At 64.6% G+C, this 447,090-nt stretch carries 449 protein-coding genes, 5 tRNA genes and 8 pseudogenes (2 of these 462 only partly in view); 222 read left to right on the forward strand and 240 right to left on the reverse strand.

All coding sequences use genetic code 11. The features are described from left to right. Positions 1-420 carry the 5' portion of a hypothetical protein gene (locus BJ6T_RS25525; RefSeq protein WP_014495387.1) on the reverse strand. It extends 216 nt beyond the left edge of the window, so the window shows 420 of its 636 coding nt (coding positions 1-420); its start codon is at positions 418-420; its stop codon lies beyond the left edge, outside the window. A gap of 56 nt (positions 421-476) precedes the next feature. Continuing rightward, positions 477-1,061: an SGNH/GDSL hydrolase family protein gene (locus tag BJ6T_RS25530; RefSeq protein ID WP_014495388.1), complete on the reverse strand. Its 585-nt coding sequence runs from the start codon at positions 1,059-1,061 to the stop codon at positions 477-479. A gap of 444 nt (positions 1,062-1,505) precedes the next feature. On the opposite strand from BJ6T_RS25530, the gene BJ6T_RS25535 reads away from it, so the two are divergent. Genes BJ6T_RS25535 through BJ6T_RS49200 form a run of 3 tightly spaced genes read left to right on the forward strand, consistent with a single transcriptional unit; the run spans position 1,506 to position 2,391 of the window. Then, positions 1,506-2,087 carry a hypothetical protein gene (locus BJ6T_RS25535; protein ID WP_014495389.1) on the forward strand — a complete coding sequence of 194 codons (582 nt, stop codon included), beginning with the start codon at positions 1,506-1,508 and terminating at the stop codon, positions 2,085-2,087. Continuing rightward, the gene (locus BJ6T_RS25540) at positions 2,084-2,272 is read left to right on the forward strand and encodes a hypothetical protein (protein ID WP_014495390.1); all 189 of its coding nucleotides are present in this window, start codon (positions 2,084-2,086) and stop codon (positions 2,270-2,272) included. The genes BJ6T_RS25535 and BJ6T_RS25540 overlap by 4 nt, the downstream gene beginning before the upstream one ends. Then, positions 2,263-2,391 carry a hypothetical protein gene (locus BJ6T_RS49200; protein WP_259228646.1) on the forward strand — a complete coding sequence of 43 codons (129 nt, stop codon included), beginning with the start codon at positions 2,263-2,265 and terminating at the stop codon, positions 2,389-2,391. Before BJ6T_RS25540 ends, BJ6T_RS49200 begins: the two co-directional genes overlap by 10 nt. 216 nt (positions 2,392-2,607) lie before the next feature. Here BJ6T_RS49200 and BJ6T_RS25545 read toward each other — a convergent pair whose 3' ends face one another. From BJ6T_RS25545 to BJ6T_RS25605, 12 genes are all read right to left on the reverse strand, one after another. Beyond that, on the reverse strand, positions 2,608-3,273 hold the full coding sequence (locus BJ6T_RS25545; protein ID WP_141378502.1) for a mobilome CxxCx(11)CxxC protein: 666 nt from the start codon (positions 3,271-3,273) through the stop codon (positions 2,608-2,610). 30 nt (positions 3,274-3,303) lie between these two features. Beyond that, a tRNA-Asn gene (locus tag BJ6T_RS25550) sits at positions 3,304-3,378 on the reverse strand. Between the two features lie 132 nt (positions 3,379-3,510). Then, positions 3,511-3,879 carry a hypothetical protein gene (locus tag BJ6T_RS25555; RefSeq protein WP_014495392.1) on the reverse strand — a complete coding sequence of 123 codons (369 nt, stop codon included), beginning with the start codon at positions 3,877-3,879 and terminating at the stop codon, positions 3,511-3,513. Between the two features lie 210 nt (positions 3,880-4,089). Next, positions 4,090-5,784, reverse strand: a complete 1,695-nt coding sequence (locus BJ6T_RS25565) for a flotillin family protein (protein ID WP_014495393.1) — start codon at positions 5,782-5,784, stop codon at positions 4,090-4,092. A gap of 23 nt (positions 5,785-5,807) precedes the next feature. Further along, a complete protein-coding gene (locus tag BJ6T_RS25570; RefSeq protein ID WP_014495394.1) occupies positions 5,808-6,467 on the reverse strand; it encodes an OB-fold-containig protein in 660 nt (219 codons plus the stop codon). A 10-nt stretch (positions 6,468-6,477) separates the two neighbouring features. Next, positions 6,478-7,641 (reverse strand): PspA/IM30 family protein, encoded by a 1,164-nt coding sequence (locus BJ6T_RS25575; protein WP_014495395.1) that lies wholly within the window; start codon positions 7,639-7,641, stop codon positions 6,478-6,480. A gap of 1,126 nt (positions 7,642-8,767) precedes the next feature. After that, positions 8,768-9,151, reverse strand: coding sequence for a RidA family protein (locus BJ6T_RS25580; protein WP_014495396.1), 384 nt, complete (start codon positions 9,149-9,151; stop codon positions 8,768-8,770). 14 nt (positions 9,152-9,165) lie between these two features. Next, a complete protein-coding gene (locus BJ6T_RS25585) occupies positions 9,166-11,496 on the reverse strand; it encodes an acetamidase/formamidase family protein (RefSeq protein ID WP_014495397.1) in 2,331 nt (776 codons plus the stop codon). 134 nt (positions 11,497-11,630) lie between these two features. Next, positions 11,631-12,872: an acetamidase/formamidase family protein gene (locus BJ6T_RS25590; protein ID WP_014495398.1), complete on the reverse strand. Its 1,242-nt coding sequence runs from the start codon at positions 12,870-12,872 to the stop codon at positions 11,631-11,633. Between the two features lie 58 nt (positions 12,873-12,930). Next, positions 12,931-14,553: an amino acid ABC transporter permease/ATP-binding protein gene (locus BJ6T_RS25595; RefSeq protein WP_014495399.1), complete on the reverse strand. Its 1,623-nt coding sequence runs from the start codon at positions 14,551-14,553 to the stop codon at positions 12,931-12,933. Beyond that, positions 14,553-15,470, reverse strand: coding sequence for an ABC transporter substrate-binding protein (locus BJ6T_RS25600; protein WP_014495400.1), 918 nt, complete (start codon positions 15,468-15,470; stop codon positions 14,553-14,555). Before BJ6T_RS25600 ends, BJ6T_RS25595 begins: the two co-directional genes overlap by 1 nt. Before the next feature lie 420 nt (positions 15,471-15,890). After that, positions 15,891-16,154, reverse strand: a complete 264-nt coding sequence (locus BJ6T_RS25605; RefSeq protein WP_014495401.1) for a hypothetical protein — start codon at positions 16,152-16,154, stop codon at positions 15,891-15,893. A 262-nt stretch (positions 16,155-16,416) separates the two neighbouring features. On the opposite strand from BJ6T_RS25605, the gene BJ6T_RS25610 reads away from it, so the two are divergent. Next, positions 16,417-16,611, forward strand: a complete 195-nt coding sequence (locus tag BJ6T_RS25610) for a hypothetical protein (protein WP_014495402.1) — start codon at positions 16,417-16,419, stop codon at positions 16,609-16,611. 81 nt (positions 16,612-16,692) lie between these two features. Here BJ6T_RS25610 and BJ6T_RS47425 read toward each other — a convergent pair whose 3' ends face one another. From BJ6T_RS47425 to BJ6T_RS25650, 9 genes and pseudogenes are all read right to left on the reverse strand, one after another. Continuing rightward, positions 16,693-16,839, reverse strand: a complete 147-nt coding sequence (locus BJ6T_RS47425; RefSeq protein WP_014495403.1) for a hypothetical protein — start codon at positions 16,837-16,839, stop codon at positions 16,693-16,695. A gap of 189 nt (positions 16,840-17,028) precedes the next feature. Continuing rightward, a tRNA-Cys gene (locus tag BJ6T_RS25615) sits at positions 17,029-17,102 on the reverse strand. Between the two features lie 56 nt (positions 17,103-17,158). After that, positions 17,159-17,922, reverse strand: a pseudogene (locus BJ6T_RS49705) (ABC transporter ATP-binding protein). Between the two features lie 7 nt (positions 17,923-17,929). Then, positions 17,930-18,646: an ABC transporter permease gene (locus BJ6T_RS25625; protein WP_014495406.1), complete on the reverse strand. Its 717-nt coding sequence runs from the start codon at positions 18,644-18,646 to the stop codon at positions 17,930-17,932. A gap of 192 nt (positions 18,647-18,838) precedes the next feature. After that, positions 18,839-19,573: a tRNA-uridine aminocarboxypropyltransferase gene (locus BJ6T_RS25630; protein WP_014495407.1), complete on the reverse strand. Its 735-nt coding sequence runs from the start codon at positions 19,571-19,573 to the stop codon at positions 18,839-18,841. Positions 19,574-19,610: 37 nt separating this feature from the next. Beyond that, the gene (locus BJ6T_RS25635) at positions 19,611-22,715 is read right to left on the reverse strand and encodes an efflux RND transporter permease subunit (protein ID WP_014495408.1); all 3,105 of its coding nucleotides are present in this window, start codon (positions 22,713-22,715) and stop codon (positions 19,611-19,613) included. After that, positions 22,715-25,864 (reverse strand): efflux RND transporter permease subunit, encoded by a 3,150-nt coding sequence (locus BJ6T_RS25640; protein ID WP_014495409.1) that lies wholly within the window; start codon positions 25,862-25,864, stop codon positions 22,715-22,717. Before BJ6T_RS25640 ends, BJ6T_RS25635 begins: the two co-directional genes overlap by 1 nt. 36 nt (positions 25,865-25,900) lie before the next feature. Beyond that, positions 25,901-27,301 carry an efflux RND transporter periplasmic adaptor subunit gene (locus BJ6T_RS25645; protein ID WP_014495410.1) on the reverse strand — a complete coding sequence of 467 codons (1,401 nt, stop codon included), beginning with the start codon at positions 27,299-27,301 and terminating at the stop codon, positions 25,901-25,903. After that, a complete protein-coding gene (locus BJ6T_RS25650; RefSeq protein WP_028169536.1) occupies positions 27,291-28,775 on the reverse strand; it encodes an efflux transporter outer membrane subunit in 1,485 nt (494 codons plus the stop codon). The genes BJ6T_RS25645 and BJ6T_RS25650 overlap by 11 nt, the downstream gene beginning before the upstream one ends. A gap of 615 nt (positions 28,776-29,390) precedes the next feature. Here BJ6T_RS25650 and BJ6T_RS25655 point away from each other — a divergent pair. Together BJ6T_RS25655 and BJ6T_RS25660 are read left to right on the forward strand one after the other, a co-directional pair. Next, the gene (locus BJ6T_RS25655; protein WP_014495412.1) at positions 29,391-30,620 is read left to right on the forward strand and encodes an SAM-dependent methyltransferase; all 1,230 of its coding nucleotides are present in this window, start codon (positions 29,391-29,393) and stop codon (positions 30,618-30,620) included. A gap of 96 nt (positions 30,621-30,716) precedes the next feature. Next, on the forward strand, positions 30,717-31,751 hold the full coding sequence (locus BJ6T_RS25660) for a cysteine synthase A (RefSeq protein ID WP_014495413.1): 1,035 nt from the start codon (positions 30,717-30,719) through the stop codon (positions 31,749-31,751). 102 nt (positions 31,752-31,853) lie between these two features. Here BJ6T_RS25660 and BJ6T_RS25665 read toward each other — a convergent pair whose 3' ends face one another. The 4 genes from BJ6T_RS25665 to BJ6T_RS25680 are packed head-to-tail and all read right to left on the reverse strand — an operon-like array spanning position 31,854 to position 36,361. Continuing rightward, the gene (locus BJ6T_RS25665; RefSeq protein WP_014495414.1) at positions 31,854-32,591 is read right to left on the reverse strand and encodes an amino acid ABC transporter ATP-binding protein; all 738 of its coding nucleotides are present in this window, start codon (positions 32,589-32,591) and stop codon (positions 31,854-31,856) included. 11 nt (positions 32,592-32,602) lie between these two features. Then, positions 32,603-34,123 carry an amino acid ABC transporter permease gene (locus tag BJ6T_RS25670; RefSeq protein ID WP_014495415.1) on the reverse strand — a complete coding sequence of 507 codons (1,521 nt, stop codon included), beginning with the start codon at positions 34,121-34,123 and terminating at the stop codon, positions 32,603-32,605. Then, the gene (locus BJ6T_RS25675) at positions 34,120-35,325 is read right to left on the reverse strand and encodes an amino acid ABC transporter permease (protein ID WP_014495416.1); all 1,206 of its coding nucleotides are present in this window, start codon (positions 35,323-35,325) and stop codon (positions 34,120-34,122) included. Before BJ6T_RS25675 ends, BJ6T_RS25670 begins: the two co-directional genes overlap by 4 nt. 19 nt (positions 35,326-35,344) lie before the next feature. Continuing rightward, positions 35,345-36,361 carry an amino acid ABC transporter substrate-binding protein gene (locus BJ6T_RS25680; RefSeq protein ID WP_014495417.1) on the reverse strand — a complete coding sequence of 339 codons (1,017 nt, stop codon included), beginning with the start codon at positions 36,359-36,361 and terminating at the stop codon, positions 35,345-35,347. 392 nt (positions 36,362-36,753) lie between these two features. On the opposite strand from BJ6T_RS25680, the gene metC reads away from it, so the two are divergent. Both metC and BJ6T_RS25690 read left to right on the forward strand, forming a co-directional pair. Then, positions 36,754-37,938 carry a cystathionine beta-lyase gene (gene metC / locus BJ6T_RS25685; protein ID WP_014495418.1) on the forward strand — a complete coding sequence of 395 codons (1,185 nt, stop codon included), beginning with the start codon at positions 36,754-36,756 and terminating at the stop codon, positions 37,936-37,938. 133 nt (positions 37,939-38,071) lie between these two features. Beyond that, complete coding sequence (locus BJ6T_RS25690; protein ID WP_014495419.1) at positions 38,072-39,760, forward strand: Na/Pi cotransporter family protein; 1,689 nt, start codon at positions 38,072-38,074, stop codon at positions 39,758-39,760. A gap of 9 nt (positions 39,761-39,769) precedes the next feature. Here the strand turns inward: BJ6T_RS25690 and BJ6T_RS25695 are convergent, their stop codons facing one another. The 7 genes from BJ6T_RS25695 to BJ6T_RS45925 form a co-directional block, all read right to left on the reverse strand. Beyond that, positions 39,770-40,108: a lipid-A-disaccharide synthase N-terminal domain-containing protein gene (locus BJ6T_RS25695; protein WP_014495420.1), complete on the reverse strand. Its 339-nt coding sequence runs from the start codon at positions 40,106-40,108 to the stop codon at positions 39,770-39,772. Further along, a complete protein-coding gene (locus tag BJ6T_RS25700) occupies positions 40,105-40,842 on the reverse strand; it encodes a glycosyltransferase family 2 protein (RefSeq protein WP_014495421.1) in 738 nt (245 codons plus the stop codon). The genes BJ6T_RS25695 and BJ6T_RS25700 overlap by 4 nt, the downstream gene beginning before the upstream one ends. 65 nt (positions 40,843-40,907) lie before the next feature. Then, positions 40,908-41,753: a phosphatase PAP2 family protein gene (locus BJ6T_RS25705; protein WP_014495422.1), complete on the reverse strand. Its 846-nt coding sequence runs from the start codon at positions 41,751-41,753 to the stop codon at positions 40,908-40,910. Position 41,754: 1 nt separating this feature from the next. Beyond that, complete coding sequence (locus BJ6T_RS25710) at positions 41,755-43,497, reverse strand: ArnT family glycosyltransferase (protein ID WP_014495423.1); 1,743 nt, start codon at positions 43,495-43,497, stop codon at positions 41,755-41,757. Between the two features lie 50 nt (positions 43,498-43,547). Beyond that, positions 43,548-45,737: a penicillin-binding protein 1C gene (gene pbpC, locus BJ6T_RS25715; protein ID WP_014495424.1), complete on the reverse strand. Its 2,190-nt coding sequence runs from the start codon at positions 45,735-45,737 to the stop codon at positions 43,548-43,550. Positions 45,738-45,745: 8 nt separating this feature from the next. Beyond that, complete coding sequence (locus BJ6T_RS25720) at positions 45,746-50,950, reverse strand: alpha-2-macroglobulin family protein (protein WP_014495425.1); 5,205 nt, start codon at positions 50,948-50,950, stop codon at positions 45,746-45,748. Next, on the reverse strand, positions 50,947-51,189 hold the full coding sequence (locus tag BJ6T_RS45925; protein ID WP_141378505.1) for a hypothetical protein: 243 nt from the start codon (positions 51,187-51,189) through the stop codon (positions 50,947-50,949). Before BJ6T_RS45925 ends, BJ6T_RS25720 begins: the two co-directional genes overlap by 4 nt. A 163-nt stretch (positions 51,190-51,352) precedes the next feature. Here BJ6T_RS45925 and BJ6T_RS25725 point away from each other — a divergent pair. Then, positions 51,353-51,429 (forward strand) — tRNA-Arg (locus tag BJ6T_RS25725). Between the two features lie 238 nt (positions 51,430-51,667). Here the strand turns inward: BJ6T_RS25725 and BJ6T_RS47985 are convergent. From BJ6T_RS47985 to BJ6T_RS25745, 5 genes are all read right to left on the reverse strand, one after another. Beyond that, positions 51,668-51,841 carry a hypothetical protein gene (locus BJ6T_RS47985; RefSeq protein ID WP_014495426.1) on the reverse strand — a complete coding sequence of 58 codons (174 nt, stop codon included), beginning with the start codon at positions 51,839-51,841 and terminating at the stop codon, positions 51,668-51,670. Positions 51,842-52,105: 264 nt separating this feature from the next. Beyond that, complete coding sequence (locus BJ6T_RS25730) at positions 52,106-52,390, reverse strand: hypothetical protein (protein ID WP_225894886.1); 285 nt, start codon at positions 52,388-52,390, stop codon at positions 52,106-52,108. A 778-nt stretch (positions 52,391-53,168) separates the two neighbouring features. Beyond that, the gene (locus BJ6T_RS25735; protein ID WP_014495429.1) at positions 53,169-53,951 is read right to left on the reverse strand and encodes a hypothetical protein; all 783 of its coding nucleotides are present in this window, start codon (positions 53,949-53,951) and stop codon (positions 53,169-53,171) included. 174 nt (positions 53,952-54,125) lie between these two features. Further along, on the reverse strand, positions 54,126-54,362 hold the full coding sequence (locus tag BJ6T_RS25740; protein WP_014495430.1) for a hypothetical protein: 237 nt from the start codon (positions 54,360-54,362) through the stop codon (positions 54,126-54,128). A gap of 70 nt (positions 54,363-54,432) precedes the next feature. Next, a complete protein-coding gene (locus BJ6T_RS25745) occupies positions 54,433-54,660 on the reverse strand; it encodes a hypothetical protein (RefSeq protein ID WP_014495431.1) in 228 nt (75 codons plus the stop codon). A gap of 267 nt (positions 54,661-54,927) precedes the next feature. Between BJ6T_RS25745 and BJ6T_RS25750 the strand changes: the two genes are divergently transcribed. Then, positions 54,928-55,275 (forward strand): DUF6481 family protein, encoded by a 348-nt coding sequence (locus BJ6T_RS25750; protein ID WP_014495432.1) that lies wholly within the window; start codon positions 54,928-54,930, stop codon positions 55,273-55,275. Between the two features lie 136 nt (positions 55,276-55,411). Here BJ6T_RS25750 and BJ6T_RS25755 read toward each other — a convergent pair whose 3' ends face one another. Beyond that, positions 55,412-55,654, reverse strand: coding sequence for a pentapeptide MXKDX repeat protein (locus tag BJ6T_RS25755; protein WP_014495433.1), 243 nt, complete (start codon positions 55,652-55,654; stop codon positions 55,412-55,414). A gap of 296 nt (positions 55,655-55,950) precedes the next feature. Between BJ6T_RS25755 and BJ6T_RS25760 the strand changes: the two genes are divergently transcribed. The 3 genes from BJ6T_RS25760 to BJ6T_RS25770 are packed head-to-tail and all read left to right on the forward strand — an operon-like array spanning position 55,951 to position 58,879. Next, the gene (locus BJ6T_RS25760; RefSeq protein ID WP_014495434.1) at positions 55,951-56,973 is read left to right on the forward strand and encodes a TRAP transporter substrate-binding protein; all 1,023 of its coding nucleotides are present in this window, start codon (positions 55,951-55,953) and stop codon (positions 56,971-56,973) included. Continuing rightward, on the forward strand, positions 56,970-57,524 hold the full coding sequence (locus BJ6T_RS25765) for a TRAP transporter small permease (protein WP_014495435.1): 555 nt from the start codon (positions 56,970-56,972) through the stop codon (positions 57,522-57,524). Before BJ6T_RS25760 ends, BJ6T_RS25765 begins: the two co-directional genes overlap by 4 nt. Continuing rightward, on the forward strand, positions 57,521-58,879 hold the full coding sequence (locus tag BJ6T_RS25770; protein ID WP_014495436.1) for a TRAP transporter large permease: 1,359 nt from the start codon (positions 57,521-57,523) through the stop codon (positions 58,877-58,879). The genes BJ6T_RS25765 and BJ6T_RS25770 overlap by 4 nt, the downstream gene beginning before the upstream one ends. Before the next feature lie 119 nt (positions 58,880-58,998). On the opposite strand, the gene BJ6T_RS25775 is transcribed toward BJ6T_RS25770, so the two are convergent. Continuing rightward, entirely contained in the window at positions 58,999-59,682 is a 684-nt protein-coding gene (locus BJ6T_RS25775; protein WP_014495437.1) for a GntR family transcriptional regulator, read from the reverse strand. A gap of 213 nt (positions 59,683-59,895) precedes the next feature. Between BJ6T_RS25775 and BJ6T_RS25780 the strand changes: the two genes are divergently transcribed. The 4 genes and pseudogenes from BJ6T_RS25780 to BJ6T_RS25795 all read left to right on the forward strand — a co-directional run bounded on the left by BJ6T_RS25780 (position 59,896) and on the right by BJ6T_RS25795 (position 63,778). Further along, a complete protein-coding gene (locus tag BJ6T_RS25780) occupies positions 59,896-60,504 on the forward strand; it encodes a TRAP transporter small permease (protein ID WP_014495438.1) in 609 nt (202 codons plus the stop codon). After that, positions 60,504-61,770: pseudogene (locus tag BJ6T_RS25785) on the forward strand (TRAP transporter large permease). Before BJ6T_RS25780 ends, BJ6T_RS25785 begins: the two are co-directional and overlap by 1 nt. A 24-nt stretch (positions 61,771-61,794) precedes the next feature. Continuing rightward, complete coding sequence (locus BJ6T_RS25790) at positions 61,795-62,778, forward strand: TRAP transporter substrate-binding protein (protein WP_014495440.1); 984 nt, start codon at positions 61,795-61,797, stop codon at positions 62,776-62,778. Positions 62,779-62,851: 73 nt separating this feature from the next. Further along, complete coding sequence (locus BJ6T_RS25795) at positions 62,852-63,778, forward strand: dihydrodipicolinate synthase family protein (protein WP_014495441.1); 927 nt, start codon at positions 62,852-62,854, stop codon at positions 63,776-63,778. Positions 63,779-63,889: 111 nt separating this feature from the next. Here BJ6T_RS25795 and BJ6T_RS25800 read toward each other — a convergent pair whose 3' ends face one another. Genes BJ6T_RS25800 through BJ6T_RS25815 form a run of 4 tightly spaced genes read right to left on the reverse strand, consistent with a single transcriptional unit; the run spans position 63,890 to position 69,567 of the window. Further along, positions 63,890-64,801, reverse strand: a complete 912-nt coding sequence (locus tag BJ6T_RS25800) for a hydroxymethylglutaryl-CoA lyase (RefSeq protein WP_014495442.1) — start codon at positions 64,799-64,801, stop codon at positions 63,890-63,892. A gap of 1 nt (position 64,802) precedes the next feature. Then, a complete protein-coding gene (locus BJ6T_RS25805; protein ID WP_014495443.1) occupies positions 64,803-66,806 on the reverse strand; it encodes an acetyl/propionyl/methylcrotonyl-CoA carboxylase subunit alpha in 2,004 nt (667 codons plus the stop codon). Positions 66,807-66,810: 4 nt separating this feature from the next. Next, on the reverse strand, positions 66,811-68,415 hold the full coding sequence (locus BJ6T_RS25810; RefSeq protein ID WP_014495444.1) for a carboxyl transferase domain-containing protein: 1,605 nt from the start codon (positions 68,413-68,415) through the stop codon (positions 66,811-66,813). A 24-nt stretch (positions 68,416-68,439) separates the two neighbouring features. Next, positions 68,440-69,567, reverse strand: a complete 1,128-nt coding sequence (locus BJ6T_RS25815; RefSeq protein WP_085971460.1) for an isovaleryl-CoA dehydrogenase — start codon at positions 69,565-69,567, stop codon at positions 68,440-68,442. A gap of 147 nt (positions 69,568-69,714) precedes the next feature. Here BJ6T_RS25815 and BJ6T_RS25820 point away from each other — a divergent pair, with 147 nt between their 5' ends. Then, the gene (locus tag BJ6T_RS25820) at positions 69,715-70,743 is read left to right on the forward strand and encodes an AraC family transcriptional regulator (protein ID WP_014495446.1); all 1,029 of its coding nucleotides are present in this window, start codon (positions 69,715-69,717) and stop codon (positions 70,741-70,743) included. Between the two features lie 75 nt (positions 70,744-70,818). On the opposite strand, the gene BJ6T_RS25825 is transcribed toward BJ6T_RS25820, so the two are convergent. From BJ6T_RS25825 to BJ6T_RS25835, 3 genes are all read right to left on the reverse strand, one after another. Beyond that, the gene (locus BJ6T_RS25825) at positions 70,819-71,118 is read right to left on the reverse strand and encodes a DUF3551 domain-containing protein (RefSeq protein WP_028169539.1); all 300 of its coding nucleotides are present in this window, start codon (positions 71,116-71,118) and stop codon (positions 70,819-70,821) included. Positions 71,119-71,415: 297 nt separating this feature from the next. Further along, positions 71,416-71,907, reverse strand: a complete 492-nt coding sequence (locus tag BJ6T_RS25830) for an Lrp/AsnC family transcriptional regulator (RefSeq protein WP_014495448.1) — start codon at positions 71,905-71,907, stop codon at positions 71,416-71,418. Between the two features lie 311 nt (positions 71,908-72,218). Next, positions 72,219-72,524 carry an ETC complex I subunit gene (locus BJ6T_RS25835; protein WP_014495449.1) on the reverse strand — a complete coding sequence of 102 codons (306 nt, stop codon included), beginning with the start codon at positions 72,522-72,524 and terminating at the stop codon, positions 72,219-72,221. 257 nt (positions 72,525-72,781) lie between these two features. Here BJ6T_RS25835 and BJ6T_RS25840 point away from each other — a divergent pair, with 257 nt between their 5' ends. Further along, positions 72,782-73,957: an OpgC domain-containing protein gene (locus BJ6T_RS25840; protein WP_014495450.1), complete on the forward strand. Its 1,176-nt coding sequence runs from the start codon at positions 72,782-72,784 to the stop codon at positions 73,955-73,957. 43 nt (positions 73,958-74,000) lie between these two features. On the opposite strand, the gene BJ6T_RS25845 is transcribed toward BJ6T_RS25840, so the two are convergent. Next, entirely contained in the window at positions 74,001-74,192 is a 192-nt protein-coding gene (locus BJ6T_RS25845; protein ID WP_014495451.1) for a hypothetical protein, read from the reverse strand. A 331-nt stretch (positions 74,193-74,523) separates the two neighbouring features. On the opposite strand from BJ6T_RS25845, the gene BJ6T_RS49205 reads away from it, so the two are divergent. After that, a complete protein-coding gene (locus BJ6T_RS49205; RefSeq protein ID WP_259226196.1) occupies positions 74,524-74,655 on the forward strand; it encodes a hypothetical protein in 132 nt (43 codons plus the stop codon). A gap of 596 nt (positions 74,656-75,251) precedes the next feature. After that, on the forward strand, positions 75,252-75,413 hold the full coding sequence (locus BJ6T_RS25855) for a hypothetical protein (RefSeq protein WP_014495453.1): 162 nt from the start codon (positions 75,252-75,254) through the stop codon (positions 75,411-75,413). A gap of 155 nt (positions 75,414-75,568) precedes the next feature. On the opposite strand, the gene BJ6T_RS25860 is transcribed toward BJ6T_RS25855, so the two are convergent. The 4 genes from BJ6T_RS25860 to BJ6T_RS25875 form a co-directional block, all read right to left on the reverse strand. Next, positions 75,569-75,645, reverse strand: a tRNA-Pro gene (locus BJ6T_RS25860). Positions 75,646-75,737: 92 nt separating this feature from the next. Continuing rightward, entirely contained in the window at positions 75,738-76,220 is a 483-nt protein-coding gene (locus BJ6T_RS25865; RefSeq protein ID WP_014495454.1) for a DUF192 domain-containing protein, read from the reverse strand. 147 nt (positions 76,221-76,367) lie between these two features. Further along, positions 76,368-77,000: a cold-shock protein gene (locus BJ6T_RS25870; RefSeq protein ID WP_028161321.1), complete on the reverse strand. Its 633-nt coding sequence runs from the start codon at positions 76,998-77,000 to the stop codon at positions 76,368-76,370. 199 nt (positions 77,001-77,199) lie between these two features. Beyond that, the gene (locus tag BJ6T_RS25875) at positions 77,200-77,961 is read right to left on the reverse strand and encodes an SIR2 family NAD-dependent protein deacylase (RefSeq protein WP_014495456.1); all 762 of its coding nucleotides are present in this window, start codon (positions 77,959-77,961) and stop codon (positions 77,200-77,202) included. Positions 77,962-78,246: 285 nt separating this feature from the next. Between BJ6T_RS25875 and BJ6T_RS47430 the strand changes: the two genes are divergently transcribed. Further along, a complete protein-coding gene (locus tag BJ6T_RS47430; RefSeq protein WP_014495457.1) occupies positions 78,247-78,411 on the forward strand; it encodes a hypothetical protein in 165 nt (54 codons plus the stop codon). A gap of 68 nt (positions 78,412-78,479) precedes the next feature. On the opposite strand, the gene BJ6T_RS25880 is transcribed toward BJ6T_RS47430, so the two are convergent. After that, positions 78,480-78,767 (reverse strand): hypothetical protein, encoded by a 288-nt coding sequence (locus BJ6T_RS25880; RefSeq protein ID WP_014495458.1) that lies wholly within the window; start codon positions 78,765-78,767, stop codon positions 78,480-78,482. Positions 78,768-79,011: 244 nt separating this feature from the next. Between BJ6T_RS25880 and BJ6T_RS25885 the strand changes: the two genes are divergently transcribed. Together BJ6T_RS25885 and BJ6T_RS49210 are read left to right on the forward strand one after the other, a co-directional pair. Next, the gene (locus tag BJ6T_RS25885) at positions 79,012-79,278 is read left to right on the forward strand and encodes a hypothetical protein (RefSeq protein ID WP_014495459.1); all 267 of its coding nucleotides are present in this window, start codon (positions 79,012-79,014) and stop codon (positions 79,276-79,278) included. A gap of 78 nt (positions 79,279-79,356) precedes the next feature. Beyond that, on the forward strand, positions 79,357-79,482 hold the full coding sequence (locus tag BJ6T_RS49210) for a hypothetical protein (protein WP_014495460.1): 126 nt from the start codon (positions 79,357-79,359) through the stop codon (positions 79,480-79,482). Here BJ6T_RS49210 and BJ6T_RS25890 read toward each other — a convergent pair. The 3 genes from BJ6T_RS25890 to BJ6T_RS47435 all read right to left on the reverse strand — a co-directional run bounded on the left by BJ6T_RS25890 (position 79,479) and on the right by BJ6T_RS47435 (position 80,567). Continuing rightward, entirely contained in the window at positions 79,479-79,676 is a 198-nt protein-coding gene (locus BJ6T_RS25890) for a hypothetical protein (RefSeq protein WP_014495461.1), read from the reverse strand. The genes BJ6T_RS49210 and BJ6T_RS25890 overlap by 4 nt on opposite strands. Before the next feature lie 335 nt (positions 79,677-80,011). Then, positions 80,012-80,140 carry a hypothetical protein gene (locus tag BJ6T_RS49215; protein ID WP_259228634.1) on the reverse strand — a complete coding sequence of 43 codons (129 nt, stop codon included), beginning with the start codon at positions 80,138-80,140 and terminating at the stop codon, positions 80,012-80,014. Positions 80,141-80,429: 289 nt separating this feature from the next. Next, entirely contained in the window at positions 80,430-80,567 is a 138-nt protein-coding gene (locus BJ6T_RS47435) for a hypothetical protein (RefSeq protein ID WP_014495463.1), read from the reverse strand. 344 nt (positions 80,568-80,911) lie between these two features. Between BJ6T_RS47435 and BJ6T_RS25895 the strand changes: the two genes are divergently transcribed. Further along, positions 80,912-81,139 carry a hypothetical protein gene (locus tag BJ6T_RS25895; protein ID WP_014495464.1) on the forward strand — a complete coding sequence of 76 codons (228 nt, stop codon included), beginning with the start codon at positions 80,912-80,914 and terminating at the stop codon, positions 81,137-81,139. A 295-nt stretch (positions 81,140-81,434) separates the two neighbouring features. Here the strand turns inward: BJ6T_RS25895 and BJ6T_RS43915 are convergent, their stop codons facing one another. Beyond that, positions 81,435-81,611, reverse strand: a complete 177-nt coding sequence (locus BJ6T_RS43915) for a DUF2934 domain-containing protein (protein WP_014495465.1) — start codon at positions 81,609-81,611, stop codon at positions 81,435-81,437. 118 nt (positions 81,612-81,729) lie between these two features. Then, on the reverse strand, positions 81,730-82,026 hold the full coding sequence (locus BJ6T_RS25900; protein WP_007591377.1) for an HU family DNA-binding protein: 297 nt from the start codon (positions 82,024-82,026) through the stop codon (positions 81,730-81,732). 352 nt (positions 82,027-82,378) lie between these two features. Between BJ6T_RS25900 and BJ6T_RS25905 the strand changes: the two genes are divergently transcribed. The 3 genes from BJ6T_RS25905 to BJ6T_RS47440 all read left to right on the forward strand — a co-directional run bounded on the left by BJ6T_RS25905 (position 82,379) and on the right by BJ6T_RS47440 (position 83,608). Next, complete coding sequence (locus BJ6T_RS25905) at positions 82,379-82,873, forward strand: hypothetical protein (RefSeq protein WP_014495466.1); 495 nt, start codon at positions 82,379-82,381, stop codon at positions 82,871-82,873. A gap of 163 nt (positions 82,874-83,036) precedes the next feature. Further along, complete coding sequence (locus BJ6T_RS25910) at positions 83,037-83,339, forward strand: hypothetical protein (RefSeq protein ID WP_014495467.1); 303 nt, start codon at positions 83,037-83,039, stop codon at positions 83,337-83,339. A gap of 92 nt (positions 83,340-83,431) precedes the next feature. Further along, positions 83,432-83,608, forward strand: coding sequence for a hypothetical protein (locus BJ6T_RS47440; protein WP_014495468.1), 177 nt, complete (start codon positions 83,432-83,434; stop codon positions 83,606-83,608). A gap of 466 nt (positions 83,609-84,074) precedes the next feature. Here BJ6T_RS47440 and BJ6T_RS25920 read toward each other — a convergent pair whose 3' ends face one another. After that, the gene (locus tag BJ6T_RS25920; protein ID WP_014495470.1) at positions 84,075-84,353 is read right to left on the reverse strand and encodes a hypothetical protein; all 279 of its coding nucleotides are present in this window, start codon (positions 84,351-84,353) and stop codon (positions 84,075-84,077) included. Next, complete coding sequence (locus BJ6T_RS25925) at positions 84,353-84,553, reverse strand: hypothetical protein (protein ID WP_014495471.1); 201 nt, start codon at positions 84,551-84,553, stop codon at positions 84,353-84,355. Before BJ6T_RS25925 ends, BJ6T_RS25920 begins: the two co-directional genes overlap by 1 nt. A 183-nt stretch (positions 84,554-84,736) precedes the next feature. Between BJ6T_RS25925 and BJ6T_RS48560 the strand changes: the two genes are divergently transcribed. Together BJ6T_RS48560 and BJ6T_RS25930 are read left to right on the forward strand one after the other, a co-directional pair. Next, positions 84,737-85,012 (forward strand): hypothetical protein, encoded by a 276-nt coding sequence (locus tag BJ6T_RS48560; protein WP_225894884.1) that lies wholly within the window; start codon positions 84,737-84,739, stop codon positions 85,010-85,012. Between the two features lie 14 nt (positions 85,013-85,026). Beyond that, positions 85,027-85,431 carry a carboxymuconolactone decarboxylase family protein gene (locus BJ6T_RS25930; protein WP_014495474.1) on the forward strand — a complete coding sequence of 135 codons (405 nt, stop codon included), beginning with the start codon at positions 85,027-85,029 and terminating at the stop codon, positions 85,429-85,431. 814 nt (positions 85,432-86,245) lie between these two features. On the opposite strand, the gene BJ6T_RS25935 is transcribed toward BJ6T_RS25930, so the two are convergent. Continuing rightward, positions 86,246-87,028 carry a sulfite exporter TauE/SafE family protein gene (locus BJ6T_RS25935; protein WP_028169541.1) on the reverse strand — a complete coding sequence of 261 codons (783 nt, stop codon included), beginning with the start codon at positions 87,026-87,028 and terminating at the stop codon, positions 86,246-86,248. A gap of 185 nt (positions 87,029-87,213) precedes the next feature. On the opposite strand from BJ6T_RS25935, the gene BJ6T_RS25940 reads away from it, so the two are divergent. Next, entirely contained in the window at positions 87,214-87,414 is a 201-nt protein-coding gene (locus tag BJ6T_RS25940) for a DUF6494 family protein (RefSeq protein ID WP_014495476.1), read from the forward strand. Positions 87,415-87,884: 470 nt separating this feature from the next. On the opposite strand, the gene BJ6T_RS25945 is transcribed toward BJ6T_RS25940, so the two are convergent. Then, positions 87,885-88,088 (reverse strand): hypothetical protein, encoded by a 204-nt coding sequence (locus BJ6T_RS25945; protein WP_141378507.1) that lies wholly within the window; start codon positions 88,086-88,088, stop codon positions 87,885-87,887. A gap of 327 nt (positions 88,089-88,415) precedes the next feature. Between BJ6T_RS25945 and BJ6T_RS25950 the strand changes: the two genes are divergently transcribed. Together BJ6T_RS25950 and BJ6T_RS25955 are read left to right on the forward strand one after the other, a co-directional pair. Continuing rightward, a complete protein-coding gene (locus BJ6T_RS25950) occupies positions 88,416-88,868 on the forward strand; it encodes a VOC family protein (RefSeq protein ID WP_014495478.1) in 453 nt (150 codons plus the stop codon). Positions 88,869-89,223: 355 nt separating this feature from the next. After that, positions 89,224-89,862 (forward strand): glutathione S-transferase family protein, encoded by a 639-nt coding sequence (locus tag BJ6T_RS25955; RefSeq protein ID WP_028169542.1) that lies wholly within the window; start codon positions 89,224-89,226, stop codon positions 89,860-89,862. 185 nt (positions 89,863-90,047) lie between these two features. On the opposite strand, the gene BJ6T_RS45935 is transcribed toward BJ6T_RS25955, so the two are convergent. From BJ6T_RS45935 to BJ6T_RS25965, 3 genes are read right to left on the reverse strand one after another with little or no spacing between them, the layout of a single operon-like run. Beyond that, positions 90,048-90,215 carry a hypothetical protein gene (locus BJ6T_RS45935; RefSeq protein WP_014495480.1) on the reverse strand — a complete coding sequence of 56 codons (168 nt, stop codon included), beginning with the start codon at positions 90,213-90,215 and terminating at the stop codon, positions 90,048-90,050. Positions 90,216-90,220: 5 nt separating this feature from the next. Next, entirely contained in the window at positions 90,221-90,466 is a 246-nt protein-coding gene (locus tag BJ6T_RS25960) for a hypothetical protein (RefSeq protein ID WP_014495481.1), read from the reverse strand. 56 nt (positions 90,467-90,522) lie between these two features. Further along, positions 90,523-90,777: a PilZ domain-containing protein gene (locus BJ6T_RS25965; protein WP_014495482.1), complete on the reverse strand. Its 255-nt coding sequence runs from the start codon at positions 90,775-90,777 to the stop codon at positions 90,523-90,525. Between the two features lie 225 nt (positions 90,778-91,002). On the opposite strand from BJ6T_RS25965, the gene BJ6T_RS25970 reads away from it, so the two are divergent. From BJ6T_RS25970 to BJ6T_RS26015, 10 genes are all read left to right on the forward strand, one after another. Further along, positions 91,003-91,077: transfer RNA gene (locus BJ6T_RS25970), tRNA-Glu, on the forward strand. A gap of 686 nt (positions 91,078-91,763) precedes the next feature. After that, positions 91,764-91,994 (forward strand): hypothetical protein, encoded by a 231-nt coding sequence (locus BJ6T_RS25980; RefSeq protein WP_014495484.1) that lies wholly within the window; start codon positions 91,764-91,766, stop codon positions 91,992-91,994. Positions 91,995-93,211: 1,217 nt separating this feature from the next. After that, on the forward strand, positions 93,212-93,607 hold the full coding sequence (locus BJ6T_RS48565; protein ID WP_225894883.1) for a hypothetical protein: 396 nt from the start codon (positions 93,212-93,214) through the stop codon (positions 93,605-93,607). Between the two features lie 54 nt (positions 93,608-93,661). Then, positions 93,662-93,865, forward strand: coding sequence for a hypothetical protein (locus BJ6T_RS48570; protein ID WP_225894882.1), 204 nt, complete (start codon positions 93,662-93,664; stop codon positions 93,863-93,865). A gap of 141 nt (positions 93,866-94,006) precedes the next feature. Beyond that, positions 94,007-94,633, forward strand: coding sequence for a pilus assembly protein PilZ (locus tag BJ6T_RS25990; RefSeq protein WP_014495487.1), 627 nt, complete (start codon positions 94,007-94,009; stop codon positions 94,631-94,633). 122 nt (positions 94,634-94,755) lie between these two features. After that, a complete protein-coding gene (locus tag BJ6T_RS25995) occupies positions 94,756-95,763 on the forward strand; it encodes an acyl-CoA desaturase (protein ID WP_014495488.1) in 1,008 nt (335 codons plus the stop codon). 122 nt (positions 95,764-95,885) lie between these two features. Further along, positions 95,886-96,143 carry a hypothetical protein gene (locus tag BJ6T_RS26000; protein WP_014495489.1) on the forward strand — a complete coding sequence of 86 codons (258 nt, stop codon included), beginning with the start codon at positions 95,886-95,888 and terminating at the stop codon, positions 96,141-96,143. A gap of 577 nt (positions 96,144-96,720) precedes the next feature. Then, positions 96,721-97,761 carry a PrsW family glutamic-type intramembrane protease gene (locus BJ6T_RS26005; protein WP_014495490.1) on the forward strand — a complete coding sequence of 347 codons (1,041 nt, stop codon included), beginning with the start codon at positions 96,721-96,723 and terminating at the stop codon, positions 97,759-97,761. Positions 97,762-97,830: 69 nt separating this feature from the next. Then, the gene (locus tag BJ6T_RS26010) at positions 97,831-98,409 is read left to right on the forward strand and encodes an HdeD family acid-resistance protein (protein WP_014495491.1); all 579 of its coding nucleotides are present in this window, start codon (positions 97,831-97,833) and stop codon (positions 98,407-98,409) included. Positions 98,410-98,638: 229 nt separating this feature from the next. Then, on the forward strand, positions 98,639-99,724 hold the full coding sequence (locus BJ6T_RS26015) for a 3-deoxy-7-phosphoheptulonate synthase (RefSeq protein ID WP_014495492.1): 1,086 nt from the start codon (positions 98,639-98,641) through the stop codon (positions 99,722-99,724). A 133-nt stretch (positions 99,725-99,857) separates the two neighbouring features. Here BJ6T_RS26015 and BJ6T_RS26020 read toward each other — a convergent pair whose 3' ends face one another. From BJ6T_RS26020 to epmA, 3 genes are read right to left on the reverse strand one after another with little or no spacing between them, the layout of a single operon-like run. Then, positions 99,858-100,115 (reverse strand): hypothetical protein, encoded by a 258-nt coding sequence (locus BJ6T_RS26020; protein WP_014495493.1) that lies wholly within the window; start codon positions 100,113-100,115, stop codon positions 99,858-99,860. 43 nt (positions 100,116-100,158) lie between these two features. After that, positions 100,159-101,253, reverse strand: a complete 1,095-nt coding sequence (locus tag BJ6T_RS26025; protein ID WP_014495494.1) for a lysine-2,3-aminomutase-like protein — start codon at positions 101,251-101,253, stop codon at positions 100,159-100,161. Then, positions 101,250-102,314, reverse strand: coding sequence for an EF-P lysine aminoacylase EpmA (gene epmA / locus BJ6T_RS26030; RefSeq protein ID WP_014495495.1), 1,065 nt, complete (start codon positions 102,312-102,314; stop codon positions 101,250-101,252). The genes BJ6T_RS26025 and epmA overlap by 4 nt, the downstream gene beginning before the upstream one ends. A 162-nt stretch (positions 102,315-102,476) precedes the next feature. Between epmA and efp the strand changes: the two genes are divergently transcribed. The 3 genes from efp (at position 102,477) to BJ6T_RS26045 (ending at position 105,756) form a co-directional block, all read left to right on the forward strand. After that, positions 102,477-103,043: an elongation factor P gene (gene efp / locus BJ6T_RS26035; RefSeq protein ID WP_014495496.1), complete on the forward strand. Its 567-nt coding sequence runs from the start codon at positions 102,477-102,479 to the stop codon at positions 103,041-103,043. 24 nt (positions 103,044-103,067) lie between these two features. Next, a complete protein-coding gene (locus BJ6T_RS26040; protein WP_014495497.1) occupies positions 103,068-104,690 on the forward strand; it encodes a hypothetical protein in 1,623 nt (540 codons plus the stop codon). A gap of 157 nt (positions 104,691-104,847) precedes the next feature. Further along, a complete protein-coding gene (locus BJ6T_RS26045) occupies positions 104,848-105,756 on the forward strand; it encodes an amino acid ABC transporter substrate-binding protein (RefSeq protein ID WP_014495498.1) in 909 nt (302 codons plus the stop codon). A gap of 102 nt (positions 105,757-105,858) precedes the next feature. Here the strand turns inward: BJ6T_RS26045 and BJ6T_RS26050 are convergent, their stop codons facing one another. Both BJ6T_RS26050 and BJ6T_RS26055 read right to left on the reverse strand, forming a co-directional pair. Then, positions 105,859-106,362, reverse strand: a complete 504-nt coding sequence (locus tag BJ6T_RS26050; protein ID WP_014495499.1) for a cupin domain-containing protein — start codon at positions 106,360-106,362, stop codon at positions 105,859-105,861. 32 nt (positions 106,363-106,394) lie between these two features. Next, entirely contained in the window at positions 106,395-106,874 is a 480-nt protein-coding gene (locus BJ6T_RS26055) for a carboxymuconolactone decarboxylase family protein (protein ID WP_014495500.1), read from the reverse strand. A gap of 53 nt (positions 106,875-106,927) precedes the next feature. On the opposite strand from BJ6T_RS26055, the gene BJ6T_RS26060 reads away from it, so the two are divergent. Beyond that, entirely contained in the window at positions 106,928-107,458 is a 531-nt protein-coding gene (locus tag BJ6T_RS26060; RefSeq protein WP_014495501.1) for a MarR family winged helix-turn-helix transcriptional regulator, read from the forward strand. Between the two features lie 6 nt (positions 107,459-107,464). On the opposite strand, the gene BJ6T_RS26065 is transcribed toward BJ6T_RS26060, so the two are convergent. The 3 genes from BJ6T_RS26065 to BJ6T_RS26075 form a co-directional block, all read right to left on the reverse strand. After that, complete coding sequence (locus tag BJ6T_RS26065) at positions 107,465-107,653, reverse strand: hypothetical protein (RefSeq protein ID WP_014495502.1); 189 nt, start codon at positions 107,651-107,653, stop codon at positions 107,465-107,467. An 84-nt stretch (positions 107,654-107,737) separates the two neighbouring features. After that, positions 107,738-107,989: a hypothetical protein gene (locus tag BJ6T_RS26070; protein ID WP_014495503.1), complete on the reverse strand. Its 252-nt coding sequence runs from the start codon at positions 107,987-107,989 to the stop codon at positions 107,738-107,740. Positions 107,990-108,062: 73 nt separating this feature from the next. Then, the gene (locus BJ6T_RS26075; protein WP_014495504.1) at positions 108,063-108,323 is read right to left on the reverse strand and encodes a hypothetical protein; all 261 of its coding nucleotides are present in this window, start codon (positions 108,321-108,323) and stop codon (positions 108,063-108,065) included. A 132-nt stretch (positions 108,324-108,455) separates the two neighbouring features. Between BJ6T_RS26075 and BJ6T_RS26080 the strand changes: the two genes are divergently transcribed. After that, positions 108,456-109,685 (forward strand): lytic murein transglycosylase, encoded by a 1,230-nt coding sequence (locus tag BJ6T_RS26080; RefSeq protein ID WP_014495505.1) that lies wholly within the window; start codon positions 108,456-108,458, stop codon positions 109,683-109,685. A gap of 6 nt (positions 109,686-109,691) precedes the next feature. Here the strand turns inward: BJ6T_RS26080 and BJ6T_RS26085 are convergent, their stop codons facing one another. The 3 genes from BJ6T_RS26085 to recJ all read right to left on the reverse strand — a co-directional run bounded on the left by BJ6T_RS26085 (position 109,692) and on the right by recJ (position 113,346). Further along, positions 109,692-110,489 carry an aldolase gene (locus BJ6T_RS26085; RefSeq protein ID WP_014495506.1) on the reverse strand — a complete coding sequence of 266 codons (798 nt, stop codon included), beginning with the start codon at positions 110,487-110,489 and terminating at the stop codon, positions 109,692-109,694. 114 nt (positions 110,490-110,603) lie between these two features. Continuing rightward, on the reverse strand, positions 110,604-111,413 hold the full coding sequence (locus BJ6T_RS26090; protein ID WP_014495507.1) for an SDR family NAD(P)-dependent oxidoreductase: 810 nt from the start codon (positions 111,411-111,413) through the stop codon (positions 110,604-110,606). Between the two features lie 91 nt (positions 111,414-111,504). Then, positions 111,505-113,346: a single-stranded-DNA-specific exonuclease RecJ gene (gene recJ, locus BJ6T_RS26095; protein WP_014495508.1), complete on the reverse strand. Its 1,842-nt coding sequence runs from the start codon at positions 113,344-113,346 to the stop codon at positions 111,505-111,507. A gap of 283 nt (positions 113,347-113,629) precedes the next feature. Between recJ and BJ6T_RS26100 the strand changes: the two genes are divergently transcribed. Then, positions 113,630-114,706 carry a methyl-accepting chemotaxis protein gene (locus tag BJ6T_RS26100; protein ID WP_014495509.1) on the forward strand — a complete coding sequence of 359 codons (1,077 nt, stop codon included), beginning with the start codon at positions 113,630-113,632 and terminating at the stop codon, positions 114,704-114,706. A gap of 80 nt (positions 114,707-114,786) precedes the next feature. Here the strand turns inward: BJ6T_RS26100 and BJ6T_RS26105 are convergent, their stop codons facing one another. Together BJ6T_RS26105 and BJ6T_RS47445 are read right to left on the reverse strand one after the other, a co-directional pair. Further along, complete coding sequence (locus BJ6T_RS26105; RefSeq protein ID WP_014495510.1) at positions 114,787-115,545, reverse strand: sulfite exporter TauE/SafE family protein; 759 nt, start codon at positions 115,543-115,545, stop codon at positions 114,787-114,789. A gap of 73 nt (positions 115,546-115,618) precedes the next feature. Continuing rightward, on the reverse strand, positions 115,619-115,792 hold the full coding sequence (locus tag BJ6T_RS47445) for a hypothetical protein (protein WP_155256375.1): 174 nt from the start codon (positions 115,790-115,792) through the stop codon (positions 115,619-115,621). Positions 115,793-116,158: 366 nt separating this feature from the next. Here BJ6T_RS47445 and BJ6T_RS26110 point away from each other — a divergent pair, with 366 nt between their 5' ends. From BJ6T_RS26110 to BJ6T_RS26140, 9 genes are all read left to right on the forward strand, one after another. Further along, positions 116,159-116,902, forward strand: coding sequence for an SDR family oxidoreductase (locus BJ6T_RS26110; RefSeq protein WP_014495511.1), 744 nt, complete (start codon positions 116,159-116,161; stop codon positions 116,900-116,902). A gap of 50 nt (positions 116,903-116,952) precedes the next feature. Beyond that, the gene (locus tag BJ6T_RS26115; RefSeq protein ID WP_014495512.1) at positions 116,953-117,366 is read left to right on the forward strand and encodes a cupin domain-containing protein; all 414 of its coding nucleotides are present in this window, start codon (positions 116,953-116,955) and stop codon (positions 117,364-117,366) included. Between the two features lie 358 nt (positions 117,367-117,724). Continuing rightward, positions 117,725-118,207 carry a bleomycin resistance protein gene (locus tag BJ6T_RS26120; protein WP_014495513.1) on the forward strand — a complete coding sequence of 161 codons (483 nt, stop codon included), beginning with the start codon at positions 117,725-117,727 and terminating at the stop codon, positions 118,205-118,207. A 128-nt stretch (positions 118,208-118,335) separates the two neighbouring features. Next, entirely contained in the window at positions 118,336-119,307 is a 972-nt protein-coding gene (locus BJ6T_RS26125; RefSeq protein ID WP_014495514.1) for an MBL fold metallo-hydrolase, read from the forward strand. Between the two features lie 242 nt (positions 119,308-119,549). Further along, positions 119,550-120,236, forward strand: a complete 687-nt coding sequence (locus BJ6T_RS26130; RefSeq protein ID WP_014495515.1) for an alpha/beta fold hydrolase — start codon at positions 119,550-119,552, stop codon at positions 120,234-120,236. Positions 120,237-120,502: 266 nt separating this feature from the next. Next, complete coding sequence (locus tag BJ6T_RS26135) at positions 120,503-121,924, forward strand: L-lactate MFS transporter (RefSeq protein ID WP_014495516.1); 1,422 nt, start codon at positions 120,503-120,505, stop codon at positions 121,922-121,924. Positions 121,925-121,951: 27 nt separating this feature from the next. Beyond that, positions 121,952-122,110 carry a hypothetical protein gene (locus BJ6T_RS47450; protein ID WP_014495517.1) on the forward strand — a complete coding sequence of 53 codons (159 nt, stop codon included), beginning with the start codon at positions 121,952-121,954 and terminating at the stop codon, positions 122,108-122,110. Between the two features lies 1 nt (position 122,111). Continuing rightward, on the forward strand, positions 122,112-122,237 hold the full coding sequence (locus BJ6T_RS49220) for an MFS transporter small subunit (RefSeq protein WP_014495518.1): 126 nt from the start codon (positions 122,112-122,114) through the stop codon (positions 122,235-122,237). A gap of 7 nt (positions 122,238-122,244) precedes the next feature. Beyond that, the gene (locus BJ6T_RS26140; protein ID WP_014495519.1) at positions 122,245-122,454 is read left to right on the forward strand and encodes a hypothetical protein; all 210 of its coding nucleotides are present in this window, start codon (positions 122,245-122,247) and stop codon (positions 122,452-122,454) included. Between the two features lie 18 nt (positions 122,455-122,472). Here BJ6T_RS26140 and BJ6T_RS26145 read toward each other — a convergent pair whose 3' ends face one another. From BJ6T_RS26145 to BJ6T_RS49710, 6 genes are all read right to left on the reverse strand, one after another. Then, positions 122,473-123,366, reverse strand: coding sequence for a LysR family transcriptional regulator (locus BJ6T_RS26145; RefSeq protein WP_014495520.1), 894 nt, complete (start codon positions 123,364-123,366; stop codon positions 122,473-122,475). Positions 123,367-123,441: 75 nt separating this feature from the next. Then, complete coding sequence (locus tag BJ6T_RS26150) at positions 123,442-124,161, reverse strand: haloacid dehalogenase type II (protein WP_014495521.1); 720 nt, start codon at positions 124,159-124,161, stop codon at positions 123,442-123,444. A 153-nt stretch (positions 124,162-124,314) separates the two neighbouring features. Next, positions 124,315-125,316, reverse strand: coding sequence for a class II fructose-bisphosphatase (glpX, locus tag BJ6T_RS26155; protein ID WP_014495522.1), 1,002 nt, complete (start codon positions 125,314-125,316; stop codon positions 124,315-124,317). A 139-nt stretch (positions 125,317-125,455) separates the two neighbouring features. After that, positions 125,456-126,772, reverse strand: coding sequence for a homoserine dehydrogenase (locus tag BJ6T_RS26160; protein WP_014495523.1), 1,317 nt, complete (start codon positions 126,770-126,772; stop codon positions 125,456-125,458). 30 nt (positions 126,773-126,802) lie between these two features. Next, positions 126,803-128,023: an LL-diaminopimelate aminotransferase gene (locus tag BJ6T_RS26165; protein WP_014495524.1), complete on the reverse strand. Its 1,221-nt coding sequence runs from the start codon at positions 128,021-128,023 to the stop codon at positions 126,803-126,805. 209 nt (positions 128,024-128,232) lie between these two features. After that, positions 128,233-128,355, reverse strand: coding sequence for a hypothetical protein (locus tag BJ6T_RS49710; protein ID WP_283808191.1), 123 nt, complete (start codon positions 128,353-128,355; stop codon positions 128,233-128,235). A 407-nt stretch (positions 128,356-128,762) separates the two neighbouring features. Here BJ6T_RS49710 and BJ6T_RS26175 point away from each other — a divergent pair, with 407 nt between their 5' ends. The 3 genes from BJ6T_RS26175 (at position 128,763) to BJ6T_RS26185 (ending at position 131,483) form a co-directional block, all read left to right on the forward strand. After that, entirely contained in the window at positions 128,763-130,568 is a 1,806-nt protein-coding gene (locus BJ6T_RS26175) for a PHA/PHB synthase family protein (RefSeq protein WP_028161276.1), read from the forward strand. Positions 130,569-130,650: 82 nt separating this feature from the next. Then, the gene (locus BJ6T_RS26180) at positions 130,651-131,049 is read left to right on the forward strand and encodes an MAPEG family protein (RefSeq protein ID WP_014495526.1); all 399 of its coding nucleotides are present in this window, start codon (positions 130,651-130,653) and stop codon (positions 131,047-131,049) included. An 83-nt stretch (positions 131,050-131,132) separates the two neighbouring features. Next, entirely contained in the window at positions 131,133-131,483 is a 351-nt protein-coding gene (locus BJ6T_RS26185; RefSeq protein WP_014495527.1) for a hypothetical protein, read from the forward strand. A 92-nt stretch (positions 131,484-131,575) separates the two neighbouring features. Here BJ6T_RS26185 and BJ6T_RS47455 read toward each other — a convergent pair whose 3' ends face one another. The 4 genes from BJ6T_RS47455 to BJ6T_RS26200 form a co-directional block, all read right to left on the reverse strand. Continuing rightward, positions 131,576-131,725, reverse strand: a complete 150-nt coding sequence (locus tag BJ6T_RS47455; RefSeq protein WP_014495528.1) for a hypothetical protein — start codon at positions 131,723-131,725, stop codon at positions 131,576-131,578. 14 nt (positions 131,726-131,739) lie between these two features. After that, positions 131,740-132,786 carry an N-acetyl-gamma-glutamyl-phosphate reductase gene (gene argC, locus BJ6T_RS26190; RefSeq protein WP_014495529.1) on the reverse strand — a complete coding sequence of 349 codons (1,047 nt, stop codon included), beginning with the start codon at positions 132,784-132,786 and terminating at the stop codon, positions 131,740-131,742. Between the two features lie 147 nt (positions 132,787-132,933). After that, positions 132,934-133,911 (reverse strand): N-acetyl-gamma-glutamyl-phosphate reductase, encoded by a 978-nt coding sequence (gene argC, locus BJ6T_RS26195; RefSeq protein ID WP_014495530.1) that lies wholly within the window; start codon positions 133,909-133,911, stop codon positions 132,934-132,936. Beyond that, positions 133,908-134,576, reverse strand: a complete 669-nt coding sequence (locus tag BJ6T_RS26200) for an FMN-binding negative transcriptional regulator (RefSeq protein WP_014495531.1) — start codon at positions 134,574-134,576, stop codon at positions 133,908-133,910. Before BJ6T_RS26200 ends, argC (BJ6T_RS26195) begins: the two co-directional genes overlap by 4 nt. A 435-nt stretch (positions 134,577-135,011) precedes the next feature. Between BJ6T_RS26200 and BJ6T_RS26210 the strand changes: the two genes are divergently transcribed. Further along, positions 135,012-136,013 carry an MBL fold metallo-hydrolase gene (locus tag BJ6T_RS26210; protein ID WP_028169544.1) on the forward strand — a complete coding sequence of 334 codons (1,002 nt, stop codon included), beginning with the start codon at positions 135,012-135,014 and terminating at the stop codon, positions 136,011-136,013. A 40-nt stretch (positions 136,014-136,053) separates the two neighbouring features. Here the strand turns inward: BJ6T_RS26210 and BJ6T_RS26215 are convergent, their stop codons facing one another. Next, entirely contained in the window at positions 136,054-136,584 is a 531-nt protein-coding gene (locus BJ6T_RS26215) for a DedA family protein (protein WP_014495533.1), read from the reverse strand. A gap of 270 nt (positions 136,585-136,854) precedes the next feature. On the opposite strand from BJ6T_RS26215, the gene parE reads away from it, so the two are divergent. From parE to BJ6T_RS26240, 5 genes are all read left to right on the forward strand, one after another. Beyond that, on the forward strand, positions 136,855-138,900 hold the full coding sequence (gene parE, locus BJ6T_RS26220) for a DNA topoisomerase IV subunit B (protein ID WP_014495534.1): 2,046 nt from the start codon (positions 136,855-136,857) through the stop codon (positions 138,898-138,900). A gap of 425 nt (positions 138,901-139,325) precedes the next feature. Beyond that, positions 139,326-140,108, forward strand: a complete 783-nt coding sequence (locus BJ6T_RS26225) for an outer membrane protein (protein ID WP_014495535.1) — start codon at positions 139,326-139,328, stop codon at positions 140,106-140,108. 268 nt (positions 140,109-140,376) lie between these two features. Further along, entirely contained in the window at positions 140,377-141,906 is a 1,530-nt protein-coding gene (locus tag BJ6T_RS26230; protein WP_014495536.1) for an outer membrane protein, read from the forward strand. A gap of 275 nt (positions 141,907-142,181) precedes the next feature. After that, a complete protein-coding gene (locus BJ6T_RS26235; RefSeq protein ID WP_014495537.1) occupies positions 142,182-142,367 on the forward strand; it encodes a hypothetical protein in 186 nt (61 codons plus the stop codon). Positions 142,368-142,388: 21 nt separating this feature from the next. Next, complete coding sequence (locus tag BJ6T_RS26240; protein WP_014495538.1) at positions 142,389-143,159, forward strand: SDR family NAD(P)-dependent oxidoreductase; 771 nt, start codon at positions 142,389-142,391, stop codon at positions 143,157-143,159. Positions 143,160-143,265: 106 nt separating this feature from the next. Here the strand turns inward: BJ6T_RS26240 and BJ6T_RS26245 are convergent, their stop codons facing one another. Further along, on the reverse strand, positions 143,266-144,033 hold the full coding sequence (locus tag BJ6T_RS26245) for an outer membrane protein (protein WP_014495539.1): 768 nt from the start codon (positions 144,031-144,033) through the stop codon (positions 143,266-143,268). 179 nt (positions 144,034-144,212) lie between these two features. Next, positions 144,213-145,472, reverse strand: coding sequence for an FAD-dependent oxidoreductase (locus BJ6T_RS26250; protein ID WP_080593896.1), 1,260 nt, complete (start codon positions 145,470-145,472; stop codon positions 144,213-144,215). A 121-nt stretch (positions 145,473-145,593) separates the two neighbouring features. Here BJ6T_RS26250 and BJ6T_RS26255 point away from each other — a divergent pair, with 121 nt between their 5' ends. Next, positions 145,594-145,878 (forward strand): hypothetical protein, encoded by a 285-nt coding sequence (locus tag BJ6T_RS26255; RefSeq protein ID WP_014495541.1) that lies wholly within the window; start codon positions 145,594-145,596, stop codon positions 145,876-145,878. 49 nt (positions 145,879-145,927) lie between these two features. Here the strand turns inward: BJ6T_RS26255 and BJ6T_RS26260 are convergent, their stop codons facing one another. Further along, a complete protein-coding gene (locus BJ6T_RS26260; RefSeq protein ID WP_014495542.1) occupies positions 145,928-147,448 on the reverse strand; it encodes a caspase family protein in 1,521 nt (506 codons plus the stop codon). Between the two features lie 199 nt (positions 147,449-147,647). On the opposite strand from BJ6T_RS26260, the gene BJ6T_RS26265 reads away from it, so the two are divergent. From BJ6T_RS26265 to fabA, 4 genes are all read left to right on the forward strand, one after another. Continuing rightward, positions 147,648-148,658 carry a helix-turn-helix domain-containing protein gene (locus BJ6T_RS26265; RefSeq protein ID WP_014495543.1) on the forward strand — a complete coding sequence of 337 codons (1,011 nt, stop codon included), beginning with the start codon at positions 147,648-147,650 and terminating at the stop codon, positions 148,656-148,658. A 300-nt stretch (positions 148,659-148,958) separates the two neighbouring features. Beyond that, a complete protein-coding gene (locus BJ6T_RS26270) occupies positions 148,959-150,491 on the forward strand; it encodes a DEAD/DEAH box helicase (protein WP_014495544.1) in 1,533 nt (510 codons plus the stop codon). A gap of 165 nt (positions 150,492-150,656) precedes the next feature. Continuing rightward, on the forward strand, positions 150,657-151,724 hold the full coding sequence (locus BJ6T_RS26275; protein ID WP_014495545.1) for a GGDEF domain-containing protein: 1,068 nt from the start codon (positions 150,657-150,659) through the stop codon (positions 151,722-151,724). Between the two features lie 104 nt (positions 151,725-151,828). Next, complete coding sequence (gene fabA / locus BJ6T_RS26280) at positions 151,829-152,359, forward strand: bifunctional 3-hydroxydecanoyl-ACP dehydratase/trans-2-decenoyl-ACP isomerase (protein WP_014495546.1); 531 nt, start codon at positions 151,829-151,831, stop codon at positions 152,357-152,359. A 67-nt stretch (positions 152,360-152,426) separates the two neighbouring features. Here the strand turns inward: fabA and BJ6T_RS26285 are convergent, their stop codons facing one another. From BJ6T_RS26285 to BJ6T_RS26320, 8 genes are all read right to left on the reverse strand, one after another. Continuing rightward, positions 152,427-152,864 (reverse strand): TfoX/Sxy family protein, encoded by a 438-nt coding sequence (locus tag BJ6T_RS26285; protein ID WP_014495547.1) that lies wholly within the window; start codon positions 152,862-152,864, stop codon positions 152,427-152,429. A gap of 182 nt (positions 152,865-153,046) precedes the next feature. After that, positions 153,047-153,388, reverse strand: a complete 342-nt coding sequence (locus BJ6T_RS26290) for a HesB/IscA family protein (protein WP_014495548.1) — start codon at positions 153,386-153,388, stop codon at positions 153,047-153,049. Between the two features lie 106 nt (positions 153,389-153,494). Continuing rightward, positions 153,495-153,866 (reverse strand): SUF system Fe-S cluster assembly protein, encoded by a 372-nt coding sequence (locus BJ6T_RS26295; RefSeq protein ID WP_014495549.1) that lies wholly within the window; start codon positions 153,864-153,866, stop codon positions 153,495-153,497. Continuing rightward, positions 153,863-155,110, reverse strand: a complete 1,248-nt coding sequence (locus BJ6T_RS26300) for a cysteine desulfurase (protein WP_014495550.1) — start codon at positions 155,108-155,110, stop codon at positions 153,863-153,865. The genes BJ6T_RS26295 and BJ6T_RS26300 overlap by 4 nt, the downstream gene beginning before the upstream one ends. After that, a complete protein-coding gene (gene sufD, locus BJ6T_RS26305; protein WP_014495551.1) occupies positions 155,107-156,411 on the reverse strand; it encodes a Fe-S cluster assembly protein SufD in 1,305 nt (434 codons plus the stop codon). The genes BJ6T_RS26300 and sufD overlap by 4 nt, the downstream gene beginning before the upstream one ends. Before the next feature lie 11 nt (positions 156,412-156,422). Then, the gene (sufC, locus tag BJ6T_RS26310; RefSeq protein WP_028169545.1) at positions 156,423-157,175 is read right to left on the reverse strand and encodes a Fe-S cluster assembly ATPase SufC; all 753 of its coding nucleotides are present in this window, start codon (positions 157,173-157,175) and stop codon (positions 156,423-156,425) included. 62 nt (positions 157,176-157,237) lie between these two features. Then, complete coding sequence (gene sufB / locus BJ6T_RS26315) at positions 157,238-158,734, reverse strand: Fe-S cluster assembly protein SufB (RefSeq protein ID WP_014495553.1); 1,497 nt, start codon at positions 158,732-158,734, stop codon at positions 157,238-157,240. 115 nt (positions 158,735-158,849) lie between these two features. Beyond that, positions 158,850-159,989 (reverse strand): cysteine desulfurase family protein, encoded by a 1,140-nt coding sequence (locus BJ6T_RS26320; protein ID WP_014495554.1) that lies wholly within the window; start codon positions 159,987-159,989, stop codon positions 158,850-158,852. 345 nt (positions 159,990-160,334) lie between these two features. On the opposite strand from BJ6T_RS26320, the gene BJ6T_RS26325 reads away from it, so the two are divergent. Continuing rightward, complete coding sequence (locus BJ6T_RS26325; protein WP_014495555.1) at positions 160,335-160,982, forward strand: alpha/beta hydrolase; 648 nt, start codon at positions 160,335-160,337, stop codon at positions 160,980-160,982. A gap of 64 nt (positions 160,983-161,046) precedes the next feature. On the opposite strand, the gene BJ6T_RS26330 is transcribed toward BJ6T_RS26325, so the two are convergent. The 3 genes from BJ6T_RS26330 to BJ6T_RS26340 all read right to left on the reverse strand — a co-directional run bounded on the left by BJ6T_RS26330 (position 161,047) and on the right by BJ6T_RS26340 (position 163,274). Beyond that, entirely contained in the window at positions 161,047-161,370 is a 324-nt protein-coding gene (locus BJ6T_RS26330) for a DMT family transporter (RefSeq protein ID WP_014495556.1), read from the reverse strand. A 10-nt stretch (positions 161,371-161,380) separates the two neighbouring features. Beyond that, positions 161,381-162,058, reverse strand: a complete 678-nt coding sequence (locus BJ6T_RS26335) for a glutathione S-transferase family protein (protein WP_028169546.1) — start codon at positions 162,056-162,058, stop codon at positions 161,381-161,383. 112 nt (positions 162,059-162,170) lie between these two features. Then, on the reverse strand, positions 162,171-163,274 hold the full coding sequence (locus tag BJ6T_RS26340; RefSeq protein WP_014495558.1) for an anhydro-N-acetylmuramic acid kinase: 1,104 nt from the start codon (positions 163,272-163,274) through the stop codon (positions 162,171-162,173). A gap of 164 nt (positions 163,275-163,438) precedes the next feature. Here BJ6T_RS26340 and tyrS point away from each other — a divergent pair, with 164 nt between their 5' ends. The 4 genes from tyrS (at position 163,439) to BJ6T_RS26360 (ending at position 168,722) form a co-directional block, all read left to right on the forward strand. After that, the gene (gene tyrS, locus BJ6T_RS26345) at positions 163,439-164,692 is read left to right on the forward strand and encodes a tyrosine--tRNA ligase (RefSeq protein WP_014495559.1); all 1,254 of its coding nucleotides are present in this window, start codon (positions 163,439-163,441) and stop codon (positions 164,690-164,692) included. A 56-nt stretch (positions 164,693-164,748) separates the two neighbouring features. Beyond that, positions 164,749-166,008, forward strand: coding sequence for an MFS transporter (locus BJ6T_RS26350; protein ID WP_028169547.1), 1,260 nt, complete (start codon positions 164,749-164,751; stop codon positions 166,006-166,008). 218 nt (positions 166,009-166,226) lie between these two features. After that, positions 166,227-166,670 carry a DoxX family protein gene (locus BJ6T_RS26355; protein ID WP_014495561.1) on the forward strand — a complete coding sequence of 148 codons (444 nt, stop codon included), beginning with the start codon at positions 166,227-166,229 and terminating at the stop codon, positions 166,668-166,670. A 360-nt stretch (positions 166,671-167,030) separates the two neighbouring features. Continuing rightward, entirely contained in the window at positions 167,031-168,722 is a 1,692-nt protein-coding gene (locus BJ6T_RS26360) for a methyl-accepting chemotaxis protein (RefSeq protein ID WP_014495562.1), read from the forward strand. Positions 168,723-168,913: 191 nt separating this feature from the next. Here BJ6T_RS26360 and BJ6T_RS26365 read toward each other — a convergent pair whose 3' ends face one another. Further along, a complete protein-coding gene (locus tag BJ6T_RS26365; RefSeq protein WP_043900415.1) occupies positions 168,914-172,714 on the reverse strand; it encodes a YhdP family protein in 3,801 nt (1,266 codons plus the stop codon). Between the two features lie 204 nt (positions 172,715-172,918). Between BJ6T_RS26365 and BJ6T_RS26370 the strand changes: the two genes are divergently transcribed. Further along, positions 172,919-173,608, forward strand: a complete 690-nt coding sequence (locus tag BJ6T_RS26370; RefSeq protein ID WP_014495564.1) for a peroxiredoxin — start codon at positions 172,919-172,921, stop codon at positions 173,606-173,608. A gap of 110 nt (positions 173,609-173,718) precedes the next feature. Continuing rightward, positions 173,719-175,086: a M23 family metallopeptidase gene (locus tag BJ6T_RS26375; RefSeq protein WP_028169549.1), complete on the forward strand. Its 1,368-nt coding sequence runs from the start codon at positions 173,719-173,721 to the stop codon at positions 175,084-175,086. A gap of 36 nt (positions 175,087-175,122) precedes the next feature. Here BJ6T_RS26375 and BJ6T_RS26380 read toward each other — a convergent pair whose 3' ends face one another. Together BJ6T_RS26380 and BJ6T_RS26385 are read right to left on the reverse strand one after the other, a co-directional pair. Further along, entirely contained in the window at positions 175,123-176,343 is a 1,221-nt protein-coding gene (locus BJ6T_RS26380) for a DUF5666 domain-containing protein (RefSeq protein ID WP_014495566.1), read from the reverse strand. After that, positions 176,340-177,230: a DUF6502 family protein gene (locus BJ6T_RS26385; protein ID WP_028169550.1), complete on the reverse strand. Its 891-nt coding sequence runs from the start codon at positions 177,228-177,230 to the stop codon at positions 176,340-176,342. Before BJ6T_RS26385 ends, BJ6T_RS26380 begins: the two co-directional genes overlap by 4 nt. Positions 177,231-177,356: 126 nt before the next feature. Between BJ6T_RS26385 and BJ6T_RS47460 the strand changes: the two genes are divergently transcribed. From BJ6T_RS47460 to BJ6T_RS26405, 5 genes are read left to right on the forward strand one after another with little or no spacing between them, the layout of a single operon-like run. Continuing rightward, on the forward strand, positions 177,357-177,518 hold the full coding sequence (locus tag BJ6T_RS47460; protein ID WP_014495568.1) for a hypothetical protein: 162 nt from the start codon (positions 177,357-177,359) through the stop codon (positions 177,516-177,518). A gap of 7 nt (positions 177,519-177,525) precedes the next feature. Next, a complete protein-coding gene (locus BJ6T_RS26390; protein ID WP_014495569.1) occupies positions 177,526-179,454 on the forward strand; it encodes a glycosyltransferase in 1,929 nt (642 codons plus the stop codon). Positions 179,455-179,457: 3 nt separating this feature from the next. Then, positions 179,458-180,198, forward strand: coding sequence for an ABC transporter ATP-binding protein (locus BJ6T_RS26395; protein ID WP_014495570.1), 741 nt, complete (start codon positions 179,458-179,460; stop codon positions 180,196-180,198). Beyond that, positions 180,195-181,574, forward strand: a complete 1,380-nt coding sequence (locus BJ6T_RS26400; protein ID WP_014495571.1) for a glycosyltransferase family 4 protein — start codon at positions 180,195-180,197, stop codon at positions 181,572-181,574. The genes BJ6T_RS26395 and BJ6T_RS26400 overlap by 4 nt, the downstream gene beginning before the upstream one ends. A 12-nt stretch (positions 181,575-181,586) precedes the next feature. Beyond that, the gene (locus BJ6T_RS26405) at positions 181,587-183,038 is read left to right on the forward strand and encodes an O-antigen ligase family protein (protein WP_080593897.1); all 1,452 of its coding nucleotides are present in this window, start codon (positions 181,587-181,589) and stop codon (positions 183,036-183,038) included. On the opposite strand, the gene BJ6T_RS42675 is transcribed toward BJ6T_RS26405, so the two are convergent. From BJ6T_RS42675 to BJ6T_RS26445, 8 genes are all read right to left on the reverse strand, one after another. Continuing rightward, positions 182,951-185,134 carry a hypothetical protein gene (locus tag BJ6T_RS42675; protein ID WP_014495573.1) on the reverse strand — a complete coding sequence of 728 codons (2,184 nt, stop codon included), beginning with the start codon at positions 185,132-185,134 and terminating at the stop codon, positions 182,951-182,953. The two genes, BJ6T_RS26405 and BJ6T_RS42675, sit on opposite strands and share 88 nt — an antisense overlap. A 250-nt stretch (positions 185,135-185,384) precedes the next feature. Beyond that, a complete protein-coding gene (locus BJ6T_RS26415) occupies positions 185,385-186,620 on the reverse strand; it encodes an ABC transporter substrate-binding protein (RefSeq protein WP_014495574.1) in 1,236 nt (411 codons plus the stop codon). 109 nt (positions 186,621-186,729) lie between these two features. Next, a complete protein-coding gene (locus BJ6T_RS26420) occupies positions 186,730-187,641 on the reverse strand; it encodes a DMT family transporter (protein WP_014495575.1) in 912 nt (303 codons plus the stop codon). Between the two features lie 77 nt (positions 187,642-187,718). Then, on the reverse strand, positions 187,719-188,594 hold the full coding sequence (locus BJ6T_RS26425; protein ID WP_014495576.1) for a DMT family transporter: 876 nt from the start codon (positions 188,592-188,594) through the stop codon (positions 187,719-187,721). A gap of 14 nt (positions 188,595-188,608) precedes the next feature. Beyond that, entirely contained in the window at positions 188,609-189,490 is an 882-nt protein-coding gene (locus BJ6T_RS26430; protein WP_014495577.1) for an NAD(P)-dependent oxidoreductase, read from the reverse strand. Beyond that, positions 189,490-190,621, reverse strand: a protein-coding gene (gene prfB, locus BJ6T_RS26435) for a peptide chain release factor 2 (protein ID WP_141378514.1) whose coding sequence is annotated in 2 segments (ribosomal slippage) — positions 189,490-190,551 and positions 190,553-190,621 — 1,131 coding nt in all. Because the reading frame shifts where the segments join, the coding sequence is not laid out codon by codon here. Before prfB ends, BJ6T_RS26430 begins: the two co-directional genes overlap by 1 nt. 103 nt (positions 190,622-190,724) lie before the next feature. Then, positions 190,725-193,235 carry a penicillin-binding protein 1A gene (locus BJ6T_RS26440; RefSeq protein ID WP_014495579.1) on the reverse strand — a complete coding sequence of 837 codons (2,511 nt, stop codon included), beginning with the start codon at positions 193,233-193,235 and terminating at the stop codon, positions 190,725-190,727. A 286-nt stretch (positions 193,236-193,521) separates the two neighbouring features. After that, the gene (locus BJ6T_RS26445) at positions 193,522-194,817 is read right to left on the reverse strand and encodes an N-acetylmuramoyl-L-alanine amidase (protein ID WP_014495580.1); all 1,296 of its coding nucleotides are present in this window, start codon (positions 194,815-194,817) and stop codon (positions 193,522-193,524) included. A gap of 704 nt (positions 194,818-195,521) precedes the next feature. Here BJ6T_RS26445 and BJ6T_RS26450 point away from each other — a divergent pair. Continuing rightward, positions 195,522-198,638: an Rne/Rng family ribonuclease gene (locus BJ6T_RS26450; protein WP_028169551.1), complete on the forward strand. Its 3,117-nt coding sequence runs from the start codon at positions 195,522-195,524 to the stop codon at positions 198,636-198,638. A gap of 64 nt (positions 198,639-198,702) precedes the next feature. Further along, positions 198,703-199,935, forward strand: a complete 1,233-nt coding sequence (locus BJ6T_RS26455) for an NAD(P)/FAD-dependent oxidoreductase (protein ID WP_014495583.1) — start codon at positions 198,703-198,705, stop codon at positions 199,933-199,935. Here BJ6T_RS26455 and BJ6T_RS26460 read toward each other — a convergent pair. Next, a complete protein-coding gene (locus BJ6T_RS26460; protein WP_014495584.1) occupies positions 199,932-200,771 on the reverse strand; it encodes a helix-turn-helix transcriptional regulator in 840 nt (279 codons plus the stop codon). The two genes, BJ6T_RS26455 and BJ6T_RS26460, sit on opposite strands and share 4 nt — an antisense overlap. A gap of 90 nt (positions 200,772-200,861) precedes the next feature. Here BJ6T_RS26460 and BJ6T_RS26465 point away from each other — a divergent pair, with 90 nt between their 5' ends. Then, positions 200,862-201,740 (forward strand): SDR family oxidoreductase, encoded by an 879-nt coding sequence (locus BJ6T_RS26465; protein WP_014495585.1) that lies wholly within the window; start codon positions 200,862-200,864, stop codon positions 201,738-201,740. A 33-nt stretch (positions 201,741-201,773) separates the two neighbouring features. Here the strand turns inward: BJ6T_RS26465 and BJ6T_RS26470 are convergent, their stop codons facing one another. From BJ6T_RS26470 to BJ6T_RS26480, 3 genes are all read right to left on the reverse strand, one after another. Then, positions 201,774-203,108: a dicarboxylate/amino acid:cation symporter gene (locus BJ6T_RS26470; RefSeq protein ID WP_028169552.1), complete on the reverse strand. Its 1,335-nt coding sequence runs from the start codon at positions 203,106-203,108 to the stop codon at positions 201,774-201,776. A gap of 82 nt (positions 203,109-203,190) precedes the next feature. Further along, positions 203,191-203,748, reverse strand: a complete 558-nt coding sequence (locus tag BJ6T_RS26475) for a biotin transporter BioY (RefSeq protein WP_028169553.1) — start codon at positions 203,746-203,748, stop codon at positions 203,191-203,193. A gap of 87 nt (positions 203,749-203,835) precedes the next feature. Beyond that, positions 203,836-205,023, reverse strand: a complete 1,188-nt coding sequence (locus BJ6T_RS26480) for a pyridoxal phosphate-dependent aminotransferase (protein WP_014495588.1) — start codon at positions 205,021-205,023, stop codon at positions 203,836-203,838. 177 nt (positions 205,024-205,200) lie between these two features. Between BJ6T_RS26480 and BJ6T_RS26485 the strand changes: the two genes are divergently transcribed. From BJ6T_RS26485 to aat, 10 genes are all read left to right on the forward strand, one after another. Then, a complete protein-coding gene (locus BJ6T_RS26485; RefSeq protein ID WP_014495589.1) occupies positions 205,201-206,604 on the forward strand; it encodes a M48 family metalloprotease in 1,404 nt (467 codons plus the stop codon). Positions 206,605-206,702: 98 nt separating this feature from the next. Further along, complete coding sequence (locus BJ6T_RS26490) at positions 206,703-207,470, forward strand: DsbA family protein (RefSeq protein WP_014495590.1); 768 nt, start codon at positions 206,703-206,705, stop codon at positions 207,468-207,470. Positions 207,471-207,691: 221 nt separating this feature from the next. Further along, positions 207,692-208,507, forward strand: coding sequence for a DUF1236 domain-containing protein (locus tag BJ6T_RS26495; protein WP_014495591.1), 816 nt, complete (start codon positions 207,692-207,694; stop codon positions 208,505-208,507). 258 nt (positions 208,508-208,765) lie between these two features. Next, on the forward strand, positions 208,766-209,233 hold the full coding sequence (gene aroQ, locus BJ6T_RS26500; protein WP_014495592.1) for a type II 3-dehydroquinate dehydratase: 468 nt from the start codon (positions 208,766-208,768) through the stop codon (positions 209,231-209,233). A 35-nt stretch (positions 209,234-209,268) separates the two neighbouring features. Continuing rightward, positions 209,269-209,760, forward strand: coding sequence for an acetyl-CoA carboxylase biotin carboxyl carrier protein (gene accB / locus BJ6T_RS26505; protein WP_014495593.1), 492 nt, complete (start codon positions 209,269-209,271; stop codon positions 209,758-209,760). 59 nt (positions 209,761-209,819) lie between these two features. Next, positions 209,820-211,175 carry an acetyl-CoA carboxylase biotin carboxylase subunit gene (accC, locus tag BJ6T_RS26510; RefSeq protein ID WP_014495594.1) on the forward strand — a complete coding sequence of 452 codons (1,356 nt, stop codon included), beginning with the start codon at positions 209,820-209,822 and terminating at the stop codon, positions 211,173-211,175. Positions 211,176-211,277: 102 nt separating this feature from the next. Next, positions 211,278-212,795, forward strand: coding sequence for a sensor histidine kinase (locus tag BJ6T_RS26515; protein WP_028169554.1), 1,518 nt, complete (start codon positions 211,278-211,280; stop codon positions 212,793-212,795). Beyond that, the gene (locus tag BJ6T_RS26520) at positions 212,792-213,232 is read left to right on the forward strand and encodes a response regulator (protein WP_014495596.1); all 441 of its coding nucleotides are present in this window, start codon (positions 212,792-212,794) and stop codon (positions 213,230-213,232) included. The genes BJ6T_RS26515 and BJ6T_RS26520 overlap by 4 nt, the downstream gene beginning before the upstream one ends. Then, positions 213,229-214,332, forward strand: coding sequence for a sensor histidine kinase (locus BJ6T_RS26525; protein ID WP_014495597.1), 1,104 nt, complete (start codon positions 213,229-213,231; stop codon positions 214,330-214,332). The genes BJ6T_RS26520 and BJ6T_RS26525 overlap by 4 nt, the downstream gene beginning before the upstream one ends. 47 nt (positions 214,333-214,379) lie before the next feature. Then, positions 214,380-215,060 carry a leucyl/phenylalanyl-tRNA--protein transferase gene (gene aat, locus BJ6T_RS26530; protein WP_028161217.1) on the forward strand — a complete coding sequence of 227 codons (681 nt, stop codon included), beginning with the start codon at positions 214,380-214,382 and terminating at the stop codon, positions 215,058-215,060. Between the two features lie 13 nt (positions 215,061-215,073). Here the strand turns inward: aat and BJ6T_RS26535 are convergent, their stop codons facing one another. Next, positions 215,074-216,129, reverse strand: a complete 1,056-nt coding sequence (locus BJ6T_RS26535) for a DUF2155 domain-containing protein (protein ID WP_014495599.1) — start codon at positions 216,127-216,129, stop codon at positions 215,074-215,076. A 205-nt stretch (positions 216,130-216,334) separates the two neighbouring features. Between BJ6T_RS26535 and lipP1 the strand changes: the two genes are divergently transcribed. The 3 genes from lipP1 (at position 216,335) to BJ6T_RS26550 (ending at position 219,547) form a co-directional block, all read left to right on the forward strand. Continuing rightward, positions 216,335-217,282 carry a LipP1 family hormone-sensitive lipase gene (lipP1, locus tag BJ6T_RS26540; RefSeq protein WP_014495600.1) on the forward strand — a complete coding sequence of 316 codons (948 nt, stop codon included), beginning with the start codon at positions 216,335-216,337 and terminating at the stop codon, positions 217,280-217,282. A 14-nt stretch (positions 217,283-217,296) separates the two neighbouring features. Then, positions 217,297-218,319, forward strand: a complete 1,023-nt coding sequence (locus BJ6T_RS26545) for a hypothetical protein (RefSeq protein WP_014495601.1) — start codon at positions 217,297-217,299, stop codon at positions 218,317-218,319. Positions 218,320-218,575: 256 nt separating this feature from the next. Next, on the forward strand, positions 218,576-219,547 hold the full coding sequence (locus tag BJ6T_RS26550) for an MBL fold metallo-hydrolase (protein WP_028169555.1): 972 nt from the start codon (positions 218,576-218,578) through the stop codon (positions 219,545-219,547). Between the two features lie 16 nt (positions 219,548-219,563). Here BJ6T_RS26550 and BJ6T_RS26555 read toward each other — a convergent pair. From BJ6T_RS26555 to BJ6T_RS26565, 3 genes and pseudogenes are all read right to left on the reverse strand, one after another. Continuing rightward, positions 219,564-219,807: pseudogene (locus tag BJ6T_RS26555) on the reverse strand (GlxA family transcriptional regulator); the annotation flags it as partial. 3 nt (positions 219,808-219,810) lie between these two features. Beyond that, entirely contained in the window at positions 219,811-220,605 is a 795-nt protein-coding gene (locus BJ6T_RS26560) for a methyltransferase domain-containing protein (protein WP_014495604.1), read from the reverse strand. Between the two features lie 35 nt (positions 220,606-220,640). Further along, positions 220,641-221,582 carry a GlxA family transcriptional regulator gene (locus BJ6T_RS26565; protein WP_014495605.1) on the reverse strand — a complete coding sequence of 314 codons (942 nt, stop codon included), beginning with the start codon at positions 221,580-221,582 and terminating at the stop codon, positions 220,641-220,643. A 94-nt stretch (positions 221,583-221,676) separates the two neighbouring features. On the opposite strand from BJ6T_RS26565, the gene BJ6T_RS26570 reads away from it, so the two are divergent. Together BJ6T_RS26570 and BJ6T_RS26575 are read left to right on the forward strand one after the other, a co-directional pair. After that, positions 221,677-222,363, forward strand: coding sequence for a DJ-1/PfpI family protein (locus BJ6T_RS26570; protein ID WP_028169556.1), 687 nt, complete (start codon positions 221,677-221,679; stop codon positions 222,361-222,363). A 266-nt stretch (positions 222,364-222,629) separates the two neighbouring features. Next, the gene (locus tag BJ6T_RS26575; RefSeq protein ID WP_014495607.1) at positions 222,630-223,277 is read left to right on the forward strand and encodes a glutathione S-transferase family protein; all 648 of its coding nucleotides are present in this window, start codon (positions 222,630-222,632) and stop codon (positions 223,275-223,277) included. 361 nt (positions 223,278-223,638) lie between these two features. Here BJ6T_RS26575 and BJ6T_RS26580 read toward each other — a convergent pair whose 3' ends face one another. Next, positions 223,639-224,046: an NADH:ubiquinone oxidoreductase subunit NDUFA12 gene (locus tag BJ6T_RS26580; protein WP_014495608.1), complete on the reverse strand. Its 408-nt coding sequence runs from the start codon at positions 224,044-224,046 to the stop codon at positions 223,639-223,641. 245 nt (positions 224,047-224,291) lie between these two features. Here BJ6T_RS26580 and BJ6T_RS26585 point away from each other — a divergent pair, with 245 nt between their 5' ends. From BJ6T_RS26585 to BJ6T_RS26595, 3 genes are all read left to right on the forward strand, one after another. Continuing rightward, complete coding sequence (locus BJ6T_RS26585) at positions 224,292-224,912, forward strand: BA14K family protein (protein WP_014495609.1); 621 nt, start codon at positions 224,292-224,294, stop codon at positions 224,910-224,912. A 249-nt stretch (positions 224,913-225,161) separates the two neighbouring features. Then, positions 225,162-225,575, forward strand: coding sequence for a response regulator (locus tag BJ6T_RS26590; protein WP_028169557.1), 414 nt, complete (start codon positions 225,162-225,164; stop codon positions 225,573-225,575). Then, positions 225,572-227,830, forward strand: coding sequence for a CHASE3 domain-containing protein (locus tag BJ6T_RS26595; protein ID WP_014495611.1), 2,259 nt, complete (start codon positions 225,572-225,574; stop codon positions 227,828-227,830). The genes BJ6T_RS26590 and BJ6T_RS26595 overlap by 4 nt, the downstream gene beginning before the upstream one ends. Positions 227,831-227,852: 22 nt before the next feature. On the opposite strand, the gene BJ6T_RS26600 is transcribed toward BJ6T_RS26595, so the two are convergent. Beyond that, complete coding sequence (locus tag BJ6T_RS26600) at positions 227,853-228,749, reverse strand: DMT family transporter (protein ID WP_014495612.1); 897 nt, start codon at positions 228,747-228,749, stop codon at positions 227,853-227,855. 745 nt (positions 228,750-229,494) lie between these two features. Between BJ6T_RS26600 and BJ6T_RS26605 the strand changes: the two genes are divergently transcribed. The 4 genes from BJ6T_RS26605 to BJ6T_RS42680 all read left to right on the forward strand — a co-directional run bounded on the left by BJ6T_RS26605 (position 229,495) and on the right by BJ6T_RS42680 (position 235,025). Further along, the gene (locus tag BJ6T_RS26605; RefSeq protein ID WP_014495613.1) at positions 229,495-233,262 is read left to right on the forward strand and encodes a vitamin B12-dependent ribonucleotide reductase; all 3,768 of its coding nucleotides are present in this window, start codon (positions 229,495-229,497) and stop codon (positions 233,260-233,262) included. A 554-nt stretch (positions 233,263-233,816) separates the two neighbouring features. Then, entirely contained in the window at positions 233,817-234,011 is a 195-nt protein-coding gene (locus BJ6T_RS45940) for a hypothetical protein (protein ID WP_141378518.1), read from the forward strand. A gap of 31 nt (positions 234,012-234,042) precedes the next feature. Then, the gene (locus BJ6T_RS47465) at positions 234,043-234,216 is read left to right on the forward strand and encodes a hypothetical protein (protein ID WP_014495615.1); all 174 of its coding nucleotides are present in this window, start codon (positions 234,043-234,045) and stop codon (positions 234,214-234,216) included. A 131-nt stretch (positions 234,217-234,347) separates the two neighbouring features. After that, a complete protein-coding gene (locus BJ6T_RS42680) occupies positions 234,348-235,025 on the forward strand; it encodes a phasin family protein (protein ID WP_028169558.1) in 678 nt (225 codons plus the stop codon). Between the two features lie 191 nt (positions 235,026-235,216). Here BJ6T_RS42680 and BJ6T_RS26615 read toward each other — a convergent pair whose 3' ends face one another. Continuing rightward, positions 235,217-235,414, reverse strand: coding sequence for a hypothetical protein (locus BJ6T_RS26615; RefSeq protein ID WP_014495617.1), 198 nt, complete (start codon positions 235,412-235,414; stop codon positions 235,217-235,219). Positions 235,415-235,510: 96 nt separating this feature from the next. Further along, the gene (locus BJ6T_RS26620; RefSeq protein WP_014495618.1) at positions 235,511-235,807 is read right to left on the reverse strand and encodes a hypothetical protein; all 297 of its coding nucleotides are present in this window, start codon (positions 235,805-235,807) and stop codon (positions 235,511-235,513) included. 487 nt (positions 235,808-236,294) lie between these two features. Here BJ6T_RS26620 and BJ6T_RS26630 point away from each other — a divergent pair, with 487 nt between their 5' ends. After that, complete coding sequence (locus BJ6T_RS26630; protein WP_028169560.1) at positions 236,295-237,329, forward strand: hypothetical protein; 1,035 nt, start codon at positions 236,295-236,297, stop codon at positions 237,327-237,329. A gap of 315 nt (positions 237,330-237,644) precedes the next feature. Here BJ6T_RS26630 and BJ6T_RS26635 read toward each other — a convergent pair whose 3' ends face one another. Beyond that, the gene (locus BJ6T_RS26635; RefSeq protein WP_014495620.1) at positions 237,645-238,142 is read right to left on the reverse strand and encodes a hypothetical protein; all 498 of its coding nucleotides are present in this window, start codon (positions 238,140-238,142) and stop codon (positions 237,645-237,647) included. Positions 238,143-238,486: 344 nt separating this feature from the next. On the opposite strand from BJ6T_RS26635, the gene BJ6T_RS26640 reads away from it, so the two are divergent. Next, positions 238,487-239,281 carry a transglycosylase SLT domain-containing protein gene (locus tag BJ6T_RS26640; protein WP_028169561.1) on the forward strand — a complete coding sequence of 265 codons (795 nt, stop codon included), beginning with the start codon at positions 238,487-238,489 and terminating at the stop codon, positions 239,279-239,281. A gap of 41 nt (positions 239,282-239,322) precedes the next feature. Here the strand turns inward: BJ6T_RS26640 and BJ6T_RS26645 are convergent, their stop codons facing one another. The 5 genes from BJ6T_RS26645 to BJ6T_RS26660 all read right to left on the reverse strand — a co-directional run bounded on the left by BJ6T_RS26645 (position 239,323) and on the right by BJ6T_RS26660 (position 242,657). After that, entirely contained in the window at positions 239,323-240,168 is an 846-nt protein-coding gene (locus tag BJ6T_RS26645; RefSeq protein ID WP_014495622.1) for an FkbM family methyltransferase, read from the reverse strand. A 180-nt stretch (positions 240,169-240,348) separates the two neighbouring features. Beyond that, positions 240,349-240,636, reverse strand: coding sequence for a hypothetical protein (locus tag BJ6T_RS26650; protein WP_028169562.1), 288 nt, complete (start codon positions 240,634-240,636; stop codon positions 240,349-240,351). Positions 240,637-240,818: 182 nt separating this feature from the next. Continuing rightward, on the reverse strand, positions 240,819-241,100 hold the full coding sequence (locus BJ6T_RS43935) for a hypothetical protein (RefSeq protein WP_014495624.1): 282 nt from the start codon (positions 241,098-241,100) through the stop codon (positions 240,819-240,821). Between the two features lie 66 nt (positions 241,101-241,166). Beyond that, complete coding sequence (locus tag BJ6T_RS26655) at positions 241,167-241,868, reverse strand: hypothetical protein (protein WP_028169563.1); 702 nt, start codon at positions 241,866-241,868, stop codon at positions 241,167-241,169. Between the two features lie 252 nt (positions 241,869-242,120). Continuing rightward, on the reverse strand, positions 242,121-242,657 hold the full coding sequence (locus BJ6T_RS26660; RefSeq protein ID WP_014495626.1) for a helix-turn-helix domain-containing protein: 537 nt from the start codon (positions 242,655-242,657) through the stop codon (positions 242,121-242,123). A 315-nt stretch (positions 242,658-242,972) separates the two neighbouring features. Between BJ6T_RS26660 and BJ6T_RS26665 the strand changes: the two genes are divergently transcribed. Next, positions 242,973-243,323: a zinc ribbon domain-containing protein YjdM gene (locus tag BJ6T_RS26665; protein ID WP_014495627.1), complete on the forward strand. Its 351-nt coding sequence runs from the start codon at positions 242,973-242,975 to the stop codon at positions 243,321-243,323. Between the two features lie 20 nt (positions 243,324-243,343). Here BJ6T_RS26665 and BJ6T_RS26670 read toward each other — a convergent pair whose 3' ends face one another. The 3 genes from BJ6T_RS26670 to BJ6T_RS26680 all read right to left on the reverse strand — a co-directional run bounded on the left by BJ6T_RS26670 (position 243,344) and on the right by BJ6T_RS26680 (position 245,253). Beyond that, positions 243,344-243,745: a VOC family protein gene (locus BJ6T_RS26670; protein ID WP_014495628.1), complete on the reverse strand. Its 402-nt coding sequence runs from the start codon at positions 243,743-243,745 to the stop codon at positions 243,344-243,346. Positions 243,746-243,839: 94 nt separating this feature from the next. Next, entirely contained in the window at positions 243,840-244,760 is a 921-nt protein-coding gene (locus BJ6T_RS26675; protein WP_014495629.1) for a DMT family transporter, read from the reverse strand. 76 nt (positions 244,761-244,836) lie between these two features. Continuing rightward, positions 244,837-245,253, reverse strand: a complete 417-nt coding sequence (locus tag BJ6T_RS26680; RefSeq protein WP_039229412.1) for a nuclear transport factor 2 family protein — start codon at positions 245,251-245,253, stop codon at positions 244,837-244,839. A 140-nt stretch (positions 245,254-245,393) separates the two neighbouring features. Between BJ6T_RS26680 and BJ6T_RS26685 the strand changes: the two genes are divergently transcribed. Next, on the forward strand, positions 245,394-245,957 hold the full coding sequence (locus BJ6T_RS26685; RefSeq protein ID WP_039157022.1) for a bifunctional transcriptional activator/DNA repair enzyme AdaA: 564 nt from the start codon (positions 245,394-245,396) through the stop codon (positions 245,955-245,957). Between the two features lie 26 nt (positions 245,958-245,983). Here the strand turns inward: BJ6T_RS26685 and BJ6T_RS47470 are convergent, their stop codons facing one another. The 3 genes from BJ6T_RS47470 to BJ6T_RS26695 form a co-directional block, all read right to left on the reverse strand. Beyond that, entirely contained in the window at positions 245,984-246,130 is a 147-nt protein-coding gene (locus tag BJ6T_RS47470; RefSeq protein WP_167541704.1) for a hypothetical protein, read from the reverse strand. A 286-nt stretch (positions 246,131-246,416) separates the two neighbouring features. After that, positions 246,417-246,671 (reverse strand): hypothetical protein, encoded by a 255-nt coding sequence (locus BJ6T_RS26690; RefSeq protein WP_014495633.1) that lies wholly within the window; start codon positions 246,669-246,671, stop codon positions 246,417-246,419. Positions 246,672-246,878: 207 nt separating this feature from the next. Next, positions 246,879-247,043 (reverse strand): Flp family type IVb pilin, encoded by a 165-nt coding sequence (locus tag BJ6T_RS26695; RefSeq protein WP_028169565.1) that lies wholly within the window; start codon positions 247,041-247,043, stop codon positions 246,879-246,881. A gap of 307 nt (positions 247,044-247,350) precedes the next feature. Between BJ6T_RS26695 and BJ6T_RS26700 the strand changes: the two genes are divergently transcribed. Further along, positions 247,351-248,673: a hypothetical protein gene (locus BJ6T_RS26700; RefSeq protein ID WP_028169566.1), complete on the forward strand. Its 1,323-nt coding sequence runs from the start codon at positions 247,351-247,353 to the stop codon at positions 248,671-248,673. 5 nt (positions 248,674-248,678) lie between these two features. Here BJ6T_RS26700 and pdxY read toward each other — a convergent pair whose 3' ends face one another. The 3 genes and pseudogenes from pdxY to BJ6T_RS26715 form a co-directional block, all read right to left on the reverse strand. Next, the gene (pdxY, locus tag BJ6T_RS26705) at positions 248,679-249,497 is read right to left on the reverse strand and encodes a pyridoxal kinase (protein ID WP_014495636.1); all 819 of its coding nucleotides are present in this window, start codon (positions 249,495-249,497) and stop codon (positions 248,679-248,681) included. Between the two features lie 152 nt (positions 249,498-249,649). Further along, positions 249,650-250,294: an FMN-binding negative transcriptional regulator gene (locus BJ6T_RS26710; RefSeq protein WP_014495637.1), complete on the reverse strand. Its 645-nt coding sequence runs from the start codon at positions 250,292-250,294 to the stop codon at positions 249,650-249,652. A gap of 107 nt (positions 250,295-250,401) precedes the next feature. Then, positions 250,402-251,035, reverse strand: a pseudogene (locus BJ6T_RS26715) (TetR/AcrR family transcriptional regulator). A gap of 97 nt (positions 251,036-251,132) precedes the next feature. Between BJ6T_RS26715 and BJ6T_RS26720 the strand changes: the two are divergent. The 3 genes from BJ6T_RS26720 (at position 251,133) to BJ6T_RS26730 (ending at position 252,934) form a co-directional block, all read left to right on the forward strand. Beyond that, positions 251,133-251,798: an O-methyltransferase gene (locus BJ6T_RS26720; RefSeq protein ID WP_014495639.1), complete on the forward strand. Its 666-nt coding sequence runs from the start codon at positions 251,133-251,135 to the stop codon at positions 251,796-251,798. A gap of 222 nt (positions 251,799-252,020) precedes the next feature. Then, positions 252,021-252,365: a DMT family transporter gene (locus BJ6T_RS26725; protein ID WP_014495640.1), complete on the forward strand. Its 345-nt coding sequence runs from the start codon at positions 252,021-252,023 to the stop codon at positions 252,363-252,365. After that, on the forward strand, positions 252,365-252,934 hold the full coding sequence (locus BJ6T_RS26730) for a TetR/AcrR family transcriptional regulator (RefSeq protein ID WP_014495641.1): 570 nt from the start codon (positions 252,365-252,367) through the stop codon (positions 252,932-252,934). The genes BJ6T_RS26725 and BJ6T_RS26730 overlap by 1 nt, the downstream gene beginning before the upstream one ends. A gap of 9 nt (positions 252,935-252,943) precedes the next feature. Here the strand turns inward: BJ6T_RS26730 and BJ6T_RS26735 are convergent, their stop codons facing one another. Together BJ6T_RS26735 and BJ6T_RS47475 are read right to left on the reverse strand one after the other, a co-directional pair. Then, entirely contained in the window at positions 252,944-253,306 is a 363-nt protein-coding gene (locus tag BJ6T_RS26735) for a hypothetical protein (protein ID WP_014495642.1), read from the reverse strand. A gap of 88 nt (positions 253,307-253,394) precedes the next feature. Further along, positions 253,395-253,601, reverse strand: a complete 207-nt coding sequence (locus tag BJ6T_RS47475) for a hypothetical protein (protein ID WP_014495643.1) — start codon at positions 253,599-253,601, stop codon at positions 253,395-253,397. Positions 253,602-253,713: 112 nt separating this feature from the next. Between BJ6T_RS47475 and BJ6T_RS26745 the strand changes: the two genes are divergently transcribed. Further along, complete coding sequence (locus BJ6T_RS26745; RefSeq protein WP_014495644.1) at positions 253,714-253,992, forward strand: DUF3551 domain-containing protein; 279 nt, start codon at positions 253,714-253,716, stop codon at positions 253,990-253,992. A gap of 15 nt (positions 253,993-254,007) precedes the next feature. Here BJ6T_RS26745 and BJ6T_RS26750 read toward each other — a convergent pair whose 3' ends face one another. The 3 genes from BJ6T_RS26750 to BJ6T_RS26760 form a co-directional block, all read right to left on the reverse strand. After that, positions 254,008-254,235, reverse strand: a complete 228-nt coding sequence (locus tag BJ6T_RS26750; RefSeq protein WP_224580733.1) for a hypothetical protein — start codon at positions 254,233-254,235, stop codon at positions 254,008-254,010. A gap of 223 nt (positions 254,236-254,458) precedes the next feature. Next, on the reverse strand, positions 254,459-255,469 hold the full coding sequence (locus BJ6T_RS26755; RefSeq protein WP_014495646.1) for an SH3 domain-containing protein: 1,011 nt from the start codon (positions 255,467-255,469) through the stop codon (positions 254,459-254,461). A gap of 151 nt (positions 255,470-255,620) precedes the next feature. Continuing rightward, a complete protein-coding gene (locus BJ6T_RS26760; RefSeq protein WP_014495647.1) occupies positions 255,621-257,543 on the reverse strand; it encodes an FAD-binding monooxygenase in 1,923 nt (640 codons plus the stop codon). Between the two features lie 102 nt (positions 257,544-257,645). On the opposite strand from BJ6T_RS26760, the gene BJ6T_RS26765 reads away from it, so the two are divergent. Both BJ6T_RS26765 and BJ6T_RS26770 read left to right on the forward strand, forming a co-directional pair. Continuing rightward, positions 257,646-258,110: a MarR family winged helix-turn-helix transcriptional regulator gene (locus BJ6T_RS26765; RefSeq protein ID WP_014495648.1), complete on the forward strand. Its 465-nt coding sequence runs from the start codon at positions 257,646-257,648 to the stop codon at positions 258,108-258,110. A gap of 121 nt (positions 258,111-258,231) precedes the next feature. Beyond that, positions 258,232-258,663: a COG4315 family predicted lipoprotein gene (locus BJ6T_RS26770; RefSeq protein WP_014495649.1), complete on the forward strand. Its 432-nt coding sequence runs from the start codon at positions 258,232-258,234 to the stop codon at positions 258,661-258,663. Between the two features lie 67 nt (positions 258,664-258,730). On the opposite strand, the gene BJ6T_RS26775 is transcribed toward BJ6T_RS26770, so the two are convergent. Beyond that, positions 258,731-259,348 carry a L,D-transpeptidase gene (locus BJ6T_RS26775; protein ID WP_166105773.1) on the reverse strand — a complete coding sequence of 206 codons (618 nt, stop codon included), beginning with the start codon at positions 259,346-259,348 and terminating at the stop codon, positions 258,731-258,733. A gap of 335 nt (positions 259,349-259,683) precedes the next feature. Between BJ6T_RS26775 and BJ6T_RS26780 the strand changes: the two genes are divergently transcribed. Beyond that, positions 259,684-260,730, forward strand: a complete 1,047-nt coding sequence (locus BJ6T_RS26780; protein WP_014495651.1) for a hypothetical protein — start codon at positions 259,684-259,686, stop codon at positions 260,728-260,730. A 377-nt stretch (positions 260,731-261,107) separates the two neighbouring features. Further along, positions 261,108-261,338, forward strand: coding sequence for a DUF6894 family protein (locus tag BJ6T_RS26785; protein ID WP_014495652.1), 231 nt, complete (start codon positions 261,108-261,110; stop codon positions 261,336-261,338). 95 nt (positions 261,339-261,433) lie between these two features. On the opposite strand, the gene BJ6T_RS26790 is transcribed toward BJ6T_RS26785, so the two are convergent. Then, entirely contained in the window at positions 261,434-262,216 is a 783-nt protein-coding gene (locus BJ6T_RS26790) for an SDR family NAD(P)-dependent oxidoreductase (protein ID WP_014495653.1), read from the reverse strand. Positions 262,217-262,346: 130 nt separating this feature from the next. Between BJ6T_RS26790 and BJ6T_RS26795 the strand changes: the two genes are divergently transcribed. Both BJ6T_RS26795 and BJ6T_RS26800 read left to right on the forward strand, forming a co-directional pair. Continuing rightward, positions 262,347-262,736 carry a hypothetical protein gene (locus BJ6T_RS26795; RefSeq protein ID WP_014495654.1) on the forward strand — a complete coding sequence of 130 codons (390 nt, stop codon included), beginning with the start codon at positions 262,347-262,349 and terminating at the stop codon, positions 262,734-262,736. Positions 262,737-262,845: 109 nt separating this feature from the next. Beyond that, positions 262,846-263,094 carry a hypothetical protein gene (locus BJ6T_RS26800; protein WP_014495655.1) on the forward strand — a complete coding sequence of 83 codons (249 nt, stop codon included), beginning with the start codon at positions 262,846-262,848 and terminating at the stop codon, positions 263,092-263,094. Between the two features lie 16 nt (positions 263,095-263,110). Here the strand turns inward: BJ6T_RS26800 and BJ6T_RS26805 are convergent, their stop codons facing one another. The 4 genes from BJ6T_RS26805 to minC form a co-directional block, all read right to left on the reverse strand. After that, positions 263,111-263,296 (reverse strand): hypothetical protein, encoded by a 186-nt coding sequence (locus BJ6T_RS26805; RefSeq protein ID WP_014495656.1) that lies wholly within the window; start codon positions 263,294-263,296, stop codon positions 263,111-263,113. A gap of 212 nt (positions 263,297-263,508) precedes the next feature. Then, the gene (gene minE, locus BJ6T_RS26810) at positions 263,509-263,790 is read right to left on the reverse strand and encodes a cell division topological specificity factor MinE (RefSeq protein WP_014495657.1); all 282 of its coding nucleotides are present in this window, start codon (positions 263,788-263,790) and stop codon (positions 263,509-263,511) included. After that, a complete protein-coding gene (gene minD / locus BJ6T_RS26815; RefSeq protein ID WP_014495658.1) occupies positions 263,787-264,602 on the reverse strand; it encodes a septum site-determining protein MinD in 816 nt (271 codons plus the stop codon). Before minD ends, minE begins: the two co-directional genes overlap by 4 nt. Positions 264,603-264,623: 21 nt before the next feature. Next, positions 264,624-265,322, reverse strand: a complete 699-nt coding sequence (minC, locus tag BJ6T_RS26820; RefSeq protein ID WP_014495659.1) for a septum site-determining protein MinC — start codon at positions 265,320-265,322, stop codon at positions 264,624-264,626. 400 nt (positions 265,323-265,722) lie between these two features. Between minC and panB the strand changes: the two genes are divergently transcribed. The 3 genes from panB (at position 265,723) to BJ6T_RS26835 (ending at position 269,842) form a co-directional block, all read left to right on the forward strand. Next, positions 265,723-266,544, forward strand: a complete 822-nt coding sequence (panB, locus tag BJ6T_RS26825) for a 3-methyl-2-oxobutanoate hydroxymethyltransferase (RefSeq protein ID WP_014495660.1) — start codon at positions 265,723-265,725, stop codon at positions 266,542-266,544. Positions 266,545-266,734: 190 nt separating this feature from the next. Next, complete coding sequence (locus BJ6T_RS26830) at positions 266,735-268,222, forward strand: DUF1254 domain-containing protein (protein WP_014495661.1); 1,488 nt, start codon at positions 266,735-266,737, stop codon at positions 268,220-268,222. Positions 268,223-268,306: 84 nt separating this feature from the next. After that, entirely contained in the window at positions 268,307-269,842 is a 1,536-nt protein-coding gene (locus BJ6T_RS26835) for a DUF1254 domain-containing protein (protein WP_014495662.1), read from the forward strand. Positions 269,843-269,971: 129 nt separating this feature from the next. Here the strand turns inward: BJ6T_RS26835 and BJ6T_RS26840 are convergent, their stop codons facing one another. Further along, positions 269,972-270,988, reverse strand: a complete 1,017-nt coding sequence (locus BJ6T_RS26840) for an ABC transporter substrate-binding protein (RefSeq protein WP_014495663.1) — start codon at positions 270,986-270,988, stop codon at positions 269,972-269,974. 99 nt (positions 270,989-271,087) lie between these two features. On the opposite strand from BJ6T_RS26840, the gene BJ6T_RS26845 reads away from it, so the two are divergent. The 6 genes from BJ6T_RS26845 to BJ6T_RS26870 all read left to right on the forward strand — a co-directional run bounded on the left by BJ6T_RS26845 (position 271,088) and on the right by BJ6T_RS26870 (position 276,298). Next, positions 271,088-271,735, forward strand: coding sequence for a TetR/AcrR family transcriptional regulator (locus BJ6T_RS26845; protein WP_014495664.1), 648 nt, complete (start codon positions 271,088-271,090; stop codon positions 271,733-271,735). 84 nt (positions 271,736-271,819) lie between these two features. Then, complete coding sequence (locus BJ6T_RS26850) at positions 271,820-272,590, forward strand: ABC transporter permease (protein WP_014495665.1); 771 nt, start codon at positions 271,820-271,822, stop codon at positions 272,588-272,590. Positions 272,591-272,620: 30 nt separating this feature from the next. Then, positions 272,621-273,658, forward strand: a complete 1,038-nt coding sequence (locus BJ6T_RS26855; protein WP_014495666.1) for an NAD-dependent epimerase/dehydratase family protein — start codon at positions 272,621-272,623, stop codon at positions 273,656-273,658. Continuing rightward, on the forward strand, positions 273,645-274,466 hold the full coding sequence (locus BJ6T_RS26860) for a GNAT family N-acetyltransferase (protein ID WP_014495667.1): 822 nt from the start codon (positions 273,645-273,647) through the stop codon (positions 274,464-274,466). Before BJ6T_RS26855 ends, BJ6T_RS26860 begins: the two co-directional genes overlap by 14 nt. Positions 274,467-274,472: 6 nt before the next feature. Then, positions 274,473-275,528: a dihydrodipicolinate synthase family protein gene (locus BJ6T_RS26865; protein ID WP_014495668.1), complete on the forward strand. Its 1,056-nt coding sequence runs from the start codon at positions 274,473-274,475 to the stop codon at positions 275,526-275,528. Further along, a complete protein-coding gene (locus BJ6T_RS26870) occupies positions 275,516-276,298 on the forward strand; it encodes an ABC transporter ATP-binding protein (RefSeq protein WP_014495669.1) in 783 nt (260 codons plus the stop codon). The genes BJ6T_RS26865 and BJ6T_RS26870 overlap by 13 nt, the downstream gene beginning before the upstream one ends. A 181-nt stretch (positions 276,299-276,479) precedes the next feature. Here BJ6T_RS26870 and BJ6T_RS26875 read toward each other — a convergent pair whose 3' ends face one another. From BJ6T_RS26875 to BJ6T_RS26885, 3 genes are all read right to left on the reverse strand, one after another. Continuing rightward, positions 276,480-277,571, reverse strand: a complete 1,092-nt coding sequence (locus BJ6T_RS26875) for a TRAP transporter substrate-binding protein (RefSeq protein WP_014495670.1) — start codon at positions 277,569-277,571, stop codon at positions 276,480-276,482. A 177-nt stretch (positions 277,572-277,748) separates the two neighbouring features. Next, on the reverse strand, positions 277,749-278,006 hold the full coding sequence (locus BJ6T_RS26880; protein WP_014495671.1) for a hypothetical protein: 258 nt from the start codon (positions 278,004-278,006) through the stop codon (positions 277,749-277,751). A gap of 64 nt (positions 278,007-278,070) precedes the next feature. After that, the gene (locus BJ6T_RS26885) at positions 278,071-279,093 is read right to left on the reverse strand and encodes a DUF2778 domain-containing protein (protein WP_028169569.1); all 1,023 of its coding nucleotides are present in this window, start codon (positions 279,091-279,093) and stop codon (positions 278,071-278,073) included. A 189-nt stretch (positions 279,094-279,282) separates the two neighbouring features. On the opposite strand from BJ6T_RS26885, the gene BJ6T_RS26890 reads away from it, so the two are divergent. Then, a complete protein-coding gene (locus BJ6T_RS26890; protein ID WP_014495673.1) occupies positions 279,283-279,723 on the forward strand; it encodes a DUF1810 domain-containing protein in 441 nt (146 codons plus the stop codon). A gap of 134 nt (positions 279,724-279,857) precedes the next feature. Then, entirely contained in the window at positions 279,858-281,939 is a 2,082-nt protein-coding gene (locus BJ6T_RS26895; protein ID WP_028169570.1) for a methyl-accepting chemotaxis protein, read from the forward strand. A 5-nt stretch (positions 281,940-281,944) separates the two neighbouring features. Here the strand turns inward: BJ6T_RS26895 and BJ6T_RS26900 are convergent, their stop codons facing one another. After that, entirely contained in the window at positions 281,945-282,535 is a 591-nt protein-coding gene (locus BJ6T_RS26900) for an NADPH-dependent FMN reductase (protein WP_014495675.1), read from the reverse strand. A gap of 51 nt (positions 282,536-282,586) precedes the next feature. Further along, the gene (locus BJ6T_RS26905) at positions 282,587-283,516 is read right to left on the reverse strand and encodes an AraC family transcriptional regulator (protein WP_014495676.1); all 930 of its coding nucleotides are present in this window, start codon (positions 283,514-283,516) and stop codon (positions 282,587-282,589) included. A gap of 301 nt (positions 283,517-283,817) precedes the next feature. Here BJ6T_RS26905 and BJ6T_RS26910 point away from each other — a divergent pair, with 301 nt between their 5' ends. The 3 genes from BJ6T_RS26910 to BJ6T_RS26920 are packed head-to-tail and all read left to right on the forward strand — an operon-like array spanning position 283,818 to position 286,425. Then, on the forward strand, positions 283,818-284,927 hold the full coding sequence (locus tag BJ6T_RS26910) for a DUF2336 domain-containing protein (protein WP_028169571.1): 1,110 nt from the start codon (positions 283,818-283,820) through the stop codon (positions 284,925-284,927). Continuing rightward, complete coding sequence (locus tag BJ6T_RS26915; protein WP_028169572.1) at positions 284,924-285,253, forward strand: PilZ domain-containing protein; 330 nt, start codon at positions 284,924-284,926, stop codon at positions 285,251-285,253. The genes BJ6T_RS26910 and BJ6T_RS26915 overlap by 4 nt, the downstream gene beginning before the upstream one ends. Positions 285,254-285,303: 50 nt before the next feature. Continuing rightward, entirely contained in the window at positions 285,304-286,425 is a 1,122-nt protein-coding gene (locus BJ6T_RS26920; RefSeq protein ID WP_028169573.1) for an HD-GYP domain-containing protein, read from the forward strand. Positions 286,426-286,848: 423 nt separating this feature from the next. On the opposite strand, the gene BJ6T_RS26925 is transcribed toward BJ6T_RS26920, so the two are convergent. Continuing rightward, entirely contained in the window at positions 286,849-287,526 is a 678-nt protein-coding gene (locus BJ6T_RS26925) for a nitroreductase (protein ID WP_014495680.1), read from the reverse strand. 126 nt (positions 287,527-287,652) lie between these two features. On the opposite strand from BJ6T_RS26925, the gene BJ6T_RS26930 reads away from it, so the two are divergent. The 3 genes from BJ6T_RS26930 (at position 287,653) to BJ6T_RS26940 (ending at position 289,656) form a co-directional block, all read left to right on the forward strand. Then, positions 287,653-288,612, forward strand: coding sequence for an alpha/beta hydrolase (locus BJ6T_RS26930; protein ID WP_014495681.1), 960 nt, complete (start codon positions 287,653-287,655; stop codon positions 288,610-288,612). A 116-nt stretch (positions 288,613-288,728) separates the two neighbouring features. Next, positions 288,729-288,977, forward strand: a complete 249-nt coding sequence (locus BJ6T_RS26935; RefSeq protein ID WP_014495682.1) for a hypothetical protein — start codon at positions 288,729-288,731, stop codon at positions 288,975-288,977. Positions 288,978-289,299: 322 nt separating this feature from the next. Continuing rightward, on the forward strand, positions 289,300-289,656 hold the full coding sequence (locus BJ6T_RS26940) for a PilZ domain-containing protein (RefSeq protein WP_014495683.1): 357 nt from the start codon (positions 289,300-289,302) through the stop codon (positions 289,654-289,656). Positions 289,657-289,759: 103 nt separating this feature from the next. On the opposite strand, the gene BJ6T_RS43945 is transcribed toward BJ6T_RS26940, so the two are convergent. Continuing rightward, a complete protein-coding gene (locus BJ6T_RS43945; RefSeq protein WP_307724513.1) occupies positions 289,760-290,053 on the reverse strand; it encodes a DUF3551 domain-containing protein in 294 nt (97 codons plus the stop codon). Positions 290,054-290,906: 853 nt separating this feature from the next. On the opposite strand from BJ6T_RS43945, the gene BJ6T_RS26945 reads away from it, so the two are divergent. The 5 genes from BJ6T_RS26945 to BJ6T_RS26960 all read left to right on the forward strand — a co-directional run bounded on the left by BJ6T_RS26945 (position 290,907) and on the right by BJ6T_RS26960 (position 293,463). Continuing rightward, entirely contained in the window at positions 290,907-292,007 is a 1,101-nt protein-coding gene (locus BJ6T_RS26945) for a DUF937 domain-containing protein (protein WP_014495685.1), read from the forward strand. An 87-nt stretch (positions 292,008-292,094) separates the two neighbouring features. Further along, positions 292,095-292,277, forward strand: coding sequence for a hypothetical protein (locus BJ6T_RS48580; protein WP_014495686.1), 183 nt, complete (start codon positions 292,095-292,097; stop codon positions 292,275-292,277). 5 nt (positions 292,278-292,282) lie between these two features. Beyond that, the gene (locus tag BJ6T_RS48585; RefSeq protein ID WP_014495687.1) at positions 292,283-292,588 is read left to right on the forward strand and encodes a hypothetical protein; all 306 of its coding nucleotides are present in this window, start codon (positions 292,283-292,285) and stop codon (positions 292,586-292,588) included. A gap of 252 nt (positions 292,589-292,840) precedes the next feature. Continuing rightward, entirely contained in the window at positions 292,841-293,227 is a 387-nt protein-coding gene (locus BJ6T_RS45950) for a hypothetical protein (RefSeq protein WP_144038012.1), read from the forward strand. Then, on the forward strand, positions 293,224-293,463 hold the full coding sequence (locus tag BJ6T_RS26960; protein ID WP_014495688.1) for a septal ring lytic transglycosylase RlpA family protein: 240 nt from the start codon (positions 293,224-293,226) through the stop codon (positions 293,461-293,463). Before BJ6T_RS45950 ends, BJ6T_RS26960 begins: the two co-directional genes overlap by 4 nt. A 12-nt stretch (positions 293,464-293,475) precedes the next feature. Here the strand turns inward: BJ6T_RS26960 and BJ6T_RS26965 are convergent, their stop codons facing one another. From BJ6T_RS26965 to BJ6T_RS48590, 8 genes are all read right to left on the reverse strand, one after another. Beyond that, positions 293,476-294,351: an MBL fold metallo-hydrolase gene (locus BJ6T_RS26965; RefSeq protein WP_014495689.1), complete on the reverse strand. Its 876-nt coding sequence runs from the start codon at positions 294,349-294,351 to the stop codon at positions 293,476-293,478. Positions 294,352-294,423: 72 nt separating this feature from the next. Beyond that, positions 294,424-295,200, reverse strand: a complete 777-nt coding sequence (locus BJ6T_RS26970) for a class I SAM-dependent methyltransferase (RefSeq protein ID WP_038957318.1) — start codon at positions 295,198-295,200, stop codon at positions 294,424-294,426. 137 nt (positions 295,201-295,337) lie between these two features. Further along, entirely contained in the window at positions 295,338-296,960 is a 1,623-nt protein-coding gene (locus tag BJ6T_RS26975; protein WP_014495691.1) for an ABC-F family ATP-binding cassette domain-containing protein, read from the reverse strand. 198 nt (positions 296,961-297,158) lie between these two features. Next, positions 297,159-298,211 (reverse strand): SphA family protein, encoded by a 1,053-nt coding sequence (locus tag BJ6T_RS26980; RefSeq protein WP_039228210.1) that lies wholly within the window; start codon positions 298,209-298,211, stop codon positions 297,159-297,161. Positions 298,212-298,365: 154 nt separating this feature from the next. Beyond that, complete coding sequence (locus BJ6T_RS42685) at positions 298,366-299,256, reverse strand: carbonic anhydrase (protein WP_014495693.1); 891 nt, start codon at positions 299,254-299,256, stop codon at positions 298,366-298,368. A gap of 281 nt (positions 299,257-299,537) precedes the next feature. Continuing rightward, positions 299,538-301,019 carry a phospholipase D family protein gene (locus BJ6T_RS26990; protein WP_014495694.1) on the reverse strand — a complete coding sequence of 494 codons (1,482 nt, stop codon included), beginning with the start codon at positions 301,017-301,019 and terminating at the stop codon, positions 299,538-299,540. Between the two features lie 185 nt (positions 301,020-301,204). Then, positions 301,205-301,999, reverse strand: a complete 795-nt coding sequence (locus tag BJ6T_RS26995) for a bestrophin-like domain (RefSeq protein WP_014495695.1) — start codon at positions 301,997-301,999, stop codon at positions 301,205-301,207. Positions 302,000-302,850: 851 nt separating this feature from the next. After that, positions 302,851-303,111 (reverse strand): hypothetical protein, encoded by a 261-nt coding sequence (locus BJ6T_RS48590; RefSeq protein WP_014495696.1) that lies wholly within the window; start codon positions 303,109-303,111, stop codon positions 302,851-302,853. Positions 303,112-303,441: 330 nt separating this feature from the next. Here BJ6T_RS48590 and BJ6T_RS27000 point away from each other — a divergent pair, with 330 nt between their 5' ends. Continuing rightward, a complete protein-coding gene (locus tag BJ6T_RS27000) occupies positions 303,442-304,425 on the forward strand; it encodes a hypothetical protein (RefSeq protein ID WP_014495697.1) in 984 nt (327 codons plus the stop codon). 412 nt (positions 304,426-304,837) lie between these two features. Continuing rightward, positions 304,838-306,151 carry an adenylate/guanylate cyclase domain-containing protein gene (locus BJ6T_RS27005; protein ID WP_014495698.1) on the forward strand — a complete coding sequence of 438 codons (1,314 nt, stop codon included), beginning with the start codon at positions 304,838-304,840 and terminating at the stop codon, positions 306,149-306,151. A gap of 294 nt (positions 306,152-306,445) precedes the next feature. Here the strand turns inward: BJ6T_RS27005 and BJ6T_RS27010 are convergent, their stop codons facing one another. Continuing rightward, on the reverse strand, positions 306,446-307,150 hold the full coding sequence (locus BJ6T_RS27010) for a hypothetical protein (protein ID WP_014495699.1): 705 nt from the start codon (positions 307,148-307,150) through the stop codon (positions 306,446-306,448). A 380-nt stretch (positions 307,151-307,530) separates the two neighbouring features. Here BJ6T_RS27010 and BJ6T_RS27020 point away from each other — a divergent pair, with 380 nt between their 5' ends. Next, positions 307,531-307,989, forward strand: a complete 459-nt coding sequence (locus BJ6T_RS27020; protein WP_014495700.1) for a hypothetical protein — start codon at positions 307,531-307,533, stop codon at positions 307,987-307,989. Between the two features lies 1 nt (position 307,990). On the opposite strand, the gene BJ6T_RS27025 is transcribed toward BJ6T_RS27020, so the two are convergent. From BJ6T_RS27025 to BJ6T_RS27040, 4 genes are all read right to left on the reverse strand, one after another. Then, entirely contained in the window at positions 307,991-308,812 is an 822-nt protein-coding gene (locus BJ6T_RS27025) for a tetratricopeptide repeat protein (RefSeq protein WP_028169579.1), read from the reverse strand. A 32-nt stretch (positions 308,813-308,844) separates the two neighbouring features. Continuing rightward, positions 308,845-309,528, reverse strand: coding sequence for a substrate-binding domain-containing protein (locus BJ6T_RS27030; protein WP_014495702.1), 684 nt, complete (start codon positions 309,526-309,528; stop codon positions 308,845-308,847). 18 nt (positions 309,529-309,546) lie between these two features. Beyond that, complete coding sequence (locus BJ6T_RS27035; RefSeq protein WP_014495703.1) at positions 309,547-310,248, reverse strand: GrlR family regulatory protein; 702 nt, start codon at positions 310,246-310,248, stop codon at positions 309,547-309,549. 196 nt (positions 310,249-310,444) lie between these two features. Continuing rightward, on the reverse strand, positions 310,445-311,479 hold the full coding sequence (locus tag BJ6T_RS27040) for a glutamine synthetase beta-grasp domain-containing protein (RefSeq protein ID WP_014495704.1): 1,035 nt from the start codon (positions 311,477-311,479) through the stop codon (positions 310,445-310,447). Between the two features lie 536 nt (positions 311,480-312,015). Here BJ6T_RS27040 and BJ6T_RS27050 point away from each other — a divergent pair. Then, positions 312,016-312,219 (forward strand): DUF2735 domain-containing protein, encoded by a 204-nt coding sequence (locus BJ6T_RS27050; protein WP_014495706.1) that lies wholly within the window; start codon positions 312,016-312,018, stop codon positions 312,217-312,219. A gap of 111 nt (positions 312,220-312,330) precedes the next feature. On the opposite strand, the gene BJ6T_RS27055 is transcribed toward BJ6T_RS27050, so the two are convergent. Then, entirely contained in the window at positions 312,331-312,657 is a 327-nt protein-coding gene (locus BJ6T_RS27055) for an MliC family protein (RefSeq protein ID WP_014495707.1), read from the reverse strand. A gap of 68 nt (positions 312,658-312,725) precedes the next feature. On the opposite strand from BJ6T_RS27055, the gene BJ6T_RS27060 reads away from it, so the two are divergent. The 5 genes from BJ6T_RS27060 (at position 312,726) to BJ6T_RS27080 (ending at position 315,668) form a co-directional block, all read left to right on the forward strand. Then, on the forward strand, positions 312,726-313,469 hold the full coding sequence (locus BJ6T_RS27060) for a tyrosine-protein phosphatase (RefSeq protein WP_014495708.1): 744 nt from the start codon (positions 312,726-312,728) through the stop codon (positions 313,467-313,469). Between the two features lie 23 nt (positions 313,470-313,492). Next, positions 313,493-314,173: an SDR family oxidoreductase gene (locus tag BJ6T_RS27065; RefSeq protein WP_014495709.1), complete on the forward strand. Its 681-nt coding sequence runs from the start codon at positions 313,493-313,495 to the stop codon at positions 314,171-314,173. A gap of 92 nt (positions 314,174-314,265) precedes the next feature. Next, positions 314,266-314,952, forward strand: a complete 687-nt coding sequence (locus BJ6T_RS27070) for a DUF2161 domain-containing phosphodiesterase (protein WP_014495710.1) — start codon at positions 314,266-314,268, stop codon at positions 314,950-314,952. A gap of 25 nt (positions 314,953-314,977) precedes the next feature. After that, positions 314,978-315,277, forward strand: coding sequence for a putative quinol monooxygenase (locus tag BJ6T_RS27075; RefSeq protein ID WP_014495711.1), 300 nt, complete (start codon positions 314,978-314,980; stop codon positions 315,275-315,277). A gap of 85 nt (positions 315,278-315,362) precedes the next feature. Further along, positions 315,363-315,668 carry a hypothetical protein gene (locus BJ6T_RS27080; RefSeq protein WP_014495712.1) on the forward strand — a complete coding sequence of 102 codons (306 nt, stop codon included), beginning with the start codon at positions 315,363-315,365 and terminating at the stop codon, positions 315,666-315,668. 78 nt (positions 315,669-315,746) lie between these two features. Here BJ6T_RS27080 and BJ6T_RS27085 read toward each other — a convergent pair whose 3' ends face one another. Together BJ6T_RS27085 and BJ6T_RS27090 are read right to left on the reverse strand one after the other, a co-directional pair. Continuing rightward, a complete protein-coding gene (locus BJ6T_RS27085) occupies positions 315,747-316,358 on the reverse strand; it encodes a GNAT family N-acetyltransferase (RefSeq protein WP_014495713.1) in 612 nt (203 codons plus the stop codon). Between the two features lie 150 nt (positions 316,359-316,508). Then, positions 316,509-316,910, reverse strand: a complete 402-nt coding sequence (locus tag BJ6T_RS27090; protein ID WP_014495714.1) for a PaaI family thioesterase — start codon at positions 316,908-316,910, stop codon at positions 316,509-316,511. Between the two features lie 119 nt (positions 316,911-317,029). Between BJ6T_RS27090 and BJ6T_RS27095 the strand changes: the two genes are divergently transcribed. Further along, entirely contained in the window at positions 317,030-317,818 is a 789-nt protein-coding gene (locus BJ6T_RS27095; RefSeq protein WP_014495715.1) for a cobalamin-binding protein, read from the forward strand. A gap of 60 nt (positions 317,819-317,878) precedes the next feature. Here the strand turns inward: BJ6T_RS27095 and kynU are convergent, their stop codons facing one another. The 5 genes from kynU to BJ6T_RS27120 all read right to left on the reverse strand — a co-directional run bounded on the left by kynU (position 317,879) and on the right by BJ6T_RS27120 (position 323,173). Continuing rightward, positions 317,879-319,081, reverse strand: coding sequence for a kynureninase (gene kynU, locus BJ6T_RS27100; protein WP_014495716.1), 1,203 nt, complete (start codon positions 319,079-319,081; stop codon positions 317,879-317,881). A gap of 8 nt (positions 319,082-319,089) precedes the next feature. Beyond that, on the reverse strand, positions 319,090-319,929 hold the full coding sequence (gene kynA, locus BJ6T_RS27105; protein ID WP_014495717.1) for a tryptophan 2,3-dioxygenase: 840 nt from the start codon (positions 319,927-319,929) through the stop codon (positions 319,090-319,092). Positions 319,930-319,963: 34 nt separating this feature from the next. Beyond that, positions 319,964-320,773 (reverse strand): hormone-sensitive lipase, encoded by an 810-nt coding sequence (locus BJ6T_RS27110; RefSeq protein ID WP_014495718.1) that lies wholly within the window; start codon positions 320,771-320,773, stop codon positions 319,964-319,966. 344 nt (positions 320,774-321,117) lie between these two features. Next, positions 321,118-322,395 carry an ArgE/DapE family deacylase gene (locus BJ6T_RS27115; RefSeq protein WP_014495719.1) on the reverse strand — a complete coding sequence of 426 codons (1,278 nt, stop codon included), beginning with the start codon at positions 322,393-322,395 and terminating at the stop codon, positions 321,118-321,120. Positions 322,396-322,447: 52 nt separating this feature from the next. Further along, positions 322,448-323,173, reverse strand: a complete 726-nt coding sequence (locus tag BJ6T_RS27120) for a pyridoxamine 5'-phosphate oxidase family protein (protein WP_014495720.1) — start codon at positions 323,171-323,173, stop codon at positions 322,448-322,450. Positions 323,174-323,248: 75 nt separating this feature from the next. Here BJ6T_RS27120 and pdxR point away from each other — a divergent pair, with 75 nt between their 5' ends. Together pdxR and BJ6T_RS27130 are read left to right on the forward strand one after the other, a co-directional pair. Beyond that, positions 323,249-324,721 carry a MocR-like pyridoxine biosynthesis transcription factor PdxR gene (gene pdxR, locus BJ6T_RS27125; protein ID WP_014495721.1) on the forward strand — a complete coding sequence of 491 codons (1,473 nt, stop codon included), beginning with the start codon at positions 323,249-323,251 and terminating at the stop codon, positions 324,719-324,721. A gap of 64 nt (positions 324,722-324,785) precedes the next feature. After that, positions 324,786-325,031: a DUF6719 family protein gene (locus BJ6T_RS27130; protein WP_028157498.1), complete on the forward strand. Its 246-nt coding sequence runs from the start codon at positions 324,786-324,788 to the stop codon at positions 325,029-325,031. Positions 325,032-325,034: 3 nt separating this feature from the next. Here the strand turns inward: BJ6T_RS27130 and BJ6T_RS27135 are convergent, their stop codons facing one another. Further along, a complete protein-coding gene (locus tag BJ6T_RS27135; protein ID WP_014495723.1) occupies positions 325,035-325,400 on the reverse strand; it encodes a hypothetical protein in 366 nt (121 codons plus the stop codon). A gap of 48 nt (positions 325,401-325,448) precedes the next feature. Next, positions 325,449-325,613: a hypothetical protein gene (locus tag BJ6T_RS47480; RefSeq protein WP_014495724.1), complete on the reverse strand. Its 165-nt coding sequence runs from the start codon at positions 325,611-325,613 to the stop codon at positions 325,449-325,451. Positions 325,614-326,029: 416 nt separating this feature from the next. Between BJ6T_RS47480 and BJ6T_RS27140 the strand changes: the two genes are divergently transcribed. Next, positions 326,030-326,233, forward strand: a complete 204-nt coding sequence (locus BJ6T_RS27140; RefSeq protein ID WP_014495725.1) for a hypothetical protein — start codon at positions 326,030-326,032, stop codon at positions 326,231-326,233. A 33-nt stretch (positions 326,234-326,266) separates the two neighbouring features. On the opposite strand, the gene BJ6T_RS27145 is transcribed toward BJ6T_RS27140, so the two are convergent. Continuing rightward, positions 326,267-326,815: a CreA family protein gene (locus BJ6T_RS27145; RefSeq protein WP_014495726.1), complete on the reverse strand. Its 549-nt coding sequence runs from the start codon at positions 326,813-326,815 to the stop codon at positions 326,267-326,269. Positions 326,816-327,023: 208 nt separating this feature from the next. On the opposite strand from BJ6T_RS27145, the gene BJ6T_RS27150 reads away from it, so the two are divergent. The 4 genes from BJ6T_RS27150 to BJ6T_RS27165 all read left to right on the forward strand — a co-directional run bounded on the left by BJ6T_RS27150 (position 327,024) and on the right by BJ6T_RS27165 (position 331,057). Beyond that, complete coding sequence (locus tag BJ6T_RS27150; protein ID WP_028169580.1) at positions 327,024-328,643, forward strand: L,D-transpeptidase; 1,620 nt, start codon at positions 327,024-327,026, stop codon at positions 328,641-328,643. Positions 328,644-328,753: 110 nt separating this feature from the next. Beyond that, positions 328,754-329,320 (forward strand): glutathione peroxidase, encoded by a 567-nt coding sequence (locus BJ6T_RS27155; protein ID WP_014495728.1) that lies wholly within the window; start codon positions 328,754-328,756, stop codon positions 329,318-329,320. Positions 329,321-329,484: 164 nt separating this feature from the next. Next, complete coding sequence (locus BJ6T_RS27160) at positions 329,485-330,498, forward strand: polysaccharide deacetylase family protein (RefSeq protein WP_014495729.1); 1,014 nt, start codon at positions 329,485-329,487, stop codon at positions 330,496-330,498. Positions 330,499-330,505: 7 nt separating this feature from the next. Further along, the gene (locus BJ6T_RS27165) at positions 330,506-331,057 is read left to right on the forward strand and encodes a dihydrofolate reductase family protein (protein WP_014495730.1); all 552 of its coding nucleotides are present in this window, start codon (positions 330,506-330,508) and stop codon (positions 331,055-331,057) included. 15 nt (positions 331,058-331,072) lie between these two features. On the opposite strand, the gene BJ6T_RS27170 is transcribed toward BJ6T_RS27165, so the two are convergent. From BJ6T_RS27170 to BJ6T_RS27180, 3 genes are all read right to left on the reverse strand, one after another. Further along, positions 331,073-331,330 (reverse strand): outer membrane protein, encoded by a 258-nt coding sequence (locus BJ6T_RS27170; protein ID WP_043900250.1) that lies wholly within the window; start codon positions 331,328-331,330, stop codon positions 331,073-331,075. 31 nt (positions 331,331-331,361) lie between these two features. Next, a complete protein-coding gene (locus tag BJ6T_RS27175) occupies positions 331,362-331,814 on the reverse strand; it encodes a DoxX family protein (RefSeq protein ID WP_014495732.1) in 453 nt (150 codons plus the stop codon). Between the two features lie 323 nt (positions 331,815-332,137). After that, a complete protein-coding gene (locus BJ6T_RS27180) occupies positions 332,138-334,447 on the reverse strand; it encodes an NADP-dependent malic enzyme (protein WP_014495733.1) in 2,310 nt (769 codons plus the stop codon). A gap of 246 nt (positions 334,448-334,693) precedes the next feature. Here BJ6T_RS27180 and BJ6T_RS27185 point away from each other — a divergent pair, with 246 nt between their 5' ends. Continuing rightward, positions 334,694-336,667: an aq_1923 C-terminal domain gene (locus BJ6T_RS27185; protein WP_014495734.1), complete on the forward strand. Its 1,974-nt coding sequence runs from the start codon at positions 334,694-334,696 to the stop codon at positions 336,665-336,667. A 178-nt stretch (positions 336,668-336,845) separates the two neighbouring features. Here BJ6T_RS27185 and aspS read toward each other — a convergent pair whose 3' ends face one another. Continuing rightward, complete coding sequence (gene aspS, locus BJ6T_RS27190; protein WP_014495735.1) at positions 336,846-338,618, reverse strand: aspartate--tRNA ligase; 1,773 nt, start codon at positions 338,616-338,618, stop codon at positions 336,846-336,848. A 198-nt stretch (positions 338,619-338,816) separates the two neighbouring features. Between aspS and BJ6T_RS27195 the strand changes: the two genes are divergently transcribed. The 5 genes from BJ6T_RS27195 (at position 338,817) to BJ6T_RS27215 (ending at position 344,952) form a co-directional block, all read left to right on the forward strand. Continuing rightward, positions 338,817-340,289 carry a protein adenylyltransferase SelO gene (locus BJ6T_RS27195; protein ID WP_014495736.1) on the forward strand — a complete coding sequence of 491 codons (1,473 nt, stop codon included), beginning with the start codon at positions 338,817-338,819 and terminating at the stop codon, positions 340,287-340,289. A 650-nt stretch (positions 340,290-340,939) separates the two neighbouring features. After that, a complete protein-coding gene (locus BJ6T_RS27200; protein WP_014495737.1) occupies positions 340,940-341,791 on the forward strand; it encodes a phosphodiesterase in 852 nt (283 codons plus the stop codon). A gap of 1 nt (position 341,792) precedes the next feature. Then, positions 341,793-342,743, forward strand: coding sequence for a carbohydrate ABC transporter permease (locus BJ6T_RS27205; RefSeq protein ID WP_014495738.1), 951 nt, complete (start codon positions 341,793-341,795; stop codon positions 342,741-342,743). Further along, positions 342,740-343,609, forward strand: coding sequence for a carbohydrate ABC transporter permease (locus BJ6T_RS27210; RefSeq protein WP_014495739.1), 870 nt, complete (start codon positions 342,740-342,742; stop codon positions 343,607-343,609). The genes BJ6T_RS27205 and BJ6T_RS27210 overlap by 4 nt, the downstream gene beginning before the upstream one ends. An 11-nt stretch (positions 343,610-343,620) precedes the next feature. Then, positions 343,621-344,952, forward strand: coding sequence for an ABC transporter substrate-binding protein (locus BJ6T_RS27215; RefSeq protein ID WP_014495740.1), 1,332 nt, complete (start codon positions 343,621-343,623; stop codon positions 344,950-344,952). Positions 344,953-345,027: 75 nt separating this feature from the next. On the opposite strand, the gene BJ6T_RS27220 is transcribed toward BJ6T_RS27215, so the two are convergent. The 4 genes from BJ6T_RS27220 to BJ6T_RS27235 form a co-directional block, all read right to left on the reverse strand. After that, the gene (locus BJ6T_RS27220) at positions 345,028-345,849 is read right to left on the reverse strand and encodes an ABC transporter permease (protein WP_014495741.1); all 822 of its coding nucleotides are present in this window, start codon (positions 345,847-345,849) and stop codon (positions 345,028-345,030) included. Between the two features lie 10 nt (positions 345,850-345,859). Further along, positions 345,860-346,744: an ABC transporter permease gene (locus BJ6T_RS27225; protein WP_014495742.1), complete on the reverse strand. Its 885-nt coding sequence runs from the start codon at positions 346,742-346,744 to the stop codon at positions 345,860-345,862. 11 nt (positions 346,745-346,755) lie between these two features. Next, positions 346,756-347,820, reverse strand: a complete 1,065-nt coding sequence (locus BJ6T_RS27230) for an ABC transporter ATP-binding protein (RefSeq protein WP_014495743.1) — start codon at positions 347,818-347,820, stop codon at positions 346,756-346,758. A gap of 66 nt (positions 347,821-347,886) precedes the next feature. Continuing rightward, a complete protein-coding gene (locus BJ6T_RS27235; RefSeq protein WP_014495744.1) occupies positions 347,887-349,026 on the reverse strand; it encodes an ABC transporter substrate-binding protein in 1,140 nt (379 codons plus the stop codon). A gap of 209 nt (positions 349,027-349,235) precedes the next feature. On the opposite strand from BJ6T_RS27235, the gene BJ6T_RS27240 reads away from it, so the two are divergent. Continuing rightward, on the forward strand, positions 349,236-349,955 hold the full coding sequence (locus BJ6T_RS27240) for a FadR/GntR family transcriptional regulator (RefSeq protein WP_014495745.1): 720 nt from the start codon (positions 349,236-349,238) through the stop codon (positions 349,953-349,955). A gap of 30 nt (positions 349,956-349,985) precedes the next feature. Here BJ6T_RS27240 and BJ6T_RS27245 read toward each other — a convergent pair whose 3' ends face one another. Then, positions 349,986-350,975: a zinc-dependent alcohol dehydrogenase family protein gene (locus BJ6T_RS27245; protein WP_014495746.1), complete on the reverse strand. Its 990-nt coding sequence runs from the start codon at positions 350,973-350,975 to the stop codon at positions 349,986-349,988. Between the two features lie 103 nt (positions 350,976-351,078). On the opposite strand from BJ6T_RS27245, the gene BJ6T_RS27250 reads away from it, so the two are divergent. Beyond that, complete coding sequence (locus BJ6T_RS27250) at positions 351,079-351,978, forward strand: LysR family transcriptional regulator (RefSeq protein WP_014495747.1); 900 nt, start codon at positions 351,079-351,081, stop codon at positions 351,976-351,978. Between the two features lie 353 nt (positions 351,979-352,331). Then, positions 352,332-353,480, forward strand: coding sequence for a ribonuclease D (rnd, locus tag BJ6T_RS27255; protein WP_014495748.1), 1,149 nt, complete (start codon positions 352,332-352,334; stop codon positions 353,478-353,480). 207 nt (positions 353,481-353,687) lie between these two features. Here the strand turns inward: rnd and BJ6T_RS27260 are convergent, their stop codons facing one another. The 3 genes from BJ6T_RS27260 to BJ6T_RS48595 form a co-directional block, all read right to left on the reverse strand. Continuing rightward, positions 353,688-355,070, reverse strand: coding sequence for an aspartate aminotransferase family protein (locus BJ6T_RS27260; protein ID WP_014495749.1), 1,383 nt, complete (start codon positions 355,068-355,070; stop codon positions 353,688-353,690). 197 nt (positions 355,071-355,267) lie between these two features. Further along, complete coding sequence (locus BJ6T_RS27265) at positions 355,268-356,419, reverse strand: MFS transporter (protein WP_225894877.1); 1,152 nt, start codon at positions 356,417-356,419, stop codon at positions 355,268-355,270. Next, positions 356,359-356,598 (reverse strand): hypothetical protein, encoded by a 240-nt coding sequence (locus BJ6T_RS48595; RefSeq protein ID WP_014495751.1) that lies wholly within the window; start codon positions 356,596-356,598, stop codon positions 356,359-356,361. Before BJ6T_RS48595 ends, BJ6T_RS27265 begins: the two co-directional genes overlap by 61 nt. A 155-nt stretch (positions 356,599-356,753) precedes the next feature. Between BJ6T_RS48595 and BJ6T_RS27270 the strand changes: the two genes are divergently transcribed. Then, positions 356,754-357,512 (forward strand): IclR family transcriptional regulator, encoded by a 759-nt coding sequence (locus tag BJ6T_RS27270; protein ID WP_014495752.1) that lies wholly within the window; start codon positions 356,754-356,756, stop codon positions 357,510-357,512. A gap of 110 nt (positions 357,513-357,622) precedes the next feature. Beyond that, entirely contained in the window at positions 357,623-359,200 is a 1,578-nt protein-coding gene (locus BJ6T_RS27275; protein WP_014495753.1) for an FAD-dependent monooxygenase, read from the forward strand. Positions 359,201-359,230: 30 nt separating this feature from the next. Here the strand turns inward: BJ6T_RS27275 and BJ6T_RS47485 are convergent, their stop codons facing one another. The 4 genes from BJ6T_RS47485 to BJ6T_RS27290 are packed head-to-tail and all read right to left on the reverse strand — an operon-like array spanning position 359,231 to position 361,249. Beyond that, on the reverse strand, positions 359,231-359,401 hold the full coding sequence (locus tag BJ6T_RS47485) for a hypothetical protein (RefSeq protein WP_014495754.1): 171 nt from the start codon (positions 359,399-359,401) through the stop codon (positions 359,231-359,233). A gap of 34 nt (positions 359,402-359,435) precedes the next feature. Then, positions 359,436-359,999, reverse strand: coding sequence for an isochorismatase family protein (locus BJ6T_RS27280; RefSeq protein WP_014495755.1), 564 nt, complete (start codon positions 359,997-359,999; stop codon positions 359,436-359,438). Positions 360,000-360,024: 25 nt separating this feature from the next. Beyond that, on the reverse strand, positions 360,025-360,645 hold the full coding sequence (locus BJ6T_RS27285; RefSeq protein WP_014495756.1) for a GNAT family N-acetyltransferase: 621 nt from the start codon (positions 360,643-360,645) through the stop codon (positions 360,025-360,027). Further along, positions 360,632-361,249, reverse strand: coding sequence for a hypothetical protein (locus BJ6T_RS27290; RefSeq protein WP_014495757.1), 618 nt, complete (start codon positions 361,247-361,249; stop codon positions 360,632-360,634). The genes BJ6T_RS27285 and BJ6T_RS27290 overlap by 14 nt, the downstream gene beginning before the upstream one ends. 71 nt (positions 361,250-361,320) lie before the next feature. Here BJ6T_RS27290 and BJ6T_RS27295 point away from each other — a divergent pair, with 71 nt between their 5' ends. Next, positions 361,321-362,361 (forward strand): LysR family transcriptional regulator, encoded by a 1,041-nt coding sequence (locus BJ6T_RS27295; RefSeq protein WP_028157527.1) that lies wholly within the window; start codon positions 361,321-361,323, stop codon positions 362,359-362,361. Positions 362,362-362,381: 20 nt separating this feature from the next. On the opposite strand, the pseudogene BJ6T_RS27300 reads toward BJ6T_RS27295, so the two are convergent. Beyond that, positions 362,382-363,535: pseudogene (locus BJ6T_RS27300) on the reverse strand (autotransporter outer membrane beta-barrel domain-containing protein). Positions 363,536-363,907: 372 nt separating this feature from the next. On the opposite strand from BJ6T_RS27300, the gene BJ6T_RS27305 reads away from it, so the two are divergent. After that, positions 363,908-364,114: a cold-shock protein gene (locus BJ6T_RS27305; RefSeq protein ID WP_007591938.1), complete on the forward strand. Its 207-nt coding sequence runs from the start codon at positions 363,908-363,910 to the stop codon at positions 364,112-364,114. A gap of 94 nt (positions 364,115-364,208) precedes the next feature. Here BJ6T_RS27305 and purN read toward each other — a convergent pair whose 3' ends face one another. Both purN and purM read right to left on the reverse strand, forming a co-directional pair. After that, entirely contained in the window at positions 364,209-364,862 is a 654-nt protein-coding gene (gene purN / locus BJ6T_RS27310; RefSeq protein WP_014495760.1) for a phosphoribosylglycinamide formyltransferase, read from the reverse strand. A 14-nt stretch (positions 364,863-364,876) separates the two neighbouring features. Beyond that, entirely contained in the window at positions 364,877-365,950 is a 1,074-nt protein-coding gene (gene purM / locus BJ6T_RS27315; protein WP_014495761.1) for a phosphoribosylformylglycinamidine cyclo-ligase, read from the reverse strand. Positions 365,951-366,104: 154 nt separating this feature from the next. Here purM and BJ6T_RS27320 point away from each other — a divergent pair, with 154 nt between their 5' ends. The 4 genes from BJ6T_RS27320 (at position 366,105) to ppx (ending at position 371,292) form a co-directional block, all read left to right on the forward strand. Then, a complete protein-coding gene (locus tag BJ6T_RS27320) occupies positions 366,105-366,647 on the forward strand; it encodes a CDP-alcohol phosphatidyltransferase family protein (RefSeq protein ID WP_014495762.1) in 543 nt (180 codons plus the stop codon). 112 nt (positions 366,648-366,759) lie between these two features. Beyond that, the gene (locus BJ6T_RS27325; RefSeq protein ID WP_014495763.1) at positions 366,760-367,437 is read left to right on the forward strand and encodes a P-loop NTPase family protein; all 678 of its coding nucleotides are present in this window, start codon (positions 366,760-366,762) and stop codon (positions 367,435-367,437) included. A 144-nt stretch (positions 367,438-367,581) separates the two neighbouring features. Then, positions 367,582-369,774 carry an RNA degradosome polyphosphate kinase gene (locus tag BJ6T_RS27330; RefSeq protein WP_014495764.1) on the forward strand — a complete coding sequence of 731 codons (2,193 nt, stop codon included), beginning with the start codon at positions 367,582-367,584 and terminating at the stop codon, positions 369,772-369,774. Between the two features lie 15 nt (positions 369,775-369,789). Next, positions 369,790-371,292: an exopolyphosphatase gene (gene ppx / locus BJ6T_RS27335; RefSeq protein ID WP_014495765.1), complete on the forward strand. Its 1,503-nt coding sequence runs from the start codon at positions 369,790-369,792 to the stop codon at positions 371,290-371,292. Here ppx and BJ6T_RS27340 read toward each other — a convergent pair. From BJ6T_RS27340 to ndk, 5 genes and pseudogenes are all read right to left on the reverse strand, one after another. Next, the gene (locus BJ6T_RS27340) at positions 371,289-372,446 is read right to left on the reverse strand and encodes a PepSY-associated TM helix domain-containing protein (protein ID WP_225894876.1); all 1,158 of its coding nucleotides are present in this window, start codon (positions 372,444-372,446) and stop codon (positions 371,289-371,291) included. The two genes, ppx and BJ6T_RS27340, sit on opposite strands and share 4 nt — an antisense overlap. A gap of 24 nt (positions 372,447-372,470) precedes the next feature. Beyond that, positions 372,471-373,184: pseudogene (locus tag BJ6T_RS48600) on the reverse strand (TonB-dependent receptor); the annotation flags it as partial. Positions 373,185-374,173: 989 nt separating this feature from the next. After that, positions 374,174-374,803 (reverse strand): annotated as a pseudogene (locus BJ6T_RS49435) (TonB-dependent receptor plug domain-containing protein); the annotation flags it as partial. Positions 374,804-375,139: 336 nt separating this feature from the next. Beyond that, complete coding sequence (locus tag BJ6T_RS27350) at positions 375,140-376,000, reverse strand: TerC family protein (protein WP_014495769.1); 861 nt, start codon at positions 375,998-376,000, stop codon at positions 375,140-375,142. Between the two features lie 41 nt (positions 376,001-376,041). Continuing rightward, positions 376,042-376,464 (reverse strand): nucleoside-diphosphate kinase, encoded by a 423-nt coding sequence (ndk, locus tag BJ6T_RS27355; RefSeq protein WP_014495770.1) that lies wholly within the window; start codon positions 376,462-376,464, stop codon positions 376,042-376,044. Positions 376,465-376,774: 310 nt separating this feature from the next. Here ndk and BJ6T_RS27360 point away from each other — a divergent pair, with 310 nt between their 5' ends. From BJ6T_RS27360 to BJ6T_RS27365, 3 genes are all read left to right on the forward strand, one after another. Beyond that, entirely contained in the window at positions 376,775-377,029 is a 255-nt protein-coding gene (locus tag BJ6T_RS27360; RefSeq protein ID WP_014495771.1) for a hypothetical protein, read from the forward strand. 216 nt (positions 377,030-377,245) lie between these two features. Beyond that, positions 377,246-377,419 carry a hypothetical protein gene (locus tag BJ6T_RS47490; protein ID WP_014495772.1) on the forward strand — a complete coding sequence of 58 codons (174 nt, stop codon included), beginning with the start codon at positions 377,246-377,248 and terminating at the stop codon, positions 377,417-377,419. Positions 377,420-377,476: 57 nt separating this feature from the next. Next, positions 377,477-379,339: an ABC-F family ATP-binding cassette domain-containing protein gene (locus tag BJ6T_RS27365; protein WP_014495773.1), complete on the forward strand. Its 1,863-nt coding sequence runs from the start codon at positions 377,477-377,479 to the stop codon at positions 379,337-379,339. Between the two features lie 95 nt (positions 379,340-379,434). On the opposite strand, the gene BJ6T_RS27370 is transcribed toward BJ6T_RS27365, so the two are convergent. From BJ6T_RS27370 to BJ6T_RS27400, 7 genes are all read right to left on the reverse strand, one after another. Continuing rightward, the gene (locus tag BJ6T_RS27370) at positions 379,435-380,400 is read right to left on the reverse strand and encodes a tripartite tricarboxylate transporter substrate binding protein BugD (RefSeq protein WP_014495774.1); all 966 of its coding nucleotides are present in this window, start codon (positions 380,398-380,400) and stop codon (positions 379,435-379,437) included. 174 nt (positions 380,401-380,574) lie between these two features. Next, positions 380,575-382,023 (reverse strand): HlyD family type I secretion periplasmic adaptor subunit, encoded by a 1,449-nt coding sequence (locus BJ6T_RS27375; RefSeq protein WP_014495775.1) that lies wholly within the window; start codon positions 382,021-382,023, stop codon positions 380,575-380,577. Continuing rightward, positions 382,010-384,142 carry a type I secretion system permease/ATPase gene (locus BJ6T_RS27380; RefSeq protein WP_014495776.1) on the reverse strand — a complete coding sequence of 711 codons (2,133 nt, stop codon included), beginning with the start codon at positions 384,140-384,142 and terminating at the stop codon, positions 382,010-382,012. The genes BJ6T_RS27375 and BJ6T_RS27380 overlap by 14 nt, the downstream gene beginning before the upstream one ends. A 27-nt stretch (positions 384,143-384,169) precedes the next feature. Continuing rightward, a complete protein-coding gene (locus BJ6T_RS27385) occupies positions 384,170-387,019 on the reverse strand; it encodes a beta strand repeat-containing protein (protein ID WP_014495777.1) in 2,850 nt (949 codons plus the stop codon). A 505-nt stretch (positions 387,020-387,524) separates the two neighbouring features. Beyond that, positions 387,525-388,013, reverse strand: a complete 489-nt coding sequence (locus BJ6T_RS27390) for a hypothetical protein (protein ID WP_014495778.1) — start codon at positions 388,011-388,013, stop codon at positions 387,525-387,527. A 166-nt stretch (positions 388,014-388,179) separates the two neighbouring features. After that, positions 388,180-388,632 (reverse strand): DNA polymerase III subunit chi, encoded by a 453-nt coding sequence (locus BJ6T_RS27395; RefSeq protein ID WP_014495779.1) that lies wholly within the window; start codon positions 388,630-388,632, stop codon positions 388,180-388,182. Between the two features lie 6 nt (positions 388,633-388,638). After that, complete coding sequence (locus BJ6T_RS27400; RefSeq protein WP_014495780.1) at positions 388,639-390,138, reverse strand: leucyl aminopeptidase; 1,500 nt, start codon at positions 390,136-390,138, stop codon at positions 388,639-388,641. Positions 390,139-390,479: 341 nt separating this feature from the next. Between BJ6T_RS27400 and lptF the strand changes: the two genes are divergently transcribed. The 17 genes and pseudogenes from lptF to BJ6T_RS27480 all read left to right on the forward strand — a co-directional run bounded on the left by lptF (position 390,480) and on the right by BJ6T_RS27480 (position 405,214). Beyond that, complete coding sequence (gene lptF / locus BJ6T_RS27405; protein ID WP_014495781.1) at positions 390,480-391,649, forward strand: LPS export ABC transporter permease LptF; 1,170 nt, start codon at positions 390,480-390,482, stop codon at positions 391,647-391,649. Continuing rightward, positions 391,646-392,743 (forward strand): LPS export ABC transporter permease LptG, encoded by a 1,098-nt coding sequence (lptG, locus tag BJ6T_RS27410; protein WP_014495782.1) that lies wholly within the window; start codon positions 391,646-391,648, stop codon positions 392,741-392,743. The genes lptF and lptG overlap by 4 nt, the downstream gene beginning before the upstream one ends. Next, complete coding sequence (locus BJ6T_RS27415; protein WP_014495783.1) at positions 392,743-395,229, forward strand: LPS-assembly protein LptD; 2,487 nt, start codon at positions 392,743-392,745, stop codon at positions 395,227-395,229. Before lptG ends, BJ6T_RS27415 begins: the two co-directional genes overlap by 1 nt. Positions 395,230-395,297: 68 nt before the next feature. Continuing rightward, complete coding sequence (locus BJ6T_RS27420) at positions 395,298-396,233, forward strand: peptidylprolyl isomerase (protein ID WP_014495784.1); 936 nt, start codon at positions 395,298-395,300, stop codon at positions 396,231-396,233. Next, positions 396,233-397,267 (forward strand): 4-hydroxythreonine-4-phosphate dehydrogenase PdxA, encoded by a 1,035-nt coding sequence (pdxA, locus tag BJ6T_RS27425; RefSeq protein ID WP_014495785.1) that lies wholly within the window; start codon positions 396,233-396,235, stop codon positions 397,265-397,267. Before BJ6T_RS27420 ends, pdxA begins: the two co-directional genes overlap by 1 nt. Then, positions 397,267-398,124, forward strand: a complete 858-nt coding sequence (rsmA, locus tag BJ6T_RS27430) for a 16S rRNA (adenine(1518)-N(6)/adenine(1519)-N(6))-dimethyltransferase RsmA (protein ID WP_014495786.1) — start codon at positions 397,267-397,269, stop codon at positions 398,122-398,124. Before pdxA ends, rsmA begins: the two co-directional genes overlap by 1 nt. A 22-nt stretch (positions 398,125-398,146) precedes the next feature. Then, a complete protein-coding gene (locus BJ6T_RS27435) occupies positions 398,147-399,205 on the forward strand; it encodes an alcohol dehydrogenase (RefSeq protein ID WP_014495787.1) in 1,059 nt (352 codons plus the stop codon). Positions 399,206-399,373: 168 nt separating this feature from the next. After that, positions 399,374-399,534 (forward strand): annotated as a pseudogene (locus tag BJ6T_RS27440) (Flp family type IVb pilin). A 70-nt stretch (positions 399,535-399,604) separates the two neighbouring features. After that, positions 399,605-399,841, forward strand: a complete 237-nt coding sequence (locus BJ6T_RS27445; protein WP_014495789.1) for a hypothetical protein — start codon at positions 399,605-399,607, stop codon at positions 399,839-399,841. A gap of 242 nt (positions 399,842-400,083) precedes the next feature. Further along, positions 400,084-400,794 (forward strand): Crp/Fnr family transcriptional regulator, encoded by a 711-nt coding sequence (locus BJ6T_RS27450; RefSeq protein ID WP_014495790.1) that lies wholly within the window; start codon positions 400,084-400,086, stop codon positions 400,792-400,794. Positions 400,795-400,842: 48 nt separating this feature from the next. Continuing rightward, on the forward strand, positions 400,843-401,058 hold the full coding sequence (locus BJ6T_RS27455) for a DUF6894 family protein (RefSeq protein ID WP_028169584.1): 216 nt from the start codon (positions 400,843-400,845) through the stop codon (positions 401,056-401,058). A 105-nt stretch (positions 401,059-401,163) separates the two neighbouring features. Next, positions 401,164-401,355 (forward strand): hypothetical protein, encoded by a 192-nt coding sequence (locus tag BJ6T_RS27460; protein WP_014495792.1) that lies wholly within the window; start codon positions 401,164-401,166, stop codon positions 401,353-401,355. A 36-nt stretch (positions 401,356-401,391) separates the two neighbouring features. Then, positions 401,392-401,568: a hypothetical protein gene (locus BJ6T_RS47495; protein ID WP_014495793.1), complete on the forward strand. Its 177-nt coding sequence runs from the start codon at positions 401,392-401,394 to the stop codon at positions 401,566-401,568. A 61-nt stretch (positions 401,569-401,629) separates the two neighbouring features. Next, positions 401,630-401,851: a hypothetical protein gene (locus BJ6T_RS27465; protein WP_014495794.1), complete on the forward strand. Its 222-nt coding sequence runs from the start codon at positions 401,630-401,632 to the stop codon at positions 401,849-401,851. A 178-nt stretch (positions 401,852-402,029) separates the two neighbouring features. Next, positions 402,030-403,370, forward strand: coding sequence for a caspase family protein (locus tag BJ6T_RS27470; RefSeq protein WP_014495795.1), 1,341 nt, complete (start codon positions 402,030-402,032; stop codon positions 403,368-403,370). Positions 403,371-403,398: 28 nt separating this feature from the next. Continuing rightward, positions 403,399-403,914, forward strand: a complete 516-nt coding sequence (locus tag BJ6T_RS27475) for a hypothetical protein (RefSeq protein WP_014495796.1) — start codon at positions 403,399-403,401, stop codon at positions 403,912-403,914. Between the two features lie 130 nt (positions 403,915-404,044). Further along, the gene (locus BJ6T_RS27480) at positions 404,045-405,214 is read left to right on the forward strand and encodes a hypothetical protein (RefSeq protein WP_347336780.1); all 1,170 of its coding nucleotides are present in this window, start codon (positions 404,045-404,047) and stop codon (positions 405,212-405,214) included. Positions 405,215-405,265: 51 nt separating this feature from the next. Here the strand turns inward: BJ6T_RS27480 and gmk are convergent, their stop codons facing one another. From gmk to BJ6T_RS27525, 9 genes are all read right to left on the reverse strand, one after another. Further along, a complete protein-coding gene (gene gmk, locus BJ6T_RS27485) occupies positions 405,266-405,925 on the reverse strand; it encodes a guanylate kinase (protein WP_014495798.1) in 660 nt (219 codons plus the stop codon). A 3-nt stretch (positions 405,926-405,928) separates the two neighbouring features. Continuing rightward, a complete protein-coding gene (locus BJ6T_RS27490; RefSeq protein WP_014495799.1) occupies positions 405,929-406,816 on the reverse strand; it encodes a YicC/YloC family endoribonuclease in 888 nt (295 codons plus the stop codon). A gap of 115 nt (positions 406,817-406,931) precedes the next feature. Continuing rightward, complete coding sequence (gene mltG, locus BJ6T_RS27495) at positions 406,932-408,209, reverse strand: endolytic transglycosylase MltG (RefSeq protein WP_014495800.1); 1,278 nt, start codon at positions 408,207-408,209, stop codon at positions 406,932-406,934. Between the two features lie 126 nt (positions 408,210-408,335). Next, positions 408,336-409,601, reverse strand: a complete 1,266-nt coding sequence (gene fabF / locus BJ6T_RS27500) for a beta-ketoacyl-ACP synthase II (protein WP_014495801.1) — start codon at positions 409,599-409,601, stop codon at positions 408,336-408,338. A 108-nt stretch (positions 409,602-409,709) separates the two neighbouring features. Continuing rightward, a complete protein-coding gene (locus BJ6T_RS27505; RefSeq protein WP_008130699.1) occupies positions 409,710-409,949 on the reverse strand; it encodes an acyl carrier protein in 240 nt (79 codons plus the stop codon). A 306-nt stretch (positions 409,950-410,255) separates the two neighbouring features. Next, positions 410,256-410,993 (reverse strand): 3-oxoacyl-[acyl-carrier-protein] reductase, encoded by a 738-nt coding sequence (gene fabG, locus BJ6T_RS27510; protein WP_014495802.1) that lies wholly within the window; start codon positions 410,991-410,993, stop codon positions 410,256-410,258. Positions 410,994-411,005: 12 nt separating this feature from the next. Further along, positions 411,006-411,965, reverse strand: coding sequence for an ACP S-malonyltransferase (fabD, locus tag BJ6T_RS27515; RefSeq protein WP_014495803.1), 960 nt, complete (start codon positions 411,963-411,965; stop codon positions 411,006-411,008). Positions 411,966-412,137: 172 nt separating this feature from the next. Continuing rightward, positions 412,138-413,163 (reverse strand): fatty acid desaturase family protein, encoded by a 1,026-nt coding sequence (locus BJ6T_RS27520; RefSeq protein WP_014495804.1) that lies wholly within the window; start codon positions 413,161-413,163, stop codon positions 412,138-412,140. A gap of 3 nt (positions 413,164-413,166) precedes the next feature. Continuing rightward, positions 413,167-413,871 (reverse strand): TetR/AcrR family transcriptional regulator C-terminal domain-containing protein, encoded by a 705-nt coding sequence (locus BJ6T_RS27525; protein WP_014495805.1) that lies wholly within the window; start codon positions 413,869-413,871, stop codon positions 413,167-413,169. A gap of 345 nt (positions 413,872-414,216) precedes the next feature. Here BJ6T_RS27525 and rpsF point away from each other — a divergent pair, with 345 nt between their 5' ends. The 4 genes from rpsF to rplI all read left to right on the forward strand — a co-directional run bounded on the left by rpsF (position 414,217) and on the right by rplI (position 416,724). Beyond that, entirely contained in the window at positions 414,217-414,723 is a 507-nt protein-coding gene (gene rpsF / locus BJ6T_RS27530; RefSeq protein WP_014495806.1) for a 30S ribosomal protein S6, read from the forward strand. Positions 414,724-414,728: 5 nt separating this feature from the next. Next, on the forward strand, positions 414,729-414,968 hold the full coding sequence (gene rpsR, locus BJ6T_RS27535; RefSeq protein WP_007592020.1) for a 30S ribosomal protein S18: 240 nt from the start codon (positions 414,729-414,731) through the stop codon (positions 414,966-414,968). A gap of 127 nt (positions 414,969-415,095) precedes the next feature. Then, positions 415,096-416,073 (forward strand): YybS family protein, encoded by a 978-nt coding sequence (locus BJ6T_RS27540; protein ID WP_014495807.1) that lies wholly within the window; start codon positions 415,096-415,098, stop codon positions 416,071-416,073. A gap of 48 nt (positions 416,074-416,121) precedes the next feature. Next, complete coding sequence (rplI, locus tag BJ6T_RS27545) at positions 416,122-416,724, forward strand: 50S ribosomal protein L9 (RefSeq protein WP_014495808.1); 603 nt, start codon at positions 416,122-416,124, stop codon at positions 416,722-416,724. Between the two features lie 36 nt (positions 416,725-416,760). Here the strand turns inward: rplI and BJ6T_RS27550 are convergent, their stop codons facing one another. The 4 genes from BJ6T_RS27550 to BJ6T_RS27565 all read right to left on the reverse strand — a co-directional run bounded on the left by BJ6T_RS27550 (position 416,761) and on the right by BJ6T_RS27565 (position 419,436). After that, positions 416,761-417,228, reverse strand: a complete 468-nt coding sequence (locus BJ6T_RS27550; protein ID WP_014495809.1) for a PaaI family thioesterase — start codon at positions 417,226-417,228, stop codon at positions 416,761-416,763. 10 nt (positions 417,229-417,238) lie between these two features. Further along, complete coding sequence (locus BJ6T_RS27555) at positions 417,239-417,835, reverse strand: TetR/AcrR family transcriptional regulator (protein WP_014495810.1); 597 nt, start codon at positions 417,833-417,835, stop codon at positions 417,239-417,241. 108 nt (positions 417,836-417,943) lie between these two features. Beyond that, the gene (locus BJ6T_RS27560; RefSeq protein WP_014495811.1) at positions 417,944-418,924 is read right to left on the reverse strand and encodes a hypothetical protein; all 981 of its coding nucleotides are present in this window, start codon (positions 418,922-418,924) and stop codon (positions 417,944-417,946) included. Positions 418,925-419,229: 305 nt separating this feature from the next. Continuing rightward, on the reverse strand, positions 419,230-419,436 hold the full coding sequence (locus BJ6T_RS27565; RefSeq protein WP_028157570.1) for a hypothetical protein: 207 nt from the start codon (positions 419,434-419,436) through the stop codon (positions 419,230-419,232). A gap of 543 nt (positions 419,437-419,979) precedes the next feature. On the opposite strand from BJ6T_RS27565, the gene BJ6T_RS27575 reads away from it, so the two are divergent. Both BJ6T_RS27575 and alr read left to right on the forward strand, forming a co-directional pair. Next, positions 419,980-421,491 (forward strand): replicative DNA helicase, encoded by a 1,512-nt coding sequence (locus tag BJ6T_RS27575; RefSeq protein WP_014495814.1) that lies wholly within the window; start codon positions 419,980-419,982, stop codon positions 421,489-421,491. Positions 421,492-421,537: 46 nt separating this feature from the next. Continuing rightward, a complete protein-coding gene (gene alr, locus BJ6T_RS27580) occupies positions 421,538-422,815 on the forward strand; it encodes an alanine racemase (protein WP_014495815.1) in 1,278 nt (425 codons plus the stop codon). A gap of 12 nt (positions 422,816-422,827) precedes the next feature. On the opposite strand, the gene BJ6T_RS27585 is transcribed toward alr, so the two are convergent. Continuing rightward, positions 422,828-423,046: a cysteine rich repeat-containing protein gene (locus tag BJ6T_RS27585; RefSeq protein ID WP_014495816.1), complete on the reverse strand. Its 219-nt coding sequence runs from the start codon at positions 423,044-423,046 to the stop codon at positions 422,828-422,830. 40 nt (positions 423,047-423,086) lie between these two features. Between BJ6T_RS27585 and BJ6T_RS27590 the strand changes: the two genes are divergently transcribed. Continuing rightward, positions 423,087-423,863, forward strand: a complete 777-nt coding sequence (locus tag BJ6T_RS27590) for an exodeoxyribonuclease III (RefSeq protein ID WP_014495817.1) — start codon at positions 423,087-423,089, stop codon at positions 423,861-423,863. Positions 423,864-423,972: 109 nt separating this feature from the next. Here the strand turns inward: BJ6T_RS27590 and BJ6T_RS27595 are convergent, their stop codons facing one another. The 3 genes from BJ6T_RS27595 to BJ6T_RS27605 all read right to left on the reverse strand — a co-directional run bounded on the left by BJ6T_RS27595 (position 423,973) and on the right by BJ6T_RS27605 (position 425,650). After that, a complete protein-coding gene (locus BJ6T_RS27595) occupies positions 423,973-424,788 on the reverse strand; it encodes an SGNH/GDSL hydrolase family protein (protein ID WP_014495818.1) in 816 nt (271 codons plus the stop codon). A gap of 98 nt (positions 424,789-424,886) precedes the next feature. Next, positions 424,887-425,255 carry a GFA family protein gene (locus BJ6T_RS27600; protein WP_014495819.1) on the reverse strand — a complete coding sequence of 123 codons (369 nt, stop codon included), beginning with the start codon at positions 425,253-425,255 and terminating at the stop codon, positions 424,887-424,889. A gap of 77 nt (positions 425,256-425,332) precedes the next feature. Then, complete coding sequence (locus BJ6T_RS27605; RefSeq protein ID WP_014495820.1) at positions 425,333-425,650, reverse strand: hypothetical protein; 318 nt, start codon at positions 425,648-425,650, stop codon at positions 425,333-425,335. 180 nt (positions 425,651-425,830) lie between these two features. On the opposite strand from BJ6T_RS27605, the gene BJ6T_RS27610 reads away from it, so the two are divergent. From BJ6T_RS27610 to BJ6T_RS27645, 8 genes are all read left to right on the forward strand, one after another. Further along, positions 425,831-426,571 (forward strand): FadR/GntR family transcriptional regulator, encoded by a 741-nt coding sequence (locus BJ6T_RS27610; protein ID WP_014495821.1) that lies wholly within the window; start codon positions 425,831-425,833, stop codon positions 426,569-426,571. Further along, on the forward strand, positions 426,571-427,524 hold the full coding sequence (locus tag BJ6T_RS27615) for an NAD(P)-dependent oxidoreductase (protein WP_373865996.1): 954 nt from the start codon (positions 426,571-426,573) through the stop codon (positions 427,522-427,524). The genes BJ6T_RS27610 and BJ6T_RS27615 overlap by 1 nt, the downstream gene beginning before the upstream one ends. Positions 427,525-427,534: 10 nt before the next feature. Continuing rightward, a complete protein-coding gene (locus BJ6T_RS27620) occupies positions 427,535-428,218 on the forward strand; it encodes an amino acid ABC transporter permease (protein ID WP_014495823.1) in 684 nt (227 codons plus the stop codon). A gap of 7 nt (positions 428,219-428,225) precedes the next feature. Beyond that, complete coding sequence (locus BJ6T_RS27625) at positions 428,226-428,894, forward strand: amino acid ABC transporter permease (RefSeq protein ID WP_028169586.1); 669 nt, start codon at positions 428,226-428,228, stop codon at positions 428,892-428,894. 1 nt (position 428,895) lies between these two features. Further along, complete coding sequence (locus BJ6T_RS27630; protein WP_014495825.1) at positions 428,896-429,654, forward strand: amino acid ABC transporter ATP-binding protein; 759 nt, start codon at positions 428,896-428,898, stop codon at positions 429,652-429,654. A gap of 20 nt (positions 429,655-429,674) precedes the next feature. Next, positions 429,675-430,469, forward strand: coding sequence for a transporter substrate-binding domain-containing protein (locus tag BJ6T_RS27635; RefSeq protein WP_014495826.1), 795 nt, complete (start codon positions 429,675-429,677; stop codon positions 430,467-430,469). Between the two features lie 68 nt (positions 430,470-430,537). Next, positions 430,538-430,984 (forward strand): ribose 5-phosphate isomerase B, encoded by a 447-nt coding sequence (gene rpiB, locus BJ6T_RS27640; protein WP_014495827.1) that lies wholly within the window; start codon positions 430,538-430,540, stop codon positions 430,982-430,984. A gap of 104 nt (positions 430,985-431,088) precedes the next feature. Then, positions 431,089-431,814, forward strand: a complete 726-nt coding sequence (locus tag BJ6T_RS27645; RefSeq protein WP_014495828.1) for a sulfite exporter TauE/SafE family protein — start codon at positions 431,089-431,091, stop codon at positions 431,812-431,814. A gap of 6 nt (positions 431,815-431,820) precedes the next feature. Here the strand turns inward: BJ6T_RS27645 and BJ6T_RS27650 are convergent, their stop codons facing one another. Both BJ6T_RS27650 and BJ6T_RS27655 read right to left on the reverse strand, forming a co-directional pair. After that, the gene (locus BJ6T_RS27650; RefSeq protein WP_028169587.1) at positions 431,821-433,899 is read right to left on the reverse strand and encodes a putative bifunctional diguanylate cyclase/phosphodiesterase; all 2,079 of its coding nucleotides are present in this window, start codon (positions 433,897-433,899) and stop codon (positions 431,821-431,823) included. Continuing rightward, complete coding sequence (locus tag BJ6T_RS27655; protein ID WP_225894873.1) at positions 433,899-435,056, reverse strand: ABC transporter substrate-binding protein; 1,158 nt, start codon at positions 435,054-435,056, stop codon at positions 433,899-433,901. The genes BJ6T_RS27650 and BJ6T_RS27655 overlap by 1 nt, the downstream gene beginning before the upstream one ends. A 202-nt stretch (positions 435,057-435,258) precedes the next feature. On the opposite strand from BJ6T_RS27655, the gene radA reads away from it, so the two are divergent. From radA to BJ6T_RS27685, 7 genes are all read left to right on the forward strand, one after another. Beyond that, positions 435,259-436,707: a DNA repair protein RadA gene (radA, locus tag BJ6T_RS27660; protein WP_014495831.1), complete on the forward strand. Its 1,449-nt coding sequence runs from the start codon at positions 435,259-435,261 to the stop codon at positions 436,705-436,707. A gap of 166 nt (positions 436,708-436,873) precedes the next feature. Continuing rightward, on the forward strand, positions 436,874-437,503 hold the full coding sequence (locus BJ6T_RS27665) for a CvpA family protein (protein WP_011086837.1): 630 nt from the start codon (positions 436,874-436,876) through the stop codon (positions 437,501-437,503). 28 nt (positions 437,504-437,531) lie between these two features. Then, positions 437,532-439,037, forward strand: a complete 1,506-nt coding sequence (gene purF, locus BJ6T_RS27670) for an amidophosphoribosyltransferase (protein WP_014495832.1) — start codon at positions 437,532-437,534, stop codon at positions 439,035-439,037. A 15-nt stretch (positions 439,038-439,052) separates the two neighbouring features. Then, positions 439,053-439,184, forward strand: coding sequence for a hypothetical protein (locus tag BJ6T_RS49235; protein ID WP_256461572.1), 132 nt, complete (start codon positions 439,053-439,055; stop codon positions 439,182-439,184). Positions 439,185-439,254: 70 nt separating this feature from the next. After that, entirely contained in the window at positions 439,255-439,995 is a 741-nt protein-coding gene (locus tag BJ6T_RS27675) for an SDR family NAD(P)-dependent oxidoreductase (protein ID WP_014495833.1), read from the forward strand. Between the two features lie 78 nt (positions 439,996-440,073). Next, positions 440,074-441,237, forward strand: a complete 1,164-nt coding sequence (locus BJ6T_RS27680) for an NHL repeat-containing protein (RefSeq protein ID WP_014495834.1) — start codon at positions 440,074-440,076, stop codon at positions 441,235-441,237. 166 nt (positions 441,238-441,403) lie between these two features. Then, the gene (locus tag BJ6T_RS27685; protein ID WP_014495835.1) at positions 441,404-442,630 is read left to right on the forward strand and encodes an ABC transporter substrate-binding protein; all 1,227 of its coding nucleotides are present in this window, start codon (positions 441,404-441,406) and stop codon (positions 442,628-442,630) included. Positions 442,631-442,735: 105 nt separating this feature from the next. On the opposite strand, the gene BJ6T_RS27690 is transcribed toward BJ6T_RS27685, so the two are convergent. The 5 genes from BJ6T_RS27690 to BJ6T_RS27710 all read right to left on the reverse strand — a co-directional run. Beyond that, positions 442,736-443,992, reverse strand: a complete 1,257-nt coding sequence (locus tag BJ6T_RS27690) for a TCR/Tet family MFS transporter (protein WP_014495836.1) — start codon at positions 443,990-443,992, stop codon at positions 442,736-442,738. After that, a complete protein-coding gene (gene der, locus BJ6T_RS27695) occupies positions 443,989-445,374 on the reverse strand; it encodes a ribosome biogenesis GTPase Der (protein ID WP_014495837.1) in 1,386 nt (461 codons plus the stop codon). The genes BJ6T_RS27690 and der overlap by 4 nt, the downstream gene beginning before the upstream one ends. Before the next feature lie 49 nt (positions 445,375-445,423). After that, positions 445,424-445,972 carry a hypothetical protein gene (locus tag BJ6T_RS27700; RefSeq protein WP_014495838.1) on the reverse strand — a complete coding sequence of 183 codons (549 nt, stop codon included), beginning with the start codon at positions 445,970-445,972 and terminating at the stop codon, positions 445,424-445,426. 31 nt (positions 445,973-446,003) lie between these two features. Beyond that, positions 446,004-446,657, reverse strand: coding sequence for a tetratricopeptide repeat protein (locus BJ6T_RS27705; RefSeq protein WP_014495839.1), 654 nt, complete (start codon positions 446,655-446,657; stop codon positions 446,004-446,006). A 166-nt stretch (positions 446,658-446,823) separates the two neighbouring features. Continuing rightward, positions 446,824-447,090, reverse strand: partial view of a class I adenylate-forming enzyme family protein gene (locus BJ6T_RS27710; protein ID WP_014495840.1) — the end only. It continues 1,326 nt past the right edge of the window; 267 of the gene's 1,593 nt are visible here — the last part of the coding sequence; its start codon lies beyond the right edge, outside the window; the stop codon is at positions 446,824-446,826.

Below are 447,090 nucleotides of genomic sequence, written 5' to 3' on the forward strand. Positions count from 1 at the left end.
ATGGATGCCCCAATCGATCTCTCGATAGATCGAAAGAAAATCAGCAACCATCTGCGTTGGTGACGGGCCAAACATCGACTGAAACTCTTCGTACTCGTCGAAGACCTTCTGAATGAGAGCGCGTTGCGTCTCAGGCTCTTTAAGTCGCCTGTAGACGCCTTGGAAACTCACGGTCTTTTCGTCGCTGTCCAGCAGGATGCATGTCCGAACCACGGCCATCATGAGCGTGCCGTCCTGAAAACCGAGTGCGGCCTGGTGCCATCCTTGGCGATATTTGTCGTTGCCTTGCGCATTTCTGATGGCTTCGTTCGCCCCCTCGCCCAACCCGAACGACATTGAGGCCAAAGTGGCGATCGAAGATAATCGCGGAGCAGCCTGGATTATGAACTCGGCATCGGCAGCGGCGGTTTGCTCGCTCATGGGACTAGTAAGACCTGCCAGCCGACGATTATTTTGAACAAGCTTCGAAGGATCATCTAACGGCATTCGGCTTGGATTGCGGAAGCCAGCGCGGACAAAAATTTGTCGCTCCCCCCCGCGTTAAGGTGGACACCATCCCTCCTGTCGGTCTCTTCAATGTGGGTGTCAACGTAGGAGATTTCGGCGCCTTCGTTCGCCCGCCTCATGAGATCGTCCGTCTTCGGATCTGGCGTAACCGAAAGGCTGATGATCTTGTCGCTCCGGTCTCGTAAAAGACGAAGCAGGCGAGAGGTATCCGCGCCAGCATCTTCAGATCCTCTATCGTTTGCACCGAGCGCGACGACAACCATAAACGGCCGATGCTGCTCAGAAATGCGCGGCGCGATTGTGTCGAAGTCCTTGATCCGCAAGCCTCCGATGCCAGCATTTATCACCGGGTGACCGCATAGCCGCTGAGGGAGTTTGGCGAGCTCGGTGATGCTGTCGCCAAAAACGATGATCGGGTCTCTCGCTTGGCGGAGGTCCGCAAAGATCATCTTCTCTCGCTTCTCGGGGTAGCTGAGTGGCCTGAAAGCGTAGACCGCGCCCAACGCGGCGATCAAAAGAACGACTGACAATATCCACGGGAATGCGCGGCGCATGGGGTGCATTCCTACCACTACAACCCATAGGTGGGTCAACCATGGTTGATGGCCTCTGAGATTGGACGCGCCGAGGCGCCCCGGAAGGGGATGGATTTTTAAGCAAATCAGGAGCAGCATGTCCGTGGGTGTGACAACCCGGACCAGTGATAAGCCGCTTCATGCTTGGTCAGCATGTCCACTCGATTGGCGTCGAGCGGTGACGGCTGAATGAAACTGTACCTCGTCGGTACGGTTTCGACGGACGCACTTGGCGGTGCGGCTCCGACCCGAACCTTATTGCCTATTCGGATTCCGAGGGCAAGTGGCCGGGGGCGGACTGTGCTGTCCAGGGGAGCAATCCCTAAAAGCGTCCGACCAGTCTCACTGGCTGGTTGTCACCCCCGGCTGCCTCGTCCGACCACGGGGCACGGCTGTGACAAGCCTGAACCAGTGAGCAACCACATGCATATGACTACCCTAGAAAGGCCAGCGGACTCCGCTGATGCGTTTTCACGCCGCCTAGCCATCCAACAGCGCAAACGAGAAAAAACGCTCCAACGCCTCGCCAGACTCAGGAAGAAGGCATCCGCTGAGATCGACCGGCTGATCGCCTTCCTGGACGCCTCCGACCCCTACGTCATGACCGAGCTCGAGGACGACATTTCGGCGGACCTGGAAGACGAGGACCCTGCCGAGGATGACGACCCGGCAGAGAACGACCTCGACGACGAACCGTCGCTCGGCAGCATTGAGCGGCACCCGAGCTGCTATGGGCCGGATGGTCGCAATTGGTCGGGCGACCAGATCGCTTGGGCGGACGGTGGCACCAAAGATCTTGAGGACGAGCACGACGGCGCCGAGCCGGGCGAGGATGAAGAACCGTCCCTAGGCGCGTGTGAGGGCCACACTGATCAAAGGGTTGCTTGGCGGGCCACATCAGTCAGCGACTACGAGTTAGATCACTCGGAGAGCGGCATCGGCGACGTGGACGGTTTGCTCGAGCAGGTCGGAACGCAGGACTGGCAGCAAGGGGCGATGGCATGAAGGAAAATTCTTGGCACCGCCGTCACGCCATCCAGCTTGCCAGCCAACTCCCGGAGGGGACCGAGGACGCCATGATCATTCTGCGCCTGATGGCACAGCTTGTTACCGACTTCCTGGATGCTCCAGAGCCGACGCAGAAGGCGGCGCCGGTAGTAGTGCGGATCGGGGGCAACGAGTGCGCCTGATCCGCCTCTACATCGGCCGGCTATGCTTCAAGGCCAGTCTTCGCATTGCCATCGCCGGCACGGTGATTAGCGGCATCGAATTTGGCAATCAGCCGCCTTTTCCGCTGCATCACTTCTGACAAACAAGGCCCGCCGGTTCACGCTGGCGGGCCGCCCTCACTTACCGGCCGCAGCAGGGGCATCCCTGCCCTACGGGCCCCATGCTGATTTGGTTATCTTTGATGACCCGGCTTTCTTCCAGGTATCCGCGGCTCTGCTTATCGATAACGTCAGCGAGTTCTTTCCGCTGGCTGGGATTAAGGCGCAAATATCCCTTTAAAACCGTCTTTGTCTGTTCATCCATTGAGTCTTTCTCCTCCACATACCGGACAAGGCTTTTTGGGCTTTTTCGGCGGGTCGATCGTAGCGGGTATCTCGTTGCATGTAACGCAGGGTTTCTGCAACTCTCGCAAGCCGGCCCGCATCCCGATGCGCAGCTCATCTTGCGTCAGTTCAGCGGACGCCAGTCTAGCGTCTACAACCCGTTGGCGCGCTCTGGCCACTTCGTAAGCCGCTTCGAGCCCGGCCACATCTCGCCTTCCAATATCCCGCCAATTGACCTCCAGTTCGCTCGTATCAGCCATCAGCTGGATCGATTTTGCCCGGTCTTCGTCCCATCGCGCGATGAGGGACCAAAGCGACAGCAGCGCCTGGGCTAGACCAGCGACTGCCAACAGAGCGAGCGCTATCGTTTTGAAGCGGCCCAATTTGTCCATCCAATCGGTCGTCGCAACAAAGGCCACGATCACCGGGATAGAGACGCCCAAAAAGTCGCGCGTTCGCATCCAACGATTCAGCGAAGCTGCCCGCCGCTTGAAAATCTCGTGAGCGCCGCGATTATCGATAAATTGCTTCCAGGCTTCCTGCCGAATGTCATCTTCGCTCAGCGACATCTTGGCCTTTCTAGCCGGAGCAATCACGGAAATGTGTGCAGGGTGTGTGAACGGCTCTTTTTCTGCCAACCAATTCTGCCGCTAAGTGCTTGAATTTGTTGGCTCCCCGGGCTGGATTCGAACCAGCGACCATCCGATTAACAGTCGGATGCTCTACCGCTGAGCTACCGAGGAAAGGGCGAACCAGTCGTTCGCGCGCGGCTGCGTATAACAAAGCCGCTTGCGCTTGCAAAGGACGAATTCGCGATCTTGCACAATGCGCCGAGGAAGGGCCGCCGCCCCTTCCCTGGCTCAAGTCAGGTCAAACTATTCGGCGGTGAAGGACGTGGTCTTGGTGCCGGGGTCGTAGCGCAGCCGGAGCGCAGTCATCTTGCAGAGGTTGACGTTCTTCCAGAGCACGGCCTCGTCATAGTTCTGCCAGTCGACGCGGATGTTCCAGACACAGCCCTCGTCGTCCTCGTCGAACTCGACATAGGTGCTCGCCTGGTTCTGCAAAACCTTGTCGAGCTCGTTCTCCCATTCGTCCAGGCCATCGTCCGGCGCGTTGAAGCCCAGGAATTTGATGGCATAGCCGGTCTCGTTGACGACGGTGACGTTGCGGGCGTCGGCCGCGAACGACGGCGTAGCGGCGATCGCAAGACCGATCGCGATCAGTCCGGACAGAAAATACTTCATGTGAAATTCCCCCGATCGAAAGAGGCTCCGGTGCCTGACGTCGATCCGCGCAGGCACCGCGGCAACAAATGGCGTTGCCTCGAAGAATTCACCCGGAGCGCGATCGAATGGTTCAACACGCGATCGATCGACGCTCCGGAGCGTGCGCGACGCGAGACGCGCACGGGCAGTTCATATCGATTCGAATTCTCCGCAGCAATGAACCGGCATTCATAGATCGGCGGAGTTTGTTTTCTCCGGCACGGGCACCGGCACCGCGGCGCCGTTGCTCTTTCCGGCCACCGCATTAACCAACGACTTCACGGGATCGTCGCCGGGCGCAAAGCCGCTCTGGCGCAGGATCTCGTCGATCATCGGACGCAGCGCGTGCACCTTGAGGAGCTCGCCCGCAAGCCCTTCGCCGAAGCCGACATTGCCTCCCCCGGCACCGTTGCCGCCGAACGCGCCGCCGGTGTGCAGGATGCGGACGTCCTTGAGATTTCCGATCGGCTTCACCATCTCGGCCAGCGCCGAGGGCATGGTCTCGATCCGCTTCTTGGCGAGCTCGAAGTCGATGACGTTGGCGCCGAGCTTGTTCTGCGCCTCGTTCTTGAGCGTGATGATCGCGGCTTCGGCCTCGCCGATATTCCTGACGCCGACGGCCTTGATCTTGTTGGACTCGGCTTCCGCGGTAGCCAGCGTCTTGACGGCCTCGGCGCGATCGAGCGAGGCCTTCTTTTCGGCTTCGGCCGCGACGATTAGCTCGGTCGACTTGCGCTCGGCCTCGGTGCGCGCGGCGAGCACCTGGGTGAGACGGGCACGGTCGGCGACCTCGACCGCGCGTGCGGTCACGACCTTTTCCTCCGCGGAGACGGCGAGCGCCTCGGCGGTCTTGGCGTCGGCGACGGCTTCCGAGGTCTGCTTGCTCTTGGCCGCGATCTGGATCTCGTTCTCCTGCGTGGCGATCTGGATTTCACGCTGCGCGTCGGTCTTGCGCTTGTTGATGGCGAGATCCGACTCGATGACCGCGGTTTCCTTGACCTGCTTGGCGCCGGCTTCCTTCTCGGCAACGGCGCGGTCGGTGTCGATGCGGGCGTTCTCCTCGGTCAGGCGCGCGGTCTGGGTTGCGGTCGCGACTTCAGCGCGGGTGCTCGCGGTCTTGTTGGCGATGTCGCGCTCCTGGGAGAGCTCGGCCTCCTTCTTGGTCCGCTCGATGGTCAGGGTCTGCTGCCGCGCCTCGAGGTCCTTTTGCGCAATCGCCACCTCGTTGTCGCGCACGATCGAGTTGCGGTCGCGCCGGCGCGTCTCGGTAACGGTCTTGAGCTGGGTCAGACCTTCGGCGTCAAAGAAGTTCTCCGGATTGAAGAACTTGACGTCCGTCTGATCGAGTTTTGTCAATGACACCGATTCCAGCTCGAGCCCATTCGACTTGACGTCGGACTCGACCGTTGCCTGCACGTGTTTGACGAAATCGCTGCGCTTTTCCTGCAACTCCAGGATAGACATGGTGGCCGCCACCGAACGCAGGCCGTCGACGAATTTTGCCTCGACCTGGTTACGCAGGGCTTCGGCGTCATTGGTCAGCGCGCCCAGCGTCTGGCTCGCGAGCGCGATGCTTTCATCGTCGGGGCGAACGCGCACGTAGAACTCGGCGACGATGTCGACGCGCAGGCGGTCCTTCGTGATCAGGGACTCCCGCTCCTTGCGCTCGACGGTGAGCCGCAGCGTCTTCAGATTGACGCTGGCGTAGGAGTGGAAGATCGGCAGGATCATGGCGCCGCCGTCGAGCACGACCTTCTTGCCGCCGAGGCCAGTGCGCACGAAGGCCTCGTCGCGGGTGGCGCGCTTGTAAAGGATAGTAAAGACGATCCCGAGGACGACGATCAGCGCGACGCCGATCATGGCCGGGACTGCGATATCGAACATGACTTTCTCCGATAAATGACTTGTCAGCTGCTTAGAGTCGGCTTGGAAGGTTTGAGTTCATCGTCGGCCTTCACCGCGACGAAGCGGGTGCCGGCGCGATCGACCAGCAGGACCATGGTTCCCTGCGGCAGGGGCGATGATGACGGTGCGGCGACCGCCCAGACGAAATGCCGGTTGCCGTGGATGTCGGCGACGCTGACGCGGCCGGGCGGTCCCTGATCGAGCGGGCCGATCACGACCTCGCCGACGCGGCCGACGAGATCGCCGAGGCCGACGGCATAGCTTTCATCCTTGGGAATGACCCGCGCGATGCCCCTGCTTGCGGCGCGGACCAGCGGAATCGAGACTGCGACCGCTCCAACCGAGGCCAGCGTTGCCGGCAAGGGACCGGCCACCATCCGCGCGATGTCCTGGATCAGGAAGCCGGTGATGGAGAACGCGCCGAGCAGCAACAGCAGGAAGATCAAGAGCGGCACGCCGCCGACATTGATCCAGGAGATGGCGTTGATCACGCCATTGTCGCTGGGGTGACCGAAATCGATGTTGGTGCCAAGCATCTCGCTGAGCGAGGCCCCGACCAGCATCGAGACCACCTCGATCGAGCCGACGATGAGGATCATGGCCGCCGCGATCGCGAACGGCCTGACCTCCGGCGACATCACGTGTTCGAGCAGAGCGCTCATGACACATTACTCAGGAGCGCGACTTCAACCGCGCCAGCCTCGCTGCAATCTCCTTGTCGCGATGCAACGTGCTGAGCTCGTCGATGTCGCTTGAAAACGGGATGGCTGCCGGAACGCCGGTGGCGCGCGCCACCGCCCTGCCCGCGCGCAAGGCCTTAGCTGCCGCCGCGGCACCACCGGACTTCCGGGGCGACGTCGAGGCCTGGTGGCTTGCCTGAGCCTCGCTCTTTTCGAGATCGGCGCGGCGCTGCTCGGCATCTTGCAATGCTGACAGCACGGCGCGCAGCGAGGTCACGCACTGTTCGATCTTCTCGTTGTTCTCGTCGATGGCGCGGGAAAGCACCTCGAACTGCGCCTCGAGGTCCATCTGACGCGCAATGCCGGCGCGGGCGAGATCGTCGCGGCTATCCGCGATCGCGCCCTCGATCTTGGGCGTGAGATCGGTCATCTCGCGTTCGATCTCGGTGCGGCGTGCGTTGAGACGGTACTCCTCGGCGCGCGCGGCCGCGAGCGCATCGCGGGCTTCGCTCTCCGCGCGCTCGATCTCGCGGATGGCCTGGCCAACCACTTTGAGCTTGTTCTTGCCTTCCGCCTGCTCGATCGCGTCATAGGCGATCCCGGCGATCAGGCGCCCGACCCGGGACAGGAAATTGTCGGGGGCGGCAGCGATGGTATCCATGGCGTTCTCCTCCTCTGGCAGACTGTTCGGCGTGACGCCGTAGTGAACTTCGAAGCCGTCGTCGGTGCGGATGAGGTGCGCGGGCGCGCTCTGCCCCCAGCCCTCGGCGTAACCGGCGTAGTCGAAGGGCACGCTGAAGCGCCCCTGCACGGTCGCAATCGAAATGGTGGCGGGGCCCTTGATCTTGGCGAGCTTGTCGTCGAGCGGCAGGCGTCGGCCCTGCGCGGCGCGATAATCGGCACGGTCGCGCAGGCCCAGCGTCACCAGCCGCGACGGCAGTGCGGTTTCTTTCCGGATCGGCTCATAGGCATGGGCGTGCAGCAGGACGACGTTGGAGCCGACGTTATGGCTCCGCGCCACCTCGTCCAGGATCTCCATCATGCGGTCATAAGCCCTAAACGTCGCCTCCATGGCGGCCTTGGCGGCCGGGTCAGGGGCAAGCCTGTAACGCAGCGCGGACGGCGCGTTTTTGGACGACGGGCTCATGAAAAGCACTAAAGCACCAGTTTGGTGCTTTAGGAAGAGGGGGTGCGATCACGTTCCACTGATCCTTGGGCAATCTACGGATTTGTCGCGGCGGCTCGGATCCGCGTTCAAGGCGGGCTATCAACTCTAGATCGCCACCGATCAAGATTTCTTGCACGTGCGGGTTGCAATTTTACACATAGTCCACGCCGAGGAGGAACACGAGCCGGAGCCTGGGATGCACGCACTCTCCCCGCCGTCATTGCGAGGAGCGAAGCCACGAAGCAATCCAGAGTCTTTTCCGTCGAGGGATTCTGGATTGCTTCGCGGAGCCTGTCATCGGGCCGCGCTTCGCGCGGACCCGGTGGCTCGCAATGACGGAGTGCGAGGCACGCGTCGTTCTCCGCCAACTCGCACCGCTACTCGCAGACACGCCTTCGCATCCTCGCGGCTCATTTCGCCCGAGCTTTGCATCGTCCCACCCTCCTTGTCAGAGGGCGCAGGGAAGACCGGGTGCCGGCCGGGCACCCACGGTCCACTGTGCGAAAGGTGGCAACAAGAATCTGCACAGCGGCATACAGGTGAAGCCAAACATCCGGCCTTCCCTGCGCAGTGGTTTTACGACTTATGCCGAGTTCTCCCCGGGGAGCGTTGCACTATTGCCCCCGTCGCCTTGCGGATGGCTGATGCGCGGACCCGGTCGGGCCGCCACATCACCGCAAGACTTGACGCACAGATCCCGGGCGCCAGGACGACACGGTTTTGCCGTACGCGGACCGCATCGGTCGTGTGCGCGCTGGCTGTCGCTCACGGTTGCCCGCCCCGCGACGCCCTTCGCGCCGATGCTGCCTGCGTCCACCGCAGCTCACCCCGCGTGTCGAGACGATCGCGATACGCCCCTCTGACCGGGATGAGGTGCGGGCATGAATACGCCAAAGCCGAATTTCGGTAAAGTGGAATATATTCTCCGAGGCGGATTGACCCGTTGTTTGGGTGTTTTGGCCGTCGGGCAACGCAAGAGATCGTGGGTGCGTAGGGTGGACTAGCGAAGCGTAATCCACCGCGTCTGCTGCCGCGGAGACTGAAGAGGTGGATTACGCCGCGACTACGCTTCGCGCAGCCGCAGGCTAATCCACCCTACGGACCTACCGCGGTCTCACGGCCGCCGGCACACCAGGTCGATCTCGATCAGCGCGTCATAGGCGAGCCCGGTGACGCCGACACACGTGCGAGCCGGCAAACGATCCGGCGCGAAGAAGCTGCGGTACGTCTCGTTCATCGCCGTGTAGTCTTCTTTGAAGCGCGTCAGATAGATCCGCGTCATCACGACGTGCTCGAGGCCGAGATCGAGGCCGGCCAGAACCACCTTCAAATTCTCCATCACCGCGCGGGTCTGCGCGACGATACCGTCGGGCAGCACGCCCGGCGCCTGCGGCGTATCAGGCATCTGGCCGGTGACGAACACAAACCCGTCGGTCTCGACGGCGTGACAGAAGGGCGCGACCGGCTTCGGTCCGCCGTTGATCATGTGGAATTTCACTTGAGGTGTCCTTGTTAAGTCGCGTCCCGGAACAGGCGCTTGCTGAGGATGGCGTGCACGCCCCAATTGCCGTCGACGACCTGCGTCACGCCGAAATCGACGGCGGCCGACATCAGCGCGATCGCCTCGTCCTCGCTGAGGCCTTTGACGTTCATCAGGAAGCGGCGCATTTTCCGGAACGCATCCTTCATGGCGAGATCGAGCGAGGACTTGGCGTAGACTTCGCTCTGCCCCTGCGCGCCGAACTCGGCGAGATAGTTTGGATGGCTGAAGCCGGTCAGCACCCAGTCGGTCTCGGTCTCGATCAGGGGATAGGAGAGATCGGCAAAGGGCCGGCCGGCAAGGTCGGCCTTCTTGTGCAGGATCACCTCGAACGTCCCCGTCATCGAGCATTCGATCGCGGTACCGCTGAGCTCGCCGTCGCCCTGCGTGGCATGGGAATCGCCGACCGACAGCAGCGCCCCGGGCACGGAGACTGGAAGATAGACGGTCGACCCCTTCCCCAGCCGCCCATTGTCGAGGTTGCCGCCGAAATAGGACGGCGGCACGGAGTCGACGAAATCGACCTCGCGCGGTGCCACCGCGATCACGCCGAAATGCGGCCGCAAGGGAATGCGGATGCCATCGAGTACGGCATGGCGGCGCTTCACTGTAGCAGGCACGACGGGGACGCCGGGATAGTCGTAGGTCGAGTGCACGACGCCGAAGGGGTCGGTCTGCGGCTCCCAGCGATAGGAATAGAGCGCGCGGGCGTGCGGCTCCTCGGGATCGTCGAAGATCTCGTAGATGGTGACGATTTCGCGCGGCTTGGGACCGCCGAGAAACTCGTTGTAGTGATAGCCCCACCACGCCGCGACCGAGGAGCCGAATACGCGCCCTGCATGGTTCGGATTGCGGCTCGCGCGCGGCACGATGTCGAGGATGCGCACCTCCAGCACATCGCCGGGCTGGGCATCCTTCACCGCGACCGGACCGGTGCAGATGTGCACGCCGAATCCTTCCCCGGCGCCGCGACCGAACACGCTCGCGTCCATCGGACCAGCGCCGCGACGATCGACGTTCTTCCTGTCCCGCGTCCAGCCGAACACGCTTTCAGCACCGGCATCGCCCGCGATCATCATCTCGGGCGCGTCGGAGGCGTGCTGCGTCAGCGTCTCGATGGTGATGGTGTCGCCCGAGGTGATCTCGATTTGCGGCGACAGCGAGCGGCTGAAATAGCCCCAATGGACGCGACTGGCCTCGACCGGGAGATGGTGGTGCCTGCGTTCCGTGGTCGTCCGCGCCTCAGTGCCGGCACACCCAACGGTGCCGCGTGCCTCGACGCCCGGATGCACGCGGAGTTGCGCCAGCGCCTCCTGCGGCCAGCCGCGCTGACCGGCAACGCCGTGCTGCAAGGTCGCGCGCTCCGCCTCCTGCTGGCGGAATTCGCGCGGCGGCAGACCAAAGCGGTGACGGAAGGCGCGGCTGAAATGTGCGGAATCGCCAAAGCCGTAGGCGTAGGCGATCTCCGAAATCGAGCGATGGGCTTCCGTGGGGTTGGACAGATCAGCCCAGGCACGCTGGAGGCGGCGTTCGCGGACGTAATGGGTGAAATTGTCGCCGACCGTCTCGAACAGCTTTTGCAGGTAGCGCTCGGAAATCCCCTGGGCCTGCGCGACGCGCGCCGGCACCAGTTCGGGATCGTCGAGCCGCCGCTCGATGGTTTGGCAGATCCGATGCAGCAGCGCGGCCTGCGTCGCACTCGATCCGGCATCGGACGTCGAGGCCGCCAGTTGATGCGCGAGCGTCAGGAGCAGGTCAACGAGCGACTGCGCGACCGAATTCCATTCGTCATCGCTCAACGTGTCGAGCGTGCGCGCGGTCGCGTCGAGCAGACGCGAGAACACATCGGCAAAGCCGCTGGGCGGAACCACGCGAGGTTCGCCGAGCCGCGGCTTGCCCGAGAGGCGTCCGTGCAGCGCTTCCGAGGTCACCGACAGCACGATGGCCCGCATGTCACGCTGGAACACGATGCTCCAGTCCCCGCTCCGCGGCAGCAGCACGAGATGGCCGACCGGAACGATGCGGTGGCCGCCGGCGCTTCTGAGCACCATGCCGTCCTCGACCGGCATCAGCGCGATCGGAAGGTCTTCATTCGCTTGCGCAAGCGGTGCGACGCTTTGCGCGCCAGCGGCCATTCGCGTCAGCGCGACACCTGCAGCGTGGCGATGCGATGCGGTTGCATGTCCGTCAAAGAAGGAATGGCTGGTCGCCGGTCGCAGGCCGACCGCCGCCAGCACGTCCCGCCAGGCTTCGGGGCGGTCGTCTTGCGCGTAGGACTCGCTCGTGAACGGCCGGAAGCTCATCGGATCAACCCAGATTGCCGTTGATCGAAGCAACCTCCGTGCCAGACGAACGCGGTCATCCGTCGCAGCGACGGGCCGCAAACGACGTTCGCTGCTCATCCCCTCATCCCGAAAACCGGCTTTGCCTCAATGCATTAGTCGCACCGAAAGATGTTCTTGCGGATCGTGCCGTGGACGCCCCAATTGGCGTCGACGACCTGGGTGACGCCGAAATCGGCGCCGACCGACAGCAGCGAGATCGCCTCGTCCTCGCTGAGACCGTGCACGGTCATCAGGAACCTTCGGAGTTTTCTGAACGCATCGCGCATCGCACGGTCGAGGCTCGAGTGATTGGCAATCTCGGTTTGCGCATCGGCGCCGAGTGCGGCGAGATAGTTCGGATACGTGAAGCCGTAGAACGACCAGGCCTGATCGGTCTCCAGCATCGGATGGTCGAGGCCCTCCAGGTTGGTGCCGGCCAGATCAGCCTTCTTGTGCAGGATGAACTCGAAATCGCCGGTCAGCGAGGTCTCGATCGCGGTGCCGCCGAGCTCGCTGTCGCCCTGCGCGGCGTGGGGATCGCCGACCGAGAAATAGGCGCCGGGAACCGCGACGGGATAAAACATCCGCGCGCCCTTGCCGATGCGCCAGTCGTCGATGTTGCCACCAGTATAGCTCGGCGGGATCGAGCTGACGAAGTCGGCTTCCGACGGCGCGAGGCCCATGGTGCCGAAATGCAAGCGTGCCGGCACCTTCACGCTCGACAGGATGTTCTCGCGTTTTTTGATGGTGGCGTGATCGACGCGCACGCCGGGATAATCGATGGTCGGATGCACGATGCCGTCGGGGTCGGTTTGTGGCGTCCAGACGTAGTTGTAGACCGCTTTGGCATAGGGCTCGCCCGAGGTGTCGAGCTCGAAGATGGTGACGACCTCCCGCGGCTTCGGCTCCTCGATCAAATCGTGATAGTGAAAGCCCCAGTTCGCCGCGACGTTGGAGCCGAAGCAACGCCCGGCGTGGCAGGCGCTGCAGCTGGGTCGCGGCCGAATGTCGAGGATGCGCACTTCCAGGATATCGCCGGGCTCGGCACCTTCGATCGCGACCGGTCCGGTGAGGAGATGCACGCCGATCCCCTCGCCCGCGCCACGGATGAAGGGGCCTTCGACCGGGCCTGAGCCGCGGCGCGCGACCGCCTTGTGCTCGCGCGTCCACTGGAACACGCTCTCGGCGCCGGAATCGCCCTGGATCATGCGCTCGTAATCGTCATTGGCATGATGGGTCAGCGTCTCGATGGTGGCGCGGTCTCCGGAGCGCAGCGTCAGGGCCGGCGCGACTTTCTTGGAGAAATAGCCCCAGTGAACTGTCTTCGGCGAAACCGGCAGCGTGAAATGCTTCATGACTTTAACTCTTCTGACTTGGCCTCTTCGGGAGTCTTGAACCTTCTGGGGACGGCGCTCATCGCACCACCTCCGGAGTCTTGTCAGCTTCCATCACGCTGAGGAAACGCGCCGTCAGCGGATTGCGGGGATTGGAAAGCACCTCGTGCGCCGGTCCCTCCTCGATGATCGTGCCGCCGCTCAGGAAAGCGACGCGGTCGGCGACTTCATCGGCGAAGCGAATCTGGTGCGTCGAGATGATCATGGTGAGGCCGTCGTCGATGGCGAGGCGCCGGATCACTTCCAGCACCTCGTTGACGAGCTCGGGATCGAGCGCCGAGGTCGGCTCGTCCAAGAGCAACACGCTTGGATTGGGCGCCAGCGCGCGGGCGATGGCGACGCGCTGCTGCTGGCCGCCGGAGAGATGTCGCGGCAGCGCGTCGGCGCGATGCGACAGCCCGACGCGGTCGAGCAACTCGGTAGCGCGGCGGTCGGCGTCGATGCGGGTCATGCCGTGGACCCAGCGCAGGGGGCCGGCGATGTTCTCCTTGGCCGACAGATGGGCGAACAAATTGAACTGCTGGAACACCATGCCGACACCGACGGTTGCCCGCTCGTTGGCGATCGCCCGGGGTGACAGCAACTTGCCGTTATCGTCAAAGCCGAGGCGGCGGCCGCCGACGCGTACGGTGCCCCCGTCCCAGCTTTCAAGATGGTTGATACAGCGGAGCAGCGTGCTCTTGCCGGAGCCGCTGGGGCCGAGCAGCGCGACCACCTCGCCAACGCGAACGGTGAGATCGAGGCCGTCGAGCACCTTCTGCGCGCCGTAGCTCTTGGTGAGGTCCTTGGTCTCGACTGCGATGTTGTTGCGCGCGATCGTCGCGGCACGCCGCGTGCGCTCCTCTCGGGTCAGAGCAAGCGGCGGCGTGTCGGTCAGCTCGGCCTGCACGGGTTCGGGATCGGCAACGGTCGCCTCAGTGAGCTCGAGCTTCGTGCCGAGGTCAACGCGGCGCCAGGGTAGATAGTCGGCAAGCTTGCGCTCCCGCCCCTTGGCGCGGTCGAGATCGAGCAGCCATTCGACGAACAACTGGATGACGCTGATGGCGAAGGTCAGCACGAGGTACAAAAGGCCAGAGGCGAAGAAGATCGAGAAGAAGTCGAAGGTCGAGGACGCAAGCTGCGTCGAGCGCAAGGTCAGCTCCTGGACCGCGACGACGGACGCCAGCGAGGAATTCTTCAGTGCGCTGACGGCCTCGTTGCCGAAGGCCGGGATCATGGTGCGGATCGCCTGCGGCGCGATCACCCGCCACATCAGGATCCGCGGCGTCATGCCGAGCGCCTGACCGGCCGTCACCTGCCCGCGGTCGACGCCGAGCACGCCTGCGCGCAGCATCTCCGCGATGAACGGCGCCTCGTTGCAGGCGAGCGCGAGGCCGGCCGCCAGCACCGCCGGCAGCTTGATGCCGATATGCGGCAGCGCGTCGTAGGCGAACACCATCTGGAGGATCAGCGGCGTGCCGCGGAAGATCACGGTATAGGCCCTGGCGATCGCCGCCAGGGGCCAGAAGCGGGAGAGCTGCATGCCGGCGAGGATCAATCCGAGGATCAATCCGCCGCCGAGCCCGAGGGCGGTCACCTCGAGGGTGAGCTCGATGCCCTCGAGCAGATACGGCATGCTCAGGTAATGGAGAAACAGCGACATCAGTCAGCCGTCAGAATGTCAGGCTCCTTGAAGTTGTTCACATCGAGCCCATGCTTCTTCAGAAGCTCCATATGCGTGCCGGCCTTCTGCACCTCGATCAGCGCGGCCAGCACGGCGTCGCGGAATTTCGGCTTGTCCTTCGGGACGGCGATGCCGACCGAATACGGGATCGTCACCGCGATCGCCTTCTCCAGCTTGTCCGGATAGGCCTTCACCGCACTGTCGACGGTGTTGACGTCGTTGATGTAGGTGTCGGCGCGGCCGGCCAGGATCGCCTGGACGCAGTTGGCGTTGTTGTCGTAGAGCTGGATGGTCGGCTCGGGCTTGCCGGCCTTCTTGCACTCGGGGACCAGCGCCTGGATCAGGGGCACTTCGACATAGCCGGTGTTCTCGGCGGCGGCCGTACCGCACATCGACATATTGATGCCGTTGATGCCTTTCGGATTGCCCTTGGCGACCAGCACGCCGTCGAACACTTTCGAGTAGGTGATGAAGTCGGCGGCCTTGGCGCGCTCCTTGGTGGCGTAGATGTCGGAGATGACGATGTCCGCCTGGCCGGCCGCGAGTGTTGTGAGGAGTGCTGCGAACGTCACCGGCTTGTAGGTCAGCTTGAAGCCGAGGCATTCGCCGATGGCCTCGCCAAGATCGATGTCGAAGCCGATATATTTGCTGGGATCCTTCGGGTCGATCGTCTCATAGCCCGGTGTATGCGGGTTGATGGCGTTGACGAGGGTCTTGCCCTTCCAGTCCGGATATTTCTCCTGGAGCGCGGCGCAGGCGGCGGGCGCGGCGGCCTGCGCGCTCAGCGGTGCCGCGGCGACGAGGCCGAAGGCGATGCCGGCGCCGAGTGCGACCTTGCGCCATGCCAATGATGCGCGTGTCATCCCCCGCGCATGGGGCAATACCCGTGTCTCCATCTCCAGCTCCTTCGAATTGTCATGGCACTGGCCATGTTCCAGATCTCGGGAGCGAGCCTAGGTGGAGTTCTCCGCGGAAAGCTTGTCCGCGGGCGTACAAAAAATTGGATGAATGGGGCCCGCGAATTGGGCAGCCCGCTGCACAAAAACTGTTCGTGCGTCGGGCGTCGTGCGGGACGCAATTCCGAATTCGGGAGAACCAAATGATTTTGCGCGACGCAATAATCTGCACGGTCCGAGAATCATGCAGTGTTGTCATTTGACGGAGATATGACGGTCAGGGGCCGTATCCACGGCCGATATCCAAACTAGATCACTGTCCGTCCACAGGCTGTCCGCAGCATATCCACAGGCCGACTATGCCGGATTCGCGAGACCGTACAGGCCACTTGCTGCGCACAAACCCACAGGGCAGCTATGTCAGCTGCCGGCCTGGTCGAAAACGGTGCGGCAAGCCTCGCTCAAGCTTGACCGGTTACGGCGAAGACAGGCCGTGATGGCGCGGACGTTGGGGATCTCGCCGGCGCAGAGCCGGTAGACGTCGGGGGTGCAGGCCCGGCGCTGCTCCGGGGTTCCCTGCTGCGCCTGAGCGGCGGTGGCGAACAGCGCCAGGAACAGCCCGACCGTCGAGGCGCGGCGCGCCCGGCTCCTCGCAGCCGCAAACCGCAAGAACCTTGCCTTCATGACCAAGTCTCCCGTCTGCCTTGCCCACCCTCGGCCTTCGCTGGCCGGTGTCGTGCCAAGGGGTAGGAGAAATAAATTGTGGGGGATGTGATCTCTTTCACACTGAGGCCGGACGGGAGGAACGTACGGTTCCGCGGGGATTTTAGGGAATCGCTAACCAATCCGAGCCCGATCGCCGGATCGCTAAAATGCGAACGGTCGGCTCAATCGGGTAACAAACCGGCTTTGCGACATTGCGCCATCCGCGTTCTGCGAGGGTGCGATGAGCGAAGCCGAATTCAACTTGCTGCTGGATGCCGTCCGGGACGCCATGGTCTATCAAGATTTCGCGCCCGAGCCGGAGGAGGAATTCGTGCCCCGCTCGTGGTCGTACGTCGCAACGCCCAAAGCCGCCAATGACAATGAGGGCGCCTGGCCCCTTCTGCCGTTTCCGGACGGCTGGTACGCGGCCGGTTGAGGCCACTTTCAACGTCAACCGATGCGCCCGCTCCCGCGGGCGTTTTGCTGTCGGCCATGCGCCGGAACGGCGCGGTGCCGATCAGGTCTTGACCCGCTCTTCGCTGTCCTGCGGCGCCCGGTCGGGTGCGGCCGGCGGAAAGATGCTGTCATAGATCGCACGGGCCTCGCGAATGAGGCGGGCCCGCTCCAGCTCGGATTTCGGGACAAATCGGACGACGTCGTTCACGTGCTCTCCAGCTCCAGGGGTTCGTGACGCATCACTTCGCAGATGCGAAGTCCATGCCATCGGGCCTGAATCGCTGGTGTCCGCCAAGCCCCGGGCAAACCCGGTGTGCACGGCCTGGCAGGCCTTAGCCGCGCGCTCGGTGGAACGCGCGGTGAGCAAAATTTGTGATGAGATATCAGGAGGTTGTTATGGAGGCCACGACCAGAATTGAACTGGTGTACACGGTTTTGCAGACCGTTGCGTAACCACTCCGCCACGTGGCCCCGTAAGGGCGGAGCAATATAGGGGATCAATGGCTTAGGCAACCCCGACCCGGCGTTTACGCCTTGGCCCGGCCGGGGTCGGAAAGATATTTCGCAAGAATCGCATCGGTCGGGCCGGCCGCGGTCATCCGCCCCTCCTCCAGCAGGATCGCGCGGTTGCAGGTGCTCTGGATCAGCTCGATGTCGTGGGAAGCCAGCACCAGGATGCCGGCACGGGCCACGATCTCATCGAGCCGCTGCCGCGCCTTCCGGCGGAACTGCTGATCGCCGACGCCGATCCATTCGTCGAGCAGGACGATCTCGCCGTCCACGGCGGTCGCGACCGCGAAGATCAGGCGCAGCATCATGCCGCTGGGAATAGGGTGCGCAGCGGCAGGTCGAGCCTGTCACCGAGTTCGGTGAACTCGGCGATCTCCGCCCGCCGCGCATCGATCTCGGAGCGCCGCGCGCCGATCACGAGCCCGCGGCGTATGATGTTCTCATAACCTGTTGCTTCCTCGTCGAAGCCGGCCGACAGGTCGAACAGCGACAGGCAGCGGCCGAGCACGTCCAGGCTGCCGGCGGTCGGATGATAGATGCCGGCGAGAACCCGCAGCAGCGTGGTCTTGCCGGCGCCGTTGGCGCCGATGATGGCGACGCGGTCGCCGGCGCGGATGTCGAGACTGACGTCGTTGAGCGCGGGGACGATGTGCGGCACCACTGGCGTCCGGCGCAGCGTCACCGCGCTGACGAAGCGGCTGCGCAGCGAGCGGTCGCGGAACGACAGCACCGGAAAGTTGACCGAAACGTTGCGAAGCACGATGTGGGCAGCAAGGCTCATGCACGCCTCACAGCCAATACGCCACGCGGTGGCGGTATTTTGCGTAGCAGCCGAAGGCGACGACGGCTACGACGATCGCATAGAGCGACCCGAGCAGCCATTGCCCAGGATCGGTCGGCTGCGACAGCAGCGGCCTGCGCACGAGGTCGAGCAGCGTCGCGAACGGATTGGCGCGGATCAGCCAGTGGAACGCGGTGCCACGCAGGGCGTCCTCGGTCCAGATGATCGGCGTCAGGAAGAAGATGAATTGCAGGCCGCTGACGATCGCCGTGCCGATATCGCGAAAGCGCGCGCAGAGCATGCCGAGCGCGACCGAGCCGCCGAGCAGAACGATGAGCAGGATCGCAAAGCCGGGCACCGCGAGCAGCATGTTCCAATACAGCGGCCATGGCATCACGATGTAGAGCAGCACCACGATCACCAGATGATGCGCGAAGATGAGGACGTTGCGCGCGATCATCTGGAGCACATGCACGATCAGCGGCGCCGGCACGGCCTTGATCAGGTGGCCAGACGCCACGAAGATGCTGGAGCCTTCCTGGAGCGTCGTCGCGATCAGGGTCCAGACGATCAGGCCGACGGCGAAGGGCGGCAGGAAACCGGCGATGTCCTGCTTGAACAGTGCGGCGTAGACCGTGCCGACGCTTGCAATTGTTGCGGCGAGCGTCAACGTGATCCAGAGCGGGCCGATCACGGTGCGCCGGTAACGCAGCGAAATGTCCATCAGCGCGAGCGTGCCCCACCGATCGGGCCGCGCCGCCTGTGCAAGGATTTCCTTCGCCGCTGGCTGAATTCGACTGCCCCCTACCGATTCCGGCCTTCCGATGCCGCGACAGGATAGCCGCTCATCAGCCGCTGGTCTCTATCCGGTCGCCGTGCGCCGGGCAATCAACCGTACGGATGATGAAGGCCGAGGTCAGGCCCGCTTGCGGCGGCGGAAGTCGCGCCGACCGCCCTTTGGGGCCGGTTTCGGCGCCAATTCCGGCATCTCCGCCTGGACTTCGCGATAGCGCGTCAACATCCGTTCAAAACTGGCATTCAGCGTCTCCGCGATGTCGGGGCGCTTCTCGAGACTGGCAAGGATCGTCGCGGCGGCCTCGATGGTCGAGAGCCCGTCCTTGCGCGGCTCCTTGCGCAGGCGGCCGTAGCGCGACGGATGCGCCGGGTTGAGGATGACGCGCTGGCATTTCAGCATCCAGGGATTGCGCCACCACAGTGCCTTGGCCTGGCTCCAGGTGCCGTCGAGCAGCACCACGCCTTCGAGCTTGCCGAGGATCGCGCGCTGGTTCTCCGCCACCTCGCCCTTGCGGTTGAGCGCGAGTATCTCTCCCTCGGCTTCGAGATCGGCCGCGCGGGCCGAGCCGAGATAGAGCACGGCCCAGTGCGAGGCGTTCTCGACCGGCCGCCCCAGCGCCTTGGACAGGCTCGGCCAGGACAGGCCGACCCGCACCGTGGCATTGGCGAAATGCTTTGCAAGCAGCCGCGCGGTGCCGAGCGCCCTGTCCTGCTCCTGCGGATGCTGGAGGATCAGGAGCGAGAGCCGGTTTTCAATCGGCGTGACGCTGTCGCAGATGCACAGCGGCATCGGCTTCTGGCAGTGCGGGCATTCGGGGATCGGATCGGCCGGCGCGGCAGCGGTGGGGTTCGACATGGCCGCCGCTATACGCTTCGAACCGCGGTTCAACAACCTATTCCGCGGGCGCGGCGAGCGGACGCGGCTCGGAACGGCGGCGCAGGCGGTCGATCAGCAGGTAGATCACGGGCGTCGTGTAGAGCGTCAGGATCTGCGAGACGAACAGGCCGCCGATGATGGTGATGCCGAGCGGACGACGGAGCTCCGTGCCGGGGCCGGTCGCGATGACCAGCGGAATGCCGGCGAACAGTGCCGCCATGGTCGTCATCAGGATGGGGCGGAAGCGGGCCTGGCAGGCCTCGAAGATCGCCTCCGCCGAGGACAGGCCGCGCTGGCGTTCTGCATCGAGCGCGAAGTCCACCATCATGATGCCGTTCTTCTTGACGATGCCGATCAACAGGATGATGCCGACGAAGGCGATCACCGTCAGCGGCGTGTTGGTCAGCTGCAAGGCGAGCAGCGCGCCGAGCCCCGCGGACGGCAGCGTCGAGATGATCGTCAGCGGATGGGCGAGGCTCTCATAGAGCACGCCGAGCACGATATACATCGCCACCAGCGCGCCGAGGATCAGCAGCGGCTGGCGGCCGCTGGTCCTGGCAAAATCGCCCGCGTTGCCGTCAAAACTGCCGCGAATGCCTTCCGGCATGTGCAGTTCCTCGACCGCGCGCTGCACGTTCTGGGTGGCTGTCTGAAGCGGCACGTCCGGCAACAGGTTGAACGACACCGTGGTCGAGGGAAACGCCTGCGAATGATAGACCGCCAGCGCAGCGAGCCCGCGCGTCGCGTGCACCACGGCCGACAGCGGCACCTGCGCGTCATTGGCACCGGCGACATAGATGCGATCGAGGTTGGATGGGTCGACCTGGAATTTCGGGTCGATCTCCAGCACGGTCATATACTGGTTGCGCTGGGTGTAGATGATCCCGATCTGCCGCTGCGAAAATGCGTTGTTGAGCGCGTTGTCGATATCCTGGACCTTGACGCCGAGCGCCGAGGCCTTCTGGCGGTCGATCGAGAGCGTGAGTTGAAGCCCGCCGGGATCGCGGTCGCTGGAAATATCCGTGATGCCCTCGACGCTCTCCATACGCTTGGCCACGATCGGCGCCCATTTCTGGAGCAGGCTGAGGTCAGTGCTGGTCAGCGTGTACTGGTAGTCGGAATCGCTCTGCCGCCCGCCGGCGCGGACGTCCTGGGCGGCGAACATGAACAGGCGGATGCCGGGCACCGGGTACAGGGCGCGCCTGAGACGGTCGATCACGACCTGCGTCGAGACGTGGTCGCGCTCCTCTGGCGGCTTCAGGCTGATGAACATGGTGCCGCGGTTCGAGGTCGCTCCCCCCGGCCCGCCTCCGCTGCCGACCGTCGAGCCGATGCCGGCCACGGCCGGATCCTGCATCACGATCTCGGCGAGCCGCTGCTGCAGGCCGAGCATGGACTGGAACGAGATGTCGGCCGAGGCGCGCGTCGCGCCGATGACGAAGCCGGAATCGTCGGTCGGGAAATAGCCCTTGGGGACCTTGATGTAGAGCGTCACCGTGAGGCCGATTGTGGCGAAGAACACCAGCAGCGTCAGCAGTGGATATTGCAGCACGGTACGCAAGCTGCGAGCGTAAAACGTGACCACGCGCGACAGCGAACCTTCGATCAGCCGATCGAACAGCGTCGCAGTCCCGGACGTTGTCTGCCGGATGTAATGGGCGCAGATCATCGGCGTGACCGTCAGCGACACCAGCGTCGAGACCAGGATCGCGAAGGTCAGCGTCAGCGAGAACTCGCGCAAGAGCCGACCGACGATGCCATCCATGAAGATCAGCGGCGTGAAAGCCGCAATCAGCGACAGGCTGATCGAGACCACGGTGAACCCGATCTGCCGTGCGCCTACCAGGGCCGCCTGGAGCGGCCGCATGCCATGTTCGAGATTGCGGTACATGTTCTCGATCATGACGATGGCGTCGTCGACCACGAAGCCGACCGAGATCGCCAGCGCCATCAGCGACAGATTGTCGATCGAGAAGCCCGCGACCCACATCCCGGCACAGGTCCCGGCCAGCGCCAGCGGCACGGAGATGCCGGCGGCGATCGTCGGCGTCAGCCGCCGCAGGAACACGAACACCACGACCATCACGAGGACGGCGGTTGCCAGCAGCGTCCACTGCATGTCGAGCACGCTGGCGCGGATCGTGCTGGTGCGATCGACCAAGGTGGAAATATCGACACCCGCCGGGATCCATTGCTTCAGCGCCGGGATCAGCGCCTTCACCCGGTCGACGGTGTCGATGACGTTGGCGTCGCCCTGCTTGGTGATCTGGATCAGCACCGCCGGCTGCTTGTTGAACCAGGCGATGGAGCGGGCATTGCGAACCGAGTCCTCGATATCGGCGACGTCGGACAGCCGGACGAAATTGCCGTTCGAGCTCTTGATGACGATGTCGCGGAACTCTTTCGCCGTCCGCATCTGCTTGTTCAGCGACAGCGTCTCGCTCTGGCGCTCGCCGTTGAAGATGCCGACGGGACCGAGTGGGTTGGCGTTGATGATCGCGGTCCTGACGTCGTCGGTGGCAATGCCGGCGTTGGACAGCGCGACGGGGTTGAGCTGCACGCGCACCGCCGGCTGGTCGGCGCCGCTCACCGTCACGTCGCCGACGCCAGGCACCTGCGAGATGCGCTGCGCAATCACGGTATCGGCGACGTCGTAGATCGCGCTGGCCGACAGCGTCTTCGAGGTCAGCGCCAGCACGAAAACGGGCGCGCCGGCCGTGTTCGCCTTGCGGAAGCGCGGTAGCGTCGGCAGGTCGCTCGGCAGGTCGATCAGCGCGGCGTTGATCGCCGCCTGCACGTCGCGCGCGGCCTTGTCGATGTTGCGGCCGATGTCGAACTGGAGCTGGATGCTGGTCGTGCCGAGCGACGACGTCGAGGTGATCTGGTTGATGCCCGCGATCTCGCCGAGCCGACGCTCCAATGGCGAGGCCACCGTCGCCGCCATGACGGATGGGTCGGCGCCCGGCCGGCTGGCCGACACGAAGATGGCGGGGAAGTCGACGTTCGGGACCGAGGCGACGGGAAGGAACTCGTAGGCGACGACACCCAGCAGGAACAACCCGATCGACAGCAGCGTGGTCGCGACCGGACGGCGGATGAACGGCTCCGAGATCGATGCCATCACTGCATCCCCTCGGTCGCGCCCGCGACCGGCGGGCCGCCGGATTCGGCCGGCGGCAGAGCCTGCTCGAGGCGGCGGTTGATGCGGTCGAGCGCGAGGTAGATCACGGGCGTGGTGTACAGCGTCAGCAACTGGCTGAGCAGCAGGCCGCCGATGATGGAGATGCCGAGCGGAAAGCGCAGCTCGGCGCCGGTGCCGCTCTCGATCGCGAGCGGCAACGCGCCGAACAGCGCCGCCAGCGTCGTCATCATGATCGGACGGAAGCGCAAGAGACAGGCCTGCACGATCGCCTCGTTCGGCGACATCCCCTGCCCGCGCTCGGCCTCGAGCGCGAAATCGATCATCATGATCGCGTTCTTCTTGACGATGCCCATCAACAGGATGATGCCGATCAGGCCGATCACCGAGAGGTCCTGCCCGCACAGCATCAACGCCAGGATCGCGCCGACGCCGGCCGAAGGCAGTGTCGACAGGATGGTGATCGGGTGGATGTAGCTCTCATAGAGCACGCCCAGCACGATGTAGATCGTGATCACGGCGGCGAGCAGCAGCCAGGGCTGGCCGGCGAGCGCCTTGGCGAATTCGGCGGCGTCGCCGGCATAGACGCCGACGATGCTGTTGGGCATCCCGATCCGGGTCTCGATCGTCTTCACCGCCTCGACGGCATCGCCGAGCGCGGCGCCCGGGGCGAGGTTGAAGCTGAGCGAGATCGACGGGAATTGCGCCTGGTGCGAGATCGCGAGCGGCGCCGTGGTGCGCTTCAGCGTCGCCACGGCGGAGAGCGGCACCTGGGCATTGGGCCCGCCAACGATGCTGCTCGCCGCGCCCGGCAGATACAGCTTCGACAGGATCGAGGGGTCGCGCTGGTACATCGGCAGCGCCTCCAGCACCACGCGGTACTGGTTGGCCTGGCCGTAGATGGTCGAGATCTGCCGCTGCGCGAACGCGTCGTTGAGCGTGTCAGTGATCCCCTGCAGGCTCACGCCGAGCTGTCCGGCCCGGGTCCGGTCCACGTCGAGCTGCGCCCGCAGGCCGCCCTCCTGCGCCTCCGAGGAGACGTCGCGGAACAGCGGATCGCGCCGCATCTCGGCAACGAGCTTGCGCGCCCATTCCGACACCAGCGTCGCGTCGGTCCCGGTCAGGGTGTACTGGTACTGCGAACGGCTCGACTGGGTCGAAATCTGCACGTCCTGCACCGGCTGGAAATAGACGGTCATGCCGGGGATAGCCGACACCCGTTCCTTCAGCCGGGTCACTACCGCGCTGACGTCGTCGCGCCGCTCGCCGCGCGGCTTCAAGGTCATGACGAGGCGCCCGACATTGGTGGTCGGGTTGACCGAGCCCGCCCCGATCACCGAGACCACGCCGACCACATCAGGATCGGCCTTGATGGCATCGGCCGCCTCGGCCTGCCGCTTCTGCATCTCGGTGAACGACACGTCGGGTCCCGCCTCTGTCACCGCCGTGATCGAGGCGGTGTCCTGAAGCGGCAAAAAGCCCTTTGGCGCGACGACGTAGAGGACGAGGGTCGCGACCAGCGTGGCGAACGTCACGAGCAGCGTGGCGCGCTGGCGTTCCAGGACCCAGAGCAGCGTGCGGTGATAGAACTCGACGGTGCTATCGATGAAGCGGCTGATCGCGGCCAATCCCGGCACAGCCAGTTCCTCATGGGCGTGCTTGAGCAGCCGGGAGCACATCATCGGCGTCAGCGTCAGCGAGACCACGGCCGAGGTCACGACCGCGATCGTCAGCGTCAGCGCGAATTCGCGGAACATGCGCCCGACAAGGCCGGACATGAACAAAAGCGGGATGAACACCGCGATCAGCGACACCGTCAGCGAGATTACGGTGAAGCCGATTTCGCTGGCCCCCTTCAGCGAGGCCTCCATCGCGCTGTCGCCGTTCTCCATGTGGCGGACGATGTTCTCGATCATGACGATGGCGTCGTCGACGACGAAGCCGGTGCCGATGGTGAGCGCCATCAGCGACAGATTGTCGAGGCTGAAGCCGGCGAAATACATGATGCCGAAGCTGGTGATCAGCGACAGCGGCAGCGCCACGCCCGCGATCAGCGTGGCCCGCAGCGAACGCAGGAACAGCAGCACCACCAGCGTCACCAAGACGACGCTGAGGATCAGGGTGAACTGCACGTCGCGGACCGAGGCGCGGATGGTGACGGTGCGGTCGGAGACGATGGTGAGGTTCACGCCGGCCGGAATGGCGCGCTGGACCTTTGGGATTTCCGCCCGGATCTGGCTGACGACATCGATGACGTTGGCGCCGGGCTGGCGCTGGATGTCGATGATGACCGCCGGCGTGCCCTGGTACCAGCCGCCGGTGCGGTCGTTCTCGAGGCCATCCACGATCTGCGCGACGTCGGCGATCGTGACCGGCGAGCCGTTGCGGTAGGCAATGATAATAGGCTTGTAGGCGTCGGCGGCGGCGATCTGGTCGTTGGCGGCGATGATGTAGGATTGCTGCGCACCGTCGAGCGAGCCTTTTGGCCCCGAGACGTTGGCGTTGGCGATCGCGGCGCGCAGATCCTCCATCGCGATGCCATAGGCGGCGAGGCGCGCCAGATCCGCCTGGATGCGTACGGCCGGCTTCAGCCCGCCGAGCACCGAGACGCGCCCGACGCCGGAAATCTGGCTCAGCCGCTGCGCCAGAAGCGTGTCGGCGATGTCGCTCATCGCCCGCAGCGAGATCGTGTCCGAGCGCAGCGCCAGCGTCATCACCGGCGCGTCCGCCGGGTTCACCTTGGCGTAGGTCGGCGGATAGGGCAGCGTCTTGGGCAGCACGCCGGCCGCCGCGTTGATTGCCGCCTGCACGTCCTGGGTCGCGCCGTCGATGTCGCGGTTGAGGTCGAACTGAAGCGAGATCTGGCTGACGCCGAACGAACTCGTCGAGTTCATCGCCGACAGCGACGGGATCTGGCCGAGCTGCCGCTCCAGCGGTGCGGTGATCAGCGAGGCGATCACGTCGGGGCTTGCGCCCGGAAGCTGCGTCGTCACCTGCACGGTCGGGAAATCGACCTGCGGCAGCGCCGAGACTGGCAGCGAGAAATAGCCGAGCGCGCCCCCGATCAGCAGGGCGATGCCGAGCAGCGAGGTCGCGATCGGGCGGCGGATGAAGGGTTCGGAAACACCCATGGGATCTGCCTGCCGCTCAGGCGGCTGTTGTCGGGATCATGGCTGCTTGGCTCCAGGTCCCGATGCCCCCGGCCCCGGCGCCGGTCCGGTCTGCCCCTTCTGGTCGCCCTCGCTGCTGCTCCGTTTGGCGCGGTGCTCGCCGTCTTTGCCCTGTCCGTCCTTTTGCCCGTCCTTGGCCTGCCCATCCTTCTTCTGGCCATCCGGGCCGCGCGTGCGCTTGCGCGGGGCGAGATCGGCCGACGGTGTCTGGTCATCGCGGCCGACGACCACCTTGGACCCGTCGGACAGATTGGCAAAGCCCGTCGTGACGACCTTGTCGGTCGGCGACAAGCCGTTCGCAATGACGGCGTCATGCTCGTTCTGCTGGGTCACTGTCACCGGCTTGGCGGAGACGACATTGTCCTCGCCGATGACGTAGCTGAAGGTGCCGATCGGTCCGCGCTGCACCGCCGATGTCGGCACCACCAGCGCCTGCATCAAGGTCTCGACCTTGAGGCGGACATTGACGAACTGGCCCGGCCAGAGCTGGTAATTGGCGTTGGGGAATTCCGCCTTGAGCTTGAGCGTGCCGGTGGTCTGGTCGACCTGGTTGTCGATGCCGGTCAGCTTGCCGGTGTCGATCACGGTGATGCCGTCATTGCCGAACACGTCGACCGCGAGCGTGCCCTTCGACGCCGCCGCGTTGACGCGCATGATCTGCTGCTGCGGCAGGCTGAACCACACCGCGATCGGCTGCAATTGCGTAATCACCACGAGGCCCGTGGTGTCGGCAGCGTGGATGATGTTGCCCTGGTCGACCTGGCGCAGGCCGGCGCGGCCCGAAAGCGGCGCCACGATCTTGGTGTAGCTCAGCGTCGCCGCCGCATTGTCGATCGCGGCCTGGTCGGCCTTGACCAGCGCCTCGGTCTGCGCGACCGCGGCGCGCTGGGTGTCGGCCTGCTGCTTGGAGCCTGCGTTGGAGGCAGCCAACTGCTCGTAGCGCGTAAGGTCGATGCGCTGGTTGGCGAGCTGCGCCTCGTCCTGCGCCTTCTTGGCGACGGCCTGATCATACGTCGCCTGGTAGAGCGCGGGATCGATCTCGCCGAGCACGTCACCCTTCTTGACGTCCTGGCCCTCGGTGAATTTCACGGCGATCAGCTTGCCGTCGACCTGCGACCGCACGGTCACGGTGTTGAGCGCGCGGATCGCGCCCACGCCGTCGAGATAGACTGGCACGTCCTGGATGCGGGGCGTCGCCGCCAGCACCGGCACCGGCAGATCGGGCCGCTGGTTGCGGCCATTCGCCTGCTGCGGCTGCTGATGCCAGACGGTCCAGCCGAAATAGCCGAGCGCGCCAAGGATGGCGAGCGTGATCAGGGTCATGACGAAGCCGCGGCCGCGCGATTTCTTCGCCGTCCCCTCTTTCGCGCCTTCCTTCGTATCCGGCTTAAAGAGCATTGACCGGTTTCTCCATTCGCGGCTCCCAGCCGCCGCCGAGCGCCTGATACAGGCTGACGATGGCGAGAAGCCGTGCGAGTTGGGCCTGCCACAACGCATCTTCGGCCTGAAATAGTGTCTGCTGGACGTTCAGCACAGTCACGATGTCGGCCGTGCCGGCGCGCAATTGCTGCTCGGCGAGATCGAAGGCGCGCTTCGACGAGGTCACGACATCGCGCTGCAATTGCAGCTTGATCGTGGTCTGCTTGATCGAATAGAGCGCGTTGTCGACGTCCGCAAACGACTGGATGATGGTCTTGCGGTAGGTCTGGAGCAACTCGTCCTGCCGGGCCTTGGCGAATTCGAAATTGCCGAGGATCTTGCCGCCGTCGAAGATCGGCTGCGTGGCGCTGCCGACGAGCTGGAAGAAGGCCGCATGCGGCTGGAACAGCGAGACCAGCGCCGAGCTCTGATAGCCGCCATTGCCGGTGAGCTGGATGGTCGGAAAGAACTGCGCGCGGGCATTGCCGATGTTCGCGGTCGCCGAGGCGAGCTGTGCCTCCTGCCGGCGGATGTCGGGCCGCTGCGTCAAAAGCTCCGACGGCAGGCCGGGCGTGACGCGCGGGATGGCGATCTTGTTCAGCGAGCCGCCGAGCACGCGGACGCTCTCCGGCGGCCGCGACACCAGCACGGCGAGTGCGTTGACGTTCTGGTCGAGCGTCTGGCGCAGCGGCGGCACCAGCGCCTTCTGGTTGGCGACCACGCTCTCCTGCTGGGCGACGTCGAGATCGGTGCCGGTGCCGGCCTTGCGGCGCTCGCGGATCGCATCGAGGATCCGCTGCGCGCTGGCGATGTTGCTCTGGGCGGTCCGCAGGCGATCCTGCGAGGCCAGCACCTGGAAATAGGCGTTGGCGACGCCGGCGAGCGTCGTCAGTGCGACGACGTCACGATCGAAACGGTTGGCATTCGCCGTCTCTTCCGCCGTTTGGAGCGCATCGCGGTTCTGGCCCCAGAAGTCGAGCTGGTAGCTCGCGCTCAGCGACGCCGAATAGTTGACGACCTCGCGGCCGCCGATCGACAGACCCGAGGCGCTCGAACCCGAGGTGCGTGAATAGGTTTCCGATCCGCCACCCGACAGGCTCGGCAGCAGCGCCGCGCCCGCCTGCCGCGCCTGGGCGTCAGCCTGGACGATGCGCGAGACGGCGGCGGCGATGTCGAGATTGACGGTCTGCGCCTCCTCCATCAGTTGCGTCAGCTCCGCGGAGCGAAAGCCGCGCCACCAATCCAACGACGGCGGCGCATCCGGCTTGCCCGCGTATTTGTACTGCGCGGGAACATCGAGTGCGGGATCGGGCAGATCCTGCGTCAGCACGCAGGCGCCTGAACTGGCGGCAAGGCACACCGCGGCAACCCATTGCGCCGCACGCGACGTCCGGAACGTAAGGCCGGGAGATCGCCCCATGGCGACCGCAGGACCATCCTGTGTCACATCCATCCCCCGCCGGGCAGATCGATCCGCCACCGCAGAGCCGGATTAACCGATTCGTGGCGGGACGGCCGGGGGCGTTTATGTGACTCGTTCACAGCCGTGATGCTTTCTGCGGAACCTGTAGTTCATACTAGCGGGGCGCGGAACAGGGGGACAGTCCCGCACCTGCGAAATGCGGCCCCGAATGCGCCGATGTCGAGCTCACGCAAATACAAAATATACCTGTCTCACAAGGGTTTTTTGTATTCCAACCTTGCTCCGAGGCGCATTCAAGCTTACCAAGATTTCATGTGATATTGCTGCCACGCCGACGCCAGCGCCACCGGTCCCGGCAGGCGCTCCACCGAAACCTGCGCCGCGGCGCACCGCAGCTTTCCCGGCCTTGGCTGAGCGCACGGCGCGCTATGATCGGGGGCTGGCCTGCAATTGCGCTGTGCACACGGCGGTGGACTGCCGGAGGTACCCCGCCAGCACCTTGGCGACCGGCGCAGCGCGCACCTATATCATTCAAATGATTCGACGCTGACCGTTTGCGGGGCGCCCTCGGGTCCAGCGATATGAGGCGTAGGGGGGCGCCTGGCTCGCGGTCGGACTGCATCCGTTCAGGTGATGGATCCGCCGATGTCGCATACCATTTCGGTGACGTCAGACACCATAGATACAGTGCTTGCCGATCTGCCGCGCATCGTTCGGCTCGCGCTCAGTTTTGGCGCGCGGCTGCGACGAGGCACGCTCGACGTCACCCTGCCCGACGGACGCGTGATCCGCCTCGGCGGCCAGGAGCCGGGCCCGAATGCGGCGATGCGGCTGCACAATTACGGTTTCGCTTCGCGCCTCATCAACGGCGGCGACATCGGCATCGCTGAGGCCTATCTCGCCGGCGACTGGGACACGCCGGACCTGACGCAATTCCTCTACCTGTTCTGCGTCAATCACGATCTGATCCAGGCCATGCTGAACGACAAGCCGCTGATGCGGTTCGTCCAGCTGCTGCAGCACTGGTTCAACCGCAACACCCGCCGTCAGGCGCGGCGCAACATCCACGCCCATTACGACATCGGCAATGCGTTCTATTCGGCCTGGCTCGATCCCGGCATGACCTATTCCTCGGCGCTGTTCGAGGAGAGCACTTCCGATCTCACGGCAGCCCAGACCAACAAATACCGCCGGCTCGGCGAGGCGCTCGACCTGAAGCCTGGCCAGACGCTGCTCGAGATCGGCTGCGGCTGGGGCGGCTTCGCCGAGTTTGCCGCAAAGACCTTCGGCACGCGCGTGGTCGGCCTCACGATCTCGACCGAACAGCGCGATTTTGCGCAGAAGCGCATTCACGAGGCGGGTCTTGCCGAGAAGGTTGAGATCCGTCTTCAGGATTATCGCGACGAACGCGACCGCTACGACCGCATCGCCTCGATCGAGATGATCGAAGCCGTCGGCGAGCGGTTCTGGCCGAAATATTTCGCCCAGTTGCGGGACCGGCTGCTGCCCGGCGGCCTCGCCGGCATCCAGGCGATCACGATCCAGGACAGTCTGTTCCAGGGCTACCGGCGCGAGGTGGACTTCATCCAGCGCTACGTCTTTCCCGGCGGAATGCTGCCCTCGCCCGCCGTCCTCAAGTCGCTCGGCGACAGATTCGGCCTGCCGGTCATCCGCGAGCGCATCTTCGGGCAGGATTATGCCAAGACGCTGGCCACCTGGCGGAACAACTTCCAGACGGCCTGGCCGGGCCTCGTGCCGCTCGGCTTCGACGACCGGTTCCGGCGGCTGTGGGAGTATTATCTGTCCTATTGCGAGGCCGGATTCCTGTCCGGAAATATCGACGTCCGGCAAGTCATCTTCGCAAAGCAGCAATAAGGGTTTGCGGGGTCGGCCTGCAAGGGTCGCTTGTAAGGCCCGCCACCCTACTTTAGGGTCGCGCCCACCCTATGATCCAGCCGGTAATTGCCTGACATGACCATCAAAAATGACGTTGTCGAAGCCATCGGCAACACCCCCCTCATCAAGCTCAAGCGCGCCTCCGAGCTGACCGGCTGCACCATTCTGGGCAAGGCCGAGTTCATGAATCCGGGCCAGTCGGTGAAGGACCGCGCCGGCAAATGGATGATCCTGGAGGCCGAGAAGCGCGGCGAGCTCAAGCCGGGCGGTCTCGTGGTGGAGGCGACCGCCGGCAACACCGGAATCGGCCTCGCGGTCGTGGCGAGCGCGCGCGGCTACCGCACGCTGATCGTGATCCCGGAGACGCAGAGCCAGGAGAAGAAGGATTTTCTGAAGCTGTGCGGCGCCGAGCTGATCGAGGTGCCGGCCCTGCCCTATGCCAATCCCAACAATTATCAGCATGTCGGCCGCCGGCTCGCCGACGAGCTGCGCAAGACCGAGCCCAATGGCGTCCTGTTCGCCGACCAGTGGAACAACCTCGACAACGCCAAGGCGCACTACGAGTCGACGGGCCCCGAGATCTGGGAGCAGACCGGCGGTAAGGTCGACGGCTTCGTCTGCTCGGTCGGCAGCGGCGGCACGCTCGCCGGCGTCAGCCGCTATTTGAAGGAAAAGAACAAGGACGTCCAGATCGCCTGCGCCGATCCGCATGGTGCCGGCATGTTCGAATATTTCCGGAGCGGCGACGCCAAGGCGACGCCGGGCGGCTCGATCACGGAAGGTATCGGCCTCAACCGTGCGACCGCAATCGTCGAGAGCGCCAAGGTGGATGACGCCTATCTCGTTCCCGACGCGGAAGCCGTCACGGTGATCTACGAGCTGCTCCAGCACGAAGGTCTGTGCCTCGGCGGTTCCACCGGCATCAACATCGCCGGCGCGATACGACTCGCGAAACAGCTCGGGCCCGGCAAGACCATCGTCACCGTGCTCTGCGATTCCGGCAGCCGCTATCAGTCGAAGCTGTTCAACGCGGATTTCATGCGCGCCAAGAACCTGCCGGTGCCGGAATGGCTGGAGAAGCGCAGCAACATCAAGCCGCCGTTCGTTTAGCCGCCATGTAGGGTGGGCAAAGCGAAGCGTGCCCACCATCCTTGCCGCGATCGCCGAGGGATAGTGGGCACGGCGCGACGCGCCTTTGCCCACCCTACGAGATCACCGCAAGATCTGGCTCAGGAACAGCTTCGTCCGCGCGTGCTGGGGAGCGGCAAAGAACTCGTTCGGCGTATTGGCCTCGATGATCTGGCCGGCATCCATGAACACGACGCGGTTGGCGACCTCGCGGGCGAAGCCCATTTCGTGGGTGACGACCAGCATGGTCATGCCCTCCTCGGCGAGGTCGACCATGGTGTCGAGCACTTCCTTGACCATTTCGGGGTCGAGCGCCGAGGTCGGCTCGTCGAACAGCATCACCTTGGGGTTCATCGTCAGCGCGCGTGCGATCGCGACGCGCTGCTGCTGGCCGCCGGACATCTGGCCCGGAAACTTGTTGGCCTGGTGCGGGATCTTGACCCGCTCCAAAAACTTCATCGCGGTCGCCTCAGCGTCCCTTTTGGGGATGTTGCGCACCCAGATCGGCGCGAGCGTGCAATTGTCCAGCACTGTCAGATGCGGGAACAGATTAAAGCTCTGGAACACCATGCCGACTTCGCGACGCACCGCGTCGATGTGCTTGAGGTTGGGCCCGAGCTCGATGCCGTCGACGACAATCTCGCCCTCCTGAAACTCCTCCAGCGCATTGATGCAGCGGATCAGCGTCGACTTGCCGGAGCCCGAGGGGCCGCAGATCACGATGCGCTCGCCCTTGCGGACCTCGAGGTCGATGTCGCGCAGCACGTGAAACTCGCCGTACCATTTGTTGAGGCCGGAAATCTTGACGATGGGGTCTGACATGGTGAGCTCGATCAGTTGCGACGGTGGGCGTTGAGGCGATGCTCGACGAAGAGCGAGTAGCGCGACATTCCAAAGCAGAAGATGAAGTAGATGATCCCGGCGAAGGCAAAGCCGGTGAACGCGGTCGACGGCGTCGACCATTTCGGATCCGAGAACGACGCGCGGAGCGAGCCCAGCAGGTCGAACAGCGCCACGATCGAGACCAGCGACGTGTCCTTGAACAGCGAGATGAAGCTGTTGACGAGGTTCGGAATGACGTGGCGCAGCGCCTGCGGCAGCACGATCAGCGAGGTTGTCTTCCACCAGGACAGACCCAGGGCGGCCGCCGCTTCGCCCTGCCCGCGCGGGATCGCGGCCAACCCGCCGCGGACGTTCTCGGCCTGATAGGCGCCCGTGAACAGCGCAATGCCGATCAGCGCGCGCACCAGACCGTCGACCGTAAAATTGCCCGGCAGGAACAAAGGCAGCATGTAGGTCGCGAAGAACAGCACGGTGATCAGCGGCACGCCGCGCCAGAACTCGATGAAGGCGATCGAGAAGATCCGGATCAGCGGAATGGTCGAGCGGCGGCCGAGCGCCAGCGCGATGCCGATCGGCAGCGAGGTGACGATGCCGGTCACGGAGACCACCAGCGTCACCAGGAGCCCGCCCCACAGGTTCGTGGCCACGACCGGCAGGCCGCCGTGATCGAGCCCCATCAGCTTGATCACGACCGCGATGGCGATGAAGGTGCCGATGCTGGATGTCAGAGCCCGGCCGCCGGTGCGAACGCCGCCACCAAGAACGAAGGCGATCAGGGAGACGATCGCCGCCGTGATGGCGAAATCGGCCCAGACCGACTGGCCCGTTCCCTGGAGCTGGTCACGCAGCCAGGTCAGCGGAAAGATCAGCCAGTAGATCGCAGTGCCGACCAGCACGATGAGATTGCCGGCCAGCCAGAAGAGCGGCGCGATGGCCGAGGTCTTGGCGAGACTGAGCAGAGCCTGCCCGGCGCCGATGATGCTGTCGTCGAACAATTGCAGCAGGCCGGCCGTCCAGCTCAGGCCGAACCCGGTGATGCCGCCGCCGTGCAGCAGAAAGAACGCCACCACGGGAAAGGCGAAGAAGAAGAGACTTGCGTTCAGTCCTTTCGCCGGCAGGCGCGGAATGAGCAGCGGCAGGAGCAGAACCGCCGCCAGGATCAGCGAGAGGTTGACCCGCCAGCGCTCGGCCTCGGGATAGAAGCCGTAGATCAGTTGCGGCAGCTTGGCCTGGATGTAGGGCCAGCAGGCGCCGACCGTAAAGCCGGCATTCTCGGTCAGGCACGCCGTGCGATCCTTGCCGGTCCAGACCGCATCGACCATCAGGAACTTGACGGAGGGAACGATGGTGAACCAGAGCAGCAAGGCGCCCACGATCGTGAGCAGGATGTTGGTCGGCGAATTGAACAGCCGGGTGCGCACGAGGCCAATGAAGCCCGTGGTCTTCACCGGCGCGGGACGCTCGGTGAGCAGGTCCCGGCGGACGTAGGCGGACGAGGTGATGTCGCTCATGCGCCGAGGCTCCGGCTGACGCGCCAACCATACACGCTCATGATGGCGCTCGTGAGCAAGGAGATCAGGAGGTAGACGCCCATCGTCATGGCAATGATCTCGATCGCCTGCCCGGTCTGGCTCAGCGACGTGCCGGCGAACACCGACACCAGGTCAGGATAGCCGATCGCGACCGCGAGCGAGGAATTCTTGGTGAGGTTGAGGTACTGGTTGGTCAGCGGCGGCACGATGACGCGCATCGCCTGCGGCACGACTATCAGGCGGAGCGTGGTGCCGCGGCTTAAGCCCAGCGAGGAGCCCGCCTCCATCTGCCCCCTGTGGACGGACAGGATGCCGGCGCGCACGATCTCGGCGATGAAGGCGGCGGTGTAGGTCGACAGCGACAGCGCCAGGGCCACGAATTCCGGGATGATCCGCGAGCCGCCGGCGAAATTGAAGCCCTTGAGCTGCGGCACCTCGAAGCTGAAGGGCACACCGGATACCAGCATGGTGGCGAGCGGCAGGGCGAACAGCAGGCCCAGCACATAGGGCCAGATCCGAATCATCTGCCCCCGCTGAAACAAGGCGCGCCGCGCGTAGATGCGCAACGCCAGCGAGGCCACGACCCCGAATGCCAGCACCGCGAGGAACGCCTCGAAGCCGCTCTCGCCGATCGGGCGCGGAATGACGAGGCCGCGATTGCTGACGAAGGCGAGGCCGAGCAGCGAGATGCTCTGCCGGGGATTTGGCAAGGCCGCGAGCACCGCCAGGTACCAGAACAGGATCTGGAACAGCAGCGGCAGGTTGCGGATGACCTCGACATAGATCTCGCCGACGCGCGACAACAGCCAGTTGGGCGACAGCCGGCACAGCGCGACGATGAAGCCGATCACGGTGGCGAAGAAGATGCCCACCACCGAGACCACGAGCGTGTTCAAAAGCCCGACCACGAACACCCGCAGGAACGTGTCCGAGCCGGTGTAGGAGATCAGCGTCTGGTTGACGTCGAAGCCGGCATTGTTCCGCAAGAAACCGAAGCCGGCGGCAATGTGCTGGTTTTCGAGGTTGGCCCGGGCGTTGGAGACGATCTCGTAGCCAATCCAGCCCAGGATCGCCGCGAAGGCAAACTGGACGGCGACGCCGTTCCAGCCTGCCTTGCCGCCCAGAACGCGCCTGATCTTCAGCGCGATCTGGGCCGGCGGTTTTCGAGCCTCGGTGCTCATCGCCGCGGATCAGGCGGGATCAGCGGATCGGCGGCGCGTACTGAAGACCGCCCTTGTTCCAGAGATTGTTGAGGCCACGGTTGATGCCGAGCGGCGAACCGGCACCGACGTTGCGGTCGAACACCTCGCCGTAATTGCCGACGGCCTTCACGATCCGCACCACCCAGTCCTTGGTCAGGCCGAGCTGTTCGCCGAAATTGCCGTCGCTGCCGAGCACGCGCTTCAGCTCCGGATTTTCCAGTTTCGCCTTCTCGTCGACGTTCTTCGAGGTCACGCCGAGCTCTTCGGTGGTGACCAGGGCGAACAGCGTCCATTTCACGATGTCGAACCACTGGTCGTCGCCGTGGCGCACCATCGGCCCGAGCGGCTCCTTCGAGATGATTTCGGGGAGCACCATATGGTCGTTGGGATTGGCAAGCTTGAGGCGGTTGGCGTACAGGCCCGACTGGTCGGTGGTGAAGACGTCGCAGCGACCGGCTTCATAGGCCTTGACGGTCTCGTCGTTGGTGCCGAACGCGATCACCTCGTACTTCATGTTGTTGGCCTTGAAGTAGTCGGCGAGGTTCTGCTCGGTGGTGGTGCCGGTCTGGACACAGACCGAGGCGCTGTTGAGCTCGAGCGCCGAATTCACCTTGAGCGACTTCTTCACCATGAAGCCCTGCCCGTCATAATAGGTCACGCCGGTGAAGTTGGCGCCGAGCGAGGTGTCGCGCGAGATGGTCCAGGTGGTGTTGCGCGAGAGCACGTCGATTTCGCCGGATTGCAGTGCCGTGAAACGATCCTTGGCGGACAACGGCACGTACTTGACCTTGGTCGCATCGTTGAAGATCGCGCCGGCGATCGCGCGGCAGAGGTCGACGTCAAGCCCGGTCCAGTTGCCCTTGTCGTCGGGCGAGGAGAAGCCGGGCAGGCCCTGGCTGACGCCGCAGGACAGCATGCCCCGGTCCTTGATGGTCTTGAGCGTTTGCGCATCGGCGGCCTGGGCGGAGAGGCCGGCGGCGAGAGCGAGGGTGAGAGCCAGGGTTACGCGTTTCATGGGCTGAAGGCCTTTCAAAGTCGTCTCAAGGTCAGGAATGGCGTCTTTGGGATCGTCTCCGCCAGGGCTAGCCGCATCAAGACCAGCCTTGCAAGAGTCATGCTGGAAAACCTTGCCGAACACTCGCCCATCCCGGGAGGCCATACCTTAATCCCCGCCGCAAGCGCCCGCCGTTATGGCTGTGACGCAAGGTCCGGTCAGACGTGGATCGAAGGTCGCGGCAGCCCCTCAACATGCGGCGACTGAATAGCACCCGCGCATCTCAGAACGACTGGCGTGCCGGGTCAAGGGGTTGACGGGACTCTTCTGTGTTCTGTTATTAACGGCAGCGGCCTTCGGCCGGCCCGCGGGCGCGGCGCGCCCGGTGGAAACGCGGTTTTGAAAGCAGACGCATGGATTCCTCGCACCCCTCCCAACAGCACGCCGAGACCCGGCTGGTGACCTCCGGCCGCGACACCAAGGCGCAGAAGGGGTTCGTCAATCCGCCGGTGTTTCACGGTTCGACCGTGCTCTATCCGACCGCCGAGGACCTGCACGCCCATCGCGGCGAGTTCCAGTACGGCCGCCACGGCACCCCCACCACCAGGGCGTTCCAGGAGACGCTGATGGCACTGGAGGGGCCGCAATGCGCCGGCGTCGGCATCGTGCCGTCAGGCCTGTCGGCGATCTCCACCACCCTGCTCTCGGTGCTGAAGACCGGCGACCATCTGCTCGTCTGCGACAACGTCTATCGGCCCTCGCGCAATTTCTGCAACGGTATGCTCGCGCGCCTTGGCATCGAAACCACCTATTTCGATCCGCTGATCGGCGCGGGCATCGACAAGCTGTTCAAGCCCAACACCCGCGCGGTGCTGGTGGAGGCGCCGGGCTCGCAGTCGTTCGAGATGCCTGATATCCGCGCCATCGCCGAGGTCGCGCATGCGCGCGACGCGCTCGTCATCGACGACAACACCTGGGCGACGCCGCTCTATCATCGCTCGCTCGACCAGGGCGTCGACATCAGCATGCAGGCCGCCACCAAATATATCGGCGGCCATTCCGACATCATGTTCGGCACCATCTCGGCCAACGCCAAGGCCTGGCCGCAGATTGCCGAAGGCATCCGCCTGCTCGGCGTCTGCGCCGGCCCTGACGACGTCTTCCTCGCGCTGCGCGGCCTGCGCACGCTGTCGGTGCGATTGGCGCAGCATCATCGCTCGGGGCTCGACATGGCGCGCTGGCTCGCGGCCCGCCCCGAGGTCGCGCGCGTGCTGCATCCGGCGCTCGAAACCGATCCCGGCCATGGGATCTGGAAGCGCGATTTCACGGGCGCGTCGGGCCTGTTCAGCATCGTGTTGAAGCCGGCGCCGCAGAAGGCCGTCGACACCATGCTCAACACGCTCAAGCTGTTCGGCATGGGCTTCTCCTGGGGCGGCTTCGAGAGCCTTGTGATTCCCTTCGATTGCGACGCCTATCGTACCGCCACGAAGTGGTCGCCGGGCGGCCCGACCCTGCGACTGCACATCGGGCTCGAAAGCGTCGACGATCTCAAGTCCGATCTCGATCGCGGCTTCGCTGCCCTCAAGGCGGCAATGTGAGCCTGCTCACAAGGCATCGCGGCGCGGGAACGAGCAACGGACGCAAACGTTAACGCCGACGCGCCAACAAAGGGTTTGAACCGCTGACGTTTGGCGCTAGCCTCACCAATCGACTCCAATCCGGACGCGGAGCATGGGAACGTTGGTTCTGCTCGATCTGATGGGCGGCGTGGCGCTGTTGCTGTGGGGCCTGCACATGGTCCACAGCGGGATTCTGCGCGCCTTCGGCCCGGACCTGCGGCGGCTGCTCGGCAAGGCGCTCGGCAACCGATTCAACGCGTTCGCCGCCGGGCTTGGCCTCACCGCGCTGCTCCAGAGCAGCACGGCGACGGCGCTGATCACCAGCTCATTCGCGGCAGAAGGCCTCGTCAGCCTGGCCGCCGCGCTCGCCATCATGTTGGGGGCCAATGTCGGCACGACGCTGATCGTGCAGGTGCTGTCGTTCAACATCGCAGCCGTTGCGCCTGTCCTGTTCGTGCTCGGGCTCGTCGCCTTCCGCTCCGGCCCACGGTCGCGAATCAAGGATATCGGCCGCGTCTTCATCGGCCTCGGCTTGATGCTGCTGTCGCTGCACATCCTGCTCGACACGCTAGCTCCGGCGGAGAACGCGCCGGGAGTTCGCGTCATGATGTCGGCGATCACGGGCGATCCCGTGCTCTGCATCGTCATCGCCGCGCTCGTCACCTGGGCGGTGCATTCGAGCGTCGCCAGTGTGCTGCTGATCATGTCGCTGGCCTATTCGCAGTTCATCACGCCTTACGCAGCGCTTGCGCTGGTGTTGGGGGCCAATCTCGGCAGCGCCATCAACCCCATGTTCGAGGGCGCCCGGCGCGACGATCCCGCGAGCTACCGCCTGCCGCTCGGCAATCTCGTCAACCGCGTGATCGGGATCGCGCTGGTGCTGCCGTTCCTGGGTGGGATCGCCGAGCACATGCACGCTTGGCAGCCCGATCTCGCCAGGATGACGGCGGCCTTCCACATCGCCTTCAACGTGGGCACGGCCGTCATCTTCATCGGCCTGCTCGACATCATGTCCCGGCTCCTGACCCGGCTGCTGCCTGATCGCGTCCGGGAAGACGATCCGGCCCGGCCGCGCTATCTCGACGAGAGCGCGCTGGAGACGCCGTCACTGGCGCTCGCCGACGCCGCGCGCGAGACCTTGCGCATGGGCGACCTCGTCGAGGTCATGCTGCGCAAGGTGATGGCGGCGATGATGACCGGCGACCGCGCACTGGTCGACCAGGTCACGAAGATGGACAATGTCGTCGACAGCCTCGACGAGGCCATCAAGCTCTATGTGACGAAGCTGATGCGGGGCAGCCTCGACGAGAGCGAGGGGCGGCGCGCGATGGAGATCATCTCCTTCGCCATCAACCTCGAGCATATCGGCGACATCATCGACAAGAGCCTGAGCGAGCTCGCGACCAAGAAGATCAAGCGCCGCTTCCAGTTCTCGGCCGAGGGCGCCGAGGAGCTCGCCGCGTTCCACAAGCGCACGATGGACTCGCTGCGGATCGCCTTCGGCGTCTTCATGTCGGGCGATGCCAACGAAGCGCGCAAGCTGCTGGTGGAGAAGACCACGCTGAAGAACACCGAGCTCGCCGCCGTCGAGCGCCACCTCGACCGCCTGCGCGAGGGCCGCCCCGAGACCATCGAGACCACCTCGCTGCATCTGGACGTGCTGCGCGACCTGCGCCGCATCCACTCGCATATCTGCTCGGCCGCCTATCCCGTGCTCGATGCCGCCGGCGAGCCTTATCGCAGGAGCGAGGCGGATACCGTCCTGCCCGCCTCCGGCGCGGCGTCGGCATTGCCGCGCTAGCGGCGCGCCTCAGCGCTCCAGCGTCTTCGAGGCGCGGCCGCGGTTCTTGATGATCAGCATGATGTTGCGGACATAGATGATGGTCGCGAGCGCCTGTCCGAGGATGATGACGGGCTCGCGCTTCACGACGCCGTAGACCAGCGTCATCAGGCCGCCGCCCATCGAGCAGAACCAGAACGCCATCGGCACCACGCTGTTGCCGGCGCGCTCGCTCGCGATCCACTGCACCAGGAAGCGCGCGGTGAAGAACAGCTGCGCGACGAGGCCGAACGCCAGCCAGAAATCGAACTTGGCGACGAAGACGTCGTAGAGATAGTTGCTCAACGCCTGACCGTATTGGATGATCATGCCTTCACCTCAGTAACATCTGGCGTCGGCTTCTTGCGGCGGATCAGCCACCACACGCCGACGAGGTCCATGATGCCGATCCACAGCCGGTCGAAGAAACCATAGTTTGACACGCCGGAATGGCGCGGCCGGTCGATCACGTCGACATAGGCGATGTCGTAGCCCTCGCGGCGCACCAGCGCCGGCAGGAAGCGATGCAACCCGTCGAAATAGGGCATCATCAGGAACACGTCGCGCCGGAACGCCTTCAGGCCGCAACCGGTATCGCGCGTTCCGTCCTTCAGGATCGCATTGCGGACGCCGTTCGCCACCCGCGACTGGAATTTCTTGAAGCCGGTGTCCTTGCGTCCGACACGCTGACCGGCGGCGAGACCGACACGCCCTGCCCCCTTCTCGACTGCCGCGATCAGGTCGGGCAGGAAGGCGGGATTGTTCTGCCCGTCGCCGTCGAGCGTCGCCACGATCGTGCCGCGCGCTGCGCGCACGCCACTGCGCACTGCTGCCGACTGGCCGCCTGATCTGGCATGGCGAAGCTGCCGGAGATTGTCCCGCTGCTGCATGACCGCGCCGAGCCGTTCGCCGGTCGCGTCCGTCGAGCCGTCATTGACGTAGATGATTTCATAGGCCCAGCGGCCGTCGAGCGCCGCGCCGATCTCCTCGATCAGCGGCGCGATGTTGTCGGCTTCGTTGCGCACGGGAACGACGATGGAAACCGAAGGCTGGGACGACGACAAATCGAAAGCTCGTGGTTGGAATTGGCCTGCCCCGGGGAACCGGCGGTCCCGGCAGGCAGCCGCTTTTATGGGGCGGATGCCCCGTGGGCAACCCTTTTGAGACGGCCCGAGACCGCCCCTGCGAGAGGCACAATGGTGCCGTCGGCGCGGATGGCAAAGCCGAGCCTCCGGGCCGCGAACCAGTAGCGCACCGCCATGGCGCCGACGATGCCGACCAGAGCGCCGGCGACGACATCGCTCGGATGATGCGCGAGCAGCACCAGCCGGGTCAGCAGGATCACGATTGCGTAAGTGAACATGAACACGCGCAGGCGCGGCCACAGCGCCGAGACCGCAAACGCCAGCGCGAACGCCGTCACCGCATGACCCGACGGCAGACTGGCATAAGCCCCCGTTCCCTCGAACGGGATGAAGTGGAACGGATCGGCCTTGCCGCTCACGAACGGGCGTCCGCGACCGATGAGATATTTCAGGATCTCGACAACGAACACGGACAGGGCAACAGACAGAAACATGTACTGCAACCGCGTACCGAGGCCGAGCAGCAGCCCGCGACGGGTGCCGCGCAATCCCGCTGCAACGAGCGCCAGGACCACCAGCGTCCCCCCGAGCACCGAGAGCACATACTCGTCCTTGCCGAAATCGGTCAGGATGCGGATCGGCCACAGGCTCGGTGTGCCGCGCGCGGGCATCAGCTGAATCTCGGTCTGATCGAACGCGAGCATCAGCACGATAATCAAGGCCGCACCGGCCGCGCTGAGCCACAGCGAATGCCGCGCCAGCTTTCGCGCGGCTTCGGCGCGGCGCGAATGCGAAGGCGTGCGGACGAGCTGCGCCAGGGCACGGCCCGACACGGCGAGCAATTGCGCGGGATAGCCCGGGCGCGGCGTGATGTCGGCTGGCGCCGGCATCCTACTCAGTGCCTTCGGAGCGGAAGATCGAGATCGAGATCGCGCGCCCTTGCGAGAAATTATAGCCGTCGATGCGCGTACCGACCTTGTAGCGCAGCCCGATCGCCTCGGCGCGCTGCACGAAGCTGCGCTCCGAGCGCTGCTCGATCAGCGCGAAGCGACAGCTCCCCTGCCGCAGGAAATCCGCCGCGCCCGAGCCATCGGTGAGCAGCGTCTGCGTGCCCGTCAGGAAAACGAGGCTCGGCTCGTGATAGCCGGCGGCGGCCGCCTTCGGCCCGACGCAGGTGACGTTGCGAAGCGCGCGTGCGATCTCGATGCTCGGAAACAGCGGGGTCAGCGACGGCAGCACGATGCCGTAGACCACGACCGCGAGCATCAGCGCTGCGACCAGTGCGTTGAGCAGCGAGCGCTCGGCGCGATTGGTGTCGAACAGCCACCAAGCGAACAGACCGAAAATGAGCGAGGCCGCGATGAACGGCCAGGCCACGAACGCCGGTTGGCGCGTCAGCATGACCGAGCCGACCACGGCGATGATCGAAGCGGCAGCGGGAATCGCGAACCACCAGGCCGAGCCGCGCGCGAGCCACGAGCGCGACAGCACGTTGCGCTCCAGCGCACCGACGGTGAGGATCGCGATCGCCGGATACAGCGGCAGCACGTAATGCGGCAGCTTGGTCAGCACCGCCTCGAACACGATCCAGGACGGGATCAGCCAGGCCAGCAGAAACTGCGCGCCGGGCTCGCGCCGGGCCCGCCACACCGCCGGCGCCGCCATCGCCGCAAGCGGCGCGCCCGGCCAGAATGTGATCCAGAACAGCGCCAGGTACAGTCCGGGCGGCGCGCCATGGGATTCCTGGGCGCCGATTTTGCTCAGCATGTCGCCGCCGACGGAATCGGCGAAGAAGGCATCGCCCGCGCGCCAGAAGATCGCGACGAACCAGGGCAGCACCAGCACCAGCATCCACATCAGGCCCCAGAGCGGACGCAGCTTCCACAGCCACGAGGCATCACGGTCCTGGATCGCGAGCGCGACGATGGTGAGGCCTGCGAACATCAGGATCAGCGGACCCTTGATGAGGATGCCGACGGCGAGCGCGGTCCAGAAGATCGCGGGCCAGCTCCAGGGCGGATGGGTCTCATCCTCGGCGCGCTGCCACGACAGATAGGCACGCGACATCGCGCCCATCGCGGCGGTCACGCAGAACAGCAGCATCGCATCGGTCTTCGCCAGCCGTGCCTCGACGCCGAGCAGCACGGAGGCGCACATCAGGAGCGCGGCAAGCACCGCCGCGCGCCGCGTGACGAAGCCGAGCGCGGCCCAATAGGTCATCAGCACGGCGCCGATGGCGCCGATCAGCGACGGCAGCCGGTACACCCAGATCCGCAATTCGGCCTTCGGCAGCTTGAGCGCGGATGCGGCTTCAACCGCGGCCGCTTGCAACCAGTAGATGCCGACCGGCTTCTTGTAGCGGACGTCTTCCTGGAAACGGATGTCGACATATTCGCCGCTCTCGACCATCTGCTTGGTCGCTTGCGCAAAGCGCGCCTCGTCGCGGTCAACAGGCGGGATGGTGAAGAAGCCCGGGAGGAATAGCAGCAGCGCGCAGAGCAGCAGGAAGCCGACCGCGCGGGCGTGGCTGGCCGTGGCGACGTCGAGCATGGACACGAGCCGGCTGCCCGGATTTACGGGCGCTTTCGGCTCGCGGGGTGCTCCAAAACGGGGGCTGGGATAGGTCTCGGCCATTGGTTCCGCTTACGCTGAAACCGTCATTCCGACAACCGGTTAAGGCGGGGTCATTGAATTCGAATGACAACTGTGTCCGCGGCGCCAGTGGCGTCGATCACGGTCAGCCGCGCAAAGCCCGGACCGGGCGGATCGATCAGGCGCTGGCGGCGCCCGTCGATCTCGCCGAGTGATGTTCCATTAACCATGACGGTCATGGGAAGGACGCCGCCGGCGACCTTCACCGGCATGGCTGCGCTCCCCTCGCCGCCGGAACGGTCGACATCGATCCGCGAGCCGTTCAGCGGGAACTGGATGTGTAGCGCCTGCTCGCTGCCGGTCCGCACCAGGTCTCCGACCGGGCGGAACCGTTTCAGCGGCAATGGCAACTTGGCGTTGCTGGCGACCAGGGTTCCCTTCGGCGGCTTCGGCAACGGAACCAGCGTCTTGCCGGTGCGGGCAAAGGCATCGAACAGGATCGGGGCTGCGGCCACGCGGCCGATCAGCCCGGGAACCGGCGCACCATCGGGCCGGCCGACCCAGACGCCGATGGTCATGCGGCCGTCGAAGCCGACCGACCATGCGTCGCGATAGCCGTAGGAGGTGCCGGTCTTGAACGCGATGCGGTTATGGGCGGCATTTTCGGGCGGCGGCGTGCCCAGAAGCGCGTTGCCGACCTGCCAGGCCGCGACCTGGTCCAGCAGCCGCAACGGTTCCCGATCGTCGCGGCCGGTCATGAGGTCGCGCAACGGCATGGTGGTGCCGAGCCGGGCGAAACCCGTATAGAGCTGGGTGAGGTCCTGCAGCGTCACACCGACGCCGCCGAGTCCCATCGCGAGCCCCGGTGCCTCGTCCTTGGGCAGGACCAGATTGCCGCCGGCCTGTCGCAGCCGCGACGACAGCCGACTCGCGCCGACGCGGTCGAGCAGCACGATCGCTGGAACGTTCAGCGACAATTGCAGCGCCTTCTTCACCGGCACCGTGCCCTGAAACGTCATGTCGAAATTTTCCGGCGCGTAGGAGCCAAAGCGGACGGGCCGGTCGTCGATCAGACTGTCGGGGTGGACGAAGCCGTCCTCGAAGGCGAGCCCATAGATGAAGGGCTTTAGCGTCGACCCCGGCGAACGGACGGCGCGGGTCATGTCGACCTGCCCCGCCCGGATCTCGTCGAAATAATCGGCCGATCCGACGCGGGCGAGCACGTCGCCGCTCTCATTGTCGACCACGATGATGCCGACCGAGATGTTGGGCCCGAGCGCAATGGCGCGGTCGCGCGCCAGCGGCTCCAGCACCTTCTGCAGATTGGCATCGAGCGTCAGCTTGATGACCGGCGTATCCTTGACCGTCGACAGCGCCGTGTCGGAGGCGTGCGGCGCGAGGATCGGCATCGGCTTGCGCAGCTTTGGCACGGGCACGGCTTTGGCCTGCTTCGCGTCCTCAGGGCTGACCACATTCTCCTCGACCATCCGGTCCAGCACGCGGTCGCGGGCTTTACGTGCAGCCTCGGGATAGCGATCGAGCCGGCGCGTCTCCGGCGATTGCGGCAGCGCCACCAGCAGCGCGGCCTCGGCCAGCGAGAGCCGCTTCGGCTCCTTGCCGAGATAGGCGATCGAGGCCGAGCGGATGCCTTCGAGATTGCCGCCATAGGGCGCCAGCGCGAGATAGAGGTCCAGGATCTCGGCCTTGCTCATGCTGCGCTCGATCTCGATCGCCCGCACGATCTGCCGCAGCTTGGCATAGAGCGAGCGCTGCCGCCGCGGCTCCATCAGCCGCGCCAGCTGCATCGAGATGGTCGAGCCGCCCGAGACGATGTGGCCACGCGTGGTGAGCTGTAGTGCGGCGCGCCCGAGAGCGAGCGGGTCGAGACCGTTATGCGCGTAGAAGCGCTGGTCCTCATAGGCGAGCAGCAGCTTGAGGTAGGTCGGATCGACGTTGGCCCTGGCATCGACCGGCAGCCGCCCGCGGCCGTCCGCCATGGCATAGGCGCGCAGCAGTTTTCCGTTGCGATCGACGACCGTGGTGGAGACTTGGCGCGCCTCGTCGAGCGGGAGCGGGCCGAGCGAGTAGACCCAGGCGACGAAGCCGACGATGGCGAGGATGAAAGCAACGGCAGCGGCTGAGAGGACGCGAAGCCCTCCGCCGCTCGCTCCACTGCCGTCATTCCGGGATGGTCCGAAGGACCAGACCCGGAATCTCGAGATTCCGGGGTCGGCGCTTCGCACCGCCCCGGAATGACGAGATACTTGATTGGCCTCGCTCATCTCACCACTCACTTCGCCGTCCGCACCTCGACGTTACCCGTCCCGGTCCGGCCGTAGCGCGAGGGATTGTACATGTCCTCGACATAGGCCTGCGGCAGCACGTATTTGCCGGGCGAGACCGCGCGCACGACGTAGGCGACGGTGAAGACCGACTTGGAGTCCGAGGCGCGATCGACCGCCGCCGTAAAGCGGTCGTCACGGAACTCGGTATCCTCGGGCTCCTCGCCGTCCTCGATCCAGTCCAGCGTGCCGCTGTCGCCCGACGACACCAGCTTCGGATTGTCGATCTCGAGGCCCGCGGGCAGATAGTCGGACACCATGATGTGGCCGTACTCGGGCTTCGCCTCGGTGATCTTCAGCACCACGGCGAAACGCTGGTTCTGCTTGACCTTGCTGATGTCGGCGGGCTTGCCGTCGAGCGTGAAGTAATTGCGCTCGATCTTGAAGCCGTTCGATGCAGCCGGCTCCGGCGTGACCGGCGAGCCCGACACCGAGACCACCGCCTGAACCGGCGCATCGCCGGTGTTGGTGATCTTCAGCGGCTTGCCCTCCAGCGTCACGGCCTTGTAGCTGCGGTACAGCGCGGTCTTGACCGGCTGGCCGTCGACTTCCATCGACAGGTTCTCCTTGGCGAGCGCGCGCGCCGCCAGCACCAACCACGCATTCTCCTGCGTGGAGGTGTAGGGCGTCAGACCGCGTGCGGTCTCGACCCGCGACACCGCCTGCGTCAGCGTCGCCTTCGGCGCGTTGCCTTCGCTGGCGAGCGAGACCAGCGCTGCGGCATCGCGCAGCTGCGAGCCGTAGTCGGTACGGCCGAACTCCAGCACCGGCTTCGGCGCGAGGCTGTCGAGGGCGGCACCGTAGACGCGTTCTGCGCGGTTGCGGTCGCCAACCAGTGCGAGCGCCGCCGCAAGCTGCGACTTCGCGATCGGGGTCGCGAGGTTGCTCAACTTGGTGTCGGCGAGATAGCGGAGATCGCCGATCGGCGCCGCGCCATTGCGTGCGAGCACGTAGAGGCCGTAGGCGAGATCGCGCCCGCCGTCCTTCTCGGGCTCGTTGCCGGTCACGACCGAGTTGCGGATACGGTCGAGCGCGTTCTTGAACAGCACGTCCGGCACCACAAAGCCCTTTTCGCGGGCGCGGGTGAGAAAGTCCGTCACGTAGGCGTCGAGCCAGGCGTCGTCGCCTCCGGCCGACCACAGGCCGAACGAGCCGTTGGCGCCCTGGCGCGCCAGGAGCCGCTCGATGGCGTCGCGGATGCGCTGGTCGACCTCGGTGTCCATGGCCAGATGCGCGCCGGCGGCGAGCTCGTTGACATAGAGCAACGGCAAGGCACGGCTCGTGATCTGTTCCGAGCAGCCATAGGGGTAGCGGTCGAGCGCCTTCAGGATCGTTGCGGCGTCGAGCGCCGTCGACAGGCTGGCCGAAACCGAGACGCTGCCGGTGCCCGGGACGAGATCGGAGAACATGTCCGAGGTCAGCGTCAGGCTTTCACCCTTCGCCAGCGTCCGGATCGAACGCCGCGCCAGCACCTGGGTCGCCGCCTTGACGTCGAGCGCATAGTGACGCGCCAGCGCAAGCCCGTTCGGTCCCTTGATGTCGACGTCGAGCGTCGCCTGCCCCGCCGCGGTCGCGTCGATCGCGAGCGTAAACGCGTTGCGCTGCTTGGCGGCCAGCTTGACCGTGGTTGCGGGATTGCCGGTCATCTTCACCGGGCCGCCGGTCTTCACGTTGATGACGTAGTCGCCGGCCTGGCCCTCGACATTGTCGATCTCGAGATTGACCGTGCCGTGGTCGCCATTGAGCAGGAAGCGCGGCAAGGTCGTGGTCAGCACCACGGGATCGCGGATCACGACATCCGTGTTGGCGCGGCCGAGCTTTGTCGCGGTCCAGGCCACCGCCATCACGCGCGCGGTGCCGGCGAACTCGGGGATATCGAAGCTCACTTCGGCGGTGCCGTCGGCGGCGACCGTGACGATGCCCGAGTAGAGCGCGAGCGGCTTTTGCGTGGGCGGAGAGCCCTGCAATTCGCCGGCGCCGGCATCGCCGCCGGACTTGATCTGTCCGCGGGTGCCCGACATGCCGTCGATCAGTTGCCCATAGAGATCGCGAATCTCCGCGCTCAGGCGGCGCTGGCCGAGATAGTAATCGTCCGGCGCCGGCGGCTTGTAGTTGGTGAGGTTGAGGATGCCCACGTCGACCGCAGCGATGACGATTTTGGCGTCCTCACCCGGATTGAGCCCGTCGAGCTTGACCGGGATCTTCAACATCGCATTTGGCCGGATCAATCCCGGCGGCGTCAGCTTCACCTGGAGCGTGCGGGTCTGCTTGTCGATGCCGAACCATTTCAGGCCGATCGCCCGGCCCGGCATGCGTTGCGCAGCCGCATCGAGCGGGCGGCGCAGCGTCGCCACCACATAGGCGCCGGTGCCCCAGTCCTTGCCGACCGGCAGCCTCACCTGCGCGGTACCTTCCTTGACGTCGATGGTCTGCGTCGTCAGCAGACGGTCGCCGAGCACGTTGACGGTGAGCTTGCCGGCGCTGCGGACGTTCACCGACACCGTCATGGTGTCGCCGGAGGCGTATTGCGGCTTGTCGATCGAGGTCTCCAGCAGGTCCGGCGTGTCGGCGCTGCCGTCGGAATACCAGCCGACGTCGAACTGCACCGAGGTCACCGGGCCGTCGGCATCGTTCGACCTCACATCGAGCCGGTAGCGGCCGGGCTGCGGGCTGAGCGAAATCCGCGACGGCTTGTCGGCCGCGATCGTCACGTCGCCGTCGGAAACGCGCGAAGTCGATTTGACCGGCTCGTACTCCCAGTAATTGTTCTGGCGGTACCACTGGTAGCGCGACTCCATCTTCAGGAGTTCGTAGCGCAGGCCATCGCGGCGCAGCCTCTCACCTTCGGGCGAGACGAATACGACGTCGAACTCCGCCTTGTCGCCCTCGGCGACGTTCTTGTCGCCGAACAGCGGCTTGATGCCGATCATGGCGTTGGCGGGCGCGACCGGCAGCACGATCTTGCGTTCGACGGCACGGCCGCCGGTCTCGACCATGCGAACGAAGATCTGCGCCTCCTGCGGGCGCGTCGAGACAGGCTGCTTGTCCAGCGTCACCGGGAAGGTGGCAACGCCATTGGCGTCGGCCTCCGGCAAATTCTCCAGCGGCGTGCGCTCGTTCGAGGTGGTCTCCTCGTCGGCGACGCCGAACTGGTAGCCGGCAAAGCCCGGGCGTTCGCTCGCGGGCGCGACCAGCATGTCGCCTTCGAGCTGGAGCCCGGAGGCCGGCGCGCCATAGAGGAAATGGCCATCCGCCTTAAGCTCCACCGGAGCGTTAGCTTTGATCAGCTTGTCCTTGGCGGACAGGTCGAATTCGATCCTGTCTGGGACATAGTCCTCGACCATGAAGGTGGTTTCGCCGACCGACGAGCCCTTCGGATCGGTGAAGGCGCGGACCCGCCAGGTTCCGGTCGGGACGGCCGAATTGAGCGGCACGGACAGCGTACGGCCGCCGGCGCCCTGGTCGGCCAACACGGCGCGGCGGAATTCGACGCCGTCGGGGCGCTCGATCACCAGCGTCAGCGGCCCGCCGGCAACGGCATTGCCCTGCCCGTCGCGCAAGAGCGCGGTGAGATAGACGGTCTCGCTGGAGCGATAGACGCCGCGCTCGGCATAGACGAAGGCATCGGCGCCCGATGGCACCGCCCGGCCCGAAACGCCGCGGTCGGACAGGTCGAAAGCGGAGGTCTTCAGGCTCAGGAAGGCATAGTCGGCCTTCTCGCCCGTGACCGTCAGCATCGCCGGCGACAGGCCGCCCTCGCCGCGCGCAAGGCCCGCCTCGAACAGCACATGGCCGCTGTCGTCGGTCTTGCGGGTCGCCAAAATCTCGTTGTTGCGGGCGACTAGCCGGACCTCGGCCTTGCCGACCGGGTCGGTCGAGGCCAGCGAATTGACGAAGACGTGGATGCCGTCATTGCCGGAATAGGCGGTGACCCCGAGGTCGGAGACGATGAACCATTGCGTCGCGAGCTGGTAGTCGTCGTCCGAGCCCGGCCCCTTGGCCGCGGCGGTCATCACATAGACGCCGGGCTGAAGCTCGCCCAACGCCTGGTCGACCGGGAATGCGGTGGTGACGTCCTGGTTCAGCGTCATCGCGGTCGCGAGCTCGCCGGTCCAGACCTTGACGCCGCGCTCGCCGCCGAGATCGGCGAGCTGGTAGCGCGACAGCGTCTTCTGGAAATCGCTGTCGACCACCGTGTTGATCAGGTTGCGGTCGCCGATCCGGAAGACGTTGACGCTGACGGCGGGCGTGTTGACGCTGACCACGGGAATGCCGCGCTGGCCGGTCCGCGGCAGCACATAGGCGCGGCTGTTGAAGCGTACGAACGGCTTGCGGTCGCGCACATAGACGTTGAACTCGGCCGATTTCGGCAGGCCCTCCTTCACGGTGGACGGCAGGCCGGCGCGCAGATTGATGTTGTAGCGCTCGCCGTGCTTCAGCCCGTCGACGCAGAGCTGCTTGCCTTCGGCCGACAGCGCCGGCTTGTCCTGGCCCGCCAGCGCGAGATACGGCGCGAAATCGGTGCGCTTGGCCAGCTCCTCCGAGAACTGGAAGCAGGCGCGCGGGCTCGCCGAATCCGAATCCACGGTATAGTCGAGCAGCCGGAAGCCGTGCTCGTCGCGCATCTTCTCGTATTGGCCGCGGACGTCGGCGACCTCGCGCATGTCGAGCGACAGCCGCAGTGCATCCAGCGCCGGCCGCCACAGCTTGCGTTCGGCCAGCGACTTGCCGAGCACGGCGAGCGCATCCGCCTCCTCGCCCGCATTGCCGGCGCGCTGGTAGGCGATGTAGGCGGCGGTCGAGGCCCGCTCCAGCAGGAAGGTTTGCTCGCTCGAGTTCTTCGGCGAGATCTGGAAGATCACCTTGGCGAGCCGCAGCCAGTTGCCGGTATCCTCCGGCGTGGTCGCGGCGATCTGGCCGAGCACCGACAGCCCGGTGCGGGGATCGTTGCGCCGGAAGGCGGCGTCGGCGTCCATGCGCAGCGTCGCGCTGGTCTTGGCGACCGGCCCCGCTTCGCTCTTGATCTGGGCCTCCAGCTTGATCGCGGAATCGGCGAGGTCGTCGCGCTTGAACGCCTTGTCGGCGGCCAGCGCAGCGCTAAGGCCGAGCGCCAGCGTGGCGCAGAATGTGACGGCGCGAACAAGACCGATCATAATGGACTCCCGGAAATCGCGGCGAACGCCGCGTGAGCATGAAATGCGCGGAAAGGTGACGGACTCAAGGCGATGGAACCAAAGGTGCAAATCGTCGCATTCGCCATGACAAGGCAAGCCCTGAGGAGACCGATCGAGATATCGCCGCGCACGCCGTCCTGATGGCGCAGCCCTACCTGACCGATCGACCGGCGGTCGTGTCCCGGAAGCTGGCCAGCGTTCCCGGCGATGTGATCCATCGTCCAGTCCGCTGCCGCTCAACCCGGCACCCTGACACCCCACCGTTCCGCTTAGTCGCGGCGTTGAGGAAAACGGTTCGGTTCAGACTTGGCGCGAGCGAGGATTTTTCATATTTGGCGTGATAGAAGACCGGCAGGCGATAGCCGAGGCCGGCCTCAAGACGGTCCCATAGCTCAACTGGATAGAGTAGCGGATTTCTACTCCGCGGGTTGCAGGTTCGAGTCCTGCTGGGATCGCCATTCATCACTGGATCGACGAGGCCGATAGACCCGACTTGCGGTATCGGCCGCCCGCTCACCGGAGACGTCTTCAAGAGCCTCGCTGTTCTCGTCGATCCCGTGGACGATTTCGATTCGCGCGGCCGGAATTTCGGTGCCGCTTGATCGACGTGACGGACGCACAATTACCAACCCGTCTTGCTTCACGAATACGTGGGTACCCTCGCCCCGGTCTTTCAACCGGGCGGACGAACCCTATCTATGCGCCGGGCGACGTGCGCCCGATAGGGAATTCGATGCTGCCAACCGAGTGGACGAGAATGGCTATCGCATCTGCGGTTGCTGTGATCGCGATATCGTATTTGGCAATCGACGCAGGCGTCGTGAACTCCAGCGTGATCACACGGCGCATCGAGACGGCGCGGGCATCCATTGCGGACGCGGCCGCCAGCCAGCATCAACTCGCCTTCGCTGTTCGGGCGTGGGCGCGTCCAAGCCGCCAGAACGCGGACTCGGAGCCACGCTTGGAGCACTGCCTGGCGATCGATTGAGTCAGGCGCAGCACCAAATCAGTCGACGCCTGAGCCGCATTTCTTTGTTCACGGTCCGACTCCGCTTCGTTCCAAAAGCACGAATCGTCATCGCAAAAATCGGCCGCGCGCATTTATTAATACCGCGTTTCGCTCGCTCCGTTCGTTCATGCATCCAAGGTCACGAGCACGGGCCGCGACCGGTACGCGTCGATCGCGGCATTCGACAGCAGCAGCCTGCGCCGCTCGCCGCGCAGCATCATGCGATCGATCCTGTTCAGGATGAAGCGGGCTGAATCATTCGGCTCGCCGGTGAGCAGGCCGGATTGGTCGAGATATTTCCAGGCGATTTCGAAAGACTGCGCGCGTAATTCGGGGTCTGTCATGGCCGGCCAACGTCGGCGGGGAACGGATGTTCCTAACCGTGCAACGTCAGTCCGGCGCGACGACATGCGCAGCGCCGCGGAACGAGATCACGACCATGACGTTGGCTGCAACGGAATGGAGTGGTGCCGACCCGCCAGCCCCGGTCGGCCTTGAAGGGCCCCGTGCTTGTCCCCCGAGCACGGGGCTTTCTCATGCAGGCCAACCAGCGTCCCGACCTCGGCCGGCCATTGACGCGAGATCTCGCCGAGGATGCGATTAGTCCGTCTGCTCGTCGCGCCGGTCGCGGGCCAGCTGATGCCAGGCCAGAGCCAGTTGGATCAGCCTCTGCCGGTCGGCGCCGTCGGCGGACGCCGCGGCCCGCTTCATCGCCGCCTCGGCTTCGTGCTGTGGGTCGTACTTGGGACACATGAGGCCGAACCTAACCGACCGATATGGACGGGCTCATGGCAATTTCGTCCGTATGAATGCGGGGTAGTTCTCTCGTCGTCCGGCCCCCCAGGACGCATCTGTGAACTGCGTCACAGCCTGTCCCCGGCGTCTCGGCTAAACATCGCTTTAACCGCTCGCACCGCCGCGAGAGGGCATGGGTGGTCCGTCATGACACAGGAAGCAGCAGCCGAGGCTCACGTCCCGACGCGACGCGCAAGGCCCGACCTGTTCGGCGCCACGTTTCTTGCCACCATCGGTATCGTGATGCAGGCCTGGTCTGGGCCGCGATCGCGTTCTTCAACTGGCTGGTGTGACGCGCGAAGCGATCAGTATCGCTTCAGCAAACAATACGTTGCCCAGACAAAAAGAGGCGGGCCCGCGCCCGCCTCCTTGTTTCAGATCTTGCCGGGAGCCTCAGTAACACGCGCGAGGATCGGCCTGCACATACTGGCCGCTCGGATAGCGGTAGTAGCAATTGCCCTGGGCCAGATAATAGCCGGGCCGCGAGGCAGCCGTGGCGCCGGCGATCGCGCCGGTGGCGCCGCCGATCACCGCACCTGCGGCCGCGCCCGAGGCGTTGCCCGAGATCAGGCCGCCCAGCACGCCGCCGACGATGGCGCCGCCAAGCGCGCTTGCGCCGGGATCAGCCGGTGGCGGAGGCGGCGGCGGTTCGTAGGCGACGGGAGGCGGCGCCGGGGCATAGGCCACCGGCATGTCGTCGATGTAATCCTCGGAGATGTAGGCCGGCGGGCCGGCCATCCGCTGCGGATAATAGTACCAGACGCCGCCGACGTCCCACCACCAGCCGGACCGGCCGTTGCGGACCTCGTGGCGCCAGCGCCCGCCGTCCCAGGCGCGATTGCCGCGATAGACGTGTCCGCCCCAGTCGCGCTCCGGTGCGGGGCCCCTGGCGTAATTGCGTCCGGGCGGCGGCCCGCCTGCTCCGTGCGGGCCGGGACCAGGGCCGCCGGCATGGGGCTGGCCGCCGGGCTGTTGCGCGGGCCGGGCCGCCTGCTGCGGCGGAGGTCCCTTGCGCATGTTCTGATTGTTCTGGGGCGGCGCACCGGCGCCGGGCCCCGCAGGCGCCTGGGCCGGGGGTCTTGGCGGCAATGAGTCCTGTGCCTGCGCCGAAAGCGCGACAAGGGACATGGCCGAAACCAAGGGAATAATGATCTTCATGCGGCTGGACGCACTCATGCGTGCTTGACCCCCTACTCTCGCGATTGCCGTGGTGCCTAGCGCGATAGACGATTCGCCTCGCGCCTAGCTGATGCCGGCGGACATAACTGACCTGCTTTGGTCGGCCAAGTCCCGTTACAAATGATTAAGATCACGGCAATTTTCGGCCCTGGGGAGGCGGCTGGAACCGTCCTAGCGCGCCGGCTCGATCACATTGCAGTTGCTCCGCCCCGACATCAGGCAGTCCTGCATCTTGCTGGCCGCGGTGAGATCGCGGGCGAGCCACCAGCCGACACCGAGGATCACGAGCGCGATGATCAATCCGGCAATCGCGCCGCGACGGTTGTCGCCGGATTGAGGCTTTGCGAGGGATTTGGGCTTTTTGCCCGGTTCGGACTCGGGTTCGGATTTGGACTCAGACTTGGACATGACTGGCCGATCGCAGGGGTGAGCCGGCTTTACCACCTCTGCGACGTCGCGTCACATCCCGGTCGATCGTTCAGCCCCGGGTCTGCCGGATCGCATCCTTGCGCGAGGTTTCGACCGCCGGTGTGGCCCGCGGTGCGCAGGTCGTCAGCAAGAATGCGGTCTGGGTGCATTCCCAATCCGCGCCGAGGACGGCACTTTCGACCGGCTTCGGGCGGCCGAGCAACAGTGCGATGCCGGCCAGGGCGACCACCGCGACGGCGATTGCGAGCGCCTTCGGGCTCAGTCGGAAGATCATCATGCCCGTGCTCCGTCTCGTACCGGGCGGACGCTAGGCGCCGCTCCGTGTGGTCCTCTATGAAGGACATCACAATTCGGCAGTTTTTTCGGGTTACGAGAGATCGTCGGTGGTGGCGATTTTTCGTCTACCTGATCGGCTGCTATTATGGGTGGCTTCGCGACGCGCGCCGATGTACACGCTTCTGCGTCGCGTGGCGCCCGCTATGCCCAGCCGACGTACCAACAGGCAATGATGTAAGATCGGAAGCGAGGAAGACAAGGCTCGTCGATGAGTGGATTCAGGGAACCCGGCTTCGCAGACCGGCAAAAGGCGGCGCAGGACGCGCGCAAAAATCTTTTGAACAAATTCAAGTCGCAGCCCGGGTTGGATGACCCGGCGGTGGCGGCACGTCGTGCTGAGCGCGAGGCGCTTGCGGCCAAGCGCGCCGAGGCAAAGGCCGCGCGCGAAGCCGAGAAGGCCGAGCAGAAGCGCCTTGCGGAAGAAGCTGCAGCCGCCGAAGCGGCGCGTATCGCCCGCGAAGCGGAAGAAGCAATCGCTAGGCAGGCTGAGATCGAGGCCGAGCAAAAGGCCAAGCGCGACGCCCGCTACGCGGCCCGTAAGGCCAAGCGGAAGTAACGTTCGCAAGTAACGTTCAACTCACGTCAGGTTCAACTGAAGTTGAACTGAAGCATCGCCGGGGCGGTCCATGTGACCGCCCTCGGACTTTCAAGCGCGCGTCTGCCTTCGCGGACGCCGCCACGACGGCGGAAGGTCAGTTCTTCTTCATCATCCCGTCGTCCTTCTTCATCCCGTCCTTCGACATGTGGTCCTTCTTCATGCCGTCGTCCTTGGACATGGTGTCCTTCTTCATGCCGTCCTTGGACATAGTGTCCTTCTTCATCATGCCGTCTTCCTTGCCCATCTTGTCCTGGGCAAAAGCGGCCGGCGACAGCGCGAGGCCCAGCGACAGAGCGGCAGCCGAGACGCCGAGCACGATGCGGGTGCGAATGGTCATGAGTGATTTCCCTTCGAGATGGTGTTTGTCAGCGACGGACGCCGCTATCTGATCTCGACGGATTGCCCGCTGGCGTTGTTACGCGCCCACTGACAAAATTTCTGCGGGCCGGGTACGCAAGCGGTAAGTGTGCACCGCAGCAAAGTCGGCACTTGCCGCGGCATTCGGTCTCGAACTATCAGATGAGAGAATATTGGGTGAAAGACCGGCTAGGATGGACTACGCGCCGGTCTCAAGGACCCAGCCCACCTCACACCAAACAAGAACCGGCCAAGACCGTCCAAGGGGATACCGCCATGCTCACGCGCCGTCATCTGATCGCGACCGCCGTCGCCGCACCCGCCATTCTTCGCTTCGGCACTGGTACCGCGCATGCCGCGACCACGCTGAAGATCTCGCATCAATTCCCGGGAGGGACCATCGACAAGGGCGACTTCCGCGACCGGCTCTGCCGCATGTTCGCGGCTGAAGTCGCCAAGCGCAGCAACGGCGACATCGCCGCGGAAATCTATCCGAACTCCTCGCTGATCAAGACCAACGCGCAGTTCTCCGCGATGCGCAAGGGTGCGCTCGACATCTCGCTCTATCCGATGCCTTACGCCGGCGGCGAATTGCCGGAGACCAATATCGGCCTGATGCCCGGCCTCGTCACCACCTACGACCAGGGCCTGCGCTGGAAGAAGGAGCCGGTCGGCAAGGCGTTGACCGACTTCCTCGCCGACAAGGGCATCATCCTGCTCACCTGGGTGTGGCAGGCCGGTGGCGTCGCCAGCCGCTCCAAGCCGATCGTCGCCCCCGAAGATGCCAAGGGCATGAAGGTGCGCGGCGGCTCGCGCGAGATGGACATGGTGCTCCAGACCGCCGGCGCCTCGGTGCTCTCGGTGCCGTCGAACGAAATCTACGCGGCGATGCAGACCGGCGCCTGCGATGCCGGCATCACCTCCTCGACGAGCCTGATCTCGTTCCGGCTCGAAGAGGTCGCGAAATCGCTGACCTCCGGTGCGGGTGCCTCCTACTGGTTCATGCTCGAGCCGCTGATGATGTCGAAGGTGATCTTCGACAAGCTGCCGAAGAACCAGCAGGACGTCCTGCTCGCGGTCGGCACCGAGCTCGAAGCCTTCGGCCGCAAGGGCGCGCAAGACGACGACATCGAGGTCGCCAAGGTCTACGAGAAGGCCGGTGCCAAGGTCAGTGCGCTCGATGCCGCCACCGTTGGCAAATGGCGCGACATCGCCCGCGACACGGCGTGGAAGGACTACGGCGCCAAGACCGCGACCGCCGCCAAGCTGCTCAAGCTCGCCTCCGACGTCAGCGCATGAGCCACGGTCCGCTTTCGGATCGTGACGACCAGGCGAACGCTGCCGCAAGGACCGGCCTTGCGGCGGCGATCGACCGCGGCCTCGCCATCCTCAACAGAATCATTGTCGTGTTCGCAGCGATCGCGCTGATCGCGGCCTGCGCCATCCTGAGCTACAGCGTGCTCAGCCGCGCTCTGTTCAAGGCCGCCAATTACTGGCAGGACGAGGCCGCCGTATTCCTCTTGGTCGGCGCCACCTTCATGACGGCGGCCTATGTGCAGCAGAACCGCGGCCATATCGGCATCGAGGCCTTTGTCGGCCTGCTGTCGCCGCTCGCGAACCGGATCAGGCTCTGGCTGGTCGATGCCGCGACGTTCCTGTTCTGCGCCTTCTTCACCTGGAAGTCCTGGACGCTGACCCATGAAGCCTATGTCGACGGCCAGGTCTCGAACTCGATGTGGTCGCCGCCGCTCGCCATTCCCTATTCGCTGATGGCGCTCGGGATGAGCCTGCTCTGCATCCAGATCCTCGTGCAGCTTGCGCTGCCTTTCGCAGGAGCCAGGCGTCCATGAGCGTCTTCGGTATCGGCCTCGCCTACGGTATCGCGACGCTGGTCGTGATGTTTTCAGGCATGCCGATCGCGTTCGCGCTCGGCGCGGTCGCGGTCGTGTTCATGGGCATCTACATGCCGGCGGCGTCCCTGGATACGGTGACGCAGAACGTCTACGAGGAAATGGCCTCGATCACGCTGCTGTCGATCCCGCTCTTCATCCTGAAGGGCGCCGCGATCGGCAAATCGCGTGCCGGCCAGGATCTCTATTCGGCCCTGCATGCCTGGCTGCATCGCGTACCCGGCGGCCTCGGCGTCGCCAACGTGTTCGCCTGTGCGCTGTTTGCGGCGATGGCGGGCTCGAGCCCAGCGACCTGCTCGGCGATCGGATCGGCCGGCATTCCCGAGATGCGCAAGCGCGGCTATTCCGGCGGTTTTGCCGCCGGCATCATCGCCGCCGGCGGCACGCTCGGCATTCTGCTGCCGCCCTCGATCACGATGATCCTGTTCGCGGTCGCCGCCGAAAAATCGCTCGGCCGGCTCTTTCTGGCCGGCATCGGCCCCGGCCTGCTGCTGGTCTCGCTGTTCGGCGCCTATGCGGTGATCCGCTTCCGCCAGGAATATGCCGCGGCCCAGGCAATCTACGAGAAAGGCGGCCCTGAAGCCGCGATCCTGGCCCGCGACGAATACACGCTCGCCGAACGCTTCAGCGTGCTGCCGCGCGTAATCCCCTTCGTGCTGCTGCTCACCGGCGTCATGATCGCGCTCTATGGCGGCTATGCGACGCCATCGGAAACCGCCGGCCTCGGCGGCCTCCTCGCGCTGGCGCTGATCGCGGCGATCTACAGCGTGTGGCGACCGAGCGACCTCGCCCCGATCATGATGTCGACGATCCGGGAATCGACCATGCTGATGATGATCATCGGCATGTCGCTGCTCTATTCCTACGTGATGAGCTACCTGCACATCTCGCAATCGGTCGCCGAATCCATCGTCGCGATGCACCTGCCGCGCTGGGAGCTGCTGTTCGCGATCCTGGTCATGGTCGTCGTGCTCGGCTTCTTCCTGCCGCCGGTCTCGATCATTCTGATGACCGCGCCGATCATCCTGCCGCCGCTCCGCGCCGCCAATTTCGACATCATCTGGTTCGGCGTGGTCATGACCATCGTGATGGAGATGGGGCTGATCCATCCACCGGTGGGATTGAATATCTTCGTCATCCGCAACGTCGCGCCGGACATTCCCCTGCGCGAGGTGATCTGGGGCACCCTGCCCTTCGTGCTGCTGATGATGCTGGCGGTGCTGCTGCTGTGCTTCTTCCCGGGAATCTCGACCGGGCTGCCGGACCTGGTGATGGGGCCGGACGGGAGCAGGTAGAGGCGATCGCAATTGCCGTAGGGTGGGCAAAGGCGCGTAGCGCCGTGCCCACCATCTCTCTGCGATCCCGCTAAGAATGGTGGGCACGCTTCGCCTTGCCCACCCTACGAGTTCATCGATTACGACTCGCTCTTCCGCCGCGACTTCGGCGCGATCGCCACCACCTGCAACAGATCCTTGCGCACGGCCTCGATGTGCTGCTCCAGGAAGCGACAGGCCTCCTCGACCTCCTGCGCGCGACAGAGCGCGATCAGATGGGCGTGCTCCTTCTCGGCCGTCCCCATCGCCTTGGTGTTGGAGAGCTGGAGGCGCGTGTAGCGGTCGCTGGTCTGGAGCAGTGACAGCACGATCGCGCGCGTGCGCGGCTGCGGGGCGTGAACATAGAGCGCCATGTGGAAGTCGGCGTTGAGCTGCCCCCATTCGCTGACGTTGCGCGCCTTGATCGCCTTCTCGAACTCCTTGTGGATGTCGTCGAGCCCTTCGAAATCATCGCCGGTGAAACGCGGCGCCGATTGCGCCAGGAGGCGCGGCTCCAAAATCCGGCGCAGATCGAACACGTCGTTGATCTCGTCCAGCGACAGCTCCGAGACGATCGCGCCCTTCTGCGGGACGATGCGCACCAGGCCTTCGGCCTCGAGTTGGAACAGCGCTTCGCGCACCGGGATGCGGCTGACGCCATAGGCCTCGCCAAGCGCGTCCTGCCGTAGCTGCGAGCCGGCCGGATAGGTGCCGTCGAGGATCGCCTGCCGGAGCTGGTCGACGATCGCGGCCGACAGCGTGCGATGCTTCAGAGGCTGTTTCATCTGACCTTCTGTTGTCCTTCCCGACTCATCCGGCCGAAGCGGTCCCTCTCTTGCATGTTGCGGGGCCCGGCAAAAGCCGGCGCCCAGCAAAAGCGCGTCCTGCCGCCGAAATGACCGCAATCTCCGTTTGACACGCAAAATGTATAAATTATACATTTGCCGATAGCACGAGATTTCTCAGGGGTCGGGGCCGCTTTCATGATCGAGCAGACGATGCCGGCCACGCGCGCATTCAGCGTTCGACACATGGTCGTCCGCGCGTCCAGTGGCCTGCTCGCCGTCGAGCGCGTCGCGCTGATGGGCCTGATGTACCTGCTCACCGGCCTGATCCTGGTGAACGTCGTCACCCGCTACGCGCGCTTCCCGATCTACTGGATCGATGAATCTGCGGTCTATTGCGTGGTCTGGCTGACCTTCGTAGGCGCCTCCGCGATGACGCGGCTGCGGCTCGATTTCGCTGTCACCATGCTGACGGAACGTCTTTCGCCGCGGCACCAGAAGATCGCAAAGGTGATCTCGACCGGCATGGTTGTCGTGTTCGGCATCGCGCTGATCGTGACCTGCGCGCTCTGGATGGACCCGATTGGTCTCGCGCGCGCCGGCTTCGACGGGCGCAAGCTCGCGGCCGAAACCTTCAACTTTCTCTACACCGAGCACACCCAGACGCTGAACTGGCCGACCTGGGTGCTCTATTTGACGCTGCCGATCTTCGCGGTCTCGATGACCATCCACGGCCTCGCCAACATGCTGGAAGATCTCGAGCTGGTCCCGCGCACGCCGCCGAAGGGCTTTGCGCTCTCCGAACTCGACGGGGTCAACTGATGATCACGTCAGCCGCCTTCGTCGCGATCATGCTAATCGGCGTGCCGATCGGACTCTGCCTGTGCCTCGCCGGCCTCGTCTACATCGCAGCGTCCGGCAATCCGGTGCTGTTCCAGTCCTATCCGCTCCAGCTGTTCGGCGGCGTCGACAGCTACGGCCTGATCGCCATCCCGCTCTTCATCCTGATCGGCGAGATCATGAACGGCGGCGGCATCACGCGGCGCATTGTCGACATGGCGATGGCCTTCGTCGGCTCGCTCAAGGGCGGGCTCGCCTACGTCAACATTCTCGCCAACATGTTCATCTCCTCGATCCTGGGATCCGCCACCGCGCAGGTCGCGATCATGGCGCAGATCATGGTCCCGGAGATGGAGAAGAAGGGCTACGACAAGACCTTCGCCGCGGGATTGACCGCCTATGGCGGCATGCTCGGCCCGATCATTCCGCCATCGGTGATGTTCGTGGTCTACAGCGTGCTGGCGCAGGTCTCGGTCAGCGACATGCTGATCGCCGGCATCGTGCCGGGCGTCATCCTCACGGTGATGTTCTGCCTCGTCATCGCGCTGATGGGATATGTCTACAACTATCCCCGCGCGGATTATCAGACGCCGCGCCAGCGCGTCATGACGATCCTGCGGACGTCACCCACCCTGCTGATTCCGATCGTCATCGTCGGCACCATCCTCAGCGGCCTCGCCAATGCGACGGAATCCGCTGCGGTCGGCGCGGTCGCCGCGGCACTCGTCGGGAAATACTGGACCAAGGAATTCGAGTTCTCGCAGCTGCCGCAGATGATGCTGCGCAGCGCCATCTATTCGGCGATCGTGCTGTTCCTGGTGGCAGCCGCGGCGGTGTTCTCCTGGGTGCTGATCTTCGGCAAGGTGCCGCAGGAAACCGCTGGCTGGATCCAGTCCGCCGCCAAGGACCCGGTCAGCTTCATGCTGATCTGCAACGTCATCCTGCTGATCATCGGCACTGTCATCGACGGCATTCCCGGCCTGATCATGACGGTGCCGATCCTAGCTGCCGGTCGCAACCGACGTCTACCACATCGATCCCCGGCATTTCGGCGTCGTGGTGGTGATCAACCTCGTGCTCGGCCTGCTGTCGCCGCCGGTCGGGCTCTGCTTCTTCGTCGCGGCCGCCGTCACCGGCGCCAAGCCCGGCAAGATGTTCATGGTGACGCTGCCCTTCTTCGTCATCTCCTGCGTCCTGCTGGTGCTGCTCTCACTCTACCCGTCGCTCTCGCTGATCCTCATCAAATAGGCCCGTTCAAAAGGAAGCCCGACCATGCCGCTTTCACGCCGCCGCTTTCTCACCGCCAGCGCCGCCGCATCGGTGTTCGCGCCCTCGCTGGCGCTTGCCCAGGCCAAGGAATTCCGGCTCGGCCTGATCACGCCGAACGGCCATTCCTGGAACAAGGCGGCGCTCAAGTTCGGCGACGATCTCAAGGCGGCCACCAACGGCCGGCTCACCCTGACCGTGTTCCATTCCGGCCAGCTCGGCAACGAGCCCGCGATGATGCAGCAACTGCAGTCCGGCGCGCTCGACATGGGCTTCATCCAGGCCGCCGAGCTCGGCTCGCGCGTCCCGCACATCGCTGCGATCAATGCGCCCTACATCGTCCGCTCGACGCCTGCGGTCGCGAAATTCGTGCGGCATCCGGCGGCAGTGAAGCTGTTCGATGTGCTGCCGCAGGAGACCGGCACCATCGGCCTCGGCTGGGGCATCACCGGCATGCGCGCGGTGTTCTCCTCGAAGGACCTGAACTCGCTCGCCGACATCAAGGGCATGAAGCTGCGCATCAACCCGACGCCGGTCTATCGCGACTTCTATTCCTCGCTCGGCGCCGCGCCGACGCCGATCCCGACCCCGCAGGTGTTCGACGCGATGGCCAACGGCCAGGTCGACGGCCTCGAGGCCGATCTCGAATTCTCCTGGAACCAGCGCTTCGACAAGGTCTCGAAGGTGATCCTGCAGATGAACGCCGTCTTCATGCCGATGGCCGCGGTCGTTTCCGGCCGGGTCTGGCAGACGCTCCCCGCAGCCGACCGCGAGCTGATCGCCAAGACGGTGAAGTCGACGCTGGACGCGCAGATCGACGAGTTGGCCTCCAACGAGCCCGCGCTGATCGAGAATTTCAAGAACGCGCCGATCCCGATCCGCCAGGTCCCGCCCGGCGACACCGAGGCCGTCATCGCCGAGTTCGACAAGATCTGGCTGCCCAAGGCCCCTGTTCTCGCCGAGCTGCGCAAGGTCGGCGCGACGCTCTGATACCACCTGCCATCCCATTCACCACAGCCGGCGGCCCCAGCCCCCCGCCGGCAAACTCACTTGGAGTCAATTCATGAGCCGCCGCGTTTCCTGGGAAGGCGTCTTCCCGGCCGTCACCACGCAATTCCACGACGATCTCTCGCTCGACATCGACGCGACCGCCAAGGTGATGGACGGTCTGATCCGCGACGGCGTCTCCGGCCTGATCGTCTGCGGCTCGGTCGGCGAGAACACCTCGCTGGAGCGCAAGGAGAAGGTCGCGATCATGGAGACGGCGAAATCCGTCGCGAAAGGCCGCGTGCCGATCCTGTGCGGCATCGCCGAGTTTACCACGGCCTTCGCGGTCGAAACCGCCAAGGAAGCCGCGCGCGTCGGCATCGACGGCGTGATGGTGATGCCGGCGCTGGTCTATTCGTCCAAGCCGCACGAGACCGCCGCGCATTTCCGCGCGGTTGCGAGCGCGACCGATCTGCCGGTGATGCTCTACAACAATCCGCCGATCTACAAGAACGACGTCACCCCCGACATCCTGGCCTCGCTCGCCGACGTCGAGACCGTGGTCTGCTTCAAGGATTCCTCGGGCGACACGCGGCGCTTCATCGACACCAGGAACATGGTTGGCGACCGCTTCGTGCTGTTCGCAGGGTTGGACGACGTCATTGTCGAGAGCATCGCCATGGGCGCGGTGGGCTGGGTCTCCGGCATGTCGAACGCCTTCCCGAGGGAGGGCGAGACGCTGTTTCGTCTTGCCAAGGCCGGCCGCTTTGCAGAAGCCATGCCGATCTACGAATGGTTCATGCCGCTGCTGCACCTGGACGCGCGCCCCGACCTCGTCCAGTGCATCAAGCTGTGCGAGCACATCATGGGCCGCGGCACCGCGCTGACCCGCCCGCCCCGCCTCGCGCTGCTGCCGCAGGAGAAGGCTGAAGTCGAGGCGATGATGGCCAAGGCGCTCAAGAACCGGCCTCGCCTGCCGGATGTCGGGCTGAAGGCGGCCTGACCTTACGACGCTCTCTCCACCGTCATTGCGAGCGAAGCGAAGCAATCCAGAGTCTTTCCGCAGAAGCAGGCTGGATTGCTTCGCCGCTTCGCGCCTCGCAATGACGGAGAATTAGGAGGCCGCGCGCTTCTTCTTCGCGTTCAGCGCGGAGGCTACGCGGCTCACAGGCGGCTTGCCCAGCACGCCGCTCATCTCGTTCGTGGCCGCCAGCAGCTTGTCCATGTCGACGCCGGTCCTGATGCCCATGCCTTCGAGCATGTAGACGACGTCCTCGGTCGCAACGTTGCCGGTCGCGCCCGGCGCGTAGGGGCAGCCGCCAAGGCCGCCGGCGGCAGCGTCGATGACGCGCACGCCCTCTTCCAGTCCGGCATAAAGATTGGCGAGCGCCTGGCCGTAGGTGTCGTGGAAATGCATCGCGAGTTTTGCGGGCGGGATGTTGGCGCTGACCGCGCGCAGCATCTCCTTGGCCTTATCAGGCGTGCCGACCCCGATGGTGTCGCCAAGCGAGATCTCGTAGCAGCCGAGCTCCCACAGCGTGTTGGCGAGATCGGCGACCGCCTTCGGCTTGATCTCGCCGTCGAACGGGCAGCCCAGCACGCAGGAGATATAGCCGCGGACCCTGACGCCATCCGCCTTGGCGCGCGCCAGCACCGGCTTGAACCGTTCGATGGACTCCGCGACCGTGCAGTTGATATTGGCGCGCGAAAAGCCTTCCGACGCCGCCGCGAACACCGAGACGACTTGCGCGCCGGCAGCGCGCGCGGCGTCGTAGCCCTTCTCGTTCGGCACGAGCACGTGGAATTCGGCGCCGTTGACGTGGCTGACACCGCGTAGCACGGCATCGGAACTCGCCATTTGCGGGATCGCCCTTGGCGAGACGAAGGCGCCGACCTCGACCGTGGTGAGGCCAGCGGCTACGAGCGCCTCGATGAAGGCGATGCGGGCCTCGACGCTGACGGGCGTCTTCTCGTTCTGGAGGCCGTCGCGCGGCCCCATTTCGATGATGCGGACCGGATCGCTCATCTCACTCTCCCGATGGCTCGACCACGGCGAGCTCGACGCCCTCCTGGACGATGTCGCCGACCTTGCATTTGATCGATTTCAGCACGCCGGCATAGGGCGCGCGCAGCGTCTGCTCCATCTTCATCACTTCCAGCGTGAGGATCGGCGCGCCCTTGTCGAGCTTGGCGCCCTCCTCGGCCAGCACGGCGACGACGGTGCCCGGCAGAGGCGCCGCGATCTTGTCCTCGCCGACATGCTCTTCGCTCTCGCCGCCGAACGGATCGACCCAATGCAGGTCGAAGCGGCCATTGCGTGTGCGCAAATACAGCTCATGGCCGTCGATCACGGCTGCGACCGAGGACTTGACGCCATCAAGCGTCAGATCGAAGCCGCCATCCTTCGGCACGACGACAAACGCTAGTTCGCGCTCGCCGGTCACCAGCGTCGAGGGGCCGCTGCCGTAGTTCAGCGTGATCTTTTGTTCAGGTCCATGGCCGACGCGGAAGGCAAAGTTGCGCTGGCGGCGGCCGACCGGCATCCAGCCAAAGGTCTGCCAGGGCGAACTCGCCTCGTCTTGCGCGGCCTGCCGCTCGTCGTTGACGATCGCGGCGACTGCCGCGCAAAGCTCGAGCTCGCCGGGCGCCGGCGCGGCCTGCGTCAGGCCCGCCAGCTCGCGCTCGATGAAGCCGGTATCGATCGCATTGGTCCGCACCTTCGGATGCGTCATCAGCGCCGACAGGAACGGGATGTTGGTCACGATGCCGCGGACGTCGGAGTCTTGCAGCCCGCGGTTCAGCCGCTCGATCGCGACGTCCCGCGTTGGCGCCCACGCGATCATTTTTGCGAGCATGGCATCGTAATAGGGCGAGACCGTATCGCCTTCGCGATAGCCGGCGTCGATGCGCAAGCCGCCGGCTTCCGCCGGCAGCCGCCAGGTCGAGATCCTCCCGACCGACGGCATGAAGTTCTTGGTCGGATTTTCCGCGTAGACGCGCGCCTCGACCGCATGGCCGTTGAGCTTGATCTCGTCCTGCTTCAGCGGCAGCGCCTCGCCGAAGGCGACGCGCAGTTGCCACTCGACCAGATCGATGCCGGTGATCAGCTCGGTCACGGGATGCTCGACCTGGAGACGCGTGTTCATCTCGATGAAGAACACATCCTTGCCGTCGGAGACGAACTCGATCGTGCCGGCACCGACATAGTTCACCGCGCCGGCCGCCTTTCGCGCGGCGGCGCAGACGGTCTCGCGCTGGGCAGGATTGAGCGTCGGCGACGGCGCCTCCTCGATCACCTTCTGGTGCCGGCGTTGCAACGTGCATTCGCGCTCGAACAGCGACAGCAGATTGCCGTGGCTGTCGCCGATGATCTGCACCTCGATGTGGCGGGGATTGTCGACATATTTTTCGATCAGCATGCGGTCGTCGCCGAACGCGGCCTTGGCCTCGCGCTTGGCGCTGACGATCGCCGGTCCAAGCTCGTCCGCCGAGCGCACGATGCGCATGCCGCGGCCGCCGCCGCCGGCGGACGCCTTCACCAGAATCGGGAAGCCGATCTTGTCCGCCGCCTTCGAAAGCGTCGCGTCGTCCTGGGCCTCGCCGTGATAGCCGGGCACCAGCGGCACGCCGGCCTTCTCCATCAGCGCCTTGGAACCGGACTTCGAGCCCATCGCCGTCATCATCGCGGCGGTCGGGCCGACGAACACCAGGCCCGCCTCCAGGCACGCCCGCGCGAACTCGGCATTTTCGGACAGGAAACCGTAGCCGGGATGCACGGCCTCCGCGCCGGTCTTTCGCGCGGCCTCGATCAACCGCTCGACACTGAGGTAGCTGTCGCGGGCCCGCGCCGGACCGAGCAGCACGGCCTCATCCGCGAGCGCGACATGCATCGCGTCGCGGTCGGCCTCGGAATAGACCGCGACCGTGCGCAGGCCCATGGCTCGCGCGGTGCGGATGACGCGGCAGGCGATCTCGCCGCGGTTGGCGATCAGGAGCGTGCGAAAACGCCGGTAGAGCATTGAACGGTCCATCGCATCACATCCTGAACAGGCCGAATTTCGTAGGCTCGATCGGCGCATTCGACGCCGCGGAAAGGCCGAGGCCGAGCACGAGGCGCGTGTCGGCCGGGTCGATCACGCCGTCGTCCCACAGGCGCGCGGTCGCGTAATACGGGTGCCCCTGGCTCTCATATTGCGCGCGGATCGGCTCGCGGAACTTGTCTTCCTCTTCTTTCGACCAGCTATCGCCCTTGGCCTCGATGTTGTCGCGGCGGACCTGGCTCAGCACCATCGAGGCCTGCTCGCCGCCCATCACCGAGATGCGCGCGTTCGGCCACATCCACAGGAAGCGCGGCGAGTAGGCGCGGCCGCACATGCCGTAATTGCCGGCGCCGTAGGAGCCGCCGATCACGACGGTGAATTTCGGCACCGAGGCGGTCGCCACCGCCGTGACGAGCTTGGCGCCGTCACGCGCGATGCCGCCGGCCTCGTACTTCTTGCCGACCATGAAGCCCGTGATGTTCTGCAGGAACACCAAGGGAATGCCGCGCTGGCAGCACAGCTCGATAAAGTGCGCCCCCTTCAACGAGCTTTCGCTGAACAGGATGCCGTTGTTGGCGATGATGCCGACCGGATAGCCCCAGACATGAGCGAAGCCGCAGACCAGCGTCGTGCCGTAGAGCTTTTTGAACTCGTCGAACTCCGACCCGTCGACGATACGTGCGATGATGTCGCGGACGTCGAACGGCTTTCTACCGTCGACCGGCACCACGCCGTAGATCTCTTCCGCGGCAAACAACGGATCGCGCGGCTTGTGCATGTTGAGGTTCGGCCGCACCGATGGCTTCAGCGTGCCGACGATGCGCCGGGCGATGCCGATCGCATGGGCGTCGTTCTGGGCGTAGTGGTCGGTCACGCCCGATTGCCGCGAATGCACGTCGGCGCCGCCGAGCTCCTCGGCACTCACCACCTCGCCGGTCGCGGCCTTCACCAGCGGCGGACCGCCGAGGAAGATGGTGCCCTGGTTGCGCACGATGATGCTTTCGTCTGACATCGCGGGGACATAGGCGCCGCCGGCGGTGCAGGATCCCATCACGATCGCGATCTGCGGGATGCCCTGCGACGACATCTGGGCCTGGTTGTAGAAGATGCGGCCGAAATGGCGCTCGTCCGGAAAGATCTCGTCCTGGAGCGGCAGGAAGGCGCCACCGGAATCGACCATGTACACGCAGGGAAGGTTGTTCTGCCGCGCCACGTCCTGCGCGCGCAGATGCTTCTTCACCGTCATCGGATAATAGGTGCCGCCCTTGATGGTGGCATCGTTGGCGACGATCACGCATTCGCGGCCCGCGATGCGCCCGACACCGGTGATGACGCTCGCCGAATGCACGTCACCGCCATAGAGGCCGTACGCCGCGAGCGGCGACAGCTCCATGAACGAGGTGCCGGGATCGACCAGCAGGTCGACGCGCTCGCGCGCCAGCATCTTGCCGCGCGAGGTGTGGCGGTTGCGCGAGACCTCGCCGCCGCCGCCGGCGACCTGGCTCAGTTTTTCGCGCAAGTCCGCGACAAGCCCGCGCATGGCCTCGGAATTGCGCGCAAAGTCCGATGAAGACGTATCGATGCTGGAATGGAGCGGCATGTTGATTCCAATGTGGTGAAGGTTTTAGGCCGTCTCGGACATCAGCTCGCGGCCGATCAGCATGCGACGCACCTCCGAGGTGCCGGCGCCGATCTCGTAGAGTTTCGCGTCGCGCCAGAGACGTCCGACCGGGAATTCGGAGGTATAGCCGACGCCGCCCAGCGCCTGGATCGCCTCGCCGGCCATCCACGTCGCCTTCTCCGCGGAATAGAGGATCGCGGCCGCCGCATCCTTGCGCAGCGTACGGGCGTGGTCGGCCCTGTCGCAGGCGCGCCCGACCGCGTAGACATAGGCGCGCGCCGACTGCCAGGTCGCATACATGTCGGCGAGCTTGCCCTGCATCAGCTGGAAGTCGCCGATCGGCTGGCCGAACTGCTTGCGCTCGTGCATGTAGGGCACCACGGCGTCCATGCAGGCCGCCATGATGCCGAGCGGACCGCCCGACAGCACCGTGCGCTCGTAATCGAGGCCGGACATCAGCACCTTGACGCCCTCGCCGACCTTGCCGAGCACGTTCTCTTCGGGCACCTCGCACTCGTCGAAGAACAAGGGATAGGTGTTGGAGCCGCGCATGCCGAGCTTGTCGAGATGCTGGCCGTGGGTGAAACCCTTGAAACCCTTCTCGACCAGGAACGCGGTCATGCCGCGCGGGCCCGCCTCCGGATCGGTCTTGGCATAGACGACCAGCACGTCGGCGTCGCCGCCATTGGTGATCCACATCTTGGAGCCGTTGAGCACGTAACGGTCGCCGCGCTTGTCGGCGCGCAGCTTCATCGAAACGACGTCGGAGCCCGCGCCAGGCTCGGACATCGCGAGCGCGCCGACATATTCGCCGGAGATCAGCTTTGGCAGATAGCGCGCGCGCTGCGCGTCGTTGCCGTTGCGGCGGATCTGGTTGACGCAGAGGTTGGAATGCGCGCCGTAGGACAGCCCCACGGCGGCGGAGCCCCGCGAAATCTCCTCCATGGCGACGATATGGGCGAGATAGCCCATGCTGGAGCCGCCATATTGCTCCGGCGCGGTCATGCCGAGCAGGCCGAGGTCGCCAAAGCGCTTCCAGAGGTCGGCCGGGAACAGATTGGCCTTCTCGATCTCGGCGGCGCGCGGGGCGATCTCTGCCTCCACGAAGGCGCGCAGCGTGTCGCGCAGCATGCCGATGTCTTCGCCCAGATCGAAATCGATGCTCGGGATATTCAAGGCGATTCCTCCGTATTCTTGTCGGGTCCGAACCTACCCCTGCCCGGGCGCCCCAGCGGTCGAAAAGGTTGCATTTTCCGCCAAGTTTGGCGAGGATTTTTCATGCCTTTTCAAGCCGCGACCGCGACGCCCCGCCGCGCCATGACCCCAGCCGCCTTCGTCCGCGGCGTGGTTGCCGCTTATGCCGTTTACCGACGGGATCCAGCGGAAGCATTGGGCAAGGGGCAGGTCAGCGAGGACCTCGTTCGATCCCGGGACGGCCGGGTGACGGCGGCCCAGTTCGAGGCGCTGGCCGGCCACGCCATGCGCGAGCTCGACGACGAGGCGCTCGGCTGGTTCTCGCGCCGGCTGCCTTGGGGAACCTATGGCATGCTGTGCCGCGCCTCGATCACGGCCCCCAATCTCGAAGTCGCGCTAAAGCGCTGGTGCCGGCATCATCGCCTGCTGACCGAGGACGTGCTGTTCGAGCTCTCGCTTGGTGATGAGACCGCGACCATCTCCATTCGCGAGCAGCGCGACCTTGGCCCGTTGCGTGAATTCTGCCTGGTCACCCTGCTCCGCTATGTCCTCGGCTTCTCCTGCTGGGCCGTCGATTCCGCGATCGCGCTGCGTGCGGCCGAGTTTCCCTATTCCGAGCCGGGCCACGTCTCGGTCTATCCGACGATCTTCTGCAGGCATTTGAGCTTTGATGCGGATGGCGCCCGCATCGTCTTCGACAAGCATTATCTCTCTCTGCCGCTGACCCGCAGCCCCGCCGATCTCGACAGCATGCTCAAGGGCGCGCTGCGGCTCACCGTGCTGCCCTACCGGCGCGACCGGCTGCTGGTCGAGCGGGTCCGCCGCGTGCTGCGCAATGCACGCGGACGCATCCTCGGCGCCGAGGATGTCGCAAGCGAGCTGGCGCTCTCCACCCGCACCATGCATCGGCGCCTGCGCGAGGAAGCGACCTCGCTGCGCGATCTCAAGGAAGAGGCAAAGTTCGAGCTCGCCAAGCAGGAGCTGATGCGCGGCCGCGCCCCTATCAAGCGGATCGCGGAGATCGCCGGCTTCCGCAACGAGAAGAGTTTTTCGCGCGCCTTCCGCACCTGGACCGGCGCCAGCCCGCGCGAATTTCGCGACCGGTATCGCTGAGGCCTGCAAGCAAGCACGGCCTCCGCGATCGAACGCAGAGGCCGCACCAATTACGCCGGAATTGGCGATCGCAACTTAGTTCGAGGACGCATTCTTGCGCGGACGCGCCTTGGTACGCGACTGCGGCTGCTTCGGCTGGAAGGCGAGCGCATCGTTGCTGGTCTTCGCGCCGGCGGCCTGCGCGCACATGCCGCCGATGCCGCCGGAAGCGGCCCGGCAGGCTTCCATCGTCGGATAGCCGCAGCCGTGTGCAGCCTGGGAGCCGTTGGTGATGCAATAGTCGTCCGCCTTTGCGGCCGGAGCGGTGATCAAGAGAAACGCAGAGGCGAACAGCGTCGCAGCGGATGCGACGAACGTCTTCGAGGTCGAGGTCATGTTGTCTTTTCCTGCTTCAGGGTCCCACAAAAGCATCCCCAGCGTGCGACGCAGGCTGAGGCTCACATCTCGCATGTAGGCCAGCGCCCCACCCCGGCAATCACGTTTCAGCGCATTGCAGGGCTTCGTAAATCACATGTCACAGTAAGGTGAGTTACTCATGTAAAATGGCTGGATCCGGATTCGGCTTTTATGAATCGTCGAGCCGGTCGCGAGGGGCGCAGCTCGCAAGCCCGGCCATGACGCTGTGGAAACTTAGGTGCCCCAAGGCTCGCGCGTCATATGCGATTGCCCCGGCTATCCCGCCGGCGCCGCCACGACATCCTGCACAGGCAGCGGCACATCCTTCGCGACCCCCAGCACCGGAAAGCTGCGGACGTTCTTCACATCGGGCATCGCAGCGAAATGCAGCAGCTGCTGGCGCATGCTCTCGACGCTCGGCGCGACGCATTTCAGCAGGTAGTCGGTGTCGCCCGAAATCCGCCAGCACTGCTGGATACGCGGGATCGCGGCGATCGAGCTCTCGAACGCCTCCAGCACCGGCTGGGCCTGGCTGCCGAGCTGGATCGAGACGAACGACACCACCTCATAGCCGAGCAGCCGCTCGTCGATGACGGCGCGGACCGCCCGGATCACGCCACGGCTGAACAGCAATTTCAGCCGCCGCAGGCAATTGGGCGCGGACACGCCGACCCGCAGCGCCAGCTCGTTGTTGCGTACCCGCCCGTCCTGCTGCAGCTCGGATAAGATCTTCAGATCGACGCCGTCGAGCTGGTCACGCCCCGCCATCCCCCACCTCGCCATGATCCCGTCACGACGTCAGCGAAGCACGCGGCGGAATCGCTGCCAAGGGGCCGGAGCCCGGCGCAACAGCTGGTCCATGGATCGGGGTCATCGGACGCGACGTCATATCAGCGGGCGGGGGTACCCCCGCCGTCATGCCGGGCTTGTCGCGGCCATCCGCGCTCTTTCACTCGGTCCCAAAGACGTGGATGCCCGGGTCTTCGCCCCGCCGAAGCGGCTTCGGCCGCGCAGGCGGGACAAGGCCCGGGCATGACGAGTAAATCACGTCGTATGAAGTCGGAGCAGCGAACCGCCCCTCAATGCGTCCAGGGCTCGCCGCGCCGGAACGAGAAATTGTCGGCATAGGCGACCGGGCGGCGGATCGAATCCTGCGGCTCGATCACCTGGTACGCGATGCCCTTGCGCTCGCAATAGGCGACCGCCTCTTCCTTGCTGTGGAAGCGCAGCGTGATCTGCTGCTTCATGTCGCCGGACGAGGTCCAGCCCATCAGCGGCTCGACCGAGCGCGGCTGCTCCGGCTCGTAGTCCAGCTGCCATTCCTTGGTTTTGGACCGGCCGGATTGCATCGCGTTCTTGGCGGGCTTGAAAATGCGTGCGGTCATGGGTGGTCCGGGCCTCGTTTTCGTCTTTTCGTTCGATTTCGATGCGTCAGGGTGGCAGTTGGTGGAAACCTCAGGGATAGTATAGAGACACCAATCGGAGACTGATCGGTGATTCCGGCCCCCGGCACCCCTCACGACGGTATAGTCATTATGCTGCACCGTGACAATTGCGTACCCGTCTTCCGCGCCGGGATCCGGCCTGGCGGCACTGCCTCCCCGACCTCCGCCTGCCCGCCCCCATCGAGAGCTTCCGTCGCATGTCCTTCCTGAACATCAACGCCACGCTCCCCGAAAAAGGCCGCGACCTCCGGCTCGACCTGTTTCGCGGGGTGGCGAACTGGGCGATCTTCCTCGACCATATCCCCGATAACGTGGTGAACTGGATCACCACCCGCAACTATGGCTTTTCCGACGCCGCCGACCTGTTCGTCTTCATCTCCGGCTACACCGCCTCCTTCGTCTATGCGCGAATGATGCTCGAGCGCGGCTTCATCGTCGGCGCCACGAGGCTGACCAAGCGGGTCTGGCAGCTCTACGTCGCCCACATCATCCTGTTCGTGATCTACATCGCCTCGATCAGCTATCTCGCGCTGCGGTTCGGCGATTCCGACATGATCAACGAGTTCAACGTCGCCGGCCTTGTCGACAACGCCACCGAGACGCTGCGCCAGGGCCTGTTCCTGCGCTTCAAGCCGCTCAATCTCGACGTGCTACCGCTCTACATCGTGCTGATGGGCCTGTTTCCGCCGATCCTGTGGTTCATGCTGCGCAAGCCGGACCTGACGATGGTGCTCTCCATCGTGCTGTGGCTCGCCGCGCGCCACTTCGGCTGGAACCTGACGGCCTATCCGGCCGGCCAGTGGTACTTCAACCCCTATTGCTGGCAGGTGCTGTTCGTGTTCGGCGCCTGGTGTGCGATGGGCGGGGCGCGACGCTCCGGGGCGCTGATCAATTCGCCGATCACCCTGTGGCTTTGCCTCGGCTATCTCGCCTTCGCGCTCGTCATGACCATGGCCGGCCGCTTCCCTACCCTCGGCGGCATGTTCCCGGGATGGCTGTTCTCGGCCTTCAACCCCAACGACAAGACCAACCTCGCGCCCTACCGCTTCCTCCATTTCGTCGTGATCGTGATCCTGGTGATCCGCTTCGTGCCGAAGGAATGGCCGGGCCTGGAGTGGAAGGTGTTCGATCCCTTGATCGTCTGCGGCCAGCAGTCGCTCGCCGTGTTCTGCGTCGGCGTGTTCCTGTCCTTCGTCGGCCATTTCGAGCTGTCGATGAGCTCGGGCTCGCTGTTCGCGCAGATCTTCGTCAGCATCGCCGGCATCGCGATCATGACAACAGTGGCGTACTACATTTCCTGGTCGAAGAAGCAGGACAAGCCGCTGAAGCCGCCGGCCAAGCCTGCGGCCGCCCCGCCCGCAAAGGCCGCCTGAGCCGGACAGCAGCGGTCCCGCGCCTGACGGCAGCGATGCGGCATCAGGCCGCTTCGCTGTCGAACTCGGTGAACTTCTTGTAGATCCAGTCGCGGCCGTCGTGGCGGCGCCAGACCTTGCCATAGACGAGCTGCCCATTGATCGAGCGGCGCGGCACGATCACGGTCCAGAGGTGCCAGATCTCGGTCCAGCTCGACTGCGGATGGACAGTTCGGACGTTGCGATCGAGAGACATGACGCAAAACTCGCAAGATATGAGCGCGGCGACGAACTGTGACCTGTGTGAGCACCGATTGCAGGCACCCGATCGCGAGCCTTGCCGACCTCATATCAGCCACGAAGGCGGCCGCAACAACCACTCGTGCTTAACCTAACCGGTCAACCTTACCCCTCGTGGGTACCTGCCAAGACCCGTTGAAAGCCAACGCCGATCTTTCTATGATGCGTGCACAATTTGAGAATGAGCGCACCGTTTTGGGCGCGTGGCAATTGCGAACTGATTTTCCATTTTTCAAATGACTTGCTGACTGGGGCCCACAATGAATATGCAATGTGGACGTTTGCGCTTGGCGGTGCGCTCGATGCCGCCTGCGCCGCTCGTCAAAGCATCCGTCGCTGAACCGCCGAAGGCGGCCAACGACAATCATCTGGCGTGGCCGTTCCTGCCGTTTCCGCTCGGCTGGTACGCGACGAACTGATCCCCGGAATAGCGCGACGCCGCTCAAGCGGAATATCATCGCTTGGCGGCGTCCGTTTAGGCATTGGGCGCTGAAATCCCCAATGCTCATATGTCTGTGGCGACAGCCAAAGGTTCGAAGCAATTTTGCGAATTCTGCGTCGGTCCGGCCGGCGCAACGCCTTGAAAAATCGCGCGGAAGTGGCGTTGGGTGAAGAACAAGCGCCAAGGCTTCAGGCAAGGCTTCAGGCAAGGTTTCAAGCAAACCTTCAGGCCAGGCTGCGCGCGGTTCAGGTCGCGCTGGGCCGCCTGCCCCATGCCCGCAATCGCGCCGGCCCGGATGCGCGACGTGCTCTGCGCATCGACGCTGAGCGTGCCCTGCGCGTTGTAGGCCTGTCCCGCCTGGTTGCCATGTTCCCGCCTCGGCGGTCGCAACCAATCACCGCGCCACGAGTTGCAGGTTCTTCCCGTCCGTCCGGGGAAGCCGCGTGGCTGCGATTCCGCGCGATGTACGGACGGTCATCTCGCCTCACGACCGTGTGAGCTGGAGCGCGGCCAGTGAATTTTCACGAACGAGCAGAGACCAACGAACAGCAGGCCGCAAGGCAAGGGGATGCAGTGAGTCACATCGATACGACCGAGAAACTCTCGGGCACGCCGGAGACTGAAAGTTCGCTGTTCGCGCTGTGCGGGCTTGGCGTCGCCGGAATCGCAATGCTGGGCTGGATCTGCGCCCTCGCCTGGATCGGCTGGCGCCTCGCCAATTGGCTGCTGTTCTGAAATCGAAACGCCGCCGGAACAACAATGCACGCGAAAGTTGCGGCTTGTGCAATTTCGCGGGGATCGTCGCGCCGACCTGATCGTCGCCGACGGCAACGGAACGGGATGAGCGCGGCGCAATATCGAGAGAATTGAAGGAGCTTCAACCTCGGGACTGGTCGGGGCAGCTGGATTCGAACCAACGACCTGCAGTACCCAAAACTGCCGCGCTACCAGGCTGCGCTATACCCCGAATGTCCGGCGAGCCCCGTCGATACACGCTTCCCAAAGCGCCATCAAGCTTTCAAGCCGCCAGCAAGGCGGCAATAACCCCGCTGGGTCGCCCTACTTGGTGCCGAACAGCGGGTGGCCAACGCGGTCGCCGGGACGGATGCCGTATTTCTGCGCCGTTCCCGCCACCACCTCCAGCACGGCCCGCGCGGGCCCCTGGGACGAAATGATCTTGGTCGACAGCGGCTCGGTGTTTTCGGCGATGCGCAGGATGCGGCCGTCGGCGCGGATGAAGATCATGTCGAGTGAGACGTAGGTGTTCTTCATCCACATCGACACTTCCTGCTCGGGTTTGAAGTCGAACAGCATGCCTTTGCCGTCGGCCAGTTCCTTGCGGTACATCAGCCCGGTCTGCTTCTCCTCCTCGGTCGTCGCCATTTCCACCGAGAACACCTGCACGCCGTTCCTGGTGACGATCTCGAGCGGCTGGAAGCTGGCGGCGCGCACCGGCGCGCTCGGGACGGCACAGCCGACAACGAGGATGGCGGCCAGCCAGCCCCTTGCAATGGACCAGACGGCCTTTCGGTCAAAATTCATGGGACGATACTCGAGGGGGCGTGGGACTGGAGCAGTCCTTACGCGGCGACCGCGACAAAAGCCAGAGGCGCGCCGGATGGGCGGCGCGCCGCTTGTCACGATTGCGGGAGCTGGCGATCGGCAGCCGCTAGTGCGACTGCAAGCTTTCTAATGCGAAGAAAGCCCTGGCGATCCCGTCTCGGGATGGATCTCGGCCGCCATCATGCCCTTGGAGCCGGGCCCGAAGCGGACCAGGACATATTGGCCGGGCCTGAGCTCGGTCATGCCGAAGCGGCGCAGCGTCTCCATGTGCACGAAGATGTCGGGCGTGCCCTCGCCGCAGGTCAGGAAGCCGAAGCCGCGCAGGCGGTTGAACCATTTGACCTGGGCCCGCTCCAGTCCGCTGGTCGCGGTGACCGTGACGTGGGTGCGCGGCGGCAGCATCTGCGCCGGATGGATCGCGGTCGACTCGTCCATCGAGACCACGCGGAAGGCCTGGTAGCCCTTGGCGCGCTGGATGCACTCGACGACGATGCGGGCGCCCTCATAGGCGGTCTGGAAGCCGTCGCGTCTGAGCACGGTGACGTGCAGCAGCACGTCCGGCCAGCCATTGTCGGGAACAATGAAGCCGTAGCCCTTTGAAGCGTCGAACCATTTGATGACGCCGTGAACCTCGACGAGGTTGGCACTGCCTTCACCAAGTCCGCTGAACGGGCTTAGCGCGTTATCGCGACCGCCGCCGTGCTCGCCCACAGCGGGAACTCCGATCTTCTTGGACTCAAATCCGTCCGACGACCCCATAACCCCGGACCCCACACTGCCCATTGCAACCCGCCTCAGCGGCGGCGTCGAATCACGCGTCTTAAGAGAATATTCTCAATTCGACGCGACGCGAATCTCTCGACTCAAAAGATAACACTCCCGGTTGAGACGCATAGATAAAAAAGAGATTCGCCGGAACCTATGAACAGCTTGCACAGCCGCGAATCAAACTGCTGCCTCAATTTGCGACAAAGGGCCCGAGGGTCTCGCCGATGTCGTGGCGGATGACGAGGTCGGCGATGTCGTCCTGATCGGTCGGCTCGCGATTGATGATCACCAGACGTGCACCGGCGTTCTTCGCCATCATCGGAAAGCCCGCCGCCGGCCACACCACGAGCGAGGAGCCGATCGCGATGAAGAGGTCGCAGGCTTGCGACAGCGCGGTCGCGCGCTGCATTTCGTCGTCGGGCATCATCTGGCCGAACGAGATCGTCGCGGTCTTCACCGGCTCGTCGCACGTAGTGCAGTTGGGTGCGCCGCCATCTTCGTCGAAGCGGCGCTTCACCCAGTCGAGCTGATAGGCCTGCCCGCATCCGATGCAGCGCGCATAGGTGGTATTGCCGTGAAGCTCGATGACGTGCTCGGCGGCGAAGCCCGAAGCCTGGTGCAGATTGTCGATGTTCTGGGTGATGACGGCGGGAACCTTGCCGGCGCGGTAGAGCGAGGCGAGCGCGCGATGACCGCGGCCGGGCCTGGCCGCGGCAAAGACCGATTCCATCGCAAAGCGGCGGCGCCAGGATTCGTCGCGAGCTTCCTGGCTGGCGACGAATTCGTCGAACGGGATCGGACGGTTGCGCGTCCAGATTCCGCCCGGCGAGCGGAAGTCCGGGATGCCGCATTCGGTGGAGATGCCCGCGCCGGTGAAGGGCACGATGGTCCTCGACTCGGCGATCATGTCGCCGAGTCGTTCGACGCCGCTGCGAAGATCCGATGCAATCACTTGCGGCCTCCCGGGCTGGCCTTGCGCCGGCTGCACCATGCGCAAGCGGCAAGATCGTTGACGCTGTTATCCACTGCCGCGCGAGAATCGCGCAAGCCGCGGTCGGCAATTTTTTCCGACCTTCGCTTATCACAATCCTGCAATGCCTCCTCCCCATTGACGCCCCAATCAGAAGCGCCAATGCATGTGTTAACGCGACTCAACGTGATTGCGGCGGCAGTGCGTGAGTTCGGCCGTGCACACATACTGAAGTGCACACATACTGACGTGTAGAGGGGATTTGACATGACCGAAGACGAGCAACGCAAAATCCGCGAACGCGAAGAGATCGCCGCCCGTGTCGCCGCCTTCCGTGCCACGCAAGAAAAATTCCAGCGCGAGCGCGAAGAGTATTTCGTCTCGACGCTCGACAATGCGCGCAAGGTGGAGCGGCCCTCGCTCTGGCCATAAGGCACCTCCGATCGCCACGCATGAAAAAAGCCCGGAGCATCGCTCCGGGCTTTTCACTTGGTCAGCCGTTACCAGCCGCGGTAGTAGTGGCGGCGGTGGTAGTAGGGCCCATCGCCGTAATAGGCATACGGGCCGGGGCTGTAATAGGCGGGCCCGCCATAATAGCCGTAGCCCGGACCATAATAGCCGTACGGATGCGACGCAGCGATCGCGCCCGCGGTGATCGCGCCGGCGGCGAGGCCGAATGCGAGGCCCGGGCCAATGCCGCGACCGCGCGCCTCTGCAGGCGCAGGCGCCGCAACCGCGGTCACGCCGACGGCCGCAACGGTGGCCAGAACTGCCAGTGTCTTCTTCATGACTCTCCTCCTTCGCGTCTCGCAGGGACAACGTCGGGAGCCCGCGATGGTTGCGCGCGAGGGGTGGAACCGGGGCGGCAGAAAAATATCGGCACGAGCGGAACGAAAGCCGGTTGGGCGGATTGCATCTGCGAGTGCGGAAGCCTCCGCTATCCGGTTGAGGCGACAGCACGATGCCCCGTCAGCGTCTCCGCGATGCTGGCGGGGTTTTGGTTTCACGGAAAGCAAATGGCAGCAGACATCAATGGCTGCCAACGGGACGGATGCCGAGGAGGACCCATTGCCGCTATCCGCTTTGCTGGGGCGTATCCGCAGGCTCGTTCCCAGATCCCGCGACCAGCATTACGACGAGATCGTGCGCAACTTCGGTGTCGGCGCGCTGCGCCCGCCGCCGACGCCGATGAGCGACGGCGAGCTGGCACGGGCCATCGCCGAGTTCCTCAAGGAGCAGCCCTCGAGCGCGTCCGTCGCGACCCTCGGCCGGCGGCTGGACCCCTCCTCTCCGCTGTAAGCGGGTTTGTTTCTGGCGAGCACGGAACAAATGTTTCCCGCGCACGTTGAGTCCTCTTCACGCAAGAGGAGATCTGACATGCCCGCGTGGCTTGAAGTTCTGCTCAACCTGTCCGGCTATGCCGGCTTCGTCGCGCTTGCGCGCCGCGGCACCGCGTGCCCGGACCATGCCGCCGACGACCGGATCTACGGCGACGAGCGCTAATTGGTGTGGGACGCCTGGCCTGCCGTGCGCACCAGCCGGTCGGCCTTGACCGCGACGCGCGTGTCCTCGAGCTGCGGCCGCAGCGAGAAGCTGATCACCACGAAGGCGAGGCAGAACAGCGAGCCGACGACGGCGACGCGCCGGTAGGTGTGGCGGTCGCCCTGAAAAAAGGATGGTTCTGAAAAAGGTGTCATGAAAACTTGCTTCTGGGCAACGTCGTTTCTTGTCCTTGCCAGACACCTATCCCAAGCAGCGGCAAGCGCAACGCGATTGGGGTTTTAACCTAACCGAATAGGGTTATCGGCTTTCCCGCAAATCTTCGTTAGGAGTTTGCGCAAGCCTTGAGATCCCGGCGCGTCGCTTCGGACCACGTCACCAAAACTCCTGAACGGGTACGGCTTTGTTCCAGCTTCGCCTGCGTTTCGTTCTCGAAGAACGAATCGGAATCGAAGAATTCGACGCGGAGCGTCTCTTAACAAGTGGTATTGATCGCGCCGGGAGCGAACGCGCGATCACAAGGAAAGCCCGATCACTCCGTGTCGTCGCACTTCAGTGGCGGCGGCGCCTGCGGCACCGAGGGCCTGACTTGGCGCAGCCGCTTGTGCCTGTCGGACCAGAACACTTTGACGATCTCGGCAAGAAACCAGCACGCATCCATGTCGTTCTCCCTCGCCTCTTTCGATAGCGAGGACACGAGGACGGGACCGTGCGAAGCATCACGCTTACTTGCGGCGACAAGCCCTGTCCCGCATCGACACAGAAGCCACGCCTTGTTCTGCATCCGACTCCATTTCGTTCGCAAGGAACGAATCGGAGTCGAGAAAATCAGCGCGACGCGACTCCTAACGATCGATGAAGGCGCGCGCCGTCACGGCTTCATCGGCAAGATTTTCAACGGCAGACGAGATCGCGCTTATCGGGTCGCCGTCGTTGCCTGCCGGCGCGCCTCACGCCGCTCGCTTGGCGTTGGCCTTCTCGGAAAAACATTCGAGGATCTGGATGCGGAGTTCTTCCGCGGCCGGGCCCTCGACCTTCCTCAACTGATTCCAGAGCCTGATCACTTCGCGCTGTTTCTCGATGGTCATGCGTCACCTCCAACGTGATGACCAACTAGAACAAAATGAGAACAAAAAGTCCAGCCCCTCGCGCGCGATTTCCCCACACACATCGCCTCGAACCCAACGGGAGCTGCGGGGCCCCTGGAAGCAGGCGATTTCCGCGCCCCGCTGACGTGGAAAACCGTCCGACGAACACTTCGTCGCTACAGCGCGGTTGCTTTTTGGGTTTTCAACCTTAAGTTAGAGGCGCCGGCGGCCAGGCGCTGAAATCCCATCGCCGTCGGCCAAGAGAGCCCCGTGCGCAAGCGCGGGGTTTTTCTTTTGGGAACGCGTCCTCGCCCTCGCCGTTAGCCATTCCGGAGCGAGGGCCCGTGACCAGGAAATTCTACGCCGTCGAAGTGGTTCGTCAGATCGAGGAGACCGTGGAAATCATGGTCGAGGCCCCCGACGAGGCCACGGCGCACGATGCGGCGCTTGCGCACCTCAAGGCGCGCGGCGCCGAATATCAGTGGCTCAACCCCAAATGCGAATTCATCGTCTGGCGCGAGCGCCAGATCGATCCGCCGGCGATCATCGATGTGTCGGTGCCGCCGGAGTAGCGGCCGGAACGAATGTCCCTGCCCTGCGTTGTCAGGCCGAATTCAGTGGTGCTGGCGGCTGTGCGACGCGGCTGTCCAGCTTTGAGAAGCCCCGGTCCCCAACGCCGGGGTTTTTCTTTGGGGCGCGCTCGGACAGCGCGGCAGCGAAAAACAAAGCAGCCACACGGGCGTTACACCGGGTGGCTGCTTTGACGACTGTCAGCTTCGCGCAAGATTCCGTCGCCGTCATCTCCAACCGCCGAACGCCGGACAAGTTTCCGGCGCGCGGCAAATTTCCGTACGGCCTTTGTTACCGTCAGACCGGCAAATTGTCGTTCAGCCCCGGCGGGACTTCGCCTTGCGCGGCCCGCTCGGCGAGGAGCATCCTTTCGGCCTCATACCAGAAAGTGTCCATCCTCCCCGCGGGCTCGCCGGCTTCCCGCCAGAGATGATAGGCACGTTCCCGGATCTGTTCCTCGCTCAGACTGGCCATGTGACGTCTCCCTTTGGGAAGCAAAGCCTGACGACGCCCGAGAGTTCCTTGTCCGTGTCCTGCACACTAGCCGGCGATCGTTGCGGCGGGAAGCCGCCGCGACGACGTCGCGAGCCCCTTAGACGGAGTCCTTGGCCACCTTCAGCGGCGAGGCCTTCACCGACTTGCTCGCCGGCTTCGCTGCGAACTGCATCGGCTCCTTGGTGAAGGGATTGACACCCATGCGGGCTTCGGTCGCCGGCTTGTTCACAACCGACATCTTGACGAAGCCGGGAATGACGAACTCGCCGGACTCGTTGAGCTCCTTGTAGCCGACCGTCGCCATGTACTCGATGACCGACTTCACGTCGTTCTTCGACAGCTGCGTGCCCTCGGCAATTGCATCAATCAATTGAGTTTTCGTCATCTTCGCCATGTCTGAATTTCCTTTTGTGCGGGTGAGCAGATCCTGCTCAGGACACGGCTGAACCACGCAAGTGCGATGCTGATTCACGCCGGAGGTCATGAAGTCACGGGGCTTAGAACCCATTGAGGCCCAAAACACAAGCATGCCTTGTGCGGGGGTTCCACCCCTTACCGTGAAAGTGTCGCGGCATGCTGCCGCGTTGGCTTTGAACCATTCTGCCGCTGGCGCGTCTAACTAATTGAAGTCCCCAAGCTTCACCCCCATCAGCGAGCCCCGCTTCCCCCAGGCGGGGCTTTCGCTTTTGGTTGCCTGGTGAAGCGCGCCGGCTGGTATATGGTCGGATGTTTCTCGTGAGGGGCTGATGAAGATTGCCATTGTTATCGCCGGCCTGATCGTCGTTGCGGTCGCCGCCCTGGTCGCCATCCAGCCGGAGTTTTTGAAGCCTGCGTCTCTGGCACAGGTCAAGAAGTCCGACATCTTCGGCTTTTCGCCCGGGATGACATTCGAGGAGACCAACAAGCTCGTCACGCAACGTCACTATCGCTGCCGACAGGGGCGAGGTTCGTACATCCTCGAATGCGAAATCAACGGCGCCAAGGTCACGGTCTATAATGACGACGTCGACGCCAGCCACCCCATCCGGCGCGTCAATGCCGCGTTGAACAATCCGGGGCCGCAGGATGCGGCCGTCAAATCGATCTCCGACCAGTTCAACGCCCAGCCAACCCGGGACGCCCGCGAGGGATGGACGTGGATCGTCGGCCGTGGGCTCAAGCTGAGCTACGATGGCAGCGCCTTGAAGCTCGTAGACGAGGCCTGGGATAACAGGCTTCGCAACGAGGAAGCCAAGCGCTAGGCGCGCTGCGCCGAAATGAGCGGACCGTCACTGCAACCCGGTTATCCCCAGCCAACGCGTCACCTCATCGTGAAAGCTGCGGCCCGGCACACCTTGTTGAGACTTCGGTAACCTAACCCATCCACTCTCCCCGCCAGTATCGTTGCGTTGGAGTAAACCCACAGTGCTGAATTTTGACGAGCTGCGTGAACTCGCGGCTGATGTTCGCGTGTTTGTTGACATCGCCGAGGACAAGGCCGAAGCGCTCAAGGCCGTCATCGCGGCTTACGACGTGGTGCTGGCGATCTTCCCCTCGCAGGAGGGCATGGGCCTCCACGTCATCAAGGGCAAAGAGATCCTGGACAAGATCGCCAATTCGCGGACCCATGCGGTCTACAGCCACACGGCGATCGCGGTTCCCGATCTCGAGCATGCGCAGATGCTCAAATATCTGACGGCGCCCGTCGAACGACGGATCGCTGCGTAGTTGCCGACGGCAAGGGCATCCTCACGATGACCGGCGAATAGGAACGGTCGCCTCTTCCGCACATTGACCCATCTCCAGATGAGGAGATTGCAATGAGCGTCGAAGGTAAAGCCAAGGAAGCCGCCGGCTACGTCAAGGAAGAGTTGTACGAGCATGGCAAGTCCCCCGAGAGCCAGAAGAAGGCTCAGGAGGGTCGCGACCTCAGGAACGAAGGCCGCGTCGAAGACGGCAAGCCGCCGAAGACGACGAAGCCCGGCACCGGTCACTAGACCGACTTTTCGAAAACCGCCCCTGGCCATGTCAGGGGCGGTTTTTCATGTGCGCACCTGCTCCGGGCGCAGCACTCCCGGCGATGCGAAGCATGGTCCGACAGCGACGAACACGCTGCGGTTACGTCCCGTCTCGCATGTCCCTGGTCGCGAAGTGACATCCAAACGCCACCAGGACCAGAGCAAAGTTCGAGCCGAGCAGAATTCGCAGAGTCGCCCCCATCTCCTGGCTCACGTACCGGACATCGTGCCGGTGCGCGTAGCGTTCAGAATGCGCGGCATCAGGCTGCTGGGGTGAGACAGTCAAAAGCACCAGCCACGCGACGGTCCCGCAAAGCGCCGCAACCCTCGCAATCTTTCCGAGCCTTTGAAGCCAGCGCTTCATGCCGCCCTCACCATGGCGTGGATCTCCGCTGCGCCTTTATCCGGATCAGCTTTCATAAGCTCCAGGAGGTCGCGGCGCGTCTCAAGTCTTCGGCTTGGCCAGCAGCCTGAGAGCGCTGAGAACGCTGAGAATGGCGAAAGCACTGAGAGCGTAGGTGAGTGCATTCACGACCCAGGATATGGCGATGCCTGCGAAGCTGGATCCTCCGACCGCGCCCCAGAAAAAATACGCCGCGGTGATGCCGGGCCACTCCAGCGAAAGATAAGCGAAGTCGGTCAGCGGCTCGATAGCGAGGAGTACCGCCGAGATGAGCGCCCCGATGGCCAATGCGATGATGAGGTTCGCCTTCACGGAGAGCATCAAAACCCCAGCAGCCCGGCGACGACAGGAATGAGGAAATAGGCGGCGAGCCCGAGAAGGCCGCCCACGACAAGGCGTGCAGCGCGGCCGTGACTCTTCGTATCGAGCCACGCACAAACCGCCACCGCAGCCTGCTTCAGCCAGTTGCCAACAAGGCTTCCGACGAGATCAAACAGGAGGTCTGCAACGAATGCGGCCATGGCGTTTAGTCGCCCCACCTCTGGCGGGGTTCAACTGCCGAGGGGGGACCATTTGGGACGGCGCCAAGGACAAGGACGCCGTGCTGCTGATCATGGGCGAAGGCCCGGCGGCCGCGACGGCGGCGGAGGAGAAGTAGAGGGAGAGCCATCTTCGCCGCCTGTGGTTGTCATCGTGAGGCCATATTGAAGACGGTACTGACGCGGCTCGGCTTCGCAGCATGCTTGCCGCGTGTTGCAGGGGGAGCCAATTTGGGGAAGGTCGCCATGAAACTCATTATCGTTGCCCTCGGCGCTCTGCTGGTTGCAGCACCTGTTCGCGCCCAGCAAACGCGCCTGCCGCCAATTCCGCCCGAACGCTATGACGAGGCGCAAAAGAAGGCCGCGGCCGAATTCGAGGCCGCCCTCAAACGCCCTCCTTACGGTCCGTTCGAGAAGCTAATCTACAGCCCCGACCTTTGACGCCGATACGTTTGATGGGAGGCTATCTGCGCCGCGGGACGGCCTTTGGCCCGGCGCTGAGCGAGCTCCCGATCCTCGTCACGGCGCGCGAGTTGTCGCAGGATTACGTGTGGCGATCGCATGCGGCGGCGGCCCTGCAAGCCGGCATCAAGCAGGAGATCGTCGACGCCATCGCGGATGGGAGACGTCCAACGGGAATGAGCGCGGATGAAGAGATCTGTTACGACTTCTCAATCGAACTCCACCGCAACAAGCGCGTCTCCGACGCAACCTATGCGCGGATGAAAGATCGCTTCGGCGAGCGAGGCGTCGTCGACCTCACGGCGGTCAACGGCTACTACGTCATGGTCGCCATGGTGATCAACGCCACCCGCATCCAGGTGACGGACAGATCGAAGCTGTCCCGCTTTCCGGATTGACGACCGGAAATTGCGGTGACAGTGCACTTCATTAGCTGACCTCATTCGTCGTCTGGCGCAGATGGCTTGGGCCCGCGCTTGGCTGGCTTGAGGATGCGCCCGGTCCGGCGTTCGATACGGGCCAGAAAGCGGTCGTCGCCGAGCGGCCGGCCGATGACCTCCACTGAACGTCAGATGAAGGCTGTCACCGTAATTTCGGATTAGGGTGACAGTGCGCTGTCACCGCAATTGCCGTGTCTCACTTCAGGAGTGTATGCCAGGGGATATCGGGCCACGTTGTAATGATTGAGCACTTTATGGTCGAAGCCAGCAACTTCCATCCGGAAGGATATGCTGGCACGGTTTTCGGTTGGCCTGGGTTGCGCGGTCTGCCTTCTGAAGTCTTCATTCACGCGATCGAAGGCTAGAAACGCACAGATCGCAAGGCCAGATATCACTAACCGTCGGAAGGTCCTATGGCGGCGGTCTTCAGGCCAGAGTTCATGGAGCCGATCCAAAAAGGCCTTCGGCCAAACATTTCGACTAAGGAGCTGATCTAATAGAAAGATTATGCCAGTCGCTAAAAGGAAGAATTGAGTGAAGAAAGCGAAAGCGAAATCCCAAATCCTCGTTGCATAGTCGCTCAGTACCGCGACCATTGAACACCCCAAACTTCCTCGGCCCAGTTCACATCGCGAAACTCTAAAGCGCGTACTCATAAATCCGCGATGTCCCCGCTTAGCCACCAAGAGCGGCGCAGAAGCGGGCGTTTCATGAGGTTCGGGAAGGGCCAACAGGCGACATTCTGACAAGCGACGCCGCGAAGCGAGGCGGCTTACTCGTGTCGCCAAACGTTGACCGCTGAGATGACCAAGATCGCAGCCAGTCCCGGCAACAAAATTGAATTCGGCACGATGCCCAGGAGCAAGCCGCCGATGAACGTCCCGATCATTGATCCCGCCGCCATCGCAAGCATGAACAGCCAATTGGCGCGCAGCACTGAAAAGCTTTGATCGCGGCTGTAGCGAGCGAAGCCTACCAGCATCGTCGGAAGGCTCACCGCAAGCGAAAGGCTGCCCGCCAGCTTCACTTCCGCACCAAACAACAAGATCAGAGTCGGGATTAGAAACTCTCCCCCAGCAACGCCTAGTAGCGACGCCACGACACCAATAAAGAAACCTGCGACCGCGCCGGCCACGACCAAGAAAGCGCCCGTCAGCGGGGGTACGTTTCCTGCTGCGGTGTCGTGCGCGAGCAGCAGCACGCCAGCGATCAGGAGCAGTAGAACGGCAATGATCTTGTAGAGCGTTTCGGATTTGAGCTGCGTCGCCCAAGCCGCGCCGACATAGGCGCCCAAAAGGCTGCCTGCAAGTAAGTTCAAGATGATCGCCCAATGCGCGCCGATCTCGGAAAACGGCACAGCGCGTGCCCGAAACGGCAGTGCGGTTGCCACTACGATCAAGCTGGTGGCCTTGTTCAGGATAACGGCTTCGAGGCCGCGAAACTTGAACAGGTTGATAAGCAGTGACAGACGAAACTCTGCACCACCAAGACCTATAAGGCCGCCTAAGGTGCCAATGGCTGCGCCGGTGCCGAAGGCGGCGGGGTTGCTTCGCATGAGAACACGACGGAAAGGCGCGAGCGTGCGCTGAACATACTTGCCCGTGATCCGTCGTGGCGGGGGCTTCACACCTGCTTACGGCAGGGCGTGGGGCTAAGAGACCTTAATCCGGGACTTGGGGTGCTGTAAACACGGGATCGCCAATGTGTTAGACTTTGCCCAGCCGATCCGGGAGAAAAGCCATGACCGCCGAATTCGATGAAGACCGCTTCAATATGGCTATCCGTAAGTTTCTGAAGCACGTCGGAGTTACATCGCAGCGCGAAATCGAGAACCTAGTGCGTAGCGGGGCGGTGAAAGGTGGCGCGCTCAAACTGCGAATGACCTTGTCCGCTGAGGGGACGCCGCTGAAACATGTTGTCGAGGAAACAGTCACACTCTGACGAGGGCACACGCTGCGACCCAACGTCCGTTCAGGGTAAAAACCAGCAATACTCTGATTGAGCAAAGAATTTCAGCCCTAATAGCCGACGTGCCCTCCTTTATGAGTACACGCCCTAAACACGAAATCTTTAATTGCGTTGACAGTGCACTCAACTGTCACCGCAATTGCCGTGTCTCACTTCAGGGGTGCAGTCCAGTGCAGTCCAGCACTGTCACCGAAATTGCCGACTGGTCGAAGTATCGGTTCTCAGCGAAGCCAGGCTTGCTCAATCATCCTGGCTTCCCTTGATTGATCTTGTGCGCAACCTCGCCAACAGAGCTGCCAACGATGACGGCGGTCACGATTGGCCAAAAACCCGCCACTATGACGATAGAGCCCAACGCGTGTCTTCGCCGTAATTCCGGTGACAGTGCACTAAACTCGTCTAACTGCCGTTTGAGTTAAGCGCACTGCAATTTGAGAGCTTGCTCAGTTCTCGCTGGGCACGCCGTCGCGAACCATTTCACCGACGGTACCGCCCAAAATCAGCGTCACCGTAATCGGCCATACCGCCGCCATGACGATCACGGCGCCAAAGGGGACGTCCCTGTTGGGGCGATCGTAGGAATTCATGGCCGTGAAAACGAACATGGCTGTCAGGCAACCGATCGCGTATTTCTTCTTCCAGCTCATGACAGAAAACCTTGTGAAGCCGTGCATGGGTCGCGCCGTCCGTCCTGCTGGTTCATCTGACGCCGTCGGCGAATTTTCACCCCACCTTCCTTTCACCCGCCAACTCCGAACACATGGCGGCAGGAATGGCGCCGACAACACCAAACTGCAAGGCACCGAAGACGCTGACATCGCGCATCAGGAGCCCCGCCCCACTCGCAAGGAGATAGCCGGAAAGAGCCGTCGGAAGGACGCACGCCCCCTGCCCCTCCTCCCACTTTCCTGCTATCTCCTACTCCCGCCGTCCCGGCCCAAATCAAAACCCACCCGTTCAAGGGAGCTCCACCTATGCGATACCTTCACACCATGCTGCGCGTGCGCAATCTCGATGTCGCGCTGAAGTTTTACCAGGATGCGCTGGGCTTGAAGGAGGTGCGGCGGATCGAGAACGACAAGGGGCGCTTCACACTCGTCTTCCTGTGCTCGGCGGACGATCTCGAGGCGCTGAAGAAGCAGCCGCAAACGCGCGGCGCGCCGCTGGTCGAGCTCACCTACAATTGGGACGAAGAGAAATACGGCGAGGACCGCTTCTTCGGCCATCTCGCCTATGAGGTCGACGACATCTACGCCACCTGCGCGCAGCTGATGAAGGCTGGCGTCACCATCAACCGGCCGCCGCGCGACGGCAACATGGCCTTCGTCCGCTCGCCGGATCTGCACTCGATCGAGCTGCTGCAGAAGGGCGAGCCGAAGGCGCCGGCCGAGCCCTGGTCGTCGATGCCGAATACCGGCCACTGGTAGGCCCGCGCCGCAGGAACCAGCCTGCGCGACCCGTGTTGTCCCTCCGACATGACGATTGGAGGAGGACGCAATGGGACGAGGACTGTTGCTGTGGATGCTTGGCGTGCCGATCCCGGTGATCATTCTGTTGTGGTTGTTCTTCGGCCACTGATCATCGGGCTCGATCTGCCAGGTTCGATTCTTTAAGTTCGATTTGCCAAGTTCGACTCAACAGGTTCAACTTGCCAGGTTCGACTTGCAATGAAAGCTTCGCCGACGGCGGAGCTTTTTGCATGAGGGGCGCGCCGCAATCGCCGTCGCTCCGCCTGAAGAATTCCGCTATCACGCGCGCCAAAGCGAAATGCGGGAGGACTTCATGCCGGACACCAAGCGAACGATCTGGGGCCGCGCCAACTCGGTCAACGTGCAGAAGGTGCTGTGGTGCCTCGCCGAGCTCGACCTGCCCTATGAGCGCATCGACGCCGGCATGGCGTTCGGCAAAACCCGCGAGGCCGAGTATCTCGCGATGAATCCCAATGCGCGGATCCCGACGCTGGTCGAGGACGATTTCGTGCTGTGGGAATCGAACTCCATCATGCGCTATCTCTGCCTCGCGCATGGCCGCGGCACGCCGCTCTATCCGGAAGCACCGAAGCTGCGCACCAGCGTCGACCGCTGGCTCGACTGGACGCTGTCGATGGTGCAGCCGGTCGACCGCCCCGTGTTCTGGGGCATCGTGCGCACCGCCCCCGCCGAGCGCGACATGATCAAGGTGCAGCGGGACGCCGATGCCGCCGCCGAGGTCTGGGCGATCGCCGACCGCCTGCTCTCGTCGCGCCGCTTCATGGACGGCGACCAGTTCACGCTGGCCGACATCGCGGTCGGCGCCTATGCGCGGCGCTGGCTCGGGGTCGAGGGCATCACCCGCCCGGCCCAGCCGCATCTGACCCGCTGGCTCGCCGAGCTCGGCAAACGTGGCGGATTTGCCCAGTTCGTCGCACCGCCGATGTCGTGAGCCGGCGGCGCGGCCTAAGCTACGCTGAGCGCGCGATAAATCGTCGTCACGGCGCACGGATCGGGCGGCGCGCCGGGACTTGACGGCTACGGTGCATGGGGTTGTTTTCGCGTTTTTGTTTTGAAAGCGTTTTCAAGCGAAGTGGATACCGGTTCGCGTGAAGAAAACGCGTCCAAACAAGACGCCTAGCGCCAGCCGCGCTCGACCAGCAGCACGCAGATGATCAGCACCAGCGTCACGGCCGCGGTGGCGAGCTTGGCCGTCCAGCTCAGGCCGCGGCCGACCCACAACAGCAGCGCGCAATACATCACGAAGGGGACGATGATGTCGGGCCGCATGAGATCCGGCGGCATCGGCTTCAGCGCCTGACCGTGGTCTCGACGCTGATCGAGCCGCCGATCTTCACACAGGTCCCGGTGCCCTCGACCATGACGAAGCGCCGGCCGTAGGAGGCGCAGGAGCCGGCCTTGGCCGTGCCGCCAGTCCCCTTCAGCGGCAGGGCCTTGCCGGCCTGCGGCCGCTCGGCGGGCGGAAGGCGCAGGTCCTCGGCCGCGGCCGCGGAGGTGGCCAGCAAGGAGATGAGGATGAGGAGCGGCGCGCGCATGCAGCCGTTCTAGCCCGGACCGGCGCCACGCGCCATCCGGGTCGCCTCGCCCGGGATCAGATGAATTTGACGCCCGCCGAGTTGCCGCGGCGCCAGACCACCTGGCAGCTCCGCCCGGTGCGGGCGTCACGCGCGAACGCCAACCGGATCACGCCCGGAAGCTGGCTCGCGTCCTCGTCCAGCATGATCTTGGCGCCGGTATCCGAGATGTCCTCGACCAGGCAATGCCGCGCCGCGAATCCGCCATCGAGCGTGATCCAGGCGTGCCGCGACAGCGATTTGCGGGCTGCGCGCTTCTTGGGCTGGGGCATGAACAAAATTTCTCCGGTTCCAGCGCTAGCTCAGGGCCCCTAAGAAACCGTTGAAATCGCCCGCGAATGTAACGGGGACGGACGCTATCCACCGGTGCCAAAAGACCGTTCCCGAACGGCTTGCCCACGGCGCCAAAGGCCACTATACGTTCGCCCGCTGCAGCCGGCGGGCTCGACTCGGGTGGCCGGCGGCCGTGTCGCGAAAAGCGGCGGGGCCTTGTGTTTGCTCCCTTCGTCTATCGGTTAGGACGCCACCCTTTCACGGTGGAGAGAGCGGTTCGATTCCGCTAGGGAGCGCCAACAAAATCAATCACTTGCCGCCCTCCTCCGCCGCCGTGTCCAACACCTGTCCAATATGCGGGTATGGACTCGTTCACAGCGCCGGGTCGCGGAGCTGCGCGAGATGGAGCGCTTTGCTCGGATTGGACGGACGATGACGATCGGACGCGATGGTTCCTCTGGTGCTGTTTGGACCTTTAGGGCGCGGTGAGCGTTGAGGCGTTAGCACCGGGGCAGGATCGCGAACCCCGGAGTTCGGATCATGAGCACGATCCCTGCGGACCTCGAAAGAAAGTTCGAACAACGGTGGGCCGCCAGATTGGCGCGGCCCATTCCGCCGGCTCCATTTGCGCGCCCGGCCTGTCCGAGGTGCAAGGCCCAGATGATGCTCGTCAGCATCGAGCCAAAAAGCCTAAGCGTGGACTTGCACAAGTTTCGCTGCGCTGTCTGCAACCACGCACTTACGACATTCGCAACGCATGAAGATCCCATGCATTCCAATGGCCGCTGGCTTCAAGGCGATTTGCGCCCACCGAAGTAACCCGCGCTGCAAGTCGTGACCGAAGGCGAGACGCCGCGGCTGCCGGAAGGTTTCAGGGTCGAGCTCGACAAGGACGGTTGGCGGCACTGACTCGCGCGAAGCGGCGATGGCCTCAATGCATCTGCCGCTCTGACTGATCTTCACTAATCCGCCAGCCGCGTAGGGCATGACCATGTCCGATGACTGGACCAAACGAGCGACGAACATCCTTCGAGAACTTCATGCTGCCGAGGCGGAGCTAATCGGCAGGGGTGTTATCCTGACCGACGGTAAGGCGGGGACGGTTGATCACGTCTTCCTTGACGAGGTGCACGGGCTCCGGATCTCGATCGGTGGCCACGACGGCAAGTGGCCGATTTCGACTCTGAAGCTTCTAGACTCCGGTTTCGCCAGATAGCTTGTCCGCCCGGTCACCGTCCGCGGTGATCACTCGGTGACCGGGCGCCAGCGCGGACTTCGAAGGCCTGCTCGCCGGTGCCTGGCCGAGTAAGCCAGTCACAGTTTACCTGGAGTGGCAGCCATGATGCAGAACGTTGTAGCCGGATGCGTCGCAGTGGCTTTGATTATCCTGGCCTTGATTGGCTTCGCCCAAACGCACCATGAATGTTGGCACGGGCACGTGCTCCTAACCCATGAGCCCTGCGGATCCGTCAGCCCTTCAATATAGGAACAACCATTCGCCGCTGATCTAGGCGCGGGACCAAAGCCCCGCCGCTCGTGAAGTTCTGCCAGCACAGGTAAGCTTGCGGACGACTCAGCGCGAAAGCCCCCTACCGCCCGGTAGCCGCCTTCTGGCGCGCAGCGTTCAGGTCTGCCTTTGTCTGTGCAGCTGCGGCACTCGCGGGCTCTCGATTTGGGGGCGGCTCATTGAGGTCTCGGGCCCAGGGCGCGCCAGATCGAGCAACTGACTTCGGAGCGGCATGTTCTGAGCTGGAGCAGGCAGTGACGAGAGAGACGACAACAAGGGACATCCCCGTCCGGCCCCACGTTTGAGTGATCCTGTTCATCAGGCAATCAACTTCCGGCGCGGCCTTACTGTTGGCGCCTGCGATCCGCTCTAGCATCGAAATAGATGATCACCGCGAATGTGGCGCCTAGAGCCAAAACGCTGATACAGCCGGTAATCAACGCCACCGCCATCATAGCTGGATCAGTATTTCTACGGCGTCAGGGGTGGGCAATTCACGAATGATTAGCGCATGCAACAAGGCTGGAGCCCGCCATCCTGAGCCGGCGGGCCTTTGCTTTTCCACACCCACGATGCGCAGTAGCCCGCGTTCGTTCCGCGGCCCAAGGGATCGATAATTTTGACTCTCGCCGGCGCCAGGCTTCGATGGCGCAATGACCAAGGCAGAAAACCGAGCGGCCGCCAGGGCCTACCACCAGGAGCGGATGCGTAAGCTCGACGAGGAAGCCGAAGCAGCACGCATTTTTAGACGGGGATAAACGACCATGGACGTCATCCCATCTCTGTCACGGTGGAGAGAGCGGTTCGATTCCGCTAGGAAGCGTCATCATCCGAGCCATCGGGTGATACGGCGAAATCCGCCACCACTCCATGAACCTCCCCGCCCCTGACCGGCGACCAATGTCCCGTTGGAACTGGTACAGGCCATGGTGCTGCATAAATCCCCCTCGGACCGCCAGACCGGCGCCGCCTCGCCGGCACCGCCGTCCTGGATGCACCGTCCCGCGCCCTACGCGCCGGAGCGGCGCGCCAGAATGCTCGAGCACATGGCACGCGCCCGATCGCTTCCGCGGCCCCAGGCCGCGCCGGCGCCGCCGCGCACGAGTGGCATCGACATTCTCGGCGATGCCTTCGGCTACTTGGTTTTGTTCGGCATCATCGCCCTGTTCTTCCAGTCGCGCGTTCCGCTCTATCTCGGCGCCTTCCTCTTCCTCTCCGACGGCGAGCGCATCGAACACGCGCTTGGAACGATCGGCATCCGGCTCGAGCCGGATACGGTCGGTCCCGACCTCATCAAGGGCTTCGCATCCCTGTTCGGGTAGTTCGCGCTGCTCGCATCCTTGCAGGCCTCCGTCCCTGCCTGGCTTGCGGCATGGATGCCACCGGCCGCATCCTGGTCCGCCATTGCCGGCATCGCCGTCGTGTTCGCGACCGTCGAAGCGTCGGCGGGGCTGGCGATGCGGCACGCATTGCCGTGGTTCGGATTTCAGATCAGGCCGGACAGCCGGACCGCGACGGCGATCAGGCTCCTCATGGCCCTTGGCCTGCTCGCCTTGCTGCTGCTGCTCGGATCTCTCTGAGGGGCACGCAATGACGATGTCGTGAGACGGCCGGGCCGTTTACCGGAAATTTACCCCTGCTATTTGATCGGCGTATCGTTTGCTTAGACGTTGCCCGCTACCGTGATTCTACGGAAACAATCCGAAACACGATTGGCGTTCATGTCCGTCTCAGAGTTCCTCAGGCAGCGTGCAGTGGACGTCAGCGTGAGCGGCAGCTACTCGCTGCCGCGCTGGTACGATTGTGAGGGCCAGCTGCGCACCTTCGCCTGCCGCACCAAGCGTGTCTCCCCGTTCCGCATGATCGTCGACGTGCCTGTTGTCGGCAAGGTCGGCGAGCGCGTGACCTCCTATTTCCAGGACTTTGGCGAATTCCAGTGCACCATCAGCGCGACGTTGAAGGCGGGCTTCCTGATGGAACTCGACATGACGCGGGAGCGGCGCGCCTGGATGTCGGAAAAGCTGACCTGGCTGGAGAAGAAGCAGAAGGACGCCAGCATTCAGGACCTGCGCATTGACGCGCGCTTCGTTCCCCAGGTCTCGCACACCTTTCTGACGCTCGCCGACGGCAGCACCCATGCCTGCTTCATCATCGACGTCTCCACGGCCGGCGTCGCGATCTCCTGCGAATACGACCCGGCGATCGGAACCGCGCTTGCGGTCGGCGCCTGCGTCGGGCGCGTCGTTCGCAAATTCGACAACGGCTTTGCGGTCAAGTTCGCCGAGAAGCAGCAGCGGGACGACCTCGTCCGCCTGGTCGTCCGTACGCCCATGCTGCAATCGGCCTGAATCGGCCCGATCGATTTTAACTCAATTTTAACTAAATGCTGGAGGTGTCGATCCCCGCGCGTTAGGGTGTGACCCAGCACGTCCGCAATCACTGCGGGCCCCGACTTATTGGAAGTCCCGGAATGTCCATTGCTGAGTTCGCCCCGGCAGAAACCGCCCAAAACGCGCCTGCCGCCGCAAAGCCGCAGCTCCCGCCCGGCGTCATCACTGAAGGCCCGCTCGTCCAGGCCAAGTTGCGCGAAAGCTATCTCCTCCTCGGCATTCTCTACGTCGGCGCTGTCGCGGGCATCATCTGGGCCATCACGCAAGGCGTCGGCAAGGTGGAGCTGTTTACCTTTGCCTGGATGTTCGCGCTGACGACGTTCGGCATCGGCGCCGGCATGCACCGCCTGTTCGTCCATCGCAGCTTCCGCACCGGCCCGATCATGCGCGTCTTCTTCTGCGCCATCGCCCAGATGGCGGTGCAGGGCTCGATCGCGAAATGGGTCGCCAACCACCGCCGCCATCATCTCTATGCCGACGACGTCGGCGATCCCCACAGCCCGCAATTCGACGGCTTCGGCAATCGCTATGTCAGCGCACTCAAGGGCTTTTTGCACGCCCAGGGCAGCTGGGTGTTCGACCAGGCGACCACCGACAACGAATACTACGCCAAGGACATCCTCGCCGATCCGATCGCGATGTTCTTCGTGCGCACGCGCTGGGTCTGGTACGGGATGTCCGGCGTCTTCATTCCCGCCGTAATCGGCTACACCTTCGGCGGCGTGCACACCATGATCGGCTGCGTGCTGTTCTCCGGCCTGCTCCGCTGCTACCTGCTGATCCTCACCAGCCAGCTCACCGGCTCGGTCTGCCACGCCTACGGCTATCGCCGCTTCGAGGTCGAGGACGCCTCGACCAACGAGTTCGTGACCACGATCCTCACCTTTGGCGAGGGTCTGCACAACAACCATCACCGCTTCCCGAGGGACGCCTATATCTCGCATGCCTGGTGGGAGATCGATCTCAACGGCCTGATCATTCTGGGCATGGAGAAGATCGGCCTCGTCCACGACGTCTTCCACGCCTCGCACCGTCAGCTCGAGCTGGCGTCCGAAGCGGAGGCGCAGGCAGCCACGACGGCGCGCTAAGGCGGCAGGCGGCGGCCATTCCTCCGCTCCGCTGCCCTATCGCGGCCCCATTGCGGGATCAGCTTTTGAGGGTCCGTGCCTCGTGCCGGACCTCATTTGCAGACTTGCGATCGGGGGACCGAATGGCAGTCAACAAGATCAGGCTTGATAAGATCACCTGGGACAGGGTTGGCCGGGTCACCGAGCCCGGACGCTACATGTACACGTTCGGCTGGCTGACGATCACAGCCGGCGACCTCGATATCTGGAAGCAATATCCGCAAGCCGCCTTCACGCTGCTCGCGGACCACGCCGAACCGGACATGGCCGTCGGCCAGGAATTCCATCTCGGCGCCTTCGACATCGCGCCGGACGCACCTCCGCCGTTCACCACGCATTGAAGCGCGGGAAACGCCGGCCCAAATCGCCGTGCGAGCTGCGCGGCGCAGGCGACTGAGGGAACGCATGGCATGCACGTTGCTTAATCAACGTCATGATGCACATCCCCGCCGTCGACCAGGCCTTCCTGCTGCTGCTCATCGTCTTCTGCCTTGGCACGTGCCTCGTACGCGCCTTCTGGGAGCTGGAGCAGGTGCGGGCACGCCGGGTCGCTGCGCCGCCCCGCGGGCGCACAACGAAGCGTGACTAGGCCGGTTGGCCCGGTCCAGCGTTGTCAAGGCGGCAGCCACGCTGCCTCTGGACTCGCCGCTCAGTCACGTGCATCGTGAATCGAAGAAACCTGCACAGTGCCTTGATCTGACTTGCCAATCGCGATCCGGCGACGAGCGCGGACCGCTGCCATCGATGACGAATTGATTCTGTCATGTAGTTGATTGCGCTCGTCTTCTACACGTTCGGTGCCGATCCCGATGAACGCCGGCTGTCGCGCCTGTTAAGTGACGCGACAGCAAATGCATGACACATGGTCGCATCGGTAGACGTAGATAAGCAGATCAAGGGAACCTATTTTCGGCGCCGATGTACCTGATTGAAGCTTTGCCCACTGTCATCGGAACTGCCGCCATCGCCCCGGCGCTGCTGATGCTGTGGCTCGTCATTGCCGCCGAGGAGCGTCCGGGACCGCCGGCCCAGGTCTGGACTGCGTTCCTGCTCGGCGCGGCCAGCATTTCGCTGCTGGGCCTTGCCCGTGCGCCCTTCGCCAAGATGGTTGCAGCCCCTGACAATCCCTGGGCCGCGCTCGCCATGCATTCGGTCTTCGGGGTCGCACTGCCCGAGGAAGCGGTCAAGGTGATCGCCATCGTGCTGGTCTCCTCGACCAAGCGGCGGACCTTCGCCAATCCGATGGACACCGTGGTCTATGGCGCCGCGGTCGGCCTCGGCTTCGCCGCCTACGAGAACCTCGCCTACCTCGTTCAGCACGCCGAGATGTGGCGCTCGCTGGCCGCCCTGCGCAGCGTGCTGACCGTGCCGTTCCACGGCGCGCTCGGCATCATCGCCGGCGCCTACCTGACCATCGCGCGCGCCGGCACGGCGCTGGGTGCCAACCGCCACCATCGCGACTGGGCCCGCCTCTCCAGCCGCCTGCTGATCTTCGCAGGCCCGGTCGCGCTGCATTCGGCCTTCGACTTCCCGCTGCTGACCTTGCAGCGGATGCCCGATCTCGATCCGACACTGCGGATGTGGCTCGGCGGAGCGAGCCTGCTGATCGGCTTCAGCTCGATTGCCTTCGCCATCCGCCTGGTGCGGCGGGTCGCGCGCCATCACGCGCCGCGGACCGATATCGCGCGGGAGCGGCTCAGCCAGCTGCGCCGGATGTGGGCGCTGCTGCTCGCCGGCGGCGGCGTCGGCTTTCTCGGCCTCGCCTTCGTGCTGACCTCGATCCATCACTGGCTGATCAACCCCGAGCGCAATCTGACGCTGGCCCTGATCCCGATCGGCTTCGTCTCGATCCTGCTCGGTCTCGCGCTCCTGATCGTCACGATCGCGATCTACATTCTCGGCCGCAACCGCGTTCGCACCAGCGGCGAAGGTTTTTCGTCAGCGCACGGCGGCGGTTGAGCCACGGGATGGCAAGCGCGGCGTGTGCATATTAGATTGAGCACACGTCTTTCGATCTGGAGCCTGCCGATGACATCGCGTGAGGATTTTTCCCGGCTGCAATCCGCCATGAGCCAGACGGTCAAGGCGCATTGGAAGGCCTTCCTGTTCGAAGGCATCCTGCTTGCCGTACTCGGCGTCGCCGCGCTGATCCTGCCGCCGCTCGCGAGCCTTGCGATCACGATCTTTCTCGGCTGGATGTTCCTGGTCAGCGGCATCGGCGGACTGATCGTGACCTATTGGGCGCGCAACTCGCCGGGGTTCTGGTGGTCGCTGATCTCGGCCGCGCTGGCCGTGCTTGCCGGGATGCTCCTGCTGGCCCGGCCGATGCAGGCCGTGCTGACGCTGACCATCGTGCTCGGCGCCTACTTCCTCGCCGAGGGCGTCGCCACCATCATGTATGCGCTGGAGCACCGCCGCGATTTGAGCAGCCGGTGGACGTGGCTCCTGATCTCGGGCCTCGTCGACATCGCCATCGCGTTCATGGTGATCACGGGGCTGCCGAGCTCGGCGGAATGGGCGATCGGCATCCTCGTCGGTATCAATTTGCTGTTCGGCGGCGCCACCCTGATCGGCATGGCGCTGGCGGCACGCAACAGCAACAGTTGAGGCGCCTCGTGGCCCCTCGCGCCGATTGGGGGTGACAACCCGGCAATCGCACGCTATATCAGCGGCCATGATCACCCTCGTCACCAGCTATTTTTGGTATTTTAGCTACGACAGCTCGCTGGCGGCAGGAGGATCGCGCTCAATCTGAATATTGAAGCAAACGTCCGAACAAGCCGCCAGACCTGGCGGCTTTTTATTGCCGGCAGGTTCAAACAAGCAGGAGCCCGCCGTGCTGAGCACGACCGACGATCTTCGTATCCGCGAACTGAAAGAGCTGAGCACACCGGAAGAGGTGATGCGGGAAGTCCCGCGCACGCTCACCGCAACGCGTGTGGTGATGGCGGCGCGCAACGCCATTCATGCCATCCTCAACGGCCAGGACGACCGCCTGCTGGTCGTGGTCGGCCCCTGCTCGGTGCACGATCCCAAGGCCGCGCTCGAATATGCCGAGCGCCTCGCGAGCCTGCGCGAGGACCTTGCCGACCAGCTCGAGATCGTGATGCGGGTCTATTTCGAGAAGCCGCGCACCACCGTCGGCTGGAAGGGCCTGATCAACGATCCTGACCTGGACGGCAGCTTCGACATCAACAAGGGCCTGCGACTGGCGCGCAACGTGCTGTCCGCGGTGAACAATCTCGGCCTGCCGGCCGGCACCGAATTCCTCGACATGACGACGCCGCAATACATTGCGGATCTCGTGTCCTGGGCCGCGATCGGCGCGCGCACGACCGAGAGCCAGATCCATCGCGAGCTGGCCTCGGGGCTGTCCTGCCCGGTCGGGTTCAAGAACGGCACCGACGGCAATGTGCGCATCGCGGCGGACGCGGTGAAGTCGGCCTCGCATCCGCATCATTTCATGGCGGTGACCAAGCTCGGCCGCTCGGCGATCGCCTCGACCGCGGGCAACGAGGATTGCCACATCATCCTGCGCGGCGGCAGCAAGCCGAACTACGACGCGGCAAGCGTCGCGGCGGCCTGCAACGACCTGGCCAAATCCGGCGTCGCGCCGCTGGTGATGGTGGATGCGAGCCACGCCAATTCGAGCAAGAAGCCGGAAAACCAGCCGCTGGTCATGGCCGACATCGCCGGCCAGATCTCGGGCGGCGAGAACCGTATCATGGGCGTGATGATCGAGAGCAATCTCGTCGCCGGCCGCCAGGACGTGGTGCCGGGCAAGCCGCTGACCTACGGCCAGAGCATCACGGACGGATGCATCGACTGGGCGGCCACGGCAACCGCGCTCGAGCAGCTCGCTGACGCGGTCGAGATCCGGCGCAACACGCAGCGCGCGGGGCTGCACGAGCGCTCGGCGTAAGGCCAAAGGCAACGCGGGCGGGGCGAGCTGTCGCGCCCTGCCCGCCGCTGGCGGCTTATTATTTGAGCTCCGCCCAAACGCGTCCCGCGTTTGTCGCGAGGGAAAACCGCTTCATACTTTTCCGGATCATGCTCTAGCAGCCGCGGCAGATGCTCTTGATCTTCTTGTCGAGCGCCGCGTCTTCCTTGTTCACGGGATTGTTCGGATCGCTCAGATTCTTCTCGTTCGGCACATCGCTGGCGCGCGGCTGACGATGGCCGATGGGTGCCTGCGGCACCGATCCCGACGTGGCGCCGCTGGATGTCGACCCCTTGGAGCCGCTGGGCTGTGCAACCGCCGCGCCGCCAAGCAAGACCACGAGCGACGCTGCCACCACCATGATCTTCTTCATGTCCGTTCCTCCATTCTCAAACCCGCGTTCTCTGCATCGCCGCTCATGGCTCGGGCGGATAGAGATGAACGTCGCCGCAATAATCCACGATACGATAGCGCGTTTCCGTCTCCGCTTCACGTGCGTCAGCTGCGGTATTTTGCACCGCCAACACATAATTCGGCCCGACCGGCGATTTGCCGGCGCCCCCGGGAATGTCGATGACGTAGTCGGGCTGACACAGTCCTGACACCCGTCCGCGCAACTGCCGCATCAAATCCTGTCCCTCGGCCAACGTCGTTCGCAAATGCACGGTGCCCGGCGCGAGATCGCCGTGATGCAGATAGTAGGGCTTGATCCGGCATTCGACGAAAGCTCGCATCAAATCCGACAAAGCGGCAATGCTGTCGTTGACGCCGCGCAAAAGCACGGACTGGCTCACCATGGGAATCCCGGCATCGGCGAGTCGCGCAAAGGCCGCGCGCGCAGGCCCCGTCAACTCGCGCGCATGGTTGGCATGCACCGCGACCCAGGTGGTCGCGCCCTCGACCTTGAGCGCCGCGACCATCTCGTCGCTGATGCGCGACGGATCGGCTACCGGCACGCGGGTGTGAAGGCGGATGATCTTGACGTGATCGATTCCCGCAAGATCGGCCATGATCTCGCCCATCCGGCGCGGCGACAGCATCAAGGGGTCGCCGCCGGTCAGGATCACTTCCCAGATCTCGCTGTGCGAACGGATGTAATCGATCGCCGCGCGATAGGCGCCGTCCGAGAGCGCATTCTCCTTGCCGGGCCCGACCATTTCGCGGCGGAAGCAGAATCGGCAATAAACCGCGCAGACGTGAACGAGCTTGAACAGCACACGGTCGGGATAGCGATGCACGATGCCCGGCACCGGCGAGTGCGGGTGATCGCCGATCGGATCGGCGCTCTCGCCTGGCTGCATCTCCAGCTCCGCGACGGTCGGAACGAATTGCCGCGCGATCGGATCGTCGGGGTCGGACGCGTCGATCAGTTCGACCAGCGCCGGCGTGATCGCCACCGCATAGCGCGCGGCGACACGTTCGAGCGCGGGCAGCGCTTCGGCCGGTGCAAGCTGCGCGGCCACAAGTTGGGCCGGCTCACGCAGGGTGCGTGCAAGGTTGGTCTTCGTCATGTCTCACTTAACGTTTCATTTGCAGGCGGTGTCCACACCACCTGATCGATCCGCGCTGCGCCGCTCGCCAGCATCACCAGCCGGTCGAAGCCGAGCGCGACACCGCTCGCATCCGGCATTTCGGCGACCGCGGCCAGAAAATCCTCGTCCAGCGGATAGGCCTCGCCATAGCGGCGCTGCTTCTCTGCCATCGACTCCGTGAAGCGCTTGCGCTGTTCCTCGGCGTCGGTCAACTCGCCAAAGCCGTTGGCGAGCTCGACGCCGCAGGCATAGACCTCGAACCGTTCGGCGACCCGCGGGTCATCGGCCTTCACGCGCGCCAACGCCGCCTCTGGAGATGGGTATTCGAACAGAATGGTCAAACGCCCCTGCCCCAGATGCGGCTCGACATGCTCGACCAGGACCTTGCTGAAGATGTCGGACCAGGTGTCGTCCTCCGCGACGCGGACCTTGCCGCCGGCCGCCTGCGCGAGCGCGGCACGGTTACCTTCGCCGTCCGAGATTGTCGACAGCAGGTCGATCCCTGCAAACCGCTCGAAGGCGCCAGCGACGGTCAGAAGCTCCGGTTCCGCGAAGGGATCGGCGGTCCGGCCACGGAAGGAGAACGACCCGATTCCCGTCGCCTGCGCGGCGCGGGCGATGACCACGACGGTGTCCGCCATGATGGCATCGTAGGGGGCGCGAGCCCGATACCATTCCAGCATGGTGAATTCGGGCAGATGCAGGTCGCCGCGCTCGCGATCACGGAACACCCGTGCGAATTCGAAAATCCGCTCCTCGCCCGCCGCCAGCAGCTTCTTGCAGGCGAATTCCGGCGAGGTCCGCAAGTACCGGCTGGCACGGCTGCCATCCGGCCGCATGATCTCGGTCCGGGGGGCGTGCAGATGGGTTTCGTTACCCGGGGAGACCTGAAGGACCGAGGTTTCGACCTCCAGGAACCCCTGCTCGGCGAAAAAGCCCCTGAGAGACCCGGTAACGGCCCCCCTGGCCTGAAGGAACGGCCGCCGGTCAAGGTGCCGCCCGGGCGACCAGAACGGCGAAATCGGCTTGTCCCCAACCATCAACCGACCGCTCCCCGGCCCAGCAAAGTGCTGGCATCCAACGGCAAAATCAGTATGTTGCGCCCCGAAACGGGCGCTGCGGTCCGATTTGAGACCCCGGGTCCCCCCGAGATTTGACCACGTCCTGGCCCGAGCCGGGCCAAGCAAGCAGGAAATATAGCTTTGAGAGTCATCGCCAGTTCTATTCGCAAGGGCAACGTGATCGAGCAAGACGGCAAGCTTTATGTCGTCGTGAGCGCCGAGAACATCCATCCCGGCAAGGGCACCCCGGTCAGCCAGATCGAAATGCGCCGAATCTCGGACGGGGTAAAGATCTCCGAGCGCTACAAGACCACCGACCAGGTCGAAAAGGCCACGATCGAAGAGCGCAACTACACCTTCCTGTATGAAGATGGCGACGGCTTCCACTTCATGAACCCCGAAACCTACGACCAGGTCCAGGTCCCCAAGGACGTTGTCGGCGATGCCGCCGCCTATCTCCAGCCAGAAATGATCGTCAAGTTGTCGACCCACGAGGTCAATGTGGTCTCGCTCGCGCTGCCGCAGCGCGTCACGCTGGAAGTGGTCGAGACGGAGCCGGTGACCAAGGGCCAGACCGCTTCGTCCTCCTACAAGCCCGCAGTGCTGTCCAACGGCATCCGCACCACCGTGCCGCCGCATATCTCGGTCGGCACCCGCATCGTGGTGATGACCGAAGACGGCTCCTACTCCGAGCGCGCCAAGGACTAAGTCAGGGATCGAGGATCGGAACAGGTGCCGCCGGGGGGCGAGACAGTGGTTGGGAAGAGTTTCCGCTTCGTCTCGCTTCTGCTGGCGTCGCTTTCGCTCCTCACTGCCACGCCGCTCGCTGCGGATGAGATCCGCACCCCTTCGCTCACGGCCCTGCGCATCGATTGGCGCGCAGCGCTCGACCAGCTCCGCACCGAGGTCACCAGCCGTCCCCAGATCGCGGGTGACTTCATCTTCGCACCCCGCCGTTCGGTGCCACGCTACGATCCCCGCGCGATGCCCGCGCTGGTGCAGCTCAACGCGGTCTCATCGCAATTCTTCACCGGTATCGCCCGCAGCTCCGTACCTGTGCTGCTGCCGTTCGATGTTGCCGCATATCTCGAGGCGCAGCGCAACCGCGCACCGGGGGCACTCGCGCTTTCGCACTACCAGGCCGATTTCAATCCCGTCGACATGTTCGATGCCGGCCCCTCAGGCTACAGTGCCAGCTTCTCGCTCGAACCCGGCGCCGGCGACGGCATGCCGAGCCGCGTCTACGCAAGGCCGGTCGAGGTGCAGATCACGGGCTCGGCACTCGTTTACGACGTCGCCGATCCCACCGGCGGCAAGGGCGAGCAGGTCAAGCCGCTTGCGGCAACCTATCCGGACCTGCGCAGGTTCATCCGAGAGGGCTATGTCCGCTACGCCTTCACCCGCTTCGGCGTTGCCTATGTCGTCTCCATCCAGTGCCTGGACAGCATCGCAAAGCCGCGGAGGCTCGCCTGCAAGGAAGCCTATCCGGTTGCCGAGCGCTTCCTGAAAGGGCTCCGCGTCGCCGGCGGCCAGCGCATGCGGCCGCTCACGGACATGGCCTCCAGCATCATCGATCGTCCTTTTGCGCGTTCGCCGGATTTCACCTACCGACCGAGCGGCGACATCATCCCGAACACCGGTTATCGCAACAAGGCCGGCCATCCGGATGTGATGGCCTATGCGCAGATCCGTTTCCCCCTCGAGAAGGCACCCGCCTTCGTGCGTTCGCAATCCTACGGCAAGCGCGACAAGAGCGACGGCCCGACGGCCTATCCCTGGCGCGACAATTTCTGCGAATCCCGCAGTTTCGAGGTCTGGCAATGCGGCGGCGGTTATGGCCACCAGGGCGAGGACATCCGCGCCGCCGAGTGCCCACCGCCCGGCGAAGGCCGCGAACCCTGCGATCCCAAGCAGCGCGGCGTCGTCGCGGTGCGCGACGCCATCGTGATCCGCGGCGTCAAGGATCAGGCCGCGACGCTCGAGGTCAACAGCCGCACCGAGCATATCCGCTTCCGCTACATGCACATGAACCCGCAGGCGCTGACCGCCGACGGCATGCTCAATGGCCGCATCGTCACCGAAGGCGAGAAGATCGGCGTGGTCTCCAACTATCTCGACCATCCGGCCGGCACATCGATGCATTTGCATTTCGACGTGCAGGTCTTTACCCGCGACGGCTGGATCTGGGTCAGTCCTTACCTCACGCTGGTCTCGGCCTATGAGCGCCTGATCCACGCCCGCGGCCGCGAAGTCGGCCCGGAGATCGCCGGCACGCCGCAGCCGGTGGCGCATGCGTTGCCGGAGGACGTGATCAAGCCGGACCTGCGGGAAGGATCGAGCGGCGAGGAGAATTGAGGCAACTCGCGCTTCACTGCGCGCCTCGATGACAATTCGATGACGGCTCCTTCAGCGTGGGGCCTGATCGACCATCTCCAGATCGTCGGACGAGACGGCCTTCTCTGGCCCCAGAATTGCTTTGCTCCGGGCAGGCAAACTGGATGAAGGGAAGCACATGCGTAGTCTCACCACGGCGGCCATTCTCGCGGTCGCATTCGCGATCCCGGTGCATGCGCAGGAATTGACCGGCACGCTGAAGAAGATCAAGGAGACCGGCGCGATCACGCTCGGGGTGCGCGACAGCGCGGTGCCCTTCAGCTACATCGACGAGAAGCAGAAGACTGTCGGCTACGCCATCGACATCTGCACGAAGATCGTCGAGGAGATCAAGGCAGAGCTCAAGCTGGACAAGCTCGCGGTCAACGAGAACCTGGTCACCTCGTCCAATCGCATTCCGCTGATGGCGAACGGCACCATCGATCTCGAATGCGGTTCGACCACAAACAACGCCGACCGCCAGAAGCAGGTGTGGTTCACCAATACGCATTTCCTCACGGCGAGCCGCTTCGTGTCGAAGAAGGCCTCGAAACTCGACCAGGTCGACGACCTCAAGGGCAAGGCGGTCGTCTCGGTTTCGGGAACGACCAACATCACCCAGCTCAACAAGGCCAACGCGGCCCGCTCGCTCGACATCACCGTGATGAATGCCAAGGACGTCCCCGAGGCATTCCTCATGGTCGAGACCGATCGCGCCGTGGCGTTCGTGATGGACGACATCCAGCTCGCGGCGATGATCGCGTCGTCGAAGGACCCCTCGCTCTACGCCATCAGCACCGGCGCCTTTTCCGATCCCGAGCCCTACGGCATCATGCTGCGCAAGGACGACACGCCATTCAAGACGGTGGTCGATCGAGCCACCGCCAAACTCTACAAGAGCGCGGAGATCGAGAAGATCTACAACAAATGGTTCATGGAGCCGGTGCCGCCGCGCGGCCTGAATTTCCACGTGCCGATGCCGGTGTCGATGAAGAAGTCGTTCGAGCATCCCTCGGACAATCCGGATCCGGCCTCGTACGGAGGCTGACGGCTCCATCGAGTAGCCCGGATGAGCGCAGCGACATCCGGGACTTTCGCTGCGACTTTCCCGGGTGTCGCTACGCTCACCCGGGCTACAAGGGGACGCGCGCTACTCCAACAGCGTCGTCAGCTGAGCCCCCTCGTCCGCCACGAACACCGCGATCAATTCTGCCGGCTCGGTCGCGCTGGCATTGGCCGAGACCAGATGCGTCGATCCCGGCGGCTCGAAGAAGGACTGGCCGACACCAAACGTCTCGACAGGACCGCCGCCAAGCTGGGAGCGGATTTCACCCTTGGTGATGTAGGCGGTCACCGAACCCGCGTGACGATGCGGCCGCGAGAATCCGCCGGGGCCGTAGAACACACGCACGATGGTAACGCGCTTGCCCGGGACGTTCGGCAGCGCGTAGGAGCCGATCGGCTCGACCTTGTCGAGCGGCGAACTCTCCGGCGCGGTCGCGCAGAGCGGCGCCAACGCGCCGGACACCGCATCCATCGTCACCGGCAACGCCTTGCCGATCGCAAGCGCGCAGGCGAGCCCGCCGACGACGGCCAGCGCCATCGAGCGCGATGGCACTGGACGCTGCGCATGGGTCAAACTCACTGCAGTCATGATAACCTCCCCTTGTTTTCTCGTTGTTGCAATCAAGATGCCGCGGCGCTCGCTGCGACCGGCCGCTTCGCCGGCGCCCAGCGATACGCGGCGCCAAAGCGGTTCCAGACGTTGATCGAGGCGACCGCCGAGGTCAGGTACATCAGCTCGGCCTCGGAGAATTGGCCGGAAGCCTCCGCATAGACCTCCTCACTGACGCCATCGGGCAGGAACGTCAGCGCCTCCGCCCAGGCCAGCGCAGCGCGCTCGCGCGCGGAAAAGACCGGCGCCTCGCGCCAGACCGCGACCAGATTGAGCTTGTCCACGGGCACGCCGATCCGCTCCGACAACAGGATGTGGTGCTGCACGCAGAAGGCGCAGCCGTTGATCTGCGAGGCGCGCAGCTTGACCAGCTCGAGCAGCTGCTTGTCGAGGCCAGCCTTGGCCGCCACCTGGCCGAGCGCAAGCACGAGCTCATACGCATCGGGCGCGATCTTCTTGAAATCCTCGTACTCGCTGCGGGCGTGTGACATTGGCCTTCACCTCGTGTATTGTGAGACTGCTTACATCTTATAAGAGCTCTTATATGTCACGCAAGACCGCTGCCATCACGAAATCGAAGGCCTCGCGGAAGCCGACCGCGCCTGCCGAAATTGCTGCCGTTCGCCTGCCCGCGCCCGGCGAAGGCAAGCGTGGCGAGCAAGGTTATCTCGGCTATCTGCTGCGGCAGGCCCATGCCGCGGTCCGCTTGACGATGGAACGGACGCTCGCCGACCTCGGCGTGACGTCGCCGCAATTTGCCGTGCTGACCATGCTGAACGCCTATCCGGGCCTCTCCGGCGCCGACGTCGCCCGGCTCACCTTCCTGACCCCGCAGACGGTCGGCGTGATCATTCGCAACCTCGATCGCGACGGTGCGATCGTGATGACGCCTCACCCGGTCCACGGCCGGATCCAGCAATGGACGCTGACGCAGCGGGGAACGACGCTGTTGAAGGCATGCAGGGCGCGCGTGATCGCGCTGGAGAAGCGTCTTGCGGCAAATCTGGACGCCAAGGCAGAAACCGCGATCCGGCGCTGGCTCGCCGGCATCGCCGCCGATTTGCAGGAGGACTAACCGGCTCTAGTCGCCGCCGCCTCCGTCACCACCGCAGCCGCCGTCGCCGCCATCGGCATCCGAGAAATCGGCGACGGCGCCGTCGCCCTGAATGCCGCGGCCAAAGTTCTCGGCGATGATCATCAGGATCACGACAAACAGCCCGGCACCGAACGGCCAGGGATTGCTACGGATGATGTCGAACAGCTCCCGCATGCGTGCATTCTGGGCAGACGGAAGCAAACCGACCGTAAAGCGACAGGCTCAAAGTTGGGGATCTCCGGGCGAGCCTAAGGACGCTCAGCCGCCCTTCAACGCTTTCCTAACCTCGCCGTCGGGCCAGGCATCGCCCGCCGCGCTCACGCGCACGCGGCTCTGATCGGCGGCATTCACCAGCACATGCGAACTCGTCCGATCACCGCTCGGCTCGAGACGCAGATCGGTTTCCGGCTTCCAGCTCAACGTGGTCGCGAGATCGCCGGGATAGATCCGCCATCGCGATCCGTCGTCGAGTTCGACGACATGGCTTTCCGCATGTGCCCGTATCTTCATTCCACCCCGAATTCTCGATGAGCAGACTGCGTGCAGAAATCGGGCCCCGGCGTTTGGCCGGGGCCCTGCTCCGTCAGTCGTTGTCGTGATGAATCACGGTCTTGCTGCGATTGCCGAATTCATCTTCCTTCTTGATCACCGTGGTCCGGTCGGTGGGCTCGCGCTCCCTGATCACCGTGGTGCGGTCGCGATCGCGGTCCCGCTCACGATATTCGTGGGACTGTCCGACCGTCACGCCGGCACCGACCGGGCCGACGTGAACGCCGACTTCGTCGGCGAATGCAGGGGCGGCGATGGCCGTGACCATGGCGGCGGCAAACAGATATCTCCTCATCTTCATCCTCCAGTGTATGCGGGGGAATGCGGGACTGCGACACTTTGTTCCGGCGGAACGCGGCGCGATGGCCTGTTCCCGGTGTTCCAGGAACCGGCCCACAGCAGCCGTGTTTCCCGCTAGAATGGGTCCATGAAACAAGCTGATTCCTCGGCCAATCACAGCCGCCGCGCCCTGCTTCGATCCACGCTCGGCGCAGCCGCACTCATCACATTCCCCACGCAGCTTCTCGCCGCGCCTCCGGGCTTCGACGAATGGCGCGAGGGTTTTCGTGCACGCGCCATGGCAAAGGGCATTTCGGCCGCGACCTGGCAGCGCGCGATGGCGCGGGTCGAGCCCGACATGAGCGTGTTCAAGCAGATGCGCAACCAGCCCGAATTCCACGAGCAGGTCTGGCAATACATCAACCGCCGCGTGTCGGACTGGCGCATCATCAACGGCAAGATCGCGCTGAAGAACAACGAGGCGCTGCTCGCGCGCATCGAGCGCGATTTCGGCGTCGAGCGCGGCACGCTGCTGGCGCTGTGGGGCGTGGAGTCGGCCTATGGCGATCCGCTGGTGCAGCAGAACCACATGACGCCGGTATTCCCCTCGCTCGCCGCGCTCGCCTGGAACGAGCCGCGCCGCAAAGCCTATTGGGAGACCGAGCTGATCAACGCGCTGCGCATCGTCGACAAGGGCTGGAGCACGCCGGAGCAGATGCAGGGCTCCTGGGCCGGCGCGATGGGGCATTCGCAATGGATGCCGGAGGTCTGGCTCAATGTCGGCATCGACTATGACGGCGACGGCAAGGTGTCGCCGTTCGGCAAGCCCGACGACGCGCTGGGCTCGACGGCAAAGTACCTGGTCAATCGCGGCAAGTGGCGCCGTGGCGAGCACTGGGGCTACGAGGTCCGCGCGCCCGGCGATATGAGCGGTAACCGGACCTACGCGGCGTGGGCATCGGCCGGCGTCACCCGCGCCGACGGCCAGCCGTTTCCGCAACCAAATGCATCCGCGCAGATGTGGACGCCGGTTGCGGGCGGGCCGACCTTCCTGCTCGGACCGAATTTCTATTCGGTGAAGAGCTACAATCCCTCGATGAACTATGCGCTCGCAATCTGCCATCTCGGCGACCGCTGCCTCGGCGCGCCGCCCTTCATTCAGCCCTTCCCCGGCTCAGAGCGCGCGCTGACGCTCGCCGAGGTGCAGGAGATGCAGACGCGCCTGACCAAGGCCGGATTCGACACCGGCGGCACCGACGGCCGTGTCGGCAACGACACCATGAAGGCGATCAAGGATTTTCAGCAGCGCGCGGGGATCACGCCCGCCGATGGCTATGGCGGGCTGAAGGTGCTGGCGAAGCTGCGGCAGGGGTCGTAACTCGCCTCAGTGCCGGTACTGCGGCTCTTCCGCGTCGAGCTGCCGCCGGATCGCGGCGAGATGCAATCGCGCGGATTCGGAATCGCCTTCGCGCATCTGCCTGTACGTTTCCGCCGCGATCGCGGGATCGACCGGCAGCACCTTTCGTCCCGTCGACATCGCCAGCACCTGCACCTCGGCGGCGCGCTCGAGATAATAGAGATCGTCCCAGGCCTCCGCGATGGTCGGCGCCAGCACCATCACGCCATGATGCTTCATGAAGACGATGTCGGCATCGCCAACCGCGGAAGCGATGCGCGCGCCTTCGCGGTTGTCGAGCGCGAGGCCGTTGTAATCGCGGTCCACTGCGGTACGGCCGTAGAATTTCAGCGCGGTCTGGCCGGCCCAGATCAGGGGATCACCCTCGGTCATCGACAACGCCGTGGCGTAGGGCATGTGGGTGTGGAAGGCGACCTTCGCACGCGGCAGGCGCTTGTGCATCTCGGCGTGGATGTAGAACGCGGTCGCTTCGGGTACGCCCTCGCCGTCGAGCACGTTGCCGTGGAAATCGCAGATCAGAAGCTTGGACGCCGTCAGCTCGCGGAAGGCGTAGCCGTAGGGATTGACCAGGAAGAGATCGTGATGGCCGGGCACCACGGCCGAGAAGTGGTTGCAGATGCCTTCTTCAAAACCATTGCGCGCGGCCATGCGGAAGCAGGCCGCGAGGTCCTCGCGCGCGGTGCGGATCGCGTCGGTGGCGAGATCAGGCCGGTTCGAGCGGAACGGCGCAGGTGCGGATGAGGAAGATTGAAGGCTGTGCGCCATGGCGAAGGAAACCTCTATCGGTATCGGTCGGAGGAGGCCCGCGTTGTACAGGGCCGACGCCGCTGCGTCTGCCCCCGCGGGCGCCACCCTGCCCTTCGCGCCTCGCGCGGCGGCCTATTGCCGCCGCGGCACGCCGCCGGCGTTCATGCCGCCGTCGATGACGAGCTCGCTGCCGGTGACGTAACGCGAGGCATCGGAGGCCAGATACAGCACGCCGGCGGCGATCTCCGCGGCCTGCCCGGCACGGCCGAGCGGCGTTGCGACCTTGGCCCGCTCCTCGGGGTCGATCGGGGCGTTCTGGCCGGCGCCCGTCGCCCCCGTCGGGATCTTGCCCCAGATCGGGGTATCGATGATGCCGGGGTGAACGGAGTTGACACGAATGCCGTCGCCGGCCGCCGCGCACTCCATCGCGATCGATTTGGCGAACAACCGCACGCCGCCCTTGGTCAGCGAATAGGCCGAGAGGCCCGGCGCACCGCGCAGGCCCGCGAGCGAGGACATCATGACAATGGAGCCGCCGCCGGTCTTGCGCATCAGGGGCAGGCAATGCTTCACGGACAGAAACACGCCGTCGAGGTTGATCGCGTTCTGCTTGTGCCAATCAGCGAGCGTCATGTCGACGATCGAGGGTACGGCAATGCCGATGCCGGCATTGGAGACCATGATGTCGAGCCGGCCATAGCGCTTGGCGATCTCGGCGACGATCTCGATCCAGCGCTCCTCGCTGGTGACGTCCTGCTCCAGGAAGATCGCCTTGCCGCCGGCTTTTGTGACACGCTTGGCGAGCTCTGGGCCGCGCAGCTCGTCGATGTCGGTGATGACGACGGTAGCGCCTTCGCGGGCGAACACCTCGACGATCGCCTCGCCAATGCCCGAGGCGCCGCCCGTCACCAGCGCGACCTTGCCCTCAACCTGCCCTGCCATGTTCACTCCCTTTTTTGTTGTTTGAGCGGCTTATTTTTGACGCATGATCTCCGCGCAAACGCGTACCGCGTTTGTCGCGAGGGATCTTGCGTTATCTAATCACGGATGGCCCCTGGTCCGGTAGCGCGACGTCGACGACGCGGAATTGCACGCGCTCTGCTCCCTGGTACCGGTCGACCGACAATGATCCCGCGACATGCAATTGCTGGCCGCGATTGGCGAGAAGTGCATTGCCGAGCTTCTGGCCGACCGAACGGAATGCAATACCGTTGACGATCGAGCCGTCGCCAGACTTGAAGCGTAGCCTCAAATGCGCCTGTCCGACCTCGTCGGCATGGACGAGCTGATGCGATGGCAACGCCAGCACGACTTCCGGATTGCCGCTGCCGAAGGGACCGGCGCGGTTGAGCGTGGTCGCAAGCTCCGTCGTCACGGCGCGCGCGGACACCGCGCCGTCGACATAGAGCTCGTTGACGTGGCGCGCCTCGGCAACGTCCTGCGCCAGCGCATTTTCGAGATAAGCGCGGAATTCGGCGAGCTTCTCCTTCCGCAACGTCACGCCAGCGGCCATCGCGTGGCCGCCGCCCTTCAGCAAGATGCCGTCAGTCACCGCCTGCCGTACCGCCTTGCCGAGATCGACGCCGGCGATGGAGCGGCCCGAGCCGGTACCGATGCCGCCGGGCTCCAGCGCAATCGCAAAGGCCGGTCGTGAAAACTTCTCCTTCAGGCGGGACGCGACGAGGCCGACCACGCCGGGATGCCACCCCTCGGAGGCCGTGACGATGACGCCAATCTTGTCCTCGAGCCCGATCGAGGCCAGCGCCTCGGCTTCCGCCTGCGCTTCGGCCGCCTGCTCGATGACGCGGCGCTCGCTGTTGAGGCGATCGAGCTCGGCCGCAATCCGCGCGGCCTCGACGCTGTCGCCTTCGAGCAAGAGCCGCACGCCGAGATCGGCGCGGCCGATGCGGCCGCCGGCATTGACGCGCGGCCCCAGCATGAATCCGAGATGCCAGGCCTCCGGTGGGCCGTTGAGTCGCGCCACGTCCATCAGCGCGGTGTGGCCGACATGGTCGCGCCGCCGCATCGCGATCAGGCCTTTTGCGACGAAGGCGCGATTGAGCCCGATCAGCGGTGCGACATCCGCAACCGTGCCGAGCGCGACGTGATGCAGCATGCCGAGCAGATCGGGCTCGGGCATCTCGCTCGTCCAGAAGCCGCGCTGGCGCAGCTCGCGGTTGACGGCGACCAGCGTCACCAGCACGAGACCGACGGCGGCGAGATGGCCGAGGCCCGAGAGATCGTCGAGCCGGTTCGGATTGACCAGCGCATCGACCTCCGGCAGCTCCGTGCCGGCCTGGTGATGATCGATCACGACCACGGACATGCCGAGGCGCTTGGCTTCCGCGAGCGGCTCGATGCTGGTGGTGCCGCAATCGACCGTGACGAGCAGCGTGGCGCCCTTGGCGGCCAGCGCGCGGATCGCTTCGGTGTTCGGGCCGTAGCCTTCGAAAATCCGGTCGGGAATGTGGATCAGCGGATCGAGCCCGCAATGGCGCAGATGCCAGGCCAGCAGCGCCGCCGAGGTCGCGCCGTCGACGTCGTAGTCGCCGAAGATCGCGACCTTCTCGCCGCGCATCGCCGCATCGGCGATCCGCTTCGCGGCGGCCTCCATTTCCGTCACAGTGTACGGATCCGGCAGCAGCTTGCGGATGGTCGGATCCAGGAAGTCGCTGACGCCATCGATGTCGATGCCGCGGCCCGCCAGCGCCCGCGCCAACAGCTCCGGCAGCTGGTGCCGCTGCACGATGGCGAGCGCCTTGGCCGCCCCGCGGGCATCCAGCCGGTCGAGCCAAAGCTTGTCGGTGAGCGAGCGCGCGACGCCCAGAAACGCCTGGGGCACTTCGACGGGCAAGGCGGTTGCGGGCGGCGTCATGAGTCGAGACTGGCTTGAGGAACCCGGGAATCGGACTGGGCGTTGCGGCGATCGGCCGGCAATGACGATTGACCTGGAATCCCCCGGGATTTGCAATGTCCGCGCCGCACAAAGCGGTGGATTGCCGCTTTGCTGCGCGGACTGACTATCATTTGGGCATTCCGTGGAACAGCAAATTAAGCGGGCGTTAGGCGGAATCTTCGAAAAAGACTCGCATTCGATCTGTAATTCGTTGTTCCGGGTTCGTTGCAGATCAGGCCTCATTGCCAAGGGAAGCTCCCCGATGTCTGCTGCGCTGGGTCTGAAAGCCAAGCCAATCGCCACTGAACCCGCTGATGACGATTCCGATATCTCCGCGCTGATCAATCGCCTGACCGCGGAGGTCAACCAGATCGCGGTCGACAAGACCAAGGCGATCCAGCAGATCACCAACCAGATGAAGATGCTGGCGCTGAACGCGTTGATCGAGAGCTCACGCGCCGGCGCGCAAGGCGCCGGCTTCGCGGTGGTGGCGCAGGAGGTGCGCGGCGTCGGCCAGCAGGTCGAAACCATCGCGCGCGAGCTCGAAACCCAGCTGACGAAGCGCACCGGCGATCTCGTCGCCTCGATCGACCGCATGAGCCAGCGCTCGCGCGGCGAGCGCATGGTCGACCTGTCGCTCAACGCTATCGAGCTGATCGATCGCAACCTCTATGAACGCACCTGCGACGTGCGCTGGTGGGCGACCGACTCCGCCGTGGTCGATTGCGCGGCCTCGCCGAGCGCCGCAGCCGTCTCCCATGCCTCGCAGCGCCTCGGCGTGATCCTCGGCGCCTACACCGTCTATCTCGACCTCTGGCTCTGCGACCTCGACGGCAATGTGATCGCCAACGGCCGCGCCGACCGCTTTCGCGTCGTCGGCCAGAACGTCGCCCACACCAAGTGGTTTCGCGATGCGCGAACCTTGCGCTCCGGCGACGACTATGTCGCCGGTGACGTCGAGAACCAGCCGCTGCTCGGCAATGCGCAAGTCGCGACCTATTGTGCCAGCGTCCGCGCCGGCGGCCAGGCCAACGGCGCGCCGATCGGCGTGCTCGCCATCCATTTCGACTGGGAGGCGCAGGCCCGCGCCATCGTGCAGGGCGTGCGCGTCGGCGACAGCGACAAGGCGCGCGTGCTGCTGGTCGATTCCAATCTGCGTGTCATCGCAGCGTCCGACGGCCAGGGCATTTTGAGCGAGCGCATCGCGATCTCGCTGAACGGCCAGCGCTCCGGATTCTATCATGACCGAACGGGCGCGCTGGTCGCGTTCCATGCGACGCCAGGCTACGAGACTTATCGCGGCCTCGGCTGGTACGGCGTGATCGTCTGCGGAGCGTGACGACGTCATCACGAGACCTGTGAGCGGGGCAGCGCGACCGTCGAACGATGGTCGCGCCGTGATGCGGCGCGACTTGCAGCCTATCCGAGATAGCCAGACACTCCGTCCCACAACAGCTTCAACGCCGTCACGGCCAGCAAGCCATGGCACGCCCGGTAAATCTGCCGCTGGTCCAGTCTTCCGTGCAGCCGCCAGCCGAGCCAAACGCCGCTGGGAATGGCAAAGAGGCACGCCGCCATCACGATCCAGACGTTGCCCGCCGGCCGCACCAGCAACAGCCAAGGTACCGCCTTGATCGCGTTGCCGACGGTGAAGAACAGGCTGGTCGTTCCCGCGTAGACCTCCTTGCTGAGGCCAAGCGGCAGGAGGTACATCGCCAGCGGCGGTCCGCCGGAATGCGCGACCATGGTCGTGACACCCGAGGCAAGACCGGCAGCAACCGCCTTCGGCGAAGAGCGCGGACGAATGACCACCTTCGGATCACGCACGAGCCATATGCCAACGAAGCTCAACGTCACGACCGCCATCACGATCGCGACGGCGCGATGGTCCAATACACGGAACAAGAGATAGCCAAGGGCAATGCCGATCACGAGCCCGGGCAACAGCAGCACAAGGTCCGGCTTCGACCATGTCGAGGGCTTCCAGTAGCGCAACGCGAACAGGTCCATAGCGATGAAGAGTGGCGCGAGCAGGCCGCCGGCCGTGACCGGATCCATCACGCACGATAGCAACGGAATGCCGACGATGGAGAAGCCGCCGCCGAATGCGCCCTTCATGAAGCAGATCAGGAAGACGCCGGAAAAGGCGATGATCACCGTGGCGACCGTCAAATCCATCTGCGCATCTCCATGCCCCTCACGCTCGCGCCTCGGCGCGCGTCACGCCGAAACATCGCGGGTGAGACTCGGCTCAGGTCGCGGTGAGGTCGTCATCGGTTGCTGTTGGGCCGGCGTCGGTCGACGTCGCTTGCGAGGTTCGAGGCGGCTCGGCCTTCGGCTGGAAAAAGAGGCCGGGCAGCACTGAAGGCAGGCCAAAGGTCATTCCGAGGAATGCCAGAAACACGTCAAGATAACTCACGCTCATTCTGTTGCTCCGCTTTGTCGGGCGCGACCACCTCTCGGTGCATTTGAGGGGCGATGCGCTGCAATATGAACCGGTACAAATCTCAGTACAATAAGAACATTGATCTCGGTGCACTTTTGCCTTCGCAGGAGCAGAGCAGATGCAGCAAACTTTGCACGTTGGACTCCGATCCGATCACGGCGGGCGCGGCGCCCACCCCGTCGCAATGAGTCTTCTGAGCATTTTCCGGCAAGGCAGGCCGGTTACAGGCAAGAGCTTGCCGCATTGCTCGGCTACGCTGCGCTTCGCATCACGTTGGGCGGACGTGACGTGATCGGCCCACGGAGCTGGATCACTCGCGCTCGTCACATGCCGAGGAGACATGCCATGAAGATCGTCGTGATCGGCGGGACCGGATTGATCGGATCCAAGCTCGTGACGAAGTTGAAACAGCACGGCCACGAGGCCGTAGCAGCCTCGCCGAAATCAGGCGTGAACGCCGTCACCGGGGAAGGCCTCGCAGCAGTCTTGGCTGGCGCGGATGTCGTCGTCGACGTTGCCAACGCGCCGTCCTGGGAGCCCGCCGCCGTGCTCGATTTCTTCCAGCGCTCGAGCACAAACCTGGTCGCGGCAGAGGCGGCCGCAGGCGTGAAGCATCACGTGGCGCTGTCGATCGTGGGGACCGAACGGTCGCCCGACAATTCCTATTTCCGTGCCAAGCTCGCCCAGGAGAACATCATCAAATCCTCGTCGGTCCCCTACTCCATCGTTCGAGCCACCCAGTTCTTCGAATTCCTCGGCGCCATTGCCGAAACGGCCGTGGTCGAAGGAAAGATCGTCGTCCCGTCCGCACTGTTTCAGCCGATCGCGGCCGAAGACGTCGCTGATCGCCTCGCGGAGGTCGCCATGGGCCGGCCGCTTAATGGCACCATCGATATCGCGGGACCCGAGAAGGCCCCCTTCAATGAATTCATTGCGCGGCGCCTGAAGGCGTCCGGCGACGCCCGACCGGTGGTGGGAGACCCGAAGGCACCGTACTACGGCGCCCCCATCGACGACACGTCGCTGAACCCGCTCGGCGAGGCTCGGCTTGGAAAAACGCCGCTCGCAACGTGGCTCACAAGGCTGTGAGGATTCGCCAGACCTTCCATCACGACGACCACTGCAATGAAGGAAATCCCATGCGCAGATTGCTGATCGCAACGGCGGTTTATGCCGCATCAATCCTGACGGGTCATGCCGCCGAACCGGCACCCCTGGCAAAAGTGACGGTCGTGTTCGACCAGGCGCTGCCTAACGTCCCAGGCAAGAGCATGAAGGGCGTGCTGGTCGAGTATGGCCCCGGAGGCTCCTCGCCGGCCCACATGCATCCGCGCTCCGCATTCATCTATGCGACCATCCTGGAAGGAGCGATCCGCAGTCAGGTCAATGACGAGCCCGCCAAAGTCTATCGCAAAGGAGAGAACTTCTTCGAAAAGCCCGGCGACCGCCACGCCATAAGCGCGAATGCCAGCGATACCGAACCTGCGAAGCTGCTGGCTGTCTTCGTCGTGGATTCGGCAGACAAGGAGCTGGTCACGCCGATCACGAAGTAGCGCTGCCTCGTCACGCAGTGCGGCGCGCGGCCATCTCCGCGGCGAGCAGCAACGCGGCGCGGCTGGCGCCGATCGACGCGATGCCTTGCCGTGAAGGAGCACGAGGCGATCCTGAACGCGCTGCAGCGGCGCGATGGCGCCGGCCTCTCGCACATCCTGCGTGCGCATCTGCGCCACAAGCGCGAAGAGGTCTTGCGGCCGGGCTTTGCCGAGACGGACGGAACGACCTCGCGCTGCGGATCGCGTGAGGCGGGCTTGCCTGGCGAGCATTCGTTTGACCCATTCCGCGTCTGGCCTTCGCACCGCTTCACTGCGATAACCGCCCCGAAGATCGGTCATAAAATCAGGCGACGCCGCAATGAACAAACCGCTGCCCTCAGACCCCGTCGCGCGTGCGACCTCCGACAGCACGGGAAGCGCGCCGCAAGGCGGCTTTGCCGATCTCGTTCCCGAACTCGGCGTGTCCAGCATTCAAGGCAGCCTGCCGTTCTGGCGCGACTTGCTCGGCTTCGAGCTCGCCTATGATCGCCCCGATGCGCGATTTGCGTATCTCGTCAGGGGACGTCTGCAGGTCATGCTCTGCGAACTGAATGGACGCTGGGAGACGGCCGAATTGCAGCGGCCATTCGGACGCGGCGTCAATTTCCAGATGGTCGTCGAGCGCATTGATCCCATGCTGAGGGCTCTCGGCGATGCCAATTGGCCGCTCTACGAGCAGCCGAACGAAGCCTGGTATCGGGTCGGCGACCAGGAATTCGGCCAGCGTGAATTCCTCGTCCAGGATCCGGACGGTTACCTCGTGCGCTTCGTCGAACGCCTCGGCATGCGCACGCCATCCTGACGCAAAAAGATTCGTCCAGTCCTGCCGCATCGCGCGATCAGGAGACACAATCGCGACACAATCATTGATTGCATTGCGATGGCGCGCGAACAGTTGCGCAAAACAAAAGACAAAGGCGGAGGAAAGGCATGACTATCGAGGTCTCACGTCGATCCCTGTTCGCATTGGGAGCTGGCCTCGGCGCCAGCGCAATGCTCGGCGGCAGCGCGCTTGCCCGCGCTCCCAAACTCGGCACCCAGACTCCCTACTGGCACCGCTTCGTTCTCGGCGATGCCGAAGTCACCGTCGTGTCCGACGGACCGCTGCCGCTCGGCGACCCCTCCGGGACGTTCACCGGCGTCCCCAAGGAAGAAGTGAAGAAGATGCTGGCGGACAATTTCCTGTCGCCGGACAACGTCGTGCTTGAGCAGAACTCCCCGATCGTCAACACCGGCGACAAGCTCATCCTGTTCGATACCGGCATGGGCAGTTCCAAGATGTTCGGCGCCACCACCGGCCGGCAGCAGAAGAGCATGACTGAGGCCGGCATCAAGCCGGCCGACATCGATGCCGTGGTCTGCTCGCATGCCCATATCGACCACATCGGGGGCATCGTGGACGACGGCGGCAAGCCGCTGTTTCCGAACGCGCAGATCTACATCTCCCAGACCGATTTCGACTTCTGGACCGACGAAGGCAAGCTCGGCAGCGCGGCCAAGGACTTCGTCGTCCACGCCCGCAAGAACCTGCTGCCGGTCCGCGACCGCATCGTCTTCTTCAAGGACGGCCAGGAATTTTTGCCCGGCGTGCAGGCGATCGCCGCGCCCGGTCATACCGTCGGCCACACCATCTTCATGGTCTCGTCGGCCGGCAAGTCCTTTGCCTTCCTCGGCGACCTCTCGCACCATTCCGTGCTGCTGCTGGAGCGGCCGCGGATGGAATTCTCCTACGACACCGACCCGAAACAGGCGGCCGAGTCGCGCGTCAAGCTGCTGACGATGCTTGCTGCCAACAAGACGCCGGTGATGTCCTATCACTTCGCCTGGCCGGGCTACGGCCATGTCGCCAAAGCCGGTGACGGCTTCCATTACTATCCCGAACCGATGCAGATGAGTTTGTAATCTTCAAGAACCGGTCCGGGCGGTGCACACTGCCCGGACCATTGAACTGATGCGCACTCTCTGTCGTGTGGGGCATAAGCTGCATTCGGCTCACGAGCCGAACTTGCTCAATTTCGCATTCGCCCGATTATCCTTACGACCCTCTGTCAGCTGACGTGATCGCGCGTTAGACGTGGAGCCCCGCCGCTTCGCGCTCCGCGAGCACCTCGGCTCGCCGTTGCGCATCCAACGGAGACCATCTCATGATCAAACCAAGCATCGTTTTCGCGCACGGCCTCTGGGCTGACGGATCGTGCTTCGGCAAGCTGATCCCGACGCTGCAAGCCGAAGGCCACGAGGTCCTGGCGAGCCAGCACGGGCTCGATTCACTCGCAACCGACGTCGCCTGCGTGACAGCTTGTTTTGGCCGTGTTCCCGGACCCGTGGTCCTCGTCGGCCACTCCTATGGCGGCACACTGATCACGCATGCCGGAACCGATCCGCGGGTCGCCGCGCTGGTCTACATCGCGGCGCTCGCGCCCGCGGCCGACGAAACTTCGCAGAGCCAGATTGCAAAATTTCCGACGACGCAGGTGTTCGGCCACATCGACGCTCCGGCGGGCCGTGTCTGGCTCAAGCCAAGCGGCCTGACGCACTTTGCCGGCGACCTGCCCGAAGCCGAGCAAAAGCTGGTCTACGCAACGCAAGGGGCGCCGGTTGCGGATCTCCTGACCCAAAAGGTCGATGGCACAGCGTGGACCTCGAAGCCGAGCTGGTACATCCTCGCCAGCAAGGACCAGACGGTTCACCCCGATCTGCAACACTTCGTCTCGAAGCGCATGAACGACACCGTGACCGAAGTGCCTTCGTCCCACGTCCCCATGCTGTCGAAGCCGGATGTGGTGCTGGATGTGATCCGAAAGGCTGCGAATGCGGTCGCAGCGAAGTAGCATCGGCTGACATACCATACCGAACCAATGCAGATGACGCTGTCATTCTTCGGATCAGGTCCGGGCGGCGCGAGACTGCCCGGACCTTTTGGCCATCGCGAAAACGCCATGCCGATTTCTGCTTTTTCTAATATCGATTAATCAGATTGTAACAGTGCATATTATTCGTTTGTCAAAATCATCCTTCTGCGTAGCCTGATCCCGCGCCATCGCCCGGCTGCCCGTAAAGGCCGCCCCCGAGAACAGCGAGGCACCGGAGGATGGGGATGACAACGACGCTCGACGCATCGGGAATGCCTGCACGCTCACTCCTGCCGTTCCTCGATCGCGAGCACACGATCGCAAGGCCGGGCTACAGCCGATGGATGGTGCCGCCCGCGGCGCTTTGCGTTCATTTGTGCATCGGGCAGGCCTATGCCTTCAGCGTCTTCAACCTGCCGATGACCAAGCTGATCGGCATCACCCAATCGACCCCCGGCGACTGGAAGCTCACCGAGCTCGGCTGGATTTTCTCCATCGCGATGGTGTTCCTCGGACTGTCGGCCGCAGTGTTCGGACGCTGGGTCGAGGAAGGCGGCCCGCGCAAGGCGATGTTCACCGCCGGCGTTGCCTGGGCGAGCGCGTTCCTGATCTCGGCCTTCGGCGTCTATCTCCACAATCTCTGGATCATCTATCTCGGCTACGGCGTGATCGGCGGCTGCGCGCTCGGCATCGGCTACATTTCCCCGGTTTCGACGCTCATGAAGTGGTTTCCCGACCGGCCGGGCATGGCCACCGGCATGGCGATCATGGGCTTTGGCGGCGGCGCGCTGATCGCCTCTCCCCTCTCCGTCTGGCTGATGAGCAAGTTTGCGACCACGAGCGACGCTGGCGTGCTCGGCGCCTTCATCACGCTCGGCTGTGTCTACTTCGTCTTCATGATGGTCGGCTCCGCCATCGTGCGCGTGCCGGCGCAGGGCTGGAAGCCGGAGGGTTATGTGCCGCCTGCGGCCGCCGCCAAGCTGATGACCAGGAACGACGTGTTCGTCTACCAGGCGATCAAGACGCCGCAGTTCTGGCTGATCTGGATCGTGCTGTTCTGCAACACCACCGCCGGCATCGGCGTGCTCGGCCAGGCCTCGGCAATGAGCCAGGAGATGTTCCCCGGCCACATCACCGCAGTCGCGGCCGCAGGCCTTGTCGGCCTGATGAGCCTGTTCAACATGGGCGGACGTTTCAGCTGGGCCTCGCTATCCGACTTCATCGGACGCAAGAACACCTATTTCGTCTACATGGTGCTCGGAATCGCCCTCTACGTGACCGTGCCCTATGCCGGCGCGAGCGGCAATGTCGTGCTGTTCGTGCTGTGCTTCCTGATCATCGTCAGCATGTATGGCGGCGGCTTTTCCACCGTGCCGGCCTATCTGCGCGACATGTTCGGCACGCGCTATGTCGGCGCCATCCACGGCATCCTGCTGACGGCCTGGTCGATGGCCGGCATCGCCGGGCCTGTGCTGATCAACTACATCCGCGAATACAACGTCACGCACGGCGTGCCGAAGGCGCAGGCCTACAACACGACCATGTACATCATGGCCGGACTGCTCGTGGTCGGCTTCCTCGCCAATCTCTGCGTCCGTGCCGTCGACAAGCGTCATCACATGAAGGACGAGGACAGTTCGGGCCTCGAGGCCGCGCGCGCTGCCTGACGTTCGGACGAACACAAGGAGGCGACCATGACCACGACATCACGGAGCGAAGCGTCATTCTCCCAATCGCTGCTGAGCTGGATCGCCTGGCGGGCGTCCCGGACGATGGCGGCGATGCGGCCGGTGCATCGTGCCACCGAGATCGCGGCCGCAGCCGCGGCGAGCAACAATCCCTCGGGGGCCTGACATGCAGACCGCTCAGACGGCAAAGACCACCCCGCTGCAATTGGCGCTGGCCTGGAGCTTTGCGGGCATCCCCCTGCTCGCGGGCGTGATCCAGACCCTGCTCAACGCCATGAAGCTGTTTCAGTAGGCGGCGAATGCGTCCCACGAACAAGCGTGCAACGCTTCTCAGCGGCGCGCGACGGTTGGTAACCGACGAAGGCTTCGCCATCACCGTGCTGGCCGCGGTGATCGCCGCTGCAGTTCTCGCCATCGGCTTCGACGCGACTGCGGACATCGTCGTCGCGACCCTCGCACTTGGCGCGGTGACGGCGCTGGCCGAGACCCGCCTGCACCGGCGCGGATAGATCCAGTCAAACGAGCCGTCAGCGGCGCTTGCGCGCGCCATGCGCCGGCGTTTCCGTCACGCGCCGGGTCTGCTCGGCGGCGAGGTCGCGCATGATCGCTATCGCGCTCTGCACGTGGTCGTCGGGCTGGTCGACCGAATAGACGACATAGGCCGGCATCGAGAATTTCGGCGCTCCCACCACCAGGTGCAGCCGCCGCGCCTTCAGCAGCGGCTCGACGATCCGGTGCGCAAAATAGCCGGAGCCACCGTTGGCGAGAACGTGCTGCAGCCCGAGCCAACCGATGTTGGCGGTCAGCGCGGGCCCCGCGAAATTGGGAAAGACCGCGCTGTGGCGGGCGTAGAATTCGGGTCCCCAGTCGACATAGACGTAGCCATCCTGCGGCTCCGGATCGCTCCTGGGATTGGTCGACACCAGCACGAGCTGCTCCTCGATCAGCAACTCGACCTTGAGGCCGGGGCGGCTTTGCGGGGTGTACATCACGCCGATGTCGATGCGCCCCTCGACCAGCCCCTGCATCAATTCGGGCTCAAGGGCGCTCTCGGCCCGGATGGAGATCTGAGGATTGGCCTCCTGCATGCGCGGCACCCAAAGCAGCAGGAACTCCTCCCACAGGCCGATGCGGCCGCCGACCACCAGCGCCCCGCTAAAGCCCTTGGGGAGGCCGACGTCGTGGCGGGCCTGCTCGACGGTGCGAACAAGCGTCGAGGCATGGCGCTGAAATTGCCGCCCAGCCACCGTAAGCGTCGCGCCTGCCTTGTTGCGCACGAACAGCGTGCAGCCGAGCAGCTCCTCGAGCGAGTGGATCCGCGTGCTGACGGTGGACTGGCTGACGTGAAGCCGGTCGGCGGCGGTGATGAAATTGCCGGTCGCGACCACGGTCAGGAATGTACGCGCGAGCTCGGTATCCACGGGGGCACCTCACACATCGACATTGTCGATATGAAAGGCGCTGTCTTGAAGGATGTCAAACAGAAGCAGTGCCGCTCAGCAGCCCAGCCTGTCGGCGACCCCGCCAAAATCCTTGGCGACGATGTCCCAATTGCCGGTCGCCTCGAAATCGACCTTCTGAAGCGGACCGTATTCGGTCGGCCGCGCCACGAACGCGGTCTTCAGCCCGTTCTTCTGCGCGGCGGCGAGATCGCCGTTGTGGGCGGCGACCATCATCACCTGCTCCGGCTTGAGGCCGAGCAGGCGCGCGGCGCCGAGATAGGTCTCGGGATCGGGCTTGTAGTGCTCAAACAGCTCGGCCGACATGATGAGGTCCCACGGCAGGCCTGCGAACTTCGCCATGTTGGTGAGCAGCGCGACGTTGCCGTTCGACAGCGGCGAGATCACGAATTTGGTCTTGAGGCGCGTCAGGCCGGCGACGCTGTCGGGCCAGGGATTGAGGCGATGCCAGCCTTTGGTGAGATAGTCGAGATCGGCTTCGGTGAGGCCCTTGATCGCGAATTGCGCGACCAGCTTTTCCAGCGAGCGGCGGTGCAGATCGTCGAGCATGACATAGCCGCGCTCGGGATGTTTACGCACGTCGTCCATCGACGCCATGTACATGCCGCGCCAGCCGTCGACCAAAGCGGTCCAGTCGGCGCTGATGCCGCGCTGCTTGCTCCACCACATGAAGTCGGTGATGAGGCTGGTGCGCCAGTCGACGACCGTGCCGAAGACGTCGAAGACGAGGGCTTTGACGGCGGAGAGATCGGACATAGGCGCTTCCCTGGTTGTTCTTGTTGTCATTCCGGGGCGATGCTCAGCATCGAACCCGGAATCCATGTCACCTCGGAGTCTGCCGCCCGATGGATTCCGGGCTCTCCGGGCCGCGCGTTGCGCGGTCCCGTCGCGCCGGAATGACGGAGCACGTCAGTCCAAGTGGAACTTCGCGAGCTCGCGGTGCTCGGCCTTGATGTAACGTACGGTGCCGGTGACGGAGCGCATCACGACCGTCTCGGTCTCGATCACGCCGTCCTTGCGGAACTTGACGCCCGACAGCAGCGAGCCGGTGGTGACGCCGGTGGCGGCGAACAGGCAGTCGCCTCGCGCCATGTCCTCGATGCCGTAGATCATCTTGGGATCGTTGACGCCCATCTTGGCGGCGCGCTCGCGCTTCTCGTCGGAATCCAGGATCAGCCGGCACTGCATCTGGCCACCGATGCAGCGCAGCGCCACGGCCGCGAGCACGCCTTCCGGCGCGCCGCCGGTGCCGAGATACATGTCGACGCCGGTGTTATCGGGGTCGGCGCAGTGGATCACGCCGGCCACGTCGCCATCGGTGATGAGGCGCACGGCGGCGCCGGTCGAGCGCACGCTCTCGATGATGCTGGCATGGCGCGGACGGTCGAGCACGAGAACGGTGATGCCTTCCGGCTGGACGCCCTTGGCCTTGGCGAGGCGGCGGACGTTGTCAGCCGGCGTCGCATCGAGGTCGACGACACCCTTGTCGTAGCCCGGCCCGATCGCAAGCTTCTGCATATAGACGTCGGGCGCGTGCAGCAGCGTGCCGCCGTCGGCCATCGCCATGGTGGCAATCGAGCCCGGCATGTTCTTGGCGCACAGCGTGGTGCCTTCGAGCGGGTCGACCGCGATGTCGACCTGCGGGCCGGCGTTCATGCCAACCTTCTCGCCGATGAACAGCATCGGCGCCTCGTCGCGCTCGCCCTCGCCGATCACGATGGTGCCCTCGATCGGCAGCTTGTTGAGCTCGCGCCGCATGGCGTCCACGGCGGCCTGGTCGGCCGCCTTCTCGTTGCCGTGCCCGCGCAGCCGCGCGGACGACACCGCCGCCCGCTCCGTCACGCGCACGATCTCCAGCGTGAGAATGCGCTCGAGCAACGCGTGCGGCGGGACTGAAATATGGGTCGACATCGGCTAACTCCTTCGGAACGGTTCTGGACGGAAATCTCCGTCCGCATCAACTCGTAACACCCACAGTTCGTTCGAACCGTGTCCTATCGTTTGAACATGACCTTTCCGGAAAACCGCTTCACACTTTTCCGGGTCATGCTCAGTTCTTCTCGATCCGGATCACCTGCGGCCGTCCGCTGATCACCTTGTCCTTCTGCACGGCCGCGAGCGCGCGACGCACGGCGTCCTCATGCGTCGCATAGGTGATCAGGATGACGGGCACGGGCACCGCCTTGCCGTTCGCCGGCGCAGCGCCGCCATTGGGATGACGCTGCACGATCGACTCGATCGAAATCTTCTGCTCCGCGAGCCGGGTCGCGATCGCGGCCGCAGTGCCGGGGAAATCGCGCGCCAGCAAGCGGATATAGTAGCCGCCCTCGTGCCGCTCCATCGGTGCCTTCTTGGTGTCGCGCAGATGCGAGATCGGCCGGCCGAACGGATTGGCGCGGATGCCGCGCGCAACGTCGGCGATGTCGGCGACGACGGCGGATGCGGTCGCAGCACCGCCAGCACCGGGGCCGACCAGCGTGATCGGAGGGATGCCCTCGCCATCGATCGTGACCGCATTGGTCACACCCATCACCTGCGCGATCGAGGAGGATTTTGGAACCATGGTCGGATGCACGCGCTGCTCGATGCCCTTGGCGGTACGAACGGCAACACCGAGCAGCTTGAGCCGGTAACCGAGATCGTCGGCCGCGCGCAGATCTTCCGGCGCGATGGATGAGATACCTTCGACATACACAGCGCTTTGAGCAACTTTCGTGCCGAATGCGAGGCTGGCCAGAATGGCAAGTTTTTGCGCGGTGTCGTGGCCGTCGACGTCGAAGGACGGATTGGCCTCGGCGTAGCCGAGCCGCTGCGCATCCTTGAGGCATTCGGCGAAGGACAGGCCCTCCTGCTCCATCCGCGTCAGGATGTAGTTGCAGGTGCCGTTGAGGATGCCGTAGACGCGGGTGACGCCAGTTCCGGCAAGCCCTTCGCGTAACGTTTTGATGACAGGAATCGCGGCGCCGACCGCTGCCTCGAAATTCAGCGCGCCGCCGTGCTTTTCGGCGGCCTTGGCAAGCTTCAGGCCGTGCTTGGCGAGCAGCGCCTTGTTGGCGGTGACGACCGACTTGCCCGCATTCAGCGCCGCTTCGACAGCAGAGAGAGCGGGATCACCGGCGCCGCCCATCAGTTCGACGAAGCAGTCGATGCCGGGATGCGTGGCGAGCGCCATCGGATCCTTGGCCCATTCGACGCCGCGCAGATCGACGCCGCGCCTCTTCGCCTTCGAGCGCGCGGTGACGGCGACGACGCGAATGCCGCGGCCGCTGCGGCCCGAGAGCACGCGGGCCTGGGTCTCGATCAAACGGACAACTTCGGCGCCCACGGTGCCGAGCCCCGCTATGCCCACTTTCAGGGGTGCAACCATGATGCTTTAGAAAACCTGCCGAAGAGAAACTTAACGCCGATTGGCGAGCGGAACGACGTTGTGCAACGTTTCGATGCCGCTTTCAAGGAAGCGGCGCACGCCACGCGCGGCCTGCCTGATCCGTTGCTCGTTTTCCACCATGGCGATGCGGACATATCCTTCACCGTGCTCGCCGAAGCCGACGCCAGGCGAGACTGCGACGCCGGATTTCTCCACCATCAGGGTTGCGAACTGCATGCTGCCGACGCTGCGGAAGGCCTCCGGCAGCGGCACCCATGCGAACATCGAGGCTTCCGGCGGCGGGATCTCCCAGCCGGCGCGGCCGAATGACTCCACCAGCGCGTCGCGGCGCTTGCGGTAGGTGTCGCGCATCTCCTTGATGCAATCGTCGGGGCCGTTCAGTGCGGCGGTCGCGGCGACCTGCACCGGCGTGAAGGCACCGTAGTCGAGGTAGGATTTGACGCGGGCGAGCGCTGCGATGACGCGGTCGTTACCGACCGCAAAGCCCATCCGCCAGCCGGCCATCGAATAGGTCTTCGACATCGAGGTGAACTCGACGGTGACGTCGATCGCACCGGGCACCTGGAGCACCGAGGGCGGCGGGTTGTTCTCGTCGAAATAGACTTCGGCATAGGCGAGATCGGACAGGATCAGGATCTCGTGCTTTTTCGCGAACGCGACGAGGTCCTTGTAGAAGTCGAGGCTCGCGACATAGGCGGTCGGGTTCGAGGGGTAGCAGACGACGAGCGCGAGCGGCTTCGGGATCGAATGCACGATCGCCCGTTCCACCGCTTCGAAGAATTGCGGCGTCGGCTCCGAGGGCACCGAGCGGATCACGCCGCCAGCCATCAGGAAGCCGAAGGCGTGAATCGGGTAGCTCGGGTTCGGGCAGAGGATGACGTCACCGGGCGCGGTGATCGCCTGCGCCACATTGGCAAAGCCCTCCTTCGAACCGAGTGTCGCGACGACCTGGGTGTCGGGGTTGAGCTTCACGCCGAAGCGGCGGGCGTAATAGGCGGCCTGGGCGCGGCGCAGCCCGGGGATGCCGCGGGAGGCCGAGTAGCGGTCGGTGCGCGGCTTGCCCAGCGTCTCCTTCAGCTTCTCCAGCACATGCGCAGGCGCCGGCAGGTCCGGATTGCCCATGCCGAGGTCGATGATGTCGGCGCCGGCATTCCGCGCGGCCGCCTTGGCCCGGTTGACCTGCTCGAACACGTAAGGCGGAAGGCGGCGGATGCGGTAAAACTCTTCCATGGCTCTCTGGGCTCCGGGCAACCGGTCAGGACAGAATCGACCGGCCATGACGGCCGCTCGGGAAAGCACTCACCCCCTCGCGAAAATCACTCAAAATCAAACGCTTAGAGCAATATTCGACGGCGGGGGCTGAAGTCGTTCGCCCTGACTCTCGGCTGAACTGAGGTCTTTTAGCACGGCATGGCGGGGGCGCCAGCGATTACGCCGCGTTACTTGGCGTCTTTTGCGGCAACGGATTGGCGGTCGCGCGCGGCGGCCAGTTCGGCTTCGATCTTGGCGCGCTGGTCCGGCGGGATGATCGCCTGATCACGATCCGGTGGCAGATCGTGCACCGGAAGGTAGGAGCCGGGCTCCCCTGGGGTGGGCCTGCGCGTCGGTGGGCGTATAGTCAGCCAGCTGACTCGAGCAGCCGGCCAAGGCAAGCGCCGCCATCAGCAGCGCGCCACAGAGCGGCAGCGACTTTTGCAGGTCCCTCAACGCCAACACTTGGGAAATCCCCTACTCATCCCAACGCACGGCTGCCGGAGCTTAACCCGACAACCTGCCCAAGCTCAAACCATTGCTGCCCACAAATGGTACGAGCGAGAATACTTCCAAGGCCCACTGCGGAAGAGGTGCACGCTGATTGTGACAAAACCAAGGGGCTTTGTCGCAGTGCAGCACATGTTGGAGCTTGTTTAACGCCAAACATGCGAGCTTCGCGGTGACGAATACGGAATGAATCGTTACTGTTCTGCTCATGAGTAGCGCCACGACCGACACACCCAGATCCGAAACGAAGTTCGATGCGGAAGCCTTCGCGATGAATGTCGCGCAGGCGATGGAGAGCGGCGGCAAGGCGCTCGCCGCGTATCTGAAGCCACGCGAGAGCGGCGAGGTGCAGGATCGCCCGCCGGCCGAACTGACGGAAGTGGTCAAGACCTTCACGTCGGTCGCCGAATACTGGCTGTCGGATACGTCCCGCGCGTCCGATCTGCAGACCAAGCTCGCCAAGGATTATCTCGACCTCTGGGGCTCGGCCGCGCGCCGCATGGCTGGCCAGGACGCTTCACCCGCGATTGCGCCCTCGCCGCGCGACAAGCGCTTTGCCGATCCGGAATGGAAGTCGAACCAGTTTTTCGATTTCGTGATGCAGCTCTATCTGCTCACAGCCAAATGGGCGCAAGAGCTGGTGCACGACGCCGAGCTCGATCCGCAGACCCGCCGCAAGGCGGAGTTCTACGTCCAGCAGGTCACCAATGCGATCTCGCCGTCAAACTTCGTGCTGACCAATCCGGAAGTGCTGCGCGAGACGGTGGCGAGCAGCGGCGGGAATCTGGCGCGCGGCCTGAAGATGCTGGCCGAGGACATCGCGGCCGGCAAGGGCATGCTGAAGATCCGCCAGTCCAATCCGGATAATCTCGTCGTCGGCGTCAACATGGCGACGACGCCGGGCAAGGTGATCTACCAGAACGAGATGATGCAGCTGATCCAGTATTCGCCGACCACGGAGAACGTGCTGCGCACGCCGCTCCTGATCGTGCCGCCCTGGATCAACAAGTTCTACATCCTCGATCTCAAGCCGGAGAAATCCTACATCAAGTGGTGCGTCGACCAGGGCATCACCGTGTTCGTGATCTCATGGGTCAATCCCGACAAGCGGCTCGGCAACAAGAGCTGGGAAGACTACATGAAGGAAGGCCCGCTCACGGCGATGGACGTGATCGAGAAGGTCACCGGCGAGTTGAAGGTGCACACCGCCGGCTATTGCGTCGGCGGCACCATGCTCGCGACCACGCTGGCCTGGCTGGCCGAGAAGCGCCGCCAGCGCGTGGCGTCGGCGACGTTCTTCGCGGCGCAGGTCGACTTCACCCATGCCGGCGATCTCCTGGTGTTCGTCGACGAGGATCAGATCGCGGCCCTCGAGCAGGACATGAAGGCGGCCGGCGTGCTCGAAGGCTCGAAGATGGCTATGGCCTTCAACATGCTGCGCTCCAACGATCTGATCTGGTCCTATGTCGTCAGCAACTATCTGAAGGGCCAGCAGCCGAGCGCGTTCGACCTCTTGCACTGGAACTCGGATGCGACGCGCATGACCGCGTCGAACCATTCCTATTACCTGCGCAATTGCTACCTGGAGAACCGGCTCTCCACCGGCACGATGGTGCTCGACAACACGCTGCTCGACCTCTCCAAGGTCAAGGTGCCGGTCTACAACCTCGCCACCCGCGAGGACCACATCGCGCCGGCGGAATCGGTGCTGTACGGCTCGCAGTTCTTCGGCGGCCCGGTGAAATACGTCCTGTCCGGCTCGGGCCACATCGCCGGCGTGGTCAACCCACCCGCCTCGAACAAGTACCAGTACTGGACCAACGACAACGTCAAGGACGTCAACGTCGCCGAGTGGATGAAGGGCGCAGTGGAGCACAAGGGCTCGTGGTGGCCGGACTGGCGCGAATGGCTGGGCGGGCTCGATCCCGAGGAAGTCCCGGCGCGCGTGGTCGGCAGCGAGGCCCTGCCCCCGATCGAGGACGCGCCCGGCAGCTATGTCAGGGTTCGCGCCTAGCGGGATTTCTTTGCGCATGGCGCAATCCTGCGTGCTTGTATAATCTCGCGTTCGACACAGCGACGACAGAGGGGACCGGGTTATGACGCGCGAATTGTTCTGGCTGACACTGACGGTGATCCTGACCGGAATCCTCTGGATTCCCTACACCATCAACCGTTGCCAGGTTCGAGGTCTCAGTGGCGCACTGGCCAATCCCTCGCGCACCGACAAGCCGCAGTCGGAGTGGGCGAACCGCCTGATGTTCGCCCATGACAACGCGGTCGAGAACCTCGTGCTCTTCGCGCCGCTGGTGCTGATCCTGAACGCGATCGACTATTCCTCGAAATGGACCGTGCTCGCCTGCGCAGTGTATTTCTGGTCGCGCGTCGCGCATCTGATCGTCTACGCGCTCGGCATCCCGGTGTTCCGCACGCTGGCCTTCACCGTCGGCTTCCTCGCCCAGGCCGTGCTGGCGCTGGCGATCTTCAAGGTGTTTTGAAATCGCAGCGACCAGGGTCGCTGGACGCTGCTGCGATCCAACGGTACCCTCGCACGGTAACAACCGAAGCGGGGGAAAACCCGATGCGGATTCTTGTTCCAGTCCTCGCGGCGCTCGCGCTCGCCGGATCGTGTCGCGAGGCCGGCGCGCAGGCGCCATGTCCTGAACTGCCACGCCTGCGCAGCGAGGCTGTCGAGGCCTCAAAACCGACGGCACGCGCCTTGATGTCGGACCGCTGCGACGCCTACATCCGGGCCTCGCGCGCCTGGAGCGCCGTGGTCGATTATGCGAACGACCATCGGGACGTCTGCGAAATCTCCGACCACTTGCTCGGCGACCTCGAGACATATCGCCGCGAAGCCGCGGCGGCCCGCAACAATGTTTGCGCCGGTCGCCCTGTTCGACCGTTTCCAGCCGACATTATTTCGCAGTGAGTGCAGTGAGTGACGGCGCGTTGCGCCAGGCCCCGGCCTGCAGCGCATCGCTCTGAAGAAGCGTTGCGCTGCGCCTGGGGCACGAGGCTGCCCTACTCCTCCGGCAGCCCCAGCATCAGCCGCATGTTCTGCACGGCCGCACCCGAGGCGCCCTTGCCGAGATTGTCGTGTCGACGGCGCTTTCGCCCAGTCTGCATAGGCCAGGCGTTGCCCCGGTAGAATTGCAGCGTCTCTTCGTCCACCGTATCACCTCACATCACGGGAACAGCGCGATCTGCTCCAGCCCTGCCGTCTCGGGCAGCCCGAACATCAGGTTCATGTTCTGGATCGCCTGCCCGGCCGAGCCCTTCACCAGATTATCGAGCGTGGAAATGACGATCGCACGGTTCTTGATGCGATCAGCCATGACACCGATCTGCACATGGTTGGAACCACGGACATTCTGCGTTTGCGGCAGCACGCCCTTCCTGGCGACATGCACGAAGGGTTCGTTGGCATAGGCCTTCTCGAGCGCCGCCCGCAAATCGTCCGGCGTTGCGCCGTTGAGTTTTACATAGGACGTGCAGAGTTCGCCGCGCGCCATCGGGATCAGATGCGGCGTAAAATTCACCGTCACCGCAGAACCGGCGGCAACGCCGATCTCCTGCTCGATCTCGGGCGCGTGCCGGTGGGTGCCGACCGAATAGGGCGAGAGCCCCTCGCCCGCCTCGCTGAACAACGTGTTCTGCTTCAGCCCGCGCCCGGCGCCGGTGAGACCGGATTTTGCGTCGATGACGATGTCGTCAACGTCGGTCAGCTTGGCTTTCGCAAGCGGCACCAATGCAAGCAGCACCGCCGTAGGATAGCAGCCCGGACAGGCGACGAGCCGTGCGGACGTGATCTGCTCGCGGTAGAACTCGGTCAGGCCATAGACCGCCTCGCCCTGCAATTCGAGCGCCCGGTGCTCATGGCCGTACCATTGCGCATAAGTGTCCTTGTCGCGCAGCCGGAAATCGGCGGACATGTCGAGGACCTTGATCTTGGCATTGGCCTTCAGGACCGCGGCGATGATCTCCTGCGTCGTGCCATGCGGCAACCCGCAGAAAACAGCGTCGAGCGTGCTCCAGTCGACCTTCTCCCATTCCACGAGTTTCGGCAGGTCCAGCATGAAGAAATGCGGAAACACGTCGCTCATGGCCTTGCCGGCATGGGTATTGGCAGTGAGCGCGGTGATCTCCGCATTCGGATGCCGCGCCAACAGGCGCACCGCGTCGGCTCCGGTGTAACCGGAGGCACCGAGAATGCCGATCTTCTTCGTGCTCATCACACGTTCCTTTCAGGCGAAATCGTTTGCTTGTCTTGTACGGCGCCGCAGCGGCGACGAAAGCCCGGCCGCGGCGCGTGCACCAGGTCTGCGACCGCGCGCGTGTCGCCGTCCACGGTGAACTCCCCCGCGTAAACGCTGGATCAGTTACTCCTCCGGCAATCCCAGCATGAGCCGCATGTTCTGCACGGCTGCGCCCGAGGCACCCTTGCCGAGATTGTCGAGCCGCGCGACCAGCACCGCTTGATGATACTTGTCGCTGGCGAAGACGTAGAGCTCGAGCATGTTGGTCTCGTTGAGCGCTTCCGGCTCGATCCGACCGCCCTTGGTCGCCTCGTTCTGGAGCGGCATCACCGAGACATGTTTCGAGCCGGCGTAACGCTTGGCCAGCGCGGCCTGAAGATCCGCGCCGCTGGGCTTGCCCGGCAGCGCGTCGAGCTGGAGCGGCACCGAGACCAGCATGCCCTGCCGGTAATTGCCGACCGAGGGAATGAAGATCGGCCGCCGCGTCAGGTTCGAGTAGAGCTGGAGCTCAGGCAGATGCTTGTGCTCGAAGCCGAGGCCGTAGAGCTCGAAGGACGGCGCGCTGCCGTCTTCGAAGCTCGCGATCATCGACTTGCCGCCGCCGGAATAGCCGCTCACCGCGTTGACGGTGACGGGATAATCGGGCGGCAACAGACCGGCATCGACGATCGGCCGCAGCAGCGCGATCGCGCCGGTCGGATAGCAGCCGGGATTGGAGACCTTCTTCGCGGCCCTGATCTTGCCGGCCTGGTCCGGCGTCAGCTCCGGAAAGCCGTAGGTCCAGTCGGGCGCGACCCGGTAGGCGGTGGAAGCGTCCAGCACCTTCGGCGCTGACGCGCCCATGCTGTCGACCAGCGCCACGGTTTCCTTCGCGGCATCGTCAGGCAGGCAGAGGATCACGAGATCGACCTCCTCCATCAGCGCCTTCTTGGCCGCGGGATCCTTGCGCTTGTCGTCGGCGATCGTCTTCACGGTGACGTCGCTCTGGAGCTTCAGCCGCTCGTTGATGCCGAGCCCGGTGGTGCCGGAGCCGCCGTCGACGAACACGGTGTTCTTGGCCGCGCCGGTGGTCGGGGCCTTGGTGGTTTCGGTGAGGCTCATGGCGCGCTCCTTTCGAGCATGTTGGTTTCGTTCGCGAAGGCCTCCGGCCTCACGTCCTGCATCAATTGTGCAATCTCTCTGGCGTCGGCTGCGGGTTGCGCACCGAGCGCGTTGGCGATCGCGGTATAGTCGGCGTCCGATTTGTGCTGGTTGAGCTTGAAGCTGCCTTCGACCTCTTCAACCGTCATGACCAGGCCCACGATTCCCTTCTTCAACGCTTCCAGCCGGCCTGCCGTCATCTTCGCCGATGTCCACGGCGTTTTCGGCAACAGCCAGCTCTCGAACTTGTCGCTCAGCGTGTCGATCTGCACCGCCAGCTGATCGTCCGACAAGATGCGCACCGGCCCGCTCAGATGCACCGACTGGTAGAGCCAGGTCGGCACCTGATCCGGCGAGACGTACCAGTCGGGCGATACATAGGCATCGGGGCCGTTGACCGCGAGCAGCCAGGAGGTCGCGCCATCCGCAAGCTTTAGCAGCGGATTGTGACGGGCGACATGAAAGGCGGCCTGCGGCGTGCCGTCAGCGGCGTAAGTCAGGTAGAAAGGCAGCGGCGAGGCGACCGGCTTGTGGCCGTCGAAGGCGCACATCGTGCCGAAGCCGCGCTCCTCGGCGAATTTCAGGCTCGCGGCGCGGTCCTGCTTGAAAAAGGGTGGCGTGTACATCGTGGTCTCCTGCTGGCCTCCTCGGGGGGCCGCCGGATCAGATCGCGCTGACAGGAGAGAGAATGCCGCGGATCGGATCCAGCGGCAAAGACGATGATCTCAAACGCGATCGACCGCCCAAACCGCTAAAGAGCGGCGGCGGCGACGGGCGAACAGGATGGTCGCGGCGTTGATCATGGCGCGCGGCTATAAGGCCGGCGGGTTCCAGGGTCAAGTCCAAATCGATAGGGGCGTGACGGCTGCCGCACCACGTGACGGCAGGATGCCGCACCTCGCGACGGCAGGATGCCGCACGGTGACGGCACGATGCCGCACGGATGTCATCGGGTCGCAGAGGAATTTCCCTTAAGTATGGGGGTTCCCGAGAAAGGACCGGCGCGCCACAACCCCGCCGGTTCGCGCCTTTCGTTCGCAACCCAGCCCCAGGACATCGCCATGACCGAGATCACTCGTCGCGCAACGCTAGCCGGCGCCGCCGCCTCGGCGCTCCTGCCCTTCGTGAAGACCTCGCCCGCGAGCGCCGCCGCGCCCCCGGCCGCGACCCAGAATGCGAGCTTCTACCGCTACAATGTCGGCACCCACCAGATCACCGTGGTCTGCGACGGCGTCGCGACCGTCAACCTGACGGACAATTATGCCGCCGGCGCCAACAAGGACGACATCAACAAGATCTTCGCCGAGAACCATCTGCCGACCGACAAGGTCACCCACACCTTCAATCCGGTCGTCGTCAACACCGGGCCGAAGCTCGTCGTGATCGATACCGGTCTCGGGCCCGACCAGTTCACGCAGACCAAGGGCAAGGTCGGCCAGTTCCACAACAACCTCGCGGCGGCCAGCATCGACCGCGCGGCAGTCGACACCGTCATCATCTCGCACTTCCACGGCGACCACATCAACGGCCTGCTCGCGGCCGAGAACAAGCCGGCCTTCCCCAACGCCGAGATCATGGTTCCGGCCGTGGAATGGAAGTTCTGGATGGATGACGGCGAGATGAGCAAGGGGACCGGCAATCCGATCCTTGAGAGCAACTTCAAGAATATCCGCCGCGTGTTCGATGCGCTCGGCCGCAAGGTCACGCAATACGAGTCCGGCAAGGAAGTCGCGCCCGGCATCACCTCGGTGGCGAGCCCGGGCCACACGCCGGGACACAACTCCTTCATCGTCGCGTCTGGCGCGGAAAAGGTACTTGTGCAGGTCGACATCACCGCAGGCGCAGCGTTCCTGTTCGTGAAGCACCCCGAATGGAACATCGCCTCCGACGTCGACAAGCCGCTGGCGCAAGAGACGCGGCGGAAACTCTACGACATGGCGATTGCCGAGAAGATGCCGATCCAGGCCTTCCATGCCGCCTTCCCCGGTCTCGTCCGCGTCGAGAAGGAGAAGGATGGTTCCGGCTATCGCTGGATTCCGTCGATCTGGAACGCCTCGCTATAGGCTCTGCCGTGAGCGCTGACCGGGCGGCCGAGCAGCCCGGTCAGATCACGCTCCAGATCCATTCCAGGATCTTCGCGATCACGTCGCCGAACAGCAGCAGCACCGCGGACCAGACCAGCGCCGAGACGAAATTGGCGACCTGAAAACTCCAATAGGGCATCTCGAAAATGCCGGCTGCGAGTGGCACCGAGGCGCGCAAGGGGCCGAAGAAGCGGCCGATGAAGATGCTGGGCACGCCCCAGCTCCGCACGAAGGCTTCGCCCCTGGGCAGCAGTTCCGGATAGCGCGAGAGCGGCCACATCTGTGCGACCTGCTCCTTGTAGCGATAGCCGAACCAGTAGGAGACCCAGTCGCCGAGCGCGGCACCGATGCCGCCGGCGATCCAGACCGGATAGAAGCTGATGCCGCTTGCCCCGATCAGCGCGCCGATCGCAACCAGCGCCCCCCAGGCCGGGATCAGCAGCGAGATGAAGGCCAGCGACTCCCCGAAGGCGAGCAGGAACACGATCGGGGCCGCCCAAGCCTGGTGAGCGCGCACGAAATCGGCCAGTGCGTGCGCGTACTGCTCCATTCCAGATTGCCTTCCCGCCCCGTCACGGTCCTGTCAGATAAAAGGACTGGTAAGCCAAGGACTTGTGTGACATCAAGTCACAAAGCCGGGCCTGAGCCGGGACCAAGCGTCAAATTGCCGGGAATTGGTGGGCCTGCGGCGTAAAATCGCCGGGATTGGCTCCCACCCACACCCGCCCAGCGGACCTGCGGTGACCTCTGCAGGCCAGCCGTGGCATAGTCGGCTGAACCGATTCGCCGCCATCGCGGCCATCAAAGTGCATCAAAATATATGTCCAAGCAGTTGAAGCCAAAAACAAAAGACGATTTTTTCGGCGGCGATGAGCCGAAGTCGCGCGCGCCCGCCAAGGCGGCTTCGCGCGGGACCGGCGGCGAAGCCGACTACACCGCGGCCGATATCGAGGTGCTCGAAGGCCTGGAACCGGTGCGCCGCCGGCCCGGCATGTATATCGGCGGCACCGACGAGAAGGCGCTGCATCACCTCTTCGCCGAAGTCATCGACAACTCGATGGACGAGGCGCTGGCCGGGCACGCGACCTTCATCGGAGTCGAGCTCAGCGCAGATGGGTTCCTCACCGTCACCGACAACGGCCGCGGCATCCCGATCGATCCGCATCCGAAGTTTCCGAAGAAGTCGGCGCTCGAAGTCATCATGTGCACGCTGCATTCGGGCGGCAAGTTCGACTCCAAGGTCTACGAGACTTCCGGCGGTCTGCACGGTGTCGGCATCTCCGTGGTGAACGCCCTCTCCTCGCTGCTCGAGGTCGAGGTCGCACGCAGCCAGAAACTCTACCGCATGACGTTCGAGCGCGGGCACCCGAAGGGCAAGCTCGAGGATCTCGGCAAGGTCAACAACCGCCGCGGCACGCGCGTGCGCTTCAAGCCCGACACCGACATCTTCGGCGCCAAGGCCGCGTTCAAGCCGCAGCGCCTGTTCAAGATGACGCGCTCGAAGGCCTATCTGTTCGGCGGCGTCGAGATCCGCTGGAATTGCGCACCCGAGCTCTTGAAGGGCGTCGAGGATGTGCCGGCGGAAGCGACCTTCCACTTCCCCGGCGGCCTCAAGGATTACCTCGCCGCTGCGATCCACGCCGACACCCTGGTGCATCCCGACATCTTCTCCGGCAAATCGGGCCGCAACGGCGCGCATGGCGCCTGCGAATGGGCTGTCGCCTGGACCGCGGATGCCGACGGCTTCCTGTCTTCCTACACCAACACCGTGCCGACGCCCGATGGCGGCACGCACGAATCCGGCCTGCGCAGCGCGCTGCTGCGCGGCCTGAAGGATCACGCCGAGCGCGTCGGTCAGGGCAAGCGCGCGTCATCCATTACGTCGGAAGACGTCATGGTGGGCGCGGCCGTGATGCTGTCGGTGTTCGTGCGCGAGCCTGAATTCCAGGGCCAGACCAAGGATCGTCTCGCCACCGCCGAAGCGCAGCGCATCGTCGAACAGGCGATGAAGGATCCGTTCGACCACTGGCTGTCGGGCAATCCGAACATGGCCAACCGGCTGCTCGACTTCGTGATCGACCGCGCCGAGGAGCGGCTGCGCCGTCGCCAGGAAAAGGAAACGGCACGCAAGACCGCCGGCAAGAAGCTGCGCTTGCCCGGCAAGCTCGCCGACTGCACCGATGCCGGCACCGAGGGCTCCGAGCTCTTCATCGTCGAGGGTGACTCGGCAGGCGGCAGCGCGAAGCAGGCCCGTGATCGCAAGACGCAAGCGGTGTTGCCGCTGCGCGGCAAGATCCTCAACGTCGCCTCGGCCGGCAAGGACAAGCTGACGGCGAACGCGCAGCTCTCCGACCTCGTGCAGGCGATCGGCTGCGGCCAGCTTTTGCAATATCGCGAAGAGGATCTGCGCTATCAGCGCATCATCATCATGACCGACGCCGACGTCGACGGCGCCCACATCGCCTCGCTCCTGATCACCTTCTTCTACCGGCAGATGCCGCGGCTGATCGACGAGGGCCACCTCTTCCTCGCGGTGCCGCCGCTCTACAAGCTGACCCATGGCACCAAGTCGATCTACGCCCGCGACGACGCGCACAAGGAGGCGCTGATCAAGAGCGAGTTCAACGCCAACGCCAAGGTCGAGGTGAACCGCTTCAAAGGCCTCGGCGAGATGATGCCGGCGCAGCTCAAGGAAACCACGATGGATCCGCGCAAGCGGACGCTGCTCAAGGTGGTGCTGCTCGCCGACGACCGCGACACCACGGCGGATTCGGTGGAGCGGCTGATGGGCACCAAGGCCGAGGCGCGCTTCGCGTTCATCTCGGACAAGGCGGAGTTCGCGAGCGAGGAGCTGCTGGACGTCTGAGGCAGCCTTCTGAGGTCACGCAAAAAGCCCCGGCCACGGCCGGGGCTTTTTTGTTTGCGACCCTTCGCGGGGCGGCCGACCAGGCCGCGTCCGTTGCCCGACTCATCTTGAGGCGGAACGACTCGGCCAACGACTCACCGGTGCCAAGGCTGAAGCAGGATTGCTACCATTTCGGACAGAGCCGGATTTGCTAACGAGAAGTTACCTGAATTCGATCTTCGGAAAATGACGCAACACATTGGGATATTAGAGTTATTTTGGATTTCGGCGATCCCGCCCGGAATCCCCGCCGAGCGGCGTTTCCCGGCGACTGTGCCTGTCCGGCAACAGCATTTCGGCGGAAAGCGGCTATAGTCCGGGCATCAAATCAATCGGACTTCAGTGCGCTCGCGCCTGCCGGACAGACCAAGGTTGGGGATTTTAACATGAAGAAGATTTTGCTCGCTCTGACCGCGGTCGCGGCGATGACCGGTTCGGCCTCGGCAGCCGATCTGGCCTCCCGTCCCTACGTGAAGGCCCCGATGCCGGCGCCGGTCGCCAACTGGACCGGCTTTTACATCTTCGGCGGTGGCGGCGGTGGCCTCTCGAACGCTGACCAGAGCGTTGTGGACACGGTGTCCGGCACACCGTTGACGATCACGCAGCGCCAGGGTGGTTCGGGCTGGTTCGGTACGGTCGGCGCCGGCTACGACTGGCAGTTCAGCGGCACCTGGGTCGCCGGCGTGTTCGCTGACGGCCAGTTCGGCAGCATCCGCGCCACCATCCAGGATCCGTTCAACGGTATCACGGGCAACCAGAAGCTGGAAACCTCTTGGGCCGCTGGTGTGCGCCTCGGCTGGCTGGCCGCTCCGAACGTTCTCACCTACGTCAACGGCGGTTATTCGGGCGCCCACTTCGGCCAGACCAACTTCACTGACCTCGCTGGCGTCCCGGTCGGTGCCCACCTCAACAGCTACAACCGCAACGGCTGGTTCATCGGCGGCGGTGTCGAAAACAGCCTGAACTTCTTCGGCATCTCCTCGCCCGGCTGGTTCATGAAGACCGAGTACCGTTCGGCCTTCTACAGTGCCAAGACCCAGGACGAGCTGTTCGATGTCAGCAACGTTCCGGTCGGCAACAGCATCCGCGCCAACAGCTGGAACCAGACGATCTCCACTTCGCTGGTTTACCGCTTCAACTGGACCGGTCCGGTCGTCGCGAAGTACTGATCTGAACGCAAGTTCAGACGTCGAAGCCCCGGCATCGTCCGGGGCTTTTTCGTTGTGAGGTGCATCCCCGCTGATTCTGAATCCGGGCACGCGACTCCGATACAAGGCGCGGCGGCAGAATCCGCCCGTGTCGTCGCAAACGCTGCGCAGATTTTCCTTTGTTGCGGGCCAACAACAGCCTTCTGCCTGGAACTCCTCTATCCCTTGGAACAGATCGAATGGAATCGCGCTGCGGTCGCGGCGAGACGATCGGGCTGAGGGATTTGAAATGAAGAAACTGGTGATTGCATTTGCAGCCGCGGCTGCATGCTCTGGATCCGCCACGGCAGCCGATCTCGGCGCCAAGCCCCTCAAGTCCGTCGCCCCGGCGCCGGTCGCAAACTGGACCGGTTTCTACGTCTTCGGCGGCGCCGGCGGCGGGCTGTGGAATGCGGACAGCAACGTGGTGACATCGCCCGGAGGGGTTGCTGTTACGCGCGATCAGCGGCTCGGCGGCTCCGGCTGGTTTGGGACGGTCGGCCTCGGCTACGATTGGCAGTTCACGCCGAACTGGGTCGCCGGCGTTTTTGCCGACGGGCAGTTCGGCGATATCCGCGGCTCCATCGCTGACCCGTCCCTGTTTGCGGAGGGCACCGAAAAGCTGCGCACGAGCTACGCGGCAGGTGTGAGGCTTGGTTACCTGGTTGCGCCGAACGTGCTGTCCTACGTCAATGCCGGCTATTCCGGCTCGGAATGGTCGGGCAGCACCTTCACGCCGCTGCCTCCCGGTGGATTCGGATTTGGTATGCCCTCGGTCACCACCGCGTCCTTTCACCGCGACGGGTGGTTCGTCGGCGGCGGCGTCGAGAACAGCCTGGACATCTTCGGCATCTCGGCACCGGGCTGGTTCATGAAGACCGAATACCGTTCGGCCTATTATGATCGCGTCACGCTGCCCGAGACCTTCACGCCCGCCTTCGGCGGCGGCCTCACGGGCAATGCCACGACCTTCAAGCCGTGGGTGCAAACCGTCAGCACCTCGCTAGTCTATCGGTTCAACGACAACGGCGCGGCCGCTGTAGCGCCGGCGCGCCTCTACACCAAGGCGCCAGACATCGCGGCAGGCCCAGGCTGGACCGGCTTCAACGTCTTCGGCGGCGGTGGCGGTGGCCTCTGGAACGCAGATAGCGGCGTCCAGACCCCGCCCTTCGGCACGACCGTGCGTGACCAGCGCTTTGGCGGCAATGGCTGGTTCGGGACCGTCGGTCTCGGTTACGACTGGCAGTTCAACTCAAAGTGGGTCGCGGGTGCATTCGCCGACGCGCAGTTCGGCGACCTCAGCGGCTCGATCAGCGATCCGAACTTCATCGGCCGGATCACTGAAGGCCGGGAAAAGCTGCGGACCAGCTACGCCGCGGGCGTGCGCCTCGGCTATCTCGTTGCGCCGAACGTGCTGTCCTATGTCAACGCCGGCTATTCGGGATCGGATTGGTCGGGCGCGAGCCACTCCAGCCTGGAGAATGCGATCGGTCTGGTGAACGTGGCGACGACGCCGTCCTTCCATCGCAATGGCTGGTTCGTTGGCGGCGGCGTCGAGAACAGCCTCAACATCCTCGGTGTCTCCGCGCCGGGCTGGTTCATGAAGACCGAATACCGCTCGACCTTCTACGACCGTGTCACGTTGCCGGTCGACCTCGGCCCGGCATTCGGTGGCGGCCCGCTCGGCGATTTCATCACGTTCAAGCCGTGGGTGCAGACCATCAGCACCTCGCTGGTCTATCGCTTCAACGCAACCAACGCCGTGGTCGCCAAATACTGACATCGCGGTCTCGAGCCGCGCTATCTCGGCCGGATCGAACGCCCGCAGGTCCGCACGGCGAGGCCAGGCGACGTAGCCGGCCAGCAGGGCCGACACGATGACGACCGCGACGAATAGCCTCTTCAAGCGCATGGCAGCACCATCCCACAGGGATGGCCATTGTATCCGCACCAGAGCTACGGCTAGTCTGTGTCGAAGTTTTCGCGACGGCATCCGAATGATGCGGACATCGTTCATGCCGCAGCGCGACAGAAGCAGAGCCGAGGGAGGAGCGCATGCGCAGATTTCTGCTGATCGCAGGCCTGTTTGCCCTCGCCGTCGGGCTGCTCTGGATCGGACAGGGAACGGGCACCGTCGCCTGGCCGCAGTCGAGCTTCATGGTCAACCAGTTGCAATGGGCCGGCTATGGCGCAGCCATGGCCGGCTTCGGACTGGTCCTGATCTGGCAGAGCAACCAATAGAAGAAACCAGGGAATACAAATATGACATCCAACCGGTTCGATCTCCGCGGCAAAGTCGCGATCGTCACAGGGGGTAATGGCGGCATCGGTCTTGGCCTCGCCCACGGACTCGCCGATGCCGGCGCCGATATCGCCGTCGTCGGACGCAACGAACCCAAGTCGGCCGCTGCCGTCGCCGATCTCAGACAGCGCGGCGTGAAGGCGATTGCCGTCACCACCGACGTCACCGACAAGGCGGCGGTCGCGGCCATGATCGACCGCGTCGTCAAGGAGCTCGGCCGGATCGACATCCTCATCAACAATGCCGGCATGAGCATCCGCAAGCCGCCGCACGAGCTCGAGCTCGACGAGTGGAACAAGGTGATCGACACCAACCTCACCAGCGCCTTTGTGTGCTCGAAGCTGGCCTATCCGGCGCTGAAGGCGTCGGGCAATGGCAAGGTGATCAATATCGGCTCGATGATGTCGATCTTCGGCGCGAGCTTCGCCACCGCCTATGCGGCGAGCAAGGGCGGCATCGTGCAGTACACGCGCGCGTGCGCCAATGCGTGGGCGCCCGACAACATCCAGGTCAACGCCATCCTGCCGGGCTGGATCGACACCGACCTCACCCGTGGCGCGCGGCAGCAGGTGTCTGGCTTGCATGAGCGCGTGCTGGCGCGCACGCCCGCGGGACGCTGGGGCGATATCGACGACTTCGCCGGCATCGCCGTGTTCCTTGCCTCGCCCGCCTCGAACTTCGTCACGGGCACCGCGATCCCCGTGGACGGTGGATTCTCCGTGATGGCCTGAAGCCGTCTTGTACCCAAAAAACTTGCACACAAAAAGAAGCCCCGGCGATGCCGGGGCTTTTGAATTTGGCAGTGATCGTCTTCTTTTGCTGATTGGTCGTTCGTGCTCAGTAGCGCGCGATGACCGGTGCGTCGAACTTGTAGCTCGCGCGCACGACGGCCCACTGGATGTCGCGCGGCTTGGCATCGAAGGTGTAGTTACCCGAGGTGCCGCCGAGCTGATAGGTCTGGCTGCCGAAGGCAGCGTAGTTGTATTCGAGGCCGACGATCCAGTTGCGGGTGATGCCGTATTCCCAGCCGGCGCCGACGGTCCAGCCATTGGCCCAGTGGGTCTGACCGCCCGAGCCCGTGAAGGGCGCCACGGTGTCGTTGACGTTGAGACGGTTGTTCACGCCGGCATAGCCGCCCTTGATGTAGAACAAATTGTTCTGCACGGCGAAGCCGGCGCGGCCGACGACGGTCGCGAGCACGTTGGCGCGCCATGTGAAGATGTCGTCAGCGGCGCCGAAGGCGGTGTTGACGACCGTGCCCTTGTTGTCGAGGCCGGAGATCGTGCCTTCCATGCCGAACACGTAGTTGTTGGCCTGCCAGTTATAGCCGATCTGGGCGCCGCCCATGATGCCGGCGCCACGTTGGCGATAGCCCTGGCCCGGAACGAGATCGCCGAACGGCGCGCCGGTCCCGTTGTTGATGAACTGCTCGTTGGTCCATGCGCCACCGATGTGGCCGCCGACATAGAAACCGGTCCAGTTGAACAGCGGCTCCGCGTAGGCGGGCGCCTTCATGTAGCGCGCACCGAGATCGGCGGCTGAAGCAGCGCCGGTCGAAACCAGAGCGGTCGTGCAGGCGAAGGCGGCAATCAATTTGTTACGCATGGTACACCCCGTGTCCTTTGATGGGGGCACGGTCACACGCAGGTCTTACTCAAATTTGAATCAAGAAAGTTAAGACGCCGGATTGGCAAGCGGCGCGACGTGAATCCGTTTGTGCTGTTGCACGCACGCAACGCGCGGCGCGCGATTTAACGCCGCGTTATCCCTACCGACCTCCTGCACTACGATGCCGGTGCAGCGTACGACTGCACGTGCTCGGGCCGCACGCCGAGCGCAATCAGGCGTGCCGGAATACCCTGGAGCCATGGCAGCGCAGTGATCAGGCGCACGACCAGTGGCACCTTCAGCGGCCGATCACCGCCCTGCAGGGCGCCGCTGATGATGTTGTTCTGCACGATCACCTGCATGCGCTGCGTCATCCTCACCGGGAATTCGCGGCGTCGGCGCACGGCATCAAGTTCATTCTCTGTTGGGCAGCCCTGCCGAAGCTTGTCGGCCAGCAAATTGGCGGTCGCGACCGCGTCCTGCACGGCGAGATTGACGCCGACGCCGCCGACCGGCGACATCGCATGCGCGGCATCGCCGATGAGAAGCAGGCCCGGCCGCGTCCAGCGCGCCAGGCGGTTGATCGCGACGGTGAGCAGCTTGACGTCGTCAAAGCTCTTCACATCGGCAATGCCGGATCGAAGGATCGGCGCCATGCGCACGACGTCGTCGAGCAGCGCCTGCAATCCCCTCGCCTTCACCGCCTCGTATTGTCCTTTCGCGATGACATAGGCGCACTGCCAATAGTCACCGCGGTCGAACGTGACCATCATCTTTCCGGGCTCGACGCGCGCGAACAGGTTTTCGGTCTCGTCCGCCTTGCGGCCGACGCGGAACCACAGCACGTCCATCGGCGCGCCGATCTCCTCGACGCGGAGCCCCGCACGCTCGCGCACTGTCGAATGCCGGCCATCGCAGGCAATGGTGAGATCGGCTTCGATGTCGATCGGCCCATCCGGTGTCATCGCGCGCACGCCGGCAACGGTCTCGCCGCGACGGATCAGATCGACGGCTTCCGTATTCATCATCACCTTGAGCGAGGCGAATCGCTGGCCGGCCTCGCGCAGGAAATTCAGGAAGTCCCATTGCGGCATGAAGGCAATGAACGGGTACTTGGTGCGGAGCCGGCGGAGATCGGCAATCCGCACGGGCGTGCCCCCAAACAGGCCGTCCATCATCTGCAGGCGCTGGTGCGGCAGCTTCAGGAACCCATCGATCAGGCCGAGCTCATCCATCACCTGGAGCGTCGAGGGATGCACGGTGTCGCCGCGAAAGTCGCGGAAGAAATCCGCATGCTTCTCCAGCACCACAACGTCGATGCCGGCGCGTCCCAGCAGATAGCCGAGCATCATGCCGGCCGGCCCGCCGCCAACGATGCAACACCGGGCTCTCACGGAGTGACGCACGGTGTGCTCTAGCATATCAGATTCCGTCATCAACTGCTCGCTTACAACTTTAGTACCCTGTGCGGTGCAACAAGCCGGAATTCGTTTGCCGCAATGCCGAATGGCCAGTAGCGTTGCTGATAATTTCGATTGATTTCAGGATGATCCCGCGGTGCGCACCATACTGATAGTGCTTGGCATCTGGCTGCTGATCAACGTGCTTTTCGTCGTGATCATGCTGCCGCCGCGCAAGCCGCGGAAGCCGGGTTCTCAGGACGCGGGCACGCTCGCGCCGGCACGGGTCGACCAGAACGGCTATCCGTTCGAGGAACAGGAGAAGGTCCTGCTTCGCCATGTCGTCATCTCGATCGCCATGGGGACGTTCTTCTCGCTTGCGCCGCCCTTGATGGAAGCGATCGACTCCATCAAGCGCTACATCGGAAAGCGTCGCGGTTAGTTCCCAGCGCCAACTGCGCTCGCCGCCCGACAGTGGAACCGCAGACCGCTCAGTTGTTGCTGCGGTTCGCGGCCCGAAAACTCTTGATTTCCGACACGCTGCCATCGCGGTAGGTCAGTTCCACCGAGACGAACTGCGTGGCCGGGGCAAGCTTCATATAGAGCGGCATGCCGGCGCTGATCGCGCTTGGATCGCGCATGTCGCAGCCCGGCATCTTCAACACCTGGTTCGGAACGGCGGTGTCGATGCCGATGCGCACCTCGCGGATGGCGCAGCGGTAGGACACGAGGTGCGTGTAGTAGACGAGCAGCCCGTTGAACTCGCGGAACGACAGCCAGCTCGTCGCGGTCATGTCGAGGATCTTGCGCTGGTCGCGGATCAGCGCGGCCTCGGGATCGAACCGGATCGGGAATGGCCCCTGCATGTCGCCGGACTGGTCGACATAGCGGACCTCGATGGTGCCGGCCGGCGCATCCGGCGGCAATTCGATCGACGGGTTCGGCATCCGCTTGCGCGTGCGCGGATCGAGCGTGTCGATGAAGCCGGTCTCGCGGAAATCGCCATTGCCGGCCATGCGCCAGGAAATGCCGAGCGTCGGGTCCGCGAAGGAGAACACCACGCTCCAGCCGCCATTGTGCCGCGAGAAGCTGGCGATCGGCGCGTTGGTGGTTTCTTCCTTCGGCACGCGCGGTACCGACACCGGCGGAAGAGTCGCGAGCTTCTGGGGCGGCGGATCGGCCGGGTCCGCAGCGGCGGTGGCGTCCTTGGCAACGCCGCTGAGGAAGACGTCGTCGACCATCTGGTCGAAATAGACCGGCACCTGCCTGTGCTTGACGGTGTCCGCCATCTCGCTGACGAGACGGCGGGTGCGCTGCGCCACCTGCACCAGGTTCTCGCCGGGCTGGAGAAGCTCCCTGGCGAAGGTGCGCGTGAACACCGAATTGGGATTGGCGTCGTCGTCGGAGAGACGATCGAGTGCGGTCTGCCGGGGACCTGCGGAGAACACCGAGAACACGCCTTCGGGCAGCTGCACCATCGGCGCGAGGCCGCCGCCGCCTGCGACCGCGCGGGTGCCTTTGCGCTCGAACGGGTTGTTGCGGCAGGCGTCGAACACCAGGATCGACGTACGCGCCTTCTTGTTCTGAAGGCGCTCGACGATGCGGTCGGCCAGGATGGAAGCGTCGCGCACCAGCTCTTCCTGCCCTTCGGTCGCCGCCGGTACGTCGGTCGGCAACAGGTAGTTCTGGCCCGCGATCTCGAAGCCGTGGCCGGCGTAGAAGAAGAATGCGGTGTCGCCGGGCTCGATCGCCCTGTCGAACGCGAGCAGCGTCTCGGAGAATTGCTGCCGGCTCTGGTTCTCGGCGACCATCACCGAGAAGCCGAGCTGCTTCAGCGTATCGCCCATGGTGCGGGCGTCGTTGACCGCCTTGAGGAGCTTGGGGACGTTCCTGTAGTCGTTGTTGCCGACGACGAGCGCAACGCGCTTCTCGGCGTGTGCGGGCAGCGCGAAGCCGCTCAGGCTCACCGCAAGGCCAAGGGCCGCCAGAATTCTGAAAAGCCGACGCGTCATCGTAAAGATCCCGTTGCAGAACGGCGCTCCGCCGGCCCCTCGAACAGCGATTCATGGGACCCCTGCGCCGTTGACGATAGTCGGTCCAGCCATGTCCACGGTTCAACGCCGAGAGCCCTCGGGTTCCGTCATCAGGACTATGGCAGATTCCTCCGGAATCTGCTTTTTCTAGGCAGCTGCGCTGCAAGCGGGGGCTGCCGTGTATCGATGGTGTACTGACGAGGTCGAGCCGCATGACCGGTTCGACTATTGGCGCGAGGTCCGTTCCAAGGGCCTGTTCGGCGTCACCGCTGAACTCGAGCGCGAACGCCGCGCGGACTTCTACGGCGAATTCTCGCTGCGCCAGCTCGGCGGCGGTGGCCTCGTCGAGCTGAAGGCCTCGCACTACACGGTCGAGCGCAGCAACTCCGACATCGCCTACGCGCCCGGCAACAGCATCTGCGTCTACCAGCAGCTCGGCAGCGGCGGCTGGTTCGGCGGCATGCGCACCGGCGACTTTGCGATCGCCAACGGCAGCTTCGCCACCAGCCATACCGACCAGCCCTATCGCACCGCGCCGCTGGGCGCAGGCGGCTTCCACCTGCGCATCCTGAAGATCCCCGTGAGCAGCCTCTCCACGCAGGACAGGCGCATGCGCGAGCTTGCGCCCCGGACCTTCAACGATCCCGGCCTGGCGCCCCTGCTCGGCGCCTGCTTCGCCGACCTCGATGAGGCCGCCGCGGGCGATAGCGGCGCCACTGATGCGACCTCAGTCGCCCAGACCTCCTTGGATCAAGCCTCCTTGGATCAAGCCTCGCTCGTCCAGGCCTTGGCCCATCTGGCCCTGATCGAGCGCGGTATCGTGCGGCCCGGCAGCCGCCGTGGGCAGGCCGCGCTACGGACCGCCCGGCTCTCGCAGGCGCGTCGCCTGATCGCGCGCCATCTGCAAGACCCCGGTCTTGCGCCGGCGATGGTGGCCGACCAGCTCGGCGTGTCCGTGCGTCACCTGCACATGCTGTTCGAAACCGCGGCGAAGAGCTTTTCGCAGACCGTGACGGACGAACGCCTGAAACAGAGCCGCCGCCTGATGCGCGAGGCGCCGGACCGGCTGATCGCTGATATCGCGACCTCCTGCGGCTTCGAGAGCCTGGCGACCTATTACCGGGTCTTCAACGCGGCCTACGGAATGGCCCCCGGCGATTTCCGGGCCCGGGGGCAAGAAGGGCGTTAGTCGTCCTTCCGGCAGCTATCGCCCGGTTAACGGTGGAGGCGGAAAAGCCCAGCCTGGCCCACTATTTGGGCAAAAACCTCAGGTTTTTTAGGGTCTTCCCGCGCCCGCTCCATTGACTTTGGCCGATTCCCGCCTATGTTCCGGGGCGACGCGGCTCAGATCGAAGACCGATTCTCGAGCCTTGCGCTTCGTTCGCGTGAGTCAGCACCCCCAGCTTCTTTGAGAGCGCGCCGTTTCGGGGTGGAACGCGACAGCCTTAATTACCCTCGATTCCGAACGGCGGTTTCGACCAGAGGCTCAATGTCCTTTTCAAATCTCGGACTGTCCGAAAAAGTCCTCGCCGCAGTGGCGGCCACCGGTTACACCACCCCCACCCCCATTCAGGAACAGGCGATCCCCCACGTGCTCGCGCGCAAGGACGTGCTCGGCATCGCCCAGACCGGCACCGGCAAGACCGCGGCCTTCGTGCTGCCGATGCTCACCATCCTCGAAAAGGGGCGCGCCCGCGCGCGCATGCCGCGCACGCTGATCCTGGAGCCGACCCGCGAGCTCGCGGCGCAGGTGAAGGAAAACTTCGACCGCTACGGCGCCGGCCAGAAGCTCAACGTCGCCCTGCTGATCGGCGGCGTCTCCTTCGGCGACCAGGATGCCAAGCTGACGCGCGGCGTCGACGTGCTGATCGCCACCCCCGGCCGCCTGCTCGACCACACCGAGCGCGGCGGCCTCCTGCTCACAGGCGTCGAGCTCCTCGTCATCGACGAAGCCGACCGCATGCTGGACATGGGCTTCATTCCCGACATCGAGCGCGTCTGCAAGCTCGTCCCGTTCACGCGGCAGACCCTGTTCTTCACCGCGACCATGCCGCCGGAGATCCGGCGCATCACCGAGACCTTCCTGCATAATCCGCAGAAAGTCGAGGTCTCCAAGCCCGCCACCACCGCCGTAACAGTCACGCAGTCACAGGTGCCTGCGGGGCGCGAGGCGCATGAGAAGCGCGAATTGCTTCGCCGCCTGTTGCGCGAGGCCAAGGATCTCAAGAACGCGATCATCTTCTGTAATCGCAAGCGCGAAGTCGCGATCGTTCACAAATCGCTCCAGAAGCACGGTTTCAGCGTCGGCGCCTTGCACGGCGACATGGACCAGCCGGCCCGCATGGCGGCGCTCGAGCAATTCCGCAAGGGTGAGCTGCCGCTGCTGGTCGCCTCCGACGTCGCCGCCCGCGGCCTCGACATTCCCGAGGTCAGCCACGTTTTCAATTTCGACGTCCCCCATCATCCAGACGACTACGTCCATCGCGTCGGCCGCACCGGCCGTGCAGGCCGCACTGGTACCGCGATCTCGATCGTGACGCCGCTCGACCAGAAGTCGATGGTGGCGATCGAGAAGCTGATCGGCCAGAACATTCCTCGCGCCGAGGGCGATTACGAGATCCACGCTGAAGCCGGCGATGCGACCGAGCGCCCGCGCGAGCAGCGCGGCCGCGAGCGTTCGCGCGGCGGACGCGGCAAGCCGCAGCGCGGCGGTCGCGATCGTGAGCGCAGCCACGAGCCGCGCGAACCGCGTGGCGAGGCAAGACACGCTTCCGAAAGGCCTTCAGCCGAAGCACGGCCCGCTCACGAGCCGAGGCCCGCACGCGAGGCAAGGCCTCCGCGTGAAGCCAGGCCGTCATCCGAGCCGCGCCATGGCTCGCGCCAGCAGGCCAATGCATCGCATGTGCCGTCGATCGGCCGCCCCGAGCCGCGCCGCCAGCGCGAGGCCGACACCGAGCCCGGCGATCACTCGCACCTTCCGGCGTTTCTGCTCCGCCCGGTGCGTTCTCCCGCCGGCGCCTGACGCGCCGGCGCGATTCAGCTTCGGTTGAAAAGAGCCGCTCCACACTTTTTCTGATGCATTCGCGAACGTCTGTTTACAGAGCGTTCACGATCGTCCGTTAGCCTGCGAACATAATTTAAGCATTGCCGCGGTCGATGGCGCACCGACCGCTGTGGGGTATGTTCAGTGGTCAAGGTGCTCGACGAACACGAACGCACGATGGCGTTCGCCGAAGTTGCTCTCGGTCAGATCCGTTCGCTTCGACAGACTGCAATTCCCCGCAATTACGAGATCTGGTACGTCTACGCCACCGGCTATAACGCACCGCTCAACAAGATCATCAACGAGACGCTGGCGCGCCACGGCAAGCTGACCGAAGGCGATCTCGAGCAGATCTACGAGACCTATCTTTCCCACATCAAGACCACCGACCGCATCGACAAGGTCGGCGCACGCGTCATCGGCGAGATCGACGACGTGATGACGGTGCTGAGCGAAGCACTCGGGATGACCGGCTCCTACGATGCAAGCCTGTCGGGCGCGACCGAGCAACTGTCGTCGGCCAAGAACCGCGACCAGATCAAGTCGATCGTCGAGACGCTGCTGCGTTCGACCGGCGAGATGCGCGAGACCAACAAGGCGTTGGAAGACCGGCTGACCCTGTCCAAGAACGAGATCAGCAATCTCCAGCAGAGCCTGGAGGCGATCCGCGCCGAGAGCCTGACCGATCCGCTGACGGGGTTGGGCAATCGCAAATATTTCGATCGCATGATCGGCATGGCCGTGCAGAGCGCGCTCGCCTCGGGCGAGCCGCTGTCGCTGCTGCTGTTCGACATCGATCATTTCAAGTCGTTCAACGATTCCTACGGCCATCTCACCGGCGACCAGGTGTTGCGGCTGGTCGGCCTGTCCATGAAGCAGACCATCAAGGGACAGGACATCACCGCGCGCTATGGCGGCGAGGAATTCGCGGTCCTGCTGCCCAACACGGCACTGCGCCAGGCCCTCACCGTTGCAGATCACATCCGCCGCGCCGTGATGGCGAAGGAATTGAAGAAGAAATCGACCGGCGAGATCCTCGGCCGCGTCACAATCTCCGTCGGCGTCTCCATGCTCAAGCAGGGCGACGATCCCGACGCGCTGATCGAGCGTGCGGATGCCTGCCTCTATGCCGCCAAGCGCAACGGCCGCAACCGCGTGATCTGCGAGGCCGATCCGGAATTCGCGATCGAGTCGCACAGCCGGGTGGCCTGACGCCGAAGCAGCGCGCCTAAGAGACGGCCGGTGCTTGACATTCCAACCCGCCGAACGACATCTTCCCCGCCGCCCGACTGCGAGCGTCGAGAGGTCTTGTCGTCTTGCCCAATCCCCATGACTTTCACACACCGCAACCGTCCTACACCAGGGACGAACTGCTGAGATCGAGCGACGGCGGCTATTTCGGCCCGGGCAACGCGCAATTGCCGGCCCCGCCGATGCTCATGATGGATCGCATCACCGAGATCAGCCTGGACGGCGGCGAGTTCGGCAAGGGCCACATCGTCGGCGAGCTCGATATTGTGCCCGGCCACTGGTTCTTCGATTGCCACTATCGCGGTGACGCGATGATGCCGGGAAGCCTCGGCCTGGATGCGATGTGGCAGATGATCGGCTACTGGCTCGGCTGGTCGGGCTCACCGGGCAAGGGCCGCGCCATCGGCGTCGGCGAGGTCGACGTCACGGGATCCATCACGCCCGACACGGGCTGCGTGCGCTACGAAGTTGCCATGCGCATGGTCCGACGCGGCAAGCTGGTGCTCGGAATTGCCGACGGTCGCGTGCTTGCCGACGGCGTCGGGGTCTTCATCGCCAAGGACATGAGGGTCGGACTGACCAAGGCGGTGGACTGAGCGTGCGGTCTTGTAGGGTGGGCAAAGGCGCATAGCGCCGTGCCCACCATCTCTCCACACCAGCAGCTTAACGGTGGGCACGCTTCGCTTTGCCCACCCTACGCACCGCCTTCTTGGCTGCCTTCTTCGCCGGACGCTTCCTGGCAGCAGGTTTCTTCGCCACCGCTTTCTTCCTCGGCCGCTTCTTCACCCTGGCGCGCTGGGCGGCGGCGAGCGCTGCCCTCGCCCATTGGGCGAGCTCCTCGGAATCGTCGAACAGGCGCGCCGGCAGTTCCCAATAGGAATTCACCAGCACGGTTTTGGCGCGGGTCGAATACTGGAACGGCTTCGAGCCTTCCGCTTCAAAGCCCGGGATGGTGACCTCGTCGGCGCGGAAGAACAGGCCCGCGCGCAAGGCGAGCGCGAAGTTGATGCCGTCGGCCGAGATGCCGTAGCCGGAGAACATTTTTCGGATGGTGACGGGGCCGAAATCGGCGAACAGGTCGATCAGGAATTCGCGGTCCATGGCCCAACTCTCCCCCCAGCGTCGTCCCCGCCAAAGCGGGGCCCCATAACCACAGGGAGGAGTTTAGCGAAGACTATTAGTCCTGCCAGCGTGGTACTGATATCGAGCGTCATCGCCCGATCACGCAGTATGGGTCCCGGCTTTCGCCGGGACGACAGAGGCATAATCGGCGACAGTGCGGCTTACCCGTCGATCTTCGCGGGCCGCAGCTCGACCGACTCGCCGCAGCCGCAGGCGGAGACCTGGTTGGGGTTGTTGAAGACGAACTGGGCCTGCATCTTGTCGGCCTTGTAGTCCATCTCGGTACCGAGCAGGAACAGCACGGCCTTGGGATCGACCAGGATCTTGACGCCCTTGTCCTCGACGACCTCGTCGGTCGGGCGGACATCATGGGCGTATTCGACCGTGTAGGACTGGCCGGCACAGCCGCCGTTCTTCACGCCGACGCGCAGGCCCACGATCTCGGAATCGGCGCGCTGGGTCAGCTCGCTGATGCGCTGGGCCGCGGCATCCGTCAGCCGCATCACCTGCGGGCGCGGCCGCCGGGGCTTTGGTGTCGAAGCTGGTGTTGCCTGGGTCATGTTATCTATGTGGTCCGTTGCGGAGCGAATTCAATGCGAGCTGAGACCGTCACCACATGTTGAGCACGAGGCGGGCCTCGTCGCTCATGCGTTCCGGCGACCACGGCGGCTCCCAGACGACCTTGACGTCGACCACGCCGACGCCGGGGACGCTGGCGACCGCGTTCTCGACCATGGTCGGCAGCTCGCCGGCAGCCGGGCAGTTCGGCGTCGTCAGCGTCATCTGGACGTCGACCGAGCGGTCGTCCTTGATCTCGACCTTGTAGATCAGGCCCAGCTCGTAGATGTCGGCCGGGATCTCCGGATCGAACACGGTCTTGAGGCCTGCGATGATTTCGGTGGTGAGACGCTCGGTCTCCTCAGGCGGCAGCGCCGACTGGGTCTCCATCGGATTGGCTTTGACTTCGGCCGTGTCACTCATGCGAACAAATCCCGCGCCTTCAACAGCGCCTGTGCCAGATGATCGACTTCTTCCCGCGTATTATACATGCCGAACGACGCCCGACAGGTGGCAGTCACGTTGAACCGCTCTAAAAGCGGCATCACGCAATGGGTGCCGGCGCGCACCGCGATGCCCTGGCGGTCGATCACGGTGGCGACGTCGTGGGCATGAGCGCCCTTGAGCTCGAAGGAGATCACCGGGCCCTTGCCCCGGGCGGTGCCGATCAGCCGCAGCGAGTTGATCTCGCGTAAGCGCTCCTGGGCATAGGTGGTGAGATCGTGCTCGTGGGCGGCGATGCGCTCCTTGCCGATCGAATTGACGTAGTCGATGGCCGCGCCAAGGCCCACGGCCTCGACGATCGCAGGCGTGCCTGCCTCGAACTTGTGCGGGGGATCGCCATAGGTGACGATGTCGCGCGAGACCTCGCGGATCATCTCGCCGCCGCCGTTATAGGGACGCATCGCGACGAGGTGGTCGTACTTGGCCCAGAGGATGCCGATGCCGGTCGGCCCGTAGACCTTGTGGCCGGTAAAGACGTAGAAATCGCAGCCGAGATCCTGGACGTCGACAGGCAGATGCACCGCACCCTGGCTGCCGTCGACCAGCACGGGAATGCCGCGCGCATGCGCGATTTTGACGACGTCCTTGATCGGGACAATAGTGCCGAGCGCGTTCGACATCTGCGTGATCGCGACCAGCTTGGTCTTCGCGGTCAGCAGCTTCTCGAACTCGTCGATGAGGAAGTTACCCTCGTCGTCGACCGGCGCCCACTTGATCACGGCGCCATGGCGTTCCCTCAGGAAATGCCACGGCACGATGTTGGAGTGGTGCTCCATGATCGAGATGACGATCTCGTCGCCTTCCCCAACGTTCGGCTCGCCCCAGGACGACGCGACGAGGTTGATCGCCTCCGTCGCGTTGCGGGTGAAAATGACCTCTTCGGTCCGCGGCGCGTTGATGAACTGCGCAACCTTGCTGCGACCGCCCTCATAGGCCTCGGTGGCGGCATTGGCGAGGTAATGCAGGCCGCGATGCACATTGGCGTATTCGCTCGTATAGGCCTGCGTCATGCGGTCGAGCACGGCGCTCGGCTTCTGCGCCGAGGCGGCGTTGTCGAGATAGACCAGCGGCTTGCCGTAGACCTGCATGGCCAGCGCCGGAAAATCCTGGCGCACGCGTGCGACGTCGTAGGCACCGTTCTTGACTGCGGGATGCGTGCTCATTGGCGCCGCTCCAGCCAGCGCTCGGCGATGCCGATCACGTGCTCGCGCAAGCCGTCATCGGCGATCTGCTCGATCGCCTCACCCACGAAAGCCTGAATCAGCAGCGCCTGGGCCTGCTTCTCCGGGAGACCGCGCGCCTTCAGATAGAACAGCAAGCTGTCGTCGAGCGCGCCGGCAGTGGCGCCGTGGCCGCAGGAGACGTCATCGGCGAAGATCTCGAGCTCCGGCTTGTTGTCGGCCTCGGCTTCGTCCGAAAGCAGCAGCGCGCGGGTCATCATCTTGCCGTCGGTCTTCTGCGCATCGGGACGGACGATGATGCGGCCCTGGAACACCGAATGGGCGCGATCGTCGATCACGGCGCGGAAGACCTCGCGGCTGATGCAGTTCGGCACGGCATGATCGACCACCAGCGTGGTGTCGCCGTGCTCGGTCTTCTGCAGCAGGTTCACGCCGTTGACGGAGAGATCGCTACCCTCGCCCGCCAGCGTGATGAAGCCTTGCAGGCGGCTGACGGCCGCACCGGTGGTCATGTTGAAGAAATTGAGCTTCGTGTTCGCGCCGACCGTGACGAACTGCGAGGTCACGTTCACCGCGTCGGGCGCATCGTCCAACAGGCGGATATGTGCGACGTCGGCATTGTCGCCGACCGAGAGGATGACGGCGTCGTTGACCTGGTAGGCCTTGGCACCGGCCCCCACAAAGCTCTCGATGATGGTGGCGCGAGCGCCGTTCCCGATCGCGATCTGCGAACGGCTGAAAGCCGACGCGGACGAAGCGGTCGCGATGTGGATGATCTGGATCGGCGCGGACAGCTGCGCGCCGTCGGCGATCGACAACACGACGCCGTCGGTTGCCAGCGCAGCATTCAGCGCGATCACGGCATCGGTGGCCGCGGTCTTCAGGAGACCTGCGTCCTTCTCCAACGCTTCCCGCAGCGTCTTGAGGCCCGCCTCAGAGGCAAGCGCCTTGACGTCGGAGAGATCGGCCGCGAACACGCCGTCAACCAGCACCAGCTTGCGGGCACCTGCGATCGCGTGCGCCTTGACGGCATCCGCGGCGCGCTTCAACGCGGCCGCATCGGGGCTGGCTGCCAGCGGCGGCACCTCGCCCACCAGCGCGCGCAGGTCGGTGTATTTCCATTCCTCGATCCGGCGATGCGGCAGGCCGAGACGCTCATAGGTCTCGAACGCCTCGCGGCGTACCGCGATCACAGAAGGCGAACCCGGCAGGCGGCCTTCGGCGCTGGCGAAGAGATCGCTCACCGCGCGGCCGTTTCCGGTCTTTGCCACAGCAACGTTCATCGCAAAATTCCTTACGCGGCATCCTCGAACTGGGTGTAGCCGGACGCTTCCAGCTCCAGCGCCAAGTCCTTGCCGCCGCTCTTCACGACACGGCCCTTCGACATCACGTGCACGACGTCGGGCACGATGTAGTTCAGCAGCCGCTGATAATGGGTGATGACCACCATCGCGCGCTTGGGCGAGCGCAATGCGTTGACACCGTCGGCCGCAATGCGCAGCGCGTCGATGTCGAGGCCGGAATCCATCTCGTCGAGGATGCACAGGCTCGGCTCGAACAGCGCCATCTGCAGCACCTCGTTGCGCTTCTTCTCGCCGCCGGAGAAGCCGACATTGACGCCGCGCTTGAGCATGTCCTGCGGGATGTTCAGCGACTTCGAGACCTCGCGGACCTTCCTCAGGAAGTCCGGGGTCGAATATTCGCTCTCGCCGCGCGCCTTGCGCTGCGCGTTCAGCGCGGTGCGCAGGAAGGTCATGGTGGCAACGCCGGGAATCTCGACCGGATACTGGAACGCCAGGAACACGCCCTTCGCGGCGCGCTCGTTGGGATCCATCTCCAGCAGGTCCTCGCCCTTGAACAGGATCTGGCCGTCGGTGACCTCATAGCCGGGCTTGCCGGCGATGACGTGGGAGAGCGTCGATTTGCCGGAGCCGTTCGGCCCCATGATCGCGTGAACCTCGCCCTCGTTCACGGTCAGCGTCAACCCGTGGAGGATCTCACGCTCCTCGACACGAACTTTCAAATCCTTCACTTCAAGCAAAGCCATCTTGGTGTCCAGTCCATTCAAATGATGCATGGAGCGCCGCAGCGCACCGCGAGGGTCGGCGATTAGCCGACCGACCCTTCAAGCGAGATCGAGATCAGCTTCTGCGCTTCCACCGCGAATTCCATCGGCAGTTGCTGCAGCACGTCCTTGACGAAACCGTTGACGACGAGGCCGACGGCTTCTTCCTGGCTGAGGCCGCGCTGGATGCAGTAGAACAGCACGTCCTCGGAAATTTTCGAGGTCGTGGCCTCGTGCTCGAACGTCGCCGAAGAGTTCTTCGCCTCGATATACGGCACGGTGTGCGCGCCGCATTTGTCGCCGATCAGCAGGGAATCGCAGGCGGTGAAGTTGCGCGCGCCGGTCGCTTTCCGGTGCGCGGTGACCAGACCGCGATAGGTGTTCTGCGACTTGCCGGCGGCGATGCCCTTGGAGATGATCCGGCTCGACGTGTTCTTGCCGAGGTGGATCATCTTGGTGCCCGAATCGACCTGCTGGAAGCCGTTCGAGATCGCGATCGAGTAGAACTCGCCGCGCGAATTGTCGCCACGCAGGATGCAGCTCGGATACTTCCAGGTGATCGCCGACCCGGTTTCGACCTGGGTCCAGGAGATCTTGGAATTGTTGCCGCGGCAGTCGCCACGCTTGGTGACGAAATTGTAGATGCCGCCTTTGCCTTCCGAATTGCCGGGATACCAGTTCTGCACCGTCGAATATTTGATCTCGGCATCGTCATGCGCGACGAGCTCGACCACGGCCGCGTGGAGCTGGTTCTCATCGCGCTGCGGCGCGGTGCAGCCTTCGAGATAGGAGACGTAGGAGCCCTTGTCGGCGATGATCAGCGTGCGCTCGAACTGGCCCGTGTTGCGCTCGTTGATGCGGAAATAGGTCGACAGCTCCATCGGGCAGCGCACGCCCGGCGGCACGTAGACGAACGAGCCGTCGGAGAACACCGCGGAGTTCAGCGTCGCGTAGAAATTGTCCGAGGTCGGAACCACCGAGCCCAGATACTTCTGCACCAGCTCGGGATGCTCGCGGATCGCCTCCGAGATCGGCATGAAGATCACGCCGGCCTTCTTCAGCTCGGCCTTGAACGTGGTCGCAACCGAGACCGAATCGAAGACAGCATCGACCGCGATCTTGCGCCGGGCCGGATCTTCCTCGCCGGGCTTCGGCTCGACGCCTTCGAGCATGGCGACTTCCCGCAGGGGAATGCCGAGCTTCTCGTAGGTCTTGAGAATCTCCGGATCGATCTCGTCGAGCGAGGTGACCGTCTTCTTCGGCTTCGGTGCCGCGTAATAATAGAGGTCCTGGAAGTCGATCTTGGGATAGTCGACGCGCGCCCAGGTCGGCTCGGTCATGGTCAGCCAGCGCCGATAGGCCTCGAGCCGCCACTGGAGCATCCAGGCGGGTTCGTTCTTCTTCTCAGAGATGAACTTGACGGTCTCTTCCGACAGCCCCTTGGGGGCCTTGTCGGACTCGATCAGGGTCTCAAACCCATAACGATACTGATCGACGTCGATGCGCTTCACGCGCTCGACCGTCTCTTGCACGGCTGGCATTCTATCCTCCGCTCGCGGTTTCAAGGACCGCGGTGGATCACAAACTTGGACGAGTATTACGATGTTTTTCCGCAGAAAGCACGCGCTTAGAACCGTTCAAGCCGTGTTTCGTCGGTTACGCTCTAAGTAGGGTATTACCAAGCTTTCGCCAAGCCTCTAACGCCCTGTTGATGTCATCTGGTTCCGTGGACCAGCCCAGACTGAGACGCACCGCTCCCTGGGCAACGGTGGCATCATACCCCATCGCCGACAGCACGTGAGACGGCTGCACTTTGCCTGATGAACAGGCTGAGCCCGAGGACACAGCCACGCCTTCGAGATCGAAGCCGATCACGGCGGTTTCGGCCTTCAGGCCGGGGGCAGTGAAAAGGATGGTATTTGGCAACCGCTTGACGTCATCCGCGAAGACCATCGCGCCGGCGATCCCGCGGATACCATTTTCCAAGGAATCTCTGAGGGTTGCCATCCGCTCCGCATCCTCCGGCAGTGTCTGAATGGCAGATCTCACCGCTGCCCCGAAGCCGGCGATGCCGGCGACGTTTTCGGTTCCCGCGCGGCGGCTCAGCTCCTGTCCGCCACCCCGCAGCACGGGTTCCAGCCCAGCGATCCCCTCCGCCAGGACCAGCGCGCCGACGCCCTTGGGGCCGCCGGTCTTGTGCGCGGAAAAGGTCGCAAGGTCTGCGTCCACAGTCTTGATATCGAACGGGATTTTCCCCAGCGCCTGGATCGCATCGATGTGCAGGAGCCCCCCCGACCCATGGACGATCCCTGCAGCCTCTGCGATCGGCTGAATTGCGCCGGTCTCGTTGTTCGCAGCCATGATGGAGACCAGAGCCGGCGGGCCGTCGCCAAGCAACGCCTTCAGACGGTCGAGGTCGATGACGCCGGCGCGTGTGACCGGGATCTGGCTGACCTTATCCGCTGGGAACCGGCCGCCTGACAGCACCGAGGCATGCTCGACGGCCGAGACCAGAAGCCGCTCGACAGCGCCGCCGGACGATCTCCGCAGACCGGGCGACAGCGCGAGCGCGTTAGCCTCGGTCCCTGCGGATGTAAAGACGACGTTCCGCGGCAATGCACCGACGGCCGCCGCGAGCGTGGCACGGGCTTCCTCGACCAGGCGGCGCGCCTCGCGCCCCTCGGCATGGACCGAGGACGGATTGCCGATCAGCTCCCAGGCGGCGAGCATCGCGGTCCGCGCTTGAGCACGCAGCGGCGTGGTCGCATTCCAGTCGAGATAGACACGGCTCGGCATGAGGTATTATCTTACTCCATGAATCGGGCTGGTGTGCCCGTCCCGGAGCCCGACATGGGCCCCCGTGGAGCGCTTGGCAACTCGATTCCGAATCCCCACCGTTCAATGACGCCGCCGTGACGCGCTAACATCTTGAGCCCATTGCGGGATGTTCAAGATGCTTGCTTTTTGACCCTCGCCTCATGTTAGAACGCCCGCGTCAGTTCACCGCGCGCCGCTCGCGCACCATCCGAGGGCGCCGCTCCACTCTTCCATTTGCGGTTTGATCGGCACAGCAGTCGATGAAGTCCGCACAATCGGTTGATTGCTGAAGAGCGTCTTCAAGGGATCAATCAAGAGATCATCATGCCTGAAGTCATTTTCACCGGCCCTGCTGGCCGTCTCGAAGGCCGCTATCACCCGGCCAAGCAGAAGAACGCGCCGATCGCGATGATCCTGCATCCCCATCCGCAGTTCCACGGCACGATGAACCATCAGATCGTGTACCAGTGCTACTACGCCTTCGCGCATCGCGGCTTCTCGGTGCTGCGCTTCAACTTCCGCGGCGTCGGCCGCAGCCAGGGCTCGTTCGACCACGGCACCGGCGAATTGTCGGATGCGGCCGCCGCCCTCGACTGGGCGCAGACCATCAATCCCGAAGCACGCGCCTGCTGGGTCGCCGGCTTCTCCTTCGGCGCCTGGATCGGCATGCAGCTGTTGATGCGCCGTCCCGAGGTCGAGGGCTTCATCTCGATCGCGCCGCCTGCCAATCTCTACGACTTCTCGTTCCTCGCGCCCTGCCCCTCGTCGGGGCTGATCGTGCACGGCGAGAAGGATGCGGTGGTGCCGCCCAAGGACGTCAACACGCTGGTCGAGAAGCTGAAGACGCAGAAGGGCATCGTGATCGACCAGCAGGTCATCCCCGGCGCCAACCACTTCTTCGACGCCAAGCTCGAGCCGCTGATGGAAACCATCACAGCCTATCTCGACATGCGCCTCGCCAACGTGCGCTAAGGCCTTGTAGCGCCAAGATCTTGTAGCCCGGATGGCATCCGGGCTACGAAACCGACACGCCCGCTCAAGCCAGCTTGAGCGCGGCGATCCCCATTAGCACGAGCGCGATGCCGGCAAGTTTCATCGCGCTCAAGGTCTCGCCGAACAGCACGACGCCCAGCAGGAAGGTGCCGGCCGCGCCGATGCCGGTCCACACCGAATAGGCGACGCCGACCTCCAGCACCTGCAAAGCGCGTCCGAGCAGGAAGACGAAGGCGGCGAGCAGCACGAGCGAGGCAATGCTCCAGCCTGCCCGCGTGTAGCCTTCCGCATATTTCATCGAGATTGCCCAGCCGATATCGAGCGCACCGGCGATCACCAGCATCAGCCAGGCCATGGATTGCGACATTGGCGTGCACTCAGGCCGCAAGCTTCAGCAGATGCGCGTCGTGGCGCGCCAGGAAGGCACGCAGCAATTGCGGATAGTCCGCGCCGACCGCAGTGCGCACGCTCGGACGTTTCGCAAGCTCCGCGCGCCACGCGCGGACCTTCGGCAGATCGCTGAAGATGCCGTGCTCGGTCAATTCGTCGAACAGGTCGAAATAGCGGAAGATCGGGGCGAAGACCGCATCCACCAGGCTAAACGCATCATCTGCGAAGTAAGGCCCTGCACCGAGCGCCGCCTCCACGCGCGCGAATTTCACCGCAACCGCCTGGCGTTTGCTTTCGAATGTCGCCGGATCGGTCGTGGTCTCGAGACCCCAGAGGTCACCCAGGATCGCCGAGCCGAACTCCATCCAGGCACGATGCTCGGCGCGCTTCAACGCATCCGCCGGATGCAGCTTGAGGCCTGCCTGCGTCTCCTCGATGTATTCGCAGATCACGTTGCTCTCGAACAGCGCGACATCGCCCTTCTCCGTCGTCACCACCAAGACCGGCACCTTGCCGAGCGGCGAGAGTTTCAGAAACCAGTCGGGCTTGTTGGCGAGATCGATGTCGATCCGTTCGAACGGCACGCCCTTCTCGCTGAGCGCGATCACGGCGCGCTGCACATAGGGGCAGAGCTTGTGGCTGATGAGTTTCAGTGAAGCGGTCATGGCAATGATCCCGGCGGTTTGATGCAACTGCATCCAATATAGATGCAATTGCATTCACCCGTCAAGATCGATGCATTTGCATCAACCGTCCTCGGGTCTTGAGGCCGGGACCTCAGGGCCGCGCCATCACGCCGCCCGTCATCGGCATCGGCACCCCCGTCGTGGCCGGGTAGGACAGCGGCAGCCCCTTGAGGCCGCGGGCGGCAAGGAAGCCGAAGGCCTGCGCCTCGATGGCGTCGGAGGCCCAGCCGAGCGTCTCGGCGGCTTCGACGGTGGCCGACCCTACCCGCTCCCGCAGCATCCGCAGCATGGTGAGGTTGCGGGCGCCGCCGCCGCAGACGATCCAGCTCCGCGGCCGGCGCGGCAGGAGCGAGATGATCCGGGCGATCGCCGCCGCGGTGAAGGCGGTCAGGGTCGCGGCGCCGTCGGCCGGCGGGACGTCGCCGAGCTTCAGCGCGGCAAAGTCGTTGCGGTCGAGCGATTTCGGCGGCGGAGCCGCAAAGAACGGCAGCTCCAGTGCCCGCGCGATCCAGGCTTCGTCCGCCTTGCCGAGCGCTGCGAACTTTCCCTCCGCATCGAAGGCCTGGTTCATGGTGCGGTACATGAAATCGTCAAGCAGCGCGTTGCCCGGTCCGGTGTCGCAGGCGATCAGCGTGTCGTTGCCGTCGATATAGGTGATGTTGGAGACGCCGCCGATATTGACGACGACGATCGGCCCTTCGCGCTCCAGCGAATGGACGAGCGCCCGGTGATAGACCGGCACGAACGGCGCGCCCTGCCCGCCGGCCTCGACATCGGCGGCGCGGAAGTCGTGCATCACGGGGATATGGATCGCCCTGGCCAGCGCCGGTGCATCGCCGATCTGGACCGTCAGCCGCTTCTCGGGGCGATGCAGCACCGTCTGGCCGTGGAAGCCGACGATGTCGATGTCCTCCGGCTTCATCCGGTTCTGGGCGATGAAGGCAGCCACAGCCTCGGCATGGGCCAGCGTCACCGCGCGCTCGGCCTCGGCCAGAACGCCCGGGCGGGCGTCGCGTCGCGGCAGGTGCACGGCCTCACTCAGCGCCTGGCGCAGCAGGTTGCGCTCCGCCGGACTATAGGCCCGGTAGCCGGACGGCCCGAACGCCTTCACTTGCTTTCCGTCGGTTTCGATCAGCGCGACATCCACCCCGTCCAGCGAGGTGCCGCTCATCAAACCGAGTGCCGTCAACATCATGGATCAGCGTCCTCAAGAGACCCCCTCCGGCATGCCGATCTTGTGCCAGAGGGACACATCTTATAATGCTACAGGCAAAGTGGCGGGTGGCAATCGAGTTCCCACGGGAGACCCTTAAATTGCACCCGAAACAGTAAACCAAGAATTGTCAGGCTCGCCGACAGATGACTGCATTTAAATCGGATTTCCTCAACACCCTGCAGGAACGTGGTTTCATCCATCAGTGCTCCGATTTCGAGGGGCTGGACGCGCTCGCCGCCAAGGGCGAAGCGACCACCTATGTCGGCTACGATTGCACCGCCCCCTCGCTGCACATCGGCAACTACCTGACCATGATGATGCTGCACTGGCTGCAGCAGTCCGGCAACAAGCCGATCACGCTGATGGGCGGCGGCACCACCATGGTCGGCGATCCCTCCGGCAAGGACGAGACCCGCGCGATGCGCACCGTCGCCGAGATCGAGGCCAACAAGGAATCGATCCGCGGCGTGTTCGCAAAGGTGCTGCGCTACGGCGACGGCAAGAGCGACGCCGTCATGCTCGACAATGCGGAGTGGCTGACCAAGCTCAACTGGATCGAGATGCTGCGTGACGTCGGCCGGCATTTCTCGGTCAACCGCATGCTGACCATGGACTCCGTGCGGCTGCGTCTCGAGCGCGAGCAGGAGATGAGCTTCATCGAGTTCAACTACATGGTCTGCCAGGCCTACGACTTCGTCGAGCTCGCCAAGCGCACCGGTTGCAAATTGCAGATGGGCGGCTCGGACCAGTGGGGCAACATCATCATGGGCGTCGATCTCGGCCGCCGCATGGGCACCCACCAGCTGTTCGCGCTGACGACGCCGCTGCTGACGACCGCTTCCGGCGCCAAGATGGGCAAGACCGCGCAAGGCGCGGTGTGGCTGAACGCCGACCAGTTCTCGCCCTATGACTTCTGGCAATACTGGCGCAACACCGAGGACGCCGACGTCGGCAAATTCCTGAAGCTGTTCACGACGCTGCCGATGGGCGAGATCAGGAAGCTCGAGGCGCTCGGCGGCTCGGAGATCAACGAGGCCAAGAAGGTGCTTGCAACTGAAGCGACCGCGCTCTTGCACGGACGCGACGCAGCAAACCAGTCGGCTGAAACCGCGCGGCGCACCTTCGAGGAAGGCGCGCTGGCCGAAAGCCTGCCGACGGTGGAAATTCCGCGCGGCGAGCTGGACGCCGGCCTCGGCGTGCTCAATGCCTTCGTCAAGGCAGGCTTGGTTGCCTCCAACGGCGAGGCACGGCGCCAGATCAAGGGCGGCGGCCTGCGCGTCAACGACGAGTCCGTCAGCGACGAGAAGATGGCGCTGTCTGCGGCCAATCTGACGCCCGAGGGCGTGATCAAGCTGTCCTTCGGCAAGAAGAAGCACGTCCTCATCCGGCCTGCATAGGCATATGAGCTTTTGATGCTTGTCAGGGCGCGCCGAAGCGCGCTCCCTGACCGGCAATGGATCAGAACACGCCCAGGGAAGCTTCGCGGGAACAAGCCGGACGCACGCAGCGAGATGCGGTGCGCACCGCACTCGTCGTGCTCGGGCTGTGCTTCACGCTCGCTGTCCTCGGCCGCGGCCTCAGCGAGAGCTTCACAGTCTTCCTCAAGCCGATCTCCGAAAACTTTGGCTGGGACCGCGCGCAGGTCGTCTCGATCTACTCACTGACCTGGCTGATCAGCGGACTGACCGCGCCATTGGTGGGGCGCCTGTTCGACCATTCCGGACCGCGCATCGTCTACGCAGTCGGGCTCTTCCTGCTCGGCTCGGCCTTCCTGATCGCGGCGCACGCGCAGGCGCTCTGGCAATTTCAGCTTTCGATCGGTCTCTGCGTCGGCATCGGCGTCGCCTTCATCGGCATTGTGCCGAACTCGATCCTGCTCGGCCGCTGGTTCGGACCACGGCTGCCGACCGCGATGGCGGTAGTCTATTCGGCAATGGGTGGCGGCGTGCTGGCGCTGCTCCCGACCTCGCAGCTCTTGATCGATCATCTCGGCTGGCGTGAAGCCTATCAAGTCTACGGCTTCGCCGCGCTCGGCCTGCTCGTGCCGCTGCTGCTTCTGCCCTGGCGCATGTTCGCGGTCGGCTCCCCGCATGTCAGCAAGAAGACCGATCCTGATTTCATCGACAACGGCTGGACGCTCGTGAGCGCGATGCGCCACCACGCTTTCTGGGCGCTGTTCTCGACCTTTTTCTTCACCGCGGTCGGCATGTATTCGATCGCCGCGCAGATCGTGGCCTATCTCATCGACGCCGGCTTTCCGCCGCTCCAGGCCGCGACCGCCTGGGGTTTTTCGGGCGTGGTGCTGGTGTTCGGCATGCTCGGCGTATCCGCGCTCGACGGGCTGATCGGGCGCCGGCCCTCGGTGCTGCTCAGCTACGCGATCTCGATCATCGGCATCGTCCTGCTCTGGCTCTTGCAGTATTATCCGAACATCATCCTGCTCACGGGCTTCGTCGTCTGCTTCGGCAGCATGATGGGTTCGCGCGGCCCGCTGATCACAGCGACCGCAATGAAGATCTTTCGCGGCAAGCGCGTCGGCACGATCTTCGGCACCATCTCGATCGGCAGCGGATTGGGTTCGGCGTTCGGCTCATGGAGCGGCGGCCTCATCCACGACTTCACGCACGGCTACAATCTCCTGCTCGTCTTCGCACTTGCGAGCGTGATCCTCGGAATGATTCCATTTCTGATTGTCCCCGCCTTGCGGGAGTAGGTCTCCCCGACGTAACCTGCATCCCTCCGCGTCACCGGGAAATTACGGGCGACACACGCGGCACCGCGTGCGAAACCGTCGGACGCAACCGGAGTTAAGGGACGAACTGCGATGTTTTGTCCACATGACAAAAATGTCAGCGCCGAATTGACCCCGGCGGCTTGCGAGGCCGAACTGAATACGGTCCAAGTCGCCCATTGGATGGAGGGCACAAACCAATGAACTTTCCCTATCTCACTCGCTTTGAACCGGTTCTCCTGAGCCTGTTCCGTTTCATCACCGGCCTGCTGCTGTTTCAATTCGGCGTAGCCAAGCTGTTCAAGTTTCCGCCTTTGCCGATGTTCGCGAAAGTCGAATTGATGTCGCTTTACGGCGCGGCCGGGACGCTTGAACTGGTGCTCGGCGCGCTGTTGATCCTCGGCCTGTTCACCCGCCTCGCCGCTTTCATCCTCTCCGGTGAAATGGCCTTCGCCTACTTCATGGGACATATGCTCAAGGGCGAGACGCCGGTGTTCCTGCCGCTGCTCAACAACGGCACGCTTGCCATCCTGTTCTGCTTCGCCTGCCTCTATCTCTCGGCGGCCGGCGGCGGCCCGATCAGCGTCGATGCGGCGATGGGCAACGAACGCGCTTCGACCGGCGGCGCATTTGCGCGACGCTGACGCGCGCAATTAGCGCGCAAGTCACGAATGGCACCGGCAGCTTTGCCGGTGTCATCTACCGCGAGCCCAGCACGTTCCAGATCAGGACGAGGGCCGCGACGAGCAGCGCGGACATGATGAGGCGGTGAACGAATCGGTTCATTGCCGCTCCCGCCAGGCTCGATGACCACCAAGGTCCGGAATCGATATTCTCCTGCATACGCGCTGACGTGCGCCGACGCATGTCGCTTTGCCTGCACGATTACGCACCAGGCTGCGAACGGTCACGCGCGCAGCCGGCGGCCTCATGCCTATGTTCATGATTGGTAAGAACTTCATGCTACCGATGCGAGCAATAACAACCATTTCGTAGAGGCTGCGATGAAGCTGTTGAGCCATCTGAAGATCCGCACCAAGCTTACCAGCATGGTCTGCCTTGCGGCTCTCACAGTCACAGCCATCATCGCGGTATCGGCCTTCCTCAGCAAGAGCCGCATGATGGAGGACCGGGTCCAGCAGATGAAGACCGCGGTCGACATGCTCTACAATCTCGCCCAGTCGGTCCAGGACGACGTCACCGCCGGCAAGCTGACGCAGGCCGAGGCCAAGGCCCAGTTCCACATGCGCGGACGGCGCATGACCTTCAACGGCAATCAGGGCTATCCGGTCGTCTACAACGCCGACACGTCCCTCCTCGTCAACGGCGCCAACCAGCAGCTCGAAGGCAAGATCACCAGCGCGATCGACGCCAACGGCGTCCTCATTGCCGACGCGATCCTCAAGGCCGGCGAACAGAATGGCGGCGGCGTAGCCTCCTATCTCTACCCGCGCCCCGGCCAGACCGAAGCGGTGCGCAAGACCGTGTTTGCGCGCAAGTTCGCCCCCTGGAACGCGACGATCAGCTATGGCCTCTATGTCGACGACATCGATGCCGATGTGCGCGCGCTGACGCTCGAGCTTGCCGCGGTCGGCCTCGGCCTGATGCTGTTGATGGCGACGTTGTCGTGGCTGATCGCCCGCGACGTGCTCGGCGCGCTCGATCGCCAGAAGACCCGCATGCAGGAGATTGCCGACGGTGCCATCGACAAGCCGGTCGAGGAGACCGGCCGCGGTGACGAGATCGGCCGCATGGCCGAGACCCTCGAAGTGCTCAGGCAGACTGCTTTGACGGCGCGCACGCTGGAGTCCGAGCAGGTCGCCGCCAAGACACGCAGCGAGCAAGAGAAGCGTGACGCGCTGATCTCGCTGGCCGACCGCTTCGATGCCTCGGTCGGCCAGCTCGTCGGCCTGATGGCCTCGGGCTCCGGCGAGCTCGAGACCACCGCCAAGTCGATGTCGTCCACGGCCGAAGGCACCAATCGCCGCGCCGCCGTGGTCGGCTCGGCCGCCACCGAAGCCAGCCAGCGCGTCCAGACGGTCGCGGCTGCCGCCGAGGAGCTCTCCTCCTCCATCACCGAGATCAGCCGCCAGGTCGCGCAATCCGCCGAAGTCACCGGCCGCGCCGTGGACAGCGCACGCCGCACCGACACCATCGTCCGCGCGCTCTCGGACGGCGCCCAGCAGATCGAGCACGTCGCCGAGCTGATCTCCAGCATCGCGGCGCAGACCAATCTGCTCGCGCTCAACGCCACCATCGAGGCCGCGCGCGCCGGTGAAGCCGGCCGCGGCTTTGCGGTCGTCGCCTCCGAGGTGAAGTCGCTCGCCAGTCAGACCGCGGAAGCCACCCGCGAGATCGGCGACAAGATCGCGCAGATCCAGGGGGCGACCAAGGAGGCCGTGGACGCCATCGGCGGCATCACCGCCACCATCGAGGAAGTCAGCCGCATCGCCACCTCGATCGGCGCGGCCATCGAGGAGCAAGGCGCCGCCACCGCCGAGATCGCCCGCAGCGTCTCGCAGACCGCGGAGGCGACCAAGGAAGTCACCACCAATATCGGCGGTGTCAGCACCGCGGCGAACGAGACCGGCAACGCCGCCGGCATGGTGCTCGCGGCCGCCTCGAACCTCTCCAAACAGGCCGAGCAGCTCTCCGGCGAGGTCGGCACGTTCCTCGCGGGTGTTCGCGCGGCGTAAGCGGCACTCGAGACTCAAGACGTTTGGCGCGAAAGCGTCGCCACATTCGACATGGCCGGGCTTGTCCCGGCCATTCACGTTTTGAGCCGAGCTGCGCGAAGAACGTGGATGCCCGGGCCTTCGCCGCGCCGAAGCGGCTTCGGCCGCGCAGGCGAGACACGCCGGGCATGACGGAGTTCTGAGCTTCCAGCTTACCGCCGCGCGAGGGTACAGCCGTTCGAGAGCTGGCGCGTCGATCCGGTCGAGCCGTCGTTCGACTGCGAGGGGAATTCCTCGAACGGCGAGTTCTGCTTACCGGTGTTGAACTCGAAGATCTTGCGGAACAGGCCCGGCGCCATCGCCGAGATCGGGTTGACGCGCATCACCGGCGCCGCCGGCGTGCCGACGACTTCATAGGTGACGCCGATCAATCCTTCATTGTTTCCGCCGCCGAGGAAAATGCCGAACAGCGGGATCTGGCCGAAGATGTTGTTGACGCCATACATCGGCACGAAGGTCCCGCTCATGCACACCTGGTTGCCGGGATAATCGATCGAGCCCTCGATGGTGGCGCCGATCATCGGGCCCTTGACGACGCCATCGCGGATCGTCAGCGCGCCGTTCTGGCGCGTGAACTCGGCGCGCAGCGCGCTGAAGGAGACGCCGTTCCCGGTGCCGTTGGGCGCGCCGGCGGCAACGCGTTCGAGCTGCGCCTCGCCCTTCACCGTGAAGTCGCGGACGTTGATGAGGCCCTCGCGCGTGGTGTTCGGCTCCGACGTCGGAGGCTCCATCGCCACCACCATCTGGCCGCCGATCGCCTTGGTGTAGGTGTCGGTGAAGCGCAGCAACGCGCCGGCATCGTTGGTCTGGAGGTAGATCACCTCGCGATTGCCCTGGGCGCGGCCGCCGCGCAAATCGGCGGCCACCGGCGTGTCGCGGCCGATCTTGCCGTTCAGCGTGAAGGCTTTGACGGCGCCATTGCGTCGCGACATCTTGCCATCGACGCTGCGCATCGCCTCGCCGTTGAAGCCCGCGACGGCACCGAGCTTCACGTCGATGTCGAAATCGACGTTCTTCATCTTGTTCTTGGCGTCGTCCTTGGAATTGCCTGAGATCGCCGACTTCAGGAAACCGCGGCCGTCGAACACGTCCCCGCGCATCGTGCCCCGCACCACCCCATCCTGGCCACGCTCCACCTTCAACGAGGCCTTGTCGCCGTCGGTCGGGGCGTAGGTCGGGAAGTTCGCGTTCATGAGGTCGCCGTTCGGATCGACCTCGAGCGAACCCTTGATCGAGGCCCCGCCGCCTTCGACGACGATGTCCTCCAGCCGCGTTGATTGCGCCGTCGGCACCACCTTGAAGCTGGCCTTGGCCGATTTGCCCGGCAGCTTGAACCAGCCGGGCAGGATGTTGTCGAGCTTTAGCGAGGTCAGGTCGGCCTCGACGCCGAGCTTGGTAGTCTGATCCGGACCGCTGGCGATCTTGCCCGACAGCTTGATCGGCAGCGATCCGCTGACGGCGGGGCTCAGATCGAATCCGAGACGCGCGCGGCTGGCATCGTCCAGCGTGGTCTGCAATTTGACGTCCGCATCGCCCTCCGCCGGCTTGCGGTAGTCCAGCGAAGCCGCCTGCCCGTTGATCTTGACGTCGCCCTTGACCTGATAGCCCTGGTTGCTCGCTGATATCTTGAGGTTGTTGGCCTCGAGCTTCTGGTTCATCACCAGCTTGTCGGCGGCAAAGCCGTTGAGATCGGCGGTGACGGCGTAGGTGGTGTCGGCCTTGGTTAGCTCGCCCTTGACCGGCAGGCCGAGCTGGATGTTGGCCGTGAACGTCCCCTTGCTGGTGTTGGGATCGACGACGGTCGACGACAGATCGCTCAGGCGATCATTGGCGAGCATTTCGGCGGCCGCAGGCACCGGGCCATCGACCCGGAACCTGGTCCGCGACGGCGACGGTTTGGGCGCCATATCCGGCACCTCGAAGACGAAGTCGGAGATCGTGACCTTGCGGCCCGCCGGCGTATCGGCAATGCCCTGCCCGATATTCACGGTCGCGGTGCGCCCGGTCACACGCGCCTTCAAATCGGCGTCGTGCACCACCGGCATGCCATCGACGGGGCGGACCGCGACGCCGCTCGCGACGATGTTGACCGACAGGCCGTCGTCGGGAATGGGCGGGCCCTTGCGCGGGAGGTTCTTCGTCGGCGAATTGACGCCGATCTCGATCCGCTGGAGGGTGCCGCGCTCGATCCGCTCGATCACCCATTCGCGCAACTCGGGAACGACAAGCGTCGGCCACATCCGCTTGAGCGCGGAGGCCGACATCGGCGTTCCCGCGAAGCCGAGCGTCAGCCGTGGCTCGCCCGAATAGTCGATGGCACCGGTGCCGGCGACGCCGATCTCGCCATTGCTGATATCGGCTTGCGTCAGCAGCATGCGCTTGTGGTCGGTATCGAAGCGGAAGCCGATCGCGATACGGTTGAAGACCAGCGGGGGCTCGTTGTCGATGCCGCCCAGCAGGATCGAGCCGCCGCTGAAGCCAAGCTGCCAGTCGTTGGTGGTGCCGTTCGGCGGCTCGAGATGGGCCAGAAGCGTCAGGCGGTTCGCGCCCGAGAGGATCTTGAACGGAGCGACCAGCACCCGCCGGTTCGAATCCCACTCGACGTTGATCTCGGCCGAGTCGATCGCCATCGGATAGTCTGGCGTGTCGGTGTCGATGATGTTGCCCGCGCCGACCGCGATCTTGCCGCGGAAGAAGGTCGGCACGCCGTCGCGGCCGAGCTCACCCTTGAGCTCGCCGGTCAGCGGCAGGTCGGCGGTGTAGGTGAAGTCCTTCACCCGGAGCGCCAGCAGGATGTTGGCGGTGGAAACCTTATCGGCGCGGATGTCGACCGAACGCACACCGTTCTCGGCGGGGCCGATCGTGGCGCGCAGCGACCACGGGCGCGCGCCCTCCTCGCCGAGGCTGAGCGCGACGCCGCCATGGCTCGGCCGGCGCAGGCTGAGCGTGATGTTCTCAAAGCTCCATTTGCTGCCGCGCTGCTGATCGTCGACGATCAGATTGCCGTTCTTCAGACCGATCTCGTTGAGGTTCTGGCCGTCGAGCCCGGTCATGCTCAGACTGTCGAGCCAGTCGAGGCCCTGAAGAATGCCACTCGGGGCAGCGGCCTGGGGAGCGGCCTGGGATGCGTTCGGACTTGCAGGCCCGGTGGCGAATGGCGGCGGCGGGACACCGTTGCGCGGGAATGTCGGCGGCAGGCCCGCTTCCTTCTTGGAGGCGACGCCGGTCGCCAGCGGCTTGGCGGTGTCGCCGGCGGACACGGTGACGGTGCCGTCGGGCGCAATGCGGATCGCCAGCTCGGCGTCCACGAGATTGAGGCTCTCGGCGCGCAGGTGCCCCATCAGAAGACCCGCCCCCGACAGCTTCACTTCGGCCTTCGGTGCGGTGGCGACGATGGCGTGATCGTGGTCGCGGACGACGATGTCGCGGATGCGCACGGCGATGCGGATCCGCCCGGCCCGCTCGATCTGGGTGCCGCCGACCTCCACGGTGTTGCCGTGGCCGATATTGTCCTCGATGGCGGCAGCGAGCCAGGGCGTCGCGATGTCGAGGTTGATGGGACCTGCGCCAAGCCGCCACCACAGCGCGCCGAAGCAGCCGACGAAAATGACGGCGAGGGCTCCGACCACGATGGCCAGCCGCCTCAGCCAGCGACCGGCGGCCAGCCAGCGGCGCAACGACGCAAACCTGTCACCGAAGCGATGGAAGCCCGAATTAGAACGCGACAACAGCCGGCGCGCCCGATAGCCCGCCGCTGCTTCCTGATCCGGATCCCAGTCGGCGTCGTCCCATTCCTGCGGCTGCTGTTGACCGCCGCGCCGATCGAAATCCCGATTGTAATCCTGGGGCGACGTATTCCTTGCCATTGCCTCTCGATACAGACGCCCATCGTAGGATTGAGCACCGCCGGGACCGCAGCCGTCCACGGGAAGCGAAGCTCCCTGTGCCGGCATTGCCGCCATACCTCGAATATTCCTGCTGTTCGTCATTTCGCCCCGGGAGCGCGTTCAACGAGCAGTGGGGTGGTGCGTGGAATTCCTTGTAACCATAACCCGGCGTCGCCAGACTTGCCCAGACGAGGGCGCGATTCCGGCACACCGGACGAGAGCTGCAATACCGCTTTGGTTGACCCGCCGAAAGCGTCGAAAGGAAGGCGTATGTCCAAGAAATCCCGAAAGAAATCGTCCAAAACGCCCTCCGGCATCGCAACGGGTAAAAAGAAGACCCCGACCAAGCGGGCAACGACTCAAACAAAGTCCGCGAAAACACAGCGGACGCCGGCCAGCAAATCAACCGGGACCGTAGCAAAAGCAGGATCACATAAGGCCGCATCGAAACAGTTAAATTCCTCCAAATCGGCCTCCGCGCCCGCGAAGGCGAAGCCGGCCCTGACCGAGGGTCAGAAGGCGCCCGCCTTCCGGCTGCCCCGCGACGGCGGCGATGTGGTCTCGCTCGCCGACTATGCCGGTCGGAAGCTCGTCCTGTTCTTCTACCCCCGTGCCGACACGCCCGGCTGCACCCGGGAGGCGATCGATTTCACACGGCTGGCGGACGCTTTCAGCGCTGCCGGCACGGCCCTGCTCGGCATCTCCGCCGATCCGTTAAGGGCCCAGGAGAAGTTCCGGGACAAGCACAGCCTCGGCATGCCCCTCGTCTCGGATGAGAAACACGAGATGCTGGGGGCGTACGGCGCCTGGGGCGAAAAGTCCATGTATGGCAAGAGTTTCCTCGGCGTTCTTCGCACCACGATACTGCTTGGTGCCGACGGTAAGGTAGCCAGGGTCTGGCGCAATGTCCGCGTCGACGGCCACGCCGACGAGGTGCTGGAAGCGGCAAGAAGCCTTTAACCAGTCCGTTAAATTCGAGCGGTTCCGTTTCCGGAAAATTAACCATGACCGCCCCAGATTGCTGCGGCAATTAGGCCGTACGGACTCATCCGACCGGCGCGGGAGTGCCGATGTCGAAAAGTTCTGCCCAATATTCGCAGTACCCCCAACATCACGCGCACGATCACGGACGGGCCTTCCATCGCCGTCCTGCCGCCGCCGTGGCTGCAGCCGCTAGCCCCCTTCCCGCGACCGACGACGCCTACACTATCGTGCACCACGGCAAGCAGGTCCGCCTCGGACCCGTGGTGTTCTGGATCGTGGTCGGCACCGTCGTGCTGCTCGGACTCTGGTCGGCCGCGACCGCGACCTATTTCGCCTTCCGCGACGACGTCCTGACCCGGCTGATCGCGCGCCAGGCCGAGATGCAGTACGCCTACGAAGACCGCATCGCCGAGCTCCGCGCCAAGGTCGATCGCACCACCAGCAGGCAGCTGCTCGACCAGGAGCAATTCGACCAGAAGCTCGACCAGATCATGAAGCGCCAGACGGCGCTGGAGTCCCGCGCCACGGCACTCGGGGCCATGCCCGACGTCACGGGATCAATCCCCCGCACGGCCCCGCAGCGCGGCGATTCGAGCCAGGGCGCGACGCAGGGCACGCCGAAGCCGTCGCCGATCAGCGACACCGTGATCTTCGTGGCGCCGCCCGATCGCGAAGCGCGGCTTGAGTCGCGCGCGCCGACCGTCGCGGCACCGCCGACCAGCCAATTTGCCAAGAACCAGGGTTTCGACAACGTCCTGGTCCGGCTCACGACCTCGCTTGACCAGGTCGAGCGTCGCCAGATGGCGGCGCTCAGCGCCGTCGAGGAAGGCATGGATTCACGCATGCGCCGGATGCGCGGCGTCGTCAGCGACCTCGGCCTCAATCTCGCCAGCCTCGAAGCGGCTGTGCCGCGCTCCGCGATGGGCGGTCCTTTCGTGCCCATCAAGCTGACGGCCAATGCCGGGCCGTTCGAGAAGCAGCTCTCACGCATCAACACCACCCGCGCCGAGATGGACCGGCTCAATCGCACGCTGGCGCTGGTGCCCTACCGCAAGCCCGTCATCGGCGAGGTCGAATTCACCTCCGGCTTCGGCGTGCGCAGCGATCCCTTCCTCGGCCGGCCCGCGATGCATACCGGACTCGACTTCCGTGCCGCGACCGGCGATCCCGCACGCGTCACCGCCAACGGCAAGGTCGTTTCGGCCGGCTGGTCCGGTGGTTACGGCCGCATGGTCGAAGTCGATCACGGCAACGGGCTCTCGACCCGCTACGGCCATCTCTCCGAGATCAACGTCAAGGTCGGCGAGATCGTGAAGCTCGGCCAGGTCATCGGCCTCGTCGGTTCGACCGGCCGTTCCACCGGCCCGCATCTGCACTACGAAACCCGCATCGACGGCGAAGCGGTCGATCCGCAGAAATTCTTGCGCGCCGGCGTGCGGCTCAGCGCGGGCTAATAAGCCAAGCGCACGCGCTTTCAGCGTGGCCGCGCCTTACCGCCGGCCGCCGCCCATCCCGCCTCCGGGACCTCCGAAGCCGCCACCGCCCATTCCACCGCCGGGTCCCATCGGCCCGCCGCCGGGCGAACCAAATCCGCCGGGGCCTGACGGGCCGCTCGGGCCCGTCGGCGCGGAGCCGGGATTCGCACTTGAGCCAGGTCCTGGGCCAGATCCCGCGCCAGATCCCGGCGCAGGTCCACCACCGGGCGCGCCGGGCTGGCCGCCGCTCGGAGTGGCGGCGCCGCGGTTCGGATGCAGGATCGAGCCGCCGGGCGACCGATTGGGATTGCCGCCACCGGATGGGGGTGCTCCCGGCCCCTGGCCGCTGGCCTGAACCGATTCCACCTGCAAGCCGCGCGAGCGGTCGAACACGCCGTTGACCACCATGCGGGCTTCGCCGGCTGCCGGGCCGAAGCGTGAACCGTCACGAGCCACGAAGCCGGAGCCGAGCTGGAGGTTCGATCCCACACGCTGCACATAGGCTTCGATCGAGAGGCGGCTTGCGCCGACGAGATCTGAGAAGTCGTCGATGCGCGTGCGCGCGGCCTGCATCGTGCCCTGGCTCGAACGGCCCTCGATCTGGGCGCGCTGGCCAACCAGCAGCGGATCGACCCCGCTCAGCCTCAGCCCGCCAATACGCAAGCCGTCAGGGCCGCGCTCGACGAGACCGGTGACACGCTCGATCGCTTCGCGCCGCGGCTCGATCAGGCTTGCGACGATCACGCCGTCGGTCCGGCGCAGGCCGTAGACGGCCACCTGCGTGCCCGCACGAAGCTTGCTCTCCTTGTCGCTTGCGACGATCTTCTGGCCGAGCACCGTCAGCTCGTTGCCCTTCACGGCTTCGATCGGACCTGCGACCTCGCTCGCGATCGTGATGTTGCGCGTCACGAGCGTGCCATCGGCCTGACGGGTCGCGACCACGCGCGCAAGCTGGCCAATGCGCAGAGCCTTGGGGCTCGCGGCCTCGCCGTCGATCCGGACCGGCACGTCGCTCGCATAGGTGACGCGCTCGCCGTTGACGTAGATGCTGCCAAAACGCTGGATCACGCCGACGATGCCGGTGCCGCCGATGCCGTGGTCGTCACCGCGCCTGATTCCGGTGCCGCCGATGCCCTGATCGGTGCCGCGCTTGATCTGCGCGTGGGCCATCGCCGTACCGGCGAGCCAAAATCCTGTCAGCAGCAGACGGCGGGAGATCAACGGCGGCCGGCTCATGAAGAACCACCCTCCTTGCCGCTTTCCTTGCCGCCTTCTTTGGCCTCTCCTTCGCCATCTGCGTCTTCGCTGTAGATGTAGACGCCGAAATTCCAGCGGGCGTCACCGCCCTTGTCCTTGGTGAGCGCGCGATTGGCCTCGCGGTTGGCGGTCTTCAGCGCGTCCATCGCGAGCTCGCGCGAGCGTGCCTCGAGGCGCTTGGCAAGCTTCGGCGAGATGTTGTTGTAGTGCACCGCGCGCTCGAGGAAGCGCGGCGCCGCGCCTGAGACGTTCTGCGCGGCGGCCGCGATATGGTCGTGCAGATTGCGGCCGAGATAGTGCCATTTGCTGTCGTCCTCGCCGCTCGGGACGAAGGCCGCCTCGACCAGCTCGATCTCGTCGGAATCGTTGATGGTGACGAGCTTGCGGTCGACCCATTCGTCGAGCACCGCGCGCGGCCGCACGTCCTTGGTGACGGAGGCGACCAGCTGCTCGAACGACGGCGCATCGCCCTCGGCCGTGCGCGGCAACGCCAGCGGCTCGCCCTTCGCATCGGTGAATTCGGGCGCGGCAAGCCAGCGCGCGATCACGGCGCTCGTCAGCGACACCGCGGCCGGCGCCTCGTGCACCGGCGCACCGGCACCGCGCAGCCGCGCCACCTCCTTGCGATGGATTCCGGTGAGCAGGCTGACGCGGCTGTCGGTCTGCTCCTTCCCCTCCAGCGCAAAATCGTGCTCGGCGACGTTGACGAACAGCTCGCGAAGCAATTGCGCCAATGCCGGAAAGGTCATGCCGCTGCGAATGCAGAGCCGCACGAGCGGGCGCAGCAGCCGCGCCAGCGGCGCGTGCAGCTTCGCGGCGGCATTCGGCTGCGGAGCCGCTGCTTTGGACCCGGACTTGGCATTCATGTCTGAATTGTACCCGCGCCCCACGTGGGACACAATCCCACTTTTTTCTCCTTTCCGATTGACGTGGTAAATTTTCCCACATATACGGGACACCACTGAGGGCGCGACGTAAAGGGACTCACACCCATGGCTGACCGCTTGGTCCGCAATTCCAATTCACTGCGTGCTGTGCCGGCTCCCGACTGGGGGCACGGCGCAATCGAGCCGATGCTGCCGGCGCTGTTGCGCGGCGTGATCTTCATCTCGGTGCTGGCCGCACCGTTCGTCGCGGCCCTGCTCGCAGGCTGACACCATCATGCATCACGCCAGCGAAACTCCGCGCCGCCCGTCGGTGCTGCACATCTTCAAGATCTATTATCCCGACCTGTTCGGCGGCACGCTGACCGTGATCCGCGACATCTGCGCCAGCCTGAAGGACAGCTTCGCCTCCGCCGTGCTGGTCTGCTCGCAATCGGCCGAGCGGCGCGAGATCGTCGTCAATGACGTGCCGGTCGAGCGCGTCCGCTCCTTCGGCAATGTCCTGTCGCTTCCCGCCGCTCCTACCTATCCCTGGCGGCTCTGGCGCAAGATCGCCGAGCACGATTTGCTCGCGCTCCATGCCCCCTTCCCGCTCGCCGACCTCGTTTTCGCCTTCGGCTTCGGCGCCAATCGGCCGCTGGTGGTGCACTGGCATGCCGACATCGTTACCCATGCCGGCCTGCGCTGGCTCATCGAACCGTTGATGCGGCGGACACTGCGCCGGGCGAAAGCGATCATCGTCTCGGACCACGCGCTGATCGAGAACACGCCGTTGCTGCGGGAATTCGTCGACAAATGCCACGTCGTGCCGTTCGGCATCGACACCGCGGGTTACGACTGGCCGAAGATCGAGCCGCACCACGTGAACGATCGCGGCCGGTTCGTGCTCGCCTGCGGCCGGCTCGTGCCCTACAAGGGCTTCGACGTCCTGATCCGCGCCGCCGTCAACCGCAAGTTCGAGGTCTGGATCATCGGCGAAGGCACCGAGCGGCCGCGGCTCGAGCAGCTGATCCGCGAGCTCGGCCTCGGCGACCGCGTCCGCCTGCTCGGTTCGGTGAACGACAGCGAGCGCATCAAGCTGATGTGCCTGTCCGACGTCTTCGTCATGCCGTCGGTCACCAATGCCGAGACCTTTGGCCTGGTCCAGCTCGAGGCCATGGCCGCCGGCCGCCCTGTCGTGAACACGGCGCTCGACACCGCGGTGCCGCGCGTCGCCCGCCACGGCATGGAGGCGATCACGGTGCCGCCGGGCGATGCCGAAAAGCTCGGCGATGCCATCGACACGCTGATCAGCGATCCCGAGCGCCGCCGCCGCATGGGACTGTCAGCCCGGACGCGCGCCCTCACCCGCTATTCCGCCCCAGCTTTCAGGGAAGGCATGCAGGCCGTCTACCGCGACGCCGTCACCGCGTCGTCCAGGGAACCCGTCACCGCCGCCGAGCCGCCGCGGGCGACCGGCTGGCTGGACACAGTCCGGATCGCGGCCGCACTGGCCTGGTCGGACATGCGCCACCGCTATGTTCGTTCGCTGCTCGGCCCGTTCTGGATGTCGCTTCAGATGGCGATCGTGGTCGCAGTATTGGGCTCGGTGATCGGCCAGATGTCGAACGCCGACATGCTGGCGCGCCTGCCGATGCTGGCGCTGTCGATGACGGCCTGGACCTTCCTCAACAGCGTCGTGCTCGATGCGACCACGGCGCTTCAGAATTCCGCGAGCCTGATCCGCGACCGGGCGCTGCCGCCGGTGATCTTCCTGTTGCAATGCACGTTCCGCCAGGCGCTGTTCGCGCTGCATAACGCCTGCGTGCCGCTGGTGCTGTGGCTGATCCTCTCGCCCCACGACCTCTCTCACGCGCTGGCGGCGCTGCCCGGCCTGCTGCTGTTCATAGCCTGCACCTTCGCCTTGAGCCTCGTCCTCGGCGCGACGGCAACGCGCTATCGCGACCTCAAGCCGATCATCGAATCCACGCTGATGCTCGCCTTCCTCGCCTCACCCGTGGTCTGGTCCACCCAGATGATCAATCACCGCTCGACGGTGATGCGGCTCAATCCGCTGACGCATCTGTTCGCGGTGTGGCGCGAGCCGCTTGCAGGCGGCCATATCGATCCCACCAGCATCGTCTACGTCCTCGTCACGCTGGCGCTGCTGATGTTCGGGAGCGTGCTGACGCTGGTCCACCTGCGCAAAGCCGCCTTCTGGATTTGACGCATGGTCTCGATCAGCCTGCACAACGTCTGTCTCGATTATCCGCTCTACGGCGCCTACGACTTCTCGCTGAAGCGGCGGCTGCTCGGCCACCTCATCCGCGAGCCGGGCGAAATGCGGATCATCCGCGCCGTCGACAATTTCACGATCGAGGCCGAAGCCGGCGCCCGTATCGGGCTTGCCGGACCCAACGGCTCCGGCAAGTCGACGCTGCTGCGCCTGATCGCCGGCGTCTATCCGCCGAGCAGTGGCCGTGTCACGGTCCGGGGCAACGTCGTGCCCCTGCTCGGCCTGAATGCCGGGGTCAATCTCGACTTCGTGGCGGAGGACAATATCGCGCTGCTGCTGCGGATCAGCGGTCGCAAGCCGACACGCAGCGTGATCGACGAGATCTGGGCCTTCACCGAGCTCGAGACGCGGATGCAGCGGCTGCCGCTGCGGATGTTCTCCTCGGGAATGCTGATGCGGGTGTTGTTCGCGACCGCCACCGCTTTCCCGGCCGACATCCTGCTGCTCGACGAATGGCTCAGCGTCGTCGACGAGCATTTTGCAGAGAAGGCCGAGCGGCGGCTGCAAAACCTGGTCTCGCAGGCGGCGATCGTGATCATCGCCTCGCACGACCAGCCGCTGCTGCGCCGCACCTGCTCCAGCATCATCAATCTCGATCACGGCCGCATCGCCTCGACCATCACGGTCGAGCCGCCGGTCACGCACCCCTTCGAGCTCCGCGAGAAACGCGCATGAAGCAGAATATCCTCGTCGTCTCCGAGGCGCTGGGCGAGCCCAACCACAAGCGCGGCATATTCCATTTCACGCGCGAGTTGATGCGCTCGCTCGCGGCCGAGGGCCACGAGCTGACCTTGCTGGTCGAGACCACCAAGCGCTATCGCAAGCTGCGCCGGCGGGAGCGGCGCACCAAGCTGTTTCCGTCAGAGGCGCGCAACATCGAGCTGCTCGCCCTCTACCGCTTCCTCGACGAGATCAACATGGGCGAGCCGCTGGCGCGCAATGGCTTGCGGCGCACGCTCGACTGGCTCCGACACAAGGCCACCATGTCGGTGTCGTGGGACTATATCCTCTGCTTGCTGCGCGCCGTCGGGCTGCGCGGGCTGAACGCCCGGCTGATCGAGAACAGGACCGCCGCGCTCGAATACGTCCCGCCGGATCTGCGCCATCTCGAATTATTCCGCGCCTTCCAGCTCGAGCCCGGTTTCTACAGCTATCAGGATTCCTCGGCCTTCTTCCTGCTGCCACCGCCTCAGGTCGACGCACGCCACTACGACGTCATTGTCGTGGACACCCCGACCCGGGTGGCGATCAGGCGCAAGCCGGATGCCAAGGTGATCTGCGTGGTGCACGACCTCTTGCCGCTCACCGACCTCAAGCTCAGCGACGTCGCAACGCGGCTGTTCCTGTCGCGGCTTCTCACCAGCCTGCTTCAAGCCAACGAGCTCGCCTTCGTTTCAAACTACAGCATGATGCGGTTCAGGGAACTGTTGCCGCAATTTGCGCACCTCCCGGCGCGGGTCGTGTATCCCCGCACCCGGTTCGACGCCCCGGATGTCCTGCACCTCCCAGCCCCGTCAGGGCGTCCGGGGCGGCCGAGCTTCGTCGTCATCGTCTCGAACGAGCCGCGCAAGAACGTCGCCACAGTCATCCGCGCCTTCCGCGGCGTGCCCCAGGCCGATCTCGTCGTGATCGGCTATGCCGGCGAGACAAGCCGGATGCGCAACCTGCCGCCAAACGTCCGCTTCGCCGGTTATGTCGACGAACACGAGAAGGCGGCCCTGATCGCGGAAGCGCACGGGCTGATCATGCCGAGCTTCGCCGAAGGCTTTGGCGTGCCGATCATCGAGGCATTGGCCGCGAACACGCCGGTGCTGTGCTCTGACATCGCGGTGTTCCGCGAGGTGGCGCGCGAACTCGCCGACTATTTTGACCCGTTCTCGACCGACTCGATCACAGCTTCTGTCACCCGCGTGCTGACGCGTCAGGAGGAGTACCGCGGCAGGATCCGGGCACGGCGACACGAACTCGCCGAGCGTTTTGGCTACGAGACCCAGGCCCGCGATTTCCTCGGACTTGAGATGCCCCGGGTAAACCGGGCCGCCGCGCGATAAGCGTCGTTGCGCATGACTGCTGAACCCGCGGTCCGGTCCGGTCCGGCCGGCCCACAAGCCTTGCGCGCCCGATGGCAAGCCATGGGCAGATCGCCCGCGCTGATCGGGGCCGCCGATGTGCTCGCCGTCCTGATCGCGGCGTCGCTACCCTGGTCGACCACGGCGCCTTCGATCTTCGTCGGGCTCTGGCTGCTGGTGGTGACGCCGACCATCGACTGGCGCGACTATGGACGCCAGCTCGCACGGCCTGCGTTCGCCCTGCCCTTTGCCTTCCTGCTGCTCGCGCTTCTCGGCACGCTCTGGTCGGACGGCGCGTGGGCGGACCGGCTGCATGCGATCAAGCCGGTCGCAAAGCTCGTGCTGATCCCGGCGCTGCTCTATCACTTCAGCCGATCCGAACGCGGTTTCTGGGTTTTCCTTGGCTTTCTCGCGTCCTGCGCGCTACTTGCAGTCTACTCCTGGATCGTGCTGCACGATCCCGCCTGGAAACTCACCGCGACCGCGTCGGCCGGCGTTCCCGTCAAGAACTACATCGACCAGAGCCAGGAATTCACGCTGTGCGCCTTTGCGCTAGCGCTGCCGGCGTTGACTTTCCGGCGCCGCGGAAACGTGGTCGCGACAGTCGTCTGTGTGGCATTGATCCTGCTGTTCGCCACCAACATGGTGTTCGTCGCCTCCGCGCGCACGGCGCTGCTGTGCATCGCGGTGCTGCTCGGACTGCTCACCTGGAGGCATTTGAGCCGGCGCGCGACGCTGGCCCTGCTCGCCGGCACGATAGCTGCGAGCACGCTGGCCTGGACGACCTCGCCCTATCTGCGCCACCGCATTGCAGACATCGCCGTGGAATACCGCCACGGCCATGAGGACATCAGCCGAGCCTCGACCGCCCAACGCCTGACCTATTGGCGCAAGGCGCTTCACGCCATTGCCGAGGCGCCCCTGACCGGTCACGGCACCGGGTCAATCAAGCGCCAGTTCGAGCGCGCCGCTACTGGTGGAAGCAGCCTCGATGCGGAGATCGTCAGCAATCCCCACAACCAGAGCCTCAATGTCGCGATGCAATGGGGCGTACTCGGCGTCGTCCTGCTCTACGCCATGTGGATCGCCCACCTCCGCCTGTTCCTGGACGAAGGCCTTGCGGCCTGGATCGGGCTCGTCGCCGTGGTGCAGAACATCGCGAGCTCACTGCTGAACTCGCACTTGTTCGATTTCCACGAAGGCTGGATGTATGTGCTCGGCGTCGGCGTCGCCGGCGGCATGGTGCTGAAAGCGAAAGCCGGACCACATTTGCTTTTTGAGACCCGCATGGAGGGTGAAGCGGTCGATCCGCAAAAATTTCTGCGCGCCGGCGTGCGGCTCAGCGCCGACCAGGCCTTTTACTCCGCCGCCACGCAAGCCGCCTGGGGGGGAGCCAGCGCAAAGACGCCGAAAACAGGCACCACCATTTCGAGTTCGCGGCGATAGCTTTCGTAGCTGAGCGCTCCCGGTCGAATGAAGCCGAGCGGAAGCGTGTGATCGACCACACGCCTGAGAACGATCGGAGCGCTCGCCGGCGTAAACTGGGCGCCACCGGGATTGGACAGCGTCGTGATCAGACCGCGTGCGGGCTCGTTTCTCTTATCTGGACGTGACACCATGATCAGACGTATCGCTCCCTTTTCGAGGGTGACGAAGTTCAGGAACGGCCGTCCATCCGGGATGTAGACACGGCCCCTCTGCGTGTGCCCGGCATCAACCCGTTCGCGTTCCTCGAACATGAGACAGGACTCGGCTTCGTCCCAATGAATGCCGATGATGTAGGCACTGATGATCTCGGGGTTGGAGAACGCGGGCCTGAAGCAGACGTAGTCCCCCTCGAAGGCCTCCACTCCCGCGCGATCGCGGTAGCCAAGATCATCGGCGACGTCGAACCTAGACGTCACTGGCGGAGGTTCGAGTCCGCCGGCAATCGACGGCGCATCATGCAATGGAAACTCCTTGTGCGGACTGGTGGCTATCCGCTCGGCAGCGACGTTGCGTATGCGCTCGGACTCATTGAAGACCGCGAGGACCATGCCGCCGACGATGAAGCCGGTTAAGCCAGTGCTTAGCGCCACCAGTTGGATCGCATCCTGCGGATGTACATAGAATTGAGCCAGTACTTGCTGGCCGATCATATGCGCGACCAGCCACCCCGCACAGGTCAGCGCGGCGCCGTTCGCGAGAGCCCCGAGGGCCGCCACGCGGTACCAGCTCATCCGCGAACATCCCATGTAGGAGCAAATGAGCCCGAGGGAAATCGTACAGATGAAAGGCGTGATGACGCCGTATAGCCGCTCGATGAACTGTCTAAGAACGTCCTGATATCCTCCTCCCTGCATCAGGGCGGACACTAGTGGAATGCCGATCCGGAGCGCAATCGACAGCCCCACGACGACGAGACCGGCGACAACCAACTCGGCGATAGGCGGATATCCAGGCGTGTTGCCTTCCTTGCGTCCGATGAAGCGTTGCGCCACGACGATTGCGCCCAGGACTGCGAAGCCGATCGAAGCACCGAACGTGACCGCAATCGTCAGCACCTTGCCGACGTCGATCGGAAGTGTTCCCGGCATGAACACCATCATGCCAATGCTCCAGGCCGTGACGAGAAAGATCGTTGTCGCCCATTGATCCAGCCCAAAGGTCGGCCCGGGACTGTAGGCAAAACCCATCCTTGCTAGCCGCTGTAATCGGCCGCTATGGGTCCTTTCGCAAAACAGGACATAGCGAGACACGAGGCCGCAAGTAAGGTTGGTGACCTCAGCAATGTTTCGGTTCAAAGCGTCCTTCAATTCCGGGGTTGGAAGCGACGACGTGAAAAAGGCAAGACCGGCGTGCATCATCTCTTCGTAACGGGCATCCGCACGAGCCGCCACCGCGTCGCCCATTTGCATGATCATGGCGTAGGCGGATCGGCCATATCCATTTCCGGTGAAGTCGAGGGCCGCAGCATTCTGCCGGGGTCCGACGAACAGGTTGTATAGGCCGATGGCTCTTGTGAAGCGGTCGGGAAGAGTACCGTCCCTGCTGAAACTCAGCGCTTGCGGACCGATATTCTCCGAAACGATTTTGGTCACCTTGCTTCGAAGGTCGTCGCGCGGGACGAAACCCGTGGTTTGCGCGAGTTCAAATGCGAGTCGGTCGGCTTCACGCGGAATGGCGGCCAATCTGACACAAAATGCGCGCGCGGCCCGGTCGATCCGTGCCACCTGCCGGAATTGCGAAGCGACGACGATGATGAGCACGGCCACGATCGGAGCATATTGATCCAGTTGCGCCTGCGCCTTTGGATCTACCGCCTTCACCTGGCCGACGATGAAGTCGAACCCGATGCTGCCCTGGACGAGTCCGATCATTACGACCAGCCAGAGCGGTATCATCAAGGCGTAGTAGAATATCACCCCCCAGAAGAACAGCGCGAAGGTCGTACCGGACCGATTGGTGGGCGGAGAGTTGAAGCGCGCCCAGGCCACGACAAAGAGTGCCAAGATCGCAATAATCCATTGGCTCTTCGTAACGATCGCTTGGATGATGTCCATGTTACGCGCTCCCACATAGCAGGCGACGCTTGCATGATTGGCTCTGCCCTCGCCGAGGCAGGGCACAATTCAGACGCACAATTCAGATCAGGGACCTCGTGGAGGCGCAGCGCGCGTCGACACAGATGCCCGAACAATAGGGAAGACTACGCTGGCCGACCCGGATGCAATGTGAAGTAGAACACACCCGGGAGCACATTTCTTTGGCGGAGTTGGACACCGCGACCGCTGTCGGTCACATACAACCGAACTACGGACTCCGCTCGTGCCCGACCTCGCCGGTGATGACGTCGCCGAACAGCTCCCAGGCCTGTCCGTTGAAGCGCATCAGCTGCATCTGCTCGATCGGGAAGTAGTCGTCGGCGGAGGTGTTGACCATGATCCCGGGCAGCATCAGATCGGTATGAAAATCCTTCAGACTCGTGGCCTGCTTCATCGCGTTGTCTCGCGTGAGATTGTCGCCGCACTGCTTCAGCACCTGCGCCATCGCCTCGGCCTGCACATAGCCATAGAGGTTGTTGGCATTGGCCTTGTCGCCATCAGGGTAATATTTGTCCATGAAGGCGCGCCATTTGATCACGGCCGGATCCTTGTCCCAAGTCGGATCGGTGGGGTCCTTCAGATAGGCTGTCGAGATGATGTCCTTGGAATAGTCGAGCCCGGCCGGCTTCAGCACCGAGGCGATGGAAGTCGCCGTATTGGCGAGGAAGAATTTTGGTTTCCAGCCGAGCTCTCCGACCTTGCGGATCGCCTGCGCCGATCCCTTCGGGGCGGCCCATGAGAAGAAGATGTCGGCGCCCGAGTCATGCAGCGCCACGATCTGCGAGTCGATCGAGGGATCGCTGACCTCATAGGACTTGTCGGCGATGATCATATTGGCCTTGTCGCCGAGCCCGTCCTTCAGCCCCTTGAACTGGTCCTTGCCGGCGTCGTCGTTCTGCCAGAACACGGCGATCTTGCTGTTGGGGAAATGATCGCGGATGTATTTTGCGTAGATCCGCCCCTCGCTCTGGTAGTTCGGCTGGAAACCCATGGTCCACGGGAAATTCTTGGGGTCCCCGAACTTGGTGCCGCCGGAGGCGACGAACAGCTGCGGCACCTTCTTGGCGTTCATGTATTTCATGATCGCGGAGTTCGAGGGCGTGCCGAGCGGCTGGAAGATCAGCAGCACCTCGTCGCTTTCGACCAGCTTGCGCGCCTGCTCGATCGCCTTCGGCGGCGAATAGGCGTCGTCATAGCTGATGAAGTTGATCTTGCGGCCGTTGATTCCGCCCTGGTCGTTGATCATCCTGAAATAGGCGGCCTCGGTCTTGCCGATCACGCCATAGGACGACGCCGGCCCGCTATAGGGCATGATGTTGCCGATCTTGACTTCGGTATCGGTGGCGCCGGGATCGTATTTCTTCTGCGCCAAGGCCGGTGCCGTGACGAGCACGCCGGCAGCAAGAATGGCGAGGGCAGCAAGGCTTCCGCGACGACCCGGCATCGTTCTCTCCCCTATGTTTTGTAGTCTTGTTTTGCGGAGAGTGTCGCAAGGCCGTTCGTCGCTGGCAAGCGCCGCGATTTTCCGCGCCGTGAAACGACGGACCCGGAACTTACGCGATGCGCCGCAGCAATGTCAGCGCGCGCCCGTCGATCACGAGCAGCGCGCTGCCGATGACGACGGCGCCCGCGATCTCGCGCGCGGAGATCGGCTCACCCAGCACCAGCCATCCCAGCAGGATGGCGGTGACCGGAATGAGCAGCGTCACCAGCATCACATTGGTCGCGCCCGAGCGGCGGATGATCTGAAAGAAGACGATGTAGGCGAGCGCCGTCGACAGGGCGGCAAGGCCAAGCACCGCGAGCCAGGTCGTCAGGCCCGGCATCGAAAGGTGCCACGGTTGCTCCATTGCGCCGGCAACGATCGCCATCATCACCGTCGATGCCATCAGCTGAAACGTCGCCGTTCCCAGCGGAGGCGTGTCCTTCAGCAGCCGCCGCGCGGCCAGCGCCGCAAAGCCATAGCTGAGGGCGCCGCCGAGGCAGAGCAGGATGCCGAGCCCCTGCCCCGGCCGCATCTCGATGCCCCAGCCACGCAGGACGACCACGCCGGCGACGCCGAGCGCCACGCCGGCAAGGCGCCGCATCTGCAAGGCTTCCTCGCCCGCCATCGCCATCACCAGCACCGTGAACAGCGGCGTGGTAGCATTGAGGATCGACGCCAGCCCGCTCGGGATGAAGGTCTGGCCGATCACGATCAGCGAGAACGGGATGACGTTGTTGAGCAGCCCGATCGCGACGAACGGCTTCCAGCCCGGCATACCCTTGGGAAGCCCGATCCCCTGCATCCGCAGCAACGGCAGCAGAATGGCCGCCCCAAGCGCGACGCGCAGCAGCACCAGCGTCAGCGGCGGCAATTCCCGCAGCGCCGCGCCGTTGAAGAAGAACGATCCGCCCCAGAGAACCGAGAGCACCGCAAGCAGCGACCAGTCTCGCGCGTCGATCCTGCTATCGTTTGGGGACATGTGCTTCACCTCGGCGGCCGAGCCTGCCGCCTAGGACGACGCGAGAAAGCCCGCCACCCGATTCCCGATAACGTTGCTCAGGAGGGGCGCCGCGAGCGAGCATCGCCGGTAATATCGGCGATCACCGCTCCAATCACCAGCGCGCCGCCAATGAGCGCGTGCACGGCGGGCAACTCCCGGAAGCCGACCCAGATCCAGAACGGCATCAGCGGTGTTTCCAGCGTCGCGATCAGCGAGGCCTGTCCCGATGGCAGCAAGCGCGAGCCGAGCATGTAGAAGGTCAGGCCGAGCGCGACCTGGAGGCAGCCGAACATCGCGAGGATCGCAAGGCCATGTCCGCCGACATGGGCGATGTCGTGGGCGAAGGGAAGGCTGACGAGGCTTCCCATCAAGTTCGAAAGCGCGGCCGCCGCCACCATCGACGTCTCGCGATGGCGCCGGACCACGACCGTCATGGCGGAGATGGCAAGCACCATCAGGCAGCTCAGCGCGACGCCGCCGAGATCGGCGCCGGCTTGAACGCCGCCGACCGTGATCACCACGCCGGCAAAGGCGATCAGGCTCGCGGTCAGCGTACGCCACGTCGCGGCCTCTCCGAGCCACAGCCACGCCAGCGCAGCCGCAACGAAGGGCTGGGTGGCGATCAGCACCGCCACGTTCATGACCTTGGTCATCTGAAGCGCGGGAATGAACGAGACCATGCCGACCGCGGACAAGGACGCGACGAGCAGGCCGCCCTTCCCCGGCACGACCAATTGCCACAGCGCGGCGCGGCCCTGCATCAGGACGAGAAAGACCGTGATCAAGCTGCCCGCGAACAGGCCGCGCCAGAACAGGATGGTCCAGGGATCGAACGGCAACAGGCGCGTGAAGAACGGCGCCGTGCTCCAGGCAATTGCGGCGGAGATGACGAGGGCAATGCCGAGACCGCGTTCCGAACGAGGCTGCCCCATGTTGACGCGTCCAGCTAGGTCGGCTTCTTCGGCCGCGAGACCAGCTCGATCATCTTGCCTTCGTCGTCATCGGGCATCGCGGCCTTGGCCTGCGCGTAGGACTCGACCGCAGCGCGCGAGACCAGCGGCTTGTCCGCCAGCAGGCTTTCCGCGAGCTTCACGGCGTAGGCCGCATCCTTGTGCCGCAGCGCCGCCGTAAACGTCGCGCCGCTGAAATCGCGGGCGACCATGCGCTTGGAATGACGCTGCACTTGCGGGCTGGCCGCGACACCAGCCTGGATCGATTCCAGCACCAGGTTCATGTCGAGCCCGGCCTGCTCGGCGATGGCGAGGCCTTCGGCAAGGCCCGCGATCTGGATCGCACCCAGGAGATTGTTGATGAGCTTGTAGACGGTGCCGGAGCCGACCGCGCCGAAATGGCGGATGGTCGAGCCGATCGGTTCGAGATAAGGCCGGGCGCGTTCGAGGTCGGCCGCATCGGCGCCTGCGAGCAGCGTCAGCTTTCCGGCAGCTGCCGCATCGGGCAATCCCGTCACCGGGCAGTCGATGTAGATCAGCCCCCGCGCGTTCAGTTCGCGGCCCATTTCGCGGGCGTGGTCATAGGAGACGGTGGAGCACTCGATCGCGATGGTGCCGGCCTTTGCCGTCTTGGCCGCGCCCTGAGGCCCGAGCCAGACCGCGCGCGAGGCTTCGTCATCGGCGACCATTGTCACGACCGCATCGGCATCGATCGCGGCATCCTCAGGCGATGTCGCCCAATGCGCACCGCGCGCGATCAGGTCGCCCGCCTTTGCCTTGCTGCGATTCCACAGCGTCACCGTGAAGCCGGCATCGAGATAGCGGCCGGCCATGCCGTGGCCCATCCGCCCCAATCCGATGAAGGCGACGCGGGACATCAGTCGACGTCCTCGATGTCGGCGCCGGCGGTGCCGAAGGCGCGCTGCGCCAGGGTTGCGGCCATGAAGTCGTCGAGCTCGCCGTTGAGCACGCCTGACGTGTCGGAGGTCTGCACACCGGTGCGCAGGTCCTTCACCATCTGGTAGGGCTGCAGCACATAGGAGCGGATCTGGTGACCCCAGCCGATATCGGTCTTGGCGGCCTGGTCGGCGGCGGCCTTCTCCTCGCGCTTCTTCAACTCGATCTCGTAAAGCCGCGCGCGCAGCATGTCCCAGGCCTGCGCCCGGTTCTTGTGCTGGGAGCGGCCGGCCTGGCAGACCACGGCAACGCCGGTCGGAATGTGCGTCAGGCGCACCGCGGATTCGGTTTTGTTGACGTGCTGGCCGCCGGCACCGCCCGAGCGCATGGTGTCGACGCGGACGTCGGATTCCTTGATGTCGATCTTGATGCTGTCGTCGATGACGGGGAAGACCTGCACGCTCGAGAACGAAGTGTGCCGCCGCGCATTGGAATCGAACGGCGAGATGCGGACGAGGCGGTGCACGCCCGCCTCCGTCTTCAGCCAGCCATAGGCATTGTGGCCGGAGACCTGGATCGTCGCGGACTTGATGCCGGCCTCTTCGCCCTCGGACTCTTCGAGGAATTCGACCTTGAAGCCGTGCGTCTCGGCCCAGCGCGTGTACATGCGCAAGAGCATCTGCGCCCAGTCCTGGCTCTCGGTGCCACCAGCGCCGGCATGGACTTCGAGATAGGAATCGAAACGATCGGCCTCGCCCGACAGCAGCGCTTCGAGCTCGCGCCGGGCGACTTCCTTCTTCAGGCTCTTCAGCGCGGCTTCGGCTTCGGCCACAACACCTGCATCGCCCTCGGCCTCGCCGAGCTCGATCATGCCGATGTCGTCTTCGAGCTCCTGCTCGACCTTGCCGATGCCCGAAAGCGAATCCTCAAGCGAGGTCCGCTCCTGCATCAGCTTCTGGGCTTTCTGGGGATCGTTCCAGAGATTGGGATCTTCTGCGAGCTTGTTCAGCTCAGCGAGGCGCGCCGTCGATTTCTCGACGTCAAAGATGCCTCCTCAGCAGCCCGACTGACTGCTTGATCTCTTCTACCAACCGTTCGATTTCGGCGCGCATGTCGTTCTCTGATCTCGCGGAATCCCGCGTGCATTGGAGCTGGGATGTAGCGGCGGCGGCTGCAAAGCGCAACCGCCGGAACCGCGATCGTCTCTCTTATCCGCTAGTACAGCCCGCCGGTGCCCGGCCGCATGAAGAAGCCGGAATCCGGCTGCTGTTGCTGCGACGCCGGCACGCCGCCGCGCCCGTCGGCATCGGCAACGCCGATCACCGAATAATTGTCTGGCGGCGCCGTGCCCGGCTTGAAGGCTTCGAGGATGGTTCCGCCGGTCTCGCCGGGTCCGGCGCGCATGCCGGTCTTGGAGACGACGCGCACGAGCTTGATGCCGGCCGGCACCTTGAACGGAACCGCGGGCTTATCGGCGAGCGCGAGCTTGAGGAAGTCGCGCGCGATGGGCGCGGCCAGATGACCGCCGGTCGCGGCGTTGCCCCTACCGAGCGCACGCGGCTTGTCGTAGCCCATATAGATCGCGACGGCGACGTCGGGCGAGAAGCCGACGAACCAGGCGTCCTTGGCCTCGTTGGTGGTGCCGGTCTTGCCGGCGATCGGCTTGCCGACCTCCTTGACCACGGTTGCGGTACCGGCCTGGACCACGCCTTCCATCAGCTCGGTGATCTGATAGGCGGTCATGGAATCCAGCACCTGCTCGCGGCGGTCGATCAGCTGCGGCTCGGCCTGGTTCTTCCAGCCGCCTGGCGCGTCGCAGCCGCGGCATTCGCGCTGGTCGTGCTTGAAGATGGTGCGGCCGTAGCGGTCCTGGATACGGTCGATCAAGGTCGGCTTCACCCGGCGACCGCCATTGGCGAGCATCGAATAGGCCGTGACCATGCGCATCGCCGTGGTCTCGCCGGCGCCGAGCGCGTAGGACAGATAGTTCGGCAATTCGTCATAGACACCGAAGCGGCGCGCATATTCGCCGATCAGGGGCATGCCGATGTCCTGCGCGAGGCGCACGGTCACGGTGTTCAGCGACTGCCGCAGCGCGTTGCGCAGCGTCACCGGTCCCTGGAATTTGCCGGACGAGAAGTTTTCGGGCCGCCATACGCCGGCGCCCTGGCCCTGGTCGATTTCAATGGGCGCGTCGAGCACCACGGTCGACGGCGTATAGCCGTTGTCGAGCGCGGCCGAATAGACGATCGGCTTGAACGACGAACCCGGCTGCCGGTAGGCCTGCGTGGCGCGGTTGAACTGGCTCTGGTCGAACGAGAAGCCGCCGACCATCGCGAGCACGCGGCCCGTCCACGGATCCATCGCCACCATCGCGCCGGACACTTCGGGGATCTGGCGCAATCGGTACTGGCCTTCGACCGGCTGTCCCTCCTTGGTGTAGAGCGGATCGGCATAGATCACGTCGCCGGGCTGCAACACCTGCGCCACCGACGTCGGGGTCTTGCCCTTGGCATTGCCTTGGGCCGCCCTCGCCCAGCGCACGCCGTCGACCGTGACGATGCCGGTCTCGCGCTGCTTGCTGATGGCGCCGCCGAGCTCGCGGTTCGGCTGGAAGCCGATACGCGCGGACTGGTCGCTGGTTTCCAGCACCACCGCCATGCGCCATGGCGAGATGTCGGACAGCGACTTGATCTCGGCGAGCTTCACGCCCCAATCGCCCGAAATATCGAGCTTGCTCATGGCGCCGCGATAGCCCTGCTGCTCGTCGTAATTCACGAGGCCGGCGACCATGGCCTTGCGCGCCATGACCTGGATCTTCGGATCGAGCGTGGTGCGGACGGAAAGACCGCCTTCGTAGAGCTTCTTCTCGCCGTAGCGCTCGAAGATGTCGCGGCGGACTTCCTCGGCGAAATATTCGCCGGCGAAGGTGTGGGCACCGTTGGAACGGTTGGTGACGGCCAGCGGCTCCTTGCGCGCCTTGTCGGCGTCGGCCTGCTTGATCCAGCCGTTCTCCAGCAGACGGTCGATCACGTAGTTGCGGCGCTCGATGGCGCGATCGCGGTTGCGCACCGGATGCAGCGTCGCGGGCATCTTCGGCAGCGCGGCCAGATAGGACGCTTCAGCGACCGTCAGCTCGTTCACCGACTTGTCGAAATACACCAGCGAAGCGGCCGCGATGCCGTAGGCGCCGAGGCCGAGATAGATCTCGTTCAGATACAGCTCGAGGATCTTGTCCTTCGAGTAGGTCTTCTCGATGCGCATCGCCAGCAAGGCTTCCTTGATCTTGCGGGCGAAGGAGACCTCGTTGGTCAGAAGGAAGTTCTTGGCGACCTGCTGGGTGATCGTGGAGGCGCCCTGCGGACGCCGGTTCGAGCCGTAGTTCTGGATGAAGAGCACGCCGGCGCGCGCCATACCGGTGTAGTCGATGCCGCCATGCTCGTAGAAATTCTTGTCCTCGGCCGCGAGGAAGGCGTTGATCACGAGCTTCGGCACCGCCTGGATCGGCAGGTACAGCCGCCGCTCCTTGGCGTATTCGCCGAGCAGCGAGCCGTCGACCGCGTGCACGCGGGTCATCACCGGCGGCTCGTAATCCTGAAGCTGAGAGTAGTCCGGCAAGTCCTTGGAGAAATGCCAGATCAGGCCTGCCACGGCCCCGACACCAACAAGGAACACCACCGTTCCCGCGGCGAACAGGAAGCCCATGAACCGCACCAGCAAGCGCATTATATGTTTATCCGTTCAAACTCTGGATCAGCTCAAGGCACCCAAAACAGGCGCCAACTCCACGTCGCGAATTCACCGGCCTACTCAATTACATCAGTGCCGGACCAAGACGCTTGCCGAACGGGATTCTCGCCGATTCCGGAACCCCCTGCGGCATTTTTATAAAGCGCCCGCTGTGGCCAAACTAGGGCTTTTGCAACGGGACGGAAAATCCCTCTGAATTCGACGAACCTCCGCTCGTCAATTTGGCGATCCCCCGGTCGTTAGTTCGACGATCCCCCGGTCGTCAGTTTGACGATCCCGCCGTGGCCATGCGCTTGGTCAGGAACCCGTCGATCGCCTGAGCCATCGAGCCCACCGCCTTGGACCGCCAGCCCTCGGAAACGAGATGCTCGAGGTCTCCCTTGTTGGAGACATAGCCGATTTCGACCAGCACCGACGGCACGTCAGGCGCCTTGAGGACCCGGAAGCCGGCCGACTTCAGCGGATGCTTGTGCATCCGCACGGTCGACTTCATTTCACCCATCAACAGGCGGGCAAAACGACTTGAAAAGGTACGAGTTTCCCGTTGGGTGAGGTCGATCAGGATGTCCGCGACGTCGGTCGGCTCTTCCGCGAGATTGAAACCGGCAATCGCATCCGCCCGATTTTCCGCATCCGCCAGTCGCTGCGCCTCGGCGTCGGAGGCCTTGTCGGACAGCGTGTAGATGGTCGCGCCCTGCGCATCACCCTCGGCCTTCGGCAGCGCGTCGGCGTGGATCGAGACGAACAAGGCGGCCTTGAGCCCGCGGGCGACTTTGACCCGGTCGTTGAGCGGAATGAAGGTGTCGTCGTCCCGTGTCATCACCACGCGGAATTTGCCGGTCTTGTCCAGCCGATCGCGCAGCGCCAGGCCAAAGGCCAGCACCAGGGTCTTCTCGCTCTCGCCGCTCGACTGCGTGCCGTTGTCGATGCCGCCATGGCCGGGATCGATCACGACGATCGGGCGGCCATCGACCTTCTGCTGCCCGGCGTCCGGAGCGGCGGCGGCCGGAACCGTTGCCGGCGGCGCGTCGGCGATGGCGGGCCGCAGTTCGGGGCGTTTCTCGGGGACGAGCGACTGCACGAAGGCGGCACGGTCGACCTCCTCCAGCTCGAGCACGAGCCGGGCCGGCTGGCCATTGGCGGCCTCCAGCACGTAGGATTTGGTGATCTTGGCCGGGCCTGTCAGGTCGAACACGATTCGCGAGCCGCCGGGCATGACCAGTCCGTAGCGGAAGGCCTTGACCAGTCCCCGTCCCTCGACCCCGGTGCCGGCAGGCAGTTGAAAATTGACCTGGGGCACATCGACCACCACCCGGTACGGGTCGGCGAGCGTCACAGCGCGGAAGGTGACGGCCTGATCGATGTCGAGGATGAAGCGGGTCTGCTTGCCATCGCCGGCCAGCCGAGCGGCGGAGGCGGTCGGAAAATTCGCAACCGCAACAGAGGGTTGCGGTTGGCTTTCCGCCGCGCTTAGGCGCCAGGAATCAGCGCAGGCCAATGCTGCGGCGCACAGAACCGCGCATCCCAGCAAAACCCTTTGATTTGTGCGGCTCGCCACCGATTTTGCGCCTCCGAGCAGCTCCTTTAACGCAATAGAACCGCAGGGTTAATCGATGCTTAATGACGGATATACGAAACTCGCCAACTGTGACCGCCGTGCGACGCTCCTTGCACGGTTGGTCCATTCCACGTATGTACGGAGTGCTGACGGCCGATATTTCCGGTTGTGTCGCGTTCAGCCTCCCGGTGCAGCGCCGGAACTCTCAAGGTTTGGGAATTCCAGCGTTTTTCCGTTCCCCTCAAAGACCAGCGCGGTGCGCGGCAGCGAGGCGGAGCGGGTCAAGCCCCGGTGGCGGACGGTCCCTGGTTACCACCGCGTTTCCGGGACGGTTTTGACAGCGACGTGACTCGTTACCCGGTCCCTTAATCCCAAGGGAGCGGTTCGTAATCCCCAAGGCGAGCGCGCTCGCGCCATGCCTGGCCAGCAGCAACTGATTGAGGGGCGGCCCCGCCGCCCAATGTTTCATACGGGCCGACGCTTGATGCGCCAGACTGTGCCGACGAATTCTGAAGGACCGTTCGCGACGCTGCGGAGTGACAATCCCGCGCGCCGCTTCGGCCCTCCAGCTTCCGTTTCGGCAAGGCGCGAGAGACGGCGTTTCGGCCTTCCCCTCACCCCCGAATCAGGTGGACCGTCGCGTCACCCGGCAGCGCAGATCGCGCCCACGGTGAATCGCGCCCGCCGCCGCCAAGAGTTAAGACATGCCCAACAAGATGTTGATCGATGCCACCCACCCGGAGGAGACCCGGGTCGTCGTGGTCCGCGGCAATCGCGTCGAAGAGTTTGATTTCGAGACCGCCCAACGCAAGCAACTGCGCGGGAATATCTACCTCGCCAAGGTCACCCGGGTGGAGCCTTCGCTCCAGGCTGCCTTTGTTGAATATGGCGGCAACCGCCACGGCTTCCTCGCCTTCAGCGAAATCCATCCCGACTACTACCAGATCCCCGTCGCCGACCGGCAGGCACTGATCGAGGCCGAGGAACAGGCCCATCGCGAGGCCGAGGAAGAGAGCGAGAACCGCTCCCACGGCCGCCGCCGCTCGCGCCACCGCAACGCCCGCCGCCGCGGTCAAGGCGAGCGCGTCCGCAGCGACATCGTCGAGGGTCTCGAGGCCGGCGCCGATCCCGCAGCCCAGCCGGTCGAGGGCGAAGCTCCGCACACCGAGGGCGCGCCGCACGAGGGCGAGCATCTGCACGCCGATGCCGAGCATCGCGGCGAGCACGACGGCCAAGAGCATCAAGACCACGATCATCAAGACCACGAACATGGCGAGCATGATCACCACGATCATGACCACGAAGGCCATGATCATCACGATCATGCGCACGACGACCACCATCACGATCATGACCATGGTCATGACGGCCAGCAAGATCACCATGACCATGATCATGCCGGCGAGACGCCCTCGCCTGTCGCGGCCGTCGGCGCCGAGCCCGTGGTCGCGACCGAGGCCGCTGCCGAACCGCAGGAGGCTGTCGCCTCCGAGGCCCATGCCGAGGCTCTCGCCGAAGCCGTGACCGCTTCCACCGAACCGGCCGACGCCGCTTACGCTGCCGGCGAAAGCACTGATGCCCGTCATCAGGAGTCCGATGAGGAAGACGACGAGGACGAGGACGGCGAGGAAGCCGAAGAGGAACACGTCGAATCCGTCGGCGGCGACGACGTGATGGAGGAAGTGCCGGAGCGCACCTTCCGCCCGCGCCGCCAGTACAAGATCCAGGAAGTCATCAAGCGCCGCCAGGTGATGCTGGTGCAGGTCGTCAAGGAAGAGCGCGGCAACAAGGGCGCGGCGCTGACCACCTACCTCTCGCTCGCCGGCCGCTACGCCGTGTTGATGCCGAACACCGCACGCGGCGGCGGCATCAGCCGCAAGATCACGAGCGCCCAGGATCGTTCCCGCCTGAAGGAAGTTGTGCAGGATCTCGACGTGCCCGAGGGCATGGGCATCATCCTGCGCACCGCCGGCGCCGCCCGCACCAAGCCCGAGATCAAGCGCGACTTCGAATACCTGATCCGGATGTGGGAGACGGTGCGCGACCTGACGCTGAAGTCGCAGGCCCCGACCCTGGTCTACGAGGAAGGCTCGCTGATCAAGCGCTCGCTGCGCGACCTCTACAACAAGGAGATCGACGAGATCTCGGTCGCCGGTGAGTCCGGCTACCGCGAAGCGCGCGACTTCATGAAGATGCTGATGCCCGCCAATGTCAGCGCGGTGAGGCAGTATCGGGACGGCCAGCCGCTGTTCTCACGCATGGGCGTCGAGAGCCAGCTGGACGCGATGTTCTCTCCGACCGTGCAGCTGCGCTCCGGCGGCTACATCGTGATCAACCAGACCGAGGCGCTAGTCTCGATCGACGTCAACTCCGGACGGTCGACCCGCGAGCACCATATCGAGGACACTGCGCTCAAGACCAATCTGGAAGCGGCCGAAGAGGTCGCCCGCCAGCTCCGTCTGCGCGACCTCGCCGGCCTGATCGTCATCGACTTCATCGACATGGACGAGAAGCGCAACAACCGTGCGGTCGAGCGCAAGCTGTCCGATTGCCTGCGGCAGGACCGCGCCCGGATCCAGGTCGGCCGCATCTCGCATTTCGGCCTGCTCGAGATGTCGCGCCAGCGCATCCGCGCCAGCGTGCTGGAATCCTCGACCGATCCCTGCCCGCATTGCGGCGGCACCGGCCATGTCCGCTCGGTCTCCTCGGTTGCGCTCCAGCTTTTGCGCGGCCTCGAAGAGATCCTGATGAAGGGCGCGACCCACAATCTCGTGGTCCGCACCCGCACCGATGTCGCGCTCTATGTGCTGAACCACAAGCGCGGCCATCTGCGCGACCTCGAAAACGGCTTCAAGGTCACGCTGGCCGTCATCGCCGACCCCAGCGTCAGCGGACCGCAGGCCTATCTCATCGACCGCGGCGAGCAGGTGCATACGCTGGAAGCCGCGAAGGCGCTGCTGGCGGCGCAGGCCGCCGCAAGCCCGCCGCCCCTAGCCGAAGAAGCCTATGACGACGAGGAATTCGATCCGGAGCTGGAATCCGAGGTCGAGACCGAAGAAACCGAAGGCCTCGCCGAGGAGCAGGCTGGCGGCGAAGCGGCTTCCGACCAGGACGGCCAGCGCCGCAAGCGCCGCCGGCGTCGGCGCGGCCGCGGTGGCCCGCGCGACGGCGAGTTGCGCGAGGATGGCGCTCCGGCGTCGTCCGAAGCGGCCGTGGCGGCCAGCGAAGGTGAAGAGGATTCCGAGTCCGAGCAGGACGGCGAGGAAGGTGAGGACCAGGCGGCCCGCAGCGAGCAGCAGGGCAACGGCGATCGCCGTCGCCGGCGTGGTCGTCGCGGTGGACGCCGCCGTCGCGGTGGCAACGAGGAAGGTCTCGCCGGCTCCATCGGCGACGAGCTCGCAGCCAGTGCGCCGTCGGAAGCGACCGACGCCGTCGCCGATTTCGACAGCTTCGGCGGCGAGGCTGCGCCCTCGATCGCGCAGGCCGAACACACCACCGCCGAGCCTCAGGTCAGCCAGCCCGAGCCGCGCGCCGAGGTGCAGATTGAGGCGCCGGCCCAGCCTGAGCCGGCTCCTGCTCCAGCCGCCGCGGACGAAGAGCCGGCCGACGACAAGGCTGCGCGTCGCCGCTCCACGGTCCGGGAAAAGGTGAGCTTCCTGTCGAGCAGCGCGAGCGAGCCGGCAACACCGGTTGTGGCAGCGCCAGAGCCGGTTGCTCCGCCCGCACCGGCCGCTGAACCCGCACCGGAAGCGGCAAGCGAAACTCCGGCCGCACCGCGTCGCGCCGGCTGGTGGTCTCGCCGGTTCGGCGGCGGCGAGTAGAGCGAACAATCAGTTGAAACCGCCCGGCCAAACCGGGCGGTTTTGATTTGGCAAGGTCAGTACGATGCAAAGCGTAATTGTTCTCGGCGGCGGCATGATCGGTGTGAGCGCGGCGCTGCACCTCCGGCAGCGCGGCTGGTCGGTCACGCTCGTCGACCGCAGGGAGCCGGGCCGCGAGACCAGCTACGGCAATGCCGGGATGATCCAGGCCGAAGCCGTGCGTCCCTATCCGATGCCGCGCGACCTCGCCTCGCTTCTGAAGATCGCGACCGGCCGCACCAACGACGTACGCTACAGCCTGTCGTCGCTCCATCTCCATATCGAGCCCCTGCTGCGCTACTGGTGGCATTCGGCGCCGAAGCGGCATCGCGAGGCGATCGACGCCTGGGCGCGGCTGATCGCCTACGCGACGGCGGAGCACGACATCCTCATTCGCGAAGCCCATGCCGACAATCTGATCCGCCGCGCGGGCTACCGGCACCTGCATCGCGACGCAGCGTCCTTCGATCTCGCCGTCAAGGCGGCGGAACAAGACCAGCGCGAATTCGGCGTCAGGTTTCGCGCGCTCTCGGGGGCCGAGCTCGCCAAGGCCGAACCGATCCTGCGCGACGACCTGCCCGGTGCGATCCATTGGCTCGACACCTGGACCGTGTCCGATCCCGGCGCACTGGTCACGGCCTATGCCGAGCTGTTCGAGCGCCTCGGCGGCACCATCGTGCTCGGCGATGCCCAGACCCTGCGGCAGACCGCGACCGGCTGGTCGGTCGACACGGACCAGGGAGCCATCGACGCTGCGGCCGCCGTCGTGACGCTCGGGCCCTGGTCGCCCAATCTCCTGCACAAATTCGGCTATCGCATTCCGCTGGTGCGCAAGCGCGGCTACCACATGCATTACAGCGGCGGCGCATCGCTCGATCTGCCGCTGGTCGACAAGGCCGGCGGCTACGCCATGGGTCCGATGGCCAAGGGCATCCGCATCACCACGGGCGCGGAATTGACCGGCATGGACGCGCTCGCCACGCCGGTGCAGCTCGCCAGTGCCGAAGCTTCGGCGCGAGAGCTGATCGACCTCGGCAAGCGGGTCGAGCCCGACCCGTGGTTCGGCACCCGCCCCTGCACACCCGACATGCTGCCGGTGCTCGGGCAAGCGCCGCGTCATCAGGGCCTCTGGATGAATTTCGGCCACGGCCACCAGGGCTTTACGCTTGGACCCGCGACCGGTCGCCTGCTCGCCGGGATGATGAGCGGCGAGACGCCGGCGATCGATCCGACGCCATACCGGCCCGAGCGGTTCTAGCAGTCGGCGCGCTCGGCCAGCAGCTTCCTGATCCGGTCGGCATCTTCGGGCGTCGCCGGATTGTAGACGATCATGCTGAGATCGGAGCGGCCCTCGACATTGAAGCTCGAATATTCGAACGACATCGTGCCGTGAACGGGATGCCGCAGCCGCTTGGTGCCGTCGCCATGATGGCGCACGTCATTGTCGCGCCAGAGCGCCGCGAATTCCGGACTTGTCCGACAGAGCTCGTCGACGAAATCGGCGACATGCGAGACGGCACCTGCCCGCGCCGCGTCTGCCCTGAATGCGGCCACCACGAAGCGCGCCACACTGTCCCAGTCATACTGCGCGGCACGCACGCGCGGATCACAGAAGATGAAGCGCAGGATGTTGCGCTGTCCCGGCGGGATCGCGCCGTAGTCGGTCAGCACGACGCTTGCGGCGCGATTCCAGGCGACGACGTCCCAGGTCGCGGTGCGCACCAGCGCCGGGCTGAATGAGAGCGCATCGAGCACGCGTTGCAGCCGCGGCGAGACGCCTTCGCTGGCCTGGTAGCGCACCTCGGGCGGGCGGCCGAGGCCGATCAGGAACAGGTGCTCGCGCTCGACATCGGTCAGCATCAACGCGCGCGCGATCCGGTCGAGCACGTCGGCCGACGGCGCCCCGCCGCGGCCCTGCTCCAGCCAGGTGTACCAGGTCGAGCTGATGTTGGCGCGCTGGGCCACTTCCTCCCGGCGCAGACCCGGCGTGCGCCTGCGGCTGCCGGAGAAGCCGAACGCGGCTGCATCGAGCCGGGTGCGACGGTCCTTCAGATAGGCCCCAAGCAAGTTGTCGGCGGCAGCGCTCTCGCTCATCCTGTTAGCTATTATACCCCGATAAGGTCACTACTTTACCCGGATAACTCTAGCGCAGATGGTTCTCTCCACCAACCCAGGAGATTTCACATGCGTGTTTTCGTTACCGGTGCCACCGGCTTCGTCGGCTCCGCCGTCGTTCGAGACCTGATGGCCGCCGGCCATGGCGTGCTCGGCCTCGCCCGCTCCGATGCCAGCGCCGCAGCGCTCACCGCGATGGGCGCCGAGGTCCATCGTGGGTCGCTGGAGGATCATGCCTCCTTACGCGGCGGCGCCGCCGCTTCTGACGGTGTGCTGCATCTCGGCTTCAACCACGACTTCTCGAAATTCGCCGACAATTGCGAGCTGGACCGCGGTGCGATCCTGGCAATCGGCGAGGAGCTCAAAGGCTCCGACCGCCCTCTCATCGTCACCTCCGGCGTAGCGCTGCTGGCGCCCGGACGGCTCGCGACCGAAGACGATGCGGCGGCCCGCCACTTTCCGCGCGTCTCGGAAGCCACCGCCGAGGACCTCGCAGAGCGCGGCGTCCGCGCCGGCATCGTGCGGCTGCCGCCCACGACCCATGGCGAAGGCGACCACGGCTTCGTGCCGCGCCTGATCGCGATCGCGCGAGAGAAAGGCGCCGCGGCTTATATCGGTGACGGGAGCAACCGCTGGCCAGCCGCGCACCGCCTCGACGCCGCGCGCGTCTACCGACTCGCGCTGGAGCAAGGCGCATCCGCTCGGCGCTATCACGCGATCGCCGAAGAAGGTGTGCCGTTCAAAACGATTGCGGAAGTGATCGGCAAAAGGCTCGGCCTGCCCGTGGTCTCAAAATCCGCCGACGACGCCGAGGCGCATTTCGGCTGGTTCGCGCGATTTGCGGCCGTCGACGTTCCGACCTCGAGTGCGAAAACGCGTGCCCTGCTCGGCTGGGAGCCGAAAGAAAAAGGGCTGATCGAGGATCTCGACCAGCCCTTTTATTTCTGACGACGCTCCGCGCCGCCGGACGCAACTTGCAGATCAGTCCGTCGTGAGGGCCGTTTCCATGTCTGTCGGATCGATCTGCCTCGCGAGGTTGGCGTTGAGCTTGTCGCGGTCGAGCTCGCCTTCCCACCAGGCGACGATCACGCAGGCCACGCCGTTGCCACAGAGGTTGGTCAGTGCGCGGCATTCGCTCATGAACTTGTCGATGCCGAGCACGATCGCCATGCCCGGCACGAGGCGCGGATCGACCACGGCGAGCGTCGCGGCCAGCGTGATGAAGCCCGCGCCGGTGATGCCGGAGGCACCCTTCGAGGTCAGCATCGCCACCACCAGGATGGTGAGCTGCTGGCCGAAGGAGAGATCGAAGCCGAGCGCCTGCGCGATGAACAGCGTCGCCAGCGTCATGTAGATGTTGGTGCCGTCGAGATTGAACGAATAGCCCGTGGGCACCACGAGACCAACCACCGACTTCGAGCAGCCGAGGCGCTCGAGTTTCTCCATCAAGGACGGCAGCGCGCTTTCCGAGGACGAGGTGCCGAGCACGATCAGCAGCTCGTCCTTGATGTAGGCGAGGAACTTGAAGATGGAGAAGCCGGCGAAGCGCGCGATGATCCCGAGCACGACGAACACGAACAGCGCGGCGGTGACGTAGAACGTCGCGATCAGGCCGACCAGGTTGAGGATCGCCCCGGTGCCGAACTTGCCGATGGTGTAGGCCATCGCGCCGAAGGCGCCGACCGGCGCCGCGCGCATCACGATGGAGATGACGCCGAACACCGCATGGGCGGCGTCATCGATGAAGCTGCGGATGGTGTGGCCGCGCTCGCCGAGCCCCATGAGGGCGAAGCCGAACAGCACCGAGAACAGCAACACCTGCAGGATCTCGCCTTGCGCGAAGGCGCCGACCACGGTGTCGGGGATGATGTGCAGGATGAAGTCGACCGACCTCTGGCCCTCGGCCTGCTTGGCGTAGTTGGCGACGGCCTGCGCGTTGGCGGCGGCGCTGCCGAAGCCCGCACCCGGCTTCACCAGGTTGCCGATGATGAGTCCGATCACCAGCGCGAAGGTCGAGACGACCTCGAAATAGACCAGCGCCTTGACGCCGATGCGGCCGACCTTCTTGGCGTCCTGAATATGCGCGATGCCGGAGACCACGGTGCAGAAGATGATCGGCGCGATCACCATCTTGATCAGCTTGATGAAGCCGTCGCCGAGCGCCTTGATCCATTCGTTGGTGGCGACCGTCGGCCAGAGCCAGCCGACCAAGGCGCCGAGCACGATGGCGATCAGCACCTGGACGTAGAGAACCTTGTACCACGGCTTGGCGGCGGCCGGCGCGACCGGCGCCCCCGCCATCGTTGTCGTCGTCATCGTTTCACTCCCCCTCAAACTCAGAGCCAGCCAAGATCAACTTGGCCGGCTCGTCAATCGGAACTGCTCGGAATGGTGCGCTTTACCCGCGTCGATCGACGATCCGGCGGGCCGCCGGCATCAGCGCGGCGCCCAGTGCGTTCTTGACCACCGATGCCGCAATGAACGGCGCGACGCCGACCGCCCAGGCCTTGGTTGCGCCAAGGCCGATGACGTAGGCCAGCCAGCTGAAGCCGGCGATGAAAATGACGACATGGGCAAGCGCCATTGCTCCAAACAGCAGCACGACGTTGCGATCCCAGCCGCGCTCGGCGAGCCAGCCGGTGATGAAGGCAGCCAGCACGAAGCCATACAGATAGCCGGCAGTCGGGCCGACAAGCGGTGCAATTCCACCGACCGGACCGGCGAACACGGGCAGCCCCATCGCGCCTTCGGCGAGGTAGGCGATCATGGTTGCGCTGCCAAGCCGCCAGCCATAAGCGGCGCCGATCATCAGCACGACCAGCGTCTGCAGGGTCATGGGCACATAAGGCAGCGGCAGATTCACCTTGGCTGATAGCGCCATCAAGGCGGTGCCGAGCGCAATCAGCACGACGGCGCGAAGTGCGCCGACGGTTTCGCCCGGACGGGTCGGCCACATCAATGCGGCGAGAGGAGAATGCGTGGCGGCGGTCGGGATGGAACGGTCAGACAAGGGGCACTCCAGAAGGCTGTCGAAAACTCGCGGCTATTTAAGCCAGTGAGCGATCCGGTCAACTGCCTCCCGCATCTCCGCTGCCGAACGCGCATAGGAGAGCCGTATGAACGAACGACCATGGATGGGATCGAAATCGAGACCCGGCGTGGCCGCAACGTGCGCCTGCTCCAGCATCTGCTTGGCGAACTCGAAACTGTCCGAGGTGAAGTCCGAGACATCGGCATAGAGATAGAAGGCGCCATCGGCAGGCAGGAACTTGTTGAGGCCCGCCTTGGGCAATCCTTCGATCAGGATGCGCCGGTTTTCCTGATAGCCGTGCTTGATCTCCTCCATCTCGGCCGCGCCGTCGAAGGCCGCCTCGGCCGCGATTTGCGACAGTGAAGGCACCGAGATCGAGAGGTTCTGCTGCAGCCGCTCGATCGGCCGCACCAGTATCTCGGGCACGACCATCCAGCCGACGCGCCAGCCCGTCATGCAAAAATATTTCGAGAACGAGTTGATCACGAGTGCGTGCTCCGACAACGCCGCCGCCGTCGCCGCCGGAAACGCGTAGTCGAGCCCGTGATAGATCTCGTCGGAGATGAAGCGGATGCCGGCGTCTTCCGCCGCAGCGATCAGGCCCGCGAGCGCCTCGCGGGGCATCATCGTCCCGGTCGGATTGGCCGGGCTGCCGACCAGCACGCCCTTCAGCGGCGCCTTGCGATGCGCCGCCAGCAGCGCCTCGCCGGTCAGCGCGTGGCGTGTGTCATTGCTGGTCTCGATCAGCACCGGCTCGCAACCGAGCGCGGTGAGGATGTGACGGTAGGGCGGATAACCCGGCACCGTCACGGCGACGCGGTCGCCGGGCGCGAACATCGACAGGAAAGCCAGGATGAACCCGCCGGAGGAGCCTGTCGTCACCACGACCCGCTCGGGGTTGACATCGCAGCCATAGGCATCCCGATAGTGGCGCGCGATGCGTTCGCGCAATGAGGGGATGCCGAGCGCGGAGGTGTAATCGATCCGCCCCGCCTCGAGCGCCGCATGGGCGGCCGCGATCGCGGTCTTTGGGGCGCCGGTTGCGGGCTGGCCGACCTCCATGTGGATGACATGGCCGCCTGCCGCCTCGATTCGGGCCGCGGCGGCCATCACGTCCATCACCATGAACGGGGGAACATCGCTGCGGCGGGAGGGCTCGAGCCACTGCCCTACCCGGTTCCTCAATGTCGCATCGTGCATCGAATTCTGCTATTTCGCTGGCGAACCGGTCGGTTCGGTCCCGTAAACGGGGCGCTTGCGCCCCAGACTGGCCGCATTGTACGGCTCATAAGGGCATATCTCGTATCCGGTCCGCCGCCAATCGCCAAAACCAATCACGAAACTGCTTGATCAAGACCGTTTGACCCAGACCGCCTGATGTTGCTCCAGATCGCATTGCGCAAGAAGGCCTCCGCCCTCACCGCCCTCGTCACTGCCGCGGCGATCGCGCTGTTGCCGATGCCGGCCGCGCATGCGCAGGCCAAGGGACCGCCGATCCTGCGCGACACCGAGACCGAGCAGCTGCTGCGCGAATACACGCGCCCGATCCTGCGCGCCGCCGGTCTGGAAAAGCAGAACATCCAGATGGTGATCATCAACGACGGCTCGTTCAACGCGTTCGTCGCGGACGGCCGCCGCATCTTCGTCAATTACGGCGCGATCATGCAGTCGGAGACGCCGAACCAGATCATCGGCGTGCTCGCGCACGAGACCGGACATCTGGCCGGCGGCCATCTGTCCAAGCTGCGCGAACAGCTCGCCAACGCCCAGACCCAGATGATCATCGCCATGCTGCTCGGGGCCGGCGCGATTGCCGTGGGCAGCACCCGCGGCAGCAACAGCGCCGGCAACAACGGGCTCGCCAATGCCGGTGCTGCCGCCATCGCCGGACCGCAGGAGATGATCCGCCGCACGCTGCTGTCCTATCAGCGCCAGCAGGAGGAGAACGCCGACCGCGCCGGCGTGAAGTTCCTGACCGCGACCCAGCAGTCGCCGAAGGGCATGTACGAGACCTTCAAGCGCTTCACCAGCGAGAGCCTGTTCGCGTCCCGCGGCGCCGATCCCTATCTCCAGTCGCATCCGATGCCCGCCGAGCGCGTCGCATCGCTTCAGGAATTTGCCAGTTCCAGCCCCTATTGGGACAAGAAGGACGATCCCGCGCTCCAGCTCCGCCACGACATGGCGCGCGCCAAGATTTCCGCGTTCATGGAGCGGCCGGAGACGGTCTACCGCCGCTACCCCCAGACCAACGACAGCATGCCGGCGCGCTATGCCCGCGCCATCAGCACCTATCTGCACGGCGATTTGCGCAGCGCCCTGGCCCAGATCGACGCGCTGATCCAGGTCCAGCCGAACAACCCGTATTTCTACGAGGTGCGCGGCCAGGCCCTGCTGGAAGGCGGCAGGCCGGCTGAGGCGATCCCTGCCCTGCGCAAGGCGGTGCAGCTGTCCAACAATGCCCCCCTCATCGAGATGTTACTTGGGCAGGCTCTGGTTGGATCGGATAATAAGGCCTACACGGATGATGCCGTTCGGATTCTCCGGGCCGCCGTGGCACGGGAACCAGAGGCTGCGCTCGGCTATATGCAGCTCGCGATGGCCTATGGCCGGAAGGGCGACTATGCCGAGGCGGATCTGGCGTCGGCGCAGGCCGCTTATCTGCGCGGCGACAACAAGACCGCCCGCGAGCTCGCCACGCGCGCGAAAACCCGTTTCGCCGTCGGCACGCCCGGATGGGTCAAGGCCGACGACATCGTGGCGGCCAAGCCGCCGCGCAACTAACGCGACCAAGACGACGCCTGACACCACGACGTCACGACACCGAGCTTAAGTCCGCCGGGACGTTTTCCGAAACCAGCTTTCGATAAGAGGATTTGCCTATGCCTTCGCTGCGCCTGCTTGCTCCCGCGCTGTTCGCGCTCGCCATGTTCGGCGCGGCCGCGCCCGCGTCGGCCGACAGCTTCTCCGATGCCCAGCGCACCGACATCGAGGCGATCATCAAGAACTATCTCGTCACCCATCCCGAGGTGCTCGAGGAAGCGATGACCGAGCTCACCAAGCGCCAGGCCGCGGCCGAAACGCAGAAGCACGAAGCCAGCATCGCGCAGAACTCCGATACGATCTTCAACTCGCCGCGCCAGGTCGTGCTCGGCAACAAGGACGGCGACGTCACCTTCGTCGAGTTCTTCGATTACAATTGCGGCTACTGCAAGCGCGCGATGGGCGACATGCTCGACCTCATGAAGGCCGATCCGAAGCTGAAGGTCGTGCTGAAGGAGTTTCCGGTGCTGAGCCAGGGCTCGGTCGAAGCGGCGCAGGTCGCGGTCGCCGTGCGCATGCAGGATCCCACCGGCAAGAAGTATCTCGACTTCCACCAGAAGCTGCTCGGTGGCCGCGGCGCCGCCGACAAGGCGCGCGCGCTTCAGGCGGCCAAGGAAGCCGGCCTCGATACAGCGAAGATCGAGAAGGACATCGGCAGCCCCGAGGTGCGCGCCACCATCGAGGAGAATTTCAAGCTCGCCGAAGCGATGGGCATGAACGGCACGCCGAGCTACGTCATCGGCAAGCAGATCGTGATCGGCGCCGTCGGCCTCGAAAGCCTGAAGGAAAAGATCGGCGTTGCCCGTTGCGGCAAGGCGACCTGCTGATCTCGCGTTTCAGAATTCACGCATGCAAGGAGGCCGGCTGAAAAGCCGGCCTTTTTCGTTGACTGCAACGCTACGCGAATTCGGGCGCGAATCCGGCGCGCGCATTCATCTCGCGTTTAAGAAACAAATACCCCGGAACCGCCGATGTTCCGGAACAACTCAAATCTCCTTTCGTTGGTGGCGCGGGCAATGACGCAAAGAAACACGTGAGGAGAAATTCGATGTCTAACCGCTTTATGATTTCGGTTGCCGCACTCGCGCTCGTGGCGGGCACCGGTCTGGCGAACGCACAGGGCACCATGAACCGCGACAGCGGTGGTGGCGCCGGTGCGCAGCCGACGCAACATTCGCAGCCGTCCGGCGGTGCCGCCGAGCGCGGCGGCGCGATGGGCAAGGAATCCGCAGCTCCGGAGAAGGGCACCGTGGGTCAGGCTGGCGGCTCCATGAAGCCCGGCGGAGCAGCCGAGGAGAAGTCGTCCGGCGCGACGGAGAAATCCGGCGCTATGGAAAAGTCAGGCGGGATGGAAAAGTCCGGCACGATGAACAAGAACGCGGCTGACGAGAAGGCCGGCGCGGTGAAGGGCGAGCACGCCCAGGGCGCACAGGACAAGGCCACACAGGACAAGTCGAAGAGCACGATGGACAAGTCCCAGATGGACAAGTCAAAGAGCACAGAGACCGACACCAAGAGCGGCAACATGAACGCCCAGACCAAGGGCGCGGACAGCAAGGCCGTCGACTCCAAGTCTCAGACCACGACCGGCACCGCGCCTGCGACCGCTGCTGCACCGCCTGCCGAGAAGCGGACCGAGATCTCAACCGCGATCAAGTCGACCAAGATCGAAGAGACCACCAACGTCAACTTCAACATCTCGGTCGGCGCCGCAATCCCGGCGTCCGTTCGCTTCCATCCGCTGCCGCCCCGGATCGTGGAAATCTATCCGCAGTGGCGCGGCTATGACGTGATCTACGTCCGCGGACAGTACATCATCGTCCGTCCGCAGACGCGCGAGATCGTGTACATCATCGAAGGCTAAGCCGACTGGCTGACGGCCCAATGAGCCCTTGCCGAGAGATCGGCAGGGGCTTTTGCCCGATTGGGCGGCCTCCCCTGCCTGTCCCGCCCGGCAGCCACGATTAGAACTGGTTAACAAGCAATTTCCGTAGCTTCCGCACAGGTTTTTGCACCCCGGATGAGCTGTTTGAAGCCCCCTGGGAGGTCCTTCAAGGCTTCCCCTAGGGCGCTTTGTTACCTATAACCCCCGCCACGCCGAAGCACCTCTTGCGGGATTGGAATGGCCGAACCAGCAACCGACACGATCCTCGTTCTCAACGGGCCGAACCTCAACATGTTGGGGACGCGCGAGCCAGAGAAGTATGGCCATGCGACGCTGGCCGACGTCGAAACGCTGTGCCGCGAAGCGGCGGCGGCGTACGGCCTCAAGGCCGACTGCCGGCAGTCCAACCGCGAAGGCGAGTTGATCGACTTCGTCCACGAGGCGCACGCCCGCAAGATGAAGGGCATCATCATCAATGCCGGCGGCTATTCGCACACCTCGATCGCGCTGCACGACGCGCTGCTCGCGGTGCAGATTCCGACCGTCGAAGTGCACGTGACCAACATCCACGCCCGCGAGAGCTTCCGTCACCATTCCTACACTGCACGCGCGGCCTTCGCCTCGCTCTGCGGTTTCGGCATCGAGGGCTACCGCCTCGCGATCCAGGGCCTTGCCGCCAAGCTCGGCATCAAGCCCAAAGCCTGACGCTCCCTCTTCACACAGAACATTCGGATCAGAACATGGCGCGCCAGCCAGACGACAAAGCAGCCGTAAAGTTTTCCAGCGAGGATTCCGCGCTCGTCCGCGAGCTCGCACTTCTGCTGGATGAGACCAGCCTCACCGAGATCGAGATCGAACGGGCCGGCCTTCGCCTGCGCGTCGCCCGCAACATCAGCGTCGCCGCGACCATGCCGATGCCGATGGCGGCCGCTCCCGCTGTCCTGTCGGCGGCCGCAGTTGCCGCGCCGGTCGCGGCTGCGGCCGACCTGTCGAAGCATCCGGGCGCGGTGACCTCGCCGATGGTCGGCACCGCCTATTGGGCGCCGGAGCCCGGCGCCAAGCCGTTCATCGAGGTCGGCAGCAAGGTCTCGGTCGGCCAGACGCTGCTGATCATCGAAGCCATGAAGACCATGAACCAGATCCCCTCGCCGCGCGCCGGCACGGTGACGCAGATCCTGGTCGAAGACGGCCAGCCGGTCGAGTACGGCGAGCCGCTCGTCATCATTGAGTAATGGTCGTGGGCGGTCAGCCGCCCTAGCCGCCTCCCGCGCGCCAGTCCCTTAAGGACACCATGTTCGACAAGATTCTCATAGCCAATCGCGGCGAGATCGCCCTTCGCATCCTGCGCGCCTGCAAGGAGCTCGGCATCGCGACCGTGGCCGTGCACTCCACTGCCGATGCCGACGCCATGCATGTGCGCCTGTCGGACGAAAGCGTCTGCATCGGGCCACCGCCGTCCAAGGACAGCTATCTCAACGTGCCCGCGCTGCTCGCGGCCTGCGAGATCACCGGCGCGGACGCCGTACATCCCGGCTACGGCTTCCTCTCCGAGAACGCGCGCTTCGCCGAAATCCTTTCCGAGCACAATCTGCATTTCATCGGCCCCAAGGCCGAGCACATCCGCCTGATGGGCGACAAGATCGAGGCCAAGAAGACGGCCAGGAAGCTCGGCATTCCCGTGGTGCCCGGCTCGGACGGCGCGGTCGGCCCCGAGGACGACGCGATGGCGATCGCCAGGAAGATCGGCTTCCCCGTGCTGGTCAAGGCGGCTGCCGGCGGCGGCGGCCGCGGCATGAAGGTCGCGCAGAGCGAGGCCGACCTGCAGGTGGCGCTGTCGACGGCAGCCAACGAGGCCAAGTCCGCCTTCGGTGACGCGTCCGTCTATCTCGAAAAATACCTCCAGAAGCCGCGTCACATCGAGATCCAGATCCTCGGTGACGGCCGCGGCGGGGCGATCCATCTCGGCGAGCGCGATTGCTCGCTGCAGCGCCGCCATCAGAAGGTCTGGGAGGAAGGTCCCTCGCCGGTCCTTGCCGCCGCGGCACGTGCCAAGATCGGCGAAACCTGCGCCAAGGCGATGCGCGAGATGAAATATCTCGGGGTCGGCACCATCGAATTCCTGTTCGAGGACGGCGAGTTCTACTTCATCGAGATGAACACCCGCATCCAGGTCGAGCATCCCGTTACCGAGAGCATCACCGACATCGACCTCGTGCTGGAGCAGATCCGCATCGCTGCCGGCGGCGATCTGCCGGCCAAGCAAAGCGAGATTCAGATCATCGGCCACGCCATCGAGTGCCGCATCAACGCCGAGAACCCGCAGAGCTTCCGTCCCTCGCCGGGCCGCATCACGCAATACCACCCGCCCGGCGGACTGGGCGTGCGCATCGATTCCGCGGTCTATCAGGGCTACACCATCCCGCCCTATTACGACTCCCTCGTCGGCAAGCTCATCGTCCACGGCAAGACCCGCGCCGAATGCCTGATGCGGCTGCGCCGGGCACTGGACGAGATGGTGGTCGAGGGCATCGAGACGACGCTGCCGCTGTTCCGCGACCTGGTGCGCCAGGACGACATCATCAACGGCGACTATCACATCCACTGGCTGGAACAGTACCTGGCGGGTAAGGAACCGGCCGCGGGGTGACCCTCTCTCCCCGTGGAACCCTTTGGCCCGCATCGCGTTCTGGACGGGGACAGTTCCGAGGGGGCCTTTTGAGTTCCGTTGACGTGACGAAGCGAGACCGTCGTGACGACTGAAGCGCAACGACGGCGCTCCATGTGGCAGATCCTGCTGGTCTCGGCGGGCCTTCTGGTGTTGACCGTGATCAGCGCCGGCTCCGTCTACCTGGTCAACAAGGCCAGGGACGATAGCAAATGGGTGGTTCACACCATCGAGGCGGAGAACCAGATCAACGCTCTGCTGCTGGAAATCCGGCGTGCCGAGAGCGCCGCGCGCGGCTATCTCCTGACGCAAGAGGCGGATTTCAAGGCCGCCCATGAGAAAGCCGTGGCAGCGATCATACCTGCCCTCGACAAGCTCACGCGCCTGACCGGCGATAATCCGGAGCAACGCGGCAACATCGAGAAGCTGAGCACGGCCATCGAAATCCGGCTGGGGCAATTCAAGCAGGAGCTGGACTTCATCGGCCAAAATCGGCCGGACAAGGCCATAGCGCTGGTCCGCGAAGCCGCCTCCACCGACACCACGGCCGAGATCAGCAAAGTCGCCGCCTCCATGATCCAGGAGGAGGAGCGCCTGTTCCGGCTCCGATCGGTCAATTCCGACCGCAGCCAGACGCTGGCGGCCTCGATGACCGGCATCGGTTCGGGCCTCGTGGTGCTGCTGGCCATGATCTCGATCTGGCTGGTGCGGCGTTCAGTGCGGGCCCGCGACGAGGCCGAGACGCGTCTGCGCGACGCGTACGCCAATCTCGAGACCGTCGTCGACGAACGCACGGCAGACCTGCGCGAGGCCAACAACGAGATTCAGCGCTTTGCCTATATCGTCAGCCACGATCTCCGCTCGCCACTCGTCAACATCATGGGCTTCACCAGCGAACTCGAAGAGCTTGGCGGCGACATTTTCCGCCGTATCGGCGGCCTCACCCATGTCCCGGCGGATGGCCCGCCGCTAGCTGACCGCGAGGTCACGCTCGAAGGCCCCGACAAGCAGCTTTCTGCGGATTTTTCCGAAGCGCTCGGCTTCATCAAGTCGTCGATCGCCAAGATGGACCGCCTGATCTCGGCGATCCTCAACCTCACCCGCGAGGGCCGGCGCGAATTCGTGCCCGAGAAGATCGACACCCGCGAGCTGATCGAAGCCATCGTCTCGACGCTGGCGCATCAGGCCGCCGAGGCGCAGGCCGAGATCCATGTCGCGCCGCTGCCGGATCTCGTCAGCGACCGCCTCGCGCTGGAGCAGATCTTCTCCAATCTGATCGACAACGCCATCAAATATCTCAAGGCCGGCGCCCCCGGCGAGATCAGAATCCGCGGGCGCACCAAGCTTGGCTACGCTATCTTCGAGATCAGCGATAATGGCCGCGGGATCGATCCGAAGGATCACCAGCGGATTTTCGACCTGTTTCGCCGGGCGGGAACCCAGGACAAGCCTGGTCAGGGAATCGGTCTTGCGCATGTGCGTGCACTTGTGCGCCGCCTCGGCGGTACCATGTCGGTATCATCGGAACTGAATACGGGCAGCACCTTCACCATCACGCTGCCCATCACCTGGAACGCAAGCAACCGGAACGCCGACCAATGACTCAACCCGTCACCATCATCATGATCGAGGACGACGAGGGCCACGCCCGGCTGATCGAGCGCAACATCCGCCGATCCGGCGTCAACAACGAGATCATCCCCTTCGCCAACGGCACGGACGCGATGAAGCACCTGTTCGGCGCCGACGGCACCGGGCTCGTGCAGAAAGGCAATGCGCTCCTGATCCTGCTCGATCTCAATCTCCCCGACATGACCGGGATCGACATCCTGAAGCAGATCAAGGAGAACAAGTACCTGAAGGCCTCGCCCGTGGTGGTGCTGACCACCACCGACGATTCCCAGGAAATCAAGCGCTGCTACGAGCTCGGCTGCAACGTCTACATCACCAAGCCCGTGAACTACGAGAATTTCGCCAATGCCATCCGGCAGCTCGGCCTGTTCTTCTCGGTCATCCAGGTCCCGCCCGCCGCCTCATGAACCAGCACCCGCCTACACTGCTCTACATCGACGACGACGCGGCGCTGGCCCGCCTGGTCGAGCGCGGCCTGACGCGGCGCGGCTACAAGGTCATTCACGCCGCGAGCGGCGAGGAAGGCCTGGAGCGTATCCGCCGCGCGGAAACCGAGGGCTGCATCGACGTCGTGGCGCTCGACCAGTACATGCCCGGCCTCGACGGGCTGGAGACGCTCGAGCAGATCATGGCGATAGCAGGCGCGCCGCCCGTGGTGTTCGTCACCGCGTCGCAGGATTCCAGCATCGCGGTCACCGCGCTGAAGGCAGGCGCGGCCGATTATCTCGTCAAGGACGTCAAGGGCGACTTCATCCCCCTGCTCCACGTCGCCGCCGACGGCGCGCTGCGCCAGGCCGAATTGCAGAAGGCGCGCGAGGAAGCCGAAGCCGAGATCCATGCATCGCGCGACCGCTACGCCGCGCTCGCCGCCGAACGCGAGCTGCTGCTGCGCGAGGTCAATCACCGCGTCGGCAACTCGTTGCAGATCATCGCCTCGCTGCTGCATCTCCAGGCGAGCTCGGCGGGCCAGGAAGAGGTCAAGGCGGCGCTGACGAACGCGATGGGCCGCGTCGCCGCGGTCGCGCAGGTGCACCGCCGCCTCTACACCTCGCAGGACCTGAAGAGCGTGGTGCTGAACCAGTATCTGGATTCGCTGCTCGAGGATCTCAGGCGCTCGGCCGAAGGCAACCGGATGTCACGCCTGACGGTGAAAGCCGAGCCGATCGAGATCGATCCGGACCGCGCCGTCGCCGTCGGCATCATCGTCAACGAGCTGGTGATGAACGCGGTGAAATACGCCTATCCCGACGGCGCCGGCCCCATCCATGTCGAGCTGACCTCGCAGGGCGAGGATCTATTGCTGGCGATCACCGACGACGGCGTCGGCGACAAGGTCAAGGCGGATCCACGCTCCACCGGCATGGGCCAGCGCATCGTCGCGGCGATGGCCACCAAGCTCGACGCCACCGTCGAGCGCGACCCCGCCCATTCCGGAACTCGCGTCGTGCTGAGGTTCCGCCGTACGCCCGCAGCCCCCGACAAGACCAACAACGCCGCCGCAGGCTGACCCCCGCCCCCTTCGCAACACCTCCACGATCCTGCTATTGTCGCGCCATGACTTCACGCGACTCCGCTTCGTCTGAAATCACGCCGGCCGTGCTGTTGCGCGCCTATGCCTGCGGCATTTTTCCGATGGCCGAGAGCGCCGACGATCCGACGCTGTTCTGGGTCGAGCCGGAATTGCGCGGCGTCATCCCGCTCGAGGGATTTCGCGTGGCCTCACGGCTCGCGCGCACCGTCCGTTCGGACGCCTTTCGCGTCACCGTCAACACCGCGTTCAAGGCAACGATCGCCGGCTGCGCCGCGCCGCAAGCCGGGCGCGAGGACACCTGGATCAACAAGCGGATCCGCGACCTCTATGGCGGCCTCTACGACCTCGGCCATTGCCACAGCGTCGAGGCCTGGCAGGGCGACGACCTCGTCGGCGGGCTCTACGGCGTGAGCCTCGGACGCGCCTTCTTCGGCGAGAGCATGTTTCACACCGCGCGCGATGCCTCGAAAGTCGCGCTGGTGCACCTGGTCGCGCGGCTGATCCATGGCGGCTTCGAGCTGCTCGACACGCAGTACGTCACCGAACATTTGAAGAGTTTTGGCGCGGTCGAGATTTCGCGTCGGCGCTACACCGCGCTGCTCGACAAGGCGCTCGCCGGCGACCCCGGTGATTTCCTGAGGCTGTCAGCCGGTGACGCGATCCCGGGCGCACGCGCGCTCGACATCATCGCGTCGCGGCCATAATCGCTGATGGGGCCTAGCGCCCGAACCCGGGGATACCGAACAGGCCCGGCCGCTGCTCCGGTGGCGGGGGTGGCGGCGCCGGCTGCTGCTGCTGGATCGGCGGCAAGGGCTGCGGCGGACGCTGCTGCACGGTCTGCTTGGGTGGCGCCGCCTTCTTCTGCGCGGGCGGCGGAGCCGCCGGCTTTGCCGCAGCCGGATCGGGCGCCGCGGTCGCAATGGTCTGCTGCGGCTCTTTGCAGTCGGTGAGCCAAATGTCGTAGATCGGATGCTCGACGCCGTGCAGGCCAGGGCTTGCCGCATACATCCAGCCCGAGAAGATGCGCTTCACCTCGCCTTGCAAGGTGATCTCGTCGACCTCCACGAAGGCGTCGGTATTGGTGGCTTCGGTCGCCGGCCGCGTATAGCAGGCGTCGGTTTTGACCCGCAGCGCGCCGAACTGGACGGTCTCGCCGATCTCCTCGTCGAAATTGATGATGCGCCCGGTGATCTTGTCGAGGCCGGAGAAGGTCGCCTTCTTGTTCACGATCTTCTGGGCCGGCGGCTCGGTCACGACCTCGTCGCCCGGCTGGAGGCTCGCCGGGGTCTGCGGGACGGTGCCGCCCGGCCCGCCCTTCTGCTGGGGCTGGCGCTGACCAGGCGCGCCCGGGGCGGCTTGCGGATTGGGCGGAGCAACCGCCACGGACGGCGGCTGGTTCGGCGGAGCAACGGTTGAGCCCGGCGGCGGCGCCAGCGGCTGGGATTCGACCGGCCCCGGCATCACGTTACCTTGCCGTCCCGGCGGCGGCGCCATCGGGCGCGACGGCAGCACGCGGCCCTGCGGCGGCAGCTCGGGGACCTCTTCATCGTCATCGGGGATCTGAGGCTGCGGCTGACCACGCGGAATCGCACCCGGCGGCCGCGGCGGCGGGTCGGAGAAGATCGTGCCGATCTGCGCCTGCGCGGGCGTCGCAACCGTCAATGCGGTGGCGGCCAGAAGCGCCGCAAGACCTGGCAGGGCAAGTCTTGTAAGGGTAAGGGTTCGAACCATCTTCTCGCGCGGCTTCAACAGCGAATCGGGCTTGCTGGACATTCTACAGGGGATACCGCCGCTCGCAGGCCATCCGGTTAACACGGCGAATACGGCGGGGGAAGGGCGGCATCCCTGCCCTGCCCGCCGCCCGCTGGCCAGACCGGCGGCCGGATGGGATAGTTGACGAGCCTCTCCCCCGGGGCCGAGGCGGGCAGCGCCCCCGGAAACGACGTCCAACGACAACAGAAAGCCCAAGGTCGCCCCCATGCCCGTCGTGCTCGATCCCGATGCCGCCGCCGTCTACAAGGCCTTCCAGGAGGCCGGCCGCCCCGCCTACGAGACGCTGACGGCACCGGAGGCCCGCGCCTATTACGGGCAGGCGCGCTTCGCCACCAACCCCGAGCCGCCGGAACTGGCGCGCGTTACGGCGCTGGCGATCCCGGCGCCGCACGGCGAAATCCCCGCCCGCATCTACGTCCCGAAGCAGCCGCGCCTTCAGAACGGCCTGTCGCCGGCGCTGGTGTTCTTCCATGGCGGCGGCTGGGTGATCGGCGATCTCGACTCCCACGACGTCGTCTGCCGCCAGCTCGCCGTCGAGGGCGCGCTGATCGTGATCTCGGTCGATTACCGCCTCGCGCCCGAGCACAAGTTTCCCGCCGCCGCCGATGACGCGATCGCCGCCACGAAATGGATTGCCGCGAACGCGCGCGAGCTCGGCATCGATGCCTCGCGCCTTTCGATCGGCGGCGATAGCGCCGGCGGCAATCTCGCCGCCGTGGTCGCGCTCACCGCGCGCGACGGCGATGGTCCGAAGATCGCGGGCCAGGTCCTGATCTACCCCGCGACCGATTTCGCCATGACGCACGGTTCCCACAGCGAGCCCGAGACGAGCGTGCTGCTGACGCATTCGGTGATCCGCTGGTTCCGCGATCACTATCTCAACGGCACTGCCGACATCCAGGACTGGCGCGCCTCGCCGGCGCGCGCGAAAAGCCTCGCCGGGCTGCCGCCGGCCTATGTGCTCACGGCCGGCGCCGATCCGCTGCGCGACGAAGGCGACGACTATGCCGAGCGCCTCAGGCAGGCCGGCGTGCCCGTCACGTACAAGCACTATCCCGGCCAATTCCACGGTTTCTTCACGATGGGCAAGTTGCTCCAGCAGGCCAACCTCGCCGTCAGCGAGATCGGCGCGTGGCTGAAAGGATTGGGCTGACGCCGCCGTCCCGGATGCCGTCCCTTCTCCAGACCGTCTTCGCCCTCCCCCTGCGCGCGCTGACATGGCTCGGCAGCCAGGGCACCCGTGCGGTGGCCGCCGTGGTGTTCATTGCGGCCGCGGTCCCGCCGCTCGGGATGCTGCTGCGGCCCTACGTCACCGAGGCGATCTTCGGGCTTCTCTGCATCTCCTTCATGCGGGTCGATCTGGCCGCGCTCTACAGCCATCTGCGCCGGCCGGCGCTGGTCGCGACCGCCACCGCCTGGACCACGATCGGCGTGCCGCTGATCGTCGGGCTGGTCGCCCATGCAACGGGGCTCACGGCTCGCTCGCCCGGCCTTGCGCTGGCGCTGATGCTGCAGAGCATGGCCTCGCCGATGATGGCTTCGCCGGCGCTGGCCGCGCTGATGGGCCTCGATGCCACGCTCGTGCTGGTCACGCTGGTGACCTCGACCGCGCTGGTGCCGTTCACGGCCTCGCTGTTCGCGGGCCTCTTCCTCGGCGACATGCTCACCATCTCGCCGCCGGCGCTCGGCCTGAAGCTGCTCGGCATCCTCGCGGCATCGCTGCTCGCCGCAACCTTGATCCGATGGGTCTTCGGCGCGGCTGCGATCCAGCGTCACAAGCAGCCGATCGACGGCTTCAACATCATCATCCTCCTGATCTTCGCAGCCGCGATCATGGGCGATGTCGTGAGCGACCTCGTGGCCCAGCCGCTGTTCACGATCGGCCTGGCGGGTCTGTCCTTCGCGATCTATTTCACGCTGCTCGCCGTCACCACGCTGCTGTTCCGCCGCATCGGCTATGAGCGCGCGCTGGCGCTCGGGCTGATGGTGTCACAGCGCAATCTCGGCCTGATGCTCGCCGCGACCGCCGGCGCGCTGCCGCCCACCACCTGGCTGTATTTCGCGATGACGCAGTTTCCGATCCATCTTGCGCCCTACATGCTGACGCCGATCGCGCGGCGATTCACGGCGCGCGCCGACGGCACGGGCGCGGCAGCTGCAACCAGCACGACCCAGGGCGTACGCTCATAAGTCCAGAATGAAGCCGGCGCTCTCTGGTTGATGACCAGCCGCGGCCTCCCTCAACAGCGCCGCCAGAACGCTGACGGGATGTCAACGGCCGCTTTTGCCGAACGATTCCAGCGCCTCACCAGATCCAAATGATCCGCTCGGGCACGAAGCTGATCCGCGGGGGCATTCACCGCCCGGGCCGCCAGGATTACCCGTTCGTGAAGCATAGCCACGACGGTGCAAGCGCGCCGTGCCAAATGGAGGAAAGGCCATGACCATGCCAGCCAATCATCAGTCCATGCTCTCACGTCGCGGTTTCTGCCTCTGTTGCGCAGCCGCCGCCGGCTTCGCTGCAACGGGCGGTTGGTTCAGCCCCGCGACAGCCTACGCCAAGGCACGCAGCATCGTCGACTTGATCCGTGACGAGGCTGCCAAGACAAAGATCAAGGTCCACAAGCTTCGCGGCAATGTCAGCATCCTCGAGGGCTCCGGTGGCAACATCGCGGTGCTGACCGGAGGAGATGGCAAGGTGTTCGTCGATGCCGGCATCACGGCCTCTCGGCTGCGCATATTGGAAGCGGCGAACAGTCTCAGCCGCGATCCGATCACACACCTGATCAACACGCATTGGCACTTCGACCATGCCGACGGCAATGCATGGCTAAACGCAGAGGGAGCCGAGATCACGGCGCACGAAAACACCCACAAGCATCTCATGTCCACACAGAGGGTCGAGGATTGGGATTTCAATTTTACGCCCTCAGCCCTTGCCGCCGTTCCGACCGACATTTTCGATACGGACAAGACCCTGAAGCTGAACGGATCGACCCTTCAGCTCAGATATTACGGACCGGCGCACACCGACAGCGACATATCGGTCAATTTCAGCGAGGCGGACATTCTCCATGTCGGTGACACCTACTGGAATGGCATTTATCCCTTCATCGACTATTCGACTGGAGGAAGCATCGGCGGCATGATCAAGGCCACGGAAGCGAACCTGGCGGCCGCAACGAAGCGGACCATCGTCATTCCCGGCCACGGCACTCCGGTGAGCAACAGGGAAGAGCTGTCATCCTACCGCGATATGCTGGTCGCTATCCGCGACAACGTGGCGAAACTCAAGAGCCAAGGACGCTCGATCGAAGAAGCGATCTCGGCGAGGCCAACCGCCGCCTTCGATGCCAAGTGGGGCCAGTTCGTGATTACGCCGGAGTTCTTCGTGCGGCTGGTTTACCAGGGCGTCTGAGGTCAATCACCGCAAGCCAGGACAGCAGCGCGCCGAAGCAGCCGTTCGGCGTCTTCAATTCCAAGAGCGATGAGAACTGCGCCGCTGCGCCGATGATGCAGTACGAGCTGGCGCGCGGCCTGTTGGGCGGTCTCCTCACCATGGTCCTCGGTGACCATCGCGAGCGCGAGATCGATCCCCGCGGTGATGCCCGCCGACGTCCACACATTGCCGTCATGCGTGAAGATCTGGTCCGCCTCGAACTTCACCTGGGGAGGACGCAGTCATAGCAGCGTCGCAGCCGGCTTCGAGGCCCTGAAGAGATAGCGATTGGTGCTGAAGAAGTATTGTCCCGCTTCGCCCAGACGCCCGAACTCGCCGTGCCATGCTTCGAGATCATTGGCTGAAACGTCGTTCCTGCGGGCGACGAAGTCCCGAATGCCCTGGGCCAGCCCCTTGCTGTAGCTATCGTCATCGTACTGCAAATTCAGAATTGGAAAGACCGACGCTCCATCCAGGTGAAGTCGTGCATTGACCAGTCTGCGGGCCATCGATCTCGGGAGACGCGGGTGAGCGCAGTGCGCTTCCCATGATTTCATCACCGCGGCCATACGTTCCGGGCTTTCGGAATGCCACACCACCGCGTCCCAGTCCGTTGCGACAAAAATCGTGCGGCCCCCCGGCTTGAGCACGCGAAATGTCTCTGCGAGGACGCGGTCGACATCAGGCACGTACTCGGCAACCTGCGTGCACACGACGACATCGAACGACGCATCGGATTGACCCAATTCCGTCGCGTTGCCGATCGCATATGAAGTCCAGGCGGAAGCCTTCTGCCGGTTGCAGACCGCGATCAGGTCAGTCGACACATCGATCCCGACGACAGCACCATCAGGCCCGACGATCTGCGCCATGCTTTCGCAGAGATAGCCGGGACCACATCCGATATCGAGAACGCTCTCGCCGGCAGACAGATTGAGCTGCCGAATGGTCTCCGCGCGCTGGGCGGTCACGTCCCCCGTGAGATAGATTCTCTGGAGCCGTTTCGCATTCTCGTTGCTGTACTCCATCCCGCCCATCTTTGCCTCCACGCTCGCGTGTCAGGTGAGATTGCCTAACCCGCCCTCGCCGTACGCCGCAACGCCTGCGGCGGCTGGCCGAAGGCGCGGATGAAGGCGCGCCGCATGCGCTCGGGGTCGCCAAATCCGGTCGTCTCCGCGACGAGCTCGATCGCCTCGCGCGAGGACTGCACGCGCTCGCGCGCGACCTCGATCCTCAAGCGCTCGATCGCCTTGGAGGGTGTCGTGCCGGTCTCGGCGGCAAAGGCGCGGGCAAAATGCCGCGCGCTCATGCCGGCGCGATCGGCGAGGTCTTCGACCGTCAGCCGGGCGTCGAGATTCTCGCGCGCCCAGGACAGCAGCGCGCCGAAGCGGCCGTTCGGCGTCTTCAACTCCAGGAGCGATGAGAACTGCGACTGGCCGCCGCTGCGGCGATGATACAGCACGAGCTGGCGCGCGGCCTGTTGCGCGATCTCCTCACCATGGTCCTCGGTGACCATCGCGAGCGCGAGATCGATACCCGCGGTGATGCCCGCCGACGTCCACACATTGCCGTCATGCGTGAAGATCTGGTCCGGCTCGAACTTCACCTTGGGATAGCGCGCGACGAAATCCCGCGTGCGGCCCCAATGCGTGGTGGCGCGGCGCCCGTCGAGCAGGCCCGCCTCGGCCAGCACATAGGCGCCCGAGCAGACGCTGGCGACACGCACACCGCGCCGCGCCAGCCGCTGCACGAAGGCGCGCGTGACCTCGCAGCGTGCGGCGTCCGTCACGCCTGCGCCACCCGCGATGACCAGGGTCGTGATCGCGTTCGCCGACCTGAAGTCGCGCGCCATCATTTCCACGCCGGACGAGCTGCGCACGGGCCCCGCGTTCAGCGCCAGCACCCGGATTCCGGTGGTCGTCTTGCCCGTGCAGCGCGCCGCGATCTCGAACACCGAGATCGGGCCGGCCGCATCGAGCAACTGGAAATCCGGGAAGATCAGGATGCCGATCATGGTCATGTCCGAAAGTGAGGGAAATACGCCATTTTGGACGGAATGGCATCATGAGAGGCTGCGTCCGTCAAGCTCATCTTTGGAGGACCTGCCCATGTCGTCACCGCTCCAGATCGGTCTTTTGGTGTTTCCGCGCGTCACCCAGCTCGATTTCACCGGTCCCCTGCAGGTGTTTGCCAACGTGCCCGGCGCGAAGCTCCACCTGATCTGGAAGCGCATCGAGCCGGTGCCGAGCGACTCCGTGCTGACGCTGACGCCGACCACGACATTCGCCGACTGTCCGCAACTCGACGTGATCTGCGTGCCCGGCGGCGGCGGCACAAACGACCTGCTCAATGACGAAGAGGTGCTGGATTTCCTGCGCAGGCAGGCCGAAGGCGCCAAATACGTCACCTCGGTCTGCACGGGGGCGCTGGCACTCGGCGCTGCCGGCCTGCTCAAGGGCTACCGCGCCGCCACCCATTGGAGCGCGATGGAGATGCTCGGCCAGTTCGGCGCAACGCCGACCAAGACGCGCGTCTGCATCGACCGCAACCGCGTCACCGGCGGCGGCGTCACCGCCGGGATCGATTTCGCGCTGACGCTGGTGTCGATTCTGGTCGACCGCACCACGGCGGAAGCGATCCAGCTCCAGATCGAATACAACCCCGCCCCGCCGTTCACGTCCGGCTCGCCCGACACCGCGCCGGCCGAAGTGCTGGCCTTGCTGAGAGAGCGCGGCGCCGCAAACCAGGCCCGCCGCCTCGAGGCGGTCAAGCGCGCGGCTGCGCGGGTGATGTAGCCCCTGCTCTCGTGTCCCGGACGCGGTGCAGCGTGTAATGCTGCGCAGCGTCCGGGGCACGAGACACCAACACAAGTCCCCAACAGAAAAAAGCTTCCGGCTTCGCAAGCGGCCTTTGCCGTCTCACGGAGCGCGCCGCTTCTCCAGCACCGCACTGCTGACATGACGCTGTCAGGAGCCTGTCGCGACAATCCGGATCGCGCCCAACACTCACGGTCGCTTCCCACGGACGCTTCCCGGTCGCGTGCGCACAGGAGGGTCTCACCATGGCGCGATACCGGCTGCACTGCATCGGGGCTTCGGGCAATTCGTTCAAGGTCGCGCTATTCCTCAACTGCGCCGGGCTCGACTGGGAGCCGGTCGGCCTCGACTTCGCCGGCGGCGAGACCCGCACGCCTGACTGGCGGGCCGCCACCAATGTCATGGGCGAGGTCCCCGTCCTCGAGGTCGATGGCCGGCATATGAGCCAGTCCGGTGCGATCCTGTTGTGGCTCGCCGAGACCCACGGCGTGTTCGGCCCGACACGCGAGGAGACATTCGAGGCGACGCGCTGGCTGCTGTTCGACAATCACAAGTTCACCTCGAGCTTTGCGCAGCACCGGTTTCAGCGCTGCTTCATGCCGGAGCCCGCCCATCCCGCTGTGCTCGCTTACTTGCGCGCGCGAACCGACAGCGCCTTCTCGATCGTCGACAGACACCTCTCCGACCGCAGCTTCATGCTGGGCGAGCGGCCGACGATCGTCGATTTCTCAATGTTGGGCTATCTGTACTATCCGACCGAGGAGACGGGTTTCGATCTCGCCGCGACTTTCCCGGCGATCGACGCCTGGCGCCGGCGTGTCGCCGGGCTGCCGGGCTGGAAGCCGCCTTATCAGATGATGCCGGTCGGCAACTCGCCGACGCTCCATCTCTGAGAAACGAGATACGAGCAGGGCAACAGATCAAAGAAAAAGGCCGCTCGGTTTCCCAAGCGGCCTTTCCTGTCTTACGGTGGCTGCACATTCCATCGGGCGATTTCGAACTTCCAGACCGGGGGCCTATCTCCCGATCGAGTCCTGGTCGGCGGCCGCTGCATATCGGGACAGTCGCGAACTGTTGCCCGAACCGAACGCGATGGTCTCCCATCTCCGTAAGATGGGACCATTGAGCCGCATCGCTCGCGTAGCTGCAACGCCCGCGCAGCCGCTGTCCCCGCTGTTCCCGTTTTCCACAGCAAGGTGAGGCGGATGCTGGTGCATCCACCCCACGGCAAGGATTCGGACGGAGATCGGAAAGCTAGCCGGGCGTCCAGGGCTGATAGTCGCCGGTCGCCTTGGGACGCTTGCCGCTGGCAAGCGTCGAGCCGGAGGGCCGATAGGCGTTCGGCGTACCGGTGGGGTTCGGCTGGTGCGGCTTTTGCCACTCGCGCGGCTGGTAGTTCTCTTCAGTCGGCGGCACATCGACGACGTGATGGATCCAGCCGTGCCAACCCGTCGGGATGCGGCTCGCTTCGGCGTAACCGTTATAGATGACCCAGCGCCGCTCGAAGCCGAGTGTCGGATCGATCGCGCCGCCGCGAGTCCGATAATAGCGATTTCCCTGCTCGTCCTGGCCGACCAGTTCGCCATACCGCTTGGTCCAGAGTTGGGTGCCAAAGGTCTGGCCACTCCACCAGGTGAAGAACTTGAGGAAGAACTGTTTCATACGGCTAGGGCCCTGCTTCGTGAGGCCCTGATGCCATCCGGGCGGCGAAATGTCCAGTTCCGCGGGGCGGCCGTGCCCCCGCAAAATGTGGTGCCCCCGGCGCAAGCACTGCCGCAAATCGGACGCGATCCGTTCATGCCGGGTACAGCGGCCGCATGGAAACCTGCGCCACACGCGCACACCGGCGTGAACCCTGGAACCGCGGGCCTTTCAAGAGGTTTGCTTCCGGGAAAAGGAGTTTGAACATGAGCAGTCTGAGAATTTTGAGCGCCGCGGCAGCGGTCGCGTTGCTTCTTCCGTTGGCGACGCCGAGCTTCGCCCAGGGCCGTGGCGGCCACGGCGGTGGCGGCGGCGCCCATTTTGGCGGCGGTGGCGGGGGCGCTCATTTCGGTGGTGGTGGCGCCCGCATGGGCGGCGGCAACTTTGCCGGCGCGCGGATCGGTGGCGGCGGCGGGAATTTCGCAGCCGGAGCCATGCGCCCGAGCGCCGGCCTCGCCATGCGTCCGACCGCAGGCGCCACGTTTAGTGGTGGCGGCGGACGTCCCCTCGCAATCGCGGGTAACAACTGGCGTGGCGGCGGTGGCAACTGGCACGGTGGCGGCTGGCATCGTCGCGGCGGTTTCTGGCCCGGCTTCGCGGCGGGCGCGGCCATCGGCGGGCTCGGCTCCTACGCCTATTACGGCGGCGGGTACTACAACGATCCCTATTACTATGGCGACGACAGCTACTATGACGAGCCGTCGGTCGCGGTGGTGCCGGACAACGGTGGTGACTCGTCGGCTTATTGCGCGCAGCGCTACAAGTCCTACGATCCGGCCTCGGGCACGTATCTCGGCTATGACGGCCAGCGTCATCCCTGCCCGTAAGCAGATCGACAACGCTTGAAGGAAGAGGCGTCGCATCGGTGCGGCGCCTCTTTCGTTTGTCGCGCGCTCATCGCCTGTTTCGCGCGCAGCCCGCGCATCACCGCGCGGGAGGATCTATGCACGCGAGCGCGAGGGACCTTTATTCACCGCACCGTGCATATCTACAATGATCCAATCCCAAATTGACCCGTCCCGCGATTCGCCTATATCACCGATGAATGTTGGGACTTCGATCTACTGGGAAATGTCATGCCGCGTATCCTCGTGGTAGATGACGATCCGATGGTCGGCGCGACCATCGAGGTCCTGCTCCAGCGTCAGGGCTTCGATGTCACGATGGCTGACGGCGGCGAAACGGGGCTGGCTGCGCTCGAAGCGCAGACGTTTGACGTGATGCTGGTCGACATCTTCATGCCGCACATGCGCGGCTTCGAATCCATCCGCATCTTTCACGAGCGCGCCCCGGCGATCCCTCTGATCGCGATGTCCGGCTACGCCTTCGCCTCGTCTGCCTCGCCCTCCCCCGATTTCCTCCGCATGGCACTGGAACTCGGCGCGACACGCTGCCTGCGCAAGCCGTTCACGCCGGACGCGCTCCTGACCACGATCCGGGAATGCCTTGGCGAGCCCGCGCAGCCGAAGGACAAGAAAGAAGTCCCTTGATCCCAACGCAGCGCGTCATTCTCGGTGCTGGACTTGCAATCCTCCTGATCATCACCGCCGCCTCGATCGGACTCGACGTCAAGTCGCGGTACGATGCCGCCTGGGTCAATCACACCATCGAGACGCAGAAGAAGATCTCCGATCTGCGCGTGCTGATGCGGCGCGCCGAGAGCGCCGCGCGCGGCTACGAAATCTATCGCAACACGAGCTTCAGCGACGAGTTTCAGGCGGTGCACGCCCAGATCGCGCCGGCGCTGGCCGACCTCAAGCGCAGCCTGCGTGACAATCCCGATCAGGTCGCGCTCATCGAGGGCACCGAGCCGCTGGCGCTGCGCCGGGTCGAGATCGCCGCAGAGGTGATGCGCCTGCGCGCCGAGAACGACCAGGCCGGCGTTGCCGCGCTTCAGGGCAAGGCCGAGGGCCGCGGCCTGATGGACACGGTGATGGGCAATCTCGATCAGCTCAGCGCGGAGGAAGAGCGATTGCTCGCCGCACGCGCCCAGAGTTCCCGCCGCACCGGCATCGTCCTGCTCGGCATCGACGTGATCGGCGCGCTGGTGATCCTGCTGCTGGTCGCAATGCTGATGCGCGAAAGCCAGCGCACTACGGTCGCGCTGAAGAGCACGCTGCTGGAGACCACGGCGGCGAAGGAGCAACTCGAGGCGGCCGTCGCCGAGCGCACCGAGCATCTCGTCAACGCGCATGATGAGCTGCGGCTGTCGGTCAACGTGCTCCAGAGCACGTTCCACAGCATGGCCGAGGCTGTGCTGGTGATCGACGCCGAGGGCACTGTCCTGCTGTCCAATCCGGCCGCGGAGCGCATCTTGCTGCATCGTGCCGGCATGAGCCTGCGCAATCTGCGCGCCCTGTCCGACGTGTTTCACGGCGACGGCGTCACGCCGCTCAGGGCGGACGAGCTGCCGTCGACGCGCGTGCTGCGCGGCGAGCACTTCGAGAACCTGGAGATGATCGTCCGCCCGCACAGCGGCAACGATCCCCGCCATCTGATGATCAGCGGCCGGCCGATGCGCGACGGACAAGGCAACGTCTCCGGCGCCGTGCTGGTCTATCACGATGCGACCACTTCGCGCGAAACCGAGCGGCAGCTGCACCAGTCGCAGAAGCTGGATGCGATCGGCAAGCTGACCGGCGGCGTCGCGCACGACTTCAACAACATGCTCACCGTGATCTCCGGCAATACCGAGACGCTGGTGGCGAGCCTGAAGCAGCAGCCCGAGCTCCAGCGCGTGGCGCGCCTGATCGACGAAGCCGCCGAGCGCTGCGCCGAGCTGATCCAGCATCTGCTCGCCTTTGCACGACGGCAGCCGCTCCAGCCGCGCAATGTCGAGATCAACGGCGCGATCGCCGATATCGCCAAGCTGCTGCGCCCCACCCTCGGCGAGCAGATCCAGATCGAGACGGTGCTGGAACAGGGACCGATGACCGCGCACATCGATCCGTCCCGCCTCACCAATGCCGTGCTCAACATGGCGATCAACGCCCGCGACGCCATGCCGAACGGCGGCAAGCTGCTGCTCGAGACCCATCACGTCGTGCTCGACGAGGCCTACGCGCAGGCCCACGCGGAGGTGCAGCCCGGCCCCTACGTGATGCTCGCGGTCAGCGACACCGGCACCGGCATGACGGCGGACATCCAGCAGAAAGCCTTCGAGCCGTTCTTCACCACCAAGGAGGTCGGCAAGGGCTCGGGCCTCGGCCTCTCCATGGTCTACGGGTTCGTCAAGCAGTCCGGCGGCCACATCAAGATCTACAGCGAGGAAGGCCACGGCACCACGATCAAGCTCTATCTGCCGCCGGGCGACGGCATGACGGACGCGGCGGCCCCGGTGGCGCCGCAGGCCGAAGGCGGCGCCGAGACCATTTTCGTGGTCGAGGACGACACGCTGGTGCGCAACTTCGTCACCGCGCAGCTGCAGAGCCTCGGCTACGACACGGTCGCCGCGCCCGACAGCCGGGCGGCGCTGGACATGATCGAGGCCGGCCAGGACTTCGACCTCCTGTTCACCGACGTCGTCATCCCCGGCGGCATGAGCGGGCGCGAGCTCGCCGAAGAGGTGGCCAAGCGCCGGCCGGGCGTGAGGGTGCTCTACACCTCCGGCTACACCGACAACGCCATCGTCCACCACGGCAAGCTCGACGACGGCGTGTTGCTGCTGACCAAGCCCTACCGCCGCAACCAGCTCGCCGAGATGATCAGGAAGGCGCTGAACGGCGGCGGGATGACCGCGGGCTAGGATTACATGCTGTCGCGCCGCATCAGCGCGTCGCCAGCACCACGGCGGCCAGCGTAAAGATCAGCGCGGCGATCTGGCCCGGGCCCAACGGCTCGTGCAGCGCCAGTGCCGAGGCGACGACACCGATCACGGGTACCGCCATGGTGCCGATCGCGGCGACCGAGGCCGGCAGGCGCGCCAGCGCCGCGAACCAGCTGACATAGGCGATGCAGAACTGCACCACGGTGGAATAGACCAGCAGCCACCAGCCGACCGGCGTCACCAGCGAAAGATGCGTGGTCTCGACCAGGAGGCCGATGATCGAGATCGGCAGGCAGCCGATCCCGATCTGCCAGGCCGCGGCCGTGATCGGCGGCAGGTGGATCGGGTACTTCTTCGAGAACACCGTGCCGATGGCGAAGCCGAGCGCGCCGGCCAGCGCCATGATGATTCCAGGCAGCTTCTCCACGCTCGCGGCAAAGCCGTTGCCGCCCATGATCGAGGCCAGGCCGACGAAGGCCATCACCAGCCCCAGCGTGCGCAGCACGGTCGGCCGCTCGCCCAGCACCGGCCAGGCGATGATCGAGGCCCAGACCGGCATGGTGTAGGCGATCAGCGCCGCCTCGCTGGCCGGCAGCCACAGCAGCGCCAGGCCCATCAGCACCATCCAGCCGGTGACGTTGAGGACGGCGGCGGTCAGCAGGCGCGGCCAGATCCCCGGCCCCACCTTGAGGCTCTGCCGGCGGACCAGCGCGAGGGCGGCGAGCAGGACCGCGCCCAGCACGCCGGTCACCCCGCGCAGCGTCAGCGGCGGCAGCTCGGACAGCAGGAACTTCGTCACCGGCCAGTTGAAGCCCCAGCCGATCGAGGTGATGGCGAGGAACATCAGGCCGGCCGGGGCGATGCGCGGTCGCGCATCCCGGCGAGTCGAATCAAGCATGTGGGGTACCCGGCAAAATCGCGGTCAGCTTGGCGCGGATTCGCACGCGCCACCACCACCCCGGCGGGCATGCCTGCTCTCACCTTCCGTAGCCCTACGTGAGTCCCGCTGAGGCAACCCGGTCCCGAAAAATATACCTGCCCTGTGAACAGCGGGGTGAAGGGTCCATATCGTCACGGGATGCAAATTTTTTGGTTGGGAATCCCTGAGGACTCACTGATACTTGGCTCAACAACAGGCGCGGGCTTGCCCCCTGTTATCCCCCGCAATCCACCATATTTAGTATTTGATTCAGGAACTCGCACTAGTTCTTGACGGGCGCGACGGAGAGTCCTAGCTTTCGGTCCGTTCGGCGCGAGTGAGTTTGCGTCCCGCCGGCACTCCCCCAAAGGGTCTCGCAAATCGCCACTCCGCCAAGCCAGCCAAAGGCCGCGGGATGAGGGCTTGTCTGCCCTCTGGAAGCAGACTTTTCGGGCGCCAGAACGGGCCGGCAACAGGCTCGGATGGCATTGGTTGAAGTGGCGTGTGGGGCGTTGAACGCATGTCGCGCACATCCCCTTGGGGGCGGATGGGTGTGGACATGCCGGCGGATGAGAACCATCGCGCCGGGAGAAACTGGGCCGGATCCACCGGCTGAACTGCGAAGCCTTAAGGCCACAAGCGGCCCGGGAGGAATCGCGAACCGAAATAGCGACCCGGGCGCCTTGCGGAGGCAGTCCGGCAGATAAAAGGACGGGGCAAGACCATGCGGATTGAGCGGCGCCACACCACTTCGGGACAGTCACCTTACGCCGGGATCGATTTCCGGCTGACCACGTCGGAGATCCGGAATCCCGACGGCTCGGTCGTGTTCAAGCTCGAGAGCGTCGAGGTGCCGACCGAGTGGTCGCAGGTCGCCTCCGACGTGCTCGCCCAGAAGTATTTCCGCAAGGCCGGCGTCGCCGCGCGCCTGAAGAAGGTCGAGGAGGAGTCCGTCCCCTCCTTCCTGTGGCGCTCCGTGCCCGACACCGAGGCGCTCGCCGCTCTCCCCGAGAAAGAGCGCTTCGTCAGCGAGCTCTCGGCCAAGCAGGTGTTCGATCGTCTCGCCGGCTGCTGGACCTATTGGGGCTGGAAGGGCAATTACTTCTCCTCCGACGAGGACGCTCAGACCTTCTATGACGAGATCCGCTACATGCTCGCCATGCAGATGGTCGCGCCGAACTCGCCGCAATGGTTCAACACCGGCCTGCACTGGGCCTACGGCATCGACGGCCCCGGCCAGGGCCACTATTACGTCGACCCCTTCACCGGCAAGCTGACCAAGTCCAAATCGGCCTACGAGCACCCGCAGCCGCACGCCTGCTTCATCCAGGGCGTCGGTGACGACCTCGTCAACGAAGGCGGCATCATGGACCTCTGGGTCCGCGAAGCCCGCCTGTTCAAATACGGCTCCGGCACCGGCTCCAACTTCTCCCGCCTGCGCGGCGAAGGCGAAAAGCTCTCCGGCGGCGGCCGCTCGTCCGGCCTGATGAGCTTCCTCAAGATCGGCGACCGCGCGGCGGGCGCGATCAAGTCGGGCGGCACCACGCGCCGCGCGGCCAAGATGGTCGTGGTCGACGTCGATCACCCCGATATCGAGACCTATATCGACTGGAAGGTGAAGGAGGAGCAGAAGGTTGCTGCGCTGGTCACCGGATCCAAGATCAACCAGAAGCACCTCAAGGCGGTGCTGAAGGCCTGCGTGAACTGCGAAGGCTCGGGCGACGATTGCTTCGATCCCGAGAAGAACCCGGCGCTCCGCCGCGAGATCAAGCTCGCGCGCCGCAGCCTCGTGCCTGACAACTACATCAAGCGCGTGATGCAGTTCGCCAAGCAGGGCTACAAGGACATCCAGTTCGACGTCTATGACACCGACTGGGATTCGGAAGCCTACCTCACGGTCTCCGGCCAGAACTCCAACAACTCGGTCTCGCTGAAGGACGACTTCCTCCGCGCCGTTGAAACGGATGGCGACTGGAACCTGAACGCCCGCACCTCCAAGAAGGTGACCAAGACGCTGAAGGCGCGCGACCTCTGGGAGAAGATCGGCTACGCCGCCTGGGCCTCGGCCGACCCCGGCCTGCACTTCAACACCACCATGAACGACTGGCACACCTGCAAGGCGTCCGGCGACATCCGCGCGTCCAATCCGTGCTCGGAATACATGTTCCTGGACGACACGGCGTGCAACCTGGCGTCTGCGAACCTGCTGACGTTCTACAACACCACGACCAAGCAGTTCGACGTCGCCGGCTACGAGCACCTCTGCCAGCTCTGGACCATCGTGCTCGAAATCTCCGTGATGATGGCGCAGTTCCCGTCGCGCGCGATCGCCGAGCTCTCCTACGAGTTCCGCACGCTCGGCCTCGGCTACGCCAATATCGGCGGCCTCCTGATGACCATGGGTCTCTCTTATGACTCCAAGGAAGGCCGCGCGCTCTGCGGCGCGCTGACCGCGGTCATGACCGGCATCACCTACAAGACCTCCGCGGAAATGGCCGCTGAACTGGGCACATTCCCCGGTTACAAGAAGAACGCCGCGCACATGCTGCGCGTGATCCGCAACCACCGCCGCGCCGCGCATGGCGAGGCCTCGGGCTACGAGGCGCTCTCCGTCAACCCGGTGCCGCTTGATCTGGTCTCCTGCCCGCAAGGAGACATCGTCGCCCGCGCACAGGCGGCCTGGGATGCGGCGCTCGAGCTCGGCGAGAAGCACGGCTATCGCAACGCCCAGACCACGGTGATCGCGCCGACCGGCACGATCGGCCTCGTCATGGATTGCGACACCACCGGCATCGAGCCCGACTTCGCCCTGGTGAAGTTCAAGAAGCTCGCCGGCGGCGGCTACTTCAAGATCATCAACCGTGCGGTGCCGTCCGCGCTGCGCGCGCTCGGCTATCGCGAGAGCGAGATCGCGGAGATCGAGGCCTACGCCGTCGGCCACGGCTCGCTCTCCAACGCGCCGGGCATCAACGCCTCGACGCTGAAGGCCAAGGGCTTTACGGACGAAGCCATCGCCAAGGTCGAGAAGGCCCTGCCGACCGCCTTCGACATCAAGTTCGCCTTCAACAAGTGGACCTTTGGCGAGGATTTCATCCGCGATCAGCTCGGCATCGGCGCCGAGGCGATCGCGGCCCCCGGCTTCGACCTGCTCCAGGCGGTCGGATTTACAAAGCGCGAGATCGAGGCGGCCAACGTCCACATCTGCGGCGCGATGACGGTGGAAGGTGCCCCGCACCTGAAGGCCGAGCACTATTCGGTGTTCGACTGCGCCAACCCCTGCGGCAAGATCGGCAAGCGCTATTTGTCGGTCGAGAGCCACATCCGCATGATGGCGGCGGCGCAGCCCTTCATCTCGGGCGCGATCTCCAAGACCATCAACATGCCGAACGACGCCACGGTGGAGGACTGCAAGTCCGCCTACATGCTGTCGTGGAAACTCGCGCTGAAGGCCAACGCGCTCTATCGCGACGGCTCCAAGCTCTCTCAGCCGCTCAACTCGCAGCTCATCGCCGACGATGAGGACGAGGAGGATGCGGTCGAGTCGCTCTACGAGAAGCCGATGGCGGCGCGTGCCACCCAGGTCTCGGAGAAGATCGTCGAGAAGCTGGTCGAGCGCATCATCGTGATGCGCGAGCGCGAGAAGATGCCGGATCGCCGCAAGGGCTACACCCAGAAGGCGGTGGTCGGCGGCCACAAGGTCTATCTCCGCACCGGCGAGTATGATGACGGCCGTCTCGGCGAGATCTTCATCGACATGCACAAGGAAGGCGCGGCACTCCGCTCCTTCATCAACAACTTCGCCATCGCGGTGTCGCTGGGCCTCCAGTACGGCGTGCCGCTGGACGAATATGTCGACGCCTTCACCTTCACCCGCTTCGAGCCGGCGGGCCCCGTGCAGGGCAACGACAGCATCAAGTACGCGACCTCGATCCTCGACTACGTCTTCCGCGAGCTCGCGGTGAGCTACATGTCGCGCTTCGATCTCGCCCATGTCGATCCGACCGAGTCGAATTTCGACGCGCTCGGCAAGGGCGTCGAGGAAGGCAAGGAGCCGGACGAGACCCAGCACGCGACCAAGCTGGTCTCGCGCGGCCTCACCCGCTCCCGCACAGACAACCTCGTCGTGATGCGCGGCGGGTCCGCCGCGGTCACCCAGGGCAACGACAGCGCCCCGACCGGCGGCAGCAAGGTCACGGCTCTCGCCTCCCACGGCGCCAGCGCACGGGTCGGCGATGCTCTGGAAGGCGCGGTCGCGCTGAAGCAGGAAGTGGCCCACGACCTCTCGCCCACCGAGAAGCTGGAAGCCCTCCAGTGGAGCAAGGCCGGCAGCGCCGCAACGGTCGCAGCCCCCTCGAAGGCCGAACGCCGCGCGGAAGCCAAGGCCAAGGGCTACGAAGGCGAGATGTGCTCGGAGTGCGGCAACTTCACGCTGGTGCGGAATGGCACCTGCATGAAGTGCGATACTTGCGGAAGCACGACGGGGTGTTCGTGAGGTAGCGAGCGACGATCGATCGTTAGATCCGGTATTGACCCGGGCATACACAAAGGGCGGCCGAGAGGCCGCCCTTATCATTTCTTCATCGGACTCTCGGCATGTAGCCGTCGTCAACCAAACGGTGTCGCCCCCGCTCTATTCCCTCGGTCGCAAACAGCGGCTGCCATCGCGTGTCACCATTGGCTTCTCACTGCTCATCATTCGCCGGCGCGTTGCGACGTGCTTGCCTTGCGGCTTGTCTTGCGTCTTTTCTGGCAACCCAGTGCGCGCGAAATCGCTTCGCGGCGTGAAACGCCCGCGGCGCCACGACCTGAAACGCCATGGAGGCAACGCCGGCGACAAATCCCTTCACCACGTCAAAAGCGAAATCGGGTCCAAAATACTCCCACATGACCCTGCATCCTTCTTCGCGAAGGCACCGCCGGGCAGTCGTGGGCTGACATGAAAATGGAAAGGCCCCGTCCGTCACCGGCGGGGCCTCAAGAAAAATCCCTGCACGCGCCGTTGCGCGCACGCGAAATCTCTCGGTTCACCCGCTCATGGTGGACACGATGAAAGAGCTGCAAAGCATGGCCGTGCGATTGAAAACGCCCATAGCGATCATCCCGAAATTGCCAAATGCCAACCACACGGTGCGCATCGCCGAGCAGCGCACGGGGGTCTGGTGTCGGCGCCATAGAAGCAGACCCGAGGGCTGCCGTCTGTGTGCCATTTCACAACTACCGGAAGACTTTTATAAGGCATGATGGGCAAGCGTGGCCCGCAGGAAGGACCGCCATGAACGGCAATCGCTACTACGGGGTTCGGGTCGAGGGCGCCAAATACGGCGTGGGCTTTGGCTCCGCACTCGCCATCGCAATCTCCTACACCAACAATCATTCGATCCTGTGGGCGATCATCCACGGCATCCTGGGCTGGCTCTACGTGGTCTATGTCGCCCTGTTCCGGTGACGACGCACGCGTGAGGATCAATCTCGCCAACGACGGGATCGATGACGCGGATCGGGTGAGCACGGTCTCGCGCGCAGGACGGTCAAGACCCGGCGGGATGGCCTTGCCGATGCCCGGCAAAATCTCACCACATGGCCGCCACGCAAGCGACAACCCGCAATCGCGATTTCAGCGCAAACCCGACGGAGGCTTGCGGTTTCATCGATATTCAGGAGTCATTTGCAATGTTGGGGACGATCGAAAATAAGCCAACGGGAAAATCCGGCCGGCGCGGCGCGAAGAAGAAGGCCGGGCAACGGACCAGGGCCGGTGAGCAACACGCAACTGCAGCCCATCAATTGCCGGATGCCTCGGCGGAGATCAGCCAAGAGACTAGGCAAGAGAACAGGCAAGAGAACGAGCAAGAGATAAGGCAAGAGACGAGCCCAGAGGTCGGTGCGCAGGTACCCTCGGCTGCAGCCTTGCCGGTCGAGGCTTCCGGGATGGAGATCGCTGCGAGCGCCGTCGCACCGGTGGAACCCTCCCAGGCCAGCACGCAGGCGATTGCCGATGCCTATAGCGACTACACGAGGACGTCGCTTGAGCACGCCTGGACCTTCCTGGGAAAGCTCGCGACGGCGCGCTCACCCGTCGAGGCCTTTGAGCTTCAGATGGAGTACGCGAAACAGGTGTGCGGATCGTTGATCGCCGAATCCCAGAAGATCGCCGAGTTGCATGGACAATTGACCAGACAAAGGGTCATGCATTTTGAGGGGTTCGTGGCCAGGCTCACTCAGACGACGCTCGAAATCCGCGCGACACGTCACTAACAACAGCTGCGTATTCCGAAGCCGCGAGGCCGGAAGACACATGAGCCAGCGAGCGTAGCCCGGATGGAGCGCAGCGACATCCGGGAAAACTCGTCGAATGAACTCCCGGATGTCGCGGAGCCTGTCATCGGGCGGCGCTTCGCGCCGACCCGTCGGCTCATCCGGGCTCCTTGCTGCGGTCTCGGCATTAGCTAGCCGGTTGTCTTGGCCCGCTGCACTTCGTGCGGGTGGCGACGATCGCCACGCCGATTTGACTTGCGAACGTAGGTGACGAGCGCCTCGGGGTTCTCGAGCTTGATCTTCAGTGCCGCGACCAATGCGTCCTCGGCTTCGATCGTGAGCACCTTGGCACGCACCCCGAGCTTCAACCCGACAGTGTATGACGTCATGGCAGACTCCAAGGGTCCAGGCTTCCACCGTACCTCAATCGGCGTATCTTCGGAACAGCCCTGCTCAACACATCCCCTTTCGCCGAACAAACCGGATCACGACCGCTCTATCAGGATCGGTGAACCGAGCTCTTCGAAATGAAAGAGCTGAAAGACCCGCTGGCCGTTGAAGTCGAGCACCCTCAAATCATCGGTCTCGTGCAGATTGCTTTCGACCGCGTGAAAGTGCCCGCCGTAGCGCTCTCTGGCGAGCGACAAGGGAACCTCGAACGCGACGAACTTGCCGATACCTTTTTGCCTGAGCACCCCAAGGAGCTTCTGGTCGTCCAGGGACTGGTGCGAGGTGAGAATGAGCAGCGGACCGCTCGCCGTGAGCAGCAGAAGCGATTTCATTGGATCCTCCTTTGCGCCCCTCCCTACCTGATCTTCGCCAGGACTCCCTCAGGCGCCCCAGCTCCGCACGAACCTGCGCCTCCATAGCGTGTTGCAATGCGAGTATGCTCCTGCTGGACAATTCTGCGGAGACCTTTCTGTCCAGATTCTGCTTCCAGTCCCGGATGGCTTACTTGGTGGCGTTTTGGGCCTCCGGCGTCGCCTTAACGTACTCCTTCATGCAGGCGTCGGCCATTGAGGATGTCTGGCACTCCTGGGCCGCGGCCGGACCTGAAAGAAGCAAGACGAGTGTCGCGGTGAGACCCTCATGGCGCTTCCTCCCACGATAGCAGCGCACGTCGCGGGGATGCCCCGGGGAGCAGCGCCCGGCTGCTTCAGCAACCGTAGCCCGCCATAATTTCTCCTTCGCGCGCGCGTTGTGTTGGACAACGGTGAGGCCTATCCTTCCGACAATCGGACTGCCGCACTCCCATTAACGCCCGACTGGATGGAGCGCGCATCGGTGCCTGAAGCGAACGACCCCAAGCCTGACGAACCCAGGTCTGACGAACCCAAGCCTGAGGCCCACAAGCCTGAGGCCGACAAGCCTGACGAGGTGCGCGCCGATGGCGGGCTGGCGCGGGCCTATGACCAGATCAAGAGTGCAGAGGAAGAGCTTGCGCGGCTGGACCGGCTGGTTTCTGGAATGGAACGCGGCAACGAAGCCCCACGGGCCCCGCAAGCCAGCGCCGGTGCGAAGGCAGCCGAGGCTCCCAGGGACAAGGCGCCTGCACCGGAAAGCAAGGTTGGCAATCAAGGCCTGAAGGGAGATCGGACCATGTTGCGTGCCTTGGTTGGCCTCGTGCTGGCGATCGGCCTTCTCGGTGCCGCCTTTGCTTCGCAATATCGCGATGAAGCCAGCTTGATGACCAGGTCGATCATGGCGCGGTGGGCTCCACCGGCCGCGAGCAAGCCCTCGCGAGCGTCCGCGGTCGAAAGTCCGGCGCAGCCGCCAGCCGTACAACTGGCTGCTGCGGATGAGCCTGGTCAGTTGCCCGCGCCGCCGCTCGGCAAGGAAACGGAAAGCGCTCCAAGAGCTGAGGCTGCAAGACCTGACGCGCCAAGAACCGGCGCCACGGCGCCTGACCCCTCATCGTCCGATCTCGCGCAATCGCTCAAGAGCATCACCAGCGAGCTTGCGAGCATCAACGGAAAGCTCGAGCAACTGAAAAGCCGCAACGAGCAGGCGCTGCGCGAACAGGCCGACACCATTCAACAGCTCAAGGCGGCGCAGGAGAAGGATACGGCGGACAATGCGCGCCTCGCCGCGCAGGTCCAGGCGCTGCAAACGCAACTGACGACGTCATCCACGCCCGCACCCGCGAAACCCGCCGTGCGGAGCGTGACGAGCAACGAGACGGCTGCGCCCGCGCGGCCGCACGTGCAAGCGGCCCCACCCCGCCGGCCCAGGCCGCCGCCGCGAGGACCCTGGATGCCCCCGCCCTATTATATGGGCGACCCCTACGGCGATCCGGATTGGTAAGCCGTCAGCGTTCTCGGCCAAGAGCCTCGATGCCAAGAGCCTTGCTGCCAAAAGCCTTAGTACCAAGAGCCTTGGTACCATGCTGCGCGGCGATCGGCTGGCAGGCCCTCGGCCACACCTGTGCGACGTCACGACGGGCCTCGGCATGTCCGGCCACGTCACGTCCGCGTCCGCCTTGCGGCGGCTCAGATTACGTCTGGGACTCTCGCAAACGGGCTTGTTTCCCGTCCGTACGCGATTGGCTTTGAAGCCCAGCCCGCAGGATGGGGACGCACGAGCGCTCGCCCATCCTGCGAACTACGCTCTACGCCCGCCTCACCGTACCTCGTACACTGACACGATCCCGGTCGGCTCGGGCTCTTCCGTCGCAAGCTCCTCGTTGCAGGACTCGCCGACCGAGACGTCCTTCATCCTGCGCTTGACCTCCTCACACGTCTTGCGGACGTCTTCCGTGAAGAGCGCGCATTCCTCGATGCGCTTGAAGATCTTCCGCCCCTCGTCGCGATACCCCGCTGCCGTCTCGCGCATGAAGGCAATCGCGTCATGGACCTGGGCTGTCAGCGCCTCGCATTTTCGCGCGGCATCGATCAGCTCGGCGCCCATGGCCTCGATCTCTTTTGCAGCTGACTCGTAATCACGAATGACCGCCTCTGCACTGAGCGCGCCCACGCGCGTGACCCCCTCGGTGTGCTCGACGTAATCGGGCAGCGCAATTGAAGCAATCGAGCTTCCCGTGCGTACCGATGCAATGTCCTGCTCAAGCTGGACCAGGTTTACGCCTTCACGTCTGCGCAATTGTTCGACACTTGCCATGATTGACCCTCCCAATACGCTCCCCGTACCCCAAACGGTGCCGAGTGTATTACGTGGATAAGCGACCTTCTAATCAGATATGTCGTTGACAGTCGCAGCTTTGCCATTTTTCGCAATTGCAGCCACGACACGCAGCGATAATGGATGCCATCAACGCTCAACCTCTCATAGTTGTGGTTCGAATTGCGGTGACGGTGCACCTAACTCCCAGAGGATCGGGACGAATCGTTGCAGGGATACCCCACACGATCCATAGGATGAGTGGAGCGAGTCGATCCCCATCGACCCCACCAGGTGATGGATTTCGCAAAGCCTCAACTCATCCACGCGCTTCCACCAGACCCATGCCACGAAAAAGCAAACGCCTCCTCCCCCGCCTTCGCAGCGTCCGGCGGGGCGCCCGGTGGGTGCGAAAGCGGTTCGCCCGAGCACCGCGGATGGTTCGGATCGCGGGCAGCATGGCGATCCTGCTTGCGGTCGCGGCCCTTGTGAACATCGTCTATCAACTGGTCCGCAAGCCGACCGAGCTTTTCGTCCTTGTTGGCAATGCGCTGGACAAGGAGCCGGCCGAGAACTGGCGGCAATACGGGCCGCTGTTCCGCACCTATTCCACCGCGACGATCACGCCCGAATTGCTGGCCGCGCTGGCGCAGGTCGAGAGTTCGGGCAATCCGGTGGCGCGCACCTACTGGCGCTGGCGATTGAGCCTCAATCCGCTCGCGATCTACCGGCCCGCCTCCAGCGCCGTCGGCCTCTACCAGATGACCAATCCGGCCTTCGCAGACGCCGCACGGTTCTGTGTACGCGGCAACGCGGTCACGGAAACCGGTTGCGGGTTTACGGGCCTCTACACCCGCGCAATCCCGAGCCACGCCATCGAGCTGGCCTCGGTGTATCTGGACCGCAACGTGGCTGACGTTCTCGCCCGCGCGGGCGATGTGAAGGCAAGCCGCGAGCAGAAGCAGGATCTGGCCGCCTTCATCCATCTCTGCGGCGCAGGCCCCGCCACGGCCTATGCGCGCCGCAAATTTCAGATGATCGCCGACGAGCGCTGCGGCGATCACTCGGTTGCAAGCTATATCGCCAGGGTCAACGCGATGAAGCGGCAGTTCCTGCGACTATCGGCGGATGACCCGTAGGGTGGGCTTGCCTGCGGCTGCGCGAAGCGCAGTCCGCCAGCCTAGACATTCATTGTCGCGAGGGCGCGTGCTTCGGCGGGCTGGCCGGCGCTTTGAGGCGCGTTGATATCCTTCCAACACTCATCGCTTTGATGGACTGCGAGAATGTTGATGTCGAGACCCATGAACCGGTAGCCGTTGTCCTTGAGCCAATTCTCGAGTTGCCGGTTATCCGTCTTGATTTTTTCGATCAGGAGGATCGGGCGGTACTTCTTGATTGTCTCCCGAGCACCCGCAAGGGCCTCCATCTCCATGCCCTCGATATCGATCTTGATGAAGTCGACTCGCGGCAAGTTGAGCTCGTCCAGCGTCATTTTTCGGATCATGACGGTGTTGTTGGTGTAGTCGATCGGCTGGCCGATGAATTCGTTGCTCGGGCGCTGCCGCAATTCCAGGCTGCCGAAGCTGGAAGGCGCAAAATAGTTTGGATGTGGAATTTGCATCGTGCCGGATTCGGAGGAAACGGCAGCATGCACCGCCAACGCGTTGAAGCAGTTGTTGATGGCAATGTTGCCCGCCAGCGCATAGTAGATCCGTTCCTGGGCTTCGATCGCAACCACTGAACCCCAGCCCGTCATCGACGAGGCCCATTCGATCGTGTGCACGCCGATATTCGCGCCACAGTCAATGGCGACCACCCCGTCACCGTGGTACCGCCGTCGCAATGCCAGCAGTTCGAGAGCGATATTGACCTCGACTCGATCGAAAGCAGCCGTTTCGAGGATCTGAAACCCCACGCCGTAGCCGCGGTCAGGGCCGACCATGCGATAGTCGAAGCGATTGACGATCATCGTTCCATGGTTGGACGAGGCCATGACAAAGGCCAGCTTTTGCCCTGCGATCGGCATTGCAGAATCTCCTCTAACTCGGAGATGCCACTATCCCAACGCGCGCTTATGCGAAGCTTGTCCCGACAACGACGCAACCAGTGTCTTAACCAGTGTCTTGCCAGCCGCGAAGATCGTGCGTTTTCGCAAAGGCTCAACCCATCCTTAGTAGGAGCGTGCTTTCCGCCGCGCGCTTGCGCCCTACCTGATCTTCACCAGGCATTCCTTCAGCCGCTCCAGCTCCGAACGAACCTGCGCCTCCATCGCGTCCTGCAATGCGAGTATGCCTCTGCTGGACAATTCGGCGGAGGCCTTTCGATCCAGGTTCTGCTTCCAGTCCCGGATTGCCTGCTTCGTGGCCCTTTGGGCCTCCGACGTCGCCTTGAGGTACTCCTTCATGCAGGCGTCGGCCATTGAGCATGTCTGGCACTCCTGGGCGGCGGCCGGACTTGAAAGAAGCAGGGCGAGTATCGCGGTAAGGACTCTCATGCCGATTCTCCCGCCCAGGAGCATAGCACGTCTCGGGGATGCCTCGAGGAGCAGCGCATACAATGGCTGGAGCGCTTGCGAAACCGATCGTCCCGCGACAGCTATCGGTGGGTTCCGCTTCCGCCTTCGCTCTTCGAGCTACGGGGGACAAGTCGCTCTACCCATCCTACGCATCTCGTCCTCTACCACCAGTACGGCCACCGCCATCCCTCATAACGGACCCATGACGACACATAGGGCGGGCCGTTTGGATCGACCCGGTCGTCCTCAGGGCGATAACGATATCGTGGAACAATGTAGTAATCCCACGGCGTCGGCCTGAGCACGGGCGCCGTGACGATGAGCCTCTGCTGTGGTTCGCGAACCACCTGGGCCTTCCGCGTCCGGGCTTCAGCGCCTGATATCCCGAGGTTGCACAGCACCAGGGCCGTTCCGAGCGCACACGCGGCAGTCATGATCTTCATGCGTTGGTCTCCTTCGCTGGAAGAGTGCAAAAGGACGCAAGGCAAGGCAAGCTAAATTCGCTCGCGCTACGTGCGCGCGCGGCGCAGAGCCTCCTCCAGCTTTTTCCTTTGCTTGTCCCACCGGCCCTGCTCGGCCTCGGCGCGTTCGTCAAGCGCGGCACGCTCGGCTTCGATCGCCTCCGCCTTCGCGTCGTGCTCCCGCTTCGCTGCGTCCAGCGTCGCCTGGGCCGTGGCGACCGCCTTGTCGCGGCGCGCGCGCTCCTTCGCGCGCTCCTTGGCGATGGCGGCCTCTTCCTTGCGGCGCGCGGCGTCCCGCCGCCGCTCTTCCTTCTCGAACGCCGCGGCGGCTTTGCGCGCGTCTTGATCGTCAATCTTGCGTGACTGTTTTGGCGCGCCGTCGGCCGGACGCTGCTTCGGTTTGGATTTGGACTCGGGCTTGGACTTGGAGTTGGGTCTGGGTTTTCGCTTGGCCTCACCGTCGGCGAGATCGGTCGGCAGCTGCGCGCTCTCGGTGAACGGGCCGTCGGAGCCGACCGGGCGCCGGAGCACGACGCCCGGGCTTGCCATGGTCGCCGCGACGATGTCGGGGTCGTCGGTCTCCTTCGCGGCGCCCTGATGGAAGAGGTTGGAGCTGGCGCCCCAGGCCTCCAGCGCCGCCTTCATCGAGGGTGCGGCGACCGCCTGGTCGTAGAAGCCGAGCGAGGTCTGGTAGGTCTTCAGTTTTCTTTGCGGTTTTCTTGTCGCTTCGCTTTTCGGTTTTTTCGGCATGTCGCCCCGCGGCCCCGGCGACGCACCTGTCCGTCGCACCGGCGCCACCATGCCATAGTGCCTCTGTTTTGCCCGACGAGTCAAATTTTATTCGGGATCACCGAAATCAATACGAAGCAAACGACGCCCCGGCTTGCCACCGGAGCAGCACAATATCCGGTCCCGCAGCCCCCCTGAAATCGCGCATGTTTTCTACGGTGCATGGGGTTGTTTTCGACATTTTGTTGGCGGACAGCTCCGCGAGGTGTCTCCCTACGCCGCGTCGACGTCCTCAGGCGCCGGACCTGCCACGAGCCCGTCGAGGCCGACCATCAGCAAATCGGCAATGTGCATCAGCTGGTAGAGCGGAATGTCGGCCTCGCCGTTCTCGGCCAGCGCCAGGAAGGCGGGCGTGACGCCGATGCGCTCGGCGAGCTGGACGTCGGTGTAGCCGCGGGTCTCGCGCGCCGCTTTAACACGCGCGCCGATCCCGAGCCGGTGCCGGGACTGCTCGTCCGCGGTCATCATGACGGCCTGTTCGTCCGGGCTTGCATAACCGTCGGCGAACGCGCTGCCGATCAGTCTGCCCTTGCGCCAGGCGACGCGGCAATCCTTGCGCAGTCCGCTGCTGAAGACCAGCGTGAACTGCTCGGCGACCCATAACGACGAGTTGAGTTGCAGGCGGGCGCCGCTGCCGGAGACATCGCGGATCGTGCAGGGCACGCTGATGAGGCTGCCGGTGCCGTTGTCGAACTCGACGATCCCGGTTCGCAACGTCTGATGTCTGGCAGCGGTACGATGCTCGCTCATGACCTGGGCTCCCAAAGCTTGCGGCAGCGTCGAGCGGCGTAGCCGACGCATCCGTATGATCGGGACATGGATACCGCGGAATTTTTCCCGAACTCCTAAGGCTCCGGCACTTCAACCGGGACCGGACGCCATGGTAAAGAATTTGCTCCCAACCCATCTTTTTCGGCGGAATGCGTGCGGCGCGCCCGTGAGAGCGTTTTCGAGCGAAATGGATACCGGCTCGCGTAAAGAAAGCGCGCCAAAACAAAAACCTGAAGCCTTTTCCGTTTCGATTCCATCGGAACGGGAAAGGCTTTGGGGGTGACGAGGCAAGCAATGACCGAACCGATGAAATGCCCGAACTGCCAGTCGGAGCACGCCTATCAGGACCGCGATCTCTGGGTCTGTCCGGAATGCGCCCATGAATGGAGCGCTGGGGGCGATGCGGCCGCGCAGGCTCCGCAGGAGGCCGGGGTGCGCGATGCCCATGGCAATGCGCTCACCGATGGCGACAGCGTCATCGTGATGAAGGACCTCAAGGTCAAGGGATCATCGTCGGTCGTCAAGGGCGGCACCAAGGTCAGGAACATCCGCCTCCAGGACGCCACCGACGGCCACAACATCGCCTGCAAGATCGACGGCATCGGCGCGATGAATTTGAAATCGGAGTTCGTGAAGAAGGCCTAGGCCGCCCGCGTCCGCTCGAGCTATTCCTCCAACAGCGCGTCATACCCCTTCGCGCTGAATGCCAGCAGACAAAACCCGTGCCCGAACGGATCGGCCAGCATCGCGATCCGCCCATAGGGCGCATCGCACGCGGGCGCCTCGAGGGTCGCACCGGCGGCAAGTGCGCGCGCGACGGCGGCATCGACATCGTCGACGACGACGTCGATGTGCAGCGGCGTCCAGTGCCGCTCGTAGCGGCGGCGGTCGCTGCCGGCGCCCGGTGTGCCGGCCTGCTTGGTCAGAAGATACAGCGGCGCCGGCCAGCCCAGCAGCTCGACGAAGTCGGTGCCGAAGCGGCGGCCGACCGTGAGGCCGAAGGCGGCGGTGTAGAAGGTGGTCGCTTGCGCTGCGTCGGGAACGTCGATGTTGAGCAGGATGGTCATGACGGGCAGCGTAGCCCGGACGGCGCGGACGCATAATCCGGAATGTTGCCGCACCTTTCGGTCCCGGATTTCGGTTCCGCTCCAGGCTAGTCGATCACCGCTGCCGCTGCGCCAGATAGAACCCGCACAGCACGGTGGCCAGCCCCGCGACCTGCAACATCGTCGGCGGCTCGCCGAGCAGCAGCCAGCCGACCAAGAGCGTCAGCGCCGGCACGCAGGCCGGGATCACGGCGGCGCGGGCGACGCCGAGGCGCTGGACCGAGACGGCGAACAGATAAAGCGCGGCGGGGCCGGCGAGCACGCCCTGCGCCAGCGCCTGAATGGCATTCTCGGTCACGCCGATCGCGGCGACATGGGCGAGACCGACGGTGGCGAGATAGATCGGCAACAGCAGCAGCGACAGCACGTTGATGACGAGCGCGGCCGACACGGCGGAGACGCGCCAGCGGCGCAGCAACGCGCCAAAACCGGCGAACATGAATCCGGTGAGCACGAAGATCAGATCGCCGAACACGCCGTCGGATCCGATATGGCCGATCGATTCCGCGCCGATCACGCAGAGGCCGCCGACGATGACCAGGGCGCCGGCAAGGCGCGATGCGGAGATGTGCTCCTTCAGCACGACTGCCGCGAGCAGGAGGCCGCCGAGCGTCGCGCAGGAGGGCTGGATCACGCTGCCGTGGCCGAGCGGCACGAACAGGAATCCGGTGTAGGAGATCAGCGACATCACGGGACCGCCGAGCACCATCAGCACAAGGCCCCTGCCCCAGCCGATGCCGCAGAGATCACCGATGCCGGCGCGCGCGACCAGCGGCAGGAACGCGATGCCCGACCAGACATAGCGATGCACGAGCAGATCGACCGGGGTGAAACCGACCTTGAGGCCGTGCCGCGTGCCGGCAAAGCCCAGCGCCCAGAACAGCGCAGCCGACAGGCCGCAGACGACGCCGAGCAACGCCGGCGCCGCATCGTTCTTCTGAATGAGAGCGTCAGCGCCGCTCGTTCGCTGATCCATGGGCAAGCCTTATGTCAGCGCGTGAGCCGCCTCAACCCACGCCGTTGCAGGTCTGGCACGCGGCATAGCGCAACCATCATGCCTCCTCGCCGAACACCATCCGCCATCCCTTGCGTGTGTCCATGTATTCCCGCACCTCGCGAATGCGGTCCCCGGCTACCGTGAACACGAAGCAATAGTCGTTCTCGTAGGGCTTGCCGCCCGCAAGCGTGGCACGCATCCTCTCTTCCACGATCACGACGCCGCCGTCGGCGTAGACCCCGCGAAAGGCGATATCGACCTCGGAAAACATCCTGTGCATCTCCTGCGCGATGAAGCGCGCGATCGCTTGCGCGCCTACCATGTGATCGGTGTGATCGAGCGCGACGGCGGTGGCGTTGCCCTTCGGCGCGATCCATTCGGCATCGTCGGTGAAGAGCGCGGCGATGCGGCCGGCATCGCGCGACGAAAAGGTCTTCCAGGCGTTGAGAACGATGTCTTTCGGGCTGGTCACGGCGCGCTCCAGAACTGGCATTGAGGGGGCCTGCATCGAGTGCCGCCTTCTAGGCCGCCATGCGCGTTGCGGCTCGCCACAATCGGACTCGGTCATCTCGCGGCCCTTCCGCCCGCGCGGGCATGCGCTATCATCCGGCCATGCTGAGTTTTGACGACTGCAACGCCGCGCGCCTGCGCAGGGATCCCCGCTATGACGGCCGCTTCTTCACCGCGGTGAGGACCACGGGCATCTATTGCCGCCCGGTCTGTCCGGCCAAGCAGCCGCTGACGCGCAATGTCGTCTATTACCCGACGGCGGCCGCGGCCGAAGCCTCTGGGTTCCGGCCCTGCCTGCGCTGCCGTCCCGAAACCGCACCGTTCTGCCCGGCGTGGAACGGCACGCGTTCGACGGTCGCGCGCGCGATGAAGCTGATCAACGAGGGCGCGCTCGATGAAGATTCGGTGGTGACGCTCGCGACGCGGCTCGGCATCTCCTCGCGTCACCTGGCGCGCTTGTTCGAGCGTCATGTCGGCGCGACGCCGCAGCAGCTTGCCAGGACGCTGCGCGTCCAGCGCGCAAAACGCCTGCTCGATGCCGGCGAACACACCATGACCGACATCGCGTTCCAGGCCGGCTTCGGCAGCCTGCGAAGATTCAATGCCGCGTTCGCCGAGCTCTATGGAAGATCGCCGTCCAGCCTGCGCTCATCGAAGCATGCGTAGCCCGAATCGAGCTGCGCAAATTTCGCTCAGAAAAATCCGGGGCTGAGATCGAGCCCATAGGTCAGGCTCAGCACGAACACGAACAGCGCGGCGGCCGCGAACAATGCAAGATGCCTGAGAATGAACGCGCGCGGCGAGGTGGTGGCAATAACGGCTTTCTGCGCAACGGGCATGACGCCCTCCATTATGAAAACGCTTCTTGGCCGCCAATGAGCGGCGCCCGCATCAGGCGCCGCGATCTGCAAAGCAACTATTAAAGAGATCACACTCGTCTTGAACGGCCGTCCACAATCGGCGCGCGACGGCGATCTTTCTTGCCGCAACTTTCTCAACCCGCGCACGGCGCGCCAGATCACGGCTCGCCACGTCAAAGGAAATACCGCGCCCCGAAACGAGACGCGGTCCGTGCAGGCTCGGGAGGAGACGAGCCTGCTTCGTGTTGTCTTCAGGCGATTGAGATCAGCGGGCCGTGCCCGTCGTGACGTCCGCGGTCTTGACCTTGCGCGACGCCAGCACGCGGGCCTGGTGGACCGAAGCGACCGTGGTCGGCACGGTTGCCTGCTGCTCGACATGCGCGGCACCGAGCACGCGCACCTGCAGGGGGGAGACCGGAAAACCGTTGGCCTCATAGGTCGGCAGCTCGGCGGCGAAAGCCGCGGTGCTGCCCGCGATCGTCAGGATGGCGGCGGCGATCGACAGAGTCTTCTTGTTCATTGGTGATGCTCCTGAGTGGAAGGTTCGGAGCACATTTAAGCGCGTTTTGCTGCATTGCGACATGCACTGCTGCATTGCAACAACGCACCCGCTGCATGGCAATATGTTTAATGCGCACAAGCGCTTGGTCGAAGCCCTGCCAAACGCGGCATGACACTTTTATGGGCGGCGGTCAGGCACCGAGCACATGCCCCGCGTCCACGCGGCTTATTTCAACGCCGTCGCCAGCGATTGCAGCTTTGCGACGAGATTGGTGCCGAGCGCATAGATGATCTCGATGATCGCCAGCGCGATACCGGCTGCAATCAGGCCGTATTCGATCGCGGTGGCGCCGGATTCATCGGCGGCAAATTCGGTCAACAGGCATTTCAATTTCACAACTCGCATCCTTCCAACTCTACCGCACGTTGCCGGCACGGGAGGGATACCAAGTCGCAATCCAAGATTGAGTAAATTTAACCCCTTCAATTTGATGACAATGAATGGCTGCCGCCTTTCAGTCACTTGCCAAGCCTGAAACCCCAGGGAATTCGCGTTGCACCTCGGCAACACCCGCCCGAAAAGCCCCATTTCGCCTATTTGCGCCATTGCGCCGCCACACCATCCTCCGAACAATTGACGCGTCGCGTGCCTGGCTGTGCAAGGTTGGTTCGAACAGAACCGTTTGGAGGCAGGGATCATGAATGATCGGCGGTCTCTTCTGGTGGCGGTCTCGTGCCCCTCGGCGGTTCTCGCCGGCTGGCTGGCGCTCTCCCTGTCCGCCTACGCTCCGGCCCTCATCGAGAAGAGCAGCGCCAATGCTTCCGCCGTGTCGCGCGCGAAGGATCTTGGCCGGCTCGAGCTCGCCGACGTCCCGCATGCTGCGGCCATCGAGGATGGCATCGCCCTGACCGCCGATATCGCGGCCGCTGTCGCTGCGACACCGAATCCGGATCCGGCCCCCGAGGCCGCAACAGCCGAGATGCCCGCCGCCGTCGTCAAGCTCGCCTCGGCCGATCCGGCGTTGATCTTGCCGGCGGAAGCACCGCCGGCGCTACAGATTTCACCCGAACCCGCGCCCGTCCTCAGCGAGGCTGCACCAGCAGAAGCCGCGCCGGCGCCGGAGCCCGTGGTGAAACTCGCGTCCGCCGATCCCACCGAGATCGTGACGACAGATGCGCTGTCGCCCGCGGCGATCGCGACCGGCCCAGAGCCAGCCGCGAGCAAGCCGTCGCCGCCGGCCGACACCGTCGCCGTGCTCGATGAGTGCTTTGTCATGGACGCCTGCATCGACCGCTATCTGTGGACGCTCTATCAGCGCACCGCGAAAGAGGATTCAATCAAGGTCGAGGAGCGCCGCCCGGTCACCATCAAGCGCAGGGGCAAGATGGTCACGGTGATGCGCAGCTTCACAAAGCTGGTCGATCAGGATTTTGGCTGGAAGGATCCGAAAGCGGCCGAGCACGCCAGCATGCCGATGATGGATTACGTCATCGGCGGCATGGACAAGAGCTTCAAGCGAAAGCTGTTTCGCATGATGCTCGCAGCCGAGGCCGCCGGCCTGTCGCCGGGCATCACCAGCGCGTTCCGCGACGACTACCGCCAGTCGATCGCGAGCGGCCTGAAGGCCGCCTCCGACCGCTCCTATCATGGCGGCAGCACGCGCGGTGGCTACGGCCACGGCATGGCGGCCGACATCGTCAGCACCCAGGGCAACAACCGCGCGCAGCGCTGGGTCTCGACCGAAATCCTGTGGAAGTGGGTCGACGCCAACGGCAAGGCATTCGGCATCGGCCGGCCCTATCTCGGCCGCGATCCGCCGCATGTCGGCCCGGTCGACGGCCAGGAATATATCTCGAAGCGTGGCACGGGAGACCGCAAGGAAGCGGCCAACGTGAGGTCCAAGAAGGTGATGCGGGCCGCGGCCCATGCCAAGCTGCGAAAGACACACGCCGCGCGCGAGCAGAAGGGTTTGGCCAAGCCGCAGAAGTCGGCGCAATCGGCCGCCAAGCGCGCGACCTGACCCTGTTACGGCTTCCGCCCGGGGATCGGCAGCGGTACCAGGCGCATCTCGGCGGTGCCTGCGTCTTGCGTGCGCACCAGCACCGCAAAGATGGTTTCGACCGCAAGCCGCACGGCCGCCTGCATCGCCTTGCCCTTTGCCAGATGCGCCGCAATCAGGCCGGTAAGGAGATCGCCGGTGCCTGAGGGGCGGATCGGCAACCGCGGCGTCGCAAAGCGCGACAGCTGGCCGTCGGCGCACAGGATCGTCTCCACCTGCCCTTCTGCCGTGTCAGCCAGCGTGCAACCGGTAGCAACGACATCGATGCGACGTTGCCCCGCCAGCGCCGCGCAGGCCGTGCGCAGGCCCTGCGTGTCCGCGATCGTGACGCCCGACAGCAGCTCGAGCTCGAACTGGTTCGGCGTGGTCAGGTTGGCGGCCGGCAGCAGCCGGTGCTGCACCACGTCCAGAATGCCGTCAGCGACATAGACTCGGCCGTCATCGCCAATCACGGGATCGCAGAGATAGACCAGCTTCGAATTCCGCGTCAGCGCCCGTTCGACAAAGTCGGCGATCACCGCCGCATTGCCGGGGGAGCCGAGATAGCCGGTGACCAGCACCGCGGCCTCGTCGACGAGGTCGCGCTCCTCGACGCCTTTCAGGAGATCGGCGACGAGCTCGGTCTCCAGCACCCGCCCACGCAACGTCGGATAACGCGGATGGTTCGACAGCAGCGTCGTCGGCACCGCCGCGACGTTCACGCCCTCCGCCTGCATGGCATAGGCGGCCGCGCTGTTGCCGACATGGCCGTGGACCACCTGGCTTTGAATGGAGATGACGAGCATGCGGAGGTCCGTAGGGTCAAATACTGGATGACGCAAGGTAACCCGGATGGAGCGACGCGTAAGCCGCGGTCTGAGATTGCAGCATGATTCCCGGATGGCCGGAGCCTGTCATCGGGCAGCCGCTTCGCGCCGCCCCGTTGGCTCCATCCGGGCTACGGGACGACGCCATACCCCAGCCCCGGCCGCAGCGCCTGCATCTTCCGCGCCAGCCGCCGGTGCCCCGTCTCCTCCGACCGCGCCAGCCGGTCGGCGACCGCGACATGGTCCGCATCGCTCTTGTGCTGATTGAGCTTGGCCTGTCCCTCGACGGTGTCGACCACGAGATCGACGACCCGGATCGCAGCCAGCATGCTCTCGCGCTTGCCCGGCTCCATTTGCGCGAGGTCCCAGGGCTGCTTCGACAACCGCGCCTCGGACACTGCAAGCAGCGCATCGCCATGCCCGCGGTTCTCGTCCAGTTCGCGCAGATGCGCCACGCCCGACAGGTGCACAGCCTCGTAGAGCCAGGTCGAGACATTGTCGCGCGAAGAGTACCAGTCGTTGGAGATGTAAGCGTCGTCGCCGGCAACGATCAGCAGGAAGCGCCGCGTGCCGTCTGCGAGCGATACGAGCGGATTCTTGGCGGTGAAATGGATCTGCACGATCACCTGCCCGTTGCGCTCGTCCAGCACGAACGGCACGTGCGAGGCGCGCGGACCGTGCTCGTCCGCCGCGACGATCATGCCGAAGCCGCGTCGCCCGGCAAATTCCAGCGCGCGCTGCTCCTCGATGCGAAATTGGGGGCGAAGCACATGCATGGCGCGGCGCTCGATGGCTCGAATAGGGGACGGCGCGCGAAGGCTAACCCATGAGCCGACAAAATCTGAAGAATAATCGGCCCGCAAACGCCGATGCCAGCAATGCCTCAGCGCCGCGCCAGCGTCGCAAGATAGGCGCAGAACATGTCGGCCATGGCATCGGCATAGGCTGCGATCTCCGTCTCACTCCGCGTCTCTTCCGAAAAACTCTTACCGACCTCGCTCAGCGTCGCCGCGATCAGCTCGCCGGCCAGGATACGCGTCGCATCCGAGGCTTTCGGCAGCGCCTCCCGCATGAACGCGGCGACGATCCCCTCGCCGGCTGCCCGGGCGTCCTGCGCCTCGGGCGCGTCGCGATACAGCGGCGCAGCGTCGCTGAGCGCGACACGGATCGCGGCCTCCTCGCACTCGGAACGAATGAAGGCGTGGACCAGCGCACGCAGCCGCGCCGGTGGCGGCTTCGCCGCATCCGCGAGGATCCCGCGCAACAGCTCGCTCGTGCGCCGCCACTCGTCGCTCTGGAGGCGGAACAGGATCGCCGCCTTGTTCGGAAAATATTGGTAGAGCGATCCGACGCTCACACCGGCCCGCTCCGCCACCCGCGCCGTGGTGAAACGCTGCGCTCCCTCCTTGGCCAGGACCTGAACAGCGGCATCCAGAATCGCGGCCACCAGCCCGCTCGATCCGGGCCTGTTGCGGCTGTTTTCGCGAGGAAATTGAACGGCTTCGACGGTCGGCCATGGCGTGCTCGGGCAATGCGAATAGGAAATGCGACGAATTAGTCGTATTTCAGCTTCTGCGCAAGCACGCGCTTCTTCGCGAACCCCGGAGACATCAAATGACCACCCCGACCATCACAACGCTTGCGCCGCTGCTGGATCGCCTGTTTGACGAGGCCGACGCGGCCAGGGGCGCAACGCGCGCCGCCGTCGCCGATTTGTCAGCCACAGACCGGGCGCGGATGATGCGGAGCAAGACCGATTACCGCGACCTCTACGGACGCTTGAAGGACGTACCGCTCGCGGTCTCGCGCGAGACGGGTCACCTGCTCTACATGTTGGCGCGCAGTTCGCGCGCCAAGGTGATCGTCGAGTTCGGAACCTCGTTCGGTATCTCGACCCTGCACCTTGCTGCAGGCTTGCGCGACAATGGCGGCGGCCGCCTCATCACCAGCGAGTTCGAGCCGTCCAAGGCGGCACGGGCGCGGGACAATCTCTCGGCCGGCGGACTGATCGATCTCGTCGAAATCCGCGAGGGCGATGCGCTGAAGACGCTCAGCGCCGATCTGCCCGACACGGTCGACCTCGTGCTGCTCGACGGCGCCAAGGCGCTCTACCCGGAGATCCTGAATCTGGTCGAAGGCCATCTCAAGCCGGGCGCGATCATCGTCGCCGACAATGCCGACGACAGCCCCGACTATCTCGCGCGCGTACGCGGGCCCGCAAGCGGCTACATGTCCACGCCCTTCGCCGAAGACGTCGAGCTCTCCGTGCGGATCAGCTGACGCTGCATAAAATCGACACTCCGAGCCGTCGTGCGATCTATCGCGCGGCGGCTTCGTCTTCTCGGCGAAACAGGCAAAACTCCGCCAAACCGCTGCCGCCAGGCTCCGCCCTGTCGCAGGCCCGTCACTCACACGTGATAATTCCACCCGCCAAAAGCCATGTTCCGCGTGCTAAACATACCTACCGCGCGGTATCTTTCGCGCGCCACATCTGAGCTCGCCATGACCTCCGCCTTCAATGCCTACGCAGCGCTTGCCCTCGCCATCGTCTTCGAGGTGACCGCGTCCGCCTTCCTGCAGCAGTCCGCGCAGTTCACGCGGCCATGGCCGACGCTGGCCATGGTGCTGTTCTACGTCGCCTCCTTCTACGCGCTGTCGGTGGCGATCCGGGTCATTCCGCTCAGCATTGCCTACGCGATCTGGGGCGGCGTCGGCATCATCCTGACCGCCACCGTCTCCTTCGTGCTGTTCCGTCAGATGCTGGACGCCGCGGCCTTCGTCGGCATCGGGCTGATCGTGTCAGGGGTCGTGGTCATCAACCTGTTCTCGCAGACGACGGCGCACTGATGCCGGCCAGCGCCTACACCCGCGCCAAGCAGCCCGAGCAGGTCCGGCGCGCCCTGCTCGACCAGGCCGCGGCGATCGCCGTGGATCACGGCGTCTCGGGGATCACGGTGCAGGCGGTGGCAGCGGCGGCCGGCGTCACCAAGGGCGGGCTGTTCCATCATTTCGGCAGCAAGCAGGCGCTGATCGAGGGCCTGTTCGCCGATCTCCTCGCCCGCGTCGATGCCGAGATCGACGCCGCTATCGAAGCGGACCCGAAGCCGCGCGGCAGCTTTACGCGGGCCTATGTCAATGCGGTCTTCACCGGCAAGGCCTTCGGCTTTGCGACGCCCTGGGCGGCGCTGAGCATGGTCGTGGTCACCGATCCCTCCCTGCGCCGGCTCTGGAACGACTGGATGAAGGCGCGCCTGAAGCGTCACGGTACGACCGACGCAGCGCCCGAACTCCACGTCGTACGCCTCGCCGCCGACGGCGCCTGGCTGTCCTACATCACGACGGGACAGACGCGCATGGGCGCGGACTTGCGTGCCGTGCACGACCGCCTGATCGAACAGACCTATCGGCGTGGATAGCCGGGACAGCTATTGGCTCTGCACTGCCTTGGGCGGACGCGGCGCGGATTTGGCCGGCTTTGCACCGGACTTGGCCGCCGCGCGCGGCGGCGGTTCGTCGACGGACACCAGATAGGCGGCGAGCGCCTTGGCGGAGTCGGAGCTGGTTACGTAATGGTCCTTCAGGAACCAGGCGAGCGTCAGGCTGAAGCGCCCTTTCGCCAATCCCCGCGGGCTGCGATGGCAGCTCGCACAGCCGTCCGCGAAGAGCTTTGCGGCCGGCTTGCCGGCATCGAGATTTTGCGCGGACGCGACCGTCACCGTCAGCGCCGCGGCTGCGAGAGTCACCAGGGGCGCGATCGCGTCGCGCCCCGGTCGAAATAGCGAAATCAATGTCGTCCCCTAGAGCGCTTTCGAGCGAAGTGAATTCCGGTTCGCGTAAAGAAAACGCGTCAAGAGAAGCAGCGGCCCCGTCGCGCGGTCACGCCGCCAATAGCTGATCGAATTCGGGCGGAGTGTAGGCCTTGCCATCCGGGTCGGTGATGACGACCCGCCATCCCTCGCTCGCCCATACTTTTGCCTTCGCCACGATGAGCAACCGGCTCTCGCGGGCAAAACTGCACTTCTCATTGTCGCGTTCTGCGACCATTTTATAGGCCAATGCGCATCCCCTTGCGTCACCCTGCACCCGCTCCCCTCGTGGCAGCGGGCTTTGGCGGCAATTCGCCGGGAGCGTGGCAATTTGGTGCCATCGACGGCAGCATTGTGCCCTGGTTCCAACTGAACGACGGAGATTGATCGTGCGCAGCATCAGAAATGCGATTCTGCTTGTCGCGGGCTTGCCTGGCATGGCGCTGCTCGCCACCGCACCTGCGCGGGCGCAGACCTACGATCCGCGCTATCCCGTCTGCATCGAGATCTACACCATCGACGGCAGCAGCATCGATTGCAGTTTCACGTCAATCGCACAGTGCGCTGCGACCGCTTCCGGGCAGTCCGCCCAGTGCTACGCCAACCCTTATGCGCTGCGGAGCCGGCCACTGGGCCCGGGTCCATCGCCGCCGCGACGGAACCGTTAGGGTATCGCGATCCGCTCAGTGAACGCGGATGATATGGGGACGGCCGAGATCGATCAGCCCCTGCACCGCCGAGAGACGGTCGTCCAGCGCTGCGATGGTCAGCAGCAGGTTGTTGCGGCGCTCGTCGAGCATGCCCATCTCGGCACCGGTGAGCTTCGTGCTCGTCCGCTCCTTGTGAATCCCGTCGAGGGATTTGCGCAGCCCGGCGATCAGGCTGGACAGTTGTTTGGCCTCCTTGGTCATCGACCGCTTCGCGACATTTTGGCGGCGCGTCTCCGCCTGGCTCTGTCTCATCGTCATCCTCCCGTTGCCCCGCTGCCCCGAGTGGATGCTTACAGCTTTGAGTACACATATTACGATCGATGAAATCTGCCCGCGAAGAACTTTCTTAAATTGGACAGGCCGGGAACTCTAGGGCGTCCCTGACAGAAGGCCCGGCGCGAGGACCGGGCCTTCTTGGGCGATGTCAGTGCTTCTGGTGACCGCCACCGGGCCCGCCGGCCGGCGACCCGCCGCCGCGCGGAGCGGCATTCATATGCGGAGCGCCACCGCCGCCATGGGGCATAGCAGGTGCTGCCGCGCGCGGCGCCGGCATCTGCGCGCGCGCATTCATCGGCGAAGCGTGGCTCACATTCGGCTGAGCCATGTGCGGCGCTGCAGGACGTGCGGCAGGCGCGGCCGAGACACGCGGGGCGTCATGTGCGCGCGCCATCGGCTGCGCACGCGCCGCCGCGCGGCTTTGCGTCTGCTCGTGCATCATGCGCGCCTGTGCATCGCGCGGATTGCGGGTCTGCACATTGGCGCGTTCATGCGCGATGCGCTCGCTTCGTCCGGCGTGGGTCCGGTCGGCCGTGACCGCAGCGTCGCGCTTCGCGATCGCAGCGTCGCGCTTGGTCATCGCGGCGTCATGCCGTGCGGTCGCAGCGTCACGGCCGGAGATCGCGGCGGCGCTCCCGTTACCTCTGTCGCCCTTGCCGCGCACACCCTCGCGGCCCAGCGCGATTGCGGCGTCATGCGTCGCCGCACGGCCGATGCGGGCCGCCCGCGGATCGATCGTCATCCGCGCCGCAACGTGCTGATGCGAGGTCCAGTAATTATTCCAGTAGGCGTGGCGTCGATAAAAGGGACGCCCCTCGTAATAGTTCGACCAGTACGAGGTCAGCACGAACGGAACGATCGGCACGTCGATCTGGTCGACGTAGTCAGGCAGATAGACGTAGTGATTGCGGTAGAGATATTCGAGATATTGCGACGATACCCAGCCGCGATCGTCGGAGAAGCTCACGTCACACCAGGCATTGCCGCGCAGGCAGCCATGGATGTTGACGCGGGCGCCCTCGGGGACGCGATCGACCAGTGGAAATCCCGGCCCAGGCCCGGCGCGCATGCCGGTCGAGACGGTGACGATTCCCGGCGCAGCCAGCGCAGCCGTCGGGGCAAGCAACAATGCGGCAACTAGAGCAGTTCTGAGTCTCATGGCGAATTCCTCCTCGTGCGAGTCGGAACGCGCTGGCGCAATGAGCGTTCCGCGTGCAGTCGCCGCATCCGTCGAAAGATTGAGACGGGCGTCGCGCGCGGTTCAATATTCATTCGCCGTTCATCGGCGCGGCGCGTCGATGAATGCTTTATCAATTCGCCGGCAGCATGAAGCCATCGAAGTACGACGCAAGCGCAGCAAAATCATCGAGCGGCAGCACCGTCGCAACATACTGGTCCGGCCGCACCACGACGATGCAGCCGACCTTGCGATCGATGCCGCGCATCGCAAAGACATCCTGGCCGCTCTTGAGGTCGGGACAGAACATCTTTTCGTAATCGAGCAAATCGTAGCGGCCCTTGCGCGGTAGCAGCAGGGAAGGCATCGCTTCAATGGCGAGCATGCGATGATCCTGCTGGAAGACCGCGCGGAGGTCGATCACGCTGTCAATGTCGGCGCCAGCGGGCGTGTATCGCCTGACCGGCGATTCCATTGCCTCGGCGAGGAAATTGCAAAGGGACCGAATGGCCGAGCCAGCAGCCGAGGGATCTTCCGCGGGCGAGAACGCGTAGATGCGGAAGCGGCCATCGGCCTGCGATGCGTGGCCGAGATGGACCGGCTTGGCATCCCCGAGCCGAATGACCGGCGCGGAATGGAAGCGCGTGCCGATGACGAGGCCTTCGGCAAGACGCTGGTGTGATGTCGCGCCAGTGAGGAGCGACGGCCGGTAATGCGTCGCCGTGCCCGCGGTGTAGCGCCCGTGCCTGACGAAATAGTCCTGCGTCCTGGCCGCATCGGCACCACCGGCCCTGGCGGCGGAGGCGAGAATGCCCGCCCATTCGCGGTCGAAATCGATCAACTCCTTCGCTACCGCCTGGCGCTCGGCTGAATAGGAATGCAAGAGGCTCGGTGCACACTGCTCCCGGAGGACGGCGGCGAGCTTCCAGCCGAGATTGAAAGCGTCCTGCATCGAGACGTTCATGCCCTGCCCCGCCTTCGGGCTGTGGGTATGGCAGGCATCGCCGGCGATGAAGATGCGCGGCAGGCGGCTCGCGATCTCGGCCTCCGGAACGTCGTCAAACTTGTCGGTCAGGCGCTGGCCGATCTCGTAGACCGACCACCAGGCGATCTCTTTCACGTCAAGCGTGTGCGGCTTCAGAATCCGCTGCGCTTTCGCAATCACGTCCTCAGCCGTGATGTTGCGATTGGCGACGCGCTCGCCGACGTCGAGTTTTGCGAGCTCGACATAGAGGCGGACCATGTAGCCGCCTTCGCGCGGAATGATCAGCAGGCTGCCGTCTTTCGCCGACTGGATCAGGGCCTTGAAGCGGATGTCGGGAAAGTCGGTCACCGCCAGCACGTCCATCACGCCCCAGGCGTGGTTGGCGGAATCGCCATGCAGTTCGCGGCCGATCGATTTGCGCACCGTGCTGCGCGCGCCGTCGCAGCCGACGACATAGCGCGCCTTGATCGTTTCGATCTTGCCCTCGTTTGCGCCATCGCCGCGCTCGAGCCGCACCGTCACGGCATGGTCGGCAGGACCCGCGGCCGGATCGACCTCGAGGTCGAGCACGCGCCGGTCGTAATGCGGTTCGAGCTTGGCAGGCGATTTGCGCATGACATCGAGAAAGCCGTCATGGATGCGCGCCTGGTTGAGGATGACATGCGGGAATTCAGACAGCCCGTCCTCGACATCCTGCACACGCCCGCTGCGGACGATCGTCTCGGGCTTCCGTTCGTCCGGCTTCCAGAACGTGGTCTCGTTGACCCAATAGGCTTCCTTCAGCACGCGCTCGCTGAACCCATAGGCGTGGAACATCTCCATGGTGCGGCAGGCGATGCCGTCGGCCTGCCCGACCAGCAGCCGGCCCGGCTTCTGCTCGACGATGCAGGTCTTGATGTCGCCGAATTGCGCAAGCTGGGCTGCGAGCGTCAGGCCCGCAGGGCCGCAGCCGACGATGAGGACATCGACCTCTTCAGGCACGGCCCCGGCTGCGCCCGAAGCCAGAATGCGTTCGGCGGGATCGGCGATTTCAGGATCGCCCGGCTGAAATCCATTGAGATGGAATTGCATGAGCACCTCTCCCGTCAACGTCTTCTTCGATATTGCTCAGTATGCTGACTATCAGTATACTTGTCAACGATCCGCGCCTTCCCTGCCGCAACGGAGAATTCGGTGAAAGACAACAACGACATGCCCGGGCATCTGGCGCGCCGGTTCCAGCAGATCGCGGTGGCGGTATTTCTGGCCGAGGTCGGCGAAGCCGGTTTCGACCTCACGCCGGTGCAATATGCGGCCCTTGCGACCATCAAGGCCAATCCGGGGCTCGACCAGGTGACGCTGGCAGGATTGATCGCCTACGACCGTACCACCATCACCGGCGTCATCGACCGCCTCGTCCAGAAAGGCCTTGCCGAGCGCCGCGCCTCCAGCCGCGACCGCCGCGCCCGCGAGCTCGAGATCACCGACGAGGGCCGGCGCACGCTGCGCAAGATCACCCCGGCGGTGGAGTCCGCCCAGCGCGTCATGCTGCGCGGCCTCAGTGCGAAGGAAGGTGAAGAGCTGATGCGGCTGCTGCGCAAGGCCATTGCCGCCGGCAACGAGCTCAGCCGCGCCCCGCTGCGCGAGCTGGAGGCATGACCCCCGTGTTTCTATCCGTAATTGTCGCAGTGCCGCGAAACCTGGAACTAACCTTCGGCTGCTACGGTCGGCAACATTCGGCGTTTAACGCGCGATTAACTTTGCCGCTCGGGAGTTTCGGATGTTCAGGTTCCTTATTGCGGCGACAGCCATCGCGCTCTCGGCCGGTCCCGCGCTTGCCAACGGCCACGGCGGCGGCGACCCTGCTCCGCCGAAGCCCGAGGCCACGACCGCACCGGCGAAGGTGGTCCTGACCAAGCAGGGTCCCACGCTCGTCGACCCCAAGGGCATGACGCTCTACACTTACGAGCGCGACACCACCGGCAAGACGTCGAACTGCAACGACAAGTGCGCCGAGAGCTGGGTACCGCTGTCCGCAACGGTCGACGCCAAGGCCATCGGCGACTTCACCGTGATCAGCCGCAACGACGGCAGCAAGATGTGGGCGTACCGCTATCGTCCGCTCTACACCTCGCCGGCCGACAAGGCGCCGGGCGATGCCAACGGCAATGCCGCGACGCTGCAATGGCGCGTCGCCCGCCCTGAGAACTAGGCCTCAACCGGTAGCCCTGCCCACGAGGAAAGTCTCGTGAGCCATGGAATGACCGATCGCACCGCGCTTACCCGCGCCAGCTAGACCCCGCGTCGACCCGCGCGTTCTGCCCGGGCGGCAGCACCACCACCGTCGCGTTCAGCTTCACCCGGTCGAACAGATCGATCACGTCCTCGTTGCGCATCCGGATGCAGCCGGACGAAATCGCCTGCCCGATATATTCCGGCTGGTTGGTGCCGTGGATACGGTAGAGCGTGTCCTTGTTGCCGAGGTAGAGATAGATCCCGCGCGCGCCCAGCGGATTGGCGGGGCCACCGGCGACGCGCGCCGGATAGGGTCCGAGTCGCGCCTGGATCTCCGCTGTCGGAACCCAGTCGGGCCATTCCGCCAGACGGCCGACGCGCGCGACGCCGGAGAAGGCCATGGCTTCCTCGCCGACCGCGACGCCGTAGCGGATCGCCTTGCCTTCGGGCAGCACGAAATAGAGGTAGCGCGCATCGGTATCGACCAGGATCGTGCCCGGCTGCTCCTTGCGCGGATAGTCGACGATATGACGGAGATATTGCTCAGGCACGTTCGCCTGCGCGTAGGGCGTATGCGCAAGCAACTGCCGGTCGCGCGGCGTCATGCTCGCATCCGTCGATGGAGAAAGCGTCGTCTGCATGCAGCCGGCGAGCGGAAGCATGGCCATGACGAACAATACGATTAGAGATTTTGGCACCACCGGCCCCCCGATAGCGGATAGCAACGCCCCCAGCCCCGCCAGATGCTGCCCAAATCGTGCTGAAAAAAAGGCAGTGCGGAACACGTGCGCGTGTTTGACCAGCCCGGTTCCATCACCACAAACGGCGGAGAAGCGTCGCACAGTCTCCATCCCCTCGCCTTGCTTTGGTCAAACCCGGCTGGACTCGTGGGTCATCGTGCGGACTCACCGGATTTGGGATGGGGTCACCTCGACAGATCGGCTCGCGCCAATGCGGACGCCCATACATCAAACACTCGCATTTCAAAGGAGCTGCGATGCTCGCGACGCTGAACTCTAGGCAAATCGTCGATGAGATCGTGAAGGACACGGTCAAGGACAACGATCCGCACGACGCCATTCAGATTTCGCCCGACATGGTGCTGGCTTCGCGCCCCATCAGTGGTGCGCCCGCGTTGGCCCCTGAGTTCGCAACCCGGCCGGAGCCGAAAATAGATCCGAAATTCGCGCCGGAGCCCACCATCAATCCGGAGCCGAAATTCAGTCCCGTCCTGGAGCCGCAGACGGCAGCGCCGTCGGTCGACACCGCCGTGCGCGTCGCGGCCAGCGATGGTCACAACCGGCAGAAGCGATCCTCCGCCGGCAAATGGCTGCGCGGCGCGTTCGTCATGATCCTGTTTGCGGGTGGAAGCGCGGCCGCCACTGTCGCCTGGGAGAAACATGGCGACACGGCCAGGCAGATGCTCGCCGAATGGACACCTGCATTGACTGCGTTGACCTCGCTGCTGCCTTCGACATCGCGAACGGCGGCACCGGTGACCGCCGCGCCGGTCACCGCCGCGCAGGCCGCGCCGCCCGCGGAGCCAGCCGCAACGGAGCAGGCGGCAGATCAATCCGCTCAACCTGCGACGCCGCCTCCGGTTCAGGTTGCAACAGCCGCGCCGGTTGCAGCGGCCGCGCCCGTCGCAACGCAGCCCGATCCCGCGGTCCAATCGATGACGCGCGATCTCGCAGCGATGGCGCAGCAGATCGAAGCGCTCAAGGCCAACATCGCCGAGCTGAAGGCCGGGCAGGAGCAGATGGCGCGCGAGATGGCGAAACCGCCCGCGCCAAAGCCGGTGGCTGAGGCCAGGCCGGTCGATCCGCGCGCGCGTGTGTCCACGCTCCCGCCGCGATCTCCGGCGCCTCCGGTTCGCAAGCCGAGGCCGGTCGTGTCGCAAACCTACATGCCGGCCTATTCGTCCGCGCCGCCTGCACCTTCGCAGGCTGCCGCGGCTGCACCGACAGCAGCACCGGTCGCCACGACGCAAGCCGTTGCCGATGACGACGGACCTGTCGTGCGTCCGCCGATGCCGCTGCGCTAGACCAGGCGCGGGCGCAGCGTCGCTGTCGCGACGTCGCCCAAGCTGTCCGAGTCGATACGACGCGTTGAGTCCGGGCAATTACGGAGACCGATATTCCGATCGTCTTCCGTCAAGAGAAAAGGCCGTCGGGATTTATGCCGCCGGCCTTCTCTTGCAGCTGCCGGTTCCCGGAGCCCGGTTCTGCTGCAATTCCATTCCTTATGATCACGTCGACATATTTAATAAAATCTTAACGCGCGCGAATACTGCACATGATTTCTGCGCCATAAGCACAGAGATTGCGCGACCCGTTCATTCGAAAATATCGACTCAGTGGTATCATCCGAGATGTGTTGAGACTTCCACTGAAGCTCACGTCGTCACACCGGGGAAATCGAATGCCCTACTATTCCTTCGATCTCGTGGTTGGTGAAGAGTTCAAGAACCAGGGTGGAATCATCCTCGAAGACATCGAGGTCGCTTCCGATCGCGCCGTTCAATTGGCTACCGAGCTGTCGCAGGTGAAGCCGGAGCTGCAACGGAAGGGTTGCGCGGTGCGCGTCACCGATCTCGATCACAACGAGGTCTATCGCACGCCGCTCGATCCCGTGCCGGCCTGGCGACGCTAGGCCACGGCGTTTCGAGCGATTTCGAAACCGGTTCGCGCAAAAAGCGCGTCGAACCTTGACTCAAAAGCACTGTTCCGAGTCATCGGAACGGGGCTTTAGCCGTCCAGCTCCGGCGGCTCGAACCAGTTCGTCAGCGACAATCCGCCGTCGACGACGAAGGCTGCGCCGGTGACGTAACCCGAGAGCTTGTTCGACAGCACCGCCAGCGCCATCGGCGCGAGGTCCTTGGCCTCGCCGAGACGCCCGAGCGGAATGTGCTTCGCCAGCGAGGCATCGGCAACGAACCCGCCCGCCGCGATCGCGCCGGGCACCAGCGCGTTGACGCGGATGTCGTGGCGCCCGAGCGTCTTCGCGAGCTCCTTCACCAGCATCGCCATCCCCGCCTTCGCCGTCGAATAATGCGGCAGGTTGCGCGGCGTGCCCGCGTGCAGCGAGGTGAGAAACAGGAACGAGCCGGGCCGTTTCGCCGCGATCAGCCGTTTTGCCAGCCCGCGCGCCAGATGGAATCCGGCATCGAGATTGACGGCATGCATCTCCTGCCAGGTCTTGCGATCGACCGCGAGCGCATGATCGGCCTCACGCCGCGGCGGCGATGCGCTGTGAACGAAATGCGAGACCTCGCCGAGTGCCTGTGCGGCGGCCAGCAGGGCGTCGCAAGCGTCTGACCTGGCGAGATCGCCGACCCACGGCACCGCCAGTTCGGGCCTGCCACTCGCGCTGATCGCCGCGCTCACCCGTTCCGGGCTCACATCGGCGAACACGGTCCGAACGCCCTCGCCGACCAGCGCCTGCGCAATTGCGCGGCCGATGCCGTTGCCTGCGCCGGTGACGAGAGCCGTGTCGCGTGCGGGGTCGAACGGCGTGCTCAACAGGCTCATGTCGCTCTCCGTGGCCAGGGACGGGGTTACGATAGCGCACCACACCGGGGAGCGACAAATACGTCCCGGCACCATTGCGGAGTGGCTTGCCGGACGCTAGCCTCCCAAAAAAACGGAGGAGATACCAAGGATGCGCACCGGTTTCCTGTTCGCAGGTCTGTTACTGCTCGCCGCGCCGGCCCAAGCCGCGGACCATCCGCGCTCGACCTATGTGACGATGGTCTTGCAGGCCTTCGCCGCCAGGGTCGAATGCCCGAACACCGATCTTGTCTATCAGGACCTCGTGCAGAAGGCGCAGCAGATGCAGCTGCCGGACGGCACCACCGAGAAGGTGCGCAAGGCGATCGCCTGGATGCACACCGGCGGCAAGATGGGCGAGAAGCAGGACGACGATTTGATGGCCGAGGTCGCGGTCGCGACGCAGGCGACCGACATGGACCAGCGCCGCCTCGGCATGCCCGGCTGGTGCGAGGCCCAGAAGACCAACCTCGCCGGCCTGATCCGCAGCAAGGGCGGCTAGGCGCTCTCTCGCGACGTTAAGCACGCCGCGGCGGAACCGTCGCGGCGGCTAACTATCGTCATAATCCTCGACACCATGCGGCCTCTTCGAATTCGACGGGAGAGCCCACATGCGGAGTATCCATTTCGTGTTCGCTGGCGCATTTGCGGCCGCCACGGTGCTGACCGCGCCCGCCCTGGCGAAGAATTCTGATGCCCAGAAAGGCGAGGAAAAATCCACCTCGTCATCCTGCAGTGCTTACCAGCAGGCGCCCGACGGCTCGTGGGAGCCGCTGCCTTGCAAAGAGACAGGCGAGCGTCCCCAGCCGCAGACACAAAATCGCAGTGCGCAGCCGGGCGCCGACCGCGGGGAGCGCTGAGCGCGCTGGCCGCGGATCAGCTCTGGTGCGGGCCGCGGATGATCTTCATGGCGTCCTCGATGTGACGCCACTCCTTGGCCTCATCGGCCTCGCCGCGGCCCTCACAGGCCTGGGCCTGCTCGGCGGCCTTCGCAATCGCAGCGAAACCATGTTTTTCCAGCATCTGGCGCGCGATGGTGTGGACCTGGACCTCGGATATCATGGACGCTCTCCTGTTCAGGAAACCGCAACGCCTGGCTTGACGCTCCGCGGCCCCTGACAACGATTTCGCCGCAGGTCCCGTTCCGCCCACGACCGATCACATCGGCAGGCCTGGAATTTGACGTGACGAGCAAGCAAGACAAAGGCGGCCCGCTATGCCCAGCGGACCGCCTTCTCACCCACCCCAAATTTGCAGTGTACCGGCCGGATCCCCTACCCGACCGCCGCGCGCTTGCGCTCGATATCGTTCGGCACCTCGATATCGACCTCCAGGGTGGATACCTCGTCGCCGCGCTCGAGCCGGACGATGACCTTGGTCGGGTCCAGCGTGACGTGCCTGGACACGACAGCAAGAATTTCCTCACGCAGCACGCCGAGCAGATCGGGCTGGCCGCGCAATCCGCGTTCATGGGCAAGCAGGATCTGCAGCCGTTCGCGAGCGACCGGGGCAGTGGCCTTCTTGCCGCGGAGAAGCCGAAGCAGACCCATGCTCATGCAGCCCTCCGTCGCAGCAGACGATCCATGAAGCGCCTGCGCTCGGCCGGAACCTGCATCGGCACGGTGTCGCCGAAAAGCCGCCGCGCCGCGTCCATATAGGCCCGCGCCGGCGCTCCATCCGCGTTCGACAGCGTCACCGGCGTGCCGACATTGGAGGCCTTCAACACGTCCTGGCTTTCGGGGATGATGCCGAGCAAGGGCGTGGCAAGGATCTCGAGGATGTCGTCGATGGTCAGCATCTCGCCGCGCGCGGCGCGCGAGGCATCGTAGCGGGTGATGAGAATGTGCTTCTGAACGTGCTCGCCTTTCTCGGCCCGCACCGTCTTCGAATCGAGCATGCCGATGATGCGGTCGGAATCGCGCACCGAGGAGACTTCCGGATTGGTGACGATCACGGCCTCGTCGGCAAAGCGCATCGCCATGGAGGCGCCGCGCTCGATGCCGGCCGGGCTGTCGCAGATCACCCAATCGAAGCGGTCGCGCAGATCGTCGATGACCTTGCCGACGCCCTCTTCCGTCAGCGCGTCCTTGTCGCGGGTTTGCGAGGCCGGCAGCAGCCAGAGATTCTCCAGCCGCTTGTCGCGGATCAGCGCCTGCGGCAGCTTTGCGACGCCCTGCACCACGTTGATGAGATCGAACACCACGCGGCGTTCGGCGCCCATGACGAGGTCGAGGTTGCGCAGGCCGACGTCGAAATCGACGACGACGACCTTGTCCCCGCGCTGCGCCAGCGCAGCCCCCAGCGCAGCGGTCGTCGTGGTCTTGCCGACCCCGCCCTTGCCTGATGTCACGACCAGTACCTTACTCATCTGAAATGTCTCCTTTGCTGGTCAGTTCAGTGCTGTAATTCGCATGGTATTCCCCTGCAGCCAGGCCTGCGCCGGCTTGCCGCGCAAGGCGGCGTCGATGTCGTCCGCAGTCTGGTAAAACCCATCAATTGCAAGCAGTTCAGCCTCGATCTTCTGACAATAGATGCGGGCGCTCGTGTACCCGTTGACCCCCGCCATGGCGCGGCCGCGGAGCGCGCCGTAGATGTGGATGGAACCGCCGGCGACGACTTCGGCGCCGGAGCCGACCGAGCCCAGAATGGTGACGTCGCCTTCCGGGAAGATCACGGTCTGGCCCGAGCGCACCGGGCTTTCGAGCAGGAGCGAGGTCGGCTTGGTTGCGGCCTTCGCCTCGGCCTTCTTCGGCGCGCTCGGCTCGACCACGCAGCTGCGCCCGCCCGTGAGCAGCGGCGGCATGGTCGGCGTCAGCCGGCCCTCCTCCACCCCCTCGATCCCGAGCACCCGGATGTTCCGGTCGTGAAGGTTGCTGAGCAGATGGCCGATGCCGGACTGGCTGAGATCGACCGAGGACAGATCGATCACAACGGGCCGGCCGGCGAAGAAGCCCGGCGAGCGCGCGATCGTGGCGTCGATCTCCTGCAGCCAGTCCTGGATCGGAACCGTCGGCACGAACACGAAGGCCACGTAGGAGCGCCCGCGCAGGCGAACCATTTGGCGTTGGACTTTTGCTGCAGCCTCCATAGCGGCCGACTCGTTCCCCGTTATTGAATGGTTAACGATGCGGCGAATTTGGTTAACGGCCGGTTAATTATCCGTGGGGATACGAAGGGTCGGGTTGGCCGGACTGGGCCTGCGGAAGGGCTTGGGCGAGCGCTCCCGCCCAACACACCGCTGTCATGCCGCGGCTTGACCGGGGGCATCCAGTACGCCGCGGCTTATCCGCATCACGGCCCGGTCCAGTCTGCCTCCACGAAAGGACTCTGGATTGCTTCGCGACGCTCGCAATGATGCCGTAGAAGCAGCGTGCGACCCACTGCCTACTCACCTCGCGCCGCCCATTTTGATCGCGGGACCGATCATCCGGATTGACACGGTGGTGACATCTGGTTTCGATCCGCTTCCCCCGTGAACGGAGCCGATCATGTCAATTCAGTCTTCCATCAGGCGCAAGACCGCGCCGGACATCCGTGCACGCAAGCAGGGCGAACCGATCGTGATGCTGACGTCCTATCACGCGCATACGGCCGCGCTGGTGGATCGGTATTGCGACGTCATCCTGGTCGGCGATTCCCTTGGCAACGTCATGCACGGCTTCGAGACGACGGTGCCGGTTACGCTCGACATGATGATCCTTCAGGGCGCCGCGGTGATGCGCGGCTCGAAGCAGGCGCTGGTCGTCGTCGATATGCCGTTCGGCTCGTATGAAGCTTCCAGGGAGCAGGCGTTCAACTCCGCAGTGCGGATCATGAAGGAGACGCAATGCGGCGCGGTGAAGCTTGAAGGCGGCGTTCGCATGGCGGAGACGATTGCATTCCTGTCCGGGCGCGGCATCCCGGTGATGGGTCATGTCGGCCTCACGCCGCAATCCATCAACACGCTCGGTTCGTTTCGTGCCCAGGGGCGCAACGAGGTGGACTGGGGCCCGATCGAGGACGATGCGAAGGCCGTCGCCGACGCCGGTGCATTCTCGGTCGTCGTCGAAGCGGTGGCCGAACCGTTGGCGCGCAAGATTACCGAGACGATTGCGATCCCCACCATCGGCATCGGTGCGAGCGCGGCCTGCGACGGTCAGGTGCTCGTGCTCGAGGACATGCTCGGGCTGTCGCCACGAACCCCGAAATTCGTCCGGCGCTACGGCAATCTTGGTCCGGCCATCGAAGCGGCGATCGAAGGGTATGCCACCGACGTGCGGTCACGCTCATTTCCCGGGCCCGAACACGTCTACGAGATGAAGAAGAGCTGACGATACGCGGCAAGCGGTCGAGGGCTGCTCGCGACAAGCCGAGATACGCTCGACTTGAAATCGCAGCGTAGTTCTGGCACAAATTACATAGCTGGCATCGCGGCACGTTCTACTCTCACTGCAAGCTCTTACCGCTGCGCGCGTGATGCCCACTTGACGCAAAACAGTCGGCTGTTGCGGAGAGAAGACGATGCCGAAGATGCCCGCGACCTCCATCGTGGCCTCAACCCTCCTCACCATCATCACATCGACAAGTCCCGGCTACGGCCAGGACTCCAAAGCGCCTCCCCTCGTCAACCAGATCAACAACGGCAACTGGCTCTCGCAAAGCGAAGCCGAGGCGATGCGCGACGAGCTGTATTATCAGCGCGCCGTGCAGGTTTACATGAGCATGCTGCCCGCTCTCAACACGATCGGCATGCGCGATGGGTCGGAGGCGATGTTCGGCAAGGGCTATAATGTGCTCCCGATCTGGAAACAGCGGATGGATGCGCGGACCTGGGTGCCGACACCTAATGCCGACGTTATCTATTCCATGAGCTATCTCGATCTCAAGGAGACCGGCCCGCTGGTCGTCGCCGCGCCGCCCAACGTCATCGGCATGTTCACCGATTTCTTCCAGCGCACTCTCACCGACGTCGGCGCGGTTGGCCCCGATCGTGCGCGGGGCGGCCTCTATCTCTTGCTGCCACCGGATTATGAGGGCGAAATTCCGCAGGGCTACTTCGCGTTCAAGTCGAAGACCAACAACGTGTTCCTGTTCTTCCGCACCCTTATGGCGAAGGGTGACAACGGGCCGGATCCGAAACCCGCAGTAGCGCTTGCCGAACAGACGCGCGTCTACCCGCTGTGGTCCCCGGAAAAGAACGTCAAGCCGATGCAATTTCCCGACGCCAGCGGCAAGCGCATCAACATGATGTATCCGGTCGACAATACGTACTGGACCAAGCTCAAGGCGTTCGTGGATTATGAGCCGGTCTCGGCGATCGATCCGGAGTCGCGCGGCACGCTGGCCGCGATCGGCATCATCAAGGGGCAGCCGTTCAACCCGACCGCGAAGGAGCAGGAGCTGCTGCAAAGGGCCGTCACGACGGCGCCGAAGATGATCATGGCGCAGCGCCAGCTTGGCCGGCCGGACAAACGCGATCTCTACTACAACGACCGGCAATATCTGAACACCTGGGCAGCCGGCACCGCCGAATGGCTCCAGGACGGCTATCTCGATGTGGCGCAGCGAGCGAGCTACTTCCAGATCGCCTATTCGACGGCCTCGGCGATGGTGATGCGGACGATCAACAGCGGCTCCAAATATCCGTTCGCGGTCAGGGACGCGAATGGCGAATTCCTGAACGGGTCGAACACCTATAAACTCCATCTGCCGCCGAACCCGCCGGCCGCATTGTTCTGGGCCGTGACCGCCTACAACATCACCGACGGCACCATGGTCGAGGCACCACAGCTGATGCCGTCGATCAACGGCTACAACAAGGTGGCAACCAACAGCGATGGCTCGATCGACCTGTGGTTCGCGACGGAAAAGCCCGCTGACGCGCCGGCGTCGAACTTCATCCAGACCGTCAGCGCTCGAAATTTCCTCGTCGCGTTACGCCTCTATGGCACGGGCGTCGAGTTCTACGACCAGACCTGGAAACCGGACGACGTCGTCAAAGTGAAATGAGACCGCGCGAGGTCACGGCGCGCCCTCGGCCGCGACCTCGGCCACCGAGGTTTTCGCAACAACGTTAAAAAATGGGAGTGCGCTATGACGACGTCGAGCAACGATCTTGCCGCCACCCGTCGCGATGCGCTGAAGAGCGGCATCGGTGCCGCATCGCTTGCCGCGCTGGCCACCAGGGCGGCTGCCCCGGTCGCGATCTCGACCACGACGGTTGCTGTCTCGACGACGGCCCAAGCTCAGCGGGCTCCGGCCCCAACCAACGCCGTGACGGAGCCCGCAACTGGAATCGTGATGTTTCCGGACTATGCGAAGGCGATCGCGCAGATGGCCTACATCTGGGGCTGGCCGATGATCAACATGATCAACCGCAGGGCCGCGATTACGCAGGCCCCGCAGCCCGGCCATCTCAACGGCGTGTTGCCGGCTGCGCCGCGGGGCCAGATCGCCATGCTAGACGACTACATCGAGCCGTCGGAGACCTTCGTCACCTGTCCCAACCAGGACGTGGTCTACGGGCTCGGCTTCTTCTCGCTCGACGAAGAACCGGTGGTTATCCAGGTTCCGGATTTCGGCGACCGCTTCTGGATCTACGCCCTGTACGATGCACGCACGGATCAGTTCGGCGAACTCGGCAAGCCCTACGGGTCGAGGCCGGGATTTTATCTACTCGCCGGTCCGAACTGGAAAGGGCTCAAGCCGTCAGGCATCACGGAAATCGTCCGTTGCTCGACGTCGCTGGCGAACGCCATTCCGCGCATTTTTCAGGACGACACGCCTGAGGACAAGAAGGCCATCCAGCAGATCATCAATCAGGTTGTCGTCTATCCGCTAAAGGACTTCACCGGCAAGATGAAGACCATCGACTGGAGCAAGGTGCCGGACATTCAGGGGCCGAAATCGGACGGTGAAGAAACGAAATGGGTGATCCCCGAGAAGTTCTTCGACCAGTTCGGAGAGGCGATCGATATCGTCGATCCATTGCCGGGCGAGGAGGCCCTGTACGGGCAGTTTCGCTTGTTGCTCGATGCCGCCGCCAGGGACCCCGAGCTGAAGAAGGTGCTGGTCGCGACGGCCGTCGACACCGAAGAGAAGGTCATCGAGCAATTCTTCCAGTGGAAGCACAATGGCCGTCCGGCCGGCAATGGCTGGAATCGCTCGACCAACAACGCGCAGTTCGGTCTCGACTATTTCAACCGGACCGGCACGGCGAAGTCGAACATGTTCGACAACAGGCCGACCGAGACGCAGTACTTCTACACCGACAACGACGGCGCGGGCGTGGAGCTCAACGGCGGCAAGAGTTATGAGATCACGTTTGCCAAGGGCGAGGAGCCGCCGGTCAACGGCTTCTGGTCGCTGACCCTCTACAACGACAAGCATCTGTTCCACGCCAATGATCTCAGGCGCTACTCGCTCGGCACCAAGAACAAAAACCTGAAGCGCAACGCCGACGGTTCGCTCACGCTGTACGCGGGCGCGAAGTCCCCCGGAGGCGACAAGCAGACGAACTGGCTGCCGGCGCCGGATGGGCATTTCTCGCTCTACATTCGCGCCTATTGGGGCAAGGATGGCATTCTCAATGGTTCGTGGACGCCGCCGGCCATCAAGAAGGTAGCGTGAAACCTCAGCCCGGATGGAGCGAAGCGCAATCCGGGAGCCCTGCCAAATTCACCGTCCCGGATTTCGCGGCGCCTGTCACCGGGCGGCGCCTCGCGCCGACCCGTTGGCTCCATCCGGGCCACGGGTGCCCTACTTCTTCACCTTGCTCGCATCCATCTTGACGGCGGGATCGAGCATCTTGGTCGTGAACGCCGTGGTCACGTCGAACGGCTTCTCCATGCCGAGATAGGTCTGGACCAGCTCATAGTCCTTCTTCATCCGCTCGCCGTCGATCCAGCCGAGCCCCTTGGTGGTCGTGAACTCGTCGGTCATCAGATACTTGATGCGCTCCCACTGGCGTTCCTGGTTCTCCTTGTCGAGACCGGAGACCTGGTCGAGCAGCGCCTTCAGGCACGGCGTGACGTCGGCGACGCAGGCCGCAAAAGCCTTTTGCGAGATGCGCACGAACTCCTCGACGAGCTTGGGATTCTTCTGGAGATAGGCGCCGTTGACGATCAGCGAATTGCCGTAGGGGTTGAGCCCGATGTCCTTCCAGTTGACGAAGCCGAGATCGGGCCCGAACTCGATCACCTTGAGATCGTGCTCGTTGTAGAAGTCGCTGATGATATCGACGGTATGGCTCTTCAGCGCGGCGATCTTCGCGGTCGGGCCGATATTGACGAAGCTGACGGCATCAGGCGCGATGCCGGCGGCCTTGGCAAAGGCCGGCCACATCACGCGCGAGGCGTCGCCGGGCGGGTTGCCGATCTTGTGGCTCGGAAAATCCTTCACGCCATTCACGCCGTAGCTCTTCAGCCAATAGAACGTCTGGCCGGTGTTGGCGTAGATGCTCATCAGCGCGATGTCGTCAGCGCCCTTGCTCTTGGCGACCAGCATGGTGGCGAGATCGGCGATGCCGAACGGCGAGCCGCCGGAGCCGACCTTGGCGGCGGAGACGCCGGAGCCCTTGCCGACCTCGATGGTCAGGTCGATGCCGGCCTTCTCGAACCAGCCCTGCGCCTTGGCGTAATAGAACGGCGAATGGTCGGCCGTCGGTGTCCAGTTCAGGATCAGGTTGACCGCCTCTCCCGCGCTCGCCGGCACCGCCGGCACACCGAGCGCCAGGGCCAAAACCAAAGCCGAGCCCGCAGCCTGCAAACGCTTCATCGCATCCCTCCTCATTGCCGCGACCCGGCTTGTCGCTCTCCCCGTGTGAGGATACCAATGCAACAAGCCGCCCTCGACTTGTCAACTGTCTGGTTGGAAATGCCCGCAAAACGTTCAGGCGACACCGTGCCGCAGCGGCGCGACCCCGTCGCGACCCGCAAGAAGTTGCTCACCGCGGCCCGCCTGGAATTCGCCAGGCACGGCTTTGCCGGCGCCCGCGTCGACGAGATCGCCGAGCGCGCGGGGGTCAACAAGCAGCTCGTCTACCACTACTTCGGCGACAAGGACGCGCTCTATCTGGCTGTGCTCGAATGGGTCTACGCCGATATCCGCGAGCAGGAGCGCCAGCTCAACCTCGAAGGCCTGCCGCCGGAAAAGGCGATCCGGAAGCTGATCGAGGCATCATTCGATTACCTCGCGACGAACCCCGATTTCATCGTGCTCTTGAACGACGAGAACCGCGGCGGCGCCCGCCACGTCCGCGGCTCGACCCGGCTGGAGGCGATGCATTCGCCGCTGGTGAAGAGCGTGTCCCACATCCTCCACGAGGGCGTCCGCACCGGCGTGTTCCGCAAGGGGATCGATCCGATCCAGCTCTATATATCGATCGCGGGTCTCAGCTATTTCTATCTCTCCAACACGCCGACGCTGTCGGCGATCTTCGGCAAGGATCTGTCGAGCCGGGCGGCAAGGCGCGCCCGCCGCAGGCATGTCGCCGATCTCGTGCTGCATTCGCTCCGGCCATAATCAACCAACTGGTTGAAACTTCCTGCGAGGCCGGTTAGGCTGACGAACAGCGGCAAGGTGGCCGCTGGCAACAGGGAGCAACCGGTGACCGGAGACGGCGCACGCACCTCGCGCAGCTTTACGATCATCCTGATCGTGCATCTCGCCGTGCTCGTGCTCTGGCAGGTCGCGGTCGATGCCTTCCACGTGCCGAAATTCATCCTGCCCTCGCCGCTGGCGACGGTGCAGACGCTCGGCACCGCGAGCTATGCCTGGGGCGCCAACACGCTGGTCACGGCGATCGAGATCCTCGGCGGCTTCGCGCTCGGCGCGTTGGTCGGCGTCGCGCTGGCCGTGATCTTCAGCTGGGCACCGCTGCTGAGCCTCGTGCTGCTGCCGCTGTTCGTGACGATGAACATGATCCCGAAGGTCGCGCTCGGCCCGCTCTTCATCGTCTGGTTCTCCTACGGCATCGTGCCGAACATTTTGATCGCCTTCAGCATCTGCTTCTTCCCGATCTTGCTGACCACCGCGCGCGGCCTGCGCGAGGTCGAGCCCGACCTTCTCGACCTCGTCAAATCACTGCGGGGCTCGCGCTGGACGCTGTTCCGCAAGATCCAGTTGCCGGGATCGCTGCCTTATGTGTTCTCCGGCATGAAGGTCGGAGCCATCCTCGCGGTGGCCGGCGCCATCGTCGGCGAGTTCATCGCCTCCGAGCGCGGGCTCGGCTATCTCATGATCCAGGTGCAGTCGTCGCTCGACACGCCCGCGATGGTGATGGCCGTCGTGCTGCTGACCCTGCTCGGCGTCGCTCTCTACGGCCTGGTCCTCGCCCTCGAACGCATGTTCGTGGTCGGCGACGCCAGGCAAACTTGAAACGGCAGAACTAACGACAAGGACCGATCCATGCTGCTCACCCGCCAGACGCTGCCGAAGACGATCCCGGATATCGCAGCCCTCGACGATCTCCTGTGCCGGCCGACCCAGGCGCTGATCGACGACCTCAAGAAGGTCGAGGGCGACATCATGATCCTCGGCGTCGCCGGCAAGATGGGACCGACGCTGGCGGGGCTCGCGAAGGCCGCCGCGCCCGATCGCCGCGTTATCGGCGTCGCCCGCTTCAGCGACGCTGGGGTCAAGGACTGGCTGCACGCGCGCGGCGTCGAGACGATCAGTTGCGACCTGATGGACGAGAGCGCGATTCAGGCCCTGCCGAAGGCACCCAACATCGTCTTCATGGCCGGCCGCAAGTTCGGCGCCGAGGGCGACCTGTCGCTGACCTGGGCGATGAATGCGCATGTGCCGGCCCTCGTCGCGCAGGCCTTCCCGACGTCGCGCATCGTGGCGTTCTCGACCGGCTGCATCTATCCCTTTGTCCCCGTCGACGGCAAAGGCGCGACCGAGGACATGGCGCCGAATCCGCCCGGCGAATACGCCCAGTCCTGCGTCGGCCGCGAGCGCATGTTCGAGTATTTTTCGCGCAAGTTTTCGACGCCGGGCCGGCTGTTCCGGCTCAATTACGCGATCGACATGCGCTATGGCGTGCTGCACGACATCGCGATAAAGGTGCTCACGGGAACGCCGATCGATGTCAGTCTCAGCCACGTCAATTTCATCTGGCAGGGCGATGCGTCCGCGCAGGCGCTGCGGTGCCTTGCGCATTGCACCGCGCCGACCTCACCGATTAACGTCAGCGGCCACGAGATTTTGGCGGTGCGGGATCTCGCGGCAAAATTCGGCGCGCGCTTCGGCCGCGCGCCGGTGCTGATAGGCAAGGAGGAGCCGACGGCATGGCTCACCGACACGTCGAAAGCTGTCGAGCTGTTCGGCCTGCCTGTGGTCGACACCGAACAGTTGATAGCCTGGACCGCGGACTGGGTGTCCCGCGCCATGCCAAGCCTCGGCAAACCCACCAAATACGAGGTGCGCGATGGACGCTACTGACGGTCCGCCCATCCTCAAGCTCGGCGTCGACGACGCGATCGCCGGGCTGGTGCTGTCGACGGAAGCGCAGTGGAACCAGACCGAGGAGGACTGGCGCGTCTTCCTGCGCGATGGCGTGGTGTTCGGCATTCGCGACGGCATGCGGCTGGTCGCAACCGCAGCGCTGCTGCCCTATTCCGGCAACAATGCCTGGATCAGCATGGTGCTGGTATCAGGCACGCATCGCCGCCGCGGCCTCGCCACCCGTCTCGTCGATGCCTGCCTGGAAACCGCGCGCAAGAACGGGCTGACGAGCTGGCTCGACGCGACGCCCGACGGCGCCGCCGTCTACGGGCCGCTCGGATTCACTCCGACGCTGCAATTGCGCCGGCTGAAGCTGGTGAAATCCGGGCGAGCCGAAGCCCCATCGCCTTCACCGGCGACCATCGATGCGCTGCGGGCGCGGGACCGGCGCGCCACCGGTATCGACCGCACCGCGCTCCTCTCCGCCATCGCCCTGCGCTCCGGTTCGCGCATCGTCGCAGCGCATGGCGCCATCGCGCTGGTTCGCGACGGCCGAACCGCGCGCCATATCGGGCCGTTGTTTGCCAACAATGCCGCGCCAGCGCTGGCCCTGGTTCATGCGATCGCGCGCTCCGAGACCGGCCCGATTCTGATCGATGCCGTCGCATCGCAAGCCGCATTCCTGGACGGATTGACCGCCTCGGGCTGGACCATCGAGCGGCCGTTCCAGCGCATGCGGTTCGGCCTGGCCACCACCGCTGCCAAGGAAACTCCATTCGCCGTCGCCGGCCCTGAATTCGGATAGGACATCATGCACCACAGCCAGATCAACAGCGACGTCCGCAAGCTGATCGCCGACGGCACCGTGCTGCCGGCGCACCCCCTCGCGCTCACGGCGGAGCGCCAGCTCGACAGAAGGCATCAGCGCGCGCTGACGCGCTACTACATCGACGCCGGCTCGGGCGGCCTTGCGGTCGGCGTCCACACCACGCAATTCGCGATCCGCGACGTCGGTCTCTATCGCCCGGTGCTCGAGCTCGCCGCCGAGACCGCGGCCAACTGGACCCGGCGACCGCTGGCGATGGTCGCAGGGCTCGCCGGTCCAACAAGCCAGGCAACGGCTGAGGCCCGCACCGCGCGCGATATCGGCTATCACGCAGGGCTCCTCAGCCTCGCCGCGATGAAGAGCGCCTCCGAGGATGAGATCATCGCGCATTGTACGGCGGTCGCGGCCGAGATCCCGCTGGTCGGCTTCTATCTCCAGCCGGCCGTCGGCGGGGTCATCCTGTCGAGCCGGTTCTGGCAGCGCTTCGCCGCGATCGACAATGTGATCGCGATCAAGATCGCGCCGTTCAACCGCTATCGCACGCTCGACGTGCTGCGCGGCGTCGCGGCGGCCGGTGCGCTTGACCGCGTCGCGCTCTACACCGGCAACGACGACCACATCCTGCTCGACCTGATGCTGCCGTTCGACCTGCGCGACAACGGCATCACCACGCGCACCTATTTCAAGGGCGGTCTGCTCGGCCATTGGTCGGTGTGGACCGCCAGCGCCATCAAACAGTTCGAGCGCTGCAAGGCGGCGCGGCACAAGGAGGCCGTGCCGGCCGATCTGCTCGCCCTCGATGCCCGGGTCACCGACTGCAACAGCGCCTTCTTCGACGTCGCCAACAATTTTCACGGCTGCATCGCCGGTTGCCACGAAGTGCTGCGGCGTCAGGGCCTGATGCAGGGCCTGTGGTGCCTCGACCCGAACGAGGGCCTCAGCCCCGGCCAGAAAGAGGAGATCGACCGCGTCTATCGCGAGCACGCCGACCTCGGCGACGATGCGTTCGTCGCCTCCAATCTGGGCAAATGGCTGGCATGAGCGCCGAGCCCTTCATCCGCCTGAGCGGCGTCCGAAAGGTCTATCGTAGCGGCGGCGCCGAGTTCTTGGCGGTGTCCGACGTCACGATGGACGTGCAGGAAGGTGAGCTCGTCTCGCTGGTCGGCCCCTCCGGCTGCGGCAAGACCACGGTGATGAAGATCTTGGCCGGACTGCACGGCGCCGACGGCGGCACCATCAGAATTGGCAATGCCAAAAGCCCGTTCGATCCGACCCGCGACATCGGCATGGTGTTCCAGCAGGCGCTGCTGCTGAAGTGGCGCACCATCCTGGACAACGTGCTCTTGCCGGCCGAGATCGTTGGCCTGCCGATCAAGGCCGCGCGCGAGCGGGCGCGCGATCTGCTCAACCTGGTCGGGCTTGCCGGCTACGAGCAGAAATATCCGCGAGAGCTCTCGGGCGGCATGCAGCAGCGCACCGCGATCGCGCGGGCGTTCATTCACGATCCAAAACTGATCCTGATGGACGAGCCGTTCGGGGCGCTGGACGCCCTGACGCGCGAGCAGATGAACCTGGAGATGCTGCGGATCTGGCGCGAGAGCGGCAAGACCATCATCTTCGTCACGCACTCGATCCAGGAAGCCGTGTTCCTGTCCTCGCATTGCGCCGTGCTGACGGCGGGGCCGGCGAAGATGGCCGACTACTTCCCGATCGACCTGCCCTTCCCGCGCGACCTGCCGCTCAAGACGACCGACGCGTTCGGCGCCTATGCCAGGCGGATCTATGCGAAGCTGGGCCTGGGTGCGGTGTGAGTCCGTAGCCCGGATTTCGCTGCGCTCCATCCGGGATGCGCGCTCAAATCTTGTAGGGTGGGCAAAGCGACAGCGTGCCCACCATGACAAGTCGAGCAAGTCGTGGTGGGCACGGCGCAAGAGCGCCTTTGCCCACCCTACAGGAGCGCGACGCAATCGCGGCGCCGCGCTCCCTTCACACTCAGGTCTTGTTGCGCATCTTGCTGAGCAGATAGTTGTCGTAGAAGTTTTCGGCGATCTGCGTGTAGAACAGCAGCTCCTTCATGTAGGCGTCGTGGCTTTCCTTGGTGCGCTTGAACAGGTCGCTCTTGGCGGCGAGCTCGTTCAGATGCTCCTGGGTCGCGTTGTAGCAGGCTTCCATCACCGGCTGCGGGAACGCCTTCAGCTCCGCGCCGTTGGCGATCAGCCGCTTCAGGGCCGCCGGATTCACGCTGTCGTATTTCTCCAGCATCCAGGCGCCGGCCGCCGAGGCGGCCTGATTGACGATCGCCTGGTACTGCTTCGGCAAGCTCGCCCACTTCTCGTCATTGACGATCATGTGCAGCATCGCGCCGCCTTCCCACCAGCCGGGGAAATAATAGTACTTGGCGACCTTCTGGAAGCCGAGCTTCTCGTCGTCATAAGGACCGACGAATTCAGCGGCGTCGATCGAGCCCTTCTCCAGCGCTGCATAGACGTCGCCGCCGGCGAGCTGCTGCGGCACGATGCCGAGCCTGGCAAGCACATGGCCGCCCATGCCGGCGATGCGGAATTTGAGGCCCTTGAGATCGTCGACGGTCTTGATCTCCTTGCGGAACCAGCCGCCCATCTGGGTGCCGGAATTGCCGCAGAGGATGGCGTGCGTCTTGAAGGGTTTCAGCGCCTCGTTGGTGAGATCGGCGCCGCCGCCGAAATACCACCAGGATTCCTGGTGGCGGTGGTTCATGCCGAACGGCGCGCCGGTGGCGTAGGCCAGCGCCGGCTCCTTGCCGATGTAGAAATACAGCGGCGTCTGCGCCATCTCGACGGACGCGACGCTGACGGCATCGAGCGCCTGGAGGCCGGGGACGAGCTCGCCGGCCGCGAAGGTCTGGATCTGGAATTTGTTGTCGGTAGCCTCAGCGACGTATTTCGCAAAGGTCTGCGCCGTGCCGTAGATGGTGTCGAGCGACTTCGGGAAGCTCGAGGTCAGGCGCCATTTGATCTCGGGCGCGCCTTGCGCAATCGCAGGTGCAGCAACCAGCGTCGTCGCGCCGGCGACTGCGCCGCCCTTGAGGAATGTACGGCGTTTCATGTTGGGGTCTCTCCCTGGAGGTAAGTTTCAAACATATCGGCGTCCGGCCACGGTCTTGGCGGACCGTTTGCCCGTTCCTATAGCGGAGTTCAAGCTGGGAGCGGAAGGCCTGCCGGCGTCCGTAGCCCGCGTGGAGCGCAGCGCAATCCGGGCGACGAGAGCGCGTTGAAAGGCCGCTCAGAGCAGCTTCGCGCTCACGAACAGCGCGCGCACGGCGTTGGTCGCCTGCACCGCGAGCATGGCGTTGTCGGCGGCTCCTTCGAGCGCCGCGACCGCCTCTTCATGGAGCGAGCGGAACTCCATCCACTCGACCGATTTGAAGTTGGTGAGGAATTGATAGGCCTGGCCGACGGTCGCAATCGCCAGCGTGTCGCCATTCAGCTTGATCTTGAACGTCGTACGCAGCGGGGTCTCGGAACTCTGGGGATCACTCATGGGCTGCTTCTGGACGATCACGGCTTAACGAAGGGGAAACGGCAGCCCCGCCGTTCGGCAAATATCAGGAGTCGGTGCTGGCGCGTTGCGCGGCTATCGCCGATCCACTCAGGCTAGGCACGACGACGAGGCGGTTGAACTCACCATTGTCCCAGGCCTTGAGGAAACGATCATAGTCCTTGATCGAGACGCAGCCGTTGGAGTCGCCGCGTGGTCCGAGCATGTAGCTGTGGGTGAGCAGCCCGACGCGGCCAAGCGCGCTGGTGCCCTCGGTCGGCGTCAGGCGCAGCGCGCGGATGCCGTGGAACAGCTTTTCACGCGGCTTCAGATCGTAGGTCGCGGGCGGAGTCGCGCCGACCATGCGCTGGTCGACGTGATCGGGGTCGTCCATCAGCGCGCCCATGCCCGAATGGGCTTCCAGGGCGACGCCGCTCGGCAGGTAAAGCGCCTTGGCCTTGATGTCATAGACCGCCGTGCGCGAATCGTAGCCGAGGGCGGCGAGGTCCGGCGCCTTGGCGAACAGGCCGCTGTCGGGCGTCAGGGACGCCAGCTTGATCTTGGCTGTAAACTTCTCGAAGAAATTGCGGTTGTCGACCCTGGGATTGGTCTCGGCATAGGCCTGGCTCGAGGCAATCTGGGACGCGAGGTCTGCTTGGGCCGGGCGCGAGCGCGGCACCGGGATGACGTCGGCGCGCTGCGACGGCTTGGTCTCGTCAACCACGTGCCGGTCGTCATCGGTCAGGGTCGAGCGCCATTCGTCGCCCTGGAGTTTTTGGGCCAGCATCGCCTTGGCGTCGCGCAGCTTGAGCTGGACCGCGCTCACCGCGGAGCGCTCCAGCGTCAGCAGGCCGAAGTCACGGGCGGGCGGGCTGCCGGATACCGAAGCGAAACGGTCGTCAAACGAAGGGCCATTGGCCGGAGGCAGCGAGGTGGCCGGAGGCAGCGAGGTGGCCGGAGGCAGCGAGGTGGCCGGAGGCAGTGCGGTGGCCGGAGGCAGTGAGGCGGTGACGAGCGGCGTCGAATCGCCCATGTCCGCGACCCACGCGGCAGCTCCCAGTGCCAGCGCGACGGCTGCCAAAGACAGCAGTATCGTCTCCGCTCGCCCAATACGGCGGCGCGACAACAGCCTTTCGGCGCTTGCGCGGTCGGAAACCATCAGATCCCCAAATCGACCCCCGGAGGGCCCAACCCCGTCCGGAGACTCTATACCAGCTATCGCATTGGGAGCCAAAACTTAGGCATAATCGCGGCCGGCAAGCTCCCCTTGAGGTATCCAATGACCGATCCTTTCGATCTAGAGCGCTTCGTCAGGGCCCAGGACCCGGTTTTTCGCGACATCCAGGGGGAGCTGACCCGGGGCCGGAAACAGACTCACTGGATGTGGTTCGTCTTCCCGCAGATCGCTGGCCTCGGCTTCAGCGCCATGTCGCAGCGTTACGCCATCGGCTCGCGCGCGGAGGCCAGAGCCTACCTTGCCCACCCCGTGCTCGGTCCGCGACTCATTGAATGCACCACGCTCGTGCTTGCCGTCGAGGGACGAACCATCAACGCGATCCTCGGCGCGCCCGATGATTCAAAATTCCGCTCGTCGATGACGTTGTTCGGCGCAGTCTCTGACGAAACCGTCTTCGACCAGGCGCTCGCCCGATATTTCGCAGGCGAGCGCGATGGCGCGACGTTGGAGATCCTCGCCAGGCTCGATCGGCCGGCGCGCTAGCACGACCTACGCCTAGACGAATGGACGCATGCAGATCGAGCATGGCGGCCGGCAGCGTAAACTCCGGATTAAGACCGGCTGCCTATCGTTTGCGCAGAATAATTTTCTTCCCCGCGCCAATTGCCGGACAGATCATGAAAATCGGTACGCTCCTGACCACCGCCATCGTCTCGCTCTCGACCGTCGGCGGCGGCCTCGCCGTCTACGTCGCCGTGACGAAGTACCAGACGATGGACAGGATCGCCGAAGCGCAGGGACGGCTCGCGATCGTCCGCGTCGCCAGCGACATCCCGCGCTACCTCAACCCCGAGCGCGGCTTTGCCACCAACATCCTTTACGGGCCGGCGACCTTCGACCCGGCGCAGCTCACCGAGCATGACAAGCTGCGCAAGCAGACCGACGGCGCCCGCGACAGGATGAACGCGCTGCGCAAGGAGCTGCCCGGCCCGTTCGACGACGGCAGTACCCTCGGCGGCAACATCGACGGCATCAATTCGAAATTCACGGCGCTGCGCGAGGCCATCGACAAGGCGATGGCGGGACCGGTGGATGCCCGCAAGGACGCGGCCAAGAAGATCGTCGGCGACAACGCCGTACTCAACGCCAGTGTGACCGCCCTACTCAACGAGCAGGTCCGCCGCATGGCGATCCTCAACGGCGACGCCTACCGCCAGGCCAGCTATGCCAACGTCGCGATGACGCTGCGTGACGTCGGCGGCTTCAACTCCAGCCTGCACAAGAATCTCGTCGGGGGCAAGAAACCGGCGACCGACGCGGAGAAGGCCGACATCAGCCGCTCGCAGGGCCGCAACGACCAGATCGTGATGACGCTGCAGGAGCTGCGCGGCAATCCGGCAACGCCGGCGAACGTTGCCGCGGCGCTGGAGAAGTTCAACTCGATCTATATCGAGGAGTTCGGCCGCGAGCTCAAGCTGGTGAAGGACGGTGCGGTCAGCGGCAAGTACGAACACGACGTCGACACCTATTACGCCGCCACGCAGCGCGGCCTCAGCACCATCATCGACGTCCGCGACGCCTTCTACGACAACGCCGAGCAGATCCTCGCCGGCGCCTCCTCCGCCGCGCGCACCAGCTTCACCATCGCCCTCGCCGGCCTCCTCGCCGTGCTGATCGCCAGCGCCGGTCTCATCGTGATGGTCCGCCGCCGCGTCTGTGCCCCGATCGTCAGCCTGACGACGCGGATGTCGCGCCTTGCCGACGGCGACGTTACGGACGAGATCCCCGGCGCCGAGCGCTCCGACGAGATCGGGGCGATGGCCGCCGCCGTCCAGGTGTTCAAGGACAACATGATCCGCGCCGACCGACTCGCGGCGGAGAAGCAGGCCGAGAACGACAGCAAGATGCGCCGCGCCCAGGCGCTCGACGGCCTCACCCGCGCGTTCGAGGCCAAGGTCACCGAGCTCGTCGGCGGCCTCTCCCGCGCCTCCTCCACGATGGAAAGCACCGCGCAGTCGATGACCTCGACGGCGGCCCAGACCAACAGCCAGGCCGCGGTCGTCGCCGCCGCCTCGCAGCAGACCTCGACCAACGTGCAGACGGTCGCGAGCGCGACCGAAGAGCTGACCTCCTCGATCTCCGAGATCGGCCGTCAGGTGGCCCAAAGCACCGAGATCGCGGCCCGCGCCGTCGACAACGCCCGCCGCACCGGCGACACCGCGCGCGCGCTCGCCGAGGGCGCCCAGAAGATCGGCGACGTCGTCACGCTGATCCAGAGCATTGCCGAGCAGACCAATCTGCTGGCGCTCAACGCGACCATCGAAGCCGCCCGTGCCGGCGACGCCGGCCGCGGCTTTGCGGTCGTCGCATCCGAAGTGAAATCGCTGGCGGGCCAGACCGCCAAGGCCACCACCGAAATCTCCGAGCAGATCACCGCGATCCAGTCCGCAAGCGACGAGACCGTGAACGCGATCCGCAACGTCGCCGACGTCATCGCCGAGATCGACCAGATCGGCACCGCGATTGCGGCAGCGATCGAAGAACAGGGTTCGGCGACCCGGGAGATCTCCCGCAGCGTGCAGGAGGCCGCGCGCGGCACCCAGGAGGTCAACAGCAACATATCGGGCGTGCAGCGCGCCGCCGACGACACCGGTGCGGCCGCGAGGGAGGTGCTGGGCGCGGCCGAGCAGCTCTCGACCCAGTCGCGCGATCTCGCCGGCCAGTTCGACCGCTTCCTCGGCGAGGTCAGGGCCGCCTAGTCAGCTTAGTACGGCGGCGCCTTGCGCGCCCGCTGCGCCTTGGCGGCCTCGATCCACCACAACAGGTCGTCGGCAAAGCGCGGGAACGAGCGCTCCAGTGCCTTGCCGCCATCGCCGATCGGCTCGTTCTCGGCCGACAGCGTCTGCGCGATCGGTCCGACGCCGATGGTGCTCGACACCACGACCATGCCCATCTCCGACAGCGTGCCATGCCAGGCGGTCGAGGCGCGTGCTCCGGACAGTCGGCCGGCCGAATAGCTCACGATCGCGGCCGGGCGCCAGAACCACTCTTCCAGGAAGTGATCGGTGAGGTTCTTCAGGCCGGGCTGGATGCCCCAATTGTATTCGCCGGTGACGAAGACAAACCCGTCGGCACCGCGGATCTGCCCCGCCAGTTTCTCAAGCGCCTCGGGTGCCGTCCCCTTGGGATATTCCTTGTACATGCGATCGAGCATCGGCAGGCCGATCGCCTTGGCGTCGATGAACTCGACCTCCTCGCCGCGCTGGCGCAGGCGGTCGATGACGAAATTCGCGAGGCGGACGCCCATGCGGTCGGAACGGTAGGAGCCGTAGAGGACGAGGATGCGATTGCTCATGGCCGGCACGCTAGCACGAAACAGCGGTACGGCCTCAACCGATTTGCCGCGCTAGCGTTGCCGTCCGAGCTCGAGCGTTTGCGACGGCGTCTCGCCGAACTGGTCGCGATAGCTTCGGGAGAAGTCGCTGAGATGCCAGAAGCCGAACGCCAGTGCGACGGCCTTGACGCTGTCGGCACCGGCGAGCAGGCGCTGGCGCACCAGCCACAAACGGCGCAGGCGCAAATAGCGATGCAGGCTCATGCCGCGATAGCGGCGGACGACGTCGTGCAGGGTGCGGACGGACAGGTTGAGCTTGCGCGCGATCTCCTCGCTGTAGATCGGCTGCGAGAGGTCGTCGGACAGAAGCGCGCGGATCTCCCGGAAGATCCTGAAGTTGCGTTCGTCATTGGGACGCAGGGTCCATCGCGCGGGAACGACGCTTTCGAACGCGTCGTCGACGGCGCCCAGCAGGGACTCCTTCATGGCTGCGGCCTTCAGCGGCACGTCCGCGGCACCGATCGGCTCCGACGCGGCGGCCAGCACCTCCCGGACCAGGCTGCGCAGCCGGTTCAGGCTCGCGGCCGTCGTTTCAAATATCTTGAAGCTGGATGTCGCGTGCGGCCAGCCGCGATCCGTCACCTCCGGCCTGAACACCACCGAGGCAATTTGCCGCTGCACCTCCTCGATGGTGGTGTAGGCGGCGCCGCCGCTGCCGATGACGATGACCGGTCGAGCCCGCTGCGAGCCGTTGAAGCGGATGGGCACGTTGAGCTCGTCCATCGTGAATCCGATGGCGGTGCAATTCTCGATGAGCTGCGCGTCGACGACGCGGGGAAACGCCCGCGTGAAATTCACGTCGCAACCGGGCAGCGACAGAATGGTCTGCTCGGCCGAAATCCTCCGTACGAAGGGCGTGAACTCGAAATTCAGGCCTCGTATGGCATTTCGAAATTCATCGACGTCGGAGAAGCGAAATACCTTGGGCGCAATATCGTTCATGGCAATGTGAAACGTCGCGTCGTAACCAACGCGCGTCCGGCGGCGATGCCGGCCCGAGTTTCCCCCTTTCGGTTGTCCCGTTCGACCGAAAGAATCATCCTAGTTCGTCTCGTTCAGTTGGCGAAGGTCCCGTTCAAAGGACAAGTCGCAGCATCGGGTCTCGCCGAATTTCGATAGCGTTTCCAGCGCCGCAGCGGTGCACAGATACCCCTTCGATCAAGCTCTAAATTTCAAATTAACGCCTGTCAGGCGCAATGAAGGTCATTGGATCGTCGCGATTTTTTTGAGTCAGGCCCCTGCCATGATGGCAAATTTGCCTGCTGATATTCTGGTTGAGCTGGAACAGGCGGTCGCTACGTGCCCGCCGGACCGCTGTGCACGCATCCTCTCGGGCATTGTGCAGTTGCTCACCGGTAGCGGCGACCGGCCTCAGGAATTGCTCGCCGGTGTGGTTGACAGCGTTCTGTTGCGCTTGACGGAACGCGTCGAGGCCAACGCGCTTGTTCAACTCAGCACCGCGCTTGCCGAGCTCAAGGTGCCCCCGCCCGAGACATTGCACCGCCTTGCCTCGCACGACGACCCGGACGTGGCCTGTCCTGTCCTCCTCAAATCGCAGGCGGTCTCCGCCACCGATCTCGCGACGATCGCGGCCTCGTGCGGCGAGCGGCATCAGCGCGCGATCGCCGCTCGCAACTCGATCGAGCCTGAAGTGACCGAGGCGCTGATCAAACGCGGCGGCCCGATCTGCCTCGCGCTGATCAAGAACCCGGGAACCCAATTCTCCGAGGCAGCTTACGCCGCGCTGATCGCCAGGGCCGATCCGGACGGCGAGATCGCCAAGGCGCTGGTGCTGCGGCCCGGCACTCCCGACCTGGTCGTCCGGAAGCTGCTCGCCCAGAAGGCGCCGGCCCCGAAGGCGCCGGCCAAGGCCAACGCATCCATTATTCCGCCCGCACAACACGCCGCGCCGGTTCCGCCCAAGCTGCCCTGCCCGGCCGACTATGCGAGCGCAAGGCCGGAGATCGTCGCCCTCAGCCGCGTCGGCAAGCTCAACGATTCCACCGTCAACCGCTTCACGATCCGTGGCGAGACGGCCAATCTGTTCACGGCGCTGTCGGTGCTCTCGGGCGCTCCGATCGAGATCGTGGAGCATGTCATGACCGATGACGATTGCGAGGGCCTCGTCATGGCCTGCCGCGCGGCGCGGCTGAACTGGGCCACCACGCTCGCGATCCTGAGCAACCGCAGCGGCGCACGGCTCTCCTTCGTCGAACGCGAACGGGCGCAGCAGATTTTCGAAACGCTTCTCTTGTCGACCAGCCAATGGACAGTGCGCTGGGGGGAAATTGCAGCGAGTGCCAACCCGAGCGATCCAGGACATCGCGGCACAAAAATGGGGGTTAACCGATGAGGTTCGACGGTCGAAAGGCGCTTCGCGTACGGATGGATCACAAGCAGGCCGTCAATCTGATGGGCTCCGACGGCACCTGGCGACGCAGTTGCTTCCTGCTCGACGTGTCGCAAAGTGGCGCCAAGATCGAGGTCGAAGGGACGCTCGACGTGCTCCAGGCCAAGGAATTCTTCATGCTGCTGTCGTCGACGGGCCTTGCCTACCGGCGATGCGAACTGGTGTGGATCGACGGCACCATGGCCGGCGTGCACTTCATCAGCACAGACAACAAGAAGAAGCCGGCGAGCGCAAAGGCGGCTGCGCCAAACTCCACGCCGAGCAAATAGGCTGCAGAATTCATCAAGCTCATTCAATGTCATCATAGTCCCGGTCCGCCGTGCAGAGTGCCCGAACCATATTCAGCCCCGCCAAAAACGACGGCGGCGCCCGAACGACGGAAGCGGTTCGCCCGTTTGTGCATGTGCTGGCCGATTCGTCCGACAAGCTGGCCGGGGTCTGCTCGGCCCTCGAACGGCAATTTACCGTCGCCGGCGAACGGCTCGATGCGGAAGCCAGGCTGTCACAAGTGCCATTCGCGGTCGTCATTCGCGCGGAGCTGCGTGACGTCGGCACCATCGCGGCCATCAAGAAGCGCGCCGGCAAGCTGGCGAAAGCCACGAAGCGCATCTTCCTCGTCGAGCACTCGTCTCACGTCGGCATCTCGCAGGCCTACGCACTCGGCGCCACCCTCGTTCTTCCCGGGGCTCTCAACAAGAGCAAGCTGCTGGCAGCGCTGGCTGATCCGGCCGAGCCGACCTCTACCGCCTCGAGTGACGCACCGCAACCGGGCGACGCCGTCGAAACCGCGGCGACCGCCATCGCTTCGATGTTCACGGCCGTCACGCTCGGCGAGCCCCTCGACGTCGACGGCACGAAGGAAGCGGGCCGCAGGATCGCCGACCGCATCACCGAGCACGGCCTGTCCGAATGGCTTGCCACGGTGCGGCGTCATCATGAGGGAACCTACCAGCATTGCCTGCTCGTGACCGGCGTGGCGATCGACTTCGGACTGAGCCTCGGCGTCGGGCGAACCGATCTCGAGCGGCTGTATTCCGCAGCCATGTTCCACGACATCGGCAAGGCGCAGATTCCGCTTGCGATCCTCGACAAGCCCGGCCGCCTCGACATCGACGAACGCGCCATGATCGAGAAGCATCCGGCGGCGGGTTACGAATTTCTGAAGGATCACGAGAAAATCTCGCCCGAGATTCTCGACGCCGTGCGGCATCATCACGAATATCTCGACGGAAGCGGTTATCCCGACGCGCTGTGCGGCGAGAGCATCAACGACATCGTCCGCATTCTGACGATCTCGGACATCTTCGCAGCGCTGATCGAACACCGGCACTACAAGCCGATGATGCCGCGCACCGAGGCCTACAACATTCTTTGCGGGATGACCGGAAAGCTGGAGAAGGCCCTCGTCACCTCGTTCAAGGAGGTTGCGCTCACGCGATGACCGCGTGGGCGAGCGAGGACCTCGTCATGAACCGCGCCTAGTGCGTGGCCCGGTATTTGGCGCGGTGCGGAATCGACCGGGAGGCCAGTCCATCCGCAAGCAACTTCATGTCCTCGCGTCTGCCACTCCGGATCAGCTTCCCGAGCTCATCGGGTGTGAAGGGAAGATTTGGATCATCATCGATCGGATACCGCGGTCGCGGACCGAAGAACCGTCGAACCAGGCTAGCGAGCCGCCGCATGTCGATTCCCTCGCGCCAGCAACAAACCTCTCACTGCGCGTATTGTTCCTCCCGCGCGATCGAGATTGCAAGAGGCCACCAACGGCTCGGCACCAAAAATTTCGACGAGAGAATAATCTCCTTTCCGCCGCCATAGTCGGCTCGCAACGCCAGCCGGCTGTGCGCATCAGCGACTTCGCGCGCTAGTCGGCAAAGCCGACATAACGCACGAAATCGTCGTTGCCCTCGCGATCGGAACGAACGGCGTTGGCGGCGAAGCTGTCGTCGGGATACCCCATCGCGACACATGTCATGATGACCTCGTCTTCCGGAATCTTCGCGACCTCGCGCACGATGTCGGAGCGCATGATGCCCTGCCCGTTGATCACCGAGCCGAGACCGCGGTCCCAGGCCGCGAGCACGATGCCGTAGCAGAGCGCGCCGAGATCGAAATGGCAGACCGCGCCGGGATCCAGCACGCGGTCATAGGTCAGCACCAGCGAGACCGGCGCGTCGAACTGGCGGAAGCCGCGCAGCACCCAGTCCTGCCGCATCGGCTTGTCGTCGCGCGCGATCCCCATCGCGCCGAACAGCTTCTTGGCGATGTCGACCTGCCGGGTGCGATGAATGCCCTGGTATTCGCCGTGGCTGACGATGTCGCGCTTGACCTTGGCGCCGCCGACCATCTCCTCCATGTTGCGGCGGCGCACCTCTTCCAGAGGGTCCCCTGTGAGCACATGGACATGCCAGGGCTGGGTGTTCATCGACGACGGCGCGCGCTTGGCGCTCTCGATGATCGCCTCGATCACAGCGCGCGGCACCGGCTGCTGCTTGAAACCGCGCACGCTGCGGCGCGACTGGACCAGCGTTTCGAATTCCAACTCTTGACCTCCCTGACCGTTCATTCCGCGGCATTGCAATTGTAACGCGTAACCGGTTGCCGATGCGGTACGCCAAATCTATGCTACCCCGCAAGCAAGACCAAGAACCCAGCGAGGACTCAGCAAATGCCCGCACCGCTCGATCCCGTCATCGCCCAGATCATTCCGCTGCTGCCGCTGCGCGATCCCACCACGATGACGCCACAGAGCGCGCGCGATGCCTTGCGCGCACTGGCTGCCTCGCGCGCGGAGGTGCCGCCGCCACCCGTCGACACTGTGCAGGATATCAAGGTGAAAGGCGGCGCCGGGCCGCTCGATGCACGTATCTATCGCGTCGGCCCCAATCCTGCGCCAACCGTGGTCTTCTTCCACGGCGGCGGCTGGGTCGCGGGCGATCTCGAAACCCACGACCGGCAGGCGCGCAATCTCGCGATCGAAACCGGCGCGGTCGTCGTCTCCGTCGATTATCGGCGCCCGCCGGAAACGCGCTTTCCCGGCGCCTTCGAGGACGCGTTCGCCGCAGCAAGTGACATCTTCAACCGCGTCGCGGAATTTGGCAGCGATGCAAAGCGTCTCGGCGTTGCCGGCGACAGCGCCGGCGGCAATCTCGCAGCCGCCACCGCGATCGCCTGCCGCGACGCCGGCATCACGCTTGCGGCGCAACTGCTGGTCTATCCCGTGACCGACGTCGTCGGCCACTACGCCGACGCGCGGGAGAACGCGCGCTTTGCATCACGTGCCGAGAATGCCGAGGGCTACTTCCTCTCCCGCGCCGTGATGGAATGGTTTTGCGGCCACTACCTGGCCGATCCCGCTCACGCCGCCGACTGGCGAGCCTCGCCGCTGCGCGCGGAGCTCGCCGGCGTGGCGCCGGCCATCGTGGCCACCGCCTGGTTCGATCCGTTGCGCGACGAGGGCGCGGCCTATGCACGGGCGCTGGAGGCCGCCGGCGTCCGCGTCAAGCACCATGAGGGCCCCGGCCTGATCCACGGCTATTTCGGCCTTGGCGATGCTTCCGCGGCCGCGAAGGCCGAGGCACAGCGCGCACGGGCCGATTTCAAGACACTGCTCGCGCGCGGAATCTGAACCGCAGATGAATGGAAAAATCCGCGATGCCGGTCCTGGCGCGCATTGATCCTGCTTGATTGCGCCACGATTCGCGGCTCCAATCCGCTCGGTAATCTTGTCCTAGGGAGACACCCATGATGAAGCGGATTTTTCTCGCAGCGATCGTCGCCATCTTTGCGGCAGGCTCGGCCTTCGCGGAGGACACATGCGAGAGCAAGGCGGTCGGCAAGGACGGCAAGGCGCTCGCCGGCGCCGCCAAGACCTCATTCATGAAGAAGTGCAAGGCCGACACCTGCGCGCCCAAGGCCGTCAGCGCCGACGGCAAGCCGCTCGCCGGTGCCGCCAAGAACAGCTTCATGAAGAAGTGCGAAGTCGGCGCCTGATCGCTGCTGGCTCGCCACTGCTACACGGACACTCAGCAACTCCGTCGTGCCCGGGCCTGCCCCGGGCATCCACATATGTGTGTCCGTGCGGCACAGATCAGATGGCCGAGCCGGGTCGAAAGCACGAACGTCCTCTGGTAACGTCGTCGTCGAGCCGTTCGAATTAACCACCAATTCGATCCAATTTTAATAAGACAACAACGCTGCTTGTTAGCGCAAGCCGCACAGATCAACGTGCGGGAATTGCCGTTTTCCGGATATCGGCGGGACCGGGAAAGTGACTTCGTCGAGTGCGATCGTCTTTCATTGGGAGCATCTCGCCATGATCGAACGTCGTGCAATGAAGCGCATACCGATCAACCGGGCCGCGCGGCTATCGTTTGGTGAAATTCACGGGACTCATCCGTGCCTGGTGCGCGATATCAACGCCCTGGGTGCCCGCATTTCCACGCCGTACTACATATTTGCCGACGAGTTTGTGTTGTCGTTCGACGGCCATTCCGGAATTTTCTACTGCCGCGTCGTATGGAAAAAGGGCACGCTCTGCGGCGTCTCCTTTCTCCTGCGTCGTCGCTCGCCAAAAGCAGCGAACGATTCCGGCGCGCCCGCGGATGTGGTGCGACTTGATCGCCGGCTCGTGTGCCGCGGCGCGGTCTTCAGCTCGGACGTGTCGGCCTGACTGCTCGCGCGCGCCACGATGCCATCGAATAGGTCCTGTCACTTCCGGTACCGGCTCCATGCGCCGGTCGGTGTCTGCTGTATCGCCGCTGTCGTCGGGCGCATCAGTATGGGGCTGATGAACGCAAGCGGCCGGCTGATCGCCTCGGCTGCGGTCGCTGCCAATAGGGGTTCTCCACGCACATCGCGGCAAGTCCGATCGTCGTCGCTCGGCACTGATCCCACGACGTATAAGCGCATTCGAAATAGGTGCTGCCACCCCACTCCCATCTCTGAAGGCACACGGGGTAGCTGGGATCGTAAGTTTGGGCTGTAGCCGAGGCGATCGCCAGGATCGCCGCACTGCCCAGGAATAGCCAACGGAGCATCCACATCGCCGCCTCCTCCAAATGGATCATACAAGCTTTCCGGTTCGACCGCCGCTCATGTGGAGACAGGAGACGCCTTGCGACGCTTCGTGGCTCCTGCGTCGTCGCTCGACGAAAGCGGCGAACGAGTCCGTCGCGCCCACATCGGCACCTCTGCGCTCGCCCTCGGGCCGGCGGACATAGCTCATCCGATAAGTGGACCTGAGCCTTGCTCGGAAAGACCCTGCAGCCGCCATCCTGCAATATCACTGGTCTTTCCGCATTGCTCGCAATTCAGGTGAGAGCATCCCCAAGCTCGTCCCCGCTGAACGTTCTCGCGGGAGGCTTCACATCCGCAGCGCGGGCAAGCCAGTGCCGCGCACCCGCATCCAGGGCTTGCGAGCAAGAAGCTGGCGAAGTTCCATACGCGGTCGATGATCCTTCTGATCAATTTGGATTATCCAAAACGACGGCCCCGGATTTGGGTTGAGTGTGAGGTTCCGGGACCGTCATCGAGGCGCGGACCGCAGCCTACCCGCGCACTGCCAGTAACGTAGATGTCCGCGCGACGGACAATTGTCTTCTGGTACAATCCCACTGCGCGTCATCATGCCCGCTAGCAGGCATTGCGGTGCTCGGAGCCGATAGCCAATCCTGGCGCATCAGCGAAACGTCGATGCCTCTCAACCAGGTCCGCTTGATGGGCCGCAGGGCACTGGATCTCTCGCGCCGGACTCTTCGCATTTGCCCTGCAACGGAGACCCTTGATCTGGATCAAAGAGTCGGACGGCCAATGCAATCTCAACTTGGGCGATAGGCGACGTTCGGAACCATCGACGTCTGTCACATCAAATTTGGGGATAGGGGGCGATCAACACACCTGCAACGTAGTGGAGAGACCGCCATGGCCGTCAATCTCATTTCAGCTGCACAACAGCTCCTGACCCCTGAAGTCATTGCGCAGATCGCCTCCTTTCTTGGGATGGACCGAGGCGCGGCGCAGAAGGCCGCAACAGCTGCCATCCCAACAATATTGGCCAGCCTGTCGGATCTGGTCGGAACCCCGGCCGGCGCCAATCAACTGTCAAAACTGCTGTCCCAACAGCAAGGCAGCAATCCCATGGATATGCTGCGCGACGCCGGCGCCCCGGACCTGGCTCAGATGGGTTCGAGCATGTTGTCCGGACTGCTTGGAGGCCGAACCACGGACACCATGGCCCAGGCGATCGGCAAATTCGCGGGAACGGGCGATGGCGGCGGCAAGTCATTACTCGCCCTGGTCGGCCCCTTGGTCCTTGGTATGCTCAGCAAGCAGCAGCGTGACGCCGGGATGGATGCAAACGGACTGGCATCGCTTCTGCGCTCGCAGAAAGATCAGATCATGGCGGCGATTCCATCGGGCCTCAGTGATCAACTCGGCGCCGCGGGCCTGATCGACAAGGCGCGCAGTGGAATGGCCACGGCCGCCGCCACAGGGAGCCGGATCGCCGGCGCCACTGGCGCGAGCCAGGCCGCGATGGCCGCCGGCCGGACGCAATGGCCATATTGGCTCGCCACGCTCGTTATCATTGCCGGACTTTCGATATATGCGCTTCAGCGTCCGACCGAGCAGACGGTCGCGCAGAATACAAACGTTACGCGGCCCTCAGCCGGAACCGTGGGCATGGCGCCCGCGGATTTGACCGTTGACGGCGTGAATCTGGCGAACCAGGTCAATTCGTCCCTTGGTACGCTGAAGGCCCAACTGCCAACCATCACCGATCAAGCCAGCGCGCAGGCGGCCCTGCCGAAGATCAACGACGCCATCTCACAGCTGGATGGCATCACGGCGCGGGCGGCCAAGCTTTCTCCGGAAGGACGACGGGCGCTTGCCAAGCTGATCGTCGCGGCGGCGCCGGCCATCAATGAGATGTGCGACAAGATCTCCGCAACGCCGGCCGGTACGATCGCAAAGCCCGTGATCGACAATCTTCGTGCCAAGCTCGACGAGTTGGCGAAAGTCTGAGACGTCCCACGCAATGAACTCGCCACACTGCAGCGACGGGAGGTGTTTCGCAGCCTCCCGTCCTGCAAGATGAAAGGAAAAGACTCCATGGCCGACAAGACCAATTTCACCAAGGATGAATGGGCGCTCCTCCTGAGAAGCCCGATGAATGCGGGAATGGCCATTACGGCTGCAGAACCGAGCGGATTGTTTGGTCTTCTGAAGGAATCGTTTGCCGGCGGCACCGCGCTCGCTCGGGCGGCCACCGACCCCAATGCCACCCCCTGGTAAAGGCTGTGGTCGCCGACTTCCAGACGAGCGACGGCCGGGCCGCGGCTCATGACGGATTGAAAGCAGAACTCGGCAAGAGCACGCCGACCGAGATCAAGAGCAAGACGATCGCATCGTTGCGCGAGGTCACGTCGCTGCTTGCTGCAAAAGCTCCGGATGATGCCGCGGCTTTCAAGGGCTGGCTGCGTCAAATCAGTCAAAAGACGGCTGAAGCTGCATCGGAAGGCGGTGGGTTGTTCGGCGGAGGTGTTCAGGTCAGTGACGCCGAGAAGGCAACCCTCGGTGAAATCTCCAGCGCGCTTGGCATCTGATCTCGGTGGGCCGCACGGCCCACCTCTACGCGCCCTGCACCGTACAATGCCGCTACCAGAGCCGCTGGCTTCCCCAAGGCCGGCGTTCTTTGCTGCGATGTGCGGGCAATTGAGCAAATTCTCGTTGCCCGTCGGCTGGGCGCTGACCGAAGCAGCAACACCGCTGCCTTCCACAGCAACGTTGACATATGTCAAAGCCGGCAATTCCTGGAGCCGAACTACTCCAACCAGCTGAGGCGCTGGGAGGCCATCATGAAGCGATGGAGCGGTCAACCTGCACTGCTCGCGGCTACCGCGATTGCGGCATCATGCATCGCACTCGAAGGTGGAATTGAATCTGCACATGCGAAATTCAGTCGAATAACGAAGTCAGCGACTGTCCCTGGCGCGACGCAGCCGGAAGTGCATGACCATACCCGCGACGCAAATGGTTCGCCAAGCGCCAACGATCCCCCTCGATCGCGACAAAATCTCCCCGACAGCGTCAGCGCGCAGCAGGGCAAGGCCCGAAAGCTCACGGCGACATTCGGCGAGCAACGCATCGGAAGAGCAAGCCTCAGCATGCATTTCATCAAAGGCACCATCGAAGGCATACGCCACTGTCCGGGCTTGCGAGCTTCTACTCGGAAGATCAGATGACCGCGAGCGGCGAGAGGTTCAACAAGCATGCGCTGCATGCGGCGCATCCGTCCTTGCCTTTCGGGACGCGCCTGCGCGTGACCAATGTCTTGAACGGAAAGTCCGTGATCGTGAGAGTCAATGACCGTGGTCCATTTGTTCACGGACGCATCATCGACGTCACATCGGGTGCGGCCCAAGCCCTTGGAATGATCAGGATCGGCGTGGTCAATGTCACGCTCGAGATCGTTCGATAGCGACCGCCCGGCCTAGTCTCGCCTGAACCGATAGTCGAACGCGTCGCCGAGCGGCTTGATGAGCCCGACCGTCGGCGCCGGAAAATGGATCGGCAGGATCAGCGTGTCGGTGTCCGCAACGGAGGCGAAGAACTTTCGCCGCGACACCGCCGACTGCTTGGCATCCCAATCCGGCTTTGCCGACCAGTCCGGCTCGCGGCACTGGATCTGGTGATGCATGAGATCGCCCGCGACCACCGCGCGGCGTCCCTTCGAAAAGATATTCACGCAGCAATGACAGGGTGAGTGCCCCGGCGTCGGCGTCAGCGTGACGGTGTCATCGAGCGCGTAGTCGTCGTCGACCAGCAGCGCCTGCCCGGCCTCGACGATCGGCAGGCAATTGTCGCGGAAGACGGTGCCCGGCGGATTGTTGCCCTTGGCATTCTCGGCCTCCCAGGCCGCGTACTCGCCCTTGTGAAAGACGTACTTTGCATTCGGAAACGTCGGCACCCAGCACCCGTCGCGCAAAGTCGTATTCCAGCCGGTGTGGTCGATGTGCAGATGCGTGCAGAAGACGTAGTCGATCTGCTCGAAGGAGATGCCGAGCGCGAACAATTCGTTGCGCCAGCGCTCCTTGCCGGGGAAGTCGAACGGCGGCGGATGGCCCTTGTCCTCGCCGGTGCAGGTGTCGACGAGGATGGTGTAGCGCGGCGTGCGCACGACAAATGTCTGGTAGGTGATGACCATCATGCCGCGCGCGGCATCGAACACCTCAGGCTCCATCGTCGGCAGATGACGGGCGAACACGCCCTCGTCATAGGCCGGGAAGAAATCCTGCGGCCGCCGCCACGGCCCTTCCCGCTCGATCACCGCATCGATGGTGATGTCGCCGATCCGGAGTTGCCTCATGGTTGTTCGCTCCCTTTTTGGGAGCGAACGTAGCGGGCGAGACCACCGCGTTCAAGACGCGCCGGCCGCTGCTCAGGCCTGCTTCAACAGATGCCGGGCAAACCCGGGCAGCGAGCGGAAGGCCATGTGCAGATTGTCGTTGAAGGAGGCGGTCAGATAGCCGTGGTTCTGCCAGGCACGGACAAGCGCTGCACGGCTGAAGATCGAGACGTGACCGTTGCGCGGGCCGACATACCACCAATTGACGCCGTGCGCCTCGAAATCAGGTGGCTGCAGCAGCGTGGAGAACAGCACGAGTCCGGACTCCTTTGTGCTCGAGACGATGGCGGCGATGCCGGCCGTCGGATCGGGCATGTGCTCCAGCGTCTCGAAACAGGTGACGATATCGAATTTCCCCTGCGGCGGCCGCGAGAAATCGGCCACGAAGGGATCGAAGGTCTGCGCCTCCAGGAAGCCGGAGCTGCGCAACGTCGTGCTCAGCAGGCCGCCACCGCCGCCATAGTCAAGCACGCGCAACTCGGCCTTGCTGGCTCCAAACAGGTCTTGCACCAGTTTTGCGCAGCTGGTCGGCCGAGCCTCCCTGTAGTCGGGATCGACCTCGATATAATCGTCGTTATAGATCTCGGTCTTGAAGTTCGCCTCGCTCCAGTCGTCGAATGCATCGGTGAACAGGAAACCGCAGCCCTGGCAGCGGTGGTAATAGACCGGCTTCCCCAACAGCGGCAGCCGCCGGCCGCGGGCTTCATTGCAATGTTTGGCGAAGTCGACCACGCCGAACAGCGCGGCCTCTGCGCCGCAGATCTTGCACGGCAGAGGCGCCGTGGAAATCTCTTTCAGTTTGGTGATCATGCCCCGTTCCGCGACCTTCGCCCTGGAGCGGACCATCGCCCGTGAGGGTTGCGCGAGGCTTGCGCGGTCGCGACCGTTTCACGACCTGCGCCGACCAGTCACATGCGCTGCTGTCAACGGATCGGAGGCGAAGCCGATTACGACCGCAATCCCGGCGCTTCCTGCCCGGTGCGCGCGACATATTCCGTGTAGCCGCCGCCGAACTGGTGGATGCCCTCCGGCGTCAGTTCCAGCACGCGGTTCGACAGCGTCGCCAGGAAGTGGCGGTCATGCGAGACGAACAGCATGGTGCCCTCGAAATCCGCCAGCGCCGTGATCAGCATCTCCTTGGTGGCGAGGTCGAGATGGTTGGTCGGCTCGTCCAGCACCAGGAAGTTCGGCGGATCGAACAGCATCTTGGCCATCACCAGGCGCGCCTTCTCGCCGCCCGAGAGCACGCGGCAGCGCTTCTCGACGTCGTCGCCGGAGAAGCCGAAGCAGCCGGCGAGCGCGCGCAACGACCCCTGCCCCGCGGTCGGAAACTGGTCCTCCAGCGACTGGAACACGGTGCGCTCACCGTCGAGCAGGTCCATCGCGTGCTGGGCGAAATAGCCCATCTTGACGCTGCCGCCGACCGCCACTGTGCCCTCGTCCGGCTCGCTCGCACCGGCGATCAGCTTGAGCAGCGTCGACTTGCCGGCGCCGTTGACGCCCATCACGCACCAGCGCTCCCTGCGGCGTATCATGAAATCGAGGCCGTCATAGATGCGCTTGCTGCCGTAGCCCTTGTGGACGTTCTTCAGGGCGACGACGTCCTCGCCCGAGCGCGGAGCCGGCGGGAAGTCGAACGCGATGCTCTGGCGGCGGCGTGGCGGCTCGACCCGCTCGATCTTGTCGAGCTTCTTCACCCGGCTCTGCACCTGGGCCGCGTGAGATGCGCGCGCCTTGAAACGCTCGATGAACTTGATCTCCTTGGCGAGCATGGCCTGCTGGCGCTCGAACTGCGCCTGCTGCTGCTTCTCGTTCTGCGCCCGCTGCTGCTCGTAGAACTCGTAATCGCCGGTATAGGTCGTGAGCGATCCGGAATCGATCTCGATCACCTTGGAGATCACGCGGTTGATGAACTCGCGATCATGCGAGGTCATCAGCAGCGTGCCTTCGAAATCGTGCAGGAATTTTTCCAGCCAGATCAGGCTTTCGAGATCGAGATGGTTGCTCGGCTCGTCGAGCAGCATGACGTCGGGGCGCATCAAGAGAATACGCGCCAGCGCCACGCGCATCTTCCAGCCGCCGGAAAGCTTGCCGACATCGCCGTCCATCATCTCCTGGCTGAAGCCGAGGCCGGACAGCGCCTCGCGCGCACGGCCGTCGAGCGCGTAACCGTCGAGCTCCTCGAACGCGTGCTGCACCTCGCCATAGCGCGCGATGATCTCGTCCATCTGGTCGACCTTGTCGGGGTCGGCCATCGCAGCCTCGAGTTCGCGCAACTCGGCTGCGACCTCGCTGACGGGACCGGCACCATTCATCACCTCGGCCACCGCGCTGCGGCCGCTCATCTCGCCCACATCCTGGTTGAAATAGCCGATGGTGATGCCGCGATCGGTCGAAACCTGCCCTTCATCGGGCAGTTCCTCACCGGCGATCATCCGGAACAGCGTGGTCTTGCCCGCGCCGTTCGGGCCGACGAGGCCGATCTTCTCGCCCTTGTTGAGGGCGGCGGAGGCTTCGATGAACAGGATCTGGTGGCCGGCTTGCTTGCTGACGTTGTCGAGGCGGATCATGAGGTCTTTTTGGGGGAATGTTGCGTTGCAGCGTCATATTCCATACGGCCCGCCAGGGGAAGCCCGGCGGGGTACGGATTCCTCCGCCGGAAGCGCTAATGAACCGCCGCTTCGCCCCTTGGCGCGATCGCCGCCGGCCCCCTGTCCGCTCCGACACCAAGCACGGCGTCCGGGCCGCAAGGCGTGACGTCCGCATGCTCATCTTGCGACGACATGCTTTCTGGGTGCGGTCGCGGCTGCCGCGGTCGGGGAAATGGTGAATGTCAGCCACGCATTCCATCCCGACGGACGGTTGGCCGCGCCAAATTCGCCGTATCCCCTCAGGCCGAGGGACCCCTGCATGTCCCCAACCGGGAAGTTGTATCCGATTTGCGGACCGACGCCGAAAGCGCGGGACCTGAAACCACCGAGGATCGGGTTCTGTCCGGAATCGTCGGTGATTTGCTGGTAGGCGTAGCCAGCTATGCCGACGAAAAGCTGCTTGGACAGGAAATGCGATGCGCCCCAATCGAAATGGAAATCGATGCCGCTCCTGTAACGCGTGTCGGGATTCGGGAAATTGTAGGTAAAGCCGGCGACGCCCGAGAATTCGTTCCCCGTCGCCTCGTTGAAATAGGTATAGCCGCCGCCGGCGTCGACAGCGCCGTGCCCGAGCCCAATATTGGGGAGCCGCAGCGGATCATAGTCGCCGACGGGAATGTTGCCTGTGAAGTAGGCCATGTAATTGTTGACGCCATTTTTCCAGAGCAGTTGTGCGAATGGTGCGAGGTCGCCGTAGGACGTGAGCGAGCCCTCGAGCGTTCCGCTGCGCGTCGCCACAATCGGTCCGGCAATCGCTGTGAGTGTGCCGGAGACATTGGCGGCGGCTCTGCCAAACTGCCCCGCCATGCCCGCGACCAACTGGCCACCGAGCACCGGCGTCGCGAAGGTGTACGATGGCGCAAGGGCGACCAGGTCGGCTCGCCCGCTCAGAGCCAGATTCAGATTGACGTTGACGGTTGCAGGAATTCGACCCACCAGGATTTCTCTGGCTGCGGCAGCGCTCCCGGCGGCGGCGACGCTGGAGTGGTAGTAGATCGCGGAGAGCGTCCACCCCGGCGTCTGCTGCACGGCAACGAAGCTCGCAAACTGCCCCGGAAACCAGAATGAACTGCCGCCCTGATCAGCGGATGAAACGTCAGGGTAAAGCACGAGAGCTGCGGTCATCACCGCACAGCCGATAACGCGAATTCCTGCTTCATTCGTCCCCATCTGCAAACCCCAGGGCGGCATTTGCAATCAGTCGCAGTTGCCCTCGGTGCATCACAATCATGATGGGGGCGATCGATATCAGAGCACAGGCGCTGCGCGGAGACCGTGACGAAATGGTAACAGCTGCGAATAACCGCCATCGCGCGCCGGTTTCTCAGGGCGAGCCGGTCGTACTCCGCGATTTCTCCTGATTGAGATATGACGCAATGCGGCGTGACTGGACGATCGCCTCGCCAAGCTCAATGAATCCACTGAGGTCGTGAGGCGCGGCGGCTAACCCGATCGCGTCAACCGCGCCAGGACGCGGCGCCCAGACCTCGCGAGTCTCCAGAAGATAAACGCCGTAAACGGTTTGTAGCTCGCCAGGAGCGCTGCTCCCGAACTCCTGTTGTATCGAGTAAGCCGCCAGCGCTGCGTTGGTGACGATCGAGGCCTCGGTCAGGGCTTTTCGGTATCCCGGGTCACGGACGACGTCAGGACCAAACGTCGCGGCCAGCTTTCGCGCGGAGGACTGCACCACCAGAAGCAGACGGTCGAGAATGTTGCGCAACGAATGCTTGGCGGCGAGCGGCAGGTAGTCGCCCGGGTTCAGGAATACATCGACGGCCGTCGTCAGGGCGCCACATCCGCTGTGACCGAGCACCACGATAAGCTTCAAACTGCCGGCGAGATTTTCCACCGCATATTTGAGGCTTCCAAGCACCTCGGTGCCCAGACCATTGCCCGCCACGCGGATGACAAAAAGATCATTCGGCCCTTCGTTGAAGATCAGCTCGATGGGTACGCGAGCGTCCGAGCAGCCGAGTATCGCGGCAAACGGACGCTGCTTTGCCGTTTCGGGACCGCCCGGCAGCAATCCCAGATCGCTTGGGTCGACTGGGATCACCTGCTGTATTCCGCTCTGGTCCTTGACGTGGTCGACAAGGGCGGCAAAGCTCTTGTTTCCGTGCACGAGCCGGCCCAGAGCCGTGTCGCAATCCAACGGCAACGGCCTGATCGTGGCTTCCTGCGGATTGAACCGATATATGATATCGATCGTCTTCACGTCAGCCCTCGCTCAGTGCGCGGGTCATCCCCACCCGGTATGATCTTGAGATCCGAACGAACCCAGGTCCCGTAACCAACGACGGCAGGCCTAAGCCGCCACATGACGGCATCGTTGACATGGATCAATGCAATCGAAATAGGGCGTGCGTCCAGCCCTAAAGCATGATCCGGAAAAGTGCGCAGCGGTTTTCCGGAAAGATCATGCTCAAACAACAACCTAAAGCGCGATGGCGATTCATCCCAATCTCATCGCGCTTTAGTCGCCCCAAGCGATCGATGTCAGAGTTGCGCGTTGATCGGTAGGAGCTTCCACAAATTGGCCACCAGGCGCCGCTGAAAGCCGGTTTGGGGTTCGTCCCGGTAGCGCACGTCTTTACCGTCCTTCACCGTTTCCCACGTGATCTTGCCATTCGGGTCGAGGAGAACGCGATAGCTGTTGGCGGGCACGACACCAGTCGCCATGTAGGTCGTCAGCCTTTCGGCAAGCTCCGGGCTCTCGACATAGAGGCCAGCTTCGGTGTTGATCACCGCAGAGCGCGGGTCGAGGTTGAAGCTGCCGATGAACACGGCTTCGCGGTCGAAGGCCATGGCCTTGGTATGCAATGCCGCTGGCGATCGTCCGGAAAGCAGCGACCAACCCGGCCGAAAGGCGTCGGTATCCGGGCGCAGCTCGTATAGCTCCATGCCGTTCTCGAGCAGCCGTCTGCGGGTCTTGGCGTAACCCGAATGCGCCGGCAGCATGTCGTTCGAAGCAAGCGAGTTGGTCAGCGCGCGCACCCTGACATGGCGCTCGTGCAGCGCCTTGACGGCTGCCTGCGCCTCGGCGGGAAGCACGAAATAAGGCGACTCGACGAGCAACTCCCGTTTCAGCTGCGCGACCCGCCCGCGGATGAACCCGACCACATGGTCGCTCTCCTTGCCGCGGGCGATGGTTTCCGGGTCGTCGGCGATAACGCGACCATGTGCCCACACGAGATCGTCTCGGAGGTCGGCGCCCTGGGCCGCCAGCTCCTCGAGGTCCTGGTCTATCGGATAAGGATAGTCGGCCATAGCGATCGCCTCCCGCAAGCGAAGCAGGATGGCGTCGAGATCGGCAGAGCCATAGGCGCGATTGACGATGGCCCCGATCGGCACGGTAGAGGGGCTGTTCCAGAAACGGTCGAACACCTCCGACAGATTGCGGACGACGGGCCCAACCGCCAACACGTCGAGATCGCGGTAGTTGGCGATCGTGTTCACGCCATAATAGATGTCACCGATATTGCGGCCGCCGACGATCGCCGCCGCGTTATCAGCAACCATCAGCTTGTTGTGCATGCGGCGGTTGACCCGGCCGAAGTCGAAAATGAAGTCAAGAATTGACCATCCCCGGTTGGTGAGCGGGTTGAAGAGACGGATCTCGACATTGGGGTGAGCATCGAGCGCGGCTTTGACCGCATCACTCGCCTTGTAGAAGGGATCGTCGACGAGGAGCCGTGCCCTGACCCCGCGATCGGCCGCCTTTGTCACGCTGTCGAGGATGATCCGGCCGGTCGTATCGCCGTCCCAGGAATAGTACTGCATGTCGAGACTTCGCTCGGCCAGGTCGGCCAGCGCCAGACGAACGATGAAGGCCTCGCGCCCGTGGCTCAAGAGGCTGAAGCCGGAGAGGCCCGGATGCTCGCTCGCCGCACGCTCGAAGAATTGGCCCAGCCTGGTCGATGCGTGGTCCTCGAACGCCGTCGACACTGGGTGCGGATAGTCGGTCGTTTCACGGCGCATGGAACTCCCCACTGCCGTAGGCAAGCGACAACGGCAATTCGTCAATCGCTAGCTCGCAACCTCCAACTCAGTCATCAAAGCACAAAAGGTCGTTCCGCGAAATGGGCGGCGCGGGCTCCAGATTTCCGCAGCGTTTGGTGCGGTATGGGCTCAGTGACCATGAGCGGGAAGACTGCCGGCCTACTTTACTCGTCTTTGATAACCGGCAGGCCGGCGACCAAATCAATCATGGGTCGCACGTCTTCCTTCAGGAGACCGGCACGTGGGGAATCCAGATCAATTATTACAAATATGACGGCACTGACTGACGTTGCTATCATGACGGCAGGCAAGCGAGACCGAAGCGGGTCAAGCCTGCTAGCGTAGCCTGCGAAGCCGCAGGAAGCACTGGCGATCGCAAAGAGCGCGATTAATATTTCTGCCGGAATTTGGTTTCGCAGTTCTGCAAGACGCTTCGCTTGGTTGTCGATCATCTCGTTTAGCGACTGGATAAAGAGCCCGGTGGGCACAATTTCCTTGTCTTTAGCGGAAAGAGTGTTCGCATGCTGCCATAATTTCTCTTGGATCTCGTTCGTACGAGCTAAAAGCGCCGTCCGCGCTTTGTCGGATGTGGAAAGGGCCGTCCTCATCTGGGCATATTCCCGAAGCAACTTCAGTGTCTCTGTCCCGGTGGGCTCTGGCAGCAAACGCGCACGTAAGGCCGTGGTGCCTATTGCGTTGGCCAGATTGACTGTCGCCTCGCGTCGCGCCTCGAAACGCGTGAGCGCCATCAGAAAGCTAAAGCCAACCATCAAGGCGACCATTCCGAGAAGCACTTGCTCCAGCGCGGCGATATGGTTGCTTACGCCTTTGCTTTCATTCCGGTTGCCAAGCTGCCATCCGATCTCGCACGCCAGGAAGACAGCGCAGACGCCACCAAGAAAACCAAGAGAAGGGGTAACCGGAAAGTTGCCCCATGACCGCTCAACTCCAAGCCACAAAAGTTGCTATCATCGACGTGTCAATACATTCGCGCCGCGTCATTAAATGCTCGTATCGGCAATCATTGCAGCGCATTGGAAACTTCATTCAAACGCCCCGACGATCAACCTCGCTTGCTGATGCTCGCAAGGCCACGATGAAAGCGTGCCGGTGTCGCCTGTTGGCACTTAACTGTGGCCGGTCCAAATGTCGGCTGTAACCCGCAGAAGACGTATAGCAAACGGACTGCCTTGCAATCCGGACTACCAGTATCTGAATCCGAGCCATGCGTAATTTCCCTGGTGCGCTGTGAAAGCAATTTGCGGCGGCGAATACTTTCTGGCTCCTCGCGTGGCATGCTTCGAAGTCATTTGTCGCCTCTTCTGTTCAACCGGCGCCCCGTGGCGGGATTCCTGGGAAGACATCAGCGCGAGCGCTGTGGACGTGCCGGCGCGACCGGCCGGTACCTCTCGAACCGTGGGCGGAGCCGGAGGGTCCTTGTCCCATGGCGAAGGTGCTACGGCCGCGGTATCTCCCTTCGTCGTGTCCAGGACCACCAGCTCGGGCCATTTCCGATCCGAGATAATTTTTATGACTGGCGGTGGGACGTCAGTGCTCTGAACCTCAGGCGACCTTGGCAGACAAAAATCCACAATTATCAGCAGCGCGAACAATGCCGCACCGACATTACGGAAGTAGGCCGCGAGAGGCATTTGTCGCTCCGCGCCCCCGCATGGCCCGGGCCGAATGCGCGACTGACGCCATGAACAACCGGGTGCTCCTCACGGCGTCCCTCAAGTCGACCAACTGCGTTCGATCGATCCGGGTGTGGGCGCAATCGTCGAGCTTCCCGACCGGTGAACGAGCTCGTTTACCGCCCCGCCCCGACGCGATTGACGCCCCCATTCGCATTGCCGCCGACGTTGTGACGGACGGCTGCTCGCGCGACGGGGCGTGGCCTGAGCACGACGCCGGCCCTCGCGACGCAACCTGCTGGATAGTCCACATATGTGCAGTATATGACGGCCTTGGCCGGTTCGCTGCTCATCGTGACGCCTGCTATTCCCAACAATGCGCTGACCGCGAGGCCCGCGAGGGTGAAGGACGTGGCATGGGATCGAATTCGCCGCATGAACTCCTCCTATCAACCGCGATGGTGTTCTCTCGGGTTTGTAACCCCGACGGCGTTGACGCTGGGCCTCTCTCGCGTGAACATCTTGACGTAGATCAATTGGCTGCCGTCGGATGCCGCCTCGAGCGAGGCCGCCAGCCGCACACCCCGCAGTGGACTTGCCGCTGCCACCCGTCAGGCGTCGGCGTGTGCCCCTGGGTTGACCTTGCTCGGTCGGTTTTCCCGCACCGGCAAGTGACCCCTTGAGCGGAACCAGCTGTCGCTCTTCCACTGGTTGTTGAAAATGTCGGGAGCAACCAATTTACGGATTGTTAGCAGATTCTATCGCAAATGGTTCAAGAATATAACAACAACCAGACCGGGTTCCATTACCCGACCAAATCCATGAATGCATCTGCTTTCCTGATCGCGACGGCCTTTGGCGCGGCATTCCTTGCTGTGGAGTACAAGTGGTACTACCAGCCCGACATGTTCAATCCGGATGTCGTGCTCAGTATCTTCTCCACCGAGCACATGAAAGCTCGCGCAGCAGTTCGACACGTGCTGATCGATCCGGGCTCGGCCAAATTCGGCGCATTGCGTTCAGTCGAGGCCGACGCGGCGCGATATGTCTGCGGCGCCGTCAACGCGAGAGACAAATCCGGCCAATCCATCGATGCCGCTTTCGTCTACACTGTGGCCGTTGACTTTGCCCGCGTCGACGACGACGGCCGGATCACGCAGCTGCGCTCGGGCTTTCGGCCTTGCCCCACTGAAAATGACAAGGTCGCGCAGCAGAAGCCTGCTCTTTCGCCTGGCATGCTGCCCGTCGCGAAAACCGTTCAGCAGGTCGCTCCGCCAGCCGGCACCTCGACTGTGTCGGGTCTGACGACGCGTGCATCCCCAGCAGGTGCAACGGCGTCCGGCGGAACCATGGAACAGCAGCTCCGCGAGCTGGGCGCACGCACTGTCCCGCCTGAATCGGCCAATGGAGCCCAGGCAACCCTGCCGGGAGAGCGTGGGACCGCCAAGGAGAATGAGTGGCGAGCCGATCAGCCTCCCGTCGCATGGCCCAAATTCCCTCCGGATCACCCGTTGGCGAGGTCAACCCGGAAACGGAGCCCCTCCGAAGCGCTCGCCTTGGCGAAAGGCGTCGAGGAACGTTGGAACCAAGCCAAGTCGTCCGGAAACATCGCAATGCGTCCCTCGTCGGACGAGATCAAAGAGGCGTGTCGCGCCCTGCTTGGGATCGATCCCACAGACAGCGAATATCGAAAAGCCTGGGCAACTTTCGTGCACCTGCAAGACATCGACCGCGATGTTGCGATGAAATAAAGCGGCAACGGTAGGCAACTGGCCTTCCCGCCTCTGGCCCAAGGACGACATTCGTCCGGACCACTTCGACGTCACTTTTGGCGCAAGCCTTCGATGAGTATGCGTCCTAGGCCCACCGCATCAGCTTGAGCGAGGCGGCAACGCGCAGGCTGCGCTTGCCGGCGAGCGCGATGCCTTCACGTTCGCCGCTATCCGCCGCGCAGGTCCAGTTCAACGACAGTCCGCTTAAGGGTCCATTTCCCGATTTCAATCCGACCAATCACAAGGGTCCGCTTGCTCATATCAACGGACATCGTCAGCGTGGTGGCGCACATCCGACAAGGGCCAAGCCGAGATATTCAACCTTTGCCGGTGCCCGTCTTGCTGCTACACTTTGAGTGGACTGCGACGACCGAGGCCGGGGAGATCATCCATGCAACCGGTCACTCGCTATGCGAAAAGCGGCGACATCCATATCGCTTACCAGCTGTTTGGCGACGGGCCGATCAATCTGGTTCTCGCTCCCTATTTCGTGTCGAACATTGAGGTCTACTGGGAGCATCCCGAAGTCGCTCGGTGGCTGTTGCGGCTGGGATCCTTTGCTCGGGTGGCAATGTTTGACAAGCGTGGGACGGGCATGTCCGATCGCGTCCCGGAGCTTCCAGGCCTCGACCAACGTATGGACGACCTCCGGGCAGTTATGGACGCTGCAAATATGGAACACGCGGCGCTTCTTGGAGCATCGGAAGGCGCATCTTTAGCGGCGCTGTTCGCTGCAACCTATCCGGCACGATCCCGCGCACTCATCCTCTACGGCGGCTTTGCGCAATTTTCCTCTTGGCTACCGACAGATAAGGATCTGTCAGAGTTCCTTGCATATATTGATCAGGCTTGGGGATCTGGCGGCAGTATAGCCGTCTTTTTTCCCTCCCTTGCCAACGATCCGGCCGCGCAACAGTGGATGGGCAGATTTGAGCGCTTGGGGGCGAGCCCTGCTGCCGCGACCGAACTCATGCGCATGAATAGTCAAATCGACATTAGCAACGTCCTGCCAACGATCCGGATTCCCACACTCGTCGTTCACCGCACCGGTGACAGAGCCATCAATGTGGAGGGGGGCCGCTATCTGGCTGAGCACATCTCCGGGGCTCGTTACGTCGAGCTTCCAGGAATTGACCACCCTCCCTTCTTCGGCGACAACGCCGATCTTATTGCGGATACGATCGAGGAATTCTTGACCGGCGTGCGCGCGCCGGTCATCGCCGATCGGGTGCTCGCTACGGTTCTCTTTACTGATATCGTTGGATCGACCGAGAAGGCGGCTGCACTCGGCGACCGCCGTTGGCACGATCTGTTTGATGCCCATCACGCCACGATCCGACGCAACCTCGATCGCTTCCGCGGGCACGAAGTCAAGACGACTGGCGACGGTGTTCTGGCCACTTTCGATGGACCGGCACGCGGGGTGCGCTGCGCGTGCGCAATAGCCGAAGAGGTTCGATCGCTGGGCATCGAAATCCGTGCGGGACTGCACACGGGCGAGTGCGAAATGAGCGATGACGATGTCGGCGGCATCGCCGTCCACATCGGTGCACGCGTTGCAGCGCTCGCGGGCGCGGGCGAGGTCCTGGTATCGAGTACCGTCAAAGAACTGGTGGCTGGGTCAGCGTTACGATTCGGCGACCGCGGTGCCCGATCGCTGAAGGGGGTTCCCGGCGAGTGGCGCATCTTTGCAGTCGAGCGATGACTGTCAAACAATCCTGCCATTCCGGTTCATTGCAACCCAGGTGCTTTCGCAAAACGGGCACCAGATGTCGTCCTGCGGTCGACAAGAAACCTTTATCGGACCAATGATCAGATCAGATGCGACTGAGAAATCGGACGCAACCGCACGCAAAGGATCGGCGGTCGAAATTTTTCTCTGCCCGCCTTTTTCCCGCCGGAAGGTCCGCCTCAGGGCCCAAGGACGACATTCATCCAACCCCGCTTCGATGGCCGCGCTTTTTGGGGCAAGCGGACGCGGATTCTATGAGTACACGTCCTAGGCCCGCCGCATCAGTTTGAGCGAGGCTGCAAGGCGCAGGCTGCGCTTGCCGGCGAGCGCGATGCCTTCGAGTTCGCCGCTGTCCGCCGTGCAGGTCCCGGAGAAGCCGATCCCGACCTCATAGCCGCCGAACACGGGGTTCTCGCCCTTCGCCGGCGTGTGCTCCTGGTTCAGCATCTCGCCCTTCCAGCGGCCGTCCGCCGAGGAATATGAGCCGAGATAGTAGAAGAACGCGTCGCCGCCGAGGATGCGGCCGTCGATCAGGAGCATCACGCCCGATAATCCGGCATCGACACCGTCAAGCGCGCGCAGGCCCATCCCATAGAGTCCGTTGGCGATGCCGCCCGGACCAACCGCACCACTCGGAGGCACCCCCTCGTCGTCGAGCCGGGTGAGATTGGCCCAGAATTTTGCGCCCGGCATGGTGTCCGCGCCACCCTCGAGACGGATCTGGTTACCGTACAGCCGCCCGCGCGCACCGATCGAGGCGATATCGGCTCCCATCAGCGGCTTGTAATTGGGATCCTCGTTGTGTCGTTCGGTGATCACCTCGGCGACGATCTCGCCGTCGCGCTCAGCATAGGTTCCAAGATGCGCGAAGGCCGAATTGCCACCCAGCATCTTGCCGTCATGCAGGCACATGATGCTGCGGCCGAACGCATCGTTGACGCCGTATTCAACCTTGTAGAGTCCGTCCAGCAATTCAATAAGCTCACAAAATCAGAAAAGAATCGCGGGCTACCTAGCACTGTCGCCGCACCGAGGCCATCCGGCTTTTCAGCGCAGGGGCGGGAGCGGAGCCCACTCGCCGTATGATGCCATCATGCCCCTGTTTTGCCCGACGGGTCAATTGATTTTTCGCAAAATACGAAATCAACGATTTCAACGACTTGGCTACGGTGCATGGGGTTGTTTTTCGACTTGTTCGTCTGCCCTATCCGGAGCGACCGACCTCACACGCTAATGACGCTTGAAATACTGTGGTGGGACCTCCCGCTCGTTGTGATTCAACGCCCGTGCCGGAGCTGGTTCCTCCTTGAGGCTCCTTCGAACCCGCCGGAGCGCGCCCGCGACAAAGCGGCATGAACCAGATAGAACCATCAGCCGAGGAACTGATCGCAGCGATCGTCGCCAGCGCGGCGAAGCAGCCGCTGCTTGATGCGGCCTTCGAACTCTGGCGCTGGCGCTACCGATTGGATTCGATCGAGAGGCGTCCGAGCGCCGAAGAGGTCCGTGTCAATCGCACGCTCGCGCCGGAGCAGTTCCGCGCGAAATACCGCTACGACCGCGACCACGCCCATGACGGGCGGATGTTCGACTATGTGAAGCGCGCCCATCCGCGAGCCAGTGACGACGCAATCCGGCAGGCCATCATCACCGCCGTGAAGTTCGAAGACGCCACCTTCGAGCACTTCAACTGGAACGGCGATTTCTGGGACTGCGTTGTGCGCGCCGTCGCGCGCGCGGCCGCTCAATATCCGGACTTTCTCGAGACGACTTATCGCGACGCCCGCAACAACGTCGCCTACTACTACAAGTGAGCTAGAAGCATAGCGTGGTGACGAGCTTGCCCTGCTTGTCCTTGATCGCATAGGGACAGCGGATCCGCTCCAGCGCCTTCTTGGCGTCCTCGTCGCCAAGCGCGGCAGCGCGCTCGTAATAGGCCTTGGCGGCATCCTTGTCCTTGGCGCCGCCGCGGCCTTCCTGCGCGAAGGCGCCCATCCGCTCCAGCGCGCCGGGATGGTTTTGTGCCGCCGCCTTCTCGAACATCGCGCGCGCCGCGACGTCGTCCCGCTCGCCGCCGTTGCCGTTGGAGAGCATCAGGCCAAGCTGGTACTGCGCCTCCGCGTTGGTCTCGGCCGCCCTGCCGAGCAGCGCGCGCGCCTGTGCGGGGTCGGCCGGCGCAGCACCGCCGGCGCCGCCGAGGGCGGCAAGATTGCTGACACCGCGAGGATTGCCGGCCTGCGCCGCCCGCTCGAACAGCTTTCGCGCTTGTGCTTCATCTTTCGCGACACCGGAGCCGGTGCCGTAGGCGACGCCGAGCTCGACCATCGCCGCGCTCGATCCCTTGTCGGCCGCCTTGCGCCAGGCGGCGATCGCCTCCGCCGTCTGCCGGTTGGCGGCATAGGCGCGGCCAAGCGCGAACATCGCGCGCCGCGACGACGGTGCGGCCTGCTTGCAGAATTTGACGGCGGTCGCAATGTCGGAGGCAGCAAGCTCGGTCACGCCCTTCACATCGGCCGGCTTGTCGGGATCGCTGGGATCGGCGGCCAGCCGGTCGCACAGGACGAGATCGGCCGATTGGGCATGCGCCGATAACGGCGCTGCAAGCGCGAGGAGGATGGCAAGGAGACAAATCCGCATGGGCGCCACGTTGCGTCTCTGCTCCGGCAAATTCAAGGCTCGAGTCCCGATTGGCGCAGCACCGGGACGACCTCCGGCGATGCCAGATAGCGCAGCAGCCGATCGGCCGCTTCGGCATGTCTGGCGTTGGCCATGCGGCCGGCGGAGAACACGGCCGGTGTCTGCAAATCGCGCGGGATCGGGCCGACGACCTCGATGCCCTCGACCTGCTTCAGCTCGCTGATCTGCTGCACGGCGAGGTCGGCCTCGCCGCTGACGAGCCGCTCCGCCGTAAAGCCCTGCTCGACGATGGTGGCCTTGGCGTTGATCTCGGCTGCGATGCCCCATCGCTGGATCAGCTGTGCGAAATAGACACCGCTCGCGCCCAGCCGCGAATAGGCCACGGACCGCGCCGCGAGCAGCGTTTTGCGGAGCGCGGCTTCGCCGCCGATGTCGGGATGCGCCTGCCCTGCCCGCACGGCAATGCCGACATAAGAGCGCGCCAGATCGACTGAGCCCTCGGCGATCACACGGCCCTCGCCGATCATCTCGTCGAGCCCCTCACGGGTAAGGATCACGAGATCGGCGGCCTCGCCGTCGCGTAGCCGTTTCAGCAGTGCCAGGGTTGGCGCGAAGTCGGCATCGACGTGGATGCCGCTGGCGGCCTCGAAGGCGGAGGACAGGCTGCGCATCGCGCCCATCAGGCCGAGCGTCGAGAGCATGCGAAATTTTTCCATGGGCTATTCCTGTCGCGATCAGGCGCGGTGCATCAGCTTGAGCGCGGCGGTCAGGCGCAGGCTGCGCTTGCCGGCGAGCGCCGTTGCCTCCAGCACCGCCTGCTCCGTGTCATAGGTGCCGGAGAAACCGATGCCGACCTCGTGGCCGCCGAAGATCGGATCGTCCTTGGCCGGCGTGTGCTCCTGGTTGAGGATCTGCCCCTTCCAGCGGCCATTCGCGGCAGTGTAGCTGCCGAGATAGTAGAACGAGGCGTCGCCGCCGAGGATGCGGCCCTGGTTGAGCAGCATCACGCCGGTCAGGCCGCCATCGACGCCGTCGAGCATGCGCAGGTGTACCGAATAGAGCCCGTCGGCGATGCCGGCCTCGCCGACGCCGCCCGCGATCGGCACCTCGTCTTCGGTGATCGGCGTCATCACCGACTGGAAGGGCACGCCGGGCAGCTCTTTCAGCTCGCCCTTGAAGCGATAGAGATCGCCGTCCGCCCAGCCCTTCGCAAGCAAGGTCGCATCGTCGGTGCCGGCCATGGCGCGGTAGTTCGGGTCCGGGTTGTGGCGGACCGTCTTGATCACGATGTCGACGCCGGCTTCGGTCCTCTCATAGGTGCCGATATGAGCGAAGGCCGAATTGCCGCCGAGCATCTTGCCATTGCCGGCATGCATCACGCTCCGGCCGACCGCGTCGCCGAGCTGAAATCGCACCTTGTAGAAGCCTTCAAACACCAGCCGTGTCCCCGGCCCCGCGCATCCAGGGGCATTCTATCCCGGTTTCGCCGGCGATGGACAGACTTCAAGCCGGCATGGCCGGCAGACCCACAACTACGGCTGTCATCGGAACGCAAAAATCCGCCGGAGCTTTGCAGCTCCGGCGGATTGAAGACCAACCCGGGCCAGCCCCCCGGCCCGGGCCGGGAGGGTCTTAGGCCGCGGCCTTCTTGTCGGCCGGCACGGACGCGATCGTCTTCAGGATCTGCGAAGCGATCTGGTATGGGTCGCCCTGCGAGTTCGGACGGCGGTCTTCCAGATAGCCCTTGTAGCCGTTGTTGACGAAGGAGTGCGGAACGCGGATCGAGGCGCCGCGATCGGCAACGCCGTAGCTGAACTTGTTCCAAGGCGCGGTCTCGTGCTTGCCGGTCAGACGCTTGTCGTTGTCCGGGCCGTAGACGGCGATGTGGTCCATCAGGTTCTTGTCGAAGGCCGCCATCAGCGCCTCGAAATACTCCTTGCCGCCGACCGTACGCATGTACTCGGTGGAGAAGTTGGCGTGCATGCCGGAGCCGTTCCAGTCGGTGTCGCCGAGCGGCTTGCAGTGGAACTCGATGTCGATGCCGTACTTCTCGGTCAGGCGCAGCATCAGGTAGCGGGCCATCCACATTTCGTCAGCGGCCTTCTTGGAGCCCTTGCCGAAGATCTGGAATTCCCACTGGCCCTTCGCGACTTCCGCGTTGATGCCTTCATGGTTGATGCCGGCCGCGAGGCAGAGGTCGAGATGCTCTTCGACGATCTTGCGGGCGACGTCGCCGACGTTGGAGAAGCCGACGCCGGTGTAGTACGGGCCCTGCGGGGCCGGATAGCCGGACGACGGGAAGCCGAGCGGACGGCCGTCCTTGTAGAAGAAGTATTCCTGCTCGAAGCCGAACCATGCGCCGGCGTCATCGAGGATGGTGGCGCGCTTGTTGGACGCGTGCGGGGTCTTGCCATCGGGCATCATGACTTCGCACATCACGAGCACGCCGTTGGTGCGCGCGGCGTCCGGGAACACGGCGACCGGCTTCAGCACGCAATCGGAGCTGTGGCCTTCGGCCTGCTGCGTGGAGGAGCCATCGAAGCCCCAGAGCGGAAGCTGCTCGAGCGTCGGGAACGACGCGAATTCCTTGATCTGTGTTTTGCCGCGCAAGTTCGGAGTCGGCGTATATCCGTCGAGCCAAATGTACTCGAGCTTATACTTGGTCATTGAGCCTCTCTGTAGATGATGCGAAAGGTGGGGTTGAGAGCCCCCGCACGTTTGTACCCGGCCATCATCGGCCGCCCGTCTACAAGCATTTTGCGTGCCAAAAGGCCGCAGCGCGGGAGGTTTTCCACCGCCGCCGGGATCGGCCCGCCGACGGCAAACCGTCCCCGGCAACGTGCGTCATAGCCGCGCACCTTCGCGTGAAGCTGCACTGCAAAAATCCCGCGGAAAACGCCTGATTCTGGAGCAGACGTACCGTTGCCGGAGGTTGCCGATGAAACGCGCATCAACGTCCAGCAACTTTCGCAAAGTCCTGCGCCTCTGCCTAGCAACCTTTGGAATGGCCCAGGCGTTAGCCACCGACATGGTGCCTTAGGGGATGCAGAGGGTCAGATGCTCACGGATTAGGCAGCAACTGATTTCCTTTTCAGCACTTTCCAATTCGGGATGCGCGGCCGATATGGGGAATCCAGTAACCACAATCGAACGAGTCGGGCGCACCATGGAGGCCAAGGCGCTTCGACCCAGGAGCAATCGCAATGATGAATAATGGTCTGAATCACGGATCTGCAACGATCTACCAATTCCCTGTCGGGGGCCGCGCGGCTCTCGCCGGACGCCGCTATGGCGACACCCGCCTTCCTGCCGATCATGCTTCGCTTCCCGCGAACGTCTCGATCTGCAGCGACAGCTGGTACCACCAGGATGCGGTCGACGAATCAAAGCCCAAATGGGAACGCTAATGTTTGTGTTTGGTATGATACCGCCGCGCTCGCGCAAGCGTCCGACGGAAGTTTGAAAAAGGGTCGAAACAACGAGGTTTCGGCCCTTTTTGATTCCGGGTGGACTCCCGGCTAGAGCGCGGGCTTTTCGATCACCGTGCAGGCCGTGACCGGTCGCTTCAGGTGCTTGACCGTGGTCGCTCCGGTCTTGCCGATCCTCAGCGTGACGCCTGCCCCCGAATAACGCGTGCCAGAAAGCGCCAGCCGCTTCTCCAGCGTGACAGGTTCGCCGTCGATCTGGAGGAAGGCGCGTTTGTCGTGGTCATAAAATCCCACGATGAACTGCGTACCATCGACGCAGCGATAGGTCCGGAACGTCTGCGCGTCCGCCTGTCCCGCACCGATAATTCCGCCCGACAGCATGGTGATCGCCAAGACAATGGCCTTGTGCCGGCCCATGATTGCCCCCTGAATGCACTCAAGGACGCCGTAGTGCGTCCAGTGGAAACATAACCCAAGCTGATCTCATGCCAGATTCCCTTGCCCGCCACCTCGCCCTGCAAGGCGCCAGCAATTTTCGCGACCTCGGCGGCTATCCGACTTCGGATGGCCGCACCACGCGCTGGCGCCACATCTTCCGCTCTAACCATCTCGGCCAGCTCACGGCCGCCGACGTCGAGATCGTCCGGGCGCTGGGCGTGCGCAGCGCCTTCGATTTTCGCGGCGTCGAGGAGCGCGCGGCCGGCGTCTGCGTCGTGAACGAGATCACGGTGCATTCGCTGCCGATCGAGCCAACTGTCGTAGCCGCGCTGCGCGCCGAGCTTGCCAAGGGCAGGCTCACCGCGCCGGTCGCGCTCGAGCTCATGCGGGAGTCCTACCGCAACTATGTCCGCCACAACACGCACAGTTTCCGCATGCTGTTCGGCCATCTCCTGGAAGACCGCGCGCCGCTGGTCATCCACTGCACCGCCGGCAAGGACCGCACCGGCTTTGCAAGCGCGCTGATCCTGCATGCGCTCGGCGTGGCCGACGAGGTCATTGCCGAGGACTACCTGTTGACCAACCGGCACTACAGGCGCGACGCATCGAACGCCTCCGATCTTCCCGCCGACGTCCTCGATGCGATCGGCAGTGTCGAGGCCTCATACCTTGCTGCTGCCTTCGAGGCGGTCGGCAACGAATATGGCGATCTCGAAACCTACTTGCGCGACGGCCTCAAGCTCGGCACACCGGAGCAAACCGCGCTGAAGGCGCGTTATCTGCAATCGTAAGCGGCCGCGCCGGGAGAACGACGATGCAAGGCAAGGTTCTGATCGTGACCGGCGCGCTCGGCGCACTTGGCAAGGTTGTCACCGAGACAGCGTTGGCGCGCGGCGCGCGTGTGGCCGGCATCGATCACGCGCCCTCGCAGGTGTCGGCAACGCCCGAACGCATCGAGATCGGCGGCGTCGATCTGTCCGACCCAGCACAAGCGAAGACGGCGGTCGAGGCGGCGGCAAAGCACTTCGGCAGGCTGGATGCGGTGATCAACATCGCCGGCGGCTTCGCGTTCGAGAGCGTGGGCGACGGCAACATCAAGACGTGGCAGCGCTTGTATGCGCTCAACGTGCTGACGGCCCTCAACACCTCGCGCGCGGCGCTGCCGCATCTCGCCGCGTCCGGGACCGGCCGCATCGTCAATATCGGCGCCACGGGCGCGCTTCAGGCAGGTTCGGGCATGGGCCCCTATGCGGCGTCGAAAGCCGGCGTGCATCGCCTCACCGAGGCACTTGCCAACGAGTGGAAGGGCAAGGTGACCGTGAACGCGGTGCTGCCGTCGATCATCGACACCAAGGCCAACCGCGCCGACATGCCGAAAGCGGATTTCTCCAAATGGGTGACACCGCAGGAACTCGCCGAGGTGATCCTCTTCCTCGCCAGCGATGCCGCGAGCGGCGTCACCGGCGCGCTGATCCCGGTCGGCGGGCGGGTGTAGTCGCAGTTCTGGTCTGATGAGCCCCGCTCCGATTCAATCGGAGGCGGGAAGGCTCTAGACTGCTCGCAACTGATTCTCCAATCGGACCTACCGTGGAAACCGCGCTCTACCTTCCCGTCAAACGCTTCCTCGAAGAGCTCGGCTTCACGGTCAAGGGCGAGATCGGCGGCTGCGACCTCGTCGGTCTCAGCGCCGGCGATCCGCCTGTCGTGGTGATCGGCGAGCTCAAGCTCGCCTTCAATCTCGAGCTGATCTTGCAGGCCGTCGATCGCGCGCCCGCCGGCGACGAGGTCTGGATCGCCGCAAAGATGTCGATCCGCGGCAAGGGGCGCGAGAGCGATGCGCGTTACCGCAACCTCTGCCGCCGCCTCGGCTTCGGTATGCTTGGGGTTACCGACCGCGGCCAGGTCGAGGTGCTGGTGAAGCCGCCGACGGCAGCGCCGCGCCGCGAGCCGAAGGTCCGTTCACGCCTGGTCGCCGAACATCAGCGCCGCCAGGGCGATCCCGTGCTCGGTGGCAGCACCCGCGCGCCGATCATGACGGCCTATCGCCAGCAGGCGCTGGCCTGTGCCTCGGCGCTCGCGGGAGGCCCGCGGCGCGTGAGCGAATTGCGCGAACGCTGCCCCGACGCCGGCAAGATCTTGCTTAACAATGTGTATGGCTGGTTCGAACGCGCCGAGCGGGGAATCTACGGGCTGACCGAGGCCGGACACGCGGCGCTGAAACGCTGGCCGCAGGCACCGATGAAAGAAACGCCCCGCGAGGCATCGCCGCCCTAGCGGAAATCAGGTCGGGAGACATCGCATGATCGTTGTGACTGGCAGCGTAACGGTCCGCACCGAGACGTTCGACGAGGCGCGCCGCCTGAGCCTCGAGCATGTTCATCGGTCACGACAGGAACCCGGCTGCATCTCCCATGGAGTGCATGTCGACTGCGAGAATCCGCTCAGGCTGGTGTTCTTCGAGCAATGGGCCGACCGCGCCGCGCTCGCCGCCCACTTTGCGGTACCTGCATCCGGCGAGTTCGTGCGCACCTTGCGCTCGCTGGCCACGGGGCCGACCACGCTCGATCTCTATGAGGCCGGCAGGCTCGAAAAACTGTGAGCGCATAGCTGTGATGCCACACCAAATTCATATTGCAATGCAACATCTCCGGCACTAGGTATCCCGGCATCAAACCGAGGCCGTTATGAGCGCAGACTGGAATACCAAATATGGCACGCGGCGCGTGCGCCACGACCCGCCGACCCTGGACGAGGCGATCTTCGCCGCCGTCGGTATCACCGACGATCAGGAGCAGCAGGCGGAGATCGCGGCAGCGCTGATGGGGATGCCGATCGAAATCGTGCAGGCCGAGGTGAAGAAGCAGGCCCGCACCAACGGCCGCATCACTGCCACGCGCGTGATCGCTGGTGAACAGGGTGCGCAGCGCTCGGTCGTGGTCGAACGCCGTGTCGTCCGCCGCTTCGGCAACGACAAGCGCACCGGCACCTGAGCGCTCAATTCCCTATCCCCAATACGAAAGCGGACCGGTTTTGCCGGTCCGCTTTTTGATTCCAGTCCGCGTTTGGATTTAGGCGGCGCGATTGCCGTACATGCTGGAGATGATCTTCCAGCAGGTCGAGTTGAAGCTGAGCAGAGCGCGGCCGGCCGTGAAGGGCGAGGCCGCGAGTTCAGCGAGCTCGGCCTCGGGCGTCTTGGCGAGATCGATCGTGCCGGTCGATTCGCCATGACGGAATTGCAGATTCGCCCCGAACTTCCTGGCGAGCGCCCGCATGGCGTGATTCTCGGCGCCGGTGGTGATGCGCAGGCGCTTGTAGCCTTTCCAGCGCGCTTCCGCGATCAGCCGGCTGAACAAGATGGTGCCGACGTTCTGGCGCCGTACCGAGGCTTCCACGCTGAAGGCGACCTCGGGCAGCGAATCGTCCTCCGGCGGATGCAGCTCGGCCGCACCGCGGATCACGCCGTCGACGATGTAGGCGACAATCACGGTGCCGTCCTCGGCGCAGCGGGCGGCGTAACGCTCGATGAAGCTGTCGTCGAGAAAGCCGTTGAAACGGTCGTGCCGGCTTGCTGAATCAAGCCGCAGGAGGTGATCGCGCAGAAGCGGCAATTCTTCCTGCTGGCTCAAGGTCCGCACATAGCCCGGAACGGACTTCGTGCGGGTCGTGTCTTCAAGTACCACGTCAAAACTCCTCTTGGTGTCCCTCGAGGAGGCGTTCGAATCCCTAGGACCCCAATATTGTGCGACGCAGCATGTTTTTCAAGACGGGAACCTGCCCAAGTTTCAGGCATCAGAAGCGACCAATTCGTTAATAAAATCAAGCCCCCGTAGTCATACGAGGACCAGCTGAGTCTGGGTGACCACGGCAACCAGCTTGCCGTCCTCGGTCTCCAGCCGGGTGCTCCAGACCTGGGTCCGCCGTCCCCGATGGACCGGTGTAGCCGTGGCGATAACCGTGGTTCCCTCCTTCGCCCCGCCGATGAAGTTGGTCTTGCTCTCGAGCGTCGTGGTGCCCTTGGCATCCTCCGGCAGATTGATCACGGTCGCGGCCGCGCCGACGGAATCGGCGAGCGCCATCACCGCGCCGCCGTGGATGGTGTGGTGGAGCGTGCAAAGGTCGGGCCTGACCGTCATCCGTGCCACCACGCGATCCTTCTCGGCCTCGACGAATTCGACGCCCTTGAGCTCGGCAAACGGCATCTTCATCGCTTGAAGTTTCTCGAGCGGCGTCATCGGATCTCCTCCCAATTCATTGTTGTTTCAGCGTGAATTGCTTCGGGCCGCAAAGCAATGACGTCCGAGGTAATGGCCCTGCTGACATCAGCGACGGCATTTGCGCATATGCTCTTCCCATGCGCCACTTCCCGCCCCGCCGCATCGTCTGCCTGACCGAAGAAACGGTTGAAACGCTGTACCGGCTCGGCGAGCAGGACCGCATCGTCGGCGTCTCCGGCTACGCCGTCCGCCCGCCCCAGGTGCGGCGGGAGAAGCCGCGGGTGTCGGCCTTCGTCTCCGCGGACATTCCGAAGATCCTGGCGCTGGAACCGGAGCTGGTGCTGGCCTTCTCCGACCTCCAGGCCGGCATCGTCGCCGATCTCGTGCGCGCGGGCGTCGACGTTCATGTTTTCAATCAGCGCGACATCGCCGGGATTTTGGCGATGATCCGCACACTTGGTGCGCTGGTGGGCGCGGCTGAGCCCGCCGAGGCACTCGCTCACGGCCTTGAACGGCGCCTCGCCGAGATAGCGGCGACACCTCGCCCCTCGGCGCGGCCAAAGGTCTATTTCGAGGAATGGGACGATCCGCTGATCTCCGGCATCGGCTGGGTCTCCGAGTTGATCGAGATCGCCGGCGGTGAGGATGTGTTTCCGGAATTGCGACATCAGCAGGCAGCAAAGGATCGCATCGTCTCGGCGGAGGCGGTGCGCGAGGCAGCGCCCGACGTGATCCTTGCCTCCTGGTGCGGCAAGAAGGTCGTCCCTGCCCGCATCCGCGCGCGAGATTGCTGGAACGAGATCCCCGCCGTGCGCGACGACCGCATCGTCGAGATCAAGTCGCCGATCATCTTGCAGCCGGGGCCGGCAGCGCTGACGGATGGGCTGGATGCGATCGTGACGGCGTTGTGGGGTAGACCCAAATAGCTTGATCGCTGCCCTCGTGCCCCGGACGCCCTGCGCCGCGTCCCGGGCACGAGACCTTCTTCAGGTCACCGCGTTCACGACTTGATATTCCGGCCGACGCCAGACCTCGCCCGCGATCACCTCCTCGATGATCTCGGCTGCTCGCATGATCTCGCTCTCCCCAATGTAGAGCGGTGTAATCCCGAACCGCATGATGTCAGGCGCGCGGAAATCGCCGATGAGGCCACGGGCGATCAAGGCTTGCATGGCGGCGTAGCCGCCCTCGAAGGCGAAGGAGACTTGTGAGCCGCGGCGCTCGTGCGCGCGCGGGGTGACGAGCTTGAGCTCCGGGCAGCGGCGTTCGACCTCGGCGATCAGGAGATCGCCAAGTGCCAGCGAACGCGCACGGACCTCACGAATGTCGACCCTGTCCCAGATGTCGAGCGAGGCCTCCAGCGCCGCCATTGCGAGCACCGGCGGGGTGCCGACGCGCATGCGCTCGACGCCGCCGGCCGCCGCGTAGCCAAGCTCGAACGCAAACGGCTTTGCGTGGCCCATCCAACCCGACAGCGCGGCGCGCGCGCCGTCGGCGTGGCGCGGCGCGACGTAGAGGAAGGCCGGCGCCCCGGGGCCGGCGTTGATGTATTTGTAGGTGCAGCCGGCAGCGAAATCGGCGCCGCAGCCAGCGAGATCGACCGGCAGCGCGCCAGCCGAATGCGCGAGGTCCCAGACGGTGACGATGCCGAGCGCATGTGCTCTCGCCGTCAGCGTCGCCATGTCGTGGCGCCGGCCGGTGCGATAGTCGACCTCGGTGATGTAGAGGACCGCAATCTCCTCCGACAACGCGGCCTCGATCTCTTCCGGCGCCACCAGGCGCAATTGATGGCCGCGGCCGAGCGTCGCGATCAGGCCCTCGGCCATGTAGAGATCGGTCGGAAAGTTTCCGGTGTCCGATAGCACGACCTTGCGCGAGGCGTTCATGTTGAGCGCGGCGGCGAGAGCCTGGTAGACCTTGAGCGACAGCGTGTCTCCGACCATCACGGAGCCGGCTTCCGCACCGACCAATCGCGCGATGCGATCGCCGACATGGCGCGGCTGGGCATACCAGCCCGCACTGTTCCAGGCGCGGATCAGCTCGTTGCCCCACTCGGTCGTGATGACATTGCCGACGCGCTCGGCAACGCCCAGCGGCAGCGCGCCGAGCGAATTGCCGTCGAGATAGATCACGCCGTCAGGCAAATGGAACAAGGCCCTGGTGTCGTCATAGACGCGAAGCTTGGTCATGGCGATCTCTACAGAATCGTGCGGACGCGCCAGAGCTCGGGGAACAGCTCGACCTCCAGCATGCGTTTGAGATAGCTGACGCCGCCGGTGCCGCCGGTGCCTCGCTTGAAACCGATGACGCGCTCGACCGTCGTGACATGGTTGAAACGCCAGCGCCGGAAGTAGTCCTCGAAATCGACCAGCTTCTCGGCAAGCTCGTAGAGCATCCAATGTGTCTCCGGCGCTTCATAGACGATACGCCAGGCCTGGAGCACGCCTTCGTTGAAGCTGTGGGTCTCGCGAACGTCGCGCGCCAGCACGGACGCGGGCATCTTGAGCCCGTTGCGGTCGGCGAGCCGCAGCACCTCGTCGTACAGGCTCGGCGTGGCAAGCTCGCCTTCGAGCAGCCTGGTCGTCTCCACATCGTGCGCGTGCGGCTTGAGCATGGCGTGGTTGCGGTTGCCGACCAGAAATTCGATCAGCCGGTACTGACGCGACTGGAAGCCCGAGGACTGGCCAAGCTGAGAGCGGAAACGCGTGTACTCGCTGGGCGTCATGGTGCGCAGTACGTCCCAGGCGCCGTTGAGCTGCTCGAAGATGCGCGACATCCGCGCCAGCATCTTCATCGCAGGCTGCACTTCGTCCCTGGCGATGGCGCGGCGCGCGGCGCTGAGCTCGTGGATGGCAAGCCGCATCCACAGCTCCGTGGTCTGATGCTGGATGATGAACAGCATCTCGTCATGGGCTTCCGAGAGCGGATGCTGGGCGCCGAGGATCGCATCCAGCGCCAGATAGTCGCCGTAGGACATACGCCGGGCGAAATCGGTCTCGGCGCCTTCGCTCGTGGGATCGTAATCGCTGGACGTCATGGCAGGCCCTTTCGATCGATCGATCCTCGCCGCGTCAGTCGAGGCCGATCAGCCGCGCGGTGATCGGGGACGACGGATCCTTCAGTCCGTCGATCACCGTAAAATGGTTGAGCCCGGGATCGACGACGAGGCGCGTCGGCACGTCGAAGCCAGTCCAGACATTGGCGATCAGATCGGACTGACGCATGAACTCGGGCCGCTCGCCGCCGCCGACCCAGGCGGTGACCGGCGAATGTCCCCGCGGCAGGTGCAGCGCCGCGCTTTCAAGCGTCGCCTCCTCCATGGTCATGCGCAGCGTCTCGTTCATCTTCGTCTTGAGCAGCGGTCGCAGATCATGCAGCCCGCTGATCGAGAGCGTGCCGGCGATGCGGTTGTAGACGGCGGGCTCGAGCCGGCTGTCGTTGCACAGCATGCGCGTGACGAGATGGCCGCCCGCGGAATGGCCGGCGAGCCGGATCGGGCCGGAGACGAGCGAAGCCGCCTTGGCGATCGCGGCGGTGATCTCTGCGGTGATGTCGGAGATGCGGGCGGCCGGCGTCAGCGTGTAGCTCGGCAGCGCCACCGTCCAGCCGTGATGCCGCGCGCCTTCGGCAAGATCGGTCCAGGTCGACTTGTCGAAGCGCATCCAGTAGCCGCCGTGGACGAAGACGACGAGGCCCTTGCTGGCGCCGTCTGGCAGGATCAGGTCGAGATGCTGGCGCTCGCCCGGGCCGTAGGCGACGTCCGCGCGGAAGTCTTTCAGGCCGGCGCGGTAAGCCGCCGCCCGCTCCGCCCATTGGGCCGGCATCTTGTCCGAGCCCGGGATATGGGCCGAATTGGCATAAGCATCATCCCAATCGCGCATCGTAACTCCCTCGGCGGACTCAGGGCCTTGCGAACAGGCGCCAGTCTGCCACCGGTGACGGCGGCATCCTAGTCTTTATTTTAAGCTTAAAGTATCTGGACGCGCCGGTGTTTCGGGCAGCAGTCGGCCCAATCCCAGAGGCCGTAGGGTGGGCAAAGCGAAGCGTGCCCACCCTTTCGTGCGGGATTGAGGGAAGATGGTGGGCACGGCGCAAAAGCGCCTTTACCCACCCTACCGAACTATCCACGCGTCATTGCGAGCGTAGCGAAGCAATCCAATCCGCCTCCACGGCGGCAGTCTGGATTGCTTCGTCGCTTCGCTCCTCGCAATGACGGCAGAGAGGCCTACACCTTTTCCACCCCGCACCAATCCGCGATGAACAGGGCCATCGCCTTGGTCGACTTCTTCAGCGACTCCAGGTCGACGAATTCGTTGAAGCCGTGCATCTCACCGCCGCTCGCGCCGAAGCAGAGGCTCGGGATACCGTGATTGAGACCGTAGAAGCGGGTGTCTGTCAGCGCGGTGAAGACGAGGTCCTGGATTTCGCCGCCATAGACGGTGTTGAACGCCTTGCCGAACGCGGCCTCGGGCGCCGCGGCGTCGGTCAGTTCATACCCCTCCGACAGGAAGCCCGACCATTCGACCTCCGGCGGATTGTTGGCGAGGAAGCGGTGGTCGCGCGCGGCAGCCGCAACGCAGGCCATGATCTCCTTCTGGTGATCGGCGATCGACCAGCCCGGCAGGACCGCGATACGGCAATCGACGTCACACCAGGCCGGCACGCTGGAGGCCCAGTCGCCGCCCTTGATGATGCCGGGGTTGAAGTTGATGGGATGGTTCAGCGTCTTGAAATGCCGATCGGCTTTCGCGCGCTCGTTCCACTCGATCTCTAGTTTCTGCAGCGCCTGGATCAAATGATAGGCCGCCATGATTGCGTTGGCGCCGGAGCCGGCGAAGGCAACGTGGGTCGGATGGCCCTTCACGCGGAGGCGAAACCAGATCACGCCGACCTGCGAGCGCACCATCTTGCCGCCGGTCGGCTCCGGGATGAAGCAGGCGTCGGCACGATAGCCGCGCTGCAATGTCGAGAGCGCGCCGACGCCGGTGCTCTCCTCCTCGATCACGGACTGGAAGTGGATCCGCGCCGTCGGCCTGAAACCCGCCGCCTTGATCGCATCCAGCGCGTAGAGCGCGCCGATCGTGCCCGACTTCATGTCGCAGGCGCCGCGGCCGAACATCTTGCCGTCCTTGATGACGGGCGAGAATGGCGGCGTGTCCCACAGTTCCAGCGGCCCCGCGGGCACCACGTCGCAATGCCCCTGGAGGATCAGCGATTTGCCGCCATTGGTTTGCGGACGGTAGGTGCCCACCACCGTGCGCGCCTTGGAGAAATCGTGCTCGATCGGGCCGAAGCCGCGCAGGTCCTTGAGATCATCGACATCGATGTGCCAGTCGTCGACCTCGTAGCCGCGCGCGCGCAGGAGATCGCCGATCATGTCCTGGCACGGCCCCTCCGCCCCGCGGGTCGACGGGATCGCGACGAAATCGCTTGTGGTCGCAAGCTGGGCTTCGAAGCCGGCATCGACGGCGTCAAGAATCCTCTGCTGCGTTTCGGCATTCATCAGGCAACTCCAAGCATCCAATTGGTCAATTGTGCGCGCAAGCTAGCCGATTTCAGCCGTTCGGGTACTCCACAAAATAAGCATCCCGCAATGCATCTTCGAGCAGCCGGCCTTCCGAATAGCCATTCAGCGTCGCAGGCCGGGTTACGCCATCCAGCAGGCGCGGGCACGGCTCCGGCGCGCCGAGCACGGTACGGACCGGAATGCGCTCGGCATAGATCGGCAATTCGTAGTCCTCGTCATCGTCAGCCACACCCTTGGCGCGGACTTTGGCCGAGGCCTCCTCGATCTCCATCGCGATGAAGGACGTGGCCTTGATCTCCTGCGCGCTGCTCTGACGCAGGCTCGCGGTGCGGTCCGGGAAGAAGCGATCGACCATGGCGATCACCGCCCGCTCCTTCTCCTCGGGGTCGGTGACGAGATAGGCGGTGCCGAACGCCATCACCGCGCGGTAGTCGGCGGAATGGTTGAAGCCGCAACGCGCCAGCACGAGGCTGTCGAGATGGGCAACCGTGAGGCAGACGCGCTCGCCCCTGGTCTGGCTGCGCAGCATGCGACTCGCGCTCGAGCCGTGCCAATAGAGTTTTGTCCCTTCGCGCCAGAAGAAAGTCGGCGTGCAATAGGGCTGGCCGTCGATCACGTAGGAGACGTGGCAGAGCATCGAGGAATCCAGGATGCGGTGAACCGTCTCGTGATCGTAGAAGCCGCGGTCGTGACGGCGCTTGACCTGGTTGCGCGCTGACGTCGGATAGGAATTCTGGCTTTCAGTCTGGCTCACGGCCGCTCCTGTCGGGCTTGGAACAATTCCAGGAGAGTTGTAGCCGCGGATTTGGTCTGCGATAGTGCCAATTCCATGCGAAAAATTCCGACCAATTTTGTCCCCTCGCCGGCCAAGGCCGAACTGCCGCTCGACCTGACCGGCCCGCATATCACCGCGGGCGCGTCATCGGCGCACCGGCTGTACCAGGCGTTGTGCGACATGATCGTCTCCGGCCTCGTCAAACCCGGCGAACCGCTGCCACCGTCGCGGACGCTGGCGAAGCAGACCGGCTTCCGCCGCAACGCCGTCGTCACTGCCTATGAACGGCTGATCGCCGACGGCTTTGCCGACGCGACCGTCGGCTCCGGCACTTTCGTCGCCGCGCGCATTCCGGCGCCCGCGGCCGAGCCGAAGAAGCCGAAGGCCATGGTCGAAGCACCGCGGCAGGGCGCGTTCTCGCTCGGCTGCACCCATATCGACGAGCGCGCGGTGCAGCGCTTCCGTGCCTTCGTCGGACGGCGCATGCGCGCGTTCGGGCCCGAGCATCTGCACTACGGCGATCCGCGCGGCAGCCGCGAGCTGCGCGCAGCGATCGCCGATCATCTGCTGTCGGCGCGTGGCCTGCGCTGCGACCCCGATCAGATCATGCTGACATCGGGTACGCTGCACGCGTTGCGCATCGTGCTGAGCGCGATCCTGAAGTCCAACGACCAGGTCTGGTGCGAGGACCCGGGCTACCCCGCCGCGCGAAAAACCATTTCGCATTGCGGTTATCGCGCCGTGCCCGTTCCCGTCGACGAGCACGGGATACGTGTCGCTAAAGGCCGCACCGCCGCTTCGTCCGCACGCGCGGCCTATGTGACGCCGTCGCACCAGTTTCCGCTGGGCGTGCAGATGTCGATGCCGCGACGGCTGGAGCTGCTGGATTGGGCGAGGCGAGCCGGCGCCTTCGTGCTGGAGGACGATTACGACAGCGAGTTCCGCTATGACGGCGCGCCGTTGATGTCGCTTGCCGGCATCGATCATCTCCAGCGCGTGATCTACATGGGCACGTTCGCCAAGACGCTGTTTCCGGGCCTGCGCATCGGCTATTGCGCGCTGCCCGAACGGCTGATCGCGGACGTCACGGCCGCGCGCGCCGCGCTCGACCGCTTTCCCGGCACGCTGATGGAGGGCGCGGTGGCCGACATGCTCAATTCCGGCGCGTTCGCCGCCAACCTGAAGCGCGTGCGCAAGCTTTATCGCGAGGCGCGCGATGCGCTGGCTGAGACCCTGGAGGCAGCATCCGACGGTGCGCTATCGGTACCGGTGCCGTCGCAAGGGCTGCACCTCGTCGCCCGGTTCGATCCGTCGGTCGAACTTGCAGTCGCGGCGCAGGCGAAGCAGGCCGCGGGCGCGGAAGGCTGGCTGCTGGCCGACACCTATTCGCGCGCGCGTCCCCTGCCCGGGTTCGTGCTGGGATTTTCCGGCCACGCGGTTCCGCAACTCGTGGCCTCCGCCGAACGACTCGCGCTGGAGTCGCGCGGCGCCTTGCGCGCAAGGAGCAAATCGGCCCGGCGGGCGTGACGAACGTTCACTATGAGAATCGCCTGCCGCTCCCTACATTGCGGCATCGATGCCAGGACCTCACATGATGCTGCGCCGCGCGACCTGCCTCTCGCTGCTGATCTCGGTCGCCCTCGCGACGGCGGCACACGCGGTCACCGTCGGACGTGAACAGGACATCACCGATCTCAAGCTCGGCCAGCGCGTGCAAGTGGACGACGGAACCTGCCCCGCCGGGCAGGTCAAGGAAGTGCGCGGCACGAGAATGACCGACAAGGGCGTGGCGCGGACCAGTGCCTGCGTGCCGCGCTACGGTCCGAAATCGAAGTGATGGTTACGACTTCGCCGGGTCGAACATGCACTGCAGGGTCGGTTTGGCGATCTTGGTGAAGGTCGAGCCGATCTCGCCCTGCTTGGACGCCGGCACCCAATCAGTCTCGATCGTTGGCACGCCGGTCTCGCTGATGCCGCGCAACAGCGCCTCGCGCAGATCACGGTCCTCGACGGCCGCGGCGGCGTGATCATGCAGGCAGCCGCAGACCTCCTCGGGATGCTCCCAGCGCCCGAGCATCCGCGGCGCACACTGACGGACGAACTCGCTGCGGGGATCCGGTAGCCTGGAGGGAGCGCGAACCTGCGCATGGGCAGCGCTGATCGTCATAAGCGAAACGAACGCTGTGGCGCAGAACCGGACAATCATGATGGCCTTTATCGGCTGGTTTTTCTTGTAGCTTTTCTTGGCTATCGATCAGAAACGCGCAGCGACCATGATCGGTTGCGGCGCCGAGGTGGTGACCGGCGAGCCGCTGTACTGGAAGGTGCCGACACCCGGGAGATTGCCGTCCGGCGCCCCCGCGAACGAAGAGCCGGCGAGCACGAAAGCGAAGGCGAGGATGAAGCTGAGCGTGCGCATGATCTCGTGTCCCAGTTCCGTAGCCGGCGGTGCGCCGTCGTCGTCGCGAAGCTGATAACCATGTGTCGTTTCGCGCGTGATGCGCCAAAAGCGGAAAATGGTTTCGTCTTTGTGAGAATTGTTTCGTCGCGCCTCGGGCGACGAAAAATTGGGCGGAAAACCCCAGTCTTTTCAGAGGGGCCGCGCCGCGTCTGAAAGTGGCCCTGCAGGCTCTGTCCGCGCCTGGAAGCAGACTCACGCCGCGCGCCGTCACACGCGCGCCTTCCGCACTTCACATGCATTTTACGTTTTTCTGCTGAAGAGAAGCCCGAACGAGGGCTGGGTTCCGTCGAACCGGGGGCGATTCGACTGCGACTCAAGCCATCGAAACCGAGAAGCCCGGAACCACCGGGCGCGTTCAGTTGAGGGATGCCATCATGACGGCGCAAGATCGCGCAACGCCGCGCGACGCGGATCTGCGGACGGACCGCGCCGACCAGCAACCCAGCCGCGTCGCTGCAATCGGCGCAATGTCGCTGCAGTCGGGCCGCGGCCACGAGGCCGCACCACAAGCATTCGTGCGGCTGACGGGCTCGCATCTCGCAAAGCCGCGCACCAGCCGCACTCTCGTCACTGAGTGAACGCAACCGCGTCACCGAGTGAACGCCAGCGCGTCACTGAGTGAAGAACTCGCCGCACTTCTGGACGTTTGCGTCAGCCGGTCCCCACGGCATGACCGGTACCGTCGAGGTCGAGTTCTTTGGCGAGCCCTCGATCAGCCGGTCCGAATAGACCATGTAGACCAGCACATTGCGCTTGGCGTCACAGCCGCGCACGATCTGCATCTTCTTGAAGAACAGCGAGCGGCGCTGGCGGAACATGTCGTCGCCCTGCTCCATCTTGTTCTTGAACTTGATCGGACCGACCTGGCGGCAGGCCAGCGAGATATCCGAGACCTCCTCGGCAAGACCGAGCCAGCCCTTGAAACCGCCCTTTTCCGGGACCGTAAAATGGCAGGCCACGCCCTCGACTTCGGGGTCGTCGAGGCCATAGGTCGCGAGCTTGTCATTCGGGCTCATCCATTTGAACACGGTTGAGCGGCGGAAGATCAGATCCGGCTCGTCGGCAGCGATTGCAGAGGTCGCTGGCACGGCCAGCAGCAGGAGGAATAAAACGAGGTCTTTCAAGCGGATGCCGGAAAGACCGGGGAAACGAGATGACATGAAGTTCTCCGGTAACAAGTCCCGGCAATGTAGGCATGCGACAGCCGGTCAGGAAGACGACCGGCAGCCGTCACGGCCGCCGTTTACCGCTCCGTGAGGCTTTTTTGCTACGCCATGGACAAAAGTCGCTGGTGGCAGAACTGCCGTGCTAGTGAACGCGTATCCCCTTTGCGAGACTAATTTCTGAGTTGGATTGTGGATTCGAGGAATGAATAGCGTGAACGGGGTCAGTTTTTCAGCCAGGCCGGTCCGGCTGTGGCAGGTCGCCATTTTGACGGCGGCGGGGGCGATTGGCTTGACCAGCCAGGCGGACGCGGCGTTCTATTACTGGAGCGACTACTCCGACGGATCCTACGTCACCCGGCAGGAGCGCTATCCCGACATTCCCCGGCAGAAGCCTCAGAAGCGCAGTACGGCCGGCAAGAAAGCGGTCGTCGCCGAGAAGGAAGCCGGCACCAAGCCGCAAGGTCCGCTCGTGATCGTCGTGTCGATCGATCGGCAGAAGGTGACGGTCTACGACACCAACGGCGTGTTCGCGGAATCCCCGGTGTCGACAGGCATGAAGGGCCACTCGACGCCGATGGGCGTGTTCAGCGTGATCCAGAAGCACAAATTCCACCAGTCCAACATCTATAGCGGCGCGCCGATGCCGTACATGCAGCGGATCACCTGGTCCGGCATCGCGATGCATGCCGGCGTGCTGCCGGGCTATCCGGCCTCGCACGGTTGCATCCGCATGCCGATGGCGTTCGCGGTGAAGATGTGGAACTGGACCAGGATGGGCGCGCGCGTGATCGTCTCGCCCGGCCAGATGTCGCCGCAAAATTTCTCGCATCCCCTGCTCGCCTCGGTGCGCGTGCCGCCGCAGCCCGCCGTCAGCCTGGAGCCGCAGACCAATGTCGGCGACAAGGCCGACAAGGGCGCCGCACCAACCAAGGTCAGCGAAGCGAAACCCGTCGAGACGAAGACCGCCAGCGCGGAGAGCGCGCTCGAGCTGCGTTCGTCGGTTGGCCATACCGTGATGTCGGATGTGACCACCGGCAATGCACCGGCGCGCGAGGAAGCAGCCGCTCCGGCCGAAAAGGTTGAGGCCAAGTCTGAAAAGACCGCCGAGGCATCTGACGCGGTCAAGCCGCAGTCGGAAGAAGCCGCCAAGCCCGCAAGCACCGACGCAAAGCCCGTCGAGGCCGCAGAACCGCCCAAGACTGCAGAAGCACCCAAGGCCGAAGCCGCCGAGCCCGCGAAGAAGCCCGATGCGCCCGCTGCCGCACCGGCGCTCGCCGCCTCGCCCGACGCCAAGAAGGACGAGGCCCGCGTCGCCGATCCTGCGCCTGCCGCGAAGCCGGAGACGCCCAAACGGGCCGGCCAGATCGCGGTGTTCATCAGCCGCAAGGATTCCAAGCTCTACGTGCGGCAGAACTTTGCGCCGCTGTTCGAGGTTCCCGTCACGATCGCTGCGAGCGACCGGCCGCTCGGCACCCACGTGTTCACCGCCGAGGTCGACAAGACCAACACCAACGTGTTGCGTTGGTCGGTGGTATCGCTGCCGGTCTCCGCCCGCGCCGCCGCGCGCGAAGATGACAGCCGCGTGACACTCCGCCAGCGTGGCGCCGCCGTGATTCCCGTCGCCGCCAAGCCCGTCACAGCCAAGCCCGTGGTCATGCCGGACAGCCCGGCCGAGGCACTCGACCGTATCTCGATCCCGGCGGACACCATGGCGAAGATCAACGAGATGCTAACATCGGGCGGCTCGATCATCGTCTCCGACCAGGGCATCAACCAGGGCGAGACCGGCGAAGGCACCGACTTCATCGTCCGCCTGTACTAGAGCGCTTTCGAGCGAAGTGGCGCCTTATCGCGTCCGATAACGCGGTGTTGACCAGGCGCGTCGCGCCGACGCAGTAAGGTGCGTCCCGGATCACGTCGGGGGACGTTGCCATGCTGAACCGCAGGACCATGCTCGCCGCGCTTGTCGCGACGACCGCGTCTGCTGGACGTAGCCGTGCCGATGGCGGCATGAGCCGGATCTCGGCCTATGCCTTCTCTTTCCCTGCATTATCAGGCGACGACATCCGCCTTGCCGCGTTCACGGGCAAGCCGCTGCTGGTCGTCAACACCGCTTCGCTCTGCGGCTACACTCCGCAATATGCCGGCCTGCAGGAAATCTGGAGCGAGTTTCGCGAGCGCGGGCTCACCGTAATCGGTGTGCCCTCCAACGATTTCGGTGGCCAGGAGCCCGGCGGCACCAGCGAGATCACGGAGACCGCGCACCACCAATACGGCGTTACCTTCCCGATCGCGGCCAAGGCCGTGGTGGTCGGCGCCAAGGCGCATCCGTTCTACAAATGGGCGGCCGAGGCGCGCCCCCGCGACGTCCCGCGCTGGAACTTCCACAAATACCTGATCGGGCGCGACGGCTACATTGCCGAGGTGTATCCGTCTGCGGTCGATCCGACGGATACGCGGGTCAAGACGGCGATTGCGAAGGCGCTGGCCGACAGCTGACACCCGCAGCCCCATCCGGTTGGGCACAATTGTGGCGGGGTGCCAAACAGCCGTTGCAATGACGAGGGCCCACCATCTAGGCTAGGACGATCAAGGGGCAGGATGGTTTTGCCAGAGGCGAAAAGCTGCGGCGGAACAACGGGATCAATCTCGAGGACAACACCATGCGTGTGGCGGCAGGACTGATTTTGGCAAGCGCGATGTCGGTTGCGATGGCAGGCGCAGCGTGGTCGCAGACCCCGGCCGCAAAGCCCGCAGCCGCCACCCAGGCGGCACCGGCTGCAGCCCCCGCCGCGGCACCGGCGCCCGCTCCCGCGGCGGCAGCCGCTGCGCCGACGCAAGCGGCCTTCCCGCCCCCGCCGAAACAGGCGCCCCAGCCCGCCCGCGCGGCCTGCAACACGCCCGGCGCGCTCGGGGTCGCCCGCACGGTGGAGATCGACACCACGGGTGGCCCGGGCTTCGGCTTCGAGCATTTCAAGGAGCTCGACTTCCTACGCGACAAGGAGGTCGTGCTGACCTTCGACGACGGCCCCTGGCCGAAGAACACGCCCGCCGTGCTGAAGGCGCTCGCCGACGAATGCACCACCGGCATCTTCTTCTCGATCGGCAAGCACGCGACCTATGAGCCGGAGATACTGAAGCAGGTCTATGCGGCCGGCCACACCGTCGGTGCCCACACCTGGTCGCACGCCAACCTCAACAACAAGAAGCTCACGGAAGCGCAGCGCAAGGAAGAGATCGAGAAGGGATTCTCGGCGGTGAAGTGGGCGCTCGGCGGCATCTCGCCCTCGCCGTTCTTCCGCTTCCCGGCGCTCCAGCACCCGCCTGAGATGGTCACCTATCTCGGCAACCGCAACATCGCGATCTTCTCCTGCGACATCGACTCCTTCGACTTCAAGGCGTCGAAGCCCGAGAAGGTGATCGAGACCGTCATGAAGAAGCTCGACACCAAGGGCAAGGGCATCATCCTGATGCACGACTTCCAGAAGCACACGGCGGAAGCCCTGCCCGAGTTGCTCAAGCGCCTGAAGGCCGGCGGCTACAAGGTGGTGGCGATGCGCGCCAAATTCCCGGCCTCGACGCTGCCGGAATACGACCAGGAGCTGCTCAAGGACGTCAAGCTGCCGACGGTGAGCACGCGCCCGGTCAACAGCGTCGTGACGACGGTCTCGGAATAGACCGCAATTGTCTTTCCGGTTTGAAGGTTACGTCATCATATCGGCGGACGGCATGCTTGCCGATCCGTCGCACATCATGCCCCCAACGCTGGTGTTCGAAGGCGACAAGCGGTTCTTCGAGCAGGCGCTGGATCGTGCCGCGATCATCGTGCACGGCGGGCACTCGCACGAGCAGCAGCCGAATTCGCCGAAGCGCAAGCGGCTGATCCTCACCCGCAAGATCAAGGCGCTCACCGTCGACCCGGAGATCCCGAACGCGGCGCTGTGGAATCCCGAGCATGCGAGCTTCGAGGAGGCCTGCGCTTTCGCCGACGTCGCCTCCGGCACGGTCGCAATCATCGGCGGCCCCGTCGTGTTCGACATGTTCATGGACCGCTACGACACGTTCTGGCTGTCGGAAGCCCCGCACGTGCGGCTGCCCGGCGGCGAAGGCTGTTTCGTCGGCGTGCCGGAGCGGACGCCGCATGAGGTGCTGGCGTCACACGGGATGAAACCGGGGGCACCGTACCTGCTCGACGCGGCGCATCACGTCACGGTGACGCCGTGGCGTCGGGTCTAGCACAGGCGATCTGCGCTACGGTGTTGGAAGGTGATAGGCCAGCACGCCGCGCAGCGTGTGCACCATGCCGCCCGCGCTCAAGCTGGTCATGAAATCAGACGCCAGATCGTCTCGCGCCCCGAGATGCGTGACGCGATATTCGGCGCGGGCGGAGATGCCGTCGGTTAAAAAACGCTCGAAGCCGCCACCGAAGGTCGCGCCTCCGCAGCGGCTGGGATTCTGTGGAACCGCTGTGATCTCAAAACCATAATCTGTGAATGATGGTTCATGCACGCGTCGCAAACGGACGAGCCATCAACTCGCTTTACACGTCCCCGTAGGCCGTCTCGGCCGAGCGCGTAGCGCGGCCATAGCCCATGATCATGAACAGCGCGCCGATGATCGAGAGATTCTTCAGCGCATCGACCACCACCTTGGCGTTGTCGGGCGCGGCCTGATTCCAGAAATCGGAGAACAGGACGGTCGAGCCCGCGATGTAGATGATCATGAGCAATGCGAAAAAGCGCGCGCCGAAGTTCAGCGCAATCATCAGGCCTGCAATGATCTCGAGCCCGCCGACCGCGATCGCCAGCAGTTGCGGCGTGGTCATGGCGGTCGCCGTCTCGATCTGCTTGGCGTAAGGCTCGATGACATCAGGCACCACCACCTTGGTGGCGATGAAATCGGCCGTCGGCTGGAGGGCAAAGAGCTTGGTCGCGCCCGTGTAGATGAACAGCACGGCGAACAGGATTCGTCCGAAAGTCACGAACGCTGGCATGATCGGCCTCTTGGCTCAGGCTTTTTGAAAAAGGCGTCTCGACGAGAGTACCGGGCGATTATGAAGAGTCGTGCGCCGGTTTACAAACGGGGAAATGGCGAATTGCGAGCAATTCAAAGTTGGCGGCACAGGCGACTTCCCCTCTCCCCTTGCGGCAGAGAGTGCATCGCCGCATCGCGGCGAGACAGGTGAGGGGTCACTATCGGCACGGGCAACTCTCGCGATCTCGACTCGCAGAGAGATACCCCTCATCCGGAGCTTCGCGCCACCTTCTCCCGCAAGGGGAGAAGGGATCAGACCTTTCGAGCGGCTAGAGCTCGCCCCTACGTAAACAGCGTCGGCTGCTGCCGTGCAGCGCGCTCCTGCGCTTCCACGACCGCAACTGCGGTCATGTTGAGGATGCCTCGCGCCGTCACCGAGGGCGTCAGGATATGGGCGGGGCGCGCCGGGCCGATCAGGATCGGGCCGACGGGGAGCGCATCCGCCAGCGACTTGATCATCTGATACGCGACGTTGGCGGTGTCGAGGCTCGGCATGATCATGATGTTGGCCTCGCCCTCGAGCTTGGAGTGCGGCAGCACCATTTTCCGCGCAGCAGCTGAAAGCGCAGTGTCGCCCTGCATCTCGCCGTCGGCCTCGATCTCCGGATGCTTCTCCTTCAACAGCTGGGTCGCCCGGCGCATCTTGCGCGAAGACTCGGTGTCGTAGCTGCCGAAATCCGAGTGCGAGACGAAGGCGATCTTCGGCTTGATGTTGAATCGCTGGACGTGGACCGCAGCCAGCGAGGCGATCTCGGCGAGCTCCTCGGCGCTCGGATTGGGCCGAACTTGCGTGTCGGCGATGAAGAAGGCGCCCTTGCTGGTGATCAGCAGCGCCAGCGCCGCATAGTCGATGATCCCCGCGGAGAAGCCGATGATCTCGCGGACATGGCGGAGGTGGTGCATGTAGCGGCCTTCGACGCCGCAGAGCATGGCATCCGCCTCCCCGCGCGTGACCGCGAGCGCGGCGATCACCGTGTTGTTGGTGCGCACCACCGTGCGCGCCGCATCCGGCGTCACGCCGCGACGGCCGGCGACCTCGACATAGGATTGCACATAGGAGCGATAGCGCGGATCGTCCTCGGGATTGACGAGGTCGAAATCCTTGCCTGCCTTGATCGACAGGCCGAAGCGCTTGATGCGCGCCTCGACGACCGACGGACGCCCGACCAGGATCGGCGTCGCCAGCTTCTCCTCCAGCACCACTTGCGTGGCGCGCAGCACGCGCTCGTCCTCGCCCTCGGCGTAGATCACCCGCACCGGCTGGGTCTTGGCCTTGGCGAACATCGGCTTCATGACGAGGCCGGAGCGGAAGGCGAAGCGCTCGAGCAGCGCGGTGTATTCGTCAAAGTTGGTGATGGGGCGCGTCGCGACGCCCGACTCAATTGCCGCCTTGGCGACGGCGGGCGCGATGCGCAGAATCAACCTGGGATCAAAGGGGCTCGGGATCAGCGAGCCCGGGCCAAAGCCCTGCGTTTCGCCGGTGTCAAAGCCTTGCGCCACCGCATCCGAAGGCGCCTCGCGCGCGAGCTGCGCGATGGCCTCGACGGCGGCGTGCTTCATCTCCTCGTTGATGGCGCTGGCGCCGACGTCGAGCGCGCCGCGGAAGATGAAGGGGAAGCAGAGGACGTTGTTGACCTGGTTCGGATAGTCGGAGCGGCCGGTGCAGATCATGGCGTCGGGACGCACCTTTCGCGCCTCCTCCGGCATGATCTCCGGGGTCGGATTGGCGAGCGCCATGATCAGGGGCTTGTCGCCCATCGCCTTGGCCATCTCCGGCTTGAGCACGCCGGGTGCCGAGAGACCGATGAAGATGTCGGCGCCGCCGATGACGTCGCCCAGCGTACGCTTGTCGGTCTTCTGCGCGTAGACCGCCTTCCAGCGGTCCATCGTGGTGTTGCGGCCCTCATGCACGAGGCCGTCGATGTCGCAGACCCAGATGTTCTTGCGCTGCGCGCCCATCGACACCAGGAGGTTGAGCGTCGCGATCGCGGCGGCCCCTGCCCCCGACGCCACGATCTTGACGTCGGACAGCTTCTTGCCGTTCAGCCGGAGGCCATTGGTGATGGCGGCGGCGACGATGATGGCGGTGCCGTGCTGATCGTCATGGAAGACCGGGATCTTCATGCGCTCCTTCAGCTGCGCCTCGATCTCGAAGCATTCCGGTCCGCGGATGTCCTCGAGATTGATGCCGCCGAAGGTCGGCTCGAGCGCGGCCACAGTCTCGACCACGCGCTCGATGGTGTCGGCGGCGATCTCGATGTCGAACACGTCGATACCGGCGAACTTCTTGAAGAGGACCGCCTTGCCCTCCATCACCGGCTTGGAGGCCAGCGGGCCGATATTGCCGAGGCCGAGCACCGCGGTGCCGTTCGAGACCACCGCGACCAGATTGGCGCGGGTGGTGAGCGTGGCGGCCTCCGCCGGGTTCTTGGCGATCTCGGTGCAGGCGGCGGCAACGCCCGGAGAATAGGCAAGCGCGAGGTCGCGCTGGTTGGCGAGCGGCTTGCTCGCCTGGATCTCGAGCTTTCCGGGGCGCGGCAGACGGTGATAGGCCAGCGCCGCCTGGTGGAGATCATCAGAAAAAGACGACATGCGGTGTCTCGCCTCGCGTTACCGGCCTCAAAATGCCTCATCCGGAGCCGCCGCCCAAGCGGACGGTATTTCCGGGTCATGGAAACGGGATGAAGCACGGCGGGCGCCCCGGTGGCAACATCCGATTGCGGCCCCATCAACAGGGCGCATGGTCAAATATCTGATAGCGCTAGCTTTCCCTAGACCGCGCGGCATTTCCCGAATATGGCAGGTTGCGCAGTGCAAAACGAGCAACTGGAGCTGGGAATGAAGCGGATCCTGATCGGCCTGATCGTGGCAGCGGTGCTTGCCGCGGGCGGATGGTTCGGCTTCAACCTCTACGCCAAGCACCGCGCCACCGCCGAGGTCGAGACGGCCTTCGAGCAGATCCGCGCCAGTGGCGGCAAGGCGAGCCACGGCAAGGTCGAATTCGACCTGATGAGCCGGACGCTGACCATCGAGGACATCGCGGTCACGCCCGGCAGCCAGTCGCAAGCGCAGGTCAAGATCACCGGCATCAAGGGCATCGGCGTTCGCCAGATCGACGACACCAGGTTTTCGGCCGACAGCATCGACATCACCGGCCTCGATGTCGCGCTGGACCAAGTCGGCCCTGCCAAGGTGAAGGCATCCTACAAGATCCCACAACTGACAATGCGCGACTATGCCGGCCCCGTTCACATCGGGACTGCGCCGGCGAACGGCTCCCTGATCGACCTCTACCGCTACGTACTCGGTCAATACGCGAGCGTCGCGGCGTCCTCGCTCACGGCGCCGACGCTCACGATGAGCTTTGACTCCGGCAGCGGTCCCGGCGGCAGCGGCGAGATCACCTATTCCGGACTGGCGGTTCAGAACCTGAAGCAAGGCAAGGTCGATGCGATAAAGGCGGACCGCGCTGCCATTTCGGTCGAGGTGAAGCAGCCGGGCAGACCGGACAAGCTCACCGGCGAGCTCGCGAACGTCATCGTCAATGACTTCGATGCGACCGCGATCATCGCCGCACTCGATCCGCAGACAAGCAGCGACGAGACCTATCGCCGCGTCTACCGGCAAGTCTCGGCCGGCCCCTACGCGTTCAAATCGGCCCAGGGGTTGCGTGTCGATGTCGACGGCTTCGTGATGGAGAATATCGACGTGCAGCCGTCGAAATTCCGGCTGGCCGAGCTCTTTGCCGCGCTACCGCAAGATCAATCCGCTATTCCGACACCTGCACAGTCGCGCGAGATGCTGGAGAAGGTCGCCGGAGTCTACGAGGGTCTTCGCATCGGCAAGGCCGAGATCGGCAAGATTTCGATCGGCACGCCGCAGGGGACCGGGAAGGTCAACGCGATCAGGTACCGCGAAGGCGAGTTCGCCATCGAGGGCGTCGATACGCCGGCGCCGCAAGGGCAGTTCAAGATGGAGCGCTTCGCGCTGAAATCCTTCAGCGTGGCAAATCTGATGCGCTGGGCAACCGGCCTCGCCAATCCCGGCCAGGCGCCCTCGCCCGATCAGATGCTGGGCCTGTTCCGGGTGCTCGACGGTGCCGAAATCAAGGGCGTGGTCTCGCCCTACAAGAACACGCGGCAACTCATCACCATCGACACGATTAGCCTGAACTGGGGCCAGCTGGTCGGATCGATCCCGAGCAAGGCCAATCTGGTCGTGAAGATGGTCACGCCGACCGATCCCTCCAATCCGGCGCAGCGGCCGCTGATCATGGCGGGCGTGGACAAGCTCGCGATCGACCTCGATCTCGGTGCCGCCTGGACGGAGTCGTCGGGCGCGTTTGCGCTTGCGCCCGCCACCATCGATCTCGGCAACCTTGCCAAAGCTCAGGTCCGCTTCGCGCTCGCCAATGTGCCGCGCGGCCTGTTCACCACGACCGACCCGATGGAGGCTATGAGCGAGATGGCGCAGGTCGAGACCGGCGCACTCGAGCTCTCCCTGCGCGACAGCGGCGTCGTCGATCTCGTCGTGGCCCAGTTCTCGCGCATGCAGAATGTCAGCCGCGATGCCGCGCGCAGCGCCATCGCCGAGATGATCCGGGCGCAGGGCGAGAAGGTCACCGCCACCAATCTCGATGCCAAAGCGGCGGTCGATGCACTCGCCGGTTTCGTCGAGACCTCAGGTCAGACGCTCACCATCAAGCTCACGCCGCTCGGCAAGGTGCCGGTGATGCAATTGATGGACGCGCTGAACCGCGAGCCGATCGTGGCGCTCGCGCAGTTCAGAATCGAAGCGTCGACGGGGCTCTAGGACTAGCTCTGCGCGCGGGATGGCGGCTGGGCTGGCGACAATCCCTCCGCGTCATTGCGAGCGCAGCGAAGCAATCCAGAGTCCCTCCGCGGAAAGATTCTGGATTGCTTCGCTGCGCTCGCAATGACGATGTGGATGCAATGCGGCCTCTCCTCGCATGCGAGGAGAGGCGTAGCACTCACTTCTGCGGCAGGTTCACCCGCACATGCAGCTCGCGGAGCTGCTTGGTGCTGGGCTCCGACGGTGCACCCATCAGCAGATCCATGGCCTGCTGGTTCATCGGGAACAGCGAGATCTCGCGCAGATTGTTGGTGCCGCATAGAAGCATCACGATGCGGTCGACGCCCGCGGCCATGCCGCCATGCGGCGGCGCGCCGTACTGGAAGGCGCGGTACATGCCGCCGAACCGGTCGACCACTTCCTGCTCGCCGTAACCTGCGATCTCGAACGCCTTCACCATCGCTTCCGGCACGTGGTTGCGGATGCCGCCCGAGGCGATCTCGTAGCCGTTGCAGGTGATGTCGTACTGGAACGCCTTGATGGTCAGCGGGTCCTGGCCCTTCAGCGCGTCGAGACCGCCCTGCGGCATCGAGAACGGGTTGTGCGAGAAGTCGACCTTCTTGTCGTCCTCGTTGTACTCGTACATCGGGAAGTCGACGATCCAGGCGAGCTCGAACCGCTCCTTGTCGGTGAGATTCAGTTCCTCGCCGACCTTGTTGCGGGCGAGACCTGAGAATTTCCAGAACTTGTCGGGGTCGCCGGCGACGAAGAAGGCGGCATCACCTTCCTTGACGCCGATCTGCGCGCGGATCGCAGCGGTGCGCTCAGGCCCGATGTTGTTGGCAAGCGGACCGGCACCCTCGCCGCCCTCGCGCCACATGATGTAGCCGAGGCCGGGTTGGCCTTCACCCTGCGCCCACGAGTTCATACGGTCGCAGAAGGCGCGGCTGCCGCCGCCCGGTGCCGGGATCGCCCAGACCTGGTTCTTGGGATCTTCGAGCATGCGCGCGAAGACCTTGAAGCCGGAGCCGCGGAAATGCTCGGAGACGTCCTGCATCTCGATCGGGTTGCGCAGGTCCGGCTTGTCGCTGCCGTATTTGCGCAGCGCCTCGGCGAACGGGATGCGGCGCCAGTTCTTGCTCACCGGCTTGCCCTTGGCGAACTCCTCGAACACGCCGGTGATCACGGGCTCCATCGCCGCGAAGACGTCTTCCTGCGTGACGAAGCTCATCTCGACGTCGAGCTGGTAGAACTCGCCCGGCAGACGGTCGGCGCGCGGGTCCTCGTCGCGGAAGCAGGGCGCGATCTGGAAGTAGCGGTCGAAGCCCGACATCATCAGCAGCTGCTTGTACTGCTGCGGCGCCTGCGGCAGCGCATAGAACTTGCCGGGGTGGATGCGCGACGGCACCAGGAAGTCGCGCGCGCCTTCCGGCGAAGACGCGGTCAGGATCGGGGTGTTGAACTCGAAGAACCCCTGCCCCTCCATGCGCCGACGCATCGACTTGATGATGTCGACGCGCGTCATGATGTTCTGGTGCAGCTTTTCGCGGCGCAAATCGAGGAAGCGGTACTTCAGGCGGATGTCTTCGGGATAGTCCTGGTCGCCGAACACCGGCAGTGGCAGGTCGCCGGCCGGACCGAGCACCTCGATCTCGCTGACATAGATCTCGATCTTGCCGGTCGGCAGATCGTCATTGTCGGTCCCCTCGGGGCGGCGGCGGACCTTGCCGTCCATCTTGACCACGAACTCCGAGCGCAGCTTTTCGGCCAGCGCGAACGCCGGCGAGTCCGGATCGACCACGCACTGGGTCAGGCCGTAATGGTCGCGCAGGTCGATGAACAGCACGCCGCCATGGTCGCGAACGCGATGGACCCAGCCCGAGAGGCGAACTGTTTCGCCGATGTTGCTCTCGCGGAGCGCGCCGCATGTATGTGACCGGTAGCGATGCATGGTCGTCCCAAAATCAATGTCGGAAGGAAGCGAATCGGACGGCCTGAAACGACCGGTCCGAAGTTGCGGCAGGGTTTACCCGACGAGACCGGGGGCGGCAACCAAGGGAACGGGCTGTTTTGGGCCAGAAGCGCCCATTTTTGGCCGATTGGGCCTCAAGCCTTTGCCATCAGGCGTTCCCCGCCTATCTTTACCTCCATGACCGTCCATTTCCCCTTCCAGAACTCGTATTCGGCACTGCCGGACAGCTTCTTTGCCCGGGTCGCGCCGACCCCTGTGGCCGCCCCCCGGCTGATCAAGCTGAACCGCCCGCTGGCGATCCAGCTCGGGCTCGACCCGGATCTGCTGGAGACCCCTGAGGGTGCCGAAATCCTGGCCGGCAAGACGGTTCCCGCCGGCGCCGATCCCATCGCCATGGCCTATGCCGGCCACCAGTTCGGGCAATTCGTGCCCCAGCTCGGTGACGGCCGGGCGATCCTGCTCGGCGAGGTCATCGACAGAGACGGCGTCCGCCGCGACATCCAGCTCAAGGGCTCGGGTCCCACCCCGTTCTCCCGCCGCGGCGACGGCCGCGCCGCGCTCGGCCCAGTGCTGCGCGAATACATCGTCAGCGAAGCCATGTTCGCGCTCGGCATCCCGACCACGCGCTCGCTCGCCGCCGTCGTCACCGGCGAGCACGTCATGCGCGAGACCGTGCTGCCTGGCGCGGTGCTGACGCGCGTCGCCGCGAGCCACATCCGCGTCGGCACCTTCCAGTTCTTCGCCGTCCGCCGCGACACCGGCGCGATCCGCCGGCTCGCCGACCACGTCATCGCCCGCCACTATCCGGACCTGCTCCATGCCGAGCGCCCCTATCACGCGCTGCTCGCCGGCGTCGTCGCGCGCCAGGCCGATCTCATCGCGCGCTGGCTGCTGGTCGGCTTCATCCACGGGGTGATGAACACCGACAACAGCTCCATCTCCGGCGAGACCATCGATTACGGCCCCTGCGCCTTCATGGACGCCTACAACCCCGCGCAGGTATTTTCGTCGATCGACGAGATGGGCCGCTACGCCTATGCCAACCAGCCACGCATCGCGCTGTGGAATCTGACCCGGCTCGCCGAATGCCTGCTGCCGCTATTCTCCGACGACCAGGAAAAGGCAGTCGCCGAAGCCCAGGACATTCTCGGCGCGTTCGCCGAGACGTTCAGCAATGCCTATCAAGCAGGCCTGCGCAAGAAGGTCGGCCTGTTCACGGAACGCGACGGCGACGAGGCGCTGATCCAGGACCTGCTCGATGCCATGGCAAAGAACCAGGCTGATTTCACCCTCACCTTCCGCAAGCTCGGCGACGCCGCACGTGATGACGGCGCCGATGTGCGCGCGCAGTTCATTGAGCCCGCAGCCTTCGACGAATGGGCCGGACGCTGGCGCGAACGTATCGCCATGGAGCGGCAGACCGCGGCGGAGCGGCAGGCCGCCATGCACGCCGTCAACCCGATCTTCATCCCGCGCAACCACCGCGTCGAGGCCGTGATCCAGGCGGCCGTCAACAACGACGACTACGCGCCGTTCGAGGAATTGGTGAAGGTGCTGGCCAAGCCGTTCGAGGACCAGCCGGACTATGCTGCCTACGCCGATCCGCCGCTGCCGGACCAGCGGGTGTTGCAGACGTTCTGCGGGACGTAATCTCTTCTGGATTACTGACCGTGCTGCCTCCTCTGACTGACGAAGATATCGAAGCAATCAACTCGCGGTGCGAGCCACCCCCGGTCCTTGGAAGTCGTTCATCGAGGCCCGCGAGAAAATCAGCAGATCTGATTTCATCCAGACCGAGGCAAGGATATCTTACGGATGCGGATCAGGACTTCATCCCTCACGCACGCCAAGATATTCCGAGGCTGATTTCTGAGATTGAGCGCCTGAGCTCGATCTCTTCGTAGGATGGGTAGAGCGAAGCGAAACCTATCCTCTTTCCGCGCGTGGTAGCGATGGGTTTCGCTTCGCTCTACCCATCCTACGCACTTGCATCGAGCCGCCCATCGCCGGGTCGCCACGGCTCACTCTGCGGATTTTCCGATATTGGCAATATGCCCCTGTTTTGCCCGACGGGTCAACTTTTATCGAAAGACGCGTAAGCCATTGTTTCGGCAACCACCGGCTACTGTGCATGGGGTTGTTTTCGAAATTTTCATGCAGCCTGCGACTCGGCCCCCTCGCTCCCTGTGGAATTCGGAGCGCGTGGGAACCGCTGTCATCAAACTGAAACACTCGCGCTCTAACGGCCTGTCAGGGTCGTCCTGCCGGAGGCGCCCACCCTCCAACAGTCCTGACGAGCCATGCCCTTCAAATTCATCCACATCACCGACACGCATCTCGCGAACCCCGGACTGAAGCTCTATGGCCTCGATCCGCGCGCCCGGCTGGACGCGGCGGTTGCCGACATCAACAAGCACCAGTCCGATGCCGCCTTCGCGGTCGTGACCGGCGACCTCACCCATTGGGGCGAGCCTGAATCCTACGCCAATTTCGCCGAGGCGATGGCCGCGCTGAAGATCCCGTACATTGCCATGGTCGGCAATCACGACAAGCGCGTGGCCTGCCTCGACGGCCTGAAGGCCGCGCCGCGCGACCCGAACGGCTTCGTCCAGGGCACCCGCACCACCGAGCACGGCCTGTTCGTGTTCCTGGACACGCTGGACGAGACCAGCCACGCCGGCGAGATGTGCGCCAAGCGCCTCGGCTGGCTCGCGAGCACGCTGGCGGCCGCGCCCGCCGACATGCCGTTCGTCGTCTTCATGCATCATCCGCCCTTCCCGGTCGGCGTCCACGCGATGGACGAGATCGCACTGGCGCAGAGCGCGGAGTTCGCCGAGGTGATCGCGCCCTATCGCGCGCGCATCCGCCATCTCTTCTTCGGCCACGTGCACCGGCCGATCTTCGGCAGCTACGGCAAGATCCCGTTCTCGACGCTGCGCGGCACCAACCACCAGGTCTGGTTCGAGCTCGATGCCAAAGCTACCGACCATCTCGCCAGCCACGAGCCGCCGGCCTATGGCGTGGTGCTGATCGACGATCAGAACCTGGTCGTGCACAGCCACGACTTCCTCGACACCAGTCTGCGCTTCCCCTTCGAGCCCCCGGCGGGAGTGGACGGCCGCGACTATGCACTCAATTTCCCGGCGCGATGAGATGAGCCTCGCTGAACCCGCGGCTCTCCCGGTCGCGACTTCGGCGGCACCGCGTCTGCACGTCCTGAAGCTGTTTCTTGGCCGATTCAAAGCCTCGCTACCCGCCTATCTGCTGCTGTTGCCCTCGCTGGTCTTCCTCGCGCTGTTCACCTACGGCGCGATGGGGCGCGTACTCATCGACGCGCTCTACCAGCGCGCCACGCCGAAGGCGCCGGTCCGCTTCGTCGGCCTCGACAATGTCAGTGCGGTGCTAGCCGATCCCGCCTTCACTGGCGCGGTCGTCAACAATCTCGTCTACGCCATCGGCACGGCGATCCCGAGCATCGGGCTTGCGTTGTTGTTCGCGCTGGCGCTGTCGCGCACCAATGCAGTGAGCAGCGCGCTGCGCGCGGCGCTGTTCCTGCCGGTGCTGATCCCGATGGTCGCGGCCTCCGCGCTGTTCCTATTCATCTTCCTGCCCAATGTCGGCCTGCTCGACTATTACATCGGACGCCTGCTTCCGGTCGTGCCGAACTGGCTCGGCGACCCCGACATCGCGCTCGCTGCGATCATGGTGATCACCATCTGGAAGAACGCCGGCTACTACATGCTGTTCTTCCTCGCCGGCCTCCAGGCCGTGCCCGAGGATGTCATGGAAGCCGCGCATCTCGATGGCGCCGGCCCGTTCATGCGGCTGCGCTACATTATCCTGCCTGAGCTCAAGCCCACCTTCCTGTTCGTCATCGTCATCGCCACGCTCAACGCCGTCACGCAGGTCGACCACGTCTTCGTCATGACCAAGGGCGGTCCGTCGAACTCGACCAATCTCGTGCTTTTCTACATCTACCAGCAGGCGGTCGAGCATTACGACATCGGCAAGGCCTCGGCGGCGACGCTGCTGACGCTTGCGGCGCTGATGGGCCTCACCGCGCTCTCCTTCCGGACGATGGCAAACCGCGAGGGCGGGCCATGACGCTGATCGACCGCCTGTTCAAGGATGCCCCGCTCGCCACCCGCCGCGAGATCACGCCCAAGCTCGGCTTCGTGTTGACGATCTTGCTCGCCATCGTCTGGCTGATCCCGTTCCTGTGGATGGGCGTGGCGACGCTGCGCCCGGCGTCCGACGGCATCAACGCGATGGCCGAGCTGATCCCGAACCTCAAGCCCACGCTCGACAATATCAAGGACGCCTGGGAGATCGGCGATTTCCCGCGCTACACCCTCAATACCACGATCATCTGCACCGGCATCCTGCTGGTGCAGTTCGTCACGATCACGCTGGCGGGCTTTGCCTTTGCCCGGCTCGAATTCGCCGGCAAGACGCTGATCTTCTATTTGTTCCTGATGCAGCTGATGCTGGTGCCGGTGCTGCTGATCGTGCCGAATTTGAGCCTGGTGGCGCAGCTCGGGCTCTACGACACGCTCGCAGGCGTGATGATGCCGTTCTTCGCCTCGGCCTTCGGCACCTTCCTGATGCGGCAGGCTTTTGAAGCGATTCCGCCCGAGCTGGAAGACGCCGCCCTGATCGACGGCGCCAGCCTTCTCCAGCGCATCCGCCACATCTACGTGCCGTTGTCGATGCCGAGCTTCTCGGCCTTCGCCATCATCTCCGTCACCAGCCACTGGAACGACTTCCTGTGGCCGCTGATGGTGATCAATTCGCCGGACAAGCGGCCGCTCACGGTCGGTCTGTCCGTCTTCACCGCGACCGCCGAAGGCACGCAGGCCTGGGGCACGATTGCCGCCGGCACGCTGATGGTGATCGCGCCGCTACTCATCACCTTCCTGATCTTCCAGAAGCGCTTCATCAGCTCTTTCGTCACCTCAGGCATCAAATAGGAGATTTTTCGATGCTGTTTACCCGCAGGCTCATGCTTGGCCTTGCCATGGCAGGCTCTATGGCCGGCGCCCTCGCCGTCCCGGCGATGGCCGAAGGCCCGACCGAGATCGACCTGTTCTTCCCCGTTCCCGTCGACGGCAAGCTCGCCCGCGACATGGGCACCTTGATCAAGGAGTTCAACGAGACCCATCCCGCCATCAAGGCGACCGCCGTCTACACCGGCTCCTACGACGACACGCTGATCAAGACGCGCGCGGCGATCAAGGCCGGCAAGCCGCCGTCCGCCGTGATCATGTCGGCGAACTTCCTGCTCGACATGCAGATCGAGAACGAGCTCACCAATCTCGATCCCCTGATCGCCGCCGACGGCACCACCAAGGACCAGTTTCTCGGCCAGTTCTTCCCGGCGCTGCAGGGCAACGCGGTGATCAACCGCTCGGTCTACGGTGTGCCCTTCCACAATTCGACGCCGCTGCTCTACATCAACGCCGACAAGGCCAAGGAAGCCGGCCTCGATCCGAACAAGCCGCCGCAGACCTGGGCCGAGCTCACCGACTGGGCCAAGAAGCTCACCAAGCGCGAAGGCGACAAGGTGACCCAATGGGGCATCGCGATCCCCTGCGCCTATGACTATTGCGGCTGGATGATGGAAACGCTCACCATGACCAATGGCGGGCGCTACTACAATGAGGAGTTCGGCGGCGAGGTCTATTACGACACGCCCTCGATGCTGGGCGCGCTGACCTGGTGGAACGACCTCGTCTACAAGCACAAGGTTCATGCGCCCGGCGCGACGCCGGGACCTGCCGTCAGCACCTCCTTCATCTCCGGCAATGCCGCGATGATGATGCTCTCGACGGGCTCGCTGACCTATGTGCGCGACAACGCCAAGTTCAACTACAAGGTCGCGTTCATCCCGCGCAACGTCCGCAACGCCGTGCCGATCGGCGGCGCCTCGCTGATCGTTCCGGCGGGTCTCGAAGCCGAGAAGCAGAAGGCCGCCTGGACCCTGATCAAGTGGATGACCTCGCCCGAGAAGAGCGCCTGGTGGAGCCGCGCCACCGGCTATTTCGCGCCGAACATGGCGGCCTACAAGACGCCCGACATGGTCGACTTCCTCAACAAGAACCCGGACGCCAAGACCGCCGTCGAGCAGCTCGACGTCGCCAAGCCGTGGTTCGCGACCTACAAGACCGTCCCGGTCCGCAAGAACCTCGAGGACGAGGTGATGCTGGTCCTCAACGGCAAGAAGCAGCCGAAGGAGGCGCTGATCGCCGCCCAGAAGGCCGCCGACGAGACGCTGAAGCCGTACAATGCGGAGACGTCGCTGAAGCTGCCGTAAGGCCGACGATCAGCCAAACAAGCTCGGCGCTCCACGGTGTGGGGCGCCGAAATCATTTCAGGGGCCGTGAATGCGTCAGTTGCGCCTGCCGTCGAGCCTGAACACCATCTGCGTCGGACGCACGAACCGCAATGCGACCAGCAGCACGGCCATGACGGTGCACATGTAGATGACAGCCATCGCGTCGATCGAATAGACCGGCCGCACACCGCCAGCAAAGACGTTGTAATACAGCGCCACGACCAGGGTCTGTGATCCCCCGCCCGCAAGCAGAAACGCCAGCTCGAAGTTCGAGATCGTATTCACGAGCACCAGCAGGCCCGCTGTCAAAATGCCAGGCAGCATCAGCGGCAACAGGATGCGGCGGAATATCTGCAGCCGGCTCGCGCCGAGCATCTGGGCCGACCATTCAAGGTTCAAGCTGATCTGCTCGAAGAACGGCAACAGGATGAAGACGGCAAGAGGAACCATGGGGACGAGCACGGCGAGAATGACGCCAATGACCGTGCCGCCGACACCAAACCCATAAAGCGTCGTGGCAAGCGGAATTCCGTAGGTCATCTGAGGGATCAGTAGCGGCAGGAAGTAGAGCAGCAGCAGCACCGGCTTGGCGTTGAAATTCCGCCGCGCGAGCACGTAGGCCGCCGGAAATCCGATCGCGAGCGCGATGAAGACCACGGCCAGCGCGATGAACAGCGTGATGAAGAGAACATGGGAGAGCTCGAACTCCCGCCAGGCGTAGGTAAACCAATCCGTCGTGAACGCCGGTGGCAACGGCTTGCCGAACCAGCGTTTGGCGAACGAGCTCACCACGACATGCGTCACGATTCCGAGCAGGTTCAGGATGAACCCCAGCAGGAACAGGTAGATCGCCAATTTCCACATCCGTCCGCGCATCTGCTTCCCCTCAGCGTTTGCCGACGCCCATGGTTGTTGCAATCGTCATACGGCGGCGCACCAGCACGATGATCACCAGCGCCGCGAGCTGGCAGAGCCCCATGATGACCGCGATCGCGGATGCGTAGGACATGTCATATTGCTCGAAGGCCTGCTGGTAGGCCGCGATCGAGATCGTCCGCGTCGAACCGGCCGGCTGGCCAACCATCACCGCGGATGGAAACACGGCAAAGCTCATCACGAAGACGAGGGCAAACGCGATGATCAGGCCCGGTGCGATCAACGGGAACATGACGCGCCGGAAGATGGTCCAGGGCCCGGCGCCCAGCATGCGGGCAGAGCTTTCCAGGCTCGGGTCGATGCCGGAGATGTAACCGAGCAGCATCAGGAAGCAGAACGGAAAGTTCTGCATGAACAGCGAGAATATGACGCCGATCGAATTATGCGTCAGCTCGAGCGGGTTCTGGATCAATCCGACCGCAAGCAGCAACTGGTTGAGCCAGCCATTGTGGCCGTAGAAGCCGAGGATCCCTTCCGACAGGAAGACGACACCGAGCGAGATCGGAAGCACGAGAATGGTCGTGATGGTGCGCTCGAACCAGATGCCACGCCGCATGCCGTATGCGAGGAACAGCGCAACCAACACGACCGCGATCGTGGTCGGCAACGCCAACATGAAGGTCGTCTTGATCGTATTGTACTGGTAGGCGTCGTTGAAGAACGCGACATAATTCGAGAATACTCCGGCGTCGCGCTTCTTCGGCTGCAAGCTGATGTAGATCCCGTAGAGGAACGGGTAGACGAACATCGCGAACACGTAGAGCAGCGACGGCGCAAGGCAGAGGATCGCGACGAGGTCCAGTTCGCTGCGGGACTCAGAGCGGATGCGAGCCACGATCTATCCCCTCACTCGCGACGCAGCAGGACGAATTTGTCCGCCGGCAAGGTCAGATCCAGCATCTCGCCCAATACGATCTTCTCGTGCGAGCGGACCCAGAGCCTTGCGCCGCCATCGAGCGCGATCTCGGCCTCCTGCTCGCGTCCGAGATACTCGACCAGCTCGACCTTGCCGCGCAGCACATTGACGCCATCACCAGACTGGCCGAGACGCACATCTTCCGGCCGGATGGCCAGAACGGCGTGCTCGCCCGGGTGGAAGCTATCCCTGGCCCTGGCCTGCAAGATTTGCCCCTTGAAGCCGGCTTCGATCATACCGCCCGCTTCCTTGCCGAGTGTCACATCGAGGAAGTTTCGAAAGCCCATGAAATCCGCCACGAAGACGTTCTTGGGACGGTCGTGGATTTCCTGCGGCGTCCCTACTTGCATGAGCACACCTTCACGCAGCACGACGATGCGGTCGGAGAGCGAGAGAGCTTCAGCCTGGTCGTGGGTGACGTAGATGGAGGTCAGGCCGAGCTGTGCGTGCAGCTGCTTGATCTCGGCGCGCATCTCGACGCGGAGCTTTGCGTCGAGGTTGGACAACGGCTCGTCGAACAGCATCAACCGAGGGTGCAGCACAAGAGCCCGCGCAATGGCGACACGCTGCTGCTGTCCGCCCGAGAGCTGACCGGGATAGCGGTCTTCATAACCGGCAAGACGCACCAGACCGAGCATGTCCCGCACGCGCTGCTCGATTTCCGCCGACGGCCGCTTCTGGAGAGAGAGGCCGAAGGCGACGTTGCCGAACACAGTCAGATGCGGAAACAGCGCGTAGTTCTGGAACACCATGCCGAACCCGCGCTTTTCGGGCGCGACATCGTCAATCCGTCGTCCGTTGAGATGGATCTCGCCATCGCTCGGCGGCACCAGGCCCGCGATGATGCCGAGCGCCGTGGACTTTCCGCAGCCGCTCGGCCCCAGGAAGGTGACGAACTCGCGGCCGACGATTTCCAGCGGAAATTGGTCGAGCACCACCTTGCCGCCATAACGCTTGGTGATCGACATCTGCAGCTTATCGATAGAGTCGGCCATTCCCCGCCCCGCATACGCGCGCGAGGGCCGCACCTGCGCGCCCTCGCGTCTTGGTCCCGGTTGTTGTTATTTCTTGACCTGATCGGCGCCGACCTCACGGTCCCACCGTTCCATCGCGTAGCTCAGCTCGGTCACGCCCAGCGGAGGCGATACCTTCCATTTGGTCCCGATCTGATCATATTCAGGACGCCAGAACTCCTTCACCTCGTCCTGGATGTCCTTGGGCGCCGATGCCAGGGCCGCAGCCTTCACGACTGGGCCGATGAAGGCCTTCCAGGTGAGCGCCTGCTGCTCCGGCCTCCACATGAACTTCATGAGGTCGACGATGACATCGACCTGTTCCTGCGGCACGCCCTTCGGGATGCACCAATAGTGACCGTCCACCACGAACGTGGTGTTCTCCAAGATTGCGATCTTCGAGTCCGGCGGGATCACGCTCTGCGCGCGAGGCTTCATGTCCCATTCCATGATCCCGGCGATCATCCAGCGCTGCCCCTGCGCGAACTCCTTCAACGTGATCGCGGTACCGGTCGGATAATACTCGACGGACTTGCCGAGCTCTTTGAGGAAATCCCAGCTCTTGTCCCAGCCCTTTTCGGGGTCGAGCGGCTTTGAATCCCCGAGAATGAAGGCAAAGCCCTGGAGGATCGCGCGGCCCGGCCCGCTGTTCGCCGGACGTGCATACATGAACTTGCCCGGGTTCGCCTTCACCCAGGTCAGCAATTCCTGCGCGGTCTTCGGCGGGCTCGGCACCTTCGCCGGATTGTAGATCAGCACCGGTCCACCGGCATTGCCGACTGACGGAATGAGGACGCCTTTGCCCTCGTCGTAAAGCGCCTTGCCCGCGTCGGTGAGACCATCGCGCGGAAAGGTCTTCTGATAATCGGGGATGGCGATGAGCTGGCCGTTCTGGGCGAGCAGCGCGCCGCCATCCTGCCCGGTCAGCACCAGATTGATATCGAGGCGTCCGGCATCCTGCTGCGCCTTGATTTTGGCCGGAAGCTCCGGCGCGGGTGCGCGCTGGATCTTGATCTCGCTGACCTTGTCCGGATTCGCCTTCTTGTAGTTCTCGATGATGGTCTGCACCGAAGCCAGGTCACCGCCGGTATCGATGATCGAAAGACTGATCGGAGCGGCCAGGGCTCCGCTGCAAAGACACGCCCCCACCAGGGCCGCGACCAATGGGGTTGCTGACCTCGTTTTCATTCTCGCCTCCCAAGCGCTTTATTTTTTGCGCAACTTGTTATTTATTTGTAAGGCAAGCATCGACGAAATCTTCGCTGGTTGTCAAGCGGTCTGTTCTGCAGCTGTTTCAAACTGCCGACCGCAGCGCCTTATGCACGAACTGAAATGTCAAAAACTTGTTTGGAAGCCGAACGCAAAACCGGGCGGAGCCGGACTTGAAAAAGCCTGCGATGAAATCCGCGGAGTTGCAGCTCTCGTCCTCAACGGGACGATTAAGCGACCGGATCTACGACCATGTGCTCGGTCAGATCGCGATCGGCATCCTTCCCGTGAACTGCCGGCTACCGCCCGAGAATGGCCTTGCCGAACTCCTCGGCGTTTCACGGCCCGTCGTTCGCGAGGCGCTAACGCGATTGCGCGACGACGGCCTGATCGCATCACGCCAGGGTGCGGGCTGGTTCGTGACGCGGCGCCCGGCCGCCAATGCCTTCGACTTCGCGCCCATCAGTAGCATCCCCGACATCCAGCGCTGCTTCGTGTTCCGGATGGCCGTCGAGGGCGATGCCGCCGCCCTCGCCGCACGCAACCGGGACAGGCAAAGCCTGCGCCGCATTCAGCAGGTCCTGACCAGGCTGGATACGATGGTCGCCCAGGGGCGCGAGGGTGGCCTCGGTGTCGAGGAAGATCTCCTCTTCCACCGCACGATTGCGGAGGCGAGCGGCAACCGGTTCTTTGTCGAGACGCTGACGTCGTTGAGGGAGCAGATCGCCATTGGCGTCAATCTCAACCGCAACCTGTCGCTCATTCAGCCGCGCGGTCGCATTCTCAGGGGGCAGCAGGAGCATCGGCGCGTGTTCGAGGCCATCGAGGCACAAGACGAGGACGGCGCCCGCCGCGCCATGCGCACGCATGTCGAAAATGCCCGCAAGAGAATATTCGAGGGGGGCTGATCGCCGCGACGTAGGCTACGCGCCGCGCGGTTAGATCGTCACCACGATCTTGCCGAACTGATTGTTCGACTCCAGGAAACGATGCGCCTCGACGATCTCCTCGAACGGGAACGTTCTGGCGATCACCGGCTTCAAGCTGCCGTCCGACAGCCCGTCGAGGATGAACGCCTTTGCTTTCGCAAGGCGCGCGGGATCGCGGATGATCTCGTGCACGAGGTAGCCGCGCAGCGTCAGGCACTTGGTCAACACGTTGAAGAGCGGGAACGGCGTCGGCGCGGGGCTCAGCCCGCCATACTCGATTAGGATACCGCCCGGTGACATCGCCGCAGTCAGCGGCTCGAATGCGGGACCGCCGACGGCGTCAAACACCACGCGGACGCCGCTCGCGCCGGCGATCTCCGCGAGCCGGGCTCCGATGTCCTCCTCGTCCGAGGCGATCACGTGCGGGGCGCCGGCATCACGCAAGGCGCGCCGCTTGGCCGAGGTCCGCGTCAGGGCGACCGGGACAGCGCCGATCCGGTTCGCGATCTGGACGGCCGCAAGCCCGACGCTGCTCGATGCCGCCGTGATGGCGACGACATCCCCTCGCCCAACTCCAGCGATGTCGACCAGCGCGCCGTAGGCCGTCAGATACTGCATCCACACCGCAGCCGCCGCCTCGAAGCCAAGCTCGGGCGGATGCTTCACGACGAGTTCGTCCGGAAAGGTGGCAAGTTCGGCATAGGCCGGCCATCGCACCATCGACAGCGGCGGCACAATGCTGACCGCATCGCCCGGCGCAAAGCCGGCCACGCCTTCGCCGACGGCCTCGACGATACCTGCCGCCTCCAGGCCAAGGCCGGACGGAAATGTCGCGGTCTCGATATAGCTGCCCGTCCGCAGCAGCGCCTCCGCACGGTTGAGACCGAGCGCCCTGATCCGGATCTGAACCTCGCCCGTTCCCGGCGGTGGAACGTCGATGGTCTCGATACACAGCACTTCGGGACCGCCATGCCGGTGAAAGCGAACGACGCGGGTCATGGATGCACTCCAAAACAGTTGAACTGAATGGAGCTATGCCGATCCCACCGGAATGGATAAATGGCCCGAATACGCGAACAGTCGAAACCAGAAGTTTTCAATTATGGACCGCCTGACCAGCATGGCCGTATTCGTCCGGGCCGTCGATCTCGGCTCGTTCGCAGCCGCGGCCGACGCCCTGGAGATGTCGGGGCCGATGGTCGGCAAGCATGTGCGCTTCCTCGAAGAACGCCTCGGCGTCCGCCTCCTCAACCGCACCACGCGGCGCCAGAGCCTGACCGAAGCTGGCCAGGCCTATTACGAGCGCTGCCGCGCGGTACTCAGCGAGGCGGAAGCCGCCGACGCCGTCGCGGCCGATGAACGCGCCGCGCCGCGCGGCAGGCTGCGCGTGACCATGCCTGCCCTGCTGGGCCGACACTGCATCGCGCCCTTGCTGATGAAGCTCGCGCGAAAATATCCGCATCTCGAGCTCGACCTCTCCTTCGGCGATCCCATCGCTGACATCATCGAGGCCGGCTACGATCTTGCGATCCGGACCGGCGATCTCGACGACCAGTCCGGTCTGATCACGCGGCGCATCGCAAGCCAGCGCATGGTGGTGTGCGGCGCGCGGTCCTATCTGCGCGCCAACGGCAAACCGAAATCGCTCGACGATCTCGCCCTGCATCAGGCGATCATCTATCGCCGCTCTGGACGCGTCCGGCCGTGGCTGTTTCCGCAAGCCGACCAGCCGCCACGCGAAATCATGCCTTCGGGCAGGCTGAGGCTCGACGATATGGAGGCAATCGCAGACGCCGCCGCGCAAGGCATGGGTCTCGCCTGGCTGCCTTATTGGCTGGTCCGCGAGCGTCTCAACAGTGGCGCGCTGGTCGGCCTCTTCGATGGCCAGCCCGAATTCCTCTACGAATGCCACGCGCTGTGGCCCCGTTCGCCCCGGATTCCGCCCAAAGTCCGTGCCGCTGTCGACGCGCTCGCGGCCGCCTTGCCGAAGCTCATGGGGTGATGGTCGAGCCTAGCCCCGTTAACCCCTTGTCCACCATCCGGCTTGCCGTGCGGCCGGTAACCACGAGCATTAACAGACCCTCAACGTACCCCCGACAAATCTATCAATGTTTCTGGAGATTTCGCCGTGGATCTGTTGGTTTTCGAGTTCCTGGGGCTGGCGCTGGTCGCCATGTGCGTGGTGGTGGTGGCGCTGCCCTGCGCTCGCAAATCCTCGCACCGGATCCGTTACGAATAGGAATTTCGTCGGAAAGAGGCGATTTCGGCCCGATGCAAGGCTCGAATTCGCTTAGAGCCCCTTGACATCACAGCGCTTTCGGCAGAACGGGCTGATGTACGTGTCATGGGCCGTTCATGGATTTGATTACCACCACCGCTGACCTCGCGGCTGCCTGCAGCCGGCTGGCCAAGCACCCTGTCATCACAGTCGATACCGAGTTCCTACGCGAGACCACCTACTACCCGCTGCTGTGCGTGGTGCAGATGGCGAGCGCCGAGGAAGCCGTGGTGATCGACACCCTGGCCGAGGGCATCGACCTCAAGCCGTTCTTCGACCTGATGGGCAACGAGGGCGTGCTGAAGGTATTCCATGCCGCCCGCCAGGACATCGAGATCATCTGGCACCAGGCCAGCATCATCCCGCACCCGGTGTTCGACACCCAGGTCGCGGCCATGGTGCTCGGCTATGGCGACAGCATCGCCTATGACGCGCTGGTCGAGAAGGTCACCGGCCACCGCCCGGACAAGACCCACCGCTTCACCGACTGGTCGCGCCGGCCGCTGACGAAAGAGCAGATGCACTACGCGGTGTCCGACGTCACGCACCTGCGCGACGTGTTCGCCGCGCTCGATGCCGACCTCAAGAAGCGGCGCCGCAGCGAGTGGGTCTCCATCGAGATGGAGGTTTTGACCTCGCCCCGCACTTACGACTTCCACCCCGAGCGCGCCTGGGAACGGCTGAAGACGCGGGTCCGCAAGCCCAAGGACCTCGCGGTCCTGATGGAAGTCGCGGCCTGGCGCGAGCAGGAAGCGCAGAGCCGCGACGTGCCGCGCGGCCGCGTGCTGCGCGATGAAGCCATCAGCGACATCGCGACCCACGCGCCGAACACGCTGGAGAAGCTCGCCCATCTGCGCTCGGTGCCGAAGGGGTTCGAGAAATCCAAATGGGGCGCGGACATCGTCGCCGCGGTCGACCGCGGGCTGGCGCGGGACTTTGCAACGCTGCCGAAGCTGGAGAAGCCGCGCAACAACAACAATGGCGCCGCCATCGTCGAGCTGTTGAAGGTCCTGCTGCGCATGACCGCGGAGCGCCACGCGGTCGCCAGCAAGGTGATCGCCACCGTCGACGATCTCGAAGAGATCGCAGCCGACGACGAGGCCGACGTCCCCGCCCTGCGCGGCTGGCGCCGCGAGCTGTTCGGCGATGCCGCCTTGAAACTCAAGCGCGGCGAGCTGGCTCTCGCGATCGAGAAGGGTCGCGTGATCGGGGTTCAGCGGGCGTAATTGGCTAAGCCGTCATTGAGGTGCGAGACGTGCGGTGCGAAGCATCGCGCGCCGAGCCTCGAAGGATAAGCAGCCCCGCTGCTGCCGCTCCGAGAGCACCGGGCCGTCGCCCTTCGAGGCTCGCCGAAGAGGCGAGCACCTCAGGGGGACGGTGTTGGATTTGGGCTAGCTGCTTCCAGATCGTCATCGCAATGACGAAGAGAGAGCTTACGCCGGCGTTAGCTTCGCCACTTCCGGCTTCATGTCGTTCAGCACGCCCGTGATCGCCGCGATCAGCTCGTCGATCTGAGCCTTGGTGACGATCAGCGGCGGGCAGATGGCGATGGCATCCAGCATGTTGCGCGAGATCACGCCGCGCTCCTGGAGCATGCGGCTGGCGATGCCGCCGACGGCGCCGGGTGTGCTGGCGGCCGTCTTGCGTCCCTTGTCGAGCACGAGCTCGATCGCCGCGATCATGCCGACGCCGCGGACCTCGCCGACCAGCGGATGGCTGGTGAGCTCGCGCAGCTTGCCCTGCATGTAGCCGCCGAGCTCGGCGGCGTGCGCGACCAGGCCGCGCTCCTCGATGATCTTGAGATTCTCCAGCGCGATGGCCGAGCCGACGGGATGGCCGCCCGCGGTGAAACCATGGCCGAGCACGCCGATCTTGTTGCTCTCGTCCGCGATCGGCTCGAACATGCGATCGTTCAGGATGATCGCCGACAGCGGGAAATAGCTCGAGGTGATCTGCTTGGAAACCACCATCACGTCCGGCTTGATGCCGTAGGTCTCGCAGCCGAACATCTTGCCGGTGCGTCCGAAGCCGCAGATGACCTCATCTGCGACCAGCAGGATGTCGTACTTCTTCAGGACGGCCTGGATCTTTTCCCAATAGGTCGCCGGCGGCACGACGACGCCGCCCGCGCCCATCACCGGCTCGCCGAAGAAGGCCGCGATCGTATCCGGTCCCTCCTTCTGGATCAGCGCGTCGAGCTCCTCGGCCCGGCGCGTCGCGAACGCCTCCTCGCTCTCACCGGGCGCGCCGTCCTTGTAGAAATGCGGCGAGCCCGTGTGCAGGATGTTGGGTAACGGCAGGTCGAACGAGCGGTGGTTGTTCGGCAGGCCGGTGAGGCTTGCCGAGGCAATGGTGACGCCGTGATAGGCGCGCATCCGGCTGATGATCTTCTTGCGCTGCGGCTGGCCAAGCGAATTGGAGCGATAGGCGATCAGCTTGAGGACGGTGTCGTTCGCCTCCGAGCCGGAATTGGTGAAGAACACCTTGCTCATCGGCACCGGCGCGAGCGCCACCAGCTTCTCGGCGAGGTCGATCGAGGGCCCGTGCGATTTGGCGGAGAACGTATGGTAGAACGGCAGCGCCAACATCTGCTTGTGCGCCGCCTCGACCAGCCGCTTCTCGTTGAAGCCGAGCCCGACGCTCCACAGGCCGGCCATGGCCTCGAAATAGCGCTTGCCCGACGCGTCGAACACGTAAGGGCCCTCGCCGCGCTCGATCACCAGCGGACCGGCCTGCTGATGCGCGCGCGCGTTGGTATAGGAATGGAGCTGGTAGGCCACATCCCGGGCCTCTTGCGAATTGGGCAGCATGGACATTGCGGGATTCCTCAACGGTGCGTCATTGGAGGTCATGACGCAGACCTGTCCAAACGACGAGCTTGTCCAAAGAAAACGTCGACATCTTGGCTATTGCGGCAGGCCGCAACTTGCAACGTCATTTCGTTGGCAACAAGCGCACACGAGCGTTGCAGGAAAGCAGCGCTGGCACTTCGGCACAGGATATATCGCCTCGGCTAGCCTCGCCGTGCCAGCACGAAGGCCGCCGCCGCAGCGATCAATGCCGGGACGGCCGCAGCGCCAAACAGCGGCTGCGGTCCCATGTCGCGGGCCAGCATCACGCCGCCGATCAAAGGCCCCACGATCGAGCCGATGCGGCCAATGCCCAGCGCCCAGCCCACGCCGGTCGACCTGATCGCCGTCGGATAGAAAGTCGCCGTCAGCGCGTTCGAGGCGATCTGTCCCCCGACGATGCAAAATCCCGACGCGAAGATCGCGATCGTGATCAGGACGATCGAATGGCTGGCCATGCCGACGCCCGCAACCGCGACCGCCGCCACGAGATAAGTCAGCGACAGCGCGCGAAACGAGAAGCGGTCGATGAACTGGCCGAGCGTGAACGTGCCGACCACGCCGCCAACCTGGAGCATCGCACCAATCGCGGCCGCGCCCGAGACTGACACGCCGAGATCGTTCAGCACGGTGGGTAGCCAATTCGACAGCAGATACAGGTCGAGCAGGCTCATGAAGAACACGACCCAGAGCAGAACCGTCACCGATGCGCGCCCCTCGGCGAACAAATGCGCGACGGGCAATCCCGACAATTTGGGCTCCTGGACCACGAATTTGGCATTGCCGGCGAAGGATACTCCCGGGGCTAGCTTTTGCAGGAGGTTCGCCACCTCGCGGTCGCGGCCGCCCATCATCGCCAGGAACCGGATCGACTCCGGCAACGCCTTGAAGAGGAAGGCCAGAAGCAGCAGCGGCACGACGCCGCCGACGAGGAACACCGAGCGCCAGCCGAAAGCCGGGATCATGGCGGCTGCCAGCAGCCCGCCCAGGGCCGCACCGATCGAAAAGCCTGCGAACATGATCATGACCATGGTGGCGCGGCGGCGATGCGGGCTGAATTCGGAGGTCAGCGCAATCGCATTGGGCATCGCACCGCCGAGACCAAGACCGGTCAGAACGCGCAACGCGATCAGCCAGGTCGTATCCACCGCGAGCACGGTGAGCAGCGTCCCGATGCCGAACACCAGCGTGCTTGCAAGGATGATGCGGCGGCGACCGATCCTGTCGGCCATCGGACCGAAGATCAGGGCGCCGATCATGAGACCCAGAAGCCCCGCGCTGAACACCGGACCGAGGCTGCCCGCGCCAGCTTCCATTCCTGCGCGACTGCAGGAGCGACATAACCGATCGCCTGGGTGTCGAAGCCGTCGATGAACAGCACTGCGGCGCAGACGAGCAGAACCCGGATCTGAAAGGCGCCGACCGGTTGACGATCGACATAGGCGGGAACGTCGACCGTGCCCGACACGATCTTGTCCGTAGCTGTGACGGCCATGCCCAACCCCTCCCCGGCAGCTCTTGCACTATCATTCTTCTTAAAATCTCTTATAGTGAGATTATTACGAAGGCAAGCCGCTGCCGTGCGGCCGTTTTGCGGCCGGCGCGAATGCGGGTATCACGGCGAATACGCGAAGCTGGATCGAATCTCACTTGGTCAAAGCAAACAGTCAGGATCGGGTTCTTGCCGTGCTCGATCTCTTCACCGAGGCACGGCCGCAATGGTCGCCCGAAGAGCTGATGAAGGAGCTCGGCTACACGAGGCCGACGCTGTATCGCTATCTGAAGAGCTTGAAGGACAGCGGCTTCGTGATGCCGACGCGCGGCGGCCGGTTCGCGCTTGGCCCGCGCGTGGTGGAGATGGACTATCTCAGCCGCCGTTCGGATCCGCTGATCGCAGCAGCCACCCCGCATCTGGAGCGGCTGTCGGCCGCGCACCCCTGTACGGCCCTGGTCGTGCGCTGGTATGGCGAAAAGATGCTGTGCGTGGCTTCAATCGCTTCCGTCGTGAATCCCGTGAGCAGCTATCCGCGCGGCCGACCGATGGCGATGGGACGCGGCGCAATCGCGCGCTCGATCATGGCCTTTCTGCCCAAGCAGCGCGTGATGCCACTGGTGACGCGCTATGCCGCCGATCTGCGCAGCGTCGGCGTCGGCGACACTTCCGACGAAATCCTGGCAGCGCTGAAACGCGTGCGGCGCGCCGGCGTCGCGGTTGCCTTTGGCGAAGTGACACCGGGCGCGGTCGGGATCGCCGCGCCGATCCTCGATGCGGGCTACCCGATCGCGAGCCTCTGCATCACGATCGCCGGACCACATGCCAAGGGCGAGTTGATCGATCGCATCAGCGCTGAGGTCCGCGAAGCGGCCCGGCAGATCTCCGAGGCCGCGACAGACGACATCACACCATAATCTCACTATGTGAGATTTTACTTGACGATATCCCTGCGACGTCTCATGAGGACGAGCGATCGCGCGTCGCGCGATGACAATCGTGGGGAAGCGATGTGAGGCAGGCTTCAGTGGACAGCGACGCGCCCGTCGTGATCGTCGGCGGCGGACCGGTCGGGATGGGTCTGGCGATCGGCCTTGGCCAGCGCGGCATCAAGACCATCGTCGTGGAACGCCACGAACAGCCGCAGCCGATCCCCAAGGGACAGAACCTCACACAGCGGACGATGGAGCATTTCCATTTCTGGGGCGCGGAGGCAGCGTTGCGCGCGGCCCGCACCATTCCTCCCGACTACGGCATTGGCGGAATGACCAGCTACGGGACGCTGCTGAGCGGCTACAATTACAACTGGCTGCAGCGCGAGCTCGTCCGCCCCTTCTATTTCACCGACAACGAACGCCTGCCGCAATACGCGACCGAAGCCGTGTTGCGGCAACGGGCGGCACAGCTTCCGTCCGTTGACCTGCGATACGGCTGGACCTGCCGGGATGTCCGGCCCGACGCCGAGGGCGTGAGCCTCGACATCGAAAGTCGCGACGGGATGACAGAGAGCCTTCGCGCCGACTACGTGATCGGCTGCGATGGCAGCCGATCGATCGTGCGCGAACGCGCCGGCATCACCCAGACCCGCTCCGACCATGACCGGCTGATGGTGCTGCTGGTGTTTCGCTCTGTCGAATTGCATCGACTGCTCGAGGCCTTTCCAGGCAAGTCGTTCTACAGCGTGCTGCATCCGGACCTCGAGGGCTATTGGAAGTTCTTCGGCCGGGTCGATCTCGGCAGCACCTGGTTCTTCCATGCCCCCGTTCCCGCGGACACCACCGCCGACAATTTCGATTTCCGACGCTTGCTGCACGATGCCGCCGGCGCACAATTCGACATCGAGTTCGAGCACATCGGATTCTGGGATCTTCGCTTCACGGTCGCGGACAGCTACCGCGCAGGCCGCGTCTTCGTCGCCGGAGATGCCGCGCACAGCCATCCGCCTTATGGCGGCTATGGCATCAACACCGGCTTCGAGGACGCCGCAAATCTGGCGTGGAAGCTTGCCGCGACTCTGCAAGGCTGGGCGCCAGCCGGTCTGCTCGACAGCTACGATGCCGAGCGGCGTCCGGTGTTTGCATCCACCGCGCGCGATTTCATCGAGACGCCGATCTTCCGCGACCGCGATTTTCTTCGCCGCCACGATCCGGCGCGCGATCGGGCGGATTTCGAGGCCGCCTGGCACGAGCGGCACTCCGGCGCGCGCGCCGAGGTCAACGCGTTCGAGCCGAATTACGAGGGGTCACCAATCGTCTTTGGTCCGGCCGGCGCTGTCTGCAGTGCGATCGGCTCACACGCCTATCCGGCGCGCGCAGGTCATCATCTCACGCCGCAACCTCTGTCGTCAGGCAAAAACGTGTTCGAGGAATTAGGCGACGGCTTCACCTTGATCGATCTGACGGACGGCGGCGGGGCTACAGCTCTCGAGCAAGCCGCCGCGCGGCTTGGCATCCCGCTGACGGTGATCAGGGACACCGCATCGGGCGGCCGCGAGAAATACGAGGCGCGGCTGATCCTGGTGCGGCCCGATCAATTCGTTGCCTACGCAGGCGACAGCGCTGATGACGCATCCGACATCCTGATGCGCGCCATCGGCCGATCCTGAGAGAAACGCCTTCGCCGCAGGCCCGAAACTCTACGCCGCGCCGTCGTCATCCTCTTCGGCGGCAGCGCGAGCGGCTTCCTTCACCTCCACCAGCGCCATCGAGAGCAGATAGACGGTCGTGGGCAAGCCGACGCGGCGCGCCATCTCCACGGCACGCGACAAATCGCTCGCCAGCTCCTTGAGCTCGTCCCCCCGTGACAATGTCCCACCCCATCCATCCGCCGACCACGGTCGCCTAGACCGCGATGGCGCCGCTGGTTCTGATCAGTTCGGCGCTGGCATGGACTGTAGCAAAATTCCCGATCACATTCACCACCGACTGTTTGTAGGCGGCGGCATCGCCGGTGCCCGGCTGCCGGCAGGCCACGGCGTCAGTGACGATCTGGTAACGGTGGCTGCGGTGAAACCCGTCGACGGCGGTGGCCAGGATGGTTTCGTCCAGGGAAAAGCCGACCAGAATGCAGCGCACATTGCGGATATTGGACATGTAGTCCACGAACCGCGAAGAGCTGTAGGCCGACGGCAGCGGGTGCTCGAACGTCATTTCACCCGGCCGCGGCTTCGCCTCCGCGACCCAATCGGTCAGCCTGGATGCCGGATTGAACCAGGCCGCCTGCGCGATGCGCTTCAGATGCATCACCGGCCAGAGATTGGTGCGCCACAGTGTCAGGAGCTCCAGGCAGCGCACAGTGGCGGCTTCGCCGTCGAGGATGACATGGCGACGCCCGGGGGTCAGATATTCGACCTGGAGATCCGCACAGACCAGGATCGGCGGATCATCTGTAATGGAAGCCAGCATTGTCTTGCGCAGAGCTGCACCAATTTCAGTGGTCGGCGAGTGCGAGGTCCCGTAGCGGCGAAGTCACCGCCCGCCCCGCCGATGCGTCGAGCACGCCCGGCCGGTCCCAATCGCCCTCGGGACGGATGATCACATAGGGATCGCTGTCCAGCGTAATGGCGTCCGGCCCCGGCTCGATCTCCAGCAGCATCTCCGTATAGGAGAAATCCGAGAAGGTGATCTTGCGGTTGTGACCGAGCGGCTTGGCGCCGAAATGAGCCCAGAAATCGACCAGTCGGTCCTGCGCCTGGCCGTAGATCTTGCGAAAGCCCTTGCGCTTCACGTAGTCGACGCTCGCCTGGACCAGCTTGAACGAGACGCGCGAGCGCCGATATTGGTGACGCACCGCGAGCCGCTCCACCTTGGCGAAATCCCCGAAGAAGCGTACCCGCAGGCAACCCGCAGGCTCGTTGCCGACGTAGCCGATGAAGTGCGCTGCGACCATGTCATTGCCGTCGAACTCCTCGTCGAACGGACAATCCTGCTCGGCGAGATAGACCGCCGAGCGAATGGCGGTGACCAACATGAGGTCGTTGGGATCGCGCGCGAGGCGAATGGTGATGGCGCGGGAGTCGGGTTTGGCGAGGGGAATCCTAGTGCCGTGCATCTGCAAAACTCCTTGTTTGGATGATCGCGCCCGGCATCCGCATCGGCTGCCGATGCCAGGGCCGCTCGTAACACCAGAGATCGGGCTGGAAGCTCGGAACGGGGTCAAATCCCGTCGCCTTCATGATGTCGCGTCCGGCCACGGTTGACGGCTGCGCATAGCAATCCGCGCCACGAAACCTTACTTGACGCAGATGAGCAGCGGCCTTGCCCAGACCAGCGATACCTCGGCCCGTCGCCGCGATCGCCCAGATGTAGATCGCGGCAACCTCTTCCTTCGCGGAAGCGAGATAGCGCGTCTCGGGTGCGGTCAGGCAGATCTCGTCGAGCAGCAGCGCGTCATGTCCGCGGTCGTTGAGGAACAAGAAGGCCATGCCGCCGACCAGATTGCCCTTGCGACTGAACGTCAGGATGCTCTGAGGATCGAACGTGAAATATCGCGCAAGCTCTGCCGTTCCGATCTGCACACCCGGCACCAGCCGGTGCGCCATTTCGGAAAGCGCAGCAATTTCGGAAGATTGCGCACATCGGACATCGACGTCCGGACTGAGCGGCAAAGCATCGAAATCATGCCTTGCGGCAAAGGAGCCCCTTTCCATACTCATGTCACCCCTCTATCGTTCGAGGATTTAGTGCCCCGCTATGACGACGAGCTTAGCGGTTGGGGATCTGGCGTATGCAGCAGTTATTGCACCGGGGTGCTGCTTTGATGCAGCACCGTGAAGAAGCCCTGGACGCGTCCTGGGACGATTTGAAACTCTTTTTAGCTTGCGCAAAATATAAAAGTTTCCGCAACGCGGCCGAAGAACTCGGCCTCACCTCCACCACGCTGATGCGCAGGATCGACCGGCTCGAAGAGAGCATCGACTGCAAGCTGTTCCTGCGCGACCAGAGCGGACTGACGCTCAGCGATGAAGGCACTGCGATGATCGCCGACGTCGCGCATATGGAGCGTCATGCCTTCAACGTCTTCCGGCGTGCCTCGCGATCGTCGAACGACACGTCAGGCACCGTGCGCGTCGCGGTGACGGAAGGCCCCGGCAATTTCTGGATCCTGCCGCGGCTGATCGATTTCCAGAAGACCTATCGCAAGATCACCGTCGATCTGCGCTGCGCGATGGAGCAGGCCGACGTCGCCCGGCTTGAATCCGACATCGCGATCCAGCTCGAGCCGCCGACCAATCCCGACCTGATCGTCGCCAAGCTCGGCCGCCTGCACATCTATCCCTTCGTCTCCAGGGAATACGAGAACCTCTACGGCGTGCCGGCGTCCCTCGCCGAGCTGAAGAACCATCGCATCATCAAGCAGAGCGCGCCGCAGGTCGACGACGGCGCCTACGCGCGCGTGCTTGGACTGAAGTCGCTCGAAGGCATCGTCGGGATCAAGACCAACTCCTCGGTCGGCGTGCTCTATGCGGTGGAGCGCGGCGCCGGCATCGGCTTCCTGCCGACCGTGTCGATCGCGCTCGGCGCACCGCTTGTTGCCGTCGATCTGGGCGTCAGCCACCACGCCGATCTCTGGCTCACCTATCACAAGGAATTCCGCGACTCCGAGCGCCACAAGATCGTGGTCGACTGGCTGAAGAAGATCTTCGATGCCAAGACCCATCCCTGCTTCCGCGACGAGTTCATCCATCCGAGCGCGCTGGTGCCGATGATGACGGCCGCGCGCGAGGGTTTTGGGCTAACGGGCTATGTCGCGGCAACGCCGACTTAGGCGAAGGTGGCACTTCGCGCTCACCATCTGTATTCGAAGCCGACCGTGCCCTGGTGCGACGTCAGCTCGTTGCGGAACTTGCCGTCATAGTTGATGTAGAGCCGCGCGACGCTGGTGAGGCTGAGCGAGGCCGAGGCGCCGGCATCCATGCCGTAACGGCCCTCCCCGATGCCGGGAACGACGATGCTCTGGGTTCCCAGGCTGACCTGCACCGATCCCAGGTTCTGGTAGAAATTGTCGACGAACTTGCCATAGGCCGACAGGTCCAGGACCTTCTGGTCGTAGATGAAGTAGCGCCCGATCTCCGCGCCGATCATCACGCGTGCGCGTGAGAGTGCCGTGGAGCCGACGTCCAATGGATCGAGCCCTCCGGCCTCCTGGAACGCAGCGCTGGTGGCGCGCACATATTCGAGCGCGCCCTTTGGCACGATGCGCATCTGGTCCTTGGTCCAGTAGTAGCTGATCTCGGTCAGGCCACCGTCGATCGCGGCACGATAACCCGCGGTCGCAAGACCAACGCCGGTGTCCCTGCTGGAACGGACCTTGCCGAAACCGTGCACCACCGCGAACGCCCAGGTCCACGGCCCCTTGTCGACCGAGCCGTTGAAACCGATTTGCGTCAGGTCGAGCGTCGCCGACTGCAGCGCCAGCGGCACGTCGATGTCGGTATGACTCTGGTCGACGGAGAAGCCGAGATTGACGCCCGGCGCGACCCGCGCGCCGAAGCCGGCAACGCCGCCAATGGTCTTGCGCTTGTCGCCGACGAAATCGCCTTGCGCATCGGTCCGGACCGAGATGCCGTAGCCTTCGAACCAGGTGCGGTAGCGCGGATCCTCCGTGGTCGCCGAGGCGCCGCCCCACCGGGATTGGTGCGCGATGCACGGTTGACGCCGCCGGAGGCCTGGTTGCCGAGCCGCTCCAGGAAATTGGAGCCAAGATTGAGCGCGCTGTTGCCGGCTGACAAATCGTAATTGGTCGCGGTCGGCATGGGGGTCGGTGACGGCGTGGGTGTCGGGGTCGGGGTCGGCGTGGGCGTCGGACTCTGCGCGAAGGATGATGTCGCCGACATCATCACGACCAGTACAAGCGCCATGACGAGCGCAGCCGCGATCCGGCGCACACGGCCCAGCCCGACTGTCTGCCGTGTCCCGGAGAGCTGCAGGGCGCAGCGCATGACGACCAATCCCGAAGCAAAGTGGCGGAGCGCAAAAATGCAACACGAACGGCGCGCGCCTGCGGCGATTTGTGCCGAACTGCCACGCAGGGTCAACCGGTTGGCGCGCTGGAGCGGGGCTATTGCCTCGATTGTGGTTCTCTTGCCACAGGTCGCAAATAGCAGACAGCGACACCCGCCGCGATCTTGAAAGCCGTGCACCGCTTGCTAACGCGCGAATTTCATGTTGCAATATTGGACACAATCGGAATTGGCCGCTCGGCTGTGCGTTTCGCGACATTGAGACTCGAACAGACTACCGGAAGCCCGTTTGTGGCGTGGCACGCGAAACTGCGGCCGCGTCTTTTTTCTATCTAGTGGAGGAGATGAGCGATGCCGCAAAAGGGCACCGTCAAATGGTTCAACCCGACCAAGGGCTATGGGTTCATCAAGCCGAACGGCAGCGATAAGGACGTGTTCGTCCATATCTCGGCCGTCGAGCGCGCCGGACTCTCGACCCTTAATGAGAACCAGGTGGTTGAATACGACCTCGTGGAGAACCGCGGCAAAGCATCCGCGGAGAACCTCAAGGTCTCCTGATTTCTCTCAAAGCTTCGCGCGAGAGATCATGACGATGCCCCCGGCTCTGCCGGGGGATTTTGTTTGGGAAGACGAAACACGGTGCGACGGCGCTTCAGCGCACCACCGGCGACACCAGGAAATTCTCCGAGGGCCCGCTACCCGCCGTCTTGCACACATCGCCCTCGATCCGGACCTTGCCGGTCGCAAGCAGCCGTAGCGCCTCCGGATAGATGCGGTGTTCGACTTCGAGGATGCGCTCCGACAGCGTAGCGCCCGTGTCGTGGTCGCTGACGGGAACCGCGCCTTGCATCACGATCGGGCCGGCATCGGTCTCGGGGATGACGAAGTGCACTGTCGCGCCAGACAGTTTGACGCCGGCCCGCAAAGCCTGACCATGCGGGTCCAAACCAGGGAACGACGGCAGCAGCGAGGGATGGATGTTGAGCATCCGCCCGTACCAGGCCTTGGTGAACTCGGCCGTGAACAAACGCATGAAGCCGCCGAGACAGATCAGCTCGATGCCGTGCTGGTCCAGCGCGGCCTGCAGCAGCTTTTCGAAGCCGGCGCGGTCCTTGCCGAACGGCTTGCTCTCGATCACCAGCGTGTTGACGCCGCTTGCCTTGGCCCGTTCGAGGCCCACCGCATCGGCCTTGTTCGAGATGACGAGCGAGATTTCCGCCGGAAACTCCGCCGCAGCAGCGGCCCTGATCAGCGCGGACATGTTGGAGCCGCGGCCGGAGATCAGGATCGCGACGCGGCGCTTCATCACAGCGCCAGTCATCACAGTGCCAGGTCAAGGTGGCCGTTATAGACGACGCGGTGCTCGCCCTCGGCCGGAATCACGGTACCGAGCTGCGCCACCGTCTCACCGGCATCGCTGAAGACCTGCGCGACCTGATCGACCTTGTCCGGCTCGACGATCACGATCATGCCGATGCCGCAGTTGAAGGTGCGCAGCATCTCGAGCTCGGCGATGCCAGCTTGGGCAGCCAGCCATTTGAACACCGGCAGCACCGGCAGGCGCGCCAGATCGATGCCGACGCCGAGATGATTTGGCAGCACGCGCGGAATGTTGTCGGTAAAGCCGCCGCCGGTGATGTGGGCGAGCCCCTTCACCGCACCGGTCTCGCGGATCGCACGCAGGCAGGATTTGACGTAGAGCCGCGTCGGCGTCAGCAGCGCGCCGCCGAGCGTCATGACCGGCGCGAACGGGGCCGGCGCCTCGAAGCTGAGGCCGGACTGCTCGACGATCTTGCGCACCAGCGAGAAGCCGTTGGAGTGCACGCCGGACGAGGCTAGGCCGATCACGGCATCGCCTGCGGCGATGTCCTTGCGCGGCAACAAGGTACCGCGCTCCGCGGCGCCGACGGCAAAACCGCCGAGGTCGTAGTCGCCGTCCTTGTAGAGGCCGGGCATCTCGGCAGTCTCGCCCCCGATCAGGGCGCAGCCGGATTCGCGGCAGCCTTCGGCGACACCGGCGACGATCGCGGCGGTGGCCTCCGGGTCGAGCTTGCCGCAGGCGAAATAGTCGAGGAAGAACAACGGCTCGGCGCCCTGCACCACGAGGTCGTTGACGCTCATGGCGACGAGGTCGATGCCGATCCCGCCATGCAGGCCGGTCTCGATCGCGATCTTGACCTTGGTGCCGACGCCGTCGGTCGCGGCGACCAGGACGGGGTCCTTGAAACCGGCCGCCTTGAGGTCGAACAGGCCGCCGAAGCCGCCGATCTCGGCGTCGGCGCCGGGCCGCGCGGTGGCGCGCACCATCGGCTTGATCAGATCGACCAGGCGGTTGCCCGCGTCGATATCAACGCCTGAATCGGCGTAAGTGAGGCCGTTTTTGCGGTCGGTCATGCCCGATTTCCAGTGGGTTTGCGGCTGGTTACGTCGAATTCCGGGGACGCGCAATGGCAAGCGTGGCGCCCCGCCCTATACTATGTAGATATCAACCGGTTCAGCCTTCAAACGGGCCGGATTCGAGGTCAGGCCGGGTGCCGGGAAGCGCCGCGTGAGTATTCCGAATATCATTACCTTGGGCCGCATCATGCTGGTCCCGATCATCGTCTGGGCCATCGTGTCGAGCCAAATGGAGGTGGCGTTCGCCGTCTTCCTGATCGCTGGCATCAGCGACGCCGTGGACGGGTTCCTGGCCAAGCGATTCAACATGACCAGCGAGCTCGGCGCCCTGCTCGATCCGCTCGCCGACAAGGCCCTGCTGGTCTCGATCTACCTGTCGCTCGGTATCTGGGGCGACATTCCCCGTTGGATCGTGATCCTGGTGGTCTCGCGCGACATCATGATCGTCGCCGCCGTGATCGTGTCCTGGCTGTTCGACAAGCCGGTCGAGATGAAGCCGTCGAAGGTGTCGAAGCTCAACACCGCCGCCCAGGTCGCCTATGCGGCGCTGGTGCTGGCCTCCCTCGCCTTCGGCTTCAAACCGGCGCCCTATGATATGATCCTGATGGGCCTCGTCACGATCTTCACGCTCTCGTCCGTGTCGCTCTATCTCGTCGAGTGGCTGCGGCACATGAGCACGATCGAAGCCAAGTAGCACGGTCGAGGCCAATTGAACCGGGATGCGGCCCCGCAAAAGGCCAACTCCCGCTCGATGACGTCGAATCTCTTCAAACGAAGCCGGCGTGCCGGCACGGAGCACAGCAAGCGTGGCAGGCCGCGTTCATCCCCGACAATTGGCATTCTCGCTTCCGCACGCGGAAAGCCTCAGCCGGGACAATTTTCTCGAAGGCCCCGCCAACGAAGCCGGTCTTGCCCTCATCGATGCCTGGCCGGAATGGCCGAACCGGATCATGTGGCTGGCCGGCCCGGAAGGAAGCGGCAAGAGCCATCTCGCCGCGATCTGGGCCGAGGCTTCCGGCGCCCGCTCGACCACGGCCAGTGGGCTGACCGCCGAAAACGTCCCGGGCGCGCTCGCCACCGGCGCGCTGGTGGTCGAGGACCTCAAGGCAAAAGAGTTCGACGAGCGGGCCCTGTTTCATCTGATGAACCTCGCCCGCGAGGATGGGGCCTACCTGCTCTTCACCGGCCGCGAGGTACCGGCGTCGCTCGAGATCGAGCTGCGCGACCTGCGGTCGCGGTTGCGTGCGGTGCCTGTGATCTCGCTGCTGCCGCCCGACGACCAGCTCTTCCGCGGCCTGATCGTCAAGTTCTGCGCCGACCGCCAGCTCAGCGTGGATGAGAGCGTGGTCAGCTACCTCGCCACCCGCCTGGAGCGGTCCTCGGCGGCCGCACGGGAGGCTGTGCAGCTGCTCGACAGCGAGGCCCTGCGCCTCGGTCGCCCCGTCACGCGGGCGCTGGCCGCCGAGCTGCTTCGGGACGCCTGACCCCTCCACGCCGGCTCCAAGGCCGCTTGACGCGGCGCGGCGGCGGAACATCAATGTCATCGAAACGTCATCGGACTAACACATGCTCCCGCCGGTTTTGCGCATAAGTCGCAAATTGGGGCGAACTGGATGGATCGACTTCTGATGGACTCTGCGCAAGCTGTTGAAATTAAAGAAAAAGCCCCGGAGACCGAGGGGCTGCCGGCGATTGCCTCTAGTCCCGAGCGCTTCATCAATCGCGAGCTCTCCTGGCTGCACTTCAACCGCCGCGTCCTGGAGGAAGCGGTCAATCCCAGCCACCCCATGCTGGAGCGGGTGCGATTCCTGTCGATTTCAGCGAATAACCTCGACGAGTTCTTCATGGTTCGCGTCGCGGGCATCAAGGCCCAGGTGCGCGAAGGCATTGCCGAGCGCGCTCCCGATGGCCTGACGCCGTCCGAGCAGCTCGCGCTGATCAATCGCACCGTCTCACAGCTCGCCTCCGACCAGCAGGCAATCTGGCGCGACCTGCGCGGCACGCTGGCCGACGTCGGTATCGCGCTGGTCGACGGCAAGGATGTCACCAAGGCGGAACGGACCTGGATCGAGGACTACTTCCTCAACAACGTGTTCCCGCTACTGACCCCGCTCGCGATCGATCCTGCCCACCCCTTCCCGTTCATTCCGAGCCTCGGCTTCACCATCGCGCTCCAGCTCACGCGCGCCGCCGACGGCAAGCAGATGAACGCCCTGATCCGCATGCCCGGCAAGATCGACCGCTTCATCCGGTTGCCGGCCGAGGGCAAGGTCGTCCGGCTGATCTCGCTCGAGCAGGCGACCGGGCTGTTCATCAACCGCCTGTTCCCCGGCTACAATCTCCACGGCCAGGGCGCCTTCCGCATCATCCGCGACTCCGAGCTCGAAATCGAGGAAGAGGCCGAAGACCTCGTCCGCCTGTTCGAGACCGCACTGAAGCGCCGCCGCCGCGGGTCGGTGATCCGGCTAGAGATCGACGCCAAGATGCCGGAGGAGCTGCGCAGCTTCGTGCAGCATGCGCTGTCGGCCGCCGACGACGAGATCTTCCTGGTCGACGGCGTGCTCGCCATGAACGAGCTCTCGCAGCTCACCCGCCTCGACCGGCCCGATCTCGAATTCACCCCTTACGTGCCGCGCCATCCCGAGCGCGTGCGCGAGCATGGCGGCGACATCTTCGCCGCGATCCGGCAGAAGGACCTCGTCGTCCATCATCCCTACGAATCCTTCGACGTGGTCGTGCAGTTCCTGCAGCAGGCCGCCCGCGATCCCGATGTCGTCGCGATCAAGCAGACGCTCTACCGCACCTCCAACAACTCCCCGATCGTGCGCACGCTGGCGGAAGCCGCCGAAGCCGGCAAGTCCGTCACCGCGTTGATCGAATTGAAGGCGCGCTTCGACGAGGAGGCCAACATCCGCTGGGCGCGCGACCTCGAACGCGCCGGCGTGCAGGTCGTCTACGGCTTCCTCGAACTGAAGACGCACGCGAAGCTCTCGATGGTGGTGCGCCGCGAGGGCGGCGGCCTCACCACTTACGTCCACACCGGCACCGGCAATTATCACCCCGTCACCGCACGCATCTACACCGACCTCTCCTACTTCACCTCGGATCCGACCATCGGCCGCGACGCCGCGCGCGTGTTCAACTTCATCACCGGTTATGCCGCGCCGAGCGACCTGGAAAAGATGGCGGTGTCGCCGCTGACGTTGCGCAAGCGCATCATCGAGCACATCCAGGGCGAGACCGCGCATGCGCGGCATGGCCGTCCCGGCGCGGTCTGGATGAAGATGAATGCGCTGGTCGACCCCGACATCATCGACGCGCTCTATGAGGCCTCGCAAGCCGGCGTCCAGGTCGAGCTCGTCGTGCGCGGCATCTGCTGCCTCAGGCCCGGCATCCCAGGCCTGTCGGAGAACATCCGCGTCAAGTCGATCATCGGGCGCTTCCTGGAACACGGCCGAATCTACTGTTTCGGCATGGGCCAGGGCCTGCCGAGCGCGAAAGCGGCTGTGTATATCTCCTCGGCAGACATGATGCCGCGCAACCTCGACCGCCGCGTCGAGGTGCTGTGTCCGCTGCAAAATCCCACGGTGCATCAGCAGGTTCTCGAACAGATCATGGTCGCGAATCTGAAGGACAATGAGCAGAGCTGGCAATTGTTGCCGGACGGGTCCTCGACGCGTATGAAGGCCACGAAGGGCGAGGAGCCTTTCAACGTCCACAACTACTTCATGACAAATCCGAGTCTATCTGGCCGTGGAAAGTCGCTCAAGGAATCCTCGCCGCGCCGTCTCACGCGCCGTAATGAACGTCATCAGTCTTGATCCGGGATCGAGGACGTGAAGCGGCCGCGTAAGCGCGGCTCGAGCGTCGCGGTCATCGATATCGGTTCCAACTCGGTCCGTCTCGTCGTCTACGAGGGACTGACACGGAGCCTCATTCCGATCTTCAACGAGAAGACGCTGTGCGGCCTCGGGCGCGAGGTGCAGAGCACGGGCCTGCTTGCGCCCGATGCCGTCGACAAGGCGCTGACCTCACTGAAGCGGTTCCGGGCGCTGTGCCGCGTCATGCAGGTCGGTCGCGTATTTGCGATTGCGACTGCAGCCTGCCGCGACGCCTCCAACGGCCCCGACTTCATCGCGAAAGCCGAGCACATCTGCGCCGTGAAGATCGAGATCCTGTCGGGCCCGCGCGAGGCACGGCTGTCGGCGCTCGGCGTGATCTCCGGCATCCACCATCCCGACGGCATCGTCGGCGATCTCGGCGGCGGCTCGCTCGAGCTGATCGACGTGCGCAAGAACAGCGTGCGCAGCGGCGTGACGTTGCCGCTCGGCGGCCTCGCGCTCCAGGACCTCGCGCACAAATCGCTCAAGCGCGCCGACCGCATCGTGCGCGAGGAACTCGACGAGGTGCCGCAGCTCACCGCCGGCCGCGGCCGCACCTTCTACGCGGTCGGCGGCACCTGGCGCGCGCTCGCGCGCATCCACATCATCCAGAGCGGCTATCCGCTCCAGGTGATGCACGGCTACTCCATTTCCGCAGCTGAAGCGCTCGACTTTTCGCGTCGTCTCCGCCGGCTTGCGGCCGCCGGCATGCTGGCCGACATCGAGATCGTCGCGGATGCCAGGCGCCCGCTCCTCACCTATGCGGCGCTGGTGCTCGAGCACATCATCCGCGTCGCGAAACCCAAGTCCATCGTGTTCTCGACCTTCGGCGTGCGCGAGGGCCTCTTGCACGAGAAGCTGTCGGAATCCGAGCGCAACAAGGACGGGCTGATCTGCGCCGCGGAAGAGCTGAATCAGCTGCTGTCGCGTTCGGCAAAGCACGCCCGTGAGCTGATCGCCTGGACCGACCGCCTCGCGCGCGTGGTGAAGCTGCGCGAGACCGAGGAGGACCGCCGCTTGCGCCACACCGCGTGCCTGCTCTCCGACATCGGCTGGCGGGTGCATCCCGACCATCGCGGCGAGCAGACTCTGAGCCTGGTCGTCAACGGCAATTTCGGCGCGATCACCCACACCGAGCGCGCCTTCGTCGGCCTGTCCGTGTTCTACCGCTATGCGGGCCTGAGCGAGGAGAACCAGCCGCCGGTGACCATGCAGGAGCTGCTGACACCGGCCCAGCTCGAACGCGCCCGCCTGCTGGGCGCGGCGTTCCGCGTCGCCCATCTGATCTCGGCGGCACGCCCGGGTGTGCTGCCGGCCACGCATTTCCGCAGCCAGGGCCGCAATCTGATGCTGGTGTTCGAGCACCGGCTCGTCGACCTCGTCGCCGACCGCGTCGGCAGCCGCTTCCGCGCCCTCGCCCGCCTGATCGGCCGCTCCGGCTCGATCGTGCGGCGCTAGACCAGCCGGCCGGTCCTGATCCTCCCCGGACGCTTCTTGAGCCACATGATCGCGCCGCTGATAAACAGGGCGAGAGGTGCGAAGCCGGCTGCGAACACCAACAGGCGTCCGATCAATCCAAACGTCGCGCCGTTATGGATCCAGAGCTGTTCGGCCATATAGCGATCCCCCATCGACATCGCGGCTGAAGTGCGATCGTGCACCACTGCCCCACTCCATGGATCGAGCCAGATCGCCCCGCGGGCACGCACCGCGGGATCGGCACCCTCGGCCCGGAACTGCACCCGCCACGTGTTGCGCGTTTCGGTTGGCGGGTTCAGCATGGCAACCACCATGCCGGGCTTGGCGGCCGCTTGCGCGTTCCGCATGATCGCATCGGGTGATAGCGGCGGTGTCCCTGCGGGAGGCGGTGCTTCGATCCGCGGCGAGGGATCGGCCGTCGGTTTCGACACAAGGCCAACGATGGGACGCACCACGTCGGGAAAAATAATCCCGACGCCGGTCATCGAGATCACCGTGAGCGCGAGCAGCGCCCAAAAGCCGGCCGTGCCATGGACGTCGAAAACAAATCGAAGCAGCGAAACGTCCTTCCGGACCGACACCGATCGCCAGAATCGACCCGGCCTCGGCCACCACAAGATGACGCCTGACATGGCCAAGCCGAGCAGCATGAACCCGGCAACACCGACCAGCTCTTTGCCCCACCACTCATAGAGCAGCAGCGTGTAGTGCAGACGATAAACCTTGAGGGAGAACGCGTTGATGTAGTCACGCCGCCCGAGCACCTTCCCGTTCGAAGGATCGACCATGGTCGTCCAACGATTCGGGTAACGGCCTTTCGCAGTTTCGTGTGCATGTATCACGACCCAGACCGGCCAGGTCCGATCCGGCGCGAGGATCGTGGCAATCGGCGCGGGATCCGCTGCCGCGGCCGCGCGTATCACCTCGCTCAACGTAGCCTCTCGTTCCCGACCGGCGGGAGTGTAAAGCGCCGGGTTCAGGCCGGCGTCGATTTCCCGATAGAAGACGATGAAGCTTCCCGTGAGGCCGATCAGCACCACGACGATGCCGCCGAGCAACCCGAGCCATCGATGAGCCCACAGAAGCCCGCGCCGTGCGCGTCTGGTGAGGTTCGGGACCGGCAACATCGCCATTGCGCGCGTCAAAGCCGACCCGCCTCAGAAATCCGTCGACATCGACAATAGCAGGGTTCGCGGCGCACCTTGCGACAAGGCGGAGAAGCTCGCCACGCCGGCCCAGTAATTGGTATCGAACACGTTCTGAACCAGGGCCCGAAGCGTCACCGGCCGGTTGTTGATCCGCGTGTTGTAGCGGGCACCCAGGTCGAGCCTCGTCCAGGCCGGAACGACCTGCGTGTTCGCCGCATCCAGATATTGGTGTCCCGTATAGATGGTGTTTGCGACCAGCGTCAGTCCGGGTGCGAACGGGGTGTCCCATTCGGCGGACAGGTTTGCCTGCACCTGAGGCACACCGATCGGCGTCTTGCCAAGATTGGTCGGCGCGCTTGTCTTTGTCAGCTCCGCATCGATCAACGTCACGCCGCCAAGGACTCGTAGGCCCGGCTGCACCTCTCCGAATACGGTGAACTCCAGGCCGCGATTGCGCTGTTCGGCGTCGGCCCGGAAGATCTTGTCGACACCCAATTGTCCCGACGGCTTGGTGATCTGGAACACGCTGATCGTGGTGGCCAGCATTCCGAAGTCGACCTTGACGCCTGCCTCGTGCTGCTTGCTGAAATAGGGAGCAAGAACTTCCCCCTGATTGCTCGCGGTCGTCGGTGCGATGTCGCCTTTGCTGAGCCCTTCGATGTAGTTGGTGTAGAGCGAAACGTTGCTCCAGGGCTTGACGACGAGGCCGACCATCGGCGTGAGCGCCGTCTGGTCATAGGAGGACGTGACCGCTCCCGTGGTGGTGTTGAAGTTGTTGGACTTGACCCCTGCTGGCGCACGCCGACGGTCAGCTGAAGACGCTCCTGAAAAACCGACAAAGTGTCAGCCAGCGCGAGGCCAGTCAGTTCGGTATCCGAAAGCTTCGGAACCGTCGCTGGAGCAGCGACGAACTGCTCAGGACGGGCGATCGGCGCATAGATGTTGGACAGAACCGGCGTTCCGGACACGGAGCCCCGTGAGATCTGATCCGTGTAGTAGCTGCCCTGGAAACTCACGGCGTGACTGATCGCGCCGGTTTCAAACCGGGCGCGCACACCGGCGTCGGCGACATTCCGGTCGATATCGAATTTGAAGCGTCCCGGTGTCGACGTGGTGTTGCCGGCCGCGTTCAGGATCGTCGGCGTGCCGAACAAGCGATCGACCTGAGTCCTGCCGCCACCGCCGTCGGCGAACACCGTCACGGAGTCCGTCACATCATATTCGGCGCGCGCCAGCAGCGAGTTGTCATGAACCTTGGCCCATTCCCAGGCCTGCGTGACATTGCGCCTCCCGACCGGCGCGGTCGGGACAGCTACGCCTGTTGCGACCAGAAACGGTCTCGTGGGCGCGTCGAACTTTTCTTCCTGATCGATGAAGTCGAGCGAAGCTCTGAATTTCTCACCGCGATAATCGAACGCCGCGGCGCCGACATGCGCCTCCCGGTTCTGGTTGTCCAGCGGCGTGTCACCATTGTGATAGCTGCCATTGACGCGAATTCCGAATTCGCGGTTCTCGCCGAACCGTCGGCTGACGTCGAGATGCGTGCCGAGCTGGGTGTTCGTCGCGTAGTCGGTCGTAACCCGCGTGAGATCGACATCAGAAGCACGCTTCGGGACGATATTGATGGTGCCCCCGACGCTGCTGTTCGGGGCCATCCCGTAGAGCAGCGCGGCCGGGCCCTTGATGATCTCGATCCGTTCGACGTAGTCGGTGAAGACACGGTAGTTCGGTGCGACACCGTAGACACCGTTGAAGGCAATTTCACCGACATTCCCCTCGCCGATCGGAAAGCCGCGGATGAAGAAGGAGTCGAGGATGCCGCCGGTCTGGCCGGTGAAACGGACCGAAGGGTCGTTGCTGACGACGTCGGCTATCGTGCTGGCCTGTTGATCCTCGATCTTCTTCGCCGTGTAACTGGTGATGTTGAACGGCGTGTCCATGAAATCCTTGTTGCCCAGCAAGCCGATCTGGCCTCCGCGGGCGACCTGCCCACCTGAGTAGGAGGGCGGGAGTGCGCCGGGCCTTGCGGCAGCGGGCTTCGCTTCCGCCTGCATCCTGGCCCGCTCATTCGCAGGCGCGCTTTGACGGCCCGCCCTTCGACTTGGGTTCAAACGCGGCCGTGCACGCTGCTTCGGCACGTCGGCGGTGACGGTCACTGCCGGCAAGGCTGTCGCCGTCTCCGGCGCAGGGCTTTGCGCGCTGGCGCGGTGAAGGAAGCCGTCGCCGAACAGGGCGATGGAGACCAGAGAGGCCGCGAAGGCCGTCGGTCTCGAGAACTTCGGATGTGATTTGACGGTAGCGGCAAGAATGGCAACGGGACGGCAAGTGGCTCTCGACGACATCTCTCAACAGCTTCCGGTTTGATAGGAATAAATACCGGAGCGAAGTGCCGCAGCATGAGCCGCCAAGTCAATAAAAACACCTTTAATTTCAGCAGTTTATAATAAGTCAAAGTCTAAATCGCGCAGAGATTGAGAGCGCTGTGGGTCACCCCACGAAGTGCCCGGCCGCGCTGTGCGTGACCGCTTGGCGCACGAGTCCGCCATGAGGCGGCAAGGCTCGCCGGCGTGCGGAGCTATGATGACCGGGTCAGTGGGGACGGCGACTGCCGGAATGATCGCGCGCAACACCTCTCCCCACCGGGAAGAGGCAAGCAAAACCAGATCATGCCGTAGAGATTACTCCGCCGAGGCCTTGGCGTGGCGCTCGGAGGATTCCAGCGCGGCCGCGCTCAGGCTGCGCCGGCGCCAGATGCTGCCGACGACCAGCACGACGACGACACCGAGAGTTGCGCAGAGATATTCGCCGCCTCCGCCGCCTTGGGCGAATTGGGGCGGGATACGAAGTGCGCCGAGCATGCTGTCCAGCGAGGCGCCGAGCGGGCCGTCGAACAGCGTGTGCAGCTTCGGCGCGATGCCGGGATCGGTCGCGATCACCTCGCCCGAGATCCAGCCGAGCAGTGCGGCACCCGCCCAGACCAGGACCGGCAGCTTTGCCAGCAGCGCCATGATCAGGGCCGCACCGGCGACGATCAGCGGCACGCTGATGGCGAGACCGAGGATCAGCAGCGGCACGCTGCCATTGGCGGCGGCGGCAACCGCAATGACGTTGTCGAGACTCATGACGATGTCGGCGACGACGACGATCTGCACCGCCTGCCACAGATGCGAGGCGGACTCGACGCCCTCCTCGTCCTCGTTCTCCGGCACCAGGAGCTTCGCTGCGATCACGATCAGCGCGAGACCGCCGACGAGCTTGAGATACGGCAGCTCCATCAGGCTCGCGACGATGCCGGTGAAGATGATCCGCAGCAGCACGGCCGCGCCGGCGCCGAAAATCATGCCCCACAGCCGGTGCCGCGGCTTGAGGCCGCGGCAGGCGAGCGCAATCACCAGCGCGTTGTCGCCGGAGAGCAGGATGTTGATCCAGATGATCTTGCCGACCGCAATCCAGAAGGTCGGTTCGGCCATCTCGTTGCGAAACTGGGTGAAGAATGCCCCGATCGTAGCGGGATCGAAGATCTGCCAGAGCCAGTTCACAATACGTCCTTTCGCCCCGTCGATATTAACCTATCGGCTGATCAGCCGACGATCTCGTTGCCCGAGAAGAACTGCGCGATTTCGATCGCGGCGGTCTCCGGCGCATCCGAGCCGTGAGCGGAATTCTCGCCGATCGACTTTGCGTAGAGCTTGCGGATGGTGCCGTCGGCGGCCTTGGACGGATCGGTCGCACCCATCGCGTCGCGGTACTTGGCAATGGCGCCCTCGGCTTCCAGCACCTGGACCACCACGGGGCCCGATGTCATGAACTCGACGAGTTCGCCGAAGAACGGGCGGGCCTTGTGCACGGCATAGAAGGTCTCGGCCTGTTCCTTGGTCATGCGGATGCGCTTCTGCGCGACGATGCGCAGGCCCGCCTTCTCGATCACGGCGTTGACCGCACCGGTCAGGTTACGCGCGGTCGCATCGGGCTTGATGATCGAGAAAGTGCGTTCGAGGGCCATAATCTTGTCCTTGAGAAGAAAGCGGTGGTTTTCGAGTTGCGGGGCTTATATCGGCGCCTTTGCCAGACGGCAAGCGACCACCGGAACAGCCCCCGGACGCTTCGCCGCAGGCCGCCCGCCGTACCTAGTCATGTATTACCGAGATTTCACCCAGATGAACCCAATCTGAAGCCTCCGTTCAGGGCTTGGTTCAGGCTCGGCGGCGTAAGGTCAGTCCCATCGAAACCGAAGCCTGATCATTGGGCAGACCGTTTCGGCGGCCTTTCCATCGACGCGATAGCCCCGCGCCGGCAGTCTTTAGGAGATCACCATGTTGAGGAAACTTTCGCTTGCCGCTGTCGCCGCGGTTGCGCTGGGTGCCGCGCTGGCGCCGACCTCCGCCTCCGCTCACTGGCATGGCGGCTGGGGCTGGCACGGCGGCGGCGGTGGCTGGCATCACGGCTGGGGTGGACCGCGCTTCTATGCCGGCGGCCCCGTCTCCTACGGTTATGGCGGCTGCTACGTGCGCCGGCTGGTCCCGACCCCCTGGGGACCCCGCTGGCGGCTGATCAACCGCTGCTACTGAGCCCGACAGCACCTTCCTGAGGTACCTAGGCCCCCCAGGTACCTTCCAAGCGAAGCCCCGGCGTTCCCCTGCGCCGGGGCTTTGTATTTCGGCGGCTATTGCCCGGCTTCATGCAATTTTTACTAGAGTGCCGGGCAATCTCCGCGAGCGGCGAAACCATTTTGGGGGGCCAAGGACTTGGTACCGTGTCATCACTTTGAGAACACGGAACCCACAATGGCTGGCCTTCTTGCCAATGACAGCGAACAGATCGACCGGCGCACCAGCCGCTCGATTTGCGATGCGGTGGGCGAACGGCTTCAGCAGAGCCTGCGCCCCGAACCGCGGCTCCCGACGCATCTCGAGCAGCTCCTCGACGCGTTGAAGCAGCGCGACCGCGACTCGCACTGACGTGAGGCTCACGCAAAAACGGGTTGCGTTCGACGCGCCTTGCGGTGACAAGGCCGCATGCTTGCTATCACCGATCTCTCCATCCGCCTTGCCGGACGCCTTCTGATTGACCAGAGTTCCGTGCAGATCACGCCCGGCGCGCGCGTCGGCATGGTCGGGCGCAATGGCACCGGCAAGTCGACCCTGTTCAAGGTGATCCGCGGCGAACTGGCCGCCGAGCACGGCACGGTCACCCTGCCGCCACGCTGGCGCGTCGGCAGCCTCGCGCAGGAGGCCCCGAACGGCCCCGAAAGCCTGATCTCCGTCGTGCTCAAGGCCGACCTCGAACGCGACGCGCTGCTTCACGAAGCAGAGAGCGCGACCGACCCGCACCGGATCGCCGAGATCCAGACCCGGCTGGTCGACATCGACGCCCATTCGGCGCCGAGCCGTGCGGCCGCGATCCTCTCCGGCCTCGGCTTTTCCGCCACCGACCAGCTCCGCCCCTGCGCCGAATTCTCCGGCGGCTGGCGCATGCGCGTCGCGCTCGCCGCCACGCTGTTCGCCGCCCCTGACCTCCTGCTGCTCGACGAGCCCACCAACTATCTCGACCTCGAAGGCACGCTGTGGCTCGAGGATCACCTTGCGCATTATCCGCGCACGGTGATCGTGATCAGCCATGACCGCGACCTGCTGGAAAGCTCGGTCGACCAGATCCTGCATCTGGAGCGCGGCAAGCTCACGCTCTACAAGGGCACCTATTCCTCCTTCGAGGAGCAGCGCGCCGCGCGCGAGCTGCTCGATGCCAAGGCGGTCAAGCGCCAGGAGGCCGAACGCGCGCGCCTGCAGGCCTTCGTCGACCGCTTCAAGGCCAAGGCCTCGAAAGCGCGCCAGGCGCAGTCCCGCGTGAAGATGCTGGAGCGGCTGAAGCCGATCACGGCGCTGGTCACCGAGGACGTGCGCGAGATCAGCTTCCCCGCGCCGGAGAAAATCCTGTCGCCGCCGATCATCGCCGTCGACAACGCCGCGGTCGGCTACGATCCGGCGACGCCGGTGCTGGGCCGCGTTACGCTGCGCATCGACAATGACGACCGCATCGCGCTGTTGGGCGCCAACGGCAACGGCAAGTCGACACTTGTCAAACTGCTCGCCGGACGGCTGGCGCCGTTCTCAGGCAAGGTGACGCGCGCCGACAAGCTGTCGATCGCCTATTTCGCGCAGCACCAGCTCGACGAGCTGAACGAGGATGGGTCTGCCTACGACCACGTCCGCAAGCTGATGGGCGATGCGCCCGAAGCCAAGGTGCGGGCGCGCGCCGGCGCGATCGGCTTTTCCGGCAAGGCGGCCGACACCAAGGTCGCAAAGCTCTCGGGCGGCGAGAAGGCGCGACTCCTGCTCGGCCTTGCGACCTTTTTCGGCCCGAACATGATCATCCTCGACGAGCCGACCAACCATCTCGACATCGACAGCCGCGCGGCGCTTGCCGAAGCGATCAACGAATTCCCCGGCGCGGTCATCATGGTCTCGCACGATCGCTATCTGATCGAGGCCTGCGCCGACCGGCTCTGGATCGTCGCCGACCGCACCGTCACCAACTACGACGGCGACCTCGACGAGTACCGCCGCCTGGTGCTGTCGGCGCGCAACGACGAGCCTGCCCCGCGCGAGCGTAGCGCCGCGAGCGAGAAGCCGCAGCGCCCGAGATCAGACAATCGCGGTTCGCTGAAGAAGCGCATCGCGGAAGCCGAGAGCGAGATCGCCCGCGTCAGCGAGATCATCACCAAGATCGACACCGCGCTCGCCCTGCCCGACATCTTCACCCGGGATCCCAAGCAGGCCGCGCAACTGTCGAAGGCGCGCGCCAACGCCGCCGACGCGCTGGCGCGCGCGGAGGAGCAGTGGCTGGAGGCGAGCACGCAGTTCGACGAGGCGGCGGGCTAGACTCAAAATCGCGAAAACAACCCCATGCACAGTAGCGGTATCCAACTACCCGACCACAAGCTACTGATCAGCATGCTCTTTATGGATCAGCCAACTCAGTCCGCATATTGCCCCGCCGCCTTGATGATCGGTGCCCAGCGATCGACCTCGCTCGTCAGCATCGCCCCTAACGCCTCGGGCGTCGCCTTGTCCTGCGGGACCGGCTCGGTGTTGATGTCGTTGAACCGGGCGATCAGCGCGGGATCCTTGAGCGCGGCCTGAAGCGCCGCCGTCAGCTTCTGAACGACCGCGGGCGGCGTGCCCTTGGGGGCATAGAGGCCGTGCCAGACGCCGAGTTCGAAACCCTTGAGGCCGGCCTCGTCGGCGGTGGGCAGATCAGGCAGGCTCTTCAGCCGCTCTTTGGTGGTGATCGCGTAGGCCTTGACCTGCTTGGCCGTGATCGGGCCGGTCGTGTTGGTCGCCTGATCGCAGGTGAGATCGATCTGCTTGCCGAGCAGATCGTTCATGATCGGACCGTTGCCCTTGTAGGGCACCGTGGTGAGCTGCTTCTGGATCGCCGACATGAACAGCATGCCGCAGAGATGCGATGCCGCACCTAACCCGGCATTGGCGTAAGTCAGCTTGTCACCCTGCTGCTGGGCGTAGGCGACAAGTTCCTTGAGCGTGTCGGCCGGGAAATCCGGACGTGCGATGATCGTCATCGGCGCATTGGTCACGAGCCCGATCGGCGCAAAGGCCGTCTTCGTGTCATAGCTCAGGTTGCGATACAGCGTGGCCGCGGTCGAGATGCCGACATGATGGACCAGCAGCGTGTAGCCGTCCGGCTGGGCACGCGCGGCGCGGGTCGCGCCGATTGTGCCGCCGGCGCCGGTCGCGTTCTCGACGATGATCTGCTGCCCGAGGGATTTCGCCATGCTTGCCGCGGTAAGGCGCGCGATGGTGTCGGTCGGTCCGCCGGCGGCGTATGGCACCAGCACGGTGATGGTTCTCGACGGATAGTCCTGGGCGACCGCCGCACCAAGCGACAGAAGCAGAGCCGACACGATCGTGACGAAGCGCATGTTCCCTCCGGATTCCTTATCGCGCCATAAAAGCGCATCGCCGGCCGCACGGCCATCCGGAAAGCGACGTCAGTCAAAGTGTCGCAATCGCGATCCTGGCGAACGCCATCAGGCCCATGCGATCCGCCGAAAATGGTGGGCTGGCTTGATACGGCTCCGTCGGAGCTGTGGGATCTACCGTTCCCGCATGATCTCGTGCCGGTAGCGCTGAAGCGGCGACAACAGATAGCTCAGGATCGTGCGCGAGCCGGTCCTGATCTCCACTGTCACGGCCATTCCCGGTGACAGGCTGACGAGGCGATCGTCCACCTGCATTTGCGTGCGATCGAGCGAGATGCGTGCGCTGTAGCTTAGCTCCTGCCCGTTGGGCTCGCTGCTGTCGCGCTGCGTCCCGAGCGCGCGCTCGCTTCCCGGCGGACGATCGCGGATGATGGCGTCCTGCGAGACGCTCAGCACCCGTCCCTCCAGCAGGCCGTAGCGGGTGAAGTTGAAGGTGTCGATCTTGACGGCAGCGCCCTGCCCGGCCTCGACGAAGCCGATGTCGCGGTTGGAGATCATCGCCTCGACCTCGAGCCGCGTATCTGACGGCACGATCACCAGCAGCGATTGCGCGGGCGTGACCACGCCGCCGACGGTATGAACCGCAAGCTGCTGCACGACACCGTCGACTGGCGACGTCAACTGCTGCAGCCGGGTCCGCTGCTGCGCCTTGATCAGATCGCGCGCGACGCCATTGGCTTTCTGCTCGCTCTTGGCGAGTTCGTCGGACAGGCTCTTGCGATACTCCGCCACGGCCTGGGTGCGGGTCTCCCGGATCGCGGCGACGGCCGCCTCGGCTTCCTTCAGATGGCTGCTCTGGACGCGAAGCTCCTCCTGCTGCTCGATCAGAAGCTGAAGGGTCTCGTAATAGGTCAGCTTCGAGCCGATTTCCTTCTCCATCAGAATCTTGCGGATATCGACGCGCTGCTGGGTGACGGGGAGCAACGCATCCAGCTTGTGGATCGTCGCCGCAATGGTCTGACGCTCGGCCTCCTTCTGCGCCTGCTGGCGCGCAAGCGACGCCAATTTGGCGCGATGCTCGCTGACCTGATTGGCAAGAAGCTGCCGCTGTGTCGCGACCAGCGAGGGATCGGCACCCGCAGGCGAGACGAGATCGGCGGAGGCATCTTCGCCGCTTGCCAATGCGGCGCGGAGACGCGCCATATTGAGCCGTTCGGCCATGAGATCGTCGTGCAGGTGATCGCGCTCCGCGGCATTCACGGTCGGATCGAGCTCGATCAGCACATCACCCGATTTGACCGCCTGCCCGTCCTGCACGTGGATGGCGCGCACCACCCCGGTCTCGAACGGCTGAACCACCTTGCTTCGCCCGCTCGACACCACCTTCCCGGCTGCGGACGCCACGATGTCGATCGTGCCCCATGCCGACCACGCGAGTGCCGCGCAGACAAGGAGCATCAGGGCCATCGCGATGGCCCGGCCGATCGGTGACGGTGGTGCCTCGGCAATCTCCAGCGCCGCGGGCAGGAAGGCGATCTCTTCAATCCGCCGCGCCTTCGCTTTCCGGAAGGGAACGACGGTCTGCTCCGGCCGCGGGGCCGGCGCCGCGCTAGCCGACCTCATAGATCCCTCCCTGGAGACGATACAGGGCCGCGTATCGGCCACCGGTCTTGATCAACGCGTCATGCGTGCCGTCTTCGACCAGACGGCCGCGCTCGAGCGTGAAGATGCGATCGGCGCCGCGAACGGTGGACAGACGATGCGCGATGATCAGGACGGTGCGGCCCCTGGCGATCTCCTTCATGTTCTCATGGATGATCCGCTCGCTTTCATAGTCGAGCGCGCTGGTCGCTTCATCGAAGATCAGGATGCGGGGATTGGTCACCAATGCGCGGGCGATCGCGATGCGCTGGCGCTGCCCGCCCGAGAGCGTCGAGCCGCGCTCGCCGACCACCGTGTCGTAGCCTTCGGGAAGCTCCAGAATGAAATCATGCGCGCCCGCAAGTTTTGCTGCCTCCATGATGCGGTCCATCGGCAGGGTCGGATCGGCCAGCGCGATGTTGTCGCGCACCGAGCGGTTGAACAGCATGTTGTCCTGGAGCACCACGCCGATCTGGCGGCGGAGCCAGGCCGGATCGGTCATCACCAGATCCATCCCGTCGATCAGCACGCGGCCGCCTTGCGGAACGTAGAGCCGCTGCACCAGCTTGGCGAACGTGCTCTTGCCCGAGCCCGAGGAGCCGACGATGCCGACGGTTTGCCCGGCCGGAACATCGAACGAGACGTCATGCAGGATTTCCGGCCCATCGAGCCGGTAGCGGAACGACACGTGCTCGAACCGGATATTGCCCCGGATCGGCGGCAGCCCGGCGCGCGCGGCCGAATAAGCCGGCTCTGCCGCGCTGTTGAGGATGTCGCCAAGCCGCGCGATCGAGAGCCGCGCCTGATGAAAATCCTGCCAGACCTGGGCCAGCCGCAGCACGGGCGCCGAAACGCGCCCCGCAAAAATGTTGAATGCTACGAGCTCGCCGACGGTCAATGCGTCGCCGATCACGAGGCGCGCGCCGACATAGAGAATGGCGGCGGTCACGACCTTGCTGACGAACTGGACGAGCTGGCTTGCGGTGTTGCCGAGGCTGGTGACACCAAAACTCGCCGAGACGTAGCCGGCGAGCTGTTCTTCCCAGCGGCGCTGCATCTGCGGCTCGACTGCCATCGCCTTCAGCGTCTCGATGCCGCTGACGCTCTCGACGAGGAACGCCTGGTTCTCGGCGCCGCGGCGGAATTTCTCGTCCAGCCTGCGGCGGAATAGCGGCGTCGCCACCGCCGAGATCGCGATGTAGAACGGGAACGATGCCAGCACGATGCAGCTCATCAGCGGCGAATAGGCGAACATCACCGCCAGGAATACCGAGGTGAAGAACAGGTCGATGAGCAGCGTCAGCGACGAGCTGGTGATGAAATTGCGGATGTTCTCGAGCTCGCGAACCCGCGCTACGGAATCGCCGACGCGCCGCGCCTGAAACCATGCCATCGGCAATGCCAGAAGGTGGTGGAACAGCCGCGCTCCCAGCTCCACGTCGATGCGGTTGGTCGTATGCGCAAACAGATAATTACGCAGGATACCCAGCACCGTGTCGAACAGCGAGACGACGACGAGACCGATGACGAGCACGTCGAGCGTGGACAACGAGCGATGCACCAGCACCTTGTCGATCACGACCTGGAAGAACAGCGGCGAGACCAGCGCAAAGAGCTGGAGAAAGAACGAGGCGGCGAGCACCTCGCCAAACAGCCGCCGGTATTTGCCGATCGCGGCGATGAACCAGGTGATATCGAAGTGACGCCCGAGGTCGGATAGCCCGGCGCGCCGGGCCATCAGGATCAGTCCGCCGTCCCAGAGCACAGTAAACTCGTCGCGCTCCATCAGCATCGGGCGCTGCGCCTGTGGCGACTGCACCAGCACCTTGTCGGCGGAGGCTCTTGCGATGACCATGAAGCTGCCGTCGCGCAGCATCGCGATCGCCGGCAGCGGGCTGCCCGACAAGCGTTCCCATTTGGTCCGATAGGTTCGTGCCTTCAGACCGAGGGATTTGGCGCAGCGGATGATGTCCGCTGCGCCAAAGATGGCCGTTCCGGCCCGGTGCCTGAGCTGGTCGCGGTCGGCCGCAACACCTTGCAAATGCAGCAGGGTGAGCAGCGCGTCCAACCCCGTATCGGTCGAGACCGCGTTCGTGGTCATGGGCGTTCTCCGGGCCGGAGCCAAGCGTCAGGCGTGCTGCGGCGGTGCGAGGGTCTGGCTCTGTGCCGCGTGCGGATCGGGCAACGGCATCTCGCCGTGACCGTCACCTGCCGGAACGAGGTTTGCCGCCATGGCCTGGTTGAGCAGCATCGCGGCCGCCATCGCCCCACCCCCGTTGATGACGACGTTGTTGCCGGGGCCACCGTCGAGAACGTCCTGTCCGCCGCCGCCGATCAGCACGTCGTCACCCGCGCCGCCCGCGAGCGTGTCGTTGCCGGGGCTGCCGATCAGGACGTCATCGCCATTGCCGCCATTGGCGACGAGCTGGATGCCGCCGTGCAGACCGGAGGCCGTGATGACGTCGTCGCCATCGAGGCCGTTGATCACGATCCTGTCGCCCGCGCCGGCATCGGTGATGTTGATGTCCTGGCCAAGCCCCGACACCGTGATGATGCCGTCGTGCTCGGTCACCGTGATGACGTCGCTGCCGCTGGTTCCGTTGATCGTCACCGTATCCGCGGCGCCGTCATTGGCGCCGAGGTCGAGGTTGACCTGATTCACGCCGGTCCCGGAGAGGTCGCCGACCGTGATGTTGTCGGCACCACCGAGGGCGTTGAAGTTGATATGCTCGACGCCGTTCAGGTCCATCGCGATGGCGGCGACATCGCGGGTGAACAGCACCCGGCCGCCATTGGCCGAGATGTTGATGTTCTCGTTGATGTTGGCACCGTTGAACAGCAGCGTATCGGTGCCCTTGCCGCCTTCGACGACATCGCTGCCGTCGCCGGGATTCCAGATGAAGGTATCGTCGCCAGCGCCGAGATTGGCAACGTCGTTGCCACGGCCGCCGTTCACAATGTCGTTGCCGGCACTGCCGGTGATGGTGTCGTTGCCGTCACCGCCGTTGATGTTGAGGCTGAACGGCTGCCCCGCCTTGATGGACGAGGCATTGATGACGTCGTTACCGCCTCCGCCGTTGACGGTCAGGACGTCACCTGCGTCGGCGTGAGCGATGGTCACCTGCGCCGCAAGGCCGTTGACAACGATCGATGCGCCAGAGGTCGTGACCGAGATGTTGTCATCGCCTGCGGTGCCGTTCACGGTCACACGATCTGCCGCACCGTCACCACTCTGGCTGCCGGGGCCGGCACTGAGATCGATCGCCACCTGCGTGACGCCGGTGCCGGAGAGATCGTTGACGGTGATGTTGTCGGCGCCGCCGGCGGCGGCGATCTGCACGCGCTCGACGCCGTTGAGATCCATGGTGATGGCGCCGACGTCGCGGGTGAGTAGCGCACGGCCGCCATTCGCCGAGATCGACATGTTCTCGGCGACGTCGGAGCCGTTGAACACCAGCGTATCCGTTCCCGCGTCACCTTCGACGGTGTCGCTGCCGTCACCGGGATTCCACGTGAAGATGTCGTCGCCTGCGCCGAGAAGAGCGACGTCGTTGCCGCGGCCGCCGGTGACCTTGTCGTTTCCGTCGCCGCCGATCAGGGTGTCGGCGCCCTGGCTGCCGGTGATGGTATCGTTGCCCGCGCCGCCATCGATGGTCAGCCCAATCGCCGCGGCAAGTAGCGATGCATCGATGACGTCGTTGCCGCCGAGCGCCTGGATCACCAGCCGGTCGTTGGCAGCCTCTGCATTGGCGATCGTCACGACCTCAGGCAGGCCCGTCACCGTCACGGTCGTCCCGTCGGACGCGACCTCGATGTGCTGGCCAGCGTTGGTACCGCTGACCGTCACCGTGTCGGCCGCACCGTCGCCTTGCGTGCCGCCGGGAACGGCTCCGAGATCGACCAGAACCTGCTTGACGCCGGTGCCGGTGAGATCGCCGACGGTGATGTTGTCGGCGCCGCCGCGTGCATCGAATTCGATCTGCTCGATGCTGTTGAGGTCCATCGTGATGTTGGCGACGTCGCGGGTGAAGCGCACCCGGCCGCCATTGGCCGAGATGTTGATGGTCTCGTTGATGTTGGCTCCGTTGAACAGCAGCTTGTCGTTGCCCGATCCGCCTTCGACCGTGTCGCTGCCGTCGCCGGGATTCCAGATGAAGGTGTCGTCGCCCGTTCCTAGTTGTGCAACGTCGTTGCCGCGTCCGCCATTGACGATGTCGTCGCCGCTGCCGCCGATCAGGAGATCGTTGCCGTCGCCGCCGGTGATCCTGTCGTTGCCGGCGCCGCCGTCGAGCGTCAGCGAGATCAGGCTAGCGAGTCCATTGCTTGCGGTGATGACGTCGTCGCCGCCGCCGCCGTGCAGCACGAGATTCTCCGTCGTGCCGATGTCGAGTGAAAAGGGCGCGGCGCCCGTCCCGTCGAATCGCACGCGCGTGCCGTTCGCCGTGATCGTGAACGTCTCCGGGTCATTGCTTCCGTTGACCTGCGCGGTGTCGTTGCCGTCACCGCCCTCGAACAGGTTGGTGCCGCCCCCCGGATTCCAGATCATGAGGTCGTCGCCGGCTTCGCCGAACAACTGGTTGTCGCCACTGCCGCCGTCCAGCGTGTCGTTGCCCGCGCCGCCGAACAGCAGATCGTTGCCGCCGCCGCCCTTGATCGTATCGTTGCCGGCCTGCCCAAACAGCAAATCGGCACCCGAGCCGCCCGTGATCCTGTCATTGCCGTCGCCGCCGAAAATGTGCACCGCGGGCATCGGGCCGTTGGATTCGTTGACGGTGATCGTGTCGTCGCCGCCCTGACCGAAGACGTCGATCTCATTGGTGTTGGCCACAGTGGGGTCGCCACCGATCGTCTTCACCTGCCCGTTATTGATGAGAATGCGGCCCGACTTGTCGCGGCTGATCACGACGCCGTTATTGGTGCTGTCGCCGAAAATGGTGAGCTGGCCCGTAACCGGGGAGAAAACAGAGGTAGTAGACATCCAAATATTCCTTCGATCGATCTAGCCCCTCCCCTCGATGCGTAGCAGTGCTGCGGATGTCATTCTTGAAGCGCTGCTTTAGACGCGCGTGATTATTCTGGAGATTTCCTCCAGTTTTCCTCCGGGGTGATTTCGACAGCGGATGCAAAGGCTCTCAGATCACGAATTGCCGATCACGTGTAACGGCAGCGTGACTTTCGAAGAAGCGCGCGAGTCCCGCCAACACATTGATGCGCGCGCAGAAGCCACAGCTCGAAGCGACGACGCGCAAGTTTGATGAGATGGCGAATTCGATCGTTGCTCTCGTGCCCCGGACACAGCGCAGCACGATAGTGGTGCGCCGCTGAGCCGGGGCTCATGATCGAGAGAGACTGGATCGAGAGAGATTGTGTCCCGGCTCTGCGCAGCAGCGCATAGCGCGTCGAAGACGCGCGTAGACGCGCTGATGGCGCGTCGAAGACGCGCGTGAACGCGCTGCAGCGCGTCGGGAACGCGAGAGTTCGCCCTACGCCGACTTCTTCTTCGGCTTCGGCTTGGTCGCCTTCGGCATGACGGGCGCTTCCGGCGTGCCCTCGATCGAGGACAGGCGGCCGGACGTGAAGGTGTAGATGCCTGCACGCGGACCGGAGCTCCAGGTCACCACGGCAACGCGCCGGCCGACGGCATCGCTGGAGAGATTGACGGTCGAGGGCGCGCCGATACCGCGCACCACGTCGCATTCGGTGTGACCGAGCGCGACCGTGCCGCCCATGGGCGCCGGCGCCGTCGTCGAAGCATTGGCGTCAGCCGGCCCGGGGGGCGGCGTCATGCCGGGACAGGCGCCGTCGGCGCTAACCAGATCCTCGGCCGTCACGGGCTTGTCGGGGGTCAACGGCGGCGATTCGATTGAGATGCTCTTGATGAACAGGCGGCTCGGCGTGTTGAACCACTGGGCATCCTTGGACAACAGATCGGTCCCCGAGCAGCCCGCGAGCAGCGGTGCTACGGCAGCCAACGCAACTATGAGCGAGCTGGGAAGCTTTTGATGTCGCACGATAAACTAAATTCCCCGCATGAAGGACCGGCCCTAAGCGATTGTCCCAACATCACTTTGCGGCACGAAGGTGACAAAAGCCAGCATCGCCCGAAAAGTGCAAATTATCATTAATTGTAAACGACCGCTAATTCCGGCGCTGCCAACGGCCCCGTTCGTCGGCCTGCCAATAGGTGACATCAAATCCCCGCGCCTTGCAATCCGTCCAGGCGCTCCGGGCAAACGCCAGCGCGTCCGGATCGTCACCGTTGAACAGCAGCACCATGCGCTCATAGCCCTGCGCGTCCTGCGGCAGCGCGGCGTTGTCGACCAGGAAGCGGACATTGGCGCCGTTGGGATTGTCCTCTTCGATCGCCAGCACGATCGGCTGATCGGCGGCATCGTTCACGCGCCATGTCGCGTGCGGCAGGAAGGAATCGTCGCGATAGGTCCATAGATGCGCGTCGAGCGCATCGGCGCGCTCCGGCGAGGTCGACTGCACCACGACGCGCCAGCCGCGCTCGAGCGATTTCTCGAGAAGCGGCGGCAACACGTTCTCCACCGTCATGTTTTGCAGATGGTAGAAAAGGACTTCGGTCATCTCAGATCATTTGCGCTCGTAATGGTCGGCGACCAGACGGTCGAGCAAACGGACACCATAGCCGCTTCCCCAGCTCTGGTTGATGTCGGTCTTCGGCGCCCCCATCGCGGTGCCGGCGATGTCGAGATGCGCCCACGGCGTGCCGTCGACGAAGCGTTGCAGGAACTGCGCCGCGGTGATCGAGCCGCCATGGCGGCCGCCGGTGTTCTTCATGTCGGCGAACTGGGAATCGATCAGCTTGTCGTATTCGGGGCCGAGCGGCATGCGCCAGACCTTCTCCCCGCTCTCGATGCCGGCCGCGAGCAGACGGTCGGCGAGCTCGTCATTGTTGGAGAACATGCCGGCATGCTCGGTGCCGAGCGCGACCATGATCGCGCCGGTCAGCGTCGCCAGATCCACCATGAATTTCGGCTTGGTCTTTTTCGCGACGTACCAGAGCACGTCGGCCAGCACGAGGCGGCCTTCGGCGTCGGTGTTGATGATCTCGATGGTCTGGCCCGACATCGAGGTGACGATGTCGCCCGGCCGCTGCGCATTGCCGTCGGGCATGTTCTCGACGAGGCCGATGGCGCCGACCACGTTGGCCTTGGCCTTGCGCGCGGCGAGCGCGTGCATCAGGCCGACGACGCAGGCGGCCCCGCCCATGTCGCCCTTCATGTCCTCCATGCTGCCGGCCGGCTTGATCGAAATGCCGCCGGTGTCGAAGCAGACGCCCTTGCCGACGAAGGCGACCGGTGCCTCGCCCTTCTTGCCGCCGTCCCAGCGCATGATCACGGTGCGGCTCGGCCGCGTCGAGCCCTGGCCGACACCGAGCAGCGCGCCCATGCCGAGCTTGTCCATCGCCTTGACGTCGAGCACCTCGACCTTGACGCCGAGCTTGCGGAGCAGGCCCGCGCGGCGCGCGAACTCCTCGGGGAAAAGCACGTTCGGCGGCTCGTTGACGAGGTCGCGCGCGATGATCACGCCGTCGACGACATGGCCGGCCGAGGCAAACGCCTTCTTCGCCGCGGTCGCATCGCCGACCGCAAGCGAGACGTCGGCGCGCAAGCCGCCCTCCTCGCCGTCTTTCTTCTTCGTCTTGTAGCGATCGAACTTGTAGGCGCGCAGCCGCAGGCCCGAGGCGATCGCAACCGCCTGCTCGCTGGTCATGGCGCCATTGGGCAGTTCCGCGATGATGGTCATGGCAGTGGCCGCGGCCGAAAGCTTGCTCGCCGCCACGCCGCCGAATTTGAGGAAGTCGTTCGCCTTCAGGCTCGCCGCCTTGCCGGCGCCGATCACGACCAGGCGGGTGGCCTTCACCCCCTCCGGCGCCAGGATGTCCAGCGCGGCGCCGCTTTTGCCCTTGAAGCCGGCGGCGGAGGCCGCCCGCTTGACCAGCTCAGCGGCACCGCCGAGCGCCTTGGCCGTCGCCGGGCCGAGCTTCAAAGTGTCATCGCAGAACACGACCAGGATGCCACGGGCGGCAGCAGACAACGGGACAAAGCCGACCTTGATGGCATCGGACATGGGTAACTCCTTCAAAACATCGGGCTTTTCGCCGCTCGGCGGACCCGGCCTCGGGCCGGAGCTGAACGACGATTCACTGGACTTTCCCCACTATGGGCCACCGGCCCGGCAGCTGCCAAGCACCCCCGTGGCCGCCGGGCCACAACGAGGGAAATATTAACCATATATTGACGGCGCCACGGGGCAGCCATTTTGTTGACGGATCAAAGGGATGGTAGAGAGAGAGTAAGCCGGTGGAAGAGGTGGTTGGCCGACCTTGGGGATCCCCTGATCGGGGATTGGTTGGGCAGCCGGACTTCCGGCCTGCATTGGGGCGCTGGTGGGGATTCGTGCGGTAGCGCATGGGGTCAATCGATAGGTATATCTTCCGCACGACGCTAGCGTCGTTTGCGCTGGTCCTGGTCAGCCTCACCGGCGTGATCTGGATTACGCAGGCGTTGCGCGGCATCGACCTGATGACGAGCCAGGGTCAGACCATCCTGACCTTCCTCGGCATCACCAGCCTCGTCGTGCCGGCGCTGGTCCTGATCATCTCACCGATCGCGCTGATGATCGCGATCTCGCACACGCTGAACAAGCTCGCGACCGATTCCGAGATCATCGTGATGAATGCCGCCGGCTTCTCGCCGTTCCGGCTGTTCTATCCGTTCTTCTACGCCACCTGCGTCGTGGCGCTGCTGGTCGCCTTCATCGCGGCCTATCTCGCCCCCGACGGCATGCGGCGGATCAAGCAGTGGGACGCCGAGATCACCGCCGACGTGCTCACCAACATCCTCCAGCCCGGCCGCTTCGCCCAGCTCGACAAGAACCTGACGATCCGGATCCGCGAACGGCAGCCCGGCGGCATCCTCGCCGGAATCTTCATCGACGATCGCCGCGATCCCAACGAGCGCGTCTCGATCGTCGCCGAGCATGGCGAGGTCGTGAAGAACGACAACGGCTCGTTCCTGGTGCTCAAGGACGGCAATCTCCAGCGCTTCGAGGCCGGCAAGCGCGATCCCGCGCTGGTGGCGTTCGGCCGCTACGGCTTCGACATGTCGAAATTCTCGGGCCAGGGTCACGACGTCACCCTCGGCATCCGCGAGCGCTATCTCTGGGAGCTGTTCTCCCCGTCCGAGGACGATCCGGTCTACAAGCAGATTCCCGGCCAGTTCCGCTCGGCTCTGCACGACAGCCTGCTGGCGCCGATCTATCCCTTCGCCTTTGCCGTGCTGACCTTCGCCTTCCTCGGCGCGCCGCGCACCACGCGCCAGAGCCGCAACTTCTCGATCGGCGGCTCCGTGATGGCCGTGTTCGGGCTGCGCATGGCGGGATTCGCCTGCTCAGTGATGGCGGTGAAGTCGCCGGGCCCGGTGCTGTTCCAATACGCGATGGTCCTGGGCGCCATCGGCGTCGGGCTGTGGATGATCATCGGCGGCATCGTGGTCGAGCCGCCGCCCCGCCTCATGGAGGCCATCAACAGGTCGAACGCGCGCATCGCGCGGCTGTTCGGACGGCCGGCCGCCGCATGAGCATGCTCACCAACACACTCGGGCGCTATTTCGCCGGACGCTTCGTCGTCGCGGCGCTCGGCGTGTTCGCGAGCATCTTCCTGCTGCTGGTGCTGGTCGACTACATCGAGATGGTGCGCAAGACCTCAGGGCTCGCATCCGCCTCCGCGATCATGGTGGCCGAAACCTCGCTGTTCCGGGTCCCGCAATTGCTCGAGAAGCTGACGCCGTTCTGCATGCTGATCGGCGCGATGACCTGCTATCTCGCCCTCTCCCGCCGGCTCGAGCTCGTGGTCGCGCGCGCCGCCGGCATCTCCGCATGGCAATTCATCTCGCCGGCCCTCGGCAGCGCACTCCTGATCGGGGTGATCGCCACCGTCGCCTACAATCCGATGTCGGCGAACCTACGCGAGCTGTCCAAGCGCATGGAAGCCGAGCTGTTCGGCTCGGCCCCCGGCGGCGGCATCCAGGACGCCTCCGGCTTCTGGCTCAACCAGGTCACCAATGACGGCCAGGTCATCATCAACGCGGCGCGCAGCGAGCAGCAGGGCGTCCGGCTGACCGGCCTGACCCTGTTCCGATTCGATACGGACTGGCATTTCAAGGAGCGGGTCGAGGCGCGCGAGGCGGCGCTGGAGTCCGGTCACTGGCTGTTCAAATCGGTGCGCCGCTTCTCGCTGGATTCGCCGCCGATCGACCAGGCGACGCTGGAGATTCCGACGACGCTGACCGAAGCACAGATCCGCAACAGCTTTTCCACACCCGAGACTGTGTCCTTTTGGCAACTACCGAGCTACATCCGCTCGTCCGAGAGCTCGGGCTTCGCGACAGCCGGCTATCGACTCCAGTATCACAAGCTCCTGGCACAGCCGTTTTTGCTGGCCGCCATGGTGATGCTGGCGGCTTCCGTGTCGTTGCGTTTCTTCCGGATGGGCGGCGTGCAGAAGATGGTTTTGAGTGGCGTGGGCGCAGGCTTTCTGCTCTACGTTTTGTCGAAAGTGACTGAAGACTTGAGCAAGGCTGAGTTGATGCATCCGATCGCTGCGGCGTGGTTGCCCGTGGTGGTGGGCGGCCTCACCGGCTTTTTGGCCTTGTTGTATCAGGAGGACGGTTAGTGACTGCCGTCCATCGAGGGCTCGTGTCTGGTTTGACGCGGCGTACCGTGGTGCGCGCGAACGGATGCGGCTTGTCCATTCGCAGGCTCCTGCTGGCTGTCGCCGCCGTGGCGTCGCTCGGCGGGCTGATTGACACTGCCGCCGTGACGCCGGCCTCCGCTCAGAGCTTCACCTACAATCCTCTGCCGCCGCGCCCGAAGCCGCCGAGGGTCGCCAACGACAACCAGATGCTGGTTCAGGCGACCGAGGTCGACTACGACTACAACAATTCGCGCGTCTCCGCGGTCGGTAACGTCCAGCTGTTCTACAACGGCACCAGCGTCGAGGCCGACAAAGTCATCTACGACCAGAAGACCAAGCGGCTGCATGCCGAAGGCAACGTCCGCATGACGGATGCCGACGGCAAGATCACCTATGCCGAGATCCTGGATCTCTCCGACGACTACCGCGACGGTTTCGTCGATTCGCTGCGCGTGGACACCGCTGACCAGACCCGCATGGCCGCGAGCCGCGCCGACCGCTCCAGCGGCAATTACACGGTGTTCGAGAACGGCGTCTACACGGCCTGCGCGCCGTGCAAGGACGATCCGAAGAAGCCGCCGCTGTGGCAGGTCAAGGGTGCGCGCATCATCCACGACCAGCAGGAGAAGATGCTGTATTTCGAGACGGCACAGCTCGAATTCTTCGGCGTGCCGCTCGCCTACATGCCCTATTTCTCGACGCCCGACCCGACCGTGAAGCGCAAGACCGGCTTCCTGATGCCGGGCTTCACGTCGAACACGCCGTTCGGCTACGGCGTCGAAGTTCCGTTCTACTGGGCGATCGCGCCCGACATGGACATGACCTTCAGCCCGCGCATCACCTCCAGGCAGGGCGTGCTGTTCCAGGCCGAGTACCGCCAGCGCCTGATGGACGGCGCCTACCAGATCCGAGTCTACGGCATCGACCAACTCGACCCCGGCGCACTTGCCGGCCAGCCCGGCGACCGCCAGTTCCGCGGCGCCGTCGACACCAAGGGTCAGTTCGCGCTGAACGACAAGTGGGTCTGGGGCTGGGACGGCGTCGTCATGTCCGACTACTACTTCTTCTCGGACTACCGCTTGTCGCAATACCGCGATCCGCTGGGCTCGTTCCTGTATCTGCCGACCGACGCATTGTCGCAGCTCTATCTGACCGGCGTCGGCAATCGCAGCTTCTTCGATGCGCGGACGATGTACTGGCTGAGCTACTCGGGCAACCAGAGCCAGGTGCCGATCGTCTATCCCGTGATCGACTATTCAAACGTGCTCAACTATCCGGTGTTCGGCGGCGAGTTCAGCTACAAGACCAACTTCACGAACCTGTCGCGTGACACCGCGGTGTTCGATCCGATCACCACGCTCGCCAACACCAACAGCCTGTGCACGACGACGTCGGCCGACCCGCTCGCGCGGACGCCGTCGCAGTGCCTGCTGCGCGGCGTCCCCGGCACCTACACCCGCCTCACGGCGGAAGCGCAGTGGCGCAAGTCCTACACCGACCCGTTCGGCGAGATCTGGACGCCGTTCGCCATCCTCCGCGCCGATGCGGTCAACGCCTCGATCTCCAACCAGCCGGGCGTGTCGAATTACCTGCCGGTCGGCGACACCCAGGCGTTCCGCCTGATGCCGACCGTCGGCCTCGAATACCGCTATCCCTTCATCAACGTTCAGCCCTGGGGCTCGACCACCATCGAGCCGATCGCGCAGGTCATCATCCGGCCGAACGAGACCTACGCCGGCAGGTTCCCGAACGAGGACGCCCAGAGCATGGTGTTCGACACCTCGAACCTGTTCAGCGTCGACAAGTTCTCCGGTTACGACCGCGTCGAGGGCGGCGGCCGCGCCAATGTCGGCGTGCAGTCCACCACCCAGTTCGACAAGGGCGGCGCCGTCAAGGTGCTGTTCGGCCAGTCCTACCAGCTGTTCGGCCTGAACTCCTACACGGTCCAGGACACCATCAACACGGGCCTCGATTCCGGCCTCGACAAGCCGCGCTCGGATTACGTGGCGGGCGCCAGCTACTCGCCCAACAGCACGTACACGTTCAGCGTCCGCTCCCGCATGGACGAGCAGACCTGGAACGTGCAGCGCTTCGAGGCGGAAGGCCGCGCCAACTTCAATCGCTGGTCGGTCAGCATGATGTACGGCAATTACGCCGCGCAGCCGGAACTAGGCTATCTGACGCGCCGCGAGGGCATCCTGACCTCGGGCTCGGTCAAGGTCGCGGCCAATTGGGTGGTGACCGGCTCGGCGCGCTGGGACCTCGAAGCCAACAAGCTCAACCAGTATGTGCTCGGCGCGGGCTATGTCGACGATTGCTTCGTGCTCGGCGTGAACTATGTAACTTCGTATAGTTACTCTGCGGGCACGGCGCCGCCCGTGCTGAACCACGCGTTCATGTTCCAGATCGGCCTGCGCACGCTGGCGACCTCGACCGGGTCCAGCTCGTCCGCCGGCTACCAATGAACCGTCTGAAATGACGGCCGGGCTCTCCCGATCGCGAGCTCATCCCGGCTGACATGCGAGCGATAATCATGACGACCCAATTGCCTGTTTTTCGCCTCCTCCTCGCCATCGGTGCCGGGCTCGTCCTGACCGGCCTGCCCGCGCCGTCGCGCGCGCAGAACATCGTCGTGATGGTCAACGGCGATCCGATCACCGATTTCGACATCGAGCAGCGCTCCAAGCTCGACCAGCTGACGACACAGAAGACCCCGAGCCGGCAGGATGTCATCAACTCGCTGATCGACGACAAGGTGAAGCTCAAGGAAGGCAAGAAGTACGGCGTCGACCCCGGCATCTCCGACATCAACCAGTCCTACGAGGCCATGGCGCAGCGCATGCGCATCTCGCCGGAGCAGCTCACCAAGTCGCTCGAGGTCAAGGGCGTCCGTCCCGAGACATTGAAGGGCCGCATGAAGTCCGAAATGGTCTGGACCAGCCTCGTGCGCGGCCGCTTCAAGGAGAAGCTGATGGTCGGCGAGCGCGACGTCGCGCAGGCCGTGCAGGCCCAGACCGGCGACAAGCTCCAGATCGAGGGCACCGAATACAAGATGCAGCCGATCGTGCTGATCGTGCCGCGCGGCTCGTCCCAGGCGTTCCTGGAGACGCGGCAGAAGGAAGCCGAGAGCTATCGCTCGCGCGTCGGAAGCTGCGAGGAAGCCAATTCGCTGTTCCGCTCGACGCCGAACGCCACCATCCGCGACACCGTTACCAAGACCACCGCGGACCTGCCCGAGGCGCTTCGCAAGGTGCTCGACGACACCCAGATCGGCCACATGACCGCGCCGGAGGTCACCAAGGCGGGGATCGAGATGGTCGTGCTGTGCTCGCGCAAGCCGACCACGATCGACACGCCGAAAAAGCGCGAGGTCCGCGAGAAGATGTATTCGGAGAAATACGAGAAGACCCAGAAGGCCTATCTCGATGATCTCCGGAAAGCGGCGATGATCGAATATCGCAACCGCTGATGGCCAACTTCGCCGTAGAACCTTCCATCAAGCCTTCGAAGCCTCTCGCCCTGACCCTGGGAGAGCCCGCCGGCATCGGCCCCGACATCACGATCGCAGCCTGGCTCAGACGCCGCGAACTGAACCTGCCCGCCTTCTATCTGCTCGGCGACGAGGCCTTCGTCGCCCGCCGCGCCAAGGCCCTCGGCGCCGACATCCGGATTGCCTCGGTAGGCGCCGGCGAGGCCGCAGCCGCCTTCTCCGAGGCCCTTCCCGTCGTCGCAACGGGCGAGAGTGCGACAGCCGAGCCCGGCAAGCCCGATGACGCGAGCGCGCCGGCCGCGCTCGCGTCGATCCGGCGGGCGGTCACCGATGTCCGTGAAGGCCGCGCCAGCGCCGTCGTCACCAACCCGATTGCCAAGAGCGTGCTCTACCGCTCAGGCTTCCGCCATCCCGGCCACACCGAATACCTCGCCGAGCTTGCCGCGGAGAACGGCCGCGTGCCGCAGCCGGTGATGATGCTGTGGTCGCCGCGGCTCGCCGTGGTGCCCGTGACCATCCACGTCTCCTTGCGCGATGCGCTGGCCCAGCTCACCAGCGAGCTGATTGTCTCGACCGTGCGCATCGTCGCGACCGAGCTGAAATCCCGCTTCGGCGTCGAAAGGCCGCGCATCGCGATCTCCGGCCTCAATCCGCATGCCGGAGAGGACGGCTCGCTCGGCCACGAGGAGCAGACCGTGATTGCGCCGGCGCTCAAAGTTCTGCGCAAGGACGGCATCGAGGCCAGGGGCCCGCTGCCCGCCGACACCATGTTCCACGAGGCGGCGCGCGCGACCTATGACTGCGCCGTCTGCATGTACCACGACCAGGCGCTGATCCCGATCAAGACGGTCGCCTTCGACGACGCGGTCAATGTCACGCTCGGCCTGCCCTTCATCCGCACCTCGCCCGATCACGGCACCGCCTTCGACATCGCCGGCACGGCCAAGGCCAATCCGGCAAGCCTGATCGCTGCGCTCAAGCTCGCAAGCCGCATGGCGGCTGCACAAAGCTGATGAGCGCGATCGACGACCTCCCGCCGCTTCGCGAGGTCATTCGCCAGCACGCGCTGTCGGCACGCAAATCGCTGGGGCAGAACTTCCTGCTCGACCTCAATCTCACCGCGCGCATTGCGCGTGCGGCCGCGCCGCTCGAGGACTCCACCATCGTCGAGATCGGCCCCGGCCCGGGCGGGTTGACCCGCGCGTTGCTCGCGCTCGGCGCCAAACGCGTCATCGCGATCGAGCATGACGAGCGCGCGATCCCTGCCTTGCAGGATATTTCCGCGCGTTACCCTGATAGGCTCGAGATCGTGCATGGCGATGCCATGACCTTCGACCCGCGTCCGCTGCTCAATGGCGAAAGAGCAAAGATCGTCGCGAACCTGCCTTACAACATCGCGACCCAGCTGCTGATCGGCTGGCTCACGACCGCCCCCTGGCCGCCCTGGTACGACATGATGGTCCTGATGTTCCAGCGCGAGGTCGGCGAGCGGATCGTGGCACGCGAGGACGAGGAGGCCTATGGCCGCCTCGGCGTGCTCGCCAACTGGCGCTGCGAGACGAAGATCCTGTTCGACATTTCGCCCTCCGCCTTCGTGCCGCCGCCGAAGGTCACCTCCTCCGTCGTGCGGCTGGTGCCGCGCGCAGAGCCGCTGCCTTGCGATCGCAAGCTGCTCGAACAGGTCGCAGCCGCCGCTTTCGGGCAGCGCCGAAAAATGCTGCGGCAAAGCCTGAAATCACTTCAAGCGGATCCCGCTCGCCTTGCCGCGGCCGCAGGTGTCGATGCGACGCGCCGTGCCGAGACCATTCCGATATCAGGCTTTGTTGCCATGGCACGTGAATTGGCGGATATACGAAAGCAAGCTGGATAACAGGAATTTCGGAGGAAGGAATATGGCGTTGATGCGTCGGCAGTCCCTGGTCAAGTTCGATGCGCCCTTGTGCGAGACCATCGTCGACACGCCGAAGCCGAAGGGCGCCGAGGTGCTGGTACGCATCGAGCGCTGCGGCCTCTGCCATTCCGACCTGCACATCCAGGACGGCTATGCCGATCTCGGCGGCGGCAAGAAGCTCGACACCACGCGCGGCATGACTCTGCCGTTCACGCTCGGCCACGAGATCGCGGGCGTGGTCGACGAAGTCGGCCCTGACGTGCCGGCGAACCTTGTCGGAGCGAAGAAGGCGGTGTTTCCATGGATCGGCTGCGGCCAGTGCCGCGACTGCGCCAATGGTGACGAGAACCTTTGCGCGAAGCAGCGCTTCCTCGGCGTCTCCATCGACGGCGGATTTGCCACCCACGTGCTGGTGCCCGACGCGAAGTACCTGCTCGACTACGATCCCCTGCCCGTCAACCAGGCCGCCACCCTGATGTGCTCCGGCGTGACCGCCTATGGCGCGCTCAAGCGCCTGGTCGACCGCCCGCGCCAGCGCAATCTGCTGCTGATCGGGCTGGGCGGCGTCGGCATGATGGGCCTGTCGTTTGCGCAGGCCATGTTCAAGCAGCCGATCACGGTCGCCGATCTCTCGCCGGCCGCGCGTGAGAGCGCGCTGAAGAACGGCGCAGCCGGCGCCTACGATCCGGCCGAGCCCGACGTGATCAAGCGCATCCTGAAAGAGACCGAGGGCGGTTTCGACGAGGTGGTCGACTTCGCCGGCAACGAGAAGTCGATGGCGTTTGCGGTGGCCGTCGCCGCCCGCGGCGGCAAGATCGTGGTGTCCGGCCTGATGGGCGGCCAGTTCACGCTGCCGATGGTGCAATGGGTCTACAAGCGCATGACCATCGAAGGCTTCATGGTCGGCACGCTCACCGAGGCCCAGGAACTGATGGCGCTCGCCCGCGCCGGCAAGATCAAGCCGACGCCGATGCGCGAGGAGCCGATGGGCGACGTCCAGAAATGGATCGACGAGTTGCGCGCCGGCAAGGTCGTCGGCCGCATCGTGCTGAAAAACTGACGCGCAGGAAAATCTGGACAGGCTTGGCGGCGGGACGAGGTCTCGCCGCCGCGTTTTCCTCCGCCGAATTAACCCGGAATTGACGCAAGGCCCGGTTCCAAATAGGGGAACCGGCACGTCGCGAACTAGAGTCCTCGCCAGCTTTCTCTTTGGAATTCTGGTGAGGCCATGCAGACCATCCGCCGCTTCCTGGCCGATGAAACCGGCGCCACTGCGATCGAGTACGGCCTGATCGCAGCCGGCATCGCGCTCGCGATCATCGCCGTGGTCAACAATCTCGGCTCGACATTGAGTTGAAGTTCGGCTCGATCAGCACCTCGCTGAAGTAGCGCCAAACCTGCGCGCGCTGAAGGCACGTCGCCGCGCGGAACGGCTGCGGCCACACCGCGTTGGCAGCGCATGTCCATTCGTTGCACTGTCGAAAGCGCATTCTTCATCGCCTGGAGCTTCCTGGAGCAGAGCGGCGAGCTCGGACCTCCGGACGAGACCGCGAACACCATTCTGGATGCCATCGAAGCGCAGCTCAGGACCGGTGAGCGGCGGCAGTTGATGCTCGCCAACAAGGCGATCGGTGCCTACCGCAAGCAGGTGGCCCAAGGCCGTCTCCTGGCCGAACGCCAGATCCGTCTCGGATAAGAGCCCGCGGCGCCCCACAAGCGCTGGCTCATTTGGAAATTCCGTAGTTCTCCGGATGAGAACAAAGTTCGCAGCGTGTCCTGCGGGCAACGCCGGACGGCGCGACGCCTCGCTGCCGCGAACTTTTCGGTTTCCCGCAAACACTTGTGTTCACTTTGGAACTGTCGGTTCCTGCGCGGAAACGTAGGGTTTTTCCCAGAGACGCCGATTCCCGGCCAACGAAGAGCCCAGAGACAAGAAGCGTGACCGGCCGGCCCAGGAACGATCTGCTGCGAAGGCTCAGCGCCGAGGATTTCGAGCTGCTCGCGCCGCACCTGCAATCGGTCGAGGTCGCCGCCAACCACGTTCTGCATCACGCCGGCGACGGCATCTCCGTCGTCCACTTCCCCTGCGGCCCTGCGTTCGTGTCGTTCGCGGTGCCGGTTGAGGATGACCGCGAGGTCGAAAGTCTCCTGGTGGGCCGCGAGGGCGGGGTCGGTCTTTCCGCAGGCCGCAGCCCGTCGCTGGCCTTTTCCCGCGTCGTCGTGAAGGTCGGCGGCACGCTGGTTCGCCTGCCGCTGCGCGCGCTCGAGCAGGCGCAGCAGCGATCGCCCGGCATGCATGAGATCTTTTCGCGCTACGCAGCCTGCCAGTTCGCACAGCTGCTCCAGACAGCGGCCTGCAACGCGGCGCATTCGATCGAGCAACGCGCGGCGAAATGGATCATCGCGGCCCGGGAGCATATCGGCAGCGACGAAATCCGCCTCACCCATGAGCAGCTCGCCGGCATGCTCGGCGTCTCCCGCAGCTATGCCAGCCGTGTCATCCAGACCTTCAAGGCCAGGCGCATCCTCGCGACCCGCCGCGGTGCCATCCTGATTCTCGATGCGCCGGCACTCGAGACAAGCGCCTGCACCTGCAACGGCGCGGTGAAGAAGCACTTTCGCGAAGTGCTGGGACGCGCGGCGGGCTAGAACGATCCGCGCAGCCGGAACATATTGGCGCGGCCCGCATTGCCCGACATGGCGCGGTACTTCTTTCATTTCGAGGGCCAGCAACCTCACACCGACACGACCGGTGAAGCGCTCCTCGACGACGATGCCGCCTGGCGCGAAGCTGTCCGCCTCTCCCGCGATGTCGAGCATGCGCTGCGCCCCGGCGACAGCTGGACGCTCAGCGTGTTTGACGGAAGCGAGCCTGTCTTCGTGCTTGCAATGGTGACACGGCGGTTTCGCTGACAGCCCTTCCCGCGCCTCCGCACCGATCATAGCAGACCGCCAGTTGGAACGCCGCGAATGTCCCGCGCGTTGGCATCTCGTGAGGCAACGACGGAGTCAAAGCCCATGACGAAGCCGCTGACGAAAACGGTCACGCCTGTTCCCGAGGAGAACCAGAGCCACAAGGGTCCCGGCAGCGCGCCTTCAATTCCGCTCGACACCACCAGGGGCCATCGCGACGACGAGAAGCAGAACATTCGCGAGCAGGCCGAGCACGGCAACATCACCCAGAACACCACGAACAGGCGCATGGGATAGTCAGGACCAGGGGGATCGAAGAGAGGAGACACGAACTTGGTCGATCTCGGCAAATGGTACGATCCGATATCCGAGCGCTGGATCGCACCGCGTGAACCACGACTGGAGGAAAAATCCTCTCCTGCAAGCGAGAACCACGTCCTTGAGCTGCAGCGGACCATCGAAGTCCAGCGCATCTGGCGCGCACTGGTCGACTGCTGCGCCCGCGACTGATGGCCTTGCGCGCACGCCGCGGCGGATCAACCCGCCGTCGGCCGCGCCGTTGTAACCCCGCATGAACGATCCCGCATCATCCGCAAGGCCCGCCGCAACCGCGATACGCTATCTGTCGATCATCGTCGGCTGCGCCGGCCTGCTGCTGGCCGCAATCTGCATCGCCATCGCCTGCCAGGTCTTCATCCAGACCGGCGTGTTCGCGCAGTCCTACGCGATGGTGGGACTGATCAGCACTGCGCTGGGGTGTCTGGCGCTGACGCTGGCGCGGGTGTGGAAGTAAACACCGATCCATCCCTCGTCATTCCGGCGTGCGTGCGTGGCCCGGGGTGGATGCCCATGACGGCCTGTAACGCTGCCATGCGATTGCCCCGCACAGAATGTCGCACCGCTTTTCGCCGGGGCGCCGGGCTGGTAGATTGGCGTCATTGCCTTGAAGAGTTTTCGCTTTGGGGGTTTTCATGCGCGCGAGGATTTTCAATCGCGTCGTGGGGCTGGCGGCGCTGGCCGCAGCCCTGCTTGTCGCCGGGGTGGCCTCGGCCGAGAAGCGCATTGCGCTGGTCGTCGGCAACTCCGCCTACAAGAACATCACCCCGCTCGACAATCCGTCCAAGGACGCGAGCCTGATGGCGGAGACGCTTGGCGCGCTCGGCTTCACGCTGGTCGGCGGGCGCGCCCAGCTCGATCTCGACAAGGGCGCGATGGACATCGCGGTGCAGAGCTTTGGCCGGCAGGTCCAGGGCGCCGATGTCGCGCTGTTTTATTATGCCGGCCACGGCGTGCAGGTCGCCGGCTCCAACTATCTCGTGCCTGTCGGCGCCAATCCGACGCGCGAGGCCGATGTCGATTTCCAGATGACCGACGTCAACCTCGTGCTGCGGCAGATGCAGGGATCGGGCACGCGCCTCAACCTCGTGATCCTGGACGCCTGCCGCAACAACCCGTTTGGCTCGCGCGGCCTGCGATCCTCCGACGGCGGCCTTGCGCAGATGCGCGCGCCGGAGGGCACGCTGATCTCCTACGCGACGCAGCCCGGCAACGTCGCGCAGGACGGCAGCGACGGCCACAGCCCCTACACCAAGGCGCTGGCGGCGACGGTCAGGACCGCGGGCCTCGACGTGTTCCAGACTTTCAACCAGGTCGGCCTCGCCGTGAAGCGCGCCACATCAGGCGCGCAGCAGCCCTGGGTGTCGTCCTCGCCGATCGACGGCACCTTCTATTTCGTGCCGCCGACGCAAAGCCCGCCGCCGCAGGTCGCGGCGATGCAGCCCGATCCGCTGCCGGCGGACCGGCTGCGCGCCGATCCCGATCGCGTGCCGCTGCGCGATGCCGCGCTGCTGAGCGAATTGAGCGAGCGGCTCTACGAGCTCAATTTCGATCCTGACACGCCCGATGGACTGACCCGTGCGATCACCAAGCTCCAGCAGAGGATCTCGATGGCGCCGACGGGCGAAGCAACCGAAGGCCTGCTGCTGCGGATGCGCAAGATGGAGGATCTGAAGCCGTGGGGCTCGATCGTGTACGGGCCCGATAGCAGCAAATGGGGCATATCGTGGAACCACGCCTCGCGGCGCGCGGCGGTGGCGGATGCGCGCGGCAATTGCGCCGGCGCCAAATGTCCGATCGAGCTCTCCTTCTACGGCAACCGCTGCGGCGCGTTCGCGATATCAGATAAATCCTGGTCGCTGGTCCAGCGCGACAGCATCCAGCACGCCAGGGATGCCGCGCTTGACGAATGCGGCAAGGCTGGCAAAGCTTGCCGCATTATCGGATCCGTCTGCGCCGACGGCTCCGGCCGCTGATACCTTTTTCATTTCGGATTGTTTGCTCATGCCCAATGCCGTCGTCCGCACGATCACCCTTGCGTCCCTCCTCAACCTCGCCCTCGCCTCGTCGTCCGCCTTCTCGTCCGCCTTCGCGCAGTCCGGCAGCGCCGGCGGCTCGATCGGCAACGACGAAAAGTCGTTGTCCGGCTCGCGCCAGGATACCTCCTCAGGCCGTTCGGCCGAACCGGCCTCGCCCTCGCGCCGGAGCAAGCCGGCGACCGAGGAACGCTCGTCGCCTCGGCGAAGCGGAGGTGGAGGTGGAGGTGGCTTCGACGGTGCCTGGGCGGTCGTCAGCGTTGGTTGCGGCGGCAGCACGAGCGGCGCTGTCGTCGTGAGCTCGGGCAAGATCATCGGCGAAGGCGTTCGCGGAACTGTCAGCCAGAGCGGCTCGGTCAGTACGTTCGGCCAGGGCCAGGGCGTGACCTTTACCAGCACGGGCCGGCTCTCAGGCCGCAGTGGTTCCGGAACGTGGCGCCGCTCCGACGGCTGCGGCGGAACCTGGAGTTCGGCGAAGCAATAGCCCTCGAAAACGCCTGAATTCGCGGCGGAACGAACGCCGCGCAGGCCCGATTCAAGCCACATCCTCTCCGGATTTGCGGCTCATTGCCACCCAAGTCTTTCATGACAAAGGGAAGGTAAAGAGTTGCGTCATGCGTAATCGGGAGACCAGGATGGGCAACCGCACCGCGAAGTTCGTATCTGCGCTTGTCGGCAGCATCATCGCCGGCGCCCCACTGGCCGCCGTGTCGCAGAATGCGCCGGAGGCAACGAGCACAGCAAATGCCGCCAGCGACTGCCTCGCCTCGCCGAAGGGCGTCGCGCCGCAGGGGCAGCATTGGTACTATCGCCTGGAGCGCGGGACCAAGCGGCAATGCTGGTATCTGCGCGCCGAAGGCGGCAAGGACAGCGCCAAGGCCGTGCGGACCGCGCAGGCTGCGCCCGATGTACCGACGGCAGATTCAGCAGCGCCGCAGCTGCACCCGGTGCAGGACGCACGCGCCGAATATCTGACATCGCAGGGCAATGCCGCGCCGGCGACACCGAATGCGCCTGCGCCAGCGAAACCGGCGCCGATGCAACAAGCTCCGACTCCCTCCGCCGACAGCAACGCGCCGCAGCCCGCGGTCGCCACGCGCTGGCCCGATGCCTCCGACGCGGCTACGTCGCCTGAGCCGCAAGCTGCGCCCGCTCCTGTCGCCTCGCCCGCACCGCCGAGCGCGAAGCCGTCAAAATCCCCTGCCCCGGTCGCGCTTGCCGCGGCAGATGCAACCACCGAAAAAGCGACCGGCTCGCTCCAGACGCTGCTGCTCGTGATCGGTGGCGCGCTGGCGCTCGCCGGCCTCCTCGCCAGCATCATCTATCGCTTTGCGGGCCGACGACGCGTCCGCATCCAGGCCGCTGACCATCGTCGCGTCAACTGGGACAATCGGGAGCCGCACGACGACGGCCGCGCACCCTGGCTCCAGGCGACGCCGGCCGCGGCGTCGCGTGCGCAGCAGCCGCGCCCGGTGGATTTCGATGCCGCCCGTCCCCAGGCGGCCGCACGTCCCCAGGCCACCCGGCTCGAAGCCACCCAGCGCGAAGCCGCGCAGCCCAAGGCCGCGCAGCTCAAGGCGATCGATCGCGCGATCGATGCCGTCGATCAGCGGGCGCCCCAGGCCCGCCACGAGGTCGCAGAGCTCGACGAGGCCAACATGTTCAACGGAGAGTTCGAGATCGAGGCATCGGCACCCCGGCTCGCGGCCCCGACATCAATGGCAAGGAGTCGGCCAATCGCGATGACGATCTGCAGATCGAGGACGCCGTCGACGTCGACGTGATCACGGCGATGCTGGAACGGCTGGCGCAGGAAGGACCGCGCCTCTCCAAGCCTAACCTTGAAGCTGGCCTTGCAAACCTCGTACGAAACCAACGAGGCCAGTCCGCCGCTCGCGCTTGAGGCGTTCGGCCTTCAGGATCGACTGCACCTCGGCGAACGCCTCGTCGACCGCGTGGTTGATGACGATGTAGTCGTACTCGGCCCAGTGGCTCATCTCGTGGCTGGCGCGGCTCATGCGCTTGCGGATCACCTCGTCGGAATCCTGCGCGCGCGAATGCAGCCGCTTCTCGAGATCGGCGGCCGAGGGCGGTAAAATGAACACGCTGACGACGTCCGCGCGCGCCTTCTCGCGGAGCTGCTGGGTGCCCTGCCAGTCGATGTCGAACAGCACGTCCTGCCCGGCCGACAGCGCCGCCTCGACCGGCGCACGCGGCGTGCCGTAGCTGTTGTCGAACACCGTCGCCCATTCCAGCAGTTCGTCGCCCTTCACCATCGCGTCGAACCTGGCCTTGTCGACGAACAGATAGTCGCGGCCATCAACCTCGCCGGGCCGCATCGCCCGCGTGGTCGCGGAGACCGACATCCGCAGGCCGGTCATGCGCTCGATCAGCAGACGCGACAGCGTCGTCTTGCCCGCGCCCGACGGCGAGGACAGCACGAACATCAATCCACGCCGCTCGACACCGTCAGTTCCGTGACCGCCCGCCGTCATCGATCACTCCAGATTCTGGACCTGTTCGCGGAATTGCTCGACCACGTTCTTCATGGCCAGGCCCGTATTGGTCAGCTCGATGTCGTTCGACTTCGAGCAGCAGGTGTTGACCTCGCGGTGAAACTCCTGCGCCAGGAAGTCGAGCTTGCGGCCGATCGGGCCGCCCTTGCCGATCAGCTCGCGCGCCTGCGCGATGTGGGAGGCGATGCGGTCGAGCTCCTCGCGGATGTCGGCCCTGGTGGCGATCAGGATCGCCTCCTGCATCAGGCGGTCGGAATCGAAACGGTCGGAAGTGTCGAGCAGGGTTGCGATCTGCTCGGCGAGCTTCGCCTTGATCGCCTCGGGCTTGCGGCCCGGCGCGGCTTCCGCCTTCCTGGCCAGCACCTCGACCTCGTCGACCCGCTGGGTCAGGATCTGCCCGAGCGACGTGCCCTCGCGCTTGCGCATCTCGACGAGATCGGCGAGCGCCTTGTCGAAGGCCTCCGCGGCGGCGGCACGCGCGGCTTTGTCCTCCTCCTCGTCACCCTCGGGCTCGGCGACCTCGACGACGCCCTTGATGGCGAGCAGGCCGTCGACGCTCGGCGCGACCGCGTCGACCTTGCCGGCGATCATCGCCGCGGCCTTCAGGACGGCAGTGAGCACGTCCTCATTGACGCGGACGGAGGCCGCGGCGTTGGCGCGCTTGACGTTGAGATTGGCGTAGACGGTGCCGCGCGACAGAAGCTCGCCGGCGCGCTTCTTGGCGTGCGCCTCGAGCTCGTCGAACCCCTGCGGCAACCGCACCCTGAGGTCAAAGCCCTTGGCGTTGACCGACTTCAATTCCCATTCGAACGTATACGGCCCGCTAGCGCCGTGGCTTCGGGCAAAGCCGGTCATGGACGACAGCGCCATCAGGTCAATTTCTCCGGACACACAGGATTCGCGAGGCCCATCAGGCCACGCGAATCTTAAGACTATTTTGCAGGAAAGTGGAATCTGCAAAGTCCCGCAGGCAGGTCTGCGCGAACTAGCGCTGGACCACCGGCGGCGACGGCTGCACCGCGCCCTGGCGGGCGGGCGCGGGATTGGCGGGGCGAGCGGCTGGCGGCTTTTTCTGCTGATTGGGCCGCGCCGGCGTGGTCGCCGTCGGCGGATCCGCGGCAGCGCCGGGCGCGGCACCAACCGGCGGCTGCGCATCCTCGGCCGGCTCGACCGTGTCGTTCTGGATCTGCTTCTCCATCGCGCGCAGCTTGGCGACGTTCTTCTGGTGCGCGTCGTAGGTTTCGGTGAAGGCATGCCCGCCGGTGCCGTCGGCGACGAAATAGAGGTCGCGGGTGCGGGCCGGGTTGGCGGTGGCTTCCAGCGAGGCGCGGCCGGGGTTGGAGATCGGACCGGGCGGCAGTCCCTCGATCACATAGGTGTTGTAGGGCGAAGGCTGCGTGATCTCGCTGCGCTTGATCGGGCGGCCGAGCGTACCCTTGCCGCCGACTAGGCCGTAGATGATGGTCGGATCGGACTGCAGCTTGATTTTCTGCTTGAGCCGGTTGGCGAATACGGCGGCGACACGGCTGCGCTCGTCCGGCTTGCCGGTTTCCTTCTCGACGATCGAGGCCAGCGTCACCAATTGCTCCGGCGATTTCACCGGAATGTCCTGGCTGCGGCGCTCCCAGATCTCGGCCAGCACGCGCTTGTGCGCCTGTTGCATGCGCTGGATCACCTGATCGCGCGGGGTCCCGCGCGGGAACTTGTAGGTCTCTGGCAGCAGCGTGCCTTCACGCGGCAACTCGCGGACGCTGCCGGTGAAGATGTCGTTGTCGGACAGCCGCGCCACGATCTGCTCGGAGGTCAGGCCTTCCGGGATCGTGACGGAATGCTGCACCACCTTGCCCTCGACGATGGTGGCGATGACATCGCGTAAGGAGGCGTTCTTCTGGAACGAATACTCACCCGGCTTGAGGTCCGAGCTCGCCTTCAGCGCGGCGACGCTGGCGATGAACACCCAGGGATTGACGTCGGTCACGCCTTCCCGGTTCAGCGTCTCGGCGATGTCGCGCTTGCCGGCCCGCTGCGGGATGTTGACGATCTTGTCTTCCTTCAGCGGCCCCGCCGCCTCGAGCAATTGCCGGCCGTAATAGTAGACGCCGCCGGCGCCGAGCATGGCGATCAGCAGAAGGGTGATGATGGCGTTGCCGACGATCACGAAGGGATTGCGCGCCCGGTCCGATCGCCTCGGCGGCGGCGGAACCTGTTCGGGCTCCAGCGCTGCCCGCGGACTCCGGGGCGAAATGGGCGGCCTTTCACTCATCGAAGCAACCTGAATCCTGCCGGTTCAATCGCGGCCAGGCAATCGCTTGCCGAGCCAAATGCACGCGCCCACGTCCAATGACTATCGCCGAATACGGCAAAACGGTGGATTCGTCGCAAGAACAAACTAATGAACCAGCCGCCGGACGATCACCGACGCGTTGGTACCGCCAAAACCGAAAGAATTCGACAACGCGACGTTGACCTCGCGCTTCTTCGCAATGTGCGGCACGAGATCGATCGCAGTCTCGACCGACGGATTGTCGAGATTGATGGTCGGCGGCACGACATTATCGCGAATCGCGAGAACGGCGAAGATCGCCTCGATCGCGCCGGCGGCACCGAGGAGATGGCCGGTCGAGGATTTGGTCGAGGACATCGCGACCTTGGAAGCGGCGTTGCCGAGCAGCCGCTCGACCGCACCGAGCTCGATCTCGTCGCCGAGCGGTGTCGAGGTGCCGTGGGCGTTGATGTAGTCGAGATCGGATGCCGTGAGGCTAGCGCGCTTGAGCGCTGCCGACATGCTGCGGAAGCCGCCATCGCCATCGGGCGACGGCGAGGTGATGTGATAGGCATCGCCCGAAAGACCGTAGCCGATCACCTCGGCGTAGATCCTGGCGCCGCGGCGCTGAGCGTGCTCGAGTTCTTCCAGGACGAGGACGCCGGCGCCCTCGCCCATCACGAAGCCGTCGCGGTCCTTGTCGTAGGGACGCGACGCCTTCTCGGGCGTTTCGTTGAATACGGTCGAGAGCGCGCGCGCGGCGTTGAAGCCGGCAATGCCGATGCGGCTGATCGGTGACTCGGCGCCACCGGCAACCATGACGTCGGCATCGCCCAGCGCAATCAGACGGGCGGCGTCGCCCACCGCATGTGCACCGGTCGAGCAGGCCGTGACCACCGAATGGTTCGGCCCCTTCAGGCCGTGCGCGATCGAGACGTAGCCAGAGGCAAGATTGATGAGGCGGCCCGGAATGAAGAACGGCGACACCCGGCGCGGTCCGCGCTCCTTCAGGAGGATCGCGGTTTCGGCAATGCCGGTGAGGCCGCCGATGCCGGAACCGATCATGGTGCCGGTCGCGCACTTGTCCTCTTCGGTCTCGGGATGCCAGTTGGCATCATCGAGCGCCTGGCCGGCCGCGGCCATGCCGAAGATGATGAAGTCGTCGACCTTGCGCTGGTCCTTCGGCTCCATCCAGACATCGGGATTGAACGTGTCGTTGGTGCCGTCGCCGCGCACGACGGTGCAGGCGTATTTGGTCTGAAGATCGGAGACATCGAAGCTCTCGATCCTGCGTGCGCCGCTTTCGCCGTTGAGGATGCGTTTCCAGGTCGGTTCGACGCCGCAGCCGAGCGGCGACACCATGCCGAGACCAGTGACGACAACCCGCCTCATGTTCGAAAACTCCGCATCGAAAGATTCACGGCCAATAACAAGAAACCGGCTGACCGCTGGTGAGCGGCCCGTCCGGTTTCAATGTTGTCCCCGCGAAAATGAAGAGCCTTAGCTCTTCGCGTTCTTCTCGAGAAACTTCGTGGCGTCGCCGACGGTGAGAATCGTTTCCGCGGCGTCGTCAGGAATCTCGCAACCGAATTCTTCTTCGAACGCCATCACCAGCTCGACGGTGTCCAGACTGTCGGCGCCGAGGTCGTCGATGAAGCTCGCAGCGTCGACAACCTTCTCGGGTTCAACACCAAGGTGTTCGACCACGATCTTCTTAACCCGCTCGCCAATGTCACTCATTGCATAACCTCGTGTTGTTCCCTGTAGACCCGACCCCCGGGACGATACGAGCCGTCGTGGTCGTTGACTGCCTTCGCTTACGAACTTTGATTGGCCCCATCCAAACCGATGGGAGGCCCGGCGAGACGGCCAAGGCTCCGCATCGCCAATATACAGGGTTTCAAAAACCTGCAATGGCGTTCTTTGCCCATCCGTTGAGCGTCCGGTTATCATACTTCAACTGCCTTGACTACAAGCCTCATTTCGCACCGGAAACGGCCGTTTGCCGCATTCCGCACCGCCATGTGGGCAGTGCGGAAGGAGACATCAGATCATGGCCATGCCGCCGTTGACGTGGATGGTTTGTCCCGTGACGTAGGCCGCTTCGTTCGAACTCAAGTAGACGGCGGCGGCGGCGATGTCCTCCGGCGTCCCCAGGCGCGCGGCCGGAACCTTGGCCAGAATCGTCTCGCGCTGCTTGTCGTTGAGCGCATCGGTCATCGGCGTCTTGATGAAGCCCGGCGCGATACAGTTCGCGGTCACGCCGCGCTTGGCATATTCGGCACCGAGCGTCTTGATCATGCCGATCAGGCCGGCCTTCGATGCCGTGTAGTTGCCCTGCCCGGGATTGCCGGTGACGCCGACGATCGACGTGATGGCAATGATACGTCCGAAGCGCTTGCGCATCATCAGCTTGGTCGCGGCGCGCGCCAGGCGGAAGGTCGCGGTCAGATTGATGTTGATGACCTCCTCCCAGTCCTCGTCACGGAGCTGGACGAAGAGATTGTCGCGGGTGATGCCGGCATTGGCGATGAGGATGTCGACCTGTCCCATCGCAGCTTCCGCGGCGGGCACCAGCGCCTCGACCTCGTCAGCCTTGGAGAGATTGCAGGGCAGCACATGGGTACGCTCGCCGAGCTTGCCGGCAAGCTCATCCAGCACTTCCTTGCGCGTTCCGGAAATCGCGACGGTAGCACCCTGCGCGTGCAGCGCCTGCGCGATCGCGCCGCCGATGCCGCCGGTCGCGCCGGTGACGAGCGCCTTTTTGCCAGTCAGGTCGAACATTGAAAAACTCCTTCAGGCCTGCTTCGCAGCGGCCAATGCATCCTTGGCGGCGGCAATGTCGTTGGGACCACCGACCGATACGCCGACGGCGCCGTCCGCAATGCGCTTGACGAGACCCGACAGCACCTTGCCAGCGCCGATCTCGAAGAAGCGGTTGACGCCCTGCCCTGCCATATAGGCAACCGACTCGCGCCAGCGCACCGTGCCGGTGACCTGCTCGACCAGGCGGCGACGGATCTCGTCGGGATCGCTGATGGCGCTCGCCAGCACGTTCGACACCAGCGGCGCCGCCGGCGCTTTGATCGTGACCTTCGCCAGCGCCTCCGCCATGGCGTCGGCGGCAGGCTGCATCAACTTGCAATGGAACGGTGCGGACACCGGCAGCAGCATTGCGCGCTTGGCGCCCTTGGCCTTGGCGATCTCGACGGCGCGATCGACCGCAGCCTTGTCGCCGGAGACGACCACCTGGCCGCCGCCATTGTCGTTGGCGGCCTGGCAGACCTGGCCCTGTGCCGCCTCGCCCGCGACCTCCATGGCGGCCTCGTAGTCGAGACCAAGGAGAGCAGCCATCGCACCGGCACCGACCGGCACGGCTTTTTGCATTGCGAGACCGCGGGTGCGAAGCAACCGCGCGGTATCCGAGATCGTCAGGCTGCCGGCCGCAGCCAGCGCCGAATATTCACCGAGCGAGTGGCCGGCGACGAAGGCCGCGTCCCGTCCCACGGAAAACCCGGCTTCGGCCTCCAGCACGCGGAGGGTGGCGACGGATACCGCCATCAGCGCCGGCTGGGCGTTCTCGGTAAGCTGAAGCGTTTCGGCAGGACCATCCCAGATGATCGCCGTCAGCTTCTCCCCAAGCGCGGCATCGACCTCGTCGAACACGGCGCGCGCCACCGGAAAGGCGTCGGCCAGGGCTTTGCCCATGCCAACCGCCTGGGACCCCTGCCCCGGAAATGTGAATGCTGCCGTCATCGGCGCTCCCTGCTTGTCGGGCGTGATCCCTGCGAGAACCGGCAGCCGATGACGCACGGCCTTAGGCCATGGTTCCGGATCATGCTCCAAAGGGGGCCGTAGACACTGTCCGGGGCCGGAATGTCAAGCCAAGATAGGAACTTCGCCCGGGATTCAACGGGGAACGCCGGCCCTAGAATCCACCATTGGTCTGATTGGCGTCGACCGCCGCCCCTGCCTGCGCGCGGCGCGCGCTGTTCACGAGTTGCCCCGGCCGGTCATCCCGGTCCGGCTTCGCGGTCGCCAGCCGCAGCACCGCGGCGTAGCCCGGCTGCACCTCCATGCGGTCGGCGTGCCGGCTCGCACTCAGCAGGCGATGCACCTTCGGCAGATTGTAGCAGGGCACGTAGAACAACAGATGATGCTCGAGGTGATAGTTCACGTAGTACGGCGCGATGAACAGCCGCTCGAGGAAATTCGCATGCGTGGTGCGGGTGTTGCGCAAGGGATCGCTGCTGTCGGGCACGACGGCGTGCTCGGCGATGTTGCGGATGCGGGTGATGACCATCATCCAGGTCAACAGCGGCACCAGCCATAGCAGCGGATAGGCCCACCACACGCCGGCTGCCGCGAGCGCTGCGAACATCGCGGCATTGGCGAGGCATTGCGGGCCGAGCTTCTCCCAGAAATGCGCCGCGCGCTGCCGCAACGTCCAGTCCTTCGGCCCGAGCGCATTGAGCAGTTGCGCCTTGCGCTGCTGGTAGCCGGTCTGCCCGGTGATGTCGCGAATGAACTTGCGGCGATAGCTCAGCCTGGTGATCGGAAACGGCGCCGACAGCACGAGATCGGGGTCGTCCTCCTGCTGGGTGCGCGCATGATGCTGAAGGTGGTAGCGCCGATAGCTGCGCGTCTCCGCGAAAAGAGGATAGGCGCAGAACCATTGGCTCAGGGCCAGATTGGTCTTCTCGTCAGCGGACAGGCAGCCATGCGCGCCGTCATGCATCAGGATCGCGAGCCCGAGCTGGCGCGAGCCGATGATGGCAACGGCGAGAATGTAGGTGATCGGGTTGGGCCACCACGCGACCAAGGCGATCGCTGCGACAATGAGTGCCCAGGCGTGGGCGATCAGCGCAACGCCTTTCCAGGTCACGCGCTGGCGCACGTCGGCGAGCTGGTCGTCGGTCAGGAAATCGCGGGCACGCATGCGAAGTGCGGTCATGGCCTAACCCTCCTCGTTCGAACTGCCAGATGCGTCGCGCTCGTCGACCAGACGGAGCCGTGCTGTGTCGCTGGCTGATTTCGCCTGCTCGCCGAGCACGCGCAGCATCTCGGCGCACAATTCATCCGGCGACCGGCCCATCGCGTACCCCTCGAGAATGACGCCGATGGCGACGGCCCAGAACCGCCGCGAGCTTTCGTCGGGCGCACGCAGGGAGCGCCAGCCGTGCCGCGCGACCTGGCTCGCATAGGCGCGTGCGCCTTCGCCGTGCAGGCGCTCGATGGTGCGCTCGACCAGCGGCGCAAGATCCTGGCGCCGCCGGGTCAGCGTCAGCGCCTCGGCGAAGAAGGCGACCGAATCGCTCGCCGTCACGGTCTCGGCCAGCGCACGGGTGTAGTCCCGCGGCGTGCGCGCTTTCAGCGCCGCCTGCTCCGTCGCCCGCGCCAGATACAGCAGCTCGCGGCAGGCGCATTCGACGAACAGCGCCTCCTTGGTGCGGAAGTAATAGGTGATCTGGCTCGGGAACGCGTCCGCGGCGGCGGCGATGTCGGTGATGGCCGTGCCGGACAGCCCCCGCTCCCTGAACAGCGGGCTCGCCGCATCCAGCAGCAGCGACCGCATCTTGCGGCCGGCCGAACGTGTGGCCCGTGCGGCATGCTTGGGGTCGCCAGCCGCCTCTAACGGCCCATGGACCGACTTTTCCGCCATTGGGGTCCTCCGCGTTGATTTCTTTGTATGCTATACAAACAAATAAATCAAGCTGGTACGGTTCGGGAGGACAGGTCCCGCTGCCCGCCCCGGAACCATCCGGGGGCGACAGCACGGCCTCCAACCTTGCAAAGCCGGCCAAAATCCGTATAAGCGCGCCATCCGCAGACCCCGGCCGGGAGCTGAACGGACGGTCTCAGCAAATCCTTCGTGATTTTGGTGTGGCAGGGCCAGTCGGCCCGTCGTCCCGTGTTTCCGCCTTCTGAGCTTAATCCCAGAGTCCTTTCCGAAGGCCTCTTAAGGGCTTGACGCCGGGCGATGCGCCAACATGAGGAAAGGACCATTATGGCTCTCTATGAGCATGTTTTTCTCGCGCGCCAGGATGCGAGCACGCAGCAGGTCGAAGAGCTGACTGCGCAGATGACCGGCATCGTCGAGGGTCTCGGCGGCAAGGTCACCAAGACCGAGAATTGGGGCGTTCGCTCCCTCACCTACCGCATGAACAAGAACCGCAAGGCGCACTTCGTGCTGCTCAACATCGACGCGCCGTCCGCGGCGATCGCCGAGATCGAGCGCCAGGAGCGCATCAGCGAAGACGTGATCCGCTATCTCAGCGTTCGCGTCGAGGAGCTCGAGGAAGGCCCGTCGGCGATGATGCGCAAGGCCGACCGCGACCGCGAGCGTGACGACCGTGGCGGCGGTTTCCGCGGCGATCGCGAAGGCGGCGGCTTCCGTGGCGACCGCGAAGGCGGTTTCCGTGGCGGCGATCGCGACGGTGGTGGCTTCCGCGGTGACCGCGGTCCGCGCCGTCCGCGCGACGAAGCTGAAACGACAACGCCGGATGCGGAGTAAGATCAATGGCTGAAGCTGGTGCACGCCGTCCGTTTTTCCGTCGTCGCAAGAGCTGCCCGTTCACGGGCGCGAATGCTCCGAAGATCGACTACAAGGACTCCAAGCTCTTGATGCGCTACGTCTCCGAGCGCGGCAAGATCGTGCCGAGCCGCATCACCGCGGTGTCGGCCAAGAAGCAGCGTGAGCTCGCCCGCGCCATCAAGCGCGCGCGCTTCCTGGGCCTGCTGCCCTACGTCATTCGCTAAGACGAATTCGGTCGGCGGCGACATTGCCGCCGACCGCACTTTTTGGTTTCATAAGGCTTCCGGGTCGTCCGGTCGCCGATGGTTGGGGCGAGGTGCCTCTAACCGCTCGAAGGGAGCGGGACAGCTGATGATGACTCTTGGACTGATAGCCCTGATCGCCGGCGCTGCGTCGGCCCTGATGTTCGCCTCGATCGTGTCGGGCGCGCTGATCTCGCTCGTCCTGTTCTATCTCGCACCGCTGCCCCTGATGGTCGCCTCGATCGGCTGGGGCCCGCTTTGCGCGAGCCTCGGCGGCATCGCCGCCGCGATCGGCCTCGGGGCCCTGTTCGGCCTGCCCTACTGCATCGCCTTTGCCGTCACCGTCGCGCTGCCCGCGTGGTGGCTCGGCCATCTCGTGCTGCTCAGCCGGCGGATTGGACCCGTCGCGCCGGAAGCCGCCACCGAGCCGCCGGCCGAGCCCGAGCTCGAATGGTATCCGGTCGGTCGCATCCTGCTGTGGATCGCGGGCTTCGCCGCACTGACCACGATCGCCGCCCTGCTCACGCTCGGCACCGATGCCGAGACCATCACCGGCACGCTGCGGCGCGGCTTGATGCGCCTGCTCCGCACCGCCGACCCGCAGACGTCAGGCGAAGCCGGTCAGTTCGTCGACGCCCTGGTGCTCATCGCCCCGGCCGCCGCCACCATCGTCGCGATGATGACGCTCACCCTCAATCTCTGGCTCAGCGGCAAGATAACGGCGACATCGGGCCGCCTGCTGCGTCCGTGGCCGGACATGAAGACGGCCGAGTTGCCGCCGATGACGCTGGTGACGCTCTGCATCGCGCTCGCGTTCTGCTTCACCGGCGGGTTGCTCGCGATGGTCGCGCAGATCACGACGGCGGCGCTGATGATGGGCTATGCGCTGACCGGTTTTGCCGTGCTGCATACGCTGACGCTGGCGCTGAAGAGCCGCACCTTCTGGCTCGGCTCGACCTATGCCGTCGTCGTGGTGTTCGGCTGGCCCGTCATCGCGATGGTGATCCTCGGCCTCGCGGACGCCGTGTTCGGCTTCCGCGAGCGCTTCCTGCGCAACCGCCAGCCACCGCCGCTGCCGACCTCTTAAGTTCAACCCCAAAACCCAACTCACTCAACACTTCAAAGGAGAAAGAATATGGAAGTCATTTTGCTGGAACGCGTGAGCAAGCTCGGACAGATGGGCGAAGTCGTGAAGGTTCGCGACGGCTATGCCCGCAATTTCCTGCTCAAGCGCGGCAAGGCGCTGCGCGCCACCGCCGACAACCGCGCCAAGTACGACGGCATGAAGGCCGAGCTCGAGGCTCGCAACCTCCAGTCCAAGGGCGAGGCGTCCAAGATCGCCGAGAAGATCGAGGGCAAGAACATCATCGTGATCCGTCAGGCCTCGGAAGCCGGCCAGTTGTTCGGCTCGGTCACCGTGCGTGACGTCGTCGCGGCGTTCGAAGCCGACGGCGTTTCGCTGGCCCGCCCGCAGGTGCAGCTCGACGCGCCGATCAAGACCATCGGCAAGCACACCATCACCGTCGCGGTTCACCCCGAGGTCGAGGTCGAGGTCACCGTCACGGTTGCGCGCAGCCAGGACGAAGCCGAGCGCATCAACCGCGGCGAGGACATCTCGACCCGCAACGAGGACCGCGACGCGGCCGCCGAGGCGATCGCCGCCGCCGGCGAGTTCTTCGATCCGGAAGCCCAGCACGACGACGAGCCGGCGCCGGCTGCGGACGAGACCGAGAAGTAAGACCCGCGTTCGCGCAGGTTGCGACGCCCGGCCGCCTCAGGCGGCCGGGCTTTTCGTTTTCGCGGCCACGTCCTCGCTCAGCATCGCGATCGAGGCGAGCGCAGTTGCCGTGTGCTTCTCGACACCGTCGTTGACGCAAAACACGTCGGCCGCGACCACCGAGACCTGGCGGCCGGGCTTGATCACCCTGGCCCGGCAGATCAGCTTGTCACCGACCGCCGGCGATAGCAGATTGAGCTTGTATTCCGCCGTCAAAGCCGGCTGGCCGCGCGAGGTCGCCGCTGCGATCGTCGTGGCATTGTCGACCAGGAAGGCGGTGACGCCGCCATGGAAGAATCCGTGCTGCTGAAGCAGCTCGGGCCGGCGCGCGACCGCAATCGTGCAGGTGCCGCGCGACAATTCCGAGAGCTCGGCGCCCACCAGGTTCATGAAGCCCTGACGGCCGACATTGGCATGGATGCGCTCGGCTACGGCTGCGAATTCGGGATCTGCTTCGGCTCGCATGCGGCTTCTCCTATAGCTTGTGGATGCGATCGGGCGGACGCAGCGCACGGTTGGCGCAGGCGACAAGCGTGTCGGCTTCGCTGCGCGGATCGGTGCGGTCACGTCCCGAGAGAAAGGCGCGGCAGAAGATCTGGGCAGGGCCGATGAGCTGGCTGACGAACATCACCGGCGTCATCGGCAAAAGCTCGCCGCCGGCAACCAGCGGCGCGCGCCAGCGCTCGATGCCTTCGGCAAGGCGCGCATTCTGCGCGCGCTGGGCGTCGCGGACGTCCTCGTCCCATTCGCTGCGCGATATCTCGAAGAGATAGCGGGCCTCGCGCCGGCTCGACACCACCCAGTCGAGATGGGCGCGGATCAGCCGATCGATGCCCTGCCCGGCACTGGGCATCGGGTCGAGCGCGGCCAGCACTGCGGCGTGATAGTGCCGCAGCACCTCCAGGAACAGCGCACCCGCCAGTTCCTTCTTCGATCCGAAGACATGAAAGAAGCTGCCGTTGGAGGCGCGTGCCCGGGCCCGGATCGCCGCCACCGTCGCAGCTTCGAAGCCGACGCGGTCGAACACGAAAAGCCCGGCCGCCAACAGGTCGTCACGCACGCTCGTCGTCATCGACGCCTCCTGGAGCATCACTCTAGAGTAACGCTCTAATCGCGGTCAAGACGATGCGAAGGCCGCGATGCGTGCGGCCTTCGCAAGTCGACGGAAAATCTGGCTCGCTTAGCGCGAAATCGGCGGTGTGGGCGGACCGGACGAGTCGGCTGGGGCCGCAGCGGTCGCGGGCGGTGCAGGCTCCTGCGGCTTGGTTGCCGGCTCGGAGTTCACTGCGGCGGGCGCGGCCGGCTTGGGGGCAGCCTCCTCCGCCGGCTTGGCCTCTGCGGGCTTCGCGGCGACAGACGGTGCAGCCGGCGTGACCTGCGGTACCGGATCGGGCCGCAGCGCCGGCGTATCGCTGCCGCGCGGCTCGACCTTGGCGCTATCAGGCCTGGCCTCAGCCGGCTTCTCCGCCGGCTTGCTCTCGGGCTTCGACTCGTCACGTCCCGGCTCGACCTTGGCTGTGTCCGGCTTGGCCGTGTCGGGCTTGGTCTCGGCCTTCGGTTCGCTCTTCTTGTCTTCAATGGCCGGCGCGGCGGCGTCGACCTTCGGTGCTTCCTCGGTCCCGGGCTTGGCCCGACGCCTAGCTTTGCGTCCCTCCGGCGCTGCCTGGCCCTCGGGCCTCGCACCTTCCTTCGATCCCTCCTCGGGTGGCCGTGCCGCGCGCTTCTGACGGGTGCCCTCAGGCGCGGGAGCGGTGGCGGTCTCGCCGTCCGGCTTGGCGGCGTCCTGGGAGCGCTGGCGGCGCCCTTGATGCTCCGGCGCGGTATGGGCTTCCTTCTCCTTGGCGCCGTCCTTTTTATCCTTGCCGTCCTTGGCCTGGTAGCGGGTGTCGGTGGCACCGTTGGAGACGAGATAGGACGCGAGCACGCCGGCCATGTCGGAGCTGGTCGTGTAGTGCTGGCGCAGGAAGCCCGGCAGCGAGCCCGGCGCCACCGTCTTCAACAGACCGCGCGTGCTCTTGTGGCAGGCACTGCAGGTCTGCGCGAAAAGCTGGGATGGGGCCTTGCCGGCCTCGAGGTTCGTCGCCTGCGCAAGGACGGTATCGGTCGCGCCGAAGCCGATCAGAAGCAATACCGTCGCGAGGCTGAGCGCTCGGCTCGACATTCCCATCATCTCCATTGAATTTACGCGAATGCAGCCGGCATAAGGCGCGGCAGCGGGTGACCTTTTAGCGGATTGAGCCGCGAATGGAAGCAGCCTCCACACGCAAGGATGTGATTAAGCGCTTTTGGAATATCGACTGTGATCACAGTGCAATAGCACTGCAGCTCGTTCGAAGGCCGGTGGCCTCGTGAGAGGACGCGCCGCCCGTCGGAAGCGGCACATCGTCGCAAAGTCACGACGCCGCAGACACCCGTCATAGTGCGCAAGATGGCGGCGCCGAACCCGGGCCCCACGCTGAATGAATCCTAGTGACGAAGGGTCGAGATCTGGGAGGACCGGAACGAGGCTGTTAACGCCAGTTGCGCCCGCAGGTCTGCGAGGGTCTCGGGCGAGACCGGCTCGCGCCGCACTTCGGGCCGCTCGGCGTGCTGCATGGCCGCGATCAGCCCCGACAGCCAAAGCCGGCTGGCCGCCTCGCTTCGCCAATTCTGGTGCTGCCGTTCTGGCCGCATCGCTCGCCTCGTTCCCTGGTAGCGGGAGATAACCCTCCGCCCGCCTTCCTGTTCCGGGTCGTACCCCGAAAGAATCCGGGGAGATGTGATCTGTTTCACATAAGTCTCGTCGGGCCCGGCTTAGACCGTCGCCATGAGCAAGCGGACCCAAACCTCATTCGACGTGCAGGACGACCTCCGCACCGATTACGCCCTGATCGCCACCGGCGTCGGAGCGGCCCTGGTTGCGCTGGTCTACCTCCTGCTGGTCTGAATCCGAGCCCAAAGCTCCCGGCGTGCGTCATTTCGCGCGCTTCTTGTTACGTCTGCGCGCCAATCCATCAGGTTCATGTCACCCGGGATTTTTCCGTGGCGCGGTCACGGCCGATTCCGGGACGGGCGAGTTCCGCAAAAATCCGTCAAGCACGGCGCGTGCTGCGGCTGCTAATCATCCACCATTTTAACTGAGCGGTTGATAGCGGCCAGCTTTTGCTTCCGCTTTGGCCCGAGGCGGCGCTTTATCCCGGCCCCGCATCCGCCCCAGAAAATTGCTAACGCTCGACCATGGCCCTGACTGATTCGAACGTCCTCAAACTCGCGCCCGAGCCCGGAACTCCCGCGTATCGGAGCGCGCCGCATAATATCGAGGCGGAACAGAGCCTTCTCGGCGCGATCCTGGTCAACAACGACGCCTTCTACCGCGTCTCCGACTTCCTCGAGCCGAAGCATTATTTCGAGCCGCTGCACCAGACCATCTACGAGACCGCCGGCAGCCTGATCCGGATGGGCAAGATCGCCACGCCCGTGACGCTGAAGACGTTCCTCCCCGCCGACACCGATGTCGGCGGCATGACCATCGGGCAGTATCTGGCGCGGCTCGCGGCGGAAGCGACCACCATCATCAACGCCCAGGACTACGGCCGCACCATCTACGATCTGGCGCTGCGACGCGACCTGATCGGCATCGGCGAGGACATGGTCAATGTCGCTTATGACGCCCCGGTCGATTTCGCGCCGCGGGCGCAGATCGAGGACGCCGAGCGCCGCCTGTATGAGCTCGCCGAATCCGGCCGTTATGACGGTGGCTTCCAGAAATTCTCGCAGGCGTTGGCGATCGCGGTCGATCTCGCAGCCAAAGCGTTCCAGCGCGATGGAAAGCTGTCCGGCATTTCGACCGGCATGCGCGACCTCGACACCAAGATGGGCGGCCTTCAGCACTCCGACCTCATCATCGTGGCCGGACGCCCGGGCATGGGCAAGACTTCGCTGGCGACCAACATCGCCTACAACGTCGCCAAGGCCTATGTCGGCGAGGTCCAGGCTGACGGCACCATGAAGGCCGCCAATGGCGGCGTGATCGGCTTCTTCTCCTGCGAAATGTCGGCCGACCAGCTCGCCACGCGTATCGTGGCCGAGCGCACCGGCATTCCCTCCTCCCACATCCGCCGCGGCGGCATCTCGGAAGCCGATTTCGACAAGATCCGGGAAGTCTCGATCGAGCTGCAGTCGCTGCCGTTCTATGTCGACGCAACCGGCGGCCTGTCGATCGCGCAGCTGATGGCACGCGCGCGCCGGCTGAAGCGGCAGAAGGGCCTCGATCTCCTCGTGATCGACTACATCCAGCTGCTCTCCGGCTCAGGCAAGCGCGCCAGCGACAGCCGCGTGCAGGAAATCACGGAGATCACGACCAGCCTGAAGGCGCTCGCCAAGGAGCTCAATGTTCCGGTCATCGCGCTGTCGCAGCTCTCGCGCCAGGTCGAATCCCGCGACGACAAGCGGCCGCAGCTCTCCGACCTGCGTGAATCGGGCTCGATCGAGCAGGACGCCGACGTCGTGCTATTCGTTTACCGCGAGGAATATTACCTCGCGATGAAGGAGCCCCGCCCGGGCACGCCTGAACACGAGAAGTGGCAGCTTGACATGAGTCTTGCGCACGGAAAGGCCGAGGTCATCATCGGCAAGCAGCGTCACGGCCCGACAGGCACCGTCGATTTGGCGTTCGAAGCCTCGGTCACGCGGTTCGGCGACCTCGCGCCTGACAGTCAGCTGCCGGCTCGCAGCAGCAACGACTACTGAGTTCCTTGAACCAGACCGGCCTCTTGCGTAAAACGGCGCCATGACAATGGCGTCCGACCCGAAAATGATTCCGCAATCCGGCCTTCTCTCCGCGGAGGCCAATCAGGCTGCCGCGCTCGCAGCCTATGGCGGCGTGCTCACCGTCGATCTCGACGCCATCATCGCCAACTGGCGCAAGCTCGAGAAGACGGCAGTGCCGGCCGAATGCTCGGCCGTGATCAAGGCCGACGCCTATGGCTGCGGCGCCGCGCAGGTCTCGCGGGCCCTTAGCAAGGCCGGTTGCAAGACCTTCTTCGTCGCCACCATCGAGGAAGCGCGCACTGTCCGCGAAGCCGTGCCGGAGGCCGCGATCTACGTGCTCGGCGGCTATTTCCAGAACACCGGCGAGCACTACGCCAAGATCAATTGCCGGCCGGTGATCGGCGATCTCAACGAGCTCGCCGAATGGGACGTGTTCTGCCGCCGCACCGGCTGGACCGGGGGCGCCGCTGTTCACATCGACACCGGCATGAACCGGCTCGGGCTGACGCTTGCGGACGCGCAGGCCATCATCCCCCGCATCAACGCCGGCGATCACGGCATCACGCTGGTGATGAGCCATCTGGTCTCGGCCGAGCAGCTCAACAGTCCCGTGAATGCAAAACAGCTGGCGACCTTCCGCGGTATCGCCAGCGAATTTTCCGGCGTGCCGGCCGCGCTTGCCAATTCCTCCGGAATCTTCCTCGGCGCGCCCTTCCAGTTCGACCTGGTGCGACCGGGCGCAGCGCTCTACGGCGTCAACCCGACGCCTGAGGCCGACAACCCGATGCAGCCCGTGGTCGACCTCAAGGCGCGCATCGTGCAAACCCGCAATGTCGAGCGCGGCGAGACCGTCGGTTATGGCGGCACCTGGACCGCGCGGCGGCCGACCAAACTCGCGATCATCGCGGTCGGCTATGCCGACGGCTATTTCCGCGCCGCCAGCTCCAATGACGGCACCCGCGGTGCCGAGGTCGTTGTCGCCGGCAAGCGCTGCCCGGTCGCGGGCCGCGTTTCGATGGATCTGATCGCGATCGATATCACCGACTTGCCCCCGAATGCGGCGCGGCGCGGCCACATGGTGACGCTGCTCGGCGAGGGCATCACCGTCGACGAGCTCGCGCATCATTTCGGCACGATCGGCTACGAGGTGCTGACCAGCCTCGGCCGCCGCTACGCCCGCGTCTACAAGGGCGGCAATGAGGTGGAGCCGCTGGTCAAGCCGGAGCCCCCGCCGACGGCCGAGCAGCCGCCCTCCCCGCCGCCGATCCAGCAGCCCGCGAGCCCGCCGCCGCTGCCGAGCTGAGCGTCTCGCCGCTTACTTCTTCCGGCTGTCCAGCGCCGCCTTGCACGTCGCGCTGAGCTGATCGCGCTTGGCGTTGAGGCAGGCGATGATCTTGCCGCCACCGGGTGCGATGCCGGCGCAGAATTTATCATAGTCCGCCTTGCACGCGCCGCGCGGATCGGACGATTGTGCCGAAGCCGCTCCGGAGATCGCGACGACGACGACGAAAGCAGCAAAGCTCAACTTGGACATTGTATCTCCGGTGACGGAAGGCAGGAGCTATTAGCTCTACATGAAGATCGCGACATTCAACATCAACAACATCAACCGCCGCCTGCCCAATTTGCTGGCATGGATGCGCGCGGCGAAGCCCGATGTCGTCGCGCTTCAGGAATTGAAGGCAAGTGATGGCGAATTTCCGGCGGCGGCCATCGAAAAGGCCGGCTATGGCGCGGTGTGGTGTGGACAGAAGACGTGGAACGGCGTCGCCATCCTCGCCCGCAATGCCGAGCCCATTCTCACCCGCGATCGCTTGCCGGGAAAGCCTGATGATCGCGAAGCCCGCTACATCGAGGCCGCCGTGCGCGGAATCATCGTCACCAGCATCTATCTGCCGAACGGCAATCCGCAGCCGGGGCCGAAATTCGACTTCAAGCTCGACTGGTTCGCGCGCCTTAAGCGCCACGCCAAGACGTTCATCAAGCAGGATCTACCCGTGGTGCTCGCCGGCGACTACAACGTCGCGCCTGATGAGATCGACATCTATCCGACGCGGTCATGGGACAAGGATGCGCTGATCCAGCCGAAGAGCCGCGCAGCCTTTGCCTCGCTGGTCGATCAGGGTTGGTGCGATGCGATCCGCGAACTGCATCCGGACAAGCGCATCTACACGTTCTGGGATTACAAGCGAAATCGCTGGCCGCGCGATGCGGGCCTGCGGCTCGATCATCTCCTGCTCAGCCCCGCCCTCGTCTCGCGGCTGGCCAAGGCGGGTGTCGACAAGAAGGTACGCGGCGAGGATGGCGCGAGCGATCACGCGCCGGCGTGGGTGGTGCTGAAGCAGCGATGACGGTGCCGTAGGGTGGGCAAAGGCGCTCTTGCGCCGTGCCCACCATCTTCTGTCGCGAGTAAGGTGGTGGGCACGCTTCGCTTTGCCCACCCTACGAGACCGCGCCAGATCAACGCCCGTAATATTCCTGCACAGTATCCCACGCCGCTTTTTGCAGCAGTTGGGTGGTCTCCGCATCCAGTCCCATGTTGTAGGAGTTGCCAACCGGCGAGCGCCCGGTCAGCGCGGCGAGCGTCACGCAGGTTGCCAGATACGTGCCCGCCGGACTCGGGTGCCGCTTGTCCGGCGCATACAGATTGAGCTCCGGCTGGAGCTTGCGCACGCGCGCGAAGGCGAGGCCTGCGGGGATCACGAGCGCATCATTGGCATTGCCGGCGAGCGTATAGGCCTCGGCCAACGCTTCCGTCATCTCCGGCTTGTCGGCATAGGCCCAGGACATGAAAAACACCGGCCGCATGCCGTGGGCACGGACGATCTCGCTATCCTTCTTCGCAAAGGTCGTGAACGCGTCCTTCAATTGCGGATGGATCGGGCACTGGCTGCAATCCATCATGACGACGGCATCGAACTGCCTGCCCGGCTTGTTGAAGACGACGTTGTTCTGATCGTCGAAGGAATAGGCGCCGATGCCGCCCGGCCGCAGCAGATTGTCCATGTCGTGCCAGTCGAGGCCGGAGCCGCCGATCGTGGCCATGGTGTTGCGGTATGCCGCCTTGTTCTCGGCATCCGCAGCCCGCTCCATGAAGGAGAGATGTCCGGGCATGCCGTTGTTGTAATAGAAGAAGCTGTTGCCGACGAACAGCGCGGCCTTGGGGAAGTCAGGTCCTGATGTCGTGACCTTCGGTTTGGTCTGCGCCTGCGCATTGAAGCCGGCTGCAACGGCCAGACACAGTGCGAGCATCACTCGCGCAAAAAGACGCATCATGGCTTCCTCCCCTTTTTCTCCGGGGCCGGACCAAATCAGCTTTTCAAAATCGCCTCAAGGTCACAGACGCGCAACGGACATGCGCGAGCCCTGCATGCTCACCACAAATTCCTGCCGTCGATCATGTTCACCGGCACGGCATCGAGATCGAAATCGTCGAACAGGCGTGCATTCACCGCGACCTTGGGGTTGTCGAAATCGGGCTTGCCGGTCGACCAGTCAGGCGACTCCGAATAGGTGCCGCAGCCGCAGCTCGCGCAGAAATGATGTTTGACCGTGCGGCTGCCCCAGAGATAGGTCGCGACACTTTCCGGCGGCGACAGCAGGCGAAATTGCGCCGGCGTGTAATAGGCCCACAACGCGCCCCGCTTGGCGCAGAGTGAGCAGGTGCAGCGCGTCACGCTCGCCGGCGCCTCCGTCACCTCGAACACCGTCTCACCGCAATGACAGCTCGCCTCGATCGGCATGGACCCGCTCTCCGTTTTGTCAGGAGATGGTCGTAGCCTGCCCCTGCTGCCAACATGCTGTCAGCAGCGCACGCCCGTCACGGAGCCTCGTTCGCGGACAGCCGCCTGGCGTTCGCGGCCACGTGCTCGCGATAGCGCTGGACGACCGCGGTCGGCGTTGCTCCCGCAAGCAGGCTCGCGGCCGCCTCGAAAGCCGCGGCGATCTTCTCGCTGACCATCAGCACCGCCTCCTGCCCGGCGGCCTCGTCGCCATGGCTGAGCGTCTCGCAGCGCAGCCGCACCACCTCGCTGGCTTCGACCGCGAGCATCGCGCCCGCATACCAGGGAAAGCCGTTGTCGGATCCGCTGAGCGCCGCATGACGGTCGAGGGCGGAGAAGGAATGATGATCGGGCATCGCGGACCTCAAATTCTTTGAGTGAACGCTCCGATCAATACGCCTCAAATTTGAAGGATCCGGCCGCGGAACCGATCGGATTGGCCGCGCCTGCGACACCCGCAATTAACCAAGGCTCTTGACGCCCACGCCCTGGTCAGCCTACTGGTCTGACCACGATCAGACCAAAAAGAGACCGGGATGGAACTGAAGCGGGCCACCGAGGGCGAAAAAGGGTTCGAGAAGGTGTTCGCCTTTCTGCGCGAACGCCTGCTTGCAGGCTCGCTCAAGCCCGGCGACCGCCTGATTTCCGAGCGCGAGCTGGCGACCCTCCTCGGCGTCAGCCGGCCGATCGTCCGCGAGGCGCTGCGCGCCCTCACCGTGCTCGGCATCGTCGAAATCCGCGACCGCATCGGCACCGTGGTGACGCAACCGGACGTCTCGGTGCTGAACGACTTCTTCACCTTCGCGCTCGCCCAGCAGGCGGACATGCTCGATGACGTCATGCAGGCGCGCGTCGCGATCGAGTGCCAGGCGATCCGGCTCGCCTGCGAGCGCGCCAACATCGCCGATTTCGAACGCCTGCAGCGTGCGCTCGCGAAGATCGGAGAGACGATCGACGAGGCAGACGCCGGCGGCATGGCGGACTTCGAATTCCATCGCGCCATCGTCGTGGCCTCGCACTCGGAAACGCTGACGGTCTTGCACGGTTCGCTGGCGGGACTGCTGACGCATTCGCATCGCAGCCGCCGCGAGCTGGTGCAGGCCTTCCCGTCGATGAAGACGTACCTGATCGACGACCACCGGCGCATCTTCGACGCAATCATCGCGCGCGACCCCGAGCGAGCGGACGCGACGCTGCGCAAGCATTTTGCCATTGGCGACGAATACCGCAGGCGCGCCGTCGTCGGCGACATCGACAAGACCAGCGCCTCAGGCTGATCGCGGCAGGCCAACAACCAAGAAACCAATCAACCAAGAAACGGACGACTGACATGGGACGGAACGACAAGGGCAATGTCGGCTTCATCGGCATCGGCACGATGGGCCGCGAGATGGTGCGCAACCTCCTGGTGGCCGGGCATGCGGTTCGCGTCTTCGATCTCAACCAAGCCGCCTTGGCCGACAGCGTCAAGGAAGGCGCGGCCGGCGCCAACAGCCCCGCCGACGCAGCGCAAGGCGCCGACATCGTCATCACCATGCTGCCCGACACGCCCCATGTCGAAGCGACTATCTACGGCGAGAACGGCCTCCTGAAGTCGCCGCCACCGGGCAAGCTCATCGTCGACATGAGCACGATCTCGCCGGTCGCCGTCCGCCGCATCCATGCCGACCTGCAAAAGGTCGGCGTCGGCTTCATCGACGCACCGGTCTCCGGCGGGCCCGTGGGCGCCAAGAACGCTGCGCTCTCGATCATGGCCGGCGGCGATGCGGCTGCCTTTGCGCAGGCAGAACCGTTCTTCCGTGCAATGGGCACGACCATCACGCATGTCGGCGCGTCCGGCGCGGGGCAAACCGTCAAGCTCTGCAATCAGCTGATCTGCGGCATCAACATCCAGGCGATCTGCGAGGCGCTCGCGCTCGGGCGCGCGTCTGGCATCGATCTCAATCTGCTGCGTCGCGTGCTGCTCGGTGGCTCCGCCGCCTCCTGGATGCTCGACAAGCTCGGCCCCGCAATGATCGCGGGCGACGTCTCCGCCGGCTTCCGGATCGATCTCCAGCTCAAGGACCTCCGCCTGGTGCAAGAGCACGCACAGGCGCTGAGCGTGCCGTTGCCCGGAACCGCGCTCGTCACCAGCCAGTACGTGGACGCGCGCGCGCATGGCGAAGGCAGCAACGGCAACCAGGCGCTGTTCCGCGTCTATGACCGCATGACCAACCAGGTGACGGGCTGAAGCCGATACGATGAGCCTCCAACTCGACTTTCCCGCGGTGCTGGAGCGTTGGCCAAGTTTTCTGGCCGGCGCGGCGCTGACGCTGGAGCTGGCGGCCTTCGCGACGGTGCTCGGCGCCCTGTTCGGCACGCTCGCAGCCGTCGGCCGCGGCTCGCGAAGCCCGCTGATCGCGGGCGCCTGCAAAGTCTATGTCGAGACCATCCGCAACACGCCGCTGCTGGTACAGATCTTCCTGGTCTATTTCGGCCTCGCCAGCCTGGGGCTGAAATTCTCCGCCTTCACGGTGGCCGTGGCCGCGCTGACGATCAATGTCGGCGCCTACACCGCCGAGATCATGCGTGCCGGCTTCGAGGCGATCCCGCGCGGACAGATCGAGGCCGCCGAAGGACTCGCGCTGTCGCGACTGCAGATCTACTGGCACATCATCCTGCTGCCGGCGATCGAGAAGGTCTATCCAGCGCTGACCAGCCAGTTCGTGCTGTTGATGCTGGCCTCCTCGGTCTGCTCACAGATCTCGGCGGAAGAACTCACCGCCGTCGCCAACTACATCCAGTCGGACACCTATCGCGCGTTCGAGACCTACATCATCGTCGCCGTGCTCTACGTCATCCTGTCGCTGGTGATGCGCGCGAGCTTCTGGGGCCTCGGCCTCGTGCTGTTTCCGCGCCGGCGCCGGCTCGGCACGCCGTTGTGAGATGACCATGGGCGGACATCTCAACATCAATCATCTGATGTTCCTCGGTCAGGGCGCGCTGTGGACGATTGGCCTGTCCGTGATCGCACTGATCGGCGGCGGCATCGTCGGCTTTGTGATCGCGCTCGCGCGTATCTCGCCGCTCAAATCGGTGCGGATCGCCAGCGGCGTCTATGTCCAGTTGATCCAGGGCACGCCGCTGCTCGTCATCCTGTTCCTCGGCTATTTCGGCCTCGCCGCGATCGGCCTCAAGGTCTCGCCGTTAGCTGCCGCCGGCGCTTCGCTCACGCTCTATGTCTCGGCCTATCTCGGCGAGATCTGGCGCGGCTGCATCCAGTCGGTGCCGAAGCCGCAATGGGAGGCCGCCGAAGGACTGGCGCTGAGCCGCACCCAGCGCATGATGAAGGTGATCCTGCCGCAGGCGATCCGCATCGCGACGCCGCCGACCGTCGGCTTCATGGTGCAGATCATCAAGAACACCTCGCTTGCCTCCGTGGTCGGCTTCGTCGAGCTGATGCGGTCGGGCCAGATCGTCAACAACTCGCTGTTCGAGCCGTTCGCCATCTACGCGATCATCGCCGTCGTCTATTTCGCCATGTGCTATCCCCTGTCCCTGTTCAGTCAGAAGCTGGAACGGCGGATGGGGCGTGGCAGGTCCAACCTCGCACCAGCCTGACATGCAGCAAAACCCCTCCTCCTCCGAACCGATCGTGTCGCTCCGCGACGTGCAGAAGAGCTTTGGTCCGCTCCGGGTGCTCGATGGCGTCTCCTTTGCCGTCGAGCGCGGCGAAGTGCTGGCGCTGATCGGCCGCTCCGGCTCCGGCAAGAGCACGGCACTGCGCTGCATCGACCGCTTCGAGAAGGTCGACGGCGGCGAGATCGTCGTGTGCGGACACCGCGTCGACCGCGCTGATGTCGATCTGCGCGCGCTGCGCCAGGACGTCGGCATCGTGTTCCAGAGCTACAATCTGTTTCCGCACCTCACCATCGAGCAGAACATCACGCTCGCCCCCTGCGCCGTGAAGGGCATGGCCACCTCGCAAGCCAGGAACCTCGCCCGAAAAGTGCTCGCGCAGGTCGGGCTAGAGGAGAAACTGCACGCCTATCCCGAGCAGCTCTCGGGCGGCCAGCAGCAGCGCGCGGCGATCGCCCGCTCGCTCGCGATGCAGCCGAAGGTGATGCTGTTCGACGAGGTCACCTCCGCGCTCGATCCCGAGCTTACCAGCGAGGTGCTCAAGGTGATCGAGCAACTCGCGGCAGACGGCATGACCATGGTGATGGTCACCCACGAGATGGGCTTTGCCAAGGGCATCGCCGATCGGATCGTGTTCATGCACCGCGGCAAGGTCCACGAGACCGGACCCGCTTCGATCCTGACATCGCCAACGACCCCCGAGCTCATGCAATTCGTGGGCACGGGAAACCTAAAATCATAACAGGGAGAGGAGAACCAAGGATGACAAACAGGACACTGCTCGGGACCGCCGCCGCGCTTGTCGGCTTCGTGATGATGGTCGCGACACCAGCATCGGCCGATCTGCTCGACGACATCACCCAGGCCAAGAAGATCCGCATTTCGACGGACGTCGCCATTCCGCCCTCGGGCATGATGGACAGCAGCATGAAGCCGACCGGCTCCGACGTCGAAGTGGCGCAACTGCTCGCCAAGGATTGGGGGCTCGAGCTCGAATTCATCCAGACCACCGGCGCGACGCGCATCCCCAACGTCCTGACCGGCAAGGCCGACATCATCATCTCGACCCTGTCGGTGACGCCCGATCGCGCCAAGGTCATCGACTTCACCAAGCGCTATGCGACACTGCAATCCGACGTCGGCTGCCTGAAATCCTCGACCGTCAAGGACTGGCCCGACCTGAAGGACAAGCCGATCGGCGTCTCCCGCGGCACCACGCAGGACACCACCCTGTCCAACATGAAGGACAAGGACCTCAAGATCTCGCGCTACGACGACGACGCCACGATGGTGACGGCGGCCGTCTCCGGCCAAGTCGACTGCGTCGCCTCATCGGCGACGATCATCAACCAGATCGGGGTGAAAAATCCGTCGCGTGTGTTCGAATCCAGGATCCCGCTGGCGACCTTCGACCTCGCGATCGGCCTCAAGAAGGGCGAGCAGCGCCTGATGGACAAGCTCAACGCCTGGATCACCGAAAACGTCAAGAACGGCAAGCTCAACGCGATCTACAAGAAATTCCACGGGGTCGAGCTGCCGCCCGACATGCGCAGCTGAAACCAGCGAAAATCGTGACAGCCGCAAAGCGGCTGTCACGGCCAGTGTAAAATCAAGAAGGACATCACATGCGTCTCGTCATCGGATCCGACCACGCCGGCTGGCCGCTCAAGCAGACCGTTATCGACCACATCCGCAGCCTCGGCCACGACGTCGTCGACGTCGGCTCCCATGACGACAAGCCGGTGGATTTCCCCGACATCGCTCGGGCCGTGGCTCAGAAGGTGACCTCGGGCGAAGCCGCACGCGGCATCATGGTGTGCGGCACCGGCGTCGGCGCCTCGATCGCAGCCAACAAGATGAAGGGCATCCGCGCCGCGGTCTGCCACGACGTTCATTCCGCCCATCAGAGCGTCGAGCATGACGACGTCAACGTCATGTGCATCGGCGCGCAGATCGTCGGCGCCTGGCTCGCCGTGGATCTGGTCTCGTCCTATCTCTCCGCCGAATTCTCGACGGACGATGATTTTCGCCGCCGCGTCGAGAAGCTGCGCATCATGGACGAGCAAGGCTGACGGCCTGCCCGGACCGCATGCGCTGAGCGGTCGGTTCCCTCGTCCGGAATGGATCGCCCGCATCGCCGGCCACGGCTAAACTCTCCCGATTCGTGGAGAGCACCTTGGCCTTTCTCTTCGTCCTCATCGTCGGCCTGATCGCCGGCACCGTCTCAGGCATCGTCGGCACGGGGTCGTCGATCATGCTGATGCCGGTGCTGGTTTATGCCTATGGGCCGAAGGAAGCCGTGCCGATCATGGCGGTCGCCTCGGTGATGGCGAATTTCTCGCGGATCCTGGCCTGGTGGCGCGAGGTCGACTGGCGGGCCTGCGTGGCTTATTCGGTGACCGGCATTCCGGCCGCCGCGCTGGGCGCACGCACGCTGCTTGCGCTCCCCTCGCACGCCGTCGATCTCGCCATCGGCATCTTCCTGATCGCGATGGTGCCGGTGCGGCACTGGCTGGCGCGGCACGATCTCAAGGCCAATCTCTGGCACCTCGCGATCGGCGGCGCCGTCATCGGCTATCTCACCGGCATCGTGGTCTCGACCGGTCCGCTCAGCGTGCCGCTGTTCCTGTTTTACGGCCTGTCCAAGGGCGCCTTCCTCGCCACCGAAGCGGCCTCCTCACTCGGCCTCTACTTCGCGAAGTCCGTAACTTTCGAACGTTTCGGGGCGCTGACGCAGGATGTCTTCATCAAGGGCCTGATTGCGGGCTCCTCGCTGATGTCGGGCGCCTTCATCGCAAAACGCTTCGTGCTGCATCTCAAGCCGGAGATGTTCCGCCTGGTGATGGACGCGATCATGATCGCTGCGGGCCTCTCCATGCTCTGGAACGCAACGCAGTCGTAATCGCGCTCAGGCGGCGAATTCGGGCGCGATCGACGGGCTGTCGGCGAGCCCGCGGCTCGTCTCCGTGGGCACCGCCTGCTTTTCGAGCCATTGCAGCACGGCATCGAGCGGCTGCGGCCGATGGTAGTGATAACCCTGCCCGAGCATCACGCCCATCTCGCGCATGGCGTCAGCCTGCTCGGGCCGCTCGATGCCTTCCGCGACGAGCGTCAGCCCCAGCGTGCCGGCGAGCGAGGCGATGACGCCGACGATCGCCTTGTCTTCCGCGCTGTCGGGGATCTCGCTGATGAAGGCCTTGTCGATCTTGACCTTGTCGAGCGGGAACCGCCGGAGATGTGCGAGCGAGCTGTAGCCCGTGCCGAAATCGTCGAGCGCGATGGTCGCGCCCAGGCGCCGCAGGCGGTGCAGCGTCTCGGAGGCGCTGGCGATGTTGTTGATCAGCGAGCCCTCGGTGATCTCGAGCTCCAGCGACGATGCCGCGACGTCGAAACGCGCGCAGGTTGCGCGCAGCTCTGCAGCGAGCGAATGGTCGGCAAGCTCGGACGGCGGCAGATTGATCGCGATCCGGATCTGCGGCCTGCCGGCGGACGCCAGTCGCTGCAGTGCGCGACAGGCATCGGTCAGCACGTAGCGCGTCAGCCGCGCATTGTTGCCGCTGCGCTCGATCAGCGGCAGGAATTCGCCGGGGCCGATCAAGCCAAGCTCGGGATGCCGCCAGCGGATCAGCGCCTCAAGGCCGACAACGGCCTGGCTCTCGAGGTCTACCTGGCTCTGATACCAGACCTCGAACTGCCCCTCGGCGAAGGCTGCGGGGATGGCGAGCTCGAGATCCCGGCGGCGGCGATAGTCGCGCTGAAGCGCTTCGTCGAGCACTGCGACCGTGCCGGGCGCCTTGCTCTTGGCATGGTAGAGCGCGATGTCGGCGAGCGCCGGCAAATGCGACAGCTCGGGATCGCCGGCGCGGCGCACGGCAAGGCCGATGCTGGCGCGCGGCACGACCTGTTTGTCGTGCAGCCGGATCGGCTCGGAAATCGCATCGAGCAGCTGGCGCGCGAACGCCTGGGCGGTCGCTTCATTGCTGACCTCGGGGCGGATGACGACGAACTCGTCGCCGCCGAGCCGGGCGACCCAATCCTGCGGTTCGACCGCATCACGCAGGCGCTCGGAGATGTGCACCAGGAACTTGTCGCCGGCATCATGGCCGAAGGTGTCGTTGATGCCCTTGAAGTCGTCGAGATCGATGAAGCAGAAGGCGATCAGCGAGTCCGGCGAACCGGCATCGCCGCTCAGGGTCACCAGATGCTCGGACAGCGAGCGGCGGTTGGGCAGGCCCGTGAGCGGATCGTGCGCGGCCATGTGCCCGAGCCGGTCGAGCGCGCCCGACGTCGTGTGCTGCATGGCGTTGAAGGCGCACGCGAGCTGGCCGAATTCGTTCGTCGATTTGATGTCGGCCGGATAGGCTCGCCCGTCCTGCTTGCTGCGCTGGATCGCCGACATGATCGCGGTGAGCGGCTTGCCGATGAAGATGTTGGCCGAGATCCGCATCGCGATCAGGGTGGCAAATGTTGCGAGCAGGCCGACCACCAGCAGCAACATCAGCCGGCTGCCCGTGTCCGCGTAGACCGTCGCATAGGAATAGGCGATCGCGATACGACCGGCCTGCACGGCGATATTGCCGTTGCTGTAGCGGATCGGCCGCGAGACTTCCGATACCGACTGGTCCGCCGGCCGCGCCACCACCCGCGCGATTGCGACGCCGGTGTCGTCATAAACGGCCGCCGCGGCAATGGTCTCGTCGTGCATGATCTCGTTGAGCACGCTCGTGACCTGATCGTATCGCATCTTCCAGAGCGGCTCGGCGATCAGCTCGGCGCGGCTCTCGGCCGTACGGGCAATGCGCGCGTCGAGCTGCCTGATCTGCGACCAGAAGCTCGACGCCTCGACGCCGGCGGAGGCAAGCAGCTGCACCACCAGCAGCACCGGCACAGTGGCCCAGAGCATCGCGCGGACCACCGAGCGCGAGCGCGACGGCGCCGTCGCCTGCGGCGTGCGATCCGGATCGGCCATGTCATCACCGTTTCGCATCAGTCGGCAGCGCCTTCCGGAAGCGTCAGCGAAGAGATGAGCGCATCGATGGAGAAATCGTACTGGCCGCAGCGCCCTGCCCTCGCCCTGAAGCGCGCGAAATCGATCCGATCGAAGGCGCGCGTCTTGATGAGGTCTCCGACCGAAGCGAGATTGTCGCGCGTGATCGCAGACGTCCTGGCCTCGACGCGGGGCGATGCGGCCGCGAAGTCGCAGCCGTCGGCGTAGTCGCGCAGGAGGACGATCGACCAGCCGCCGAGCAGGAAATGCCCGCCATCGGTCATGAGCAGACGGCCCGCCTTGATCTCGCGCAGCGCATCCTCCGACCAGTTGAGGCCGACCAGCTGGATGTTCCGGCCGGGCGTGAGGCCGGCGGCGACCACCGCGCGAAGCGCGCCGAGCGCCATCGGATCGTTTCCGGCCCAGATGCCGGCAGGCCGGATATCCTTGCGCGCGGCCCAGCTCAGATAATTCCTGGTGACCTGCTCTGCCTCCGACTGGGTCCAGTTGGCGAACAGCATCCGGTCCACCACCACGTCGGGCGCGGCGTCCACCGCGAGCTTGAGACCGGCGTTGCGGGCGATCGAGGCCGGCGTGATCTCGTCGCCGCCGATGCCGAGAATGTGGATCTTGCCGTCCGGGCTCTGCCATTTCTCGGCGCGCGCCGCGCTGATCAGGGCATTGGCCATCCTCGCGCCCGCGGTCTGGAGATCGGTCGTGATGTCGCCGAGCCAGGTCTTGAGCTTTTGCCGGGGGGGTCCGAGGCGCGCGGCGTCGTCGCCGATCAGCGTGTTCGAGAGCAGCAGCGTCTTGACCCCGGCGGCCTCGGCCGCCTCCAGGATGGGAACGGCGGCGGATTCCTCGTTCGACAGGATGAGGAAGTCCGGCTTGTCGGCGCGTGCCACCACGCCGAAGCCAAGCTCCTGCATGGTGCGGTAATTCCGCTCGCTGGTCAGCACCTCGACATGCGCGTCGAGCTTGCGGCCCGCGGCCTGCATGGTCTGCGCGACCATGTCCCAGTAGACCTCGCCGGTCTTGCCGGGATTGACGAAAACGATGTTGAGACGCCCGGCGTCGGCCGCAACGGCGCCGCCAACCGGCAGAAGAAAGCCGCAGGCCATGCCCACGGCGAGCATTATCCGCAAGACTACCGTCATTCGTTTCGCCATCCCGTATCGGTTTCGAAACTGGACCCGCGTCCGCTAACATTTCGCAAAGTCCGGAACGGCGCGGCGGCGTAGAGCTAACAAAGGGTGTATCGGCTGCGGCGAATTGGGCTAATGGGGGTGCTGGCAAACGCCGTCTCCACCCGTCATTCCGTGCTATCAGCAAACCTGAAACCCCCGACTCGCTGTCCCCATGGCCAAGAACACGCTTTCCTACGTCTGCCAGAACTGCGGCGCGGCCTATAACCGCTGGCAGGGCAAATGCGAGTCCTGCGGCGAGTGGAACACGCTTGCCGAGGAGGATACGTCCGGCAGCGTGCCGGTCTCGATCCGCTCCAAGCGTAAGGGGCGCACATTCGCGCTGGAGAGCCTCGCCGGCAAAAGCCCGGACGCTCCTCGCCTGTCCTCGGGCATGACCGAGCTCGACCGCGTCACCGGTGGCGGCTTCGTCCGCGGCTCGGTGCTGCTGGTCGGCGGCGATCCCGGCATCGGCAAGTCGACGCTGCTGACGCAGGCCACCAGCATGATGGCGCGCGCCGGCCACCGCATCGTCTACATCTCCGGCGAAGAGGCGGTCGCCCAGGTGCGCCTGCGCGCCGAGCGGCTCGGCCTGTCGGACGCGCCGGTGCAGCTGGCGGCCGAGACCTCCGTCGAGGATATCGTCTCGACGCTGTCGGAAGGCGCGGTGCCGCGGCTGATCGTGATCGACTCGATCCAGACCATGTGGACCGACACGGTGGAATCCGCGCCCGGCACGGTCACCCAGGTGCGCGCCTCGGCGCAGGCGCTGATCCGCTTCGCCAAGAAGACGGGTGCTGCCATCATCCTGGTCGGCCATGTCACCAAGGATGGCCAGATCGCCGGCCCCCGCGTGGTCGAGCACATGGTCGATGCGGTGCTGTCCTTCGAGGGCGAAGGCTCGCAGCAGTTCCGCATCCTGCGCGCCGTGAAAAACCGCTTCGGCCCGACCGACGAGATCGGCGTGTTCGAGATGACCGGCCTTGGCCTGCGCGAGGTCACCAATCCGTCCGAGTTGTTCCTGTCCGAGCGCGATCTGGGCACGCCGGGCACCGCAGTCTTCGCGGGCATCGAGGGCACGAGGCCCGTTCTGGTCGAATTGCAGGCCTTGGTGGCGCCCACCTCGCTCGGCACCCCGCGCCGGGCCGTAGTCGGCTGGGATCAGAGCAGGCTCTCCATGGTGCTGGCGGTGCTGGAGGCCCATTGCGGGGTCAAGCTGTCCGGCCACGACGTCTATCTGAACGTCGCGGGCGGCCTGCGCATCAACGAGCCGGCGGCCGATATGGCCGCCGCGGCCGCACTGGTTTCATCCCTGGTTAATGCGCAGTTACCCACCGATGCCGTCTATTTCGGCGAGATTTCGCTCTCCGGCGTCATCCGCCCGGTGGCGCAGACACCGGCGCGGCTCAAGGAAGCGGTCAAGCTTGGCTTCAAGCGCGCCGTGCTGCCCGAATCGGCCCGGGGTGGCGATGCCGGCGGCGACGCCGGACTGTCCCTGAACGCGATCAACAGCCTGACGACGCTGGTGGCCGAGATCGCGGCCCGGGGCTCCCGCCGCGGCGAACAGAGCGCTCCGGCGGAGAAAAATGCCACACCGGCAAGATTCCGCCGTGGAGAGGGTTAGGTGGAGGTGACGTCCTCCGCCCCCACCGCTATACAGCCGTCACAAAAGCAGCATGGGATTGCGTGGTTGCGGCCTTGCCGGGAACGCCGTCTGGCCCTCACTTAGGGCCACGGCCAAACACCGATTCGCTGAGCACCTTTGAAGTACGAGCGGACCCGACCAGCCGATGCCAGTAACACTCCTAGACCTGATCCTGCTCGGTGTGATGCTGATCTCGGGCCTGCTCGCGATGGTCCGCGGCTTCATGCGTGAAATCCTGTCGATCGCGGCCTGGGGCGCGGCTGCGATCGTGACGCTGTACTCGTTCTCGAAGCTGCTGCCGACTGCAAAGACCTATTTCAACAACGACACGGTCGCGAGCGTCGTCGTGGTCGCCGGCGTGTTCGTGGGCACCCTGGTCGTGGTCTCCGTGATCACGGTCCGGATCTCCGACATGATCCTGGATTCGCGCATCGGCGCGCTGGACCGCACCCTGGGCTTCCTGTTTGGCCTCGCTCGCGGCCTTTTGATCGTCGTGGTCGCCTTCCTGTTCTTCACCTGGCTGGTGCCGGACAAGCAGCGCCCGGACTGGGTCACTGGGGCAAAGTCCCGGGTGGTGCTCCAGGGAACCGGCGATTGGCTGATGGCCCTCTTGCCTGACGACCCCGAGAACACCATCTTGAAGAGATTCAAGAAAAACAAACCAGATGATGATCAAGCTGATTCCGAGCAGCAGCCTTCGGGCAGTGGCGACGGATACAGTAAACCTGCTCGTGACAGCCTCAAGAAGCTGATCGAGAAACCTGCGGCGCGTTGATTAGGCCCTAAAGAGAGGCGCGGACGAGATGCGACACCCTGACCAGGACGCCCAACGTGATCTCGGCCCAGCCGCGCTAGAGCTTCAGGACGACCTGGAGGGCGACACGCTCCGCGAGGAATGCGGTGTCTTTGGCATCTATGGCCACCCTGACGCCGCCGCCATCACCGCGCTCGGTCTCCACGCCCTCCAGCATCGTGGCCAGGAGGCCGCCGGCATCGTCTCCTACGACGGCAGCCGCTTTCACTCGGAACGCCGCCTCGGCCTCGTCGGCGACACCTTCTCGCGCCGCGAGGTGATCGACCGCCTGCCCGGCAATATGGCCGTCGGCCATGTCCGCTACTCCACCACCGGCGCCACCATCCTGCGCAACGTGCAGCCGCTGTTCGCCGAGCTCAATGCCGGCGGCCTTGCGGTCGCCCACAACGGCAACCTCACCAACGGCCTGACGCTGCGCCGCGAGCTCGTGAAGAACGGCGCGATGATGCAGTCGACCACCGACACCGAGGTGATCCTGCATCTCGTCGCACGCTCCAGGCGCAGCCGCTTCATCGAGCGCTACATCGACGCCCTGCGCGAGATCGAGGGCGCCTATGCGCTGGTTTCGTTGACCAACAAGAAGCTGGTCGGCGCGCGCGATCCGCGCGGCATCCGCCCGCTGGTGCTCGGCGAGCTCGACGGTTGCCCGATCCTGACCTCGGAGACCTGTGCGCTCGACATCATCGGCGCGCGCTTCATTCGCGACATCGAGCCCGGCGAAGTCATCGTGTTCGACGAGAACGGCCAGGACATCCACAAGCCGTTTCCGCCGATGGCGCCGCGCCCCTGCATCTTCGAGTACATCTATTTCTCCCGTCCGGACTCCATCGTTCACGGCCGCTCGGTCTACGAAGTGCGCAAGGCCTTTGGTGCGCAGCTCGCGCGCGAGAGCCATGTGCCGATCGACGTCGTCGTTCCGGTGCCGGATTCCGGCGTGCCCGCCGCGGTCGGCTACAGCCAGCATTCCGGCGTGCCGTTCGAGCTCGGCATCATCCGCAACCACTATGTCGGCCGCACCTTCATCCAGCCGACCCAGGCGATCCGCGAGTCCGGCGTGCGCATGAAGCATTCGGCCAACCGCGCCGCGATCGAAGGCAAGCGCATCATCCTGATCGACGACTCGCTGGTGCGCGGCACCACCTCGAAGAAGATCGTGCGCATGATGCGCGATGCAGGCGCCAAGGAAGTGCATTTCCGCCTCGCCTCGCCGCCAATCCTCTATCCCGATTATTACGGCATCGACCTGCCGGATCGCGGCGGTCTCCTGGCCGCGACGCATTCGCTGGAGGAGATGCGCGAGATCATCGGCGCCGACTCGCTCGCCTTCCTGTCGATCGACGGCATGTATCGCGCCATGGGCGAGCCCGGCCGCGACCCCGCCAATCCGAAATTCTCGGATCATTGCTTCACCGGGGCGTATCCGACCCACCTCACCGACCAGACCCAGACCGAGCAGCAGCCGCGGCAATTGTCCCTCCTGGCGGAGGCGAGCTGACGCAAGACCGCGACGATGCAGCTCGCCATCGCCATTCTCTGCGGAGGGCTTTTGGTCGGTTTCATCGTTTTCGCCTTCAGGCAGGGCATGAAGGTGCCGCCTGACAGCTCGGGGAACGGCCCGAACAATAGTACCAATATCCAGTAGGGCTGCGGCGGGAGCTCGAGGGCGGAAATTCCGGGCTTGTCCCGGCCATCCACGCCTGTAAAACCCCGCCATGACAAATCCCCTCGCCAACCGCATCGCTCTCGTCACCGGCGCCTCGCGCGGCATCGGCTTCGCCACGGCCAGGGCGCTGGCCAAAGCCGGCGCACATATCGTCGCTGTCGCGCGCACGCAGGGCGGGCTGGAAGAGCTTGATGACGAGATCCGGAAAGACGGCGGCAGCGCCACGCTGGTGCCGCTCAATCTCACCGATTCCGACGGCATCGCGCGGCTGGGCGCGGGCCTGCACGAACGCTATGGCAAGCTCGACATCCTCGTCGGCAATGCCGGTGTGCTCGGCCCCTCCTCGCCGGTCGGCCACATCGAACTGAAAGCTTTCACCGACGTGATGGCGGTCAACGTCTCCGCCAACTTCCAGCTGATCCGCTGCATGGAACCGCTGCTGAAGCAGTCCGATGCCGGCCGCGCCGTGTTCATCACCTCGGGCGCCGCCAACAAGGCCACCGCTTATGTCAGCCCCTACGCCGCCTCCAAGGCCGCGCTGGAAACGCTGGCGCGCGCTTGGGCGCAGGAAACCGCGAACACGCCCCTCCGCGTCAACCTGTTCAACCCGGGCCCGATCCGCACCCGCATGCGCGCGACCCTAATGCCGGGCGAGGATCCGGCGACGCTCGACGCACCCGAACAGGTCGCCGAATTCATCGTGCCGATGTGCGCGCCCGGCTGGACCGAAACCGGCAAGTTCTACGACTACAAGACCCGCACCCTGATGAGCTTCCGCTCGCCGGCCTGATTGACTCGCGTGCCTCCCCGCGATTGACTGCCCGCGCTCAAGCGGCAGCAAGCCGCAAGCCAAAAAAGGGAGGTTGCCATGGCGCCGTGGCATGATCGCGCAGGGCTTGGTCGTACAAGGCTCGGCCGTGCGCTCGTACGAGTCTCTCACGCCTTCTCCATCCTGATTGCAGCCATCGCGTTCGTGCTTCCAGGCACGGCGACTGCGGGCGACGTCCCGACCTTCGCGGTCGATGCCTCCTGGCCAAAACAGCTGCCGAACAACTGGATCCTCGGCCAGGTCGGCGGCATCACCGTCGACTGGCAGGGCCATATCTGGGTGATCCATCGCCCGCGCTCGCTCACCGATGACGAGAAAGGCGCGAGCCTCAACCCGCCCCGCTCGAAGTGCTGCGTGTCGGCGCCTCCCGTGCTCGAGTTCGACACCGACGGCAATCTGCTGCGGTCGTGGGGCGGTCCGGGCGAAGGCTATGAATGGGTCGGCCGCGAGCACGGCATCGAGGTCGACGAGCGCGGCTTCGTCTGGGTCGGCGGCAACGCCGACAACGACAACGCCATCTTGAAGTTCACGCTCGACGGCAAGTTCGTCGCCCAGATCGGCAAGATCGCGCCGAGCCTCGGCAGCAACGACATCACGCAGCTCGGCAAGCCCGCCGAAACTGCGATCGACAAGGAGGCGAACGAAATCTACGTCGCCGACGGTTACGGCAACCGCCGCGTCATCGTGTTCGATGCGACGACGCTCGCCTACAAGCGGCACTGGGGCGCCTATGGCAACAAGCCCGATGACAACAAGCAGGCGGCGTATGATCCCAAGGCGCCCGTCTCCCAGCAATTCGGAAATCCCGTCCACTGCGTGAAGCTCGCCAATGACGGCCTCGTCTACGTCTGCGACCGCATCAACAACCGCATCCAGGTGTTCAGGAAGGACGGCACCTTCGTGAAGGAGTTCTTCTTCGAGAAGAACACCCTTGGCAACGGCGCTGTGTGGGATATCGCGATCTGGCCCGATCCGAAGCAGACCTATTTGCTCAGCGCCGACGGCGAGAACAACGAGATCAGGGTGATCAAGCGCGACGACGGCAGCGTCGTCGGCAGCTTCGGGCACAACGGCCGCAATGCCGGGCAATTCCACTGGGTGCATGCGATGGCGGTCGACGCCAAGGGTAACGTCTATACCGCCGAGGTCGACACCGGAAAGCGCATCCAGAAATTCAGGCTGTCGTCGGACGCGCTCAAATAGCGTCTCAACACACTTTGCCCAAAGGTTAACCGACGGATGACGCTACGCCGCAGCGTCATCCGGCTTTAGGCGCATTGCCGCCGGCCGCGGGACACGGTAGAGCGATCAGCCGGAACAAGGCTCCGCAAGAGAGCCGTCCGCATATTGAAAATGGAGGAGACCTTTTATGACGACGACGCTCGCGCGCCGCTACGCGGCCCTTCTGGCCTGTGCCGCCTTCGGTTTTGCAACATCCGCTTACGCGCAGGACAAGACCGTCAAGATCGGCGTCTTGAATGACATGTCGAGCCTTTATGCCGATATCGGCGGCCCGAACTCCGTGGTCGCGATCAAGATGGCCGTCGAGGATTCCGGCCTGCTCAAGAAGGGCTGGAAGATCGACGTGCTGAGCGGCGATCACCAGAACAAGCCGGACGTCGGCGTCAATATCGCTCGGCAGTGGATCGATAACGAGAAGGTCGATGCGATCGCCGATACGCCGAACTCCGGCGTCGCGCTTGCGGTCAGCAACCTCGTCAAGGAAAAGAATTCGGTGCTGCTGAATTCCGGCGCCGCCTCTGCCGACTTGACCGGCAAGGCCTGCACGCCGAACACGATCTCCTATACGTACGACACCTACATGCTCGCCAACGGCACCGGCAAGGCGCTGACCAAGGCCGGCGGCGACACCTGGTTCTTTCTTACCGCGGATTATGCCTTCGGCCACGCGCTGGAACGCGACACCACGGCTGTCGTAACGGCGAACGGCGGCAAGGTGCTGGGCAGCGTCAAGCACCCGATCAACAGCTCGGACTTCTCGTCCTTCCTGCTGCAGGCGCAATCGTCCAAGGCCAAGGTGGTCGGCCTCGCCAATGCCGGCGGCGACACCACGAACTCGATCAAGCAGGCGGCCGAATTCGGCATCGTATCGGGCGGCCAGAAGCTCGCGGCGCTGCTGCTGTTCATCAACGATGTGCATTCGCTGGGGCTAAAGACCGCGCACGGCCTGACCTTCACCGAGTCCTTCTACTGGGACATGAACGAGCAGACCCGCGCCTGGTCGAAGCGCTTCGCCGCCCTGGCCAGCAAGAACGCGATGCCGTCGATGACCCAGGCCGGCAACTACGCGATGGTGCTGCACTATCTCAAGGCGATGGAAGCGCTCGGCGGCAACCCGCATGACGGCGCCAAGGTCGTCGCCAAGATGAAGGAGCTGCCGACCGACGATCCGCTCTTCGGCAGTGGCCCGCTGCGCCAGGACGGACGCCGTCTCATCCCGGCCTATCTGTTCGAGGTGAAGAAGCCCGAGGAGTCGAAGGGTCCGTGGGACTACTACAAGCAGATCGCCACGATCGCGGCGGAAGACGCGGCCAAGCCGCTCAAGGACAGCGACTGTCCGCTGGTGAAGAAGTAAGACAGTCGACGCTGCCGTAGGGTGGGCAAAGGCGCGTAAGCGCCGTGCCCACCTTCTCTCCGCGAATTGACGAAGTAGCGGTGGGCACGCTTCGCTTTGCCCACCCTACGGGACCGTCTTCGTGGCAGATAGCGCCCGCATCGCGATCGCGACACATGCGACCATCAAGACCGCCGCAAGCAGGAACGGCGCGCCGGGCAGATGCCACGGCGCGCTGGCGCCGATGAAATAGGAAAACGTCAGGGTGAACAGGAACGGTCCGACGAGCTGCGACACGCTCTGCACGCTCGCGGTCGCGCCCTGCAACTGGCCCTGCTGATCGGGCGCGACCAATCGCGTCATCAGCGATTGCATGGCCGCGCCCGAGATGCCCCACAGCGACATCACGGGAATGCCGATCCAGAACAGCGGGCCAGTCGGCGCCGCGCCGAAGATCACGAAGCCGATCGCGCCACAGCACAGACCGAGCACCAGCGCATTCCGCTCGCCGAGCACGCGTACGATCAGGCCGATCGCGAGCCCCTGCACCACCATGGCGCAGATGCCGACCATCGCGAGCGTCAGACCCACGGTCTTGGAATCCCAGCCGTAGCGATAGGTCGCATAGAGCACGAAGGTCGAGGGCAGCACGACATGCGCGACTTGCGCGATGAAGTTGACGATGGATAACGCGGCCAGCGCCGCGTTGGACCGTAGCAAGTGCAGCGCTCCGACCGGATTGGCACTGGTCCAGCGGAACGGCGCTCGCCGCTCCGGCGTCAGCGATTCCGGCAGGACGAAGAGCCCATAGAGTGCATTGGCAAAGCTCAAAGCCGCCGACGCCCAGAACGGCAGCCGCGGATCGATATCGCCGAGCAGGCCGCCGAGCGCCGGGCCCAGGATGAAGCCGGCGCCGAAGGCAGCTCCAATCCTGCCGAAGACGGCCGCGCGCCGCTCCGGCGGCGTGATGTCGGCGATATAGGCAAAGGCGGTCGAAATGCTCGCCGAGGTGATGCCCGAGATCACGCGGCCGATGAACAACCAGAGCAGCGACGGCGCGAGCGCCATCAGCACATAGTCGGCGGCGAGCCCGAAATTCGACAGCAGCACCACCGGCCGCCGTCCGAAGCGATCCGACAGCGCGCCGAGCACCGGCGAGAACACGAACTGCATCAGCGCCCAGGCGGTGCCGAACAGGCCGAAGATGCGGGCCGCATGCGCGGTGTCGTTGTCGACGAAGCTCTCGATCAGCTTCGGCAGGATCGGCATGATCACGCCGAGCGCGAGCATGTCGAGCAGGATGGTGACGAAGATGAAGGCGACCGCGCCGCGCCGGACCGGCGCAGCGCCCTGCGCCGTCGCCTCGCCGGCATCGTTGCTCACGACGGCCGCTTGCGCTTGTGGGCGAAGGGGTTGGCCTTTTCGCGCAAGGTGATGCGCACCGGCGTACCCGGCAGCTCAAAGGTCTCGCGCATGGAATTGGTCAGGTAGCGCAAATAGGACTGCGGCACCGCGTCCGCGCGCGAGCAGAACAGCACGAAGCTCGGCGGACGCGCCTTGTTCTGCGTGATGTAATTGAGCTTGAGCCGTCGGCCGGACACGGCCGGCGGCGGATTGGCCTGCACGGCCTGCTCGAACCAGCGATTGAGCGCGGAAGTCGGCACGCGCCTGTTCCAGACAGCGTAGGCGTCCTGGATCGCCTGCATCAGACGATCGATGCCCTCGCCCATCAGACCTGATACGGCGACGATCGGAACGCCCTTGATCTGCGGCAGCCAATGGTCGGCATCGCGGCGCAGGCCGGAGATGGCGCCGCCGCCCTTGGTCTCCATCAGATCCCATTTGTTGACGGCGAGCACGACCGCGCGGCCCTCGCGCTCGATCAGATCGGCGATGCGCAGGTCCTGCTCCTCGAAACGGTTCTGCGTATCCATCATCATCACGACGACTTCGGCAAAGCGCACCGCGCGCAACGCGTCGGCGACCGAGAGCTTCTCCAGCTTTTCCTCGATGCGCGAGCGACGGCGCAGGCCCGCGGTATCGAACACGCGAAAATCGCGGCCGTTCCAGTTGATCTCGACCGCGATGGAATCGCGCGTGGTGCCGGCCTCCGGGCTCGTCAGCAGGCGCTCCTCGCCGAGCAGATGATTGATCAGCGTCGACTTGCCGGCATTGGGCCGGCCGACGATGGCGACGCGGATCGGACGCGTCGCGGCCTCCTCCTCGGTCAGCGGCGGCTCGTCGTCCTCGGCTTCATCTTCGTCGACAGGCTCCGGCATCAACTCGCGGAGGGCGTCATACAGCTCGCCCATGCCCTCGCCGTGCTCGGCCGAGATCTGGATGGGATCGCCGAGGCCGAGCGCAAAGGCCTCCATCGCGCCGGCATCGCCGTGCTTGCCTTCGCTCTTGTTGGCGACCAGCAGCACCGGCTTGTCGGCCTTGCGGGCGAAATCGGCGAAGGCGCGATCGGTGGGCGTCAGGCCGATGCGGGCATCGATGACGAAGAACAGCGCGTCGGCCTGTGCGATCGCGGCCTCGGTCTGCTCCTGCATGCGCGCGGTCAGCGAGCCCTTGGCGCCCTCGTCGAGGCCGGCGGTATCGATGATGGTGAATGCGAGGTCGCCGAGCCTGGCCTCGCCTTCGCGGCGATCGCGGGTGACGCCCGGCAGGTCATCGACGAGCGCGAGCTTCTGCCCAACCAGGCGGTTGAACAGCGTCGATTTGCCGACATTTGGCCGGCCGATAATAGCAATCGTGAAGGACATCGGTCATTCGTGCGCTGCGAAGGCCGCGCCTGTCAATGTAATGAAGTGATCAGCGCGAGAAGCTGCCGCTCGGCATCGGTGCCGGGAAAGCTCCCTGCGATTGCTGCTGGGTGGTCTGGGTCGGTTGCGCCTGCTGGACGGGTTGATCCGGCGGCGGGGCGGTGGTGCGCTTGCGCACGATCTTCTGCTTGGGCGGCGGAGCGGCCGCGGGTGGCGCGGCCTCCGGCTGGGCCTCGCCGTCGACCTCGCCCGCCGGCGCCTCAGCGGGCGCGGTCGCGGCGCTGGCAGGCTGTTTGGTCTTCTTTGCCTTGGCACCCTTTGCCGGCTTGGCCTCGGGCGGCGGCTCGGCGGGCAGAGCCGCGACGGCCGGTGCGTTCGGATCCGGCTGCTGTGCTGCGCCCTTGTACATCTCCCGCGGCACGCCCTGCTCGAGGCCCGGAACGCCCTCCGGGAAGACTGGCTTGCGCTCGCCCGGCAGCTTCTTCTTGGTGTCGAGGAAGTCGAGCATGTCGCTTGGATCGAAGCTGGAGCAGCCGCCCAGGATGCCCGTGAAGGCGATCAGGACGGCGGCTGCGATCAAGCGTGGCGTGCGGCGCATCTTGTGTCTCGTCTACGTCAAAGAGCCGTCGTCAGCTTTTGGCGACGGGCGGCAGCAGGGCCTGGAGCGCCTCGGCGCGTGAGCGCAAACCGGGCGGCGTTTCGCCGTCCTCGGCAATCGCGTCGAGCCATTTGCGGGCCGCGGTCATGTCGTTGTTGCGCCAGGCCGACAGCGCCAGCAACTCGCGGGCGCTATGGCGGAACGTGGATTTGGGCGCGGCGGAGGACTCCAGCCGCTGCTGCATGTCGGCATAGGACGCGCTGTCGACCAGCAAGCCGGCGGCGCGGATCTTCGCCAGATCCTGCCACTCACCACCGATGCTGCGATCGGCGGCGATGTCGTCAAACATTTTGGCGGCCGCCTTGGGATCGCGGGGCGCTGCCTCGGCCGCGGCACGCAGCCGCGCCAGGGTGCGATAACCCGAGGGAGCCTTGGCGGCGAGCTCAGTGAAGGCGGCCTCGGCCTCCGCGTGCTTGCCTTGGTCGGACAGCTCAGCGGCCTTCTCGAAGGCGGCGCCGGCCTCGGCGGCCTTCTTGCCCTCCAGATATTGGTAGCCGCGCCAGCCGCCGACGGCGGCCACGATCAGCACCATCAGGGCAATGAAGACAATCGAATACTTGTCCCACAGCTTCTTGAGCTGTTCGCGACGTACTTCCTCGTCGACTTCGTCAAATAATTCAGACACTTATGATAATCCCATGCCCGTCCGGGTGCGCGCGCCAATGCGTTCGCGTCAGGAATCCCGTCCCCACGTGGCGGCGGGGTACCCTAACGATATGGCGGTGGCAAGGCAAAGCGAGCCCAATCAAGGCGTTAACCACCCGGGATAGCCCGGTTACCGCCTACCCGGCTCAGGCTCCCAGGAGCTCCCGCAGCTGCCGCTTCAGCACCTTGCCATTGGCATTGCGCGGCAGCGGCTCGGAGGTGATCGCCATGGTTTCGGGGACCTTGTAGTCGGACAGCCGCTCCGCGCACCAGACGCGCAAGGCCTCGCCGGTCACCGGCGCGCGCGTCACCACCACGGCGTGGACGCGCTCGCCCAGCACCGGGCAAGCCTTGGCAATGATCGCGCTCTCGACCACGGCGGGGTGGCCGGCCAGCACGGATTCGACCTCGGC

Origin of the sequence: Bradyrhizobium japonicum USDA 6 (assembly GCF_000284375.1) — a bacterium.
Classification (GTDB): domain Bacteria; phylum Pseudomonadota; class Alphaproteobacteria; order Rhizobiales; family Xanthobacteraceae; genus Bradyrhizobium; species Bradyrhizobium japonicum.

Excerpts from the sequence above, each read along its gene's own strand:
- pbpC (WP_014495424.1), bottom strand. The coding sequence starts at position 45,737 with ATGAGCGAGGCCAATCAAGTATCTCGTCATTCCGGGGCGGTGCGAAGC.
- BJ6T_RS26750 (WP_224580733.1), bottom strand. The coding sequence starts at position 254,235 with ATGACCAAGGAGGCCAAACAACTGTCCAGCCTGATCGCCGGGCTGCGC.
- BJ6T_RS27110 (WP_014495718.1), bottom strand. The coding sequence starts at position 320,773 with ATGCGCGATTGGGATGATGCTTATGCCAATTCGGCCCATATCCCGGGC.
- BJ6T_RS27210 (WP_014495739.1), top strand. The coding sequence starts at position 342,740 with ATGACGCTGATCGACCGCCTGTTCAAGGATGCCCCGCTCGCCACCCGC.
- BJ6T_RS25950 (WP_014495478.1), top strand. The coding sequence starts at position 88,416 with ATGCGATACCTTCACACCATGCTGCGCGTGCGCAATCTCGATGTCGCG.
- BJ6T_RS26795 (WP_014495654.1), top strand. The coding sequence starts at position 262,347 with ATGCGCACCGGTTTCCTGTTCGCAGGTCTGTTACTGCTCGCCGCGCCG.
- epmA (WP_014495495.1), bottom strand. The coding sequence starts at position 102,314 with ATGGTTGGGGACAAGCCGATTTCGCCGTTCTGGTCGCCCGGGCGGCAC.
- BJ6T_RS26475 (WP_028169553.1), bottom strand. The coding sequence starts at position 203,748 with ATGTGGCCGACCCGTCCGGGCGAAACCGTCGGCGCACTTCGCGCCGTC.
- BJ6T_RS25925 (WP_014495471.1), bottom strand. The coding sequence starts at position 84,553 with ATGGCCGCATTCGTTGCAGACCTCCTGTTTGATCTCGTCGGAAGCCTT.
- BJ6T_RS26805 (WP_014495656.1), bottom strand. The coding sequence starts at position 263,296 with ATGATATCCGAGGTCCAGGTCCACACCATCGCGCGCCAGATGCTGGAA.
- BJ6T_RS26855 (WP_014495666.1), top strand. The coding sequence starts at position 272,621 with ATGCTGCTCACCCGCCAGACGCTGCCGAAGACGATCCCGGATATCGCA.
- lptF (WP_014495781.1), top strand. The coding sequence starts at position 390,480 with ATGGGGTCAATCGATAGGTATATCTTCCGCACGACGCTAGCGTCGTTT.
- tyrS (WP_014495559.1), top strand. The coding sequence starts at position 163,439 with ATGACTGCATTTAAATCGGATTTCCTCAACACCCTGCAGGAACGTGGT.
- BJ6T_RS26570 (WP_028169556.1), top strand. The coding sequence starts at position 221,677 with ATGTCGTCACCGCTCCAGATCGGTCTTTTGGTGTTTCCGCGCGTCACC.
- BJ6T_RS26270 (WP_014495544.1), top strand. The coding sequence starts at position 148,959 with ATGTCCTTTTCAAATCTCGGACTGTCCGAAAAAGTCCTCGCCGCAGTG.
- BJ6T_RS48595 (WP_014495751.1), bottom strand. The coding sequence starts at position 356,598 with ATGGCCGTCACAGCTACGGACAAGATCGTGTCGGGCACGGTCGACGTT.
- BJ6T_RS26320 (WP_014495554.1), bottom strand. The coding sequence starts at position 159,989 with ATGCCGAGCCGTGTCTATCTCGACTGGAATGCGACCACGCCGCTGCGT.
- BJ6T_RS26835 (WP_014495662.1), top strand. The coding sequence starts at position 268,307 with ATGACGACGTCGAGCAACGATCTTGCCGCCACCCGTCGCGATGCGCTG.
- BJ6T_RS27065 (WP_014495709.1), top strand. The coding sequence starts at position 313,493 with ATGCAAGGCAAGGTTCTGATCGTGACCGGCGCGCTCGGCGCACTTGGC.
- BJ6T_RS26110 (WP_014495511.1), top strand. The coding sequence starts at position 116,159 with ATGAAGATCGTCGTGATCGGCGGGACCGGATTGATCGGATCCAAGCTC.
- BJ6T_RS45925 (WP_141378505.1), bottom strand. The coding sequence starts at position 51,189 with ATGGATCACATCGCCGGGAACGCTGGCCAGCTTCCGGGACACGACCGC.
- BJ6T_RS26790 (WP_014495653.1), bottom strand. The coding sequence starts at position 262,216 with ATGAGCCTGTTGAGCACGCCGTTCGACCCCGCACGCGACACGGCTCTC.
- BJ6T_RS25775 (WP_014495437.1), bottom strand. The coding sequence starts at position 59,682 with ATGAAACAGCCTCTGAAGCATCGCACGCTGTCGGCCGCGATCGTCGAC.
- BJ6T_RS26975 (WP_014495691.1), bottom strand. The coding sequence starts at position 296,960 with ATGATCCGCCTCGACAACGTCAGCAAGCAAGCCGGCCACCAGATCCTG.
- BJ6T_RS27140 (WP_014495725.1), top strand. The coding sequence starts at position 326,030 with ATGACGGCGCAAGATCGCGCAACGCCGCGCGACGCGGATCTGCGGACG.
- BJ6T_RS25630 (WP_014495407.1), bottom strand. The coding sequence starts at position 19,573 with ATGTCGAACCCCACCGCTGCCGCGCCGGCCGATCCGATCCCCGAATGC.
- BJ6T_RS27220 (WP_014495741.1), bottom strand. The coding sequence starts at position 345,849 with ATGCGCGGACGGATGTGGAAATTGGCGATCTACCTGTTCCTGCTGGGG.
- BJ6T_RS25745 (WP_014495431.1), bottom strand. The coding sequence starts at position 54,660 with ATGATGATCTTCCGACTGAGCCCGAAGGCGCTCGCAATCGCCGTCGCG.
- BJ6T_RS26990 (WP_014495694.1), bottom strand. The coding sequence starts at position 301,019 with ATGCGCCGTGAAACGACCGACTATCCGCACCCAGTGTCGACGGCGTTC.
- BJ6T_RS27365 (WP_014495773.1), top strand. The coding sequence starts at position 377,477 with ATGCTTGCTATCACCGATCTCTCCATCCGCCTTGCCGGACGCCTTCTG.
- BJ6T_RS25665 (WP_014495414.1), bottom strand. The coding sequence starts at position 32,591 with ATGTCAGACCCCATCGTCAAGATTTCCGGCCTCAACAAATGGTACGGC.
- BJ6T_RS26165 (WP_014495524.1), bottom strand. The coding sequence starts at position 128,023 with ATGGAAGAGTTTTACCGCATCCGCCGCCTTCCGCCTTACGTGTTCGAG.
- BJ6T_RS25995 (WP_014495488.1), top strand. The coding sequence starts at position 94,756 with ATGTCCATTGCTGAGTTCGCCCCGGCAGAAACCGCCCAAAACGCGCCT.
- BJ6T_RS26295 (WP_014495549.1), bottom strand. The coding sequence starts at position 153,866 with ATGAGTGACACGGCCGAAGTCAAAGCCAATCCGATGGAGACCCAGTCG.
- BJ6T_RS47465 (WP_014495615.1), top strand. The coding sequence starts at position 234,043 with ATGAACGGCAATCGCTACTACGGGGTTCGGGTCGAGGGCGCCAAATAC.
- BJ6T_RS26415 (WP_014495574.1), bottom strand. The coding sequence starts at position 186,620 with ATGCCGGGTCGTCGCGGAAGCCTTGCTGCCCTCGCCATTCTTGCTGCC.
- mltG (WP_014495800.1), bottom strand. The coding sequence starts at position 408,209 with ATGAGTGAAAGGCCGCCCATTTCGCCCCGGAGTCCGCGGGCAGCGCTG.
- BJ6T_RS26100 (WP_014495509.1), top strand. The coding sequence starts at position 113,630 with ATGTCTGCTGCGCTGGGTCTGAAAGCCAAGCCAATCGCCACTGAACCC.
- BJ6T_RS25765 (WP_014495435.1), top strand. The coding sequence starts at position 56,970 with ATGAGCCACGGTCCGCTTTCGGATCGTGACGACCAGGCGAACGCTGCC.
- BJ6T_RS25990 (WP_014495487.1), top strand. The coding sequence starts at position 94,007 with ATGTCCGTCTCAGAGTTCCTCAGGCAGCGTGCAGTGGACGTCAGCGTG.
- BJ6T_RS26055 (WP_014495500.1), bottom strand. The coding sequence starts at position 106,874 with ATGTCACACGCCCGCAGCGAGTACGAGGATTTCAAGAAGATCGCGCCC.
- BJ6T_RS26655 (WP_028169563.1), bottom strand. The coding sequence starts at position 241,868 with ATGCCGAAAAAACCGAAAAGCGAAGCGACAAGAAAACCGCAAAGAAAA.
- BJ6T_RS26910 (WP_028169571.1), top strand. The coding sequence starts at position 283,818 with ATGATGGCAAATTTGCCTGCTGATATTCTGGTTGAGCTGGAACAGGCG.
- BJ6T_RS26245 (WP_014495539.1), bottom strand. The coding sequence starts at position 144,033 with ATGCGTAACAAATTGATTGCCGCCTTCGCCTGCACGACCGCTCTGGTT.
- BJ6T_RS26385 (WP_028169550.1), bottom strand. The coding sequence starts at position 177,230 with ATGAATGCCAAGTCCGGGTCCAAAGCAGCGGCTCCGCAGCCGAATGCC.
- BJ6T_RS25645 (WP_014495410.1), bottom strand. The coding sequence starts at position 27,301 with ATGCTCTTTAAGCCGGATACGAAGGAAGGCGCGAAAGAGGGGACGGCG.
- BJ6T_RS27445 (WP_014495789.1), top strand. The coding sequence starts at position 399,605 with ATGTCCATTCGTTGCACTGTCGAAAGCGCATTCTTCATCGCCTGGAGC.
- BJ6T_RS26480 (WP_014495588.1), bottom strand. The coding sequence starts at position 205,023 with ATGCACGATGCGACATTGAGGAACCGGGTAGGGCAGTGGCTCGAGCCC.
- BJ6T_RS27290 (WP_014495757.1), bottom strand. The coding sequence starts at position 361,249 with ATGAGTATGGAAAGGGGCTCCTTTGCCGCAAGGCATGATTTCGATGCT.
- BJ6T_RS47490 (WP_014495772.1), top strand. The coding sequence starts at position 377,246 with ATGGCTGGCCTTCTTGCCAATGACAGCGAACAGATCGACCGGCGCACC.
- BJ6T_RS25590 (WP_014495398.1), bottom strand. The coding sequence starts at position 12,872 with ATGAAGCATTTCACGCTGCCGGTTTCGCCGAAGACAGTTCACTGGGGC.
- BJ6T_RS27375 (WP_014495775.1), bottom strand. The coding sequence starts at position 382,023 with ATGAGGTCGGCTAGCGCGGCGCCGGCCCCGCGGCCGGAGCAGACCGTC.
- BJ6T_RS27195 (WP_014495736.1), top strand. The coding sequence starts at position 338,817 with ATGACCGTCCATTTCCCCTTCCAGAACTCGTATTCGGCACTGCCGGAC.
- BJ6T_RS25980 (WP_014495484.1), top strand. The coding sequence starts at position 91,764 with ATGACCATGTCCGATGACTGGACCAAACGAGCGACGAACATCCTTCGA.
- BJ6T_RS27130 (WP_028157498.1), top strand. The coding sequence starts at position 324,786 with ATGATGCTGCGCCGCGCGACCTGCCTCTCGCTGCTGATCTCGGTCGCC.
- BJ6T_RS26890 (WP_014495673.1), top strand. The coding sequence starts at position 279,283 with ATGACCGATCCTTTCGATCTAGAGCGCTTCGTCAGGGCCCAGGACCCG.
- BJ6T_RS26690 (WP_014495633.1), bottom strand. The coding sequence starts at position 246,671 with ATGAACAAGAAGACTCTGTCGATCGCCGCCGCCATCCTGACGATCGCG.
- BJ6T_RS26235 (WP_014495537.1), top strand. The coding sequence starts at position 142,182 with ATGCGCAGATTTCTGCTGATCGCAGGCCTGTTTGCCCTCGCCGTCGGG.
- BJ6T_RS25960 (WP_014495481.1), bottom strand. The coding sequence starts at position 90,466 with ATGCGCGCGCCGCTCCTCATCCTCATCTCCTTGCTGGCCACCTCCGCG.
- BJ6T_RS25900 (WP_007591377.1), bottom strand. The coding sequence starts at position 82,026 with ATGGCGAAGATGACGAAAACTCAATTGATTGATGCAATTGCCGAGGGC.
- BJ6T_RS26365 (WP_043900415.1), bottom strand. The coding sequence starts at position 172,714 with ATGCCGGCACAGGGAGCTTCGCTTCCCGTGGACGGCTGCGGTCCCGGC.
- BJ6T_RS26725 (WP_014495640.1), top strand. The coding sequence starts at position 252,021 with ATGACCTCCGCCTTCAATGCCTACGCAGCGCTTGCCCTCGCCATCGTC.
- BJ6T_RS25595 (WP_014495399.1), bottom strand. The coding sequence starts at position 14,553 with ATGTCGCTGTTTCTCCATTACCTGAGCATGCCGTATCTGCTCGAGGGC.
- pdxY (WP_014495636.1), bottom strand. The coding sequence starts at position 249,497 with ATGCTCGTCATCTCCATTCAAAGCCAGGTGGTCCACGGCCATGTCGGC.
- BJ6T_RS26800 (WP_014495655.1), top strand. The coding sequence starts at position 262,846 with ATGCGGAGTATCCATTTCGTGTTCGCTGGCGCATTTGCGGCCGCCACG.
- BJ6T_RS27465 (WP_014495794.1), top strand. The coding sequence starts at position 401,630 with ATGAACGATCCCGCATCATCCGCAAGGCCCGCCGCAACCGCGATACGC.
- BJ6T_RS26460 (WP_014495584.1), bottom strand. The coding sequence starts at position 200,771 with ATGAGCGAGAGCGCTGCCGCCGACAACTTGCTTGGGGCCTATCTGAAG.
- rsmA (WP_014495786.1), top strand. The coding sequence starts at position 397,267 with ATGAGCGCGATCGACGACCTCCCGCCGCTTCGCGAGGTCATTCGCCAG.
- BJ6T_RS27180 (WP_014495733.1), bottom strand. The coding sequence starts at position 334,447 with ATGTCGTCTTTTTCTGATGATCTCCACCAGGCGGCGCTGGCCTATCAC.
- BJ6T_RS47435 (WP_014495463.1), bottom strand. The coding sequence starts at position 80,567 with ATGACCATCGAGAAACAGCGCGAAGTGATCAGGCTCTGGAATCAGTTG.
- BJ6T_RS27460 (WP_014495792.1), top strand. The coding sequence starts at position 401,164 with ATGACGAAGCCGCTGACGAAAACGGTCACGCCTGTTCCCGAGGAGAAC.
- BJ6T_RS26060 (WP_014495501.1), top strand. The coding sequence starts at position 106,928 with ATGTCACGCAAGACCGCTGCCATCACGAAATCGAAGGCCTCGCGGAAG.
- BJ6T_RS26915 (WP_028169572.1), top strand. The coding sequence starts at position 284,924 with ATGAGGTTCGACGGTCGAAAGGCGCTTCGCGTACGGATGGATCACAAG.
- BJ6T_RS26355 (WP_014495561.1), top strand. The coding sequence starts at position 166,227 with ATGAACTTTCCCTATCTCACTCGCTTTGAACCGGTTCTCCTGAGCCTG.
- BJ6T_RS25720 (WP_014495425.1), bottom strand. The coding sequence starts at position 50,950 with ATGATCGGTCTTGTTCGCGCCGTCACATTCTGCGCCACGCTGGCGCTC.
- BJ6T_RS25940 (WP_014495476.1), top strand. The coding sequence starts at position 87,214 with ATGACCGCCGAATTCGATGAAGACCGCTTCAATATGGCTATCCGTAAG.
- BJ6T_RS26250 (WP_080593896.1), bottom strand. The coding sequence starts at position 145,472 with ATGACGGAATCTGATATGCTAGAGCACACCGTGCGTCACTCCGTGAGA.
- BJ6T_RS26090 (WP_014495507.1), bottom strand. The coding sequence starts at position 111,413 with ATGGCAGGGCAGGTTGAGGGCAAGGTCGCGCTGGTGACGGGCGGCGCC.
- BJ6T_RS27150 (WP_028169580.1), top strand. The coding sequence starts at position 327,024 with ATGAATAGCGTGAACGGGGTCAGTTTTTCAGCCAGGCCGGTCCGGCTG.
- BJ6T_RS27585 (WP_014495816.1), bottom strand. The coding sequence starts at position 423,046 with ATGTCCAAGTTGAGCTTTGCTGCTTTCGTCGTCGTCGTCGCGATCTCC.
- BJ6T_RS26430 (WP_014495577.1), bottom strand. The coding sequence starts at position 189,490 with ATGTCCCGCGTCGCCTTCATCGGATTGGGGCGGATGGGCCACGGCATG.
- aroQ (WP_014495592.1), top strand. The coding sequence starts at position 208,766 with ATGGCCGAACCAGCAACCGACACGATCCTCGTTCTCAACGGGCCGAAC.
- BJ6T_RS25810 (WP_014495444.1), bottom strand. The coding sequence starts at position 68,415 with ATGCCGCTCCATTCCAGCATCGATACGTCTTCATCGGACTTTGCGCGC.
- BJ6T_RS26730 (WP_014495641.1), top strand. The coding sequence starts at position 252,365 with ATGCCGGCCAGCGCCTACACCCGCGCCAAGCAGCCCGAGCAGGTCCGG.
- kynA (WP_014495717.1), bottom strand. The coding sequence starts at position 319,929 with ATGACGTCCAGCGATTACGATCCCACGAGCGAAGGCGCCGAGACCGAT.
- BJ6T_RS26425 (WP_014495576.1), bottom strand. The coding sequence starts at position 188,594 with ATGGGGCAGCCTCGTTCGGAACGCGGTCTCGGCATTGCCCTCGTCATC.
- BJ6T_RS27050 (WP_014495706.1), top strand. The coding sequence starts at position 312,016 with ATGATGAATAATGGTCTGAATCACGGATCTGCAACGATCTACCAATTC.
- BJ6T_RS25965 (WP_014495482.1), bottom strand. The coding sequence starts at position 90,777 with ATGCCCCAGCCCAAGAAGCGCGCAGCCCGCAAATCGCTGTCGCGGCAC.
- BJ6T_RS43945 (WP_307724513.1), bottom strand. The coding sequence starts at position 290,053 with ATGATCCATTTGGAGGAGGCGGCGATGTGGATGCTCCGTTGGCTATTC.
- BJ6T_RS26105 (WP_014495510.1), bottom strand. The coding sequence starts at position 115,545 with ATGGATTTGACGGTCGCCACGGTGATCATCGCCTTTTCCGGCGTCTTC.
- BJ6T_RS26600 (WP_014495612.1), bottom strand. The coding sequence starts at position 228,749 with ATGCTTGATTCGACTCGCCGGGATGCGCGACCGCGCATCGCCCCGGCC.
- BJ6T_RS27055 (WP_014495707.1), bottom strand. The coding sequence starts at position 312,657 with ATGGGCCGGCACAAGGCCATTGTCTTGGCGATCACCATGCTGTCGGGC.
- BJ6T_RS27175 (WP_014495732.1), bottom strand. The coding sequence starts at position 331,814 with ATGCCAGCGTTCGTGACTTTCGGACGAATCCTGTTCGCCGTGCTGTTC.
- BJ6T_RS26405 (WP_080593897.1), top strand. The coding sequence starts at position 181,587 with ATGACTGCTGAACCCGCGGTCCGGTCCGGTCCGGCCGGCCCACAAGCC.
- BJ6T_RS26420 (WP_014495575.1), bottom strand. The coding sequence starts at position 187,641 with ATGTCCCCAAACGATAGCAGGATCGACGCGCGAGACTGGTCGCTGCTT.
- BJ6T_RS26375 (WP_028169549.1), top strand. The coding sequence starts at position 173,719 with ATGTCGAAAAGTTCTGCCCAATATTCGCAGTACCCCCAACATCACGCG.
- BJ6T_RS25835 (WP_014495449.1), bottom strand. The coding sequence starts at position 72,524 with ATGACCGCACGCATTTTCAAGCCCGCCAAGAACGCGATGCAATCCGGC.
- BJ6T_RS26285 (WP_014495547.1), bottom strand. The coding sequence starts at position 152,864 with ATGGACCGCGAATTCCTGATCGACCTGTTCGCCGATTTCGGCCCCGTC.
- BJ6T_RS26620 (WP_014495618.1), bottom strand. The coding sequence starts at position 235,807 with ATGAAATCGCTTCTGCTGCTCACGGCGAGCGGTCCGCTGCTCATTCTC.
- BJ6T_RS27145 (WP_014495726.1), bottom strand. The coding sequence starts at position 326,815 with ATGTCATCTCGTTTCCCCGGTCTTTCCGGCATCCGCTTGAAAGACCTC.
- BJ6T_RS27435 (WP_014495787.1), top strand. The coding sequence starts at position 398,147 with ATGGCGTTGATGCGTCGGCAGTCCCTGGTCAAGTTCGATGCGCCCTTG.
- BJ6T_RS25920 (WP_014495470.1), bottom strand. The coding sequence starts at position 84,353 with ATGCTCTCCGTGAAGGCGAACCTCATCATCGCATTGGCCATCGGGGCG.
- BJ6T_RS27060 (WP_014495708.1), top strand. The coding sequence starts at position 312,726 with ATGCCAGATTCCCTTGCCCGCCACCTCGCCCTGCAAGGCGCCAGCAAT.
- BJ6T_RS26560 (WP_014495604.1), bottom strand. The coding sequence starts at position 220,605 with ATGGGCGGGATGGAGTACAGCAACGAGAATGCGAAACGGCTCCAGAGA.
- BJ6T_RS26300 (WP_014495550.1), bottom strand. The coding sequence starts at position 155,110 with ATGAGCACGCATCCCGCAGTCAAGAACGGTGCCTACGACGTCGCACGC.
- BJ6T_RS26660 (WP_014495626.1), bottom strand. The coding sequence starts at position 242,657 with ATGAGCGAGCATCGTACCGCTGCCAGACATCAGACGTTGCGAACCGGG.
- BJ6T_RS25905 (WP_014495466.1), top strand. The coding sequence starts at position 82,379 with ATGAAGATTGCCATTGTTATCGCCGGCCTGATCGTCGTTGCGGTCGCC.
- BJ6T_RS27395 (WP_014495779.1), bottom strand. The coding sequence starts at position 388,632 with ATGACCGAAGTCCTTTTCTACCATCTGCAAAACATGACGGTGGAGAAC.
- BJ6T_RS26400 (WP_014495571.1), top strand. The coding sequence starts at position 180,195 with ATGAAGCAGAATATCCTCGTCGTCTCCGAGGCGCTGGGCGAGCCCAAC.
- BJ6T_RS26860 (WP_014495667.1), top strand. The coding sequence starts at position 273,645 with ATGGACGCTACTGACGGTCCGCCCATCCTCAAGCTCGGCGTCGACGAC.
- BJ6T_RS27675 (WP_014495833.1), top strand. The coding sequence starts at position 439,255 with ATGACAAATCCCCTCGCCAACCGCATCGCTCTCGTCACCGGCGCCTCG.
- BJ6T_RS26700 (WP_028169566.1), top strand. The coding sequence starts at position 247,351 with ATGAATGATCGGCGGTCTCTTCTGGTGGCGGTCTCGTGCCCCTCGGCG.
- BJ6T_RS25770 (WP_014495436.1), top strand. The coding sequence starts at position 57,521 with ATGAGCGTCTTCGGTATCGGCCTCGCCTACGGTATCGCGACGCTGGTC.
- BJ6T_RS25930 (WP_014495474.1), top strand. The coding sequence starts at position 85,027 with ATGGGAGGCTATCTGCGCCGCGGGACGGCCTTTGGCCCGGCGCTGAGC.
- recJ (WP_014495508.1), bottom strand. The coding sequence starts at position 113,346 with ATGACGCCGCCCGCAACCGCCTTGCCCGTCGAAGTGCCCCAGGCGTTT.
- BJ6T_RS25605 (WP_014495401.1), bottom strand. The coding sequence starts at position 16,154 with ATGAAGGCAAGGTTCTTGCGGTTTGCGGCTGCGAGGAGCCGGGCGCGC.
- BJ6T_RS47450 (WP_014495517.1), top strand. The coding sequence starts at position 121,952 with ATGACCACGACATCACGGAGCGAAGCGTCATTCTCCCAATCGCTGCTG.
- BJ6T_RS27360 (WP_014495771.1), top strand. The coding sequence starts at position 376,775 with ATGTTGAGGAAACTTTCGCTTGCCGCTGTCGCCGCGGTTGCGCTGGGT.
- rnd (WP_014495748.1), top strand. The coding sequence starts at position 352,332 with ATGGATTTGATTACCACCACCGCTGACCTCGCGGCTGCCTGCAGCCGG.
- BJ6T_RS27285 (WP_014495756.1), bottom strand. The coding sequence starts at position 360,645 with ATGCACGGCACTAGGATTCCCCTCGCCAAACCCGACTCCCGCGCCATC.
- BJ6T_RS26470 (WP_028169552.1), bottom strand. The coding sequence starts at position 203,108 with ATGACGACGACAACGATGGCGGGGGCGCCGGTCGCGCCGGCCGCCGCC.
- BJ6T_RS27470 (WP_014495795.1), top strand. The coding sequence starts at position 402,030 with ATGCGCGCGAGGATTTTCAATCGCGTCGTGGGGCTGGCGGCGCTGGCC.
- BJ6T_RS26225 (WP_014495535.1), top strand. The coding sequence starts at position 139,326 with ATGAAGAAGATTTTGCTCGCTCTGACCGCGGTCGCGGCGATGACCGGT.
- BJ6T_RS25795 (WP_014495441.1), top strand. The coding sequence starts at position 62,852 with ATGAGCCGCCGCGTTTCCTGGGAAGGCGTCTTCCCGGCCGTCACCACG.
- BJ6T_RS27680 (WP_014495834.1), top strand. The coding sequence starts at position 440,074 with ATGGCGCCGTGGCATGATCGCGCAGGGCTTGGTCGTACAAGGCTCGGC.
- pdxA (WP_014495785.1), top strand. The coding sequence starts at position 396,233 with ATGGCCAACTTCGCCGTAGAACCTTCCATCAAGCCTTCGAAGCCTCTC.
- BJ6T_RS26780 (WP_014495651.1), top strand. The coding sequence starts at position 259,684 with ATGCTCGCGACGCTGAACTCTAGGCAAATCGTCGATGAGATCGTGAAG.
- BJ6T_RS26440 (WP_014495579.1), bottom strand. The coding sequence starts at position 193,235 with ATGCGCTTGCTGGTGCGGTTCATGGGCTTCCTGTTCGCCGCGGGAACG.
- BJ6T_RS27560 (WP_014495811.1), bottom strand. The coding sequence starts at position 418,924 with ATGTCGAGCCGAGCGCTCAGCCTCGCGACGGTATTGCTTCTGATCGGC.
- fabG (WP_014495802.1), bottom strand. The coding sequence starts at position 410,993 with ATGTTCGACCTGACTGGCAAAAAGGCGCTCGTCACCGGCGCGACCGGC.
- BJ6T_RS26720 (WP_014495639.1), top strand. The coding sequence starts at position 251,133 with ATGACCACCCCGACCATCACAACGCTTGCGCCGCTGCTGGATCGCCTG.
- der (WP_014495837.1), bottom strand. The coding sequence starts at position 445,374 with ATGTCCTTCACGATTGCTATTATCGGCCGGCCAAATGTCGGCAAATCG.
- BJ6T_RS26490 (WP_014495590.1), top strand. The coding sequence starts at position 206,703 with ATGCCTTCGCTGCGCCTGCTTGCTCCCGCGCTGTTCGCGCTCGCCATG.
- lptG (WP_014495782.1), top strand. The coding sequence starts at position 391,646 with ATGAGCATGCTCACCAACACACTCGGGCGCTATTTCGCCGGACGCTTC.
- BJ6T_RS25735 (WP_014495429.1), bottom strand. The coding sequence starts at position 53,951 with ATGAGTGCGTCCAGCCGCATGAAGATCATTATTCCCTTGGTTTCGGCC.
- BJ6T_RS26230 (WP_014495536.1), top strand. The coding sequence starts at position 140,377 with ATGAAGAAACTGGTGATTGCATTTGCAGCCGCGGCTGCATGCTCTGGA.
- rplI (WP_014495808.1), top strand. The coding sequence starts at position 416,122 with ATGGAAGTCATTTTGCTGGAACGCGTGAGCAAGCTCGGACAGATGGGC.
- BJ6T_RS27400 (WP_014495780.1), bottom strand. The coding sequence starts at position 390,138 with ATGTCCGATGCCATCAAGGTCGGCTTTGTCCCGTTGTCTGCTGCCGCC.
- BJ6T_RS27595 (WP_014495818.1), bottom strand. The coding sequence starts at position 424,788 with ATGATGCGTCTTTTTGCGCGAGTGATGCTCGCACTGTGTCTGGCCGTT.
- BJ6T_RS26580 (WP_014495608.1), bottom strand. The coding sequence starts at position 224,046 with ATGAAACAGTTCTTCCTCAAGTTCTTCACCTGGTGGAGTGGCCAGACC.
- BJ6T_RS26370 (WP_014495564.1), top strand. The coding sequence starts at position 172,919 with ATGTCCAAGAAATCCCGAAAGAAATCGTCCAAAACGCCCTCCGGCATC.
- BJ6T_RS49220 (WP_014495518.1), top strand. The coding sequence starts at position 122,112 with ATGCAGACCGCTCAGACGGCAAAGACCACCCCGCTGCAATTGGCGCTG.
- BJ6T_RS26185 (WP_014495527.1), top strand. The coding sequence starts at position 131,133 with ATGCGGATTCTTGTTCCAGTCCTCGCGGCGCTCGCGCTCGCCGGATCG.
- minC (WP_014495659.1), bottom strand. The coding sequence starts at position 265,322 with ATGGAGGCTGCAGCAAAAGTCCAACGCCAAATGGTTCGCCTGCGCGGG.
- BJ6T_RS26140 (WP_014495519.1), top strand. The coding sequence starts at position 122,245 with ATGCGTCCCACGAACAAGCGTGCAACGCTTCTCAGCGGCGCGCGACGG.
- BJ6T_RS27600 (WP_014495819.1), bottom strand. The coding sequence starts at position 425,255 with ATGCCGATCGAGGCGAGCTGTCATTGCGGTGAGACGGTGTTCGAGGTG.
- BJ6T_RS49210 (WP_014495460.1), top strand. The coding sequence starts at position 79,357 with ATGCCCGCGTGGCTTGAAGTTCTGCTCAACCTGTCCGGCTATGCCGGC.
- rpsF (WP_014495806.1), top strand. The coding sequence starts at position 414,217 with ATGGCTCTCTATGAGCATGTTTTTCTCGCGCGCCAGGATGCGAGCACG.
- BJ6T_RS26495 (WP_014495591.1), top strand. The coding sequence starts at position 207,692 with ATGTCTAACCGCTTTATGATTTCGGTTGCCGCACTCGCGCTCGTGGCG.
- BJ6T_RS27505 (WP_008130699.1), bottom strand. The coding sequence starts at position 409,949 with ATGAGTGACATTGGCGAGCGGGTTAAGAAGATCGTGGTCGAACACCTT.
- BJ6T_RS25825 (WP_028169539.1), bottom strand. The coding sequence starts at position 71,118 with ATGACCTCGACCTCGAAGACGTTCGTCGCATCCGCTGCGACGCTGTTC.
- BJ6T_RS27625 (WP_028169586.1), top strand. The coding sequence starts at position 428,226 with ATGGGCGGACATCTCAACATCAATCATCTGATGTTCCTCGGTCAGGGC.
- BJ6T_RS26710 (WP_014495637.1), bottom strand. The coding sequence starts at position 250,294 with ATGCATGTGCTTCGCCCCCAATTTCGCATCGAGGAGCAGCGCGCGCTG.
- argC (WP_014495529.1), bottom strand. The coding sequence starts at position 132,786 with ATGAGCACGAAGAAGATCGGCATTCTCGGTGCCTCCGGTTACACCGGA.
- BJ6T_RS25540 (WP_014495390.1), top strand. The coding sequence starts at position 2,084 with ATGAAGGAAAATTCTTGGCACCGCCGTCACGCCATCCAGCTTGCCAGC.
- BJ6T_RS26520 (WP_014495596.1), top strand. The coding sequence starts at position 212,792 with ATGACTCAACCCGTCACCATCATCATGATCGAGGACGACGAGGGCCAC.
- BJ6T_RS25885 (WP_014495459.1), top strand. The coding sequence starts at position 79,012 with ATGGCTGCCAACGGGACGGATGCCGAGGAGGACCCATTGCCGCTATCC.
- gmk (WP_014495798.1), bottom strand. The coding sequence starts at position 405,925 with ATGACGGCGGGCGGTCACGGAACTGACGGTGTCGAGCGGCGTGGATTG.
- BJ6T_RS25760 (WP_014495434.1), top strand. The coding sequence starts at position 55,951 with ATGCTCACGCGCCGTCATCTGATCGCGACCGCCGTCGCCGCACCCGCC.
- BJ6T_RS26645 (WP_014495622.1), bottom strand. The coding sequence starts at position 240,168 with ATGCCGATCGCAGGGCAAAAGCTGGCCTTTGTCATGGCCTCGTCCAAC.
- BJ6T_RS26685 (WP_039157022.1), top strand. The coding sequence starts at position 245,394 with ATGCTGAGTTTTGACGACTGCAACGCCGCGCGCCTGCGCAGGGATCCC.
- BJ6T_RS26830 (WP_014495661.1), top strand. The coding sequence starts at position 266,735 with ATGCCGAAGATGCCCGCGACCTCCATCGTGGCCTCAACCCTCCTCACC.
- pdxR (WP_014495721.1), top strand. The coding sequence starts at position 323,249 with ATGCGAAAAATTCCGACCAATTTTGTCCCCTCGCCGGCCAAGGCCGAA.
- BJ6T_RS27370 (WP_014495774.1), bottom strand. The coding sequence starts at position 380,400 with ATGCGCTTCGTCACGATCGTGTCGGCTCTGCTTCTGTCGCTTGGTGCG.
- BJ6T_RS27265 (WP_225894877.1), bottom strand. The coding sequence starts at position 356,419 with ATGGAAGCTGGCGCGGGCAGCCTCGGTCCGGTGTTCAGCGCGGGGCTT.
- BJ6T_RS26465 (WP_014495585.1), top strand. The coding sequence starts at position 200,862 with ATGCGTGTTTTCGTTACCGGTGCCACCGGCTTCGTCGGCTCCGCCGTC.
- BJ6T_RS27040 (WP_014495704.1), bottom strand. The coding sequence starts at position 311,479 with ATGACCAAGTATAAGCTCGAGTACATTTGGCTCGACGGATATACGCCG.
- BJ6T_RS27635 (WP_014495826.1), top strand. The coding sequence starts at position 429,675 with ATGACAAACAGGACACTGCTCGGGACCGCCGCCGCGCTTGTCGGCTTC.
- BJ6T_RS26175 (WP_028161276.1), top strand. The coding sequence starts at position 128,763 with ATGAGTAGCGCCACGACCGACACACCCAGATCCGAAACGAAGTTCGAT.
- BJ6T_RS42680 (WP_028169558.1), top strand. The coding sequence starts at position 234,348 with ATGGCCGCCACGCAAGCGACAACCCGCAATCGCGATTTCAGCGCAAAC.
- BJ6T_RS27030 (WP_014495702.1), bottom strand. The coding sequence starts at position 309,528 with ATGGAAAAATTTCGCATGCTCTCGACGCTCGGCCTGATGGGCGCGATG.
- BJ6T_RS26395 (WP_014495570.1), top strand. The coding sequence starts at position 179,458 with ATGGTCTCGATCAGCCTGCACAACGTCTGTCTCGATTATCCGCTCTAC.
- BJ6T_RS26630 (WP_028169560.1), top strand. The coding sequence starts at position 236,295 with ATGGAGCGCGCATCGGTGCCTGAAGCGAACGACCCCAAGCCTGACGAA.
- BJ6T_RS27020 (WP_014495700.1), top strand. The coding sequence starts at position 307,531 with ATGAACCAGATAGAACCATCAGCCGAGGAACTGATCGCAGCGATCGTC.
- BJ6T_RS25680 (WP_014495417.1), bottom strand. The coding sequence starts at position 36,361 with ATGAAACGCGTAACCCTGGCTCTCACCCTCGCTCTCGCCGCCGGCCTC.
- BJ6T_RS27480 (WP_347336780.1), top strand. The coding sequence starts at position 404,045 with ATGCGTAATCGGGAGACCAGGATGGGCAACCGCACCGCGAAGTTCGTA.
- accB (WP_014495593.1), top strand. The coding sequence starts at position 209,269 with ATGGCGCGCCAGCCAGACGACAAAGCAGCCGTAAAGTTTTCCAGCGAG.
- BJ6T_RS27655 (WP_225894873.1), bottom strand. The coding sequence starts at position 435,056 with ATGACGGTAGTCTTGCGGATAATGCTCGCCGTGGGCATGGCCTGCGGC.
- BJ6T_RS42675 (WP_014495573.1), bottom strand. The coding sequence starts at position 185,134 with ATGGACATCATCCAAGCGATCGTTACGAAGAGCCAATGGATTATTGCG.
- purM (WP_014495761.1), bottom strand. The coding sequence starts at position 365,950 with ATGACCGACCGCAAAAACGGCCTCACTTACGCCGATTCAGGCGTTGAT.
- metC (WP_014495418.1), top strand. The coding sequence starts at position 36,754 with ATGGATTCCTCGCACCCCTCCCAACAGCACGCCGAGACCCGGCTGGTG.
- BJ6T_RS26000 (WP_014495489.1), top strand. The coding sequence starts at position 95,886 with ATGGCAGTCAACAAGATCAGGCTTGATAAGATCACCTGGGACAGGGTT.
- BJ6T_RS25840 (WP_014495450.1), top strand. The coding sequence starts at position 72,782 with ATGTCCTTCCTGAACATCAACGCCACGCTCCCCGAAAAAGGCCGCGAC.
- BJ6T_RS26085 (WP_014495506.1), bottom strand. The coding sequence starts at position 110,489 with ATGGCGCACAGCCTTCAATCTTCCTCATCCGCACCTGCGCCGTTCCGC.
- BJ6T_RS27665 (WP_011086837.1), top strand. The coding sequence starts at position 436,874 with ATGCCAGTAACACTCCTAGACCTGATCCTGCTCGGTGTGATGCTGATC.
- panB (WP_014495660.1), top strand. The coding sequence starts at position 265,723 with ATGTCAATTCAGTCTTCCATCAGGCGCAAGACCGCGCCGGACATCCGT.
- BJ6T_RS27630 (WP_014495825.1), top strand. The coding sequence starts at position 428,896 with ATGCAGCAAAACCCCTCCTCCTCCGAACCGATCGTGTCGCTCCGCGAC.
- BJ6T_RS25750 (WP_014495432.1), top strand. The coding sequence starts at position 54,928 with ATGAGTGGATTCAGGGAACCCGGCTTCGCAGACCGGCAAAAGGCGGCG.
- BJ6T_RS26980 (WP_039228210.1), bottom strand. The coding sequence starts at position 298,211 with ATGGGGACGAATGAAGCAGGAATTCGCGTTATCGGCTGTGCGGTGATG.
- BJ6T_RS26215 (WP_014495533.1), bottom strand. The coding sequence starts at position 136,584 with ATGGAGCAGTACGCGCACGCACTGGCCGATTTCGTGCGCGCTCACCAG.
- BJ6T_RS47440 (WP_014495468.1), top strand. The coding sequence starts at position 83,432 with ATGAGCGTCGAAGGTAAAGCCAAGGAAGCCGCCGGCTACGTCAAGGAA.
- purN (WP_014495760.1), bottom strand. The coding sequence starts at position 364,862 with ATGAAGCGCCGCGTCGCGATCCTGATCTCCGGCCGCGGCTCCAACATG.
- accC (WP_014495594.1), top strand. The coding sequence starts at position 209,820 with ATGTTCGACAAGATTCTCATAGCCAATCGCGGCGAGATCGCCCTTCGC.
- BJ6T_RS27000 (WP_014495697.1), top strand. The coding sequence starts at position 303,442 with ATGGTTCAAGAATATAACAACAACCAGACCGGGTTCCATTACCCGACC.
- BJ6T_RS27420 (WP_014495784.1), top strand. The coding sequence starts at position 395,298 with ATGACGACCCAATTGCCTGTTTTTCGCCTCCTCCTCGCCATCGGTGCC.
- BJ6T_RS26605 (WP_014495613.1), top strand. The coding sequence starts at position 229,495 with ATGCGGATTGAGCGGCGCCACACCACTTCGGGACAGTCACCTTACGCC.
- BJ6T_RS26525 (WP_014495597.1), top strand. The coding sequence starts at position 213,229 with ATGAACCAGCACCCGCCTACACTGCTCTACATCGACGACGACGCGGCG.
- BJ6T_RS27230 (WP_014495743.1), bottom strand. The coding sequence starts at position 347,820 with ATGGCCGACTCTATCGATAAGCTGCAGATGTCGATCACCAAGCGTTAT.
- BJ6T_RS26545 (WP_014495601.1), top strand. The coding sequence starts at position 217,297 with ATGCCGTCCCTTCTCCAGACCGTCTTCGCCCTCCCCCTGCGCGCGCTG.
- BJ6T_RS26940 (WP_014495683.1), top strand. The coding sequence starts at position 289,300 with ATGATCGAACGTCGTGCAATGAAGCGCATACCGATCAACCGGGCCGCG.
- BJ6T_RS47470 (WP_167541704.1), bottom strand. The coding sequence starts at position 246,130 with ATGCCCGTTGCGCAGAAAGCCGTTATTGCCACCACCTCGCCGCGCGCG.
- BJ6T_RS26010 (WP_014495491.1), top strand. The coding sequence starts at position 97,831 with ATGACATCGCGTGAGGATTTTTCCCGGCTGCAATCCGCCATGAGCCAG.
- BJ6T_RS25600 (WP_014495400.1), bottom strand. The coding sequence starts at position 15,470 with ATGGAGACACGGGTATTGCCCCATGCGCGGGGGATGACACGCGCATCA.
- BJ6T_RS27565 (WP_028157570.1), bottom strand. The coding sequence starts at position 419,436 with ATGCGGCCAGAACGGCAGCACCAGAATTGGCGAAGCGAGGCGGCCAGC.
- glpX (WP_014495522.1), bottom strand. The coding sequence starts at position 125,316 with ATGTCGACCCATATTTCAGTCCCGCCGCACGCGTTGCTCGAGCGCATT.
- BJ6T_RS26575 (WP_014495607.1), top strand. The coding sequence starts at position 222,630 with ATGGCGCGATACCGGCTGCACTGCATCGGGGCTTCGGGCAATTCGTTC.
- BJ6T_RS26675 (WP_014495629.1), bottom strand. The coding sequence starts at position 244,760 with ATGGATCAGCGAACGAGCGGCGCTGACGCTCTCATTCAGAAGAACGAT.
- BJ6T_RS27555 (WP_014495810.1), bottom strand. The coding sequence starts at position 417,835 with ATGACGACGAGCGTGCGTGACGACCTGTTGGCGGCCGGGCTTTTCGTG.
- BJ6T_RS25730 (WP_225894886.1), bottom strand. The coding sequence starts at position 52,390 with ATGTCGTCGCGCCGGACTGACGTTGCACGGTTAGGAACATCCGTTCCC.
- BJ6T_RS26075 (WP_014495504.1), bottom strand. The coding sequence starts at position 108,323 with ATGAGGAGATATCTGTTTGCCGCCGCCATGGTCACGGCCATCGCCGCC.
- BJ6T_RS27610 (WP_014495821.1), top strand. The coding sequence starts at position 425,831 with ATGGAACTGAAGCGGGCCACCGAGGGCGAAAAAGGGTTCGAGAAGGTG.
- BJ6T_RS27305 (WP_007591938.1), top strand. The coding sequence starts at position 363,908 with ATGCCGCAAAAGGGCACCGTCAAATGGTTCAACCCGACCAAGGGCTAT.
- BJ6T_RS27115 (WP_014495719.1), bottom strand. The coding sequence starts at position 322,395 with ATGAATGCCGAAACGCAGCAGAGGATTCTTGACGCCGTCGATGCCGGC.
- BJ6T_RS27550 (WP_014495809.1), bottom strand. The coding sequence starts at position 417,228 with ATGCGAGCCGAAGCAGATCCCGAATTCGCAGCCGTAGCCGAGCGCATC.
- BJ6T_RS26970 (WP_038957318.1), bottom strand. The coding sequence starts at position 295,200 with ATGATCACCAAACTGAAAGAGATTTCCACGGCGCCTCTGCCGTGCAAG.
- BJ6T_RS26115 (WP_014495512.1), top strand. The coding sequence starts at position 116,953 with ATGCGCAGATTGCTGATCGCAACGGCGGTTTATGCCGCATCAATCCTG.
- BJ6T_RS26340 (WP_014495558.1), bottom strand. The coding sequence starts at position 163,274 with ATGATGTTGACGGCACTCGGTTTGATGAGCGGCACCTCGCTGGACGGG.
- BJ6T_RS26895 (WP_028169570.1), top strand. The coding sequence starts at position 279,858 with ATGAAAATCGGTACGCTCCTGACCACCGCCATCGTCTCGCTCTCGACC.
- BJ6T_RS26875 (WP_014495670.1), bottom strand. The coding sequence starts at position 277,571 with ATGAAACGCCGTACATTCCTCAAGGGCGGCGCAGTCGCCGGCGCGACG.
- BJ6T_RS27260 (WP_014495749.1), bottom strand. The coding sequence starts at position 355,070 with ATGTCCATGCTGCCCAATTCGCAAGAGGCCCGGGATGTGGCCTACCAG.
- BJ6T_RS26760 (WP_014495647.1), bottom strand. The coding sequence starts at position 257,543 with ATGCAATTCCATCTCAATGGATTTCAGCCGGGCGATCCTGAAATCGCC.
- BJ6T_RS48570 (WP_225894882.1), top strand. The coding sequence starts at position 93,662 with ATGCCACCGGCCGCATCCTGGTCCGCCATTGCCGGCATCGCCGTCGTG.
- BJ6T_RS25945 (WP_141378507.1), bottom strand. The coding sequence starts at position 88,088 with ATGAGCTGGAAGAAGAAATACGCGATCGGTTGCCTGACAGCCATGTTC.
- BJ6T_RS25640 (WP_014495409.1), bottom strand. The coding sequence starts at position 25,864 with ATGGGTGTTTCCGAACCCTTCATCCGCCGCCCGATCGCGACCTCGCTG.
- BJ6T_RS26905 (WP_014495676.1), bottom strand. The coding sequence starts at position 283,516 with ATGAACGATATTGCGCCCAAGGTATTTCGCTTCTCCGACGTCGATGAA.
- rpiB (WP_014495827.1), top strand. The coding sequence starts at position 430,538 with ATGCGTCTCGTCATCGGATCCGACCACGCCGGCTGGCCGCTCAAGCAG.
- BJ6T_RS27075 (WP_014495711.1), top strand. The coding sequence starts at position 314,978 with ATGATCGTTGTGACTGGCAGCGTAACGGTCCGCACCGAGACGTTCGAC.
- BJ6T_RS47985 (WP_014495426.1), bottom strand. The coding sequence starts at position 51,841 with ATGGATGCCCGCGCCGTCTCGATGCGCCGTGTGATCACGCTGGAGTTC.
- BJ6T_RS26565 (WP_014495605.1), bottom strand. The coding sequence starts at position 221,582 with ATGATCGGCATCCTGATCTTCCCGGATTTCCAGTTGCTCGATGCGGCC.
- fabF (WP_014495801.1), bottom strand. The coding sequence starts at position 409,601 with ATGAGGCGGGTTGTCGTCACTGGTCTCGGCATGGTGTCGCCGCTCGGC.
- BJ6T_RS26150 (WP_014495521.1), bottom strand. The coding sequence starts at position 124,161 with ATGTCCGATCTCTCCGCCGTCAAAGCCCTCGTCTTCGACGTCTTCGGC.
- BJ6T_RS45935 (WP_014495480.1), bottom strand. The coding sequence starts at position 90,215 with ATGCCGCCGGATCTCATGCGGCCCGACATCATCGTCCCCTTCGTGATG.
- BJ6T_RS27700 (WP_014495838.1), bottom strand. The coding sequence starts at position 445,972 with ATGCGCCGCACGCCACGCTTGATCGCAGCCGCCGTCCTGATCGCCTTC.
- BJ6T_RS27240 (WP_014495745.1), top strand. The coding sequence starts at position 349,236 with ATGAAATCCGCGGAGTTGCAGCTCTCGTCCTCAACGGGACGATTAAGC.
- BJ6T_RS26180 (WP_014495526.1), top strand. The coding sequence starts at position 130,651 with ATGACGCGCGAATTGTTCTGGCTGACACTGACGGTGATCCTGACCGGA.
- BJ6T_RS45940 (WP_141378518.1), top strand. The coding sequence starts at position 233,817 with ATGAAAGAGCTGCAAAGCATGGCCGTGCGATTGAAAACGCCCATAGCG.
- BJ6T_RS26865 (WP_014495668.1), top strand. The coding sequence starts at position 274,473 with ATGCACCACAGCCAGATCAACAGCGACGTCCGCAAGCTGATCGCCGAC.
- BJ6T_RS25530 (WP_014495388.1), bottom strand. The coding sequence starts at position 1,061 with ATGCGCCGCGCATTCCCGTGGATATTGTCAGTCGTTCTTTTGATCGCC.
- BJ6T_RS26550 (WP_028169555.1), top strand. The coding sequence starts at position 218,576 with ATGCCAGCCAATCATCAGTCCATGCTCTCACGTCGCGGTTTCTGCCTC.
- BJ6T_RS27620 (WP_014495823.1), top strand. The coding sequence starts at position 427,535 with ATGAGCCTCCAACTCGACTTTCCCGCGGTGCTGGAGCGTTGGCCAAGT.
- BJ6T_RS27235 (WP_014495744.1), bottom strand. The coding sequence starts at position 349,026 with ATGAAAACGAGGTCAGCAACCCCATTGGTCGCGGCCCTGGTGGGGGCG.
- BJ6T_RS26900 (WP_014495675.1), bottom strand. The coding sequence starts at position 282,535 with ATGAGCAATCGCATCCTCGTCCTCTACGGCTCCTACCGTTCCGACCGC.
- BJ6T_RS25670 (WP_014495415.1), bottom strand. The coding sequence starts at position 34,123 with ATGAGCGACATCACCTCGTCCGCCTACGTCCGCCGGGACCTGCTCACC.
- ndk (WP_014495770.1), bottom strand. The coding sequence starts at position 376,464 with ATGGCCCTCGAACGCACTTTCTCGATCATCAAGCCCGATGCGACCGCG.
- BJ6T_RS43935 (WP_014495624.1), bottom strand. The coding sequence starts at position 241,100 with ATGAAGATCATGACTGCCGCGTGTGCGCTCGGAACGGCCCTGGTGCTG.
- BJ6T_RS25955 (WP_028169542.1), top strand. The coding sequence starts at position 89,224 with ATGCCGGACACCAAGCGAACGATCTGGGGCCGCGCCAACTCGGTCAAC.
- BJ6T_RS25705 (WP_014495422.1), bottom strand. The coding sequence starts at position 41,753 with ATGCCGGCGCCAGCCGACATCACGCCGCGCCCGGGCTATCCCGCGCAA.
- BJ6T_RS27205 (WP_014495738.1), top strand. The coding sequence starts at position 341,793 with ATGAGCCTCGCTGAACCCGCGGCTCTCCCGGTCGCGACTTCGGCGGCA.
- BJ6T_RS25570 (WP_014495394.1), bottom strand. The coding sequence starts at position 6,467 with ATGAGCGCTCTGCTCGAACACGTGATGTCGCCGGAGGTCAGGCCGTTC.
- BJ6T_RS25800 (WP_014495442.1), bottom strand. The coding sequence starts at position 64,801 with ATGAGCGATCCGGTCCGCATCATCGAAATGGGGCCGCGCGACGGCCTC.
- BJ6T_RS25935 (WP_028169541.1), bottom strand. The coding sequence starts at position 87,028 with ATGCGAAGCAACCCCGCCGCCTTCGGCACCGGCGCAGCCATTGGCACC.
- BJ6T_RS27215 (WP_014495740.1), top strand. The coding sequence starts at position 343,621 with ATGCTGTTTACCCGCAGGCTCATGCTTGGCCTTGCCATGGCAGGCTCT.
- BJ6T_RS26050 (WP_014495499.1), bottom strand. The coding sequence starts at position 106,362 with ATGACTGCAGTGAGTTTGACCCATGCGCAGCGTCCAGTGCCATCGCGC.
- BJ6T_RS26160 (WP_014495523.1), bottom strand. The coding sequence starts at position 126,772 with ATGGTTGCACCCCTGAAAGTGGGCATAGCGGGGCTCGGCACCGTGGGC.
- radA (WP_014495831.1), top strand. The coding sequence starts at position 435,259 with ATGGCCAAGAACACGCTTTCCTACGTCTGCCAGAACTGCGGCGCGGCC.
- BJ6T_RS27330 (WP_014495764.1), top strand. The coding sequence starts at position 367,582 with ATGGACTCTGCGCAAGCTGTTGAAATTAAAGAAAAAGCCCCGGAGACC.
- BJ6T_RS26290 (WP_014495548.1), bottom strand. The coding sequence starts at position 153,388 with ATGCGGCTGACGGATGCCGCGGCCCAGCGCATCAGCGAGCTGACCCAG.
- BJ6T_RS27340 (WP_225894876.1), bottom strand. The coding sequence starts at position 372,446 with ATGGCGATGTTGCCGGTCCCGAACCTCACCAGACGCGCACGGCGCGGG.
- BJ6T_RS27575 (WP_014495814.1), top strand. The coding sequence starts at position 419,980 with ATGGCCCTGACTGATTCGAACGTCCTCAAACTCGCGCCCGAGCCCGGA.
- sufD (WP_014495551.1), bottom strand. The coding sequence starts at position 156,411 with ATGAACGTTGCTGTGGCAAAGACCGGAAACGGCCGCGCGGTGAGCGAT.
- BJ6T_RS26135 (WP_014495516.1), top strand. The coding sequence starts at position 120,503 with ATGACAACGACGCTCGACGCATCGGGAATGCCTGCACGCTCACTCCTG.
- BJ6T_RS26080 (WP_014495505.1), top strand. The coding sequence starts at position 108,456 with ATGAAACAAGCTGATTCCTCGGCCAATCACAGCCGCCGCGCCCTGCTT.
- BJ6T_RS27295 (WP_028157527.1), top strand. The coding sequence starts at position 361,321 with ATGCAGCAGTTATTGCACCGGGGTGCTGCTTTGATGCAGCACCGTGAA.
- rpsR (WP_007592020.1), top strand. The coding sequence starts at position 414,729 with ATGGCTGAAGCTGGTGCACGCCGTCCGTTTTTCCGTCGTCGCAAGAGC.
- BJ6T_RS25870 (WP_028161321.1), bottom strand. The coding sequence starts at position 77,000 with ATGGGGTCGTCGGACGGATTTGAGTCCAAGAAGATCGGAGTTCCCGCT.
- BJ6T_RS49215 (WP_259228634.1), bottom strand. The coding sequence starts at position 80,140 with ATGGATGCGTGCTGGTTTCTTGCCGAGATCGTCAAAGTGTTCTGGTCC.
- BJ6T_RS48580 (WP_014495686.1), top strand. The coding sequence starts at position 292,095 with ATGGCCGACAAGACCAATTTCACCAAGGATGAATGGGCGCTCCTCCTG.
- BJ6T_RS25815 (WP_085971460.1), bottom strand. The coding sequence starts at position 69,567 with ATGCTGCGCGACACGCTGCGCGCCTTCGTGGAGGCAGAGATCGCCCCG.
- minE (WP_014495657.1), bottom strand. The coding sequence starts at position 263,790 with ATGAGCATGGGTCTGCTTCGGCTTCTCCGCGGCAAGAAGGCCACTGCC.
- BJ6T_RS26380 (WP_014495566.1), bottom strand. The coding sequence starts at position 176,343 with ATGAGCCGGCCGCCGTTGATCTCCCGCCGTCTGCTGCTGACAGGATTT.
- BJ6T_RS25805 (WP_014495443.1), bottom strand. The coding sequence starts at position 66,806 with ATGGACCGTTCAATGCTCTACCGGCGTTTTCGCACGCTCCTGATCGCC.
- BJ6T_RS25660 (WP_014495413.1), top strand. The coding sequence starts at position 30,717 with ATGACCATCAAAAATGACGTTGTCGAAGCCATCGGCAACACCCCCCTC.
- BJ6T_RS27245 (WP_014495746.1), bottom strand. The coding sequence starts at position 350,975 with ATGACCCGCGTCGTTCGCTTTCACCGGCATGGCGGTCCCGAAGTGCTG.
- BJ6T_RS27385 (WP_014495777.1), bottom strand. The coding sequence starts at position 387,019 with ATGTCTACTACCTCTGTTTTCTCCCCGGTTACGGGCCAGCTCACCATT.
- BJ6T_RS26670 (WP_014495628.1), bottom strand. The coding sequence starts at position 243,745 with ATGACCATCCTGCTCAACATCGACGTTCCCGACGCAGCGCAAGCGACC.
- BJ6T_RS26450 (WP_028169551.1), top strand. The coding sequence starts at position 195,522 with ATGCCCAACAAGATGTTGATCGATGCCACCCACCCGGAGGAGACCCGG.
- BJ6T_RS49235 (WP_256461572.1), top strand. The coding sequence starts at position 439,053 with ATGCAGCTCGCCATCGCCATTCTCTGCGGAGGGCTTTTGGTCGGTTTC.
- BJ6T_RS25690 (WP_014495419.1), top strand. The coding sequence starts at position 38,072 with ATGGGAACGTTGGTTCTGCTCGATCTGATGGGCGGCGTGGCGCTGTTG.
- BJ6T_RS26650 (WP_028169562.1), bottom strand. The coding sequence starts at position 240,636 with ATGAGAGTCCTTACCGCGATACTCGCCCTGCTTCTTTCAAGTCCGGCC.
- BJ6T_RS26005 (WP_014495490.1), top strand. The coding sequence starts at position 96,721 with ATGTACCTGATTGAAGCTTTGCCCACTGTCATCGGAACTGCCGCCATC.
- BJ6T_RS47430 (WP_014495457.1), top strand. The coding sequence starts at position 78,247 with ATGACCGAAGACGAGCAACGCAAAATCCGCGAACGCGAAGAGATCGCC.
- BJ6T_RS26785 (WP_014495652.1), top strand. The coding sequence starts at position 261,108 with ATGCCCTACTATTCCTTCGATCTCGTGGTTGGTGAAGAGTTCAAGAAC.
- BJ6T_RS25655 (WP_014495412.1), top strand. The coding sequence starts at position 29,391 with ATGTCGCATACCATTTCGGTGACGTCAGACACCATAGATACAGTGCTT.
- aspS (WP_014495735.1), bottom strand. The coding sequence starts at position 338,618 with ATGCATCGCTACCGGTCACATACATGCGGCGCGCTCCGCGAGAGCAAC.
- BJ6T_RS25780 (WP_014495438.1), top strand. The coding sequence starts at position 59,896 with ATGCCGGCCACGCGCGCATTCAGCGTTCGACACATGGTCGTCCGCGCG.
- BJ6T_RS27490 (WP_014495799.1), bottom strand. The coding sequence starts at position 406,816 with ATGGCGCTGTCGTCCATGACCGGCTTTGCCCGAAGCCACGGCGCTAGC.
- parE (WP_014495534.1), top strand. The coding sequence starts at position 136,855 with ATGTCCAAGCAGTTGAAGCCAAAAACAAAAGACGATTTTTTCGGCGGC.
- BJ6T_RS27650 (WP_028169587.1), bottom strand. The coding sequence starts at position 433,899 with ATGCGAAACGGTGATGACATGGCCGATCCGGATCGCACGCCGCAGGCG.
- aat (WP_028161217.1), top strand. The coding sequence starts at position 214,380 with ATGACTTCACGCGACTCCGCTTCGTCTGAAATCACGCCGGCCGTGCTG.
- BJ6T_RS27250 (WP_014495747.1), top strand. The coding sequence starts at position 351,079 with ATGGACCGCCTGACCAGCATGGCCGTATTCGTCCGGGCCGTCGATCTC.
- BJ6T_RS26045 (WP_014495498.1), top strand. The coding sequence starts at position 104,848 with ATGCGTAGTCTCACCACGGCGGCCATTCTCGCGGTCGCATTCGCGATC.
- BJ6T_RS26070 (WP_014495503.1), bottom strand. The coding sequence starts at position 107,989 with ATGAAGATACGGGCACATGCGGAAAGCCATGTCGTCGAACTCGACGAC.
- BJ6T_RS27475 (WP_014495796.1), top strand. The coding sequence starts at position 403,399 with ATGCCCAATGCCGTCGTCCGCACGATCACCCTTGCGTCCCTCCTCAAC.
- BJ6T_RS25890 (WP_014495461.1), bottom strand. The coding sequence starts at position 79,676 with ATGACACCTTTTTCAGAACCATCCTTTTTTCAGGGCGACCGCCACACC.
- BJ6T_RS26390 (WP_014495569.1), top strand. The coding sequence starts at position 177,526 with ATGCATCACGCCAGCGAAACTCCGCGCCGCCCGTCGGTGCTGCACATC.
- BJ6T_RS25535 (WP_014495389.1), top strand. The coding sequence starts at position 1,506 with ATGCATATGACTACCCTAGAAAGGCCAGCGGACTCCGCTGATGCGTTT.
- BJ6T_RS27525 (WP_014495805.1), bottom strand. The coding sequence starts at position 413,871 with ATGGCGGAAAAGTCGGTCCATGGGCCGTTAGAGGCGGCTGGCGACCCC.
- BJ6T_RS27025 (WP_028169579.1), bottom strand. The coding sequence starts at position 308,812 with ATGCGGATTTGTCTCCTTGCCATCCTCCTCGCGCTTGCAGCGCCGTTA.
- BJ6T_RS26960 (WP_014495688.1), top strand. The coding sequence starts at position 293,224 with ATGACCGCGAGCGGCGAGAGGTTCAACAAGCATGCGCTGCATGCGGCG.
- alr (WP_014495815.1), top strand. The coding sequence starts at position 421,538 with ATGGCGTCCGACCCGAAAATGATTCCGCAATCCGGCCTTCTCTCCGCG.
- BJ6T_RS25710 (WP_014495423.1), bottom strand. The coding sequence starts at position 43,497 with ATGGCCGAGACCTATCCCAGCCCCCGTTTTGGAGCACCCCGCGAGCCG.
- BJ6T_RS25695 (WP_014495420.1), bottom strand. The coding sequence starts at position 40,108 with ATGATCATCCAATACGGTCAGGCGTTGAGCAACTATCTCTACGACGTC.
- BJ6T_RS26590 (WP_028169557.1), top strand. The coding sequence starts at position 225,162 with ATGCCGCGTATCCTCGTGGTAGATGACGATCCGATGGTCGGCGCGACC.
- BJ6T_RS26665 (WP_014495627.1), top strand. The coding sequence starts at position 242,973 with ATGACCGAACCGATGAAATGCCCGAACTGCCAGTCGGAGCACGCCTAT.
- BJ6T_RS25585 (WP_014495397.1), bottom strand. The coding sequence starts at position 11,496 with ATGAGCTTCCGGCCGTTCACGAGCGAGTCCTACGCGCAAGACGACCGC.
- BJ6T_RS26200 (WP_014495531.1), bottom strand. The coding sequence starts at position 134,576 with ATGTACACGCCACCCTTTTTCAAGCAGGACCGCGCCGCGAGCCTGAAA.
- BJ6T_RS25740 (WP_014495430.1), bottom strand. The coding sequence starts at position 54,362 with ATGTCCAAGTCTGAGTCCAAATCCGAACCCGAGTCCGAACCGGGCAAA.
- BJ6T_RS26350 (WP_028169547.1), top strand. The coding sequence starts at position 164,749 with ATGGATCAGAACACGCCCAGGGAAGCTTCGCGGGAACAAGCCGGACGC.
- BJ6T_RS26485 (WP_014495589.1), top strand. The coding sequence starts at position 205,201 with ATGTTGCTCCAGATCGCATTGCGCAAGAAGGCCTCCGCCCTCACCGCC.
- BJ6T_RS26945 (WP_014495685.1), top strand. The coding sequence starts at position 290,907 with ATGGCCGTCAATCTCATTTCAGCTGCACAACAGCTCCTGACCCCTGAA.
- BJ6T_RS25650 (WP_028169536.1), bottom strand. The coding sequence starts at position 28,775 with ATGGATGTGACACAGGATGGTCCTGCGGTCGCCATGGGGCGATCTCCC.
- BJ6T_RS26065 (WP_014495502.1), bottom strand. The coding sequence starts at position 107,653 with ATGCGGGAGCTGTTCGACATCATCCGTAGCAATCCCTGGCCGTTCGGT.
- BJ6T_RS26125 (WP_014495514.1), top strand. The coding sequence starts at position 118,336 with ATGACTATCGAGGTCTCACGTCGATCCCTGTTCGCATTGGGAGCTGGC.
- BJ6T_RS26120 (WP_014495513.1), top strand. The coding sequence starts at position 117,725 with ATGAACAAACCGCTGCCCTCAGACCCCGTCGCGCGTGCGACCTCCGAC.
- BJ6T_RS47480 (WP_014495724.1), bottom strand. The coding sequence starts at position 325,613 with ATGCGCACGCTCAGCTTCATCCTCGCCTTCGCTTTCGTGCTCGCCGGC.
- BJ6T_RS26840 (WP_014495663.1), bottom strand. The coding sequence starts at position 270,988 with ATGAAGCGTTTGCAGGCTGCGGGCTCGGCTTTGGTTTTGGCCCTGGCG.
- BJ6T_RS27520 (WP_014495804.1), bottom strand. The coding sequence starts at position 413,163 with ATGACCGCACTTCGCATGCGTGCCCGCGATTTCCTGACCGACGACCAG.
- BJ6T_RS25610 (WP_014495402.1), top strand. The coding sequence starts at position 16,417 with ATGAGCGAAGCCGAATTCAACTTGCTGCTGGATGCCGTCCGGGACGCC.
- minD (WP_014495658.1), bottom strand. The coding sequence starts at position 264,602 with ATGAGTAAGGTACTGGTCGTGACATCAGGCAAGGGCGGGGTCGGCAAG.
- BJ6T_RS27160 (WP_014495729.1), top strand. The coding sequence starts at position 329,485 with ATGCGTGTGGCGGCAGGACTGATTTTGGCAAGCGCGATGTCGGTTGCG.
- BJ6T_RS48565 (WP_225894883.1), top strand. The coding sequence starts at position 93,212 with ATGGTGCTGCATAAATCCCCCTCGGACCGCCAGACCGGCGCCGCCTCG.
- BJ6T_RS27135 (WP_014495723.1), bottom strand. The coding sequence starts at position 325,400 with ATGATTGTCCGGTTCTGCGCCACAGCGTTCGTTTCGCTTATGACGATC.
- BJ6T_RS27455 (WP_028169584.1), top strand. The coding sequence starts at position 400,843 with ATGGCGCGGTACTTCTTTCATTTCGAGGGCCAGCAACCTCACACCGAC.
- BJ6T_RS27605 (WP_014495820.1), bottom strand. The coding sequence starts at position 425,650 with ATGCCCGATCATCATTCCTTCTCCGCCCTCGACCGTCATGCGGCGCTC.
- BJ6T_RS25675 (WP_014495416.1), bottom strand. The coding sequence starts at position 35,325 with ATGAGCACCGAGGCTCGAAAACCGCCGGCCCAGATCGCGCTGAAGATC.
- BJ6T_RS25635 (WP_014495408.1), bottom strand. The coding sequence starts at position 22,715 with ATGGCATCGATCTCGGAGCCGTTCATCCGCCGTCCGGTCGCGACCACG.
- BJ6T_RS26330 (WP_014495556.1), bottom strand. The coding sequence starts at position 161,370 with ATGTCGCAATCCATGGCCTGGCTGATGCTGGTGATCGCCGGTGCGCTC.
- sufC (WP_028169545.1), bottom strand. The coding sequence starts at position 157,175 with ATGGCTTTGCTTGAAGTGAAGGATTTGAAAGTTCGTGTCGAGGAGCGT.
- BJ6T_RS26845 (WP_014495664.1), top strand. The coding sequence starts at position 271,088 with ATGCCCGCAAAACGTTCAGGCGACACCGTGCCGCAGCGGCGCGACCCC.
- BJ6T_RS26360 (WP_014495562.1), top strand. The coding sequence starts at position 167,031 with ATGAAGCTGTTGAGCCATCTGAAGATCCGCACCAAGCTTACCAGCATG.
- BJ6T_RS27095 (WP_014495715.1), top strand. The coding sequence starts at position 317,030 with ATGCGCCACTTCCCGCCCCGCCGCATCGTCTGCCTGACCGAAGAAACG.
- BJ6T_RS26965 (WP_014495689.1), bottom strand. The coding sequence starts at position 294,351 with ATGAGGCAACTCCGGATCGGCGACATCACCATCGATGCGGTGATCGAG.
- BJ6T_RS25565 (WP_014495393.1), bottom strand. The coding sequence starts at position 5,784 with ATGTTCGATATCGCAGTCCCGGCCATGATCGGCGTCGCGCTGATCGTC.
- argC (WP_014495530.1), bottom strand. The coding sequence starts at position 133,911 with ATGAGCCTCACCGAAACCACCAAGGCCCCGACCACCGGCGCGGCCAAG.
- BJ6T_RS45950 (WP_144038012.1), top strand. The coding sequence starts at position 292,841 with ATGAAGCGATGGAGCGGTCAACCTGCACTGCTCGCGGCTACCGCGATT.
- BJ6T_RS26615 (WP_014495617.1), bottom strand. The coding sequence starts at position 235,414 with ATGACGTCATACACTGTCGGGTTGAAGCTCGGGGTGCGTGCCAAGGTG.
- BJ6T_RS26640 (WP_028169561.1), top strand. The coding sequence starts at position 238,487 with ATGCCACGAAAAAGCAAACGCCTCCTCCCCCGCCTTCGCAGCGTCCGG.
- BJ6T_RS26335 (WP_028169546.1), bottom strand. The coding sequence starts at position 162,058 with ATGACCGCTTCACTGAAACTCATCAGCCACAAGCTCTGCCCCTATGTG.
- BJ6T_RS43915 (WP_014495465.1), bottom strand. The coding sequence starts at position 81,611 with ATGGCCAGTCTGAGCGAGGAACAGATCCGGGAACGTGCCTATCATCTC.
- BJ6T_RS27380 (WP_014495776.1), bottom strand. The coding sequence starts at position 384,142 with ATGACCACGAACGCGGTCTCGACCGATACGGGGTTGGACGCGCTGCTC.
- BJ6T_RS25790 (WP_014495440.1), top strand. The coding sequence starts at position 61,795 with ATGCCGCTTTCACGCCGCCGCTTTCTCACCGCCAGCGCCGCCGCATCG.
- BJ6T_RS27590 (WP_014495817.1), top strand. The coding sequence starts at position 423,087 with ATGAAGATCGCGACATTCAACATCAACAACATCAACCGCCGCCTGCCC.
- BJ6T_RS26775 (WP_166105773.1), bottom strand. The coding sequence starts at position 259,348 with ATGCTTCCGCTCGCCGGCTGCATGCAGACGACGCTTTCTCCATCGACG.
- BJ6T_RS26870 (WP_014495669.1), top strand. The coding sequence starts at position 275,516 with ATGGCTGGCATGAGCGCCGAGCCCTTCATCCGCCTGAGCGGCGTCCGA.
- BJ6T_RS26325 (WP_014495555.1), top strand. The coding sequence starts at position 160,335 with ATGCCTGAAGTCATTTTCACCGGCCCTGCTGGCCGTCTCGAAGGCCGC.
- BJ6T_RS26935 (WP_014495682.1), top strand. The coding sequence starts at position 288,729 with ATGATGAAGCGGATTTTTCTCGCAGCGATCGTCGCCATCTTTGCGGCA.
- BJ6T_RS26020 (WP_014495493.1), bottom strand. The coding sequence starts at position 100,115 with ATGAAGAAGATCATGGTGGTGGCAGCGTCGCTCGTGGTCTTGCTTGGC.
- BJ6T_RS25555 (WP_014495392.1), bottom strand. The coding sequence starts at position 3,879 with ATGAAGTATTTTCTGTCCGGACTGATCGCGATCGGTCTTGCGATCGCC.
- BJ6T_RS27090 (WP_014495714.1), bottom strand. The coding sequence starts at position 316,910 with ATGACGCCGCTCGAGAAACTTCAAGCGATGAAGATGCCGTTTGCCGAG.
- BJ6T_RS25755 (WP_014495433.1), bottom strand. The coding sequence starts at position 55,654 with ATGACCATTCGCACCCGCATCGTGCTCGGCGTCTCGGCTGCCGCTCTG.
- BJ6T_RS26880 (WP_014495671.1), bottom strand. The coding sequence starts at position 278,006 with ATGAGTGATCCCCAGAGTTCCGAGACCCCGCTGCGTACGACGTTCAAG.
- BJ6T_RS27080 (WP_014495712.1), top strand. The coding sequence starts at position 315,363 with ATGAGCGCAGACTGGAATACCAAATATGGCACGCGGCGCGTGCGCCAC.
- BJ6T_RS27155 (WP_014495728.1), top strand. The coding sequence starts at position 328,754 with ATGCTGAACCGCAGGACCATGCTCGCCGCGCTTGTCGCGACGACCGCG.
- purF (WP_014495832.1), top strand. The coding sequence starts at position 437,532 with ATGCGACACCCTGACCAGGACGCCCAACGTGATCTCGGCCCAGCCGCG.
- BJ6T_RS26930 (WP_014495681.1), top strand. The coding sequence starts at position 287,653 with ATGCCCGCACCGCTCGATCCCGTCATCGCCCAGATCATTCCGCTGCTG.
- BJ6T_RS26025 (WP_014495494.1), bottom strand. The coding sequence starts at position 101,253 with ATGACGAAGACCAACCTTGCACGCACCCTGCGTGAGCCGGCCCAACTT.
- BJ6T_RS26755 (WP_014495646.1), bottom strand. The coding sequence starts at position 255,469 with ATGAGACTCAGAACTGCTCTAGTTGCCGCATTGTTGCTTGCCCCGACG.
- BJ6T_RS25865 (WP_014495454.1), bottom strand. The coding sequence starts at position 76,220 with ATGAATTTTGACCGAAAGGCCGTCTGGTCCATTGCAAGGGGCTGGCTG.
- BJ6T_RS26455 (WP_014495583.1), top strand. The coding sequence starts at position 198,703 with ATGCAAAGCGTAATTGTTCTCGGCGGCGGCATGATCGGTGTGAGCGCG.
- BJ6T_RS27200 (WP_014495737.1), top strand. The coding sequence starts at position 340,940 with ATGCCCTTCAAATTCATCCACATCACCGACACGCATCTCGCGAACCCC.
- BJ6T_RS27685 (WP_014495835.1), top strand. The coding sequence starts at position 441,404 with ATGACGACGACGCTCGCGCGCCGCTACGCGGCCCTTCTGGCCTGTGCC.
- BJ6T_RS25880 (WP_014495458.1), bottom strand. The coding sequence starts at position 78,767 with ATGAAGAAGACACTGGCAGTTCTGGCCACCGTTGCGGCCGTCGGCGTG.
- BJ6T_RS25845 (WP_014495451.1), bottom strand. The coding sequence starts at position 74,192 with ATGTCTCTCGATCGCAACGTCCGAACTGTCCATCCGCAGTCGAGCTGG.
- BJ6T_RS26585 (WP_014495609.1), top strand. The coding sequence starts at position 224,292 with ATGAGCAGTCTGAGAATTTTGAGCGCCGCGGCAGCGGTCGCGTTGCTT.
- fabD (WP_014495803.1), bottom strand. The coding sequence starts at position 411,965 with ATGACGGCAGCATTCACATTTCCGGGGCAGGGGTCCCAGGCGGTTGGC.
- BJ6T_RS25830 (WP_014495448.1), bottom strand. The coding sequence starts at position 71,907 with ATGGCGGGGCGTGACCAGCTCGACGGCGTCGATCTGAAGATCTTATCC.
- BJ6T_RS25820 (WP_014495446.1), top strand. The coding sequence starts at position 69,715 with ATGCCTTTTCAAGCCGCGACCGCGACGCCCCGCCGCGCCATGACCCCA.
- BJ6T_RS26210 (WP_028169544.1), top strand. The coding sequence starts at position 135,012 with ATGACCGAGATCACTCGTCGCGCAACGCTAGCCGGCGCCGCCGCCTCG.
- BJ6T_RS27005 (WP_014495698.1), top strand. The coding sequence starts at position 304,838 with ATGCAACCGGTCACTCGCTATGCGAAAAGCGGCGACATCCATATCGCT.
- BJ6T_RS27280 (WP_014495755.1), bottom strand. The coding sequence starts at position 359,999 with ATGCTGGCTTCCATTACAGATGATCCGCCGATCCTGGTCTGTGCGGAT.
- BJ6T_RS26240 (WP_014495538.1), top strand. The coding sequence starts at position 142,389 with ATGACATCCAACCGGTTCGATCTCCGCGGCAAAGTCGCGATCGTCACA.
- BJ6T_RS26770 (WP_014495649.1), top strand. The coding sequence starts at position 258,232 with ATGTTCAGGTTCCTTATTGCGGCGACAGCCATCGCGCTCTCGGCCGGT.
- BJ6T_RS47460 (WP_014495568.1), top strand. The coding sequence starts at position 177,357 with ATGGCTGACCGCTTGGTCCGCAATTCCAATTCACTGCGTGCTGTGCCG.
- BJ6T_RS26635 (WP_014495620.1), bottom strand. The coding sequence starts at position 238,142 with ATGGCAAGTGTCGAACAATTGCGCAGACGTGAAGGCGTAAACCTGGTC.
- sufB (WP_014495553.1), bottom strand. The coding sequence starts at position 158,734 with ATGCCAGCCGTGCAAGAGACGGTCGAGCGCGTGAAGCGCATCGACGTC.
- BJ6T_RS27540 (WP_014495807.1), top strand. The coding sequence starts at position 415,096 with ATGATGACTCTTGGACTGATAGCCCTGATCGCCGGCGCTGCGTCGGCC.
- BJ6T_RS26260 (WP_014495542.1), bottom strand. The coding sequence starts at position 147,448 with ATGACGCGTCGGCTTTTCAGAATTCTGGCGGCCCTTGGCCTTGCGGTG.
- BJ6T_RS47445 (WP_155256375.1), bottom strand. The coding sequence starts at position 115,792 with ATGAGCGTGAGTTATCTTGACGTGTTTCTGGCATTCCTCGGAATGACC.
- BJ6T_RS25625 (WP_014495406.1), bottom strand. The coding sequence starts at position 18,646 with ATGGACATTTCGCTGCGTTACCGGCGCACCGTGATCGGCCCGCTCTGG.
- BJ6T_RS26130 (WP_014495515.1), top strand. The coding sequence starts at position 119,550 with ATGATCAAACCAAGCATCGTTTTCGCGCACGGCCTCTGGGCTGACGGA.
- BJ6T_RS26535 (WP_014495599.1), bottom strand. The coding sequence starts at position 216,129 with ATGTCCAGCAAGCCCGATTCGCTGTTGAAGCCGCGCGAGAAGATGGTT.
- BJ6T_RS48590 (WP_014495696.1), bottom strand. The coding sequence starts at position 303,111 with ATGCGGCGAATTCGATCCCATGCCACGTCCTTCACCCTCGCGGGCCTC.
- kynU (WP_014495716.1), bottom strand. The coding sequence starts at position 319,081 with ATGACCAAGCTTCGCGTCTATGACGACACCAGGGCCTTGTTCCATTTG.
- lipP1 (WP_014495600.1), top strand. The coding sequence starts at position 216,335 with ATGCCCGTCGTGCTCGATCCCGATGCCGCCGCCGTCTACAAGGCCTTC.
- BJ6T_RS27185 (WP_014495734.1), top strand. The coding sequence starts at position 334,694 with ATGAAGCGGATCCTGATCGGCCTGATCGTGGCAGCGGTGCTTGCCGCG.